The 454,730-nt window shown below is 67.6% G+C and carries 428 protein-coding genes, 9 tRNA genes, 1 other RNA gene, 3 pseudogenes and 3 riboswitches (1 of these 444 running past the window's edge); of the genes and pseudogenes, 237 read left to right on the forward strand and 204 right to left on the reverse strand.

Annotated features, from left to right (window positions below):
* The 3 genes from AMYHA_RS04090 to AMYHA_RS04100 all read right to left on the reverse strand — a co-directional run.
* A protein-coding gene (locus AMYHA_RS04090; protein WP_034268117.1) for a DUF4395 domain-containing protein crosses the window boundary here: on the reverse strand, window positions 1–338 show its 5' portion. The gene continues 100 nt to the left of window position 1, outside the view; the window shows 338 of its 438 coding nt (coding positions 1–338); it begins with the start codon at window positions 336–338; its stop codon lies beyond the left edge, outside the window.
* A 301-nt stretch (window positions 339–639) separates the two neighbouring features.
* Window positions 640–1,074 carry a TlpA family protein disulfide reductase gene (locus AMYHA_RS04095; RefSeq protein WP_034275738.1) on the reverse strand — a complete coding sequence of 145 codons (435 nt, stop codon included), beginning with the start codon at window positions 1,072–1,074 and terminating at the stop codon, window positions 640–642.
* 16 nt (window positions 1,075–1,090) lie between these two features.
* A complete protein-coding gene (locus tag AMYHA_RS04100; RefSeq protein ID WP_051399524.1) occupies window positions 1,091–1,984 on the reverse strand; it encodes an LmeA family phospholipid-binding protein in 894 nt (297 codons plus the stop codon).
* A 204-nt stretch (window positions 1,985–2,188) separates the two neighbouring features.
* Here AMYHA_RS04100 and AMYHA_RS04105 point away from each other — a divergent pair, with 204 nt between their 5' ends.
* On the forward strand, window positions 2,189–2,962 hold the full coding sequence (locus AMYHA_RS04105; RefSeq protein WP_084036795.1) for a winged helix-turn-helix transcriptional regulator: 774 nt from the start codon (window positions 2,189–2,191) through the stop codon (window positions 2,960–2,962).
* A 142-nt stretch (window positions 2,963–3,104) separates the two neighbouring features.
* Window positions 3,105–4,052, forward strand: a complete 948-nt coding sequence (gene mshD / locus AMYHA_RS04110; RefSeq protein ID WP_034268119.1) for a mycothiol synthase — start codon at window positions 3,105–3,107, stop codon at window positions 4,050–4,052.
* Between the two features lie 143 nt (window positions 4,053–4,195).
* Here the strand turns inward: mshD and pstB are convergent, their stop codons facing one another.
* From pstB to dusB, 11 genes are all read right to left on the reverse strand, one after another.
* Window positions 4,196–4,975: a phosphate ABC transporter ATP-binding protein PstB gene (gene pstB, locus AMYHA_RS04115; RefSeq protein WP_034268122.1), complete on the reverse strand. Its 780-nt coding sequence runs from the start codon at window positions 4,973–4,975 to the stop codon at window positions 4,196–4,198.
* Window positions 4,976–5,001: 26 nt separating this feature from the next.
* Entirely contained in the window at window positions 5,002–6,081 is a 1,080-nt protein-coding gene (pstA, locus tag AMYHA_RS04120; protein WP_034268123.1) for a phosphate ABC transporter permease PstA, read from the reverse strand.
* A complete protein-coding gene (gene pstC / locus AMYHA_RS04125) occupies window positions 6,081–7,007 on the reverse strand; it encodes a phosphate ABC transporter permease subunit PstC (RefSeq protein WP_231104617.1) in 927 nt (308 codons plus the stop codon). Before pstC ends, pstA begins: the two co-directional genes overlap by 1 nt.
* Window positions 7,008–7,137: 130 nt before the next feature.
* Window positions 7,138–8,199 (reverse strand): phosphate ABC transporter substrate-binding protein PstS, encoded by a 1,062-nt coding sequence (gene pstS / locus AMYHA_RS04130; protein ID WP_407919868.1) that lies wholly within the window; start codon window positions 8,197–8,199, stop codon window positions 7,138–7,140.
* Window positions 8,200–8,563: 364 nt separating this feature from the next.
* The gene (locus tag AMYHA_RS04135; protein WP_034268129.1) at window positions 8,564–8,974 is read right to left on the reverse strand and encodes an arsenate reductase ArsC; all 411 of its coding nucleotides are present in this window, start codon (window positions 8,972–8,974) and stop codon (window positions 8,564–8,566) included.
* Complete coding sequence (gene arsB, locus AMYHA_RS04140) at window positions 8,971–10,098, reverse strand: ACR3 family arsenite efflux transporter (protein WP_051399525.1); 1,128 nt, start codon at window positions 10,096–10,098, stop codon at window positions 8,971–8,973. Before arsB ends, AMYHA_RS04135 begins: the two co-directional genes overlap by 4 nt.
* Window positions 10,095–10,454 (reverse strand): ArsR/SmtB family transcription factor, encoded by a 360-nt coding sequence (locus tag AMYHA_RS04145; protein ID WP_034268131.1) that lies wholly within the window; start codon window positions 10,452–10,454, stop codon window positions 10,095–10,097. Before AMYHA_RS04145 ends, arsB begins: the two co-directional genes overlap by 4 nt.
* 101 nt (window positions 10,455–10,555) lie before the next feature.
* Window positions 10,556–11,218 carry a phosphate signaling complex protein PhoU gene (gene phoU / locus AMYHA_RS04150; protein WP_034268134.1) on the reverse strand — a complete coding sequence of 221 codons (663 nt, stop codon included), beginning with the start codon at window positions 11,216–11,218 and terminating at the stop codon, window positions 10,556–10,558.
* Window positions 11,219–11,297: 79 nt separating this feature from the next.
* A complete protein-coding gene (locus AMYHA_RS26815) occupies window positions 11,298–12,500 on the reverse strand; it encodes an LCP family protein (RefSeq protein WP_051399526.1) in 1,203 nt (400 codons plus the stop codon).
* A 914-nt stretch (window positions 12,501–13,414) separates the two neighbouring features.
* On the reverse strand, window positions 13,415–14,260 hold the full coding sequence (locus tag AMYHA_RS04165; RefSeq protein WP_231104618.1) for a GGDEF domain-containing protein: 846 nt from the start codon (window positions 14,258–14,260) through the stop codon (window positions 13,415–13,417).
* 305 nt (window positions 14,261–14,565) lie between these two features.
* Window positions 14,566–15,708 carry a tRNA dihydrouridine synthase DusB gene (gene dusB / locus AMYHA_RS04170; RefSeq protein WP_157362461.1) on the reverse strand — a complete coding sequence of 381 codons (1,143 nt, stop codon included), beginning with the start codon at window positions 15,706–15,708 and terminating at the stop codon, window positions 14,566–14,568.
* Window positions 15,709–15,788: 80 nt separating this feature from the next.
* On the opposite strand from dusB, the gene AMYHA_RS04175 reads away from it, so the two are divergent.
* Together AMYHA_RS04175 and AMYHA_RS04180 are read left to right on the forward strand one after the other, a co-directional pair.
* The gene (locus AMYHA_RS04175) at window positions 15,789–16,313 is read left to right on the forward strand and encodes a 2'-5' RNA ligase family protein (RefSeq protein WP_034268141.1); all 525 of its coding nucleotides are present in this window, start codon (window positions 15,789–15,791) and stop codon (window positions 16,311–16,313) included.
* Window positions 16,314–16,352: 39 nt separating this feature from the next.
* Window positions 16,353–16,817, forward strand: coding sequence for a DUF6328 family protein (locus AMYHA_RS04180; RefSeq protein ID WP_034268145.1), 465 nt, complete (start codon window positions 16,353–16,355; stop codon window positions 16,815–16,817).
* Between the two features lie 54 nt (window positions 16,818–16,871).
* Here the strand turns inward: AMYHA_RS04180 and AMYHA_RS04185 are convergent, their stop codons facing one another.
* Both AMYHA_RS04185 and AMYHA_RS04190 read right to left on the reverse strand, forming a co-directional pair.
* The gene (locus AMYHA_RS04185; protein ID WP_034268147.1) at window positions 16,872–17,087 is read right to left on the reverse strand and encodes a dodecin; all 216 of its coding nucleotides are present in this window, start codon (window positions 17,085–17,087) and stop codon (window positions 16,872–16,874) included.
* 239 nt (window positions 17,088–17,326) lie between these two features.
* Window positions 17,327–18,787 (reverse strand): HNH endonuclease, encoded by a 1,461-nt coding sequence (locus tag AMYHA_RS04190; RefSeq protein ID WP_169732896.1) that lies wholly within the window; start codon window positions 18,785–18,787, stop codon window positions 17,327–17,329.
* Window positions 18,788–19,027: 240 nt separating this feature from the next.
* On the opposite strand from AMYHA_RS04190, the gene AMYHA_RS04195 reads away from it, so the two are divergent.
* On the forward strand, window positions 19,028–20,845 hold the full coding sequence (locus tag AMYHA_RS04195) for a long-chain-acyl-CoA synthetase (RefSeq protein WP_034268149.1): 1,818 nt from the start codon (window positions 19,028–19,030) through the stop codon (window positions 20,843–20,845).
* 30 nt (window positions 20,846–20,875) lie between these two features.
* Here the strand turns inward: AMYHA_RS04195 and AMYHA_RS04200 are convergent, their stop codons facing one another.
* On the reverse strand, window positions 20,876–21,844 hold the full coding sequence (locus tag AMYHA_RS04200; protein WP_196776830.1) for a CapA family protein: 969 nt from the start codon (window positions 21,842–21,844) through the stop codon (window positions 20,876–20,878).
* Between the two features lie 232 nt (window positions 21,845–22,076).
* On the opposite strand from AMYHA_RS04200, the gene AMYHA_RS27780 reads away from it, so the two are divergent.
* On the forward strand, window positions 22,077–24,005 hold the full coding sequence (locus AMYHA_RS27780) for an LVIVD repeat-containing protein (RefSeq protein ID WP_034268152.1): 1,929 nt from the start codon (window positions 22,077–22,079) through the stop codon (window positions 24,003–24,005).
* A 201-nt stretch (window positions 24,006–24,206) separates the two neighbouring features.
* Here the strand turns inward: AMYHA_RS27780 and AMYHA_RS25515 are convergent, their stop codons facing one another.
* The 3 genes from AMYHA_RS25515 to AMYHA_RS04220 form a co-directional block, all read right to left on the reverse strand.
* On the reverse strand, window positions 24,207–24,659 hold the full coding sequence (locus AMYHA_RS25515; protein ID WP_051399528.1) for a cupredoxin domain-containing protein: 453 nt from the start codon (window positions 24,657–24,659) through the stop codon (window positions 24,207–24,209).
* A gap of 31 nt (window positions 24,660–24,690) precedes the next feature.
* Window positions 24,691–25,317, reverse strand: a complete 627-nt coding sequence (locus AMYHA_RS04215; protein ID WP_034268155.1) for a class F sortase — start codon at window positions 25,315–25,317, stop codon at window positions 24,691–24,693.
* 105 nt (window positions 25,318–25,422) lie between these two features.
* Window positions 25,423–26,691, reverse strand: coding sequence for a copper amine oxidase (locus AMYHA_RS04220; protein WP_157361797.1), 1,269 nt, complete (start codon window positions 26,689–26,691; stop codon window positions 25,423–25,425).
* A 172-nt stretch (window positions 26,692–26,863) separates the two neighbouring features.
* Between AMYHA_RS04220 and AMYHA_RS04225 the strand changes: the two genes are divergently transcribed.
* On the forward strand, window positions 26,864–27,766 hold the full coding sequence (locus AMYHA_RS04225) for a patatin-like phospholipase family protein (RefSeq protein ID WP_084036798.1): 903 nt from the start codon (window positions 26,864–26,866) through the stop codon (window positions 27,764–27,766).
* A gap of 80 nt (window positions 27,767–27,846) precedes the next feature.
* Here AMYHA_RS04225 and AMYHA_RS04230 read toward each other — a convergent pair whose 3' ends face one another.
* From AMYHA_RS04230 to AMYHA_RS04245, 4 genes are all read right to left on the reverse strand, one after another.
* Window positions 27,847–28,086, reverse strand: coding sequence for a WhiB family transcriptional regulator (locus AMYHA_RS04230; RefSeq protein ID WP_034268158.1), 240 nt, complete (start codon window positions 28,084–28,086; stop codon window positions 27,847–27,849).
* 243 nt (window positions 28,087–28,329) lie between these two features.
* Window positions 28,330–29,103, reverse strand: a complete 774-nt coding sequence (locus AMYHA_RS04235; RefSeq protein ID WP_034275760.1) for a tyrosine-protein phosphatase — start codon at window positions 29,101–29,103, stop codon at window positions 28,330–28,332.
* Window positions 29,104–29,215: 112 nt separating this feature from the next.
* Window positions 29,216–30,073 carry a class I SAM-dependent methyltransferase gene (locus tag AMYHA_RS04240; RefSeq protein WP_034268161.1) on the reverse strand — a complete coding sequence of 286 codons (858 nt, stop codon included), beginning with the start codon at window positions 30,071–30,073 and terminating at the stop codon, window positions 29,216–29,218.
* A gap of 125 nt (window positions 30,074–30,198) precedes the next feature.
* Window positions 30,199–30,900 (reverse strand): GyrI-like domain-containing protein, encoded by a 702-nt coding sequence (locus tag AMYHA_RS04245; RefSeq protein WP_231104619.1) that lies wholly within the window; start codon window positions 30,898–30,900, stop codon window positions 30,199–30,201.
* Between the two features lie 174 nt (window positions 30,901–31,074).
* On the opposite strand from AMYHA_RS04245, the gene AMYHA_RS04250 reads away from it, so the two are divergent.
* Window positions 31,075–31,443, forward strand: a complete 369-nt coding sequence (locus tag AMYHA_RS04250; RefSeq protein ID WP_231104620.1) for an NUDIX domain-containing protein — start codon at window positions 31,075–31,077, stop codon at window positions 31,441–31,443.
* Between the two features lie 824 nt (window positions 31,444–32,267).
* On the opposite strand, the gene fxlM is transcribed toward AMYHA_RS04250, so the two are convergent.
* From fxlM to AMYHA_RS27350, 7 genes are all read right to left on the reverse strand, one after another.
* Window positions 32,268–33,485 (reverse strand): methyltransferase, FxLD system, encoded by a 1,218-nt coding sequence (gene fxlM, locus AMYHA_RS04255; protein WP_034268163.1) that lies wholly within the window; start codon window positions 33,483–33,485, stop codon window positions 32,268–32,270.
* A gap of 9 nt (window positions 33,486–33,494) precedes the next feature.
* Window positions 33,495–34,580, reverse strand: a complete 1,086-nt coding sequence (locus AMYHA_RS04260; RefSeq protein WP_034268165.1) for a lanthionine synthetase C family protein — start codon at window positions 34,578–34,580, stop codon at window positions 33,495–33,497.
* Window positions 34,577–37,543, reverse strand: a complete 2,967-nt coding sequence (locus AMYHA_RS04265; protein ID WP_034268167.1) for a lantibiotic dehydratase — start codon at window positions 37,541–37,543, stop codon at window positions 34,577–34,579. The genes AMYHA_RS04260 and AMYHA_RS04265 overlap by 4 nt, the downstream gene beginning before the upstream one ends.
* A gap of 66 nt (window positions 37,544–37,609) precedes the next feature.
* Entirely contained in the window at window positions 37,610–37,762 is a 153-nt protein-coding gene (locus AMYHA_RS04270) for an FxLD family lanthipeptide (protein WP_157361801.1), read from the reverse strand.
* Window positions 37,763–37,965: 203 nt separating this feature from the next.
* Window positions 37,966–38,400: a hypothetical protein gene (locus AMYHA_RS04275; protein WP_157361803.1), complete on the reverse strand. Its 435-nt coding sequence runs from the start codon at window positions 38,398–38,400 to the stop codon at window positions 37,966–37,968.
* Complete coding sequence (locus tag AMYHA_RS04280) at window positions 38,397–38,660, reverse strand: hypothetical protein (protein ID WP_034268174.1); 264 nt, start codon at window positions 38,658–38,660, stop codon at window positions 38,397–38,399. The genes AMYHA_RS04275 and AMYHA_RS04280 overlap by 4 nt, the downstream gene beginning before the upstream one ends.
* Window positions 38,657–38,938 (reverse strand): helix-turn-helix domain-containing protein, encoded by a 282-nt coding sequence (locus AMYHA_RS27350; RefSeq protein ID WP_034268176.1) that lies wholly within the window; start codon window positions 38,936–38,938, stop codon window positions 38,657–38,659. The genes AMYHA_RS04280 and AMYHA_RS27350 overlap by 4 nt, the downstream gene beginning before the upstream one ends.
* A 247-nt stretch (window positions 38,939–39,185) precedes the next feature.
* On the opposite strand from AMYHA_RS27350, the gene AMYHA_RS04290 reads away from it, so the two are divergent.
* From AMYHA_RS04290 to AMYHA_RS26820, 3 genes are all read left to right on the forward strand, one after another.
* Window positions 39,186–40,028, forward strand: a complete 843-nt coding sequence (locus AMYHA_RS04290; protein WP_051399530.1) for a GntR family transcriptional regulator — start codon at window positions 39,186–39,188, stop codon at window positions 40,026–40,028.
* A complete protein-coding gene (locus AMYHA_RS04295) occupies window positions 40,025–40,696 on the forward strand; it encodes an HAD family hydrolase (protein ID WP_034268178.1) in 672 nt (223 codons plus the stop codon). Before AMYHA_RS04290 ends, AMYHA_RS04295 begins: the two co-directional genes overlap by 4 nt.
* Window positions 40,697–41,109: 413 nt before the next feature.
* A complete protein-coding gene (locus AMYHA_RS26820) occupies window positions 41,110–41,823 on the forward strand; it encodes a hypothetical protein (RefSeq protein WP_157361805.1) in 714 nt (237 codons plus the stop codon).
* A 34-nt stretch (window positions 41,824–41,857) separates the two neighbouring features.
* On the opposite strand, the gene AMYHA_RS27785 is transcribed toward AMYHA_RS26820, so the two are convergent.
* From AMYHA_RS27785 to AMYHA_RS04310, 4 genes are all read right to left on the reverse strand, one after another.
* On the reverse strand, window positions 41,858–42,088 hold the full coding sequence (locus AMYHA_RS27785) for a tyrosine-type recombinase/integrase (RefSeq protein ID WP_231104621.1): 231 nt from the start codon (window positions 42,086–42,088) through the stop codon (window positions 41,858–41,860).
* Window positions 42,089–42,725: 637 nt separating this feature from the next.
* Window positions 42,726–42,941 carry a hypothetical protein gene (locus AMYHA_RS27790; RefSeq protein WP_231104622.1) on the reverse strand — a complete coding sequence of 72 codons (216 nt, stop codon included), beginning with the start codon at window positions 42,939–42,941 and terminating at the stop codon, window positions 42,726–42,728.
* Between the two features lie 315 nt (window positions 42,942–43,256).
* Window positions 43,257–43,332: transfer RNA gene (locus tag AMYHA_RS04305), tRNA-Lys, on the reverse strand.
* Window positions 43,333–43,460: 128 nt separating this feature from the next.
* Window positions 43,461–44,117: a TetR/AcrR family transcriptional regulator C-terminal domain-containing protein gene (locus tag AMYHA_RS04310; RefSeq protein ID WP_034268181.1), complete on the reverse strand. Its 657-nt coding sequence runs from the start codon at window positions 44,115–44,117 to the stop codon at window positions 43,461–43,463.
* Between the two features lie 84 nt (window positions 44,118–44,201).
* Between AMYHA_RS04310 and AMYHA_RS04315 the strand changes: the two genes are divergently transcribed.
* Window positions 44,202–44,894 carry an NAD(P)-dependent oxidoreductase gene (locus AMYHA_RS04315; RefSeq protein ID WP_034268183.1) on the forward strand — a complete coding sequence of 231 codons (693 nt, stop codon included), beginning with the start codon at window positions 44,202–44,204 and terminating at the stop codon, window positions 44,892–44,894.
* Here the strand turns inward: AMYHA_RS04315 and AMYHA_RS04320 are convergent.
* Window positions 44,891–45,730, reverse strand: coding sequence for a helix-turn-helix domain-containing GNAT family N-acetyltransferase (locus tag AMYHA_RS04320; RefSeq protein WP_231104623.1), 840 nt, complete (start codon window positions 45,728–45,730; stop codon window positions 44,891–44,893). The genes AMYHA_RS04315 and AMYHA_RS04320 overlap by 4 nt on opposite strands.
* Window positions 45,731–45,830: 100 nt before the next feature.
* On the opposite strand from AMYHA_RS04320, the gene AMYHA_RS04325 reads away from it, so the two are divergent.
* The gene (locus tag AMYHA_RS04325; RefSeq protein ID WP_034268188.1) at window positions 45,831–47,168 is read left to right on the forward strand and encodes an FAD-dependent oxidoreductase; all 1,338 of its coding nucleotides are present in this window, start codon (window positions 45,831–45,833) and stop codon (window positions 47,166–47,168) included.
* Between the two features lie 362 nt (window positions 47,169–47,530).
* Complete coding sequence (locus AMYHA_RS04330) at window positions 47,531–47,833, forward strand: DUF4190 domain-containing protein (protein ID WP_051399531.1); 303 nt, start codon at window positions 47,531–47,533, stop codon at window positions 47,831–47,833.
* A gap of 3 nt (window positions 47,834–47,836) precedes the next feature.
* Here the strand turns inward: AMYHA_RS04330 and AMYHA_RS04335 are convergent, their stop codons facing one another.
* Complete coding sequence (locus tag AMYHA_RS04335; RefSeq protein ID WP_034268191.1) at window positions 47,837–48,502, reverse strand: DUF899 domain-containing protein; 666 nt, start codon at window positions 48,500–48,502, stop codon at window positions 47,837–47,839.
* 82 nt (window positions 48,503–48,584) lie between these two features.
* Here AMYHA_RS04335 and AMYHA_RS04340 point away from each other — a divergent pair, with 82 nt between their 5' ends.
* From AMYHA_RS04340 to mbp1, 10 genes are all read left to right on the forward strand, one after another.
* The gene (locus tag AMYHA_RS04340; RefSeq protein ID WP_034268194.1) at window positions 48,585–49,046 is read left to right on the forward strand and encodes a winged helix-turn-helix transcriptional regulator; all 462 of its coding nucleotides are present in this window, start codon (window positions 48,585–48,587) and stop codon (window positions 49,044–49,046) included.
* 139 nt (window positions 49,047–49,185) lie between these two features.
* On the forward strand, window positions 49,186–49,938 hold the full coding sequence (locus AMYHA_RS04345; RefSeq protein ID WP_034268196.1) for a 3-hydroxybutyrate dehydrogenase: 753 nt from the start codon (window positions 49,186–49,188) through the stop codon (window positions 49,936–49,938).
* 26 nt (window positions 49,939–49,964) lie between these two features.
* On the forward strand, window positions 49,965–51,875 hold the full coding sequence (locus AMYHA_RS04350; protein WP_051399532.1) for a helix-turn-helix domain-containing protein: 1,911 nt from the start codon (window positions 49,965–49,967) through the stop codon (window positions 51,873–51,875).
* A gap of 104 nt (window positions 51,876–51,979) precedes the next feature.
* A complete protein-coding gene (locus AMYHA_RS04355; protein WP_051400322.1) occupies window positions 51,980–52,756 on the forward strand; it encodes an ABC transporter ATP-binding protein in 777 nt (258 codons plus the stop codon).
* Between the two features lie 10 nt (window positions 52,757–52,766).
* Complete coding sequence (locus tag AMYHA_RS04360) at window positions 52,767–53,441, forward strand: ABC transporter ATP-binding protein (RefSeq protein ID WP_196776833.1); 675 nt, start codon at window positions 52,767–52,769, stop codon at window positions 53,439–53,441.
* 46 nt (window positions 53,442–53,487) lie between these two features.
* Entirely contained in the window at window positions 53,488–54,750 is a 1,263-nt protein-coding gene (locus AMYHA_RS04365; RefSeq protein ID WP_196776834.1) for an ABC transporter substrate-binding protein, read from the forward strand.
* An 83-nt stretch (window positions 54,751–54,833) separates the two neighbouring features.
* A complete protein-coding gene (locus AMYHA_RS04370) occupies window positions 54,834–55,709 on the forward strand; it encodes a branched-chain amino acid ABC transporter permease (protein ID WP_034268201.1) in 876 nt (291 codons plus the stop codon).
* A complete protein-coding gene (locus tag AMYHA_RS04375; RefSeq protein WP_084036801.1) occupies window positions 55,706–56,737 on the forward strand; it encodes a branched-chain amino acid ABC transporter permease in 1,032 nt (343 codons plus the stop codon). The genes AMYHA_RS04370 and AMYHA_RS04375 overlap by 4 nt, the downstream gene beginning before the upstream one ends.
* Window positions 56,738–56,753: 16 nt before the next feature.
* Window positions 56,754–58,157 carry a tannase/feruloyl esterase family alpha/beta hydrolase gene (locus AMYHA_RS04380; protein ID WP_051399533.1) on the forward strand — a complete coding sequence of 468 codons (1,404 nt, stop codon included), beginning with the start codon at window positions 56,754–56,756 and terminating at the stop codon, window positions 58,155–58,157.
* A 177-nt stretch (window positions 58,158–58,334) separates the two neighbouring features.
* Window positions 58,335–58,556, forward strand: a complete 222-nt coding sequence (mbp1, locus tag AMYHA_RS04385; protein ID WP_034268203.1) for a microaggregate-binding protein 1 — start codon at window positions 58,335–58,337, stop codon at window positions 58,554–58,556.
* 58 nt (window positions 58,557–58,614) lie between these two features.
* Here the strand turns inward: mbp1 and AMYHA_RS04390 are convergent, their stop codons facing one another.
* Window positions 58,615–59,703 carry an SAM-dependent methyltransferase gene (locus AMYHA_RS04390; RefSeq protein WP_034268206.1) on the reverse strand — a complete coding sequence of 363 codons (1,089 nt, stop codon included), beginning with the start codon at window positions 59,701–59,703 and terminating at the stop codon, window positions 58,615–58,617.
* A gap of 199 nt (window positions 59,704–59,902) precedes the next feature.
* Here AMYHA_RS04390 and AMYHA_RS04395 point away from each other — a divergent pair, with 199 nt between their 5' ends.
* On the forward strand, window positions 59,903–62,758 hold the full coding sequence (locus AMYHA_RS04395; RefSeq protein ID WP_169732897.1) for a BTAD domain-containing putative transcriptional regulator: 2,856 nt from the start codon (window positions 59,903–59,905) through the stop codon (window positions 62,756–62,758).
* 79 nt (window positions 62,759–62,837) lie between these two features.
* On the opposite strand, the gene AMYHA_RS04400 is transcribed toward AMYHA_RS04395, so the two are convergent.
* Together AMYHA_RS04400 and AMYHA_RS04405 are read right to left on the reverse strand one after the other, a co-directional pair.
* Window positions 62,838–63,344, reverse strand: a complete 507-nt coding sequence (locus AMYHA_RS04400; protein ID WP_034268210.1) for a hypothetical protein — start codon at window positions 63,342–63,344, stop codon at window positions 62,838–62,840.
* Window positions 63,345–63,421: 77 nt separating this feature from the next.
* Window positions 63,422–64,864: a serine hydrolase domain-containing protein gene (locus AMYHA_RS04405; protein WP_034268213.1), complete on the reverse strand. Its 1,443-nt coding sequence runs from the start codon at window positions 64,862–64,864 to the stop codon at window positions 63,422–63,424.
* Between the two features lie 212 nt (window positions 64,865–65,076).
* Here AMYHA_RS04405 and AMYHA_RS04410 point away from each other — a divergent pair, with 212 nt between their 5' ends.
* The 5 genes from AMYHA_RS04410 (at window position 65,077) to bfr (ending at window position 68,087) form a co-directional block, all read left to right on the forward strand.
* Window positions 65,077–65,508, forward strand: coding sequence for a hypothetical protein (locus tag AMYHA_RS04410; protein ID WP_157361807.1), 432 nt, complete (start codon window positions 65,077–65,079; stop codon window positions 65,506–65,508).
* A 77-nt stretch (window positions 65,509–65,585) separates the two neighbouring features.
* Complete coding sequence (locus AMYHA_RS04415) at window positions 65,586–66,278, forward strand: hypothetical protein (RefSeq protein ID WP_051399534.1); 693 nt, start codon at window positions 65,586–65,588, stop codon at window positions 66,276–66,278.
* A gap of 96 nt (window positions 66,279–66,374) precedes the next feature.
* Window positions 66,375–67,217: a 3-hydroxyacyl-CoA dehydrogenase family protein gene (locus AMYHA_RS04420; RefSeq protein WP_034268216.1), complete on the forward strand. Its 843-nt coding sequence runs from the start codon at window positions 66,375–66,377 to the stop codon at window positions 67,215–67,217.
* A gap of 113 nt (window positions 67,218–67,330) precedes the next feature.
* Window positions 67,331–67,531 carry a (2Fe-2S)-binding protein gene (locus AMYHA_RS04425; RefSeq protein ID WP_034275781.1) on the forward strand — a complete coding sequence of 67 codons (201 nt, stop codon included), beginning with the start codon at window positions 67,331–67,333 and terminating at the stop codon, window positions 67,529–67,531.
* A 70-nt stretch (window positions 67,532–67,601) separates the two neighbouring features.
* A complete protein-coding gene (bfr, locus tag AMYHA_RS04430) occupies window positions 67,602–68,087 on the forward strand; it encodes a bacterioferritin (RefSeq protein WP_034268218.1) in 486 nt (161 codons plus the stop codon).
* A gap of 102 nt (window positions 68,088–68,189) precedes the next feature.
* Here bfr and paaE read toward each other — a convergent pair whose 3' ends face one another.
* The 6 genes from paaE to paaZ all read right to left on the reverse strand — a co-directional run bounded on the left by paaE (window position 68,190) and on the right by paaZ (window position 73,987).
* Window positions 68,190–69,272, reverse strand: a complete 1,083-nt coding sequence (gene paaE / locus AMYHA_RS04435) for a 1,2-phenylacetyl-CoA epoxidase subunit PaaE (protein WP_034268221.1) — start codon at window positions 69,270–69,272, stop codon at window positions 68,190–68,192.
* A complete protein-coding gene (gene paaD, locus AMYHA_RS04440; RefSeq protein ID WP_034268224.1) occupies window positions 69,272–69,772 on the reverse strand; it encodes a 1,2-phenylacetyl-CoA epoxidase subunit PaaD in 501 nt (166 codons plus the stop codon). The genes paaE and paaD overlap by 1 nt, the downstream gene beginning before the upstream one ends.
* Window positions 69,766–70,644: a 1,2-phenylacetyl-CoA epoxidase subunit PaaC gene (gene paaC, locus AMYHA_RS04445; RefSeq protein WP_034268227.1), complete on the reverse strand. Its 879-nt coding sequence runs from the start codon at window positions 70,642–70,644 to the stop codon at window positions 69,766–69,768. The genes paaD and paaC overlap by 7 nt, the downstream gene beginning before the upstream one ends.
* 12 nt (window positions 70,645–70,656) lie before the next feature.
* Window positions 70,657–70,950, reverse strand: coding sequence for a 1,2-phenylacetyl-CoA epoxidase subunit PaaB (gene paaB / locus AMYHA_RS04450; RefSeq protein WP_034275783.1), 294 nt, complete (start codon window positions 70,948–70,950; stop codon window positions 70,657–70,659).
* A 62-nt stretch (window positions 70,951–71,012) separates the two neighbouring features.
* Window positions 71,013–71,951 (reverse strand): 1,2-phenylacetyl-CoA epoxidase subunit PaaA, encoded by a 939-nt coding sequence (gene paaA, locus AMYHA_RS04455; protein WP_034268229.1) that lies wholly within the window; start codon window positions 71,949–71,951, stop codon window positions 71,013–71,015.
* Window positions 71,948–73,987: a phenylacetic acid degradation bifunctional protein PaaZ gene (gene paaZ / locus AMYHA_RS04460; RefSeq protein WP_034268231.1), complete on the reverse strand. Its 2,040-nt coding sequence runs from the start codon at window positions 73,985–73,987 to the stop codon at window positions 71,948–71,950. The genes paaA and paaZ overlap by 4 nt, the downstream gene beginning before the upstream one ends.
* A gap of 240 nt (window positions 73,988–74,227) precedes the next feature.
* On the opposite strand from paaZ, the gene paaI reads away from it, so the two are divergent.
* From paaI to pip, 3 genes are read left to right on the forward strand one after another with little or no spacing between them, the layout of a single operon-like run.
* Window positions 74,228–74,620 carry a hydroxyphenylacetyl-CoA thioesterase PaaI gene (gene paaI, locus AMYHA_RS04465; protein WP_034275785.1) on the forward strand — a complete coding sequence of 131 codons (393 nt, stop codon included), beginning with the start codon at window positions 74,228–74,230 and terminating at the stop codon, window positions 74,618–74,620.
* Entirely contained in the window at window positions 74,617–75,951 is a 1,335-nt protein-coding gene (gene paaK, locus AMYHA_RS04470; RefSeq protein WP_051399536.1) for a phenylacetate--CoA ligase PaaK, read from the forward strand. Before paaI ends, paaK begins: the two co-directional genes overlap by 4 nt.
* Window positions 75,941–76,909, forward strand: a complete 969-nt coding sequence (gene pip / locus AMYHA_RS04475; RefSeq protein ID WP_034268234.1) for a prolyl aminopeptidase — start codon at window positions 75,941–75,943, stop codon at window positions 76,907–76,909. The genes paaK and pip overlap by 11 nt, the downstream gene beginning before the upstream one ends.
* A 2-nt stretch (window positions 76,910–76,911) precedes the next feature.
* Here pip and AMYHA_RS04480 read toward each other — a convergent pair whose 3' ends face one another.
* The 5 genes from AMYHA_RS04480 to AMYHA_RS04500 all read right to left on the reverse strand — a co-directional run bounded on the left by AMYHA_RS04480 (window position 76,912) and on the right by AMYHA_RS04500 (window position 79,955).
* The gene (locus tag AMYHA_RS04480) at window positions 76,912–77,235 is read right to left on the reverse strand and encodes an antibiotic biosynthesis monooxygenase family protein (RefSeq protein WP_034268237.1); all 324 of its coding nucleotides are present in this window, start codon (window positions 77,233–77,235) and stop codon (window positions 76,912–76,914) included.
* Window positions 77,236–77,322: 87 nt separating this feature from the next.
* Complete coding sequence (locus AMYHA_RS04485) at window positions 77,323–77,541, reverse strand: hypothetical protein (protein WP_034268239.1); 219 nt, start codon at window positions 77,539–77,541, stop codon at window positions 77,323–77,325.
* A 163-nt stretch (window positions 77,542–77,704) separates the two neighbouring features.
* On the reverse strand, window positions 77,705–78,583 hold the full coding sequence (locus tag AMYHA_RS04490; RefSeq protein WP_034268242.1) for an alpha/beta fold hydrolase: 879 nt from the start codon (window positions 78,581–78,583) through the stop codon (window positions 77,705–77,707).
* 119 nt (window positions 78,584–78,702) lie between these two features.
* The gene (locus AMYHA_RS04495) at window positions 78,703–79,518 is read right to left on the reverse strand and encodes a SigB/SigF/SigG family RNA polymerase sigma factor (protein WP_034275791.1); all 816 of its coding nucleotides are present in this window, start codon (window positions 79,516–79,518) and stop codon (window positions 78,703–78,705) included.
* A gap of 5 nt (window positions 79,519–79,523) precedes the next feature.
* Window positions 79,524–79,955, reverse strand: coding sequence for an ATP-binding protein (locus AMYHA_RS04500; RefSeq protein WP_034268244.1), 432 nt, complete (start codon window positions 79,953–79,955; stop codon window positions 79,524–79,526).
* A 222-nt stretch (window positions 79,956–80,177) separates the two neighbouring features.
* Between AMYHA_RS04500 and AMYHA_RS04505 the strand changes: the two genes are divergently transcribed.
* Window positions 80,178–80,933 carry a sulfite exporter TauE/SafE family protein gene (locus AMYHA_RS04505; protein WP_034268246.1) on the forward strand — a complete coding sequence of 252 codons (756 nt, stop codon included), beginning with the start codon at window positions 80,178–80,180 and terminating at the stop codon, window positions 80,931–80,933.
* Window positions 80,934–81,009: 76 nt separating this feature from the next.
* Here AMYHA_RS04505 and hisC read toward each other — a convergent pair whose 3' ends face one another.
* Complete coding sequence (gene hisC, locus AMYHA_RS04510; protein WP_034268249.1) at window positions 81,010–82,062, reverse strand: histidinol-phosphate transaminase; 1,053 nt, start codon at window positions 82,060–82,062, stop codon at window positions 81,010–81,012.
* A 241-nt stretch (window positions 82,063–82,303) separates the two neighbouring features.
* Here hisC and AMYHA_RS04515 point away from each other — a divergent pair, with 241 nt between their 5' ends.
* The 6 genes from AMYHA_RS04515 to AMYHA_RS04540 all read left to right on the forward strand — a co-directional run bounded on the left by AMYHA_RS04515 (window position 82,304) and on the right by AMYHA_RS04540 (window position 86,583).
* Window positions 82,304–84,328, forward strand: coding sequence for an acetoacetate--CoA ligase (locus AMYHA_RS04515; protein ID WP_034268252.1), 2,025 nt, complete (start codon window positions 82,304–82,306; stop codon window positions 84,326–84,328).
* Window positions 84,329–84,505: 177 nt separating this feature from the next.
* Window positions 84,506–84,595: transfer RNA gene (locus AMYHA_RS04520), tRNA-Ser, on the forward strand.
* Between the two features lie 80 nt (window positions 84,596–84,675).
* Window positions 84,676–84,748: transfer RNA gene (locus AMYHA_RS04525), tRNA-Arg, on the forward strand.
* A 214-nt stretch (window positions 84,749–84,962) separates the two neighbouring features.
* A complete protein-coding gene (locus AMYHA_RS04530; protein ID WP_034268254.1) occupies window positions 84,963–85,613 on the forward strand; it encodes a YdcF family protein in 651 nt (216 codons plus the stop codon).
* A 339-nt stretch (window positions 85,614–85,952) separates the two neighbouring features.
* Window positions 85,953–86,159 (forward strand): hypothetical protein, encoded by a 207-nt coding sequence (locus AMYHA_RS04535; RefSeq protein ID WP_051399537.1) that lies wholly within the window; start codon window positions 85,953–85,955, stop codon window positions 86,157–86,159.
* Between the two features lies 1 nt (window position 86,160).
* Window positions 86,161–86,583 carry a type II toxin-antitoxin system VapC family toxin gene (locus AMYHA_RS04540; protein ID WP_034268256.1) on the forward strand — a complete coding sequence of 141 codons (423 nt, stop codon included), beginning with the start codon at window positions 86,161–86,163 and terminating at the stop codon, window positions 86,581–86,583.
* 193 nt (window positions 86,584–86,776) lie between these two features.
* Here AMYHA_RS04540 and AMYHA_RS04545 read toward each other — a convergent pair whose 3' ends face one another.
* Window positions 86,777–87,334 carry an AAA family ATPase gene (locus tag AMYHA_RS04545; protein ID WP_231104625.1) on the reverse strand — a complete coding sequence of 186 codons (558 nt, stop codon included), beginning with the start codon at window positions 87,332–87,334 and terminating at the stop codon, window positions 86,777–86,779.
* 116 nt (window positions 87,335–87,450) lie between these two features.
* Between AMYHA_RS04545 and AMYHA_RS04550 the strand changes: the two genes are divergently transcribed.
* The gene (locus AMYHA_RS04550) at window positions 87,451–88,119 is read left to right on the forward strand and encodes a class I SAM-dependent methyltransferase (protein ID WP_169732898.1); all 669 of its coding nucleotides are present in this window, start codon (window positions 87,451–87,453) and stop codon (window positions 88,117–88,119) included.
* 67 nt (window positions 88,120–88,186) lie between these two features.
* Here AMYHA_RS04550 and AMYHA_RS04555 read toward each other — a convergent pair whose 3' ends face one another.
* Together AMYHA_RS04555 and AMYHA_RS04560 are read right to left on the reverse strand one after the other, a co-directional pair.
* A complete protein-coding gene (locus AMYHA_RS04555) occupies window positions 88,187–89,428 on the reverse strand; it encodes an MFS transporter (protein WP_034268259.1) in 1,242 nt (413 codons plus the stop codon).
* A 40-nt stretch (window positions 89,429–89,468) separates the two neighbouring features.
* Window positions 89,469–90,524 carry a GGDEF domain-containing protein gene (locus tag AMYHA_RS04560; RefSeq protein WP_231104626.1) on the reverse strand — a complete coding sequence of 352 codons (1,056 nt, stop codon included), beginning with the start codon at window positions 90,522–90,524 and terminating at the stop codon, window positions 89,469–89,471.
* A gap of 1,045 nt (window positions 90,525–91,569) precedes the next feature.
* Here AMYHA_RS04560 and AMYHA_RS04565 point away from each other — a divergent pair.
* The 3 genes from AMYHA_RS04565 to AMYHA_RS04575 all read left to right on the forward strand — a co-directional run bounded on the left by AMYHA_RS04565 (window position 91,570) and on the right by AMYHA_RS04575 (window position 94,234).
* Window positions 91,570–92,238, forward strand: a complete 669-nt coding sequence (locus tag AMYHA_RS04565) for a haloacid dehalogenase type II (protein ID WP_231104627.1) — start codon at window positions 91,570–91,572, stop codon at window positions 92,236–92,238.
* 225 nt (window positions 92,239–92,463) lie between these two features.
* Complete coding sequence (locus tag AMYHA_RS04570) at window positions 92,464–93,237, forward strand: metal-dependent hydrolase (protein WP_196776836.1); 774 nt, start codon at window positions 92,464–92,466, stop codon at window positions 93,235–93,237.
* Between the two features lie 163 nt (window positions 93,238–93,400).
* A complete protein-coding gene (locus AMYHA_RS04575; RefSeq protein WP_051399539.1) occupies window positions 93,401–94,234 on the forward strand; it encodes an SAM-dependent methyltransferase in 834 nt (277 codons plus the stop codon).
* A gap of 89 nt (window positions 94,235–94,323) precedes the next feature.
* Here AMYHA_RS04575 and AMYHA_RS04580 read toward each other — a convergent pair whose 3' ends face one another.
* Complete coding sequence (locus tag AMYHA_RS04580) at window positions 94,324–96,717, reverse strand: Tex family protein (RefSeq protein WP_034268267.1); 2,394 nt, start codon at window positions 96,715–96,717, stop codon at window positions 94,324–94,326.
* A 123-nt stretch (window positions 96,718–96,840) separates the two neighbouring features.
* Here AMYHA_RS04580 and AMYHA_RS04585 point away from each other — a divergent pair, with 123 nt between their 5' ends.
* Window positions 96,841–97,689 carry an enoyl-CoA hydratase-related protein gene (locus AMYHA_RS04585; protein WP_034268270.1) on the forward strand — a complete coding sequence of 283 codons (849 nt, stop codon included), beginning with the start codon at window positions 96,841–96,843 and terminating at the stop codon, window positions 97,687–97,689.
* A 42-nt stretch (window positions 97,690–97,731) separates the two neighbouring features.
* Window positions 97,732–98,352, forward strand: coding sequence for a TetR/AcrR family transcriptional regulator (locus AMYHA_RS04590; RefSeq protein WP_034268272.1), 621 nt, complete (start codon window positions 97,732–97,734; stop codon window positions 98,350–98,352).
* Here AMYHA_RS04590 and AMYHA_RS04595 read toward each other — a convergent pair whose 3' ends face one another.
* Window positions 98,353–99,783 carry an ATP-binding protein gene (locus tag AMYHA_RS04595; protein WP_231104628.1) on the reverse strand — a complete coding sequence of 477 codons (1,431 nt, stop codon included), beginning with the start codon at window positions 99,781–99,783 and terminating at the stop codon, window positions 98,353–98,355.
* A gap of 97 nt (window positions 99,784–99,880) precedes the next feature.
* Here AMYHA_RS04595 and AMYHA_RS04600 point away from each other — a divergent pair, with 97 nt between their 5' ends.
* Window positions 99,881–101,095, forward strand: coding sequence for a bifunctional alpha/beta hydrolase/OsmC family protein (locus tag AMYHA_RS04600; protein ID WP_034268274.1), 1,215 nt, complete (start codon window positions 99,881–99,883; stop codon window positions 101,093–101,095).
* Here the strand turns inward: AMYHA_RS04600 and AMYHA_RS04605 are convergent, their stop codons facing one another.
* From AMYHA_RS04605 to AMYHA_RS04645, 9 genes are all read right to left on the reverse strand, one after another.
* On the reverse strand, window positions 101,096–101,809 hold the full coding sequence (locus AMYHA_RS04605; protein ID WP_051399541.1) for a mycothiol-dependent nitroreductase Rv2466c family protein: 714 nt from the start codon (window positions 101,807–101,809) through the stop codon (window positions 101,096–101,098).
* Window positions 101,806–102,933 carry a glutathione-independent formaldehyde dehydrogenase gene (locus AMYHA_RS04610; protein WP_034268279.1) on the reverse strand — a complete coding sequence of 376 codons (1,128 nt, stop codon included), beginning with the start codon at window positions 102,931–102,933 and terminating at the stop codon, window positions 101,806–101,808. The genes AMYHA_RS04605 and AMYHA_RS04610 overlap by 4 nt, the downstream gene beginning before the upstream one ends.
* 196 nt (window positions 102,934–103,129) lie before the next feature.
* On the reverse strand, window positions 103,130–103,354 hold the full coding sequence (locus AMYHA_RS04615; protein ID WP_157361809.1) for a hypothetical protein: 225 nt from the start codon (window positions 103,352–103,354) through the stop codon (window positions 103,130–103,132).
* A gap of 552 nt (window positions 103,355–103,906) precedes the next feature.
* Entirely contained in the window at window positions 103,907–104,344 is a 438-nt protein-coding gene (locus AMYHA_RS04620; RefSeq protein WP_034268284.1) for an NUDIX hydrolase, read from the reverse strand.
* An 80-nt stretch (window positions 104,345–104,424) separates the two neighbouring features.
* On the reverse strand, window positions 104,425–105,213 hold the full coding sequence (locus AMYHA_RS04625; RefSeq protein ID WP_084036811.1) for a class I SAM-dependent methyltransferase: 789 nt from the start codon (window positions 105,211–105,213) through the stop codon (window positions 104,425–104,427).
* 35 nt (window positions 105,214–105,248) lie between these two features.
* Complete coding sequence (locus AMYHA_RS04630) at window positions 105,249–106,847, reverse strand: radical SAM protein (RefSeq protein WP_051399542.1); 1,599 nt, start codon at window positions 106,845–106,847, stop codon at window positions 105,249–105,251.
* A gap of 280 nt (window positions 106,848–107,127) precedes the next feature.
* A tRNA-Ser gene (locus tag AMYHA_RS04635) sits at window positions 107,128–107,212 on the reverse strand.
* A gap of 52 nt (window positions 107,213–107,264) precedes the next feature.
* Window positions 107,265–107,708, reverse strand: a complete 444-nt coding sequence (locus tag AMYHA_RS04640; protein ID WP_034275808.1) for a nucleoside deaminase — start codon at window positions 107,706–107,708, stop codon at window positions 107,265–107,267.
* Between the two features lie 33 nt (window positions 107,709–107,741).
* Complete coding sequence (locus AMYHA_RS04645; protein ID WP_034268290.1) at window positions 107,742–108,224, reverse strand: tRNA adenosine deaminase-associated protein; 483 nt, start codon at window positions 108,222–108,224, stop codon at window positions 107,742–107,744.
* Window positions 108,225–108,285: 61 nt separating this feature from the next.
* Here AMYHA_RS04645 and AMYHA_RS04650 point away from each other — a divergent pair, with 61 nt between their 5' ends.
* Window positions 108,286–109,281, forward strand: a complete 996-nt coding sequence (locus tag AMYHA_RS04650; protein WP_269189775.1) for a prephenate dehydrogenase — start codon at window positions 108,286–108,288, stop codon at window positions 109,279–109,281.
* 116 nt (window positions 109,282–109,397) lie between these two features.
* On the opposite strand, the gene AMYHA_RS04655 is transcribed toward AMYHA_RS04650, so the two are convergent.
* Together AMYHA_RS04655 and AMYHA_RS27355 are read right to left on the reverse strand one after the other, a co-directional pair.
* Window positions 109,398–109,586 carry an antitoxin gene (locus AMYHA_RS04655; RefSeq protein ID WP_034268293.1) on the reverse strand — a complete coding sequence of 63 codons (189 nt, stop codon included), beginning with the start codon at window positions 109,584–109,586 and terminating at the stop codon, window positions 109,398–109,400.
* 174 nt (window positions 109,587–109,760) lie between these two features.
* Window positions 109,761–110,618: a cupin domain-containing protein gene (locus AMYHA_RS27355; RefSeq protein ID WP_084036813.1), complete on the reverse strand. Its 858-nt coding sequence runs from the start codon at window positions 110,616–110,618 to the stop codon at window positions 109,761–109,763.
* A gap of 119 nt (window positions 110,619–110,737) precedes the next feature.
* Between AMYHA_RS27355 and AMYHA_RS04665 the strand changes: the two genes are divergently transcribed.
* The gene (locus tag AMYHA_RS04665; protein ID WP_034275813.1) at window positions 110,738–111,187 is read left to right on the forward strand and encodes an SRPBCC family protein; all 450 of its coding nucleotides are present in this window, start codon (window positions 110,738–110,740) and stop codon (window positions 111,185–111,187) included.
* Window positions 111,188–111,506: 319 nt separating this feature from the next.
* Here the strand turns inward: AMYHA_RS04665 and AMYHA_RS04670 are convergent, their stop codons facing one another.
* Window positions 111,507–112,004: a GbsR/MarR family transcriptional regulator gene (locus AMYHA_RS04670; protein WP_034268297.1), complete on the reverse strand. Its 498-nt coding sequence runs from the start codon at window positions 112,002–112,004 to the stop codon at window positions 111,507–111,509.
* A 98-nt stretch (window positions 112,005–112,102) separates the two neighbouring features.
* Between AMYHA_RS04670 and AMYHA_RS04675 the strand changes: the two genes are divergently transcribed.
* From AMYHA_RS04675 to ilvD, 3 genes are all read left to right on the forward strand, one after another.
* The gene (locus AMYHA_RS04675; RefSeq protein ID WP_034268300.1) at window positions 112,103–113,029 is read left to right on the forward strand and encodes an ABC transporter ATP-binding protein; all 927 of its coding nucleotides are present in this window, start codon (window positions 112,103–112,105) and stop codon (window positions 113,027–113,029) included.
* On the forward strand, window positions 113,026–114,663 hold the full coding sequence (locus tag AMYHA_RS04680) for an ABC transporter permease (RefSeq protein WP_034268303.1): 1,638 nt from the start codon (window positions 113,026–113,028) through the stop codon (window positions 114,661–114,663). Before AMYHA_RS04675 ends, AMYHA_RS04680 begins: the two co-directional genes overlap by 4 nt.
* 81 nt (window positions 114,664–114,744) lie before the next feature.
* Entirely contained in the window at window positions 114,745–116,430 is a 1,686-nt protein-coding gene (ilvD, locus tag AMYHA_RS04685) for a dihydroxy-acid dehydratase (protein WP_034268306.1), read from the forward strand.
* Window positions 116,431–116,512: 82 nt separating this feature from the next.
* On the opposite strand, the gene AMYHA_RS04690 is transcribed toward ilvD, so the two are convergent.
* Complete coding sequence (locus tag AMYHA_RS04690) at window positions 116,513–117,796, reverse strand: choice-of-anchor B family protein (RefSeq protein WP_034268310.1); 1,284 nt, start codon at window positions 117,794–117,796, stop codon at window positions 116,513–116,515.
* Between the two features lie 301 nt (window positions 117,797–118,097).
* Here AMYHA_RS04690 and AMYHA_RS04695 point away from each other — a divergent pair, with 301 nt between their 5' ends.
* A complete protein-coding gene (locus tag AMYHA_RS04695; RefSeq protein ID WP_051399543.1) occupies window positions 118,098–119,951 on the forward strand; it encodes an endonuclease/exonuclease/phosphatase family protein in 1,854 nt (617 codons plus the stop codon).
* A gap of 89 nt (window positions 119,952–120,040) precedes the next feature.
* Here the strand turns inward: AMYHA_RS04695 and AMYHA_RS04700 are convergent, their stop codons facing one another.
* Together AMYHA_RS04700 and AMYHA_RS28350 are read right to left on the reverse strand one after the other, a co-directional pair.
* Window positions 120,041–120,592, reverse strand: coding sequence for an MOSC domain-containing protein (locus AMYHA_RS04700; protein ID WP_034268313.1), 552 nt, complete (start codon window positions 120,590–120,592; stop codon window positions 120,041–120,043).
* Window positions 120,593–120,759: 167 nt separating this feature from the next.
* Window positions 120,760–121,068 carry a DUF5994 family protein gene (locus AMYHA_RS28350; protein WP_407919869.1) on the reverse strand — a complete coding sequence of 103 codons (309 nt, stop codon included), beginning with the start codon at window positions 121,066–121,068 and terminating at the stop codon, window positions 120,760–120,762.
* Between the two features lie 165 nt (window positions 121,069–121,233).
* On the opposite strand from AMYHA_RS28350, the gene AMYHA_RS26825 reads away from it, so the two are divergent.
* A complete protein-coding gene (locus tag AMYHA_RS26825; protein ID WP_157361811.1) occupies window positions 121,234–121,404 on the forward strand; it encodes a hypothetical protein in 171 nt (56 codons plus the stop codon).
* 36 nt (window positions 121,405–121,440) lie between these two features.
* Here AMYHA_RS26825 and AMYHA_RS04710 read toward each other — a convergent pair whose 3' ends face one another.
* Window positions 121,441–122,355, reverse strand: coding sequence for an NAD-dependent epimerase/dehydratase family protein (locus AMYHA_RS04710; protein ID WP_034268315.1), 915 nt, complete (start codon window positions 122,353–122,355; stop codon window positions 121,441–121,443).
* Window positions 122,356–122,424: 69 nt separating this feature from the next.
* Between AMYHA_RS04710 and AMYHA_RS04715 the strand changes: the two genes are divergently transcribed.
* Window positions 122,425–123,267 (forward strand): MOSC domain-containing protein, encoded by an 843-nt coding sequence (locus AMYHA_RS04715; protein WP_034268318.1) that lies wholly within the window; start codon window positions 122,425–122,427, stop codon window positions 123,265–123,267.
* A gap of 30 nt (window positions 123,268–123,297) precedes the next feature.
* On the opposite strand, the gene AMYHA_RS04720 is transcribed toward AMYHA_RS04715, so the two are convergent.
* The 3 genes from AMYHA_RS04720 to AMYHA_RS04730 form a co-directional block, all read right to left on the reverse strand.
* Window positions 123,298–123,681 (reverse strand): DUF6752 domain-containing protein, encoded by a 384-nt coding sequence (locus AMYHA_RS04720; RefSeq protein ID WP_157361813.1) that lies wholly within the window; start codon window positions 123,679–123,681, stop codon window positions 123,298–123,300.
* Entirely contained in the window at window positions 123,678–125,258 is a 1,581-nt protein-coding gene (locus AMYHA_RS04725; RefSeq protein WP_051399544.1) for a class I SAM-dependent methyltransferase, read from the reverse strand. Before AMYHA_RS04725 ends, AMYHA_RS04720 begins: the two co-directional genes overlap by 4 nt.
* Window positions 125,259–125,428: 170 nt before the next feature.
* Window positions 125,429–125,514, reverse strand: a tRNA-Ser gene (locus AMYHA_RS04730).
* A gap of 149 nt (window positions 125,515–125,663) precedes the next feature.
* Here AMYHA_RS04730 and hisS point away from each other — a divergent pair.
* From hisS to AMYHA_RS04765, 7 genes are all read left to right on the forward strand, one after another.
* The gene (hisS, locus tag AMYHA_RS04735; RefSeq protein ID WP_196776837.1) at window positions 125,664–127,034 is read left to right on the forward strand and encodes a histidine--tRNA ligase; all 1,371 of its coding nucleotides are present in this window, start codon (window positions 125,664–125,666) and stop codon (window positions 127,032–127,034) included.
* A gap of 66 nt (window positions 127,035–127,100) precedes the next feature.
* Window positions 127,101–127,481 carry a DUF1330 domain-containing protein gene (locus tag AMYHA_RS04740; RefSeq protein ID WP_034268324.1) on the forward strand — a complete coding sequence of 127 codons (381 nt, stop codon included), beginning with the start codon at window positions 127,101–127,103 and terminating at the stop codon, window positions 127,479–127,481.
* Window positions 127,482–127,840: 359 nt separating this feature from the next.
* Complete coding sequence (locus tag AMYHA_RS04745) at window positions 127,841–129,208, forward strand: hypothetical protein (protein ID WP_034268328.1); 1,368 nt, start codon at window positions 127,841–127,843, stop codon at window positions 129,206–129,208.
* Window positions 129,205–130,164 (forward strand): glutamate ABC transporter substrate-binding protein, encoded by a 960-nt coding sequence (locus tag AMYHA_RS04750; RefSeq protein ID WP_034268332.1) that lies wholly within the window; start codon window positions 129,205–129,207, stop codon window positions 130,162–130,164. Before AMYHA_RS04745 ends, AMYHA_RS04750 begins: the two co-directional genes overlap by 4 nt.
* Window positions 130,165–130,185: 21 nt before the next feature.
* Window positions 130,186–132,414, forward strand: a complete 2,229-nt coding sequence (locus AMYHA_RS04755; RefSeq protein WP_034268335.1) for a serine/threonine-protein kinase — start codon at window positions 130,186–130,188, stop codon at window positions 132,412–132,414.
* A 1-nt stretch (window position 132,415) separates the two neighbouring features.
* On the forward strand, window positions 132,416–133,426 hold the full coding sequence (locus AMYHA_RS04760; protein ID WP_051399545.1) for a protein phosphatase 2C domain-containing protein: 1,011 nt from the start codon (window positions 132,416–132,418) through the stop codon (window positions 133,424–133,426).
* Window positions 133,423–134,697, forward strand: coding sequence for a vWA domain-containing protein (locus AMYHA_RS04765; protein WP_034268339.1), 1,275 nt, complete (start codon window positions 133,423–133,425; stop codon window positions 134,695–134,697). Before AMYHA_RS04760 ends, AMYHA_RS04765 begins: the two co-directional genes overlap by 4 nt.
* A 162-nt stretch (window positions 134,698–134,859) precedes the next feature.
* Here AMYHA_RS04765 and AMYHA_RS04770 read toward each other — a convergent pair whose 3' ends face one another.
* Entirely contained in the window at window positions 134,860–136,398 is a 1,539-nt protein-coding gene (locus AMYHA_RS04770; RefSeq protein ID WP_034268342.1) for a class I adenylate-forming enzyme family protein, read from the reverse strand.
* 191 nt (window positions 136,399–136,589) lie between these two features.
* On the opposite strand from AMYHA_RS04770, the gene AMYHA_RS04775 reads away from it, so the two are divergent.
* A complete protein-coding gene (locus AMYHA_RS04775) occupies window positions 136,590–136,778 on the forward strand; it encodes a hypothetical protein (protein WP_034268344.1) in 189 nt (62 codons plus the stop codon).
* Between the two features lie 23 nt (window positions 136,779–136,801).
* Window positions 136,802–137,503, forward strand: a complete 702-nt coding sequence (locus AMYHA_RS04780; RefSeq protein WP_034268346.1) for a TetR/AcrR family transcriptional regulator — start codon at window positions 136,802–136,804, stop codon at window positions 137,501–137,503.
* A gap of 11 nt (window positions 137,504–137,514) precedes the next feature.
* Here AMYHA_RS04780 and AMYHA_RS04785 read toward each other — a convergent pair whose 3' ends face one another.
* Together AMYHA_RS04785 and AMYHA_RS04790 are read right to left on the reverse strand one after the other, a co-directional pair.
* On the reverse strand, window positions 137,515–138,519 hold the full coding sequence (locus AMYHA_RS04785) for a PHP domain-containing protein (RefSeq protein ID WP_034268348.1): 1,005 nt from the start codon (window positions 138,517–138,519) through the stop codon (window positions 137,515–137,517).
* Window positions 138,519–139,304 carry a type II CAAX endopeptidase family protein gene (locus AMYHA_RS04790; RefSeq protein ID WP_231104630.1) on the reverse strand — a complete coding sequence of 262 codons (786 nt, stop codon included), beginning with the start codon at window positions 139,302–139,304 and terminating at the stop codon, window positions 138,519–138,521. The genes AMYHA_RS04785 and AMYHA_RS04790 overlap by 1 nt, the downstream gene beginning before the upstream one ends.
* Before the next feature lie 169 nt (window positions 139,305–139,473).
* Between AMYHA_RS04790 and cysD the strand changes: the two genes are divergently transcribed.
* A complete protein-coding gene (cysD, locus tag AMYHA_RS04795) occupies window positions 139,474–140,373 on the forward strand; it encodes a sulfate adenylyltransferase subunit CysD (RefSeq protein ID WP_034268351.1) in 900 nt (299 codons plus the stop codon).
* Window positions 140,373–142,271 carry a sulfate adenylyltransferase subunit CysN gene (gene cysN, locus AMYHA_RS04800; protein WP_034268354.1) on the forward strand — a complete coding sequence of 633 codons (1,899 nt, stop codon included), beginning with the start codon at window positions 140,373–140,375 and terminating at the stop codon, window positions 142,269–142,271. Before cysD ends, cysN begins: the two co-directional genes overlap by 1 nt.
* Window positions 142,272–142,346: 75 nt before the next feature.
* Here cysN and nrfD read toward each other — a convergent pair whose 3' ends face one another.
* The 5 genes from nrfD to AMYHA_RS04830 all read right to left on the reverse strand — a co-directional run bounded on the left by nrfD (window position 142,347) and on the right by AMYHA_RS04830 (window position 148,753).
* Window positions 142,347–143,288, reverse strand: coding sequence for an NrfD/PsrC family molybdoenzyme membrane anchor subunit (nrfD, locus tag AMYHA_RS04805; RefSeq protein ID WP_157361815.1), 942 nt, complete (start codon window positions 143,286–143,288; stop codon window positions 142,347–142,349).
* Window positions 143,285–144,121, reverse strand: a complete 837-nt coding sequence (locus AMYHA_RS04810) for a 4Fe-4S dicluster domain-containing protein (protein WP_051400327.1) — start codon at window positions 144,119–144,121, stop codon at window positions 143,285–143,287. Before AMYHA_RS04810 ends, nrfD begins: the two co-directional genes overlap by 4 nt.
* 32 nt (window positions 144,122–144,153) lie before the next feature.
* A complete protein-coding gene (fdnG, locus tag AMYHA_RS04815) occupies window positions 144,154–147,255 on the reverse strand; it encodes a formate dehydrogenase-N subunit alpha (RefSeq protein ID WP_169732899.1) in 3,102 nt (1,033 codons plus the stop codon).
* 86 nt (window positions 147,256–147,341) lie between these two features.
* Complete coding sequence (gene selA, locus AMYHA_RS04825) at window positions 147,342–148,640, reverse strand: L-seryl-tRNA(Sec) selenium transferase (RefSeq protein WP_034268369.1); 1,299 nt, start codon at window positions 148,638–148,640, stop codon at window positions 147,342–147,344.
* An 18-nt stretch (window positions 148,641–148,658) separates the two neighbouring features.
* Window positions 148,659–148,753: transfer RNA gene (locus AMYHA_RS04830), tRNA-Sec, on the reverse strand.
* Window positions 148,754–149,065: 312 nt separating this feature from the next.
* Between AMYHA_RS04830 and AMYHA_RS04835 the strand changes: the two genes are divergently transcribed.
* The 6 genes from AMYHA_RS04835 (at window position 149,066) to AMYHA_RS04860 (ending at window position 154,049) form a co-directional block, all read left to right on the forward strand.
* Window positions 149,066–149,782, forward strand: coding sequence for a carbonic anhydrase (locus AMYHA_RS04835; protein WP_034268372.1), 717 nt, complete (start codon window positions 149,066–149,068; stop codon window positions 149,780–149,782).
* A gap of 120 nt (window positions 149,783–149,902) precedes the next feature.
* Window positions 149,903–150,736, forward strand: a complete 834-nt coding sequence (gene folP, locus AMYHA_RS04840; protein WP_034268374.1) for a dihydropteroate synthase — start codon at window positions 149,903–149,905, stop codon at window positions 150,734–150,736.
* Between the two features lie 42 nt (window positions 150,737–150,778).
* Window positions 150,779–151,186 (forward strand): nitroreductase family deazaflavin-dependent oxidoreductase, encoded by a 408-nt coding sequence (locus tag AMYHA_RS04845; RefSeq protein ID WP_034268377.1) that lies wholly within the window; start codon window positions 150,779–150,781, stop codon window positions 151,184–151,186.
* A 44-nt stretch (window positions 151,187–151,230) separates the two neighbouring features.
* Entirely contained in the window at window positions 151,231–152,631 is a 1,401-nt protein-coding gene (gene lpdA / locus AMYHA_RS04850) for a dihydrolipoyl dehydrogenase (RefSeq protein ID WP_034275832.1), read from the forward strand.
* Between the two features lie 116 nt (window positions 152,632–152,747).
* Window positions 152,748–153,239 carry a pyridoxamine 5'-phosphate oxidase family protein gene (locus AMYHA_RS04855; RefSeq protein WP_034268380.1) on the forward strand — a complete coding sequence of 164 codons (492 nt, stop codon included), beginning with the start codon at window positions 152,748–152,750 and terminating at the stop codon, window positions 153,237–153,239.
* Window positions 153,240–153,566: 327 nt separating this feature from the next.
* Window positions 153,567–154,049 carry an SRPBCC family protein gene (locus AMYHA_RS04860; protein ID WP_051400329.1) on the forward strand — a complete coding sequence of 161 codons (483 nt, stop codon included), beginning with the start codon at window positions 153,567–153,569 and terminating at the stop codon, window positions 154,047–154,049.
* Window positions 154,050–154,053: 4 nt separating this feature from the next.
* Here the strand turns inward: AMYHA_RS04860 and AMYHA_RS04865 are convergent, their stop codons facing one another.
* The 4 genes from AMYHA_RS04865 to AMYHA_RS25520 form a co-directional block, all read right to left on the reverse strand.
* Window positions 154,054–154,467, reverse strand: coding sequence for a putative immunity protein (locus AMYHA_RS04865; RefSeq protein WP_051399546.1), 414 nt, complete (start codon window positions 154,465–154,467; stop codon window positions 154,054–154,056).
* 64 nt (window positions 154,468–154,531) lie between these two features.
* Window positions 154,532–155,965: a lipase maturation factor family protein gene (locus AMYHA_RS04870; RefSeq protein ID WP_034268389.1), complete on the reverse strand. Its 1,434-nt coding sequence runs from the start codon at window positions 155,963–155,965 to the stop codon at window positions 154,532–154,534.
* A 69-nt stretch (window positions 155,966–156,034) separates the two neighbouring features.
* Window positions 156,035–157,321 carry an MFS transporter gene (locus tag AMYHA_RS04875; RefSeq protein ID WP_330760645.1) on the reverse strand — a complete coding sequence of 429 codons (1,287 nt, stop codon included), beginning with the start codon at window positions 157,319–157,321 and terminating at the stop codon, window positions 156,035–156,037.
* A gap of 192 nt (window positions 157,322–157,513) precedes the next feature.
* On the reverse strand, window positions 157,514–158,125 hold the full coding sequence (locus AMYHA_RS25520) for a hypothetical protein (RefSeq protein ID WP_157361817.1): 612 nt from the start codon (window positions 158,123–158,125) through the stop codon (window positions 157,514–157,516).
* A 176-nt stretch (window positions 158,126–158,301) separates the two neighbouring features.
* Between AMYHA_RS25520 and AMYHA_RS04885 the strand changes: the two genes are divergently transcribed.
* The 14 genes from AMYHA_RS04885 (at window position 158,302) to AMYHA_RS04945 (ending at window position 175,805) form a co-directional block, all read left to right on the forward strand.
* Window positions 158,302–158,514, forward strand: a complete 213-nt coding sequence (locus tag AMYHA_RS04885) for a heavy-metal-associated domain-containing protein (RefSeq protein WP_034268395.1) — start codon at window positions 158,302–158,304, stop codon at window positions 158,512–158,514.
* Between the two features lie 61 nt (window positions 158,515–158,575).
* Window positions 158,576–160,807, forward strand: coding sequence for a heavy metal translocating P-type ATPase (locus AMYHA_RS04890; RefSeq protein ID WP_196776978.1), 2,232 nt, complete (start codon window positions 158,576–158,578; stop codon window positions 160,805–160,807).
* Between the two features lie 285 nt (window positions 160,808–161,092).
* Window positions 161,093–161,186: riboswitch (glycine riboswitch) on the forward strand.
* A 193-nt stretch (window positions 161,187–161,379) separates the two neighbouring features.
* A complete protein-coding gene (gene gcvT, locus AMYHA_RS04895) occupies window positions 161,380–162,477 on the forward strand; it encodes a glycine cleavage system aminomethyltransferase GcvT (RefSeq protein WP_034268401.1) in 1,098 nt (365 codons plus the stop codon).
* A 29-nt stretch (window positions 162,478–162,506) separates the two neighbouring features.
* The gene (gene gcvH / locus AMYHA_RS04900; RefSeq protein ID WP_034268404.1) at window positions 162,507–162,878 is read left to right on the forward strand and encodes a glycine cleavage system protein GcvH; all 372 of its coding nucleotides are present in this window, start codon (window positions 162,507–162,509) and stop codon (window positions 162,876–162,878) included.
* A 6-nt stretch (window positions 162,879–162,884) separates the two neighbouring features.
* On the forward strand, window positions 162,885–164,153 hold the full coding sequence (gene glyA, locus AMYHA_RS04905) for a serine hydroxymethyltransferase (protein ID WP_034268407.1): 1,269 nt from the start codon (window positions 162,885–162,887) through the stop codon (window positions 164,151–164,153).
* Between the two features lie 78 nt (window positions 164,154–164,231).
* Window positions 164,232–165,623, forward strand: coding sequence for an L-serine ammonia-lyase (locus AMYHA_RS04910; protein WP_034268410.1), 1,392 nt, complete (start codon window positions 164,232–164,234; stop codon window positions 165,621–165,623).
* A gap of 122 nt (window positions 165,624–165,745) precedes the next feature.
* An RNA gene (ffs, locus tag AMYHA_RS26270) (signal recognition particle sRNA small type) lies at window positions 165,746–165,840 on the forward strand.
* Between the two features lie 145 nt (window positions 165,841–165,985).
* A complete protein-coding gene (locus tag AMYHA_RS04915; protein WP_034275837.1) occupies window positions 165,986–168,115 on the forward strand; it encodes a DNA polymerase III subunit gamma and tau in 2,130 nt (709 codons plus the stop codon).
* A 377-nt stretch (window positions 168,116–168,492) separates the two neighbouring features.
* Complete coding sequence (locus tag AMYHA_RS04920; protein WP_034268413.1) at window positions 168,493–168,852, forward strand: YbaB/EbfC family nucleoid-associated protein; 360 nt, start codon at window positions 168,493–168,495, stop codon at window positions 168,850–168,852.
* A 1-nt stretch (window position 168,853) separates the two neighbouring features.
* Window positions 168,854–169,450 (forward strand): recombination mediator RecR, encoded by a 597-nt coding sequence (gene recR, locus AMYHA_RS04925; protein ID WP_034268416.1) that lies wholly within the window; start codon window positions 168,854–168,856, stop codon window positions 169,448–169,450.
* A gap of 250 nt (window positions 169,451–169,700) precedes the next feature.
* On the forward strand, window positions 169,701–171,275 hold the full coding sequence (locus tag AMYHA_RS04930; protein WP_231104631.1) for an ABC transporter substrate-binding protein: 1,575 nt from the start codon (window positions 169,701–169,703) through the stop codon (window positions 171,273–171,275).
* Between the two features lie 129 nt (window positions 171,276–171,404).
* The gene (locus AMYHA_RS04935) at window positions 171,405–172,406 is read left to right on the forward strand and encodes an ABC transporter permease (RefSeq protein ID WP_196776839.1); all 1,002 of its coding nucleotides are present in this window, start codon (window positions 171,405–171,407) and stop codon (window positions 172,404–172,406) included.
* A gap of 13 nt (window positions 172,407–172,419) precedes the next feature.
* On the forward strand, window positions 172,420–174,480 hold the full coding sequence (locus tag AMYHA_RS04940) for a dipeptide/oligopeptide/nickel ABC transporter permease/ATP-binding protein (RefSeq protein WP_051399548.1): 2,061 nt from the start codon (window positions 172,420–172,422) through the stop codon (window positions 174,478–174,480).
* Window positions 174,481–174,500: 20 nt separating this feature from the next.
* Window positions 174,501–175,805: an ABC transporter ATP-binding protein gene (locus tag AMYHA_RS04945; RefSeq protein ID WP_196776840.1), complete on the forward strand. Its 1,305-nt coding sequence runs from the start codon at window positions 174,501–174,503 to the stop codon at window positions 175,803–175,805.
* A 105-nt stretch (window positions 175,806–175,910) separates the two neighbouring features.
* On the opposite strand, the gene AMYHA_RS04950 is transcribed toward AMYHA_RS04945, so the two are convergent.
* Both AMYHA_RS04950 and AMYHA_RS04955 read right to left on the reverse strand, forming a co-directional pair.
* Window positions 175,911–176,543 (reverse strand): TetR/AcrR family transcriptional regulator, encoded by a 633-nt coding sequence (locus AMYHA_RS04950; protein ID WP_051399549.1) that lies wholly within the window; start codon window positions 176,541–176,543, stop codon window positions 175,911–175,913.
* Window positions 176,540–177,853 carry a lipase family protein gene (locus AMYHA_RS04955; protein WP_157361819.1) on the reverse strand — a complete coding sequence of 438 codons (1,314 nt, stop codon included), beginning with the start codon at window positions 177,851–177,853 and terminating at the stop codon, window positions 176,540–176,542. Before AMYHA_RS04955 ends, AMYHA_RS04950 begins: the two co-directional genes overlap by 4 nt.
* A 239-nt stretch (window positions 177,854–178,092) precedes the next feature.
* On the opposite strand from AMYHA_RS04955, the gene AMYHA_RS25525 reads away from it, so the two are divergent.
* Both AMYHA_RS25525 and AMYHA_RS04965 read left to right on the forward strand, forming a co-directional pair.
* On the forward strand, window positions 178,093–178,845 hold the full coding sequence (locus AMYHA_RS25525) for a DUF4328 domain-containing protein (RefSeq protein WP_169732900.1): 753 nt from the start codon (window positions 178,093–178,095) through the stop codon (window positions 178,843–178,845).
* A gap of 30 nt (window positions 178,846–178,875) precedes the next feature.
* Complete coding sequence (locus AMYHA_RS04965) at window positions 178,876–179,271, forward strand: zinc-binding dehydrogenase (protein WP_051399552.1); 396 nt, start codon at window positions 178,876–178,878, stop codon at window positions 179,269–179,271.
* Between the two features lie 123 nt (window positions 179,272–179,394).
* Here AMYHA_RS04965 and AMYHA_RS04970 read toward each other — a convergent pair whose 3' ends face one another.
* On the reverse strand, window positions 179,395–180,336 hold the full coding sequence (locus AMYHA_RS04970) for an EamA family transporter (RefSeq protein ID WP_034268425.1): 942 nt from the start codon (window positions 180,334–180,336) through the stop codon (window positions 179,395–179,397).
* 72 nt (window positions 180,337–180,408) lie between these two features.
* Here AMYHA_RS04970 and AMYHA_RS04975 point away from each other — a divergent pair, with 72 nt between their 5' ends.
* Window positions 180,409–181,317 (forward strand): LysR family transcriptional regulator, encoded by a 909-nt coding sequence (locus AMYHA_RS04975; protein WP_034268428.1) that lies wholly within the window; start codon window positions 180,409–180,411, stop codon window positions 181,315–181,317.
* A 6-nt stretch (window positions 181,318–181,323) separates the two neighbouring features.
* Here AMYHA_RS04975 and leuA read toward each other — a convergent pair whose 3' ends face one another.
* On the reverse strand, window positions 181,324–183,108 hold the full coding sequence (leuA, locus tag AMYHA_RS04980; protein WP_034268431.1) for a 2-isopropylmalate synthase: 1,785 nt from the start codon (window positions 183,106–183,108) through the stop codon (window positions 181,324–181,326).
* A 249-nt stretch (window positions 183,109–183,357) separates the two neighbouring features.
* Between leuA and AMYHA_RS04985 the strand changes: the two genes are divergently transcribed.
* Window positions 183,358–183,747: a hypothetical protein gene (locus AMYHA_RS04985; RefSeq protein ID WP_034268434.1), complete on the forward strand. Its 390-nt coding sequence runs from the start codon at window positions 183,358–183,360 to the stop codon at window positions 183,745–183,747.
* Between the two features lie 53 nt (window positions 183,748–183,800).
* Here AMYHA_RS04985 and AMYHA_RS04990 read toward each other — a convergent pair whose 3' ends face one another.
* Together AMYHA_RS04990 and AMYHA_RS04995 are read right to left on the reverse strand one after the other, a co-directional pair.
* Window positions 183,801–184,391 carry a nitroreductase family protein gene (locus AMYHA_RS04990; protein ID WP_034268437.1) on the reverse strand — a complete coding sequence of 197 codons (591 nt, stop codon included), beginning with the start codon at window positions 184,389–184,391 and terminating at the stop codon, window positions 183,801–183,803.
* An 8-nt stretch (window positions 184,392–184,399) separates the two neighbouring features.
* Complete coding sequence (locus tag AMYHA_RS04995) at window positions 184,400–185,599, reverse strand: hypothetical protein (RefSeq protein ID WP_231104632.1); 1,200 nt, start codon at window positions 185,597–185,599, stop codon at window positions 184,400–184,402.
* Between the two features lie 311 nt (window positions 185,600–185,910).
* Between AMYHA_RS04995 and AMYHA_RS05000 the strand changes: the two genes are divergently transcribed.
* From AMYHA_RS05000 to AMYHA_RS05035, 8 genes are all read left to right on the forward strand, one after another.
* Complete coding sequence (locus AMYHA_RS05000) at window positions 185,911–187,176, forward strand: aspartate kinase (RefSeq protein WP_034268443.1); 1,266 nt, start codon at window positions 185,911–185,913, stop codon at window positions 187,174–187,176.
* Entirely contained in the window at window positions 187,176–188,201 is a 1,026-nt protein-coding gene (locus AMYHA_RS05005) for an aspartate-semialdehyde dehydrogenase (RefSeq protein WP_034268445.1), read from the forward strand. The genes AMYHA_RS05000 and AMYHA_RS05005 overlap by 1 nt, the downstream gene beginning before the upstream one ends.
* A 343-nt stretch (window positions 188,202–188,544) precedes the next feature.
* The gene (locus AMYHA_RS05010; protein ID WP_034268447.1) at window positions 188,545–189,735 is read left to right on the forward strand and encodes an RtcB family protein; all 1,191 of its coding nucleotides are present in this window, start codon (window positions 188,545–188,547) and stop codon (window positions 189,733–189,735) included.
* Between the two features lie 193 nt (window positions 189,736–189,928).
* Window positions 189,929–190,552: a DUF4178 domain-containing protein gene (locus AMYHA_RS05015; RefSeq protein WP_034268449.1), complete on the forward strand. Its 624-nt coding sequence runs from the start codon at window positions 189,929–189,931 to the stop codon at window positions 190,550–190,552.
* Window positions 190,549–190,971 carry a DUF4247 domain-containing protein gene (locus tag AMYHA_RS05020; protein ID WP_034268452.1) on the forward strand — a complete coding sequence of 141 codons (423 nt, stop codon included), beginning with the start codon at window positions 190,549–190,551 and terminating at the stop codon, window positions 190,969–190,971. The genes AMYHA_RS05015 and AMYHA_RS05020 overlap by 4 nt, the downstream gene beginning before the upstream one ends.
* On the forward strand, window positions 190,968–191,702 hold the full coding sequence (locus AMYHA_RS05025; protein ID WP_051399553.1) for a hypothetical protein: 735 nt from the start codon (window positions 190,968–190,970) through the stop codon (window positions 191,700–191,702). Before AMYHA_RS05020 ends, AMYHA_RS05025 begins: the two co-directional genes overlap by 4 nt.
* A gap of 42 nt (window positions 191,703–191,744) precedes the next feature.
* Window positions 191,745–192,167, forward strand: coding sequence for a DUF350 domain-containing protein (locus AMYHA_RS05030; RefSeq protein ID WP_034268455.1), 423 nt, complete (start codon window positions 191,745–191,747; stop codon window positions 192,165–192,167).
* 5 nt (window positions 192,168–192,172) lie between these two features.
* Window positions 192,173–193,774, forward strand: a complete 1,602-nt coding sequence (locus AMYHA_RS05035) for a polyamine aminopropyltransferase (protein WP_084036827.1) — start codon at window positions 192,173–192,175, stop codon at window positions 193,772–193,774.
* 46 nt (window positions 193,775–193,820) lie between these two features.
* Here the strand turns inward: AMYHA_RS05035 and speD are convergent, their stop codons facing one another.
* Together speD and AMYHA_RS05045 are read right to left on the reverse strand one after the other, a co-directional pair.
* The gene (speD, locus tag AMYHA_RS05040) at window positions 193,821–194,225 is read right to left on the reverse strand and encodes an adenosylmethionine decarboxylase (protein ID WP_196776841.1); all 405 of its coding nucleotides are present in this window, start codon (window positions 194,223–194,225) and stop codon (window positions 193,821–193,823) included.
* 114 nt (window positions 194,226–194,339) lie between these two features.
* Window positions 194,340–194,795 (reverse strand): nitroreductase/quinone reductase family protein, encoded by a 456-nt coding sequence (locus AMYHA_RS05045; protein WP_034268459.1) that lies wholly within the window; start codon window positions 194,793–194,795, stop codon window positions 194,340–194,342.
* A gap of 120 nt (window positions 194,796–194,915) precedes the next feature.
* On the opposite strand from AMYHA_RS05045, the gene AMYHA_RS05050 reads away from it, so the two are divergent.
* Complete coding sequence (locus AMYHA_RS05050) at window positions 194,916–195,617, forward strand: TetR/AcrR family transcriptional regulator (RefSeq protein WP_034268462.1); 702 nt, start codon at window positions 194,916–194,918, stop codon at window positions 195,615–195,617.
* Between the two features lie 125 nt (window positions 195,618–195,742).
* Here AMYHA_RS05050 and AMYHA_RS05055 read toward each other — a convergent pair whose 3' ends face one another.
* Both AMYHA_RS05055 and AMYHA_RS05060 read right to left on the reverse strand, forming a co-directional pair.
* Window positions 195,743–196,630, reverse strand: a complete 888-nt coding sequence (locus AMYHA_RS05055; protein ID WP_034268465.1) for an alpha/beta hydrolase — start codon at window positions 196,628–196,630, stop codon at window positions 195,743–195,745.
* An 18-nt stretch (window positions 196,631–196,648) separates the two neighbouring features.
* A complete protein-coding gene (locus AMYHA_RS05060; protein ID WP_084036829.1) occupies window positions 196,649–197,554 on the reverse strand; it encodes a serine/threonine dehydratase in 906 nt (301 codons plus the stop codon).
* 456 nt (window positions 197,555–198,010) lie between these two features.
* Between AMYHA_RS05060 and AMYHA_RS05065 the strand changes: the two genes are divergently transcribed.
* Window positions 198,011–198,544 (forward strand): hypothetical protein, encoded by a 534-nt coding sequence (locus AMYHA_RS05065; RefSeq protein WP_157361821.1) that lies wholly within the window; start codon window positions 198,011–198,013, stop codon window positions 198,542–198,544.
* Between the two features lie 77 nt (window positions 198,545–198,621).
* On the opposite strand, the gene AMYHA_RS05070 is transcribed toward AMYHA_RS05065, so the two are convergent.
* Window positions 198,622–199,638, reverse strand: coding sequence for an alpha/beta hydrolase (locus tag AMYHA_RS05070; protein WP_051400331.1), 1,017 nt, complete (start codon window positions 199,636–199,638; stop codon window positions 198,622–198,624).
* 206 nt (window positions 199,639–199,844) lie between these two features.
* On the opposite strand from AMYHA_RS05070, the gene AMYHA_RS05075 reads away from it, so the two are divergent.
* Window positions 199,845–200,408, forward strand: coding sequence for an NADPH-dependent FMN reductase (locus AMYHA_RS05075; RefSeq protein WP_034268472.1), 564 nt, complete (start codon window positions 199,845–199,847; stop codon window positions 200,406–200,408).
* Here the strand turns inward: AMYHA_RS05075 and AMYHA_RS05080 are convergent, their stop codons facing one another.
* The 5 genes from AMYHA_RS05080 to AMYHA_RS05100 form a co-directional block, all read right to left on the reverse strand.
* The gene (locus AMYHA_RS05080; protein WP_034268474.1) at window positions 200,409–202,241 is read right to left on the reverse strand and encodes a prolyl oligopeptidase family serine peptidase; all 1,833 of its coding nucleotides are present in this window, start codon (window positions 202,239–202,241) and stop codon (window positions 200,409–200,411) included.
* A gap of 95 nt (window positions 202,242–202,336) precedes the next feature.
* Window positions 202,337–202,410, reverse strand: a tRNA-Pro gene (locus tag AMYHA_RS05085).
* 29 nt (window positions 202,411–202,439) lie between these two features.
* Entirely contained in the window at window positions 202,440–203,384 is a 945-nt protein-coding gene (locus AMYHA_RS05090) for a metallophosphoesterase (RefSeq protein WP_051399555.1), read from the reverse strand.
* 133 nt (window positions 203,385–203,517) lie between these two features.
* Window positions 203,518–203,823, reverse strand: a complete 306-nt coding sequence (locus tag AMYHA_RS05095; RefSeq protein ID WP_157361823.1) for a hypothetical protein — start codon at window positions 203,821–203,823, stop codon at window positions 203,518–203,520.
* A 67-nt stretch (window positions 203,824–203,890) separates the two neighbouring features.
* Window positions 203,891–206,074 (reverse strand): transglycosylase domain-containing protein, encoded by a 2,184-nt coding sequence (locus tag AMYHA_RS05100; protein WP_034268478.1) that lies wholly within the window; start codon window positions 206,072–206,074, stop codon window positions 203,891–203,893.
* A 224-nt stretch (window positions 206,075–206,298) separates the two neighbouring features.
* On the opposite strand from AMYHA_RS05100, the gene AMYHA_RS05105 reads away from it, so the two are divergent.
* Window positions 206,299–206,604 (forward strand): WhiB family transcriptional regulator, encoded by a 306-nt coding sequence (locus tag AMYHA_RS05105; protein WP_034268481.1) that lies wholly within the window; start codon window positions 206,299–206,301, stop codon window positions 206,602–206,604.
* Between the two features lie 64 nt (window positions 206,605–206,668).
* Here the strand turns inward: AMYHA_RS05105 and AMYHA_RS05110 are convergent, their stop codons facing one another.
* The 3 genes from AMYHA_RS05110 to AMYHA_RS05120 are packed head-to-tail and all read right to left on the reverse strand — an operon-like array spanning window position 206,669 to window position 209,129.
* Window positions 206,669–207,811: an ArsA family ATPase gene (locus AMYHA_RS05110; protein WP_034268484.1), complete on the reverse strand. Its 1,143-nt coding sequence runs from the start codon at window positions 207,809–207,811 to the stop codon at window positions 206,669–206,671.
* 2 nt (window positions 207,812–207,813) lie between these two features.
* A complete protein-coding gene (locus tag AMYHA_RS05115) occupies window positions 207,814–208,824 on the reverse strand; it encodes an ArsA-related P-loop ATPase (protein ID WP_034268487.1) in 1,011 nt (336 codons plus the stop codon).
* A 56-nt stretch (window positions 208,825–208,880) separates the two neighbouring features.
* Window positions 208,881–209,129: a hypothetical protein gene (locus tag AMYHA_RS05120; protein ID WP_034268489.1), complete on the reverse strand. Its 249-nt coding sequence runs from the start codon at window positions 209,127–209,129 to the stop codon at window positions 208,881–208,883.
* A gap of 208 nt (window positions 209,130–209,337) precedes the next feature.
* Between AMYHA_RS05120 and AMYHA_RS26830 the strand changes: the two genes are divergently transcribed.
* From AMYHA_RS26830 to AMYHA_RS05135, 4 genes are read left to right on the forward strand one after another with little or no spacing between them, the layout of a single operon-like run.
* On the forward strand, window positions 209,338–209,499 hold the full coding sequence (locus AMYHA_RS26830) for a DUF4177 domain-containing protein (protein WP_157361826.1): 162 nt from the start codon (window positions 209,338–209,340) through the stop codon (window positions 209,497–209,499).
* A gap of 6 nt (window positions 209,500–209,505) precedes the next feature.
* The gene (locus AMYHA_RS05125) at window positions 209,506–209,970 is read left to right on the forward strand and encodes a RidA family protein (RefSeq protein WP_034268492.1); all 465 of its coding nucleotides are present in this window, start codon (window positions 209,506–209,508) and stop codon (window positions 209,968–209,970) included.
* Window positions 209,971–209,987: 17 nt separating this feature from the next.
* Window positions 209,988–210,809: an NUDIX hydrolase gene (locus tag AMYHA_RS05130; protein WP_231104915.1), complete on the forward strand. Its 822-nt coding sequence runs from the start codon at window positions 209,988–209,990 to the stop codon at window positions 210,807–210,809.
* Window positions 210,810–210,814: 5 nt separating this feature from the next.
* Window positions 210,815–211,612 carry an MBL fold metallo-hydrolase gene (locus tag AMYHA_RS05135; RefSeq protein ID WP_034268497.1) on the forward strand — a complete coding sequence of 266 codons (798 nt, stop codon included), beginning with the start codon at window positions 210,815–210,817 and terminating at the stop codon, window positions 211,610–211,612.
* Here the strand turns inward: AMYHA_RS05135 and AMYHA_RS05140 are convergent.
* The 3 genes and pseudogenes from AMYHA_RS05140 to AMYHA_RS05150 all read right to left on the reverse strand — a co-directional run.
* Window positions 211,610–212,827, reverse strand: a pseudogene (locus AMYHA_RS05140) (MFS transporter); the annotation flags it as partial. The gene AMYHA_RS05135 and the pseudogene AMYHA_RS05140 sit on opposite strands and share 3 nt — an antisense overlap.
* Window positions 212,828–213,272: 445 nt before the next feature.
* Window positions 213,273–213,947 carry a Crp/Fnr family transcriptional regulator gene (locus AMYHA_RS05145; protein ID WP_034268500.1) on the reverse strand — a complete coding sequence of 225 codons (675 nt, stop codon included), beginning with the start codon at window positions 213,945–213,947 and terminating at the stop codon, window positions 213,273–213,275.
* Window positions 213,948–214,324: 377 nt separating this feature from the next.
* Entirely contained in the window at window positions 214,325–214,582 is a 258-nt protein-coding gene (locus AMYHA_RS05150) for a hypothetical protein (protein ID WP_034268503.1), read from the reverse strand.
* A gap of 219 nt (window positions 214,583–214,801) precedes the next feature.
* Here AMYHA_RS05150 and nth point away from each other — a divergent pair, with 219 nt between their 5' ends.
* The 4 genes from nth (at window position 214,802) to AMYHA_RS05170 (ending at window position 218,175) form a co-directional block, all read left to right on the forward strand.
* The gene (nth, locus tag AMYHA_RS05155) at window positions 214,802–215,527 is read left to right on the forward strand and encodes an endonuclease III (RefSeq protein ID WP_231104916.1); all 726 of its coding nucleotides are present in this window, start codon (window positions 214,802–214,804) and stop codon (window positions 215,525–215,527) included.
* A complete protein-coding gene (locus tag AMYHA_RS05160; protein ID WP_034268506.1) occupies window positions 215,524–216,192 on the forward strand; it encodes a TlpA family protein disulfide reductase in 669 nt (222 codons plus the stop codon). Before nth ends, AMYHA_RS05160 begins: the two co-directional genes overlap by 4 nt.
* A gap of 8 nt (window positions 216,193–216,200) precedes the next feature.
* Window positions 216,201–216,896 carry an NUDIX hydrolase gene (locus tag AMYHA_RS05165; protein ID WP_034275876.1) on the forward strand — a complete coding sequence of 232 codons (696 nt, stop codon included), beginning with the start codon at window positions 216,201–216,203 and terminating at the stop codon, window positions 216,894–216,896.
* 91 nt (window positions 216,897–216,987) lie between these two features.
* Complete coding sequence (locus AMYHA_RS05170; protein ID WP_034275878.1) at window positions 216,988–218,175, forward strand: MarP family serine protease; 1,188 nt, start codon at window positions 216,988–216,990, stop codon at window positions 218,173–218,175.
* A 110-nt stretch (window positions 218,176–218,285) separates the two neighbouring features.
* Here the strand turns inward: AMYHA_RS05170 and AMYHA_RS05175 are convergent, their stop codons facing one another.
* The 4 genes from AMYHA_RS05175 to acs form a co-directional block, all read right to left on the reverse strand.
* A complete protein-coding gene (locus AMYHA_RS05175; RefSeq protein WP_051399557.1) occupies window positions 218,286–219,266 on the reverse strand; it encodes an alpha/beta fold hydrolase in 981 nt (326 codons plus the stop codon).
* Window positions 219,223–219,744: a phage holin family protein gene (locus AMYHA_RS05180; RefSeq protein ID WP_051399558.1), complete on the reverse strand. Its 522-nt coding sequence runs from the start codon at window positions 219,742–219,744 to the stop codon at window positions 219,223–219,225. Before AMYHA_RS05180 ends, AMYHA_RS05175 begins: the two co-directional genes overlap by 44 nt.
* Window positions 219,745–219,816: 72 nt before the next feature.
* Complete coding sequence (nhaA, locus tag AMYHA_RS05185; protein ID WP_034268508.1) at window positions 219,817–221,022, reverse strand: Na+/H+ antiporter NhaA; 1,206 nt, start codon at window positions 221,020–221,022, stop codon at window positions 219,817–219,819.
* A 142-nt stretch (window positions 221,023–221,164) separates the two neighbouring features.
* On the reverse strand, window positions 221,165–223,165 hold the full coding sequence (gene acs, locus AMYHA_RS05190) for an acetate--CoA ligase (RefSeq protein WP_034268511.1): 2,001 nt from the start codon (window positions 223,163–223,165) through the stop codon (window positions 221,165–221,167).
* Window positions 223,166–223,344: 179 nt separating this feature from the next.
* On the opposite strand from acs, the gene AMYHA_RS05195 reads away from it, so the two are divergent.
* Together AMYHA_RS05195 and AMYHA_RS05200 are read left to right on the forward strand one after the other, a co-directional pair.
* Window positions 223,345–224,082: a Fic family protein gene (locus AMYHA_RS05195; RefSeq protein WP_034268514.1), complete on the forward strand. Its 738-nt coding sequence runs from the start codon at window positions 223,345–223,347 to the stop codon at window positions 224,080–224,082.
* A 7-nt stretch (window positions 224,083–224,089) separates the two neighbouring features.
* Window positions 224,090–225,238, forward strand: coding sequence for a CapA family protein (locus tag AMYHA_RS05200; protein WP_407919902.1), 1,149 nt, complete (start codon window positions 224,090–224,092; stop codon window positions 225,236–225,238).
* Between the two features lie 6 nt (window positions 225,239–225,244).
* On the opposite strand, the gene AMYHA_RS05205 is transcribed toward AMYHA_RS05200, so the two are convergent.
* Both AMYHA_RS05205 and AMYHA_RS05210 read right to left on the reverse strand, forming a co-directional pair.
* Window positions 225,245–226,162, reverse strand: coding sequence for a MurR/RpiR family transcriptional regulator (locus AMYHA_RS05205; protein ID WP_051400332.1), 918 nt, complete (start codon window positions 226,160–226,162; stop codon window positions 225,245–225,247).
* A 746-nt stretch (window positions 226,163–226,908) separates the two neighbouring features.
* On the reverse strand, window positions 226,909–227,748 hold the full coding sequence (locus AMYHA_RS05210) for an HAD family hydrolase (protein ID WP_034268517.1): 840 nt from the start codon (window positions 227,746–227,748) through the stop codon (window positions 226,909–226,911).
* Between the two features lie 282 nt (window positions 227,749–228,030).
* Between AMYHA_RS05210 and ssd the strand changes: the two genes are divergently transcribed.
* The 8 genes from ssd to AMYHA_RS05250 all read left to right on the forward strand — a co-directional run bounded on the left by ssd (window position 228,031) and on the right by AMYHA_RS05250 (window position 233,792).
* Window positions 228,031–229,110 carry a septum site-determining protein Ssd gene (gene ssd, locus AMYHA_RS05215; RefSeq protein ID WP_034268520.1) on the forward strand — a complete coding sequence of 360 codons (1,080 nt, stop codon included), beginning with the start codon at window positions 228,031–228,033 and terminating at the stop codon, window positions 229,108–229,110.
* Complete coding sequence (locus AMYHA_RS05220; protein ID WP_034268523.1) at window positions 229,110–230,270, forward strand: TadA family conjugal transfer-associated ATPase; 1,161 nt, start codon at window positions 229,110–229,112, stop codon at window positions 230,268–230,270. The genes ssd and AMYHA_RS05220 overlap by 1 nt, the downstream gene beginning before the upstream one ends.
* A complete protein-coding gene (locus tag AMYHA_RS05225) occupies window positions 230,264–231,103 on the forward strand; it encodes a type II secretion system F family protein (protein WP_034268526.1) in 840 nt (279 codons plus the stop codon). The genes AMYHA_RS05220 and AMYHA_RS05225 overlap by 7 nt, the downstream gene beginning before the upstream one ends.
* A gap of 128 nt (window positions 231,104–231,231) precedes the next feature.
* A complete protein-coding gene (locus tag AMYHA_RS05230; protein WP_231104634.1) occupies window positions 231,232–231,714 on the forward strand; it encodes a type II secretion system F family protein in 483 nt (160 codons plus the stop codon).
* Window positions 231,715–231,782: 68 nt separating this feature from the next.
* The gene (locus AMYHA_RS28255; RefSeq protein WP_330759429.1) at window positions 231,783–232,112 is read left to right on the forward strand and encodes a DUF4244 domain-containing protein; all 330 of its coding nucleotides are present in this window, start codon (window positions 231,783–231,785) and stop codon (window positions 232,110–232,112) included.
* On the forward strand, window positions 232,112–232,501 hold the full coding sequence (locus tag AMYHA_RS05240; RefSeq protein WP_034268531.1) for a TadE family type IV pilus minor pilin: 390 nt from the start codon (window positions 232,112–232,114) through the stop codon (window positions 232,499–232,501). The genes AMYHA_RS28255 and AMYHA_RS05240 overlap by 1 nt, the downstream gene beginning before the upstream one ends.
* On the forward strand, window positions 232,498–232,890 hold the full coding sequence (locus AMYHA_RS05245) for an Rv3654c family TadE-like protein (protein WP_051399559.1): 393 nt from the start codon (window positions 232,498–232,500) through the stop codon (window positions 232,888–232,890). Before AMYHA_RS05240 ends, AMYHA_RS05245 begins: the two co-directional genes overlap by 4 nt.
* 287 nt (window positions 232,891–233,177) lie before the next feature.
* On the forward strand, window positions 233,178–233,792 hold the full coding sequence (locus tag AMYHA_RS05250) for a bifunctional DNA primase/polymerase (RefSeq protein ID WP_034268533.1): 615 nt from the start codon (window positions 233,178–233,180) through the stop codon (window positions 233,790–233,792).
* 92 nt (window positions 233,793–233,884) lie between these two features.
* Here AMYHA_RS05250 and AMYHA_RS05255 read toward each other — a convergent pair whose 3' ends face one another.
* Entirely contained in the window at window positions 233,885–236,248 is a 2,364-nt protein-coding gene (locus AMYHA_RS05255; RefSeq protein WP_231104635.1) for a DEAD/DEAH box helicase, read from the reverse strand.
* Window positions 236,249–236,445: 197 nt separating this feature from the next.
* Here AMYHA_RS05255 and AMYHA_RS05260 point away from each other — a divergent pair, with 197 nt between their 5' ends.
* From AMYHA_RS05260 to AMYHA_RS05285, 6 genes are all read left to right on the forward strand, one after another.
* On the forward strand, window positions 236,446–238,698 hold the full coding sequence (locus AMYHA_RS05260) for a sodium-translocating pyrophosphatase (protein WP_034268535.1): 2,253 nt from the start codon (window positions 236,446–236,448) through the stop codon (window positions 238,696–238,698).
* A 124-nt stretch (window positions 238,699–238,822) separates the two neighbouring features.
* Window positions 238,823–239,449 carry a hypothetical protein gene (locus tag AMYHA_RS05265; protein ID WP_034268538.1) on the forward strand — a complete coding sequence of 209 codons (627 nt, stop codon included), beginning with the start codon at window positions 238,823–238,825 and terminating at the stop codon, window positions 239,447–239,449.
* Between the two features lie 261 nt (window positions 239,450–239,710).
* Window positions 239,711–242,476, forward strand: coding sequence for a type I DNA topoisomerase (topA, locus tag AMYHA_RS05270; protein ID WP_034268541.1), 2,766 nt, complete (start codon window positions 239,711–239,713; stop codon window positions 242,474–242,476).
* 165 nt (window positions 242,477–242,641) lie between these two features.
* A complete protein-coding gene (locus AMYHA_RS05275; protein ID WP_157361828.1) occupies window positions 242,642–243,166 on the forward strand; it encodes a hypothetical protein in 525 nt (174 codons plus the stop codon).
* A gap of 244 nt (window positions 243,167–243,410) precedes the next feature.
* Window positions 243,411–245,528: an MFS transporter gene (locus AMYHA_RS05280; protein WP_269189777.1), complete on the forward strand. Its 2,118-nt coding sequence runs from the start codon at window positions 243,411–243,413 to the stop codon at window positions 245,526–245,528.
* Window positions 245,525–246,670, forward strand: a complete 1,146-nt coding sequence (locus tag AMYHA_RS05285) for a DNA polymerase III subunit delta' (protein WP_051399560.1) — start codon at window positions 245,525–245,527, stop codon at window positions 246,668–246,670. Before AMYHA_RS05280 ends, AMYHA_RS05285 begins: the two co-directional genes overlap by 4 nt.
* A 59-nt stretch (window positions 246,671–246,729) precedes the next feature.
* On the opposite strand, the gene AMYHA_RS05290 is transcribed toward AMYHA_RS05285, so the two are convergent.
* On the reverse strand, window positions 246,730–248,358 hold the full coding sequence (locus AMYHA_RS05290; protein WP_034268548.1) for a hypothetical protein: 1,629 nt from the start codon (window positions 248,356–248,358) through the stop codon (window positions 246,730–246,732).
* Window positions 248,359–248,466: 108 nt separating this feature from the next.
* On the opposite strand from AMYHA_RS05290, the gene AMYHA_RS05295 reads away from it, so the two are divergent.
* Window positions 248,467–248,543, forward strand: a tRNA-Thr gene (locus AMYHA_RS05295).
* A gap of 129 nt (window positions 248,544–248,672) precedes the next feature.
* On the opposite strand, the gene AMYHA_RS26835 is transcribed toward AMYHA_RS05295, so the two are convergent.
* A complete protein-coding gene (locus AMYHA_RS26835) occupies window positions 248,673–248,990 on the reverse strand; it encodes a hypothetical protein (protein ID WP_034268551.1) in 318 nt (105 codons plus the stop codon).
* 7 nt (window positions 248,991–248,997) lie between these two features.
* A complete protein-coding gene (locus AMYHA_RS05305) occupies window positions 248,998–249,753 on the reverse strand; it encodes a maleylpyruvate isomerase N-terminal domain-containing protein (protein ID WP_051399561.1) in 756 nt (251 codons plus the stop codon).
* 99 nt (window positions 249,754–249,852) lie between these two features.
* Here AMYHA_RS05305 and AMYHA_RS05310 point away from each other — a divergent pair, with 99 nt between their 5' ends.
* Together AMYHA_RS05310 and AMYHA_RS05315 are read left to right on the forward strand one after the other, a co-directional pair.
* Window positions 249,853–250,167 carry a hypothetical protein gene (locus AMYHA_RS05310; RefSeq protein ID WP_051399562.1) on the forward strand — a complete coding sequence of 105 codons (315 nt, stop codon included), beginning with the start codon at window positions 249,853–249,855 and terminating at the stop codon, window positions 250,165–250,167.
* Window positions 250,168–250,170: 3 nt separating this feature from the next.
* A complete protein-coding gene (locus AMYHA_RS05315) occupies window positions 250,171–252,024 on the forward strand; it encodes an alpha/beta hydrolase (RefSeq protein ID WP_051399563.1) in 1,854 nt (617 codons plus the stop codon).
* A gap of 145 nt (window positions 252,025–252,169) precedes the next feature.
* Here the strand turns inward: AMYHA_RS05315 and AMYHA_RS26840 are convergent, their stop codons facing one another.
* Window positions 252,170–252,340 (reverse strand): hypothetical protein, encoded by a 171-nt coding sequence (locus AMYHA_RS26840; protein WP_157361829.1) that lies wholly within the window; start codon window positions 252,338–252,340, stop codon window positions 252,170–252,172.
* A gap of 264 nt (window positions 252,341–252,604) precedes the next feature.
* Here AMYHA_RS26840 and AMYHA_RS28160 point away from each other — a divergent pair, with 264 nt between their 5' ends.
* The 4 genes from AMYHA_RS28160 (at window position 252,605) to AMYHA_RS05335 (ending at window position 254,851) form a co-directional block, all read left to right on the forward strand.
* Window positions 252,605–252,736 (forward strand): hypothetical protein, encoded by a 132-nt coding sequence (locus AMYHA_RS28160; protein ID WP_269189731.1) that lies wholly within the window; start codon window positions 252,605–252,607, stop codon window positions 252,734–252,736.
* Window positions 252,733–253,263: a DUF6879 family protein gene (locus tag AMYHA_RS05325; protein WP_034268554.1), complete on the forward strand. Its 531-nt coding sequence runs from the start codon at window positions 252,733–252,735 to the stop codon at window positions 253,261–253,263. The genes AMYHA_RS28160 and AMYHA_RS05325 overlap by 4 nt, the downstream gene beginning before the upstream one ends.
* The gene (locus AMYHA_RS05330) at window positions 253,260–254,081 is read left to right on the forward strand and encodes a helix-turn-helix domain-containing protein (RefSeq protein ID WP_034268556.1); all 822 of its coding nucleotides are present in this window, start codon (window positions 253,260–253,262) and stop codon (window positions 254,079–254,081) included. Before AMYHA_RS05325 ends, AMYHA_RS05330 begins: the two co-directional genes overlap by 4 nt.
* Window positions 254,082–254,170: 89 nt before the next feature.
* On the forward strand, window positions 254,171–254,851 hold the full coding sequence (locus tag AMYHA_RS05335) for a DUF5753 domain-containing protein (protein ID WP_269189732.1): 681 nt from the start codon (window positions 254,171–254,173) through the stop codon (window positions 254,849–254,851).
* A 5-nt stretch (window positions 254,852–254,856) separates the two neighbouring features.
* Here AMYHA_RS05335 and AMYHA_RS05340 read toward each other — a convergent pair whose 3' ends face one another.
* The 3 genes from AMYHA_RS05340 to AMYHA_RS05350 all read right to left on the reverse strand — a co-directional run bounded on the left by AMYHA_RS05340 (window position 254,857) and on the right by AMYHA_RS05350 (window position 259,452).
* Entirely contained in the window at window positions 254,857–256,128 is a 1,272-nt protein-coding gene (locus AMYHA_RS05340) for a hypothetical protein (protein WP_231104636.1), read from the reverse strand.
* The gene (locus tag AMYHA_RS05345; RefSeq protein WP_034268559.1) at window positions 256,125–257,969 is read right to left on the reverse strand and encodes a dynamin family protein; all 1,845 of its coding nucleotides are present in this window, start codon (window positions 257,967–257,969) and stop codon (window positions 256,125–256,127) included. The genes AMYHA_RS05340 and AMYHA_RS05345 overlap by 4 nt, the downstream gene beginning before the upstream one ends.
* A 94-nt stretch (window positions 257,970–258,063) precedes the next feature.
* Complete coding sequence (locus AMYHA_RS05350) at window positions 258,064–259,452, reverse strand: IniB N-terminal domain-containing protein (protein ID WP_034268561.1); 1,389 nt, start codon at window positions 259,450–259,452, stop codon at window positions 258,064–258,066.
* A 212-nt stretch (window positions 259,453–259,664) separates the two neighbouring features.
* Between AMYHA_RS05350 and AMYHA_RS05355 the strand changes: the two genes are divergently transcribed.
* Together AMYHA_RS05355 and AMYHA_RS05360 are read left to right on the forward strand one after the other, a co-directional pair.
* Complete coding sequence (locus AMYHA_RS05355; protein ID WP_034268564.1) at window positions 259,665–260,933, forward strand: Hsp70 family protein; 1,269 nt, start codon at window positions 259,665–259,667, stop codon at window positions 260,931–260,933.
* Window positions 260,930–263,413, forward strand: a complete 2,484-nt coding sequence (locus AMYHA_RS05360) for a helix-turn-helix transcriptional regulator (RefSeq protein ID WP_231104637.1) — start codon at window positions 260,930–260,932, stop codon at window positions 263,411–263,413. Before AMYHA_RS05355 ends, AMYHA_RS05360 begins: the two co-directional genes overlap by 4 nt.
* 72 nt (window positions 263,414–263,485) lie before the next feature.
* Here the strand turns inward: AMYHA_RS05360 and AMYHA_RS26845 are convergent, their stop codons facing one another.
* Both AMYHA_RS26845 and pknB read right to left on the reverse strand, forming a co-directional pair.
* A complete protein-coding gene (locus AMYHA_RS26845; protein ID WP_157361833.1) occupies window positions 263,486–263,635 on the reverse strand; it encodes a hypothetical protein in 150 nt (49 codons plus the stop codon).
* A gap of 23 nt (window positions 263,636–263,658) precedes the next feature.
* Window positions 263,659–265,698 (reverse strand): Stk1 family PASTA domain-containing Ser/Thr kinase, encoded by a 2,040-nt coding sequence (gene pknB, locus AMYHA_RS05365; RefSeq protein ID WP_051399565.1) that lies wholly within the window; start codon window positions 265,696–265,698, stop codon window positions 263,659–263,661.
* A 384-nt stretch (window positions 265,699–266,082) separates the two neighbouring features.
* Here pknB and AMYHA_RS05370 point away from each other — a divergent pair, with 384 nt between their 5' ends.
* The 3 genes from AMYHA_RS05370 to AMYHA_RS05380 all read left to right on the forward strand — a co-directional run bounded on the left by AMYHA_RS05370 (window position 266,083) and on the right by AMYHA_RS05380 (window position 268,111).
* Window positions 266,083–266,430 carry a histone-like nucleoid-structuring protein Lsr2 gene (locus tag AMYHA_RS05370; RefSeq protein WP_034268566.1) on the forward strand — a complete coding sequence of 116 codons (348 nt, stop codon included), beginning with the start codon at window positions 266,083–266,085 and terminating at the stop codon, window positions 266,428–266,430.
* 214 nt (window positions 266,431–266,644) lie between these two features.
* Entirely contained in the window at window positions 266,645–267,496 is an 852-nt protein-coding gene (locus tag AMYHA_RS05375) for a fumarylacetoacetate hydrolase family protein (protein WP_034268568.1), read from the forward strand.
* Between the two features lie 189 nt (window positions 267,497–267,685).
* Window positions 267,686–268,111: a hypothetical protein gene (locus AMYHA_RS05380; protein ID WP_034268571.1), complete on the forward strand. Its 426-nt coding sequence runs from the start codon at window positions 267,686–267,688 to the stop codon at window positions 268,109–268,111.
* On the opposite strand, the gene AMYHA_RS05385 is transcribed toward AMYHA_RS05380, so the two are convergent.
* Together AMYHA_RS05385 and AMYHA_RS05390 are read right to left on the reverse strand one after the other, a co-directional pair.
* Window positions 268,112–268,879 carry a hypothetical protein gene (locus tag AMYHA_RS05385; protein WP_034268573.1) on the reverse strand — a complete coding sequence of 256 codons (768 nt, stop codon included), beginning with the start codon at window positions 268,877–268,879 and terminating at the stop codon, window positions 268,112–268,114. It abuts the gene before it with no gap.
* A 131-nt stretch (window positions 268,880–269,010) separates the two neighbouring features.
* Window positions 269,011–270,252 (reverse strand): M15 family metallopeptidase, encoded by a 1,242-nt coding sequence (locus tag AMYHA_RS05390; RefSeq protein WP_157361834.1) that lies wholly within the window; start codon window positions 270,250–270,252, stop codon window positions 269,011–269,013.
* Window positions 270,253–270,347: 95 nt separating this feature from the next.
* Between AMYHA_RS05390 and AMYHA_RS25530 the strand changes: the two genes are divergently transcribed.
* On the forward strand, window positions 270,348–271,712 hold the full coding sequence (locus AMYHA_RS25530) for a S8 family serine peptidase (protein WP_051399567.1): 1,365 nt from the start codon (window positions 270,348–270,350) through the stop codon (window positions 271,710–271,712).
* Window positions 271,712–272,380 (forward strand): hypothetical protein, encoded by a 669-nt coding sequence (locus tag AMYHA_RS25535; RefSeq protein WP_051399568.1) that lies wholly within the window; start codon window positions 271,712–271,714, stop codon window positions 272,378–272,380. The genes AMYHA_RS25530 and AMYHA_RS25535 overlap by 1 nt, the downstream gene beginning before the upstream one ends.
* Window positions 272,381–272,453: 73 nt before the next feature.
* Here AMYHA_RS25535 and AMYHA_RS05405 read toward each other — a convergent pair whose 3' ends face one another.
* The 3 genes from AMYHA_RS05405 to AMYHA_RS05415 all read right to left on the reverse strand — a co-directional run bounded on the left by AMYHA_RS05405 (window position 272,454) and on the right by AMYHA_RS05415 (window position 276,295).
* The gene (locus tag AMYHA_RS05405) at window positions 272,454–274,007 is read right to left on the reverse strand and encodes a S8 family peptidase (protein WP_084036839.1); all 1,554 of its coding nucleotides are present in this window, start codon (window positions 274,005–274,007) and stop codon (window positions 272,454–272,456) included.
* A 69-nt stretch (window positions 274,008–274,076) separates the two neighbouring features.
* Window positions 274,077–274,574: a hypothetical protein gene (locus AMYHA_RS05410; protein WP_034268576.1), complete on the reverse strand. Its 498-nt coding sequence runs from the start codon at window positions 274,572–274,574 to the stop codon at window positions 274,077–274,079.
* Between the two features lie 329 nt (window positions 274,575–274,903).
* Window positions 274,904–276,295, reverse strand: a complete 1,392-nt coding sequence (locus tag AMYHA_RS05415) for a helix-turn-helix domain-containing protein (RefSeq protein WP_034268579.1) — start codon at window positions 276,293–276,295, stop codon at window positions 274,904–274,906.
* Between the two features lie 206 nt (window positions 276,296–276,501).
* Here AMYHA_RS05415 and AMYHA_RS26275 point away from each other — a divergent pair, with 206 nt between their 5' ends.
* Window positions 276,502–277,563, forward strand: coding sequence for a nucleotidyltransferase family protein (locus tag AMYHA_RS26275; RefSeq protein ID WP_034268581.1), 1,062 nt, complete (start codon window positions 276,502–276,504; stop codon window positions 277,561–277,563).
* A gap of 53 nt (window positions 277,564–277,616) precedes the next feature.
* Window positions 277,617–277,949 carry a DUF5988 family protein gene (locus tag AMYHA_RS05425; protein WP_034268584.1) on the forward strand — a complete coding sequence of 111 codons (333 nt, stop codon included), beginning with the start codon at window positions 277,617–277,619 and terminating at the stop codon, window positions 277,947–277,949.
* A 4-nt stretch (window positions 277,950–277,953) separates the two neighbouring features.
* On the opposite strand, the gene AMYHA_RS05430 is transcribed toward AMYHA_RS05425, so the two are convergent.
* Together AMYHA_RS05430 and AMYHA_RS05435 are read right to left on the reverse strand one after the other, a co-directional pair.
* A complete protein-coding gene (locus AMYHA_RS05430) occupies window positions 277,954–278,403 on the reverse strand; it encodes a hypothetical protein (protein ID WP_034268588.1) in 450 nt (149 codons plus the stop codon).
* A gap of 148 nt (window positions 278,404–278,551) precedes the next feature.
* Window positions 278,552–279,400 (reverse strand): IclR family transcriptional regulator, encoded by an 849-nt coding sequence (locus tag AMYHA_RS05435; protein WP_407919872.1) that lies wholly within the window; start codon window positions 279,398–279,400, stop codon window positions 278,552–278,554.
* 210 nt (window positions 279,401–279,610) lie between these two features.
* Here AMYHA_RS05435 and AMYHA_RS05440 point away from each other — a divergent pair, with 210 nt between their 5' ends.
* The 5 genes from AMYHA_RS05440 (at window position 279,611) to AMYHA_RS05460 (ending at window position 284,952) form a co-directional block, all read left to right on the forward strand.
* Window positions 279,611–280,975 (forward strand): tryptophanase, encoded by a 1,365-nt coding sequence (locus AMYHA_RS05440; protein WP_034268591.1) that lies wholly within the window; start codon window positions 279,611–279,613, stop codon window positions 280,973–280,975.
* A 162-nt stretch (window positions 280,976–281,137) separates the two neighbouring features.
* Window positions 281,138–282,112, forward strand: coding sequence for an AraC family transcriptional regulator (locus AMYHA_RS05445; RefSeq protein ID WP_034268594.1), 975 nt, complete (start codon window positions 281,138–281,140; stop codon window positions 282,110–282,112).
* Between the two features lie 75 nt (window positions 282,113–282,187).
* Window positions 282,188–282,538 (forward strand): helix-turn-helix domain-containing protein, encoded by a 351-nt coding sequence (locus tag AMYHA_RS26280; RefSeq protein ID WP_330759431.1) that lies wholly within the window; start codon window positions 282,188–282,190, stop codon window positions 282,536–282,538.
* Window positions 282,531–284,207, forward strand: a complete 1,677-nt coding sequence (gene tsrT / locus AMYHA_RS05455) for a tryptophan 2-C-methyltransferase (RefSeq protein ID WP_034268597.1) — start codon at window positions 282,531–282,533, stop codon at window positions 284,205–284,207. Before AMYHA_RS26280 ends, tsrT begins: the two co-directional genes overlap by 8 nt.
* 106 nt (window positions 284,208–284,313) lie before the next feature.
* Window positions 284,314–284,952, forward strand: a complete 639-nt coding sequence (locus AMYHA_RS05460) for a hypothetical protein (RefSeq protein WP_157361836.1) — start codon at window positions 284,314–284,316, stop codon at window positions 284,950–284,952.
* Between the two features lie 20 nt (window positions 284,953–284,972).
* Here AMYHA_RS05460 and AMYHA_RS05465 read toward each other — a convergent pair whose 3' ends face one another.
* A complete protein-coding gene (locus AMYHA_RS05465) occupies window positions 284,973–286,112 on the reverse strand; it encodes a hypothetical protein (RefSeq protein WP_157361838.1) in 1,140 nt (379 codons plus the stop codon).
* A gap of 309 nt (window positions 286,113–286,421) precedes the next feature.
* Between AMYHA_RS05465 and AMYHA_RS05470 the strand changes: the two genes are divergently transcribed.
* Window positions 286,422–287,447, forward strand: a complete 1,026-nt coding sequence (locus AMYHA_RS05470; RefSeq protein WP_034268606.1) for a daunorubicin resistance protein DrrA family ABC transporter ATP-binding protein — start codon at window positions 286,422–286,424, stop codon at window positions 287,445–287,447.
* Between the two features lie 32 nt (window positions 287,448–287,479).
* The gene (locus tag AMYHA_RS05475) at window positions 287,480–288,340 is read left to right on the forward strand and encodes an ABC transporter permease (RefSeq protein ID WP_169732901.1); all 861 of its coding nucleotides are present in this window, start codon (window positions 287,480–287,482) and stop codon (window positions 288,338–288,340) included.
* Window positions 288,341–288,427: 87 nt separating this feature from the next.
* Here the strand turns inward: AMYHA_RS05475 and AMYHA_RS05480 are convergent, their stop codons facing one another.
* The 5 genes and pseudogenes from AMYHA_RS05480 to AMYHA_RS28265 all read right to left on the reverse strand — a co-directional run bounded on the left by AMYHA_RS05480 (window position 288,428) and on the right by AMYHA_RS28265 (window position 291,767).
* A complete protein-coding gene (locus AMYHA_RS05480; RefSeq protein ID WP_330760646.1) occupies window positions 288,428–288,964 on the reverse strand; it encodes an IclR family transcriptional regulator in 537 nt (178 codons plus the stop codon).
* 51 nt (window positions 288,965–289,015) lie between these two features.
* Window positions 289,016–289,285 (reverse strand): annotated as a pseudogene (locus AMYHA_RS28260) (helix-turn-helix domain-containing protein); the annotation flags it as partial.
* Window positions 289,286–289,767: 482 nt separating this feature from the next.
* A complete protein-coding gene (locus tag AMYHA_RS05485) occupies window positions 289,768–290,151 on the reverse strand; it encodes a RidA family protein (RefSeq protein ID WP_034275958.1) in 384 nt (127 codons plus the stop codon).
* A gap of 42 nt (window positions 290,152–290,193) precedes the next feature.
* Window positions 290,194–291,348 (reverse strand): lytic transglycosylase domain-containing protein, encoded by a 1,155-nt coding sequence (locus AMYHA_RS25550; RefSeq protein ID WP_051399572.1) that lies wholly within the window; start codon window positions 291,346–291,348, stop codon window positions 290,194–290,196.
* Window positions 291,349–291,518: 170 nt separating this feature from the next.
* The gene (locus AMYHA_RS28265; protein ID WP_330759432.1) at window positions 291,519–291,767 is read right to left on the reverse strand and encodes an Lrp/AsnC ligand binding domain-containing protein; all 249 of its coding nucleotides are present in this window, start codon (window positions 291,765–291,767) and stop codon (window positions 291,519–291,521) included.
* Window positions 291,768–291,802: 35 nt separating this feature from the next.
* Here AMYHA_RS28265 and AMYHA_RS05500 point away from each other — a divergent pair, with 35 nt between their 5' ends.
* Window positions 291,803–292,246: a rhodanese-like domain-containing protein gene (locus tag AMYHA_RS05500; protein ID WP_231104638.1), complete on the forward strand. Its 444-nt coding sequence runs from the start codon at window positions 291,803–291,805 to the stop codon at window positions 292,244–292,246.
* 32 nt (window positions 292,247–292,278) lie between these two features.
* Here the strand turns inward: AMYHA_RS05500 and eda are convergent, their stop codons facing one another.
* From eda to zwf, 3 genes are read right to left on the reverse strand one after another with little or no spacing between them, the layout of a single operon-like run.
* A complete protein-coding gene (gene eda / locus AMYHA_RS05505; RefSeq protein ID WP_034268611.1) occupies window positions 292,279–292,914 on the reverse strand; it encodes a bifunctional 4-hydroxy-2-oxoglutarate aldolase/2-dehydro-3-deoxy-phosphogluconate aldolase in 636 nt (211 codons plus the stop codon).
* Window positions 292,911–294,848, reverse strand: coding sequence for a phosphogluconate dehydratase (edd, locus tag AMYHA_RS05510; protein ID WP_051399573.1), 1,938 nt, complete (start codon window positions 294,846–294,848; stop codon window positions 292,911–292,913). Before edd ends, eda begins: the two co-directional genes overlap by 4 nt.
* Complete coding sequence (gene zwf / locus AMYHA_RS05515) at window positions 294,845–296,323, reverse strand: glucose-6-phosphate dehydrogenase (RefSeq protein WP_034268613.1); 1,479 nt, start codon at window positions 296,321–296,323, stop codon at window positions 294,845–294,847. Before zwf ends, edd begins: the two co-directional genes overlap by 4 nt.
* Before the next feature lie 181 nt (window positions 296,324–296,504).
* Here zwf and AMYHA_RS05520 point away from each other — a divergent pair, with 181 nt between their 5' ends.
* From AMYHA_RS05520 to AMYHA_RS05565, 10 genes are all read left to right on the forward strand, one after another.
* Window positions 296,505–297,677, forward strand: a complete 1,173-nt coding sequence (locus AMYHA_RS05520; protein WP_034268616.1) for an ROK family transcriptional regulator — start codon at window positions 296,505–296,507, stop codon at window positions 297,675–297,677.
* Between the two features lie 168 nt (window positions 297,678–297,845).
* Window positions 297,846–298,961: a hypothetical protein gene (locus AMYHA_RS05525; RefSeq protein WP_034268619.1), complete on the forward strand. Its 1,116-nt coding sequence runs from the start codon at window positions 297,846–297,848 to the stop codon at window positions 298,959–298,961.
* On the forward strand, window positions 298,961–300,433 hold the full coding sequence (locus AMYHA_RS05530) for an ABC transporter substrate-binding protein (RefSeq protein WP_034268622.1): 1,473 nt from the start codon (window positions 298,961–298,963) through the stop codon (window positions 300,431–300,433). Before AMYHA_RS05525 ends, AMYHA_RS05530 begins: the two co-directional genes overlap by 1 nt.
* Window positions 300,430–301,326, forward strand: coding sequence for a branched-chain amino acid ABC transporter permease (locus tag AMYHA_RS05535; protein ID WP_034268625.1), 897 nt, complete (start codon window positions 300,430–300,432; stop codon window positions 301,324–301,326). Before AMYHA_RS05530 ends, AMYHA_RS05535 begins: the two co-directional genes overlap by 4 nt.
* Window positions 301,323–302,516, forward strand: coding sequence for a branched-chain amino acid ABC transporter permease (locus tag AMYHA_RS05540; protein WP_034268628.1), 1,194 nt, complete (start codon window positions 301,323–301,325; stop codon window positions 302,514–302,516). The genes AMYHA_RS05535 and AMYHA_RS05540 overlap by 4 nt, the downstream gene beginning before the upstream one ends.
* Complete coding sequence (locus AMYHA_RS05545) at window positions 302,503–303,327, forward strand: ABC transporter ATP-binding protein (RefSeq protein WP_051399574.1); 825 nt, start codon at window positions 302,503–302,505, stop codon at window positions 303,325–303,327. Before AMYHA_RS05540 ends, AMYHA_RS05545 begins: the two co-directional genes overlap by 14 nt.
* Complete coding sequence (locus tag AMYHA_RS05550) at window positions 303,327–304,034, forward strand: ABC transporter ATP-binding protein (RefSeq protein ID WP_196776845.1); 708 nt, start codon at window positions 303,327–303,329, stop codon at window positions 304,032–304,034. Before AMYHA_RS05545 ends, AMYHA_RS05550 begins: the two co-directional genes overlap by 1 nt.
* A 13-nt stretch (window positions 304,035–304,047) precedes the next feature.
* Window positions 304,048–304,515 carry a hypothetical protein gene (locus tag AMYHA_RS05555; protein ID WP_034268634.1) on the forward strand — a complete coding sequence of 156 codons (468 nt, stop codon included), beginning with the start codon at window positions 304,048–304,050 and terminating at the stop codon, window positions 304,513–304,515.
* On the forward strand, window positions 304,479–305,732 hold the full coding sequence (locus AMYHA_RS05560; protein WP_157361840.1) for a M15 family metallopeptidase: 1,254 nt from the start codon (window positions 304,479–304,481) through the stop codon (window positions 305,730–305,732). The genes AMYHA_RS05555 and AMYHA_RS05560 overlap by 37 nt, the downstream gene beginning before the upstream one ends.
* 376 nt (window positions 305,733–306,108) lie before the next feature.
* Complete coding sequence (locus AMYHA_RS05565; protein ID WP_034275970.1) at window positions 306,109–306,888, forward strand: hypothetical protein; 780 nt, start codon at window positions 306,109–306,111, stop codon at window positions 306,886–306,888.
* A 110-nt stretch (window positions 306,889–306,998) separates the two neighbouring features.
* Here the strand turns inward: AMYHA_RS05565 and AMYHA_RS27360 are convergent, their stop codons facing one another.
* Complete coding sequence (locus AMYHA_RS27360; RefSeq protein ID WP_169732876.1) at window positions 306,999–307,271, reverse strand: hypothetical protein; 273 nt, start codon at window positions 307,269–307,271, stop codon at window positions 306,999–307,001.
* Window positions 307,272–307,454: 183 nt separating this feature from the next.
* Here AMYHA_RS27360 and dnaE point away from each other — a divergent pair, with 183 nt between their 5' ends.
* The 5 genes from dnaE to AMYHA_RS05590 all read left to right on the forward strand — a co-directional run bounded on the left by dnaE (window position 307,455) and on the right by AMYHA_RS05590 (window position 315,128).
* Complete coding sequence (gene dnaE / locus AMYHA_RS05570; protein ID WP_034268640.1) at window positions 307,455–311,036, forward strand: DNA polymerase III subunit alpha; 3,582 nt, start codon at window positions 307,455–307,457, stop codon at window positions 311,034–311,036.
* A gap of 350 nt (window positions 311,037–311,386) precedes the next feature.
* Window positions 311,387–312,199: a DUF998 domain-containing protein gene (locus tag AMYHA_RS05575; protein ID WP_034268643.1), complete on the forward strand. Its 813-nt coding sequence runs from the start codon at window positions 311,387–311,389 to the stop codon at window positions 312,197–312,199.
* A gap of 9 nt (window positions 312,200–312,208) precedes the next feature.
* Window positions 312,209–312,733: a gamma carbonic anhydrase family protein gene (locus AMYHA_RS05580; protein ID WP_034268646.1), complete on the forward strand. Its 525-nt coding sequence runs from the start codon at window positions 312,209–312,211 to the stop codon at window positions 312,731–312,733.
* Window positions 312,734–312,769: 36 nt separating this feature from the next.
* Window positions 312,770–312,851: riboswitch (ZMP/ZTP riboswitch) on the forward strand.
* Window positions 312,852–312,868: 17 nt separating this feature from the next.
* Window positions 312,869–314,137 (forward strand): serine hydroxymethyltransferase, encoded by a 1,269-nt coding sequence (locus AMYHA_RS05585; RefSeq protein ID WP_034268649.1) that lies wholly within the window; start codon window positions 312,869–312,871, stop codon window positions 314,135–314,137.
* Between the two features lie 274 nt (window positions 314,138–314,411).
* On the forward strand, window positions 314,412–315,128 hold the full coding sequence (locus tag AMYHA_RS05590; protein WP_051399575.1) for an esterase/lipase family protein: 717 nt from the start codon (window positions 314,412–314,414) through the stop codon (window positions 315,126–315,128).
* A gap of 93 nt (window positions 315,129–315,221) precedes the next feature.
* On the opposite strand, the gene AMYHA_RS05595 is transcribed toward AMYHA_RS05590, so the two are convergent.
* Complete coding sequence (locus AMYHA_RS05595) at window positions 315,222–315,737, reverse strand: inorganic diphosphatase (protein WP_034268652.1); 516 nt, start codon at window positions 315,735–315,737, stop codon at window positions 315,222–315,224.
* A 494-nt stretch (window positions 315,738–316,231) separates the two neighbouring features.
* On the opposite strand from AMYHA_RS05595, the gene dacB reads away from it, so the two are divergent.
* The 21 genes from dacB to AMYHA_RS05700 all read left to right on the forward strand — a co-directional run bounded on the left by dacB (window position 316,232) and on the right by AMYHA_RS05700 (window position 337,823).
* A complete protein-coding gene (gene dacB / locus AMYHA_RS05600) occupies window positions 316,232–318,115 on the forward strand; it encodes a D-alanyl-D-alanine carboxypeptidase/D-alanyl-D-alanine endopeptidase (RefSeq protein WP_051399576.1) in 1,884 nt (627 codons plus the stop codon).
* A gap of 61 nt (window positions 318,116–318,176) precedes the next feature.
* A complete protein-coding gene (locus AMYHA_RS05605; protein WP_051399577.1) occupies window positions 318,177–319,256 on the forward strand; it encodes a zinc-dependent metalloprotease in 1,080 nt (359 codons plus the stop codon).
* On the forward strand, window positions 319,232–320,296 hold the full coding sequence (gene tilS / locus AMYHA_RS05610) for a tRNA lysidine(34) synthetase TilS (RefSeq protein ID WP_051399578.1): 1,065 nt from the start codon (window positions 319,232–319,234) through the stop codon (window positions 320,294–320,296). The genes AMYHA_RS05605 and tilS overlap by 25 nt, the downstream gene beginning before the upstream one ends.
* A 24-nt stretch (window positions 320,297–320,320) precedes the next feature.
* The gene (hpt, locus tag AMYHA_RS05615; RefSeq protein WP_034268655.1) at window positions 320,321–320,884 is read left to right on the forward strand and encodes a hypoxanthine phosphoribosyltransferase; all 564 of its coding nucleotides are present in this window, start codon (window positions 320,321–320,323) and stop codon (window positions 320,882–320,884) included.
* A 264-nt stretch (window positions 320,885–321,148) separates the two neighbouring features.
* Complete coding sequence (locus AMYHA_RS05620) at window positions 321,149–321,514, forward strand: hypothetical protein (protein WP_034268658.1); 366 nt, start codon at window positions 321,149–321,151, stop codon at window positions 321,512–321,514.
* 49 nt (window positions 321,515–321,563) lie between these two features.
* Complete coding sequence (locus tag AMYHA_RS25555) at window positions 321,564–323,342, forward strand: hypothetical protein (protein ID WP_051399579.1); 1,779 nt, start codon at window positions 321,564–321,566, stop codon at window positions 323,340–323,342.
* On the forward strand, window positions 323,342–324,139 hold the full coding sequence (locus AMYHA_RS05630; protein WP_034268661.1) for an ESX secretion-associated protein EspG: 798 nt from the start codon (window positions 323,342–323,344) through the stop codon (window positions 324,137–324,139). The genes AMYHA_RS25555 and AMYHA_RS05630 overlap by 1 nt, the downstream gene beginning before the upstream one ends.
* A 20-nt stretch (window positions 324,140–324,159) precedes the next feature.
* The gene (locus tag AMYHA_RS05635) at window positions 324,160–324,972 is read left to right on the forward strand and encodes an ESX secretion-associated protein EspG (RefSeq protein ID WP_034275983.1); all 813 of its coding nucleotides are present in this window, start codon (window positions 324,160–324,162) and stop codon (window positions 324,970–324,972) included.
* Window positions 324,973–325,195: 223 nt separating this feature from the next.
* The gene (gene ftsH, locus AMYHA_RS05640; protein WP_084036854.1) at window positions 325,196–327,541 is read left to right on the forward strand and encodes an ATP-dependent zinc metalloprotease FtsH; all 2,346 of its coding nucleotides are present in this window, start codon (window positions 325,196–325,198) and stop codon (window positions 327,539–327,541) included.
* On the forward strand, window positions 327,513–328,175 hold the full coding sequence (gene folE, locus AMYHA_RS05645; protein WP_407919903.1) for a GTP cyclohydrolase I FolE: 663 nt from the start codon (window positions 327,513–327,515) through the stop codon (window positions 328,173–328,175). The genes ftsH and folE overlap by 29 nt, the downstream gene beginning before the upstream one ends.
* Window positions 328,176–328,228: 53 nt before the next feature.
* Window positions 328,229–329,029, forward strand: coding sequence for a dihydropteroate synthase (folP, locus tag AMYHA_RS05650; RefSeq protein ID WP_034275993.1), 801 nt, complete (start codon window positions 328,229–328,231; stop codon window positions 329,027–329,029).
* Window positions 329,026–329,403, forward strand: a complete 378-nt coding sequence (gene folB / locus AMYHA_RS05655) for a dihydroneopterin aldolase (RefSeq protein ID WP_034268664.1) — start codon at window positions 329,026–329,028, stop codon at window positions 329,401–329,403. Before folP (AMYHA_RS05650) ends, folB begins: the two co-directional genes overlap by 4 nt.
* 9 nt (window positions 329,404–329,412) lie before the next feature.
* Entirely contained in the window at window positions 329,413–329,907 is a 495-nt protein-coding gene (gene folK, locus AMYHA_RS05660) for a 2-amino-4-hydroxy-6-hydroxymethyldihydropteridine diphosphokinase (protein ID WP_034268667.1), read from the forward strand.
* A gap of 54 nt (window positions 329,908–329,961) precedes the next feature.
* Window positions 329,962–330,423: a DUF3180 domain-containing protein gene (locus AMYHA_RS05665; RefSeq protein WP_034268670.1), complete on the forward strand. Its 462-nt coding sequence runs from the start codon at window positions 329,962–329,964 to the stop codon at window positions 330,421–330,423.
* A gap of 55 nt (window positions 330,424–330,478) precedes the next feature.
* Window positions 330,479–332,332: a DUF6779 domain-containing protein gene (locus AMYHA_RS05670; protein WP_034268673.1), complete on the forward strand. Its 1,854-nt coding sequence runs from the start codon at window positions 330,479–330,481 to the stop codon at window positions 332,330–332,332.
* Window positions 332,333–332,576: 244 nt separating this feature from the next.
* Window positions 332,577–333,461 (forward strand): Rossmann-like and DUF2520 domain-containing protein, encoded by an 885-nt coding sequence (locus AMYHA_RS05675; RefSeq protein WP_034275996.1) that lies wholly within the window; start codon window positions 332,577–332,579, stop codon window positions 333,459–333,461.
* Window positions 333,458–334,348 carry a pantoate--beta-alanine ligase gene (gene panC / locus AMYHA_RS05680; RefSeq protein WP_034275999.1) on the forward strand — a complete coding sequence of 297 codons (891 nt, stop codon included), beginning with the start codon at window positions 333,458–333,460 and terminating at the stop codon, window positions 334,346–334,348. The genes AMYHA_RS05675 and panC overlap by 4 nt, the downstream gene beginning before the upstream one ends.
* A gap of 10 nt (window positions 334,349–334,358) precedes the next feature.
* Complete coding sequence (panD, locus tag AMYHA_RS05685; RefSeq protein ID WP_034268676.1) at window positions 334,359–334,853, forward strand: aspartate 1-decarboxylase; 495 nt, start codon at window positions 334,359–334,361, stop codon at window positions 334,851–334,853.
* A gap of 2 nt (window positions 334,854–334,855) precedes the next feature.
* Complete coding sequence (locus AMYHA_RS05690) at window positions 334,856–335,647, forward strand: type III pantothenate kinase (protein ID WP_034268679.1); 792 nt, start codon at window positions 334,856–334,858, stop codon at window positions 335,645–335,647.
* Window positions 335,648–335,735: 88 nt separating this feature from the next.
* Window positions 335,736–337,235 carry a lysine--tRNA ligase gene (gene lysS, locus AMYHA_RS05695; protein WP_034268682.1) on the forward strand — a complete coding sequence of 500 codons (1,500 nt, stop codon included), beginning with the start codon at window positions 335,736–335,738 and terminating at the stop codon, window positions 337,233–337,235.
* Between the two features lie 240 nt (window positions 337,236–337,475).
* Entirely contained in the window at window positions 337,476–337,823 is a 348-nt protein-coding gene (locus AMYHA_RS05700; protein ID WP_034268686.1) for a histone-like nucleoid-structuring protein Lsr2, read from the forward strand.
* A 165-nt stretch (window positions 337,824–337,988) separates the two neighbouring features.
* Here the strand turns inward: AMYHA_RS05700 and AMYHA_RS05705 are convergent, their stop codons facing one another.
* Window positions 337,989–338,864: a (2Fe-2S)-binding protein gene (locus AMYHA_RS05705; RefSeq protein WP_034268689.1), complete on the reverse strand. Its 876-nt coding sequence runs from the start codon at window positions 338,862–338,864 to the stop codon at window positions 337,989–337,991.
* A gap of 423 nt (window positions 338,865–339,287) precedes the next feature.
* Between AMYHA_RS05705 and AMYHA_RS05710 the strand changes: the two genes are divergently transcribed.
* Window positions 339,288–341,852: an ATP-dependent Clp protease ATP-binding subunit gene (locus tag AMYHA_RS05710; protein WP_034268691.1), complete on the forward strand. Its 2,565-nt coding sequence runs from the start codon at window positions 339,288–339,290 to the stop codon at window positions 341,850–341,852.
* Between the two features lie 162 nt (window positions 341,853–342,014).
* On the opposite strand, the gene AMYHA_RS05715 is transcribed toward AMYHA_RS05710, so the two are convergent.
* Window positions 342,015–343,040, reverse strand: a complete 1,026-nt coding sequence (locus AMYHA_RS05715; protein ID WP_051400337.1) for an endonuclease/exonuclease/phosphatase family protein — start codon at window positions 343,038–343,040, stop codon at window positions 342,015–342,017.
* Between the two features lie 107 nt (window positions 343,041–343,147).
* Here AMYHA_RS05715 and AMYHA_RS05720 point away from each other — a divergent pair, with 107 nt between their 5' ends.
* Window positions 343,148–343,585, forward strand: coding sequence for a VOC family protein (locus AMYHA_RS05720; protein WP_196776846.1), 438 nt, complete (start codon window positions 343,148–343,150; stop codon window positions 343,583–343,585).
* A gap of 67 nt (window positions 343,586–343,652) precedes the next feature.
* On the opposite strand, the gene AMYHA_RS05725 is transcribed toward AMYHA_RS05720, so the two are convergent.
* From AMYHA_RS05725 to AMYHA_RS05735, 3 genes are all read right to left on the reverse strand, one after another.
* Window positions 343,653–344,477: an SIR2 family NAD-dependent protein deacylase gene (locus tag AMYHA_RS05725; RefSeq protein ID WP_034268697.1), complete on the reverse strand. Its 825-nt coding sequence runs from the start codon at window positions 344,475–344,477 to the stop codon at window positions 343,653–343,655.
* Window positions 344,474–344,782 carry an antibiotic biosynthesis monooxygenase family protein gene (locus AMYHA_RS05730; RefSeq protein WP_034268700.1) on the reverse strand — a complete coding sequence of 103 codons (309 nt, stop codon included), beginning with the start codon at window positions 344,780–344,782 and terminating at the stop codon, window positions 344,474–344,476. Before AMYHA_RS05730 ends, AMYHA_RS05725 begins: the two co-directional genes overlap by 4 nt.
* 167 nt (window positions 344,783–344,949) lie before the next feature.
* A complete protein-coding gene (locus tag AMYHA_RS05735; protein ID WP_157361842.1) occupies window positions 344,950–346,386 on the reverse strand; it encodes a M1 family metallopeptidase in 1,437 nt (478 codons plus the stop codon).
* Between the two features lie 13 nt (window positions 346,387–346,399).
* Between AMYHA_RS05735 and AMYHA_RS05740 the strand changes: the two genes are divergently transcribed.
* On the forward strand, window positions 346,400–347,170 hold the full coding sequence (locus tag AMYHA_RS05740) for an alpha/beta fold hydrolase (protein ID WP_034268703.1): 771 nt from the start codon (window positions 346,400–346,402) through the stop codon (window positions 347,168–347,170).
* Between the two features lie 32 nt (window positions 347,171–347,202).
* Here AMYHA_RS05740 and AMYHA_RS05745 read toward each other — a convergent pair whose 3' ends face one another.
* The 4 genes from AMYHA_RS05745 to AMYHA_RS05760 all read right to left on the reverse strand — a co-directional run bounded on the left by AMYHA_RS05745 (window position 347,203) and on the right by AMYHA_RS05760 (window position 351,019).
* A complete protein-coding gene (locus tag AMYHA_RS05745; protein ID WP_034268707.1) occupies window positions 347,203–348,168 on the reverse strand; it encodes a peptidoglycan recognition protein family protein in 966 nt (321 codons plus the stop codon).
* A gap of 177 nt (window positions 348,169–348,345) precedes the next feature.
* Window positions 348,346–349,266 carry an HhH-GPD family protein gene (locus AMYHA_RS05750; RefSeq protein WP_051399580.1) on the reverse strand — a complete coding sequence of 307 codons (921 nt, stop codon included), beginning with the start codon at window positions 349,264–349,266 and terminating at the stop codon, window positions 348,346–348,348.
* 60 nt (window positions 349,267–349,326) lie between these two features.
* Entirely contained in the window at window positions 349,327–349,812 is a 486-nt protein-coding gene (locus AMYHA_RS05755) for a beta-class carbonic anhydrase (RefSeq protein WP_034268710.1), read from the reverse strand.
* A 91-nt stretch (window positions 349,813–349,903) separates the two neighbouring features.
* Window positions 349,904–351,019: a LacI family DNA-binding transcriptional regulator gene (locus AMYHA_RS05760; protein WP_034268712.1), complete on the reverse strand. Its 1,116-nt coding sequence runs from the start codon at window positions 351,017–351,019 to the stop codon at window positions 349,904–349,906.
* A 183-nt stretch (window positions 351,020–351,202) separates the two neighbouring features.
* On the opposite strand from AMYHA_RS05760, the gene AMYHA_RS05765 reads away from it, so the two are divergent.
* The 3 genes from AMYHA_RS05765 to AMYHA_RS05775 are packed head-to-tail and all read left to right on the forward strand — an operon-like array spanning window position 351,203 to window position 353,942.
* Window positions 351,203–352,222: a metal ABC transporter solute-binding protein, Zn/Mn family gene (locus tag AMYHA_RS05765; RefSeq protein ID WP_051399581.1), complete on the forward strand. Its 1,020-nt coding sequence runs from the start codon at window positions 351,203–351,205 to the stop codon at window positions 352,220–352,222.
* Window positions 352,219–353,052, forward strand: a complete 834-nt coding sequence (locus tag AMYHA_RS05770; RefSeq protein ID WP_034268714.1) for a metal ABC transporter ATP-binding protein — start codon at window positions 352,219–352,221, stop codon at window positions 353,050–353,052. Before AMYHA_RS05765 ends, AMYHA_RS05770 begins: the two co-directional genes overlap by 4 nt.
* A 2-nt stretch (window positions 353,053–353,054) precedes the next feature.
* Complete coding sequence (locus tag AMYHA_RS05775; RefSeq protein WP_034268716.1) at window positions 353,055–353,942, forward strand: metal ABC transporter permease; 888 nt, start codon at window positions 353,055–353,057, stop codon at window positions 353,940–353,942.
* Here AMYHA_RS05775 and AMYHA_RS05780 read toward each other — a convergent pair.
* Together AMYHA_RS05780 and AMYHA_RS05785 are read right to left on the reverse strand one after the other, a co-directional pair.
* Complete coding sequence (locus AMYHA_RS05780) at window positions 353,905–355,128, reverse strand: DUF445 domain-containing protein (protein WP_231104640.1); 1,224 nt, start codon at window positions 355,126–355,128, stop codon at window positions 353,905–353,907. The two genes, AMYHA_RS05775 and AMYHA_RS05780, sit on opposite strands and share 38 nt — an antisense overlap.
* 3 nt (window positions 355,129–355,131) lie before the next feature.
* Window positions 355,132–356,358, reverse strand: coding sequence for a DUF445 domain-containing protein (locus AMYHA_RS05785; protein WP_157362470.1), 1,227 nt, complete (start codon window positions 356,356–356,358; stop codon window positions 355,132–355,134).
* Between the two features lie 249 nt (window positions 356,359–356,607).
* Between AMYHA_RS05785 and AMYHA_RS05790 the strand changes: the two genes are divergently transcribed.
* Window positions 356,608–357,672 (forward strand): hypothetical protein, encoded by a 1,065-nt coding sequence (locus AMYHA_RS05790; RefSeq protein WP_034268721.1) that lies wholly within the window; start codon window positions 356,608–356,610, stop codon window positions 357,670–357,672.
* On the opposite strand, the gene rlmB is transcribed toward AMYHA_RS05790, so the two are convergent.
* The 5 genes and pseudogenes from rlmB to AMYHA_RS05815 form a co-directional block, all read right to left on the reverse strand.
* Complete coding sequence (gene rlmB, locus AMYHA_RS05795) at window positions 357,607–358,575, reverse strand: 23S rRNA (guanosine(2251)-2'-O)-methyltransferase RlmB (protein ID WP_034268724.1); 969 nt, start codon at window positions 358,573–358,575, stop codon at window positions 357,607–357,609. The two genes, AMYHA_RS05790 and rlmB, sit on opposite strands and share 66 nt — an antisense overlap.
* Complete coding sequence (gene cysS, locus AMYHA_RS05800; protein ID WP_034268726.1) at window positions 358,575–359,960, reverse strand: cysteine--tRNA ligase; 1,386 nt, start codon at window positions 359,958–359,960, stop codon at window positions 358,575–358,577. The genes rlmB and cysS overlap by 1 nt, the downstream gene beginning before the upstream one ends.
* A 153-nt stretch (window positions 359,961–360,113) precedes the next feature.
* The gene (ispF, locus tag AMYHA_RS05805; protein WP_034268729.1) at window positions 360,114–360,587 is read right to left on the reverse strand and encodes a 2-C-methyl-D-erythritol 2,4-cyclodiphosphate synthase; all 474 of its coding nucleotides are present in this window, start codon (window positions 360,585–360,587) and stop codon (window positions 360,114–360,116) included.
* Window positions 360,584–361,297 (reverse strand): 2-C-methyl-D-erythritol 4-phosphate cytidylyltransferase, encoded by a 714-nt coding sequence (ispD, locus tag AMYHA_RS05810; RefSeq protein ID WP_051399582.1) that lies wholly within the window; start codon window positions 361,295–361,297, stop codon window positions 360,584–360,586. Before ispD ends, ispF begins: the two co-directional genes overlap by 4 nt.
* 98 nt (window positions 361,298–361,395) lie before the next feature.
* Window positions 361,396–361,869, reverse strand: a pseudogene (locus tag AMYHA_RS05815) (CarD family transcriptional regulator); the annotation flags it as partial.
* Between the two features lie 307 nt (window positions 361,870–362,176).
* On the opposite strand from AMYHA_RS05815, the gene AMYHA_RS05820 reads away from it, so the two are divergent.
* Window positions 362,177–362,770 carry a copper chaperone PCu(A)C gene (locus tag AMYHA_RS05820; RefSeq protein WP_034268732.1) on the forward strand — a complete coding sequence of 198 codons (594 nt, stop codon included), beginning with the start codon at window positions 362,177–362,179 and terminating at the stop codon, window positions 362,768–362,770.
* 38 nt (window positions 362,771–362,808) lie between these two features.
* Window positions 362,809–363,942 carry a galactokinase gene (gene galK, locus AMYHA_RS05825; protein WP_034268734.1) on the forward strand — a complete coding sequence of 378 codons (1,134 nt, stop codon included), beginning with the start codon at window positions 362,809–362,811 and terminating at the stop codon, window positions 363,940–363,942.
* Between the two features lie 946 nt (window positions 363,943–364,888).
* Here galK and AMYHA_RS05830 read toward each other — a convergent pair.
* From AMYHA_RS05830 to AMYHA_RS05855, 6 genes are all read right to left on the reverse strand, one after another.
* Window positions 364,889–365,509: a dihydrofolate reductase family protein gene (locus tag AMYHA_RS05830; RefSeq protein ID WP_034268737.1), complete on the reverse strand. Its 621-nt coding sequence runs from the start codon at window positions 365,507–365,509 to the stop codon at window positions 364,889–364,891.
* Window positions 365,509–366,012, reverse strand: coding sequence for an SRPBCC family protein (locus tag AMYHA_RS05835; protein WP_034268741.1), 504 nt, complete (start codon window positions 366,010–366,012; stop codon window positions 365,509–365,511). Before AMYHA_RS05835 ends, AMYHA_RS05830 begins: the two co-directional genes overlap by 1 nt.
* The gene (locus AMYHA_RS05840; protein WP_034276025.1) at window positions 366,005–366,355 is read right to left on the reverse strand and encodes an ArsR/SmtB family transcription factor; all 351 of its coding nucleotides are present in this window, start codon (window positions 366,353–366,355) and stop codon (window positions 366,005–366,007) included. Before AMYHA_RS05840 ends, AMYHA_RS05835 begins: the two co-directional genes overlap by 8 nt.
* Window positions 366,356–366,688: 333 nt before the next feature.
* Complete coding sequence (locus tag AMYHA_RS05845; RefSeq protein ID WP_034268743.1) at window positions 366,689–367,459, reverse strand: nucleotidyl transferase AbiEii/AbiGii toxin family protein; 771 nt, start codon at window positions 367,457–367,459, stop codon at window positions 366,689–366,691.
* Window positions 367,452–368,102, reverse strand: a complete 651-nt coding sequence (locus AMYHA_RS05850) for a type IV toxin-antitoxin system AbiEi family antitoxin domain-containing protein (protein WP_034268746.1) — start codon at window positions 368,100–368,102, stop codon at window positions 367,452–367,454. The genes AMYHA_RS05845 and AMYHA_RS05850 overlap by 8 nt, the downstream gene beginning before the upstream one ends.
* Before the next feature lie 205 nt (window positions 368,103–368,307).
* A tRNA-Thr gene (locus tag AMYHA_RS05855) sits at window positions 368,308–368,380 on the reverse strand.
* A gap of 296 nt (window positions 368,381–368,676) precedes the next feature.
* Between AMYHA_RS05855 and AMYHA_RS05860 the strand changes: the two genes are divergently transcribed.
* From AMYHA_RS05860 to otsB, 3 genes are all read left to right on the forward strand, one after another.
* Window positions 368,677–370,230, forward strand: coding sequence for a threonine/serine exporter family protein (locus tag AMYHA_RS05860; protein WP_034268749.1), 1,554 nt, complete (start codon window positions 368,677–368,679; stop codon window positions 370,228–370,230).
* Between the two features lie 55 nt (window positions 370,231–370,285).
* Window positions 370,286–371,695 (forward strand): alpha,alpha-trehalose-phosphate synthase (UDP-forming), encoded by a 1,410-nt coding sequence (locus AMYHA_RS05865; protein WP_034268752.1) that lies wholly within the window; start codon window positions 370,286–370,288, stop codon window positions 371,693–371,695.
* Between the two features lie 63 nt (window positions 371,696–371,758).
* Entirely contained in the window at window positions 371,759–374,287 is a 2,529-nt protein-coding gene (gene otsB, locus AMYHA_RS05870; protein ID WP_034268755.1) for a trehalose-phosphatase, read from the forward strand.
* Between the two features lie 125 nt (window positions 374,288–374,412).
* On the opposite strand, the gene radA is transcribed toward otsB, so the two are convergent.
* On the reverse strand, window positions 374,413–375,795 hold the full coding sequence (gene radA, locus AMYHA_RS05875; RefSeq protein WP_034268758.1) for a DNA repair protein RadA: 1,383 nt from the start codon (window positions 375,793–375,795) through the stop codon (window positions 374,413–374,415).
* A 184-nt stretch (window positions 375,796–375,979) separates the two neighbouring features.
* Here radA and AMYHA_RS05880 point away from each other — a divergent pair, with 184 nt between their 5' ends.
* The 5 genes from AMYHA_RS05880 to thpD all read left to right on the forward strand — a co-directional run bounded on the left by AMYHA_RS05880 (window position 375,980) and on the right by thpD (window position 380,109).
* Window positions 375,980–376,579 (forward strand): class I SAM-dependent methyltransferase, encoded by a 600-nt coding sequence (locus tag AMYHA_RS05880; RefSeq protein ID WP_034268761.1) that lies wholly within the window; start codon window positions 375,980–375,982, stop codon window positions 376,577–376,579.
* Window positions 376,580–376,710: 131 nt separating this feature from the next.
* Window positions 376,711–377,292 carry a diaminobutyrate acetyltransferase gene (gene ectA, locus AMYHA_RS05885; RefSeq protein ID WP_051399583.1) on the forward strand — a complete coding sequence of 194 codons (582 nt, stop codon included), beginning with the start codon at window positions 376,711–376,713 and terminating at the stop codon, window positions 377,290–377,292.
* Between the two features lie 65 nt (window positions 377,293–377,357).
* On the forward strand, window positions 377,358–378,608 hold the full coding sequence (gene ectB / locus AMYHA_RS05890; protein WP_034268764.1) for a diaminobutyrate--2-oxoglutarate transaminase: 1,251 nt from the start codon (window positions 377,358–377,360) through the stop codon (window positions 378,606–378,608).
* Between the two features lie 39 nt (window positions 378,609–378,647).
* On the forward strand, window positions 378,648–379,040 hold the full coding sequence (locus AMYHA_RS05895) for an ectoine synthase (protein WP_034268767.1): 393 nt from the start codon (window positions 378,648–378,650) through the stop codon (window positions 379,038–379,040).
* Window positions 379,041–379,206: 166 nt separating this feature from the next.
* Entirely contained in the window at window positions 379,207–380,109 is a 903-nt protein-coding gene (thpD, locus tag AMYHA_RS05900; RefSeq protein ID WP_034268770.1) for an ectoine hydroxylase, read from the forward strand.
* 264 nt (window positions 380,110–380,373) lie between these two features.
* Here thpD and AMYHA_RS05905 read toward each other — a convergent pair whose 3' ends face one another.
* Window positions 380,374–381,201 carry an SGNH/GDSL hydrolase family protein gene (locus tag AMYHA_RS05905; protein WP_084036860.1) on the reverse strand — a complete coding sequence of 276 codons (828 nt, stop codon included), beginning with the start codon at window positions 381,199–381,201 and terminating at the stop codon, window positions 380,374–380,376.
* Between the two features lie 311 nt (window positions 381,202–381,512).
* Between AMYHA_RS05905 and AMYHA_RS05910 the strand changes: the two genes are divergently transcribed.
* On the forward strand, window positions 381,513–382,199 hold the full coding sequence (locus tag AMYHA_RS05910; RefSeq protein WP_051399584.1) for a DUF3159 domain-containing protein: 687 nt from the start codon (window positions 381,513–381,515) through the stop codon (window positions 382,197–382,199).
* Here the strand turns inward: AMYHA_RS05910 and AMYHA_RS05915 are convergent.
* Window positions 382,196–383,146, reverse strand: a complete 951-nt coding sequence (locus AMYHA_RS05915; protein WP_034268773.1) for a threonine ammonia-lyase — start codon at window positions 383,144–383,146, stop codon at window positions 382,196–382,198. The genes AMYHA_RS05910 and AMYHA_RS05915 overlap by 4 nt on opposite strands.
* Complete coding sequence (thiE, locus tag AMYHA_RS05920) at window positions 383,143–383,820, reverse strand: thiamine phosphate synthase (RefSeq protein ID WP_034268776.1); 678 nt, start codon at window positions 383,818–383,820, stop codon at window positions 383,143–383,145. Before thiE ends, AMYHA_RS05915 begins: the two co-directional genes overlap by 4 nt.
* A 62-nt stretch (window positions 383,821–383,882) precedes the next feature.
* A riboswitch (TPP riboswitch) is annotated at window positions 383,883–383,988 on the forward strand.
* On the opposite strand from thiE, the gene thiO reads away from it, so the two are divergent.
* The 3 genes from thiO (at window position 383,986) to thiG (ending at window position 386,061) form a co-directional block, all read left to right on the forward strand.
* Window positions 383,986–385,095 carry a glycine oxidase ThiO gene (gene thiO, locus AMYHA_RS05925; protein ID WP_196776979.1) on the forward strand — a complete coding sequence of 370 codons (1,110 nt, stop codon included), beginning with the start codon at window positions 383,986–383,988 and terminating at the stop codon, window positions 385,093–385,095. It overlaps the preceding riboswitch by 3 nt.
* Complete coding sequence (gene thiS / locus AMYHA_RS05930; RefSeq protein ID WP_034268782.1) at window positions 385,095–385,295, forward strand: sulfur carrier protein ThiS; 201 nt, start codon at window positions 385,095–385,097, stop codon at window positions 385,293–385,295. The genes thiO and thiS overlap by 1 nt, the downstream gene beginning before the upstream one ends.
* A 4-nt stretch (window positions 385,296–385,299) precedes the next feature.
* The gene (thiG, locus tag AMYHA_RS05935) at window positions 385,300–386,061 is read left to right on the forward strand and encodes a thiazole synthase (RefSeq protein WP_034268784.1); all 762 of its coding nucleotides are present in this window, start codon (window positions 385,300–385,302) and stop codon (window positions 386,059–386,061) included.
* Between the two features lie 173 nt (window positions 386,062–386,234).
* Here the strand turns inward: thiG and thiD are convergent, their stop codons facing one another.
* The 4 genes from thiD to AMYHA_RS05955 all read right to left on the reverse strand — a co-directional run bounded on the left by thiD (window position 386,235) and on the right by AMYHA_RS05955 (window position 390,498).
* Window positions 386,235–387,071 (reverse strand): bifunctional hydroxymethylpyrimidine kinase/phosphomethylpyrimidine kinase, encoded by an 837-nt coding sequence (gene thiD, locus AMYHA_RS05940; RefSeq protein WP_051399585.1) that lies wholly within the window; start codon window positions 387,069–387,071, stop codon window positions 386,235–386,237.
* Window positions 387,072–387,095: 24 nt separating this feature from the next.
* Window positions 387,096–388,757, reverse strand: coding sequence for a phosphomethylpyrimidine synthase ThiC (gene thiC / locus AMYHA_RS05945; RefSeq protein ID WP_051399586.1), 1,662 nt, complete (start codon window positions 388,755–388,757; stop codon window positions 387,096–387,098).
* 164 nt (window positions 388,758–388,921) lie between these two features.
* On the reverse strand, window positions 388,922–389,845 hold the full coding sequence (locus AMYHA_RS05950; RefSeq protein ID WP_034268787.1) for a S1C family serine protease: 924 nt from the start codon (window positions 389,843–389,845) through the stop codon (window positions 388,922–388,924).
* A gap of 86 nt (window positions 389,846–389,931) precedes the next feature.
* Window positions 389,932–390,498 carry a peptide deformylase gene (locus AMYHA_RS05955; RefSeq protein WP_034268790.1) on the reverse strand — a complete coding sequence of 189 codons (567 nt, stop codon included), beginning with the start codon at window positions 390,496–390,498 and terminating at the stop codon, window positions 389,932–389,934.
* 205 nt (window positions 390,499–390,703) lie between these two features.
* Here AMYHA_RS05955 and AMYHA_RS05960 point away from each other — a divergent pair, with 205 nt between their 5' ends.
* Together AMYHA_RS05960 and AMYHA_RS05965 are read left to right on the forward strand one after the other, a co-directional pair.
* On the forward strand, window positions 390,704–391,027 hold the full coding sequence (locus AMYHA_RS05960; protein ID WP_034268793.1) for a DUF3263 domain-containing protein: 324 nt from the start codon (window positions 390,704–390,706) through the stop codon (window positions 391,025–391,027).
* Window positions 391,024–391,743, forward strand: a complete 720-nt coding sequence (locus AMYHA_RS05965; protein WP_034268796.1) for a LytR C-terminal domain-containing protein — start codon at window positions 391,024–391,026, stop codon at window positions 391,741–391,743. The genes AMYHA_RS05960 and AMYHA_RS05965 overlap by 4 nt, the downstream gene beginning before the upstream one ends.
* 107 nt (window positions 391,744–391,850) lie before the next feature.
* Here AMYHA_RS05965 and AMYHA_RS05970 read toward each other — a convergent pair whose 3' ends face one another.
* The 5 genes from AMYHA_RS05970 to moeA form a co-directional block, all read right to left on the reverse strand.
* Window positions 391,851–394,055, reverse strand: coding sequence for an AAA family ATPase (locus AMYHA_RS05970; protein WP_034268799.1), 2,205 nt, complete (start codon window positions 394,053–394,055; stop codon window positions 391,851–391,853).
* A gap of 59 nt (window positions 394,056–394,114) precedes the next feature.
* On the reverse strand, window positions 394,115–395,089 hold the full coding sequence (gene pssA / locus AMYHA_RS05975) for a CDP-diacylglycerol--serine O-phosphatidyltransferase (RefSeq protein WP_034268802.1): 975 nt from the start codon (window positions 395,087–395,089) through the stop codon (window positions 394,115–394,117).
* Window positions 395,089–395,838 (reverse strand): phosphatidylserine decarboxylase, encoded by a 750-nt coding sequence (locus AMYHA_RS05980; protein WP_084036865.1) that lies wholly within the window; start codon window positions 395,836–395,838, stop codon window positions 395,089–395,091. Before AMYHA_RS05980 ends, pssA begins: the two co-directional genes overlap by 1 nt.
* 68 nt (window positions 395,839–395,906) lie before the next feature.
* Window positions 395,907–396,191 carry a GlsB/YeaQ/YmgE family stress response membrane protein gene (locus AMYHA_RS05985; RefSeq protein ID WP_034268805.1) on the reverse strand — a complete coding sequence of 95 codons (285 nt, stop codon included), beginning with the start codon at window positions 396,189–396,191 and terminating at the stop codon, window positions 395,907–395,909.
* A gap of 30 nt (window positions 396,192–396,221) precedes the next feature.
* Window positions 396,222–397,451, reverse strand: a complete 1,230-nt coding sequence (gene moeA / locus AMYHA_RS05990; protein ID WP_034268808.1) for a molybdopterin molybdotransferase MoeA — start codon at window positions 397,449–397,451, stop codon at window positions 396,222–396,224.
* 127 nt (window positions 397,452–397,578) lie between these two features.
* Here moeA and AMYHA_RS05995 point away from each other — a divergent pair, with 127 nt between their 5' ends.
* Window positions 397,579–398,757: a serine/threonine-protein kinase gene (locus AMYHA_RS05995; RefSeq protein WP_084036867.1), complete on the forward strand. Its 1,179-nt coding sequence runs from the start codon at window positions 397,579–397,581 to the stop codon at window positions 398,755–398,757.
* 281 nt (window positions 398,758–399,038) lie between these two features.
* On the forward strand, window positions 399,039–400,679 hold the full coding sequence (groL, locus tag AMYHA_RS06000; RefSeq protein WP_034268810.1) for a chaperonin GroEL: 1,641 nt from the start codon (window positions 399,039–399,041) through the stop codon (window positions 400,677–400,679).
* Window positions 400,680–400,744: 65 nt separating this feature from the next.
* Here groL and AMYHA_RS06005 read toward each other — a convergent pair whose 3' ends face one another.
* From AMYHA_RS06005 to AMYHA_RS06015, 3 genes are all read right to left on the reverse strand, one after another.
* A complete protein-coding gene (locus tag AMYHA_RS06005; RefSeq protein ID WP_034268812.1) occupies window positions 400,745–401,149 on the reverse strand; it encodes a hypothetical protein in 405 nt (134 codons plus the stop codon).
* 80 nt (window positions 401,150–401,229) lie between these two features.
* Window positions 401,230–401,442, reverse strand: a complete 213-nt coding sequence (locus AMYHA_RS06010) for a PspC domain-containing protein (protein ID WP_034276055.1) — start codon at window positions 401,440–401,442, stop codon at window positions 401,230–401,232.
* Between the two features lie 188 nt (window positions 401,443–401,630).
* The gene (locus AMYHA_RS06015) at window positions 401,631–402,509 is read right to left on the reverse strand and encodes a DUF72 domain-containing protein (protein WP_157361847.1); all 879 of its coding nucleotides are present in this window, start codon (window positions 402,507–402,509) and stop codon (window positions 401,631–401,633) included.
* A gap of 130 nt (window positions 402,510–402,639) precedes the next feature.
* On the opposite strand from AMYHA_RS06015, the gene sbnA reads away from it, so the two are divergent.
* From sbnA to AMYHA_RS06045, 6 genes are all read left to right on the forward strand, one after another.
* On the forward strand, window positions 402,640–403,668 hold the full coding sequence (gene sbnA / locus AMYHA_RS06020) for a 2,3-diaminopropionate biosynthesis protein SbnA (RefSeq protein WP_051399587.1): 1,029 nt from the start codon (window positions 402,640–402,642) through the stop codon (window positions 403,666–403,668).
* A gap of 1 nt (window position 403,669) precedes the next feature.
* Entirely contained in the window at window positions 403,670–404,677 is a 1,008-nt protein-coding gene (sbnB, locus tag AMYHA_RS06025) for a 2,3-diaminopropionate biosynthesis protein SbnB (protein WP_084036869.1), read from the forward strand.
* Window positions 404,678–404,679: 2 nt separating this feature from the next.
* Window positions 404,680–406,467: an IucA/IucC family protein gene (locus tag AMYHA_RS06030; protein WP_084036871.1), complete on the forward strand. Its 1,788-nt coding sequence runs from the start codon at window positions 404,680–404,682 to the stop codon at window positions 406,465–406,467.
* A 76-nt stretch (window positions 406,468–406,543) separates the two neighbouring features.
* Complete coding sequence (locus tag AMYHA_RS06035; RefSeq protein ID WP_157361849.1) at window positions 406,544–408,226, forward strand: IucA/IucC family protein; 1,683 nt, start codon at window positions 406,544–406,546, stop codon at window positions 408,224–408,226.
* Window positions 408,223–410,061 (forward strand): IucA/IucC family protein, encoded by a 1,839-nt coding sequence (locus tag AMYHA_RS06040; protein ID WP_034268821.1) that lies wholly within the window; start codon window positions 408,223–408,225, stop codon window positions 410,059–410,061. Before AMYHA_RS06035 ends, AMYHA_RS06040 begins: the two co-directional genes overlap by 4 nt.
* Window positions 410,054–411,250, forward strand: a complete 1,197-nt coding sequence (locus AMYHA_RS06045; RefSeq protein ID WP_084036873.1) for a type III PLP-dependent enzyme — start codon at window positions 410,054–410,056, stop codon at window positions 411,248–411,250. Before AMYHA_RS06040 ends, AMYHA_RS06045 begins: the two co-directional genes overlap by 8 nt.
* On the opposite strand, the gene AMYHA_RS06050 is transcribed toward AMYHA_RS06045, so the two are convergent.
* Both AMYHA_RS06050 and AMYHA_RS06055 read right to left on the reverse strand, forming a co-directional pair.
* Entirely contained in the window at window positions 411,251–412,885 is a 1,635-nt protein-coding gene (locus AMYHA_RS06050; protein WP_034268822.1) for a DNA repair helicase XPB, read from the reverse strand. It lies immediately after the preceding gene.
* A gap of 75 nt (window positions 412,886–412,960) precedes the next feature.
* Window positions 412,961–413,944, reverse strand: a complete 984-nt coding sequence (locus AMYHA_RS06055) for an ABC transporter substrate-binding protein (protein ID WP_051400340.1) — start codon at window positions 413,942–413,944, stop codon at window positions 412,961–412,963.
* A gap of 283 nt (window positions 413,945–414,227) precedes the next feature.
* On the opposite strand from AMYHA_RS06055, the gene AMYHA_RS06060 reads away from it, so the two are divergent.
* From AMYHA_RS06060 to AMYHA_RS06070, 3 genes are read left to right on the forward strand one after another with little or no spacing between them, the layout of a single operon-like run.
* Window positions 414,228–417,947 (forward strand): sensor histidine kinase, encoded by a 3,720-nt coding sequence (locus tag AMYHA_RS06060; RefSeq protein WP_051399589.1) that lies wholly within the window; start codon window positions 414,228–414,230, stop codon window positions 417,945–417,947.
* On the forward strand, window positions 417,947–418,372 hold the full coding sequence (locus tag AMYHA_RS06065) for a roadblock/LC7 domain-containing protein (protein WP_034268823.1): 426 nt from the start codon (window positions 417,947–417,949) through the stop codon (window positions 418,370–418,372). Before AMYHA_RS06060 ends, AMYHA_RS06065 begins: the two co-directional genes overlap by 1 nt.
* The gene (locus AMYHA_RS06070; protein WP_084036875.1) at window positions 418,369–418,791 is read left to right on the forward strand and encodes a DUF742 domain-containing protein; all 423 of its coding nucleotides are present in this window, start codon (window positions 418,369–418,371) and stop codon (window positions 418,789–418,791) included. The genes AMYHA_RS06065 and AMYHA_RS06070 overlap by 4 nt, the downstream gene beginning before the upstream one ends.
* 34 nt (window positions 418,792–418,825) lie before the next feature.
* On the opposite strand, the gene AMYHA_RS06075 is transcribed toward AMYHA_RS06070, so the two are convergent.
* Complete coding sequence (locus AMYHA_RS06075) at window positions 418,826–421,147, reverse strand: helicase-associated domain-containing protein (RefSeq protein WP_034268824.1); 2,322 nt, start codon at window positions 421,145–421,147, stop codon at window positions 418,826–418,828.
* A gap of 93 nt (window positions 421,148–421,240) precedes the next feature.
* Between AMYHA_RS06075 and AMYHA_RS06080 the strand changes: the two genes are divergently transcribed.
* From AMYHA_RS06080 to AMYHA_RS06095, 4 genes are read left to right on the forward strand one after another with little or no spacing between them, the layout of a single operon-like run.
* Window positions 421,241–421,432: a hypothetical protein gene (locus tag AMYHA_RS06080; protein ID WP_034268825.1), complete on the forward strand. Its 192-nt coding sequence runs from the start codon at window positions 421,241–421,243 to the stop codon at window positions 421,430–421,432.
* A 60-nt stretch (window positions 421,433–421,492) separates the two neighbouring features.
* Window positions 421,493–422,881 (forward strand): NAD-dependent malic enzyme, encoded by a 1,389-nt coding sequence (locus AMYHA_RS06085; RefSeq protein WP_034268827.1) that lies wholly within the window; start codon window positions 421,493–421,495, stop codon window positions 422,879–422,881.
* Between the two features lie 7 nt (window positions 422,882–422,888).
* The gene (gene moaC, locus AMYHA_RS06090) at window positions 422,889–423,368 is read left to right on the forward strand and encodes a cyclic pyranopterin monophosphate synthase MoaC (RefSeq protein ID WP_034268830.1); all 480 of its coding nucleotides are present in this window, start codon (window positions 422,889–422,891) and stop codon (window positions 423,366–423,368) included.
* Window positions 423,368–424,342, forward strand: coding sequence for a molybdenum cofactor biosynthesis protein MoaE (locus AMYHA_RS06095; protein ID WP_034268833.1), 975 nt, complete (start codon window positions 423,368–423,370; stop codon window positions 424,340–424,342). Before moaC ends, AMYHA_RS06095 begins: the two co-directional genes overlap by 1 nt.
* 103 nt (window positions 424,343–424,445) lie before the next feature.
* Here the strand turns inward: AMYHA_RS06095 and AMYHA_RS06100 are convergent, their stop codons facing one another.
* From AMYHA_RS06100 to moaA, 3 genes are all read right to left on the reverse strand, one after another.
* On the reverse strand, window positions 424,446–425,096 hold the full coding sequence (locus AMYHA_RS06100) for a LysM peptidoglycan-binding domain-containing protein (RefSeq protein ID WP_034268836.1): 651 nt from the start codon (window positions 425,094–425,096) through the stop codon (window positions 424,446–424,448).
* 702 nt (window positions 425,097–425,798) lie between these two features.
* Complete coding sequence (locus AMYHA_RS06105) at window positions 425,799–426,086, reverse strand: MoaD/ThiS family protein (RefSeq protein ID WP_051399590.1); 288 nt, start codon at window positions 426,084–426,086, stop codon at window positions 425,799–425,801.
* A 3-nt stretch (window positions 426,087–426,089) separates the two neighbouring features.
* Window positions 426,090–427,127: a GTP 3',8-cyclase MoaA gene (moaA, locus tag AMYHA_RS06110; RefSeq protein WP_231104922.1), complete on the reverse strand. Its 1,038-nt coding sequence runs from the start codon at window positions 427,125–427,127 to the stop codon at window positions 426,090–426,092.
* 157 nt (window positions 427,128–427,284) lie between these two features.
* Here moaA and AMYHA_RS06115 point away from each other — a divergent pair, with 157 nt between their 5' ends.
* The 5 genes from AMYHA_RS06115 to AMYHA_RS06135 are packed head-to-tail and all read left to right on the forward strand — an operon-like array spanning window position 427,285 to window position 431,152.
* On the forward strand, window positions 427,285–427,692 hold the full coding sequence (locus tag AMYHA_RS06115; protein ID WP_034268842.1) for a TOBE domain-containing protein: 408 nt from the start codon (window positions 427,285–427,287) through the stop codon (window positions 427,690–427,692).
* A complete protein-coding gene (gene modA / locus AMYHA_RS06120; protein ID WP_034268847.1) occupies window positions 427,685–428,416 on the forward strand; it encodes a molybdate ABC transporter substrate-binding protein in 732 nt (243 codons plus the stop codon). The genes AMYHA_RS06115 and modA overlap by 8 nt, the downstream gene beginning before the upstream one ends.
* Window positions 428,413–429,222: an ABC transporter permease gene (locus AMYHA_RS06125; RefSeq protein ID WP_034268850.1), complete on the forward strand. Its 810-nt coding sequence runs from the start codon at window positions 428,413–428,415 to the stop codon at window positions 429,220–429,222. Before modA ends, AMYHA_RS06125 begins: the two co-directional genes overlap by 4 nt.
* Window positions 429,219–430,313, forward strand: a complete 1,095-nt coding sequence (locus tag AMYHA_RS06130; protein ID WP_034268853.1) for a sulfate/molybdate ABC transporter ATP-binding protein — start codon at window positions 429,219–429,221, stop codon at window positions 430,311–430,313. The genes AMYHA_RS06125 and AMYHA_RS06130 overlap by 4 nt, the downstream gene beginning before the upstream one ends.
* Window positions 430,314–430,351: 38 nt before the next feature.
* Window positions 430,352–431,152 (forward strand): metallophosphoesterase, encoded by an 801-nt coding sequence (locus AMYHA_RS06135; protein ID WP_034268856.1) that lies wholly within the window; start codon window positions 430,352–430,354, stop codon window positions 431,150–431,152.
* 10 nt (window positions 431,153–431,162) lie between these two features.
* On the opposite strand, the gene AMYHA_RS06140 is transcribed toward AMYHA_RS06135, so the two are convergent.
* Window positions 431,163–431,930, reverse strand: coding sequence for a PhzF family phenazine biosynthesis protein (locus AMYHA_RS06140; RefSeq protein ID WP_034276083.1), 768 nt, complete (start codon window positions 431,928–431,930; stop codon window positions 431,163–431,165).
* 44 nt (window positions 431,931–431,974) lie between these two features.
* Between AMYHA_RS06140 and AMYHA_RS06145 the strand changes: the two genes are divergently transcribed.
* Both AMYHA_RS06145 and AMYHA_RS25560 read left to right on the forward strand, forming a co-directional pair.
* Window positions 431,975–432,592 (forward strand): HAD family hydrolase, encoded by a 618-nt coding sequence (locus tag AMYHA_RS06145; protein WP_157361851.1) that lies wholly within the window; start codon window positions 431,975–431,977, stop codon window positions 432,590–432,592.
* 158 nt (window positions 432,593–432,750) lie between these two features.
* Complete coding sequence (locus AMYHA_RS25560) at window positions 432,751–434,301, forward strand: DUF742 domain-containing protein (RefSeq protein ID WP_157361853.1); 1,551 nt, start codon at window positions 432,751–432,753, stop codon at window positions 434,299–434,301.
* A gap of 38 nt (window positions 434,302–434,339) precedes the next feature.
* Here AMYHA_RS25560 and AMYHA_RS06155 read toward each other — a convergent pair whose 3' ends face one another.
* Window positions 434,340–434,549, reverse strand: coding sequence for a hypothetical protein (locus tag AMYHA_RS06155; RefSeq protein WP_157361855.1), 210 nt, complete (start codon window positions 434,547–434,549; stop codon window positions 434,340–434,342).
* 202 nt (window positions 434,550–434,751) lie between these two features.
* On the opposite strand from AMYHA_RS06155, the gene AMYHA_RS06160 reads away from it, so the two are divergent.
* Window positions 434,752–435,138 (forward strand): cold-shock protein, encoded by a 387-nt coding sequence (locus AMYHA_RS06160; protein WP_034276090.1) that lies wholly within the window; start codon window positions 434,752–434,754, stop codon window positions 435,136–435,138.
* A 60-nt stretch (window positions 435,139–435,198) separates the two neighbouring features.
* On the opposite strand, the gene AMYHA_RS06165 is transcribed toward AMYHA_RS06160, so the two are convergent.
* The 3 genes from AMYHA_RS06165 to AMYHA_RS06175 are packed head-to-tail and all read right to left on the reverse strand — an operon-like array spanning window position 435,199 to window position 438,387.
* Complete coding sequence (locus AMYHA_RS06165; RefSeq protein WP_034268861.1) at window positions 435,199–435,702, reverse strand: DUF2771 family protein; 504 nt, start codon at window positions 435,700–435,702, stop codon at window positions 435,199–435,201.
* A gap of 2 nt (window positions 435,703–435,704) precedes the next feature.
* The gene (locus AMYHA_RS06170; protein WP_051399593.1) at window positions 435,705–437,504 is read right to left on the reverse strand and encodes an MFS transporter; all 1,800 of its coding nucleotides are present in this window, start codon (window positions 437,502–437,504) and stop codon (window positions 435,705–435,707) included.
* 52 nt (window positions 437,505–437,556) lie between these two features.
* On the reverse strand, window positions 437,557–438,387 hold the full coding sequence (locus AMYHA_RS06175; RefSeq protein ID WP_034268864.1) for a glutaminyl-peptide cyclotransferase: 831 nt from the start codon (window positions 438,385–438,387) through the stop codon (window positions 437,557–437,559).
* A gap of 60 nt (window positions 438,388–438,447) precedes the next feature.
* Between AMYHA_RS06175 and AMYHA_RS06180 the strand changes: the two genes are divergently transcribed.
* Together AMYHA_RS06180 and AMYHA_RS06185 are read left to right on the forward strand one after the other, a co-directional pair.
* Window positions 438,448–439,260 carry a DUF3027 domain-containing protein gene (locus AMYHA_RS06180; RefSeq protein ID WP_034268867.1) on the forward strand — a complete coding sequence of 271 codons (813 nt, stop codon included), beginning with the start codon at window positions 438,448–438,450 and terminating at the stop codon, window positions 439,258–439,260.
* Window positions 439,250–442,291, forward strand: a complete 3,042-nt coding sequence (locus AMYHA_RS06185) for a sacsin N-terminal ATP-binding-like domain-containing protein (protein ID WP_034268868.1) — start codon at window positions 439,250–439,252, stop codon at window positions 442,289–442,291. The genes AMYHA_RS06180 and AMYHA_RS06185 overlap by 11 nt, the downstream gene beginning before the upstream one ends.
* A gap of 49 nt (window positions 442,292–442,340) precedes the next feature.
* Here AMYHA_RS06185 and AMYHA_RS06190 read toward each other — a convergent pair whose 3' ends face one another.
* On the reverse strand, window positions 442,341–442,616 hold the full coding sequence (locus AMYHA_RS06190) for a DUF2530 domain-containing protein (protein ID WP_231104641.1): 276 nt from the start codon (window positions 442,614–442,616) through the stop codon (window positions 442,341–442,343).
* A gap of 40 nt (window positions 442,617–442,656) precedes the next feature.
* On the opposite strand from AMYHA_RS06190, the gene AMYHA_RS06195 reads away from it, so the two are divergent.
* Window positions 442,657–443,088, forward strand: coding sequence for a MarR family winged helix-turn-helix transcriptional regulator (locus tag AMYHA_RS06195; RefSeq protein WP_034268871.1), 432 nt, complete (start codon window positions 442,657–442,659; stop codon window positions 443,086–443,088).
* Window positions 443,089–443,222: 134 nt separating this feature from the next.
* Here the strand turns inward: AMYHA_RS06195 and AMYHA_RS06200 are convergent, their stop codons facing one another.
* The 3 genes from AMYHA_RS06200 to AMYHA_RS06210 all read right to left on the reverse strand — a co-directional run bounded on the left by AMYHA_RS06200 (window position 443,223) and on the right by AMYHA_RS06210 (window position 446,530).
* The gene (locus tag AMYHA_RS06200; protein ID WP_196776847.1) at window positions 443,223–443,993 is read right to left on the reverse strand and encodes an arylamine N-acetyltransferase family protein; all 771 of its coding nucleotides are present in this window, start codon (window positions 443,991–443,993) and stop codon (window positions 443,223–443,225) included.
* Window positions 443,994–444,167: 174 nt separating this feature from the next.
* The gene (locus tag AMYHA_RS06205; protein WP_034268873.1) at window positions 444,168–444,791 is read right to left on the reverse strand and encodes a superoxide dismutase; all 624 of its coding nucleotides are present in this window, start codon (window positions 444,789–444,791) and stop codon (window positions 444,168–444,170) included.
* Window positions 444,792–445,045: 254 nt separating this feature from the next.
* Window positions 445,046–446,530, reverse strand: a complete 1,485-nt coding sequence (locus tag AMYHA_RS06210; RefSeq protein WP_034268876.1) for a glutamate--cysteine ligase family protein — start codon at window positions 446,528–446,530, stop codon at window positions 445,046–445,048.
* A 209-nt stretch (window positions 446,531–446,739) separates the two neighbouring features.
* Here AMYHA_RS06210 and AMYHA_RS06215 point away from each other — a divergent pair, with 209 nt between their 5' ends.
* Both AMYHA_RS06215 and AMYHA_RS06220 read left to right on the forward strand, forming a co-directional pair.
* Complete coding sequence (locus AMYHA_RS06215; RefSeq protein ID WP_034268879.1) at window positions 446,740–447,552, forward strand: TrmH family RNA methyltransferase; 813 nt, start codon at window positions 446,740–446,742, stop codon at window positions 447,550–447,552.
* Between the two features lie 38 nt (window positions 447,553–447,590).
* On the forward strand, window positions 447,591–448,241 hold the full coding sequence (locus tag AMYHA_RS06220) for a DUF2537 domain-containing protein (protein WP_034268882.1): 651 nt from the start codon (window positions 447,591–447,593) through the stop codon (window positions 448,239–448,241).
* Between the two features lie 84 nt (window positions 448,242–448,325).
* Here AMYHA_RS06220 and AMYHA_RS06225 read toward each other — a convergent pair whose 3' ends face one another.
* The 7 genes from AMYHA_RS06225 to pdxH all read right to left on the reverse strand — a co-directional run bounded on the left by AMYHA_RS06225 (window position 448,326) and on the right by pdxH (window position 454,712).
* Window positions 448,326–449,003: a hypothetical protein gene (locus tag AMYHA_RS06225; protein ID WP_034268884.1), complete on the reverse strand. Its 678-nt coding sequence runs from the start codon at window positions 449,001–449,003 to the stop codon at window positions 448,326–448,328.
* The gene (locus AMYHA_RS06230) at window positions 449,000–449,845 is read right to left on the reverse strand and encodes a putative T7SS-secreted protein (protein ID WP_051399594.1); all 846 of its coding nucleotides are present in this window, start codon (window positions 449,843–449,845) and stop codon (window positions 449,000–449,002) included. Before AMYHA_RS06230 ends, AMYHA_RS06225 begins: the two co-directional genes overlap by 4 nt.
* Window positions 449,842–450,234, reverse strand: coding sequence for a WXG100 family type VII secretion target (locus AMYHA_RS06235; RefSeq protein ID WP_051399595.1), 393 nt, complete (start codon window positions 450,232–450,234; stop codon window positions 449,842–449,844). Before AMYHA_RS06235 ends, AMYHA_RS06230 begins: the two co-directional genes overlap by 4 nt.
* A 62-nt stretch (window positions 450,235–450,296) precedes the next feature.
* Window positions 450,297–451,130 carry a septation protein SepH gene (sepH, locus tag AMYHA_RS06240; protein ID WP_034268887.1) on the reverse strand — a complete coding sequence of 278 codons (834 nt, stop codon included), beginning with the start codon at window positions 451,128–451,130 and terminating at the stop codon, window positions 450,297–450,299.
* Window positions 451,131–451,326: 196 nt separating this feature from the next.
* Entirely contained in the window at window positions 451,327–452,454 is a 1,128-nt protein-coding gene (gene serC / locus AMYHA_RS06245; protein ID WP_034268890.1) for a phosphoserine transaminase, read from the reverse strand.
* Window positions 452,455–452,551: 97 nt separating this feature from the next.
* A complete protein-coding gene (locus tag AMYHA_RS06250; protein WP_034268893.1) occupies window positions 452,552–453,916 on the reverse strand; it encodes a serine hydrolase domain-containing protein in 1,365 nt (454 codons plus the stop codon).
* Window positions 453,917–454,025: 109 nt separating this feature from the next.
* Window positions 454,026–454,712 carry a pyridoxamine 5'-phosphate oxidase gene (pdxH, locus tag AMYHA_RS06255; protein WP_034276102.1) on the reverse strand — a complete coding sequence of 229 codons (687 nt, stop codon included), beginning with the start codon at window positions 454,710–454,712 and terminating at the stop codon, window positions 454,026–454,028.
* Between the last annotated feature and the right edge of the window lie 18 nt (window positions 454,713–454,730).

Here is a 454,730-nt window from a genome sequence, read left to right on the forward strand (position 1 = left end):
AGCGCGAACCCGGTCGCGATCGCGCCAAGCAACACGATGTCGGCCGCGTAGCCGATGGTGCCTGCCAGCGCGAACACGAAGCCGACCCCCTGGGCGAACCGCACCGGCGCCGCCGCTTCCCGCTCAGCCGTCGGCCCGAGCTTGGGCGCGACGAACGAGCGGTACAGCACGGCGTACGGGGCATAGCGTAGCCCGATGAACGCCCCGATGCCGAAGACGATCGTTTGCGCGGCGAGCAGCGGCCACCACGACGTGAGCAGCACGATGGCGAGCACGACCGTGGTGATGATCGCGGCGAAGCGCGGACCTCGGGGGTCGACTGGTTGGCCTGCTGACATGATCGTCTCCGGTGAACTGGTGCGCGTTAGGCTTCGTGCGTTCGCGGTCGCAGGCGTAAACGCCAGCGGCTCAGCTCGTGAGCGAGGGACACAGGGCGCTGCGCACGCGGCACAGGTCGACCGCGCGACGCTCGGTGAGCAGGCGCAGGGTCAGCCGGTCCGTGTGTCGCTGGTTCACGCGAGAGACATTACCGGCGCATTCCTCTTCGTGGGAGGGGCGTCCACGGAATGGAACACGATAGTCGGAGTCCATGTGGTGTAGTAGGCGGCACGGCCGCCATCGCTACCGTGCGTGGCTGGCTCAGGCGGGGGCCAGGTGGGGCCGCAGCGAGTCGAGCAGGGTGTCCGCGTCCGGCACACCACCCACCCGGAGTAGCTCGGTCCCGTCGGGGTCGTAGGCGATGGTCGTCGGCGTCCGCAGCACGCCGAGCTGGTGAGCGATGTCCGGTTCGTGCGTGACGTCGAGGTCGACGTGGCGCAGGCCGTCGTTGTTCTCGGCGAGCATCGCCAGCCTGGCGTGGGTGTGGCGGCACGGGCTGCAGAATGTGGTGGAGATCTGCACGAGCGTGACGGCGGGTCCGAGTGCGTCGGCGACCCGGTCCGGCAGGTGTGACGGGTCCGCGTCGATGTCCTTACCGGGGCGTGGTGGCCGGATCTTGCCCTCGCGCAGCCGCAGGGCGATGCCGACCGCGAGCCCCGCGGCCAGCGCGCCGAGCAGGATCCACAGCCCCGTCAGGCCCATCGCGCGCTCCCTAATTGAGTGACGTCAGCCCAGCGCCGTCGGCGAAGGTGACGTTGTTGGCCTTCCCTTGCACGATAACCGCACCTTGCTGGACGGCCACCCCGCTCGGCCGGACGTTGAACGGCAGGCTTCCTGGGCTGATGGTGGTCCTGAACTGCGGCAACAGGTTCTGTCGCACCATCGGCGGCACGACCGTGGTGCCGTTTTGGTGGCCGATCTCAAGCCGGCGCGGGTCGACGGCGACCGATGTGTCGGTCAGCGTGAGGATGGCGTAGGCCACGATCTCGGTGTCCGAGCCCGCGATGCGGGTCGACGCCGCGAGCCGGATGCCTGCCGTCGACGGGAAGTCGTCCATCGCGTCGCGGCGCTTGTCCAGGTCCTTGACGCTGACCTTGTCCTTGTTGTCGCCGGACTTGACGTAGTCCTCCGCCGCTGGCTCGATGTCCAGGTTCGGCAGCTTGATCAGCCGACCGATGTCGCGCTGCCTGATCTTGACGATCCCCTCGAGCTCACCGATCTCGATCGCGTCGGTGTTGCCCGCCAGGACGTCGTTCAGCGGCGCGGTGACGTCGCGCAGCTCCGCCATCAGGTGCAGGTTGCGCAAGGTGTCTTGCACGGCGACGCCATCCGCCGAGAGGGTGATGTGCTCATAATCACCGCTGAGCGCCTGCGTGGTGAACGGGAAGCCGTGGATGGTGACCGCGGGATCGTCTTTGAGGTTGAGCTGCTTGCGGGTCTGTTGCGAGACCTGGTGCTCGGCGACGGCCGCGAAACCGAAGTCGGCCGCGGCCAGGAGCCCACCGAGGATGACCAGGAAAACGAGCAGTTTCGTACCCGTGCGCCGGGGGCGTTTCCTCGCGGATACGGCGTCGGATCGGGCACCGTCTCGCACGGCGTTCTTCACTCGCTCTCCCTCTGCTCACTTGCGTGCTTCGCTGGGCCCTCCCCCGTGCGCACCACCGGTGCGCGCTCAGCCTTTTCTGTGATGCAGCTTGCTTGCTGGGTGTGTTCTGGCTGGTCACCCGTTATTCTCTACGAAACCGGTGCTCGGGGGCAGGTCCCGAGAGAGTATGTCCGGTGGAAGCCATCGAGATTAGGCGGTGCGGCGATGAGTATGGAACTACTCGTTCTCACAACTGAGTCCGACGCGTCATCCGTACTGCCTGCCCTCGCGCTGCTTCCCCACTCGGTGCGGGTTCGCACGCCCGAGGTTACCGCGTTGCTCGACGCGGGTCACCGAGACGTGATCGTGGTCGACGCCCGGCAGGACCTGGCGTCCGCGAAGAGTCTGTGCCGCCTGCTCACCAGTGCCAGCGACGACGACGCCGTGCCGGTGATCGCCGTCGTCTCCGAGGGCGGGCTGGTCGCGGTCACCGCCGAGTGGCGCATCGACGACATCATGCTGCCCGCCGCCGGCCCCGCCGAGGTCGATGCCCGGCTGCGGCTGGCGACCACCCGCGAGGGTGCCCCGTCGCAGGCCGACGCCGAGCTGCGCGTCGGCGACCTCGTCATCGACGAGGCCACCTACACCGCCAAGCTGCGCAAGCGCACCCTTGAGCTGACCTACAAGGAGTTCGAGCTGCTCAAGTACCTCGCGCAGCATGCTGGCCGGGTGTTCACCAGGGCGCAGCTGCTGCAGGAGGTCTGGGGCTACGACTTCTTCGGCGGTACCCGCACCGTCGACGTCCACGTGCGGCGGCTGCGCGCCAAGCTCGGCCCCGAGCACGAGCAGATGATCGGCACCGTCCGCAACGTTGGCTACAAGTTCGAGCGGCCCGCCAAGTCCGCACAGCAGCCGCAGCGCCAGGAAGAGGCCGTCCGCGGCACCGCACGGCGCGAGGACCGTTTCGACGCCGCCCTGCGCTCGCTGACGTCGCGGTAGCCTCTCGCATCCGCCGACGCTGTGTCCTGCGTTCCGGACGCTGTGTCCCGCGTTCCCGACGTTGTGTCCCGCGTTCCCGACGTTGTGTCCCGCGTTCCGGACACACCCGCAGCTGTAGCTGCCCGGCGGTAGCGTGGGTGCCGTGCTTACTCCCCACTGGTTCGACACCCTCGACGACGCCCGAACCGAAGACGTCCGTGCGCTGCTACTCGCCGCGCGCGCGGCGGACGGCTGGCCCTCGATCACCACGACGGGACCGCTGCCCGGCGAGTTCGCCGGAGGACGGCACCTGCTTGGCTACCTCGATGACGGGCTGATCGGCTACGCGCACCTCGACACCGATGGCGACGCCTTCGGACGACAGGTCATCGAGCTGATCGTGCACCCGGAGCACCGCAACCGAGGTCACGGCTCCGCGTTGTTCGACGTCGTGCTCGATGCGGTGCGCGCTGCTGGCGGCAGCACTGTGCGGGTGTGGTCACACGCCGACCACCCAGATGCCGCGAAGCTCGCTGACCGGGCGGGCTGTACGCGGGTCCGTGAGCTGCTCATCATGAGCGCCGCCGCGTCAGACTTGCGGCTGACCGACCCGGTGCTGCCTGACGGTGTGCGGCTCAGGACGTTCCGGCCCGGCCAGGACGAGCAAGCCGTCATCGACGTCAATGCCCGCGCGTTCGTCTGGCATCCGGAGCAGGGTGCGATGACCGTCGAGGACCTCGTCGCCGCCGAGCGGGAAAACTGGTTCGACGCGAACGGGTTCTTCCTCGCGGAGCGTGCCGGGGACGCGGCGGTCGACGCTGCCGCGAGCTCGGACGTCGCCCTGCTCGGCTTCCACTGGACCAAGGTGCATCCGCCCGGCCCGGAGCCGGGGTCGGAACCCGTCGGCGAGGTGTACGTCGTTGGGGTCGACCCGGCCGCGCAGGGCAGCGGCGTCGGCACGGCGCTCACGATCGCGGGCCTCGTCTACCTGCGCGAACAAGGCCTGCCGACGGTGATCCTCTACGTCGAGGGCGACAACCCCGCCGCGATCGCCGTCTATCGCAAGCTCGGCTTCGACACCGAGTCCACCGCCGTGCAGTACGAGCGTTGATCAACTATCCGCGCGCTGTGACCAACGACATCGGACGAACCGGACACGAAGTGGTCACAGCGCGCGGCAAGTAGATCAACTTCGCGGGCCTAGGTGCGACTCGCGGCAAATATGGTGCGACTCGCGGCGCCCGGTGCCCGCGTTTAGCCGAAGCGGCCGGAGATGTAGTCCTCTGTCGCCTGGTTACTCGGGGTGGAGAAGATCTTCGTGGTGTCGTCGATCTCGACCAGCTGCCCCGGCTGGCCGACGCCCTGCAGGTTGAAGAACCCCGTCGTGTCGCTGACCCGGGCGGCCTGCTGCATGTTGTGGGTGACGATGACGATCGTGTACTCGGTCTTCAGCTCGTTGATCAGGTCCTCGATCGCCTGGGTAGAGATCGGGTCGAGCGCCGAACAGGGCTCGTCCATCAGCAGCACGTCCGGCTGCACCGCGATGGCGCGCGCGATACACAGCCGCTGCTGCTGCCCGCCTGACAGCCCCGAACCGGGCTTGTTCAGCCGATCCTTGACCTCGCTCCACAGGTTCGCCGCCCGCAGCGAGCGCTCGACCAACGCGTCGAGGTCGCTCTTGCTGATGCGGGCGTTGTTGAGCCGCAGGCCCGCCGCGACGTTGTCGTAGATCGACATCGTGGGGAACGGGTTCGGCCGCTGGAAGACCATGCCGATCTGCCTGCGTACGCCGACCGGGTCGACGTTCGGACCGTAGAGGTCCTGGTCGTCCATGACGACGGTGCCCTCGACCCGCGCGTGGGGCACCAGCTCATGCATCCGGTTCAGCGAGCGCAGGAACGTCGACTTGCCGCAGCCGGACGGCCCGATGAGCGCGGTGACCGACCTCGGCTCGATCGTCATCGACACGCCTTGCACGGCGAGGAATTTGTCGTAGTAGATGTCGAGGTCTTTGACCTCGATGCGCTTGGCCACTGTGCTTCCTTCTCCGGTCGTGCCGCTCAGCTGCGGGTCTTGGGGGCGAACAGTCGTGAGATGAGGCGGGCAGCGAGATTGAGCACCATCACAATGATGATGAGGACGAGCGCGGCTGTCCATGCTCGCTCCAGCGATGGCTCCGGTGGGATGCCTGGGTTGACGTACTCGTAGTAGGAAAACACCGGCAGCGTCGCCATTCTCCCGTCGAACGGATTGAAGTTGGTGCCCGTGGTGATACCGAGTGTGATCAGCAGTGGTGCGGTTTCGCCGATGATCCGGGCGATGGCCAGCGTGACGCCGGTGGCGATCCCGGCCAGTGCGGTCGGCAGCACTACCTTGATGATCATCCGCCACTTCGGAACCGCCAGCGCATAGGCGGCTTCGCGTAGCTCGTTGGGTACGAGTTTGAGCATCTCCTCTGTGGAGCGCACCACCACCGGAATCATCAGCACGCTCAGTGCGATGGCACCCATGATACCCAGCCGAACGCCCGGCCCGAAAAAGAGCGCGAACAGGGCGAACGCGAACAAGCCGGCGACGATCGACGGGATGCCGGTCATGACGTCGACGAAGAACGTGATGGCGCGGGCGAGCTTTCCGCGTCCGTACTCGACGAGGTAGATGGCGGTGAGCATGCCGATAGGCACCGAGATCAGGGCGGCGAGACCGGTGATGATCAGTGTGCCGATGATCGCGTGGTACGCGCCGCCGCCCGCACCGACGACGCCCTGCATCGAGTGGGTGAAGAATTCGATGTCGAATCGCGCGGCCCCTCGGCTGATCACGGTGACGATCACCGAGACCAGCGGTAACAGCGCGAGCAGGAACGTCGCCATCACCGCGGTGGTGACGACCCGGTCCTTCGCCTTGCGCGCGCCCTCGATCGGCCGCGACCACGAGTAGATCGCGACGCCGTAGAGCAGGACGACCAGAACAGCGGCCAGTCCGATGCCGATGCCAGCGCCGACGAGCGCGAGGCCGGCGAGTACAGCCGTGGCCAGGGTGGCGTGCGGTGCCCAGCGCGGCAGCGTCTGATGCACCAGCGGTATCCCGCCGATCGGGGATTCCAGGTCGATGTCGCGTTCCGGGGTTGATGTCGGCATCAGTTGGCTCCCGAGAACTCTCGGCGGCGGTTGATGATGGTGCGGGCGAGCATGTTCACGCCGAGCGTGACGGCGAACAGCACCAGGCCGGACGCGATGAGCGCGTTGATGTCGAGCCCGGTCGATTCCGGGAACTTCAACGCGATGTTGGCGGCGATGGTGGATGGGTTACCCGAGCTGATCAGGTTGAAGGTCACCCCGCCCGAGACCGAAAGGACGATCGCGACGGCCATGGTTTCGCCGAGTGCGCGGCCGAGCCCGAGCATCGACGCGCCGATGATCGCCGAGCGACCGAACGGCAGCACAGCCATGCGCAGCATTTCCCATCGGGTCGCGCCGATCGCGAGCGCCGCTTCCTCATGCAACCGTGGTGTCTGCCGGAACGCCTCGCGGACAACGGCCGAGATGATCGGCAGGATCATGACCGCGAGGACCATCACCGCGACAAGCATGGTGCGGCCGGTCGCCGATGGTGGCCCCTCGAACAGCGGAATGAAGCCGAGATACTCGGTGAGCCAGGTCGTTGGCCCCAGCGTGGCGGGCGCGAGCACGAAGAAGCCCCACAGGCCATAGATGATGCTGGGAATGGCCGCGAGCAGGTCGATCATGTAGCCAAGCGCCTGCGAGAGCCTGCGCGGCGCGTAATGGGTGATGAACAGTGCGATGCTCACGGCGAGTGGTGCGGCGATGAGCAGCGCGAAGAACGCCGACAGCAGCGTACCGAACAGTAGTGGCCAGATGTAGAGGACGAGACCCTCGCCGCCGGGGATCTCGTCGGCCGGGGCGATGATCGCCGGCCATGCTTCGATGAGCAGGAACGCCGCGACGCCTCCCAGCACGGTCAGGATGAGCACTCCCGCGCCGGTGGAGAGGCCGGCGAAGATCCGGTCGCCCGGCCGTTGCCGCACCTTGGTGCGTGGCCGCACAGGTTGTTCAGTGGCCGGCACTGTCCGTCCCTTCGTGGTGTTGGGATTTACCGTAGAACGCGCCAACGGTGGTCATGGGACGGGCGGCCGTCGGTGTGACGGCCGCCCGGTGTGCATGAGCACTGGCGAGTCAGGACTGGCCCCCGCCGGAGATGGCGTCGATGGCCGGGTTGAGCTGCTCCCGCAGGGAGTCCGAGATCGGGGCGGAACCCGCGTTGTCTGCCGCTGTTTGCTGGCCTTCCTCGCTGACCACGTAGGACAGGTAGGACTTCACCAGTTCGGCCTTCTCGGCGTCGTCGTACTGTGCACAGGCGAGACCGTAGGAGACCAGCACGATCGGGTAGGTGCCCTCCTTCTCGCGCTCCAGGTCGTAGGCGAAGCTGCTTTCACCCCGGCCCTCGACGGGCTCCGAAGCGTCGAGCACCGCGGCGGCGGCTTCCGGCGAGTACTCGACGAACTCTCCGCCGACGCCGACCTTCGCGGTACCGAGGCTGCCTGCCTGGCTGGCGTCGGCGTACCCGATGGTGCCGTTACCGTTCCTGACGGCTTGCACGACCCCAGAGGTGCCCTGCGCGGCCTCGCCGCCCGCGACTGGCCAGTTGCCGCTGACCTCGTGCGGCCACGCATCACCGGTCGTCTCGGAGAGGTACTCGACGAAGTTCTCGGTGGTGCCGGACTCGTCGGAGCGGTTCACCGGGGTGATCTTCAGATCGGGCAGATCGGTGTCCGGGTTGTCCGCCTTGATCTCCGGGTCGTTCCACTTGGTGATCTTCTGGTTGAAGATCTTGGCGATGGTTTCGGGCCGGAGATTGAGTTCGTCCACGCCATCGAGGTTGAACACCACCGCGACCGGGGAGACATACACCGGGATCTCGACGACCTCGCCGCAGCGCTTCGTGGCATCCGCGAGCTCCGTGTCGTCGAGGTAGGCGTCGGTGCCACCGAAGTCGGTGCCGCCCGCGATGAACTGCTCGCGGCCACCGCCGGAGCCGATCGGGTCGTAGTTGATCGTGACGTCAGGGTTCTCGCTGGTAAAGCCAGCGATCCATGCCTGCTGGGCCGCTTCCTGGGAGCTGGCACCCGCGCCATTGATCGTGCCGGACAAGCCCTCGCCGCCACCGTTGCTGCTGGTCTGTTCGTTCGCTGCGCCACATGCCGCCAGCCCGAGGGCGAGCGCGGTCGCAGCCGGCATCGCGACGATGCGGCTCAGGGTGGAGCGATTCACAATAAACCTCTTTCGGGGTATTGCGGTCGGGAAAACCGACTCATGTGCGTTCACGCAGCAGGACGTTAAGCAGGTGACATGACACGGTAGGGCTATGTAGGTAAACGCAAAGCGAACGACGAGCGTCGGGCGGGAGTCATCACGTCGACGTCATGTGGAAGTTACCAGGTGTTGGCTTTGATTGTGAGACCGCTAACAATTTGTCATCGCTCAATGGAATGGTTTATCCACGCGCAGTGATAACGCTGTGCGACGAAAAACACCCGGCCATCCGCCAAAGATAGCCGGGTGCTGACAGATTTGTCAGTTTTCGATTCTGCTGCGCTGCGAGTTAACTGCCGGTGTTCACGAGTTCGCCGAGCAGATCACGGACGCGGGTGTCGATGTCGTCGCGGATTCGGCGCACGGTGTCGACGTCCTGGCCCGCGGGGTCGTCGAGCTGCCAGTCGAGGTAGCGCTTGCCGGGGAAGACGGGGCACGCGTCGCCACACCCCATGGTGATGACGACGTCGGATGCCTCGACCGCGTCGGTGGTCAGTGGCTTGGGGAACGCCGTGGACAAGTCGAGGCCGAGTTCGGCCATGACCTCGATGACCGCGGGGTTGACGCTGTCGGCGGGTGCGGAGCCCGCGGAGCGGACGAGCACGCGACCGTCGGCGTGGTGGTCGAGCAGGGCCGCCGCCATCTGGGATCGGCCCGCGTTATGCACGCAGACGAACAACACTTCGGGGACGTCGGTCACGGTGCTTCCTCTACTCGTTCTGGCACTCGGGCGGGTTCAGGGGAGGGTGCCGTCTGGAAGCGACGGCGCAGCGCCAGCGAGACGTAGACCAGTGCGACCAGTACGGGTACCTCGATCAGCGGGCCGACGACCCCGGCGAGGGCTTGGCCGCTGGTTGCGCCGAAGGTCGCGATGGCGACCGCGATGGCCAGCTCGAAGTTGTTACCCGCCGCGGTGAACGCGAGCGTCGTGGTGCGTTCGTAGTTCAGTCCCGCCGCCTTGCCGAGGGCGTACGAACCCGCCCACATGATCGCGAAGTAGGCCAGCAGCGGTAGCGCGATGCGGGCGACGTCGAACGGCTGGCTGGTGACCTGCTCGCCTTGCAGGGCGAACAGCACCACGATGGTGAACAACAGCCCGTACAGCGCGGTCGGGCCGATCCTTGGCAGGAAGGTGTTTTCGTACCAGGCGCGCCCCTTGGTCCGTTCGCCGATGCGACGGGAGAGGTAGCCGGCGAGCAGCGGGATGCCGAGGAAAATCAGCACGCTCTTGGCGATCTGCCAGCCCGAGACGGCCAGGTCCGTTGTGGGCAGACCGAGCCAGCCGGGCAGCACCATCAGGTAGAACCAGCCCAGCGCGCCGAAGGCGATGACCTGGAAGATGGAGTTCAGTGCGACCAGCACGGCGGCCGCTTCCCGGTCGCCGCGGGCGAGGTCGTTCCAGATGATCACCATGGCGATGCAGCGGGCGAGGCCGACGATGATCAGGCCGGTGCGGTATTCGGGCAGATCGGGCAACAGCAGCCAGGCCAGCGCGAACATCAGCGCCGGGCCGAGGACCCAGTTCAGCACCAGCGAGGACCACAGCAGTGTGCGGTCGCTGGTGACCGAATCGAGCCGGTCGTAGCGGACCTTGGCCAGCACCGGGTACATCATCACGAGTAGGCCGAGCGCGATAGGCAGCGAGATGCCGTCGATGCTGAAGGCGTTGAGCGCGGCGTCGAAGCCCGGGATCCAGCGCCCGGCCAGCAGTCCGGCGACGATCGCGGCGCCGATCCACAGCGGCAGGAAGCGGTCGAGTGTGGACAGTTTGGCGACGACGCTCTCGGGGTCTGCGTGCGCGGTGTCCGCCGCCGGGGTGCTCATGCCGTGACCACCGGCGTCGCGTCGCCCACCAGCGCCGTGGAAAGGCGCCGCAGCGCGTCGAGGTCCGCCCGGTAGTACACCCAGGTGCCGCGCCGCTCGCTCGTCACCAGTCCGACCTGGCGCAGCACCTTGAGGTGGTGCGAGATCGTGGGTTGGCTGAGCTCGAACGCACCCGAGAGGTCGCACACGCAGACCTCGCCGCCCGCGTGGGACGCGATCAGCGACAGCAGCCGTAGCCGCACCGGGTCGGCCAGTGCTTTGACCGTGCGGGCCAGGTCGGTGGCCTGCTCCTGGGTCAGGGGCTCCGCGATCAGCGGCGGAGAGCAGGATTCGGTAGTCTCCGATTGATTCGACACATGTCTATATTGACAGCCGTCGATACTGAGTACAATGGACCCCGGAGTGACGGCGATCTCATGACGGCTCGGCCCAGTCGTACCTGGCGATGCGAGCGCGGTCAGATCTCGTCGGAGTTGTACCCCGGCATCTTCCCGGTGGCGACGAAGACCATCCGGTTCGCGACGGACACGGCGTGATCGCCGTAGCGCTCGTAGAACCGGCCGAGCAGCGTGGTGTCGACGGCCGCCGCGACGCCGTGCTGCCAGTTCTTGTCCATGATCACCGTGAACAGGTGGCGGTGGATGTCGTCCATCTCGTCATCCGCGATGTCGAGCGAACGGGCGGCGTCGACGTCGCGGGTGTGGATGACGTCCTCGGCCTGCCTGGCGAGCCGGACAGCGAGCTTGCCCATCTCGGAGAAGTACGGCGCGACCTCTTCAGGCAGCACCGGCTCTGGGTGTCGCCTGCGGGCCGCGCGCGCGACGTGCAGCGCGAGGTCACCCATCCGTTCGAGACTCTCCGCGGCGTGAATCGCGGCGAGCACCGTGCGCAGGTCCGTCGCGACGGGCGCCTGCAGGGCGAGCAGCGCGTACGCCTGCTCCTCACAGCGGGCACGGGCATCATCGATCTTCTGATCGTCGGTGATGACCTGTTCGGCCAGCGGCAGGTTGGTCTCGAGCAGCGATGTCGTGGCGCGTTCCATCGCCACCGCGGCCATGCCGCACATCTCGGCCAGCTTGTCCGCCAGCCGTTCCAGCTCTACGTGATATGCCTCGCGCATGGGTTCACTGTACGTCGGTCGTGTCTACCGTGCCGTAGCGGTGAGATGAACCGATGGTGAATCAGGGGCGCGGGTGGGCTCAGGGATTGCCCGTTTGCTGTTGCAACGTGCTGTCGTCGGCACGTGCCGTGGTTTCCGGACCGCCGTTGCCCTGCTGCTGCTCCGGTTCCTCTCCCGGCAGCGGGGTGTCGTTGATCAGCGCTTGGAAGATCATGTCGGCGCCTTCCTGCATCAGCACCTCGTTTCCCCGTTCATTGGCGTAGCCGGTGGTCGGCAGGGTCAAGAACGAGATGGTGCCGGTGTTGAGGCCCTTCATCGACTGCGCGAGCGTGAGCATCTGGTCGACGCCGATGTTCTCGCCGACCGTCGCATTGGCGAAGGCGTTGACGAAGCCGGTCAGCTTGCCCGGGTTCATCAACACGTCCTGGGACATCGCCTTGCGTAGCAGCGCGCCGATGAACTGCTGCTGGCGCTGCATTCGCCCGTAGTCGGATGTCGGGTCGCCCTGCACCTTCCTGGCGCGCACGAACTGCAGCGCCTTGTCGCCATGCAGCGGTAGGGGGCCGGCCTTGGTCGCGATCGTGCCGAGTTCGCCGTCGATGATGGGGCCTTCTGCCTTGACCGTGACGCCGCCGACCGCGTCGACCATGTGCTTGAAGCCCTGGAAGTCGATGCTGACGAAGTGGTTCATCCGCATCCCGCTGAGCTGCTGGACCAGTTTGGTGACGCAGCGCGGGCCACCGACGGCGTAGGCCGTGTTGAGCTTGACCGGGTGTGCTTCCGGCACGACCTCGTCGGTGTACTCACGGGTGTTCGGGTCCCAGCGATTGCACGCGGGGCGAGTGACTTCGAGGTCACGCGGGAACGACACGACGACGGCGCGGCCCCGGTCCTTGGGGACGTGCGCCAGCAGCACCGCGTCCGACCTAGCGCCTTGCACACCGGGCACTTCCTGCGCCGCCCCCGCCCTGGTGTCTGACCCGACGATGAGGAAATTCTCGTCGCCGAGCTGGGCTGGCGCGTCCTTGATGTCGGCCGAGTTGACGTCGAGCGCCGCGACCTGATCGAACTTCGAGTTGTACCAAGTCTTCATGCCCCAGGCGCCGCCCGTTGCGACGAAGACGAGCGTCGCGAGTAGACCGACGGCAGCTTTGGTGAGCTGGACCGACCGCTTGTCGAGGCGCACACGTTTCTCCCGCAGCCGGGTGGCGGGCTTCTCCTCGTCGTCGTAGCGAACCTTGACCTGTTTCGACGCCGCGGTGTCCGCTTCGACGGCGGGCATCTGCTCGGTCTCCGCGTTGCGCCATTCCCGTGTGTTGACGCCCCCGCGCGCATTGTTGGAGCCCGCGAGCGCGGCGGCGATGGGGCGCTCGCGCTGCCGATGCGGTGGTGGCGGACCAGAATCCGGTGGGGTTCGCGGGCCGGGGCCGGACGGTTCTTGCGGTGGCTGCGGACGCTCTCGCGTGACATCTCGCGGTGGCTGGTCCTGCGGCGGGCGAGGACGAGGACTACGCGGCTGCGGTGGCTGGGGCCCGCGCTGCGGTGGTTGGGGCCCGCGCCGGTCCAGTGTCTCGCCGCCCTGCGGGGCCTGCCGGTGTTGTTGTTGCGGTTGCCTGCGTGGTGGCGCCTGCTGAGCTTCGTTCCGTTGCGGGTGGCGCGGCGGCTGCGGTGGCTGGGGCCTGCGCGGACGTGGAGGTGGCTGGCGTGCGCCCGGTGGTGGTTGCTGCGGTGGGCGTTGCTGCGCTTGCCCTGGCGGCGCTTGACGTTGGCCTGACGGTCCCGGTGGCGCTTGGCGTTGGCCTGACGGTCCCGGTGGCGCTTGGCGTTGGCCTGACGGTCCCGGTGGCGCTTGGCGTTGGCCTGGCTGCGGCGGTTGGTAGCGGGGAGAATCACGGTGAGGCGCGCGTTGGTCGTCGTGCACCGAGCCTCCCATCGTGAGTCAAGCGGCCGTGGTCCCCGCTGTCGCGCCATGGCAATGAGGAACGTGTTGTTCTGACAACATCCCGCCCTCGGAGTGTGCCGTTATCGTACGGATATGACGTGATTGAGGGAACACACTTGGGTGATAAGTGCAGCGGTGCGTAGATAATTTGCGGTGAAATGCGCGCCCGTCCAGGGGATATTGCTCCGGACGGAGTAACCCGATCGGCTAAGTAATTGCGTTCGGTTGCCGTAATGGCAGCGCCGCCGACGTTCTCAGCGGCAGTTGTCGTCCAGACCCGCGATTCGGATCGCGCCGCTTCTGCGGTAGGCGACGACATTCCGCCCCGCTCGCTTCGCGGCGTATAGCAGGTCGTCGGCGCGGCGCAGCTGCCATTCCGCGTCGCGCCGAGGTAGCTCCCAGCCGGGCCGGTGGACCAGCCCCGCGCTGATCGTGACGACAAGGCCCCGCACGATGTTGGACCAGTTGTGCTCCGCGACGCGTACCCGCGCGCGTTCCAGCGTCGTGACTGCGAGCCACGGGCTGGCCTCGGGCAGCACGAGCACGAACTCCTCGCCGCCGTAGCGTGCGCAGAACGACCCTGCGGGCAGGTCCGCCTGCAACAAGGCCACGACCTGCTGCAGCACCCTGTCCCCGACGACGTGGCCGTGGGTGTCGTTTACTTGCTTGAAGTGGTCGAGATCGACGATCGCGACGGCGATGCCCTTGCCGTCGCGAGGTTGTTCCGCGAGCAGTACATCCAGCTTCTGGTCCAGGTAGCGGCGGTTGTACGACGCGGTGAGTGCGTCCCGCAGGCTCGCGTCGACAGCCTCTGCGTGTGCCCGCCTGAGTTCGTCGACCTGTCGCTGGTATTGCTCCGGGATGATCGGCGTGACGTTCTGGGTGTCCCGCGCGAGCCGTAGCGCTTCGGTCAGATGCGAGTAGGCGAGCCGCCACTTGCCCTGTGTGGCGAGTACCTGCGCGATGGACTGGTGCATGTCGACCAGTTCGGTCGTGTCATGTGGTTCGCTGATGAGGTCGACGTCGATTGGCTGGGAACGTGTGGACGCGCCAATCTCGCTGGGGCGCCAGATCGAATGCGTGTCCAGTTGATTCGTCACGTTCTGCTCCAGTCGGTGCGTGCCGTGTTTCGCGCGTCCGCCACCCCGTGAGGGATGTGTTGCCGCGCTGCCGTGCACGTGGCGGCCTTCGCGGTCGCCGCCCTGCGGTGGCTGGACGATCCCCCGCCACCTTGTGCCACGACTTGGTTGTCGTCGGGTAGGACCGTCGTCTTGAGACGACGGGACGACTAGTGGCGGAATATCACTCGATTGGCGGGCAACCTTTGTGGGAGTCGTGAACACGCCAGCTTGAACTTTATATCCAAGGGCTTGATTTCTGGGTCGTACTGGCGTGTCGGCTGGCCTTAGCCCCCGCTGTGCATCATGTCCGCACCGGCCGGGACGCACGGGTCGTCCGGGTCGTCCAGCCAGCCGTGCGGGAGGGTGACCTTGCCAGGTGAGCCCTGCCGCCCACGGGGTCCGGTCGCCGCCGCGGGGAACGGCGCGTCGTGGTCGAGCTGGGTGATCAGCTCGTCCAGCTCGGCCAGGCTGGTGATCATGGCGAACTTGCGGCGCAGCTCGGAGCCGACTGGGAAGCCCATGAAGTACCAGGCCATGTGTTTGCGCAGGTCACGCATTGCCTTGTCGTGGCCGTCGTGCTCGACGAGCAGTTCGGCGTGCCGCCGCAGGACCCGCGCGACCTCGCCGAGGTTCGGCCCCTCCGGCACCGGCTGACCGGCGAAGGCGGCCTCAAGCTCTCCGAACAACCACGGTCGCCCGAGGCACCCGCGACCCACGACGACACCGTCGCAGCCAGTCTCGGCGACCATGCGCAGCGCGTCGTCCGCGGTGAAGATGTCGCCGTTGCCCAGCACGGGAATCGACGTCACCGCCTCCTTGAGTCGCGCGATGGCCGACCAGTCGGCCTCGCCGGAGTAGCGCTGGGCCGCGGTGCGCGCGTGCAACGCGACGGACGCCGCGCCCTCGGCCTCGGCGATGCGGCCAGCGTCGAGGTAGGTGTGGTGCTCGTCGTCGATACCGACGCGGAACTTGACCGTGAACGGCGCGCCGTACGGCTCTGCCGCTGCCACCGACGCCTTGACGATGTCGCCGAACAGCCTGCGCTTGTACGGCAGTGCCGCGCCGCCGCCCTTGCGTGTCACTTTCGCGACCGGGCAGCCGAAGTTGGCATCGATGTGATCGGCGAGCCCCTCACCGAGGACGATCTTGACCGCCTCGCGCATGGTGTTCGGGTCGACGCCGTAGAGCTGCATTGATCTCGGGTACTCGCCCGGCGCGAAGCTCATCATGTGCATCGTGCCTGGATGACGCTCGACGACAGCGCGTGCGGTGATCATCTCGCACACGTACAGCCCCGCGCCGTAGGACTGGCAGAGCTGCCGGAACGCGCGGTTGGTGATCCCGGCCATCGGAGCGAGCACGACTGGCGGGTCGACCTCGAACGGGCCGATTCGCAGCGATGACGTCGTAGCAGGCACGTCCTCCAGGCTAACTGGCGTGGCTCCGCACGTGTGCACGGTGGGCCTCCTACCTGCGGCGAACCCTCTGCCGGGCTTACCGTCGAATCATGGCGCTCGGGGTGTGTCTGCTGTTCGACGGGAAGTCGCAGCGGGCGGTCAGGAACCTCTGGGACCGCATCGAGTCCGAGGGTGTGCCGACGCTGCGCTCGCACACCCACGGCATGCACCACCCGCACCTGAGTTACGTGGTGTTGCTGCACTGGGACGCGGATAAGGTGCGCGGCGCCGTCGATGACCTTCCCGGTCATGAGCCGTTCGAGTTGACCTTCGACGCGCTTGGCTCCTTCCGGCGGGGACGGGTGTGCCTGGTGCCCGCCGTCCCGAACGGCCTTGTCGAGCGGCAGCAACGAGTGGTCGAAGCGACGCGGGGCACCGGCGCCGTTGTGCACAAACATTACGAGGTCGACCGTTGGCTCCCGCATCTGTCGCTGGCGAACCGGGCACGGCTGGACACGCTGCCCGCGATAGCCGCCGTGATCTACGACGTCCTGCCGCTGACCGTGCGCATCAACCGCGCCGCGTTGATCGACAGCTCGACCGGGCGGGTATGGCCGCTGGCGAGGTTGCCGTGAACGGTGTTTTGCCGGGCTGGTTGGGAGGTATACGCCGCCATGACGGAAGCTGACCATCACCACCATCACGAGTCAGAGCACCAGCGGCTGACCCGCAACGTCGCCGAGCTCCTTGGCGAACTGCGCGTCGCGCAGGCCGGGGTGCAGATTCTGTTCGGTTTTCTCCTTGCCGTCGTGTTCACTCGGACGTTTCAGGACATCGGCACGTTCGAGAAGTCGTTGCACCTGGTGGCGGTCGTGCTTGCCGTGCTCTCGACGGCGTTGTTGAGCGCGCCCGCCGCGTGGCACCGAGTGCTGTTCCGCGCCGGACGTCGGCCCGAGATCCTGCGCCGGGGCAACCGTCTGGTGCTGGTCGGCCTCGGCTGCCTTGCCTGTGCGGTCGTCGTGACCGTCGCGCTGATCGGCAAGGTCGTGTTCGGCACGCTGGCGATGAGCTTGCTGGCGGCTGGTGCCGCGCTTGCGTTCGCGTACCTGTGGTTCGTCGCACCGTGGCGGCTGCGATAGGTGGGCGCCGCTCGGGCACGCTGCGCTGTTGCCCAGCGCGACTGCTGCACGACGTTACTCGGGTTCTTCGAGCCGGAAGCCGACCTTCATTCCCACCTGGAAGTGTCCGACGTCGCCGTCGGCGATGTGCCCCCTGATCTCGGTGACCTCGAACCAGTCGAGTCCGCGCAATGTCTGCGACGCGCGACGAATGCCGCCCCGGATGGCGTCGTCCAGGCTTTCGCTGGACGAGCCGACGATCTCGCTGACGCGGTAGGTGTGGTCGGCCATGGTGGATGTCCTCCTCGGTGCTGTTCGGTGTGCCTTGGTTCTGTTCGGTGTGCGGTTGACTGCGTGGTGCCGGGCACGGCGGGCCGCGTGGCACCGGAAGGCACCGCGAGTCCTACGTGCCGCGACGATGTCGCGACAGTGCAGCGATGGTGTCTTTCGCTGCATGGCGCGGCGTCATTGTCCGCCTACAGACGGGCGGCGCGCATCGTGAACAGACGTGCGGCGGTGCCGCGCGCTGTCTAGAACGGTGGCTCGTCATCGGGTGGCGCGCTCAGGTCGGATGATGTTTCGGTGGGTTGTCGTTGCTCGGGTACGGAGATGTTCGGTTCTGGAACCGGCTCGTTCGCTGCCGGGTCTGGCTTCGGTGCTGCTCCCGGTTTCGGCTTCGGCTTGTTGATGGGGTGGTTTTTCTTGGTGTAGGTGCGGCCGGTGGGGCTGGTGATGGTCGCGGTCTGCGTCGCCGGGTCGTGGTCGAGCCGCCACCCGGGCTCGTCTTTGAGGTAGTGGTGGGGTTCGCATTTCGGGCCGCTGTTGCGGGCGCTGGTTTCGCCACCGGTGTGCCAGTCGCTGAGGTGGTCGATGTCGCAGCGCTGCGCCGGGCGGTGGCAGTAGGGGCACTCGCGGTCGCGGGCGGCGATGAGTTCGCGCATCGCTTGAGTGGGGCGTCGGCGGCGGCTGATGTCGTGGGGCACGCCGCTGCCGGGGTCGGTGAGGACCTTGCGCCAGATCGAGCCGGGGTTGGTGGCGATCTCGCGGGCGAGCGGACCCGGGATCGGACCGTAGCCAGAGAGGTCGGCACCGTGATCGCTCATGGTCAGAGCGGTGTCGATGGGCATGTGGAGATACACCAGCGCCCCCACACCGGTGCCATTGCCGCTTTCGGTGCCGCTGCCGGTGGTAGCGCTGCGGCCGTTCTGGGCGAGCAGGAGTGCCGCGGCGATGTCGGCGCGGAGTTGTTCGAGGGTGCGGTCGTCTCCGGCGTTGCGCAGGCGGCGGGCGTCGTGGTCGATGCGCGCATACGCACTGGCGGCGACCTCGGCTGGCAGGTCCATGTACAGCGTGGCCATGGCGTCCTCGCCCGCGACCAGCTCTACTTTGCGGCCCGCCCGCGCGCGGCGGGCGCGGGCGGTGTAGCCGTCGGGGTCGATCTTCTGCGCGAGTTCGCGGGCGGCGCGTCGGATCTGGCTGGCATCACCCGGCGCGAAGCATCCGTCGCGGACTTTGTCGTCGAGGCGAGCGTCGACCTCGCGGGCCTTGTCGGCGTCGAGATTTTCGGTGACGTCGACGATCTTGCTGGCCGTGTAGGCCTCGTATTCGCCGTCGTGCATCGCCGCCAACGTGCGCGGCAGCCGCTCCACCAGGTTGCGGGCCCGATCGAGACGTCGTTGCGCCACTTGGCGTGAAACCCGCAGTTCCAGGGCGGCTTCCTCGGCCACATAGCGCGAGCCGTCCCGCAGCTCGTGCAGCCGCGCGAGCGCGCGGGCCTCCAGCGAGTCCGCCCGCGCCCGCACCCGCCGGGCCACCGTCAACGCGCGGACCGCGTCGTCATCGCCCAACCGCTCGATCTCATGACGCATCTTCAGCCACTCGTGCTCGGCCAACTCCTCGGGAACGAACAGACAGTCCGAGGGCGGCGACGCGCAGTCCTCAGGAACGAGCAGACTCCCCGAGAAACTGTGGATGGGTACGAAGGTGGTCACCACCACAGTATCTCGAACACACATTCGATACGTCAACACGACATGCCCGCGAATGGCACCATCGACAGGCCAGATCTCGGGCGCACTGTGTGATCGCCGGGGTGGCGCTGTCTTGTGCCGTTGGTCACGAAAAACCCGACGGAACTCGCGCGAAAACCCACAACCATGCATTCGGATTGACCTGGATGAACGAACTCACACTTGCGCTCCCATGGCTACTCGCCAGTAAGGTGGCCGTCCATGGAGACGTCAGAGCGAGATGTGGTGCGCAGGGTCCGGTTCACCGACGTCATTCGGTCGTTGCCGAAGCTCGCGCCCGATATGCCGAAGATGGCCCGTGGCGCGCTCGGTCTCGCGACGACGCGGTCGGGCAGCAAGGCCTCGCTCGGTCGCGTCTTCCAGGACGCGGCTGCCAAGCACCCGGAGCGACCGTTCCTGCGGTTCGGCGACACCGAGATCACCTACGGCGAGGCCAACGCGCGGGTGAACCGGTACGCGGACGTCTTCGCTGAGCATGGCGTCGGCCACGGCTCCGTCGTCGGCGTGCTCGCGTCGAACCGGCCGGAAACGATGCTGGTCGCACTCGCGGCGGTCAAGCTCGGCGCGGTCGCTGGCATGCTCAACTACAACCAGCGCGGCGACGTTCTCAACCACAGCCAAAAACTCTTGGACAGCACGGTCTTCGTGGTCGGATCGGAATGCCGCGAAGCACTCGACTCGCTGCCGGACGGTGAGGTCAAGGGCAAGGTCATCGGGCTGGCGAACCAGGCTGACCGGCTGTCCGGTCACCAGGACCTCGACGAACTCGCCGCTGACGCCAGCGAGGCGAACCCGCCGCAGTGCGCGGAGATCACCGCGAACCAGACGGCGTTCTACATCTTCACGTCGGGTACCACCGGGATGCCGAAGGCCAGTGCGATGTCGCACCTGCGCTGGCTCAAGAGCATGACCGGACTCGGCGGGCTCGGCGTCCGGTTGCGCACGGACGACACGCTGTACTGCTGTCTGCCGCTGTACCACAACAACGCGCTCACGGTCTCGCTGTCCTCGGTGCTCGCGGCTGGCGCGACGCTGGCGCTCGGCAAGTCGTTCTCCGCGACCCGGTTCTGGGACGACGTCGTGCGCACCCGCTCCACCGCGTTCTGCTACATCGGCGAGCTGTGCCGCTACCTGCTCAACCAGCCGGTGCGCGAGGCCGAGAAGCAGCACCAGGTGCGGGTCGTCGTCGGCAACGGGCTGCGGCCGGAGCTGTGGGGTGAGTTCACCGAGCGTTTCGGCATCGAGCGGATCGCCGAGTTCTACGGCGCGAGCGAGTGCAACGTCGCGTTCGTCAACGCGCTCAACATCGACCGCACGGCTGGCATGTGCCCGCTGCCGTTCGCGATCGTCGAGTACGACCCGGTCACCGAGGAGCCGGCCCGCGACGCCAAGGGCAAGCTGCGCAAGGTCAGCACCGGTGACGTCGGCTTGCTGGTCACGAAGGTGACGAACCGGGCGCCGTTCGACGGCTACACCGACGCCGAAGCCACCGAGCGCAAGCTGCTCAGGGACGCCTTCAAATCCGGCGATTGCTGGTTCAACACCGGCGACCTGGTGCGCAAGCAGGGCTTCAACCACGTCTCGTTCGCCGACCGGCTGGGCGACACGTTCCGCTGGAAAGGCGAGAACGTCGCGACGACCGAAGTCGAGGCGGCCATCGCGGAGCACCCGGACGTCGAGCAGGCCGTCGTCTACGGCGTCCCGGTGCCCGGCACCGACGGCAAAGCGGGCATGGCCGCGATCAAGCTCGCGGATGGCGCGCGGTTCGACGGCGCGGCGCTGGCGAAGCACCTCCTCGAACACTTGCCCGGCTACGCGGTGCCGCTGTTCGTGCGGCTGATCGACGAGGTGGAGCAGACCTCGACGTTCAAGAGCCGCAAGGTCGACCTCCGTGACCAGGGCTACGACACCGCGCAGGTCAGCGACCCGCTCTACGTGCTCGCCGGGCCCGGCGACGGGTACGTGCCGTTCTACGACGAGTACCCGGCCCAGGTCGCCGGTGGCGAGGTGCGGGTCTAGCGCCGGTGCGGCCCCAATCGGGCTGGCTGCTCACTCCCACTCCACAACCAACCGGCCGTCGTGCCAGGCCACGGACGTCCCGAGCTCGCGGCAGGCCGAGGTGAACCGGCTCCGCAGCCAGCGGACGTCGAGGCCGCGCGCCAGTCGCGTGTAGGCCGGTTCCAGCGTGAGTGGACACGCCTCGAGGCGCATCGGGCCGTCGGCGCCGATGTCGACCAGGAACAACAGGCTCAGGTCGTTGCGCAGCACCGGATCGACCACGTAGTCGTCGATGAAGTCGCCGAGGTCGTAGAGCACCCGCTCGGTGACGCCGTGCACGACGTGCGCGGAGTGCCCCGCGATGAGCGTCGCGCCAGCGTCCAGCAACGTCCGAGCCGCGCGGCGCACGTGGCGGATCGGGGACGACATCATGTTCGGACCCCAGTGCGGCGTGACCAGCACGATGTCGTTCGTGGTGGCGAGTGAGCGGACCCGGGCGATGAGCCAGTCCGTCGCGCCGGTCCGCAGGTCGGCGTAGGCGATGCCGGGGCGGTCGACGCCCGCCGCGAAGTCGCTGGGGTGATCGGCCACGCCGAGCACGGCGATCCGCCGGCCGCGGGCGTGCAACACGGCACCCTCGCGCGCCGCCTCGGCGTCGGGTCCGGCGCCCACCCAGCGGATACCGCCCGTTTCGAGGTGCGTGATGGTGTCGGTGAGCGCCTTCACGCCGTAGTCGAGCGCGTGGTTGTTGGCCAAGGTCACGCAGTCGACGCCGAGCCAGGCTAGCGTCTCGATGGCACGGGGTGGCGCGCGGAAGTGGAACGGCTTGCGGCCGGGGTCCCATCGGGCGCCGCGCTCGGAGACGCAGCACTCCAGGTTGAGCACCACAAGGTCGGCCTCGGCCATGACCGCCCTGACCTCGGGCGCGATCAGCCCGTGTGGCCCGACTTCATGCAGCCGGTCGGCCACACCTCGGCCCAGCATGGTGTCGCCCGCGAGCGCGAGCCGAACCGGACGCACGGTGCCTCCTTCCACCGAGCAGGCCCCGGTTCCAGTGTCACGAACGATGACGGATCGCGCACGCCTGGTGAAATCCGCAGCGTGCGAGGGTCATTACGCGATTTCGCGAATGCGAGCAGTTGCTCCATTTGTGTGAGATGCGTGACATAGCACACACGATTGACGACTGTTCCGTGGGGAGTCGACGTCGACGGCGGGAGCGAGACCCTCTTGCCGCGGGAGGAGGAAGTAGATGAAGCGCAGGACTATCGTCTCGATAGCCGCTGCCGCGCTGGTCGTTAGTTCCACCAGTGCGGTGAGTTACGCGTCGGATGACCATCCCGATCTGGGGCTCGGTGGCACCGTCGACGACGGCCACGAGGGCCACACCCACTACGAGGACGGGGCGCGCGATCCGAGCGCGCCGCTCGCGGAGTTTGACAGCGATGGCGTCGTCAGCGACGGGCCATCGGGCAAGCGGGTCAAGAACCTGGCGCTGCGCGGCAGGGGCGAGCGGCTCGACGCGAACGCGACGACCGACGTCTGGACCCACGAAGGCTACTCCTACACCGGCACGTTCAACAGCCCGTGCGGCGGCGAAGAGGGCGCTGGCGTCTGGGTATGGAACGTCAAGAACCCCAATGACCCATCGTTCGTCACCGTGATCGACTCCCCGACCGGCAGCCGCTCCAATGACGTGAAGGTGGACACCCTCAACTCCGGCACGATCCTGGTGCACTCCAACGAGTCCTGTGGCGGTGGTCCGGGTGGCGTTGAGCTGTACGAGGTCAGCGACCCGGCCAACCCGATGCACCTGTCCTCGATCAGGGCCGACGAGATCAATCCGATCTCCAACGACCTCTTCGGCGGCATCAGCGACGTCGGTGTGCACAACATGTGGCTGTTCAGCCAGGGTGGCAACGACTATGTGTCCATCGTGGCCGAGTCGGCGTTCGACAACTTCCGCACCTACGACATCACCGACCCCACCGACCCGCAGCTAGCGAGCGCGTGGGGCGCGGAAGAGGTCTTCGATCCAGGCGTCGGTGACGAGACCGAGGACGTCGGCAGGGTGCTCGACGCGGCATTGTGGCTGATCAGCGGCTTCGGCGACTCGCAGAACCGCTTCCTGCACGACATCACCCTCAACGCCGACGGCGACGTGGCGTACCTGTCCAACTGGGACGCCGGGCTGATCCGGCTCGACATGAGCGACCCCGCGAACCCGCAACTGGTGTCGGTCGCGCTCGACCCGGAGAACGGCTCGCTCGACGGTGAGGTCAACAGCCACGCGGCATGGCCGAGCGACGACGGCTCGATCGTCGTCGAGACCGAGGAGGACTTCAACGCATGGGGCGTGCGCCCGCCGACGAACCTGACCTTCGGCGAGGGTGACCCGGCGACGCCGCTGCCAGGCACCGCGGCGTCCACCAACGCGGGCGATACGTTCGAGGGCAGCCAGACCGGCAACAACGTCACCGTCGACGCCGACAGCATCACGGTGAACTCCGGTCCGCTGTCAGGGACCACGTTCCCGGCCTCGGAGCTGGCCGGTGACCAGCCGAAGTTCGCCGACGTCGGCGCCATGACCGGCGAGGCGGTGTGGATCGGCAGGGCCTGTGACGGCGACGCGATCCTGAACGCTGGGGCCATCGACGCCGGCGACATCGCGATCATCCGTCGGGGTGCCTGCACGTTCCGCGAGAAGAACTTCAACGCGGCCGACGCGGGCGCGGCAGCTGTCGTGATCACCAACAACGTGCCGAGCTCGCCGTGGGGCGGAGTGCGGATCTGGGACTACTCGGACCCGGCCAACCCGCAGCTCGCGTCGACGTTCGACACCGCGTGCAGCGCGTCGGCGGAGCCGATCCCCGGCTGCGACATGTTCGGCACGTACTCGGTGCACAACGTGGTCGTCGAGAACACCGATGACGGCCGCGTGAAGGCGTACATCTCCTGGTACCGCGACGGCATGCTGGTGCTCGACGTCACCGACCCGGCCAACCCGGTCGAGGTGGCGCGCTACTTCGACAACTCGGAGGAGTTCCTGGCGAGCAACGGCGGTGAGCCCCACGACTTCTGGGGCGTGCACAAGGTCAACGACGAGCCGTGGATCTACGGCTCGGACCGCAACGGTGGCCTGTACGTGTTCAAGGAACAGGGCAAGGGAAGTGGTAAGTAGCCAGCTACTGTGCCGGTAGATACCAATCCGACCGGAAGTAAGTCGAACTGGCAGGTCAAGCGAGTGTGCCAGTCGACTTACTTCCGGTCTTCTTGGTATGTAGTGGCTAGCACCTGAACGCGACGGCGGCGGGTGAGCGGTGGGGCAGAACCGCTCACCCGCCGTTTGTGCGTGCCGCGGGTGGCACGACGTCGTCGGGCGTCACTCGGTGACGGTGACCGTTCCCGTCATACGGGGGTGGTAGAAGCAGACGTAGGGGTACTTGCCCGGCTCGTCGAAGGTGCGCTTGTAGGTGTCGCCCTTAGCCATGTCGCCGGACTTCTCACCGTCGTCGAAGTCGACGGTGTGGGTGGACTGGTCCAGTTGCGTCCACACCACGGTGGTGCCAACGGGGACAGCGATGTTGGCCGGTTCGAAGGTGAAGTCGACGATCCGCACCTTTTCCTTGCCCGCGGCTGGCGTGTCCTGCTTCTCGGTGGTCTCTTCCGTCCGCGTGTCCTGCTCGGTCGTGGGGGCCGCGGTGGGCGACGCGGGGGCCGTTGTGGTCGTTGTGGTCGGCGACGGCGCCTGCTCGGTGCCATCATCGGCCTGCTCCGACATGCCGCAGGCGGACAGGGCTATGGCCGCCGCGGCTAGGGGGATCGCGATGCGCATGACTGACTCCTCGTGCTGGGGTGCGTCACCGCTATCGCAGTGACGCGAAGACGATGATGTTGTCGCGGTAGCTGTCGCGCGACCGGTCGAACTCGCCACCACAGGTGATCAGCCGCAGCTCCGGCTTGGCGGTCGGTAGCCACACCTTCTCGGTGGGGAACTTCTTCTTCGCGTGCTGCTCGATGCGGTCGACGACGAAGACGAACTTCTTCCCGCCCTTGGCGGTAACGGTGATGGTGTCGCCCGCCGACATCTCGCGCAGCCGGTAGAAGACGTCGGGACCGGACTTGGTGTCGACGTGACCGAGGATCGCGGCCGGTCCCGGCTCGCCAGGCGCTGAGCCCTTGGCGAACCAGCTCATGTCGCCGAACTCGGGAACCTCGAGCGTGCGGTCCTTGTTGAGACCGGTCTTGGTCAGCTTCCCGTCGATGTCGATGGCGGGGATGGAGATGGCTGCCGGCTCTGGGACCTTGTCGGGAGTGCGCAACGACCGGTAAGACTTCACCGCGTCGAGGCCGGGACCCGCCGGCGCGGCCGTGCCTGCCGGGCTGTCGCCGCCTGCTCGCTGGTCAGTCGCGGAGCCTGCGTCATCGCCGCAGCCCGCGAGCAGCAGCAGGAGCCCGATGATCGGTGCGAGGATGCGATGCCTGCGCGCCATGAGTCACTCCTCGAGTGGAAGGGTGGGACCTAGCCGTGTGGCCAGGCCCCACCCGGTCGGATCACACCGCGCGGTGCGCGGCAGTGAGTCTCACGTGGGAGAAGCTCACTTGGCGGTGCCGCCAGCGCCGGTCTCGACGCCACCGGACGGCATCTCGCCACCCATGAAGGCCACGATGCCCGCGGACAGTGCCTTCGCGGTGTCGTACATGTGGTTGTACGCCTCGTCGGCGCTGCTGAACGCGCCCTCGAAGTCACCGTCATTGAACTGCTTGACCTGCGAGGTCAGCTGGTCGACGTGGGCCTGCAGGCCCTTGGCGACGACGTCGGCCGGAATGCTGCCGTCGGAGGCGGTGTCAAGGAAGTTCGAGAAGTCCTGCTGGTACTGCTCGAGCCGCTTCAGGGCATCATCCTGCTTCTGCTGGTCACCTTCGGCGAGACCAACGGTGTACTGGACGAAGAAGTCGATGTGGTCGGCCCACATCTTCATGAAGGCCTGGCCGCCTTCCTCACCGAACACGCTGGAGATCGCGGCGGTCAGGTCCTTGGTGTTCTCGTTCAGCGCGCCGGCGATGGCCTCGAAGTCATCCTGGCCGGACACGCCAGCCCGCATCGCCTGCATGGCGACCTGGGCGTGCTCACCGAGCAACTGGCCGAGGCTGGAACGCAGGTCCACGGCTTGGCCTTCGACCGAGCCCTCGAAACCGTCCTGAGTGGACACTATGGCGTTGGCGAGGCCCTTGGCGGTGGCGAACATGTGGGCGTAGGCCTCACGGGTGGTGCTCGCCGCCTTCTCGTAGTCCTCGTCGTTGTAGGCCTCAACCTGGCCGATCAGCTGGTCGACGTGAGCCTGCAGCAGGTCGGCGACGGCGTTCTGCGGCAGCTCGCCCTCGGTGGCGCCCTCAAGGAACGCGCCGAAGTCCTGCCGGTACTGGTCGAGCCGCTTCTTGGCCTTCTGCTGCTTGTCCTTGTCGCCCTCGGCGAGGCCGACGGTGTAGTCGACGAAGAAGCCGATGTGGTTGGTCCACAGCTCATTGAACTTCTCGGCGCCCTCGTCGCCATAGACCAGCCGGATCGACTCGGTCAGGTCGTCGGTGTTCTTGCCGAGCGCGCCAGCGGCGGCGTCGAAGTGCTCCTGCCCTGCGACACCGGCACGCATCGCCTCGATGGCGAGCAGGGCGTGCTGGCCGAGCTGACGCTCGAGCGTGATTCTCAGTTCCTCGGCGGTCACCTCCGCCTGCTGCGCGTTGACGACGTTGGTTACGCCCCCGGCGTTGGTCGTGTTGTTCGTCGCGGCGGCTCCCCCGCAGGCCGTGACGAGCAGGCCCGCGGCGACGGACACCGCGGCGATCCTGGTTCGAGATAGCAGAGACATGGCTAACCCTTCGTGTCGACTGTGTAGCCAGCACGAGTGATTCGGACCATGCGGGGTTCCGGATTGGCCGGAAGTGTGCGGTTTGGTTCTTGATCATGGGGTGAACGGCGTCGCAATGCGGTTCACCCAGGTCAGCGGGAATAATCCAATGTGGTGAACGAAGGGAGTCCGTATGACCGACGCGAATCCCGGTGACGCGGGAGTGGCGTTCGTGCTCTCCGGGGGCGGCAGCCTCGGCGCGATTCAGGTGGGCATGCTGCAGGCGCTCTACGAGCGCGAGATCGCCCCCGACCTGATCGCGGCGGCGTCGGCTGGCGCGCTCAACGGCGCGTTCCTCGCCTGTCAGCCCGCGACACCGGCCACCGCTGACCGGCTCGCCGAGGTGTGGACCGGGTTGGAGACCGACGATGTCTTTCCGTTCAACCCGCTGACAGCGTTGCTCGGTGCGCTCGGCTGCCGGGACCACGTCGTCTCATCGGACAAGCTGCGTGGGCTGATCGAGAAGTGGATCGAGTTCGACGACCTCGGCGACGCGCGCATTCCACTGCACGTCATCGCGACGGACCTGCTCAGCGGTGCGGAGCTGCGGCTGTCGTCGGGGCCGGTGACCAGCGCGGTGCTCGCCAGCGCGGCGCTGCCCGGGGTGTTCCCGCCGGTGCGCAGGGACGGCCGCGTGCTCGTCGACGGTGGCGTCACCAACAACACACCGCTCTCGCACGCCATCGCACTCGGCGCGCGGAAGATCTACGTGCTGCCCACCGGCTACGCGTGCACGCTCGACAAGCCGCCGCGCGGGGCCATCGGCGTCGCACTGCAGTCGTTGAACGTGCTGGTCCAGCAACGGCTGGTGCACGACATCCAGCTGGTGCCGGAGTCGATCGAGCTGGTGGTGCTGCCGCCGCTGTGCCCGCTGGACGTCGTGCCGGTCGATCTCTCGCATGGCGAGGAGCTGATCCGCCGCAGCCGCGAGCAGTCGCGGCACTTCCTCGACGGACTGCCGCCGGATGAGCGGCACGTGGTGCCCGAGCTCGTGTGGCGGGTGGTGCATCCGCACGCCGACGCGGGCCGGGGGTAACGAGCGAACCGGGCCGGTGCCACTGAGGCGTCAAGCCGCCCGGCTGCGGCTGCCCGGGCTGAGCGCTCGGGCAGCCGAGATCAGGCCGCGTGGGCGCTGCGGCGCACCAGGTCGGCCCGTTCCTGTTCGGTCATGCCGCCGAAGATGCCGTAGTTCAGCCCGTTGTCCAGGGCGAACCGCAGGCACTGTTCGCGTACCGGGCATCGTGCGCAGACGCTCTTGGCCTCGTCGACCTGCTTCGCGCCCGGCCCCATGTCGGTCACCGGGAAGAATACTTCCGGGTCCTCGTCGCGGCAGGCGGCGCGATGCCGCCAGTCCATTCCGTCTCGCCTCACCTCGCGCCACCTCCTTTTGTCTCGACGTCTGGGCTGGGCATGCGGGATCGCGTGATCCTCGCGCCTGGTGAGAGTCTGATTAGCCAGTTGTGCGGGTACCCAGGTAGGCCCCGCGCCATGACCGCTGGCCGCGTCGTCGCGGCCGCGGTCCTTCCGCAGCTTAGGTGTCAACGTGGGGCAGCGGGGGTTTGTTCCCGCCGTCCCGCTGTTCCGTCAGTCCGTGCCGGGTCAGTCCGCGAGCAGCCGGTATCGCAGCCGGTCGACGTCGGTCCCGCCGAACCCATGCTCGGCGAGCCACTCCGTGACGCCGCCGTGCTCGGTGTCCAGGTGCTCGAGGAACGCCGTCATGGTCTCCGCGCGCGGGGTGTGCGCGTCAACTGGCAGGCGGTCGATATCACCCGCGTAGGTCGGTGTCGACCGGAGCCGGTCCAGGATCGCCTCGATCCGTTGGCTGGTCGCCGCGTAGTCCGCCACGATCGCCTCTGGCTGCACACCGACCGCCGAGAGCGCCATCGCCACGACGACGCCGGTGCGGTCTTTGCCCGCCGCGCAGTGCACCACGGCGGCGCCATCGGACGCAGCGACCGTGCGCAGCGCGGACACGACGCTGTCCGGCCGGTCGGCGAGATAGCTGAGATAGATGCCACAGACGATGTCGTCCGGCGCCATCGCCAGGATCCGCTCCCGGCGTGACTCGAACGTGTCGGCAGCGGCGTCGGTCGCGTTGCCCCGTTCGGGCAACATCGAGTGGTGGGTGTGCCGGACTGTGGCGACCTCGGTGAGCGGGCCAGGCCCCTCGAGCGTGAGCTCGTTGGTCGTCCGCAGGTCGACGACGGTGCGCAGGCCGTGCTCGTCGACGAACTTGGCGACGTCGTTCGGCGTAAGGCCCTGCAGGTTGTCGGAGCGCAGCAGCCTGCCAGGGATGGTCTTGCCGCCATCAGCGGTGGGCATGCCGCCGACGTCCCGGACGTTGACGGCACCCTCGAAATCGATCCAGCGCACGTTTCCATTCATACCGTCGAGCGGTGCTCCGATGCCATCGGTTTCTCGCAACGTGGTACGCCACTGGTCAGACAGCGCCGCTTGGCCAGGGGAATTGACTCGCCGTCGCCAGTCAGCCGCCGACGGACGCCTCGATGATGTGGTTCGCTCGTGCGCTGCGGCCGGTGCAGTGCGGCAGTGTCCCGGCGAACGCGTCCGGACGACGCAGCGTTGCCTCGGCGAACCCGGCCTTGCGTAGCGCGGTTTCGGCGTCCTGCGTGCCGGTGAAGTGCAGGTGCACTTGGCCGCGCACGAACGCCGACAGCGCCGCGACCGCCGCCCGGTCCAGCCTCCCCTGGTTGCCGCGGAGGTGGATGTCCGAGAGATACAGCCCGGCGGAGAAGCCACTCAGGACGCTGGCGAACCGGGTCCACATCGTCTGGACGCTGGCCTGGTCGAAGTAGTTCACCAGGCCCTCGGTGATGATCGCGAGCCCCTTGGCCGGGTCGAGGTTGCTCGCGAGGTCGGCGAGGCTGCCTGGCCCGCTGTCCCGCATGGCGTCGACGTCCTCGACGCAGTGGGTGGCGGCTTGCTCACCGGTGGCGCGCAGCATGCGGCGTTTGCGCTCGGCCATGCCGGGCAGGTCCGCCTCGATGTAGGTGATGGCGTCGCCGAAGCGCTGGGTGAACCGCAAGCCCCTGCCGGACAGTCCCGCCGCGACCTCGACCACCTGCGCGACGCGGCCTTGCTCGATGGCCTCGGTGAGCAGGTGGTCGATCACCGTGTGACGGGCGAGGAGGTAGTGCTCCAGATGCGGCTGGCCGAGCCGGGCGGATGTCGCGTTGGCGGGCGCGAGGGCGTGGCAGAACAGCCTGCCAGCGCCGGTCGCGAGCGCCGGGTGCGACAGTCCGTTGCGGACCCAGACATAGCCGGTGTAGTGCGCCGTGGGGCTGATCCGGTCGGAGCCGCCCAGACGGAGTGCGCGAATCATCCGGTGAGCGTACCCAGGGCGCGGGGTCGGTTGGCCTGCACGTCGTCGCCGAGAGGCATCATTCGTCGTCGACGCGGAGCGACTTGCCGAACCCGGTGGTCGCGGCGACGCGAGCGAGCCGCGCGCTACCCGGGTTTGACGGGTTGTCTCAGCACCGTTTTGAGCTTGGTGGGCGCGGTCTTCCGTGGGTCGCTGAGGTAGATCTCGTGATGGTCGCCGTTGAAGGTGAGACCGTGTTCAGGCATGTACTGGTTGTGCAGGCGATCCAGGACCGGCGCCTCGTCGTCGTAGGAGCCGATGTGCAGGATCTGCACGCACGTCCTTTCGATAAGAGTGTGCGGCCGAATATCCGCCAGGGCGGGGTTGTCCTTCTTCTTCGAGACGCTGTCGACGGCGGCCCTGACCATGTCCTCGGTGATCCAGTCCGGCTGGCTGATCATCATGGTCCACTCCCAGCTGTCCTTGTCGCGGGTGGTGAACACGGTAGGGTCGTCCGCCCGCCACAGTCCTTCTAGCGGGGCGACGACGAAGTCCCGGCCCAGAGTTTTCTTACTGGCGAACTTCAACGCGTACGCCACCCCGTACAGGGCTGCGACAGCGTTCGCATACCCGGCTGACGTATTCGGATCACCGCTGCCCTCTATCGCGATGTACTGGAACTCGGGTACGTCGACGACTGTGAGCTCCTTCGACGGCGGCGAATAGAGCTCTTTGTGGGTCTTTTTGACGTCGTACTTGTCCACGATGGCCTCCAGCATGAGTGCGTTCAGTGTGGTTTCGGTCCATTCGGCATCAGCGTCGCCGCCGCAGGGGCCGGACCACTTCAACCGGAGCCACCTCCGGCACCAGCTCCGCCACACCCGCCGCGACATCCTCGGCGGTAAGCTCAGAGATCGTCACAAGCCGCAACCATAAAGGCAGCCACCGACACAAAGGGCACGCATGAGCGCCGCCACCGAGGTCATCGCCGTGCTGTCATCCTCCGCGACGGTCAGCTCCTCGTGGCGAGCCAACGCGGCAAGTCTTGGTTGTTCCTGCCAGGTGGGCACGTCGAACCCGGCGAGCGGGTGGAAACGGCCTTGATCCGCGAGCTGGGCGAGGAACTTGGCACCGAAGCCAAGATCGCAGGCTTCGTCGGCGCGGTCGAGCACGGCTACATCGAAGACGGCACCACTCACCACGAGATCAACCTCGTCTTCGAGGTCGACATCACCGACACGGAACCGGCAAGCCAGGAAGACCACCTAGAGTTCCACTGGCTGCCGCTGGATCAGCTCGCCGAGGCTGACGTCCTGCCCAGTGCCCTCAAGGCCGCCCTCGTCACGGTTGGGGACGATCGCACGCCGTTCTGGCACGGTTGGAACGACTGAGCGGTGGACAGCGCTCGAACACGGCGCAGGTCGAGTCTCCGCAGCCAGAAGGCAGCTCGGTGGGCAACTCACATGGGTTCTGGTGGGCCGCCTGGGACTCGAACCCAGAACCTACGGATTAAAGGAGCGACGCTTAGAGTCTGGCCGACTGCTCTTGCCTGCTCAGAGTGACCCAGTACCCGCCTGCGCTGCTCCTCCTGTCGGCAATTGCCGCAGTTTCGCAGTCATCGTGATCGTCATTGCTGCTGCCGAACTTGCCTCTACATCATCAAGACGGCGCGCTCCGCGCGCCGTCGGGCAGGCCCAGGACTCATGTTCACTGCTGGCGGGCGGACCGGCGCACCCGGACACGCCAGCGCCTCATCTGGACATCCACTGCTGCCCGATGATCGTCTTACGCCGCGTCGCCCGCATCAAGGACACCTGCGGCGACGCTACGCGATGAGCTGCGCTAACCGTTGACACGGCCACCACGGCGCAAAGGATGGCATGGGTGAAGGGAAGGAGGAAAGGAAGGGGTCTAGCCGGTCGGGCTGAAACCCACCTCGCGAAGTTCGTTCTGCCGCCCCGAACCATGGGGGCGGCCACGGGAGTTCCTGAGCCGGACGTAGGTGCTGGCGAACGCTGTCGCCGTGGGACTGATTGCCACGTCGAGGTTGCCGGAGGCAAGTGCCACAAGCCGTCGAACTCTGGGTGTTGGCGGCCGCTGCGCTAGGTGGGTAGCACACTCGATCCAGAGACGCGTAGCACGTGGACGCCGATGAGGTGGCGGTCGGGCATGCGAGGTTCCTGCTAGTCGTAGCCACGTGATGTCTGTCCGCGGCTCAGCAGGTTTCGTCGTAGGTGAGCACGAGGCGGCTGTGGTTCTTGTCGATGGCGGGGCCGTTGAGGTCGCTGTCGGGGGTGTCTGCGGGGTAGGCGATGAGCGTCGGTTTGCGCTCGCGTCCGTCGGCGGACCATGCACGGACTTCGTCGCATAGGCGTTCGGCGAGTTCGGCGGCGAGGGGGCCGTGTGCGATCGCGCCGAGTTCCCAGCGTGAGTGGTCGTCGTGCTGTCGGCGGCGGGAGGTGAGGTAGGCCAGGGACTCGCCGTCGACGATGACCGGGGAGCGGAACTTCTGTACGGGGTCGCACACCCCGGGTGGGGTGTCTGCGGGTGCGTTGATTCGGCACACGCGCGGTTCGGTGACAGTCAGGCGTAGCCAGATGCCGTCGTGGGACTCGTCGCCTGCGATGGTGATTTCGGACCACGTTGTGGTGCGCGGCGTGTCGAGAACCCCGCGCAGTGCGTCCGGGTTGACGGTCTGGTCGCGGTCCCAGTGCAGCCGGATGGTCTCGTCGTCGGTGATAGAGGCATCGAGTTCGCCCTCGTCGTCGCTGACGAGGTAGACGAATCCGCACAGCTCGATCGAGTCGGCAACCAGCCGCCCGTCCTGGTAGGCGAAGGCCACCCCTCGGGCTTGCCCGCGCCATCGCAGGGGGATGACCATGCGGCCGCCGGGGGCGAGCTGGTCCCACCAAGCGGCCGGGATGTCCCACGGAGAAACGGTGGCGATGATCCGGTCGAAGGGGGCGCGCTCGGGAACGCCTGCTGCCCCGTCCCCGGTGACCACCCGAACCTGGTCGTGGCCTGCGGTGTGCAGTGCCCGCGCTGCCTGTGAGGTGACGTCCGGGTCGATGTCGATGGTGGTGACGTTCGCGGCTCTGCCGGTCAATTCGGCGAGTAGGGAGGCGTTGTAGCCGGTTCCCGCGCCGATTTCGAGAATGCGGTTACCTGGCTCGACGGCGAGCTGATCGAGCATCATCGCAACGACGAAGGGCGCCGATGCGCAGGACAGGGACGCACCGTTGTCGAATCGGTGAGTAATGACGGCCTGGTACGGGTTGTAAGCCTCATCGAGACCGGCCTCGGGCACGAACGTGTGCCGGGGGACTTCGCGTAGGACGCGCTCGACCTCGGGACGTTGCGCGTAGCCCATCTCTTGCACCTTCGCGAGCATGTCATCTCGGAGGGCGTCAAGTTCGGTGGTGTCGGTGTTCATCGGACCCTTTCAGTCGTTGAGCAGCAGGCAGGTGTCCCATTGCGTGACGGGCTGCGTGTTGGTAGTCGCGGCATGCTGGGCCAGCAGCGCCCCGGTCTCGCCGACCAGCAACCCGGGCGTTGGCTGGCGAAGCAGTGAGTCGGCGAGACCATCGAGCAGATGCGGCACGGCGGCACGGAGGCGTTCGTTGTGGACGCCCGCGCGCCAGACAGTGTGCAGGAGTCCGGCCCAGCCGTGGCACAGCGACGCATCGCTGAGTTGGGTCAGTTGGGCTTCGTCGGTGGCGCACCAGGCGAGCGCGGTCTCGGCAAGGCACTGCCTGTGAGAGTCACCGAGTGCGAGCCCGGCGAGTTGCTGGGCTCGGGCGATGCCGGGCGTGCCGTAGCACCAACTCGGCCGGTGCGGACCCGACCGGGCAGCGTCACCGTGGTCGTGCTCGGACCGCGTGATCGCGCCGGGCCACCAGACGTGCGGGGCGTGGCCGCAGCGGAATCGGTCGAGCCATCGGCAGATCCGTCGTACCGCGTCGGTCTGGCCGTGGACGCGGATGCCGCGCCGCAGCGCGAGGGAGAGCAGTGCGAGCGGTCCGGCGATGCCGTGTGCCATGCCGAGGTTGCCGTGACCGCCCGACCATTCCGGGCCGGGTCCCGTAGGTCCATCGAGCGCCCACCATCCCGGCAGGCCGTCCGCGCCAGTCTCGGTGAGCCGGACGAGGTAGGTGATCACGTCACGCAGCAGGTCGCTATCGCCGTGCCGGTGCAGTAGGTAGACACCAAGGCCGGTCAGACCGGCGACGAGATCGAACTCGCGCTTGGCGGGAGGTCGTCCGCTGTGGATGCGACGGTGCGCGGCCTCGAGGCGGGAGCGGGTGATCGCTTCGACGTGTGCGTCGAGGGTTGTCAGCGCGCGCGACGGGCCGGTCGCGGTGAGGGTGAACGCGACCGCCGGAGCGCCCTCGAACAGGCTGGCGTCGTCCGGGTGCGCCATGATCGGCTCGGCGAGTATGGCGGCGAGCCACGATCGCGCGTCGTCACCTCGTTCGAGGGCGAGCAGCGCAGCGCCCGCTGGGCCCTCGGCCAATGATTGGGCGATCACGTTGACGTCCTTTGAATCGATCGCCAGGTGGCGGCGGCTTGCCGCGCGAGTCGCAGGCACGCGGCCTCACGGTCACGGTCGACGCCGAGGGCGCGGTTGTGATGCATGTGCAGCACCGAGTGCAGGACAGCCTCGATGCCGACGCCGTGGGGCAGCGCTCGCCGGTACCGATCGATGGCGGTCTGCCGGTCCCGGTACGCGTCAGCTATGGCGGACCATCCAGGGATATCGCGGAGCCCGTTGCCGCGTGTCAGGCGCACGGTCTGCTGGACGTCGGCGCGTTCGGGTGCGGCGTTTGGCGTTTGAGTGCTCAGCCAGTCGGCGGCTCGGTCGTGGTCACCGAGCAGCGCGGCGGCAGCGTCGAACATCGACATTGCCGTGACCACCGACGGCGACGGCACGCTGCGGCGGAGGGCGGGAAGTAGTGCGAGTACGAAGCGGGAGTCCGCGGCGAACACCGCTTCGGCTTCATCGATCGCGAGATAGCGCCCGGTCTCCGGGTAGTAGGTATCGAACGCCAGACGGCTGAGCCGCCCTTCGGAGCGCAGGCGGTCGCCCCACGCGGTGACTGCGGCCAGCACCTTGTCGACGTCGCCGTCGACGCGCAAACGTAGACGCAGGTGGTCGGGTTCTTCGCCTTCGCGCGCTTGCGGGAACCGCACGAACCAGTACGCGCGATCTCCTGCCTCATCGAGCAGCGCGGGCAATTCATCGACCAGCAACGGGTCGATACGGTGCTCGGCTACGAACAGCTTGGCGTACAGCCACCTCGCTTCCTGCGAGCCGGGCACGTGTCCGTGCTCTCGTCCGAACATGGGCAGCTCATCGACACGTGGACCGGGTGTGGGTTCCCGCCGAGAAGCCAGCGGAAGCACGATCGTGTGGGCACGGCCGTCCAGCCAGTCGTCCGCGCTGGGCTCTGGTGCCTCTACGAGGACCGCATCGTCGTTAGCGCGCAGGTGCCGATACAAGACCTCGCGGTGCGCGGGAACGTCGAGGTTCAGGGGCAGGAGTTGATCGAAGTCGCGCAGCTCGACGCGCGCCGGGCACCGCCACGTGCGCCGCCAACGGTCCAGGGCGTTGTCCCACCTGGCGTTGTCAGCGGGCAGCTCGGCGACGGACATACGCCAGCGTGCCGCTGACAGAATCGCCCGACCGTAGCGGATGCGTGGCCGGAACGGCAGAGTCTCGGCCGCGCCCCAATCGAACCCGATCCAGCCGCTGTCGAGCGCGCGGGACAGCTCGCCGACGAAGCGCGCCAGACGCGGCTGCTGCTTCGGCGCAAGCGCATGCAGAACGAGCGGTTCGACAATCCGTCGCCGCGACAGGCTGACGAGGTGCAGACGCCGCCTGCTGGCAGTGACGGCCAAGTCGTCGATGCTGATCTCGTTGCCGCGCTCATGCTCGCCGATCGGGATGACGTCGGGCAGGTACCGAGGTACGCGGGCGACGTTCTCGGCGCTGGGGAACATCGGGACGAACGACAACTGTGCTGGCAGCGCCCCTGCGGCCGTGGTTGGCATGGAGGCGAACGCCGCATCGAGGCCGGCCTCCGGTACGAGCGGAGTGAACCGCGACGTGAGGGTGCCAGCGGCACGACCCGGCACGACGGTGAAGGTGTACTCGCCTTGATCGAGCGCAGCCGCGCTGTCCGCGTGGATACGCGCACCGAGATCGACGTGCGGCGGGATCGCGTCAGGATCGCCGCCCGCTTCGGCCAGCTTGTTGACGAGCGTGTCGTCCAGTTCGATCTCACGTTCACCACGGGCAGTTGCTTGAGAAGCCCAGGACAGCAGCAGCTGGTCGCGCTCGGAGAACGTGTGTCGTCCGCTCGGTTCCGGGCTCCCCGGATAGCCACGCGGCCAGCCGAGCCCGATGTCCGTATCAATGAGCATCCGCAGCGGGACAAGGGTGCCCGTGCCGTACCGGTCGCAGAACGCGGCGAAGTAGTCGCGCCATTCGCGCTGGCCGGTGTGTTCCCGCACCAGCCGGGCCAGCACACTTGCCGCTCGTTCGAGGTCACGCGCCACGGTGCGCGGTAGCCGCACGTCGGTGTCGATTCGCAGATCCACCGCCAATGGATCGCGCACGGAGTCGACAACGCGGCGCAAGCGCGCCGACAGCGCAGTGTGCGCCTGCTCGCTCGGAGAGTCGTTATGAGCGCCGATCTCTCGACGAATCTGCACTAGCTCGCGTACCAGCGGGGCGACCGGGGTGCCGTCTGTGTCGACCAGTTCCAGCCGACCGATCACGAAGCCCAGCGGGTCGGCCACCGTGCTCGGCGCGCGCAACTCCGACACCAGGAATCCATTGTCCAGCAAAGAACGCAGCATCCGCGAGGGATCACCAGCCGAGGGGAAGGCATCGGCCAGCGCTCCAGCTAACGCCCGGAATGTGATCGGTGAGGCTGCCAGTTTGCGTACGAGCGCCACTGCGGGCGTGCACCGAACGCTGACCAGCTCCGCACCGGACAGGGTCAACCGATCACCGGACTCCTCGGCCGCGTCGGTGAACATGACATCGAGTTGTGCCAGCAGCTCGGGGCACGATTCGAGGCGCTCGACCACCGCGCGCATCCATCGGCTATCGACGCGGGTGACCGGGCAGTGCCCTGTGCCGACCCGCACCGCAGTCGCTGTTCCAACCGCCACCGGACTCACCCCGGCGAACAGGCCAAACGGCATCGACCGGCCGAAACGCAACACGTACCGAACCACAGACAGGGTCGCGCGTCGCAGGCTTCGCGGGGATACCGCCTCGCCACCGAGGATCGCGTCAACGCGGGAGCCGAGAACCGGGCTAGCGTGCCTGACCGCCGCTGCAACTTCCGACCAGTGCTGGCGCAGCCACGAACGACAACCCTGCTCGTCAGCCAACTCGGGCCAGTGAGACGGCGTGATCACCGAGGACGTCGCACGTAGCAGGCCCGTCCCGCAGTGGCGGTAGTCAACCTCGACTGGCACGTCCGAAGTACCTCCGTAGTGAAAGGAGGGTGGGCCGGACGTCAGTCGCCCGGCCCACCCGTGATGTCACTTCTGCGAATGACAGGCCGAAATCTGGCACGTCGTCCCGCACCCGTCGTCGGTCTGGCACCCCATCGTCGCGGGCCGGACCCGCTCCGTCTCGACCTGCACATCCAGGTCGAAGACATCCACCGGAACATCGGCGAGAGCAGCCGTCATGGTGATGAACTCCTTTCCCTCGTCACTCGACCAATACACGGCTCGTGTGCGCGGTGACACGAACCCCTACCGGCATCAACCGGTCGGCCTATCCGGCCACGTTCACGACATCCGATCGCCGCTGGGGCGGTCGTAGCAGTTCGCCACGATCCGCGCGATGACGTACAGCGCGAACGCCGCGACAACGAGCCAGCTCACGGTGATCACCTCTCCTTGTTGATTGGGTAGCCGGACGGTGGCGAGAACGCCTTCTTGGTGCGCAGCTCGTCGTCGGTGATCCACAGCGGCAGTGGTTGGGCCTCGCGGGGTGGCTCGCGCAACTCGGCGGAGGGGTCGCAGCCCTGCTCGATCAGGTTTCGCAACGCGGTCAACGCGGCGACGACGCGCCCGTAGTAATGCCAGGCGACCTTGTCGGGGCGCCAGATGTCAGCGGACTCGCCGCGCGGCAGCCGCGCCGCCTCGACACGGTTCGCACCGCGCAGATGGACCACGTCGACCCACGCGCTGTGCTCGCGGAACAGCACGATCACTGACAGCTGCGCGGGTTCGCGGCCAAGGTGCCAGGCCGCGAACCCGTGGCGCTTGAGCCAGGAGAGCAGATCGGCCGACTCTGCGGGCTCGATAGGCGGGCGCATCACACCGGCTCCACCACGCGGTCGCGCGCGAGCTGGTCGATCCACCCGAACCCCGTCACAGCCAACTCCAGCCGCACTGGGATGGCGCTGGCACGGTCGGTGCTCAGGACAACGGGTGACTGGTTGCCGACTCCGGTGGCGACCCAGACGTCGTCGCCGGAGTTGATGACGCCGATCGTGATCGCGACTGTGCGGCCGTCGTCGGCGCGGATGCCGTGCACATCCCAGCCGCCTTCCCACCGATCTTCCCCGTGCTCGATCACCGTTCACCTCCTTCGCCGTCACGGCCTCGACGCTCGGCCACGAGGTGGACGAACCGTTCCCGCGTGTCGGCGTCCGCCTGCCGCAGCGAGGTATCCAGGACGGTTTGGTTGACCGGGCCCGGGTGGGCTGGTGCGTCGGCTCGTTCCCAACGGGACACGATGCGCGTGCTCACCCCGAGGTAGGCGGCGAACTCCCGCACGCTCATCCGGCGTGCCTGGCGCAGCGCTTGTATCTCCGTGCGCGTCCAGTCCCGCACTGTCACATCGTTCTCGGTCATGCGTGACCTCCCGGAGCTGCTCTCCGCGGCGGAACTATGAGTAGGACTCAGCCCGGAGCCTCCAAGCGCGCTGCGGGTAAGCCGTCGAATGTTCGTCCTACCTGTGTCCTTTCGTGCAGGCGGATGGGCTTGTACTACTTTGCTAGCTTGCCTAGGCATGTTGGGAGCGTATCAGGTTGGCTAGACATGTCAATGTGTTGTCTAGGCTGGCTAGCGTGGCGAGGTGGTGAGCATTTACTCTGGCGGCATGGAACTCGACCCGGATGACCCGCGGCCGCCGTATCAGCAGCTGGCCAACGTCCTGCGCGCGTCGATCCTCACGCGCAAGATCGAGCCCGGCGACAAGCTGCCGTCCGGTACCGAACTGGCAGAACGGTTCGGCGTGGCGCGGATGACGGTGCAGCAGGCCATCCGGCTGCTGCGCGACGAGGGCCTCGTCGTCTCGCGGCAGGGCAGCGGCGTCTACGTGCGCGAACGCACCGCACGCCCGGTCGGGCTCCGCCCCCACCTCGAGCGCGCCTTCGAAGAGTCGTACGTCTCGGTCGACTTCGCCGGGTTCTCCGGCGAGACGCTGCACGGCGCGATCGGCGAACCGCTCGACAAGATCCGCGCCGGCCGCCTCCGACCAGAGTCCCTGCACGTGCGGCTGCTGGTGCCGGACACCGAGCGGCCCTGGTCGCTACCAGCTCGAGCGGACGACTTGTCCGACAGCCCGGCGTTCCGCAAACGCGCGACCGGGATCATGCGTCGGCACACGCAAGCCATCGTCGACACGGTCAACGAGCTCGGCACCCTCGGCATCGTGCCGGACGCCACCGCCGAAGTCCGCACATATCCCGCCGTGCCGATGTTCAAGCTCTACATCCTCAACCGCGACGAAGCCTTCTACGGCTACTACCCGGTGCAGCACCACGTCGTCGAGCTCGACGACGAACCCACACCCATGTGGGACCTCATGGGCAAAGACGCCACCCTGTTCCACCACGCCGCCGACGGCGACAAAGAATCCACCGGAACACAGTTCGTCGCCCAGTCGCTCATGTGGTTCGACAGCATCTGGAACTCCGTCGCCACGGAACTCGGTCCATGACCAACACGGCCGCAGAGCTGCTCGCGAGCAAGCCCAACGTCCTGCTCGACTTCGACGGACCCGTCTGCTCCGTCTTCGGCGGCGTCGGCGCCGACACCGTCGCTCGGCAGCTACGCGAGCGGCTTGGCCTCAGCGAACAGCACAGTGCCGATGTACGTGACCCCTTCGAGATCCTCTGGTACGCAGCCGCCGAGGGTCGGCGCGAAGCCATTGAGGCCGAGCGTGAACTGACCAAGCTCGAAGTCGAGGCCGTCGCCAGCGCGACGCTAACGCCTGGCGTCGCCGGGCTGCTCACGACACTTGCTGATCGAAAACAAGTTGTGGTCATTGTGAGTAACAACTCTGTTGCCGCTATTCACACGTACCTCGACTCGCGTGGCCTCGCACCGCTCGTGCGAGGTGTGTCCGCGCGAATCGACCCGGACCCGATGCTGCTTAAGCCGAGTCCGCATCTGTTGAACCACGCGATCGAACACCTGAACGCAACGCATGGCGAGTGCGTCGTGATCGGTGACTCTGCCGCCGACATTCAGGCCGCTCGGGCGGCCGGAACCCCTGTTATCGGTTTCAGCAACAAGCCTGGGAAGCGTGAACGACTTGCCTCACATCAGCCCGACTCGATCATCGACGACATTGCGCAGTTGCTGAACACGGTCCGAGATCAGTAGCCACCGGGCTGTTTACCTGTCCGATCCTGAGCCGCAGTTGCACCCCGCTGCTCAGCAGTACGCGGCGGCCAGCTTGCCTCCTTGAACGGTCGCGTAACGATTGGCGGACGTTGTACGACGCTTGGTGAAACCGATCACGTAGCACGCTGTTGAGAGCCGGGAGAGGTTCTGTGTTTAGGAAGAGACGCCGCGAAGAGCTTCTTAATGGAGCAATCGGCGCTAATGAACCAATCGAATGCGTCACTACTGTTACCTCTCGTGAGGACAGAAACATTTGGTGGAACATCGCGCTCGTTCCCAATTATTTGATCATGGCGAGACGCGACGGTCCAAAGCATGAGCGATACTCATCCCGGATCCCTCTATGCGGAATAGCGTGGCTAGGACGCGTTGAGGAAGAGAATGAATGGAACATGCTTTTGATTGGAGATCATAATCTCTACGAGTTTCGATCGGTTCACAAATGGACCGATCCGTTCGCGGAGTATGTTCTACGTTCAGTCATGAGGTTGCCGGCGGCGCGACTTGTCTACGATCTTCCGGATTTTTCCGGCTGGATTGAGTACGAGCCGTTTCGGCCAGGGTGTTACTCGACATGGACTGGCTTCAGTAGGGATGAAGGAAACGGACTCATCCCCGACAATCTGATGGAACGTGCTGTGTCTGACTACCTCGCTGCCTGCGCTGGTGAAGAGGTTCCTAACGCAAGTTTGCGGGATGTGCCGGAGATTGTCAGTAGCGAACGGATGGTTCAATCTTGGGTCGAACACCATTTAGGAGTCAATGGTTACATAGCGGCAGTGACTGTGGCGGCGGAAGGTCCTGAACTTGGCGTCGTGATCGTACAGCCACGCAAAGTTGTCGTTATCAGCCTCCGCTTAGAGCAGCGAGCATTTCCGCCGCAAGTTAGAGTTTATTACCCAGACGATGTGCAGGTAATGTCGAATTGTCGTGTATATGTCAACGGCGAGAAGGGCAGCTGTTTGGTTGATGAGTCGGAGAAAGACAGCCTGCTTGTTGCGCTGGCTGAGGCGCGACCGTCATCTAATTCTGGCGATATTCGAGAGAAGAAATCAACAGTTACCAACGGTGCAAGACGTAGGTTGGGAATACGGAGGCCACAGTGAGCTGCAGTGGCCAAAAAGGCGCAGCTACTGCGTATCAGTTTGACGATGGCCGGGGACGCTGCATGCGGCTGCCGAGAATGTCTGCCGCCCGTCGGTCGGACTCAGTCACCCATGCCGCGTAAACGCGCAGCGTCGTAGCTCCACCGCCGCCGTGGCCGAGCCGTCCGGCGACGGCTCGGAGATCGACGCCTGCGGCGAGCAGTTCGGTAGCGGAGTAGTGGCGCAGCGCGTGTATTTGGCTGTCGATGCCGATCTTCTGGCACATGCGGGTACTTGTGGGTCACACCGTCGGGATCGTACGGCCGGGCGTAGTCGGCCTGGTACGAGAACAGGTACGCCTCGTCGCTCGGTTCGACGCCGAGCTGTGCCATCGTCTCTTCGTAGCGAGCTCGGTGCTCACGCAGCACTTCGACCGTGGCGGAATCGAGCGCGATTCTCCGCATTCGATGGGCCTTGGTGTCCTTCTCGATGGTCTTGCCGTCCATACGCAGGTAGTTCTGCCGCACGGTGAGATAGCGTCTAGGTCGACATGACGCCAGCGAAGCGCGAGCAGCTCGGCTCGGCGTAACCCGGTCACCATCACGAGCCAGACGAGCGTGCCCCAATCCTCGCTCTCGGACCACGCGGCCTCGACGACGCGACCTGCCTGCTCGGCTGTGGGCGGCTCTGGCTCTGGTGAGGGTTGTCGCGGTTTCCGTGCGACATCGGCAGGGTTCGAGTCGATCCACTCCCATCGCAGGCATGCGGCGAATACAGCGCTGAGCACGAAATGGATCTTCGAGATCGTCGACGGTGCCAGCAGCTTGCATGTGTGGGGCTGGCACTCGATGACCTTGCAGCCGACCTTGTCGCAGTCGTGCTTCGGATAGCCGGCCGCCTCCCTGGCGGCCGCTTGTGCTTCACTACGCGGCACTCGTGTTCGCCGTCCTCGCGGTGCTCGATGAACGGCTTGCCGTTGCAGGGGCGCGGCATCGACGTAGTTCGGCGTAGAAGTCTTTGAGCACCTTGGGCGTGATCTTGACGATCGGCTCATCGCCGAGTGCGGGGTAGACGAAGCGATCGAAGTACAGCTCGTAGGACTTCCGGTCGACTCCTCGACGTCGTGATTCGGTAGCCACTCCTCGATGGCGGTGCGCAGCGTTCCCTGGGTGCGAGCGTTGCGCTGGTTGTCGACCTGAGCACGCAGTCGCGCGAGGATCTTCTCGGCCTCGCCCTCGTCCGTTGTGGAGTCGCTGAGGTACGTGCGCTTGCCAGTAAGTGGGTCGACGCCCGCGTAGACCTTCACGCGGAAAGAGTTACCGCGGCGCTCGATGGAGCCCTTCGGCCGACGCTTGCCGGTGCTCTTGGCCATGGGAATCATGGTGCTCGCGCCCAAAATGATCCCCATTGATCAACTGCGAGGGCGGCGACAGCGACATTATCGCTGGTAGTAGTGGTGGGCCGCCTGGGACTCGAACCCAGAACCTACGGATTAAAAGTCCGCAGCTCTGCCAATTGAGCTAACGGCCCTGCAGGGTGCAGCCTACCTTCCCGGCAAGAGTCTTCACGCGGGTCCCTGTCCCATCAGCCGCAGGCGAGGTGAGGTCCCTTTCAACGCAGCTGGAAGCACCCCTCCGGTCGCTCAGTCACGTCGATCCTCATCCCCGCGCTAGCGCTTGTTCGATCCCGCCCACGATCAGGTCGAGCCCGAACTCAAACTCGTTCGCGTAGGCATACCCCGGCTGCAAGGCGTACTCGATGGCCATCTCGATGAAGTGCGGGTGCGTGTCCGCCGATACCCGCTGCATGATCGTGTCCGCTACAGCTTCGAGTTCCTCGGGCGTGTTGAACGGTAGCTGCTGCTCCTGCATCGCGAAGCCGTAGATGTAGCTGTCCAGCACGGAGTAGGCGTGCGCCGCCATCTCGACGGAGAACCCGGCGCGCCGGAGGTACCCGAGCACCGCGTCGTGATGGCGCAACGTCGCGGGCCCGGGGGTCTTCCGTGACTCCATCAGGCCGATCGCCCACGGGTGCCGGTTGACCGCCGCGCGGACGGCTGCAGCGCGCTGCCGCATCGCGGTCTGCCAATCGACGTCGGTGTCCGGCAGTTCGATCTCGCCGAATACGACGTCGACCATGCCATCCAGCACATCGCTCTTGTTGGCGACATGGTGATAGAGCGACATCGCCTCGACGCCGAGCCGCTGCGCGAGCTTACGCATCGTGAGAGCCGCGACGCCCGCCTCGTCGGCGAGGTCGACGGCGGCGCGCAACACCCGCTCCTTGGTTAGCGGGGCACGGGATTCCTCGGCCATCGGCCTCCCTAAGTAAACTGCTTGACTCCCTTACGACGTAAGGCTACCTTACATCGTAAAGTAATCAAAAAGGGGAGGACCGTCATGGGATCTGATCACCTGAAGATGTGCATCGTCGGGGCGTCGGGCAAGCTCGGGCGCTACATGGTGCGGCACGCGCTGGGCAAGGGGTACGAGGTCGTCGGCGTCTGCCGGGAGAAGAGCGTCCACAAGCTCGACGACGTCAAGGACCGCATCACCATCGTTCCCGGTGCGACCAATGATCGCGACGTCATCCAGCGCGCGGTCGCGGGATGCGACGCGGTCCTGACCGTGCTGGTGCCGTGGGGTATGCAGCATTACTCGTCCGGGACGGCGCAGGCGGTGCTCGACTTCGCGCCACCCGGCGCGCGGCTGATCTTCTCCTGCGGCTGGCACATCACGCGGGATGGCAAGGACGTCTACTCCTGGAAGCTCAAGGCACTTGTCAAGATCCTTGCCGCGCTCGCACCGCTGATCCGCGTCGTCGACCTGAAAGACCAGGTCGAAGCCTGTAACCGCATCTTCGCCAGCGACACCCGCTGGACCGTCGTGCGCGGCAGCGACCTCGAGGAAGGCGAGAGTCAGGGGCTGCCGGTGTGGAGCCGCCACGTCGGCGATCCGATCCTCGCCAGCAACATCACCCGGCGCGTCGACTACGCGATGTTCATGGTCGAGGCGATCACCAACGACGACCTCGTCCAGGAGGCGCCCGCGATCGTCGGCTGCCAGATGCCGTCAGCGCTCGCACACGCCTAGTTCACCGGCGAACGACGTTCCAGCAGGACCGTGTCATGCCAGACACCGTCGCGCTGGGCGATGCGTTCGCGGACGCCGACGGTGCGATAACCGGCGCTGTGGTGCAACGCGATGCTGGCCCGGTTCTCGGTGAAGATCGAACTCTGCAACATCCAGAGCCCGTCAGCGTCAGCCTCGACGACATGCTTGTGCAGCAGGGCCTTGCCGATGCCTCGGCCCTGTTGGCCGCTCGCGACGTAGACGGCCGTCTCGGCAACCCCCGCGTAGCACTCGCGTGGTGACACCGGGCTGGCAGAGGCCCAGCCGACGACCTCGCCGTGCAGTTCGGCGACCCAGCGATGGCCAGGCAGCCACTTCGCGTCGAGGCTGGCCTTGCTGGGCACCGACGTCTCGAACGTGGCGATGCCGCTGTCGATGCCCTCGCCGTAGATGCGGCGCACCTCGGGCCAGTCGCCGGTTTCCAGCGGGCGCACGCTGACATCGGCAGGCAGGTCGTCCGGGCAGCACGGCCGCGGCCCCAGCAGGCCCATCACGGCGTCGGCCGCGTGGGGCAGGCCGGTGCAGCACGCCTCGTTGATCGTGACGATCGTGGCGGTGCCTGCCTTGTGGGTGCGGACGAAACCGACCTCGGTCAGCTTGCGCAGGTGAAACGAGCATGTCGACTGACTGGTGCCGAGGATTTCGGTGAGCGCGCCGACCGTGATGCCCTTCGGGCTGGTCGCGACCGCGTGTAGCAGGCGCACGCGCACCGGCTCGGCCAGGCAGGCGAACCACTCGGCGTACGTGTCCGCGTCGGTCTTCGGCAGGACTTGGGCTTGCGGTACGGCGATCGGCATGCCGTCAGTGTATCGACCCCAATCGATGGTTGCCTTCATCGATCAATGTCGATAGAGTCGCGCTCGGTTTAATCGATAGTGATCGATAGAAGGAGTCGGTATGAACGGGTTGCCCGTTGTGGTTGTCGGTGCGGGGCCGGTGGGCCTCGCCGCTGCTGCCGAGCTGGTGGAGCGGGGTATCGAGCCGCTGGTGCTGGAACGCGGTGAGCAGGCGGGCACCGCGGTCGCGCAATGGCGCCACGTGCGGTTGTTCTCCCGGTGGGCCGAGCTGGTCGATCCGGCGGCGCATCGACTGCTCCAGTCGAACGGGTGGCGGCATCCGGACGAAGACGCCTACCCCACCGGGGCGGACTGGGTCGAGCAGTACGTTCGGCCGCTGGCCGACGCGCTGGGCGACCGGGTGCGCTTCGGCACCGAGGTCGTCGGGGTGGCGCGTCGTGGCCGCGACCGGGTGGTCGACGCGGAGCGGGAATCCGAGCCGCTGATGGTTCACGTCCGGAACGCGTCGGGTGTGGAACTGCTGCCTGCTCGTGCGGTCATCGACGCTTCTGGCACGTGGGGCACACCCAACCCGCTCGGCGGCGACGGCCTGCCCGCACCCGGCGAGCTCGAGTCGGCGGACCGGATCGCGTATGTCCTGCCTGACCTGTCCGAACCGGACACTCGGAAGCGGTATGCGGACGCGCACGTCGTCGTCGCTGGCAGCGGACACTCGGCGTTGACCGCGCTGGTCGCTCTCGACGAACTCGCTCGGGAACGCCCGGACACTCGGGTCACCTGGCTGCTGCGGCGCGGGCGCATCGGGGACACCTTCGGCGGCGGTGACGCCGACCAGCTTCCCGCGCGAGGCGCGCTCGGCCAGCAGGCCGAGGCCGCTGTCCAGTCTGGACGGATCGACGTCGTCACCGGGTTCCGCACCGAGCGAGTCGAACGCGGTGATCGCCTCGCCTTGGTGTCCGCCGAAGGGCAGCGGATCGACGCGGTGGATGAGGTCATCGCGCTCACCGGGTTCCGGCCGGACCTGTCGTGGCTGTCCGAGGTGCGACTGGAATTGGACGCGACGTTGCAGGCGCCGGTGGCACTGGCGCCACTGATCGACCCGAACGTGCACTCCTGCGGCACGGTGTATCCGCACGGCGTGCGGGAACTGTCCCACCCGGAGCCGGGTGTGTACCTGGCGGGGATGAAGAGCTACGGCCGCGCGCCGACGTTCCTCGCGCTGACCGGGTACGAGCAGGTGCGCAGCATCGCTGCCGCCCTCGCGGGTGATCAGGAGTCCGCCGAACGGGTGGAACTGGTGCTGCCGGAGACCGGTGTGTGTAGCGGGTCCGGCTTGACCGATGCGTCCGCCGACGAGCCTGTCGACGCGCTCGCCGAGCAGGACGGCTGCTGCGGCGCGCCGGAGGAACCCGTGATGGCCAAGGCGGTTTCGACGTAGCTAGCCGCCGTTCGGTGCGAACTCCGCGTAGAAGGCGTCGAGGAACTCCTCGGCGCCTTCCGGCGCGGTGACGTCGAGACGTACCGCGTGCTCATCCTGGGTCACTTCGAAGTCGAAGAACGCGCAGCTTCTCGCTGTTCGTTCGACGTTGGATCGTTCCGCATGCGACTCGCCTTCGGCTGTGCTTGGGTTATTACCGGACGAACCGTAGACCTTGGAGCGCGCTCCAAGGTCAAGTATCGGCCGGTTTCGAGGCTCGTGGTGATAGGGCACATGCTGGGTAACCAGATACCGACCTGCCGGAGCCGACGGCTCGGCGATGCGCTGACAACTCGCGACAGGCGCGAAAGGGAGAAGTTCCCATGACACAACAACCTGAGCGCTCCTATAGTCCAGCCCACTATCCGCAATCGACCAACGGGTTCGCCGTCGCCTCCCTGGTGCTCGGAATCTTGTTCATCGGCGGCCTCGGTTCGGTGCTCGCGCTCGTTTTCGGCTACATCGCCAAGAACCAGATCGACCAGTCAGCCGGATCCGAGGGTGGCCGTGGGATGGCCATCGCGGGAATCGTCCTCGGCTGGATCGGCCTGGCGGGCATCGTGCTGATGATCCTGCTGATGGTGTCGGGGACGTTGTTCATGTCGCCTGGCTCGATGGGGGTGTGAGCGCTACTCCGTCTCGTACTCGTCGTGCAGCCGCCACCACACGTACGGCGGAGTCTGCGGCCAGCCTTCAGGTGAGTCCTCCCAGGTTTCCTGCCTGCCGAACGGCGTCAGGTCGAGGAACGTCCAGCTGCTGCCGAGTCGTTCGACGCCGCGTCCCGTGGTGAAGTACGTCCGGTACACCTCGTTGCCGTCGCGCAGGAAGACGTTCAGCCCGAAGCCGTCGCCGGCGTCCATGTCGTCGTGGAAGTCGTTGCCGAGCGACGAGTACCAGGGGATCGTCCAGCCCATCCGTTCCTTGACGCGCAGGATGTCGGCCAGCGGGCCACGGGACGTCAGCGCGAACGACGTGTCGCGTGCGTGTAGGTGCGCGAGGTGGCCGACGTTGTCAGTGAACATCGAACATCCCGGGCAGACGTTGTCGACGTCGCGCCACATGAAGCAGTACACGATCAGTTGCCGTCGCCCCTCGAACAGGTCGAGCAGGCTCGCTGTGCCGTCCGGTCCCTCGAACGTGTAGTTCTTGTCCACCCGCGTCATCGGCATCCGCCGCCGCTCCGCCGCGAGCGCGTCCGTCGCGCGGGTCAGCTCCTTCTCCTTCTGCAGCAGTTTGTGGCGTGCGGCCTGCCACTCTGCTGCCGAGACGACCGGCGGTGTGGCCGTGTTATCCATGCTTCCTCCTGTGAGTTCCCTGAGGGAACCTACTGTAGTGCTGTGAGTTCCTTTAGGGAACCCATTGTCGTAGGATGTGCCCATGCAGCGAACCAAGTTCGGCGACATGGCATGCTCCATCGCCCGCACATTGGACGTGATCGGCGAGCCGTGGTCGCCGCTTATCTTGCGCAACGTCTACGTCGGCATCACTCGATTCGATGAGTTGCGGCAGAACTTGGGAATCTCGCGCAAGGTGCTTGCCGAACGGCTGAAATGGCTGGTGGAGAACGGTGTTCTCGCGCGTGAGGAGTACTCGGCACGCCCGCCGCGCTACGAGTACGTCCTCACGCCACGGGGGCAGGAATTGTGCGACCTGCTGCTGGTGATGGTGCGCTGGGGTGATCGGTGGCTCGCGGGTGAGGCGGGTCCGCCGGTGCTGTATCGGCATCACGCCTGTGGCGAGGTCAGCCACGTTGAGCTGCGCTGTGCGTCGTGCGGCGCGCCGATGCGCGCCACCGACGTCGATGTCCTGCCCGGCCCTGGTGCTGAGCCGTCCGCGTAGGACCTGGCGCTCTCGTTCACCTCCGCTGAGCTGCGGCCCACCCATCCAGGGGTGTGTGGGAGCCATACATGATCGACGCCGTAGGTATGGGTTCCTCCGACGTGGAGCGGACACGCTCTGTCGTCGTAGGTTCACCGCCATGAGTGCGGGCGATCTGTCGGGCCGGAGGGCCCTGGTCACCGGGGCCGCGAGCGGAATCGGGCTGGCCTGTGCGGTGCGGCTTGTCGAGGAAGGGGCGGCGGTGGTCGCCGTCGACCGGGATGCGACCGGCCTTGCCGAGTTGGCCAAGGCCACCGACGTCGAGCAGGTCGTCGTCGACCTCTCCCGGCTCGACGACATCGACCGGCTGGACCTCGCCGTCGACATCGTGGTCAACAACGCCGGCTTGCAGCACGTCGCGCCGATTCAGGACTTTCCGCCCGACAAGTTCTCCTACATCCTGCGCGTCATGCTCGAAGCGCCGTTTCGCATCGTGCGCGGCGCGATCAGCCACATGTACGCCAACGGCTGGGGCCGCATCGTCAATATCTCCAGCGTGCACGGCATGGTCGCGTCCCCGTACAAGGCCGCTTACGTCGCTGCCAAGCATGGCCTCGAAGGGCTCGCCAAGGTCATCGCGCTGGAAGGCGCCGCCCACGGCGTGACGTCGAACTGCGTCAACCCCGCCTACGTGCGCACCCCGCTTGTCGAGAGCCAGATCGCGTCGCAGGCCAAGGCCCACGGCATCACCGAGGACGAGGTCATCGAGCGGATCATGCTGGACCGTGCCGCGCTGAAGCGCCTCATCGAACCCGAGGAGGTCGCCTCGTTCGTCGCTTACCTCTGTTCCGACGCGGCATCGTCGATCACCGGCTCGTCGATGCGGATGGACGGCGGCTGGACCGCGCACTGACAGCCACGAACAGGGGTCGGAAAGCCATGGCGGCTGCGACAATCGGGGGCGTGTTCTGGAACGACTTCCTCCGGCTGCTCGCTCGCGACGCGGCAGCGGTCGAGTTCGAGGGACCGCTGCTCGCCGCACGGGCGCGCGGCGAATCACCGGAGGTGATCGAGGAACTCGAAGAGGGCAAGCACCTCGCGCTGCAGGTCAGGGAGATGCTGGCCAGCAGACGCCGCAGGGAAGGCCAGCTCACCGCGCTGTTCGAGACCGCTAGCGACCTCGCTCGGCTCTCCGACCTCGATTCCGTGCTGAACGCGATCGTCCGGCGGGCTCGGCAGCTGCTCGGCACCGACATCGCGTACCTGACCATGCACGACCCGGAGCGCGGCGACACCTACATGCGCGTCACGGACGGCTCGACGTCGGCGGCGTTCCAGCAGGTCAGGCTCTCGCTGGGCGAGGGGCTCGGCGGGCTGGTCGCGCAGACCGGCATGCCCTACTTCACCTCGAACTACATGGCCGACCCACAGTTCCGGCACGTGCAGACGATCGACTCCGCTGTCGATCAGGAGGGCCTGGTGTCGATCCTCGGCGTACCGCTGCAGATCGGCTCGCGGGTGATCGGTGTGCTGTTCGCGGCCAACCGCGCCGAACGGCCATTCACGCGGGAGGAAGTCGCGCTGCTCGGCTCGCTCGCAGCGCACGCCGCCGTCGCGATCGACCAGGCGCGACTGCTCGAGGAAACCAGGGTCGCCCTCGACGAGCTCAACAGCGCCAACCGGCTGCTGCAGGAGCACAGCGAAGCCGTGGAGCGCGCTGCCGCGGCGCACGACAAGATGGCGCAGCTCGTGCTGACCGGTGGTGGTGTCGCCGAGCTGGCCGTCAGCACCGTCGAGGTCATCGGCGGTTCACTGCTGGTGCTGGACGAACACGACCGCGAGCTGGCCAGCGTCGCCAACCCTGAGCCGATCGAGCCGCAATCGCTCGCGGGCGCGGTCGCGGCGTCCCGGGCGAGCGGACGATCGGTGCGCGAGTCGGGGCACTGGGTCGCCGCCGTCTCCGCGGGCACCGAACATCTTGGCGCGCTGGTGCTCAGCGGCAGATCCGAGCTGGAGGAGGCCGACCAGCGCATCCTGGAGCGCGCGGCCGTCGTCACCGCGCTGCTCCTGCTGGCACGGCGTTCCGGGGCTGAGGCGGAGAGCCGGGTCAGGGGCGAGCTGCTGGACGACCTGCTGCGGCGGGGCGACCTCGATCGCGCGGCGCTGGACGCGCTGACCGCGCGGGCCGACCGGCTCGGCGCCGACCTGGACGCGCCGTATTCGGTCTTCGTCGCCGACGTCGGCAGCGCGGATCGGCAGCGCGCGATCCTGGCCGCCAACCACATCGCCCGCACCCGCTACGGGCTCGGCGGCAGTTTCGACGGCAAGATCGTGCTGCTGCTGCCCACCGAGGAGCCTGGCAAGGAGGCGGCCGCGCTCGCGGCGGAACTGGGTCTGACGCTCTCGGCCGAGGTCACGGTCGGCGGCGCGGGACCAGCGCGCGGCGCGGCGGATGTGGCACCCACCTACGCCGAGGCGCAGCGTTGTCTTGGCGCACTACGCACACTCGGCCGCACGGGTGAAGGCGCCAGCGCCGCCGAAATCGGCTTCGTCGGCCTCGTGCTCAGCGACCAGCCGGACGTCGACGGGTTCGTCACCGCGCAGCTCGGGGCCATTGTGGACTACGACAACCGGCGCGGCACCGACCTGATCGGCACGCTGCGCACCTACTTCGCCTGCAACGGAAACCTCGCGAAAACCAAGGACGCGCTGCACGTCCACGTCAACACCGTCGCGCAGCGCTTGGACCGGATCTCGCGGCTCATCGGCGACGATTGGCAGACGCCGGAGCGGATGCTGGAGCTCCAACTGGCGCTGCGGCTGCACACGCTGCGGCTCGGTAAGCGCTAGCACGCGCTGCCGCCCCATGTGAATGACAGCCATACACCATTCGCGATTTATGTGTCGCGGCCCTATGTCGCTGGGGATTGGCGATTCCTAGTGTGATCGCCGTGATGAACGCCACAGCGTCTACGGCAAGCGCCGATCCAGTGCTGCGCACCAGCGGGCTGTCGAAAGAGTTCAGCGGTTTTCGCGCCGTCAGTGACGTCGACCTCAGCGTCGCTGACGGCGCCGTGCACGCCCTCGTCGGGCCGAACGGTGCGGGCAAGACGACGCTGTTCAATCTGCTGACCGGCTTCATCAAGCCGACAAGCGGCACGATCACCATCGAGGGCCGCGATGTCACCGGCATGCGCCCTGAGCAGATCGCGCAGCGCGGTGTCGCGCGGTCCTTCCAGATCGCCAGCCTCTTCGAGGAACTGACCCTCGCCGAACACGTCGAACTCGCGCTGCAGGGACGTGACGGCACGGGTTACCGCTTCTGGCGGTCCGACAAGCGGCTGCGCCGGTATGCCGCCGAGACCGACGGCCTACTCGACCAGGTCGGGCTCGGCGGCATGTCCGGCGTCCCAGCGGGCAGCCTCGCCTACGGGCAGAAGCGCGCGCTGGAACTGGCGCTCGCGCTGGCGCTGTCCCCGAGACTGCTGCTGCTCGACGAGCCGACGGCGGGTATGGGCGTCGAGGATGTCGCGCGCACCATCGAGCTGATCAAGCGAGTGCGTGCCGACCGCACCATCGTGCTCGTCGAGCACAACATGCAGGTCGTCAGCGACCTCGCCGACACCGTCACCGTGTTGCAGTTCGGCAAGGTACTCGCCGAGGGCGACTACCAGTCGGTGCGCAACGACCCTGACGTCATCACCGCCTACCTGGGGGAAGCCGTTGCTTAACGTCGACAACGTGACCGCGCGCTACGGCGAGGCACAGGTGCTGCAAGGGGTGTCGCTCGACGTCGACACCGGTGAGGTCGTGACGCTCGTCGGGCGCAACGGCGCGGGCAAGACGACGTTGCTGCGCTGCCTGATGGGGCTGCACCGGTCCATGACCGGCGACATCCGGTTCGACGGCACGAGCATCGCGACGCTGTCGCCGCACAAGCGCTGCCGCGCGGGCCTCGGATACGTGCCGGACGACAGGGGTATCTACGCCAGCCTGTCGGTCGAGGAGAACCTCACGTTGCCGCCGGTGGTCGGGCCGGACGCCTGGTCGCTGGAGAAGGTGTACGAGACGTTTCCCGTGCTGGCTGAGCGGAGACGGCAGGCAGGCACACACCTGTCTGGGGGCGAGCAGCAGATGCTCGCCATGGCGCGGGTATTGCGCATGGGTGCCCGCATCCTGCTCGCTGATGAGCCGACCGAGGGGCTCGCGCCGCTCCTGGTGCGGCAGATCGGCGAGATCATCCGCACGGTCAAGGAACACGGCGTCACGGTGTTGCTGATCGAGCAGAACGTCCACTTCGCATCGACGGTGGCCGACCGGCACTACCTGATCGCTCAGGGACGCGTCGTCGAATCGCTCGACAACGCGGAGGTCGAACAGCGCGAGCACGAACTGCTGGAGTACCTCGGCATCTGACGAGGCATGTGACCCGGCAGCCATCCACGACTAGGGAGGAACTCACGTGGCAACCAAGCTCACAACAGCGGGTGCGCTCACCGCCACCATCGCGATGGGCGCCGTGATCGCCGGGTGCGCCGGTGCCGGCGGGCCGCAGAGCGACAGCGGCGCGATCACCGACGACGCCATCAAGCTCGGGGTGATCACCGATCTGTCCGGTGTGTACTCCGAGCTGGCTGGACCGAACGCCGTCGAGGCGGTGACGATGGCCGTCGAGGACTTCAAGGCCGAGCACGGCGAGGACGTCGTCACGCAGAACATCGAGGTGACCGACGCCGATCACCAGAACAAGCCGGAGATCGCCAACACCACCGCGCGGGAGATGTACGACCGCGACGGCGTCGACGCGATCTTCGACGTCCCGACGTCGTCAGCCGCGCTCGCGGTGGCGAACGTGGCGAAGCAAAACCAGAAGATGTACTTCAACATCGGCGCAGCCACCACCGAACTGACCGGCGAGCAGTGCAACGCCTACACCTACCACTACGCCTACAACACCTACATGCTCGCGCACGGCACCGGGAAGACCGTGACCGAACAGGGCGCGGAGAACTGGTACATCATCTACCCGGACTACGCGTTCGGGCAGGACATGAACAAGAGCTTCACCGCGGCGATCAAGGACGCGGGCGGCTCGGTGGTCAAGGCGGACCCGACGCCGTTCCCGAACGACAACTTCTCGACGTTCATGACCAAGGCGCCGACGCTGTCGCCGAAGCCGGACGTCATGGGCACCATGCAGGCTGGCGGCGACCTGGTGAACGTCGTCAAGCAGTACAACGAATTCGGGCTGCGGGACAAGGGCGTCGAGCTGGCTGTCGGGCTGATGTTCGACACCGACATCGCCTCCATCGGCGTGGACAAGCTCGAAGGCACGCTCTACACCACGCCGTGGTTCTGGAACCTGGACGACCAAAGCCGGGAGTGGGCCGACCGATTCAAGGACCGCACCGGCACGCGTCCGACGTTCGACCACGCCGCGAACTACTCCGCCGCTATGCAGTACCTGCAAGCGATCCAGCGCGCGGGCTCCGATGACGCCGACACCGTCCGCGAGGAGCTGGACGGCCACACGTTCGACGACTTCTTCGCCCGCAACGCCGAGTTCCGCGCAGCGGACCACGCCGTGACCCACGACGCCCACCTGGCAAGGGTGAAGGAAGAGTCCGATGTGGAGGAGGACTTCGACTTCACAGAGCTCGTCGAGACGATCCCGGCCGACGAGGCCTACATGGACGCGGCCGACTCCGGCTGCGAGATGGGCTGAACCGGGGGTGCCGCCGGTGGCCATTCCTCGGCCACCGGCGGGTCCGATGTTCGTGACGTTTCTCAGGGTGAGGTGACACGCAGGTGAGCGGACTGCTGCAGCAGTTGTTCAATGGCCTGGTGAGCGGCAGCTTCTACGCGTTGCTCGCACTCGGCCTCTCGGTGATCTTCGGCATGCTCGGCGTGGTCAACTTCGCCCACGGCGCGTTCTACATGCTTGGCGCGTTCGGTGCGTTCGTGTTGCTCGACAGCGCGGGGCTAAGCTGGTGGCTGGCGCTGCTCGTGGTGCCGATTCTGCTCGGCGTCATCGGCATGGTGCTCGAGCGGCTGTTCGTGCACCGGTTGATGCACCTGTTCCCGCTGTACAATTTCCTGCTGACGTTCGGCATCGCGCTGATTCTGCAGGACCTGATCCGGATGAAGTACGGCGTCACGTCACAGCCATACGCGCGACCGTCCATCCTGGATGGATCTGTCGATCTCGGACTGTTCACCTACCCCAAATACCAGGTGTTCGTGTTCGTGTTCTCCATCGCGCTCTCCGGGCTGGTGTGGCTCGTGCTCTCCCGCACCCGCGTCGGCATGATCGTGCGAGCGTCCACCGAGCGCGCCGAGCTGACCCAGTCGCTCGGCATCGACGTCCGGCGCTGGGTGACGCCGGTGTTCGGATTCGGCATCGCGCTCGCCGGTCTGGCTGGGGTGCTCGCGGCGCCGATGCGGGCCGTGAACTCGTCGATGGGCGCCGACCTCATCATCGTGATCTTCGCGGTCGTCGTGATCGGCGGGTTGGGCTCGGTGCTCGGCTCGGTCGCTGCCGGCTACATCGTCGGCATGGTGACCGCGATCGGCAATTTCTACGTTCCCGCGCTGTCGCAGAGCCTGGTGTTCGTCCTCATGGCGCTGGTGCTGCTGCTACGGCCAGCCGGACTGTTCGGCCGCGAGGAAGGCGTGCACGCATGATCCTGACCAGGCTTGCCACACTCACCAACGGCTGGAACCCGGCGCTGCGCATCGGACTGCTCGTCATCGGGCTCGTGCTGGCGTTCGGACTGCCATGGGTGATGTATCCGCCGGTCGCGCTGGACATCGCCGCGTGGGCGCTGTTCGCTGTCGCGCTCGACCTGCTGCTCGGCTATACCGGGATGCTCTCGTTCGGACACGCGGCGTTCTGGGGATCGTCGGCGTACGCGACGGGGATCGTCGCGATCGAGACCGGACTGCCGTTCCCCGTCGCGGTGCTCGGCGGTGCGCTGGTGGCGGCGGCGCTCGCGCTGCCGATCGCGATGCTGTCGGTACGCCGCTCCGGCATCTACTTCGCCATGGTGACGCTGGCGTTCGCGCAGTTGGTGTTCTTCATCGCGAACCAGTGGCGTTCGGTCACCGGCGGTGAGAACGGCCTGCAGGGGATCCCGCGCGAGTTCTTCGGACTCGATCTGTCGGACTCGTTTTACTTCTACTACGCTGCGCTGCCACTGATCCTGCTCGGCCTGCTTGGCGCATGGCGAGTGGTGCACTCGCCATTCGGCAGGGTGATGGTGGCGATCCGGGAGAACCAAGCGCGGGCGCGGGCGCTTGGTTACCCGGTCGACCGCTACAAGGTGCAGGTGTTCGTGCTCTCGGCGTTCCTGGCCGGACTCGCGGGCGGCGTCTACGCGATCGGGCACGGATTCGCCTCGCTGCAGGAGGTGTACTGGACGACGTCCGGCAAGGTCGTCGTGATGAACATCCTCGGCGGCATGGGCACACTCTGGGGGCCGGTGCTCGGCGCGGGCATCATCGTGCTGCTCGAGGACTACCTCGCCACCGCTGGCATCGACGCGGTCGGCCTGGTCACCGGCCTGATCTTCGTCGTCACCGTGCTGCTGTTCCGGCGCGGCATCTGGGGAACGGTGCGACACCTGGTGCGCTCGCGGCGGCGTCCCGACGAGCGGGCCGCCGCTCAGGAGGGAGAACCGGAGTCGAGACCGGCCCCGGCACGGCAAGGGTGATCGAAGGGAGCTTCACATGCGCGGCAGAATCGTGCTGGCGATTGTGGTCGCCGCACCGCTCATGGTGACAGGCACCGCGGTGGGTAGCACGGCGGCGGACGCTGTGGGGTGTGACGGCATCGACCGGATCGACGTTCCCGGTGCGGTGCAACAGAAACAGGCGTGCCTCGACGACCTGACGACGGCGGGCACCACGACGTCAGGGCACACCAACCAGAGCGACTGGTCCGGCCTGCACGCCTCCGGCACCGAGAACCCGACCGGCGTGCCAGGCGTGCAGGTCGACGGTTACTTTCCCGACGAGTCGACCGGCAACACGAACAACGGCTGGGCGCACGACTCGCAGTTCGTGATCCGGCTGCCCGAGGAGTGGAACGGCAAGGTCGTGATCACCGGTGCGCCCGGTGTGCGCAGGCAGTACGCCAACGACTACATCATCAGCGACTGGGTGCTCGCGCAGGGCTACGCGTTCGCGTCAACGGACAAGGGAAACACCGGTGTGACGTTCTATGAGGACGGTGCCCGGCCAGGCGACGCCGTCGCCGAGTGGCACCACCGGGTCACACAGCTCACGCGCGCGACGAAGCGGGTGGCCCGGCAGTACTACGGCGATCGTCCACATCGGACGTACATGACCGGAATCTCCAACGGCGGCTACCTGACCCGCTGGGCGCTGGAAAAGCACCCCGAGCTCTACGACGGCGGCGTGGACTGGGAAGGCACGCTGTTCACAGCGGACGGTCCGAACCTGTTCACCTACCTGCCCGCCGCGCTGCGGAACTACCCGAACTACCGCGCCACCGGCGATGAGGACGCGCACCAGGCGATGATCGACGCCGGATTCGAACCTGGCTCGGAGTTCCTGTGGGACTACCATTACGCCTACTACTGGGACCTCACCCAGCGCGTTTACCGCGAGGAGTTCGACCCGGACTACGACGGCGCGCTACAGGCTGGCATCCCGTTCTGCCAGCCGGGCACGCCGAACTGCGATGCCGACTACGACTACGCCTCGCGTCCGGAGAGCGTGCACGACGCCGTCGGGCGGGTGTCGAACACGGGCGACATCGGTAAGCCAATGATCACGCTGCACGGCACGCTGGACGCACTGCTGCCGATTCGCACCGACTCCGACGTTTACCGGGACATGGTGCGGCGTTCCGGTGAGGCTCGGCAGCACCGGTACTACGTCGTTGAGGACGGCACGCACGTCGACGGTCTGTACGACGAGTATCCGGATCGGCTACGGCCGATCCTGCCCTGCTACCGGGAGGCGTTCGACGCGATGGTGAGCTGGGTTGAGGATCGTGACCGCCCCGCCCGCAGCGGCACCATTCCCAACGCCGACGTCGAGGATCCGGTGAACGAGTGTGCCCTCCCCAGCCCGGGCTCCGGCCGTGGGCGTGTCCCCCACTCCTGACGCCGTGTCCTGCGTTCGGGACGTTGTGTCCTGCACTCAGGACGCTGTGTCCTGCACCGGGGACGCTGTGTCCTGCATTCCTGCCCGCGAGTTCTCCCGAGTGAGCTTGACCAGGTTTGAGCAGCCGCCGTCACTGGCAATCCGATGGGTGTCATCACAGGAAGGAGGATTCCCACGATGGCGGATCAGCAAGGCATCAAGGGCGTTATGGAAAACGTCAAGGGCCGGCTGAAGGAATCGGCAGGCACGCTGCTCGGCAACGACGAAATGCAGCGTGAGGGACAGTCGCAGCAGAACAAGGGCGAGTCCCAGCAGCAGGTTGCCGAGCACGAACGCCAGGCCGAACAGGCTCGCCAGAACGCTGCCGCGGCTGAACAGGACGAACGGCGACAGCGGTAATGGCGCTATGCGATGGCCCGGCGGCACACACCGCCGGGCCGTTTCACGCTGGATGCGCCTACTTACGCAGCAGGTAGAATCGCCAGAAGTCGTTATCGATGTCCAAAACCTCGGAGTCGGTGTAGCCCGCTTGCCGCGCCCAGCGCAGCACCGTCGGCGTGCGCAGGACGGTGCCGCTGACCTCGACCGGGTCCTCGGCGATTGTCGCCGCGACACAGTGCAGCACACTCCATCCGAACTGGAAGCGCTCCATGAGGTCGGCCGGTGCCGTCAGCTGGTCGCCGACCCGCTCATCGCCGATAAGCACCGCGCCGTCTTCAGCGAGCACGGATCTCGCGGCCCGCAGTGCGCCGACCGGGTCGCCCATGTCGTGCAACGTCTCGAACATCATCACCAGGTCGTAGGTATCCTCCGCCTGGACCTGAGCCGCATCGCCGACAACGAACGTGACGCGATCGGCCACACCAGCCTCTGCCGCGATTTCGCGCGCCTGCGCGACCGATGCTTCGTCCAGGTCAACGCCGACGACGCTAGCCCTGGGGAACGCTTTCGCCAGCGCGATGCTGGAATGGCCGATGCCGCAGCCCAGGTCGAGCACCTTCGCCGTCGGTGCACTCCGCAGCCGCTGTTCGACCGTGGGTGCCGCCGCGATCCAGTCCGCCAACTCGTTCACGAACATCGGGCGGTTGACACCGGCGATGCCCTCACGGATGTCGATTCCGTACGCCTCGTACGGCACGCCGCCGCCGGTGCGGTAGGCCTCAAGAAGCTGTGGCAGGACGCTTGTGCATCCGGCGAACATCCTGGTCAGCGGTGCGACGTGGAAGGGACTGTCCGGGTCGGTCAGCACCTCGGCGTTGTGCTCGGCCAACCGGTACCTCCGCTGCTCCGGTTCTACGCCCGGGTTGTCGCAGTCGATGTAGCCAGCGGCTGCTTGCTGCGACAGCCACTCGCTCGCGTATCGCGTCGCGATGCCCGCCCGGTCCGCGAGGTCGCGCTCGGTGGCGCCATCCGTGGCCGCGAGTGCGTGGTAGAGGCCGAGCTTGACGCCGAGGTAGACGCTGAGTGTTTCCATCGACCGAGTGACGTCTTCGAGCAACCGCTCCGCGAACGCCTCGCGTGGATCGGTCTCGGTAATCGCAGTCATGCCAGAACTCCTTTGTGTCGCCTCTCATCCGTACGAAGCCACGGTCGCGCGCGGCGATCACCGCTGGCGTACAACCGGAGTTCTCGTCGTGTACACGGTCTGTACTCGATGTCGATTAGGGTGTTCAATGTCCGTTCGACAGCGTGGCTGATGCTGTTACCGGACGCAGCAGAGGCGCACCGGGAGGACAATGACGCGCGTGCCCTCAGAGGTGGAGTTTGGCGTCCTCGGGCCGATCGAGGTCAGAGTCGATGGGCGCCCACTGGCGTTACACGGGACGCGACAGCGAGCAGTGCTCACATCGCTGTTGTTGCGCAGTGGCACCGTCGTGCCGCTTGACCGGCTCGTCGACGACGTCTTCGGCGAACAACCGCCTGACGACGCACGCAACGCGGTGCAGACCTACATCGCCAGACTGCGCAAAGCCCTGGGGCCAGCGGCGCGGTTGGTGGTCACACGGTCACTCGGCTACCAGCTCGACATCCCTGATGACGCCATCGACGCCTGTCGGTTCGAAGCACTGTGCACTAAAGAAAGCACTGCTCTGGAAGATGTCGACGCGGCGCTCGCGCTCTGGCGGGGACCTGCATATGGGGAATTCGCGGACGGTTTCGCGCGGGGCCACGCACTGCGGCTGGCGGAACTGCGCCTCGCGGCGATCGAAGACAGGGCGGAACTGCTGCTCGACGCTGACCGGGCGACAGACGCCGTGTCCTCGCTAGAGGCTCTCATCGACGAGGCTCCGTGGCGGGAACGTGCGGTCACGCTGCTGGTCACCGCGCTCGCGCGACAGGGGCGCACCGCCGACGCGCTGGCCGCATACCGCGCCTACCGGGACCGCATCAGGGACGACCTTGGCCTCGACCCGTCACCGGAAATTCGAGCGCTGGAACAACAGGTGCTCAACCGTGACGTGAGTAGTGCACCGAAACCAGAGCCCCGCTCTCTCGTGCCCGCGCGGACGACGACCTTCCTTGGGCGAGACGACGAACTCGACGCCGTCGCACACGCGTTGGGGCCGGGCAGGGTGGTCACCTTGGTGGGACCTGGCGGTGTCGGCAAGACCCGTATCGCCGCGGAGGCGGCTGAGGCCGAGCACGACGTGTGGTGGGTGGACCTTGCCGCGTTGCAGGACGACGCTGCGCTGCCTCGTGCCGTCGTCGATGCGATCGGGCTAGACGTCCAGCCTGGCGACACCGGCATCGACACGCTGCGCGGCTGGCTGCGCACGGCCGACGGCCTGCTGGTGCTGGACAACTGCGAGCACCTGCTTGGCGGGACGTCGGCGCTGGTAGACGAGGTGCTCGCGGTGCCGTCGCGGGCGCGGCTGCTCGCGACAAGCAGGCAGCGCATCGGCGTCGCGGCGGAAGACGTGCTGGCGGTCGGCCCGCTGCGGCTGCCGGAACCCGGCGAACCGGAGGATGTCGCACCCGCCGTCCAGCTGTTCCTTGACCGTGCCCGCGCCGTGAATCGGCCCGCGGAGCCGCGTCTGCTGCGCCGGATCGCCGAGCTGTGCCGCGCCCTCGATGGCCTGCCCCTCGCGATCGAACTCGCCGCCGCACGGGTCGGCACGCTGACCGTGGACGACCTCGCCGACCGGCTCGACGCCCGGTTCGAGCTGCTCAGGGGCGCACGTGACCGGGCGCGGCACAACACACTCGAAGGCGTCGTCGACTGGTCGTTCGACCTGCTCACCGAGGAGGAACAGTTGCTGTTCCTGCGGCTCTCGGTGTTCGCCTCGGCGTTCGACCTCGCGGCGGCCGAGGCCGTCGTCGCGGACGCCGACCTGCCCGCGAGCCGCGTCGCGGACCTCGTCGCCCGGCTGGCCGATCGCTCGATGCTGACGCGGCCGGGGACCTCTGGCGTCGGCAAATACCGGATGCTGGAGACGTTGCGGCACTACGCCAGCTCACGGTTGCCTGACGCCGCGCGGGACGAACTGCGGCGACGGCACGCGGAGTTCCTGACGACCTTCGCTGAGCGCGCCGAGGCCGGGCTGAACAGTGACGACGAGGCCGCGTGGGCGCGTGCGGTCGAGGGCTGGCTGAGTGACCTGCGCGCGGCCTGGCGCTGGGCGAGTGAGGCGCGGCCCGGCCTCGCGGTGCGGCTGGCCGCTGCGCTGATGTGGTTCGGCTACTGGCGGCTGCGGGCCGATGTGCTCGCCTGGGGCGAGTGGGCGGCGCGGGAGGTGCCGTCGCACCCGCGTCTGCCACAGGTTTATGCCGCCGCGGCGCACGCGGCGTGGTTCGGCGGCAAACTGGACTTCGCGCGTGAGCTGGCCCGACGTGGCATCGACGTCGCTGGCGGCGAGCAGGCCCCAGCCGCCGCGGCCGCGCTCAACGCGCTTGGGGACATCGAGCTACTCAGCGGTGCCTTGGACGACGCGCTGCCCGCCTACACGAGTTACGCCGCGCTGAGCGAGCGGACTGGAGATGCCGTCGGGTATGCGTTCGGCCGGGCGAACACCGCGTTGGTACTGGCCTACGCCGGTGACGTTCAGGCTTCCGCCACCGCTGCGGATGCCGTTGCGGCCGCCTACCGGGCGGCCAACCCGACCGTGATCGCGTTCGCCCTGTTCGCGCAGGGCGAGGCGCTGGCTGACGATGATCCGGACCGCGCATCGACCGCGCTCGCCGAAGCCCGCTCGGTCGCGGCCGACGTCGGTAATCCGTTCGTATCCGGTGTCGCGCTGACGGCGTCGCTCGCGTTGAGTGGACGCCGTGGTGAGCCCGCGGAGGCGTTGGCGCTGTTCCGGCACGCCGTCGAGCACTGGCAGCGCACCGGCAACCGCACGTTGATCGTGACGACGTTGCGCAACCTGGTGATCCTGCTCGCGCGGACCGGGCGCGACCTACCCGCCGTCGAGCTGGCTGCCGCGCTGGAGCACACCGCGCACGCCAGGACGTATGGCGTCGAGGCACAGCGCATCGAGACCGCGCTCGCGGCCGTGCGACAGCGCCTTGGCGACGATGCTTACGCCCGTGCGTGGGCTTCCGGGGCGTGCCGGAGCCTGGACGCTGCGGCTGAGCACGCCGCCGCGATCCTGCGGGCATAGCCGCGAGTCGCACCGTATCCCGCGCGAGCCGCACCTTATTGGCCGCGAGTTCCCTGTTCCGAAACCGCGAGTTCCGCGATCAGGTCTCGATACGGACGCGGTGCCGCTCCGGCTGTCCCGATTCGTCCGCGGCGCGGACCAGGCTGACCGTTCGCCCTGCGAGCATGTGCTGTTTGCTGCCCGAGTGGTAGGTGAAGTCGCCCGCTGCGCGTTGTCCGCTGGCCGTGGTCAGCACGATCTTGAGGTGCGTGATCGGTCCGACTAAGCACTGTTTGCCCGGTGGGCAGGTGTCTTCAACGCGCTCGCATTCGATCGCGATCGTCGCTCCGTCCGCCAACGTCGCTCGTTCGCCGAGGGCGAGGTCCACGGTCCCGTCCGATGCCACGCTGCCGACGTCGGCAAGGCGTTCGGGACACTTCCACCCGGTGTTGTCAGCGGTGGGAGTCCCACGTGTCGGTGTATTCGTGGTCCGGCTGGGCTCGCGCGGCTCGGCGGCTTGGGCGCAGGCCAGCACCACGAACGCCGCGACACCGCACAGCGCAAGCAGTCGGACGCCGCGCACCCACTCAACCGGGACGATCTTCACACCCCCCAGCCTAAGCGCCGCGAGCGGGGGATACGACGCACGGGAAGCCCGGACGTCGTATCCCCCGCTCCGTGGCGTTAGCCCGCTGGCACCCAGGCGTCGTCGAACGCCGTGGCCAGCACGCCACAGGTGGAGCCGTAGTCGCCGCCCGAGGAGTTGATCACCAGCGAGGCGTCGACGTGGATCGGGAACGACAACACGCAGCTGGTCATCGCGCCGGTGCTGATACCCCACGCGCCGTTGTGCCCGTAGTAGGTGCCATGCTCGCCGCCCACCGTCTGTAGCCCGAGCTTGCCGTCGCGCATCAGGTCGCGGGTCGCTGGCGACAGCAGCTCATCGGTGTAGCGCAGGTGCGAGAAGAACCCCGTCAGATCGTTCGCCGACAGGTAGTAGCCGTACCCACCGCAACCCGCGACGTACGACTCGGTCTGCCAGCCGGATGCGTCGTCGTACGGGAACCGGTACAGCACCGTCGCGTCCGAATCGGACGGTGCGCAGCTACCCGTCACGCCGACGCTGGCGAACAGGTCTTCCATGTGGTCGTTGAAGATCTCGGCGGTCAGCTCGTCCCACTGGGCGGCGAGCGGGACGGAGAAGTCATAGCCGGGCACCTCGGTGTCCAGCAACATCGCGGGCAGCATGATGCGGAAGATGCCGAAGTTCATGTTCGCGTACGAATACGACGTGCTACCGAGGTCCTGCTCAACGGCGATTTTGATGTTGTCGTAGGCCGCGGTGACCTTGCCGCCCTTTCCAGTGGCGGTTTCGTAGTTCTGCCTCAGCCCGCTGGTGTGCGTCATGAGCTGCTGGAACGTCAGCTCGGCGACGCCGTCGCCCGGCTCCCAGGTGCCTGGCAGCCATGGCCCGATCTGGTCATCGACGTCGATGCCTTTGTCCGCGAGGACGCGCAGTGCGGCGACTGTCGTGATCGGCTTGCTCACGCTGGCAACGGTGATGTCCTTCATGGCGGACTGCGGCACCGGCCCGCCGTCCGCCGCCGTGCGCGCAAGGCCGACGCCGCCCTGCCGGGACAGTTGGCCTGCCTCGCCGATGGCGTACGCGAAGCCGACCGTTTCACCCTGCAGCGTGACCTTGATGTTCTGCTCGAATACCTCGACGTCGAACACCTCGGTGGTCGACGGGTCTTTCAGCGAGCCGGGACCGCCGGGGGTGATGGCCTGTCCATCACCGATGGTCAGCTGCTCCGGTTCGGCCGCCGCACCGCGTTCGTCCAGTGGTGCGTGGTCAGCCTCGGCGAGGAGCCGTGTGTAGCTGGCGGGCAGTTCAGGGTGTTGTGCGGGGCGTCTGTGCTGCGTCTGGGGTCGCGAAGCCGCCTTTCGCTCCGGCTGGGGCTCACCAGAAGGGCTGGTGCTCGACGGAGCGGAGGGCGGTGTAGCGGCTGCGGCGGCGTCGCGGACGTCGTCGTTCACGGAGCCGGTGGTGCATGCGGTGCTTGCCATGAAGGCGATGGCGAGCGCCGCGGTCGCATACCGGAGGTGGGACGGTGTGGTGTGGGACATGAGGTCCTCCTTTGCTTGCTGGATGAAGCAAGGAGGCGTTCGCGTACCGCGAAGTCACACAATTTCCCCGCGAATGGTGCCAACGGCGGGGCAAAAACTACGCAGCAGCGTCGTAGCCGGTGATTCCAGTCATGACACCGCCGCGAAGCACTGAGGATGGCGTCGGATCCGCATACGATCGCCCACGACGTACCCCGAACCCCAGGATGTGGATGCTGTCCCGTCGACGTCTGATGCTTGTCGCCGTCCCCCGCCGGGGTGTGGTGGCGGCACTCGTCGTCCTCGCGGCGGCGGCGCTGACCTGGCATCTGCTGGGACCGCACTTCGCGCACGCCTCCGGTGGCCACGGCGAGCCGGTCCTGGCATCTGAACAACATCACGACCAATCCGAACACCACGACGAATCCGAATACCCGGACGACAAGCACTGCGAAGACGCCGAACCGTGCCCCGGCGATGGACACACCGGCACATGCGGCTACCTGCTGCAGCAGGACAACGAGGACCAGGTCGCGCCAACGGTCGACGCGGTGTGGCATGTCTGTGGTCACCCGGGCCGCACACCGTTCACCCAGGACGCCGGTTCGCAACGCAGCAGGGCGCCACCGGATCCGGTTTGTGAGCTCCAGGTCATTCGTGTCTGATCGTCTGCCCGGTCACAGGCTGTCCGAATGACCGCAGCGACGACCGTGTGTCGTCGCATCACGATCAAGGAACTCACATGCACCGTGAAACCAAGACCGATACCAGGCTTGCCGTCCTCCTTGCCGCGTTCGCCTCGATCGGGGCAGGAGCTATCCACGTCGCCGTCGTCCCGAACCACTGGCAGGAATGGCCGCTGTCCGGCGTGTTCTTCGCCGGCTTGGCGGCGTTCCAACTGGGCTGGGCCGCCGTGATCATCCGCTGGCCTCGGCCGACCATCCTCGGCATCGGCCTGGTCGCGAATCTCGGCGCGATGATCCTGTGGGCGGTCAGCCGCGTCTGGGGTGTCCCGTTCGGCCCGCACGCTGGCGTCCCGGAAGCGGTCGGCGCGCCCGGCGTGCTGACGATGGTGCTTGAGGCGAGCATTCTGCTCGGCGTGACATGGAGCCTGCTGCCGAGGCACCGCAGTGCGCTGCTCACTACCGGTGGGTACCGCTTCGCGGTGACCGGCGCCGCGCTGGCGATGCTGATGTTCATGGCGTCAGGCGTCATCACCGGGCTGGAACACACCCACAGCGGAGCCGAGGGGCACCACGGGCCGAACGAGTCGAGCCAGCACGATGGTGACCCCCCGAAGCAGTCGCCGAAACCGGAGCCGTCCCGGCCCAACCAGCCCGCGGAGCCGACGCAGCAGGCGCCGACGCCGACGACGCAGCCGCCCGCCGAGGGCAGCTCAGATCACGATGACGGCGATGACCACAGCCACGGGTAACTGTCAGCTGCCGACCTCCCGAGCGATGTACTGTCCGGCAGGGCCGCCGAGATCTGGCGGCCCACGGGTACGGAAACGATGATGTGGGGAGCGGGCATGAAGCGGATCGGCGTGATCGGTGGCGGCACGATGGGGATTGGCGTCGCCTACGTCTTCGCGGCGGCGGGATGCGAGGTAGCGCTGGTCGAGCCGGACCAGGAGCAGGCAACGCGAGCTGCGGAGACGATCGCGCGACAGGCCAAACGCGCGGAGGAGAAGGGCAAGCTGGACACGACGTCCGCCGCGGTGGTGCCGGAGCGAGTGCGGATGCTCGGGGCGGTGACGGAGCTGTCGCCGGGGCTGGACCTGATCGTGGAGGCCGTCCCGGAACGTCTCGCGCTGAAGCGCGATGTGCTCGCCGAGGCGCAGCGGCGCGAGCCCGTGATGTTGGCGTCCAACACCAGCGGTCTCAGCATCGATGCGCTCGCTGAAGGTCTCGACCGGCCAGCCGACTTCCTCGGCATGCACTTCTTCAACCCGGTGTGGTCGATGCCGCTGCTTGAGATCGTGCGCGGGGCCGCGACGTCGGACGAGTCGGTCGACGCAGCTAGGGCCGCAGCCGAGCTGATCGGCAAGCAGACCATCGTGGTCCGCGACGTGCCCGGCTTCGCCACCAGCAGGCTCGGCGTCGCGATCGGGCTGGAGGCGATCCGGATGCTCGAAGAGGGTGTCGCCTCCGCGGCGGACATTGACCGCGCGATGGAACTCGGCTACCGGCACCCGATGGGCCCGCTGCGGCTGACCGACCTGGTTGGCCTCGATGTCCGGCTCGACATCGCCCGCCACCTCGCGGAAAGCCACGGCCCACGGTTCGAGCCACCGCGACTGTTGGTCGACAAGGTCGCCGCTGGTGAGACCGGCAAGAAGTCCGGCACGGGGTTCTACGACTGGAGCTCGTGACGCGACGAGTGTCGTTTCGCCCACGTCGGGCAGCGGGGCCTTGCGGGATCCGAGTTGATCTGTTGTGCTTAGGCTAACCTAATATTCGAGTGAGTGAGGGGGTGGCACTGCCCGTGTACGCGTGTATCTGTGCCGCCGTGACGACGTCGCAAGTTGAGGCCACGATCCTCGCTGGAGCGCGCACCGTGTCCGAGATCGGCGAACGGTGCTACGCCGGCACGGGTTGTGGGAGCTGCGTCGAGCGCCTCGAAGAGCTCATCGAACAGTCAGAGCCCTCGTCGGAGAGTGTGGGGAAGCTGCAGCGAAGCGCCTGAGAACGTCTCCAGTTGTGACGCTGGTCATGCCCGAGTACGGTCCGGTAATTAGCCGGATCGGAGGTAGGTCATGCGCGGAGACGACGAGGTCATCGAACTCCTGAATGAACAGCTCACCAGCGAGCTCACCGCGATCAATCAGTACTTCCTGCACGCGAAGATGCAGGCCAATTGGGGCTTCACCAAGTTGGCCGAGCACACGCGCGCGGAGTCGATCGAGGAGATGCAGCACGCCGAGCTGATCACCGATCGCATCCTCTTCCTCGAAGGGTTGCCGAACTACCAGCGGCTGTCCACGGTGCGGATCGGCCAGACGGTCAAGGAACAGTTCGAATCCGACCTCGCGATCGAGGTTGACGTGCTGAACCGGTTGAAGCCCGGAATCAAGATGTGCCGGGACAAAGGCGACATCACGTCCGCGAATCTCTTCGAGAAGATCCTCGCGGACGAGGAGCACCACATCGACTACCTCGAAACCCAGCTCGAGCTGATCGGCAAGCTCGGTGAGCAGCTGTACCTGAGCCAGCTCGTCGAACGCCCGCCATCGGCCGGGTAGCCGCGAGTCCCGCGTTGCGGCATGGCGAGTTCCGACTTCTGGCGTCGCGAGTCCCGCGTTGCGGCATGGCGAGTTCCGACTTCTGGCGTCGCGAGTCCCCGGTTAGGCGTCGTAGTCGACCTCGACCGTGTCGGTAATCGGATGGCTCTGGCAGGTCAGTACGAAACCCTCGTCGAGTTCGGATTGCTCCAACGCGAAGTTGCGCCGCAGGTCGACCTTGCCGGATGTCACCTTCGCTCGGCAGGTGCCGCACACCCCGCCCTTGCAAGCGAACGGCAGGTCAGGGCGACCCCGCTGCGCACCCTCAAGCACTGACGTCCCCGCGGGAACGGCCACTGTGGTGGCACGCCCATCGAGCCGCACCGTGACCTCGCTGCTCGCGCCCTCGATCTCCGGCTCGGGGTGCGTGGCGGGCGCTGGCGGCAGGTCGCCGACGTAGAACAGCTCCTGGTGTATCCGTTCGTTGGCGACGTCGGCCTCGAGCAGCACATCCCGGATGTCGGTGACCATCCCGAACGGCCCGCACAGCCACCAGTAATCCACCAGCGCCGGGTCACCGAGCAGTGGCAGCAGCGCACGCAGCCGGTCGGCGTCGAGTCGCCCGGTGAACAGCTCGACCTCGCGCGGTTCGCGGGAGAGCACGTGGATCAGCTCGAGCCGGGTTGGGTGGCGATCCTTCAGGTCGGCCAGCTCCTCGGCGAACATCACCGTGCTGGTACGCCGGTTGCCGTACAGCAGCGTGACCGTGGCCTCTGGGTGCCGCAGCACTGATGCCGCGATCGACAGCGCTGGCGTGATGCCTGACCCGGCCACGACCAGCACGTGATGCCCGCCAGCGTCGAGGTCGGGGGTGAACGTGCCGGTCGGCGGGGACACCTCGATCTCATCGCCGGGCTGGACTTCGTGCACCAGCCAAGACGAGAACAGCCCGTCCGGCACCTCGCGCACGCCGATGCGCGGCTGGGCACCCGCGGGCGCGCAGATCGAGTAGTTGCGGCGTTCCTCGCGGCCGTCGATGTGTCGGCGCAGCACGAGCGACTGGCCGGGCAGGAAGTCATAGCGGTCGGCGAGTTCGTCGGGGACGTCGAAGGTGACCGCGACAGCGTCGTCGCACAACCGCGTCACATCGGCGACGGTCAACGGGTGAAACTCGCCGCGAATCCGGGACGGTGCTGGGGCGGTCACTAGATCTCCTTGACGTGTTCGAACGGTTCGGCGCAGGTCCGGCAGCGCCGCAGCGACTTGCACGCCGTCGCGGAGAACCGCGACAGCTCCTCGGTCTCCGCCGCGCCGCAGTGCGGGCACCGCACGGCGTGTGACACCGGCGGGGCGAGGGTGAGCGGGATCGGGCCGTCGTTGCGTGGCGCGGTGCCTGGCGGGGAGATACCCGCCTCGGCGAGCTTGCGACGTCCTTCCTCGGTGATCCAGTCGCTGCTCCACGGCGGGTGCAGCACGGTGCGCACCTCGACGTCGTCGTATCCGGCGTCGTGCAGGGCGTGCACCAGGTCGTCGCGCATGGTGTCCATCGCCGGGCAGCCGGTGTAGGTCGGTGTGATGGTGACGACCACCGTGCCGCCGGATTCGGACACCTCGCGCAGCACGCCGAGGTCGGCGAGGGTGAGCATCGGCAGCTCCGGGTCGGTCACCGTCTCGGCGACCGCGCGGGCGTCGGTGAGCGTCACCATGTCGCCTCCGGGTGCGCTCGTGCCAGGCTCTGCATCTCGGCGAGCAGGTAGCCCATCTCCTCGGTGTGCACGCCGTCGCGGCCCTTGCGGCCGGAGACACCCGCACGCGGGGAGATGTCCGGCACGGCCAGCGTCGCGGCGGAGCAAACCTGGGTGAGCACGTCGTCGAACTCCGCGCGTAGTGACTCGGGATCGACCGCGATGCCGGACAGCCGCTCGATCACAGGGTGAGACTCGAACAGCTCACCGACGTAGGGCCATACCTCGTCCAAACCGGACTGCATCCGCTGGTGCGAGTAGTCGGTGCCGTCACCGAGCCGCACCGTCCACTGTGCTGCGTAGTCGCGGTGGTAGGTGACTTCCTTGACACCCTTCGCGGCGATCGCGGCCAGCACCTGGTCGCGCGAGTCGGTCAGTCGTTGCAGCAGCGCGAGTCGCCACGTGGCGAACACCAGCAGCCGCGCGATGCTGAACGCGAAGTCACCATTGGACAGCTCGGCCAGCCGGACGTTGCGGAACTCGTTTTCATCGCGGAAGAACGCCAGCGCGTCCTCCGAGCGCTCGACGCCCTCCGCCTTGCCCGCGCGTGTCAGCAGCAGCCGCGCCTGGCCGAGCAGGTCAAGCCCGATGTTGGCCAGCGCGACCTCATCCTCCAGTTCCGGCGCATGGGTGCACCACTCCTGCAACCGCTGCGAGGCGATCAGCGCGTCATCGCCAAGCATCAGGCAGTACGCCGCGAGATCGTCACCGTCCACACCGGACGGCAGCGACGTGTCCACACCGGAGAGTGGATCCTCGAAGCCGGTGCCGAATGCCCAGCGGGTCTCGTCGTTGGCCTCGCTGACCGCTTCGTAGGCGTTGTCAAAGCTCATCACGCGTCACGCTCACATGTGGGGCACGTTGTCGGGGATGTCGTAGAACGTCGGGTGCCGGTACACCTTGTCCGCACTTGGCGCGAAGAACGGGTCCTTCTCATCAGGGCTGGACGCCGTGATGTCGGCCGCCTTCACGACCCAGATGCTCACGCCCTCGTTGCGCCGCGTGTACAGATCCCGGGCGTGGTGGATCGCCATCTCGTCGTCGGCGGCGTGCAGCGAGCCGACGTGCACGTGGTTCAGCCCGCGCTTGCTGCGCACGAACACCTCGTATAACGGCCACTCGTGCTTCACCGGCTCCATCTCAGTCATGCCGCCTCCTGCCCGTCGTGAGTGTTGATTGGTGTTCTAACCCTGCTACGCACTCACGACTCCTTTGCCTTGCGCGCGTGCGCGGCCGCGGCCTCGCGAACCCACGCGCCATCGTCGTGCGCCCGCTTGCGATGGGCGACGCGCTGCGCGTTGCACGGGCCGTTGCCGCGCAGCACCTCCTTGAACTCGCTCCAGTCGATCTCGCCGAAGTCGTAGTGCCCGCGCTCGGCGTTCCACCGCAGGTCGGGATCGGGCAGCGTCACGCCCAACGCCTCAGCCTGCGGAACCGTCATGTCGACAAATCGCTGGCGCAGCTCGTCGTTGGTGTGGCGCTTGATCTTCCATGCCATCGACTGCGCGGTGTTGGGCGAGTCGCCGTCCGGCGGACCGAACATCATCAGTGACGGCCACCACCAGCGATCCGTCGCGTCCTGCACCATCTCCCGCTGCGCCTCGGTGCCGCGCATCATCGCCATCAGCAGCTCGTAGCCCTGTCGCTGGTGGAACGACTCCTCCTTGCAGATGCGGATCATCGCCCGCGCGTACGGCCCGTACGAGCAGCGGCACAGCGGCACCTGGTTGCAGATCGCGGCGCCGTCGACCAGCCAGCCGATCACACCGACGTCGGCGAACGTCAACGTCGGGTAGTTGAAGATCGACGAGTACTTCTGCGTCCCGCTGATCAGCCGCTCGGTCAAGTCGCCCCGGTCGGCGCCGAGCGTTTCGGCCGCCGAGTACAGATACAGACCGTGACCGGCCTCGTCCTGGACCTTCGCGAGCAGGATCGCCTTACGCCGCAATGACGGCGCGCGGCTGATCCAGTTGCGCTCCGGTTGCATCCCAATGATCTCCGAATGCGCGTGCTGGGCGATCTGCCGGATCAGCGTCGCCCGATACTTCTCCGGCACCCAGTCGCGCGGCTCGATCCGCTGGTCGGCCTCGATGGTGCGCTCGAAGTGCCGCTCCAGGTCGGGCAGTTCGGTGGTGGTCACTTCTGCTCCTTGGACACGAGGGTCAGGACGTCGTACTTCGCTACCGACTCGCCATCGGCGTTGGTGACGTCGGTGTCCCAGCGGACTTCGCCGTAGTCGGCGTTCTCGCGCGGGATGATCTGCTTGGCGGTCAGCGTGACGGTCAGCTCGTCGCCGGCCTTGACCGGCGTGAGGAAGCGCAGGTTCTCGAGGCCGTAGTTGGCCAGCACCGGCCCCGGCTCTGGTGCGACGAACAGCCCGGCCGCGAACGACACGACCAGGTAGCCGTGCGCCACGATGCCGCCGAACAGCGGGTTCGCCGCGGCCGCTTCCTCGTCGGTGTGGGCGTAGAAGGTGTCGCCGGTGAATTCCGCGAAGTGCGCGATGTCCTCCCGGGTGACCTGGCGCGGGCCAGCCACCACGGTGTCGCCCACTCGCAGCTCGGCGAGCGACTTACGGAACGGGTGGGTGCCCTCGGTGCGGGGTGCGCCTGGCACCCACTGCCCGGTGACCTTGGTCAGCACCGTCGGACTGGCCTGCACGGCGGTGCGCTGCATGTGGTGCTTGACGCCGTTGAGGCCGCCCATCTCCTCGCCGCCACCGGCGCGGCCGGGCCCGCCATGCACCAGGCCTGGCAGCGGGGAGCCGTGCCCGGTGGACTCCTTGGCGTCGTCGGTGTCCAGTACAAGCAGCCTGCCGTGCCACGGCGCGACACCGAGCACGACCTCGCGCGCGAACGCCGCGTCTCCGGTGACCACCGACCCGACGAGGCTGCCCTCGCCCTTGGCGGCCAGCTCGATGACCTGCTCGGTCGACGTGTACGGGATTAGTGTCGCCACTGGCCCGAACGCCTCCACCTGGTGCGGTTCCGCGCGTTCTGGGTCGTCCACCCGCAACAGGACGGGAGAGATGAACGCGCCCCGCTCGACATCCGCGTCCACGACGTCGACCTGCTCGGGGTCGCCGTAGACGACGGTGCCGACGTCCATCAGCGACTTGAGCGACCGCCGCACCTCCTCGCGCTGTTCGAGGCTGGCCAGCGCGCCCATGCGGACGCCGTCGCTGGTCGGGTTGCCGACGGTGACCTTCGCGAGTCGTTCGGACGCGGCAGCGGCGACGTCGTCCATCAGCTCGGCTGGCACGAATGCGCGGCGGATCGCGGTGCACTTCTGGCCAGCCTTGACGGTCATCTCGGTGACTAGCTGCTTGATGTAGAGGTCGAACTCCGGCGTGCCCTGTGCGGCGTCCGGGCCGAGGATCGACAGGTTCAGCGAGTCGGCCTCGGCGTTGAACCGCACCGCGTTGCGCACGATGCTCGGGTGTGCGCGGAGCTGGCTCGCGGTGGACGCCGATCCGGTGAACGACACGACGTCCTGCGCGGTGACGTGGTCGAGCAGATCCCCCGCGCTGCCGCAGACCAGCTGCAGCGAGCCCTCAGGGAGGATGCCCGACTCGACGATCAGCTCAACCAGCCGATGCGTGAGGTACGCGGTCTGGCTGGCGGGCTTCACGAGCGACGGCATTCCGGCGAGGAACGCGGGCGCGAACTTCTCCAGCGGTCCCCACACCGGGAAGTTGAACGCGTTGATCTGCACCGCGACGCCGCGCATCGGGCTGAGGATGTGCTGGCCGACGAACGTGCCGCCCTTGCTCAGCGGCTCGACGGCACCCTCGGCGTAGACGGTGTCGTTCGGCAGCTCCCGCCTGCCCTTGCTCGAATAGGTGAACAGCACGCCGATGCCGCCGTCGATGTCGAACTTCGAGTCGCCGAGCGTCGCGCCGGTCTTGGCGGACAGCGTGTACAGCTCGTCCCGGTGTTCCCGCAGGTGAGAGGCGAGCGCCTTGAGTAGTGCGCCGCGCTGGTGAAAGGTCAGCTCCCGCAGCGCCGCTCCGCCGACTCGGCGGCCGTAGTCCAGCGCGGCGGCCATGTCGATGCCGGTGGTGGACACCCGTGCGATCTCCTCGCCGGTCGTCGCGTCGTGCACGGGGGTGCCCGCGTCGGCCGGAGTGTGCCAGTCGCCGGATACGTAGCTGCGCAGGGGACTTTCGGACGCCATGGGTGACCTTTCACTCTCGCTGGGGAGTATTAACTTACCGGGTGTTCAGTAATTCATGCTAGCGCGGTCTGCGGGCCGGGGAAAGGGAGTCACTGCGCTGTGGGTCGATCGTCTTGACAGTGGTGGTCAGGCTGCCGTTGACTGGCCACGCGCAGGTCAATTACCAACCATTCGGTCAGGTAGCGAGGCGGTGGAGCGGTGGCGGACCCATCGGCGGACGCGCGGAACGCGGCCGAGCGGATGCTGGACGCGGACGCGGCGTCGCGCGCGCTCGGCATCGAGCTGACCGAGGTGTCCGACGGGCACGCGGTGGCGACGATGACGGTGACGGACCTGATGGTCAACGGCCACGACATCGCCCACGGCGGCTATGTCTTCCTGTTGGCGGACACGGCCTTCGCCTGCGCATGCAACAGCCACGGCCCGGTCACCGTCGCCGCGGGCGCCGAGGTCTCGTTTGTCGCGTCTGCCCGGCTTGGCGACGTCCTGGTCGCTACCGCCGATGAGCGGACGCGCTTCGGGCGCAACGGGATCTACGACGTCACCGTGCGGCGCGCTGGCGCCGAGGGGGCCGTCATCGCGGAGTTTCGCGGCAGGAGCCGCACCATCGAGCGGAACGGGGAGGCAGGGTGACGGCTGAGACCACTGGCATCGCGTCGGCCGGGTGGGACGATGCGGAGCGGCTGAGCCCAGACGAACTGCGGGAACGCCAGCTCACGCGGTTGCAGTGGACGCTGCGCCACGCCTACGAGAACGTGCCGGCGTACCGGCGGAAGTTCGACGAGGCAGGCGTGCGGCCGGAGGACTGCCGTTCCCTGGACGACCTCGCCCGGTTCCCCTTCACCACCAAGCACGACCTGCGCGAGAACTACCCGTTCGGCATGTTCGCGGTGCCGAGGGAACAGGTGAGCCGGATCCATGCGTCCAGCGGCACGACGGGCAAACCCACCGTCGTGGGCTATACCCAGTCCGACGTCGGCATGTGGGCCGACGTGGTGGCGCGCTCCATCCGCGCCGCGGGTGGTCGCCCTGGCGACGTGGTTCACGTTGCCTATGGTTATGGGCTGTTCACGGGCGGCCTCGGCGCGCACTACGGTGCCGAGAAACTCGGCTGCACGGTCGTCCCCGCGTCCGGTGGCATGACCGCGCGCCAGGTGCAGCTCATCACCGACTTCCAGCCAGCGGTCATCATGGTGACGCCGTCCTACCTGCTCACACTGCTGGATGAGTTCGAGCGGCAGGGCATCGACCCGCGCGGCACCTCGCTGCGGGTGGGCATCTTCGGTGCCGAGCCGTGGACCGAGGAGATGCGCCGTGAGATCGAGGAGCGGATGAACATCGACGCGGTCGACATCTACGGGCTGTCCGAGGTGATCGGCCCGGGCGTCGCGCAGGAGTGCGTCGAGACCAAGGATGGCCTGCACATCTGGGAGGACCACTTCTACCCCGAGGTCATCGACCCGATAGAAGAACACGTGCTGCCGGAAGGCGAGCGCGGCGAGCTGGTGTTCACTTCGCTCACCAAGGAAGCATTCCCGATCATTCGCTACCGCACCCGCGACCTGACCCGGCTACTGCCGGGCACCGCGCGGCCCGCGTTCCGGCGGATGGAGAAGGTCACCGGACGCAGCGACGACATGATCATCCTGCGCGGCGTGAACGTCTTCCCCACTCAGATCGAGGAACTGCTACTCCCGATCGAGGGGCTGTCACCGCACTTCCAACTTGTACTGTCCATAGCCGATCGATTGGACCGGATGACCGTGCGGGTCGAGGCGGACCCCGCTGCTTCGGCGGACCAGCGGCGCGCGGCAGCTGACGAGCTGATCGCGCGGGTGAAGGACAGTGTCGGCGTGAGCGTCGCCGTCGACGTCGCCGATCCTGACACGTTGGAGCGGTCGTTGGGGAAAATGCGTCGCGTGATCGACGAGCGTCCCGCTAACGTCCGGGGACATGACAGCTGACCACGTGCTGTACCCGCCGATCGAGCCGTACCGCCACGGAATGCTCGATGTCGGTGACGGGAACTTCGTCTACTGGGAGGAATGCGGCAACCCCGACGGGAAACCGGCGCTCGTGGTGCACGGCGGGCCGGGCACGGGCTGCGGGGCTAGCGCGAGGCAGCGATTCGACCCCGAGCGCTACCGGGTCGTGCTGTTCGATCAACGCGGCTGCGGGCGCAGCACCCCGCACGCCAGCGACCCGGCCACTGAAATGCGGCACAACACGACGCACCACCTGCTGTCCGATATGGAACAGCTACGTGAACACCTCGGCATCGAGCGCTGGTTGATGTACGGAGGTTCGTGGGGATCCACATTGATCCTCGCCTACGCTGAGCGCTATCCACAACGGACGTCCGAAATCGTCATCAACGGCGTCACGATGTCCCGTCGGCGTGAGATCGACTGGCTCTTCCGCGGTGCGGGGCGGTTCTTCCCCGAGCAGTGGGAGCGGTTCCGTGCGGGCGTGCCAGAGTCCGAACGAGACGGTGATCTGCTCGCCGCCTACGCCCGCCTGATGGAAGACCCGGACGCGGACGTGCGAGCGCGTGCCGCCGCCGACTGGAGCGCGTGGGAGGACGCTGTCCTCTCGCTGGAGCCGAACGGCATCCCGAACGCCTTCAGCGGCCGGCCTTCCGACGCACTGATCGCACTGGTGCGGATCTGCGCGCACTACTTCTCGCACGGCATGTGGCTCGACGACGACGAACTGCTCCGCAACGCCGACCGCCTCGCGGGCATCCCCGGTGTGCTGGTCCACGGTCGCCTCGACCTCAGCGGGCCGCTGGAGACGCCGTGGCTGCTGGACCGGGCGTGGCCGGACGCGGAGTTGGTCGTGATCGACGATTCCGGTCACACCGGCAGCGACGCGCTTCGCGCCCGGATCGTCGCCGCGCTGGACGGCTTCGCGGGGCGGTAGCCTCACCCCGCTTCGGTGTACTCCGCCAGGTCGGCCGTGATGCCGAGCCGGTCGATGAGGGCTTTGGGGTCGAAGCCGTCCTGCTGGTGCTTGCGCCGCATCGCCTCGCGTGCTGACGCGAGCTCATCGGCGTTTTCCCAGGCCGCGAGGGTCATGATGATGACGGCGCCGTCATCGGACGGCTTCTCCAGGATGAGGTCGTGGACGAATCCGGGGAGTGCGCGGAGGTGGTCGTGCGTGCGGTGGACGTTGGTCAGGAATTCGTCCCGCGCGGAAGGCGGAACGGTGAAGGTGTCGACCCGGTAGACGGTGCCCTGTGTGCCCATGGTTTCCCCTCGTGTGGTGGACTGCCATGGGTCACGCTAGAACTTCAAGTCAACTTGAAGTCAAGTACTGAGCTTGAGGTCGGACGCTCACTCAGGAGGCTCGTCGGGACCGGCGTTCGTGCTCTCCGGATCCTCGGTATCGATGTCCTGCATGAACGCGGGCTCTCTAGTGTTGTCCTCATCGCGACGCTGCTCGGCGCGTTCGCCGAAGACGCGCTCCTCCAGCGCATCCACGGCATCCTCCGGGCGGGTGGTTGGGTCGTCCGGCATGTCGCGGTCTCGGTCACCGTCGGCTGGTTGGGTCACTGTGTCGGCACCTCCTTGTCGTCCATGCTTCCCTTGGTGATCGTTCGGCGGCAACCGGAGACCCGGTGTCGCTGGCGTGGGGTACCCCACCTGGAGTTTTCTAACCGGACGGGGCCACGTGCCGCATCGACGTGGGTGATCGACAACTCCACCAGCGGCACGTCTACGCGACGGCGGTGGCGCGCCGCGCCGTTTGCTCGATCATGTCGGCGAACCGAGGCCATAGCGGCTCCGGCAGGTCGTGGCCCATGCCGTTGATGACGTGCAGTTCGGCTCCGGGAATGGCGCGTACCGTCGCCAGGCCGCAGCCGACGTTGATGAGCAAGTCATCCGCGCCATGGATGGCGCTCGTTGGCACCCGCAACCGCTTGAGCTGGGGCGTGCGGTCCTGTGCGGCGAGCGCTGCCGCGAGCTGCCGAGCGGTGCCCGCCCGGTTGAGGCCCCGATCGAATGTCCGCTCGGCGCGGGTGCGTAGTCGTTTCTCGTCGGCGGGATAGGCAGGCGAGCCGATCACGCTCGCCATCCGCAAATGGTGCGCGATGTAGCTGTCGCGGTCGCGCGGCGGGGCGGTGAGTAGCGTCGTCACGGCCTTGTGGTGTGGCCGCCAGACCAGCCGGTTGCCGGTATGCGACATGATCGACGTCAGCGAGCGCACCCGATCGGGGTGCCGGATGGCCATGACCTGACCGATCATGCCGCCCAGCGACGCGCCGACGACGTGCGCGGACGCGACGCCGAGCCGTGTGAGCAGCTCGGCTGTGTCGTCGGACATGTCGTCCAGCGAGTAGGCGGTCTTCCTGCCAAGGTATGCGGCGGGCAGGCTTACCGCACCGCCGATCGACGACGAGCGACCGCAGTCGCGGTTGTCGAACCGGATGGTGTGGAAACCGCGTTCGGCGAGCAGCTGGCAGAACTCGTCGTCCCACCAGATCATTGGCGCCGACAGGCCCATGATCAGTAACAGCGGCTCACCATCGGGTGGCCCGAACGTTTCATAGCAGACATCGACGCCGTTGACGCCTTCCGCGAACTGCTCGGGCATGCGCTTCCACCTTTCCCGTGATCAGAACACCAGGGTAGGCGGAAGGTCGATTCGCTGCGCAGATCTCCTCGACGACATGCCCAACGGCCGTGCCGTGCCAGGCCGCGTGCGTGCGCGGGCTATTCGCTGGTCGCGGCTTCCTCGGTGTCGTTGTTCTCCAACAGGCCCTGGCGGAGCTTGGCCAAGGTGCGGCTGAGCAGGCGCGACACGTGCATCTGCGAGATGCCGACGCGTTCGGCGATCTGGGTTTGCGTCAGGTTGTAGTAGAAGCGCAGCGCGATGATGTGCCGTTCCCGCTGCGGCAGGTCGCGGATGAGCGGCTCAAGAGCCTCGTGGTTCTCGACGCCCTCCAAACCGCTGTCCTGCTCCCCGATGGCCTCGCCGAGCGGCATCCCCTCGCCGTCGTTGCCGAGTGACTCGTCCAGCGAGGACGCGTGGTACGCCTGGCCCGCTTCGAGCCCCTCGTAGACCTCGTCCTTGCTGATGCCGAGATGCGTGGCGATCTCCGCCGGTGTCGGTGCCCTGCCCAGTTGCTGCGCGAGCCGTGTGCTCGCTCCGGACACCGACAGGTGTAGCTCCTTGAGCCTGCGTGGCACTCGCATCGCCCAGCTCGCGTCGCGGAAGTGCCTGCGGACCTCGCCCATCACGGTCGGCACAGCGTAGGAGAGGAAGTCGCTGCCCTTGTCCGGCTCGAACCGGTCCACCGCGTTGATCAGCCCGACGGTGGCGACCTGTACCAGGTCCTCTTTCGGGGTGCCCCTACCTGCGAACCGGTGCGCGATGTGCTCTGCCAGCGGCAGATACCCCGTGACCAGTTCGTCCCGGAGCGCCTCGCGACGCGGGTCGTCCTCCTCAAGGGCGGCAAGCTCGTCAAACAGCGGGACGAGGTGGTCGTACTCATGTGACGAGTGCCGCTGCTGCGATGTCGTCGCCACCTGTTTCACCGCATGACCACCGGCCTGCGCTTGACGAACTCGATGTGCACCTGGTGCAACGAGTCTTCAAGCCGATCGGCCCAGCTCGATACGCCGTCGGTGAGTGTGGTGAGCACGCGCCAGCCGAACGTGGACTCGCTCGGTCTCACGTCCTCCGACGACGTGATGGTCACGGTGAACATGATGTCGTCGGCGCCGATGGTGAACCGGCACGACAACACCGAACCGGCGACGGCATGAGTGATCAGGGAGGAGCACGCCTCGTCGACCGCCAGCTCGAGGTCGGAGATCGCGTCGACGTCGAAGTCGGCACGCATCGCGATATTGACGGCCACGGCGCGAACGATTGGCAGGTGGACCAGGTTCGCGCCGAGGCGCATTTCGATGTCATCCTTAGCGCCGAGCTCGCTCTCGGTGCGTTGCTGCGGATCTGCCACGTTTCACCACGTTCATCGACGACTGTTTCCTGCCGCGAGTATCGCTGTCCTCGCGGACACTCTGCCGTGCGATGGCCCGTTCCGCAGCGGCATGGCCCTCGCACGACTTGCCTTGATTACCCACCTCAGCGCCAATTCAATCCTGGTTCGGTCGATGGGGTTCGGTGAGGGCTGCGCCACTTCCGCTTCGCGGCGATAGCAAGATCGGCTTAGCCTGCAACGATGACCTGGTGGCATGCGGTGGTGATCTCGGCGGCTGGCATCTGGGCTGGCATGATCAACACTGTGGTTGGCTCCGGCACCCTGGTGACCTTTCCCGTGCTGATCACCCTTGGTTATCCGCCGGTCACGGCAACGACGTCCAATGCCGTCGGTCTCATCCCCGGCGCCATCAGCGGCTCCATCGGCTACCGGGAGGAACTCAAGGGACAGGCGGGCAGGGTCACCCGGCTCGCCATCGGGTCCGTCGTCGGTGCGATCGGCGGCGCGACCCTGCTGCTCGGGCTACCCCCTGACACGTTCGAGACCGTCGTGCCGTGGCTGATCGGTCTCGCGCTGGTCCTGGTGGTCGCGCAGCCCAAAGTGAGTGCATGGGTATTGCGCCGCAGCGGCAGCGCCGACGGACACGGTGGTCCGATCCTGTTCGGGCTCGTACTGCTGATCGGCGTCTACGGTGGCTACTTCACCGCAGCGCAGGGCGTGATGCTGATGGCGGTGCTCGGCATGTTCCTGAACGAGTCGTTGCAGCGGCTCAACGGCGTCAAGAACGTGCTCGCCGCGGTAGTCAATGCCGTCGCTGGTGTTATCTACTCCTTCTATGCTCCGGTGAGCTGGCCAGTGATCGGCCTGCTCGCGGTCAGTTCCACGGTCGGCGGCCTGCTCGGTGCGAAGATTGGCCGCAAACTCCCACCGCGCGTGCTGCGCGCCGTCATTGTGCTTGTCGCCGTTGTCGCCATCGTCAAGCTGGTGCTCGACTGACGGGACTGGGTGGTTCCAGGTCTAGGTGGGGCCAAGGCCTGGGGCGGCACCGGTGGCGTGCCGCCCCGAGCCGAGGTCAGCGCGAGAACGACGCCGCGACGGCGAGCAGGGTGTCGTTCTCCTCTGGTGTGCCGATGGTGACGCGCACGCCGTCACCGACGAAGGGTCGCACGACCAGCTTGCTCTCCAGCGCGTGCTCCGCGAAGTCGGCCGCGCGATCACCGAGCGGCAGCCACACGAAGTTCGCCTGCGACTCGGGAACGTCGTAGCCCGCCGCGCGCAGGCCGTCGCGCACCCGATCCCGTTCCGCGACCAGTTCGACGCATCGGGCGAGCAGCTCCTTCTCGGCGTCGAGCGAGGCCAACGCGGCGGCCTGCGCGACGGAGTTGACGCTGAACGGCACGTAGACCTTGCGGGTAGCCGACACCACGGTCTCGTTCGAGATGAGGTAGCCGACCCGCAGCCCGGCGAGCCCGTAGGCCTTGGAGAACGTGCGTAGTACGGCCACGTTGTCCCTGTCGGGCAACAGCGTGAGCCCGTCCGGCACGTCCGGGTCGGTCACGTACTCCCGGTAGGCCTCGTCCAGTACGACCAGGACGTCGTCCGGCACGGTGTCCAGGAAACGTTCGAGTGCCTCGCGACGCACCGCGGTGCCGGTCGGGTTGTTCGGGTTGCACACGAACACGACCCGGGTCTTCGAGGTGATCGCTGCGGCCATGGCGTCGAGGTCGTGGGTGCAGGTGTCGTCGAGCGGCACGGTGACCTGCTGTGCGCCGACGACCTGGGTGATGATGGGGTATGCCTCGAACGAGCGCCAGGCGAACAGCACCTCGTCCCCAGGGGCGCAGAACGCCTGGATGAGCTGTTGACACAGCGACACCGAGCCACAGCCGATCGCGACCTGGTCCTGGCTGACGTCCAGCTTCGACGCGAGTCGCTCGACCAGCGCGAACGCGCCCATATCGGGATAGCGGTTGACCGACTTCGCCGCGTCGGCGATGACGTCGAGCACGCTGGGCAGCGGGCCTAGCGGGACTTCGTTGCTTGCCAGTTTGATGGCGCCGGGAATGGAACGTCCCGGCACATAGGCCGGCAGCGAGTCGAGATCGGCGCGCGGCGAGACGGGCATAAGTCAGCTCCTGGTCTTCTCCGGTGCTCATGGCACGTCGGTTGTGCGTGGGTCCCACGCGAGGTACGGCGTCGAGGTTAGCGGTTTTCTCGGCGTGCGCATCGGGCAAATCACGCTTACCCTGCTCGCGCGGTCGATTTTGCCCGCGAGTGGAGCCACTCGCAGGCGAATTCCCGTCGTGGGTACCCACTCGCGGCGGCGGGTCTGGCGCGCGTTGGCGGGCATGGGCTAGGAAGGGTGCATGACACCGCAGTCTCACCCTCATGTTGATGCCCCGGAAGTGCTGTGGCGACCTGCCGCGGATCATGTCGCGGACACCGCTATCGAGCGGTTCCGTCAGTGGCTGCGTGACGCCAAGGACGTGCAGGTCAACGACTACGACGAGCTCTGGGAGTGGTCGGTAACCGAGCTTGACGCGTTCTGGAGCGCGGCGGCCGAGTTCTGCGGTGTGCGCTGGCACGAACGGCCGACGGCGATCACCGAAGGCGAGCGGATGCCTGACGTGCATTGGTTCCCCGGCGGCACGCTGAACTACGCCGAGCACGCGCTGTCCGGCGGCGTCGCCGGCGCGGAGAAACGCGACGACGACCTCGCGGTGATCTTCCACCGGGAAGACGGCAGCACCGAGCAGCTCACCTACGGGCAGCTGCGATCGCAGGTCGCCGCCGCGCGGGCCGCGTTGTCCTCGCTAGGCGTCGGTATGGGCGATCGGGTGGTGGCGCTCGCGCCGAACTGCCCACAGACGTTGATCGCATTCCTCGCGGCGGCGAGTCTCGGCGCGGTGTGGTCGTCCTGCTCGCCGGACTTCGGGGTGCGGGCGATCGCTGACCGGTTCACGCAGATCGAGCCGAAGGTGCTCGTCGCGGTGAACGGCTATATGTATGGCGGTCGGACGTTCGACATCACCGGCACCGTGCGTGAGCTGCGAGCGGAAATGCCCTCGTTGGCCGGGACGGTGCTGATCGACTACGCGGACACCGGCGGGGTTGACGACACCCACGATTGGGATGCCTTGCTCGCCCAGCATGATGGTGCGCCGCTCGCGTTCGACCCGGTGCCGTTCGAGCACCCGCTGTGGGTGCTGTACTCCTCGGGCACCACCGGACTGCCGAAGGGCATCGTGCAGGGGCACGGCGGCATCACGCTGGAGCACCTCAAGTCGCTGTCGTTGCAGATGGACTTGGGTCCGGGCGAGCGGTTCTTCTGGTTCACCACGACCGGCTGGATGATGTGGAACTTCCTGATCTCCGGTCTGCTCGTGGGATCGACGGTCGTGCTCTACGACGGCAGTCCCGGCTATCCCGATCTCGGTGCGTTGTGGCGGCTGGCCGAGCAGCACCGCATCACCTACTTCGGTGTCTCGGCGCCGTTCATCCAGCAGTGCTTCAAGCAGCGGCTGTCTCCCACCACCGAGCACGATCTGTCCGCGCTGCGGGCAGTCGGCTCGACCGGTGCTCCGCTGAGTGTCGAGGGTTTCCGGTGGATCATCGACGAACTCGGCAGGGACGAGCACGGACGTCCGGTGCAGATCTGTTCGGTGTCGGGGGGCACGGACGTCTGCACGGCGTTCGTGGGTGCGTCGCCGGATGTCCCGGTGTGGCTCGGTGAGCTGTCCTGCCGCGCGCTCGGCGCAGCCGTCGCCGCGTTCGATGAGGATGGCAACGAGGTCGTCGAACAGGTCGGTGAGCTGGTGATCACGAAGCCGATGCCGTCGATGCCGGTGTTCTTCTGGAACGACGCCGATGGCGCGCGCCTACGCTCGGCATACTTCGAGGAGTACCCAGGGGTGTGGCGACACGGCGACTGGATTCGCATCACCTCGCGCGGGTCGTCGGTGATTTACGGCCGCAGTGACTCGACGCTGAACCGAGGCGGAGTGCGGATGGGCACCGCCGAGTTCTACCGAGTCGTCGAAGGCCGCGACGAGATCGCGGACTCCCTGGTGATCGACACCACTCGGGTAGGCGAGGATGAGGGCAAGCTGCTGTGCTTCGTCGTGCTGGCTCCGGGGGCGTCGCTCGCGGACGTCGAGCCCGACCTGCGCAAGGAGCTGCGCTCGGCGCTGTCGCCCCGGCATGTTCCGGACGAGTTCATCGAGGTCAGCGACGTTCCGCGTACGCTCAACGGCAAGAAGTGCGAGGTGCCGGTAAAAAAGATCCTCAGTGGCGTGCGGCCCGAGAAGGCCGTCTCCGCCGACGCGCTGGCCAACCCGAAGGCGCTGGAGCCGTTCATCGCCAGGGCAACAGGGGCCACTGCCACGCGCTGACACCGGTGTGGTGAACGACGCTGCGGTGAATAACATATTCGCTGCGTTGGGCGAGGTGAGAGGCGCTTTCCGTTCGCTCAACGCAGTGGGCGCACCGTGCCTCACACACCGGGTGGGGGGCCGTAGCGATGGTCATGAGCGAACATGTAATGTAGTTGCTCACTGGCCATCCGCCTGGGAGGCTTCGCCTAGTCTGGTCTATGGCGCCGCACTGCTAATGCGGTTGGGGGCAACACCCCCTCGCGGGTTCGAATCCCGCAGCCTCCGCTGTAGCTTGGGCCGATCAGCACCCGGTTGCTGGCCGGTTCGAGTGACCAGATAGCCTACGGGCTGAACAAATTGAACAAGCGCCCCTAGCTCAACGGATAGAGCATCTGACTACGGATCAGAAGGTTGGGGGTTCGAATCCCTCGGGGCGCGCTTAAATTGCAGGTCAGAAGACCTACAGTGATCGATAAGGCGTGAGACCGCCCCGGTGTATTGCACATCTGTTGCACACCGGGGCGGTCTTTTTATTCGGACAGGTCGCCGATTCTCCAGCACCTCACACTGTCGAAGGTCGAGACGTACGGAGTCCGCGCTGCGTCGCGATTCGCATGGACATATACCTTCCAGATCCTGGACTGAGTACCTGATGCAGACGATCCCTCACGAGATTCGCCCCGACGCCGAGAGATTGTGGAACTACCACCGCATCGATGACCAGCTCGAACCCGTCGATGTAGCGGTCGGCCTTGGCAGCCACGACCCAAGCGTCGCGATCTACACAGCGGAGCTGTACGCGAAGGGCCTGTTCCCGCTCATCGTGTTCACCGGCGCGAACGCGCCAACGACCGTAGAGCGGTTCCCCCGCGGCGAGGCGGTGCACTACCGCGAGATAGCACTGGGCCACGGTGTCCCCGACAGCGCGATCCTCGTTGAGCCGAACGCGAAGCACACCGGGCAGAACATCGACCTCACTCGGCAGCTCCTCGACGACCGCGGTTGTCACCCGCGCTCGATGCTGTTTATCAGTCGCCCTTACCAGCAGCGGCGAGCCCTTGCGACAGCGCTCAAACGGTGGCCCGGAGTAGCGATCCGGTGCTCAGCCACGGCGCAAACGCTCGATGAGTACACGGCCAGCATCGGCGACGCCCGACGAGTCATTGACATGCTGGTTGGGGACACGCAGCGGATCACGTACTACGCCGAGCGTGGCGAGGCAGCGCAGCAAGACGTGCCGCGCGCGGTATACGACGCATACGAGCGGCTAGTCACCGCCGGTTTCACCAGCAGACTGATTTAGTAGCTCCGGCGACCCCTCGGGACCGAGGGCACGGAGGCCAGCGATAGCAACAACGGGGCACGATCGTTTCGACTGGCCGCTCCCACGACAACAATGCCGCCCGCGCTCCAAGCTCTGGCCTATATCACCTGCGACCGTACGCCCTGACTCCCGCCATCGGCGCATGCCAGTGTGTTCAGGCTTTCTTCTCTTCTTCAAGGCGGCCAGTGAAGCTCGGAGTGATAAGCCGAAGGTTCGGGGCCCTTATTGCCTTGGAGCGATCGCACCTACCGGGTCGCAAAATCCCTGGTTGGGCCGGTCTTGAGCCGCTGAGCGCGAACCTGGCTGTAGACTGATCATATGAGCGCTGAGCGTGATGAGCTGCTACGCCTGGTGGAGGAGCTGCCGGATGAGCAGGTGCCCCAGGCGCTAGCGGACGTGCGGCGTCACCTCCGTCCTGTTCGGGAGCGGCCGTGGCCACCCGCGTGGTTTGGGAGCATCGAGGGGGATGGCACTGCGGTAGGCGCCCGGAGTGAGGAACTTCTACGCGAGGGGTTCGGCCGGTAGCGTGATCATTTGCGACACCGGTCCATTGGTCGCTGCTGCGATTGCCACCGATCCCGATCATCACCGTTGCGTCGAGCTGTTCACCGGTCTCCATCTGGCCAACCGTCCGATAATCGTGCCTGCCCCGATTGTGGCCGAGGTTGGGTATCTGCTGGAGCGCTACGGCGGGCCACGAGCCGAGTCCCAGTTCCTTCGATCTCTGGCTGAGGACGACTTCGTGCCGATGGAGTTGACCAAGGGCGACTACGCGCGGATGGCCGACCTCGTCGACCAGTACGCCGACTTCCCGCTAGGGACAAGTGATGCGTCCGTCGTCGCGCTTGCCGAACGGCTGGACGCTCCCGAGGTCGCAACGCTCGATCTTCGGCACTTCTCCGTCGTCCGGCCGAAGCATGTACATACCCTGACGTTGCTTCCTGAGTAGCCAAGAAATCGCCAATAATCGATCGCAAACGACCATGTGCCACGGTCGATGACGGCGCATTGCGCAGCGAGTCGACACCTGGTAAGCACACATGTCGATCACTGATGGCAGACGTCGACAAGGCCACTCAGCAGAAATCCTTTCCCAGTCGCGCCCATTAACGTGGCATTAGGAGCGGTCAACCACGGTCGAGTCACGCACTCACGCCCTGACAGCTACACGGATCCGCTGCACTGACTCCTCGATGCTGAGGATCGCGGTGTCGATCACGATCCTGTTCCGCTCCCCAGGATTCATATTCGCGGTTCGTGATCTGCTCCCAGGTTGGTGTGACGAGTCCGGCGATGTCGGTGACGCGCTCCTCAGCGCGTCGACGGTGCTCGTCGACGTCGGAGCAGACGATTTCGATCTCGATGACGCGGGCGCCCGCCGAGAGCCCGGCATCGCGCCACGCGTCTCGGCTGGCGCGAACTGGGTTGACCGATTCCGCGACCACATCCAAGCCGATGCGCAGTTGGTCGGCGGCGACGCCGTATCCGACCTCGTAGCCGGGCGGCAGCTCCCAACCGTTGGTCTGCTCATGCTGCCCCTCCGACCGGCCGATGGCGGTCTCGATGGTGTCGACGCGGACGTACGCGGCGGGCAGTTCGGCGGCCAGCACCCGGGCGACTGTGCTCTTGCCGGTCGCGGGTAGACCGCCGACCGAGATCAGCACTGGTTTGCGGTTCGGCCCGTCCATTAATGAAGGCACCCGGTGATTATCCACGCAGCGAACCCAACAACACCCCGGTCAACGGCGCAGCGGTGACGGGCAACGCTCCGCCACCCGGCGGTAGCGCCCAACACGACTGGTGCGACGATCCGCGGATGCGGCATCACCCGATTTTCGCGGCGTTGTACGACAGGTTGCTTGCGCTGTGCGAGCGGGCGGGTTTCCGTGAGGCCCGCGCGGATCTGCTCAGCCAGGCGCACGGCCGGGTGCTGGAGATCGGTGCCGGAACCGGCCTCAACCTCAGCCACTACGCCGCTGACGTCACCGAGTTGGTGCTGCTGGAACCGGACCGTTTCATGGCGGCGCGGTTGCGCGACCGGATCGCCGCTGACTCGCCGCTACCGGAGTCCGTCACGGTGGTCGACGAACCGGCCGAACGGTTGCCGTTCGACGACGAGAGCTTCGACTGCGTCGTGTCGACCCTGGTTCTGTGCACCGTTGACGACCCGGAGCAGACGGTCGCTGAAGCGGCGCGGGTGCTGCGACCAGGCGGGAAGCTGCTCTACCTTGAGCATGTCCGTAGCACCAACGAGCGGCTCGCGCGCTGGCAGGACCGGTTGGACGTGCCGTGGGGCTGGTTTTCGGGCGGCTGTCACCCCAACCGCGACATCCCCGCGGTGCTGCGTGCCTCCCGGCTCGACGTCGAGCGCCTCGACCACGGCGAGATGCCGAAGGAGCTCGGCCCGGTGATCCGCCCCATGATCTACGGTTGGAGCAGCCGCGGCGGCGGCTTGGACGACGGCACCAACCGGTCGACGGTGTAGTTCTCCTGGTCCTTCAGCAGCAAATGTCCCGCCAACTCGGCCAGCGCGCGTGACCGCGACGTTCAGGTCAGGCGGCCTGTGGCACCGGGTCGTTGTGCCTGACCTTGCTCCAGGACAGCGCGATGGGCACCGCGACGATCACGCCAGCGACACCGGCCGCCGCGATGGCGTTGGCCGTGCCGGTGACGTCGGCGAGGGCGCCAGCGGCGAGCGCGCCAAGCCCCTGCACCGTAATCAGGCCGGTCGAGTTCAGCCCGGAACACTGGGCCCGCGAACTGTCCGGCAGCCTCCGCACGAACGACACCGTGCCTTGGATGTTGTACCCCGTCGCCATCATCCCGGACAGCGCGAACAGCACCAGCGCCGCGATCAGCCCGGGTTGCAGCACGACGAATGCCAGCGGCACACCCGCCAGGATGCCGAGCACACCGATCACTTTGACTTGCACCTGCTCAGGCACCCAGCGGCCGAACACCACCGCGCCGATGACGCTGCCGAACGGATCGGCCGCCATGAGCAGTCCGACGGCCACCGCGCCAGCCCCGATGCCGTCCGCGAATGGCACCGCGAGCGCCTCCGCCACCACGTAGAAGCCGGCCAGCCAGTTCAGCGCGACCAACGTGCGCAGCGCCGGGTCGCGCCACACGATGCGGGCCCCGGTCGTGGTCGACGCGAAGAACGACGGTCGCTTGTCGCCGGTCACCGCCACTTTGCGCTGCCGTACCAGCAACAGCAACAGCGCCGAGACCACGAAGGTCCCCGCATTGACCGCGAGCCCGGTCGCCGCGCCAGCCGCGCTGACGAGCAGTCCGCCACCGGCGAACCCGAGCAGCTGGCCAGCCTGGCTGGACATGTTCCTGATGGCCATGCCGACCATGTATTTCTTGCCCGCGAGGACGTCGGGGAGCAGCGCCTGCTGCGCGGCTTTGAACGGCCCGTTGAGGAGCGTCATCGCCCCCACCAGCACGCACAGCAGCCACAGCGGTGTCCCCGGCAGGATCATCAGCCCGACAAGCACCGCACGTCCGACGTCGGTCGCGATCATGACGTCCCTGCGCGGGAAGCGGTCGCCGAGCCCGGCGAACAGGATGCCGCCGAGCATGGCAGGCACGAACGTCAGCGCGTAGGTCAGTCCAGTCAGCGTCGCCGACGACGTCTCGTTGAAGACAAGCACGGTGAGGGCGACGCGCGCGATCTGGTCCCCGATGACGGAGAACAGCTCGGCGAGCCACATCGTCCTGAACTCGCCAACCCGCAGCACCGAGGTGAAGGTGACGCGTTCGGATTCGCCCGTGACGCGTGCGGTCATACGGCCCTGCCAACTGGCTGTGCTGCGGTGTTCATCCCACTTAGGATGCCAGGCGCCGTTCCGCCACGCCGAGGTCTCCCACCCGCATGACTTGGTTTCTGCCGTTGTTCTTCGCCGTGTACAGCGCGGTGTCGGCCGCGTCGAGCAGTCGCTGCAGCTCGACGCCGGAGTCCGGGTACATCGCGACGCCGATGGACACCGAGAGGTCATCGATCCTGATGGGCCGCAGAGTCTCCGGGACGTCGACCGCGAGCCGGGTGATGCCGATACGGATGCGCTCAGCCACGGCCGTCACGTCGGTCTCGCTGATGTCGGGCAGCAGTACGACGAACTCTTCGCCACCGAATCTGCCCACGATGTCGCGTTCGCGGACTTCGCTGGTGATCGCGGTGGCGACGGCACGCAGTACCTCGTCACCGGCGAGGTGGCCGTAGGTGTCGTTGATGCGCTTGAAAAAGTCCAAGTCGATCATCAGCGTGCCGAACGTTCGTAGCTGCTGCTGCGCCCGTTCCAGCGCCACTTCAGCCTGGTTGTGCCAGCCAGCCGTGTTGAGCACTCCGGTTTTGGAGTCGGTGGTCGCCGCGGTTTCCAGCTGCTTGACCAGCACGCCTCGGTGCAGGATCAGCAGCGGCGGCAGCACGAGCACCGTCAGCCCTGGCATGATCGCGAGTGTGAGCGCGTTGAGCGCGCCGAGGCACAGTGTCGCGATCTCCAGCATGTTGTCCATGGGGCTGCCGAACAGCCCCTTCGCCGTGCGGGCGATGGTGTCGCGTGCCGGGATGACCAGTAGTGCGTTGGCCACGAAGTGCGCGATGAGGGTCGCGCCAACCACGCCTGTGCCCGTCCAGCCGAGCTCGATCGCGTCGGCCATGCCGGCCACGCCGAACATCGCGAGCACGCTGTACGAGGCGAAGCAGGTCAGTACGAGCACGGCCGCGTTGCTCACGGTTCGCCATACCGGGGTGTTCTGTAATCGGTACCAGCTGCGCACACCGAGGTGGAGATACAGCGTGGCGGTGAGGATCGCTGTCAGCGCGGGCGGCAGCACGAGCACACCCGCGAAGATCCACACCGACGTCATGTTGATGTGAGCCACGCCACTCACCCGTCGACGCAGTCGCTCCACCTGACGCCCGAGTTCGGCTTGGAGAACACCAAGCCCGAGCAATGTGAGCAAGATCAACACATCGCTGCCGGCGACCGGTGACTGCAGCAGCAATGTGACAGTGAGAAATGCGGCGACGCTCTCAGTGAGTACGCAATACGAGATTACCCTGGGCTTTTCTTGCCACAAGCTCCAATTGTGAACTGAAGGCGCCGTTGCGTGAATGCGCGCCGGGGGGCTAGACACTGCTTCTGCCCGGTTCGCACTCATGCTGCCCCCAGGTATCCCGATCGACGGCCAGTCGCTACCCAATCACAGATTGGTGGTATACGACAAACTAAGTCACGCTTACGTAGCAGCGAAAGGTGGTTAGCGATGCGTAGCCGAGACAACTAGTTCCCGTTTCTCCACTGAAGAGTGAAACACTCGTTGACCGTACGTGGTTCCGTGATCTGGGAGGGGGTCGTATGTGCAGCAGGGACAACTGATCCGCGGCGAGTCCACTCGTCGTTCCCGTCACCCCGAAGGGAGAGCATCCGATGCGTAGCCGTGACAACTAACGATGCGTCACTGATGTCCTTATTGGTCGTTCTTTGTATGGAGAGGAAAGTCACAGATGTGTAGCCGCGATAACTGAGCGTCCGCATGGCGCAGAACGGAAGTGGGTAGCACTGCTGCGAAGGGAGGATCGCACGATGGGTAGCCGTGACAACTGAGCACGAATGAGCGCAAAACGACCGCGCCGTGAACCGGTGGAAAGGAGGAATTCAGCTCATGTGTAGCCGTGACAACTGAGTACTCGTTGTTCGTAGAACGCTCGCGATCAGAAAGGAATCGCCGACGATGCGTAGCCGCGACAACTGACGACGACGCGGCCCGCGCCACGCGGGCCAGCACACAAATCATGATCACGGCGTCTCGATGTGCCATGGTGAGGAAGTCGCGCGCGTAGCGGCATGCGGTGACCAGCACCGGGAAGCGCGTTCGTCCGCCGCACGCGACGTCGCGATGAGGCGAGCGAGGTGATCAGATGCGCATGCGCCCGAGCGTAGTCGCGTTCGACGTCGTGGAGACGTTGATGGCGCTGGAGCCACTAGCGGCGCGGTTCTCCGACATCGGTCTCGGCGAGTCGGCGTTGCGTCGCTGGTTCGACCGGCTCATCCGGGACGGCATGGCGTTGACCCTCGCAGGGGACTACCTGCCGTTCCCCGAGTTGGCGATCGACGCGCTGCACGGCATCAGCGAGCGCGACCTTGACGACGCCTCGGTGCGGCACGTGCTGGACGGCTTCGCCGAACTGCCCGCGCATCCCGACGCCGAGCCAGCCATGCGGGAGCTGGCTGATGCGGGCGTCGAGATGGTGTGCCTGAGTAATGGCGCAGCGCAGACGACTGAGAACTTCATCGCCCGCACCGGCCTGGATCCCTACGTCTCCCAGGTCATCAGCGTGGCCGAGGTGAGCAGGTGGAAGCCCGCGCGCGAGGTGTACGAGCACGCGCTGCAGCGGATCGGCGCGCCTGCCGACCGGGTCGCGCTGGTCGCCGTCCACGCCTGGGACTGCCACGGTGCGAGCAAGGTTGGTCTGACGACGGGGTGGGCGAGCAGGCTTGAGCGCGTCCACCCACGTGCGTTCGCCGCGCCGGATGTCACCGGCACCGACCTCATCGCCGTCGCCAGGGGCCTGTTGGCGCTGCCGGAGTCTTGAGCGCACCCAGCCGACGGCGTCGCGCGTTCGGCGTGGTGGTTGAGGAACCCGGCGCGCGCTGATTCACGCTGACTCGCGCCGCGATCCCTGTCGAGTCATGTGATCCATGCCAGGTCATGTGATTCATGCCAAAGATCAACTCTAGCGGCGTGTTCGCTGGTGCTCCTGCCCGGTTTGGGCCGATCCTTGCGTGCCGCACGGTCACCGCGAGGAGGGGAGCCCACGATGATGGGTCGCACGCACGCGCTCACCGGCTGGTGTGCCGGGCTCGGTCTGGCGCCGCTCGTCGGCGCTGGCACGTTGCACGAAGCCGTCGTTTTCGCTGCGGTGACAGCGGGTTTCGCGCTACTGCCCGATTTGGACCATCCCGGTGCGACGGCGTCCCGGCTCCTCGGTCCGCTCACGCGCGGATTGTCGTGGTTGCTGCGGCGGGCGTCCTCCGGGTTGTACGCCCTCACCAAGGGACCTCGCGACGAGAACCACACCGGAACCCACCGGCACATGACGCACACCGTCGCCTTCGCCGCGGCGCTAGGCGGTTTGACCGCGCTCGGCACCGAGTCCGCTGGTCCGTACGCCGTCGCGGCCGTGGTGATCTTCGCGCTGCTGCTCGCGGAGAACGCGCTCGGCGACTGGCTGCTACCGGTCGCTGGTTCCGCCGTCGTGCTGTGGGCAGTGTCGAGCCCTGCCGCGTTCGACGACCTCGCGCAACTATCTGGCTGGCTCGGCATCGCCGTCGCCACCGGCTGTGTGGTGCATTGCTTCGGCGACGCGCTGACCGAATCGGGTTGTCCCTTCCTGTGGCCGGTGCCGATCGCGGGCGAGACCTGGTATGAACTCCGTCCGCCAGCCTTGCTGCGCTTCCGCACCGGTAAGCGCGCGGAGAGCATGCTGCTGTTCCCGGCGTTTTCGGTGCTCGCCGTGATGCTGCTGCCCGGCGTCTTCGATCTCGTCGCCGAACACGTAGGCGGCTTCGTGGCGACTGCGATGCGTGATTGACAGGACGAGGACTACGTCAACCGCCGTACCCGCGCTGATTCGGATGGGTGAGAAACCTGGCGGTATTACACCGGGATGAGGCCCCAGCGTTTACGAGGTGCGCACGTTTCCCTACCCTAAGGATCGATCACTGTCAGGCGCGCGAAGCGAGACGAGGTAACCGGTGTCCAGCGTTGTACCCGAGTCCAAGCGTGCCCCCGTCGGTGTCGATCCCAATCGGGCGAGTATCGCCCGGGTCTACGACGCGTTTCTCGGGGGCAAAGACAACTACGAGATCGACAGGCAAGTCCGCGACAAGGTGACAGAGGTCGCTCCGGATGCCATCGACTTGGCGGTCGCGAATCGACACTTCCTCATCAGGGCGTGCCGGTTCCTCGCGCACACCGCTGGCATCACGCAGTTTCTCGACTGCGGTTCCGGCCTGCCGACCGCGGAGAACGTGCACCAGGTGGTGCAGCGGATCAATCCGGATGCCACCGTTGTCTACATCGACAATGACCCGGTCGTGGAGATGCACGGCAAGGCGTTGCTCGAGGACAACGACAACACCCATTTCATCGCGGCCGACATCTACAAGCCCGATGAGGTGCTCAATCACGACGTCGTGCAGAAGCACCTCGACCTCAGTCAGCCGATCGGATTCCTCCAGGTCGGCACGCTGCACCATTTCGTGGGTGACGCCGATGGTCCCGCGAAGGTGATGCGCAACTACATCGACGCGTTCGCCTCCGGCTCCTATGTCGTTATCAGCCACTTCTTCGATCCGGAGGACGATCTCAGCGAGACCGCTCGGCAGCTGGAGGAGAAGTTCACACACAGCATGATGGGCTCGGGCAGCTTCCGCACCCAGGCCGAACTCGACAAGCTCACCGAGGGGCTTGAGCTGATGGAGCCAGGCTGGGAGCGGTGCGCGATGTGGTGGCCGGACGGCCCGCAGATCGGTCCGCTCACGGTGGGCCAGCGGTGCATCGCGGGCGCGGTCGGCCGCAAGCCGTAGCGCGCATGGTGGGCGCGCCCTGACGACAACGCTCGCAGCGGCCCTTCGCCGATCCCCGCTTGGGACTCGGCGGAGGGCCGCTGCTGTTATTAGTCGGTCAGGCCCGCCTTACGCAGCGCGTCGGCCATCGCGCCCTGCGGGGCCGGCCCGCCTCGGCCTCGGTCACGGCCGCCGCGCTGGCCGCCCTTACCGCCCTGCTTGCCTTGGCCCTGCTGGCTACCGCGCTGACCACCGCCCTGCTGGCCACCGCGCGAACCGCCGCCCTTGCCGCGCTCGGCGCGCGGCTTGCCCGGCTCGTCGGTGAGCCGCAGTGTCAGCGAGATCCGCTTACGCTCGACATCGACGTCGAGCACCTTCACCTTCACGACCTCGCCGGACTTCACCACATCACGCGGGTCGCTGACGAACTTGTCCGACAGCGCCGAGATGTGCACCAGTCCGTCCTGGTGCACGCCGACGTCGACGAACGCACCGAACGCGGCCACGTTGGTCACCACGCCCTCGAGCACCATGCCCGGTGTGAGATCGCTGATCTTCTCGACACCATCGGCGAACCGGGCGGTTTCGAACTTCGGCCTCGGGTCGCGTCCGGGCTTCTCCAGTTCACGCAGAATGTCGGTGACTGTCGGCAGCCCGAACTGCTCGTCGGTGAACCGGTTCGCGTCGAGCTTGCGCAGCGTCGCGGCGTCACCGATGAGCGAGCCGATATCGCTGCCAGCGGTGTCCAGGATGCGGTGCACCACCGGATACGCCTCGGGGTGCACGCTGGAGGCGTCGAGCGGGTTGTCGCCGCCGGAGATCCGTAGGAAGCCAGCGCACTGCTCGAACGCCTTCGGCCCCAGCCTCGGCACCTGCTGCAACTGCTCGCGGGTCCCGAACCGGCCGACGCTGTCGCGGTGCGACACGATGCTCTCCGCCAGCGAGGACCCGATACCGGACACCCGGGCCAACAGCGGCGCGGACGCCGTGTTGACGTCGACGCCGACGGCGTTCACACAGTCCTCGACCACGGCGTCCAGCGAGCGGGACAGCGACTGTTCCGGCAGGTCGTGCTGGTATTGCCCGACGCCGATGGACTTCGGCTCGATCTTGACCAGCTCGGCGAGCGGGTCCTGCAACCTGCGGGCGATGGAGACCGCGCCGCGCAGCGAGACGTCCAGCGAGGGCAGCTCCTTGGCGGCGAAGGCGGACGCCGAGTACACGGACGCGCCTGCCTCCGACACCGTCGTCTTGGCGAGTTTCAGCTCTGGATGCTTCGCGAGCAGTTCGCCCGCGAGCTTGTCGGTCTCGCGGGACGCGGTGCCGTTGCCGATCGCGATCAGCTCCACCTTGTGCTTGGCGGCCAGGGCGGCCAGCGTCGCGAGCGCCTGGTCCCACTGCCGCTGTGGCTGGTGCGGGTAGATGGTGTCGGTGTCGACCAGCTTGCCGGTGGCGTCGACGACGGCGACCTTCACGCCGGTGCGATAGCCGGGGTCGAGGCCCATGGTGGCGCGGGTGCCCGCTGGCGCGGCGAGCAGCAGGTCGCGCAGGTTCGCCGCGAACACTCGGACGGCCTCGTCCTCCGCGGCCTGCCGCAGCCGCATCCGCAGGTCGATGCCGAGGTGGAGCTGGATCTTGGTGCGCCATGCCCAGCGGACGACACCGCTCAGCCAGGCGTCCGCGGGCCTGCCCTGGTCAGCGACGCCGAACCGGGCGGCGATGCGCTGCTCGTAGTCGCTCGGGCCGGTCTGCGGTTCGTCGGTCGGCTCGTCCGGTGTCATGGTGAGGTCGAGGATTTCCTCTTTCTCGCCCCGGAACAGCGCCAGGATGCGGTGCGATGGCAGCTTGGTGTACGGCTCGGAGAAGTCGAAGTAGTCGGAGAACTTCGCGCCTTCTTGTTCCTTGCCCTCGCGCACCTTCGATGCGAGGTGGCCGCGCTGCCACATCCGTTCCCGCAGCTCACCGATGAGGTCGGCGTCCTCGGCGAAGCGCTCGACCAGGATGGCCCGCGCGCCGTCGAGTGCCGCCTTGGTGTCCGCGACGCCCTTGTCCGCGTCCACATAGGACTCTGCGGTGGCCTCCGGTTCCTGCGATGGATCGTCGAGCAGGGTCTCCGCCAGCGGTTCGAGTCCCGCCTCGCGGGCGATCTGTGCCTTGGTGCGCCGCTTCGGCTTGTAGGGGAGGTAGATGTCCTCCAGGCGCGCCTTGGAGTCGGCGGCCAGGATGGTCGCTTCGAGTTCGTCGTCGAGCTTGCCCTGCTCGCGGATGGAATCGAGGATCGTCTGCCTGCGTTCCTCCAGCTCACGCAGGTAGCGCAGCCGTTCTTCGAGGGTGCGCAGCTGGGTGTCGTCCAGCGCGCCGGTCGCCTCCTTGCGGTAGCGGGCGATGAACGGCACGGTCGAGCCGTTATCGAGTAACTCGACGGCCGCGCTGACCTGGCTCGGCGTCGCCCCCAGTTCCTCGGCGATGCGCTGGTCGATGGTCGGCTGAGTTGTTGCTGTCACGCTTGCCTTTCCGCCCGCTGGAGAAACGTCCGGCGACATATTCTCACCGAGGACCGACAGTATCGCCAGGTCGCCCTCGAAGTTGCTATTGACAGAGTGACAACAACTTGTGATGGTAATGAGATGAACTACCAGGAGGTCCGCTACGACGTCGCCGACCGGATCTGCACGATCACGCTGCACCGGCCGGACGCGCGCAACGGCTACACCCTGCGGATGTCGGACGAGTTGGCGGACGCCTTCGCGCAGGCGGAGGCCGACCAGGACGTGCGGGTCATCGTGCTCACCGGGTCCGGTGACGACTTCTGCGTCGGAGCGGATCTGTCAGGCGGGTCGCTCAACGCCTCGGAAGACGACGCAGGTCAGGGCTGGCAGGAACCGGCAGGCCGCTGCTCGCGGGCGATCTTCGAGAGCAGCAAGCCGGTGATCGCCGCGATCAGGGGCGCGGCCGTCGGCGCCGGTTCGACGATCATCCTTCCGGCTGACTACCGCATCGCGGCGACCGATTCGCGGTTCGGTTTCGTGTTCTCCCGGCGCGGCATCTACCCGGAGGGCGCGTCGGTGTGGTTCCTGCCGAGGCTGGTCGGCATGGGTGCCGCGCTGGACTGGATGATCAGCGGCAGGGTGTTCGGCGCGGACGAGGCGCTGACCGCGGGGATGCTGCACCAGGTGCACGAGTCGGACGAGGTGTTGGACAAGGCATACGAGCTGGCGCACGATCTGGTGACGAACACGGCGCCGGTGTCGGTCGCTGTGATCAGGCAGATGCTCTACCGGCTCAGCCCGCTCGACTCGCCGTCGCCCGCGCACCGGGTCGATTCCCGGCTCATCGCTGGCTGCGCGGATGACCCGGACGCCATCGAAGGAGTGATGTCGTTTCTGCAACGCAGGCCGCCGGAGTTCACCGGCAAGGTGCCCACGGACATCCCGGACTGGCTACCGTGGCGTGATGACTCACCCCCTGGTAGCTGAGCGCGTGCGTTTCGTGGTTGCTCTGCGGCAAGATGTCGTGCCATGAGTACGGAGACGGAGCCCCGCTGGCGGCGGCTCGAACCGGATCAGCGCCGCGAGCAGATCCTCGATTGCGCGATCAGGTTGTTCGGGGAACGGCCTTACGCCGAGGTGTCCACCACCGACATCGCGCGCGAAGCCGGAGTGGCGAGGGGGCTGATCAACCACTACTTCGGGTCGAAGCGCGGTCTCTATCTCGAGGTGGTCCGGCGCATGGTGACGGTGCCGATCGCGGATCGCTCCGCCGTGCCGGACGGCTCGCTCGCCGAGCGGGTCGAGTTCAGCGTGGACTGGCTGCTCGACGTCATCAGCGCGCGCGGCAAGACGTGGGTTGCGGTGCTGGGCACGGAAGGTGTCGGCAACGACCCCGAAGTGGAGCGCATTCTCGCCGAGGCGGACGAGATGGCCGCGGAGAACCTGGTCCGCACCGTCGGGATGCGTGACGCTGAACCGGCAGGAGCTGAGCTGCGGGCGCTCGTGCGCGCGTTTGGCGGCATGGTGAAGGCGGCGGGCCGGGAGTGGATTACCCACGGCACGCTGACCCGCGAGCAGGTGCAACTGGTGCTGACGGAGCAGCTCACGGCGTTGCTCGGCGAGACGTTTCCGCACCTGCAGCGGATGTAGTTACGACTGCCAGGCGGCGAGCAGGTCCTCGGGGCCGAAGGTGGCGTCGAGGCCGTTGCACGTCGTTCCGGACCTGGTTATGGCGAGCAGCGGCAGCGGCTCGTCTGAGACAGCCACTCGGTGCCGTTGCAGCGCGGCGAGGTCGTGCGCATCGAACGCCGCGTTCTCCAGCCACTTGATCGAACCGACGAAATGGAGTTCTCGCGCGATCGGTTCGCGGTCCGCGCCGATGATGTCGATTTCGACGTCGTTCTTCCGCGTCCAGTAGGAGCCGATGGCTGCGGCGGCGGGAATGCCCTTCGCCGGGAGAATGCGTGCCAGCGATTCTCGCAGCAGCGGTTCTACGGCGCGTCCTCGCCAGGTCGTCCAACCTGCCCGTATCTTTTCGAGCGCGAGGTCGGCTCTGCGTCGCTCGATCAATGCTCGGTTCGGTGAGATGAAAGCCAGCCAGAACCGCAGGTACGGGTCTGTGATTCGGTAACGCTTGTCTTTCACCGGGCGCAGTGCCAACGGCGACTCCGCTTCGATGATCCGCTTCGCCATGAGAATGTCCAGTGCACGACTCAGCGAGGTATGGGCAATATCTCCCGCCGCGCGGCCGATATTGGTGAAGGTTCGTTCGCCGCTGCCAATGGCGGAAAGTACGTGGTAGGGCTGCGTTTCCGCCGGAAACTCGGCGGCGAGGGTGCGTTCCGCGGAAACCATTAGCGCGGACAGCGGATTCGCGACGGCCTCGGCGAGAAAATCAGTAACCGACTGGCCGCGTTCCCACTCCGCGCATATCAGTGGAAGACCGCCGGTAACCAAAGCAGCGTCGAACGCTTGTGCTGGGTCAAGGTCCAGCATGTCGGCGATCGCTGGCGGCGAGAGGGGACCGATGATCATTTCGCGACCACGTTGGTGGAACGGGCGGTCGTAGGCGTTGAGCGCCTCCATCATCGCCAGGTCGGAACCGACGAGGATCAGCAGCACCGGTTTGCGGCTCAGCTCACGATCCCATGCGCGCTGCAAGATTCCCTCGAAGGAGGGAACCTGCTCGATGAGATAGGGGACCTCGTCCAGTACCAGGACAGTTGGCTGGTCGTCCGGTAGCGCCGTGGCCAGCGTGCTCAGCGCGCCGCTCCAACCTTTCGGCGTGACACCCGCCGCGAAGTCCGCGCCGTCCCACGCCGACTCGGCGACGGCCTGCCAGAACGACTCGAGTTCTTCCTCGCTGGAACGTCGTTCGGCGGTGAAGAAGATCGATGGCAGCTCCGAGCGCAGCAGGAACTCTTCGACCAGGCTCGACTTGCCGATTCGTCGCCTGCCGCGCATCTGGATGCACTGCCCTGGTGCGCGGCCGCCGATCGACCTGCGTACCTGATCAAGTACCCGGCCGAGGTCAGCGAGCTCTTGGCTTCTGCCTACGAACTCCAGAATGATTACCTCCACTGTAGTTACATTCACTGTACTACCAAGTTTGGTAGTAACATTAGTGATACTATATCGCGAGTCGACAGCGGTGCGTGCGGGTGCGACTGTGAGCGCCATGGCCGAGACACAGAAGCTGACGTTTCCCGGTTCACAGGGCGAGCTGGCCGGGCGCATCGAACTGCCAGCCGATACGCCGCGTGCGTGGGCGTTGTTCGCGCACTGCTTCACGTGCGGCGCGGACATCGCGGCGGCCACGCGGATCTCGCGGGCGCTGGCCGAAGCTGGCGTCGCCGTGCTGCGGTTCGACTTCACCGGTCTGGGGCATTCCGACGGCGAGTTCGCCAATGCGACGTTCAGCTCCAACATCGACGACCTCGTGTATGCCGCTGACCACCTCCGCGAGCATTACGCGGCCCCGACGATCCTGATCGGGCACTCGCTCGGCGGCGCGGCCGTGCTCGCCGCCGCGGAGCGCGTCCCCGAGGTCAAGGCCGTCGCGACGTTGGCGGCGCCCGCCGACCCAGCGCACGTGACGCGGTTGTTCGCGGCGCGCAAGGACCACATCGAGGCCGAGGGCGAAGCCGAAGTCTGCCTGGCAGGGCGTCCGTTCCGGATCAAGCGTCAGTTCCTCGACGACATCACTTCCCAGCCGCAAGCCGAGCGCATCGCCAACCTGGGGGCTGCGCTGCTGGTGATGCACTCACCGGTCGACGAGCTGGTCTCGGTGGACAACGCGCGCCAGATTTACGAGACGGCGCGGCATCCGAAGTCGTTCGTCGCCATCGACGGTGCGAAGCACTTGCTCAGCCGTCCCGGTGACGCCCGGTTCGTCGCGTCGATACTCGCCGCGTGGGCCGCGCGGTATGCGTTCGACCCCGCCGAGCCCGATGAGCCGGCTCACGAGGGCGGCGTCGAGGTCAGCGAGAGCCACGTCGGCAGCTACGGGCAGCGCATCAGGGCAGGTGGACACCCGCTCACCGCGGATGAGCCGGAGCCGATCGGAGCCGATAGCGGGCCATCGCCGTACGATCTGCTGCTCGCCGCGCTCGGCGCGTGCACATCGATGACGGTGCGGATGTACGCCGACCGCAAGAAGTGGCCGCTCGACGACGTCCACGTCGCACTGCGGCACGCCAAGGTCCACGCCACGGACTGCGAGCACTGCGAGACCAAGGCCGGCACGATCGACCACATCGAACGCCGGATCACGCTCACCGGTTCGTTGGACGACGAGCAGCGCGCCAAGTTGCTGGAGATCGCGGACAAATGCCCGGTGCACCGGACACTGCACTCCGAGGTCGACGTCGAGACCTCGGAGGTGCGGGGGTAATCAACCGACGCGGGTGTCCTGGCCAGCGAGCCCGGCGGACAACGGCGTCACCGGGAACGACCGCAACCCGCGCTTGAGTTCAGCGAACCCGGGCCAGCGAGCCAGCGTCGTGATGGCGTCCCACAGCTTGCCCGCGTCCTCGCCCTCGGGTGCCTTGTCGATCACCGGGCCGAAGAACGCGGGGCCGTCCGGCGGATCGAAGGACAGGATCGGCGTGCCGACGTCGCCTCCGGCTCGGTCGATGGCCTCCTGCGTCTCGGCACGTAACTGTTCGTCGAGGCTGCTGTCGTCGGCGGCAGCCGCGAACTCGGTAGGAAGGCCGACATCGGCGAGGATGGCGCCGAGATCCCGCCGCTGCGCGGTCTCGGCGAGGATGCCCTCGAACGTCTGCCCGTTGGATGTTGGCGTGTTCCACACCGAGCCACCCAGCGCGCGGTACAGGTCACCGAGCACCTCGGGCCCGCGTGCATCGCGCACCGCGGCGACCACTCGCAGCATCTCCAGGCCACGCTGGTGCGCGTCCGGGTAGCCCTCCGGCTTGCCTTCGTAACCGATCGGCTCGTTGAGCAGCCGCAGCGAGAGGGGCCGCCAGGTGACCCGTAGTGGGCGTACCTGCATGACGTTGCGGACCCACTCGGCGGTGACCCAGCAGAATGGACAAACGGGATCGAAGAAGAACTCGATGTCGGAGTCGGACACTTGCGTACCTCTCATGGCGTCAGGACCACCTTCGAGTAGCCCTCTTCGCGACGGTCGAAGCGTTCGTAGGCTTCCGGGGCCTCGTCCAATGGTGCCCGCTTGGAAACCACGAAGCTCGGCTTGGCGCGCTCGGCGGTGATGAGATCGCGCAACTGGCGGTTGTACGCCTTGACGTTCGCCTGGCCACATCCCATGCTCAGGCCCTTGTCGAAGTAGGTGCCGATGTCGATCAGCAGACGTCCCTTCGCGGCTTCCTCGCTCGGAGCACCAGGATCCTCGGGCAGGTACAGGCCGACGACGCCGAGACGTCCGGTGGGCCGGACGGTGGCGATGAGGTTGTTGAGCACGATCGCGGGCTGCTCCTCGCCTTCGGCGACCGTCGCCTGGTAGCCGACCGCGTCGATGCCCTTGTCGGTGCCGCCGTGGGTGCGCTCGACGATCTGCTCCGGCGCGCTGCCCTTGCTGAAGTCGATCGGCTCGGCGCCGATCTGTTCGGCGAGGTCAAGACGGTCCGGCACCTTATCGACGACGAACACTCGGGACGCGCCGCGCAGCATCGCGGAATACGCGGCCATCAGGCCGACTGGTCCCGCGCCGTAGACCGCGACCGTTTCACCCGGGGAGACACGGGCCAGCTCGGTGGCGTGGTAGCCGGTCGGGAAGATGTCGGCCAGCATGGCGAAGTCGTTCTCGTGCTCGGTGCCCTGCGGAAGCGGCAAGCAGTTGAAGTCCGCGAAGGGCACGCGGAGGTACTCGGCCTGCCCGCCGTCGTAGGGGCCCATGCCGACGTAGCCGTAGGCGCCGCCCGCCCCGCCGGGGTTGACCGTCAGGCAGAACGCGGTGTCACCCGCGAGACAGTTGCGACAGAACCCGCAGGCGACGTTGAACGGCATGCTGACTCGGTCGCCCTTGGCCAGGCTCGTGACGCCGGAGCCGACCTCCTCGATGACGCCCATGTTCTCGTGCCCGAAGACGATGCCGGGCTCCGCGACCGTGCGGCCCTCGTACATGTGCAGGTCAGAACCGCAAATAGCGGTCGATGTGATCCGCACGATGACGTCGGTGGGCGCCTCGATGCGCGGGTCGCTGACGTCCTTGACGGCGACGTCGTGCGGGCCTTCATACACCACTGCCTTCATGCTCAGCTCCATCGGTTGCCGGGTAGGTCGGTTCGGTGGCGGGCTACCCGGTTGTGGCGGAACTGACGCATAGGTGTGGTAGTACGGCGAGTGGACTTGGCGATCTTCAACGCGTAGGGTGGGGCTAGCCAAGGCAATAGCCAAGGAAGTGAGCCCGACTCTTCTCCGGACGGTGGGGGGTCGGGCTTCGCGTTGTCTACGTCGCGTCAATCAGCCGAGTAGTGATGCGACGAGCCCAGTCGCCTCCAGCTCCAGCGGCCCATACGACAGCGTCGGCGACCCACAGCAGCGGCTCGTCACGGTGTCCCTGGTGCTGATATCGGATCTTCCCTACCGCATCGATCTTCGTCAGCGCTTCCCTGATGTCGTGCCTGTCTTGGTGCTGCTGTCCGTCGATCGGCTCGATACGTAGGTCACTCACGTCGTTCTCGATCAACATCGGCATTATCGCCGTCCAGCACACGGCTCGGGCGAGCCGATCTGAGCCCGGTGCGGAAACAACCACGGAACCAACTGGAAGCGACTGCACCAACGAAAGAATCTCACGGCGCCGACTAGGGCGTTCCTTCGCCATGTGAAGTCGAGATTGCCCCGACCGTCGCTTCAGTTCGAGTTTCCGACGCGCTGTCTTGAGTCGACACTCGCATATGGCGGCAGCGGCCATAAGGTAGCGCTCGCGACGGATCGATTCATCGACGAATGCCCGGATGCGTTGACTACCTTGGCACGCGGCGCAAGCTGATCGACTAGCGGAGTTGCCGGGCCCCATTGCCCACACCGAGATATCCCCTTCTCGCGCCTGATTGGGCCGCACCCGGCCGCAGCTTTGCTGTGCCTCGTAACCCCAGAGAGCGCGTGGGCACCCGGTCGAGACTGCCGAGTACAGGATCAACACGCTATCAGCCGAGGTCACCGGAGAAACTGCCGCACTAAGCGATCGGTCGGTTGCATATGGCATGACTCCATTGCGGCCTCACGCCCAGCCGCGTGTACCGAACGTGCGCCCTTCCCGGTAGCCCTGGATGCCCGCGGCCGGGTACTCGATCAACCCGTCTGGCAGGTCGTCCAGCGGAAACCACGCCAGTTCCGAACACTTCTCCGGCTCCCGGTTCTCGGGTGTGCCGTGCCAGCGCCGCGCCTCGAAGAACAGCCCGAGCCGAGGCTCACGCCCAGGACCTCTGACGTGCAGCGTGTGCACGAGCCGCAGGTCAGCAGGGTCTATGCGGACGCCAATCTCCTCGTCGGCTTCCCGCACGGCCGCGTCGAGCACGGACTCGTCCGCGTCCAGTTTTCCTGCGGGCAGATGCCAACGGCCGTCGAACGCGGGATCCGGGTCGCGCCTGCGAGAGAGCAAGGCGCTGCCCCGGTCGACAAGCATGATGTGCACATCGATCAGGTGCCGGTCGGGCATGCGGGGAGCCTACGCGGCGCCGGGACAGCCCCATCGTCAACTGGTGTTGCGGTCGTCTGGCGCACCGACGTCGGCCGCGGTCACCGCCGTTCAGCGATCAACAACGCGTACCCGATGAGCCCGTCGTCGATGGCCTGCTTGGCCAGCGTGCAGTACCGCAGCACGGCGTCGACGTCGACCCCAGCGTCGGCGAGCCGTTTGCCCGCCGTCATGCGCAGCAGCCGCACTCGCGCGTCGATCTGCTCGACCATGCGTGCGATGGCGTCGTCGTGCTGCTCGGTGCGGGTCACCACGAAGCCCGCGTCACCGAGGATCCTGCTGTACTCGGTGAGCGGCTTGGCGTCGGCGATGCAAGCGACCCACGCCGCTAGCGTGCGCAGTTCGTCGGGTAGTCCGGCGTCGGTGATCGTGACGTCGGTGATGCCGACCTTGCCACCCGGCCGCAGCACTCGGGCGAATTCCGCCGCCGCGGTCGCCTTGTCAGGGAAGGTGCAGAACGCGCACTCGCACACCACAGCGTCGAAGCGGGAGCTTGGCAGCGGGATGCGCTCGGCGTCTCCACTGTGGAATCGCACGCGTTCCGACAGCCCGGCCTCCATAGTGGTCTGCCGTGCGGTAGTCACGGTGGACTCACCGAGATCGACGCCGTCCACGGTGACGTCGTACTCGGTCGCGAGCAGCCGAGCGGTGGCACCAGGTCCGGCCGCGACATCCACAACCGACTGTCCAGACCGGAGTTGGAGACGGTCCGCCAACCGCCGGGTCAGGGCCAAACCGCCCGGGTGGTACGACTCGCCGAGGACCAACGCGACCGCGTCGTTGCCGTAGCTCGCGGCGCAACACGCCTTGGCCTCATCGGCGCTTGTCATGGCGCTCTCCATTCCGGCTACCGCCTCGCGTCCAGTCATCGCGTGCCGTCCCCATCTCCGCGCGCTCCGTCCCGGTCGGCCGCGACCTTCGACCCGTACGGCGAATCCTCGACCACCTGCCGCAGCGGGATCGCGTTCGGCACGACGTCCGCGACCTTCACACCGGACATCTGCTCGCGCACCTGTTCGCGGTAGCCGACCGAGTTGTACGCGCAGAACGGAATCAACCTGCCGTCCGGGGTGATCTCCTCGACGCAGCATTTCATCAGCTGCTTGACGTTGAGCGTGTACGGGTCGAGGAAGTCCTGCACCACGATCATGAACGCCCGGTCGGTCAGGTCCGCCATGGCCTCGGGCAGGTTCACGCCGCAGGCGTCCGCGCAATCCAACGCCTCAGCCGCTACGCGCAGCCGGTCCTCGGTCACGTCGGTGCCCATGAACGCCGACGCGCTCCACAGCTTCTCCAGCGCCTCTCGGATGGCGTAGTCCGGCACTACCCGGTTCGACACATAGTCCAGGTAGTCCTCCACCTGCAACAACCGGGGGATCGGTAGCACCCCGAAGTCCGGTTCGCCGGGAGCGCCCTCGGTAACTAGATACGTGATCGACCGGCACGTCGGGAAGCAGCACGGCACCGGGAAGAAGTCGTCCTTGCGGAACCAGTCCGGTCGCTGCTCGACCAGCAGTTTGATCACGTCGGGGTTGGTCAGCCGCGTCATCGGATCGAACTCGACGTGCCTGCCCGAGTGCGTCACCGGCTGGAACGCCACCGACCGCACAGCGGGATGGGATAGTCCGAACTCGACGACGTCGCCGATCTCGTGCTCGTTCAGCCCGCGTTCGATCGCGGCGACCAGTGTGACCGTGAGGCCGGCCTCGGCGCAGTTGTCCAGCGCGCGGCGTTTGATCTCCCGCAAGTCCTTCCCGCGGATCTCCCGATGGGTGCGCTCATCGAAGCCGTCGAACTGCAGGTAGATGTTGACCGAGCGGTCCTTGACGTCGTTGCGCTCCCCGAGCGCGGCGACGAACCGGGTGTCCGAGGCGAGCCGGATGCCGTTGGTGTTGAGGTTGACGCTGCGAATCGGCCGCTGCTGCGCCAGGTCGATGAACTCCAGAATCTGCTTGTGGATGGTGGGCTCGCCCCCGGAGAACATGACGACCTCGGCCTCGCCCTCGGACTCCACGAAGACGTCCAGCATCCGCTCGCACTGCTCCCGTGTGATCGAGTAGCCATCCGGCTGGTGCCCGGAATCGGCGAAACAGATCGGGCAGTCCAGGTTGCAGCCGGTGTTGACCTCGATGATCCCCAGGCAGGCATGCTGCTTGTGCTCCGGACACAACCCGCAGTCTGACGGACAGCCGTCCTTGACCTCGGTCTGGAATGTCAACGGCAGCGTGCCGGGCTTGTTGAACCGGGCCGACTCGAGGTACTGCTCGGCGTCCCCATAGGTCAACGCCTCGAACCAGCCGTGCTCACGGCAGCGTTTGCGCAGGTACACCTTGTTGTCACGGATGTTGACCTGTGCGTCGACCGGCACCTTGCAGACCGGGCAGATCGACTTGGTGAACTCCACGAACACCTCGTCGCGGTCCTGCTTCTGACCCGGGTGGTCGACCTGACCGTTGCCTGTCACACGTCCTCCGCTCGCCGTCGCTCTCTCGACGTCATGGGAGCACAAACACGGCCGGTCAACCTGAGAATTGTCGCCCTGCGGACAGAGGTGGGCAGAAGTTGTGCACGAGGGACTCACTTCGCCGGGCAGATGGCCGTGGAAAACGGACAAACTACGGCGAATCCGGCGCCAATTACGCGATATCCCCGGCGAAGCTGCGGTCGGCTTACAGTGCGACCACAACGACGAAACGCCGGGCGACGTTCGATCCGTCACCCGGTGTTTCGCCTGTTCATAAGCGCGGTAGCGGTGGGATTTGAACCCACGGAGGGTTGCCCCTCACTCGCTTTCGAGGCGAGCTCCTTCGGCCGCTCGGACACGCTACCGCCGACTAGGCTACCGGACGGGCCAAGCCGGATCGTGCATGGGGGTGGGGCCTTACCGGAGTTCACGATGGGTCAGGAAGAACTCGTCCAGCAGTGCGGCGCACTCGTCGGCTAGCACCCCGGCGACCACCTCGGGGCGGTGGTTGAGCCTGCGGTCGCGGACGACGTCCCACAGCGAGCCGACCGCCCCGGTCTTCGGTTCCCACGTGCCGAACACCACTCGCGCGACCCGCGCGAGCACGATCGCCCCCGCGCACATCGTGCACGGTTCCACGGTTACCGCCAGGGTGCAGCCTTCCAGTCGCCAGCCGTCGCCGTGGCGCGCTGCCGCCTCCCGCAGTGCGAGGATCTCCGCATGCGCGGTCGGGTCGCCGGTCGCTTCCCTGGCGTTGTGCGCGCGGGACAACTCGCTGCCGTCCGGCGCGAACACCACCGCGCCGATGGGCACGTCATCGCCGTCGAATGCGGCACGGGCCGTCGCGAGCGCAGCACGCATCGCCGTCGTCGGTTCCACCGGTGACACGTCGGGTCAGAGCCGGTCGAGCAGATCATCGAACTGGTCGCCGAACCCGCAGCGCCGCGCGATCATCCGCAGCTGCTCGTCCGGGTAGAGGTCGATGTCGCTGGCGATCATCTCCAGCTCCTCGGACGGCAGGCCAAGGTCGGACATCATGCCGAGATCGCCTTCCGCCCAGGTCTCTTCTTCGTCCTCGTCCGGCATCTCCGCCCGCAGCATGTCAAGCACGTCGGCGGCGATGTCGTAGTCGAGCGCGGCGGCGGCGTCCGACAGCACCAGTTCCGTGCCACTCGGGGCTAGCCGGATCAGTACGAAGAACTCGTCGTCGACGGACAGTAGTGCCACCACGGCACCCGTCGTGACGATCTTGCCTAGCTCCGTGATCGCCGCGTCGAGGTCGGTCAGCGCGTTCGGGTCCAGTTCACTGCACCGCCAGCCGCCGTTCTCGAGCACGGCGGCTACCGCGAATCCCGCTCTCGGCTTTTGCACCGTCATTCACACACGGTATTCCGAGGGATGCGGTCCTGACCACTCGAATCGATGAGAGACTGTGCGTGTGCGAGATCTGTGCGTGATCGGCCTTGGGCTGATCGGTGGCTCGTTACTTCGCGCCGCCACCCAAACCGGCAGGACAGCCTGGGGTGCTACGGAGTCCAGTGCGGACGCCGACGCTGCCCGCACCGACGGCTTCGACGTCGAACCGGCCGTGGAGTCGGCGCTGCGCCGCGCGGCGGAACGCGACGCCATGATCGTGCTCGCAGTACCGCTGACCGAGGCCGAGACGGTGCTGCGCACGGTGGCAGAGCTGGCGCCGCACTGCCTGCTCACCGACGTCACCAGCGTCAAGAGTCCGATCGTCGGCTTGGCGGAGCGGATCGCGCCGCAGGCGAGTTTCGTCGGTGGTCATCCGATGGCGGGTACTACTCGATCGGGCTGGCAGGCGGGCGACGCCAACTTGTTCGCGAAGGCCGCCTGGGTGGTCTGCGTCGACGAGGGTACTGATCTGGCGAGCTGGGCCGAGGTCGCCGAGTTGGCCATCGCCGTCGGCGCCGAGGTCGTACCGACCACGTCGGAGCAGCACGACGAGGCGGTCGCGCGCATCTCCCACCTGCCGCACCTGCTCGCCGCGGTGCTCGCCCATGTGGGGGCCGAGGACGGGGCGCTGCCACTGTCGCTGGCAGCCGGGTCGTTCTCCGACGGCACGCGGGTCGCCGCGACCCGCCCCGAGTTGACCCGCGCGATGGCGGAGGGCAATCGGGCCGCGCTGCTTCCGGTGCTGGACTCGGCGTTGGGCATGCTCGGCGCGGCACGCGGCGCGCTGGCGTCGACCGGCTCCCTTGGCGCGACCATCAACGCCGGGTACGAGGCCACGCGGGCCCGCGCCACCCAGGCAGGGTCGCCGCGCTCACCGGTGCGCATCGAACTGACCGCGGCCGACGCGCCCGAGGCGCTGCTGGCGCTCGGCTCGCAGGGCGGGCGAGTCACCGAGCTGAGTGATGACGTCGCCGTCGGCGCGCTGCCGATGCTCGACGAGGACCACGAGCAGCAGTAAGGGCGGGCACCACGTCGGTGCCCGCCCCTGCCGCGTGGCGGTACTCGTGGCCGCCGAGGTTCACCCGGCTGCCGGTGTGTGACTCGGCAGCGGGCTTCAACGCACGGCCGCTGGTGTTACTGCTGGCCGCCGTCGTCGCCGCCGAGGAAGTCCCTCGCCTTGTCAGCGGCATTGTCGATGGTGTCGGCGTGGTCACCGAACTTGTCCTTGGCGAACTCGGCGGCCTTGTCGACGCCGCCCTCCAGCTTGTCGCCGTGCTCGTTCATGGCGTCCTTGGCCTTGTTGGACAGGTCGTTCAAGTCCATCTCGCATCCTCCTTAGATGTCCCCTGCCGGATGGCGGGGCACGGCGGCAGGCGCTCGTACCTGCCTGCGTTGCGTAGCCGCACGACTACTCCAGCGCGGGTTCGGGTGGTTCGCAATTCGGTGCCGGGTCTCATTGGGGGGAAACACCCGGTTTGGTGACGGTTGTCGTGCGGGCTACCGCGGCCAGGCGGCTCGCAGCAGTCCGGTGACGACCTCGCGCCGAAGTACGGTCACCCGGTGTGGTGGGAGGCTGCCCGGTTCATATTCGTCAAGCACGTCGACAAGCCGCTGCACGGTGGCCCGCCAGCGTTGCCCGTGCTCCCGGGTGAGGTCCAGGCTCGGCGCGAGTTCCACTGGCCGTCGTTCGGGCAGGTTCATGCCGCTCTCTTCGGCTCGGAGAAGGTGCCGCGCCTCGTCCTCGACGCATTCGTGTGCGAGATGCAGCCAGATCGCTCCGGCGTCGGCCGACCAGCGTTGCGCGGTTTCCGCGCGCGGGTCGATGATCACCGCACGCCTGGGGTTGGCGACGACGTCCCCGGCGCCGAGGTCGACGGTGATCTCCCCGGTGAGTGGGATGGTGACCAGGTACCTGGTCAGGAGTGGCTCTGTCTCGACCTCAACCGGTCCGCCCCAGCTGATGGCGCTGACCTGCACGCCTCCGCCGATGTCCACATGGCGCATGTCCGTGTGAAATCGTTCCGGATCAAGTGAGACCAATCGGCGAATCCGAACATTGGCTGGAATATCGCCGCCACAGTCCATATCGGACCTGTTGGGCACATCGCGAATCGTCATCAGCTGCTCCGACGGATAGTGACGTGAGCGCTGCCGACTCGCGTGATCAGCATGGTCGAGATCATCGCGGCTCTCTCCGGCTAGGTGCGGGGGCCTGGTTAAGTCGGCTGATGGCGTCCGTCGGCGGTCTCCAGTATAAGCGCCCACGAATACAGGACAAAGTATTCGTGTTGACAGGTGAAACAGGTTCCACTCTGGGTGGTAGCTTTGTCCAGCGACCGACGACAACGCCGACATGCTTGCCGATCTTTCTGTCGGGAAGGCCCGGTAGCCGTCCTCCGATTGGTGCACCTGGGGGTGACCCGGGGTGACGGCATAGGCTGTCGCGACGTGAAGTGATCACCGAGGAGGCAGCCATGCCAGCAGAGTCGTTCACCTTTGAAGTCACCCGGACGAGCAACGCCGACGCGGCGACACTGTTCGCGCTGGTCAGCGACGGGGCACGCTGGTCGGAGTGGGCGAAGCCGCTGGTCGCGAGTTCGTCGTTGGTCAAGCCGGGCGCTGACGCTCCGAACGGTGTCGGTGCGATCCGCAAGCTCGGTGCTGGCCCGGTCGGGGTCAAGGAGGAGACCACGGCGTACGAACCGGACCGCAGGCACGCCTACAAGCTGCTGACGCCCGGCCCGGTGAGCAACTATCAGGCCGAGGTGCGGCTGGAGTCGCGCGCGGGCGGTGGGACTCAGCTGACCTGGCGCGGGACGTTCGACGAGCGGATCCCAGGCACGGGCAAGATCGCCCAGCGCGGCCTGGCGAAGTTCATCGGCGCCGTCGCGGACAAGGCCATCAAGGCGGCGGAGCGGAAGTAACCGCTCTGCCTGTGGTGTCGGCAGGCGCATGGTCCGTGCGTGCGCTCTCGGGGTTGCGTGCGCCGGACGTGCGCCTGCCGGCATCCGTAGTTGGGTGGCCGGACGGCGCGTCAGGTCCGTCCGGCGGTCCGGGGGCACCGTTTCCTGTCGATCTTGAGGCGTTGTGGTCGCTATAACGACCATTCTGTCTCTAGATCAACAGATTTCGTGCCGCTCTCGACGTCGACCCGAGCGACGGTGCAGTTCGCGCGCCGTAGGGTGAAACTCGCGCACAACAAGGTGCGACTCGCGCGGTGCCGGCCCCGTCCGCCGCGCCGCGTCAGTCCACGCCGTCGGCGTACTGGGCCTCGAGGCGGCGGGCATGCCAGCGTTCGAACAGTAGTGGCATCTCCTCAGCGAAGAACTCGAAGAAGTCGCGCATCTCGGCGAGGCGTTGGCCAGCGGGAGTGTTCGCGCCGAGGATGTCGATGCCTTGGTTCGCGGTATCCACCCACACCTTCATCAGCCGGTCCTGCTTGAGGAAGCTGGCGTACCACATGTCGTCGCGGACCCGGTAGGAGTCGCGCCGCTCGCCGGGTACGCGCTCCTTGATGATCAGCCCGACCTGGTCCAGGTAGCGCACCGCACCCGAGATCGCGGCTGGGCTCACCGACAGCATTGATGCCAGCTCACCCGCGGTCAGCCTGCCGCTGTCGGTCACCATCAGCGCGGCGAACACCCGCGCCGCCATCCGCTGCCAGCCCATTTCGGCGAGCCCCAGTGCGAGCTTCTCCACGAACTGCAGCAGTGCGTCGTCCCGTTTCGCGTCCCGAGTCACCGGGGCATCCTCTCTCACCTGAACCGCTCGCCAGCATGCTGACCATGTGAACTTTTATCATCTTCACAAAGTTGTGAAACAAGTGTAGCTTCCCGGGCATGGACGACACCACACCCGCGATCGCGGTTACCGGGCTCCACAAGTCGTTCGGACGCACCCGCGCGCTCGACGGTCTCGACCTGACCGTCACAAGGGGGGAAATCCACGGCTTCCTCGGGCCCAACGGCTCAGGCAAGACCACGACCATCCGCGTGCTGCTCGGCCTGCTCAAGGCCGACTCGGGCACGGCGCGCCTGCTCGGCGGCGACCCGTGGACCGACGTCGCCAGCCTGCACCGGCGCCTCGCGTACGTGCCAGGCGACGTCAACCTCTGGCCCAACCTCTCCGGCGGCGAGGTCATCGACCTGCTCGGCAGGCTGCGCGGCGGGCTCGACACCCGCAGGCGCGACGATCTGGTCGAGCGGTTCGATCTCGACCCGAGGAAGAAGGGCCGCACCTACTCCAAGGGGAACCGGCAGAAGGTCGCGATCATCGCGGCGCTGTCGTCGCGCGTCGACCTGCTGCTGCTCGACGAGCCCACCGCGGGCCTCGACCCGCTCATGGAGGCGACGTTCCAGACGGCGATCCAGGAAGACCGGGCGCAAGGTCGCACGGTGTTGCTCTCCAGCCACATCCTCGCCGAGGTCGAGGCGCTGTGCGACCGGGTCAGCATCATCCGCAACGGCAAGACGGTCGAGACCGGCACGCTCGCCGAACTGCGGCACCTCACCAGGACGTCGATCACCGCTGAGCTGGCCGGGCCCGCCGACGGGCTCGCCACGCTGGCCAATGTGCACGACCTTGAGATCGAGGGCAGCAAGGTGCGGTTCGACGTCGAAACCGCCGCGCTCGACGATGCGCTCCGGCAGCTCACCTCGATCGGTGTGCGAAGCCTCGTCAGCCAGCCGCCCACATTGGAGGAGCTGTTCCTGCGGCACTACACCGAGGAGACCGCTCGCGGCAACGGCAAGGCGACCACGTCATGAGCACGACTGTCGTGAGAGCACAGTCCACCCGCACCTCCGACAGCATGCTCACCGGCGTCGGCACGTTGCTGCGGTTCGCATTGCGGCGGGAGCGCGTCCGGATGCCGGTCTGGATCGCGGCGCTGACATCGCTGACGGTGTCCACCGTGGCCGGATTCCCCGGCCTGTATCCGACGGCGGAGTCGCGGCAGTCCCGCGCGGCCTTGATGGACACACCCGCCGCCACGGCCATGAGCGGTCCTGGCTTCGGGCTGGACGACTACACATTCGGCGCGATGCTGGCCAACGAAATGCTCGGCTTCCTCGCCATCTTCGTCGCGCTGATGAGCGTGTTGATGATCAGCAGGCACACACGGCACGAGGAGGAACAGGGCCGCGCTGAGCTGATCAAGGCGGGCGTCGTCGGCCGCCACGCCAGCCTCACCGCCGCACTGGCGGTCACCGTCATCGCCAACCTGCTGCTCGCGGTCGTCCTCACCGTGGTGCTTGGCGGGCTCGGCATCGAGACGATCACCTGGGGCGGATCGGCGTTGTTCGCCGTGTCGCTGGCGATGGTCGGCGTCGTGTTCGCCGCAGCGGCCGCTGTGTCGGCGCAGGCATTCGAGCACGGCAGGGCGGCATCCGGCATGGCGGGCGCGCTGATCGGCATCGCGTTCGCGCTCCGGGCGGCTGGCGACATGGGAATCGACGCGCTGTCGTGGCTCTCACCGATCGGCTGGGCACAGCGGACGAAGGCCTATGTGGACGGTACGGCGTGGCCGCTGCTGCTCGGGCTTGTCGTCGCGGGCGTGCTGATCGCGGCCGCGTTCGTGCTCAGCACCCGCAGGGACGTCGGGGCAGGACTGCTGCGCCCCCGGCCAGGAGCGGCGAGTGCGTCGGACGCGTTGAGCACGCCGGTCGGCTTCGCGTCGCGGCTGCATCGAGGTGCGGTGATCGGCTGGACGTCGGCGCTGTTCCTGTTCGGCGCGATGTACGGCTCGCTGGCCGCGGAGGTGGAGACGTTCGTCGAGGACAACCCGGCGATGCAGGACTTCATCCGCGCCATGGGCAGCGCGTCGTTCATGCAGTCCTGGCTCGCCTCGATCATGGCGATGCTGGCGATGGTGTGCTCGGTGTTCGGCGTGCTCGTCATCGCGCGGATGCGCACCGAGGAGACGGCGGGGCGCGTGGAAGCGGTGCTGTCCACCGCGCTGACCCGCACCAAGTGGGTGGCGGGACACCTGGCCGTCGCGCTCTGCGGCGGCGCGGTGGTGATGCTGGCCAGCGGGCTCGGCCTCGGCTTGAGCGCCATGGCGAGCACCGGCGATTCCGCGTTGTTGGCTGATCTGCTCGGCGCGGCCCTCGCCTACATCCCCGCGGTGTGGCTGACGACCGGGATCGCGCTGATGCTGTTCGGGTTGCTGCCCGGCGCGGTGCACGCCACGTGGGTGGTGCTCGGCTACGGGCTGTTCATCGGCATGCTCGGCCCGCTGCTGCGACTGCCGTCCTGGCTGAACAACCTCTCGCCGTTCTCGCACGTGCCGCAGCTGCCCGCTGTCGAGGTCGAGGTCACGCCGCTGGTGCTGCTCACGGTGGTCGCGGCGGCCCTGGTCAGTGCCGGTCTCGCGGCGTTTCGTCGTCGCGATATCGGCTGACGCCGGGGCTCGGACGGCGGCCACAACAGCGGTGGGAGACGCGCGTGGGCGTTGTCATGCGGGATGAGGGAGGATTCCTGCATGACCGAGCAGCAGCACACCAACAAACCCCGCAGCTCCGAGGTGACCAGCGGCTATGAGCGCGCGCCCGCGCGGGCGATGCTGCGCGCCGTTGGCATGACCGACGAGGACTTCGAGAAGTCGCAGATCGGCATCGCGTCGTCGTGGAACGAGATCACGCCGTGCAACCTGTCGTTGCAGCGGCTCGCGGCAGGCTCCAAGGGCGGCGTTCGCGATGCGGGCGGCTTCCCGATGGAGTTCGGCACCATTTCCGTGTCGGACGGCATTTCCATGGGCCACGAGGGCATGCGTGCCTCGCTGGTCAGTCGCGAGATCATCGCCGACTCCGTCGAGTGCGTGGTGCACGCGGAACGCCTCGACGGCACGGTGCTGCTCGCCGGGTGCGACAAGTCGTTACCCGGCATGCTGATGGCCGCCGCGCGTCTCGACCTGGCCTCGGTGTTCCTCTACGCCGGGTCGACACTGCCTGGCCACATCGACGACCACGACATCACCATCCAGGACGCCTTCGAGGGCGTCGGCGCGTGCGCGCTTGGCCGCATCACGGCCGAGGAACTGGACGACATCGAGCGCAACGCGTGCCCCGGCGAGGGTGCGTGCGGCGGGATGTTCACGGCCAACACCATGGCGAGCGCGGCCGAGGCGTTGGGCATGTCGCTGCCAGGGTCCGCGTCGCCACCCGCACCGGACCGTCGCAGGGACGACTACGCGCACCGATCAGGGGCCGCCGTCGTGGACCTCATCAAGAACGGCGTCACCGCGCGACAGATCATGACGCGCAAGGCGTTCGAGAACGCCATCACCGTGGTCACCGCGCTCGGCGGCTCGACCAACGCCGTGCTGCACTTGCTCGCCATCGCGCGTGAGGCCGAGGTTGAGCTGAACATCGACGACTTCAACCGCATCGGTGAGCGGACTCCGCTGCTGGCCGACGTCAAGCCGTTCGGCCGGTACGTCATGAGTGACATCGACGGCGTCGGCGGGCTGCCGGTGGTGATGAAGGCGCTGCTTGACGCGGGCCTGCTGCACGGCGACACGCTCACCGTCACCGGCGCGACGATGGCGGAGAACCTGGCGGAGATCAGCCCGCCCGACCCGGACGGCAAGATCATCGCGGCGGCGGCGAGCCCGCTCGCGCCGACCGGCGGGCTGACGATCCTGCGCGGCTCGCTCGCCCCGGAAGGCGCGGTGGTCAAGAGCGCGTCGCTGGCTGGTGGCGTGACGGAGGGCCGCGCGCGGGTGTTCGACGACGAGACCGACGCGATGCACGCGGTGACCGAGGGCGAGATCAAACCGGGTGACGCGGTGGTGATCCGCTACGAAGGCCCGGCAGGCGGGCCTGGGATGCGCGAGATGCTGGCGGTGACCGCGGCGATCAAGGGCGCCGGTCTCGGCTCGGACGTCCTGCTGCTGACCGACGGCCGGTTCTCCGGGGCTACCCACGGTCCGTGCATTGGGCACGTCGCGCCGGAAGCCGCGCACGGCGGGCCAATCGGGCTGGTCGCTGATGGCGACCGGGTGCGGCTCGACCTCGATGCCCGCACGCTGGACCTGCTGGTGGACGACGCGGAGCTGGAACGGCGGCGGAAGGCATGGCAGCCCCGCCCGCCCCGCTACACCACCGGTGTCCTGGCGAAGTTCGCGAAGCTGGTCGGGTCCGCCGCGGATGGCGCCGTGTGTGGGTGACGCGCTGACACAACGAAGGGCTTCTTACTCGCAGCGAGTAAGAAGCCCTTCGTCGCACTGAGGCAGGAGTACCTCACCAGATTTACTTCACCTTGAGGATGAACAGCCCCCGGTCCATCGTGCTGACACCCACGATGTCCCGCTCGAAGTAGGGGTAGTTGCTCCAGGTGCCACCCTCGAACGACGCGTTGTCGTTCTCCGGGTAGACGTCGAAGAACGCCTTCTCCTCCAGCTCGCCGGAGGCGACGTCCTTCGTGCTGTACACGCGCAAGCCCGATGTGTAGTTCGAGGCGTAGGCGCGCTGGTTCTTCGTGTAGATGTTGTGGTCGATCGACGTCGTGTCGTTGTCGAACGTCCCGATGTGCTTCGGGTCGTCGAGGTCACGCATGTCCCAGATCCGGGTCCGGGTGTTGTTGCCGTGGAAGACCTCGTCGAGCTCGTCACCGTGCAGGAAGTACTTCTGGTCCGGAGTCAGCCAGCCCTGGTGGCTGTAGCCAGCGTCCGAATACGGCACACGGGCGACCCTGGTTGGGTTGTCCTTGTCGGTCACGTCCGTGATGGACACGAAGTGGCCGTCCCCGCCGCGGTCGGCGTTCGAGTTGAAGCACAGTTCCCGGCCCTGGTAGTCGGCGTCCGGGCCCGAGTACGTCACGCACTGGGTGTCGTGGATGTAGCCGTCGTCGGCGTAGCAACCGGCGCCGGTCGGGTTGGTCGGGTCGTTGATGTCGACCATGTGCAGGCCGCCATCGCAGGTGCTGGTGCCGATCGCGTAGGCGTAGCCGGTGTCCTCGTTGATCGCGACGTTGTGGGCGTTGCCGAACCCGTCGTAATGCGCGTCCTCGGTGAACGTCCCGCTCTCGTCGCGCAGCCGAGTCAGGTCGAAGACCTGCATGCCGTGTGGACGTTGCTCGGAGACGATGAAGGCGTGGTTGTCGTGCACCTTGATGTCGCGCCAGTACGGCCGGTGCTCGTCGAGCACGTGCGCAGGCAGCATGCCGACGACCTCCGCCTTGCGCGGGTTCTTCAGGTCGACGAACACGGTGCCTTCGGTGCCACCGACGATGGCGTAGTCCGTGCCGGTCGCCGGGTCGGTCCAGCCCCACATGTCGTTGGCGAAGCTGAGGCCGAGGTCTTCTAGCCACAGATGGTCGAGCATGTCGATGCCATCGCAGCTGTAGGTGTCGGCGGCGACGCCGTTGACGCAGGCCGCGGTGCCGTTCGGGGCGCTTTGCAGTTCCGCCTCACGTTCTTCCGCCGTTGGCGGTGAGACATCATCGAACACCTGTTCGTGCGCCGATGCCGGGATAGCACCGATGATCGACGCCGTGAACAGCGCGATCGTCGCGGTAGCGAGCGTTGCTCTCATTCATCCCTCCCGGGTTGTCCGCCGTTGTGCAGCGGCTCGTGACCCCGATCACCCAATCGGGTATGAATGCCGTTCACAATAGGCTGAACGGGGGAACATTTTTGCCGGAGCGTGAGCGCCGCGCATGACCTGCTCGACTGCGGCATGGCACCGGGTCACTGCGCCGATTCCGTGGCATAACCGACGAAAGTAGTGAGCCAACCGGGTGTAGTTCGTCGTAATCGTCAATTCGCCTTCTTTCGCCGTTCATTCCACTGAGCGACGATGTCGTCACCGTCCATAATTGAGAGGGGGCGCGGTGATGATCCGGCAACGGTTGGCCCGCACAGCGACGGTCGCGCTCGCCACGGCAGCGGTGATCGGCAGTGGTGTTACGGCGGCAGCGGCGGAAAACACGCAGACCATCGCGGGTATCCAGGGAACGACGTGGCTCTCGCCGCACGCTGGCGAGACGGTCTCCGGTGTCAGCGGCGTGGTCACCGCGATCAAGCGGTTCGGCTCCGCACGCGGGTTCTGGTTTCAGGACCCGGATGGCGACGACGACCCGCGCACCAGCGAGGGACTGTTCGTGTTCACCGGCGCGACCACGCCGGACGTCGAGCCGGGCGATGCCGTCCAGGTCACTGGCACGGTGAAGGAGTTCTACCCGACCAATCCTGCCGACTCGCCGTATCTGTCCACAACGGAGCTAGTGGATGCACAGTGGACAGTTCGGTCGCCCGGAAACCCGCTGCCAGACGCCGAGTTGCTGAAGCCGGACACCCTGTCCGATGTGCTCACCGATACCCCAGGCGGCACCATCGAACCGTCCGAACTAGCTCCGGACAGCTACGCGCTTGACTTCTGGGAGTCGCGCGAGGGCATGCGGATGGCGGTGGACGGCCCGCGTCTCGTCGGTCCGAGCACGCCGTACTACGAGCTGTACGTGACCACCAAGCCAGACCAGTACGCCTCGCCGCGCGGCGGCACCGTCTACACCGGATACGAGAACGACAACACCGGCGTACTCAAGATCGAGTCACTGATTCCGTTCAGCGAGCGGCCGTTCCCCGACGCTGACACTGGCGACACGCTGTGCGGCACGACGTCGGGCGTCATCGAGTACGACCGCTTCGGCGGATACACCCTGCAGGCGACCGAACTCGGCCGCGTCGTTGATGGCGGGCTGGCACGGGAGACCACCCGCGAGCAGCGGCCGAACGAGCTGTCGGTGGCCAGCTACAACGTGGAAAACCTGTCCGGTGTGGATAACCAGGCCCGGTTCGACGCGCTGGCGCGAGAGCTTGTGGATAACCTGCGCTCGCCAGACATCGTGGCGCTGGCCGAGATCCAGGACAACAACGGTCCCGCGGACACCGACGACGGCGTGGTCGCGGCCGACGAGACGTTGCGGCGGTTCACCGACGCGATCGTCGACTCGGGCGGGCCGCGCTACGAATGGCGGCAGATCGACCCGCTTGAAGGGCAGGACGGCGGCCAGCCCGGCGGCAACATCCGCGTCGGGTTCTTGTTCGATCCACATCGCGTGTCGTTCGTCGACCGCGAGGGCGGCGACGCCACAACGCCGGTCGAGGTCACCTCGGACCGCGGCGAGCCCCAGCTCTCGATCTCCCCCGGCCGTATCGCGCCCAACGATGATGCCTTCGTGGACAGCCGAAAGCCGTTGGCGGGTGAGTTCACCTTCCGGGGCAGGACGGTGTTCGTGGTGGCGACCCACTTCAGCTCGAAGTTCGGTGATCAGCCGGTGCACGGCCGATTCCAGCCGCCGGAACGCGTCTCGGAGCAGGAGCGGATCCCGCAGGCCGAGCGGGTGCGCGGGTTCGTCGACGACGTCCTCGCGGTCGACGAACACGCCAACGTCGTGGTCGCCGGCGACATCAACGACTTCCAGTTCTCCCCGACCATCGGAACGCTGACCGAGGGCGGTGCGCTGCGTGCGCTGGTCGACGAGTTACCAACCCACGACCAGTACACCTACATCTACGAGGGACGTTCGCAGGTGCTCGACCACATCCTGGTCTCGCCAGCGCTGGACGAGGCCGACATCGACGCGGTGCATATCAACGCGGAGTTTCATGACCAGAGCAGCGATCACGACCCGCTGATCAGCCGGTTGCGCCCTGCGGGCGGGAAGTCCGCGGCGCACCGGCCGTAGCGCCGTGGCCGTACCGAGCGACCATCGTCGCAGGTGGTGCTCGTGCGCCCGGAGGAAGCGCCGCCGGAGGTCGAGCGGAACGGAGAAGGCTAGGCGACCTTGGTGACTGTGTCGCCAGGGCGCACGACGCCGGGGGTGACGACCTTGGCGTTGAGCCCGCGCAGCCGCAGCTCACGGCGATGCGGCGAGTTGACGAACCGCAGCGCGTCGATGCCGAAGCGGTCGGAGAACTTGGCGCATCCCCGGTGCGGTTGCTCGGTGACCTCGATGACCGCGGTGCCCAGCGCCAGTCGGGTGCCCGCTGGCAGGTTCGCCTCGGTGATGTCGAGATCGAGGTAGAGCTGGTCGCCCGCGAGCGCCCTGCGATCAGGATCGCCCGCGATGTAGGAGATGATCCGGGCGTTCATGACGTTGAGCTGCATGTCCGGGTGCGATGACCCGTCGTCGGTGCGCTTGCTGCCGCGTTCGATCCAGGTGTCGCCAACGAGTCCGACAGCCGGGTCCAACTCCCCTTCGGCGAGGACTTCGCGCTGGTCAACGGCCGGCCTGCGCACCACGAGCTCGACGGTTCCCACGTCGGCGGGGGCATCGAGGAAGTAGTCGAGCTTGGCCTCCAGCTGCGCCATGCTGCGTTGCGTCATGTTCGCAGTCTGCCCCTGTGACAGCGCGCGATGCTACGGATTTCCGCGGGCGTGGCCAGCGCCACAGCCAGTTGGCGCGGGACGCCATTCAGCGATCAGGGGGTTCGTTCGTGCCAACGATGCCGGCGCCGTGGGTTACCGAACGGAACTTGCGCTGTTGTCTCGCGCTACACGACGTCCCTGAGTGACGTGGCCGCCTTCAGCTTCCCAGCTATGGGTAGCCGCGGCTGCCGAAGGGATCGGGGCCACCACGCACCGTCGACATGTCCCGTTGTGGGCGCCTCCGGCTTCAGCTGCATGCGCGGCGTGGGAGGAGGCTGCTCGCTGGCCATCATGGCCGGTGGGGCAGTGACGTGCGTGGATGGTCCCGACTTCATGGTGGTGACTCCCGCCTTCGGCCGCGAAGCGACCGATCTGGGTGTTGTCGAGGACGACGTGAGCTTGACCGCTCTCGTGCGAAATGCCTTCGACACCATTCACCCTACGCTTCGTGGGCCCTCGGGGTGTGATCGTCGCATCGTGACCGGAGGGAGATGCGCTCCTGGGCGATGAGGAGGATCATGGGGGGCATAGATCAAGCCAGGTCGACATGGGTCTGCCGGTCGATGTGACACGACCCGTTCACCCGTCGACCTCGCGGTGTGGAGGCCATCATGCTCGTGCTCTTCATTGTTTTGCTCGCTGTGTGGGTGATCGTCTCGGTCGTCGGGTTCGCGGTCGAGGGATTGATGTGGATCGGGATCATCGGCGTCGTGCTGTTCGTAGGTACCGCCGTGATCGGAGCCGTGCGCCGTAAGGCGCTTCATCGTTAGCAGCTCGAGCAGTTGCGCGCGAAGTGGGAGCGGACGCTAACCGTGGAGCGCCGATGCCGTGGCTACCCAGCCTTCGCGGGCACTGGGGTAGCGCGGCTCCCATCCGGTGATATCTCTGAACCGGGCGTTGCTGACTCGCAGCGAGCGAGTGAGTGAGGCCATCCGATCACCGAAGAGTAAGGCCGCCCTGCCCGGCACCCGCACCCAAGCCCGCTTGCCTGCTGCCGCTTCGAGCGCTGCGGCGAAGTCGTGGGTAGTCAATGGTTCGTCGTCGACAATGTTGTAGATCCCGGCAGGGACGTCGAGCGCGTGGGTGACGGCAGCACCGGCGTCAGCCATGTGGATGGTGGGCGTGTAGCTGTCTGATGGGCCGACCGCCGTGACGATGTGTGAGCGGGCGAGACTAAACATTTGCTCGCTGTGTTGAGCGCCTTGGCCGTAGAACAAACCAAACCGCAGCACGACGCCGATGCCGCCCGCTTCGGTGAATCGCTGCGCGCTGGCTTCGGCGGCCAGGTTGCCGCGGGCGATCGGGTACGGATCCGGTGGCACGCTCTCGTCGATCCATTCCGCACCCTTGTCGGGATACAACATGCTTACCGACTCCTGCACGATCCGCCTTACACCAGCGTCGATCGCCGCGTCGACGACGTTCGCCGAACCTTCTGTGCGGATACGTGCGCTCTCCCGCCAAGCCGCGGCACGCAGGAACCGCGCCATCGACGGCTGCGCCGTCGCGAGATTGATGACGGCGTCATGACCCGCGAATGCGTCGGCGAGTGCTGCGCGGTCGAAGAGTGAGACCGTAATCGGCGCTGCGCCTTGGGCCTGTAGCGCGGCGGCCTTGTCCGGAGTGCGGGCGAGCGCGGTAACCGAGTGGCCTGCGTGGATGAGTGCGGGCACCGCATGGCCACCAATCGCTCCGGTGCCGCCAGTGACGAAAACCCTCATGCGTCAAAAAGGTAGCGCGGTAGAGCTGACGGTACGCGCGCTCTCGTACCGGTCGGATAACGTCGTGTCGTGACGTCCGGAGCTACTGTGCGTGCCTTGCGCTACTACCCCATCAAAGCCTGTGGCGGCGTGACGGCGGAACGCGCGCACGTGACCGAGGCCGGATTGGAGCACGACCGCACATTCACGGTGGTCAACGCCGATGGCGTGTGTCTCACCCAGCGTGAACACCGCACGATGGCAGCCATCCGAGTAGCGGTCACGAACGAACACCTCACCGTGCGGCACCCGGCGGCCGGGACGCTCACGCTCGCCGTGCGGCGGGACGGCACGCGGATTCCTGTCACGGTGTTCAAGCACATCGGCCACGGCATCGACCAGGGTGACGAGGTCGCAGAGTGGTTCGCCACTGTGCTTGGTGAACCGTGCCGGCTGGCTCGCGTTCCCCAGGACCACCGACGGCAGACCAGCGGACTGCACCGCGGAACCGCAGGGTTCGCCGATGGTCACGCGGTCACCGTGGCCTCGCTCGCCTCGCTGGACGAGCTCACCGCGCGCATCCTGGAACGCGGCGGCGAACCCGTGCCGATGGATCGGTTTCGCGTCAACATCGTGCTCGACGGCTGGCGCAGGCCGCACACCGAGGACGACGTCCGCACCATGTCGATCGGCACCGCCCGGTTCGGCTACGCCAAGCGCGACATCCGGTGTCAGGTGACCACGATCGATCAGGACAGCGGCGAGAAACCGGGCCCGGAACCGCTGCGCACGCTGGCTACCTACCGGCGTGACGCCGATGGTGGTGTCGCGTTCGCGATGAAGGCAGCCGTCACGCAGCCGGGCGACATCGCCGTGGGCGACGTGGTGGACGTCCACGAGTGGGAGCTCGGGCACTCCGCGAGTGCGCCGTAAACGTTCGCTCCGGACGTTGATCGACCGCCGCTAGAAGCTGTCGCGGTAGCGGTCCAGCGCTTCCCTGAGCAGGTCGTCATCCCGGCTCGTGGCCGGTAGCAGGACTTCCTGGACGACGTCGATCACTTCAGCGACGTGCCGGTTGAGCTGCCGTTCTAGCCGCAGCTCGGTTTCCAGGCTTGCGACTCGGTCTTGGAGTTGGCGGATCTGGCGTTCGGCCGCCGCATGTCGGCGGCGTTCCAGTTTCTCGACCCGATGGCGCAGTGCCATTGTGCGTTTGGTGGCGGTGGCCGCGCGTTGCTGCGCCTGTCGCACCTCTGCGCGCAGGCGCGGGACATCGGAGATCGACGCCATCACAGTAGGGGCAAGCTGTTCGGCGAGGCGGCGGGCGCCAGCTCGGAGCTGCCTTTTCACTGGCTCCACCTCACGGCGAGTCGGCACACGTGCGGGTCCTCGTCTTTGTATACGGCCAAGCCGTGATTTTCCTCCCGGTATTCGATGTGTCCGCCACGGGCCTCGATCTCGTTGACCACAGCGTCCGGGTCAAGGAAACGGCGGAAATGCTCGCCGAAAGCGTGTTCCGTTTTGGCGTCCGCGCCGGTGCGGAACTCGAGATAAAGAAGTCCGCCCGCTCGCAGCGCCATTTGGGCGAGTCGCCAAACGTGCTGGCGGCCGTCATCTTCCAGAGCGTGCAGCAGAAAGCGCCCGTAGAGTGTTTTCGGTGTCGCGTCCTGCGCCAGGCGGGCTCCCATTGCCAGGACCTGCCGTAGCTCATAGAGATTGAAAACCTCGAACTCCGCCGACACGTCTGTGGCATTCGCGGTGTCGCGAGCGTGTTCCACAGCGGAGTGCGCGTATTCGAGCCCGTGGACCTGGTATCCCAGGCCAGCGAACCACAGCGCGTCTCGACCGGTGCCGAAGCCGATTTCTACGAGCGGGCGCGACGTCGACTCGCGTTCGTGCACCCATTGCGCGAAGGCGGACGGTTCGTCTGGGACGGCCGCGCTCTTCTGTCCGCTGTAGAAGGACTCCCAGTATTGATGTTGTTTTCGCAAACCGCGTACCCATCCTGTGAGGCGTTGACGCGTCGACCGAGGCGGCCGGAATGTGAATGACGGGTCCGGCACTCGCCAGTTCTCGCCGTACGTTGCTTCGAGAAGAGCTTCCTTGTCGGCTGGTGCTGGCAGTTGCCGACCGTGCAGGGTCACTTCGCCCAGGGGGAGGATCGCCGAGCGGGGCAACGGGGCCTTAACGGCAGGAAGCAGATGGAAGTCGTCGTCGACGATGAAGCCAGCGAAGACATCGATGCCGCGAGTGTCGCCGTCCGCGTCGGTAATCAATGTTTTGAAGCTTGCCGCGGAGAGCGGGCTGATTGTGTGACCGTGTCGGCGGAGCACTCGGCGCAGGTGGAACGATTCCCGGGCGACGTCGAGCGGATGCGTATAGTCGCTGAGATACGCGAGATCAGCATCGCTGTCGTGCCCGATGAGTTCGCCTTCTCGAACCGCGCCGAGCAGTGCGCCGAACGCGATGAACGCGTGGATGCCGCACTCCTCGCGGAGATCCCTGAGTAGTGTCTCGACGCCGTCAAGGAGGGAATCGACCATCGCCGTGCTGCCAGTGTCAAAAGCACGCTGCAGATGACCGTTCTTGTCCAGCGACAGCGGCTGACCGGCCGCGTCAACGATGCGGACTTCCCCGTCACCGGTGCCGAACCAGTGGTCCTGGTCCGCCAGCACACGCTTACTGATGTGCTCGCGAATGGTGACTTGCGCTTTCCCGTCGAGATAGGGCCGCAGGGCGTGCGGCCACGGGATGCGGCGCGAGGTGCCTTGAGCGGCTGCTCGCCGAGAAGGTGGCGAAATAGACCACACCCACTGCCCGCCGATACAGACATCCACAACCGCGTCCCAGTCGCTCGGTAGGCGCAGTGCGTCGTCATCAATGAAGGGAGCCTCAGCGGAGGTTCCCCCCGTCAGGGGCTCCGTCATAGTGCCGCCGGACGGTACCAAAGTGTTCACTGCGCGCTCAAGTTTGCGATCTTGACAGGGCTCGGACTGTTTGGACTGGTCCGTTGAACTGCGACTCAAACCGCGACCCGACAGACGAAACGCCGGGCGGCCGTCGCTGGGCCTGCCCGGCGTTTCGCCAGTTCAGTGAGCGGAGGATACGGGATTCGAACCCGTGAGGGCTATTAACCCAACACGATTTCCAATCGTGCGCCTTAGGCCGCTCGGCCAATCCTCCGCCGGTTAGGCTACCTGACCAGCGGGTCTGGCCGTGCGGCGGCCTCTGTGACTCATCGAATCCGCAGCGCACCTCGCGGATGACCACCCGTTTACCCTTCGCAGCCCGTCAGGGGTGGCCCCGTAGCATTGGAGCCGACACTATGCCGTGTGCTGGCCGCCGCGTCGCGGCTGCTCCAACTCGTCATCGAAGGGCAACGTATGACCGACCAGCAGCTGGTCAAACCTCTCCCCATCAGTGGTTTCCCCGAATGGGTGCCCGAGGTGCGGCTGGTCGAGCAGCATTGGATCGACGCGATCCGCCGGAAGTTCGAGCAGTACGGCTTCTGCTCGATCGAGACGCCGTCGGTGGAGTCGCTCGAAGTCCTGATGGCCAAGGGCGAGACCTCCCAGGAGGTCTACACGCTGCGCCGGCTGCAGGCCGATGCGGACGACGACAGCGACGCGCGCCTCGGTTTGCACTTCGACCTCACCGTGCCGTTCGCCCGGTACGTGGCTGGCCACCTGAACGACCTGGTCTTCCCGTTCAAGCGGTATCAGATCCAGCGCGTCTGGCGCGGTGAGCGCCCGCAGGAGGGCCGCTTCCGCGAGTTCACCCAGTGCGACATCGACGTCATCAATCCGGAGCGGGTGCCGCTGCAGTTCGACGCCGAGCTGCCTCGGATCGTGCACGAGATCCTGACCGAGCTCGAACTGCCAGCCTGGTCGCTGTACCTCAACAACCGCAAGATCCTGCAGGGCTTCTACGAGGGCCTTGGCATCGCGGACCCGATCGAGGCTATCCGGATCGCGGACAAGATGGACAAGATCGGCGCGGACGGCGTCGGCCAGCTGCTGTCCACCCGGCTCGGGCTCTCGGACGAGCAGGTCAACGCGTGCCTCGACCTGGCGCGGATCAACGGCGGCGACTCGTCGATCGTGGCCGCCATCGGCAGGCTCGGCGTCAAGTCCGACCTGCTGTCCGAAGGCCTTGATGAGCTGGCGTTCGTGCTGGACTCGCTGTCCGATCTGCCGGAAGGCTCCGTCCGTGCCGACATGTCGATCGCGCGTGGCCTTGACTACTACACCGGCACGGTCTACGAGGCGAAGTTCCTCGACTGGCCGTCCTACGGCAGCATCTGCGCCGGTGGCCGGTACGAGAATCTCGCTGGCAGCTTCACCAAGCGCAGCCTGCCCGGTGTTGGCATCTCCATCGGCCTGACCAGGATCTTCGCGAAGCTGCTCGCGGAGGGCCTACTGTCGACCGGCCCGAGCTGCCCCACCGAGGTGCTCGTCGTGCTGCCGAGTGAGGAACGTCGCTCCGACGCGACGACGACGGCGGCCGAATTGCGCGGCAGGGGGCTCAACGTCGAGCTGTACCACCAGCCGGACAAGGTCGGGAAGCAGATCCGCTACGCGTCGCGAAAAGGCATCCCGTACGTCTGGTTCCCGCCGTTCGACGACGGCAAGCCGCACGAGGTGAAAGACCTCGACTCCGGCGAGCAGATCGTGGCCGACCCGGCGACCTGGCACCGCGACTGACGGGCTCCCCGCTGGCCTTGTCGCGTGGCTCACACGGTGTTTGCCGCACATCGTAAGCTGGCCGTCATGGCTGTGAACCCCACTGGGCAAGGACTGAAACGTTTCCTGGAAGCCGCTCCCGACGAGCCGGTCGTGATGCTGAACCTGCTGCGGTTCGCCGACGGCGGCAAGGACTCCTACGAGCGCTACCTCGCGCACTTCGGTGACTGTGCGCGCGAGGTCGGCGGCGAGGTCCTCTACTACGGGGAGGGCGACTCGGCGCTGGTAGCCGAGGAAGGCCAGGCGTGGGATGCGGTACTGCTTGTCCGGTATCCGACCAGGCGGGCGTTTTCCGAGATGGTGCGCAACCCGCGCTACCAGGAGGGCACGCACTTCCGGGAGGAAGCGCTCGTAGAGGCAGTGCTGCAGCCGACGACGATGCGGCCGCTGCCGACGCCGGCGAACTGAGTCCGCCACCAGGGGCGCCGTGCTGCCGAGGAGCCGACGCCGTGACGCACTGCCAGGCCGATATGCCGCGGGGGACGGCGTGCCGGAGGTGATCCATCCGGGCGGGGTCACTGATCCATCCGGGCGGGACCAGGAGTCCGGTAACTCACAGTGAGTACCACGTGGTTTACGGGCAGTTTCCCGTCTAGCCACCAGCGTGCGTAACGCATTAGGGTGACGCTCGGTGGTGGGAATCCGTACGAATGTCGTGTCCGTCCGGTGTTGATCACTTGACAGGACACGGATGAGTACGGACCGCAACGACGGACTGCGAGGACTGGCTACGGCTGGTTCTAGTGGGGGTAAGGATAGATTCAACAGTGAGCACTGCGCTGCGGCCCGACGTCGAAGGGACTTCGGAACGGCGAGCGGACAAGCGGGGCGGGCGCTGGTCGCGGCCTGCCGAGATGGTGGCGAGATCCTGGGCCACGACGCCAGGACGTCTCTCGATCATCGCGGGCGGGCTCGTCGTGCTGATCCTGCTGACGGGTGCCGTCGCCGCCGCGACCACGATGTCCAAGTCGGATACCACGACGGACCTTGTCGAGATCCACGAGCCGACCGCCGCCGACGTGCAACGGCTGTACCGGGTGCTGTCCGACGCAGACGCGGCCGCGGCGAGTTCGCTGCTCGTCGCCGGTGACGAACCCATCGAGATGCGGGAACGCTACGAGGACGACATCGCCCTCGCCGGTCCGACGCTAGGCCTCGCCGCGCTCGACCGCTCCGGTGACCCGAGAGTGACTGAGCAGATCGAGATCGTCGGACGGCAAGTGCCCACCTACGCGGGCCTCGTCGAGACGGCGCGGGCGAACGGTCGTCAAGAGCTGCCCATCGGTGGCGCCTACCTGCGGGAAGCGTCTCATCTGATGCGCACCGAGATCTTGCCCGCCGCGGAACGGCTGTACCGAATCCAGGTGGAGCGGGTGGCCGACGAGCGGGATTCGGCCGTCAGCTTCCCGTACACCGCGACAGCGCTCGCCGTGATCTTGTTCGTCGCGCTCCTGATGGCACAGGTCCAGATCAGACGACTATCGAAACGACGACTCAACATCGGCCTCATCGTCGCGACGGGGGCGATCGGGCTCGCCGTCGCCTGGAGCGCGGTCGCCATGACCGCGCACTCCGACCTCGTCAACGAGGGTCACGAGCACGGCTCTGCGCAGGTGAACCTGCTCGCCGACACCAGGATCACGGCACTGCAGGCGCGCGCGGACGAGCTGCTCACCCTGGTCGCGCGGGGCAGTGGCGGCGCATACGAGGAGGAGTTCGTCAAGCTGTCGCGCACCATCACTGGTGAGGTCGGCGATGGTGGGACGCTGCGGGAGGCGCGCGGCATGACCGAGGACGCCGAACTATCGGCCCACCTCGACAAGGCCATCGGCGCGGCCGAGCGGTGGTTGACCACCCACGGCGAGATCCGCGAGGCCGACGACGGCGGCCAGTACGAGGAGGCCGTCGAGCTCGCCGTCGACCGCAGGCGGGTCGGATCGAGCGCGCAGGAGTTCGCCGCGCTCGACGACAGCCTCAGTGCCGCGATCGCCAGCGCGCGGCAGCACTTCGTCGACGAGACGGTCGGCGGCGGGCGGGCGTTGACCCTGCTCACGACGGGATGGGTACTGCTCGCGCTGGTCGCGGTGGCGGGAGTCGTCGGCGGCATACGGCAACGACTGCGGGAGTATCGATGAAGCGTTGCGTCCGGATCGTGCTCGCGACACTGCTTGTCGGGTTCGTCGCGTCGTGTGACGCCGCGGGTGAGCCGCGTTCGCTGGTGCCCGTCGTGCCGGCGGAGCGTCCCATGCCAGCCGGTGTCGACCTGTCCCCTGAAGCCCCGGAGGGCGGATCCGGCGAGGACTGCGGCGACCCGACCGCGAGCCTCGCGCCGAAGGGGCTCGCTACCCCGGCAGGGTCCACTATGGCTGAGATCAAGGAGCGCGGACGGCTCATCGCTGGTGTCGACCAGAACACCTACCTGTTCGGTTTCCGCGACCCGTCGACCGGCGAGCTCGAAGGATTCGACATCGACATCGCCCGCGAGGTGGCCGAAGCGCTGTTCGGCGACCCGAACAAGGTGCAGTTCAAGACCGTGAGCGTGCAGGACCGGATCACCGCACTGGAGGACGGCTCGGTCGACATCATGGCCTATGCCATGACCATCACCTGTGAGCGGAGCGAGCAGGTCGAATTCTCCAGTGTGTATTTCGAGGCCGGTCAACGGGTGTTGGTACGGAAGGGTTCCGGCTATTCCAGTTTGTCCGACCTTGGCGGTAAGAAGGTATGTGCACCAAAGGAGTCGACGTCGCTGGCGAACCTGGTGTCGGCCGACCCCAAGCCAGTGCCGGTCGCGGTCAACGATCTGGCCGACTGCCTGCTGCTGTTGCAGCAACGGCAGGTCGAAGCTGTCTCGACGGATGACACCGTGCTGGCCGGTATGGCGAGCCAGGACCCGTCGATCGAGGTGGTCGGCGAGACGTTCAGTAGCGAGCCCTACGGCATCGGAATCCCCAAGGACAACAAGGACATGGTGCGTTATGTCAACGCTGTGCTCGAAAAGGTGCGGGCCGAATCGTGGCAGGACATCTACGGCCGCTGGTTCGAGCCCGTCCTTGGCTCTGCCACCCCACCGTCTCCGACGTACCGGTAACGCGATGCTGGAGTGGTACTCATGACGCGCTGCCCGCGTGCCGGGTGTGCCGGAACGGTCGACGAGGACGGCTTTTGCGACGTCTGCGGGCTCGAGGCGGTCCCAGCCGAGGCCGGATCCGAACCGCAGAGCAAGCCCTCGACGCGCACCGGCGCGTCGAGCAGCAGCGGTGCGAAGTCCTGGACGGCCGCATCGTCGTCGTCGAACCCGGTGTCGTCGCGGTCCGGCTCGTCCGGCAGGGGCATGCTCGGCGTCGGGTTGATCGAAGTCCCTCCGGTGCCCTATCGCGATCCGAGCGACGTCGTGCTGGACAACCCCGTGGTGCCGGAGCGGCAGCGGTTCTGCGGTCGGTGTGGCGCTGAGGTCGGTAGATCGCGCGGCGAACGACCGGCTCGCCCCTCGGGGTTCTGCCCGAAGTGCGGGCAGCGGTACTCGTTCACGCCCGCGCTCAGTCCGGGGCAGGTCGTCAACGACCAGTACGAGGTGCTCGGCTGCCTCGCCCACGGCGGGCTCGGCTGGATCTACCTCGCCCGTGACCAGGCGGTATCCGGGCGATGGGTGGTGCTCAAGGGCGTCATCGACGGCGCGGACGCCGACGCGACGGCCGCCGCGATCGCGGAGCGGCATTTCCTCGCAAAGGTCGAGCACCCGAACATCGTCAAGATCCACAACTTCGTGCAGCACGGCGACGAAGAGACCAGCGTCGGCTACATCGTCATGGAGTACGTCGGCGGGCAGTCGCTGAAGGAGCTGCTCAAACAGCGGCGCATCGATCGTGGCCCAACCGAGTGCCTTCCGGTGGAGCAGGCCATCGCCTATGCGATCGAGGTGCTGCGCCCGCTTGGCTACCTGCACGCCAATGGGCTGCTGTACTGCGACGTCAAACCGGACAACGTGATCCAGACGCAGGAGCAGCTCAAGCTGATCGACCTTGGCGCCGTCCGGCACACTGACGACGATACCGGCGCGGTTTTCGGCACCGAGGGTTACCAGGCGCCCGAGGTGTCCGAGGAGGGCCCGTCGCCAGCGTCCGATTTGTATGCGGTTGGCCGGATGCTCGCCGTGTTGTCGATCCCGTTCGACTTCCGCTCCGCCTACGTCGACCGGCTGCCGTCGCAGGCGGAGGCACCGCTGCTCGCCGAGCACGAGTCGCTGTGGCGGCTGCTGGCGCGGGCGTGCCACCGCGATCCGCGACGTCGGTTCGACTCCGCCGTCGAGATGGCCGAGCAGCTGACCTGCGTGCTGCGCGAGGTGCTTGCCGCCGCCGACGGGCAGCCGAGGCCCGCGTCGTCGACGAACTTCGGCCCCGAGCTGGAGAGTTTCGGCACGCAGTCGCACGACAGCGAGGTCGTCGCCACGGTGGATGGCCTCACGGTCGCCCGCGCGTTGCCCGTGCCGAGGGTGGATGGATCGGACCCGGCCGCCGGCCTGCTGACCGCGCTCGGTTCGGCCAGCCCCGCCGACCTGCTCGACGAGGTCAAGGACACGTCGCCGACGGTCGAGGTGCGGCTGCGCCGTGTCCGCGCGCATATCGAACTGGGCGACATCGCCGCCGCGTGGTCCGAGGCGGAGGAGACGTCCGGCGACGCATGGCGGGCGCACTGGGCGAGGGGACTCGCCGCACTGGCAGCTGACAAACCGGTCGACGCGGGGCGGGCGTTCGACGCCGTGGTCGACCTGCTGCCCGGCGAGCTGGTCGCGAAGCTCGCGCTCGCCGCTGCCGCCGAGCTGAGTGGCGACCTCGCGGACGCCGCGCGCTACTACGGTGTCGCGTGGCGCACCGACCGATCGCTGGTCAGCGCGGCGTTCGGTCTGGCGCGGGTGCTGCTCGCGGACGGCGCACGGACCGAGGCGGTCGCGGTGCTCGGGTCGGTGCCGACAACGTCGGCGCACTACGTCGCCGCGCACGAAGCGGCGATACGCGCGGTCGCGAACACGCCGAACCCGGTGTCGCTGACCTCGACGGAGCTGGTCGCTGCTGGCCAGCGCCTCGGCGAGATAGAGATCGGCGAGGCGCGCAGGGCCAGGCTGGAGGCCGAACTGCTGGAGACCGCGCTGGAACGGGCGTTCGCGGATGGACCGGACGCACCGGACGGCTCGCGAATGCTCGGCTGCCGGCTCGAAGAGGACGAACTACGGCTCGGTCTCGAACAGCGTTACCGCACGCTGGCGCGGCACTCCGCGAGTGTGCTCGAGCGTTACTCCTACGTGGACCGTGCCAACCAAGTGCGTCCGTGGACGTGGGTGTGACATGGCGCAGCGCTGTTCCTCGTGCACTGAGCCGGTCTGGCCCGAGGACGCCTTCTGCGAGGCATGCGGGCAGCGGCTCGCTGGCGCGCAGGTGGTGGCGCTCACGCGCAGGACGCCAACGGGCGGACCAGTGCTCGTGCAGTCCGACGAGTGCGTGTACTGCCACCACCAGGCGATCGACGACCAGTTCTGCATGCGATGCGGGCGGCAGCAGCCGGACGCGCGCGACCGTATGGAGTGCGATCTCGGGTCGGTGTGCGGCATCAGTGACCGCGGCATGCTGCGCGACCGCAATGCCGACGCGATGGCGTTCGGCTGGGCGGGCGCGACCGGCGATCCCGCCACGATCGTCGCTGTCGTCTGCGACGGCGTCGGCTCGACGCCCAAGTCTGACTTGGCCGCCCAGGTCGCCGCGGACTCCGCGACCGACGAACTGCTGCGCTGCGTCGTCGAGGGCATAGCCGCGCGGGAGGCGTCGATGCTGGCCACCGCTGCCGCGTCGAAGGCCGTGGCCGCGCTGCCAGGCAACGACGCTCCATCCACGACGTTCGTCGCGGCCATCGCGACGACGACCGAGATCACCGTCGCGTGGCTCGGCGACAGCAGGGCGTATTGGATCTCGGCGGATGGCACCCATGCCGACACCCCGGTCGACGGCGACGTCGTGCGCGGTTCCGCGTGCCTGACGGTGGATCACACCGAGCGGAACACACTGCTCAACGAGGGCCTCGCCGCGCGGCACACGCTGACCCGCTGGATGGGCGCCGACGCCATCGACCTGGAACCACAGGTCGTCACCGTCCGGCCAGCCGGGCGGGGCAGCATCCTGCTGTGCAGCGACGGGCTGTGGGGCTACGTCACCGACACCGGCGCGCTGGCGACCCATGTGCTTTCCGGCTCGACGCCGTACCAGGTCGTCAACGGACTCGTCGACAACGCCATCAAGTGCGGCGGGCGGGACAACATCACCGGCGTGGTCGTGCCGTTCCCGCCGGCGGTGGTCCAGCCATGACGACACCGACCTTCACCGTCGACGTAGCGCACAACAAGCATCTCGCTCGTGGCACCGCTGAGACGGACGCGATCATCACCGTCACCGCGACGGACGCCGACGCGGCGACGTCGCACGCCGCCGTGGTGATCATGCTGGACACGTCGGCGTCGATGTTCCGGCCGAGCAAACTCGCCGCGGCCCGGCGCGCGGCCTGCGCCGCGATCGACGCGCTGCGTGACGGTACGGCGTTCGCGGTGCTCGCGGGTACCGACCAGGCCGAGATGGTGTATCCGGACGACCGCCAGCTCGCCGTGGCAGGCGAGGGCACGCGGGCGGATGCGCGGCAGGCGATCGAGGGCATCGCGGCGCAGGGCGGGACGGCGATGAGCCGGTGGCTGTGGCTCGCGGACGAGCTGTTCGCCAGGAGCGGCTGCGAGGTCAAGCACGGCATCCTGCTGACGGACGGCCGCAACACCTCGGAGCCTGCCGAAGACCTCGTGTCGACATTGGATCGGTTGCGCGGGCGGTTCACCTGCACCTGCCGTGGCGTCGGTACCGACTGGGAGGTCGGTGAGCTGCGGCAGATCGCGGACGCGCTGCTCGGCGACGTCGACATCGTGGCGGAGCCCGCTGAGCTGGCCGCGGACTTCAGCGCTATCGCCGCGCGGACGATGCGCAAGAGCGTCCCCGACGTCGCGTTGCGGATCTGGACGCCGCAGCATTCCGAGATCACCGAGCTGCGGCAGGTCGACCCGTCGGTCGCGGACCTGACCGAACACGGCCACCGGTCGCAGCAGCAGTCGATCGATTTCCCGACCGGGGCGTGGGAGCGGGAGACCCGCGCCTATCACGCGCGGATCGCGATGCGGCCAGGCGGAATCGGGGAGCGGATGCTGGTGTGCCGCGCGAGCATCGTCGGCGGTGCCGCGCAGTCCAAGCCGGGCAAGGTCGTCGTCAGCTGGACGGATGACGCCGCGCGCTATGGGGTCATCGACCCGACTGTCGCCCACTACACCGGGCAGGAAGAATTGGCGGAGGCCATTCAGGACGGTCTCGCCGCACGCCGGGAGGGTGATCTCGATACCGCGACCGGCAAACTGGGCCGCGCGGTCGCGCTCGCGAACGAGTCCGGCCACGCGGAGACGTCCCGGCTGCTGTCCAAGGTGGTCGACATCGACGACGCCGTCACCGGCAAGGTACGTCTGAAGCAGACGGTGTCCGCGGTGGACGAGATGACCCTCGACACCCGCTCGGTCGTTACCTCCCGGATGCGCCGCTCCGGCACCTGACCCCGGCCCACCGCGTCGTGTCCCGCGTTCCCGACGTCGTGTCCTGCGTTCCCGACGGTGTGTCCTGCATTCGGGACGTCGTGTCCTGCGTTCCCGACGCTGTGTCCTGCATTCCCGACGCCGTATGGCGCACTCGGCGCCCCGCGCTCTCGACTCCTCCGCTCACACGTGGCCGCGCAGCGCCTTCCGGTCGAGCTTGCCGACACTGGTCAGCGGAAGCTGGTCCTGGATGTGGATGATCCGCGGGTACTTGCTGCCAGCCAGCTTGGTCTTGGCGAACGCGATCAGCTCCTCCTCGGTCGCCTCCGCACCCGGCGCGAGGGACACGAACGCTACGACCTCCTCGCCGACGGCGTCGTTCCGCTGCCCGACGACACCAGCCATCGCCACCGCGGGGTGCTCCACAAGGACGTCCTCGACGTCGCGAGGATAGACGTTGAAGCCATTGCGGATGATGAGGTCCTTCTTGCGGTCCACAATGGTCAGGAAGCCGTCGTCGTCCAGCCGTCCGATGTCACCGGTGAACAGCCAGCCGTCGCGCAGCGCGGCCTCGGTGGCGTCCGGCGCGTTGCGGTAGCCGCGCATGATGCCTTCCGCGCGCACCGTCACTTCGCCGTCGCTCCCGGTCGGCACCTGCTGGCCGTCCTCATCGACGATGCGGACCTCGTAGCCGGGAATCGGCGGGCCAACGCTGCCGATCTTGCGCCGCCCCGGTGGGTTGGCCGACACGACGCCACCGCTCTCGGTGCAACCGTAGCCCTCAAGCACCTGCACACTAGGTATCCGCTGTTCCAGCGTGTCAATGGTCTCGCGAGCGAGCGGGGCGGCACCGATGTTGAGGTAGCGCAGGCTGGACAGATCGGCGTTCTCGAGTTGCTGGGTGAGCAAGAGCTGTGCCATTGCGGGCACTAGCGTGCCGCGCTCAATGCGGTTTTGCTCGGCGAGGCTGACCCACTGGCCGGGATCGAACCAGCGCATCAGCACTGCGATGCCCGGCTCGGGCGCGTGCATTCCGCTGACGGTGACGATCATGCCGAACGCGTGCGAGATCGGCAGCGGGTTGAGCACCCGGGTGAGGCCAGGCACGTACGACGCGTCGTGTGCGCTTCGGCCGCAGTGCCAGAGGTTGCGGTGGCTCAACTCGACACCCTTGGACCTGCCGGTAGTGCCACCGGTGTACATCAGGGCGGCGAGGTCGTCCTCGTCCCGATCCACGACGGCGATCGCCTCGGCGGACTCCAACGCATCGAACGTGGTGACGTCGAAACCATCCTGCTGCTCCGCGCCGTTCGCTTCCGCGACGACGATGTGCGGCTTCGTGCCAAGCTCGCTGGCGGCCTCGACCACCTTCGGCACGAAATCTCCTGTCGTGACAACGGCTTTCGCGCCGGAGTCGATGAGCACGTGCCGTAGCTCGGGCGCGGTCAGCAGAAAGACGACCGGCGTCACCACCGCGCCCATGCGCCAGATCGCGTTGTAGACGACCGGAACTTCAGGGCAGTTCGCCATCATGACGACGACTCGGTCGCCAGGCTCGACGCCGATCTCGCGCAGTCCGCCAGCGACGCTCCGAGCACGGTCGAGGAGCTCGGCCGAGTGCCAGCTGCGGCCTTCGAAGATGAGCGACTCGTGGTCGCCGTTGCGATCCAGCGACTCTTCGGAGAGAGCGCCGAGGTGTACCGAGGTCGCGGCCGTGCTCATGGAAATCCTCCGTCACCGGTATTTTTCTTACCGGTTGGTAGAAATACCGGAGGTCGAGTGATCGGTCAAGAGTTTGACGTGGACCGTACTTATTGCTATTTCTACTTGCGGGTAAAATTTAGGTGTGACGATGTCCAGCTACGATCCGGCGAGATCAGCGGGCGGGTACCGTGGCCGGAAGGCGACAGCAGATGCTTGCCCTGACCAGATCGATGGTTCTTGGACCGACACTGCTGATCGACGGCCTAGAGCCGAAGATCGCTGAGCGTGCTTACATCATGGAACGTGGCAGCATTCGGTTCGACGGGCCGCCGGCTGAGCCGCACGGACGCGACGACCTGCTGCGCACCGTGTTTCTGTCGTCGACGGGTGGACCCTAGCGCCGGAAGGTCGAAAGCACGGTATGAGCACCGACACCGAGGGGACGCAGCCGGCGAAGCGGCGTCGGGGCAGGCCGCCCCGATACCCGTTGCCGGACCCGGAGGATCGTGCCGCGAGCATCCTCGATGCGGCGCTTGTCGAGTTCGCCCAGCGCGGCTACGCGGCCACCGGCATGAACGACATCGCGCGCGCCTGCCGGATGACCAAGCCGACCATCTACGAGTGCTTTTCTTCGAAAATCGAGCTGTTCGGCGCACTGATCGAGCGGGAGCGCAGCGCGCTCATCTCGCTGCTACGGCAGACCTACCAGGACACCACCGACCTGGGATTATGGGAGAAGGTGCGTGTCGACACCGCCGCGTTCGTGCACTGGGTGTGCGAGAACCCGGACGCCTTCGCGCTGCTGTACCTGATGCCGTCGCCGAAGACCGGGCTCACTCAGCGCGCGGAATTGCAGGCCGAGGTGGCCGCCGCGCTGGTGGAAAGCATGGAGAAGTTGCTGGCCAAGCATGGCCGGAGTGGTGGGCAGTCGTTGATGACGCTGGCGTACATGGCGACCAGCAGCGCGCTCGGGGCGGTGCTCGCCAGCAAGCACCTGCTGCCAGAGCACGCCGAGACGGTCACTGACTTGGCGGCGGGCTTCATCGCCGCCGCCTTCCGCGACGTCCCCACCGACGCCATCGCTGCTTTCGACCAGGTCAGCGAGGCCGCGCGGGAACGCTGACGCCGGGCGCGCTACCCCCGCGCCCAGGCGACCACGTCATCCGCCGACCAGGTGTTCACTACCCGCTCCGGCGGGACGCCGCATTCTTCCGCGCGGGCGCAGCCGTAGCGTTGCCAGGCGAGCTGGCCCGGCGCGTGCGCGTCGCTGTCGATGGCGAAGCGGCACCTGGCCTCCAGCGCACGGCGGAGCAGTCGCCGGGGTGGGTCGAGCCGGTCCGGCCGCGAGTTGATCTCCACGGCGACGTCGTGCTCGTGGCAGGAGTCGAACACCGCGTCGGCGTCGAATTCCGACTCCGGCCTGCCCTTGCCGACGACGAGCCGTCCGGTGCAGTGCCCGAGTACGTTCACCCTGGGATTCGATACCGCCGTCAGCAGGCGCCTTGTCATCGCCCGTTCCGACATCCGCAGCTTGGAATGCACCGAAGCCACCACGATGTCCAACTCGGCAAGCAGCTCGGGCTCCTGGTCGAGCGCGCCATCGTCGAGGATGTCGACCTCGATGCCGGTCAGGATGCGAAACGGTGCCAGCTCGGCGTTCAGCTCAGCGACGACGTCCAACTGCTCGGCCAGTCGGTCCGCCGACAGGCCGCGCGCCACGGTCAGCCGGGGCGAGTGGTCGGTGAGTGCCAGCCACTCGTGGCCCAGCTCGCGTGCGGCCTCCGCCATCTCGCGAATCGGACTGCCACCGTCTGACCAGTCCGAATGGCTGTGGCAGTCGCCCGTGAGCGCGGCAAGCAGCTCGGAACCACCGGACACATCTGGCTCCGCGCGCGCGAGCAGTTTCGTCAGGTACTCCGGCTCGCGGCCCGCGACGGCGTCGGCGATGACCTCGGCGGTGCGCTTACCGATGCCCTTCAGCTCGGTCAGCGTGCCCCGCCGCACCCGTGCGCCCAGCTCGTCCTCGGACAACCCGCCCACGACCTCTGCGGCGCGCCGGAACGCCGCGACCCGGTACGTGGGCTCCCCCGCGCGTTCCAGGTGGAACGCGACCGTGCGCAGCGCCCGTTCCGCGTCCATCAGCTCGCGAGAATGCCGGTCGTGGAGAACAACAGCGCGAGCGCGGGCAGGAAGTTGTTCACTTGGTGGGCGACGACGCTCGCCGTCAGGTTTCGGGTGAATAGCCGAGCCAGCCCGATCGGGATCGACAGCACCAGCAGTAACGGTGTGCGCAGCAGCTCCATGTGCGCGACGGAGAACACAACCGTCGTGACCGCGAAGATCACCCAGCCATGCCAGCGCCAATGTTCGAACGTGCGCCACAGCACACCCCGGAACATCACCTCCTCGCACAGCGGTGCGATCAGCCAGACGCCGAGGAACGCGATCAGCCCGGCGACGATGCCGAGCTGCTCGCCCTTGAACACCTCGCCGACGGCGGATTCCGCCTTGTCAGCGCCTACCCAGGACGCCCAGACCGCCGCGGCGGGGATGGTGATCACTAGGCCGGCGACACCGAAGCTGAGGCCGCGGAAGGTGTCCCGCCAGTTCCAGTTCCACGCCAGTTCCCTGCGCACCCTGCCCTGACGTGGGCCCGCGCCGAACAACGCCGTGCCCGCGACCGCGACCAGCGCGGCGAACACCGGTGGTATCACCAATATCGCGACCAGTGGCGCGGGCGACAGTGGCGCACCCTCGGTCAGCGACGGGTCGGCCACCGCGAACGGCACCAGCACGATGAGCGGGGACAGCACGAGCGTCAGCTCGGCGGCGATGAACACGAGAAACAGCGCGCCTCCCGTGCGCGCAGCGCGCCCCCGCGCGCGGGTGTCGTCTGTTCCGTGCTGTGATGTGCTCACGTCCATGCCGGATGTATACCCCTCGGCTGTGGTGTTCACCCCCGGTCAAAGACGACAGTACGCCGCAAACGAGGTCGTTTCACCGTCTGCCAGCGCGGTGAAGGTAACCCGCCTGCTGGCCGGAACCGGCGGAACGCATAATGACCATCACCGCCGACCAGTAGAGGTGCACTCCATGAAACTAAATCACCTTGACCGGCTGGAGGCCGAGAGCATCGACATCTTCCGAGAGGCCGTTGCCGAGAGTGAGCGCCCAGCGCTGCTGTACTCCATCGGTAAGGACAGCTCGGTGTTGGTGCACCTCGCCCGGAAGGCCTTTTACCCGAGCACACCGCCGTTCCCGCTGGTGCACGTCGACACCACGTGGAAGTTCCGCGAGATGATCGAGTTTCGCGACAGAACCGCGGCCGAGCTCGGCATGGAACTGATCGTCCACAAGAACCCGGACTGCATCGCCCAGGGGATCAACCCGTTTGACCATGGCTCGGCGGTGCACACCGACATGTGGAAGACGCAGGGGCTGCGGCAGATCCTCGACAAGCAGAAGTTCGACGCCGTGTTCGGAGGTGCTCGCCGCGACGAGGAGGCCTCGCGCGCGAAGGAGCGGGTGTTCTCGTTCCGGTCCGCCCAGCACCGGTGGGATCCGAAGAACCAGCGGCCCGAGCTGTGGCGCCTCTACAACACCCGTACCGCGCCAGGCGAGAGCGTCCGCGTGTTCCCGCTGTCGAACTGGACAGAGCTGGACATCTGGCACTACATCCACCGGGAGAACATTCCGATCGTCCCGCTGTACTTCGCCAAGGAGCGCCCGGTTGTCGACCGTGACGGCACGCTGATCATGGTTGACGACGACCGGATGCCGCTCGCGGAAGGCGAGAAGCCGGAGATGAAGATGGTGCGGTTCCGTACGCTGGGGTGTTATCCGCTTACCGGTGCCGTCGAGAGCTCGGCGGCGACGCTGCCCGAGATCGTCTCCGAGATGCGTGCCGCGACCACGTCCGAGCGGCAGGGCAGGGTTATCGACCGCGACCAGTCCGGGTCGATGGAGCGCAAGAAGCAGGAGGGGTACTTCTGATGGGTCAGCCCCAAGTACAGGTCGATCTGGAAGCCGAGCTCGCCGAGCAGGAGCGCGTCGGCCTGCTGCGCTTCATCACCTGCGGCAGCGTTGACGACGGCAAGTCCAGCCTGATCGGTCGCCTGCTGTACGAGTCCAAGCTGCTCTACACCGACCAGCTCGAGGTCCTCGAGGCCGACTCGAAGAAGGTCGGTACGCGTGGCGGTGAGCTCGACTTCGCGCTGCTTGTCGACGGCCTCGCCGCCGAGCGCGAGCAGGGCATCACCATCGACGTCGCGTACCGGTTCTTCGCGACCGACCGGCGCCGGTTCATCGTCGCCGACACCCCTGGTCACGAGCAGTACACGCGGAACATGGTCACCGGCGCGTCGATGTCGGAGGCCGCGGTGATCCTGTGCGACGCCCGCAAAGGTGTGCTGACGCAGACCCGCAGGCACGCGCACCTGGTATCGCTGCTCGGCATCAAGCACGTCGCGCTCGCGATCAACAAGCTCGACCTCGTCGACTATTCGCAGGATGTCTTCGACAAGATCAGTGAGGACTTCAAGGCGTTCGCGCACGACATCGGCATCCACGACGTCGCGTGCGTTCCGATGTCGGCTGTGTTCGGCGACAACGTCGTCACCAGCAGCGACCGGACCCCGTGGTACCAGGGGCCGACGTTGCTCGGCTGGCTGGAGAACGTCGAGCTGACCAGGGACGAGGAGGACCTCTCCGGCCCGGCCCGGCTGCTGGTGCAGTGGGTCAACCGGCCCAACTCCGAGTTCCGTGGTTTCTCCGGCAGGGTCCTCGCAGGCGTGCTGCGCAAGGGCGACCGGGTGCGTGCCCTGCCTGGCGAGGCGGAGTCGACCATCGAACGCATCGTCACCATGGATGGTGACCTGGACGAGGCGGTCGTCGGCGCATCGGTCACCGTTGTCCTTTCCGATGAGATCGACGTCAGCCGTGGCAGCGTGATCGCGGTCGCTGACGAGCCTGCCGACGTCGCCAACGCCTTCCAGGCGCATATCGTCGGCATGGACGCCCACGACCTGGTGCCCGGCAGGCACTACCTCGCCAAGATCGGTGCACGGACCGTCGGCTTCACCGCCGACCACCCGAAGTACCGCATCGACGTCGACACGGGTGCGCACTTGCCCGCGAAGACGATCGGGCTGAACGAGATCGCGGTCGCCAACGTCCACTTCGACGTGCCGGTGGCCTACGAGGAGTTCAAGCGCAGCCGCGACCTCGGGTCGTTCATCGTGCTTGACCGGCTGTCCAACGCGACATTGGGCGCGGGCATGATCGACTTCGCGCTGCGCCGCTCGGCCAACGTGACCTGGCAGGCGCTGACCGTCGACAAGCAGGCCCGCGCGGCGCAGAAGGGCCACCAGCCTGCCGTCGTCTGGTTCACCGGGCTGTCCGGCGCTGGTAAGTCCACCGTCGCCGACCTGGTCGAGAAGCAGCTGCACGCCCAGGGCAAGCACACCTTCGTGCTCGACGGCGACAACGTGCGGCATGGGCTGAGCAAGGACCTCGGCTTCACCGACGCGGACCGGGTGGAGAACATCCGCCGGATCGCCGAGGTGGCCTCGCTGATGGTCGACGCTGGCCTGATCGTGCTGGTCTCGTTCATCTCGCCGTTCCAAGCCGAGCGTGACCAGGCACGTGAGCTGGTCGCGGAGGGCGAGTTCTGCGAGGTGTTCATCGACACGCCGCTCGACGTCGCTGAGCGGCGTGACCCGAAGGGCCTCTATGCCAAGGCCCGTCGGGGTGACCTCACGAACTTCACCGGTGTCGACTCCGAGTACGAGCGCCCGGAGACCCCTGAGGTGCACGTCGACACCACGCAGCTCGACCCGGAGCAGGCCGCATCCGCTGTGGTGGCCAAGCTGCGCGACATGGGCGTGATCTGAGCTAGCTGATTTGTCGCGAAGGGCGCCTCGTACCGGCTGGTGCGGGGCGCCCTTCGTCGTGTCGGCTTCCGGTGGCTACTGCCCGGGCGAGCCGGTTCGCGCCATGCGTTCCCGCTGCGGGACGACGGTGTACTTCGGGTCGCGGGCGGAGGCCACACCAGCGGCGTAGACGCCGAAGCGGGTGCATACGCCCGCCGCGAGGTAGGCCGCGCCCGCGGCGGCGGCGGCGACTCTGCTGCGCTTGCTCAGCAACGACAGCCCCGCACCGAGGGCTGTCAGCGCCTTGCCAGCCTTGAGTAGCGTGCCAGCGCGCCCGCCGCGGTAGGTCTCCGAGACGACGCCGAGGTTGTGCTCCAGCCGGTGTCCCGCCGCCAGCTCGGCGGCGGCGCCCGCGAGACCGAGACGCCGCGCTGGCGCGGTCTCCGTTGCCGGAACCAGCAGCAGAGCGGCCCCCGCGCCACTGGTGGCCGCGCTGCCAGCGAACAGCACGGGCAGGTCACCACGTCCCTCATGCCAGGCGGGCGTCGCGGTGTCCGCGAGCAGCACCGCCGTGTAGGTGCACATCGCTGGCCCGAGCAGCCCGGCCGCGCCACCGGCGAGCGTGCCGATCGGTCGCAGCCGGCCGGTCAGCATCGAGGCAGCCGACGCCGTCGCGAGCCCGGAGAACGGTGCCAGGATCCACGAGCCGACCGACAGCGGCGACGTCGGCTTGAACACCCGCAGCATGTACAGGAACCGCTCCGGCCTGCCGAGGTCGTGGATCAGCGCCGCCACACTCGCCAGTGACCCACCTGCCGCGACCAGCGTGCCCACGCGCGCCAGCTTCGGCAGGCCGGACACTCGCGCCATCGTGGCCATCGACGCCGACGCGCCCGCCGTGCCGCCGAGGAACAGGTATAGCGGCACGTCTGGTTGCTCCCACGCCGGTTCCTTGACGATCGGCCTGCCGTAGTAGGAGCGGAACTCCGCGGGCTCCACCATGGCCCGCTCACGCCGGGACGGCTGCGCGCGGCTCATCGCCGTGCCCCAGCGAACGACGCGACCACAGCCGCCGCGACACCCAGCGCCGCAGCGCCTGCCCGCCGCCACATCGCGGGCAGGTCCCGCGTGGTGACCACCGGGTCGGGCGGCAGGCCATACACCTCGGGCTCGTCCAGCAGCAGGAAGAACGCGCCGGTGCCGCCGACGCCGTCGTCCGGGTCGTCGCCGTACAGCCGCGCCTCGGTGACGCCGTCGGCGTGCAGCGCCTGCTTACGCTCCACCGCGCGCTGCCGCAGCTCGGACACCTCGCCGTACTGGATGGAGTCCGTCGGGCACGCCTTCGCGCACGCGGGTTCGAGCCCGTCACCGATGCGGTCGTAGCACAGCGTGCACTTGAACGCCCTGCCGTCGTCCTCCCGCTTCTCGATCACGCCGTACGGGCAGGCTGGCACGCAGTAGCCACAGCCGTTGCAGATGTCGGGCTGCACCACGACGGTGTCGAACTCGGTGCGGAACAGCGCGCCGGTCGGGCAGACGTCGAGGCAGGCGGCGTGGGTGCAGTGCTTGCAGACGTCCGATGACATCAGCCACCGAACCCCGGTGTCGTCTTCCTGCTCCGGCGCACCGATCGTCGGCATCCCCAGGTTATCCACATCCGACTTGTTCACACGCGATGCGGGAACCTGCTGCTCGATGAACGCGACGTGCCGCCAGTTGTTCGCGCCGAGATCGCCGGTGTTGTCATAGGACAGTCCGAGTAAGTCCATTCCGGACGGATCATCTGGCGCGGGGACGGCGTTCCACTCCTTGCAGGCGACCTCGCACGCCTTGCAGCCGATACACACCGATGTGTCGGTGAAGAACCCCATGCGGGGCTGTGCGTCGGCGTACCCGGACTCGCTCACGCCTCACTCCCTTCGACTCCCGCACGTCGCTGGTACTCCCGCACCAGCTCCGGCAATGCCGCGCCGCGTGGCCGCCTGCCTGGCCGGATGTCGCACGTCGCGGCCTTGGCCTCCTGGATGTGCACGTTCGGGTCGAGCACGACGGAAAGCAGGTCGTTCGCCGAGTCGCCGGTGGACAGTCCATTGGATCCCCAGTGATACGGCAGACCGACCTGGTGGATCGTTCTTCCCCGCACCCGCAGCGGCTTGATTCGCTCGGTGACGAGCACTCTCGCCTCGATCGCGGTGCGCGCGGAGATGATCGTCGCCCAGCCGCCGTGCTCAAGACCGGTTTCCTCGGCGAGCTGCGGGGAGACCTCGCAGAAGAACTCCGGTTGCAGCTCGGAGAGATACGGCAGGCCCCGGCTCATGCCGCCCGCTGTGTGGTGCTCGGTGAGCCGGTAGGTGGTGAACACGTACGGATAGATCTCGTTCGCCACCGGGTTGTACCGGTTGTGCTCGCCGCCGAACGTCTGTCGTGCCGGGTTCGCCTGCTGGGTATAGAGCGGATTGTCTACTGGGGATTCGTGCGGCTCATAGTGTGTCGGGAGTGGACCGTCAGTCAGCCCCGCTGGTGCGAACAGCCATGCCTTGCCGTCGGCCTGCATGATGAATGGGTCCGAACCGGACAGTGCATCCTGTGCCCGCGCGCCCGCTGGCGGGGTGTAGTCCGGTGGCTTGGTTGCCTCGAAGTCCGGCACGTCGGGGCTGATCCACGTGCCCTTCTCGGCGTCCCACCAGACGTAGCGTTTGCGCTCGCTCCACGGGTTGCCGTCCGGATCGGCCGAGGCCCGGTTGTAGAGGATCCGCCGGTTGGACGGCCATGCCCACGCCCAGCGCGACGCTACCCAGTCCTGTTTGGCGCCGGGAACGCGGTCGGCCGCGTGGTTGTGGCCGTCGGCGTAGACGCCGCAGTAGATCCAGCAGCCACACGACGTCGAGCCGTCATCGGCCAGCGCGGTGAAGGTGGCCAACGGGCCGTCAGGGCCGGACCCGTTGATCTCGGCGAGCACCGATTCCGCGTCCGGCTCATCGGTCGGCCCATGCGTGGGGTACGACCAGGTCAGCTCCCGCAGCGGCACGTCGCGCGGGTCGGTGGAGTCGCGCAGCTTGTCCCGGATGAGACGGCCGAGGTGGTAGTAGAACCACAGCTCGCTGCGGGCGTCCCCGGGTGGCTCTACGGCCTTGTGGTGCCACTGCAACAGCCGCTGCGTGTTGGTGAAGCTGCCGTCCTTCTCCACGTGCGACGCCGCTGGCAGGAAGAAGACCTCGGTGCCGATCTCCTCGCTCGCCAGCTCCCCGGTGGCGATCTCGGGCCCGTCCTGCCAGAACGTCGCGCTCTCGATCAGCTGCATGTCGCGGACGACGAGCCAGTCCAGATTGGCCATGCCGAGACGCTGCAGCTTGCCATTGGCCGAGCCGACCGCGGGATTCTCCCCGGCGAGAAAGTAGCCCTTACACTTTCCTGACAGTTGGTTGTAGACGGTCTGATATGTACCGTGATCGCCGGTCAGCCGGGGCAGGTGATCGAACCGGAAGTCATTCTCGGCGGTGGCGTGCTCGCCCCACCACGCCTTGAGCAAACTGACCACATAAGACCGCATATTGCCCCAGAACCCGGTCTTGCCCGCATCGAGCCCGACGAACATGTCAAGGTCGAGGTGCTGGTGGGCGTGCGGCATCGGGATGTAGCCCGGCAGGATGTTGAATAGCGTCGGGATGTCGGTGGAGCCTTGAATGCTGGCGTGCCCGCGCAGTGCGAGGATGCCGCCGCCCGGCCTGCCGATGTTGCCGAGCAGCAGCTGCAGGATTGACGCCGCCCTGATGTACTGCACGCCGACCGTGTGGTGCGTCCAGCCGACCGAGTACACCCACGCCGTCGTTCTGCGCCGCCCGGAGTTCGCCGTGATGGCCTCGGCGACGTCGAGGAACTGCTCTGGCGACACCCCGCAGATGTCGGCGACGACCTCGGGCGTGTAGCGCGCGTAGTGCCGCTTGAGCACCTGGAACACGCAGCGGGGATGTTCCAGCGTCTCGTCGGAACCGCCCTCGTACGCCCAGCTCTCGACGTCGTACTCGCCTGTCTCCGGGTTGAAGCCGGAGAAGAGTCCGTCCAGGTCTTCTGTGTCGGCGAAGTCCTCCCGCAGAATCGCACCCGCGTTGGTGTAGGCGACGACGTAGTCGCGGAACTCCTTGCCGTTGCTCAGCACGTAATTGATCAACCCGCCGAGGAACGCGATGTCACTTCCGGCTCGCAGCCCGACGTGCTCATGTGCCAGCGCGCTCGTTCTGGTGAAGCGAGGATCGACGTGGATGATCTTCGCGCCCCGGTTCTTCGCCTCCATCACCCATTGGAAACCGACCGGATGGCACTCGGCCATGTTCGACCCCTGGATGACGATGCAGTCCGCGTTGGCGAGGTCTTGCTGGAACGTCGTAGCGCCGCCACGACCGAAGGAGGTCCCCAGACCGGGAACCGTGGCGGAGTGTCAAATGCGGGCCTGATTCTCGATCTGTACCGCGCCGAGCGACGTGTACAGCTTCTTCATCAGGTAGTTCTCTTCGTTGTCCAGCGTCGCGCCGCCGAGGCTGGCGATGCCCTCGGTGCGATTGAGCCGGACGCCGTTCTCGTCGGTGTCCTCCCAGGTCTCCCGCCGGGTCTTGATCACACGATCAGCGATCATGTCCATCGCCGTATCGAGTGGCAACGACTCCCACTCGGTCCCGTATGGCCGCCGATACAGTACGCGGTCGACGCGGTTCGGGCTGGTGACGAGTTGCTTGCTCGCGGAGCCCTTCGGGCACAGCCTGCCGCGCGAGATCGGCGAATCCGGGTCACCCTCGATCTGGCTGACCGCGCCGTCTTTGACGTATACCCGCTGGCCACAGCCGACCGCGCAGTACGGGCAGACCGACTGGACGACACTGTCGGCGTCTTCGGTGCGAGCGCGCAGTCGCTTGGAGCGATCAGACTGGGCCGCAGCGCCGAGACCGAGGCGATCAGCCCCGGTCAGCTGCCGGTAGACCGGCCAGCCTTCGACCCACTGCCGAATACCCACGCCGCCCTCCCGGACTTGGCTGCGGTTTCCCTTCTACCGTAAGGGGATCGGGAGCGACACGCACACTGTTCACACCGCGGTGGCGATCACTCGCATCGGCGCACAGCCTCCAGCAGCCTGTCGTCGGCCTCGACGTCGATGGTGCGCAGGTCGAGCAGGCACCGTCCGCGCTCCACCCTGCCCACCACCGGCGGCTCGCCCGCCCGCAACGCCGCCGCGTAGGACTCCGGGAGGCTCACCGCGGCGCTGGGCAGTGTCACGCCGGGCGCACCCCCACCGCCGACCATCGCCTCGGACTCAACCGCCTGCGCGTCGACGTCGTACTCGCGCAGCCGCGCGGCCAACTCTTCGGCGCGCGCGGTGAGCGCGGTGGGGTCGGCGTTCAGGGCCCTGGTGACCGGCGGCTCCGGTCCGCGCAGCGTGGCCTCCAGCGCGGCGAGGGTGAGCTTGTCCACGCGCAGCGCACGGGCGGACGGGTGTCTGCGTAGTCGCGTAACCAGCGCGTCGTCGCCGAGGAGCAGTCCGGCCTGCGGGCCGCCGAGCAACTTGTCGCCGCTCGCGGTGACTAGGTTCGCGCCGTCGCGCAGCGCGCTCGTGGCATCCGGTTCGTCCGGCAGCGTGGGGTGCGGCGTGAGCAGTCCTGAGCCGATGTCGACGACCAGCGGCACGCCGAGCCCGGTCAATTCGCGCACCGACGGCGTCTCGGTGAACCCGGCGACCAGGTAGTTCGACGGGTGCACCTTGAGCACGAACCCGGTGTCGGCGTTGATGGCGTCGGCGTAGTCGCGCGCCGTGGTGCGGTTGGTGGTGCCGACCTCGCGCAGCCGCGCGCCGGTCGATGCGAGCAGGTCGGGGATACGGAAGCCGTCGCCGATCTCGATCAGCTCGCCCCTGCTGATGACGATCTCGTTGCCTTGCGCGAGCGCCAGCGCGCAGAGCAGCAGTGCGGCGGCGTTGTTATTGACGACGTGCACCGCCGTGGCGTCCGGCACCGCGTTGCCGAGTGCGGCCAGCGCACCGCGTCCCCTGCGCGCGCGGCTGCCGGTGGCCAGGTCGAACTCGACGTCCGTTGTGCCGCTGGCGGCGTGGATGGCGTCCAGTGCGGCGGCCGACAGCGGTGCCCGGCCGAGGTTGGTGTGGACGAGCACGCCGGTCGCGTTGAGCACCGGATGGCACTGGCTCGCGGTGGGTGGCAGTGCGTCGAACGCCGCGTCCGCGACGTTATCCGGGCTGATTTCACCCGCGCGGGCACGTTGCTGCGCCGTGGTGATCGCGGCCTTGACGACGTCACGACCGAGCGAGTCCTGTGCCTTCGCGAGGCGCGGCATGGCCAGCAGCGTGTCGGTCCCTGGAATGTGGCGGCGTGGGTCGGCGTGCTCGGTCATCGCGAGACTCCATGGGCATGGCGGAGGCGGACGGGAATCGAACCCGCCAATGACAGGACCTGCCATTCAACGGTTTTGAAGACCGCGCCAGCCACCAGGCTAGATACGCCTCCTCGCGCCATGGCTCCATGATCGCAAGATTTGGGGGCGGATGCGACAACCGCAGGTCACTAGGCTAAACGAATGAAGATCGAATTTTCTTTGATGGCGGGCCGTGACCGGAGAGAGGGCCGCTCGTTCCACCGTTCGGCCCAGGCAGCCGGCATGCTGTCTTCGGGGTTGAGGAGAGACAAACGTCCCCAGGGACGTGCCCGCGCACGGGGCGTCGAGCGGTGACTCGGCGCCCCGAGCGCAACCCCCTCGGGTGAACCCTGTCCCGGTGTTTCGCGTCGTCCGCGAGAGAACGACTCCGCTACGTTCGTCGCATGGGTCACAACTCTGTGCAACCGAACAGATTCTCGCGCAGGCGCGCGCTTGGCGCTGGCGCGCTGGCCGCGACGGCAGGAGTCGTCGGGGTGCCCGCCGCGGCGGCGGTTCCGCCAGAAGGGGCGATGCATCCGGCGCATGCGTGGCGCAGACTGGTCGAAGGCAACGAACGGTTCATCGAGGCGCGACAGCAGCACCCGCATCAGGGCCTGCCGTGGCGCGAGACGCTTGTCGATGGCCAGGAGCCGTTCGCCTGCGTCCTCGGCTGTGCTGACTCGCGGGTGCCGCCGGAGCTGATCTTCGATCAGGGGCTCGGCGACCTGTTCACGGTACGCACCGCGGGCGAGGTACTGGACGAATCGATCATCGGCAGCATCGAGTACGCCGTCGAACACCTCAGCGTGCCGCTCGTCGTCGTCCTCGGTCACGAGAGCTGTGGCGCGGTCACCGCCGCGGTGGACCTGGTGCGCAGCGGCCACGGCGGCACGGGCTCCATCAGCACGTTGGTACGCGGCATCGAGGCCAGCGTGCTCAGTACGCCCCAGGACGATGACCCCGATGCGTTCCTCGCCGCCTGCATCGTGGCTCAGGCCCGACGCGTCGTCACCCAGCTGCGGGAACGCTCCGAACTGATCCGCGAAGCCGTCGACTCCCACCGCGTCGGCCTGGTGCCAGCCGTCTACGACCTGGATGAGTATCGGGTGACGCGCCGCTGAATGGTGTTGTGCAGGGCGTCCTTGCCGTCGGAGCGACGATGCCTTCACGCCACGACGTCGTCACTCGACTCGTGGTACACAATGCGGATGTGTGCATGACGTCGACGCCTGCGGCCACTCGTGACTGACCTGGAGTTCCGGGGCAAACGACCCAAGCGTGATCGTGCGCTGATCATGGCGATCATCAATCGCACGCCGGACTCCTTCTACGACCGAGGCACCACCTTCACGGCAGATGATGCGCTGGCCGCTGTCCGTCGCGCCGTCGCTGACGGCGCGGACGTCGTCGACATTGGCGGCGTCAAGGCTGGCCCCGGTGCCTCGGTCGGACCAGCGGAGGAAGCCGACCGGGTGTTACCGCTGATCGAGTGCATCCGGCAGGAGTTCCCCGAGCTGGTGATCAGTATCGACACTTGGCGCGCGTCGGTCGGCAGGCAGGCGTGCGAGGCTGGCGCGGACCTGCTCAACGACACCTGGGCGGCGGCCGATCCGGGGCTTGCCGACGTCGCCGCCGAGTTCGGCGCGGGCTACGTCTGCTCGCACACCGGCGGCATCCCGCCGCGCACCAGGCCGCACCGCGTGCACTACGATGACGTCGTCGCCGACGTCCTCACCGAGACGACCACCCGCGCGGAGCAACTGCTCGCGTCCGGTGTGCCGCGCGAGGGCATCCTGATCGACCCGACCCACGATTTCGGCAAGAACACCTGGCACGGTCTTGAGCTACTGCGACGGGTGGATGAGCTGGTCGACAGTGGCTGGCCGGTGCTCATGGCGTTGTCCAACAAGGACTTCATTGGCGAGACGCTCGGCGTCGGGCTGCGCGAGCGCGTCGAGGGCACGCTGGCCGCGACGGCGTTCTCCGCCGCGGCGGGCGTGGCGATGTTCCGGGTGCACGAGGTCGCGGAAACCCGGCGCGTGCTGGAGACGGTGTCCACGCTGATTCGCGAGTAAGGTGACGGTGGAGATCGACTTTCGGCTGCGTGGAGGGTGCAGATGCTGTTCGGGGATGAACATGTCCGGCGCTACGAGGAGACCGACGGCGAAGAGGGCCACATCTGGCTCAATGGCGTCCCGTGCCTGGTGCTGACGACGACCGGACGCAAAACCGGCAAGGAGCGCAAGTTCGCCCTGATCTATCAGGAGCACGATGGTGACTACGTCGTTGTCGCGTCAAAGGGCGGCGCCGAGAATCACCCAGACTGGTACCTGAACCTCGTCGACAACCCCGACGTGACCGTGCAAGTCGGCGCCGACAAGTTCTCCGCGAAGGCGCGCACGGCCAGCGGTGAGGAGCGTGCGGCGTTGTGGTCGAAGATGGCCGCCGTCTGGCCCGACTACGACAAGTACCAGGCCAAAACCGAGCGTGAGATTCCGGTCGTGGTACTGGAACCGATCCGGTAGTCCTCGCGTCACCCGATAGGGGTGGATCCCATATGCTCGCGACTATGGGCACACACTTCGACGTGGTCGTCCTCGGGGCCGGGCCCGGTGGATATGTCGCCGCGATCAGGGCAGCGCAACTCGGCTTCTCCACGGCGATTGTCGAGGAGAAATACTGGGGCGGGGTATGCCTCAACGTGGGGTGTATTCCCTCGAAGGCGCTGCTCCGCAACGCCGAGTTGGCGCACCTGTTCCACAACGACGCGAAGACGTTCGGCATCGAGGTCGATGGCACGGTGCGGTTCGACTACGGTGCCGCGTTCAAGCGCAGCCGCGACGTCGCCGATGGTCGCGTCAAGGGTGTGCACTACCTGATGAAGAAGAACAAGATCACCCAGTTCAACGGATGGGGTGAGTTCGCCGACGCCAACACGATGCGCGTCAGGCTGAGCGACGGCGGCAGCGAGACCATCACCTTCGGCCACTGCATCATCGCCACCGGCGCGACGACGAAGCTGCTGCCTGGCACGTCGCTGTCCGAGCGGGTCGTGACCTATGAAGAGCAGATCATGACCGAGCAGCTGCCGGAGAGCGTCGTGATCGCCGGTGCCGGGGCGATCGGCGTCGAGTTCGCGTATGTGCTGCACAACTACGGGGTGAAGGTCACCATCGTCGAATTCCTCGAACGGATGGTGCCGCTTGAGGACGCCGACGTCTCCAAGGAGCTGGCCAAGCGCTACAAGCGGATGGGCGTCGATGTGCTGACTGGCACCCGGGTCGACGCTATCGACGACTCCGGCGCGAAGGTGTCGGTAACAGTCACACAGAACGGTGAACAGCGCACGCTGGAGACCGACAAGGTGCTGCAGGCGATCGGCTTCCAACCACGAGTCGAGGGCTACGGGCTGGAGAACACCGGTGTCGCGCTGACCGAGCGCGGTGCGATCGACATCGACGACTACGGCCGGACGTCGGTGCCGAACATCTTCGCGATCGGCGACGTCACGGCGAAGCTGATGCTCGCCCACACGGCTGAAGCCATGGGCGTGGTCGCCGCGGAGAGCATCGCTGGCGCGGAGACCATGCCGGTGGAGTACGTGATGGTCCCGCGTGCGACGTACTGCCAACCGCAGATCGCCAGCTTCGGTTACACCGAGGAGCAGGCCCGCGAGCTGGGTTACGACGTGCAGGTGGCCAAGTTCCCGTTCATGGCCAACGGCAAGGCGCATGGCCTCGGCGACTCCACCGGGTTCGTGAAGCTGATCAGCGACGGCCGCTACGGCGAGCTACTCGGTGGCCACCTGATCGGGCCGGAGGTGACCGAGCTGCTACCCGAGCTGACGCTGGCGCAGCAGTGGGACCTGACCGTGCACGAGGTCGCGCGTAACGTGCACGCCCACCCGACGCTGACCGAGGCGGTAAAGGAAGCCGTCCACGGCCTCGCGGGGCACATGATCAACATGTAAGAGGAAACCCGCTGTGAAGCACCGGATCTTGATGCTGTGTGGTTACACGTATCGCCAGAACGCATCATGATCCGTCGACCCGCTAAATGTCAGTGGTCGGTCGTACTGTCCACGCCATGACGACTTGGACAGAGTTCACCGCCGACGCACCGAGGATTGCCGAGATCTTCGGTCGACGTCATGCGGCCACGCACAACCTCTGCATGCTGGCGACGCTTCGCGCGGATGGGTCGCCGCGGATCAGCCCAATGGAGCCGAGGGTTTTCGAAGGTCAGTTGTGGCTCGTCGGCATGCCGAACACCACGAAGTTCCACGATCTCGCCCGTGATCCACGCTTCTGTTTGCACACCGCGACCGTCGACACGCAAGTAAGCGACGGCGACGCGAAGGTATGGGGCGTCGTGCGCAACGTCCAGGACATGGAGCTGCAGCAGCGGTTCGCGGCCGACTTGTTCGAGGACATCGAGCTTGACTTGCGCGGGCAGGAGTTCGACCCGTTCTACGCTGCCGATCTGACCGGTGCGTCCTCGGTGGAGATCCGGGATGGTGGCCTGGATATCACCATTTGGAAGCCGGGCGAGCCGGAACGGGTGGTGCGGAAGACGTAACCGCCGCTGATGATTGGTCCGCGTGCTCGGCGTGTTGATCAGGGACCCTGCTGGTAGGCCCAGAGTCTGTCTGATATGTCCGGTTGTCATGGTTCTCAGCGCAGGGTCCCTGATCAACACGCCGAGTTAGCCGCAGCGCGCACCGGTCGTCGATCGCGGCAGAGTATGCCGTTGGCGCAGCCGACGCGTCTCGCAGCGCGTCGTGTCCCGATGACGAGTGGCGAGGCCGTGGCGTGGCAGCCCCCTCCATGTGCGTGAGTCAGATTACTGGCGCGTAGCTTTAGACTGACTCGAGTCGTCATGCCGCTACCCAACGAGGAGGTTTCCGTGGCTGAACCGACCGCGCAGAGCTCGATTGAGATCGCCGCGCCGCCCGAGCTCGTGTACGAGCTGGTCTCTGATGTGCCAAACCTCCCGGACTGGGCTGCCGAAATCGAGCGCTGCAGTTGGATCGATGGCGCGACCGGACCGGCCGTCGGCGCCAAGTTCACGGGGCGCAACGAACACAAGAAGCGCAAGTGGGGCACCCTCTGCATCGTGACGGCGGCGGAGCCTGGCAGGGAGTTCGCGTTCCAAGTGCGAATCGCGGGTGCGCCGTCCGCGCTGTGGCGGTACCAGATCGAGCCGACCGACACCGGTTGCCGGGTCACCGAGAGCACTCGACGTCTTGTCCCTCGGCCGCTGGCGCTCACTGTGAACCGGCTGTTCCTCGGGATCCGTGACCGCGACAACCACAACCAGGCCAACATCGAGCGCACGCTGGCCAAGCTCAAGGAACACGCCGAGTCGTTGGCGGCCAAGCGCTCCTGAGTCTTCAGCGCCGTGCCAGCGCCGGATACACCACCGGCCGCAGGTGTTCCGGCAGGTCCCGGTACTGCTGCTCGCGTTCTTGTGCCGCGGCGGCGCCTTGGACACACGCGGCGGCGTAGGTGGCGGCGTGCCGCGCGTGCTCGGCGACGTGCGCTGTCGCGGCCGCATGACCAGCGGCGTGGGCAGCGGAGCGCGCGGCAGGATGTCCGGCATCGCGGGCCGCGGCATGGGCAGCGGACGCGGCAGCCCGCGCCTCGCTGACCGTGATCTCGCCCTGTGCCCATGCGCAGGCGGCCTCGACGGCGTCTCGTGTCCGGTAGTCCTGCGGACGGTGCCGCTCGAACGTCGAGAGCACACGCGCCGCGCAGTCCGCAGCCCAGCGCGCCAGCGCCTTGTGGTCGGGTTCGTCGAGCGTCATGGTTCTCCCTGCGAGTGGCGTAAATCTCAAGGGTGCCGAGGACGTCGCGTGCTGGCTACCCTGATCACCGCACTGGCTCAGCCGAACCGTCCGAGCCGAGCCGGCACGGCGTCACCACGGTGCCGATCGGTTCGCGTACCCACCAGGCGCCGGTTTCCTTCTGTTCCGCGCGGGTTGTGTAGCGGTAGTGGAACAGTCGCGCCCGCATCAGCGCGGGCGGTTCGTCCGGGAACGGGTTGTGGCGCAGCAGCTTCAACGTCGTGCGATCACCGCTGAGTAGCTTGCCGACCAGCGCGGGCAACCAGCCGGAGCCGTAGCGCGGTGATAGCGAGGCAAACCACAGCAGCCAATCCAGCCGCAGGTGATACGGCGCGATCTGCGGGGGACGTCGTTGCGGATCGCCCGGTTTGCCCTTGAACTCGTACTCGCGCCACTCGGGGTCGTCGGCGTCAGCGGCACCCTCGATGATCACCTCGTTGCGCCGGCGCGTCACCGAGCCGAACGCGCCATAGGTGTTGACCAGGTGGTACTTGTTGAAGCTGAAGTTCATCAGCTGGGTGCCGCCGAGCAGGTTGCGCACCGGCCAGTAGCTGAGCACCACGGTCAACGCCGTCACACCGATCACGACGCCGCTGAACCATGTGGGTGGCGTGGCTAGGTCCGGCGGCGCTTGCCACACGAGTGAACCATCCACAGCGGACACCGCGATGGTGATCGTGACGACGTTCAGCCAGGCGAAGTTGCCGGATGCCACCAGCCAACACTGCGTGACGATGATGATGGCGGCTGCCACGGTCGCCGCGGGTTGTGGCGCGAACAGCACGAACGGCACCACGAGCTGTGTGGCGTGATTGGCGGCGACCTCGATCCGATGCAGCGGCTTCGGCAACTGGTGGAAGTACCAGCTCAGCGGCCCGGGCATCGGCTGGGTCTCGTGGTGGTAGTACAGGCAGGTCAGGTTCCGCCAGCACGGGTCGCCGCGCATCTTGATCATCCCGGCGCCGAACTCGACGCGGAACAGCAGCCACAGCAGCAACCACAGCGTCAGCACCGGCGGTTCGGTGTGCGCCGGACCGAGGAAGATCGCCAGGAACCCGGTCTCAAGCAGTAGCGACTCCCAGCCGAACGAGTACCAGATCTGACCGACGTTGACGATCGACAGGTACAGCACCCACGGCACCGCCCACAGCAGCATGTAGCCCCACACCGGCAGCAGGTCCGCGAGACCAAGCAGCAGTGCCGCCGAGACGACGACGCCGACCCACGCCATCGCGGCGAAGAACCGATCGGAGTAGTGCCAGTGGAAGATGCTCGGTGCCTGCCGGAAACCGCGCGCGGCGAGGAAACGCGGGATCGGAGTCAGGCCGTGCTCACCGAGGAGCGCGCGGAACTGGTTGACCGCGACCAGGAACCCCACCAGGTACAGGGCAGCGAGCATGCGCTGGAACACCAGGCGTGATGTCCAGTACGTCGGATCCGCGAACCAGTCCCAGCTCACCGCCCCGATTCTCGCGCGTCCAGGCGAGGGCCGCATGCGAAAGGATGCGGCAGGCGATGGCGATCCGGGTTACGACGCGCTGTTCGTGGCGGCCTGGCGCGGCGCGGGTCGCAGTGCCGCACGGAGATCGACGCCGCTCGGCCGGGCCAGCACCAGCACCGCGATGACGGTGCAGGCGATGGTCAGGATGCCGCCGCCGAGCAGTGACCACCTGGCGCCGAACTGTTCAGCCACCCAGCCGATCACCGGTGCCCCCGCGGGGGTACCGCCCATCAGGATCATCACGTAGAGAGACAGCACCCTGCCGCGCATGTGAGCGGGCACGGTCGTCTGGATGTAGCCATTGGCCGCGGTGAGTACGGTCATGGTCAGCACACCGATCGGCACCAGCGTTACGGCGAACAGTACGTAGTTCGGCATCAGTCCGGCGACCAACTCCATCACGCCGAACGCCACCGCGCCGCCGACGACCAGCCGCTGCCTCGGCGTCGTACGACGTGCCGCGAGCAGTGCGCCGGACAGGCTCCCGATGGCGAGAATCGAGCCGAGCAGACCGTAGGCGTCCGGGCCCTTGTCGTAGATCGCGGTGGCCATCAGGGCGGTCGTCATCTGGAAATTCAGGCCGAAGGTGCCGACGCCGAAGATCACCAGCAGCACCAGCATCAGGTCGGGACGGCCACGCACGTAGCGCACGCCCTCAGCGAGGCGGGTGAGTGCGCCGACGCCGTCCGCGGCCGATGCCGCCGCGGGAGCAGGCCTGCTCAGCAGCATCAGGGCCAGCACCGGCGCGACGAACGAGACGGCGTTGAGCAGGAACACCGGGCCGGTACCGATGGTGCCGATCAGCACGCCAGCGAGTCCGGGGCCGATGAGCCGGGCGGCGTTGAACGACGCGCTGTTGAGCGCGACGGCGTTGGCGAGTTCACCGGTGTCGACCAGTTCGCCCACGAAGGCCTGCCGCGCGGGGTTGTCCAGCGCGGTGCCGACGCCCAGCAGGAACGCGAGCACATAGACGTGCCAGATCTGGGCCGTTCCGGTGACGACGAGGATGCCGAGGGTGAGACCGGTCGCGCCCATGAAGGTGTTGGTGGCCAGTAGCAGGGTGCGTTTCGGCAGCCGGTCCGCCAGCAGCCCGCCAAGCGGGGTGACCAGGAGGAAGGGAAGGAACTGAAGTCCGGTGGTGATGCCGACGGCTTCCGCGCCGCCGCCGAGGACGACGAGCACCAGCCAGTCCTGCGCTACCCGCTGCATCCAGGTGCCGATGTTGGAGATCACCATGCCGAACCAGAACAGTCGGTAGTCGCGGTGGCGCAGTGATCGGAACATGGACTTCGATGACGGGGCTTTGCGCAGCAGCGGGAACTCTCCTTCACGGCTCGGTAGCGGTGAATCGGAACGACTGGCGGCGCGGGTAAGCAGGCCAACCGATAGTTAGTCTAGCTCATTAGCGTTGCTAACTTAAAGCGAGAACGGTGTGATTTAGGCACACCCGTACCAGACTGCCTCGGAGGCCATGCAAACCGCAGCGGCAAGATCACCCGCCGATCGTCAGTCGCGCGAGGTGCGTCGTTTCAGCCACACGCCCAGCGCGCCGGCGATCCCGAGTGCGGCGACGCTACCGACGGCCCACCACCAACTGGTCTCCGTGCCGGAGTCGATCTGGGTGCCATTCGCCTGGTCGTGTGCCATTTTCTCGGTGCCACCGCTGCCCGCGGGTGGCCTGCCCTCGCCGAGCACGGCAGGCACTGTCTCCGGCAGGTCCCGGGTGCCCCCGCACAACGAGGCGGTAAGTCCGTTCTCATCGAACGTCGTGAAGACAAGGAACGGGCCCTCGCCTTCGATCTCAAGACCGCAGCTCGCGCCGGAGCTGGCGGTGCGCACCTGCGTCATCGCGCCGACCTGGCCCTTATAGACCTCGGAGACGGCGAACGTCAGCGTGACCAGGTCGCGGCTGGAGACGATCTGGCCCGACGGTGGTTCTTCCCTGTCCAGCAGGGTTCCCGCGAAGATGACGTCGGCGTTGCCGACGTACTCCGCGTCCGTCATGGGCGTGCACGAGCACGCTAGCGCTGGTGCCGCGCCCAGCGTCGTGGCCAGTTGCAGCAGTCCCGCGAGTGCGGTCGTCGTCAGCACCGCGCCAATTGCTCTGCTCCGTACCACGGAATCCTCCCCGTTGTGCCCGCCCCCGAATCGTTACCTAGTTGTCTACCTGACGACGGCGATAAGCGCGAGGTTGCATCCCATCGTTGACCGATACCCCCAAGGGGTATACTGTGCCGTGTAATTGATACCCGTGAGGGGTATATTCGAACCAGGCGACACAGGAGGAGAACGTCATGACTACCGCTACCTACACCGTCACCGGCATGACCTGCGGACACTGCGCGCAGTCGGTTACCGAGGAGGTCAGCGAGGTTCCTGGCGTCACAGACGTCGCCGTGGACCTGCCGACCGGTGCGGTTACCGTCAGCAGTGAGCAGCCGTTGTCGCGAGACCGGATTCGTGCCGCCGTGACCGAGGCGGGCTACGAACTGGTCAGTCAGGAGTGACCCGGTGAGTACCGCACAGCGGGAACCGGCGACGACCGACGTCGAACTCGCTATCCAGGGCATGACCTGCGCGTCGTGCGCGAACCGGATCGAGCGCAAGCTCAACAAGCTCGACGGCGTGCAAGCCACGGTCAACTACGCGACTGAGAAGGCATCGGTCAGCTACCCGGCGGAACTCGACCCCGCGAGATTGCTGGACACGGTCTCGGCGGCGGGCTACTCCGCCACGCTGCCGGAACCGAAGCGCGCGGATGACAGTGGCGATGTCGACGGTGCGGAGGGCTGGCACGACGCTAAGGCGGAGCGGGATACCCGGTCCGCCCGCGACCGACTGCTGGTCTCCGCCGTGCTGTCGGCGCCGGTGATCCTGCTCGCGATGGTGCCTGCGCTGCAGTTCACCTACTGGCAGTGGATCTCGCTGGTGCTGGCGAGCCCGGTCGTCGTCTGGGGCGGGTTCCCGTTCCACCGCGCGGCGCTGAAGAACCTGCGCCACGGCACCGCCACGATGGACACGCTTATTTCGATGGGCACCATCGCGGCCTACGTCTGGTCGCTGTACGCGCTGCTATGGGGCGGTGCCGGGGTGCCGGGCATGACACATCCGTTCGAGTTCACCATCCAGCGGGGTGACGGTGCGGCGGCCATCTATCTCGAGGTCGCGGCGGGTGTGACGACGTTCATCCTCGCCGGGCGTTACTTCGAGTCCCGTGCTAAGCGACGGGCTGGCGCGGCGCTGCGCGCGTTGCTTGAGCTGGGTGCGAAGGACGTCTCTTTACTGCGTGTCGATGGCACTGAGCAGCGCATTCCTGTGGACCAGCTGGCTGTCGGCGACAACTTCGTGGTGCGACCAGGCGAGAAGATCGCCACCGACGGCGTGGTCGCCGAGGGCAGCTCCGCTATCGACGAGAGCATGCTGACCGGCGAGTCGGTGCCGGTCGAGGTCGTCACGGGCGATCATGTCACCGGCGGCACCGTGAACGCGGCGGGCAGGCTTGTCGTGCGGGCCGCGCGGGTCGGCTCGGACACCCAGTTGGCGCAGATGGCCAAGCTGGTTGCGGACGCGCAGAGCGGTAAGGCTGCCGTGCAGCGGCTGGCCGACCGGATCTCGGCGGTGTTCGTGCCGGTGGTGATGCTGATCGCGGCGGGCACGTTGACGTACTGGCTGGTCTCCGGTGGCGGAGCGCAGACCGCGTTCACCGCCGCCGTCGCCGTATTGATCATTGCATGCCCATGCGCGCTCGGCCTCGCGACGCCGACCGCGCTGCTTGTCGGCACCGGGCGCGGAGCGCAGTTCGGCATCCTGATCAAGGGTCCTGAGGTGCTGGAGTCCACCCGCCGGGTCGACACCGTTGTGCTGGACAAGACCGGCACGGTCACCAGCGGGCGGATGTCGCTGGTCGATGTCCACGCCGCCGATGGCGTTGACGTCACCGATGTGCTGCGGCTGGCTGGTGCGGTGGAGAACGCGTCGGAGCACCCGATCGCGCAGGCCATCGCCCGGGGCGCGCGGGACAAGTTGGGCGAGCTGGGCACAGTGGAGGACTTCGCCAACCTGGAAGGCCTCGGTGTGCAGGGCGTCGTCGACGGTCACGCGGTGCTCATCGGGCGGCAGGCGTTGCTGGACGACTGGAGCCAGCCGCTGCCGGAGGAACTGCTCGCCGCGAAGCGGGCGGCCGAAGCCGACGGCGGCACCGCTGTCGCCGTCGCCTGGGACGGCCGGGCGCGCGGGCTGCTGGTCGTGGCGGACACGGTGAAAGACACCTCGGCCGAGGCGATCGGCATGCTGCGCGGGCTTGGGCTCACGCCGGTGTTGCTGACCGGGGACAACGAGGCCGTGGCACGGGCGGTGGCGGCGCAGGTCGGCATCGATGCGGAGCACGTCATCGCCGAGGTGCTGCCGAAGGACAAGGCCGACGTCATCAGCCGGTTGCAGTCCGAGGGCAAGGTGGTCGCCATGGTCGGTGACGGCGTCAATGACGCGGCGGCACTGGCCACCGCCGACCTCGGCCTTGCCATGGGCACGGGCACCGACGTCGCGATCGAGGCGGGCGACCTGACGCTGGTGCGCGGTGACCTGCGGGCGGCGGCGGACGCGATCCGGCTGTCGCGGCGCACGCTTGGCACCATCAAGGGCAACCTGTTCTGGGCATTCGCGTACAACGTCGCGACGTTGCCTGTGGCGGCTGCCGGGCTGTTGAACCCGATGCTTGCCGGTGCGGTGATGGCGTTCTCATCGGTGTTCGTCGTGTCGAACTCGCTGCGGCTGCGGCGGTTCCGCGCGGTGGTGCGGTGAGGCGGCGCGGCGGGCGGGCCGCCCGCGACAACCCGCCGTTAGCCCGCTGTAGATGGTGATCAACTTCCTGTGGCGTGTGACGATTTCGTGCCCGGAAAGTCCGGTTCCGTTGGTCGCAGCCCGCAGGAAGTTGATCAATATCGCTGGGCAGTCGCGCCGGATGACCGACGACGCCGAGTTGTGTGCACCGAAAGCGGTCTTCACCACACCTCCGACGTCGGGGAGTAGACGTCGGAGGCGTCGGCGCGTACGTTGATCCCGACGACAATTCCATAACGGGCCGCATGAGCCGGAGCGGGAGAGTCCTCGTGTTCGCAGCGAGGCGCCGAAGGAGCAAGCTCCCCGCCAAACTCTCAGGTACCCATACCGCTTCAGGCCAGGCCACTCTGAAAAGCAGGCGTTCGTCGCCTCACCCACGGTGCAAGCCGGCGCGTCCGGTGAAGCTCTCAGGTTCATGACAGAGGGGGAGTTCCGATCCGTTAACCGAGGAGCTCCCAGATGTCCGTTTCGTCACCACCGCATCGCCCGGTAACGCCGCGGCCTTCGTCCCGCGTTTCCGAGGAGTATCCGGCATGAGCACGCCCTCTCCGCTGCATGAGGTGCACGCCGCGCTCGGCGCGTCGTTCACCGACTTCGCTGGCTGGAACATGCCCGTCCGTTACAGCAGTGAGCTGGCCGAACATCACGCGGTACGCGAGGCGGCCGGCCTGTTCGACCTCTCGCACATGGGCGAGATCGAGATCACCGGACCCGAGGCGGCGCAGGTCCTGGACTACGCGCTGATCGGCAAACTGTCCGCCGTCAAGGTCGGCCGCGCCCGCTACAGCATGCTGTGCGCCGAAGACGGCGGGGTGCTCGACGACCTCGTCACATACCGGCTCGGTGAGGAGCGTTACCTCGTCGTCGCCAATGCCGCGAACGCAGGGGTTGTCGCGTCCGCGCTGGTCGAGCGCGCGGAGAAGTTCGACGCGACGGTCACCGACCGCTCCACCGAGTACGCGTTGATCGCGGTGCAGGGGCCGAAGTCCGCGGACATCGTGCGCGCGGTGAGCGACGCCGACCTCGAGTCGCTGCGCTACTACGCGAGCATGCCCGCCACGGCCGATGGGATCGACCTGTTGCTGGCCCGCACCGGCTACACCGGCGAGGACGGCTTCGAGCTGTACTGCGCTCCCGAGCAGGCACAACAAGTGTGGCGGGCGCTGGAGACGGCCGGTGAGCCGCACGGCCTGCTGCCCGCGGGGCTCGCCTGCCGCGACACGCTCCGGCTGGAGGCAGGGATGCCGCTCTACGGGCACGAGCTGTCAGCGCAGCTCACGCCGTTCGACGCCGGGTTCGACCGGTTGGTGAAGTTCGAGAAGGATGGCGACTTCGTCGGCCGTGCCGCGCTGACCGAGCGTGCGAAGCAGGAATCGACCAGGGCGCTTGTGGGGCTGACCGGTACCGGACGCCGTGCGCCGCGCGCCGGTTACGCTGTCCTCGGCCCAGACGGCACGACCGAGATCGGCGAAATCACCAGCGGCGCGCTATCGCCGACGCTGGGGTATCCGATCGCGATGGCTTATGTTTCCGCCGAGTGCCGTGAGCCGGGCACCAGCCTGCACGTCGACGTGCGGGGCAAGGCACTGCCGGTCGAGGTGGTCGCCCTGCCCTTCTACCAGCGATCCTGACCACCCTGCCGAAAGGACGATTGCGAGCAATGGACATCCCAGAGCACCTCAAGTACACCGAAGAGCACGAGTGGCTTTCGCTGGACGGCGACGTCGCGACCGTCGGCGTGACCGACTTCGCGCAGGACTCGCTCGGTGACATCGTGTTCGTCGAGTTGCCGGACCAGGGCGACAAGATCACCGCTGGGGAGCCGTGCGGCGAGCTGGAGTCGACCAAGTCGGTCAGCGAGCTCTACGCCCCTGCCGACGGCGAGGTTGTCGCGGTCAATGAGGCCGTCAGGGACACACCGGAGTTGGTCAACAGCGACCCCTACGGCGAGGGCTGGCTGTTCCGGGTGCGGGTCGGTGAGCTGCCCGACCTGCTCGACGCCGCGGATTACGCAGAGATCGTGAAGGAGTGAGCTGGGTTGTCCACATTTGATGCCGAGTTGTCCACAGTCGATCCGGAGATCGCGGCAGCGGTCGACGCGGAGCTGCGCAGGCAGCAGTCCACCCTGGAGATGATCGCCTCCGAGAACTTCGCGCCGGTCAGCGTGCTCGAGGCGCAGGGCTCGGTGCTGACGAACAAGTACGCCGAGGGCTACCCGGCCAAGCGCTATTACGGCGGCTGTGAGCACGTCGACGTCGTCGAGAACCTGGCGATCGAGCGGATCAAGGCGCTGTTCGGCGCGGAGCATGCCAACGTGCAGCCGCACTCCGGTGCGCAGGCGAACGCCGCCGCGATGGCCGCGATGCTGGAGCCTGGCGACACCATCATGGGCCTGAGCCTGGCGCACGGTGGCCACCTGACGCACGGGATGAAGATCAACTTCTCCGGCAGGCTGTACAACGTCGTCGCGTACGAGGTCGACAAGGAGTCCGGCCGGATCGACATGGGCGAGGTCGAGCGGCTCGCCAAGGAGAACGAGCCCAAGGTGATCATCGCGGGCTGGTCCGCGTACCCGCGTGAGCTCGACTTCGCCGAGTTCCGCCGCATCGCCGACGAGGTCGGCGCGAAGCTGATGGTGGACATGGCGCACTTCGCGGGTCTGGTCGCCGCTGGCCTGCACCCGAACCCTGTCCCGTACGCCGACGTCGTCACCACCACGACGCACAAGACGTTGGGTGGCCCGCGTGGCGGTGTCATCCTGTGCAAGCAGGAGCTGGCGAAGAAGATCAACTCGACGGTCTTCCCTGGTCAGCAGGGTGGTCCGCTGGAGCACGTCATCGCGGCCAAGGCGGTGGCGTTCAAGATCGCGGCGGGCGAGGAGTTCGCCGAGCGGCAGCAGCGCGTCATCGACGGCGCGCGGATCCTCGCGAACCGGCTCTCGCAGCAGGACTGCGCTGACAACGGCGTCAAGGTGCTCACCGGTGGCACCGACGTCCATCTGGTGCTTGTCGACCTGGTCAACTCCGAGCTGGACGGTCGGCAGGCCGAGGACCGGCTGCACGAGGTCGGCATTACCGTGAACCGCAACGCGGTGCCGAACGATCCAAGGCCGCCGATGGTCACGTCCGGTCTGCGGATCGGCACCCCGGCGCTGGCGACGCGCGGTTTCGACAACGATGACTTCACCGAGGTCTCCGACATCATCGCGACCGCGCTGCGGCCGGAATTCGACGACTCGACGCGCGCTGAGCTGCGGACCAGGGTGGAACGGTTGGCAGCGAAGCACCCGCTTTACCCAGAGATGTAACCACCGGCGCTTCGCCGCCGATGTGCTGGTCACAAGGCGGCGAAGCACCACCGCGCGGCATGAGCGCAAGGAGGCGCCATGGCGATCAGCGTCTTCGACCTGTTCTCGATTGGCATTGGCCCGTCGAGCTCCCACACGGTCGGACCGATGCGGGCCGCACGGATGTTCGTCGACGACCTGGCGGCGGCGGGGACGCTGACCGCCACCGCGCGCGTCTCGGCGCACCTGTACGGCTCGCTCGGCGCGACCGGCCACGGGCACGGCAGCGACAAGGCCGTGCTGCTCGGGCTGGAAGGCGAGACCCCGGAGGACGTCGACACCGACAGCGTGGACAGCCGTATCGCGGCGATCCGCGAGCGACGAGAGCTGCGGCTCCGCGGCGAGCACCCTGTGCGGTTCGCCGACAACGACCTCGTGCTGCACCGGCGGGCGAAGGGCGACCCGCTGCCGGGAGGACGTCCGGCACACCCGAACACCATGCGGTTCACCGCGTTCGACACATCAGGTGCCGAGCTCGCGATGCGAACGTATTGCTCCATCGGCGGCGGCTTCGTGCTGGACGCGTCTGCCCCTGACGGACCGATGGCCGTGCGCGACGAGACGCCACTGGAGTTCCCGTTCCGCACCGCGGCCGACCTGCTGTCGCACTGCGATGTCACCGGGTTGCCCGTCCACGAGATCATGCGCCGCAACGAACACGCGTGGCGCACCGACGCCGAGATCGACGACGGCCTCGACGAGATCTGGCGCGTGATGCGGGACTGCGTCGCTCGCGGGTGCCTGCGCGGCGGCGTGCTCCCTGGTGGACTCAAGGTGCCCCGGCGCGCGAAGGCGTGGCACGACAAGCTCATCGCCGAGGGCGTCTCCGACGACCCGCTGACCGCGATGGACTGGGTGAACCTGTTCGCGCTCGCCGTCAACGAGGAGAACGCCTCGGGTGGGCGCATCGTCACCGCGCCAACCAACGGTGCGGCGGGCATCATCCCCGCGGTCCTGCACTACTACATGCGGTTCGTGCCCGGTGCGGACACGGCAGGCGTGCGGCGGTTTTTGCTGACGTCGGCGGCCATCGGCGTCATCCTCAAGGAGACCGGTTCGATCTCCGGCGCCGAGGTGGGATGCCAAGGTGAGGTCGGCTCGGCGTGCGCGATGGCGGCGGGCGCGCTCGCCGAGGTGCGTGGTGGCAGCCCGGCGCAGGTGGAAAACGCCGCCGAGATTGGACTGGAGCACCATCTCGGTCTGACCTGCGATCCGGTGGGTGGGCTGGTGCAGATTCCCTGCATCGAGCGCAACGCGATCGCCGCGACCAAGGCGATCAACGCCTCGCGGATGGCCCTGCGCGGCGACGGGGCGCACCTTGTCTCGCTGGACAAGGCGATCAAGACCATGCGCGACACCGGCGCCGACATGAAGACGAAGTACAAGGAGACGTCGCGAGGCGGGCTCGCGCTGAACGTGATCGAGTGCTGAGGGCGTCAGGCTCTTCGATGAGGCGTTCAGTGCGCCGAGGCGTTCGGTGCGCCGTTTGGCCTGGTGGGGTGGCGGCTGGAGACCTGACCACACCCAGTGTCGGCGTGACCTTTACACTGGAAGACGGACCCCGCGCGGCGTCCATCCTGTGAACCTCCCCAGGGCCGGAAGGCAGCAAGGATAAGCAGGCTCTGACGGGTGCGCGGGGTCCCCTTATGTCTTCGTGCGGTCGCATGCGTCAGGGGCGTCAGGCCCAGGGGCCGATGCCGCCTTCAGTCGCGCTGGCCATGGGAGCCGTTACTGGGCGGACGCGAAGCGTGGGTAGCAGCGCCAAGATCACCGGATGCCGGTACGCTCGCGGCGTGGCTCTCGCGCTGTACCGCAAGTACCGTCCGGCGACCTTCGCCGAGGTCGTCGGTCAGGACCATGTCACGGAACCGCTCCGGGCCGCGCTCGCTGCGGGCCGCATCAACCACGCCTACCTGTTCTCAGGGCCGCGCGGCTGCGGCAAGACGTCGAGCGCCCGGATCATGGCCCGCTCGCTCAACTGCGTGGACGGCCCGACACCCGACCCGTGCGGCAAGTGCGACTCGTGCATCGCGCTCGCGCCGGAAGGCCCTGGCAGCGTGGACGTCGTCGAGCTGGACGCTGCCAGCCACGGTGGTGTCGACGACGCCCGTGAGCTGCGGGATCGCGCTTTTTACGCGCCAGCGGATTCGCGCTATCGGGTGTTCATCATCGACGAGGCGCACATGGTCACCACGCAGGGCTTCAACGCTCTGCTCAAGATCGTTGAGGAGCCGCCGGAACACCTGATCTTCCTGTTCGCGACGACCGAACCGGACAAGGTGCTGCAGACGATCCGCTCGCGCACCCATCACTACCCTTTCCGGCTGATCCCGCCAAGCTCGATGCGGGAACTGCTTGAGCGCAACGTCGAGGCCGAGGGCGTGCCGGTGGAACCAGCGGTGTATCCGCTTGTCATCCGGGCGGGTGGTGGCTCCGCGCGCGACACCCAGTCGCTGCTCGACCAGCTGCTCGCCGGTGCCGGTGAGGAGGGTGTGACCTACGACCGGGCGGTCGCGCTGCTTGGCGTCACCGACCGTGCGTTGATCAACGACATGGTGGACGCGCTTGCCGACGAAGACGCGGCAGCGGTGTTCGGCACCGTGGAACGGCTCGCTGACGCTGGGCACGACCCGCGCCGGTTCGCGTCCGACCTGCTCGACCGGTTGCGCGATCTGGTGCTGCTGCGGTCGGTGCCGGACGCGGGTTCGCGCGGACTGGTGAACGTGCCGGACGACGAGCTGTCCAAGATGACCGCGCAGGCTGACCGCGTCGGGGCTGGGACACTGACCCGCTACGCCGAGATCGTCCACAACGGACTGATGGAGATGCGCGGCGCGACGTCACCTCGGCTCCTGCTTGAGCTGCTGTGTGCGCGGATGATGCTGCCAGCGGCCGCGCCGGACGCGCAGAGCGAGAGCGCGGTGCTGCAACGCCTTGAGCGGCTGGAGCGCAGGGCCACCGCGAGCGGTGGTGCGGCTGGTGCTGGTCAGGCTGCCGCGGGTGCCGCGCCTGGCGGCGGTGTCGCCGGGCCCGCGGGTGCTGCCGGGCATGCTGGCGCTGACGCGCCGCAGTCTGAGCAGCCGCAGCGGGTGTTCCGCAGGCCGTCACAGCGGCAGGAGCAAGACGGTCGGGAGCCGCAGGATCCAGCGGCCTCGGCCTCGCAATCCGCCCCAGCTTCTGCGCCGCAGCAGCCCGCGCAGCCGGCCGATCAGGACCAGCAGTCAGCGCAACCTGCCGAGACGCGGCAGCCAGCCCAGCCGACGCGGCAACCCGCCCAGACGCAGCCAGCTTCGCAGGCCCAGCCCGCACCGGAGCCGCAGGCCGACGCGCCCTCGACGTCTGGCGGGGTGGACGCCACCGGACTACGCGGTGTGTGGCCGCAACTGCTCGCCACGATCCGCAACGCGCCGGGTGGCAGGAGCATCGAGGCGATGCTGACCCAGGCTGGAGTGCGCAGCGTCGACGGCAACCTGGTCGTCCTCACCCACAAGGCGGCACCGCTGGCGCGTCGGCTGTCCGACCCGACCAACGTCGAGAAGATCGCGGCGGCGTTGCGCGAGGTGCTCGGCGGCGATTGGCAGGTGCGCTGCGAACACGAGGGTGCGGCTAGCCAGCAGGGCGGGCCGGCCGCGAAGCAGCAACAGCCTCGCCAGCAGGCGCAGCAACAGGCCCAGACGCAGCGCCCTAGCAGGCCGTCGCAGCAGGAACGCCAGCCGGAGCGCCCGCAGCCACGGCAGGAACAGCCGCAGGAACAGTCCGAGCCGGACATCCCGTTGCCACCGGAACCGGCAGAGGACGAGGACATGTACACCGAGGAACCCAGCTCGCTCGGCCCGCCGCAGGAGACACGGCAATCGGAAGACCCGAGTAGGGCGGCGCACCAGCTCCTCTCCGACCACCTCGGCGCTCGCCGTCTGGACTGACGGGAACGACGGCGCCGGAACCGCCTGCGGTGAATGACGCTTTGCGTGTGCTCAGTACAGGCAAAGCGTCATTCACTGGCGTGGGTGATCGCTCGGACGTCGTTGTCGATCGTGCTGCCGTTGTTGATCTACTTCCCCTGCGCTATTACCAATAGAAACGGCCGAAGCGGACGAAATTTGGTCGCAGCGCAGGGGAAGTAGATCAACACGCCACCCGGGGCGCTGCGAGCTACACCGGCAACCGCACCGACCGCATCAGACTCCGCACGCCACACCGCACGACACCGCGACGTCCCCGGCGGGCAGCGGGTTAGGCTGGGCACCAGCCGCGAAACCAGCCACGTAATCAGGCGAGAACGAACGGATCGAGGGCCGAGATGGTGCAACCAGGGGGCGGCATGCCCGACATGCAGCAGATCCTGCAGCAAGCGCAGCAGATGCAAGAACAGCTGGCGACTGCGCAGGAGGAGCTGGCGAACACCGAAGTCAGCGGGTCCTCGGGCGGTGGCCTCGTCACCGCGACCGTTACCGGTGGCATGGAGCTGAAGGACGTCACCATCGACCCGTCCGTCGTTGACCCCAACGACACCGAGACGCTGTCCGACCTGGTCGTCGCGGCGGTGCGGGACGCGATGGCGTCCGCGCAGCAGTTGTCCGAGGAGAAGTTCGGTCCACTTGCCGGCGGTCTTGGCGGCGAGGGCGGACTGGGCGGCCTCGGCCTTCCCGGCGGGATGTGAGTTGTTCGAAGGCGTCGTTCAAGACCTTATCGACGAGCTGGGCAGGTTGCCCGGTGTCGGGCCGAAAAGCGCCCAGCGCATCGCGTTTCACCTGATTAGCTCCGAACCGGCCGATATCAAGCGGCTGGTCGACGTCTTGGGCAAGGTCACCGAGGGGGTGCGGTTCTGCGAGCTGTGCGGCAACGTCTCCGAGCAGCAGCAGTGCCGCATCTGCCGGGACACCCGGCGCGACGGGGCCATGCTCTGTGTGGTCGAGGAACCCAAGGACGTCCTCGCGATCGAGCGCACCCGTGAGTTCAAGGGCCGCTACCACGTGCTCGGCGGGGCGCTCGATCCGTTGTCCGGTGTCGGTCCCGATCAACTGCGGATGCGGGAGTTGCTGGCTCGCATCTCATCGGACGAGGTCACCGAGGTGATCATCGCGACCGACCCGAACACCGAGGGAGAAGCGACCGCGACCTATCTGGTGCGAATGCTGCGCGACTTCCCCGGGCTGAACGTCACCCGGCTCGCGTCCGGCCTGCCGATGGGCGGCGATCTGGAGTTCGCCGACGAGCTCACCCTCGGCCGTGCCTTCTCCGGCCGCCGTTCGCTGTAGCGGGCAGCAAGCCTACCGAGCACGCCACACCGTCAACCAGTCTGGTTTGCGCCGAATGGCGGCCGACGCGAGTTATGTGATCCCACTGTGTGGCCAGATCGTGATCCACTACCGCACACGTGAGCTTGACTCGGGTCTAGGGTGTGTCCCGACGCACAGACAAGGACACAACCCGAGGTGTGTGATGACCAAGACACGGATGGCTCGGTTGCTTCGTCCGCGGGGGCAACAGCGCCCGTGGCAAGCTGCCGTGGCAGGCACTGCGGCTCTCACCATGGTGCTCAGCGCGTGCCAGAGCGATGGCGGTCAAGGCAGTGGCGACGGCGGTGAGGGTGGCGACATCATCATCGGCACCACCGACTCCGTCCCCACGCTTGATCCCGCAAAGTGCTACAGCTATTACTGCGGCACCATCATCGACAACATCGGCTCTACCCTGGTGAGCTACAAGCCGGGTGAGACGGCGCCGAGCCCTGATCTCGCGGCCGAGGAGCCCGAGATCAGTGAAGACGGCTTGACCTACACCTTTACCTTGCGCGAGGGCGTCAAGTTCCACGACGGCTCCGACATGACCAGTGAGGACGTCAAGTTTTCGCTGGAGCGCTCGCTGAACATCAACCACCCGGAGGGCGCTGCCTTCCTGCTGGAGGGCATCGACTCCGTCGAGGCGCCCGATCCGCAGACGGTGGAGATCACGCTGACCGAGCCGGACATCACGTTCGGGTCCAAACTGGCCTACAACGTCGCGACCATCCTGCCGTCGGACGGCGAGTACACGGCGCCGGACGAGAAGTTGCCGGACGACTCGACCGACGACACCTACGAGAAGTATGTCAACGAGAACCTGGTCTCCACCGGCCCGTACACCCTCGAGGACAACCGGCAGGGCGAGTCGATCGAGCTCGCCGCGTTCGGCGACTACTTTGGCGACGCGCCGCAGAACAGCCGTGTGCTAGTCAGTTTCTTCGACAAGAGCGCGCAGATGGTGACCGCGCTCAAATCGGGCGAGATCGACGTCGCGTTCCGTGATCTGACGCCGGAGCAGCGTGACTCGCTGGAGAACGACGACAGCATCAACACGATTCAGGGTGAGGGCGCCTCGATCCGGTACATGGTGTTCAACCCGAAGCTCGAGCCGTTCGACGATCCGAACGTGCGTAAGGCGTTCGCCGCGGCCATCGACAGGGACCGCATCATCGACGAGGTGCTTGGCGGCAGTGGTGAGCCATTGTACTCGATGGTTCCGCCGTCCTTCGAGGACGCCAACTCCCCGGCGTTCAAGGACCTCTACAGCGACAAGGAGCCGAGCGACTTCATCGACGGCAAGGTCGAGTTGGACCTCTGGTACAGCACCGACCACTACGGTCCGACCGAGCCGCCGCTCGCCGAGACGCTGACCCGGATGCTCGAAGAGAGCGGCTCGTTCGAGGTCAACCAGAAGTCGTCCGAGTGGGCGCAGTACACCTCGAACATGGCGCCTGGCCCGACGGGTCAGTACCCGGCGTTCCTGCTCGGCTGGTACCCGGACTTCCTGGACGCGGACAACTACATCCAGCCGTTCTACCACTCGGAGAGCAGCTTCCTGCGGATGTATGACAACCCCGAGATGGACAAGCTGATTCGCCAGCAGCAGACGGCCGACGCCGCCGACTCCGAAGAGCGGATGCAGACGTTCGAGGAGATCCAGCAGATCGCCGCGGAGGACGCGCCGATCGTGCCGCTGTACGTCAGCATCCCCGAGGCGTTCGTCCGTAGCGACGTCGAGGGCGTGCAGGACACCATGGACGCTTCCCAGGTGTTCCGCTACTACCTGATCCACAAGTAACAACGCGGACGGTTTGACGACCGTCGTGATTCACACCGCGGCGTGGCCGTGGAGAGATGAGGTTCTCTCCACGGTCACGCCTGCGCGCTGTGTGGATAGAAAGGCCTCAAGGCTGTGAAAGCTGGTTCCTTGGGTCGTTACATCGCGCAGCGTCTCCTGCTCGCCATTCCGATGGTGTTCATCCTGCTCACGTTGCTGTTCCTGCTGCTCAACGCGGCGCCGGGTGACCCGGTGACAGCGACGCTCGGCGGCAGGCTGCCACCGGAAGAGATCGCGCAGCGCAAGGAGGCGCTCGGCCTCAACGACCCGCTCTACGTGCAATATTTCAACTACATGGGCAACGCGCTCACCGGCGACTTTGGTAACCCGGTGACCGATCCGCGCAGTGTCGTGCAGATCGTGCTCGACACGGCGCCCGCCACGATCGAGCTCGCCCTTGCCGCCATGCTGGTCGCGATCCTGCTCGGCATCACCGTTGGCGCGCTGTCCGGCAGGTTGCGGGACACGCCGTTCGACGTTGGCGGCAGGCTGTTCGGCATCCTCATCTATGCCGCGCCGGTCTTCTGGACCGGGCTGCTCGCGCAGTTGTATTTCTCGGTGGAACTCGGGTGGCTACCGAGCCAGCAACGCGCGGGCGGATTCGACGCCCCGGAACCCATCACCGGGTTCTACGTGTTCGACTCGATCATCACCGGGGACATGGCGGCGCTGGGCACCGTGCTTTCGCACCTCGTGCTGCCCGCCGTGACGCTCGGACTGCTGCTCGGCGGAGTGTTCATCCGCCTCGTCCGCGTGAACATGCTGCAAACGCTGCGTTCGGACTACGTCGAGGCAGCGCGGGCACGCGGGCTGCGCGAACACGTCGTGCTGTTCCGGCACGCGTTCAAGACCGCGCTCATCCCGATCATCACGATCATGGGGTTGCAGTTCGCGATGTTGATCGGGAACGCCGTGCTGACCGAGCACACGTTCACCTGGCCGGGGCTCGCGCAGGCGCTCGTCGGCTTCATCGGAGCACGGGACTACGCGGCGGTGCAGGGCATCGTCACGTTCATCGCGCTGGTGATCGTGGGCGTGTCCCTGCTGATCGACATCTTCACCGGGCTGGTCGACCCCCGGGTGCGCTACTGATGGGCGAGGTGACATGACAAGCACATCTACCGGTGGCGACAACGCCGTGCTCGAAGCGCGGACGCCACTGAAGACCCGACTACATCACGTGTGGCGGCCGTTCCGGGAGTCGAGCAGGATCTCGCGCGGGCTGATCTTCAGCGGACTCGGCCTCATCGCCGCGTTCCTGCTGCTCGCGTTCCTCGGTCCGCTCGTGTATCCGTACGACGGCACGCAGTACCGCGCCGAGACGTCACCCGGCGAGTTCACGGCGTTCCCCGAGTTGGCGCCACCGTCGGCCGAGCACTGGTTCGGCACGACGAAGGACCAGTTCGACGTCCTCGCCAGAATCATCGACGGCGCGACGCTCGCGTTCGCCGTGATGGCGCTTGCGGTGTCGATCGCCATGATCATCGGCGTGACGCTCGGTCTGTTCAGCGGCTACCGGGGCGGCAGGCTGGACCGGATCATGGTGACGGCGATGGACGCGGTGTACGCGTTCCCGCCGCTGGTACTGGCGATCATCGTGTCGTTCGTGCTCGCGGCGTATCTCTCGCCAGGTGTGCCATCGGCGGCCGCTGCCGTGGGCCTGGTCTACATCCCGCAGTACTTCCGGGTGGTGCGTAACCACACGCTGTCGGTGAAGGAGGAACCGTTCGTCGAGGCGGCGAAATCCTTCGGCGCGCGGAACCGGACGGTGCTCGGGCGCTACGTGTTCTTCAACGTGGTGCAGACCGTGCCCGTCATCCTGACACTGAACGCCGCCGACGCGATCCTGGTGCTCGCCTCGCTCGGCTTCCTTGGCTACGGCGTGCAACCGCCGACGCCGGAGTGGGGCTACGACATCTCGCAGGCGGTCAACGACGTCGCGGCGGGTATCTGGTGGACGGCGCTGTGGCCCGGCCTGGCGATCGTGCTGCTGGTGATGGCGTTGACGCTGGTCGGCGAGGGCCTGAACGATGTCATCAACCCGCTGCTGCGCGCGAGGGGCAAGGCCGGTCGCAAGATCAAGGCAATGCCGGCGGCGCGCCGTCGTGGCCGCTCGCGGCGGACGTCCGATGCCGCCGAGCAGGACGACGAAGGGCTGGCGGCGAAGGTGCGCGACCTGCGGGTCGGCTACCGCACCGCGTCCGGTCCATTGTGGGCGGTCGACGGCGTCAGCTTCGAGATCAAGAAGGGCGAAACCGTCGCGCTCGTGGGCGAGTCCGGCTGCGGCAAGTCGTCCATGGGACGGGCGATGCTGCGCCTGATGCCGCCCGGCGGCGTGGTGCACGGCCAAGTGGAGATCGGCGGCACCGACGTTGTCACCGCGCCGGACTCCGAGGTGCGGAAGCTGCGCGGTGAAGGTGTCTCGCTGATGTTCCAGGAGCCGATGACCCGGCTCAACCCGCTGGAACGCGTCAGCGACCACTTCGTCGAGATGATCAGGACGCACAAGCCGAAGACGTCGCGCGAGGACGCCCGCGCGATGGCGCGGGACGCGCTGGTGCAGGTCGGCATCCCGCCGACGCGGATCGACAACTACCCGCACGAGTTCTCCGGCGGCATGCGGCAGCGCGTGATGCTGGCGCTGTCGATCGTGCTCACGCCGCGGCTGATCGTCGCGGACGAGCCGACGACCGCGCTGGACGTCATCGTGGAGTCGCAGATCCTGTCGCTGCTGGAACGGCTGCGGGTCGAGGAGAACGTCGGCATCCTGTTCATCACCCACAACCTGGGTGTCGTCGCCGAGGCCTGTGACCGGGTCGCGGTGATGTACGCGGGCAAGATCGTGGAGATGGGGCCGGTCGACGAGATCTTCACCAACCCGAAGCACCCGTACACGCGCGGCCTAGTGGCGTCGACGATCTCGCTGAACACGACCGAGTTGCGCTCCATCGGTGGCTACCCACCGAACCTGATCGACCCGCCGCGGGGCTGCCGGTTCGCGGCGCGGTGCCCGCACGTGATGGACCATTGCACGCAGAGTCCGCCCGAGCTGACCGAGGTCGGGCCGGACCAGCGGGCCGCGTGCTTCCTCTATCCGGGTGCCGGGCAGCCGGTGCCGGAAGGAGTCGTTGCCCCATCGGGTGATCCCCAGGTGAGTGGCATATGAGTGTGGAAGGACTGACACCGGTGACCGATTCGGAACCGCTGCTCGTCGTCGACGACCTGAAGACGCACTTCCCCGCGCGCGGCGGGCTGTTCGGCGGGGGCGGCAAGAGCGTCGTCAAGGCCGTCGACGGGGTGAGCTTCTCGGTCGGCAAAGGCGAGGTGCTCGGGCTCGTCGGCGAGAGCGGGTCGGGCAAGACGACCCTCGGGCGTTCGCTGCTCAAGCTGGTGCAGCCGACGTCGGGTCAGATCCGATACCGGGGCCGTGACCTGGTGCCGCTGGACGACGGCGAGATGCGGCCGTTGCGGCGCGAGCTGAGCATGATCTTCCAGGACCCGAACGCGTCGATGAACCCGGCGATGACGATCGGGCAGGGCGTCGGGCATCCGCTGCACATCCACGGCATGGTCAGCACCCGTGCCGAGGCACGCAAGCGGGTGGTGGAGATGCTGGAACGCGTCGGGCTGCACCCGGCGGAGAGCTTCCTCGACCGCTACCCGGAGGACCTGTCCGGTGGGCAGAAGCAGCGGCTGGTGATCGCGCGTGCGCTGATTACCGACCCGAAGTTCGTGGTGGCGGACGAGCCGGTCGCCGCGCTCGACATGAGCGTGCGGGCGCGGGTGCTTGAGCTGATGCTCGAACTGAAGCGCGACCTCGACCTGACGTACGTGTTCATCACGCACGACCTGGCGACGGCGCGGTTCCTGTGCGACCGGATCGGCATTCTGTACCTCGGCGGACTCGTCGAGCAGGGGCCGTCGGACTTGCTGTTCGACGACCCGCAGCATCCGTACACGCGGTCGCTGCTGTCTGCGATTCCGCTGCCGGAGGCGGGTCGGCGGAACCGGCCGAAGAAGCTGCCGCGCGGCGAGATCCCGGACGCCGCGAAGCCGCCAGCCGGGTGCAGGTTCCATCCGCGGTGTCCCGAGGCGTTCGGGTCGTGCGGCTGGCAGGGCCACGACCTCATTGACGTCCTCGAGGATCGGTGGACCGAGGTGGACAAGGATACGTTCACCAAGGAACTGGAGCTGTTCGGCAAGCTCAGCGACGCCGACGTCGGTACGGACTACGTGCGGTTCCCATCGTCCACACCGGACACATTGGCGGAGTGGCTGCGGGAGAACGGCTCCGCACTGCCCGCGAACGTGTTCTCCGCGGTAACCGACGTCGAGGTCGAGGAACGCGGCGTGGTCGTCCGGTTTGGACCAGGGCCGGAGCCCGCTGTGCAACACATCAAGAACCGGGACGTCGCCTGCCACCTGCATGGCATCACCGTGCGGCAGGACGGCGTGCACGTCGGTGATCCGGAGGCTGTCGCCACGTCGTGAGCGGGCGGGTGGCTCGCGTCGTGAGTCGCGCGAGCCACCCGGTCCGGTCGTCTGCCGAGTGGTGCCATGACGTGCCGTTGGGCCTGGCGCCGCCTACCCGCCCGGCTATGGCATCGCTGTGTCGCCGGGTGTCGCGCCGCCCGCGGTGCCGAGTACGGCCAGCACCCGGCCGAACAAGTCGTCCGGCACCGCCCCTGGGTCGAGGCTGTCCTCCACCGCGAAGCCGTTAGACAGCGCCAGCACCACCGTCGCCGCCTCATCCGGCGGAAACGGCAGCGTAAGCCCGTGCCGCTCGGCCACCCGCTCGATCATCGCGGCCAATGACTCCCTGAGTCGCTGGCGCCGCGTGCGGAGCGCGTCCGCCAGCTCGGGGTCGCGCTGCCCGCTGACGGCGTAGGCGATCAGCAGTCGCTGCCACCTTGCCCCGGTGTGAATGGCGTCGACGAGGTGTTTGCCCACGTCACGCAGGGCATGGTCGGCGTCGGCCGCGCTGTCGAACAGGGCCGTGGCCTCCCGCTGCCGCTCGGCCACGTACTCATCCATCAGCGCGAGCACGAGGTCGTTCTTGCTGCGGAAACTGGAGTACACCGCGCCCTTGGTCAGCCCGGCCGCGGCGGCGACGTCGGCTACCGACGCCGCCTCGATGCCGCGTGTCGTGAAGACGTCGTGGGCAGCGGACAGCACCCGCCGCCGGGTCTCCTCCCTGGTGGGACGGCTGCGCTCGGGGCGCCCGGTCACGGCGCGGTCGCGCAGGTGTCCGGCGCCTGCTGTCCGGTGAACCGGCCGCCGAGGTAATCGACGGCGAGCGGCGCGCCGGTGATCGCGCCGAGCACGTGGTCACCGATCACGGCTGGCTGGAACTGGACCGTCGCGCCGCTCCCGCACCAGGCTTCGTTCAGCACGATCGCCTGGTCGAACGTGACCAACTCGTCGGTCGGCGAGTGGTAGATCATCGCGGGCGCCTGCGGCGTGGTGCCGCCGAGCCGGATGTCGTCCAGCACTCGCTGCCACTCCGGCAGCGCCATCGGATCGTCCACCGTGGTGTAGCTGCTCAGGCTGCGGAAGGCGTAGCGGGCGGAGAACTCCTCCACGCACTGGGTGCTGATCTCGGCGGCCATTTCCTTGCCCTCGTCGGTGAGGATCTCCTCGAACGGCGCGTCCGGGTAGGCCCGTGCCAGACCGACGGCAGCCGCGAGCACGAGCCCGCTGGCCGGGCCGCCGTCGTGCAGGTTGGCCATGTCTTCCATGTCGGCGGGGGCCGCGCCGACTGCCGCGCCCGCGACGTTCAGCTCGGGCGCGTAGTCAGCCGCGCGCTGCGCCGCCCAGGCGGTCGAGAAGCCGCCCTCGGAATATCCCCACAGTCCGACCTGCGCGGTGTCACCGAGCCCGGCATCGGGCAGTTCGGCAGCGGCGCGGGTGGCGTCCAGTTGAGCGTGGCCGAGCGAGCGACCGGCGACGTAGGTGTGCGGGCCAGGCGTGCCAAGGCCTTCGTAGTCAGTGACGACGACGGCCCAGCCCCGGTTCAGGGCCTGGCTGAAAAGCGAGAACTCTCGCTCCGAGCCGGTGGCGAGCTTATAGGACGGCGCGCACTCCGGCCCGAGGCCGTGGGTGCCGACGGCATAGGAGACCAGCGGGCGCTCGCCCTCGCCGGTCCATGCCCCTTCGGGCACGATCACGGTGCCGGAAACCGCGTTTGGCTCGAAGGTGGCCGACGTTGAGCGGTACAGCACCTGCCAGGCATTGACCGGCACGCTGAAGCCGTTATCGGAGACGTCGATCTGCCGCGACCGAAAGACCGTGCCCGGCTCGACGTCCGGCAACGGGTCTGGCGGGGTGTAGAACGGGTCGTCCTGCGGCGGCGGGATGGCCTGCTGCAGGGCGGCGGGCTGCGGCATGGCCTGCGTGGCCGGGGTGACTGCCGCTGCGCTGGCCTGGGTGACGGCGCCGGTGACCAGCGCGGTCGTCGCGCCGAGGGTGACGAGCACGCGCATCGTCCGGCGTCTGCCCATCCTGGCCCTGGCCGTTCTGTTGTCGTCCACTGCTGTCATGCCGCTGACCACCTTCGATACTCGCTGGTATTGAATACCGAACGGTATCCAGTGGTGTGGGTCACGTCAAGATGCGGTGAAGGACGCTTTCCGCGCGTTGGCCGTAGCGAGGGCGTCCGTCACCGCGCCCAACGCGGCGAAAGCGCATTCACGAAAACTACTCACGCCGAATGGGCGATCCGGGTACACTGCGCGGCTCTGTCCTCATTGGTCACAAGCTACGAGAGGGATTTCCCTGCATGTCAGAACCCACAACGCCACAATCGGGACCGCACCCACCGGTCCCACCCAATCCATCCGAACCGCCGCTTCCCGCCGCGCCACCGCCGTCAGGATCCCTGCGCCCGACGCGGATTCTCGGCTGGGCCGCCGCCGTGCTGATCGTGCTGTACGTGCTGGCGGATCTGGCGTTGGCAGTTCTCGCGTGGAGCACGGAAGACGTCATCGCGGAATACCTCGCCGGGGACGCCGCGAGCGTGGCTCCGTTCAACGTGGCTATGACGCTCACTTCCGTCGCTGGCACGCTGTCTTTCGCGACGTTCATCGCTTCGGCTGTCGTGTTCGTGATCTGGCTATGGCGGGCACGGGTTAACGCCGAACTGCTCTGTCGCGCGCAACACACGCGCTCACGCGGCTGGGTGTGGGGCGGTTGGATCTGCCCGGTCGTGCTCCTCTGGTTCCCGTTCCAGATCGTGCGCGACGTCTGGAAGGCGAGTCACCCGGATGTCGCGCCAGATGGCTACAACATGCACCTCATGCCGTTCACCAAAGTATTGGGCTTGTGGTGGGCGGTGTGGCTGTTCGACCTCGCTGTTGACCAGTACATCGTTCGCCGTGACATCGGCGAACAGTTCGATCCGCTGATCGGCGCTAACGTCTTGTCGTTCGTCCTCAGCGCCATCGCGGGCGGCCTGCTCATCCGCCTGATCATGCAGATCTCGTCGTGGCAGGAAACGAAGATGTCCCAGCCGCAACTCGTGGCCGCGTACTGACGCCACACGTCGTCCGCCCGGCGGATCTTGATGCTGTTCGGCGATACGGGTCGCCGCGACGCATCAAGATCCGTGCCGGAGGGCCGACGGTTTGACTTCGAGTTGATCGGCACTGGCCGCGCCGCACTGGAACTGCTCGGGCGTGGCGGCAGGGCACTGGTGCTCGGCTGGTCGTCGGGACAACCGACCACTGTGGACGGATCGGACGTCGTCGGGCGCGGCATCACCGTCGCGCCCGCGTTCGGTCCTGACCTGCTGAGCCGCGTCGGTGGCGTGCGGGAACTGGAGCAACGCGCGCTGGCCGCAGCCGCACGCGGTGATCTGGTGCCGGTGGTCAGCGCGACGTTCCCGCTGGCGCGGGCGGCCGACGCACACCAGGCGCTTGAGTCGCGCGCGACGATCGGCAAGGTGGTGCTCAAGCCGTAGGAGACGTTGCGGCCGGACTCGCCAGCGTGGATCTTGAGACCAAACGGCGATCCATATCGCCGGAACGCCTCATGATCCATAGGTGGCATCCGTCCCACCGAGCGCGACCGGGCGCTAGGACGCTCATCGGGCCACCGGCGTGTACTCCGCTTCCGAAGGCGTGGCCGGCGGGCGCACCTGGCGGGTCCAGGACATCGAGCCGAGCAGCACGCCGATGATCACGATGCCTGCCGCCGCGACCTCGATCGCGGTCGGCCGTTCGCCGAGCACCAGGAACGCCAGCGTCATGCCGACGATCGGCACCAGTAGCGAGAATGGCGCGACCACCCCTGCCGGATTCCGGCTCATCAGCGTGCTCCACAGTCCGGATCCAGCGATGGTGCCGATCAACACGATGTAGACCAAACCCCCGAGCCCGATCAGTCCCACCGGCGATCCGAGCCCGGCCAGCGCCTGCCAGCCAGCCGATGGACCCTCGAAGGTCAGCGACAGCGCGTACATCGGCACCGGCGGAACCACTGACATCCACAGCGTGAAGTGCAGCGGATTCACCGGACCCCTTGTCGGTTCGGCGAAGCCCTTGCGGTTGCAGAGGTTTCCGCCAGCCCAGCTCAGTGCGGCCAGCACGGTGAGGATCATCGGCAGCAACGCGGCGTGCTCGGCGCGTTGCCAGCCGATGATGCTCATGCCGAGCACTGCGAGCCCGATACCGGATGCCGCGATCGGCGTGATCCGCTCACGCAGCAGCACCGCGCCGAGCAACACCGTGAACGGCGCGGACGACTGGAGCACCAACGACGCCAGGCCGGTCGGCATCCCGATGTGCATCGCGACGAACAGCAGTGCGAAGTGCCCAGTGCCGAAGCCGAGGCCGAAGCCGATCAGCCAGCGCAGCTTCACACCAGGCCACGGTACGAAGAGCATCGTCGGCACCGCGAGCACAGCGAATCGCAGCGCGGCGGCGAACAGCGGTGGAAAGTGCTGGATGGTGGCGTGCACGGCGAGGAAGTTCGCGCCCCACATCACGGCCACGGCTATGGCGAGCAGGCGATCCCGTTGCGACATGCCTTCGAGCCTGCGATCGACGACTCTCAAGCACCAGCGAAATATTTTTGAGTGTCTTTGTAGTATTGCTTCATGGACGTCATTCGGCTTCGCACGCTTCGCGAGTTCGCCGATCGAGGCAGTCTCACCGCTGCTGCCGCCGCGCTGCACTGCACACCGTCCGCCGTGTCACAGCAGCTCAAGGCGTTGCAGGCTGAGGTGGGTGTCGTGCTCACCGAACCGGCAGGGCGTGGCCTGCGGCTGACCGATGCCGGGAGGGCACTCGTCGTCCGAGCGGATGAAGTGCTGGCCGCTGTCGAGCGCGCGAGGTCCGAACTGGATACCTACCGCAGCGCGCCGCGCGGCACCGTGCGGATCGCGATCTTTCCGTCCGGTGGTCAGCTGTTGCTGCCCGGCTTCTTGCACCGGGTCAACGAACATCCCGAGCTGGGGGTTGAGGTGCGCGACATCGACATGATGCCGTCCGAAGTGCCTGGCATGCTCGCGGACTTCGACATCGTCGTCACGCACCGCGATGAACGCGCCGAGCCGTTCGAGTCCGATCGGCTGACTGTCACGCACCTGCTCCGCGAGCCACTCGACGTCGCCCTGCCCGTGGGCCATCGGCTCGCGCACCGGCGCAAGGTCGAGCTCGCCGAACTGGCCACCGAACGTTGGATCGGTGTCGAGGTCGGTTTCCCAGTCGACGATGTGCTGCGCTCGCTTGTCGTCCGCACCGGGGTACGGCCGGACGTCGTGCAGCGCATCAACGACTTCGGCGTGACGGAAGAGCTGGTCGCGGCGGGGCACGGCGTCGCGCTGCTGCCGAGGTACACGATCGACACCCGGCGCGGCAAGCGCATGTTGCGCAAGCCGATCGCCGGGATCAGGGCTGCCCGCTACGTCGAGGCCGTGCTCCGCACCGGCGCCCCGGCGCGCCCAGCGGTCGCCACCGTGCTCGACCTGCTGCGCGCCGAGGCGTGCGCGGTGACGCCGCGGTAGCCCGCCTTACCGGTGTGCCCGGTTGATCGCGGAGATGACCGCGCGCAGCGACGCCGTCACGATCGACGGATCGACGCCGACGCCCCAGTACACCTTCTCGTCGATGGCGCACTCGACGTAGCTGGCTGCCTGGGCGTCATCGCCCGCGGTCATGGCGTGCTCGCTGTAGTCGAGCAGCTTGATGTCGTAACCGATGGTGGACAGCGCGTCGAAGAACGACGCGATCGGCCCGTTGCCGGAGCCGGTGATCTCGTTCGGCTCACCGTCGACGTTCACGGTGACCGTGATGGAGTACTGGCCACCACCGTTGTCGGTGACGTGCGAACGAACCAGCTCCAGCGGTGATGTCGTCGTCAGGTACTCCCTGCTGAACGCGTCCCACATGGTGTCCGGGTCGACCTCGCCGCCGGACGTATCCGTGTAGTGCTGGACGACCTGCGAGAACTCGATCTGCAGGCGGCGTGGCAGGTCGAGCTGGTGCTCGCTACGCATCACGTACGCGACACCGCCCTTGCCGGACTGTGAGTTGACCCGGATGACGGCCTCGTACGTACGCCCGACGTCCTTCGGGTCGATCGGCAGGTACGGCACTTCCCACGGGAACTTGTCCACCGGCACGTCCGCCTTCTCGGCGGCCGACTCCAGCGCGTCGAAGCCCTTGTTGATGGCGTCCTGGTGGCTGCCGGAGAACGCGGTGAACACCAGGTCACCGCCCCATGGCGACCGCTCGGGAACGGGCAGCTGATTGCAGTACTCGACCGTGCGCTTGATGTGGTCGATGTCGGAGAAATCGATCTGCGGGTCGATACCTTGGCTGAACAGGTTCATGCCCAGCGCGACGAGGTCGACGTTGCCGGTGCGCTCACCGTTGCCGAACAGGCAGCCTTCGATCCGGTCGGCCCCGGCCTGGTAGCCCAGCTCGGCGGCGGCGATGCCGGTGCCCCGGTCGTTGTGGGGGTGCAGCGACAGGATCACCGAGTCACGGCGGTCCAGGTTGCGGCCCATCCACTCGATCGAGTCGGCGTAGACGTTCGGTGTGGCCATCTCGACCGTCGCTGGCAGGTTCAGGATCGCCGGTTTCTCTGGCGTCGGCTGCCAGATGTCGGTGACGGCGTTGCACACCTCCGCCGCGTACGACAGCTCGGTGCCGGTGAACGACTCCGGCGAGTACTGGAACCGGAAGTCGGTCTCCGGGTTCTTCGCCGCGAACTCCTGCACCAGCTCCGCGCCCTGAGTCGCGATCTTCTTGATGCCCTCGCGCTCCTCGCGGAACACGACGCGGCGCTGCAGGATCGACGTCGAGTTGTAGACGTGCACCACAGCCTTCGGCGCACCCTTGAGCGCCTCGAAGGTGCGCTCGATCAGCTCGTAGCGGCACTGTGTCAGCACCTGAATCCGCACGTCATGCGGGATGACGTCCGCCTCGATGATCTCGCGGACGAAGTCGAAGTCGGTCTGCGATGCCGAGGGGAACCCGACCTCGATCTCCTTGTAGCCCATCGCGACCAGCAGCTCGAAGAACTTGCGCTTGCGCGCGGGCGACATGGGATCGATCAGTGCCTGGTTACCGTCCCGCAGGTCAACGGCACACCACAGTGGTGCGCGGCTGATGCGTACGTCCGGCCAGGTGCGGTCGGGCAGTTGGATGTCTTCGACCAGGCGGTACCAGGGCTGATACCGATCGATCGGCATCGAACTGCCGCGTTGGGGGTTCCATACCGGCTGGTCAGCGGGCGCTGGACCGGACGGCGCGACGATGGGTCCGTGTTCCGGGCGAGGGGAAGTGGACATTGGTTGATGGTCTCCTGCTGTCGGCTTTTCCGCCAAGGGCGGGTGACCGGCGGCACGACGAAGCCCCGCGACGGGGGGCCGGTCGGATCAGGCCCCGTCGCGGCAGCGAAGCAGGAGTGCGCGTGCCACGCACCCAGCATAACGAATCTGTCGAGTAGCGCATCCATCTGGGGCGTCGCAGGCGAGTTGACCGGGCGATTCGGCGGTGTAGCGATAGCGGCGCGGCGCGTGGCATGTCAGACTCCCCGCATGGGCGAGCACGCTGAGAAGTCGAGCGCTAACTCGAACGATCACGAGGCCGGGGGCGGCAAGCGCGGCCCGAGCGTCGACTGGATCGCGGTTAAGGACAAGATGGTCAACATCCTCGCCGCGATAGTGCGCTGGGTGTTCCTGCTGTTCGCGCTGGTCCTGGTGTTGCACGTGGTGTTCACCATCGCGGACGCGAACGAGGAGAACAGCATCGTGTCGTTCGTCCGCGACTGGGCCGACCCGCTCGCGCTCGCCTTCAAGGACCTGTTCCAGCCTGACGACGCGCAGCTGAAAATCCTGGTCAACTACGGCATCGCGGCGATCTTCTGGCTGATCGTGTCGTCTCTCGGCGCCACGATCATTCGTCGGTTGGGCGCGCTCGGAAAGTAGCGCCCGGCGTTGCGAGACGCCGTGTCCCCCGCTCGGGACGTTGTGTGCCGAGCTTAGAACGCGGGCGTGTCCCACCCAGCGCGAGCGAACTCCGCCAGCGGGATGCGTGATCGCTCCCCGCGTTCCCGCTCGACGAGCCGCTGCGCGCCGAGCACATCGGCGTCCGTCTGCACCCCGACGGCGATGGTGACCACCGGCCGGACGTCGTCGGGCAGCTCGAACGCGCGGTGAAGCGCGTCCGAATCGAACCCCGCCATCTGGTGGGCGGCCAGCCCTTCGGCCACCGCTTGCAGCACGAGGTTCTGCGCGGCGAGCGCGACGCCGTATTCCGCGTAGGGCACGTCGCCTTTCTCGTTGCGGGTGATCGCCACCCCGGCGAGTAGCACCCCGACGCGGCTCGCCCAGTCCTGATTGCGCTCGGTCAGCGTGCCGAGGATGCGGTCGAACACGGCGTCGCCCCTGCGGCCGACCAGGAACCGCGCGGGCTGGGTGTTGCCGAACGACGGCGCCCACCTGGCGGCTTCGAGTAGTGCGCGCAGTTGCTCTTCGGACACCTTGGCGTCCGGGTCGAACGCGCGCGGGCTCCAGCGCTGCGCGATCAATTCGTGCACGGCGACGCTGGTCGCCGCTGGCTTGCGCTGCATGGCTCCAGTTATATCGCGTACGGCCAGGTGACAAGCGCGTGCGCACCGAACCAGCCGCTCACCACGGTCACCGCGGCCAGCACTACCAGCGTCGTCGCCGGTTTGCGCTTAGCCAGCCCGAGCGCGACGGGGATGAGCAGTGTGAACGCGGGCAGCAGCAGCCTCGCCTTCGAATTCATCAGTCCGTTCGAACCGAGGTCCATCACCAGCACGCCGAGGCCATACATCATCAGCGGCCACTCCACCCGGCGGACGAACCCGACGACCACCAGTACGACGGCGGCGAGTAGCACCATGACCGTGCCGACCTCGTGTACCGACTCCGAACGCGCGATGGCCTCGCCCGTGAACCGCAGCGTGGCGGCACCGCCGTCGAACGCGGAGTTCCACCCCTGCTGCTGCAGTTCGCTCCAGCCGCCGAGCTGGGTGAGGACACCCTGCCCTTGCCGGATCTGCGCGCCAGCCCACCACAGGTACCCCACCAGGCCCACCGGTGCGAGCAGGAGACCGGCGAGCGGACGCAACGCCGGACGGCCGCCCCTGCGGCGGAGCTCCATCGCACAGGCGAAGGCCGCGGCGCCCACCGCGAGGACGAGCGCGAGCCCGCTCGGTCGCACCAGCCCGGCCAACGCACACAGCACGCCGGCCCACACCCACTGCCGCCGCAGCACGAACACCAGCGACCACGCGGCGAGCGCGCAGAACAGGGCCTCGGAGTACGTCATCGACAGCACGACGCCCATCGGAGACGCGGCGAACAGGGCCACAAGGATCAGCCCGACCCGGCGGGAGCCGCCCCGGATCAGCATGCCGATGTGGACGAGCGCGTACGCCGCCGCGATCCCGGCGAGGATGCTGACGACGAACGCGGCGGTGTCCACGGACAACCACGTCAGATCGGCCAGCCAACCGGTCAGTGTCGGGTAGCCGGGAAAGAACGCCAGTGGCGTCTGCGCGGTGCGTTCGCCGTGTGCGTCGAGCAGCCAGTCCGGCGCATCGGTATATCCGCCGGTGGCGATGCCGAGGTACCACTGGCCGTCCCACGCCGTCAGCGAGCGGTGCACCGTTGTGTTGTTCGGACCGGCGAGCAGGACGAGGATCAGCACGCCGATGTGGCGCACGACGAGGTAGACCAGCGCGGGCATGAACGCGAGCAGCGCTTGGGAGGTGCGGTCGCGGCGCGGCGTACCGGCTGGGGCCGGCGACACGCGCGAAGCTGACTGCGGCTCGATGAGCGCTACGGTGTCCGTCGGACTCACTGCGGGGCTTTCCGGAAGGTAGGCGACGCTGGTGCGTCTAGCCTAGTGTGGTGCGTGCGACGCCGTTGGCACGACATCATCGCGAACCCATCACGGCTGGTAGAAGCCGCGCACATGGGTGCACGGAAAGTGGTCGGTGCCACATCGGTACCGCATTCGGGTTGGGTCGGCCGGTACCCTTGGTTCAGCTACAGGGACGACGCCCGCCCCGATACAAGGACTGGGGCCTGGGCGCTCCCGTTGGAGGAGGTTGGCGCGCAGTGGCGCTCGTAGTCCAGAAGTACGGCGGATCGTCGTTGGAGAGCGCGGATCGCATCAGAAGCGTTGCCGAACGCATCGTGGAAACCAAAAACGCAGGTAACGACGTTGTCGTTGTGTGTTCCGCGATGGGTGACACGACGGACGAACTGCTCGATCTGGCAGGCCAAGTCAATCCGGACCCGCCGGAGCGCGAGATGGACATGTTGCTCACCGCCGGTGAGCGCATCTCGAACGCGCTCGTGGCGATGGCCATCAGCAAACTCGACACGGAAGCGTGGTCGTTCACCGGGTCGCAGGCTGGTATTTCCACCACGGCCGCGCACGGCGACGCCCGCATCGTGGAGGTGTCACCAACGCGAGTGACGGAAGCGCTCGATCAGGGATACATCGCCTTGGTCGCGGGCTTCCAGGGTGTCTCGAAGGACACCAAGGACATCACCACACTCGGCCGCGGCGGCTCGGACATGACGGCCGTCGCGCTCGCGGCGGCGCTGAAGGCCGATGAGTGTGAGATCTACTCCGACGTCGACGGGGTCTACACCGCGGACCCGAGGATCGTGTCGGACGCACGCAAGCTGGACACCGTTCCCTACGAAGAGATGCTCGAACTGGCCGCGACCGGTTCGAAGATCCTGCATCTGCGTTCGGTCGAGTACGCACGGCGCTACGGGGTGCCGCTGCGGGTTCGATCGTCCTACAGCACCAAACCGGGCACGCTCGTGGCCGGATCGATCGAGGAGATTCCCGTGGAACAGGCGCTGATCACCGGCGTGTCGCACGACAAGTCAGAAGCCAAGATCACCGTGACCGACGTGCCGGACTACAAGGGCGCGGCGGCGCGGATCTTCCGGGCGGTCGCCGACGCCAACATCGACATCGACATGGTGCTGCAGAACGCCTCGCGCACCTCGTCCGGAGTCACCGACATCACCTTCACGCTGTCGATCGACAACGGCCCGAAGGCCGTCGCGGCGCTGGAGCAGATCAAGGACGAGGCCGGATTCGACGCGGTGCTCTACGACGACCACGTCGGCAAGGTCTCGCTGGTCGGCGCTGGGATGCGCTCGCACCCCGGTGTCACGGCGAAGTTCTGTGAGTCGCTCGCCGAGTCGGGTGTCAACATCGAGATGATCAACACCTCGGAGATCCGCATCTCGGTGCTGATCCGCGACACCGACGTCGAGGACGCGGTGCGGTGCATCCACGAGGCATTCGACCTCGGTGGCGACGAGGAAGCCGTCGTCTACGCGGGGAGTGGTCGCTGATGCGGATCGGTATTGTCGGCGCGACCGGCCAGGTCGGCGCCGTGATGCGCAGGCTGCTCGAAGAGCGTGATTTCCCGGTCGACGAGATCCGGTACTTCGCGTCCGCACGTTCGGCAGGTAAGACGCTGCCGTGGCGCGGCAAGGACATCGTCGTCGAGGACACGGAGACGGCAGACCCGTCCGGCCTCGATGTGGCGCTGTTCTCCGCGGGCGGCTCGACGTCGAAGGCGCAAGCGCCCCGGTTCGCCGAGGCGGGCGTGACGGTGATCGACAACTCGTCGGCCTGGCGGCTCGACCCCGAGGTCCCGCTGGTCGTCAGCGAGGTCAATCCGCAGGCGGTGAAGGAGGCCCGCAAGGGCATCATCGCCAACCCGAACTGCACCACCATGGCCGCGATGCCGGTGCTCAAGCCGCTGCACGACGAAGCGGGCCTGGTGCGGCTGATCGCCAGCACCTACCAGGCGGTGTCCGGCAGCGGGCTCGCCGGCGTCGATGAGCTGGCGGAGCAGATCACGGCGGCAGGATCGGACGCGCCGAAGCTGACCCACGACGGCTCGGCCGTCGAGCTCGGCGAGCCGTCCAAGTACGCGCGGAACATCGCGTTCAACGTGCTGGCCATGGCTGGCTCGATCGTGGACGACGGCTCCTTCGAGACCGACGAGGAGCAGAAGCTCCGCAATGAGAGCCGCAAGATCCTCGACATTCCCGAGCTGCGGGTTTCCGGTACGTGCGTGCGGGTTCCGGTGTTCACCGGGCACGCGCTGTCGATCAACGCGGAGTTCGCCCGGCCGCTGTCGGTCGAGCGGGCGACGGAGCTGCTCAACGGCGCTGTCGGCGTGGAGCTGTCCGACATCCCGACGCCGCTGCAGGCGGCGGGTAACGACCCGAGCTACGTCGGCCGCATCCGGCAGGACCCGGGCGTCGACGATGGTCGCGGCCTCGCGCTGTTCGTCACCGGCGACAACCTCCGCAAGGGCGCCGCACTGAACACGGTCCAGATCGCGGAGCTCATCGCCCAGCAGTAAGGCGGCGCAGCCGCGCGAGTCGCACCTTATCTCGCGCGAGTTGCCCGTTCCGGGCGCGCGCGAGTTCCGACTTCCGGTGCCGCGTGTTCCCCATTCGAGGAGTGCGGCCCGGTGCCGCCGCTGCTGCCGGAGTCCGGCGTGATCGATGCCTACCACCGGGTGTGCCGTACCGGAGAGTGGAGGAGCGAGAGCGGACCTGACCTTCCCTTTACGGTGTCCGTAGGGCGGAACACACATCGCCGCAACTGGTTTTCTCGCAGGTCAGAGCGGGAAAACCAGTTGTGATGGCTTCGTGCGTCGCGGATTCTGAGGCACCGCAGCGGCAGCAAGGGAAGGGGCAGTCATGCATACCGCAGTAGGTGGCGCCCGCGTGCCGATCCGCATGTGGACCGATCCGAGCACGGTCGAGGACGCCGCTCTCCGCCAACTGCACAACATCGCGAACCTGCCGTGGACGCACGGCCTCGCCGTGATGCCCGACGTCCACCTCGGCAAGGGCGCCACGGTCGGCAGTGTCATCGCGATGCGCGACGCCGTCTCGCCCGCGGCCGTCGGCGTCGACATCGGGTGCGGGATGAGCGCGGTGCGCACCTCGCTGTACGCCGATGATCTGCCGGACGACCTCGGCAGGCTGCGGCGCGCGATCGAGGACGCCGTCCCGGTGGGCTTCGCGGGACACAAGGCGCCGGTCGATCCAGCGCGAGTGCATGGCGTTGGCGGTTGGGACCGGTTTTGGCGCGGCTTTCGCGAGCTGCACGGCGGCGTGCAGAAGATGTGGAGCAAGGCCCGCAACCAGATGGGCACCCTCGGCGGCGGCAACCACTTCATCGAGGTGTGTCTTGAGCAGGGCGACGACGACGCCGGACGGGTGTGGCTGATGCTGCACTCCGGCTCGCGTGGCATCGGAAACCAGCTCGCACAGCGCCACATGGAGATCGCGGCGAAGCAACCGCACAACGCGGACCTGCCTGACCGTGACCTCGCGGTGTTCCTCGCGGGCACGCCCGAGATGGCCGCGTACCGCAGGGACCTGTTCTGGGCGCAGGAGTACGCCGCCCGGAACCGGGCGACGATGGTGGCGCTGATCAAGCGGTCCGTCGCCAGCGTTGTGCCGTGGGTGCGCTTCGACGATGCGATCAGTTGCCATCACAACTACGTCGCGGAGGAGCGCTACGACGACGTCGAGTTGCTGGTCACGCGGAAGGGCGCGATCCGGGCTGGTGCCGGTGACTTGGGGATCATCCCGGGGTCGATGGGCACAGGGTCGTACATCGTGCGTGGCTTGGGTAATGCTGAGTCGTTCCAGTCCGCCGCGCACGGCGCTGGCCGGGCGATGTCCCGGACGAAGGCGCGCAAGACGTTCACCGAGAGCGACCTCGCGGCGCAGACCGAGGGCGTCGAGTGCCGCAAGGACGGCGGCGTGGTGGACGAGATTCCCGCCGCTTACAAGGACATCGAGTCCGTGATCGCCGCCCAGACCGATTTGGTCGAGGTCGTCGCCCACCTCAAGCAGGTCGTCTGCGTCAAGGGCTGACCGCGCGGCGCGTCCGGCTCCGGTGCCAAGTGCATCGGGGTCCGGACGCCTGCGCGGTCGCGAACCGGGATCAAAATTGCGCATACCCGTCACCGAACCGGTTATCGCGTGGGTAGGGTGAGCCCGGCATTTGGCCATCGCGGCGGGCGGCATCCGAGCCTGGCCGCAGGCCCGGATTCACTGGGGAGTACATATGCCGGAAGCGTTGCTCGTCGTGCTGGTACTCGTGCTGATCGCGCTGGCCGTGGTGGCGATCGTGCTGGTGTTGCGCACGAAGCAGCGGCAGGCCCAGCCGAAGGCGACCGCTCCGGCCGACCCGTTCCACTCGGCCGACACCGATGCGGTGCGCGGCGACCCGCGCAAGCTCGCGCCGGGTGCGCTCGTCGAGATCAGGGGCACCTCGTACGCGGTCAGGGGCAGCCTGCACATGGCCGAAGGCGCGTGGACCTGGGACGAACACCTGCTTGAGACGGCGGAGGGACACAACGCCTGGTTGTCCGTCGAGGAGGACCCTGAGCTGGAACTGGTGCTCTTCACCGATGTGCCGGGTGAATCGGTGTCGGCGGACAAGACCATCGAGCTCGCGGGCACGATCTACCGGCTGACGGATTCCGGCACCGCGCGGTTCACCGGCCAGGGCACCACGGGGCTGAACCCGTCCGGCACGGTGAAGTACCGCGACTACGAGGGCGACGGCAAGGCCCGCCTCGCGCTGGAGGACTTTGGCACCGGCACGTGGACGGTCAGCGTCGGTGAGGTGCTCTCGCGCTACGAGGTGCGGGTGTATCCGGACACGTCGGCGGGGGAAGACCAGTGAGCAGCAAATTCTGGTTCGTCATCGCGGGAGTCCTCGCCGTGATCGGCGGGGTCATCGCGCTGAACATGTTCGTGTTCTCCGGTATGAGCCCTCGTGGCTACGTCGCCAAGGAGTTCACTCGCATGAGCGGGAACGGCGATGACGTGACCTACACATCCAGCCAGTCGCCGAGCAAGGTGGCGGACAGGATCGCCGGCGAGTGGCGTCCGGTCACGCAGTATGTCGACGACTCCGGTATCTACCTGCGCTACTCCGATGACGCGATCATCATCACGCCGCGCAGGCCTGGCTCGCTGATCCGGGTCATGGACGACGACCGCGCCTACCGCACCTACTACTACTTCCTCGGCGGTAGCTGGGGCTGGTCGTCACCGCACGGCGAGAGTTTCCGTGGCCGGGGACCGGGGAGCGGGAAATGATGCGGCGGCTGCGCTGGGTCGTGAGCGGACTGCTGTTCGCGGTGGCCGCGATGGCGCTGAGCGGGTGCACGGTCGACCCCGAGGTCGACCCGTACTCGTCAGCCATGTACTACGACGGAGCGCCGATCCCACGGTTCACGTCGGTCGACGCGGAGAACCTCGCAGGCGACCTCGCCGATGCCGAGCAGCGGCACGGCATGTGCTTCGGCTGGTCGCTGCTCGATGGCTCGACCAACATCGCGCAGACCGGTTCGAGTCGAGGCCCCGATATCGACGCGAGCACCTGCGAGAGCTATGCCATTGTGCGGCTGAGTGTCGGCTACACCAGTGAGAGCAGCGAGTTCAATGACGCCGCTGGTATCGAGGTCTTCGGCTCGCCGGATCACCCCGCGGTGAACAGCTTGAGCGAGGCCGACTTCGAACGACTCGGCATCACGCGGGAGGTGATGGTCGACGACCCGGTCGCCGCCACAGGTCACGCCGCGCTGGCGCTGCCGTTGCTGTTGATCGAGGCTGGCGAGCTGGAACCCGTCGACGACACCGCTGCGGACACGAACGGCGCGGCGACCGCGACGGCGCGGCCGCTGCCCGACGCGGGAGGCACCGACTTCCCGATCACCGGCATCGTCAGCATCGGGCTGTTCGGGCTGAGCGCGGTCGGCGCGGTGGTGACCGGCGTCGTGATGTCGCGGAAGACGTCGAGCGGCGAGGGCTCGCCGCCAACCAGCTGATCGACCAACCCCTGAGACTCCGGACGACAAAGGACCAACGACATGCTGGAACTCGGCAACGGCCTGCTGGCCACCATCGCCTACGGCGCCGTCGGCACCCTGCTGATGGCGCTCGGCTTCCTGCTGGTCGATCTCGCGACGCCAGGCAAGCTGCGCGAGTTGATCTGGGCGCGGGGCAATCCCAACGCCGCCGTGCTGCTGTCCTCCGGCTTGATTGGCGTCGGGGTCGTCGTCACGACGGCCATCCTGACCAGCGAGGACAGCCTGGCAGCCGGGCTACTGTCCACCCTGCTCTACGGCATGATGGGCCTGGTGCTGATGTCGGTGGCCTTTGTGCTGCTCGACCTGGCGACGCCCGGCAGGCTCGGCGAGATTCTCACTCGCCCCGAGCCGCATCCCGCCGCGTGGGTGTCGGCGTCCGTGCACCTGGCGATCAGCGCGATCATCGCCGCGTCCGTGAGCTGATCCACGTGGCGGAGCCGGTCACCGCGGCCGAGGCACCGGAGCGGCCGCCGGACGACGTACCGCAGGCGTCGAGCACGCGGCAGCGGCTGGCGCGGACCGCCGTGTTGTTCGCGGCGTTCGTGTGCGCCGCCTGCGGGCTGGTGTACGAGCTGGCGCTGGTCGCGCTGGGCAGCTACCTCATCGGCGACACCATCGGGCAGGCCTCGCTGGTGCTGTCGATCATGGTGTTCGCGATGGGTGTCGGCGCGCTGGCCGCGAAGCCGTTCCAGCGCTGGGCCGAGGCGGCGTTCGCGGGGGTCGAGATCGCGCTGGCGCTGCTCGGCGGGTTGAGCGTGCTGCTGCTGTACGGCGCGTTCGCGTGGTTGAGTCTCTACACGCCCGCGCTGATCGTGATCGCCGTCCTGCTGGGGCTGCTCATCGGGGCGGAGATCCCGCTGCTGATGGTGTTGCTGCAGCGCATCCGGCGACAGGACGCCGGTTCGGCGGTAGCCGACATCTCGGCGGCCGACTACATCGGCGCGCTGCTCGGCGGGTTGTCGTTTCCCTTCCTACTGCTGCCGATGTTCGGGCAGATCCGGGGCGCGCTGTTGGTCGGTGCGCTCAACGCCGTCGTCGGCCTTGGCCTGGTGCTGACCGTGTTTCGCGGCAGGCTGGGCCGCTTTGCCCGGTACGGCCTGACGGTGGCCGCGATGGCGGTGACCGGCGTGCTCATGTTGACGTTCGTGTTCGCGGGGCGTTACGAGTATGCCGCGCGGCAAGCGCTCTACGCCGACCCGGTGATCCACGCCGAGCGCACGCCGTACCAGGAGATCGTGATCACCGAGTCGTCACCGCTGACCGGTTCGGACGATACGCGGCTCTACCTCAACGGCGACTTGCAGTTCAGCTCGGTCGACGAGTATCGCTACCACGAGGCGCTGGTGCATCCGGCGATGGCGGCGCGTCCGGGATCGGTGCTGATCCTGGGAGGCGGGGACGGCCTCGCGCTGCGCGAGGTGCTGCGGTACGACTCGGTGGAGCGGGTGCGGCTGGTGGAACTGGACCCCGCGGTGGTCTCGCTCGCCCGCTCGGACGCGTGGATGACCAGCCTCAACGATGACGCTCTTGCCGACGATCGGGTGCGGGTAACCACGGCGGACGCCTTCCAGTGGCTGCGGGACAATGCCGAGCGATTCGACACGGTCATCGTCGACATGCCTGACCCTGACTCGACGCCTACCGCCAAGCTGTACTCGGTGGAGTTCTACACACTGCTGCGCCACGCGCTCGCACCAGGCGGGACGGTCGCCGTGCAGTCCGGGTCACCGTACTTCGCGCCGAAGTCGTACTGGTCCATCGCGGTGTCGATGGCGGAGGCCGGGTGGCGCAGCAGGCCGTACCACGTCTCGGTGCCCAGCTTCGGTGACTGGGGTTTTCACCTGGCGGCGGTCGACCGTCGTCCGCGACTGCGGCTGGCCGATGGGCTCCGGCTGCGCTCGCTGGACACGGCCACGCTGCGTGCCGCCGGAGTGTTCCCGGTCGACAGGAGGCAGGTCGACGTCCTGCCGTCGACGCTGATGCGGCCCAGAATTCTGGAGTACGCCGGTGAGGAGTGGGTGACGTACTGAGGGTGCGGATCAGCCGACGGTGATGCCGACGCCCCGCGTGCTCGATTCAACCAGCCACGACGCCCTTGCCCCGGTGGTGCTCGGACAGTTCGATCCGATCCGGGCCGAACGCATCGGTGAGCACCGGGATGGCGTGGCGCGGGTCGGCGTCGCCGCACAGGAAGACGTCCAGTGCGGCGTAGTCGTGCTCCGGCCAGGTGTGGATGCTGATGTGCGACTCCGCCAGTACGACGACGCCGGAGACACCGCCGGTGCTGGCGAACTCGTGGATGTGGCTGGACAGCACGGTGGCCCCCGCCGCCTCGGCAGCCTTACGTAGCGCCGCGTCCGCCAGGCCTGGGTCGTCCAGATGCGTTGCGCCGAAAAGGTCGAGCAGCACATGGATGCCCGCGACGTCCCGTGCCGTTGTCGGCTGGTCTGGACGCGCGCGATCGCCGGAGGTGCGGGGCATGCCGACCAGTGTGTCGTATCCGGTGCCGGGAGTGGTCCGGTTTGGGGGAATCTGTGTCATGCGCGGCTGGTTCGCCAGGATCCATGCGTCGTCGGTGCCGGCACCGGTCCATCCTCATGTGCGCGGCTGGTCGGCTAGCCGGAAAACGGGGTGACGTTGGGCTGCCGTGAGGAGTTCCGCGTCGGTCGAGTCCGCCGTGCTGCCGTTGACGTACGGCCGCACCTGCCACTCCCAGCGGGCCAGGTAGGCGCGCAGGATCGCGGGCTTGTCGACGTCGGCGACCTCGACGGCCGCGTACTGCCACGCTGACCTGCCCCGGCGCAGTTCGCACTCGCCTGCCGCACGCAGGTTGCGCACCCATTGAGTCTGCCCACGCGGCGAGACCAGATAGCGCACGCCATCGACGTCGATCGGATTCACCGGCACCGTGCGCCACTCGCCGCTGGTCCGTCCGCGCACCGCCAGCACGCGCGCGCCGAAGAGCGGGACATGTAACCGCAGCAATGCGGCTACGACCGCGTTGGATGTCCGGGCCAGCTTGCCGGGAGCGTTGTGGTGTGTCGCGGCCATGTCTCTCCTTAGAGATCAGTGCTCACTGTTATGGACAGTGTTCTCGTCAAGAAGTGGTCAAGTCAAGAGCAGTGCTCACAAACAGGAACATCCATCGCAGTTGTGGCACACTGACGCGCTATGAACGCCATCCGAACGGCGCGGCAGCGCGCACGCGACGAATTGACTCGCGAGATCAAGGCGGAGGCCAGGCGGCAAGTCGTCGCCGAAGGTCCGCAGCGGTTGTCGCTGCGCTCGATCGCCCGTGAACTTGGAATGGCCTCGTCAGCGATCTACCGGTACTTCCCCAGTCGCGACGACTTGCTGACCGCGCTGATCATCGATGCCTATGATTCGCTCGGTGCCGCGGTCGAGCACGTCGAGCATCATGTGCCGCGCGAGAACATCCGTGCGCGATGGCAGGCGATGTGCGCAGGGGTCCGGTCATGGGCGCGGCAGCACACCCAGGAGTACGCGCTGGTCTACGGCTCGCCGGTGCCCGGTTACCGAGCCCCTGAGGAGACCATCGCGCCCGCGAGCCGGGTCGCGGCCGTGCTCGGTCAGCTGCTGGCCGATGGCTGGGAGGCGAATGTGCTGCGTCCGGTGCGAGCGCCGTCGTTGCCGCCCGGGCTTGCCGGGCAGGCAGGCCGTGTCGCCGACACCATCGCGCCGGGCGTGCCAGCGGAGGTGCTCGCGCAGGCGCTGGTCGCGTGGACGCAGCTGTTCGGCATGGTCAGCTTCGAGTTGTTCGGTCACCTGGTCGGCAGCGCCGACCCCGCAGACGAGTTCTTCGATCACGCGGTGGAATGCATGGCCGATCTGATGGGGCTGCCAGCGGCGTAATCAGGCGGCCAGGGTTGCGCTCCGCGGCACGACCGCGGTGATCATGAGGCGTTGCGGTCGCTATGGCGACCAGAACGCCTCATGATCCACTCGTGGCGAGCCGTCACGCACGCGATGAGCGACGTCTACTCCGGCAGCAGGTGGCGGCGCAGAAACTCGGTCTGGTCGCTCACCGCGCGTTCGAAGTTGTTACCGACGTAGATGTCGAAATGCCCGATTGGGTAGCGCTTCACCTCGCCACGCGGGGCCTGCTCCGCCCACTTGGCGGAGTTGTCGGCGGGGCAGAGCGTGTCCTCGTCCGTGATGCACCACAGCGCGGGGCACTGCACACGCTTGGCCTTCGTGCCCGGCCGGTACAGCGGCACGCGCAGGCCGATGCGGGCCGCGACCCGGTTCTCCCACACCGTGTCCTGCGGCACCAGCGCCATCATGCCGGGTTTGGCGTCGGGTGTGGTCATAGCGCCTGGGCTGCCGGGGTCGCTGACGGCGGGCAGGTAGTGCGGCGGCTTGCCGAGAGCGGCGTTCACCTGGTCGCGCAGGGCGTGCACGGTCAGCGACGCCGCGTGCTTTGGGCCGACCGCACGCAACGTCGCGAGTCCGTCGGAGAACGGACACTGTGCCACGATCGCGGCGATCCGCTTGTCTTCGGCGGCGAGCGAGACGACGTGCCCGCCGGAGTACGACGAGCCGAACAGTGCCACCCGCGCCGGGTCGGCCCAGTCGATGTTGCGGGCCTCCGCGATCGCCGCGCGCCAGTCGTCCAACTGCTTGCCGATATCGAGCAGCTGACGCGGCTCGCCGCCGCTCGCGCCGAAGTGCCGGTAGTCGAACAGCAGCACGCCGATGCCTGCCGTGGCGAACCGCTCGGCGTAGGCGTCGAGGCGCAGCTCGCGCGTGGCGGAGAAGCCGTGCGCCATGACGACGATCGGGTGCGGGCCCTCGCCGTCCGGCCGGTACAGCCAGGCAGCGCAGTCGGTGCCGTGCGAGGTGAAGGTCAGGTCGGTGCGAGCCATGGGGGTAATCGTGCCTCGTCAGGCTGAGGGCGTCCATGTGGCGTTCGCGCCGCACAACACCAGGCACGGCAGCTCGCCCGGCACGCGGCCTGCCACGAGCGCCGCGAGTGGCGCGGCCGCTGCCGGTTCCACCGCCAGGCGGAACTCCTCCCACAGCAGGTCGCGCGCGGCGAGGATTTCGTCGTCGGTCACGAGCACCGAGGTGACGTCGGCCGAGCGCAGCACCTCGAACGGGACGTCACCGATCCTGGTGGCGCCCAGCGCGGATGCGGCCACCGAGTCGACGTCGGTGTCCACCGGATCGCCCGCCGACAACGCCTGGTGCAAGCAGCTGCAGCCGTGCGGTTCGACGGCAACAGTCGTCCTGCCCTCCGAGCCGAGCGTGGTGCCCGCTGCGAGTCCGCCACCGCCAACGGCGACCACGACCGTGTCCACATCGGGCGCTTCCCGTGCGATCTCTCGCGCCACGGTGCCCTGACCAGCAATGACGTCCGGGTCGTTGTACGCCTCGACGTAGCGGGCGCCGGTTCGAGCGACGGCATCGTGCGCGGCGGCAGCACACTCCGCGTAGGTCGCGCCATGCCGGATCAGGGTGGCGCCCGCCTCCTCGATGCGGCGCGCTTTCATCTCGGGCACGGTCTCCGGCACGTACACCGTGACGGGCAGGCCGAGGCTCTTCGCGGCGGTGGCGACCCCGAGGCCGTGATTGCCGCCCGATGCGGTGATCACCTGCTCCGGTCGTTCGCCGCTGGTCAGTGCGTTCAGCGCGCCTCGGAGCTTGAAGGAACCGGTGCGTTGGAGGTGCTCCAGCTTGAGCAAGCACTCTCGGCCGCCTACCTCCGTGCGCAGCAGCGGGGTGCGCCGGACGTGGCCGTGGACGCGGGTGGCGGCGGTGTCGACGTCAATCGCGGTGGGGATTCGCACGTGGTTCAGTCTGCCGAACTCGGAACTCGCCGCCCCATACCGGGGACTCGCGCATGCCGCGGTTGCCCGATCAGGATGATCAAGCCTTGTGGGTGATCTTGGTCGTAACTGTAGATCAACATGACCTACTCAGGTGAGGTACCCGCCGCTGTCGAGTGAGGTCGGTGTGAAAGCACGCCGAACTGTTTGCGCAAAGTAGTTGTTCCGCCTCCCGTGTGGGTGCTTGCGGCTCATTCGTTCCGGGGGGTCCCGCCGACCGGGGGTCATCAATTCTTCCAGCGTGCCGTCCACCGGAGTGGTGAGCGCGAGTAGTGATCGGCTCAACCGAGGAGTACGGATTATTCCAGCGCCACATACAGCCCATTTCAGGGCGGACACGGACGCTGTGAGGAGTACGCAATGAAAGGCAAAATCGCTCGCACGATTGCCATTATCGCGACCGGAAGCATCCTTTCGGTGACTGGCGCGGGAGTCGCAGGGGCAAGTCCGTCGGACGACGTCATCGGCACCGGTTCCAGTTCAGCCAGCATGGTCGATGTCGCGGGCCATCTCAGCGAGCTTCGCGTCGAACTCGCCGACACCATGGAACAGTCCAATTTCACCGCGATGGGATTCGCCCTCGACGAGACCAAGACACTCGTCACCGGCATCGTCAGCGGGCAACGTAGTTCGATCTCCAGCGAGACCGTCACCTTGGCCAAACAGGCATCGGCGCAAACCGACGAAGTCGAGGCCGCACTGGCGGAGGTCCAGGCACGGATCGGGGGATTGCCCGACCCGGTCGCGTTGCTGCGGTCGCTGCTGAAGAGCTTGCTGACCACACTGTCGGCCCTGATCGACAGCATCCTCGGCGGCGTGCCGTCGGTGTCTGACCTCGGTGTCGGTGGGGTTCCAGGCGTACCAGACGTCGGTGGCGCTCCCGAGGCACCAGACGTCGGTGACGTCACCGAAGGCGGCGACGGCGGTGGGCTCCCAGTGCCAACGCCATAATGCTCCCGTCAGCGCTATTCTGAGCGTTTCTGATGGGGGAAGGAATCCGGCGCCGGTAGCCCCGGCGCCGGATTCCGCTATTTCGCGGTCAAATCGAGCCCCGTTCGCAGCACACCGGCGATTTCCAGCGTCGCTTCGCGGAACCGAGAGCTGAGTCCGAGCAGGTTCACGAAACCGTGGATGAGGTCCCAATGCCGGTGCAGCGTGACCGGCACACCCGCCGCTTTCAGCGCGTCGTAATACGCCTCGCCGTTATCGCGCAGCGGATCGAAACCGGCGGTGATCACGGCGGCGGGCGGCAGTCCGCTGAGGTCCTTGGCGAGCAACGGCGACAGCCGGGGGTCGGATTTGTCGGTGCCTTCCGGCACGTAGTGGCCCTCGAACCAGTTCATGTCGTCGTCGGTGAGGAAGAAGCCGTCGCTGAAGAGCTCCCGGGACGCCCGTCGGTTGACGAAGTCGACCTCGGGGTAAATCAGCAGCTGGAACGCGGGCAGGTGGCCGCCGGTGTCTTTGGCTTGCTGCGCGACGACCGCCGCGAGGTTGCCGCCAGCGCTGTCTCCGCCCACCGCGATCCGGTTCGGGTCGGCGCCCAGCGCCTCGGCGTTGGCGACGACGTAGTCATAGGTGTCGATGGCGTCCTCGACCGCGGCGGGGAACGGGTGCTCCGGTGCGAGCCGGTAGTCGACGCTCAGTGCCCGCACCCCGGCATGCTGCGCGAGGAAACGCACGGTGTCGTCGTGGGTCTCGACGTTGCCGACCACCCAGCCGCCACCGTGGTAGAACACCAGCAGCGGGGCGTTCTTGCCGACGTGATTCGGGATGTAGAGCCGGGAGTGCAGTTCGCCGCCGCGCGCGGGGATGCGCACCGGTCTGCTCTGCATCGGCGGCTTGCTGACGCGTTCGGCGATCTTGGCCGAGCCGTCGAGGCTAGTCCGTGCGGCCTCGGGCGACGCGGCCGCGAGCCTGATTCCCGCGAACTGGTTGATCCGCAACATCAGCTGGGCATCGACGTCGAGTGTCTGCCCGTCGAGCTCGATCGGCCTGCCTGCCAAGAGCCGCCGGACGGAGTGGGGTAACGCCATCGCGGCACGCATAGTTGCTGCTTGCACCGGGATCGGAATCCGCTCGGCGAGTGTCGGCACTGGTGTCCTCCTCTGCGGTAATGCTGGTCATCAGCAGTCTGGCACGGTCGTGCGCCGCCGTGGGAGTGCGAGCAAGGACACGTCGGCTGGACCTCCATTGGGCTCGAAGTCGTACGGTGCTTTCGAGCGAGCACGCGCCGATGTGAGGAGAATGAGGCATGGCCAGTAACCGGGCGATCACCGTGGTGGGCATCGGCGGCTCCCTTCGGGAGGGCTCGCAGTCCGAACACGCGTTGCGCGCCGTGCTCGCCGGGGCTGAAAGCGCAGGTGCGAGCACTGTGGAGATCACAGGCGAGCGGCTCGTGCTGCCGTTCTACGACATCGCGATCGACGAACGCTCCGACGCCGCGCGCGATCTCGTGGCCGCGATTCGTGCCGCCGATGGACTTGTCGTGGTGTCGCCCGGATATCACGGCGGACCATCCGGTCTGGTGAAAAACGCCCTCGACTACGTCGAGGACCTTCGTCACGACGCGCGCCCCTACCTCCACGGTCGCGCGGTCGGCACAGTTGCCGTCGCGCACGGCTGGCAGGCGGCCGTGACGACCCTGAATCAGCTCCGCACGACGGTGCACGCACTCCGCGGCTGGCCGACCCCGCTCGGCGGCGCGGTGAACTCGGTGGAGACCAAGTTCGACGAGACCGGCCAGGCCAGCGACGCGAAGGTGGAGACGACACTGCGCACCATCGGTGAGCAGGTCGTCGACTTCGCTCTGCGGTGATCAGCCGAGCGTGCGGAGGGCGAAGTCGACCTCGATGGCGGTCTGCTTGATGGTCTCGGCGACCACGAGTGAGCCGTGGCCCGCGTCGTAGCGGTAGAACTCGTACCGCGCACCGCGCTTGGCGAGCCGGTCCAGGTAGTTCTCGATTTGCTGGATCGGGCAGCGCGGGTCGTTGTCGCCGGCGAGTACCAGAAGCGGGGCGCTGACGTCGTCCACGTATGTCAGTGGCGAGCACTTCTGGTACACCTCGGGCACGTCGTCCGGCGAGCCGCCGAACAGTGCCCGGTCGAACGCACGGAGCTGTTCCATCTCGTCGTGGTAGGCGGTGACGTAGTCCGCGACAGGCACCACGGAGATGCCTGCCGCCCAGCGGTCCGGCTGTGTGCCCAGCGCGAGCAGCGAGAGATAGCCGCCCCAGGACGCGCCGTTGACCACGCTCTTGGCGGGGTCGGTGATGCCGTTGGCGACGGCCCAGTCGTGGACGGCGGCGACATCCTCCAGCTCGGTGAGCCCAGGACGCCCCTCGATCGCGTCCCGCCATGCCGAGCCGTAGCCGGTCGAGCCCCGGTAGTTCACCTCAACCACCGCGAACCCGGCGTCCACCCAGACCGCGCGGTAGGCGGAGAACCGGTCTTCGTCGGCGGCGTGCGGCCCACCGTGCAGCGAAAACATCGTGGGTAGCGGGCCGTCCGGCGCGTCGGCGGGGCGGGAGATGAGCGTGTGGATCGGTCCGCCGGGCCCGTCGACGTAGGTATCGGTGATCGCGACGGACTCCGGCGCGCGTTCCCCTGGCGGGGTGAGCAGCACGGTGTCCTCGCCGGTGACCGCGCGGGTGCGGATCGCGGGCGGGGTCTGTGCGCTGGACCAGGCGTATTCGATCGCACCGTCCGGTCGCACACCAGCGCCGCCGATCCTGCCGGGCGGGGTGTCGATGCCGGTCAGCGTGCCGGTGTCGAGGTCGTAGCTGTGCAGCGTGCTGCGACCGGAGTGGAAGTGGACGACGAGCAGCGCGGTCCCGTCCGGGTACCAGGTCGCGGCGACCTCGCCGGGCAGGTCGAGCGAGATCTCGGTCTCGGTGTCGCGCGCGACGTCCCAGATCAGCAGCTCTTCCTTGCCGTGCCGCTCGTGCAGCACCAGCAGCCGCTGATCGCCAGGGACGGGGGAAAACTCCAGCGCATCAAGGCCCTTGCCTGGCCCGTCCCACTTCTCGGCCACCAGCCCGAAGCCGTCCGTGGCGAGCACGCGCAGCGCGGGGTGGCGGGAGTCGCCGTGCTCGGAGTGGCTGATCGCGAGGAGCGCCTCATCGCGGGACAGCGCCGCGACTCCGGCGTCGTGTTCGCTCGCATACGCCGTGCGGGTGGTGCCGTCCGAGTGGGTGTAGATCGTGGTGCCGTCGTCGGTGGACACGCCGACGGCGGTGACGCTGAGGCCGGGTTCGAGGCCGGCCGGGTAGCCGTCAGGGATATCCGGCAGGCTCGCCGGAGCGGCGTCTTCCTGGTCGTGCCGCGCGAACGGCTCGTGCACCCAGTGGCCGTACTCGTCGCCGTCGGTGTCGTTGAACCACCAGATCGCGCTGCCGTCGGGCGCGACGGTGGCGTGCACCGTGCCGTTCGGCCGGTCGGTGATCTTGCGGTGCTCGTCGGTGGCGCGATCCCAGGCGTAGATCTCGAACACGCCGCTGAGGTTTGAGATGTAGATGTTGGCCGAGGGCTCGTCGCGAGCCCACTCTGGCGAGGACATCCGCGCCGCGGTGAAGCGGGCGCGCCAGCGGGCCTCGGCCGCTGGATCTGCGAACAGGCTGTCCGGCACCGTCGGTTCAGGGTGATTCGTCACGAGTAGATGGTGTCACGTCGACGCGTGACGTAAGCGCGGCCCTGACATGAAAAAGCGGCCCAAGTCCGTAGTGGACCTGGGCCGCTTTCTCTGCGTCGGGGTGGCGGGATTTGAACCCACGACCTCCTCGACCCGAACGAGGCACGCTACCAAGCTGCGCCACACCCCGATGCCGTGTATCTCGGGCCGTCAACGAGTCTAACGGACGCCGATTCCGGCGTTGAACCGGGACTCCCCCGCTTGATCCGCGGACGTCGAGCCGCGCGGCACCAGCGTCAGCAGGCTCGCTTCCGGCGGGCAGGCGAACCGGACCGGCGCGAAGGGTGACGTGCCGAGTCCCGCCGAGACGTGCAGCCACATGTCCGAGCCCCACCGTGACGCGCCGCGCGCCCGCGAGCGGTCCAGCTCGCAGTTGGTGACGAGCGCGCCGATACCGGGCACCCGTAGCTGGCCGCCGTGGGTGTGACCGGCGAGGACCAGGTCGTAGCCGTCCGAGGCGAACGGATCGAGCACCCGGGGCTCCGGTGAGTGGGTGATGCCGAGTCGCAGTGCCGCGTCGGCGTCCGGCTTGCCTGCGATCTCGCTGTACCGGTCGTAGTGCAGGTGCGGGTCGTCCACGCCCGCCACGACGAGCCGCTGTCCAGCGACGGTGATCGTCTCCCTGGTGTGAGTGAGGTCATGCCAGCCACGCTCGATGAACACCGCGCGCAGGTCCTGCCACGGCAGCGGCGGGCCGTGGATGTGCTTGCGGTTCTCCTCGCTCTCGAACAGATACCGCGCCGGGTTCTTCGGTTTCGGCCCGAAGTAGTCGTTGCTGCCGAAGATGAACAGCCCTGGGAAGTCAAGCAGCGGCCCGAGCGCGCGCAGCACGGCGGGCACCGCCGCCGCGTGGGACAGGTTGTCGCCGGTGTTGACGACGAGGTCCGGCTCAAGCTCGGCCAGCGAGGCCACCCAGCGCTGCTTGGCGGTGTGGCCGGGCAGCATGTGCAGGTCGGAGACGTGCAGCACCCGCAGCGGCCGTGCGTCGCGGGCGAGGACGGGCAACTCTGCCGTGCGCAGGGTGAAGCGTCGCCGTTCGATGCCTGCGGCGTATCCGAGTGTCGCAGCGGCCACCGCTGCTGTCCCCGTCAAGAGGCGTTTCATCATCATCCTTGGGGTGACGTGTCTCCGAGCGTGCGTGCCTGTGCCGTTGCCGACCCACGTGACGGGGACGGACGTAGGAATCCACTCGACCAAGCGGGCTTATGATGACACAGCCCGACTCCAGCTCGTCGCGTCACGGTAGCGGTCGGTCCCGGAGCGAGGAGTCGACTCGCCGTCGCTCATTCAGCTCGATGAGGGCGATCGTGAGCCGGAACACGGAGAGGCACATTCCCGGAAACAGCGCCATCGCCCACATTGCCGTGTGCCCGTCGAGAAACACGATGAGCGCGAACGACGCGACCAGGTGGGCCGACATAGCACGGGCGCGCGAACGCGGGGACCGCCACTTCAGAGCGGCGAGGGCGACGGAGATGACCGCTATCGGCAGGTAGAGGTAGAGGACGATCATGACGACGTACATGCGACCAAGCTCGCTCACTCACGTTCGGGGACGCCTGTCGAGCTCGATGATCGAGAGCTGTCACTCCCCTCCATGACTGGCTAAACTAGCCATCCTCATCCTCATCCTCGTGCATCTTCGCGTACTTCGGATGCGGCTTCGGCAGGTCCTTCTTCGGCAGGTTCGCGTGGATCTTTTTCATCGCGCCGAACCAGGTGTCCGCCGGGGTCCTGGCACCCTGCATGTTTCCGGCTCCCTCCTCGCACGCCCGTACGTTTCCCGGCCCCGCGTAGCAGAGGCTGCCGAGCTGGTTATCTGGCCGGAACACCATCGCCGCGCCGGCCAGCTGCGGCGTCGCGCCGACGAACGTGGATGCCTTGGCGCCCTGTGCGGTACCGGTCTTGCCGATCATCGGTCGAGCCCAGCCGACCTTCGCGGCTGCGCCGCGCGCGGTACCCCTGGTGTGGTCGACACCGAGCCCGACGGCGAGGGTGTCCGCCAGCGCCTCCGGAATAACCCGTTCGCATGGCTCTTCCTGGATCTTGACCGTGTTGCCGTTGCGGTCGGTGACCTTGGCGATCGGCGTCGGCGGGCACCATACGCCACCACTCATGATGGTCGCGGCGACGTTGGCTAGTTCCAGCCCGCTGACCGCGGCAGGTCCAAGCGTGAACGAGCCACCGCCCGGATGGTTCTCGGTCGGCTTGTAGACCTCGGCCTGGCTGAGCCTGACCTCGAGCTTCTCCGCGTCAGGGTCAGGCGGCGCTCCATTGCCGTTGGCTGCCATCGAGCGGCGCAGGCCGAGCTTCTTGGCCATGTTCACCACCGGGCCCATGCCCGTCTTCTCTTCCAGGATCACGAACGCCGTGTTCGGTGACTTCGCCAGCGCGTCCTGCAGCGTGATGGATTTACCGAAACTCGCTCCCGGGTAGTTCTGCACGCAGTACTGCGGGTTCCCGGGGCACGAGGTCTGGCCCTCCGCGGTGAACACGGGCGAGATGTGGAAGTTGGGTGCGGAGATCTTGTCGAAGATGCCCGCGACACCTTCTTGCATGGCCGCCGCCGCTGTGAAGATCTTGAACGTCGAGCCACCGCCGCCGACGTTCCTGACATCCGACGGCAGCGCGAAGACGGTCTGGCCCTTGCTCTTGTCCGGCCCGTAGTCCTTGTTGGCGGCGAGCGCGACCACCTTGTGTCGCTTCTTTCCTGGCTTGACCAGTGACAGCGTGTTCGCGACGTTGGGCTCGGTCTTGCTCACCTGGAACTCGGCGGAGTCCTTAGCGTGCTGGTTCGCCTTGCGGTCGAGCGTCGTCTTGATGGTGTAACCGCCGGTGTAGAGGTCGTCCTTGTCCATCCCGGCGCGCAGCAGGTAGTCCTCCACGTACTGGCAGAAGAAGCCGTGGTCAGGACCTGCGCCGACGCAGTTGGCCGCTGGTTTGCTCGGTCCGCCAGGCAGCACGCCGAGCGGCTCGTCCTTGAGCTTCTCGGCATCCTCTTCGCTGAGCTTGCGGTTCTCCACCATCTTGTCCAGCACGAGGTTGCGCCGCTTCTTCGCGTCCTCCGGGTGATTCCACGGGTCGAGCGCGGTTGGGTTGTTGACCATGCCCGCCAGCAGCGCACCCTGCGCGGCGTCCAGCTCTTTCGCCGAGACACCGAAGTACGCGCGGGCGGCAGCGCCGACGCCGAAGATGCGGCGGGAGAACTCGACGATGTTGAGGTATCCGGTGAGGATCTCCTCTTTGCTCATCTTGGTTTCGAGCTGGACGGCGATCCGCGCTTCTTTCAGCTTGCGCGCGATGGTCTGTTCCTGGGCCTTTTGCCTGCCGATGATGTGCTTCGGGTTGTTGTCGTTCCAGTAGACGACGTTGATCAGGTAGTTCTTGACGTACTGCTGTGTCAGCGTCGACGCGCCCTGGGTGTCGCCACCCTGCGTGTTGCTGATGGCGGCACGCGCGGTGCCCTTCCAATCGACGCCGTCGTGCTCGTAGAAGCGCTTGTCCTCGATCGAGATCAGCGCCCACTTCATCGCGTCCGAGATCTGATCACTCGCGGTGGGGATGCGGTATTGCTGATACAGCGTCGCAATGGGCTTGTTGTTGGCGTCGGTCACGGTCGTGACCAGGGGCGGTGGCACGTTCGCCAGCTCAGTCGAGGTGTTGTCGACGGTCGCGCTCGCCTGGTTGGACATGACACCTAGTCCCCCGACGAATGGGAACAGCATGCCCGCGAGCAGCACGCCTGCCAGCAGGCACAGTCCGAGCAACTTGAAGATGCCATCCGTCTTACGCACGTCCCCGATGTTACGTCCTCCCGCCGGGGTCGCGCCCGGCTGGCGGGGTAGTGCGAGTGGCCGAGAACGATCAGGCCCTGCTTGTTACGACGGCATGAATTTGGATCACCCAGCTTGGCGAGGGGAACCAACGGGCTCTACAGTCCGTCAACGTCTCACGTACTGGCGCCGGGGAGCGCCGTTGGCGGAGAAGTGAGCATGACACAGCAGAGGGAGCTGGGGGTATGAACAGCACAGAGCCGGACTGGCGCATGGCCGCTGCCTGCCGCGACACCGATCCGGATGGTCTCTTCGTCCGGGGTGCCGAGCAGAACAGGGCGAAATTGGTCTGCATGGCCTGCCCCGTTCGTACCGAATGTCTAGCCGAAGCGCTGGACAATCGGATCACCTTCGGCGTCTGGGGCGGCATGACTGAGCGGGAGCGACGCGCGTTGCTGCGTCGCAGGCCGGACGTCCAGTCATGGCGTGACCTGCTCGAAGAGGCCCGGCGGGAGCACGGCGACGCGGAGCAGCCCGCTCGAGTCGGCTAAGTCGATCCGATGCTCGGTGCGGTGAATGACGCTGTGCCCGCATGGGATGCGGCGACGGTGTCATTCACCGCGCGGTGCCGTTGCCGGACAGCCGCTCGCCGATCACTCGCAGGCCGGCCACGTCGTTGACGTCGCCTGGCAGCGCTGGCACGCCGACGACGGGAACGCCGGGATGGGCGCGGGTGAACCGTGCGAGCAGGCGCTGTTCTCGCTGTTCAAGGGTGGCCCGGTCGGCGTGCAGCCGAAGCACGGCTGCGGCGAGCGGGCCGTTGCCCTCGCGCTCAAGCGACTCAGCGGCGGCGAGCGCCTTGGTGGCGGGCAGGTCGGCGAGCACGGGATGGGTCCGGTTCGCCACCAGCCCTTGCAACGGCATCGACTCTTCGGACAGCCGCTCGACGAAGTAGCTCGCCTCGCGCAGCGCATCCGGCTCCGGGGCGGCGACCACCAGGAACGACGTGCCAGGCGAGCGTAGGAGCTCCGCCGTCTTGGTCGCGCGCTCCTTGAACCCGCCTGCCGTGCTGTTGAACGCTTGCATGAACGCCGATGCGTCGGTGAGCAGTTGCCCGCCGATCACGGTGGAGATCGCCTTGGTCGCCATCGCGAGCCCTGCGGTGAACGCCTTGCGGACACCCCAGCCGCCCGCGCGGGCCGGGCTGGTCAGCAGCTTGATCAGCCTGCTGTCCAACGCACTGGACAGCCGTTTCGGCGCGTCGAGGAAGTCGAGCGCTGACCGGCTCGGCGGGGTGTCGACGATGATCAGGTCCCACTCGCCGTCCGCGACGAGCTGGCCGAGCTTCTCCATCGCCATGTACTCCTGCGTGCCGGAGAAGGACGTCGATACTGTCTGATAGAAGGGGCTGGCCAGCAGCTCCTCGGCACGGCCCGGTTCGGAATGCGCGATGATCATGTCGTCGAACGTGCGACGCATGTCCAGCATCATCGCCCACAGCTCACCGGCGGGCTCGAAACCGTTGAGCTCGACTCGCTTCGGCACGTTGCCCAGCTCTTCGAGTCCGAGCGACTGCGCGAGCCTGCGGGCGGGGTCGATGGTCAGCACCACCGTCGTCCTGCCGCGCTCCGCGGCGCGCAGCGCGAGCGCCGCCGCTGTCGTCGTCTTCCCGACGCCGCCGGAGCCACAACACACGACGACCTTGGTCTTCGGGTTGTCGATCAGGGTGTCGATGTCCAGGTGCTTCGCCTGCGCCATCGTTACCGCACCCCCTTCTCGACCAGCAGGTCGGCTATCTCGTACAGCGACGCGACGTCGACGCCCTCCGTGATGTCCGGGATCTCGATGCGCGGCTGGTTGGCCTCGCCCAGCTGTTCCATCGCCGAACGCTCGGTGGCGATCCGGATGGCGTGCTCCACCGTCTCGGCCACAAGGCCGTCCAGCACATCGGGTGAGAGATCAAGACCAGCGGCTTCGAGGCCGGAGCGCACCCGTGAGGTGTTGACCCTGCCGTCGGCGGCCGCGCTGATCGAGCGGGCGGGCAGCCGAGGCGGGCGCACCCGGTTGATCAGCACCGCGCCGGGCCGCAGCTTCGCCTCGACGAGTTCGTCGATGGCCTCCAGCGTCTCCCTGATCGGCATCTCTTCGAGCAGCGTCACCAGGTGCACCGCCGTCTCCGGGGAGTGCAGCAGCTTCACGACACCCTCTGCCTGCCCCCTGATCGGCCCGCTCTTGGTGATGTCGCTGAGCGCGCGGGTGACGTCGAGGAACTTCACCACGCGCCCTGTCGGCGGGGAGTCGACGACGACGTGGTCGTAGCTGTGGCGGCCGTCGGACTCCCTGCGGGTCACGCACTCTTTGATCTTGCCGGTGAGCAGCACGTCCCGCAGCCCTGGCGCGAGCGTCGTCGCGAACTCGATCGCGCCCATCCTGCGCAGCGTGCGTCCCGCGAAGCCGAGGTTGTAGAACATTTCGAAGTACTCGAGCAGCGCGGCCTCGGCATCGATGTGCAGCGCACACAGCTCGCCGCCGTCCGGCGCGGAGACGAGGTGCCGCTCGCCGTAGGGCATGGGTTCGGTGTCGAACATTTGCGCGATGCCCTGCCTGCCCTCGACCTCGACCAGCAGCACCCTGCGTCCGCCGCTGGCGAGTGCGAGGGCGAGCGACGAGGCGACCGTGGTCTTCCCCGTTCCCCCCTTGCCGGTCACGAAATGCAAGCGAGCCCGCCTGAGTTCTCGAGTCCAGCCGGAGCCTCCGAGCGGTGTTGTCACGGCCGACAGAGTAACCGGTCAATGCACCGATTGGGGTGAAGGGCGTTCGCGCGGGCTCAGGAAGCCAGCACCATCGCGGTGACGACGACGCCCGCCACGACAACGATCGTCCAGGTCACGGCGGCGGGCAGTACTGTGACCATCAGGACACCGGTGACCAGCATCGCGGCGACGCCGATGGCGCCCGCGACCGCTGTCTGCCCGCCGGAGCCGGTCCGCTCACGCACCTTGGCCATCGTCAGCAGCACGAGCGTGATCCCGGCAGCGACGAACAGCGCCGTCGCGAAGATCCGCCACGCGTCCATACCGGACAACCTAACCCGTCCCTATGGTCACGCCGGTGCCGGGCGTGCCTGAAGTGACAGGCGCGGGGGACACGCACCAGCGCGGCCTGGCTCGCTAGGCTGCGGGAAAGAACAACTAATCTCGCGACCGGCACCGGTGGCAACGTGATCAGTGGTACTGAGTGCGGAGCAAGCCCGCCGGCGTGTGAGGCAACGAGAGGACAGGTGCATGAGCGCGACCACATGGGAGTACGCGACGGTTCCGCTGCTGATCCACGCGACCAAGCAGATCCTGGACCAGTGGGGCGCTGACGGCTGGGAGCTGGTCACCGTGCTGCCGAACCCGACCGGTGAGCAGCACGTCGCCTACCTCAAGCGGCCGAAGGGCTGAGCGCCGATGAGCTGGAGCGCACGGCTCATCGAGCTGGATATCGACCTGCCGACGGTGGTTCCGCCGGTCGCGGCGTATGTGCCCGCGACTCGCAGCGGGAACATGGTCTACACCTCGGGCCAACTGCCGATCACCGACGGCCAGCTCGCGGTGGCGGGCAAGGTCGGTGGCGAGGTCAGCGCGGAGGAAGCCAAGGGGCACGCTCGCACCTGTGCACTGAACGCGCTCGCCGCCGTGCACAGCCTCGTCGGCATCGACTCGATCGTCCGGGTGGTCAAGGTCGTCGGCTTCGTAGCTTCCGCTGACGGCTTCACCGGCCAGCCCGGTGTCGTCAACGGTGCGTCCGAGCTGCTTGGCGAGGTTTTCGGCGATGCTGGCCAGCATGCCCGCTCCGCTGTCGGTGTCGCTGAGCTGCCACTCGGCGCGCCGGTTGAGGTGGAGATGATCGTCGAGGTCGGGGAATCCGTGTGACGAGCTGGCCCAAGTCGGTGCCATTGCCGGACGACTTCGTCCCGCCAGAGACCCCTGAGGTGCCAGCTACCCCGAAGGACGCGGCGACGGTGATGCTGGTGCGCGATGCCGCCGCGCACGGCAACGCATCAGGCATCGAGGTGTTCCTGCAGCGCAGGGTGGCTGGCATGGCCTTCGCGGGCGGGATGACGGTCTTCCCTGGCGGCGGCCTCGACCAGCGTGACGTAGACAGCACCGTCAGCGCCGTGGCCTGGCATGGGCCGGACGCCTCGGCATGGGCCGACTGGCTCGGCTGCGAGACGTCGCTGGCGCGGGGCCTGGTGTGCGCGGCCGTACGGGAGACGTTCGAGGAGTCCGGTGTGCTGCTCGCGGGCGACGCCGACGGCACGATCGTCGCCGACTCGACGCCGTACCACGACGCCCGCGAGGCGCTGATCTCGCGGGAGCTGTCGCTGGCGGCGTTCCTGGACGACGCGGGGTTGGTGCTGCGCGCCGACCTGTTGCGGCCGTGGGCGAGCTGGGTGACTCCCGCGCAGGAGCCGCGCCGCTACGACGCCCGCTTCTTCCTCGCGGCCCTGCCGGAGGGCCAGCGAGCCGACGACGCGACCACCGAGACGGAGTCGTCGTCGTGGGTGCGGCCAGCCGACGCGCTGGCCGAAGCCGACGAGGGAAAGCGGCCGATGATGCCACCGACCAGGGTCACGCTCGCCGAACTCGCCGAGTACGACTCGGTAGCGAGCGCTCTCGCCGCGCACAGGGAGATCCCCCGGGTCGAACCAACCATCGTGCGCGACAGTAGCGGCGTCCGCGTCGAGTTCCTGCCGCCCCGAGGAGAGTGACCCGCATGCGGCATCCTGCCTACGGCCAGCTGCGGCCCGTCAGCGAGATCGCGTCCGTGCTGCTGGAGAACAACCCGTCGACGATGACGCTGGAAGGCACCAACAGCTGGGTGCTTCGGGCGCCAGGCGCGGCGGGCAGTGTCGTCATCGATCCTGGCTACGACGACGAGGAACACCTCGACCTGCTCGTCGCGGCGGCTGGTGACGTCGAGCTGGTCCTGCTCACCCACCATCACCCGGACCACGCCGAGGGCGCTCCCGGCTTCGCCGAGCGGGTCGGCGCGCCGGTGCGAGCCTTCGATCAGGAGCTGTGCTGGGGCGACGATGACGTCAGGGCCATCCGGCACGGCGATGTCGTCGAGGCGGCTGGTCTGCGGTTCGACGTGCTGCACACTCCTGGCCACACCGCCGACTCGGTGTGCCTGACGGTCGGCCACGGCGCTACCACGCACGTGCTGACCGGGGACACCATCCTCGGCTACGGCACGACGGTGCTCTCCCACCTCGGGAACTATCTCGACTCGCTTGACCTGCTTTCCGACAGCCACACTGTGCCCGACGGCGCCGTCGGGCTGCCCGGTCACGGACCGGAGCTGGCCAACCTGCGCGGCACCGTCCGCGAGTACCGGGAGCACCGGGAGCAGCGGCTGAACCAGGTGCGCGGCGCGCTGGCCGAGCTAGGAGCGGACGCCAGCCCTCGGCAGATCGTCGAGTTCGTCTACACCGACGTCGACCCCAAGCTCTGGGGAGCGGCCGAGGCCAGTGTCCGCGCGCAGCTCGACTACCTCAACCGGCGGGGTTGACGCCCGCACGGTGTGCCGTCGCGCCCACACCAGCGCGGCGAGCGCCAGCCCGGCGCAGGCCGCCGCGAGGAAGGACATCGGCGGACCGAACCGTTCGACGACGAACCCGCTGGTCGAGTGGCCGATGGACAGCCCGAGCGTCGCAGCGGTGATGACCCAGCCGAACGCCTCCGTCGCGGTTCCCTTCGGCGCGACGACGTCAATCGCGGTGGAGTGGCTGGTCGCCTGCGGGGTGATGAGCGCGCCGGCGATCACCATGCAGCCCGCGAGCAGCAGCAACGATGTCGGCGCGAACGACGTCGGCAGGACCAGCAGGCCCACCAACAGCCCGTGGCCGCCGAGCAGCACCGGCAGCCGTAGCGGCAACGCCCGGGGCCACGGCCGCAGGCTGAAGAAGACGCCGAACAGCACCGAACTGAGCGACCACACCGACAGCAGCAGCCCGCCGATGGTCGGTTCGCCAGCGGCGGTCGCGACGGCGGGGACGGCGACCTCGACGAACCCGATCACGATGCCGAAGCCGAGCACGGCGATCACCACCGTGCGCATGCCCGCGCTGCCGAACGCGCCAAGGAGACTGCCCGCGTGCTCGCCCTTGGGTCGTGCCCGCCACGCCCGTACTGGGGAACTGAGCGCGAAGCCGACCGAGCCGAGCGCCATGCAGGCGGCACCAGCGACGACGCCGGAGCCGGGCCACGGCGTCAGCAGCATGATTCCGGCGAGGCCGGGACCGAGGATGAAGAAGACCTCCATGGAGATCGCCTCGTAGGCGTAGGCGGCATCGCGCGCGTTACCGGGCGGCAGCAGCCGTGCCCACAGCGATCGAGCGGCCGACGGCACGCCGGGCTGGGTGCTGCCCGAGAGGACCGCGAGCGCCACCAGCAGGACGGTTGGCGCGATCTGCTCGATCGCGAGGACGAGCGTGATGACAGCGGCGGTGAAGACTACGGTGGCCAGCAGGATCGGCCGGGTCGGCCCGAATCGGTCGATGATCCTGCCCTGCACGACGGAGCCGATCGCGACGCCGATCAGCAGTCCTGCCCCGACCACGCCCGCGATCGCGAACGAGCCAGTGACGTGCTGGGTGTAGAGCAGCACGGAAAAGCCGATCATGGCGATCGGTAGCCGGGCGAGCAGTGAGCACAGCACAGGCAGGCCAGCGCCGGGGGCGGTCAGCGCGGCGCGGTAGTCGGCGAGGGATGCGTTGTTGGACACGCGTACCAGTATGACCAATTATGGTACGGCAGTACCACTCGAATTCAGGTCAGGTCACTCACACCTGGTTGCGCGCCGATGCGCAGGGCACGGAATGGCGGATCTCGATTGGGTAACGTTGTGCGCGTTTTATGCCGACTTATGCAACATAACCGCCCTCCGCACCGTCCTTGAGGGTGAACGGCCTTGAAGTCGCGGACATCGTGGGCGATCGTAGGGACAAGAACATAGTGAAAAACTCCCTCCGGCAAATTGGGTCGGGGCCTATGACCGGAGGGCGGGGAGCGCGGAACGTCGGGGGATGGGCCGCGCATACAGAAAAAGGAGCCGGTGCGCCACGTCGGGGGTGGCGCCCGGCTCCTTTTTCTGCTTTCCGATTGTGGCGTCGCGCGCGGTCGCGGCAGCGTTAACCGGCCCGCGCGGTGACGTGTGTCACTCGATCGAATTAACGAGCCCTGCGGGCCAGTCGCTCCGGGTCGAGGATCAGCACGCTCTTGCCTTCCAGTCGCAGCCAGCCGCGCTGGGCGAAGTCGGCGAGCGCCTTGTTCACGGTCTCGCGCGACGCGCCGACGTACTGAGCGATCTCCTCCTGCGTGAGGTCGTGGGTGACCCGTAGCAGGCCGGCCTCCTGGCTGCCGAAGCGCTGCGCGAGCTGCAGCAGCGCCTTGGCGACGCGACCAGGCACATCGGTGAAGATCAGCTCGGCGACCATGTTGTTGGTGCGGCGCAGCCTGCGCGCCACCACCCTGAGCAGCTGCTCGGAGATCTCCGGTCGTGTCGAGATCCACTGGCGCAGGGCTGCCCTGTCCATGATGACCGCGCGCACCTCGGTCACGGTGACCGCGCTCGACGTCCTCGGCCCCGGGTCGAAGATGGACAGCTCGCCGAACATGTCAGAAGGTCCGAAGATGCCCAGCAGGTTCTCCCTGCCATCCGGGGACTTGCGCCCGATCTTCACCTTGCCTGACTGGATGATGTAGAGCTTGTCGCCTGGCTCGCCTTCGTTGAAGATCACGTGCCCCCTGGGGAACTCCACGCTCTCCAAGGTCTGCACGAGTGCCTCAGCCGCGGCTGGTTCTACGCCCTGGAAGATGCCCGCGCGGGCAAGGACCTCGTCCACCTGTGCCTCCTGTCGCACGCGACCGTGTTTTCCGCAGTCTGTCGCGGGCACGTGTCGCTGGTCACTGTGCCTCAATTTACCGCCCGGGCTACTCTATGTCGGCACAGCCTGTCTTGCCCGGTTGTCGTGCTGTTCCGACCTTGACGACGGGCCTGGTGAGCCCACCGCGAGGCCGTCAGCGAGTAGCCCGGCCTGTGTGGTGCAGTCTAGGGCGTACTCGCGGAATGCCCTGGCAGGAAGCGTCGGCGCGGCCGCGATCGAACCCACACGTGTGAGTGCTCCATCGATGACCGCGTGACGACGCGATCCGCCAAGTAGGCGATCTTAGACGTCGGTCACGCGGCGTTGCCACCCGGTCCGGTAGCTGAGGGTATACGTTACTGTGCGTTCTCGGGCCTGCGCGTACGGAGTTTGTTCGCCTTGCCGCTGATCCTGCGCAACCGGAACAGTTCCAGCGCGCGGCCAATGCCCTGGCCATAGAGCGCGCCTACCTCGTTGGGCTGCGCCTTCTCCAGGAACTCCTCGACGTCTTCCTCTTTGACGGTCACATTGCGGAGCCTGCTCTCCACCCGCTCCATGAACAGCGCGAAAACCAGCACGACCAGCGGAACTGCGACTACGAACCAGACCGTCATAAGGTCAATCCTCGCTTACGTCTCAATGATCGTGCAGGTGTTGGACCCGGATCGGCGTGTTCTTGTGATGTTGCTGTGACGCCAGCGCCTGGCCCTAATCCGCTGCCCACTGACGAGTGAGCCCGCTTCTGGCCGTAGGCTAGCCGTGTGCCGTCAGTAGCTAACAATGGCCCCGCTAACAGTGGCCGGCGTCGCAGGAAGTTCACCGACGAGAGCAGGCTGGCACTCATCCGGCGCGCCCGGCGCATCTACCGCAGGCTCGGCGACGCCTTCCCCGACGCGCACTGCGAGCTGAACTACAACACCCCGCTGGACCTGATCGTCGCGGTGATTCTGTCGGCTCAGTGCACCGACGAACGGGTGAACAAGGTGACGCCCGCGCTGTTCGCGCGCTATCCGACCGCCGCCGACTACGCGGGTGCCGACCGGGAGGAGTTGGAGAGCTACATCCGCTCGACCGGCTTCTACCGGAACAAGGCGACTTCGCTGATGGGGCTCGGCGCCGCGATCGTAGAGAAATTCGACGGCGAGCTGCCCGGAAGGCTCGCTGACCTGGTAACGCTGCCCGGTGTGGGGCGCAAGACCGCTAACGTCGTGCTCGGTGAGGCGTTCGGTGTGCCTGGCATCACTGTCGACACCCACTTCGCCAGGCTGGTGCGGCGATGGTGGCTGACCGACCTGGACGATCCGGTGAAGATCGAGCACGCGATTGGTGAGCTGTTCCCCAGGAAGGACTGGACGCTGCTGTCTCATCGGGTGATCTTTCACGGCAGGCGGGTCTGCCACGCGCGTACGCCCGCCTGCGGGGCGTGCCTGCTCGCGCGGGACTGCCCGTCCTACGGCACTGGCCCGACCGACTTCGACACGGCGGCGCGGCTGGTCAAGGGCCCGGAGCGGGATCGTCTGCTCGAGCTCGCCGCTGGCCCCGGCGAGGTGACGCCGTGAGCCGGACCGCGCGGTGGACGCTTGTGCTCGGGGCGCTGGTGCTGGCTGGCATCGTCGCCCTGCTGCCGGTGTTGCGCGGCGAGGATCCCGCTGCGCCCGGCGCGTCTGACGCGGATTCGGGCGAGCTGGCCGATGCGCGGCAGGCCGCCCGGCTGCCGGACTGCCCCACTGCGTCGGGCGGTTCTGCCGCGTCGGACGACCCGGGTGCGTCTGATGCCGCCGTCGTGCCGAAACTGCGCGGCGTCCACGCCCGGTGCTTGGCCGACGGTAAGCGGATCGACGTCGGCACGGCGCTGGCTGGCAGGACGACACTGGTCAACCTATGGGCGACCTGGTGCGGTCCGTGCCGCGAGGAACTGCCGGTGCTCGCCGCCTACGCCGCCTCCGATGGGGCCGCGGACGTGCTGGCCGTCCAGGTGGACAGCGGTGAGCGCGAGGGCCTGGAACTGCTCGCTGAGCTGGGTGTCCGATTGCCCGCCGTGCACGACGGTGAGGGCAGGGGGCCGATCCGTTCCGCGCTGCGCGCGCCGCAGGCATTGCCGGCGTCGTACGTGATTACTCGCGGTGGTCAAATCCACTTGATCGAGAATCCGAGGGTGTTCTCGCGCGTTGAGCAGGTACGGAAGGCCGTCGAAGCCTACGCAGCCAACGGAGGACGCCCGTGACAGAGACCGTGCCCGGCCCGCTCGTCGAACCCGTCGATGTGCCGACGTGGCTGCGCGGCCTCGTCGGCATCGCGGGCGAGTTGGATCACAGCACGTTCACCCGATTCACGCCGCCGAGCGACGGTGATGTCCGTGACGCGGCGGTGCTGGTGCTGTTTGGCGAGGACGACTCCAACGGCGCTGGCCCCGAACCGGACGTGTTGCTGTTGCGCAGGGCGGACGAGATGCCCTCGCACCCAGGTCAGGTGGCCTTCCCCGGTGGTGGTGCCGATGACGGCGATACCGGCCCGGTCGACACCGCGCTGCGGGAAGCTGTCGAGGAGACCGGGCTCGACCCGGATGGCGTGCTGCCCGTGGCCTTGCTGCCGCAGCTCTACGTCCCGGTGTCGGGTTTCGCTGTGACGCCGGTGCTCGCGCACTGGGAACGGCCGAGCGCCGTGCACGCTGTCGACCCCGGCGAGACGTCGGCCGTGGCGCGGGTCAGGCTCGCCGACTTGGCCGATCCCGCCAACCGGTTCGTCGTCCGCAGGGAGGAGGGCGGTTGGCAGGGGCCAGCGTTCGTTGTCGACGGCCTGTTCGTGTGGGGGTTCACCGCGGGGCTGCTGAGCGTGCTGCTCTCGCTCGGTGGCTGGGAACGGGAGTGGGACACCACCGACGTCCGGCCGCTGCGACGCGCGCTCGCCGATCATGGTGAGCGCTTGTGATCAGGGATGACATGCTTTCCAGTAGCCCGCGTCACGACCGCGCGGGCGAGCTATTACGGTTGCCAGGCCGGAAGTCCACGAGGGAGTGATCGTGAACTGGGTCGACGTCATCGTCCTGCTCGTGGCGCTGCTGGCTGCCATTTCCGGTGCGCGGCAAGGCGTTATCGTCGCGCTTCCCGCGTTTCTCGGCGTCTTGTCGGGCGCCATCATCGGGATTCGGTTCGCCGCGCCCATGGTCGTGGACATGTTCCAGAACCCGGCGGCGAAGGTGGCCCTCGCCTTCGCGACCGTGGTGTTCCTGGTCGCGCTCGGTGAGACGTTCGGCGTCTGGGTGGGCAGAACCCTCAAGGAACGATTAGGCGCGAACGGCCCCTCCGTTCTTGAGAACGGGCTCGGCGCGCTGGTGCAGGGGCTGGCCGCGTTCGCGATCGCCTGGCTCGTCGGGTTCTCGATGACCAGCGTGTCCGGTCTGCCAGGGCTCGCGGCGGCGATCAACAACTCGAAGGTGCTCGCCACGGTCAACGACAGCATGCCGGATCAGGCGCACGCCCTGCCGAACGATCTGCGCAAGCTGCTCGACGTCTCCGGGCTACCCCGGATCCTGCCGCCGTTCGCCGAGTCGCCGAACCGGGAAGTGCAGGCGCCGGACACGGCGCTGCAGAAGTCCGCTGTGGTGCAGCGGGTGCGGCCCAGCGTGCTCAAGATCCGGGGTGAGGCGCCGTCTTGCTCCCGCAGGCTGGAAGGCAGCGGGTTCGTCATCGCGCCGCAGCGGGTGATGACCAATGCGCACGTCGTCGCGGGCACCAACCAGGTCGGGGTGGAGTCCAACGGTTCGCTGCTCAACGCGACGGTCGTCTTCTTCGATCCGGATGCTGACGTCGCCATCCTCAACGTGCCAGCACTGAACGCCCCGGCGCTCAATTTCCAGCCAGCGCCAGCCGACGGCGGCGACAGCGCGATCGTGCTCGGCTACCCGCTCGACGGCCCGTACACCGCGACACCCGCCAGGGTGCGGCAGCAGATCACGCTGCGTGGCCCGGACATCTACGAGTCGAAGACCGTGCGCAGGGACGTTTACACGGTGCGGGGCCAGATCCGCAGTGGGAACTCCGGCGGGCCGATGGTTGCCCCAGACGGCGACGTCCTCGGCGTCGTCTTTGGCGCCTCGGTGCAGGACCCTGACACCGGCTTCACCCTGACAGCGGAAGAGGTCGCACCGGAGGTCCAGCAGGCCCCCGGCATGACGCAACCCGTCGGCACCGGCCGCTGCACGTCCTAGCGCCCGTCGCGTCGTGTCCTGCATTCCCAACGCTGTGTCCTGCGCTCCCGACGTCGTGTCCTGCGCTCCCGACGCTGTATGGCGTGCTCGGGACGCCGTGTGACACCGGGTCAGTGCGCGTCGAGCCAGTCCCGTAGCAACACCGACGTGCGGTCGGGTGCCTCCAGATGCGGGTAGTGCCCGACGTCGGACAGCAACTCGAACCGTGAGCCGGGACCGGCCCAGCGGGTGCTGGCGCGGGCGGTATCGAGCAGCACACAACTGTCCGCCACGCCGTGCACTTGCAGCACGGGTGCCGGGCTGGGCGTACGCACCGCGCGGGCGAAGCGCCTGCCGTCGCCACGGAACAGCGAGCGGAATGCCCACCGGTAGTACTCCAGCGAGCAGTGCGCCACGCCAGGAATCCGCACGGCATCGCGCAGCGTCGCGGCCGTCGGGGCGAAGTCGGGGCTCGACGGCCATCCTGGTCCGGACCAGTCGCGCAGATATCGCTCGACCTGCGCGGCGTTGTCCTCCAGCAGGCCGCGTTCGGCCACGATGGGGAGCTGGAACCGATACATGTGCCCGGTCGCACGACGTTGGCGCTCGTTCACCAGGCACCGTCGTAAGGCTGGCCGTAACGCGAGAGGGTGAGAGGCGGCGAGGACGCTGACCGTGCTGACGACGCGCGGGTGCAGTGTCGCCGCCGTCCAGGCGATGGCGCCGCCCCAGCCGTGCCCGGCAAGGTGCGCGCGGCGTGCGCCGAGCGCGCGAACCAGGCCAGCGACGTCACCGGCAAGGGTCCAGGCATCGTAACCACGCGGAGTCTTGTCGGAGTCGCCGTAGCCGCGCATATCGGCGGCGACCACGCGGTAGCCCGCGTTGGCTAGGAAGGTCAGATGCTCGCGCCAGACCCACCAGCACTGGGCGAACCCGTGCAGCAGCACGACGAGCGGACCATCACCCGCTTCGGCGACGTGCAGCGCGATGCCGTTGGCGGAGATGTCACGGTGCGTCCACGGCCCTGGATACCGGACGCTGGATGGGTCGGGTGCGCGGGACACGCTGCTAGCTGCGGCTCGCGCCACCCTGGTCCGCGCTGGCCTCCTCATCGGACTGTCGGTGCCGAAGCGTCTCCGACGTCTTCTTCACACTTGCGATGGTCTCCTCCGGCGCGTGGATCTTGCGCACCTTGCGCCAGCCGAGCACGCCGCTCGCGACCGCGACCACCAGCATCAGGCCGAACACGATGAGGAACGCGGCCCAGCGCATCAGCCACACGGAAAGCAACTCGCCGAGGAAGAAAAAGAAGAAGAACGAGCTGTACAGTGCGACAACGAGGGCGATGACGAAGTAGACGCTGCCCTTGACGCCCTTCTTGACCTCGCCGATGACCTCGGATTTGGCGAGCTCGATCTCCGCTCTGACCAATGCGGACATACGCGTCGACGTATCGCGGACGAGCGTGCCAATTGACGGTTCGCCCGCGCCATTGCCCGCAAGGGCTTTGTCATCGTCGGTCAGCGGTAGGTAGTCCACCGTCCCGCTGGCGTCGTTGAACTGCTCCTCGTGCCGTGTCACGGGTGTCATCGTGCCATGGCCCGGGTGACTTGCAAGTGATGAGGTAGGGCGATTCGCGTGCGAGTTCGCGCACGTGGCCGCTTATGCCTCCTGCGCGTTGTTGTACTGCGCGTGCGCCTTGCTGCGTTTGCTGAGCAGTGCCGCGGCGAGCAGGGACGCGGTCGCCGACGCGATCAGCACCGCGGACTTGGCCGGTTCGCGCGCTTCTTCGGGCAGGCCGAGATCCGCGATCAGCAGACTGACGGTGAAACCGACCGCGCCGAGCATGGCCAGCGCGGTGATGTCCCGCCAGTTGGTCCGGCTCGGTAGTCGTCCGATACCGAGCCGGACCGCGATAGCACTCGCGCCGACGATGCCGATCAGCTTGCCGCCGATGAGTCCCGCCATGACCGCCAGCGGGATCTTCGAGGTAAACACGGTCGTCATCGCTTCGGCGTTGATCGGGACCCCCGCCGCGAACAGCGCGAAGACCGGAACGGCGATCAGCGCCGAGTACGGCTGCAACCGGTGTTCCAGCCGGATGGCCGGAGCCTCCTCTTCGCCGGGATCGGCGCGCACCCTGGTCAGCAGGCCGAGCGCGACACCGGCGATGGTGGCGTGGATGCCCGTGGTGTGAATAGCGATCCACACCACGACCGCGAGCGGCACATACAGCCATGCGGTCCGCACCCGCTTCTTTTGCAGCAGCCAGTACACGGCGAGCGCCACCAGCGCCACGCCGGCAGCGACAAGGTCGAAGCCCGATGTGAACAGCACCGCGATGACGATGATCGCGCCCAGATCGTCCACCACGGCCAGCGAAAGCAGGAAGATCCTGGCGCTGCTCGGTAGATGTCGCGCGGTCAGCGCGAGCACACCGAGCGCGAATGCGATGTCGGTGGCCATCGGGATGGCCCAAGCGCGCTCGTAGCCCGGCTCGCCCCACGAGATCGCCAAGGCGATGATCGCCGGGATGACCATGCCGCCGATCGCGGCCACGATCGGCAGCGCGGCTGCCTTGATGTTGGACAGCTCGCCGACGACCAGCTCACGTTTCAGCTCGAGTCCGACCACGAAGAAGAACAGCGCGAGCAGGCCGTCCTTCGCCCAGGTGCCCACGCTGAGATTCAGGTGGAGGAGGTCCGGCCCGATCTTGGCGTCCCTGAGCGCGACGTAGCTGTCACCGAAAGCCGAGTTCACCCAGATGAGTGCGATGGCCGTGCCGATGAGCAGCACGATGCCGCCAGTGGTTTCGGTACGGAGATAACGGGCGAACTCGGCCTTGGGATGGGTCCGGCGGCGGGCCACACACGCTCCATGGGTCGTAGGGACATGAGTGTCTTACTCGCCGACCAGACTTCCCGGCACTCCTTCGGTGATCCTAACCGCGACGTCCACTCAGGGCCGCTTGATGTGTGATTGCTCAACCCGCTCGGCGGGTTCTGTGTGACTACTCGTCGCCTTTGCCTCCTTTGAGGCCCTCCGAGATCTGGTCCATCACCGTGGTGTCCGCCAGCGTGGTCACGTCGCCGACCTCGCGGTTCTCGGCGATGTCGCGCAGCAGCCGACGCATGATCTTGCCGGAGCGGGTCTTCGGCAACTCTGGCACGACCATGATCTGCCTCGGCTTGGCGATCGGGCCGATCTCGGAGGCCACGTGGTTGCGCAGCTCTGTGATGGCCTTCCCACCGCTGGCGTCGTCGTCGGCCCCGCCGCGCAGGATGACGAAGGCGACGATGCCCTGTCCGGTCGTAGGGTCGGACGCGCCAACGACCGCCGCCTCGGCGACGTTGTGATGCGAAACCAACGCGGACTCCACTTCGGTGGTGGAGATGCGGTGGCCAGAGACGTTCATGACGTCGTCGACCCGGCCGAGCAGCCAGATATCGCCGTCGTCGTCGTACTTCGCGCCGTCGCCGGCGAAGTAGAAGCCTTGGTCGGCGAAGCGGGACCAGTAGGTGTCCTTGTAGCGCTGGTCGTCGCCCCAGATGCCGCGCAGCATGCCGGGCCAGGGCTTGTCGAGCACCAGGTAACCGCCACCGCCGTTCGGGACTTCGACGCCCTGGTCGTCGACGACCTTGGCGGAGACGCCGGGCAGTGGCCGCTGCGCTGAGCCAGGCTTAGTCGCGGTCACGCCGGGCAGCGGCGAGATCATGATTCCACCGGTCTCGGTCTGCCACCAGGTGTCCACGATGGGAGCCTTCCCGCTGCCGATGTGGGTGCGGTACCACATCCACGCCTCGGGATTGATCGGTTCGCCCACGGATCCCAGCAGGCGCAGCGACGACAGGTCGTACTGCGCGGGGATGTCCTCGCCCCACTTCATGAACGTGCGGATCAGAGTGGGCGCGGTGTAGTACAGCGTGACGCCGTAGCGCTGCACGATCTCCCAATGACGCCCCTCGTGTGGGGTGTTCGGCGTGCCCTCGTAGACAACCTGGGTGGCGCGGTTGGCCAGCGGCCCGTACACGATGTAGGAGTGGCCGGTCACCCAGCCGATGTCGGCGGTGCACCAGTAGACGTCCTCGCCTGGCTTGTGGTCGAACACGACGTGATGCGTGTAGGCCGCATGGGTGAGGTAGCCGCCCGAGGTGTGCAGGATGCCCTTCGGCTTACCGGTCGTGCCCGAGGTGTAGAGGATGAACAGCGGGTGCTCCGCGTCGAATGCTTCCGGTGTGTGGCTGTCGGGCTGGCTGTCCATCAGCTCGTGCCACCAGATGTCACGACCGTCGACCCATTGCGGGGTGCCGGTCTCGTCACCGGTGCGGCGCACCACGAGCACCTTCTCCACCGACTCCGCGCCTGCAAGGGCCTCGTCGACCTGCGATTTCGTCGCGGTCGCCTTGCCGCGCCGGTACTGCCCGTCCGATGTGATGACGACCTTGGCCTGCGCGTCGTCAACCCTGGTGCGCAGTGCCGACGGCGAGAAGCCGCCGAAGACGACGCTGTGCAGCGCACCAATGCGGGCGCACGCCAGCATCGCCACGATCGCCTCCGGCACCATCTGCAGCTGGATCGCTACCCGGTCACCGGCGCCGACGCCCAGCGACGCCAGACCGTGGGCCGCACGGCTGACCTCCTGCTGTAGCTCCGCATAGCTGATGTCGCGAGTGTCGCCAGGCTCACCGATCCAGTGGATCGCGACCTGATCGCCGTGACCTGCCTCGACATGCCGGTCGACACAGTTATAGGCCACGTTGAGCTTGCCGCCGACGTACCACTTCGCGAACGGTGCGTTCGACCAGTCGACGACCTGGTCCCACTTGGTCTCCCAGTGGAGCCGCTCGGCCTGTTTCGCCCAGAACGCGTCACGGTCGGCTTCGGCCTCCGCATAGGTATCGGCGGTGGCGTTGGCACGCGCTGCGAAATCCTGGCTCGGCGGGAAAGTCCGCTCCTCGGTGAGCAGGTTGTCCAGGGTCGCCGACTGTCCGGATCCGGTCCGCTCTGCCATGCTGCGAAGCCTCCTGACTACTGGTTTTCAGGGTCGGGTAACAGGGGATGTGCTCTGTGACTACCGACGTTAGCGCCCCGTGCCCACACTCGCACCAGTCTTCCGGAGAGGACTCCGCGAACGGCTGGGATTGGCCCGCCAGTGGAACCATTCGCACCCCAACGAGTAACGTCCGCGCTGTGACGGACCCGCTAGCACCTCTCCTCGACTTACCCGGCGTGACCGAAGCCGTGCGCTCCGCGCGCGAGTCGGTTGACGCCGTGCACCGGCACCCGGCCAACCGCACCGGCTGGCCAGCCACCGCAGCGGAGGCGTCGGTGCGTGCCGCGCGCGCGTCTGCCGGTATCGACGGCGCCGACCCCGAGATCCCCGAGGGTGGGGAGGTCGATGAGCCGGTGCTCGCCGGATCGCTGCGGGTCGCCGAGTCGCTTGGCCCGCTGCTGCCAACCTGGGAGCGGGCGCCGTTACAGGCGCTCGCCCGGCTGCACGTGCTCGCCGCCGCTGACCTGGTGACCGACCCGGATGAGCTGGGCCGTCCCCGGCCGGGTGGTGACATCGCCAAGCGGCTGGAGTTGCTCGGCCAGTTGGTCACCGGGGCGACGAGCGCGCCAGGGCCGGTGCTCGCCGCCGTGGTGCATGGTGAACTACTCGCGCTCAACGCGTTCCCGTCCGCGGACGGCGTGATCGCCCGTGCTGCCGCGCGGCTGACGATGATCTCGACAGGGCTGGACCCGAAGGGTCTCTCGGTGCCCGAGGTCGCCTGCTACCGCAAGTTGAACCGCTACCGGGCTGCCGCGGAGGGTTTCGCCAGCGGTGAGGCCGACGGCGTCAGGGACTGGGTGCTGTTCAGCTGCGAGACAGTGGAAACCGGCGCGAAAGAAGCCGCGGGCATCGCCGACGCGGCCGCGGAAGACTGACGTGACGGTGCGAGGCAGGCCGTTGAGCGCGGTCCTGCTCGTCACGGTGGTCGCGCTGACGGCTGCGTGCTCGCCGGAGGCGACGAGTGGTGTGCCGACGGCGCCGACGTCGACGGCCCGCGATGCCGCAGCACTGCAGGAACGGGAGCGGCCGCGTTCGTTCACCGTCGTGGCGACGGGCGACATCCTGATCCACTCCGCGCTGACCGCGCAGGCCGACCGCGATGAGGGCGCGGCAGGCGACGGCCGCAGGGACTTCCGCGATCTGTTCGCCGGGATCCGGCCGGTGATCCACGGTGCCGATCTGGCGCTCTGCCACCTTGAGGTGCCGCTCGCCGCGCCAGGAGGGCCGTTCAGCGGCTATCCGGCGTTCAACGCGCCACCCGAACTGGCCGGCGCTCTGGTCGATACCGGCTACGACGCCTGTTCGACCGCGTCCAACCACACGCTCGATCGGGGCGAAGAGGGTGTGCGGCGCACCCTGCGGGCGATGGACGCCGCCGGGCTGCGGCACACCGGCTCGGCACGCACCGCGCGAGAGGCGGCCAAGCCACTGATCATGGACGTCGGTGGCGTCAAGGTCGGTCAGGTGTCGTACAGCTACGGCTTCAACGGCATCCCCATCCCGGAGGGAAGGCCCTGGATGGCGAATCAACTCTCCGCCGAGCGAGTGATCGCGGAGGCGAAGAAGGCCCGCGCCGCGGGCGCTGACGTCGTCATCGCGAGCCTGCACTGGGGTGACGAGTACCAGCACCAGCCGACCGCGGAGCAGACCTCGCTCGCGTCCCGGCTGCTTGGCACGAAGGCGATCGATCTGATCGTGGGGCATCACGCGCACGTCGTGCAGCCGATGGAACGCATCAACGGCAAGTGGGTCGCCTACGGGCTCGGCAACAGTGTGGCCAGGCACGACGAGCCGCGCGGGGTTAGCGAGGAAGGCATCGCGGCTCGTTTCCGCTTCACCCACACCGGTCAGCGGTGGCGGGTCGACAAGGCTGAGTACGTCCCGACCCTTGTCGACCTCGGGCCGCCGATCCGGCTGCGGAACCTGACCGCGCAGGACGCCGCCCCCGCGCGGGAGTCACTGCGGCGTACCGACCGCATCGTGCTCAGCAGGGGCGGCGGCAAGCACGGTCTCAGCAGGCCGGGCCGCTGAGGCCGCTCAGGACGGCTCGTGCGGCTTGCGCCTGCCGTCCGGCCGGACGCCGAGCCGGTGCGACATCGTCGCGTCGTGTTCCGGGTCGACGGCCAGTCGCGCGGTCGGCCCCAACCGCTGCGCGACACCGACGAACAAGCAGTCCGTCACGGTCAGCGCGGTGATGCGACTCGCGGTCCAGCCAGCGCGGAACGTCGTCTCGTGCGCTGCCGTGGTCAGCGTGTAGTCCGCTGTGGTTGCGATGGGTGAGCGTGGGAAGTTGGTGATCGCGATGGTGATCGCGCCGCGCTGCTTCGCGGTGCGCAGCGCCTCAATTGTGTCCGATGTGGACCCGCTGTAGGAGATGCCGATCGCGACATCGCGTTCGCGCAACACCGATGCGGAGTTGAGCATCACGTGGGTGTCCGACCACGCGAAGCTGACCTTGGAGATGCGGTGCAGCTTCTGCTGCAGGTCGGAGGCCACGAACGCGCTCGCGCCGACGCCGTAGATGTCGATCCGTGGCGCGACCGCCACCGCGGTCACGGCGTCGGCGAGCACGTCGATGTCCAACTGCGACGCGGTGTCCTCGACGGCTCTGGCCTCGGCGAAGCTGATCTTGCTGACGATCGCGTCGAGATCGTCGTCAACCGCGATCTCGCTGCCGAGCACCTTGCTGCCACGCGCCTGGCTTCGTGCGGTGTCGGCGGCGAGCGCGATTCGCAGCTGCGGGTACCCGCCGACGCCGACCGCTTTGCAGAACCGCGTCACCGTGGTCTCGCTGGTGTTCGCGGCGAGGGCGACCTCGGTGATGCTGCGGCTCGCGACGGCGGACGGGTCGTCGAGCACGACTTTGGCGACGCGCTGCTCCGCGCGCGCGAGGCCGGGTAGCAGGGAGCGAATGCGTACCAGGGGTCCAGGACCGTCGTCCGCCGCGAATTCGATGACCGGCGTGACACCGTCAGGCTCACTGTCATCAGCGGCGGCAACGTCACCCACAGAGGTTGGAATCGACAACTACGCCCACGCCCTTCCGTCACATCACGATCCACGGGTTGGTTGCCCTGGTAAGGCACACGCTCAGGAGAACGGGCGATAGACACGAACATGCCGATCTGCCCATACCGTGAATGCTGGTCTGTGAAGGACGTCGCTTGCAAGCTCAAAGCCGTTAACGGACGTGGTTAACAAGTTGACAACAGAACGCGACGTCTTTTCATGTTGGTGTGACGGCGGATTCGCCGCGGAGAAGAGGTACCCATGCACTGGCGGCGGCCCGTCGACATGACTGTCGGCGGGCCGCCGCCTGCTCGCGCGGGCAATCGGGTTACCAAGCGTGCAACTCGTGTCGTACCTTGTGGACTAGGCGTCCGGCGTCCCGGTACGCAATCCCGTTGACGACAAGCCTCCCGCGGCGTGCTGCGCGTGGGTGCCCGGTGTCCGCGCACGGAGACCTGGCGGGGTGGACCAGCCTTATCTCCGACTGCTCCCTGGCCGATCAGGTGTCCGCACCTCTCTTTCTACCCAGTGACAGCGGCCACTTCAAGGCCGCGAACGGGTGCACCGGTCAAGAGGTCGTTCGGTAGTGACTTCAGCGCGTTCGCGGACTAGGATTCCTGTTCTGCGCGTGGCAAAATAGCTGCTCAGCGCACCGTTGGTCACTTTTTCACCAGCAGTCGTCCTAACCGGCGTTAAGGGTCCTGGTGACGTCGGTTCTTCACCCCGTACCAGGTCACTCCTGCCACAGCGAGCGCTCCGACGCCGACGCCGAGCGCGACCGCGGTCGCCGTCGGATGCGGGATCTTGGTGCGCAGCGACACCGGCCGGGAGAAGGTCAGCACAGGCCAGGCCCGCTCCTGCGCGAGCTTGCGCAGCTGCTTGTCCGGGTTCACAGCGCACGGCCTGCCGACGGCCTCAAGTAGTGGCAGATCCGTGCTGGAATCCGAGTAGGCGGCACACCGATCGAGGTCGTAGCCGCGTTCCGTCGCGAGTTGCCGCGCCGCCCGTGCCTTCTCTTCCCCGAAGCAGTAGAACTCCACCTCACCGGAGTATCGGCCGTCGATGACCTCCATCCGCGTCGAGACGCTGAAGTCCGCGCCCAGCATCTCCGCGACCGGTGAGACCACCTCTTCGCCGGTTGCCGATAACACGATCACGTCGTCGCCCTCCGCCTTATGCGCCGCGATCAACTCGGCGGCCTCGGCGTAGATGAGTGGGTCGACGACGTCGTGCAGAGTCTCGTTGACGATGGCGCTGATCTGCGCGACGTCCCAGCCGACGCAGAGTGCGGAGACCTGCGAGCGGAGCCGTTCCGTGTGCTGCTGGTCCGCGCCTGCGATGGAGAACATCAGCTGCGCGTAGGCGCTCTTGAGTGCGGCTTTTCGGTTGATGAGGCCCTGCTTGAGCAGTGGCTTGCTGAAGGCGAGCGCGCTGGAGGACGCGATGATCGTCTTGTCGAGATCGAAGAATGCGGCGACACCGGACCTGTTGCCGGTGTCCTCCTGCTGCTCACCTGCGGGCGCGTCGAACATGGCGCAAGCATAGAAGTTCGGCGGGCACCGTGGAGGACGTCTTACTGGCGTCTCATGCCACAAGCGTTCTTCACAGCACGTTCATTCGCCGCCCACTCTGGTTATCCACAGGTCAGCCCCGTTATCCACAACTGAGGGAATCGGACATTTTGCCGCTCGGGGGGCCGCAGGTGAGAGTGAAAGCACAGCCGCGCCGCGTCGCACGTCGGCATTAGGCCCAGGTTCGCGATTCAGCTCAGATCAGCTCACTCCACGGACAGCCTCAACAGAACTGGGGGAAGTATGTCCAATTCCAGGCCACTCGTCGCCGTCAGCGCGGAAAGCGTGCTCGATGAGATCGTGCGCATCGCCGCCGCAGCGGGGTGCGAACTCGACTGCGTGCCCGACCTCATCGCCGCGCGGACGAGATGGACACGCGCGCCGCTCGTGCTCGTTGACGCCGCAATGCTCAGCGACGATGACGCGGGCCAACTACCGAAGCGTGGCGGTGTCGTGCTGGTTACCGATCAGCCCCTCGACGTCGTGAGCTGGGAGGCGGCGTACGCCGCTGGCGTCGAGCGCGTACTGAGCCTGCCTGACGCAGAGTCCGAGCTCGTCGATCTGCTTGCCGACGTCGCGGAGGAACCCGCTGCGGGCAAGGGCACGGTGCTCGGCGTGATCGGCGGCAGGGGTGGCGCTGGTGCGTCGGTGTTCGCGGCGAGCGTGGCCATCGCCCATGCGGATGAAGGGGGCGACGCCTTGCTTGTCGACTTCGACGCGCTGTCGGGCGGTATCGACCTGGTGCTGGGAGCCGAACAGGCCGCTGGGCTGCGCTGGCCGGACGTCACGGTGCGTTCCGGACGGGTCTCGATGTCGGCGCTGCGTGACGCCCTGCCCGATGTGGCTGGCGGTGATGGCAGGCTGGTTGTGCTGTCGTGCGGCAGATCAGGCGATGGTCCAGCCCCGGAAGCCGCTGCCGCGGTGATCGAGGCGGGTGTGCGATCCGGCTACACGGTGGTCTGCGACCTGCCACGGGAGCTGGGCCCCGCCGGATGGCAGGTCGTCGACCTCGCCGACCTGATCGCGGTCATCGTGCCGGCCGAAGTGCGTGCATCGGCATCGGCGTACCGGCTTGTCGAACGGCTCCGGCATCGCGCGCGTCGCGTCGGCCTGGTCGTCCGGGGTCCCTCGCCCGACGCGCTGCCCGCTGATGCCGTCGCGGATGTGATCGGCGGCGAGCTACTCACTGTCATGCGCGCCGAACCACGTTTGGCAAGCGCGCTGGAGCGCGGCGAGTTCCGGCTCCGGCGCGGGGGCCCGCTGGCAGGCGGTGCCACCGACGTGCTCGCCGCGCTGCACGACGACGCGAAGGTGGCCGCCTGATGCATGCCAACCTGGTCGACCGCGTGCGCAGACGACTCGCCGATGACGGTGCCGACGTCAGCTCGGCGACGGTGGCGGCGGCCGTACGCGCCGAGTTCGGCGTCGCGGGACATGAGGACGTGTTGTCAGCGTTGCGTCAGCTCCGGCATGAGCTAGTCGGTCTCGGTCCGCTGGCGGACCTCGTCAGCGATGACGACGTCACCGACGTGCTGGTGACCGCACCGGACCAGGTCTGGACCGATGGCGCCGGTGGCTTGCGGCGCAGCTGGGTCACCTTCCCCGATGAGGCGTCCGTGCGGCGTCTCGCCCAACGACTCGCACATGCCGCGGGCAGGCGGCTCGACGACGCGCAACCTTTCGTCGACGGGTGGCTGCCAGCGGCAGCGGCCGTTGCGCGGGTCCGGTTGCATGCGGTGCTGCCACCGATCGCGGCGGAGGGGACATGTCTTTCGTTGCGGGTCCTGCGACCAGCGGCGCACAACCTCGCCGCGCTCACCGAACTCGGCACTGTGAACGCGGCGGGCGCGGCGCTGCTGCGAGCGATCATGGCGGCGCGCCTGACGCTGCTTGTCTCCGGTGGCACCGGCGCCGGTAAGAGCACGCTGCTTGGCGCGCTGCTCGGGGCGGTCGCACCGGCTGAGCGCATCGTGAGTGTTGAAGACGCTGGTGAGCTTGAGCCAGACCATCCCCAGTTCGTCCGGCTCGTCGCCCGGCCGCCGAATGTCGAAGGTGCAGGCGAGGTCACGTTGCGGGAACTGGTGCGGCAGGCGCTGCGGATGCGCCCTGACCGGCTCGTTCTCGGCGAAGTGCGGGGCGCTGAGGTCTGCGAGCTCCTTGCCGCGCTCAACACCGGCCATGAGGGCGGCGCGGGCACACTGCATGCCAACTGCCCAGCCGAGGTACCAGCCAGGCTCGAAGCGCTCGCCGCCCTCGGTGGGCTCTCGCGCGCCGGATTGCACAGCCAGGTCGCCGCGGCGGTGCGGGTCGTGCTGCACATGCGGCGGCACGGCGACCGCAGGGTGCTGGCTGAGATCGGGGTGCCGCACCGGTGCGGTGACGAGGTCGAAGTGCTGCCTGCCTGGCGCGACGGCGAATGGACCGAACACGGTGAGCTGCTGTCGCGCCTGCTCGCGCAGCGGGAGGTGGAGTTGCCGTGCTGACGGCCGCGACGGTCACCGGCGCGCTGGGGCTGCTGTGCTGGCCCTCCCACCGGGCCACGCTACGGCTGCGCGCGCTGCTAGGGGAGGTCGACACGACGTCGTGGCGCAGCCAGTGCGGTCCACGTCCAGTACGTTCGCGCCCTGTTGCCGTGGTGTCGCTCGTCCTCGTCACGTTGCCCGGGGTGCTCACCTTCGGTGTGGTGCCCACTGGTGTGCTGCTTGCGCTCGCCGGGGCCGTGGCATGGCGCTGGCGCGAGCGCTCGCGCACACGGGCACGTGTCGTGGCGATGGCTGCTGTGGCCGATGCGGTAGGCGGAATCGTCGCTGAACTGCGTGCAGGTGTGCAGCCAGCTGCTGCCGTCGAGTCCGCCGCTGCCGACCTCGACGCCCATCACGCCAGGGCAGCAGCTGAGCTGCGGGCTCTCGGTGCCGCCGCGCGTCTTGGCTGTGAGGCCATCGCACCGATCCTTGCGCGAGCCGACACCGATCCTGTGTCGCTAGCCGTCGCACGGGTTGCTCGTGGCTGGGCACTAGCTCATCGCCACGGATTGCCGCTCGCCGATGTCCTCGACGCCGTGCGGCGGGATGTGGAGTCCAGTGCGCGATTCGCGGCGCGGCTGCGAGCCATGATGGCGGGGCCGCGAGCGAGCGCGGCCGTACTGGCCGTACTGCCCGTGCTCGGCATCGCACTCGGTGAAGCCATGGGTGCGCATCCGGTGGCCGTGCTGACGACGTCCGCGGCCGGACAGTTGCTGCTCGTATGCGGTGCTGCCCTTGTGCTGGCTGGCACGGCGTGGTGTGGGCGGTTGACCCGACAGGAGGCGCTGTCGTGATCGCGCTCGCCTTGGGTGCCGCGGCTGTTGCCGTCCTGATGTTTCCGGCTCCGCGCGCCTCGCTCCTGCGCGCCCACACTCTGTTGTCTGCGAGGCGAGCGCCAGCGGAGCCATCCGCCACTGGGGTCGTGCATCGGGCTGTGCGCCGTGTCCGCCGGTATCGGTGTGAGGACTCACGTGGCCTCGCCGCGCACTGGGATCTGCTGGCCGCCTGCCTGCGTGCCGGCATGCCGGTGGCCGACGCACTCGGTGCGCTGGCCGACACCATGCCGACATCGGCGGCAGCGGGGCTGCGCCGCGCCAGCGAACTCATCGCACTGGGAGCCGCGCCCGATGAGGCATGGCGATCAGCGCTCGAGTGTCCCGCTACGGCACCGCTGGCGCGAGCCGCGTGCAGGACAGCGAGGTCTGGCAGCGCGCTCGCCGGTGCGGCTGCCGATCTCGCCGCCAGAGCACGTGCCGAGGTAGTGGAAGCGGCGCAGGAGCGCGCGCAGCGAGCGGGCGTGCTCATCACGCTTCCGCTTGGGCTGTGCTTCCTGCCTGCCTTTCTTCTGCTTGGGGTCGTTCCTGTGGTGATCGGCCTCGCCAGCACGTTGACCGTCGCGTCATGAACTAGAGGAGCGTCCACAGTGGACGTTCGCGGGAGACATTCCACCACCAATCGAGGAGGTTATCGACCATGCCTTTGTTCCCTTTGCCGCCGCAGCCGATTCCGGTGAGGCCGCAGCTGCCGAAGCAACTCCCGCTGGCGTCGCTGATCGCGCGGCGCCGCCCTGCCGGAGTGCCAACGATGACACTGCCCCCTTTGCCGACGATGCGGACCCGCACGTTGCTTGCCCGGTTGCGGGCATTGGGTGCGGACGACCACGGGATGACCACGGCGGAATACGCCATCGGCACGCTCGCGGCCGCCGCCTTCGCTGCCGTGCTTTACGGAGTCATCAGTGGTGACTCGGTTATCAGCGCGCTCACCGACCTCGTGGAACGCGCACTCTCGGTGGACTTCTGATGGCGCTGCCGCCGCGCTGCCGGGACGACACCGGGGCGGTGACCGTCGAGGCCGCGATCTCACTCGGCGCACTCGTGGCCGTGCTCACGGTGGTACTCGCCGGGCTCGCGGCGGTCACCGACCAACTTCGATGCACGGACGCCGCGCGCGAAGCCGTTCGGCTCGCGGCACGGGGCGACCCGGAGGCGGCGCGACGAGCCGTCGCCTCGATCGCTCCTGCTGATGCGAGTCTCGAGTTGGTTCCCGACGCCGACGGGTTGACCGCCGTCGTGCGCTCGACGCCGGTCAGCGGGCTGTTGCCGGGCATGCGCATCGAGGGCACCGCGTTCGCGGTCACCGAACCCGGAGTCGACTCCGCCTCGGCAATGCCCGCGGGCCCGAGCCCGTGAGGCGGAGAACCAGTGGTCACCCCGAGCCAAGCGGCGATGGCGGGTTCGCCACCGTGTGGACGGCCGGTGCTGCCCTCGCACTGTTGTCCGTGTTCGCCATGCTGATGTACCTCGGTGCCGCCGCGCACGCGAGACATCGGGCAGCCGCCGCTGCCGACCTGGCCGCACTCGGCGCGGCAGCGCGAGTCACCCACGGCGCGGGGAACGCCTGCGAGGCAGCCGCTCTCGTCGCCCGGCGCATGAATGCTGACCTGCGCTCATGCCAGGTGCGAGGCTGGGACGTCCTCGTCACGGTCCGGGTCGCCGCTGGAGTGCCGCTCGGCGACATCGGTGGGGCAGGGGCGGCCACTGCGCGGGCGCGTGCGGGGCCCGTTGAGACGCTGCGATGAGCGGTTCCACCGCCCAGGACGGGCACGAGCAAGATGCCGGTTGGACGGTCACGGCGGCGCGATGAGCGGTATCAGGCGCTGGTCAGCACGGCGTCTAACGCAGTGTCCAGTCACTGGACACGTTCGGTTGAGCCGTTAGGTACAGGTCGTTCATCGCGCTGTGACCACCGGTTATCGACACACCACTACCCGCGATCTGCAACTTGCCGTTTAGTGAGTTGTGCGAGGTCGGCAGACCGGCCCCGCGAGCGAAGGCCCAACGAAGGGCAGGAGGCAGGAACAGCGAGATGAACAATCCGACGATCGGCATCGACAGCGTCTCGTGGCGCGATGCGTTCCGTGTCGAACTCCGTGCGGAAGCCATCGGCCTCGCGACGAGGGGCTGGCCCGTCGTGCCGGGCACCTCCCCGGTGGACAACGACAGGTCCGGTCCTGTGCCGGTGCATGATGACTGGCAGGAACGTGCCGCCGCTGGCTCGCGGAACATCGTCGAGTGGTGGGGCGGCGAGGCGCATAGCATCCTCGTCGCCACTGGAACCTACGTCGACGCCGTCGAGGTGGACGCCGAACTCGGCCACCGTGCGGCCAGCTTGCTCCGCGAAACCGGCCGCCCCGCGCCAATCCTGGCAATGCCGACCGGCAAGTGGGTGTTCCTCACCGAGAGCGGCGACGTGTTGCCCGCTGAACTCGCGGCACGCCCCGGCGTCGTCTGGCACGGCATGGGCAGCTGGGTTCCGCTACCACCGACTCCGTACGAGCACGGCGTCGTGCACTGGCGGGTCAAGCCCGAGGTGTGGGAGTGGAAGCTGCCCCGCACTGGCGCGCTGCACGGCGTGCTCGCCAGGGCACTCGCCACGCTGCACGAACCCCGTGACCGCGAGCTCCACGCCCGCGCCGCATAACTGAAGACCACAAGGTGGTCGTGCTTACCGTGATATCCGCGCTGCGCTTCCCGCCCACCGGTATAGGGGATATCTCCCGCCCCCGACGTCCCCTATACCGGAAGGTCAGCGCGGACTTCCCCGAGCACGGTATCCAGCACAGCCACCGCGCCCGCCTTGTCCAGCGGTTCGTTGCCGTTCCCGCACTTCGGCGACTGGACGCAGGACGGGCACCCTGCCGGACACTCGCAGGAGACGATTGCCTCCCGCGTAGCTGCCAGCCATGGGACCAGAGCGGCATGACCGCGATCGGCAAATCCCGCGCCCCCGGGATGGCCATCATGCACGAACACCGTCGCCTCCCCGGTGTCTGCGTGCAAGGCGGTGGAGACACCGCCGATGTCCCATCGGTCACAGGTAGCGAACAGCGGTAGCAGGCCGATCGCTGCGTGTTCGGCGGCATGCAGGGAGCCGGGGATGCGCGCTGAGGTCAACCCAGCGCCCCCCGGCTCCCTGCCACTCAACAGCCTGCCACTCAACAGCTCGTCGCTGATCGTGTACCAGACCGCACGAGTGCGAAGTGTGCGCTCCGGAAGATCAAGCGGCACTTGGTCGATCACCTCGCCGGACGGCAACCGTCGCAAGTAACCCACCACCTGCGAGGTCACCGCGACCTGGCCGAGGCAGACCGTCACATCGCCGAAGACCTGCCGGGACGTCGTCTCCAACACCTCGATGTCGGTGACGTCGCGCGCCGACGTGCTCCACTCCGGATTCTCCGCGTGCACCAGGGCTATACCAGCGTCCAGATCCAGCTCGTCGACGACGAACGACGCGCCCTGGTGCAGATACACCGCGCCTTGGTGCACCGTGGCGCAGGCTGCCGCGCTGTCCACCGTGCCCAGCACCCGCGACGTCTCCGCTTCCACGATCATCACCTGGTCGTTCCCGCCACCACGGATGCCGACCTGCGCGTGCGGGCGCTGCCGCGACGTCCAGTACCAGCCGCTCGCCCGCCGTCGCAGCAGCTTGTCGTCCACCAGCGTCGCGAGGACCTCTCGCGCCGCGTCTCCGCCGAAACTCGCCAGCTCTTCCGCGCGCAGCGGCAGTTCCGCCGCGGCGCACGCCAACTGCGGGCCGAGCACGTACGGATTCGCCGGGTCGAGTACCGCAGCCTCAACCGGCCGATCAAGCACCGCGTCCGGATGGTGCACAAGGTAGGTATCCAGCGGGTTGTCGCGCGCGACGAACACCACTAGCGCGTCCTGTGTGGACCGACCGGCGCGACCCGCCTGCTGCCAGAACGACGCCAGCGTGCCCGGATAACCCGCAAGCACCACCGCGTCCAGGCCGGCGATGTCGATGCCCAGCTCCAATGCGTTGGTCGACGCCACGCCAAGCAACTCCCCGGAGAGTAGCTTCGCCTCCAGCTCGCGACGTTCCTCCGGCAAGAAACCCGCGCGATACGCCGCGACACGTTCCGGCAGCTCGGGATCGACATCGGCCAGCACCCGCCGGGTGCCAGCCGCCGTCAGCTCGGCGCCGCGCCGGGACGTCACGAACGCCAGGCTGCGGGCGCCCTCGATCACCAGGTCCGCCAGGATGCGCGACGCCTCGGCGCCCGCCGAGCGACGCACCGGCGCACCGTTCTCACCGGTGATCTCCGTCAGCAGCGGCGGCTCCCACAGCACGACGGTTCGCGCACCACGTCCCGACCCGTCCTCGGTGACCGCGACGCACTCCGTGCCGGTCAGCCGCTGCGCGAACGTCGCCGGGTCGGCCGTCGTCGCCGAGGCGAGCACGAATGTCGGCGACGCGCCGTAGTACGCAGCAACTCGCCGCAACCTGCGCAACAGCACGGCCACATGCGAGCCGAACACGCCCCGGAAGCTGTGGCACTCGTCGACGACGACGTAGTCCAGCTGCCGGAAGAACCGCGCCCAGCGCTGGTGGGCACTGAGCATCGCGTGGTGCAGCATGTCCGGATTGCTGAAGATCAGGTTCGCGTGGTCGCGCGCCCAATCCCGCTCCGGTATCGGGGTGTCGCCGTCGCACGCGGTAGCCCTGACCCGCCGCAGCCCCAGATCGGTCACCGACCGGAGCTGGTCGTTGGCTAGCGCTTTCGTCGGCGACAGGTATAGCGCGGTGCTGCGCGAGCGCGTCGTCAACGTCGACAGCACCGGAAGCTGGTAGCCGAGTGACTTGCCGGACGCGGTGCCGGTGGAGATCACCACGTGCCGCCCGTGCCAGGCGTGCTCGGCGGCCTCGACCTGGTGTGAGAACGGCCGCGCCACCCCGGATTTCCGCAATGCGGACACGACATCGTCGGGAACCCATTCGGGCCAATCCTGGTGGCGGGGCGGCCTTACTGGCAGAGTTGTGAGATGCGTCACTGGATTCTCGCCGGAAGGTATCCCGGCCAGCACCCGGCGTAGCAGCGCGCTCGCGGGTGCGACCTCGGCTTCGGCGATATCCACGAACGCGAGCTTCGCACACGACGCAGACACTCTCGGAAACCGTCGGACGTGACTGAGCGCACCGTCGTGACATCGCGCACGCGGCTACCAATAGACTCCGCCACAAATCACACCACTGTGGTGAAGATCCCACTTCAGCACGAGCGGGTGCGATGCGCTCGCGCGGTGCTGATAACTAGGCGAACACAGGAGGACGAATGTCCCGGCAGTTCCTCGCAGACAGCGTGACGCTGTCTGGAGGCGACTACGGCATCGTGGCCGTCGTCGCCGTGATCGCCCTTGCCGCACTCGCTATCGGTTATGTCCTGCTTCGGGAGGTTCTGGCCGCCGGCCAGGGCACTGAGAAGATGCAGGAGATCGCCAAGGCGGTGCAGGAAGGGGCGATCGCGTATCTGAAACGGCAGCGCAACACCCTCGGCATCTTCGGTGTCCTGGTCTTTGTGCTGTTGTTCTTCCTACCGGCGGACGACTGGGGCGAGCGCATCGGCCGCTCAGTGTTCTTCCTGGTCGGTGCCGTGTTCTCGTTCGCCATCGGATATCTGGGCATGTGGCTGGCGACGCAGGCCAACCTGCGGGTCGCCGCGGCGTCCCGGGAGTCCGGTGGCCGCGAGAAGGCGATGCGGATCGCGTTCCGCACCGGCGGCGTCGTCGGCATGATCACGGTGGGCCTCGGCCTGCTCGGCGCGGCTCTCGTTGTGCTTGTCTACGCTGGCCAGGCCCCGAAGGTGCTGGAAGGCTTCGGCTTCGGTGCCGCCCTGATCGCGATGTTTATGCGTGTCGGTGGCGGGATCTTCACCAAGGCCGCCGACGTCGGCGCCGACCTGGTCGGCAAGGTGGAGCAGGGCATCCCCGAGGACGACCCGCGCAACGCGGCCACGATCGCCGACAACGTGGGCGACAACGTCGGTGACTGCGCCGGTATGGCGGCCGACCTGTTTGAGTCCTACGCGGTGACGCTGGTCGCCGCGCTGATCCTCGGCACCGTCGCGCTCGGCGCTGACGGCCTCGTGTTCCCGCTGATTGTGCCCGCCATCGGTGTTATCACCGCCATCATCGGCGTCTACATCACCAAGGCACGCGAGAACGAGGGCGGCCTGATCACGATCAACCGCTCGTTCTACATCTCAGCTGTGATCGCGGCCGTGTTGTCCACGATCGCCGCGTTCGTGTTCCTGCCTCCCGAGTTCCTCGATGCCAATGGCAACCCGGCGATTGTCGCCACCGTGTCGGTGATCATCGGTATCGTGCTCGCCGGTGTCATCCTGTGGGTGACCGGCTACTACACCGGTACCGAGCACAAGCCGGTCCAGGACGTCGGCAAGAGTTCGGAGACCGGCCCAGCCACGGTGATCCTGACCGGCATATCGGTTGGATTCGAGTCCGCCGTCTACACCGCGCTCGTCGTCGGTGCGGCCGTCTTCGGCGCGTACCTGATCGGCGGCAGTGCCGCGCTCTTCGCCGTCGCGCTGGCGGGTACCGGTCTGCTCACCACGGTCGGTGTCATCGTCGCGATGGACACCTTCGGGCCGGTCTCCGACAACGCACAGGGCATCGCGGAGATGTCAGGCGACGTGGACGAGGAAGCCGCTGCCGTGCTCACCGAGCTGGACGCGGTCGGCAACACCACCAAGGCGATCACCAAGGGCATCGCGATCGCCACGGCCGTGCTCGCCGCGACCGCGCTGTTCGGCTCCTACCTCGCCTCCATCAACGAGGCGCTCACCGAGGCAGGTATGTCGCTGAACTTCGCCGACTACGCCGTCTTCGATCCGAAGGTGCTCGTCGGTGTGATCATCGGTGCCGCCGTGGTGTTCCTGTTCTCCGGGCTCGCCATCAACGCCGTGTCCCGTTCAGCGGGCGCGGTGGTGCGTGAGGTGCGCCGCCAGTTCCGCGACATCCCCGGGATCATGGAGGGCACGACGAAGCCCGAGTACGGCCGCGTTGTCGACATGGTGACCAAGGACGCGCAGCGTGAGCTGGCCACACCTGGTCTGCTCGCTGTGTTCGCGCCGATCGCGGTTGGTTTCGGTCTCGGCACCGGAGCGCTCGCCGGGTACCTCGGTGGCGCGATCGGTACCGGCGTGCTGATGGCGGTGTTCCTCGCCAACTCCGGTGGCGCGTGGGACAACGCCAAGAAGCTGGTCGAGGACGGCCACCACGGTGGCAAGGGCTCGGAGGCACACTCCGCGACCGTCATCGGTGACACCGTCGGCGACCCGTTCAAGGACACGGCCGGTCCCGCGATCAACCCGCTCCTCAAGGTGATGAACCTGGTGTCGTTGCTGATCGCTCCCGCCGTGGTGACCCTGACGGTCGGCGACTCCGCCTCACCGACCGCACGCGTGATCATCTCGCTGGTGTCCGTGGGCATCATTCTCGCGGCGATCATCATTGCGAAGCGCCGCTCCAGCGTCATGACCGAGGAGCCGGCCGCGAACGTGAACGCCTAGCGTTACGGCTCGACGTCTGGTGAAGGCCACCTCGGAGGCGGTGCCGCTGCCCCCGAGGTGGCCTTTCGCCCGTGCGGCGCGGCCACTAGCGCGAGATCGAACTTCTGTTCTACGATATGGCGCCGTGGCGCAGCTCTCCTTTTACTCCGCCGATGCGAGTCAGCCCAGGGTGGCCGACCTCGCGGGTGTGCTGTGCGCACACGGCAGCATTGTCAGCTTCGCGTCGAGCGCGGCGCGGCTGTCGGTCGCGGTGGACGAGCCATGGCGGGCGACGGCGCTGCGGGAGGAATTCGCGGTGCGCGGTGTCACCACGACGCTCACCACGGCGGACTGCGGTAGTCCACTGGTGCGCACCGCCTTCCGGTCAGACCTACTCTGGCTGGCAACGGCGTGGACGTCCGATGGTGCGAAGCGGGTGCCAGACGACTTCTTGCTCACCGGGGCCGTGTTGCGGCTGTGGGCGCTCGCCGCAGGCGTGCGGGAGCGACACGAAGGCAAGCGACGCACCGGGTTCCTGCTGGGGTTGGACCCCGATGAGCAGGGAACTCATCAGCCATTGCTGCGTGCGTTGCGGCAGGCTGGCCTACTGTCGGTGTCCGGTACGGGTAGCGTTGTCGGCGTTCGCACGGACTCACCCTCGGTGCGGATCACGGGCCGTGCCCGACTGCGCAGGCTGGTTGAGCTGGTGGGCGACGCTCCGATCGCGGCGGAACCGGCATGGCCGGCATCACTGGGTGCCGTGTCGGCATAGGCAGGATGGATGGTTGTGGGTCATGCTTGTCGGTCCAACCCGACAGTGCCATTGACCAGCGGTCATGCTAAAGGTGGAAAAAGGAACTCAGTGAGAAACCGCTTTACCCCTGGCATCGACGTATCGCGTGGATGGCTGGCGGGTAACCGGTTCACTGGATTGGCGTCGATGCGATTCGGTGCCGCGGCGCACTCGCGCGACGCTGTCGTGGCGGTATCGCCGCATCAGGAATCGCGCGACCGGTAAAGGAGGCTGCCAAGCGTGGCAGGATCGACACGGAGCAAGAGCGGCACGGGCGCTTCGGCTGACGGCAGGCGGCGGCTTGTCATCGTCGAGTCGCCCGCTAAGGCGCGCAAGATCGCTTCTTACCTCGGCCGCGACTACGTCGTCGAGTCGTCCAAGGGCCACATCCGTGACCTGCCGCGCGGTGCCGCCGACGTGCCTGCCAAGTACAAGGGCCAGCCCTGGGCGCGGCTCGGCGTCGACGTCGAGCACGACTTCGAGCCGCTGTACGTCGTCACGCCGGACAAGAAGTCCACGGTGACCGAACTCAAGAGCCTGCTCAAGGACGTCGACGAGCTCTACCTCGCCACGGATGGTGACCGCGAGGGCGAGGCGATCGCCTGGCACCTGATCGAAGCGCTAAAGCCGAAGGTGCCGGTGCGCAGGATGGTCTTTCACGAGATCACCGAGCACGCCATCCGCGAGGCCGCCGCGAACCCCCGCGAACTCGACAATGATCTTGTCGACGCACAGGAGACCCGCCGCATCCTCGACCGGTTGTACGGCTACGAGGTCTCGCCGGTGCTGTGGAAGAAGATCATGCCGAAGCTCTCGGCAGGCCGGGTGCAGTCGGTTGCTACCAGGATCGTCGTCGAGCGCGAGCGTGCCAGGATGCGCTTCACCTCGGCGTCGTACTGGGACATCGCCGCGACCATGTCGGCGTCGGACGGCGACGGCGGGGCGAAGTCGTTCGGCGCGCGCCTGGTCTCGGTCGACGGCAGCCGGCTGGCGACCGGCAAGGACTTCACGTCGGACGGCGAGCTGAAAGACTCCCTCACTGACGTGCGGGTGCTGGACGAGGCTGAAGCGACGCGGCTGGCCGATGCGCTCGCCGACGCCGAGTTCACCGTCGCCAGCGTCGAGTCGAAGCCCTACACCCGCAAGCCGTACGCGCCGTTCATGACGTCGACGCTGCAGCAGGAGGCCAGCCGCAAGCTGCGGTTCTCCTCCGACCGCACCATGCGGATCGCGCAGCGGTTGTACGAAAACGGCTACATCACGTACATGCGTACCGACTCGACAACGCTGTCCGACACGGCGCTGACAGCGGCGCGGGACCAGGCAACGCAGCTGTATGGCGCGGAGTACGTCTCGAAGACGCCACGGCAGTACACCCGCAAGGTCAAGAACGCGCAGGAGGCCCACGAGGCGATCCGGCCAGCGGGTGAGGTGTTCCGCACCCCCGGTGAGGTCGCCAACGAGCTCGAGTCGGACGAGTTCCGGCTGTACGAGCTGATCTGGCAGCGCACGATCGCTTCGCAGATGACCGATGCCAAGGGCACCACGATGTCCGTGCGGATCACCGGCACTGCCGCTGGAACCGGCGAGGAGTGCACGTTCGCCGCGTCCGGCCGCACCATCACGTTCGCGGGGTTCCTGCGCGCGTACGTCGAGGCCGTGGACAGTGAAGCCGGTGGCGAGGCCGATGACGCCGAGCGCCGCCTGCCGAACCTGGAGCGCGACCAGCGGGTTAACGCCGACGAGCTGGCCGCCGATGCCCACGCGACGTCCCCGCCGCCCCGCTACACCGAGGCGAGCCTGGTCAAGGCCCTTGAGGAGCTGGGCATCGGGCGACCGTCGACGTACGCCTCGATCATCAAGACGATCCAGGATCGCGGCTACGTGTGGCGCAAGGGTTCGGCGCTTGTCCCGTCGTGGGTGGCGTTCTCGGTGGTCGCGCTGATGGAGCAGCACTTCGGACGGCTGGTGGACTACGACTTCACCGCCGCCATGGAGGACGAGCTGGACCGCATCGCGGAGGGCAGGCAAGAGCGCACCGCCTGGTTGTCCGGGTTCTACTTCGGCGGCGACGTCGGACCGGCCGGTTCGGTCGGCCGCGAGGGCGGGCTGAAGAAGCTGGTCGGCTCCGGCGTCGAGGACATCGACCCGCGCGAGATCAACTCGATCCCGATGTTCACCGACGACGAGGGCAGGACAGTCTACGTGCGGGTCGGCCGATACGGGCCGTACCTGGAGCGCACCGTCACCAAGGACGGTGAGGAAACCTCCCAGCGGGCGAACCTGACGGACGAGCTGCCGCCGGACGAGTTGACCCCCGAGATCGCCGAGAAGCTGTTCGCGACGCCACAGGAGGGCCGCTCGCTGGGCACCGACCCGGTGACCGGGCACGAAATCGTCGCGAAGGATGGCCGGTTCGGCCCGTATGTGACTGAGATCCTGCCGGAGCAGGAGGAGAAGCCCGCTGAGAACGGCAAGAAGAAGACGTCGAAGGCGCGCAAGCCGAAACCGCGCACCGGGTCGCTGTTCAAGTCGATGTCGATCGAGTCGGTGACGCTGGACGATGCGCTCAAGCTGCTGTCGCTGCCGCGCGTGGTCGGCACGGACCCCGAGTCCGGTGAGGAGATCACCGCGCAGAACGGGCGGTATGGGCCCTACCTGAAGAAGGGGACCGACTCGCGCTCGCTGTCCAGCGAGGAGCAGATCTTCGACATCACACTGGACGAGGCGCTCAAGATCTACGCCGAGCCGAAGCGCAGGGGGCGGCAGGCCGCTGCCAAGCCGCCGCTGAAGGAGCTGGGCGACGACCCGCAGTCGGGCAAGACCATGGTGGTCAAGGACGGCCGGTTCGGTCCGTACGTCACCGACGGTGAGTACAACGCATCGCTGCGCAAGTCAGACAGCGTCGACGACCTGACGCCGGAGCGCGCCGCCGAGCTGCTGGCCGATAAACGCGCCAAGGGGCCAGCGCCGAAGAAGCGGAGCACCGCCAAGGCTAAGAAGTAGCGTCCGCTGCGCGCACGTCACGGATGTCGCGCCCGTGAGCCCCAGGTAGCCGGGGTGTAGCGCCCGCTGCGGCGGAACCGCATCCGTGCGGGCGATCGCTTGTGCGTGCACGGAGCGCTACGCTCGATAGTGCGCACGATCGACGGTGATTCTGGGGTGGTTGGCATGGCATCGGAAGCCGGACTGGGAAACCTTGACGGCACGCAGCCGCTGGCGCCTGCCACGCTCTATCCCGACCCGACCGCGGGTCTCGTCACCTCGGACTCCGACATCAGCGCGAGCGCGTTCGCGGCCCGCTACGACGATCTCGAGGTCCCCATCGCGCAGCCGGTCGAGGCCGATCAGGAGGCCATCAAGGCTATGACGGAGGCCGTGCTCGCCGACATCGATGAGCCCAGCACCGGCAGGTCGCGGTCGCGGCAGCACCAGACGCGCCAAGACGGGGGCGCACCGCCCGGCATGATGGCCAGGCCGCGACCCGCGAGCGCGCGGATGCGCAACGCGTTGCGTTCCTCTCAGGGCCAGGGAAACTCCGGGAACGGCATATCGCTGCCAAAGCCGACGCTGACGCCGAAGAAGACCAATTCGGGCGCCGTGATTGTCGCCATTGTTCTCATCGTGGTCTTCGGGATGATCGCACTTCAGGTAATCGGCGGCATCATCGAGGCCATCGGCGGTAGCCTGGACTGACTCGCGCGACACCGCTTCCTGCGGTGATACCGGCCACGGCCGCCCGCCCATGCGGGTAGGCCGGCCGGCGAGGGTTACCCTTGCCGAGCAGTGCCACGGTAGCGGCGGGTCACCATGGACAACCGTGCGGCCGTCGAGACGAAGTGGGGTGTGGTTCATCGCTGGGGTGCTTGGCCCGATAGACGAGAGCGGCGCGGCCACCCGAGCGGCCACCAACGCCTCCACGGTGTACCGCGCGCGTCGCGTGCTCGCGATCAAACCATTCCGCAGATTGTGGATGGTTATGTTTTTGTGCAGCACCGCCGACTGGCTGACGCTGCTCGGACTCACCGGTTTCGTCACCAAGCTGACCGAGAGCTACATGGCGCAGAACTTCGCGTTCTCCGGTGTCGTGCTCACCCTGCTGCTGCCCGGTCTGATCTTCGCACCGCTCGGTGGACTGCTCGCCGATCGTTTCGACCGCCGCAAGGTCATGGTCGTCGCCGACGTGGTGCGGTGCGTGCTGCTGCTGTCGATCGCCATCGTCGGCTCGCCGTTGTGGTTGTTCGCGGCCAACTTCATGGTCGGCTTCGCCTCGACGATGTGGATTCCGTCAAAGGAAGCCGCCGTCCCCAACCTGCTGCGCCGGCGCGACCAGGTCGAGACGGCGAACCAGCTCGGCATGGTGATGACCTACGGCTTCGCCGTGATCGCTGGTGCGGGCTCGTACGCGCTGATCACGGTGCTGCCGCAGGTGGTCGGTCTGCCGGAAGGCGCGACCGGTGAGTTCGGCATCGCGAAGTTCGTGGTGATCTGCACCGGCTTGCTCTACCTGCTCAGCGCGATCATCGTCGCGACCCGTATCCCCGAGTTGTCGCTGCGCAACGTCCACGAGTCCGCCGAGGACACCGCGAGCGCGAAGGCCGCCGAGGACACCGCGTCGGCTGGGTTCCTGCAGATGATCAAGGATGGCGCCCAGTACGTGCGCAGCACGAAGCTGGTGCGCGGCCTGCTCATCGGCATGGTGGGCGCGTTCGCGGCAGGCGGCGCGGTGGTCGGGTCGTCGAAACCGTACGCGGCGAGCCTGCTCGCCGGGGAATCCGCGTTCGGCATGATGTTCGTCTGCGTGTTCCTCGGCCTCGCTGGTGGTATGGCTGGCGCGCCGAAACTCGCGCACCGGATGCCGCACGACCGGCTGTTCGGCATCGCGATCGTGTTCGCCGGGTTCGCACTGATGGCGGTCGCCGTCGCGCCGCACCTGATTGTCGCGCTCGCCGCTGTGACGCTGGTCGGCGCGTGCGCCGGGGCGGCGTTCCTGACCGGCGTCACGATCATCGGCACCCAGGTCGACGACGCCATCCGTGGCCGGATCCACGCCATCTATCAGTCGTTGATGAAGATCATCCTCGGCGGCTCGGTCGCGGCCGTCCCGCTGCTGATCGGGTTGGTGCGGCCCAGGGTGATCAGCGTCTTCGACAACCGCATCGTCATCGACGGCACCCGGCCGGTGCTGCTCGGTGGCGGGATACTCGCCGCGCTCGTCGGCATCCTCGCCTACCGGCTGATGGATTCGCGCCGCACCGAGCCGATCATGGCGGACCTGCGCAATGTGTTGCGCCGCAGTCCGCAGCGTGCCAACGGCCTGCTTATCGCCATCGAAGGCACCACGGCCACCGACACCGCCGACCAGGCGGCCAAGCTCGCGTTGTGGCTGCGCCGCAACGTCACTCAGCCGATCGCGCTCGCTACCGACCCCGCGCTGGACGACAAGCGGCTGACGTCGATCCTGACCAACGCCTCGCTCACCGGGGCGCGTGCCCGCGCGCTCGCGGCGGCCGCCGTGCGCGCCGACATCGTGGAACGCGACGTCCGGCCAGCCCTGGACAACGGCGGCATCGTGGTGATGGAGCGTTTCGCGGACTCCTCGCTGGCGCACCTGTCCACGATCGCCGGGCTCGACGCTGGCGAGCTGGAAGGCCTCGCGGACTGGGCCACCGACCAGCTGAAGCCCGACATCACGCTGCTGCTCGACACCGAGCCGACCCCGGACGGCGACGGCGGCGCCTCCCACCAGCAGTGGCGGATGCGAGGCCTGCTGTCCGAGATGGCCGCCGCCGATCCCGACCGCTACGTCGTCATCGACGCCGACGGCCCGCCGGACGAGGTGGCAGAGCGGGTGCGGACGGCCGTCGAGGCCGTGTTGCTCCTCAAGGGCATCCGGCGGTCGCCGAGCGCGGCCGCCGCGGCACGGGACGCGCGTGAGGTGGAGGAAGCGCTGGCCGATGGCGAGTTCACGGTCGCCGATCTGGCCGAGCCGGTTGCCGACGTATCCTCCGAGGTGCCCGCGACACCGGGGCCAGCGACGAAAGGCGGTGGGTCATGAGCGTGTGGTCGCAGCTCGTCGGCCAGGAGCCCGCCGTCGAGACGTTGTCCTCCGCCGTGACCGACCCGGCGTCGATGACGCATGCCTGGCTATTCACCGGCCCGCCCGGCTCGGGACGGTCGGTCGCCGCGAAGACATTCGCCGCCGCGTTGCAGTGCGAGCAGGCGACTGGCTGCGGTGAGTGCACCGGATGCCGGACCGCACTGGCAGGCACCCACGCCGACGTACGGCTCGTGGTCCCTGAGGGGCTGTCGATCTCGGTAGCCGAGATGCGCGCACTGGTGCAGACCGCCGCGCGGCGGCCGTCTACCGGCCGCTGGCAGATCGTGATCATCGCCGACGCCGACCGGCTCACCGAGGGCGCGTCGAACGCGTTGCTCAAGGCGGTGGAGGAACCCCCATCGCGGACGGTGTTCCTGCTCTGCGCGCCATCGGACCACCCGGAGGACGTCAGCGTGACGATCCGCTCCCGGTGCCGCCTCGTCACGCTCCGCACGCCGCCGCCGGACGCGATCGCGCAGGTACTCATCGAGCGTGACGGCATCGAGGAGGAACGCGCGCGGTGGGCGGCATCGGTGTGCGGCGGGCACGTCGGCAGGGCACGCAGGCTCGCCACCGACGACGCCGCACGGCAGCGGCGCGCCGAAGTGCTGCGGATCCCCACTTCGTTGCGCAGGCCGTCGGATGTCTTCGCGGCGGCGGATGTGCTGATCAAGGCTGCTGAAGCGGACGCGGCCGAGGAAAGCAAGGAACGCGACGAGGCCGAGCGCGCCGAACTGCGTACCGCGATGGGTGGCGACGGCACCGGCAAGGGTGTCGCCGCGGCCAAGCGGTCGGCGGAGGCCGCGGTGAAGGCGCTGGAGAAGAAGCAGAAGTCGCGGGCGACGCGCACGCAGCGGGACACGCTCGATCTGGCGCTGGTCGATCTGGCCGGTTTCTACCGGGACGTGCTTGTCGTGCCGAGTGGGTCACGGTTGAACCACCCGGACCACGCGGAGCACAGCACAGAGGCGGCGCGCCGCTGGTCACCGGAGCAGGCGTTGCGCAAGCTGGAGGCCGTGCTCGCCTGTCGCGATGCGATCCTGTGGAACGTCAAGCCCCGGATCGCGGTGGAGGCGATGGTCTCCACGCTGGCGGAGTAGTCGAGACGCTCGCGGAGTAGCGCCGGGCCGAGCCGTGCGCGCGCGTCTTTCCAGGGCTGTCACTCCCGCGGTACCGGGGACGGCGCTTCCCGCCTCGATGCACGGAACGGGACCGTCAGCAACGCGACGCCGATGAGCACCGCGATCGAGCCCGCCCACAGCAGCGGCACGCTGGTCGCCGCCGTGCTCGGAGTGTTCACGTCCGACGGGACCGCGTCACCGGCAGGAGCGTCGGCCACGATGGTGCCGCACTCGACGCCGCCCGGCGCGACCAGCGCGCCCGCCGTCTGCTCACCGAGTGAATACTGCGCCAACGTTGACGGCACCTCGTAGGGCAGCCCAGCGACGTCGGACTTCTTGGACGCCAGGGCGTCGGCGAGCGCGCGAGTCGGGAGCAACTGGATGTCCAATAGCCGCGCGGACGCGGCGAACTCGGTGCCGGTGATCGGCGTGTCCGTCTTGTCGCTGGTCTGGTTGAGCCCGCCGACGCTGAGCCGCAGCACGAACAGGTCGGTGACCGCCCGCCGCGCCGGGCCACTCAGCGCGAGTCGTGTGCCCTTCGCCGTCTGCGCCGCTCCCGCCACGATCGGCACCGACGCCAGTTTGGCCTTCGTGCGCTGGTACAACGCGGGTTTCGGGACGCCGATGGGGATGTCCTTCGTGGCGTTGCGGGCGTTCAGGGTGAACAGTTTCGTGCCGCCACGCTTGACGGTGATGATGGGGACGTCGAAGCTGACCTCGGACTTCTTGGGGTCCCCGGTGGCGCTGACCTCGAGCGATGCCGGTCGCCGCACCGTCGCCGTCATGCCGAGCGGGCTGCCCGGGAGCAATTCGATGCTCTCGGTGCGCACGGTCGACGTCGACCGCACGGCCTTGTCGTCCGATCCCGGTGCGTCTACGACGGAGATCTCGGACCTCGTGTCGAATCCGCCCGGAACGCGCACCAGCGAGCCCTTGCCGTTCTTGCGTTGCTCTTCGCCGGAGAGCAGTCCGCCGAGTGTCCCGAGGCCGCCGTCCGGGCGGAAGCGAACGGCGCGGGCATCGTCCGGCAGTGGCAGGTCGGTGACGTCGATGTCCGGCAGGGTGGGGATAGCGTTGCCCGCGGCGAGCCGGTCGGTCTCTGTGGTCGCGCGCGACGCGGTGTCCAGGCACGGACCGTCATCCTTGCTCCAGCGGGCGTGCACCGTGGCGGTGGTGTCACCGATGTTGACGAGCGCATCGGCGGGAGAATCCGGCGCGCTGAGCTGTTCGGTGGCCGGCTCGGTGTTGTCCGGGGCTGCGGTCTGCACCAGGAAGCCACCCGTGGGGGTTTCGACGTCGCCGAACAGCGACCCTTCCGGCGTCGCCTGGGCGATGCTGCGCTCGAAGGGCAGCGCGGCGTTCGTGTTGAGCTGGGTGGTGGCGAGCCCGTAGCCCGCGTCGAACGGGCGGTCGTCCGAGGGGAGCTGCGCCATGTCGGGCAGGATCGACGTCTCGGGGACGGACCCGGGAAGCAGCCGCAGCATCACGGCGGCCGAACCTGCGTGGCCAACGGCGTGACCAGCGTCGACGGGCTCCTGCTGCGTGGCTGCCGGCATTGTCGCGCTCGTTGAGCTGGCTGCGCTTGCCGGGCTTGCCGCGCTGGTCGTGACGGCGAGCAGCCCGCACGCCAGGCCAAGGGCCAGCGCGCGGTTGCCGCGATGCCGCATAGGTGTCCCTCCGGTCGAACGGGTGTGTGCGTCCTGTCTAGTCGATGTTGGTGGGGGCTGCGAGTGACGCGGCGGGCAACCGCTACACTAGACCGGTCCGAGCGACACGCCGCCTTAGCTCAGTCGGCCAGAGCGACGCACTCGTAATGCGTAGGTCAGGGGTTCGATTCCCCTAGGCGGCTCCACACCGACCAGGGCGTTTCCGAGTCTCGGAAACGCCCTGGCTTTGTCTCGTCTCATTCCCTTTCGATGCCCTCGCGTGGCGCCGTATGTGGTGCTGGCATCAGATTCTCGAACTGTGTGACGGCCTTCTGTCATGGGCGTCGGCAGTTGTTGACGGTGAGTTCCACGTTGGTGTCGGCGAGGTTTCTGCGGGTTTGGTGGACCCGGCAGACCAAGACGTCACCGGCTTCGACGTCGGGCGGCACGTCGTCCAGTTTCGCGCTGACATGTCTGATCTGTGACAGCGGTTCTCCCGGCGCTTCGCCCTGGATGCTGAGACGTGCCCACGTGTTGTCCGCGATCTCGTCGACCTTGTAAGTGACGTTTTCGTCGTAGGTCTTGCCCCCGACACAGGCGGTGAGAAGGAGGGCGAGCACGGCGAGGGCGGTGAGGCGGCTGAGCGGTCGCATGGCGTTCCTATTCGACGATGATCGCGCGGAGGAGGGCGGGGTTGCCGTGGCCGTCAAGATCTGTGCGGTTGCGCAGGTGGTAGTGGAGGTCGGCGGCGGTCGAGGTCAGGTGGGCGTCGGCGTGGTCGGTTGCCATGGCTGCGCGGACGGCGGGGATTTCGCCTGGGGTGAGGGTGATCTGCCAGCTTTCCGGGCCGTCGGTGGTGGAGACGAGCACGCTGCCGGTGACGGTGACGCGAATTTCGGTCCCGTACTTGGCGGGTAGCAGGGTGGTGAGGGTTTCGTCGATGCCGTCGATGGCGAGGTCGCGCTCGGTGGGTTGGAGAGTCCGAAGCGCGGCTTGTGCTTCCCAGCGGCGGAGGTTGAGTTCATGGGCCGCGTGCCGGTGCCAGACCCAGGCGAGATCAGGTGCGGCGGGCGATAACGTCCACACCGGGACGTTCGCTGGGGTGGCCGACAGTGCCTGGTCGAGGGTGGTGAGCTGGTGGTCGAGGTACTCGACCGGGTCGCCGTCGGGCATCGGGGGCGGCGGGAGCATGACGATGCTGCGGGTGTTCAGGTAGTGGGTGACCTGCTCGGCGAAGCGGCCGACGTGGAGTGTGAGGTCCTGGAACGTCCAGCCCGGGGTCGTCGGCACCGGGAGGCCCGGTTCGGCCTGGGACAGGGCGGCGCGGAGCAGCCTCGCGTGGTCCCGACCGACCTGCGTCCATCGGTCGGTGTTCCATGTCGACGTTGGGTGAACGGCCCCCGTGATCGCGTTCATGTGCCCTATCTTGCCGTAATCTGACGATCATGCAGTCGGAACCGGGGAGGTTCCGCGTTCGTCGCAGGACTGACGTGGTCAACGACGAAGGGGACAGCGATGGCGGGGTTCCAGGTCGATCCCGATACCGTGCGGGCGGCGGCGCCGGGGTTGCGGGATTGCTGCGATGAGATCGGTTCCGCGGCTGGTCTGGTCAATTCCGTGTCGCTGCCCGCCGCCGCGATGGGCGGGGTCGACGCGGCCGGGGAGTTCGCCGCGGCCGTGCGCACGCTGGTGAGCGAGCACGGTAGCGATCTCGAGCACGGGGCGCTGTGGGTCGACGACGCCGAGGAGGCGGTGGTGAAGGCTGCCGAGAGTTATGAGGAGATGGACCGGCAGGCCGTCGATCGGTTCACGCGCCTGCTGGGGGAATAGGCGATGGCCAATCCAGAGGAGGTCTACGCCCAGCTCGTGTCGGCAAGCCCGGCCCAGATGTCGGCCACCGCCCAGGCGTTCGGCGCAGCAGCGAAGAAGCTGAGTGAGTCGGAGCGGAGTGCGGAGTCGGCGAAGAACCGTGCGCGGGAGTGGACGGGGCAGGGCGCCGACGCCTTCACACGGCGGGCTGACGACACGATCGCCGCCGCGTCGCTGGCCACGGAGAACCTGACCGCCGCGCGGCGGGCGCTGGAGACCGTCGTGAGCGCCTACGAGTCGGCCAGGCAGGCGGCTGATCGGGTGATCGACGTCTGGCGCTCGACCGCGACCGCCGACTCCGACCGCTCTGAGCTGGCGCGGTCGGTGACGGCGGAACTCGAACAGCTCGTGGACGCCTACAACCAGCAGCTCAGGGCGCAGGCTGGCGTGCTCGCCCGGTTGTCCCCGGCGTTCGAGAAGACGGCGTCGAGCCGGTCCTGGCGGGCGAGTCGCCCGCAGGCCACTCCCACCGTGCCGCCACCGGGGTCGGATCCGGCCGAGGTCGCTCGGTGGTGGCGCTCGCTGAGCGACGAGCAGCGGGACCAGTTGTTGCTGACGGACTTCGAACGGCTCGGCCAACTCCATGGCCTGCCCGCGGAGGTCCTGGACACCGCGAATCGCCGGCGCATCGACGTCGATCGGGTGCGGTATGCCGCCGAAGCCGATGACCTGCGGCGACAAGCCCTGGACCGTGCACGCGAGCTCGGCATCGCGCTCGATGAGAACTCCATGCGTGAGGCGAACGATCCCGCGCTGTCCGACCTCCTGGACGCGAAGCTGGAAGCCGAGCGACGGGCGGACAACGCCGACGCCGCGTACGAAAACCTGGAGCGCGCGTCCCGCAACGCTGTGGACAACGACCTGCCGCCCGACGACGTCCACGTGCTCGCGTACTCGCCCGACGGTCCGGGCCGCAAAGAAGGCACGCTCGCGGTCGCGTTCGGCAACCCGGACACCGCCAGCGATGTCGCGGTCACGGTCCCGGGAACCGGCACCACGATCGGCAGTGACTTCACCGCCCAGGCGGCCAACCTGCGTGGTGAGATGGGCGCCGACGGGACCGCGACCATCGCGTGGCTCGGCTACGACGCCCCGGACTGGGACCACTCGGTCGCTTCGGACATCGGCGCCAAGGACGGTGGTGACCGGCTGGCCGCCGACGTCGACGGGTATCGCGCCGCGGCGGAGGCCGCGGGGACACCGCGCCAGCATGTCACCGTGATCGGGCACTCCTACGGCAGCGCCACCGTCGGCTACGCCGGGATGTCCGGTATGGACGCGGATGACATCGCCTTCGTTGGCTCACCCGGCGTCGGCGCCTCGCACGCCGACCAGCTCGGCGGGGCAACGGTGTGGGCGGGTGGTAACGAGCACGACCCGGTCATCCAGGGCACCAACGGCACGTACTTCACCGAGGACGGTTCCAGCGGGCCGTACGATCCGGACTTCGGCGCGCGCCAGTTCGACACCGATGCCGACGCCAACGTCGTCGACGCGCACACCACGTACTACGACCAGGGGTCGGACTCGCTGCGCAACCTGGCTCACATCGCCACCGGCGACGACGGCGCCGTGACCGAACGGAGCTACCTGGAGGAACCCGTCGCGCCGGGCTTGGATGTTCCGATCCCAGGGGCTGACACCGCATACCGGATCGGCTACGAAGGCGCGCAAGTCGTCGGCAACCTCGCTACCGGCGACCTGGAAGGCGCTGCCCACGACGTCGTCGACGGTGCCGCCAACGTCGTGGGCGGTGCCGTCGACACCCTCAAAGACGGCAGCAAGTTCGTCGCCAACGGCCTCGGGAAACTGTTCTGAGCAGCCTCGAGTCGTCACCAGAGCATCACCACCCGGAGTGCTACCCACGTTAGGAAGGTGATTAACGCGAGTAGCACGGTGGCCGCCACAACAGCTCCCTGCCGGTCGCTACGGCGCTGCCGATCCCATGCGTGGCGGTGACGGCTCACGATTCTCGCTCCGGTTCAGACTCGCGCTCGGCCTCGTCGGCCTCGCGCTCGGCCTCGTCCGCTCGTATCTCCTCGTCTGTGATGATGATCGGCTCTGGATAGAACCGTGTGATGATGAGCTGCCTGCCGCTCGGTGGCGAGCAGCCTGCCTCTGATCGATGTGGCATCGCTCTACTCCCGCACGTTCGTGTGTCTTGCCATCACCCCTACAGTCTGAGAACTTGCCGAGCAACTATCAAGAATTTCGAGAAACTAACTCCATCGGATACACTGTTGGGCGAATCTATGGTGCAGTGGGTGCGGGTTGGATAACCCTTGCGAGAAACATTCCCCTACGATCGGAGACCTCATGAAGGTGAAGTTCTTGGGGCACGACGTCGACGACCGGACAGTGCCCCACGCTGTACGAGACCGACCGCGGCACCTACCTTGTGCAAGGCGCGAAGGTCGCCGACGGCGAGGCGCTCGCCGAGCTACGCAAGCACGGCAACGGCATCCCCGATCATGAGACAGTTGTCGAGATCCCCAAGCACCTACTCACGTTTGCGCCGGAGGTGTCGTGACACGACTGGTCACCGGTGAGGAGTTCGGCAAGCTGTTCACCAGCTTCACCAAGTACGCCTTCCGTTACGAAGCGCAGGCGGACTACCGGGAACCGTTCGAGGCCGAACCGTGGCGAAAGTTCCGCGACGGTGAATACGACGATCTGGAGTGGATGCGTCCGTGGCTGGACGGCGTGCGCGCCGCGACTGCAGCTGGACGGAAGTTCCAGCGTGTGCGCGTTCTGCCGGATCCTCTTACTGACTACTTGCGGTGGGAGATGCACATCGCCCACATCAACGCCGAGGCTGGTGAGGAGATCCGAGTCCTTGACGAGCAGGACCGTGTTGCCCACGACCTCCCGGACTACGACTTCTGGTTGTTCGACGACTCCCTTGTGGCGCTGATGCGCTTCGATGACAACCGCGCCTTCCAGGGCGCCGAGTTGACTGATGACCCCGAGGCGCTGGATACGTGCCGAAAGTTCCAGTCGACGGCCTGGCAGTTCAGCCGTCCGTTCCAGGATGATCCGAGGTTCCAGCAGGCGTGACGTTCGAGCAAAGAGCGGAATTCGGCGAGCACCTTCGTAACCTGCGCTTACAGGCCGGGTTTCATGAGGCGAAGGTGTTCGCCGAACACCTGGGCTGGAACCCTCCAAAGGTGTCCAAGATCGAGAACGGACGTCAGGTCGCGAGTGACACTGACCTCGATGAATGGCTCGCTGCCACCGACGTCGACGAAGAGACGGCCGAGCAGTTGCGCGCAGAACTCAGCGCTGTCCGCGACGAACGCATCGCGTGGAAGCAGCAGGTGCGCGCGGGCCATCGGGCGCGGCAGGATGAAGCGCTCGACCTCGAATCCGCAGCGAAATCGATCCGCGCTGTCGAGTTGGCAGTAGTACCTGGACTATTGCAAACGGCCGACTACGCCCGGCATGTCCTGCTCGCATCGGCCTCCCTGCATGGCGGTAATCAAGACATCGCCGATGCCGTGCGCGCAAGGATGCGCCGCCAGCAGGTGCTTTACGAGCCCGGCAAGTCCCTCGAATTCATCATCGCCGAGGCGGCTCTTACGCACCCGATCGCGCCGCCCGAGGTCATGACCGGTCAAATTCACCGCCTCATCGCGACTATCGGAGCGCCCAATCTCCGGCTGGGTGTTCTGCCTGTTGGCACACAGCTGCCGTTCCCGCTTGTGAACGGATACTGGATTGTCGACCGTCTCGTGATGGTCGAAACGCTCACCTTCGAACGGCGCATCACAGACCCGGACGAGGTGCAAACCTACATCGACTACACGGACCGACTCTGGAAAGTCGCGGCCGAGGGCGACGATGCCCGCACGATCCTGACTCGGCTGACTGGATGACCACGCTCAACCAGCGGGCAGACGCTGAACGGCTCAGGGCGATGCTTAGTCCCTGCTGGTCGTTACCTGGCATCTAGTAGGAGAACGTGATGGTAGAAGATCGGTGGGCCGCGTTCGGCGAACGCCTCAGTCACCTCCGCGCGATCCGGCTCGAACAAGCACGCTGGAAGAGCCAACTGCGCCGAGGGCACCAGCCAGTACAGCAAGCATATGGAGTCTCGGAGCAGCGTGCGGGCGTGATTCGTGTCGTGGAAACCGCACTCGTGCCAGGCCTTGTGCAGACTGCTGGCTACGCGCGAGCGGTGTTCGGGAGTCTAGCGGCGATCAAAGGCACCCACGACGACGCGGGTGCCGCCGTCGCGGCGCGGATGCAGCGGCAGAACGTGCTCTACGACGAGGACAAACGCATTGAACTGTTGGTGACCGAGGCCGCGCTGAACTCGCCTATCGCACCGTCAAACGTCATGGCCGCGCAGTATGATCGGCTGTTCGCGTTGGCGCTGGGGACCGTGCATACCGTTCGCTTCGGCATCATTCCGGGCAGCGCGCGGCTGCCGTTTCCCATCATGCATGGCTGGACCATCCTCGATGACGAGGTGCGCGTCGAAACGTTAGACACCGAACTCGTTACACGAGAGCCGGACGATGTCCGGCTCTACAATGACGCGCTCGACGAGCTCTGGACTGTTGCCGCCGAGGGCGATGACGCTCGCGGCGTTCTCGCCCGGATTGCTGGTCACATCAACGTCGATCGCCCAACGAGCGAGTAGCGTGGTCATCGACGTCCTGGACCGACCGGCACGGCTGGACCGCCCGTCGCGATGGTCTCGACGCTGCGGAGGACGATGAGCGCCGCGCGGCGCGCCATGGAATCGAAGTCCGGGGACTGTGCGACGAGGCGCCACCGGCGGAGAGTGTCGCGGAGTGCCTCCTGGACCTGCGCGCCGGACGACTCTCGCAGCCCGAGCCGTTCCGCCGGTCCGAGACCGTGCTCGCCGATCAAGCGTATGGCTTCTTCGCGCAGCCCGTCGGGGAGTAGCGCGGGGTTGCCGAGCAGTGCGGACGCCAGCCGCAGCTCGTGGAACTCGTGCGCGCCAGTCAGGATGCGGTCCAGCTCGGCGAGCAGGGCAGCGCTGCCACGTCGCGGCTCCATCCGCAGCAGGACGTCCAGTGCGAGCAGCGCGCCGCGCGCCTTGAGCACATCGGCCCGCGTCACGAACAACCGCTCGACCGTCTCGCGGAGCTCCGCGAGACCGCCGCGTTGCGCGAGCTGTGCGGCCAGCGTGGGCTGCGTGTCGTTGCCTTGCCGGACCAGTGTGACAGCCAATCGCACCCCGAACAGCCCGAGCCGCTCGAGCAACCGCTCCCGCGTGCCCGCGTCGACGGGCAGTGGCGCCTGGGTGCTTGCGAACCGCTGCACGGACAGCAGCTGCGCCTCCAACAGCTCCGTCGGCACACTGGCGAGCGTCCGCAGCGCGCCGAACTCGGTGGCATCCAGCGTCCGCCCCGCGCTCGCCGCCTGACCTGCTACCGCGACGACGTCTTGGCATAGTGCGCGCAGCTCTGGTTCGCGCCGGGCGCGGCGCGCGATCTGCCGCGCCGAGATCACCGCGTCTGCCCTGCCTCCGCCGAGTTCGTCCGCCCGCGACAGCACGGCCACCGCGTTGACCGGCGCGGTCTGCGCCACCGGATGTTCATTGACCGCACGTAGTAGGTCCAGTTCCGCACCCTGCGGCCTGCGGAGCAGGCAGAGCACGGCGTCAGCGTCCGCGCACCGTGCACGGATCTCGCCTGGTGCGGCATCCGGCTCGACGCCAGAGGTATCCACCGGCACGATCTCCCGCAGCGAGCGGCCGGACGCGCTCAGCGCACCGGCCACTGTGGACTTTCCAGCGCGGGGCGAGCCGATCACGGCCAGCCGGGTCGGCTCGTCGAAGCGCGCCCGCTGCCGACGCAGCATGTCTACAGCGCGCGGATTGTCCTGGTACAGCTCGACCGCCCGGTCAAGCAGGACCAGGGTGAGTTCCGCGGTAGCCGTCGTGTTCACGCCGTCAGCTCGCGCGGGGCCGGCACGATCGACGCCTGCACCTGGTTGTCCAGGCTCCGCGCTCGCTGGCGCAGCGTGCCCAGTTTCTCCAGCGCGGCGGAGATTTCCTTGGTACGCCGGTTCTTCTCCGTTGTCTCGGTGTCAACCGCCTTCTTGAGTTCCTTGGCTGACGCGGTGATCTCGGCGCGGCGCTCCTCGGCGTAACGCGTGAAGCGGTCGCGCAGCATGCGCTGCAACCGGCGGGCGGTGTCCCTGCTTTCCTTGCTGCAGGCGAGATAGAAGTCGTCGACGTGGCGGTGTGCCGCCGTCTTGGCGACCGTCTGCCTGCGCTTGAGGCGGCTTCCTCGTTCCTCGAACACGCTCTTGAGTCCAAACGCGACACCCGCACCGAGCGAGATCGGGTTGATCAGCGGCATTCCGGCGACCGTCGTGGCGAGCCCGAACATCAGCAGCCCGCTGTAGGAGCCACGCATGCCAACGAACAGCTGCTGTCCCACCGAGAACTTCTCCACGTTGGGCTTGCGCAGTCCGTTGGCGTGTTCCAGTGGCGCGTCCCCGATGCCGACATCGGGCACGAGATCGGGGCGATGCGGCGCGATATACCGGGCGAGTTTGTGCGCGATCCAGTCGAACCGCTCAAACAGCCAACCGAAGTTCGTCTCCGCCACATCGGTGAGCTGGTCCTCCAGCCACTCCTCGAAGTCCTGCCAGGTCTGGGAAGGGTCCGCCGCTTCGAAGTACTCGTCCACCTCCCGCAGGATCCGTCGGGTCCTGTCGCGCAGATCGAACTCCAGATCAGAGGTCAGGTCGGCGACCGCGTCCGAGAGCAACGTCTGCCCGCGGGCCGAAACCCGTTGCAGCTGCTCGACCTCGCGCCCTGCCGCGTGCCAGCGCGCGACGGCGTCCCCGCCGCTACCGCGCTGCATCTCCGCGTGCTCGTCGTGCAGCGTCCTGATCAACCGGTCGACGGTCACCTCGCTCAGCGCGGCGACGGCTCGTTGGTTCAGCACGTCGGACCGCTCCAGCCAGTCGTAGCGCAGCCGGCGCACGAGTTCCTCGAAGCCGGATTCCGCGTTGAGCGCACGGTCACCGGAGCGGGCCGCCACCATGCGCAGAGTGGCGGAGACGGGGACGAGGGTCGCTGGCAGTCCTGCCTCAGCGAGTTGAGCTCGAGTGCGTTCCGCGACGTTCTGCCAGTCAGGCACGATGTCGATCTTGGTGAGCGTTACGAGCACGGTCGGGCAGATGCGTGCTACCCGCTCAAGCAGCTCACGTTCGCTCGCGGACAGCTCACTGGTGGCATCCGTGGCGAGCAGCACGGCGTCCGCGCACAGCACCTCCGACAGCACGTTCGAGAGATGGCCCGTATCGGCCGGTGGCGTGTCGACCAGCACGAGGCCGGTCTGCAACAGTTCGCGCGGCAGGCCGATTCTGGCGTGCACCACGTCGCTTCCCGGGGTGGCCGCGTCGTAATTCGCCCGGTTCGTCACCGATTCGATCGGTACCGGCAGTCGTCGCCCTGATCCCGTGCCGCCTTCGATGGCGCCCCGCCTATCAGGGCCGGTGTCGGCGATCATCGCGGCGTTCGGCGTGTCCGCGTACTCCACGATCGCGGGCACGCGTGTGGTCAGGTCATCCCCCACCGCGCACACCGGGGCGTTGACCAGCGCGTTGATCAGTTGGCTCTTGCCCTGACCCGATTCACCGAGCACAAGGATCCGCAGGTTCGGCTCCAACAGCCGTGCTCTTCGTTCCCACAGCGGTTGCGCCAGATCCTGTCGGTTGTGCGTGACGCATGCCTGGATCGTGTCGTCCAGGATGTCGAGCCAGGGCGGTGCCATCGCGGAGAGTGTGCCGTGTCATCGCCCAAACGTGAAGGTGGCTTGGTTCGAAATCACGAACCAAGCCACCTCACAACTACTGAATGTGTCTGATTTAGCCGCCAATGCCAAGATCGCCGGCGCCATCGCCCAGACCCGGGGTCGGCACGTCCTGCGGCACCGCGCTGTCGAGCGGGCTGTTGCTGACGCCCTCCTCGACGGTGTTGAGCGACGGCTGCTGTGCCTCAGGCAGCTCCGTCCCCGGGGCATCCGGCAGCGGGTTCTCCACCGGCAGGTTCGGCAGCTCGGACGGCACGCCAGCGTCCGGCAGGTCGCCGCCGGTCGGCAGGCCGTTCGTCGGCAGGCCACCGGTCGGCAGGCCACCGGTCGGCAGACCACCAGTCGGCAGGTCATCGCTGGACGGCAGCTCGGAGCGCGCGTCCTGCACCTGGGAGGTGCCGAACTCGCCCGGCGACTGCAGCTGCGCCGGAGCCTGCTCGATCCGCCCGGCGAGCTCGTCGGAGCCACTCGAGACATGCCCTGCCGTGTAGTCGGCGCCGCTGCCGATGTAGTCGGACCCGGTCCTGGCGGTACCGGTCAGGAACGCGCCGAGCGCGTCGCCGCCATTGCTGATCTGGCTCGCGAAGGCGTCGCCGCCGGACGACACATAGCCTGCCACCGTGCCAGCGGCGGCCTCGCCGCCCTTGGCCAGCGTGTCACCGTCGAGGGACGAGCCAGGGTCGCCGTGGCTGTTGAACTCGAAGCCGTCAGGGCCACCGGCGCCGTGCGCGTACACGCTGCCGAGCTGGGAGTCGCCGCTGCCGCCACCGTGCACTTTGTCCGTTGAGGCACCGAAGTGCCCGTCGGACTCGAAATCCATTTCGGACCCGGCAGCCTCGAACTCGCCAGCTGCTCCGTCAGCGGACAGCTGAGAGGTTCCGGTGAAGGAGCCGAGCGGGGAGCCCGCCACCATGGCACTCTCCACGCCGTCCAGGTCGCCCCTGGCGCCTGCGGCGCCGCTGCTCTGCGCGCCGGTCATGGTGCCTGCGAGACCGAGGGACTCCTGCGACCCCCATGCGTCGCCGGTCATCGAGCCGAACTCGGACTCCGACGCCATCTCGCCTGCGAAGCCGTCAAGGCCGCCGTTGCCGCTGAGCGCGCTGCTGAACGGGTCGCCATCGTAGCCGCCGTCGGCGCCCATGTTGAGCGAGCTCGGGGCCATGACGTTCTCCTCGGCCGCGGACTGCGCGACGACCTGCAGGTGCTCGACCGCCGCCGCAGGGTCGGACGGCAGCTCGGACAGGCGGGCTTCCAGCGAGGCGAGACCGGCGTTCGGCGCGTAGGCGAGGACCAGCGGGACAACCTCCTGCACGTCCTGCGGGGTGATGTCCTGCAGGCCCGCCTCGGCGAGCGTGCCCGTCGGGTCGGCACCGAAGTCCGACCGAGCGGTGGCGTCGCTCAGCAACGTGGCCACGAAGTCATAGAGGGTTTCTGGGGGCTGCATCAACTGAATTCTCCTCGCGGGTAGGTCTTGTCCGGCAGAGAAGCGTAGGGCGCGCCCGGTTCGGTGCCATCGGGGATGGCGCCCCTGTTGCGGCGGCGGGTACGACTAGGACAACGGTTAGTAGCGTTAGGGGATTAGGGGAACCCGAATGGGGGATGCCGTTTGGTAGGAAGATCACCAACAGCGACAGACCCGGAGGACAGCAACCGGCCATGCCGTACGTACTGGGGATCGACCTCGGCCACACGCGCACCAGTGCCGCGGTGTGCCGGTACAGCGACGGATCATGGACCGCGCCCGAGGTCGTGTCGCTGGACGGCGGTCCGGGTTGGGTCGAATCGGCGGTGCACGTGACCTCGGACGGCGCGGTGCTCGCCGGTCAGGCGCTCGCGCACCAGCAGAGCGCGCCGGAGCGCACCGTACGCGGGTTACCGCACCGGGTCGGCGATCCGGTGCCCGTTGTGGTTGGCACCCAGGCGTACTCGGGCGAAGTGCTCACGGCCGCGCTCGCCGGGTGGGTCTCCGACCAGCTGGCGAACTCCATGGGGCGGCCCGCGCAGCAGATCGTGCTGACCCATCCGCCAGGGTGGGGTTCGCATCGGCGGCGGGTGCTGCACGATGCGCTTGAGGCAGCGAGGCTGCCCGGCGCGTTGGTGCTGCCCGCGCCGGTCGCGGCCGCGGAGTGCCACGCCGCGGCCGAGCGGATCGACGTCGGTACTGTGCTCGCCGTGTGCAGGTTGGGGGGTGAGCGCGTGGAGTCCTCGTTGCTGCGGCGTGGTCAGGCGGGGTTCGAAGTGCTGACGCACGCGGCTGGCCCTGACCCGAACGCCGGCACACTGATCGACGACTTGCTGGTGGAGCATGTGCTCGACGGCCTTGACGTCACGCCGAGCGATCCCCGGCTGCGCGCTCGGTTGCGCGGCGGGTGCATGCGTGCCAAGGAGCTGCTGTCCGAGCAGCAGGAGGCGATGATCCCGGTGCCCACCGCAGGCGATATCGCGATCACCCGCAGGGAGCTGGATCACATCGCTGCGCCGGTGCTGCGGGCCGCCGCTGATCAGCTCGCGCGGCTCGCCGGACGGGTGCCGGATGGCGAGCTGGCGGCCGCCGCGCTCACCGGCGGCACCGCGCGCATGCCCCAAGCCGCGACGCTGGCCGAGGCGACGTTGCGCAGGAACGGGATCGACTGCCCGGTGCGGGTCGGCGCGGACCCGGCGCACGCGGTGTGCGAAGGGGCCGCGTTGATCGCCAGGCGACGGCTGGCCCCTGACGCGGAACCGGCAGCTCCCGTCGCGGCGCACTCGGACATGCCAGAACAGTCGGTAGCGGGCGCGGAGTACGAACTGGACGAGATCGACATCGGGCCGCCGCCACCCCGGCCACCCGTTGAGATCACGCCACTGGAACCGCCGCCGCGCCGGACCGCCGTACTACTGCGCCGTGGCTCCCGTGGCGCGGACCGAGATGGGGATGGCCGGTGACCCGAGCGGTGGCGGCGAGTGAGCCGATCCTGGATGCGCCAACGTCGCGGCTGTGTGCCGCGATCGCCAGCGGTGAGCGCTCCGACGTGCGACTCGCGGTGGTGGCGCCCGGCGAGTACGGCAAGACGGCCCTGCTGGACCACCTTGAGTCGGCGTGCGCCACGGGTGGCGTGCCGACCGTCCGATTTGACCAGATACGCGGTATCAGGGACGTCGACCCCGCGCTGGTACTTGTCGACGACGCGCACACACTCGATGACGCGGCGCTCGACGAGCTGCGGCGGACGGCAGCGGACGAGCGGCTCGGGCTGATCGTCGCGGCACGGCCGCTGCCCCGGCCCGCCGCGCTCAACGCCGTCCTTGCCCAGTTGCGCGGCCAGATCGTGCTGCGCCAGCTCGATCGAGGGCAGGTCGAGGCGCGACTCGGCGCGGACCGGACCGCCGCCGAGTGGGCGACGTTCGTGCACGCCAGAACCGGCGGCGTACCCGGCCTTGTGCACCGTGTCGTGAGCAGGCTCGACCGGCAACGGCTGGCCGGGCCGCCCGAAATACCGGAGCCGGTGCTTGCCGAGCTGCGCCACGAACTCGACCAGCTCGCTCCCGATGTGATCCGGCTGCTGATCGCGACGGACGCCGGGGCGGGCGGTGATCTCGACTTGCTGTGCGGGGCCGTCGGTATGACATCGGACGCCGTCTTCGGATTGCTTGACGGCGTGCGCACGACGGGGCTTGTCGGTGCGGACGGCACACCGCTGCCAGTGGTCGGGCAGGCATTGCGTTCGCTTGTTCCCGCCGAACGGCGGGCCGCGGTGTGTCAGCGGCTCGCCGAGCTCCAGCTTGACAGGGGTACACCGGTGCTTGGGCTAGTGCGGCCGTGGCCGGGCACAGGAATCACCGGCACGGGGATCGCGAGAGCGTTCCGCACGGCGGCGGAGGAAGCCCTGGCAACGGATCCGCTGCTGGCGGTCCGGTTGTTCGACGCCGCGGTGACCGCGGGAGCGCCTGCCACCACGCTTGGGGCACGGCGCGCCGAGGCGATCGCGCTGACCGGCGACCTTGACACCGCGCTTCGGCTCGCGGACGACGTGATCGCCAGCGCGGAGGCCACCGATCGCGCCGATGCCGCACGGGTCGCGGGTACCGCGCTGGTCCACCGGGGCAGGCTGGACCGCGCCGCCGAGCTGTTGCGGTGGTCGGGCACCGTGCAGTCGCGAGCTTTCGCGGCAGTAGGGCTGGTCGCAACGGGGCGACACGTCGACGCCAAGCGACTGCTCGACGAGTCCGAGCGATCGCGGGCGGACGAACCGCCGACGCTGCTTTCCGGTGCGTTGTCATCGATGGCTCGCGGCGTGCTCGACTCGGTGACCGGGTCTCCGACGACCGCACTGTCCACATTGGTCAGCTCGGCCGAGATGCTTGAGCCGGTCGGCAGGGCGGTGTTGCTGCCGGACAGTCCCGCCGCGCTGGCCGCGGTGCTCGCGTTGCAGTGCGGCGAACCGGCCATCGCGGAACCGCTGCTGGAACGCGCGGTGCGCGACGACACGGGCGGGCGGCCGATGTCCGTCCGGCACCAGCTGCTGCTCGCCTGGATCGCGATGGCGCGGGGCGACACGGCCGCGGCGGCCAAGCGGCTCGCGGCGGTGGGTAAGCCCGCGCAGCCGCGCGACTGGCTGTTCGCCGTCGCCCTCGAGGTCGGGCTCGCACGGCGAAAGAGCGACCTCGCCGCACTGCGCAAGGTCTGGGGGCAGGCATGTGCCGCGGTGATTCGCCAGCCGGTCGACTTGTTCACCTTCCTGCCGCTCGGTGAGTTCGCCGTCGCGGCAGCCAGGCTCGGCGATCAGGGCAGGCTGGCGCCGCATCTCGCGCAGGCGCACGAGCTGCTCGGCGCGCTGGGCGATCCGCCGCTGTGGTCCACGTCGTTGCACTGGAACGAGCTGCACGCGGCGCTCACCGGCGAGCGTTTCGATCAGGCGCGCGGGCATGCCGACGCGTTGCGCGCGAACGCAGAGCACGGCGCGCACCACGCGACGATGTCGACCGCGGCCGAGTGCTGGTTGCGGGTGCTGGACCGCGCGGTGGACCCGGACGAGGTGGAAGCGGCCGCGCGTGGCCTGCGGGATGCCGGATGTGGATGGGACGGCGCCTGGTTGGCGCGGCAGGCCGCGATCCGCACCACGGACCGCGCCGCCATGCTGCGCCTGCTCGACTGCGCACGCTCGATGCAGGGCGCCCCGCTGGGTGGCGAGGGCGCGAGCGCTGACGACGGCTCCGGCGTGGCGCAGCTCAGCGACCGCGAGGTGCAGGTTGCCAGGCTTGTGGTGGAGGGCCTGACGTACAAGGAGGTCGGGGCGCGGCTGTTCATCTCGGCGAAGACCGTTGAACACCACATCGCCCGGATCCGCCAGCGGCTCGGCGCGGACAGCAGGACCGAACTGCTCACTCAGCTGCGCGCGCTGCTGAGTGCGCAGCCCGCGGAGTGAGCCCGCGCGTCGGGTGCCCGGGTGGGAGCGGCGGGAGCCTTCGCTGGCGAGCGTCGCAGGTCCTTGATCGGGTCAGAACAGGTGCTGTATCCCCCGGGAGATGAGGAGCACCGCGGCGATGGCCAGCAGGATCCACAGCATCTCGTTCGTGGACAAGCCTTGCGGCTTCGTGTCGTCGCCGCCGTCGTCGTTGGTGTCGCGGTCGTCGTTGTCGGTGCTCACGCCTCAGTGCCTCGCTGCGCTCGCTACGGTAACCGCGGTCTTGGCGGTTCTGACGGTGGTGGCTCACTCCGGGTGCTCGTCGGTCCTGGCGATGTTGATGTGCTCGGGGCGGGCTCGTACTCGCCGATGTAGAAGACGACCCGATCCGCCTGTTTGATCGTCGTCTCCTCTTCGGGACGGGTTGCGACGACGAGGCCGTGGTACTCCCGGTATGTCTCTTCCAGCTCATATTCGGTGACGTGTACGACGCCCGTGTGGCCCGCGTCGGCGAGTTCCTCGCGAGCCTCGGTCTCGGTCATGCCGAACAGATCGGGCATCGTCATCGGATGCTCGGAGCCGTCGGACACCGTGATGACGACCGTCGATCCTTTCACCGCTTTACCGGAATCCGGTTTCTGGCCGACAACGGTGCCTTTCGGTTCCGCCGACGCCGTCCATTCGGTGACGACATCGAAATCAACGCTACTGAGACCGGCATGGGCGGCCTCCTCGCTCTTCCCGGTGTAGTCGACAACGCGCACCATTGTGGGCCGTTCGTACACCGAAAGCTTGACCGTCTCGCCCTGCGCGACGTTGTAGCCTGCTTCCGGGTGCTGCGTGACGACTTGGTTCGACCTGTCTGGATTCCGGTTTTTGACTTTCTTGATGGTGGGGTTGAGGAGAAGCCCTTTCTGCTCGAGCAGCGTGCGGACCTCACCCTTTTTCTTGCCAACGAGGCTGGGCATCAGGAAACGATCCGGCGCCTGACCGACGTCGATCACGATCCCAGTGCTGGTGGCGACTTTGGTGCCCTCACTCGGTGTCGTGCCAAGCACCCTGCCGTAGTCCTCGCTGTCGCACGCCGGTTTCTTCCCGAACGCTTGCCGCCAGCACGGCACGACGTTGCGTTCGATGCTGTCGAAACCGAGTTCGTGCAGTTCGCTCTCCGCGACCATGAACTGCTGGCCGGATATTCGCGGAATCGCGGCGACTGGTTCGGCGGCCCACGGGTTGAATTGCCACAGCAGGAACACCAGCATCGCGGCGGCGCCGAATGCCGCGAGATACGGCATGCCACGCCGCGCGCCCCTCTCGTCCGGCGGCTCCGTCTCAGCGGGCGTGATGTGCCGCGTGCGGCTGGCGGGCACCACGGTGTCCGGTGTGAGGATCTTCGGCGCCTTGGGCTGCTTGTTGGCGAGCACGCGCGTCAGATCGGCGCGCATCTCGATGGCGCTCTGGTAGCGGTTCGCCGCCCCCTTCGTCATCGCCTTGAGCACGACGGCGTCGAGATTCTTGTTGATCGTTGGCCGCACCGTCGATGGCGCTGGCGGGGTTTCCTGCAGGTGCTGGTACGTGACCGCGATCGGGGACTCGCCTGTGAACGGCGGCCTGCCAGTGAGCAGTTCGAACAGCGTGCAGCCAGCCGCGTAGACGTCGCTGCGGATGTCCACGTCCTGGCCGCGCACCTGCTCAGGCGAGAGGTAGTGCGCCGTCCCCGCGACCGCGCTCGGCAGCGTCATCCCGGCCCGCGCGTCGTGGGCAGCGCGCGCGATGCCGAAGTCCATGACCTTCACCGCGCCGGACTCATTGAGCATGATGTTGCCCGGTTTGACGTCGCGGTGGATGACGCCGTTGCGGTGCGAGTAGTCGAGCGCGGCGCAGACGTCGGCCATGATCCGCAGCGCGTGCTGCTGCTCGAACGCGCCGTGTGAGCTAAGGATGTCGCGCAGCGTCGTGCCCTCGACGTACTCCATGACGATGAACGGCGTCGGTCCGGCTGGCCCTTCGGTCTCGCCGGTGTCGTACAGCGAGACGATCGCGGGGTGGTTCAGCGACGCCGAGTGGCACGCCTCCCGGTGAAATCGCTCCTGGAACGATTCGTCCCTGGCCAGATCAGCGCGCAGGATCTTGATCGCGACCTCGCGGCCGAGGCGCACGTCGCGCCCGCGCCAGACGTCGGACATGCCGCCGCGGCCGAGTAGTTCCCCCATTGCGTACCGCTCGGCGAGCAGCGCCGGTCCAGCCGACGTCGCCGACGGCGCCGACCTTTCCGAAACCTCACCTCGCTCGTACGAAGTACTCATTTTGTTAAATGAAACACATAAACCGTAGCATCGTCAAATCTCGCGGCGTTGGGTGAGCACGTTCTGAAATCGTTCTGCTACGCATGGCTGCTAACTGCTCCATCCCACCGCCCGTCCGCCGGATGTGTGGAGTTCAGGATGGCAGCAACAATGCGGTCTCGCATTCGGAGTGAGCGCGCGTGACCGGGTCGGGTGTCGGATTTCTCCGTCAGCTCCGCTGGCTGGAAAGCGTTAGCCGGTATTCGCGAGCGTGACTAATCTCGTTGATACGGTGCCCGCGATGTCTCGGCGGTGGGCGTAACGGTTAACATGAAGTTCGACCGTGTTTCCGTGCTCATCGGCCAAAGAGATTGTCGTTCGTTGAGCCTAGCCGCAGGAGGATCGATGGCGCAGAAAGTGCTTGTCGAGATAGTTGACGACATGGACGGTTCCGAGGCCGACGAGACCGTGCAGTTCGGTCTTGACGGCATCACTTACGAAATCGACTTGTCGGACAAGAACGCTGGTGAACTGCGTGACTCTATCGCGCAGTATGTTGAGCATGCTCGTCGAATCGGTGGCCGTAAGCGAGCCGGCCGTGGCGCCAAGGGATCGGCTTCGCCATCGGTGGACCGCGACCAGAACAAGGCTATTCGGGCATGGGCCCGCAAACAGGGCTACGAGATCTCGGACAGGGGCAGGATTCCCGCCGACGTCGTCGAGGCGTACCACCAGCGGAAAAAGAAGAAGTGACCGCATTCGGGTGAGGTTCGATCGGTCAGTGGATCGAGCCTCACCCGGTGGCCGCCGGAATGTGCGTCGCCAGCGTAACGCGTATTCCGATACGGTTCTGGCACCACGAGCGCGAGCGGACTCCTTGACGGTAGGCGTCCACCCTCCCTATTCTCACAATTAATGAAATATGTGTTTCATTGATTCACGGGCGGGAGTGGGTATGGCCGGGCGAATGATGCTCATGCGAATTGGTGTCGTCGGCGTGGAACGGCCGGTCCTGCTCTCCGACGACGGTGCCTATTACGACCTGCGCGGCGTCACGCTCGATATCGACGGCGCGTTCTTCACGACGGGCGGCCTGCGGCGCGTGCGATCCGCCTATGAAGCCGGGGAACTGCCGCGAATCCAGCTGGACGATGCCAGGATCGCGGCGCCGATCGCCCGGCCTGGCTCGGTGCTGTGTATCGGGCAGAACTATGCCGCACACGCCGCCGAGTCCGGCGATGATCCGCCAAGCGAACCCATCCTGTTCTACAAAGCACCGAACACCGTCGTTGGTCCGTACGACGACGTGCGTATCCCCCGCGGTTCGTCGAAGACCGACTGGGAAGTCGAACTCGGTGTCGTGATCGGGCGACAGGCCCGCTACCTCGACTCGCTGGATCAGGCGCGTGACTGCATCGCCGGGTTCGTCACGTCCAACGACGTCTCCGAACGCACCTTCCAGATCGGCAGGCCAGGCGGGCAGTGGTCGAAGGGCAAGTCGTGCGAGACGTTCAACCCGCTCGGCCCGTGGTTCGTGCCAGCCGAAGACGTCCCCGACCCGCAGGCGCTCACGCTGCGGTCTTGGGTCAACGGTGAGCCGAGGCAGGACTCCAAGACGTCCGACATGATCTTTTCCGTGGCCGAGATCATCCGGCACCTGTCGCAGTTCCTGGTGCTCGAGCCGGGCGACCTGCTCAACACCGGCACGCCGCACGGTGTCGCACTATCCGGGCGGTATGACTACCTGCGCCCTGGCGACATCGTCGAGATCGATGTGGAAGGCCTCGGCAAGCAGCGCACTGCCTGTGTCGCGGCGTGACGTTTCGCTGGCCGCCATGGTGATGCGGGAGCCGTCCATCCTCGCGGGTCGCGGGCCCAGGCTCGCGCTTCCGCGACGGTAGCTGGGTTTCGTTGACACTCCCTATCAGAGTTCATACCATTGAACGAATCCTAAATTCTAGTTAGTAAAACGTAAGGCACGGCAAAGCCGAGCGGAAGGTGAGTTTTGATGCGTTTCGCCATGGTCGCTCCGCACCAGGGCGCCGACTCACTAGAACCCGTGCGCGACGACCTCGACCTCTTCAACGTCGAGGTGGTCACCCTCGGGCTGTCTTCCGCTCCTAGCCGCACTAACGAGACGGCGGCGCGATTCGGTTCGTCCGCCGAACGCGTGCTGGACGATCTGGTGTTCCACGGGCCGTGGGACGGGGTGCTCGTCGCCGTCAACGCGCTGGCAGGCAGTCCCCGGGTCCCGCAGGACGCGGTGAAGCGGTTCGCGCGCCGGATCCGTCACATTCTCGGTCCGCAGCTGCCGGTCGGTGTCATCGACGACGTCAACGTGGACCTGCCGCGGCAACTGTTCGACGGCATCATGGCGCTGTGGTTCCTGCGCGTCGTGGCCCTCGACGCGGCGGATCGGGCGGCGGGTCGCTGATCAGCTGCTCGAGCGAAACTGGGGTCGTTCGCCGCGCAGGATGGCAGCGGCCGCGTCGGTACTGACCTGTCCAGGGCAGCCGTACTTGATCCACGTCGCGCCGAGCAGCAGGGCGCCGCAGTCGGCGACCATCTCGGGGCCGCCGTACGGTGCGAGCTCGCGCTCGACCTCGTCCCAGTCGCGATACACGTGGCCCTGCATGTGGTGTGTCCACTCGTGCACCGCGACGGAGTACACCTTGTCGCACGGAGTTCGTGGCGCGATCCAGATGCGGTCGCCTGGCACTTCCGCTCTGCCCCACGCGCCGGTGTCGGCGATGATCCAGTCGGCAGGACGACCTGCCCTGCCATGCTCGAAGTTCTCCATCCAGTCGCAGCGAGCTTTCGCGGGCCGCGGCGGGGGCAGCGTGGACGGTGCCGGGGCATCCGTCGTGGGCGTCGCTGGCCGCCGATCCGTGCGACGCGGTGGGGTCTTCGGTTTCTTGGGCGGTGCGGCGGGCCGCTGCTTCGTGACCGCAGCCGCTGCCGTCGTCGGCACGACCTGGTCGTGGGTGGCAGCTGACGTGGGAGTCGTGCCACCGCCTGCCGCGCCACCAGCACCGGGATCACCTGCCGCGGTCGTGCGTTGGTACTGCACCGTTGGTCCACAGCCCGCGATGATCAGGACGATGAGGACGCTGGCCATGGCGGACGCGAAAGCGGAAGCCGCTGCAACGGCGCGACGGACGGTGGGGCAGCGAAGGAATGCGGTGACCGGCTGTCTGCCCATGGTGGCTCATCATAAGTCGAGCCCTTGGCATTTGAAATAGGCTACTCTGGTGATGAAACATCGAGATCGTCATCGACGTCGCTTCGCGGCTGCTGCTCATGCGGCGCTGATGACGTCTGCACCTGGGCAGCTCAGGTCCGAACCAGTGCGGCCAACTCGAAGTGCATGGGGTCGGTCCAGTCCCAATCGCCACCCCAGGCGAACCCCCATTTCTTGAAGATGGCAACGACGTCGCGATCGATCTCGCCCTTGGTGCCTCGGTGATTGCCCGCCACATTGAGATCGAAGGCAATGCCCCAGGTATGCAGGGAGAGCCCTCTGTTGGGGTCGTGTCCGATGAATCGGGGTACATAGCAGCCGCCATAGTCGCCTGGGTCGATCGCCGCGGTGAGCCCGCGCCGCACCACTTCGGACAGCGCGGCCCGCAACTGCGGCAGCATGACTCGGTGGCAGGTGACCGTGCCCAGAATGGGCACCGACTCGGTTCGGATATTGGCGTTGACCCATTCCGGCTCCGGCTGTACTGAACCGTCGGGGAAGTAGCGGTAGCTGAAGGTGCCTACCGCCTGCGCGACGGCGCCTCCGGTGAGTGCGGCGGTGTGCGAAACCGTTGCCTCGGTTGGCGGCCGCAACACGGTCACCGTCGCTCGGTGCCGTGCTATGTCCCGTACGGCGGCAGAACCCGCCGCGATGTCGCCGCGCAGCGCGATCACGAGCGCGTTGTCTGGCATGACCCCGAGTTGTTCGCCGCGCTCTTCGTTCATGACGGCGTGCACCCGCGGAATGGTGGTCGCGTGGGCGCCGATCCGCAGCGGTAGCTCGGCTTCGTTCCGCCTGACCGTCAGCGTGCCGCCGAGCGGCTGGTCGAGGCCGGCGGCGATCTCGTGATCGAGGATGATGTCGCCCGCCGCGACAGCTCGCCACACGCCATCGGTTGTCGCGGTCGTCGGTGGGGTGAACCTGCGATAGCGGGCCGCGTCGACGGCGGCGACGGTGATGGACCGGTCCGCTACGCGCACCGAGGCCAGTCCCACGGGAATGGCCGCGCGCACCTGGTCCATCGCGCGTATCCGTTCCCGCAGCCGAGGTCGGAGCGGTGCGGTGCCGATGACAAGAAGGTCCGCACTGACCAGTTCGCCGGTCAGTCGCGATCGCGCTGCCGCCCAGTCGTCGGAACTGGGCGCGATGAACTCCGCGGCGGCGGGTGCGACCTGTTGGTCAGCGCCCCGCGCGTCAGCGATCGCAACTCCGGTAGCTGACGGGGCAGTTGCCTGCGGGCCGCAGCCGGTGAGTACGGCGGTGGACGCGGTGATGACGGCGAGCGCGGCCATCACGCGGGCGCCGAACCTGCCGTGAGAAGACCCTGCCGTCACTCACCACCTCCGACGATCGTTATCAGTATGTATCACTTGAAGTCCATTAGCTGCAACTGCTATTTTATTTCTTGATCGGGGTGACGGGAGGCGGTATGCGAGCGCTGATCTCGATCGTTGCTGCCTTCGTCTTCGCCCTGCTGGTGCCCGCGACGTCGAGTTCGGCGTACGCCGACAACCCTGACAACGACACCGCGCAAGAACGAACCTGGAACTTCGAGCAGGCCAGGATTCCCGGAGCACAGCGCACGGGTAACTGGGGCAAGGGCGTCACCGTCGCCGTCATCGATACCTGGGTGGACTTCGGGCACCCCGATCTCAAGAGCCGGATCGCGGGTTACGCACTGTGTACCGACAGTGCCTCCGGCTGCCGCGACAACGCCTTCGACAGGGACCGCTGTAAGCACGGCACGCACGTGGCAGGGACCGTCGTGTCGGGCCGGTACGGCGTCGCGCCCGACGCGCGGGTGTATGCCGTCCAGGTGCTCAGCTACGACCCTGCGAGCGGGTCGTGTGGTGGCAACTCCGAGGACGTCGCACGGGGCATCCGGTTCGCCGTCGCCAAGGGCGTGGGTGTGATCAACCTGTCGCTCGGCACCCTGGTCCCCGGCGTGTTTTCCAGCGAGGCCGTCGCGTCCGCTGTCGCCGACGCCGCCCGTGCCGGGGTCGTCGTCGTGTTCGCCGCGGGAAACAGCACGGTTCCGCTCAGCGATGACTACGGCTCGAACGCGCTGCTCGTCGCCGCGACCGGGCCGGACGGCGAGATCGCGTCCTACTCGACCCGAGGCGGATCGGTGTCGCTCGCCGCACCTGGCGGTGACGACGGTGCCGCGGGATTGACGGCATGCCGGCCGGACACGTGCATTTTCTCCACGGTTCCCGATGGCGCGTATGGGTTGTTCGAGGGCACGTCGATGGCGGCGCCGCACGTGTCAGGAGTCGCGGCGCTGCTGCTCTCGCAGGACCCGCGACGCGGGCGGGCGGACGTCGTCAGGTCGCTGCAATCGACGGCGCGCCCGCTCGCGGGAACGCGCCATGGCCTGATCGACGCGACCGCGGCGCTGGGGTTACGGAAACAAGCTCCGTCGCCGACGGCGACGCCTGGCGGCACGCAAGGGAAGCAGCCGGATCTCGATACGCGGCAACGCACAAGGCAGCCGCGGCCGTCGCCGGAGCGAACAACACCAAGCACCGGCGTCGCGCCGGACAATTCCCGTGCGGCGACCTTTTCCCGCGACCCGGTGGCCCAACAGCCTGGCGACGGGGAAGGAACCAGAACGACCGAGCAAGCAGCGCCGGTGGGTTCCCCAGGGGCAGGCCAAGGCGGTGGGAGTCCCAGCTCCGGACTGCCGCTCACGATGCTCTGGGGTGGGCTCGCCGCCGCCGGAGCCATCACCGTGTTGGTGGCCGCGACGGGAGCGACCCAGCGTCTCCGGCGGACTCGCTACGACGATCCGTGATGCGCAAGACGAATGGCAGCTCCGTTGCCGACCTCGCGAGGAAACGACAGGATGCCGCCGCCGCGCGGCACCCGGTACGTGGGCGGGTCATCGGTCTCGCGATCACGGCGGCCGTCGTCGCGGTAGGCGCGGGGCTGGTCTTCGCCGCGAACTCGAGCGATCCCGCCCGACACGACGCTGCCGAGAACCGCTCCCAGGTGACGCCGTCGACCACGACCAGCGCGGCGCCGTCACTCACTCCGCGAGGCAACATCCCGAAGGAAGTGGGCGAACTCGCGGGTTTCGGCTCGGCGGACGCCCCGGACCAGAACACCTTCACGATCGAGGAGATCCTGGTCGACCCACCGTGCGCGGCCGGTGGAGGCAGGCCGGACGGCGAGCACACCATCCTGCTTGACGTCACCGTGCGCACTGGTGTCGACACGAAGCGAGCCGAGATGCTCGGCCGCATCTTGACCCCTGGCTTCTTCGCCGCGATAGGCCCTGATGGCACCGAGCATGACGCCTGGCCAGGCGAATGCACGGATCCCGCCGACGCGCTGCGGGACGATTTCGGCCCCAACAGCGAGTATTCGGGCACCGTGGAGCTACGGGTGCCGGTGCGCTCGGGCACGTTGATCCTCAACGGCGTCATGACCAACGCGGCGGGCTGGGAGTGGCGGTTCTGACCCGCCACGCCCAGCTCGCCGTCGTTTCGAATCTCCGCACGGGTCAGAACGTGCTCGGACTACGCGCGCGGACTCACCCGCCGCACGTCGCGGCCGGTTCCGATGTGGTGCCGGACGATGTGTGCTGCTGCTCCGTCGTCATCTGGTGCCCGCCGAGTGCTTCGACGGCGCCGACGACGTCGACGAGGCCGGTGCCCTTGTCGAAGGAGGCCTGGTACTCACCGGCGTCGTGGTACCGCGCGCCGTCGGCGTAGCGGTAGGCGCTGGACTTCAGCGCGTGCTCGATCTCGCCAGGCGTAGCGGATGGGTCGAGCTGGAACAGTTGCGCCACGATGCCCGCGATGTGCGGGGCGGCCATCGACGTCCCGCTGATGGTGTTGAACGCCGCGACGTCCTGGGGGTTCTTACCGGAGCGCGGCGCGCCGCCGGTGGAGCAGATCGCCAGCTGCGGGCGGCACGCCGACGTGATCTTCTCGCCTGGCGCGGAGATGTCCGGCCAGCTCGCCGGCTCGGATCGGTCGCCGCGCGAGGAGTACTCAGACACCACACCGTCGCGGGTGCCGGTGTCCTGATCGAAGTAGGACGCCACCGAGACGATTCCTGGCGTGGGGTCCTGACCGGGCGGATTGGAGCGGTTGACGCTGCCGTCGCCGCCGCCGTTGCCATTGGCCCACACCGTGACGACGCCATCGGCGGCCAGCTTGCGCTGCAGTTTCGCGGTGGCCGATTCGGGATTGAACTTCCCGCCGGACGCCGGGCCGTAGGAGTTGTTGGTTACTTTGATCGGCGGGCACTCCGCGGCGGGCACGCCCTCACCGCACGGTGCGTGGTGGTTGTTCAGCACCCACTCCAGTGCCACATTGGCGTTGATGATCGCCAGACCCGCGCCCATCGACAGCGACACCAGCCGTGCGCCAGGTGCCGCGCCGCGTGCCGTCGCGTCGCCTGCGATCTCGGTGGGCTGCCCGGCCACGATGCCGTTGACGTGGGTGCCGTGGCCACCAGCGGACAGCGTGTCGGTGTCGACGCGCGGACCGGCGTCGGTGAAGCAGGCTTCGAGGTTCGAGCGCACGACACCGCACAGGTATTTGAGGTTCGCGACGACGACGCTGTCGCCGTCCTCGGTCCGGAAGAACGGGTGCGTGGGGTCGACACCGGTGTCGATGACCGCGACGGACACGCCGCTGCCGTCGAGCCGCGAGCCGGAGCGAGAGAGCGAGTCGGCGAGTGCCTGCTCGCCGCGCGTCGCGTCGTGCGAGCTGGTGGTGAACAGCTCGATCGGCTGGTTGCCCTCAACGAAAGTGACGCCTCGCTGCCGCGCCGCTAGCGTGATCCGCGGCGGGGTGCCGCTGGCGATCGTGACGCCGATGCTTTCCAGGTCGCCGAGCCGTTCCAGGCCCGCCCTGCCCACGGCGGATCGTGCCGCGGCGAGGTCCGTGCCGTGGACGAGGACCGTCAGCTCATCCGTGGCCGAGACGGCGTCGAGCTTGTCGACGAGCCAGGGGTCGACCGGGGCGGCACCGGCGAGGCCACCCAGCGGGTTCGCCGCCGCGCTCGCGGGGGCGAAGAACATCAACAACACGAAGGCGATACTGGCGAGACGGGCTGATCGACCGCGACGGGACATGTGGTGGCTCCTCTTCCTTCCGGTGCGAACACCGGTGGAGCGGTGCCGCGTGGGTGGCTGCTGGCGAGATCAGCTCGGACTTGCCGCGACGGCCGCCGCGAGCACGGTGGCGAGTGTGGGAAGCCAGCGGGCCCGGCTGCGTGGCGGCTTGATCCAGCGCACGCCGCGGTTGGCGGGGGTAGGCAGCGGAACCTTGTACGGGCAGCCGAGCACGCTGACGCCGGGCGGCATCTGCGACTGTGAGAGCACCAGCTCATTGGGATCCGCGAGGAACACCCAGCCGTCTACGCCCAAGCCGAGGTCGAGCACCGGACCGCATGACTCCTGGCGCTGGAGGTGCTCCGCCGTCGCACCCGCGAAGATCGCCTGCACCAGCACGCCGACCATCCCGCCGCCCATTTGCAATGATCCGGTGTCGTCGACCGCCCAGCCGTAGCCTTCCCGGTACAGCCGCGCGGTGTACGGCGTCTCGCCGATCGGTAATGACCGTTGCGTCCGCTGGCGCGGTTCAGGATGGGGCGGGGCTGGCACGACCGGCTGTGACTGCTGTGAGGCGGGGGCTGTCATCGCGACTCGCTCTGCGTCGTCACCCTGATGCCGTGCACGCGAGGCATCGCGGTGGGCGGATGGACGAGATTAATGAAACATATATCTCAACTAGTGATAGAGAATACGGCGAGTTGTAGCGAGTGGTCAAGGTAGCCACCGGGACGGATCAGCGCGTCCACCAGCGCGTCCGCGCTCGTCGGCGCTGGCCGGCGTCGCGCGTGATGCGGCTGAGCATCACCCACCGGCACCCACGCAGGCGCCCGGCTACGGCCTGGGTGGTCGTAGCCGGGCGAGGACGTCGTGCGTTCGCGGTCGTGGTGGGTGCGGTGGGAGCGACCCAACGCCGATCAGGCGTACACCCCCATCCGGGGCACCAGGGTGCGCGCCGCGTCGAGCAGCGACCGGACGGTGGGCGCGTAGTCGGCGACGTCGGCCGAGGTGGCCCGGTTGTCTCTGCTGGTTGGCGTTGCCAGTTCGAGTGCACGCTGCCGCAGCAGCTCCAGCTGCGAGAACCGTAGCCCGAACTGCGCGGTGACGGCGCGGCTGACGACGTTGGACGCCGAGTTGGCCGTTGGCCGCAGCCCCTGGCGGGCGAGCATGCCGGATCCGATCAGCTGTGCGGCCTGGCAGACCAGCAGGAACGCCGCTGCTGGCGAGTTCGTCGCGAGCTGGTCGGACGCGTCGAGGTGGGATTCAGCGACATCGAAGAACGGCGTCGCGTCCGCGTCCGTGCCGCTGATCAGCTCAAGCTGACCGTCGTCGAGCAGTTCGCTGAGGACGTCCTGGCCTTGCTCCCACGACGCCACGATCGACGGGTGGCCCGCGGGTCTGCGCAGCACGGCGACGTCGACGACCGGCCGCCGGTCGCGCTGGCGCGGGATCGTCGTGCTATTCACCTCTGCCTGGCTGTCTTCCGTGCCGACCAGGGTGTACTTGATCTCCCGGCGGATGCGCTTGCTCGTCCGCTCGATCGTGGCCTCCAGCTCTGGCTCGTCCAGTGCCGTCTCGTCGGGCACCGTGAGCCGGATCTGGACCGTCGTCGGGTCGATGCCTGGCAGCCCGGCGAAGCGTTCCGCCCAGGTGCTGCACACCGTGATCCTGGTGATGCCTGGTACGCGGCCGAGTTCTTCGCTGAGGACTTGCGGTACGCCGTAGGTCACCCGGATGAGGTCGGTGAGCGGGCCGACGATGGGCCGGTCGGTGACGGCGCGGACCAGCCGGACCGTGCCCACGTTGCGACGCGCCAGGATGCCAGCGGCCTCGAGCAGGTCGCTCTCCTTGGACACCGACGCGAGCGAACCACCCGCGTGGTCGGCGAGTTCGGTGAGGCTGAACGCCCGGTTCGGGTTCATCAGCGTCGCGGCGAGAATGCCAGCCTGCACCCGCGACCGGAACACTGGTAGCAGCGCGGGCGTGCCCTGGTTGCGGCGGGACGTGTTCGAGTTGACCGGCGGATTCGCGGTCACGGCCGCGTGGCCGAGTTGGCTGCGCCTGCGTGCCGCTGCCGCGCCCGCGTCCAGTGTGGACTTCGGCACCTGCAACGCGACCGACAACCATTGGCGCCACTCGTCGCGCGGCACCTGTCGCCCCCGCTCCCAGCGAGCGACTCGATCTCTGCCCATGGTGGCTTTGCCTGAGATAGCGGCGAGGCGGTCAGCGAGTTCGTACTGGCTGATCTTGAGCCGCTGTCGCGCGGAGCGAATGAGCTGTCCGATCGGTGGGTCGGCGTTCGTTTGCATGTGCCGGGGCCCCTTCCCAAGAGTCGATTACTCCAGATGTTCGACGTTACGAGAACCCGCTGTCCCATGGGCGTGCACTTCTATCCGCTTCGCGTGCTCGGGCGGAGGGATTTTCCACCAGGGTTTAACGGAGCCCCTGGTTGCACGTTCGGCCTTCTATGACCGTTAATTCGACACCTGTGGCCAAAGCTGTGCAGGAGCCTCTTATGGAAACGTGCCAGGTTTCTCTTTCGGACACTCTTCTGCCTTCGGGATCATCCCTGCGCAATTGTCTCGCCGCCATGCAAGCTACGGGTTTCGACACCGCTTTTCTTGTCGATTCCGAATCACGGCTCATTGGTGCCGTCACCGCGGAGGCGGTCCGCGCGGCGCTGGTGAACGGGACCGACGTCGATTCCCCCGCCAGTGAAGTCGCCGCGTATCCCGCCGTTGTAACGGGGCCGGACGACAGCAGAGCTCGTGTCGATGACGTGATGCGTGCGGTTGGTGTTTCGCAGGCCCCTGTCGTAGACGGCAGCGGCAGGGTGGTCGGCGTGCACGCCAGTAACGGTGTGATCGGGACACCCCAGCGATACAATTGGGCCGTCATTATCGCCGGTGGCCTCGGAAAACGACTTGCCCCGGTGACGAACAATATCCCCAAGCCGATGGTGCGGATCGCCGGGCGTCCTATTATCGAACATCTTGTATTCCATCTCGTCTGTGCCGGAATACGACGGATCTTCCTTTCGGTCAACTATCTCGGGCATATGATCCAGGATCATTTCGGCGATGGTTCCGGATTCGGCTGCGCCATTGAATATTTGTGGGACGATGAAGATCAGCCCTTGGGAACCGGCGGGCCATTGAGCCTGTTATGGGATTCCGGGGAGCGGCCAGATCAGCCGTTGCTTGTGCTGAACGGGGATTTGGTGACCGGGTTCGCGGTGGGGAAGCTGCTCGACGCGCACGCGGCCGGTGGGGCGGTGGCGACCATCGCCGCCAGTGAGTACCACCACGAGCTGCCGTTCGGCGTTATCGAGAGCGAGGACGGCAGGCTTCGGCGCATCGCGGAGAAACCAGTGCACACGTGGCCGGTCAACAGTGGCATCTACGTGGTCGACCCGTCGCTGCTGTCGCGAGTGCCGAGGGGGAAGCTCTACCCGATCACCAAGCTGTTCGAGCAGTGCCTGGAACGCGGCGAGCCCATCGGCGTATGGCAGATGGACGACCCTTGGCAGGACGTCGGCAAACCGGAGGAACTCGCGCGTGCGCGCGGGCAGCGGTAGCGGCCAGAACTCGCCCTCTCAGCGTCGGCCGTACCCGCTGTGAGACTGGAAATATGACCGACATCACACCGGATCGCGAACAGTGGCAAGCCGCTGCCGCGCCGCTGGGCGCGCCCGCCAAGGATGCTGAGGACGCCAAGGGCACCGAAGAGGTCGCCGGGGTTGCGGAGTCGCGGGGCACCGAAGCGCTCATGCCGGCCGAGCTGTGCGGATCGCCGTTCGCCGTGCCTGGTGTGATGGTCACCAGGGCGCAGGTGGCCGACGGCACGCTGAAGATCCCCTGCGCCAACGGTTACGACCACTTCGAGTTCGACTCCTACGTAACCAGGAACGGCACGCTGATCCCGGTGTTCGCCTGGACCGACAGGACAAGGGTCGCGGAGTAGTGGATCACAAGCCCGTCGGGCCGGTCGCCGGGCCGATCGCGATGCTGCGCAGCGTCCACAGCACGGCGAGGCTCTCGCTGAGCTGGTCCGCGATGTCGGTGCGCGCGTCGTCGACCGTGCCGACCGGGACGTCGGGCCCCAGGATGCGGCGCACGCGCTGGGCGACCTGCCGTGCCGTGGAATCGGGGCCGTGGTGCGCCGACCTGTCGCCGTCGGGCACGTCCCGATCAGGCCCGCCGAGGATGACCAGAACGCCATCCCATGGTCCTCGCAAGGTCAGTTCGTCGAGCATGTCGTCGGTAACGCGCCGAGGGACGCCGCCGTCGCCGCATGGCGCGTGGCCGTCGTGCCGGGACGGCAACACGACGACCTCGCCATCGCCGGGGTCGAACGCGGTGTCCACCGGGATGAGTGAACCCGTGTCATGGCACGGTGCGAGCATCGCGAACCGCATGGAAGCCGCCTTCCGGGGCCATCGTCTTAGGCGTGTCCGACCCACCCAACGTGGCGTGCCGCCCGCGCGGCAAGGGGTCCATTGCAGGCGTGGGTGCGCGCCACGATCCCCCTCGGTGACACCAACGCCCCGCGGGTGTCTCGCCCGGTCAGTCGGACGATGGCGAGTCGTCGGGAACCGGCATCGTGCCCAGCTGCTCCGCCACCTTCTTCAACGCCGCCGCCGCGCGCTCGACGTCCTGCACGGTGAACCGTGCCGATGGCGCGCTGAGGCTGATCGCGGCTGGCAGCCGGGTGCCGAGGATCGGCACCGCGACGCACCGGCCGTCCAGTTCGTTCTCACCGTTGTCGACGGCGTAGCCCACCCTGCGCACCTTGGCCAGCTCATCGAGGTATGTGTCGATGTTGGTGATGGTGTTCGGTGTGCGCTGCTCCATCCCCGATTGCTCGAGCAGTTCCCTGACCCTGTCATCGGACATGTGCGCCGCGATGGCTTTGCCGAGCGCGGTCGAGTGCAACGGGTCCCGGTCGCCTCGGTTCGCCGCCAGCCGGACGCCGCGCTTGCTTTCCACGATGTCGAGGTAGATGATCCGGTCGCCGTCGAGCAGGCCGAGGTTCGCGGACTCGTCGTGCTCGTCCCTGAGGTGTTCCAGCCATGGCCGTGCCCGCTCGCGCAGCACCTCGAGGTGGCGCGACTGCATGCCGACGAAGCCGAGGCCGAGCCGGAACAGCCCGGTGTCGGGGTCCCGCTCAACGTAACGATGGTTCTCCAGCGTCCAGAGGTACCGGAACGCCGATGATTTCGGGAGCCCGGTCTCCATGGCGAGTGCGGGCAGGGGAACACCATCGACGGATTCCTGCAGAAGATTCAAGATCGCACACACGCGCTGGACCGCTCTGACGGTGTAATCGCGCTCTTCGCGCGGTGGCACGTCATCGCCGCTGTTGTCGCCAGCCTTGCCGTTGGATTGCTGCCGCCCGGTCGCCAGCGGACTCACCCCTTTTCCCGATTAAAAGCGTTGTTTCAAAACTCTATCCGACTTGAGTGTAACCACGCAGGGGGCTATCTCATGCCGTTATGAAACGCCTGGACAACGAGCGGATCAACCGGTTGCGACCAGGTGGCGGGACGGGTTCAGCCAACTGGCCCTGACGTGCGGCGTCCTTGCTTCTGGAGACTCGGAGACCACCGCGTCGAGGGAGAGCAGATGCCAGCCTTCATGGAACCGTTCCGAATCAAAGCCGTCGAACCGATTCCCTTCCCTTCGGCAGCCGAGCGTGAGGCCGCGCTCATCGAAGCGGGCTACAACATCTTCCAGATCCCCGCCCGGTTGATCACCATCGACATGCTGACCGATTCCGGCACCAGTGCGATGTCGGCGGCGCAGTGGTCCGCACTGTTTTCCGGTGACGAGTCCTACGCGGGCGCGCGGTCCTTCGAACGGTTCGAGGCTGTGGTGCGGGAGCTGACCGGGTACCCCGAGGTGATCCCGGTGCACCAGGGCAGGGCCGCCGAGCGCATCGTGCTGCATCAGTTGCTTCGCGCCGGGGACGTCTCGGTGTCCAACACACATTTCGACAGCACCCGCGCCAGCGTTGAGGCGGCGGGTGCCTTCGCGCTCGACCTCCCGGTCGAGTACGACGACACCACGTCGTTCGGGGGTGATATCGACATCGACAGGTTAGAGCGGCTGCTGGCAGGGGACACCGGTGCACCGGTGCGGTGTGTCGTGCTGACCGTCACCAATAACGCCAACGGTGGTCAGCCGGTTTCAATAGGCAATGCCCACGCTGTCCGTCGATTATGCGATGAACATGGCATCCCGTTTCTGCTCGACGCGTCCCGCTTCGCGGAGAATGCCTATCTGGTCAGCACGCGCTCGCCAGATGTCGCCGGCAGGACACCACGTGAAATCGCACGCGAAATTTTCGGATTCGCTGACGGCTGCTGGGCGAGCTTGAAAAAGGATGGGATCGGCAATATCGGCGGGCTGATCGCGTTGCGCGATGCGGCACTGGCCAAGCGTTGTCGCGCGAAAGTCATTGAGACGGAAGGGTTTCCGACGTACGGAGGACTCGCCGGTCGTGATCTCGACGCACTGGCGCAGGGGTTGCTCGAAGTGACCGAAGTGGACTATCTGCGGTATAGGGCGGAGTCGGCCCGCTGGTTCGCCGATGCGCTGGCACAGGCTGGGCTTCCGGTGCTGCGGCCGACCGGGTGCCATGCGGTCTACGTCGACGCTGGGCAGTTGTTGCCGCACATCCCGCCGCAGCGACTGCCTGCGACGGCGCTGGTCAACGAACTGTACCGGGTGGGCGCGGTGCGTACGACCGAGCTCGGCACGCTGGTGTTCGGCCGACCGGGCGCCGATGGGTCGCCCGGTACTTCCGCACCACGCGAACTCGTCCGGTTCGCCATGCCCCGAAGGGTGTATACGGTGAGCCATTTGCAGTATGTCGCTGAGATCGCGGAACGTGTCGTGGCAAAGGCGGCCGATCTCCGGGGGTATCGGATCGTTGATCAGGACGATGTGATGCGCCAGTTCACGGCGACTTTACAGCCGGTCGAGTGATCCACACTGTAGTGGTAGTGGACTGGACACGGAGCGTCGATTCGCTGCCGCCTCGTTATTACACGAATGGCCCTAGAAGCGCACGTGGAAATCTGCAAGCGTTGGCATTGCATGGTAGGGAGGGGAAACTCATGTTCGGTAGATAAGGAATCGTGCGCAGCGATGACCAGACTTCCATTATCGCAGTATCCGCTCTTCGATTCGACGGATCTGGACGATACGCGGCAGCGGGTGGCGCAGGTATTTTGCGATCACCGAATTGATTTGGTGGGCCGGGCGTCCCAGCTTGACACGCATATGAACTGTCAGCGGATACGTAACACCGCGCTCGCTTCAATCACATACGGGGGTGATGTCAAGGTTGAGCCAGGGGAATGCGACAACTTCTTTCCCGTGTTGACCATTTTGGAGGGACGCGGGACGTTCCGGTGCGGGGCCGAGAGCGTCGACGCCACGCCGGACGTCATTCCGGTCGCGTCTCCCACAATGCACCTGAGCATGCGGCTCACCGCTGGGACGAAGCTGGTGATCGCCAGGATCGAACGGCCGGCGCTCGAGGCTACGTTGCGCGATCTGCTCGACCAGTCACTGCCGTGGCCGATCGAGTTCAAGCTCGGCATGAACATCACGGAAGGCCTCAGCGCGACGTGGGCGAGCGGATTCCGGCGTTTCGTGAACGAGATGGACCGCAACGACCGCACCTGGTCGCACTCCCGTTCCGCGCAGGGATTGGAGCGCTGGCTGATGGAGGGACTGCTGCTCGCGCAGCCGAACAACTACACCGGGATCCTCAACGGGGAAGCGCTGCCGGTGCCGAACCGGGTCGTCGACGCCGCGATCGAGATCATGGAAGCGCATCCGGAGTGGGACCACACCATCGGCAGTCTCGCCAGTGCGGTAGGCGTGAGCGCGCGGTCGCTGCAGGATGCTTTCCGCCGCTACACCGACGTCACGCCGATGCGCTACCTGCGCAACGTGCGACTGGAGCGGGCGCAGCAGGATCTGCTCGCCGCGGAGCCGGACACCACGACCGTCGGCAAGATCGCGGCACGCTGGGGGTCGCAGCACCTGAGCCGGTTCGCCTCCGCGTACCACGCCCGGTTCGGGGAGTATCCGTCGACGACATTGCGCAAGTGAACGCCCGCGCGGACTGGATGAGGCCGCGCGGAAACTGGCTCGTGCGCGGTCTGCTGGCCCCCTAGCGTCGACTGCGTGTCAACGTACAGCCGCAAAGGGTCGCATTCAGTACGTCCCTACCGAAGCGAGTCGATCGGCAGCCTGGTGCGGCAAGCGCGTCAGGAACTCGGTCTCAGCCAGCACGCGCTTGCCGAGGCGCTCATGTCGTTGTCCAACAACTACGGGGTGAGCAGAACAGAAATAGCCCGCTGGGAACGCGGGAAACGGGTACCGGGGCCGTACTGGCGGGGCTGGCTCAGCTCGGCGCTCGGCGTCCCCGCCGAACAACTTGGTGCCGCTGCACGCGCGGCGCGGGCGCGGCGTGCCGCGACGACTGGGCCCGCGCGCACCGACTCCACCGACGCTGGAGATGGCATCCATGGGTAACGCACTAGTGACGCTGATCAACCCGAATTTCGTGTATCCGCCGATCACGCCGTACGCGCTCGACATACTGACGACGTCGCTTGAGGCGGACGGGTTCGACGTCGAGGTGGTGGACCTGACGTTCCGCCGTGAGGACTGGCAACAGTGCCTCCGGGAGTACTTCGCGACACGGGATCCGATGCTCGTCGGTGTCACGGTCCGCAACACCGACACGATTTACGCGCAGCAGCAACGGGTCTTCCTCGACACCCATCGCGATGTCATCGACACCGTGAAGGACTGCACCGCCGCGCCGATCGTGGCGGGCGGCGTCGGGTTCTCCTCGATGCCGTTCGCGCTCACCGATTACTTCGACATTCCGTACGGGGTGAAGGGGCCTGGCGAGCACATCATGGTGCGGCTCGCCAGGGCGTTGCACGCCGGTGGGCGCACCGACGACATCGTCGGCCTGCTGATCAACCATGGCGACGGCAAGGTGCGCCAGGTGCTGCCGTATCCAGCCAGGGTGCGGCAGGAACGACCACCCGATGCGGTGGCCACCGGCACGGACCTCATCAACACCAGCACCACGTACCTGCGTCGTTCGGACACACCCCATAAGGTCGACAACGTGCGGTATTACCGCACTGGGGGACTCGGCAACATCCTGACCAAGAACGGCTGCGTGTACGCCTGCTCGCATTGCGTCGAGCCGGACGCCAAGGGCACCCAGTTCACCCGGCGCGAGGTCGCCGCCGTCGTCGACGAGATTGAGTCGCTGACCGATCAGGGCATTGACGACGTCCACACCACCGACAGCGAGTTCAACCTCGCCATCGCGCACACCAAGGCGGTGCTGACCGAGATCGTGCGGCGCAAGTCGACTGATCCCGCGACGTCGTTGCACCGGCTGCGACTGTGGATTTACGTGCAGCCGATGCCGTTCGACGACGAGTTGGCCGAGTTGCTCGCCGCGGCTGGCTGCGGTGGCATCAACGTGGCGCCCGATCACGTACGCGACGACATCCTCGACGGCTGGAAGGTCACCGGCAGGGGACGGCGCTACTACACTTTCGAGGACACGCACCGGGTGTGCTCGCTTGCCGGGGACCATGGCATCCCCACGATGGTCGAGGTGCTGCTCGGAATGCCGGGCGAGACCGAGGACACGCTGCGGGAATGCGTGAAGCGCACGCTCGACCTCGATGCCACCGTCACCGGATACAGCCTTGGCATCAGGGTGTTCCCGTACTCGCCGCTCGGCATCCAGCTCGCGCGGGAATGCGACGGCGCCCGCACGGTGCGTGGCCTGCAGTCCATCAGCGCGCTGGAGCCGATCGTGCTCACACCGAGTGGCCGATGTTCGACGGTGGAATACGAGCGACAGTTCATGTTCGACCGGCATGACCGATTCCGGCCGGTGTACTTCCTGTCGCCGAATCTTCCTGAGGACCGTGCGACGGTGGACTCGCCGAGCGGGCGCTGGGCGCATTCCATCGAGCTGCTGCATGACCTCGTGCCCGAGGAGGAGCTGCACCGCGTGATGCTGCCGACGCTTCCCGGACTGACCCAGGACGACAACAACTACGCCGACAATCCATTCCTGCTCCGGCTGATCGAACTCGGCTACACCGGCGCGTTCTGGTCGCATTGGCCGCGCCGCGCCGAGATCATGCGCGACGTGGCATGACGTCGCCGCGCGTCGCGGTGTGCCGCCGCGAGCCGCACGACGTTGTGGCGGCCGACATCGCGACGTGGCCTCGCGGAGCGGGTGTGCCAGGACGTGAGGTGGTCCCGTGACCCGAGCTCGTGAACGACTTCCCGCCAATCCGATGTCCATCTCGTTGGCGATCACCCATCGCCGCCTGTGGTGGCAAACTGACGACGACGATCACATGCCCGAACGCTGGGAGGTGTCGGCGGACGTCGGCGAGCTGGGTGCCTGTCCACTCGGCCACCGGCATGTGGGCGACATCGAGCTGGTGATCGCCGACCTCCGCAGAGAGCGGAACCTGCTCGACTCGGCCGAGCTGGGCGAGTGGGCGCTGGAGTTCATCGCGGACACCGTCGTCGACTCCGAGTCCGGACGGCTACAGCCCGAGCTGGATGCCGTGATCAGCGAGGGAGCCGCGCGGATGGTCATCGTGCGCGACTTCGAACTGGTCGAGTCCTGGCGCGGTCACGGCGTTGGCGCACTGCTCATCGCTGGCGCGTTGCGGTCGTTGGCGCGGGCGGCGCGGCTGGCGGCATGCCGGGTCTCGCCCGCCGACTTCCTGTGTGCGACGGCCGATCGTGTCGCCGCCGAGCTAGCGAGTGTGCGCATCGGCGCCATGCTGGAGCGGATCGGTTTCGTGCGGTGGCACGGTGTGCATGTGATCGACCTGCGTGACCCCGCGCTGCTCGACGCCCGGTTGACGGTGCCTGACCGCTCGTGACGGGTGGGGTTGGCAGGTGGTCAGGAGGCGCTGAGCCGCTGGCGTGGCGCGGTGTCGATGGTGTCGCGGGCGCGGAGCGCGTTGATCTCCTGGGTGAGCGCCTTGAGGTGAGCCAGGATCGTCGCCCGCTGGGCGCGCTCCTGGTTCAGTTCCGCGCGGACCCGGTCGAGTTCTTCGCGCAACGCCTGAACATCGGACGTGGCGCCTTGATGCTCGGCGGACCTGCTCGCCATGACAGCCTCAGCGATGGTCACCGCATGCAGGCTCGCGGGCTGGGCGATCGTGGGACCCGGTTCCCGCGCGAGGAGTACGCGATCGAGTTCGACCGCCTCCGGGGGTAGCGACGACTCCGCGCCCCTTGTGCGCTCGATGAGACCGAGCATGCCGGCGAGCCGTCGCGGGCTCGACTCGGTGATCCGGCCGATGCCCAGGATCTTGTGCCGCTGCGGGTCGCGAGGATCGTCGAGGTCGACGCACGGTAGGAAGGTCCTGACCGTGCCGGACGGCACAGCGTGACCGGCGCCCACCATCTCGTTGAACTCGCGATTCACCGTGTTGTCCAGGAGGAAGACGCTGCCGAGACCGACGAGGTGCCACGTGACTTGCGTGGCCCAGTCAACGAAGTCGTCGGTCTCGCGGGTTCCCTGGCTTGCGATGTAGACGGCCCCGAGCCTTGAGTCGTCGGCGAGGTAGTCCATGAGGTCAGGCAGGTTGCGGCTCGTACCCCACTGTGGCCTCGCCGTCATCTCGGTTCTGCCGTCGTAGCACGTCAGCTTGCCGAGCAGGTCGCGGAGCACACGGGGCACGGACATGCACGCGAACGGCGAACTCGGTTCTGGCCGGTTGCCGTCGACGGTCTCGATCTCCGACCAGAGCCAACCGGGAGCGTCCGGGCGTTCCAGTGCGGTGAACGTCGTGCGCCAGACGTCGCCTCGCACCGCGGCCTCGTGCACCCGGCGCCACCGATAGATCTGGCTGTCGCCGTCGTGCTCGCGGAAGATGGTGAGGACGTTGTCGTCCGCGAAGTCGTATCGCCCTGGCGTCGCCGGGTCGACCTCGATCTGCTTCGCGAGGGACCATCGCGCGATGTGGCCGATGACGGTCTCCACGAGTGACTGTCCGGGATCAACTCGGAGGAAAGATCGGAAACCGACGGCCATGGCGCAACCCCTTCCGTCTTAGTCGTGCCATGTTTTGGCACTTAAAACTAAAGGCTCATTAAGCGAAAAACTACGTCTGAGGGTAGGCAATGTCAACGTCATCGCACGCATACGAACGGCTGACCTGTCTGGTTCAGATAACCCCGTTTTATTTAGCAAAATGACGGGTCGCGATGCTTCGGCGATCAGGAACCTACCTCGGTGCCGGACCGTGGGGCATGTGTGTTCGAGAATATGTCTATACCGTCAGGTTCTGACGCCGGAATTACACCCATGCCAGGCCGACGCTCGGTGTCCTAACTTAACCGCATGGCAGTGCGAAGCGAACTTCGTCCCGGGGCGGTCTCCAGTGGTAGCAAGGAGTCTCCCGCGATTCAGGTCGCTGACCTGGCTAAACGATATGGATCCATTGATGCGGTTCGTGGCGTCTCGTTTGCCGTGAAAAAGGGCGAACTCTTCGCTTTCCTTGGGCCAAATGGTGCGGGAAAGACCACGACCATCAACATGCTCTGCACCCTGGCGCTGCCGAGTTCGGGCGGTGCGACCGTGGCGGGTTTCGATATCGCCGGTCAGGCGCGTCAAGTGCGGCGGCATATCGGTTTGGTGTTCCAGAACTACACCCTTGACCCGCAACTCACCGCGGAAGAAAATCTTCGCTTCCACGCCGTCCTCTATCGAATACCGCGCCATGAGGTTTCCGCTCGCATGGAGCGAGTGCTTAATCTTGTAGATTTGCTGGATCGCAAAAGCAGTAGGGTGTCGACATTCTCGGGCGGCATGATTCGGCGCCTGGAAATCGCACGCGCACTACTACACATGCCCCGGGTTCTGTTTCTTGACGAACCGACCGTTGGACTGGATCCACAGACTCGTTCGAGGATGTGGCAGGACGTGCTTCACATGCGGAAGGAAGACGTCACGATATTCCTTACGACACATTATCTGGACGAGGCGGAAAATGCGGACCGGATAGCGATCATGGATCACGGCGAAATTGTCGCATGTGATACACCAGCCGCGCTCAAGGCGGCTGTCGGCGCCGATGCTGTCGATTTGGTGACAGCCGACGACACAGTCGCACGGGACTCGCTGGCTCAATGTGGCTACGACGCGCACATTATCGGAGGCGGAGTGCGTGTGTATGTGGCTGACGGCGAACGGTCTGTGTCGGGGCTGGTCGCGGGCTCTGATGTCGAGATACAGCAACTACGTGTTCATCGACCAACTCTGGATGATGTGTTCATGCACTTCACTGGCCGGGATATTCGCGCGGAGGGTGGTGGGTTGAGCGCGCAGGAACAACAAGCCCGAACTGTAGCGGCCGGTCGACACTAGGAATTTAGATGACGATACGCGAGGTTACTAGGGTGACTGATAGCCACGTTCGCGACGAGGTGAGCCGCGGGGAACCATTCGACTTGGCCGCGGAGGTTCGGACCGCGATAATGGTCGCGCAACGTGAGTTGCTCAGGTTCGTCCGCGCTCCGGGGCGGTTGTTGGCCAGCTTCGTATTGCCATTGACCTTCTTGCTGGTTTTCGGCCTCGGTCTCAACCGTCTTGTCGGCGCCTCCGGGAGTGTTGAATTCGTTCAGTTCGTATTGCCAGGGGTTGTCGGGATGATCGTTGTCATGTCGGGCGTTGGCAGTTGTGTACTGGTGATATGGGATCGCGAATTCGGCTTTCTGCGTGAAATGTTGGTCGCACCGCCGCATCGAGTGAGTTTGGTTATCGGGAGGATGGCGGGCGGAGTAGCCGTCGCGGCGGCCCAAGGTACGATCACGCTGCTATTCGCGCCGGTTCTTGGTATCAAACTGAACGTGCTGACCGTACTCGCGGCAGTTGGAATCGTTGTACTCATGGCGATCGCTGGAACCGCGGTCGGTATGTTTTTGGCGAGCTGGATCCGGCGGATGGAGAGTTTCTCGGCGATCATGCCGCTCGTGATGATGCCGATGATGTTCCTGTCTGGTGCTTTCTTTCCAGTGCACAATCTCCCTGGGTGGCTCGCCGCGCTCGTACACGTCAATCCACTGACCTATGGAGTGGACTTGCTCCGGCGGGTCGTGCTGTCCGCCCACGTCGGAACGGCCGATTCGCACAGTCCGTTCACAGCGGGCGTTGAGTTGTTCGGGTATCGCCTGCCCGTCGCCGTTGAGGTTGGTTTCATCGTGGGCCTGATCCTGTTGTTCGTTACCTTGACTGTGCGCCGTTTCGGTAGGCCCGAGTGACAAGTCGCTCGGCGGCTCGAGTTGGCACAACTCGGCTGAGTCCGTGTGCCAGGGGCCGGAGGCTGCTCAGTCCGGATTCGCGGCGGTTCAGTCCTCGGATATCGGCGTGGTGCCGAGTTGCTCGGCCGCCGCCTGCAGCGCCTTCGCCGCGGTCTCCACCGCCTGGATCGGAAATCGGGCAGCCGGTGCGCTCAGACTGATCGCCGCGGGAAGCCGCGTGCCCAGGATTGGAACGGCGACGCAACGGCCGTCCAGCTCGTTCTCCCCATTGTCAACCGCGTAGCCCACCCGGCGCACCTTCGCCAACTCGTCGAGGTACCCGTTCACGCTGGTGATCGTGTTCGGGGTGCGGTAGTCCATGCCGACCTGGTCGAGCAGCTCCCTGACCCGATCGTCGCTTAGCTGACTCGCGATGGCCTTTCCCAACGCCGTCGAGTGCAGTGGGTCCCGATCACCATGGTTAGCCGCGAGCCGAACGGTACGTTTGCTCTCCACGATGTCGAGATATATGACGCTGTTTCCGTCGAGAATACCGAGGTTCGTGGATTCATCGTGCTCATCCCGGAGCTGTTCCAGCAATGGTCGGGAACGTTCGCGGAGCACCTCGACGTGTTGTGATTGCATTCCGACGAAACCTAGGCCGAGTTGAAACAGGCCAGTTTCGGGATTGCGCTCGACGTACCGGTGATTCTCCAGTGTCCAGAGGTAGCGGAACGCGGACGATTTCGGGAGACCGGTAGCCGCGGCTACCGCTGGCAGCGGAACCCCGCCGTCCACTGACTCCTGTAGGAGATTCAGGATGGCGCAGACACGCTGGACGGCTCGTACCGTATAGTCCCGTTCCGCTATCGGGGCGCCGTCATCGGAGTCGTTCTTCCGCCTTCGTCGCGGTGGCAGTGGACCCACCTCTTCCAGAGTCGAATTTTCTTTGGAATCCCAGATCACGGCGTACCGTCACATGGGTGTCATTCTGTGACTCGCCAACGTTCGGCTCTTCGGTGCCGTGACGCTAGTTGTCGGTGTGAAGGGTCGAAGTAATCGACAGCGCGGCCCCTTGTGTCAGCATCTCCCAGGCCAGCAGTATTGCCAGGTCGGGCAGGCTTATTTCATTGTATGAAATAAGCCTGCATCTCGCAACCGGGTTTGGTCGCTGCTGTGGATCTCGGTTTATGGCGAGTTGACACTTTCTCGCGCACGGGCGTAGCGTTCTCGGTCAGTCTGGCTATTTGTTCGATATCATTCTTTCTTATCATTTACCGCGTGCATCACCGCGCTGATTTTTCGCGGCGATGAGTAGTGTCATCGACATCGGTGACAGAATGCCGGACGCCGGTACCCGGCGAATGATCGTTCGGTAGCGTCAAAGGCGACGTCGTTCCTGGTGGAAGACCGCACACAGCGGGCAGTGCCGCCCCTGGCGGTAGACGTCACACGACGTGGCTCGTTCCCGCGTAGGCCACGACGTCGATCTCGAACTTGATCGCGTCGGTGAGGCAGTTCGTGATGGTGGTCCGCGCGGGTAGTGGGTGCGAGAAGAAGCTCCGATAGAGCCGATTGAACTCACCGACGTCGTCGGGGTTCTGAACGTAGGCGCTCACTTTGACGACGTCGGTGAGATCGAGGTCGAAATCCGTGAGAATGTCACGGACGTTCTCGATGGATCGGTGCATTTCGTCGGCGAACGTCCCTGACACGATCTGCCCGTTATCGTTCACTGAGGCCTGGCCCGACACGAACACGAGGTCACCGGCTCGGACCGCCTTCGAGAAGTTCGCGGTGTTGCCGTCACGGGCAGAGGTCGTCTGGGTCATCACAACACCAATCGTGGTCGACGCGGCACGGAACAAGGACGTTCATCGTTCGATGTCTAGCACGCGGGAGATCATGTCGGCATTGGTGGGTTTCTCGGCGTTGTCTCGGACGGCCTTCACCGGATCGGGCTCATCGGGAACCGGCGCCTTGTGCTTCGTCGGCTTTGTCTGGTCCGGTCGCTCGGCCGGAGCGGCCTTGCGCAGCGGTTCCGATGTCCCCGAACTCGGCTGGCTCTGCTGCTGGCGCGGCCTCGGCGGTGCGGCCTGGACGTGATCCCGATCCCGTTTGCGATCGTTGTTGGCCGTCGTTTTCTGTGCGACCTGAGTGGCGGCGCCGGCGCGCACGTCGGGAATCGCGACAGCTTTACCGGAATAGACGTCCAGCCACGCGAGCACGATTTCCAGGTACCGCGTCGAGTAGTTGTAGCTGAGGATCGCGGCGCGCAGATCGCCAGCCTGGCGCAGGTCGCGATCACCGGCGCACAGATAGTTGGCCGACGCGACCGTCGAGTCGTAGATGTTGTGCGGGTCTGCGACACCGTCGCCGTTGCCGTCCGCGGCCCATCCTGCCCAGGTGGACGGGATGAACTGCATCGGTCCGACCGCACGGTCCCACACGGTGTCGCCGTCGTAACGGCCGTTGTCGGTGTCGCCGATCGCCGCGATGCCAGGACCGCCGTCGAGGCGTGGCCCCAGGATTGGCTGCAGTGTGGTGCCAGCGCTGTTGACGTTGCCGCCGCGCGCGTGGCCGGACTCGACCCGTCCGATCGCGGCGAGCAGCGCGACGCTCATGCCGCACCGCGGATCGGTCGCGTTGCTGTGCTTCTCGGCGGCACGGTAGGCGCGCAGGGCACTGCGCGGAATGCCGAGCCCGTCGATGGCGGGTGCCTTTCCGGTACTTCCCCTCGGAAGTGCGCTCACGACAACGACGGCTTCCGTGTTCGTGGGGAGAGGCGGCGGCTGCAGGAACAGTGCGGTGCCGCCGTCGGCACCGTATGGTGCGTGCGCCGCGACCGCCCCGAACGGGACAGCGGCGATCGGCGCCGCGTAGCCGGCATTGGTGAGCAGAAGCAGCCCAGCCATGGTCAGGTGCAGCCCGCGCTTGAGATCGAGCGGGGGCAGCGATTCGACCTCCCGAATGCCCGATCGGATGGTGCGTACGATCAGGTCGACAACGCGGGTGACGCGACCGGCCATGCCCGAGCTCCCTCGCATTTTGACTGCCGAAACTAGTGTTTTAGGATATGGCTGCCAAGGAGCTTGGTCAACGTCGGTTACGCGGGAATGCCTTTTCATTCGCAAGCGTCCATTGCGAATGAATGGCACCGGTGTTGCAGATCATGACGTTTGGTGTCGGAGGGTCGGCCTCACACGGGTGGCAGTAGTGGTCGCAGGGCCAGCGGTGAGGAGTAGGCGACACTAGTCGTCACGCTCCCGAGACCGCCAACCTTGCCGGTGATCTGCTCGAGGTGCCTCATGCTCGTGGCGACGACTTTCATGATGAAGCAATCGTCTCCGGTGACGTGGTGAGCTTCGATGATCTCCGGAAGCTCGGCCAAGAGGTCGTGCAACGGCTTGTAGTTGCTATTCGGATAACGCAGACGGAGGTACGCCAAGATGGTGTAGCCAAGGCGCTCATATTCTTATGAGCATGACATCGTCTCGCATGACTTCAGGCGCCCGTATCGCACACTTCGCGGCCAAACTCACATTCGAGACCGACGCATCGGATGTTCACGCCGATCAAGAGAACGGCGTCCAGTTCGCCCTCGTCGACTCCCGCGGAGCCGCGGCATGGGCGCAAGGGCGAGCCGTCGGGGCCATCCACCTGCCGACCGGGCTTATCGCCGAGAAGGCGTTGGACCAGATCCCGCAGGACATGCCGGTGGTGACTTACTGCTGGGGTCCCGGATGCAACGGTGCCACACGTGCCGCTTTGGAGTTCGCGAAGCTCGGCTACGAAGTCAAGGAGATGATCGGCGGATTCGAGTATTGGGCTCGTGAGGGGTACCCCGTCGAGAACGACCACGGTCGGGTCACGCGAGCGAAAGATCCGCTGACAGCCCCGATCGACTCCGTCTCTTGTGACTGCTGAACCTGGGAACATCCGTCCCGCGACCCGCGGAGCTACGTGAGGCCGAGCGAGGCGGCCTGGGTGGCGAGCTGCGTGACGCAGGTCCAGTCGCCGGTAGCCATGGCGTCCGCCGGGGACAGCCACGATCCGCCGACACACCCGACCGTGGGCAGTGCGAGGTAGTTCGGCGCGCTGAGCGGGGTGATGCCGCCGGTCGGACAGAACCTCGCCTGTGGCAACGGCCCGGCGAGCGCCTTCAGGAAGGGTTGCCCGCCAGCGGCCTCCGCGGGGAAGAACTTCATCTCCGTGATGCCGCGCTCCAGCAACGCGAGTGACTCGGACGCGGTGGACACGCCGGGCAGGTACGGCAGCCCGGTGTCCGCCATCGCGTCGAGCAGCGCCGGCGTGCTGCCCGGGCTGACCAGGAACCGCGCGCCCGCACCGACGGCGTCCTTGACCTGAGCGGGTGTGGTGAGCGTGCCCGCGCCGACGAGGACGTCCGGCAGTTCGTCGGCGATGCGCTCGATCGCCGTCAACGCGGCGTCCGAGCGTAGCGTCACCTCGACGATCCGGACGCCGCCAGCCGCTAGCGCCCGTGCGAGCGGCACCGCCGTGTCGGCGTCGTCGATGACGACGACGGGGATGACAGGGCTGACGTCGAGCACACCGGTTGGCTGCGCGCCGGTCATGCGGTACCTCCCGCCGAGGTGAGACCGGACGACGCGGTGCCCATCCCAGCGCCTGCGATCCCGGCGTCGGAACCGCCCCCAGGGTCGGTTCCGACGCCGAGGCCGTACCCCCGGAACACCGTCGCGCCGCGGTCGGCCGCACCGACCGCGGCGCGCAACGGTGCGAACAGCTCGCGTCCGGTGCCGGTCGTCCGCGCCGATGCCGACGGGGCAGCGGCGGGACGGGCCGCCAATTCGGCGTCATCGACCAGCACTCGCAGTGCCCCGTCGTCGGCGTTGAGTTCGATCACGTCGCCGTCCTCGATGCGTGCGATGGGGCCATCGGTGGCGGCCTCAGGTGTCAGGTGGATCGCGGCGGGGATCTTGCCGGACGCGCCGGACATCCTGCCGTCGGTGATCAGCGCCACGGCGTGGCCCGCGTCCTGCAACACCCCGAGTGCGGGGATGAGTTTGTGCAGCTCAGGCATGCCGTTGGCCTGCGGGCCCTGGTGCCGGACGACGGCGACGACGTCGGTGTTCAGCTCACCATTCTGGAACGCGGCGAGGAACTCCGCCTGGTCGGCGAATACCCGCGCTGGCGCGCGCACCACCCGGTGTTCCGGCTTGATCGCGGACACCTTGATCACGGCGTTGCCCAGGTTTCCGGTGAGCATCCGCAGCCCGCCATCGGGTGCGAACGGGTCGGCCACACCACGCAGCACGGACTTGTCCAGGCTGTCGGCAGGCCCCGGCCGCCAGGTCAGCGCACCGTCGTCCAGCGCGGGCTCCTCCCGGTACCGCTCCGCGAGCGACCCGCCTGCCACGGTGCGGGCGTCAGCGTGCAGCAGCCCGGCGTCCAGTAGTTCGCCGACAAGGAACGCCATCCCGCCAGCGGCGTGGAAGTGGTTGATGTCGGCCGACCCGTTCGGGTAGATCGTCGCCAGCGACGGTGTCACCGCTGACAGCGCCGAGAAGTCCTCCCACCGCAGGTCGATGCCTGCGGCGGCGGCCATCGCGACCAGGTGCAGCGTGTGGTTGGCCGATCCGCCGCTCGCCAGTAGCGCGACGATGCCGTTGACGAACGCGCGCTCGTCCAGCACCTCGCCGATCGGCGTGTAGTCATCGCCGAGCGCGGTCAACCCGGTGACCTGACGTCCAGCGGCTTCGGTGAGCGCGTCCCGCAGCGGCGTGTTCGGGTTGACGAAGCTCGCGCCGGGAAGGTGCAGTCCCATCACCTCGACGACGAGCTGATTGGAGTTCGCGGTGCCGTAGAAGGTGCAGGTGCCCTCGCTGTGGTACGAGGCGGCCTCGGCGTCCAGCAGTTCATCGCGACCCACCTTGCCCTCGGCGAACGCCTGCCGCACGCGCGACTTCTCCGCGTTCGGCAGCCCTGAGGTCATCGGGCCCGCGGGTACCAGGATCGCCGGCAGATGCCCGAACGACAGCGCGCCGATCACCAGCCCAGGCACGATCTTGTCGCACACGCCGAGCAATAGCGCGCCGTCGAACATGTCGTGGGAGAGCGCGATCGCCGTGGCCATCGCGATCACCTCGCGGCTGAACAGCGACAGCTCCATGCCCGCGCGGCCCTGCGTGATGCCGTCGCACATCGCGGGAACGCCACCGGCGAACTGCGCGATACCGCCCGCCTCGATCACCGCCTGCTTGAGCTGCCGGGGAAACGTCTCGAACGGCTTGTGTGCCGAGAGCATGTCGTTGTACGCGGACACGATCGCGATGTTCGGCTTCAGCGTGCCGCGAAGCAGGTCCTTCGCGCCTGGCTCTGCCGCCGCGAAGCCGTGCGCCAGATTGGAGCAGGCCAGTCCGCCTCGCGTCGGTCCTTGCGCCGCGGCCTCACGGATCCGAGTCAAGTAGTCGGCTCTGCTCGCCGCGCTGCGGTCGGCGATTCGCCGGGTGACATCGGCGACCGTGGCATGCAGCCGGGTGTCCGTCACACGTCCTCCTCGTGCCAGGTACGTCCGTCGCGTTCGATCAGTGCGGTGGCCGCGGTCGGTCCGCTTGTGCCCGCGGCGTAGCGCTTCGGGCGGGTGCCGGACTGTTCCCACGCCGCCAGGATCGGCTCCGTCCACTGCCAGGCGGCCTCGACCTCGTCGCGGCGCATGAACAACGTCGGGTCGCCGCGAACGACGTCGCCGAGCAACCGCTCGTAGGCGTCCGGCAGTCGCGAGTCGAAGGTCTCGGCGAAGCTGAGGTTCAGCGGCACCTGCCGCAGCCGCACCCCGCCGGGCCCTGGTTCCTTGGTGACCAGGTGCAGCCGCACCGCCTCGTCCGGTTGCAACCGGATGACCAGGCGGTTCGGGGCGATGAACTCGTCGGCGATGCCGGGGAAGATGGAGTGCGCCACCGGGCGGAACTGCACTACGACCTCCGACGCGCGGCGCTCCAGCCGCTTGCCGGTGCGCAGATAGAACGGCACGCCAGCCCAGCGCCAGTTGCCGACTTCGGCCTTGAGTGCCACGAAGGTCTCGGTTGTGCTCGGCTTGCCGTCCAGCTCGTCGAGGTAACCGGCGACCGGTTCGCCGTCGACAAGACCAGGCGCGTACTGCCCACGCACGGTGGCGCGCAGGACGTCCGGCCCCTCCAGCGGGCGCAGCGCCTGCAACACCTTCAGCTTCTCGTCGCGCACCGCGTCACGGTCCAGTCGTGTTGGCGGCTCCATCGCGACCAGGCACAGCAGCTGCAGCAGGTGGTTCTGCACCATGTCGCGCAGTGCGCCCGAGGTGTCGTAGTACCCGGCCCTGCTGCCAGCACCGACGGTTTCGCTCGCGGTGATCTGCACGTGATCGATCGCGCCGGAGTTCCACAGCGGTTCGAGCAGCGCGTTCGCGAAGCGCAGCACCAGCAGGTTCTGCACCGTCTCCTTGCCGAGATAGTGGTCGATGCGGAAGATCTGCTGCTCGGAGAACACCGCGCCGACCTCGTCGTTGATGGCCCGCGCCGAGGCGATGTCGCGGCCGATCGGCTTCTCGAGCACCACGCGGGACTGCTCGTTCACCAGCCGGGACTCCGCCAGCTTCGCGCACACCGGCCCGAAGAGATGTGGCGTGCAGGCGAGGTAGAACACCCGTACGGCCTGCGGCTCCTCGGAGAGCCTCGTGATCAGCTCAAGCCAGGGGTCCTGGCCAGCGATGTCGATGGTGACGTGGTGCAGCCGCGCGAGGAAGTTCTCCTCGCTGGCGGCGTCGTGGCAATCCGCGGGCAGGAATCCCCGTAGTTCGGCGGCGACCTTGTCGCGGTACCCGGCGTCATCCAGCCCGGCGCGAGACACCGCGACGATCCGGGTCTGCTCAGCGAGGTGTCCGTCGCGATCGCGCAGGTACAGGGCTGGCAACAGCTTGCGCATGGCCAGATCTCCCGTGCCACCGAACACGACGATGTCGCAGGGGGCAATCGGGTGGGCTGCCGACATGGCTCGTCTCCTCCGTCCCGGACGGTGCCGGGCGTCAAGCAGGTTCGCTCACAGATTAGACCGAAATAGGTACAAAAACAAGCAAACTTTGGCACTTTAAAGACTTAACTTCACAGTAGGGTTGGATTACGGGGCCGGTAGAACCACATCGGCCGCACCAGGCAGGTTGGGAGCGTGGGCAGTGGCACGACGGGCGAGCGCGGTGGGCGCGTCGGTCGGTGAGGTCTTCCGGCTGATCCGGCAGGGGAGAGCCGCGACGCGCTCGGACATCGGGCGGTTGACCGGCCTGTCCAGGACGGCGGTCACACTGCGGGTCACTCAGCTGCTCGACAAGGGGCTTGTCGTCGAGCGCGCCGAGGGCGGTTCCACTGGAGGACGGCCGCCGGTGCGGCTACGGTTCCACGCCGATGGCGGCACCGTCCTCGCCGCGGCACTCGGCGCGAGCAGGGCGCAGCTCGCCGTCTGCGACCTCGCGGGGACCGTGCTCAGCGAGACCGAGTTCGGCGTCGACCTCGCCGACGGCCCTGAGGTGCTGCTCACCAACGCCGTCAAATACCTCGAGCGGTTGTTCGCCGAGTCGGGGCGCTCCCGCGACACGCTCTGGGGCGTCGGGGTGAGCGTGCCCGGCGCCATCGACGTCGCGACCGGGACCAGCTTGAGTCCCGCCGTGCAGCCCGGCTGGGGAGATGTCGCGGTCGCGGACTACTTCACCACCCGCTTCGGGGTGCCGACACGGGTGGACAACGACGTCAACGTGCTCGCGATCGCGGAGCACCGCAGGCATCCCGAGGTCGACGACCTGCTGGTGATCAAGGCATCGACCGGGATCGGCGCGGGATTGATCGCGGGCGGACGGCTGCAGCGCGGCGCGCTCGGCGCGGCGGGCGAACTCGGCCACACCAGGGTCTGCGACGCGGACGACATCGCGTGTCACTGCGGCAACACCGGCTGCCTGGAAGCCGTCGCTGGCGGTAGGGCGATCGCGGCGGAGTGCGCAGCACTGGGAAGTCCGATCGTTGACGCGTTCGGCGTCGCGGAGCTGGTGCGATCGGGCGACCCTGAGGCGCTGCGGCTGATGCGGCAGGCAGGCAGGCGCATCGGCGAGGTGATCGCGGGTGCGATCAACCTGCTCAACCCTGGTCTGATCGTGGTGGGTGGTGATCTGGCGCACGCCTACGAGCCGCTGGTTGCAGGCATGCGTGAGGTGATTTACCAGCGTGCGACCGCGACCGCGACCCGCACGCTGCGCATCGAGCCGAGCGAGATGCACGCGCGAGCCGGGATCGGCGCCTGCGCCACGTTGATCCTCGACGACGTTCTCTCCCGCCACGCCGTTGACACGCTGCTGTCCTGACCTGCCCGGAGAACGTCTCGTCTGTCTTTATTGCCCGGTCACCCGGGTGGGTTGATGCGCTGCTCCGTTCAGGCGACGCCATTTTTGTATTACCAACCAGTATCCCGCATGGACGTGAATCGTTGTCCCGTTCGACGTGCGATCGACGAACAGGACAAGGACGGTGCTATGACGGCCCTTCGGCGCATGACCGCTGCGGTCTTCGCGCTCAGCCTCGGCTTCGGCTTCGTCGGGATGACCGCAGCGCTCGCGGAGGTACCCGGCGCCGAACCGGGCACCATGTCCGGTGCCAGCGTCACCAAGACGGGCTGGTGGTGGAAGACCAACGACTCCAGCGAGACGCCACCGGAAGTGCGGCCGGTCACCGACGCGGTACCGCCGCCGCCCCCGCCGAAGAACGTGCCAGAGGACACTCTGCCGGTCGCCGCGCACCTGGGTGAGCCCGACAAGGTGTCGGCGATCGAGTTCGACTTCGACGCCGAGCCCGGCGCGCTGGTGACCTCCTTCCAGCTCTCGCTGCGGGAGTCCGAGGAACCCGGTGCCAACGCCGCGGCCGATGCCGAGGAGACCTCGGTGGTGGCCTGCGAGGTGACCGAGGCGTTCTGGACGGACGGCGAGGCCGCGAACTGGCCTGCCCGCCCCGACTACGACGACGGCGGCTGCCAGAAGGGCGTCCGCGACGACAAGGGCGTGTGGACCTTCGACCTGACGTCGTTCGCCGCGAAGTGGCTCGGCACAGATCAGCGTGCGTCCGGCTCTGTCGTGCTCGTCGAGGACGTCGACGCGCCGGTCACCTTCCAGGCGGTCTTCAACGGCCCGGAGTTGGACGGTGTCGGCACCTCGCTCGAGTCGACGCCGGGCACCGACGCCGGCGGTTCGGGCACCGGCGACAGCGGCAGGCCGGACATCGACGTCAGCAGCCAGGCGTCGGGCGCGGGCTCGGTGCCGCCCGCATCGGGTGGCGTTCCCACGGCGAGCTCGGCCGGTATGGACGCCGTACCGCAGGCGGCGGACGCCCCCACTCCCGCGGCGCAGGCGCAGCAGCAACCGCCGCAGCCGCAGGCCGCGGGCAACCAGCCGTTCTTGATCGCACCGTCGGCCGTCGAGGCCGTCCCGGCAGGGGTGTGGGTGCTCGCTCCGCTCGTGCTCGGCGTGGCCTACCTGATGATGCTCGCGCTCGGCCCAGCCGGTGAGCCCAACGCTCACCTGACGCGCAGAGGGGTCAGCAAGGCGTTGGAGCGCTTGCGGAGCACGGGCACGAAGACCGCAGAAGGAGTGCGCTGATGTTGATGCGCAAACGTTCGATGCGGGCAGCGGCCGTGCTGTCCGCGCTGGCCCTCACGCTGGTCGCCGGGTGCGGGCAGAAGCCGGGGGTGGCCCAGCTGTACGGGCCGGGCGGCACCTATGGCTCCCAGGGTGTCGCGCCCGGTCAGCCGGGCGTACCCGGCCAGCCGGGCGCCGTTCCTGGCGCACCGGGCAGCACGGGCCAGAACGCTGGTCCCGGCGCGACCGCACCCGGCCAGCAGGTCGGCGGGACACCGGCCGGTGGCACGGCAGGTACCGCTGGTCCCGGCGGCACGGGCGGCAGTGGCGGCTCCACCGGCGGCCCTGGCGGCTCCGGTGGAAATGGCGGTGGGTCCGGCGGTCCCGCCGACACCACGGGCGTCAGCGACAGCACCATCAAGATCGGCATCCACGCGCCGGTGACCGGCGCTGCCGCGTTCCCGCAGCGTTCGTTCGAGAACGCCGTCGGCGTCTACGCCAGCTACATCAACAGCAAGGGTGGCATCAACGGCCGCAAGCTCGAGGTGCTGTTCCGCGACGACGGTTTCGACCCGAACCGCGCGCGGGCGGTCTGCAAGGACCTCGCGCAGCAGCAGAAGGTGTTCATGCTGATCGGCGGCGCTGGCTCCGACCAGATCGACTCCTGCGCCCGCTACGCCGACTCGGTCGGCGTGCCGTACGTGTCCGCTGGCGTGCATGAGACGCGGCCAGGACAGGGGCCGCTCGGCGACCTGCGCACCTACTACGCGGCATCGCTGACCTACGAGCAGCAGGCCCCGCTGATCACCAACCTGGTGCAGAAGCAGTTCGGCGGTGAGAAGGTCGGCCTGCTCGTGGCGAGCAACGACAGCCTGAACAGCTACTTCGACACCCAGACCGCCGCGCTCAAGAAGGCCATCGGCGACAACCTCGAGTTCGCTGACCGGGTGCCGAAGAACATCCAGTCCGAGGCGCCGACCATCGCGGCCAAGATCTGCAACAGCGGCGTGTCCGCCGTGGTGTGGAACGCGGCCCCGAGCGGTCTGATCAACGTCACCAAGTCGATGACGTGCAGCGTCCGGTTCATGGGGCCGGGTAACACCAACGGCCTCAACATCGTGGCGCAGGGTGGTTGCCCGCAGCTGGACAACGCGCAGTTCTTCTCGTCGTTCCCGCAGCTCGACAAGATCAACCAGCTGGACCCGAACTTCGAACCGGCATACCGGAAGAAGAACGGCGGTTCCGACCCCGATGACATCGGCATCGCGATCTGGGGCATCGAGAAGCTGGTCAGCCAGATCGCGAAGGCAGCAGGCAAGGACCTGAGCAGGCAGAGCTTCATGGCCGCCATGAACAGTGGCAAGAAGTTCGACAACGGCGTCTACCCCGCTGTCAACTTCGGCAAGAGTCGCTTCGGCGGCACCGCCATGCACCTGCTCAGGGCGGACTGCGGCAGCAGCCGGTTCCTGACAGAACGGCTCAACGTCAAATGACGACAGAACTAGGCATCGCCGTCGTCAACGGCGTCTTCCGTGGCAGCGTGTACGCCCTCGTCGCGCTCGGCATCGTGCTGATCTACCGGGCATCGGGCGTGTTCAACTTCGCCCAGGCCGAGTTCGGCACGACCGGGCTGTTCGCCGCGTATATCGGCATCGAGCTGTGGCAGTGGCCGTACTGGCTCGGCCTGCTGTTCGGCCTCGCCGCCGCGGTGGCGATGGGGCTGGCGACCGAGCGGCTGGTCATCAACCCGCTGCGCAACTCGTCGCGGGTGACGCTGCTGGTCGGCACGGCGGGCGTCGCGCTCGCCGCGATCGGCATCCAGTTCTGGCAGAGCAACGAACAGCCCATCCGGTCGATGCCGAAGCTCGTGGAAGGCGTCGCATTCCAGCCGTTCGGTGCGGCGATCACCTACCAGCACCTGATCACGTTCGTGGTGCTGATCGTGGTGGCGCTCGCGCTCGCGGTGTTCTTCCGCTCGCCGTCCGGGCTCGCGATCCAGGCGGCGCAGCAGGAAGGCACCGCCGCTGAACTGGTCGGCATCAGCGTGCGGCGGGTGTCGATGATGACGTGGGGCATCGCGGCGCTACTCGGCGGACTCGCCGGGGTGCTGTCCGGCCCCAACCTGACGTTCACCGCGGGCTTCCTCACCTTCGGGGCAGGGGCCGCGCTGCTGCCAGGTTTCATGGCCGCCGTGCTCGGCGGGATGAAGAGCATGCCCGGCGCGTTGTTCGGCGGGCTTCTCGTCGGCGTGATCGAACAGTTCGGCAACCTCAGCATCCTCAGTGACGTCTCCGGCGGCGGTGCGATGATGCTGTTCCTGTTCCTGCTTGTCGTGCTGCTGTTGCGCCCGCAGGGTCTGTTCGTGCGGAAGGCGGTGGCAGCATGACGGAAACACTCCCGGAAACTCCCGAGGAAAGCACTCGCGAACTGCCGCCCGTCGAGGCGGAGCAGGTCACCGAGGCCACCAGGGTTACCGAGGCCGTCGACGACACCGACGACGATGCCGCGCCCTTCCGGCCTGGCATCGGCGGTTGGATCGCGCGCGGGCTGATCTGGGCGTTGCTCGCTTGGGTCGTGTTCGCGCTGCCCGGCAACATCCTGTCGCCGTTCGAGCTGGGCGTCTCCGACGTCGGGCACGCGAGCAAGGCCGCGATCTTCGCGATCATCGGGCTGTCGTTGAACGTCCTAATCGGCTACACCGGCACGATCTCGCTGGGCCACCAGGCGTTCGTCGGCGTCGGTGCGTTCGTGTCGGCCTACGTCGTGGTCGACATGGGGCTGGAGTTCTGGGTCGCCGTGCCGATCGCGGCGGCGGTCGGCGGGTTGCAGGCGGCGTTGCTCGGCGCGATCTCGCTGCGGCTCACCGGCCTGTACTTCGCGCTGGTGACGTTGGCGTACGGCCTGTTCGCGGAAGAGACGCTGTTCGGTATCACCGCGTTCACCGGCGGCGAGGGTGGCAAGAACGTGCCGCGCCCGCTCGGGTTCGAGGACGACTACACCTTCTACTACCTGTGCCTCGCGTTCCTCGCTGCCGTGTTGTGGGTGGACTGGCGGCTGATGCGCTCCAAGGGCGGCAGGGCGTTGCAGGCGCTGCGGGAGAACCCGAGGGTCGCGTCGTCGTACGGCATCAACGTCAAGGCGTACACGCTGATGGCGTTCGTCGTCTCCGGCATCTTCGCCAGCATCGGCGGCGCGCTGCTCGCGCAGCAGAGCACATTCCTCGTGCCCAAGACGTTCAGCTTCCAGCTCGCGCTGATCTTCATCCTGATGACGGTCGTCGGCGGGCTGCGTAATCGGGTCGGCGTCGTCATCGGCTCTGTCGTGTTCGCCTTACTGGAGGAGGGCACCCTGGTGCACCTGCTGCACCTGGAAGGCATCCTCGACAGCACCATCGGCCTGCCCGCCGAGTTCTTCGGCCTCGTCATCGGCCCGATCCTGCTGCTGCTGACCATCACCCTCTATCCGGGGGGCATCGGGCAGCAGATCGCGCCGATCGCGCAGTGGCTGCGGGGCCGCAAGTTCGACATTCACGCGGGCAAGGTGACCGAAGTGGAGGTGACGGATGTCCGTGCTTGAAGTCCGCAACCTGAGCGTCCACTTCGGTGGTGTTCGGGCGCTGGAGCACGTCAGCATGGAAGCGGGCGAGTGGGAGATCGTCGGCATCATCGGCCCGAACGGCGCTGGCAAGACCACGCTGTTCAACTGCATCACCGGCTTTTACCGGCCGAGCAAGGGCAAGATCCGCTACCGGGGCAAGTCGATCGCCCGGCTTCCCGTGCACAAGCGCACCGCGCTTGGCATCGGCCGCACGTTCCAGAACGTCGGGCTGGTCAAGAACACCACGGTCGCCGAGAACCTGGTGACCGCGCAGCACCTGGAGATCAACTACGACCCGTGGGCTGGGATGCTCGGCGGGCCTGCCACGTTCGCGGAGGAGTCCCGGCTGCGGGAACGGGCCGACCAGCTGCTCGAACTGCTCGATCTGTCCGATGTGGCCGACGCGCGGGTCGCGGATCTGCCGTACGGCGTGCTCAAGCGGGTCGAGATCGCCACGGTGCTCGCCACCGATCCCGACCTGCTGCTGCTCGACGAGCCCGGCTCCGGCATGGGACCGGAAGAGGCGCACGCGCTTGGCGACACGTTGCTTGAACTGCGTAAGGAGTTCGGCATCACCATCGTGATGATCGATCACCACGTGCCGCTGGTCACCCAGGTCTCCGATTACGTCTACTGCCTCAACTTCGGTGAGGTGCTCGCCGAGGGCAGGCCGGAAGCCGTGCGCAGCCACCCCGAGGTGGTGCGGGCCTACCTGGGCGAAGAACCGGAAGCGGAAGCCGAGACGGCATCGGTGCCCGACGCGGACGCGGTGAGTGAGGAGTACGTCTGATGGCGCTGCTCGAAGTGTCCGACCTTGTGGTCGGCTACGACGCCTTCCCGGTGCTGCACGGCATCAACTTCACCGTCGAGGAGGGCGAGCTGTGCGTGCTGCTCGGGCTCAACGGCGCCGGCAAGACCACCACGGTGTCCAGTGTGGCCGGTCTGGTGAAGACCCGCTCGGGAAGTGTCGTCTTCGACGGCAAGGACCTCGGTCGCCGCTCGCCGTCCGCGCGGGTGGCTGGCGGGATCTCGCTCAGCCCCGAAGGGCGGCGGGTGTTCCCCCGGCTGTCGGTGAAGCAGAACCTGCGGCTCGGCGCGTGGACGCGGCGGCGGCAGAGTAAGGCGGTGCAGCGGCAGCTCGACCTGGTCTACGACTACTTCCCCCGGCTCGGGGAGCGGGAAGGCCAGCTCGCGGGCACGCTCTCCGGCGGTGAGCAGCAGATGCTCGCGGTCGGCAGGGCGTTGATGTCGCGGCCGAAACTGCTGTTGATCGACGAAGCGTCGCTCGGCCTCTCGCCGACGGTGGCGCGCACGGTGTGGGAGGTGACCTCCCGCATCAAGCAGGACGGAACGACGGTGCTGATGGTCGAACAGAACGCGGGCGCGCTCCCGTTCGCCGACCGGGCACTGATCATGGAGAAGGGAACCCTGGTGTACACCGGCGTCGGTGACGAGCTGCGTGCCGTCAACCTGCGCGAGGCGTACCTCGGGGCCTAGGCAAGGAGAAGACGTGCAGACCAACCTCAGTCGCCTCGGCGGGCAGCTCGGCGTGCTGCTGTGCCTTGTTGGCTTCGTCGTGATGTTCCTCGGCTGGAACGGCGCCGCGAGCCAGGCGCTCGTGCCTGCCCAGTTCCCGTACCTGATCTCGGGCGGCGTGATCGGGCTCGCGATCGTCATCGTGGGCGCCGCGATGATCGTCGTGCAGAACCAGCGGCAGGACCGCGCCAAGATCGAAGCGGCCCTCGACCGGCTGGCGGCCGCCACGGAGCAGCGGGGCGCAGCAGCCGCTGCCGCCGCTGGCGGGGTCGGCTTCACCGGGTTCGTCGTCGCGGGCGAGTCGTCCTACCACCGGGTCGACTGCCACCTGCCCGAGGCTCGGGACGAGGCCGAACTGGTGCGCATCGAAGACGTCATCACGCGCGGCCTATCGCCCTGCCGGGTGTGCACGCCGCCAAGGACCGGCCAGTTGACGAACTGAGCATGGCAGGCGTCGCCAGGGCGATGCGGGCCGTGCTGCCCGCCTGCGTGCTCGCCGTCGCGGTGTCTTCCTGCGGGATGTACGACGCCGTCTCGGAATCGCCGAGCGAGTCGTTGGACGTCTCCTCGGACTTCTCACCGGTCGCGGCACCGCAGGTCGCGAACGGACCGGAGACGACGGTGGCCGATCCCGGTCCGCTGCGTGGCTCGCTGCGTAGTCCTGACGTGCTTGTGATCGGCGACAAGGCACTCGGCGATGGCTTGCGCGACAAGATCGGCTCGGTGCCCGGTGTGCGGGCGGCCGAGCCGTTGTCGGTGGCCTCCGTGCCGGTCGGCGAGCGTTCGGTCACCGTCGCTGCCGTGGACAGTGACGGCTACCGGCGCTTCACCGTCAAGCACACCGCGACCGCCGATGCCGTATGGCAGGCCATCGCGGCGGGCGATGCCGTGCTCAGTCACGAGATCGGCCGCGACCTGAACCGGCCGCTCGGCGAACGGCTCGGGCTGCGTGCCGGGGAGCACGACGTCGACCTGCGCGTCGGCGCCTACGCCACCACGGTGCCGCGTATCGACGTCGTGGTGAACGAACGCAGGGGCGAGCAACTCGGCATGCGGCGGCACAACGCGATGGTGCTCGCACTCGACGATGCCAAGCGGGACGACGCGTCGGCCGCGCTCACCACGCTGCTCGGTGACCGGGGCTCGGTGCAGGAACTGACGACGGACCCCGCACCGTCCTCCGGCACGCGGCGGGCGGCCTACCTCACCGGCGGCGCGGACTCGGACACGCTCGGTTCGTTCAGCTACCGCTATTTCGAGGACGGCACCGTCGAGCCGGAAGCATCCTGGGTCAATGCCAACATCACCACCGAAACGGTGCCGATTCTGGGCAGCGTCACCTGCCACCGGGTCATGCTGCCGCAATTCCGCGCCGCGCTACGCGAGATCGTCGACAGTGGACTCGCGGATCGAATCGATCGCGCCGACTACGGCGGGTGTTACGTGCCCCGATTCATCGGCCGCGATCCGAACCGGGGATTGTCGTTGCACACGTGGGGTATCGCGGTGGATCTCAACGTATCCGGTAACCATCGCGGCACGGTGGGTGAGATCGACCGCAGGGTGGTGCGGATCTTCAAGAAATGGGGATTCGCCTGGGGCGGTGACTGGGAGTGGACCGATCCCATGCACTTCGAACTGGCCACGATCATTCGGTGATCACGCTCGGAATCCGGTCCGGTCGCCGATTCCGTGCCCTCGCGCGCAATTCTTCTCGCGGACGGTAACCATTTCGTCACGCATTCTTCGGTTGCGGTCAACACCTCGTGCGCGACCGCGTGGCGCAGGCGATTCGTCGATCTTGGGTCGGCAGCGCGAGGTTGGCGGGGCGGTGTGATGCCGATTCCCCCTTCGTTACATGCCAACGCACCTTTTTGAGGGACTGTTAGCGGAACTTTATCTACTCAACGTGTTATTTGACCCAAGTGTCTTCACTCTTTGGAGTGCGCCATACTGCTCCGCACCTTGATCACGCGCATGTCGGATTCGTGTGCACGTGGTCGCCCGTGAACTCCTACCCCTGACGGAGAACATCATGGCTTTCGAGAAAAATCGGGTTCGCGCGGCTGTGCTCGCGCTCCCACTGGCCGTCGGATTGAGCCTCGGCGCGGCCACCGCGGCCCAGGCGGCAACGTTCGAAGAGGACGATCGCGCCACCATCCATACCGGCAACGCCAAGGACTGCGACGACGTCGGACTCGACGGCAGCGTCATCGTCCAGATCGACGGTGAGGAAGACTTCGGCACCGAGCTGATCGAGTACGAGCGCGGCGAGCTGGAAGAAGACCAGTACCTGGACATCCTGTCGATCGAGGACGGCGTCGAGGTCACCGGCATCGTCGTCAAGGGCGGCGAGGACGCCAACATCTACGTCCCTGGCGAGAACGGGCTCGAGGAGAACCCGCCGTGGGAGGACCTGCGGTCGCCGCTCAACGCCGGTGACAAGATCCCGCAGATCAGCCACTGGTACATCTGCGGCAGCTACACCCCGCCGGAGACGACCACCACGACGACCACGTCGGAGACGACCACCACGACGTCGTCGGAGACCTCGACAACTCCGCCGGAGACCACGTCGACCACCGAAGAGACCACCACGGCCGAGACCACCACCGGGGCAACGTCGACCACCGAGGAGACGACCTCGGTCGCCGAGACCTCGACCACCGAGGCGCCGGTCGTTGACAACGCCAGTGACAGCGACGACCTCGCCGTGACCGGCTTCGGCAGCAGCTGGCTCATCTGGGCCGGCGTGCTGTTCGTGGTCGCCGGTGTCGGCACCATCGCCGGTCTGCGGGTGCTGCGCAAGCAGTAACCAGCGGGCTTTCTGATCACTCCGCTCGGCCCCCATCGGTTCGCCCGGTGGGGGCCGAGTCATGGGCCGGGACGTGCCGCGGTCTGTCCGAGTTGATCTTCTTTGCTCCCTCAGTGGCCAAAATTCGTTCCGATTGTCCGGTTCTGCTGGTCATTCAGGGAGCAAAGGAGATCAACTGTGTGCCACGAGCGCGGAGAGGGGTCGGTGTGCCGTGCGGTGAAAAGCGGTGGCGACGACAGGGCATTGCCGACACCAAGCGCAGTGATCGGATCTTCGGGGACCTCGGTCTCGATGACACCGTGTGGCATCGCAAATACGGAGAGCGCGACGTCCGCTGGGTGATGATCCACATGATCGAGGAGTAGGTCCAGCACAACGGTCATGCCGATATCATCCGGGAGTTGATCGACGGCACGACGGCGTCCTGACCTGGTGTTTCACTGTCTCTGGCCGCCCTAGCAGATCGGATTCGAACATCCTCAGGCGCGCCTAGCCGAGTCGCGAAGGCCACCGGACTAGAGTAGGCGCGCAACTCCACGCGAGACGAGTACTGGAGGGTCGTCGAAGTGTCCACGGACTCGTTCGTCCACCTACACGTGCACACCGAGTACTCCATGCTCGACGGCGCGGCGAAGATCGCGTCGCTGTTCGACGAGGCCAAGCGGCTGGAGATGCCCGCAGTCGGCATGACCGACCACGGCAACATGTACGGCGCGGACGAGTTCTATCAGCAGGCTGTCAAGGCGGGCGTGAAGCCAATCATCGGCATCGAAGCGTACGTCGCGCCGCAGAGCCGTCACCACAAGAAGCCGGTGTTCTGGGGGCAGAGCAACCAACGTGGCACCGATGAGTTCGGTGAGGGTGGCGACGTCTCCGGTGCCGGTGCCTACACCCACATGACGATGTTCGCCGAGAACGCGACCGGCCTGCGGAACCTGTTCGCTCTGTCGTCCATCGCCAGTATCGAGGGCTACTACCGCAAGCCACGGATGGACAAGGAGCTGATCGCCGAGTACGCCGAGGGCATCATCGCCACGACCGGCTGTCCGTCCGGTGAGGTGCAGACCAGGCTCCGGCTCGGGCAGAAGGACGAGGCGCTGCAGGCCGCGGCGGACTACCGCGACATCTTCGGCCAGGAGAACTTCTTCCTCGAGCTGATGGACCACGGCCTGCGCATTGAGCGTTCGGTGCGCGAGGGCCTGCTTGAGATCGGGAACAAGCTCGGCATCAGGCCGTTGGCGACCAACGACTCGCACTACGTCACCAAGGACCAGGCCGACGCGCACGGCGCGCTGCTGTGCGTGCAGTCAGGCAAGACGCTCAACGATCCGAACCGATTCAAGTTCGACGGCGACGGGTTCTACCTCAAGTCGGCCGCTGAGATGCGCGAGTACTGGGACGCCGAGGTGCCCGGCGCGTGCGACTCGACGTTGCTTATCGCGGAACGGGTGCAGTCCTATGAGGACGTCTACGCGCACCACGACCGGATGCCGCGTTACGAGGTCCCCGAGGGGCACTCTGAGTCGAGCTGGCTGAGGCACGAGGTCATGGCCGGCCTCAAGCGGCGCTGTCCGGACGGTGTGCCTGACGAGTACATCGATCGTGCCAACCTCGAAATCGACGTCATCAGTAACAAGGGCTTCCCGGCGTACTTCCTCGTCGTCGGTGACCTTGTGTCGTACGCGAAGAGCGTCGGCATCCGCGTCGGCCCGGGTCGTGGCTCCGCGGCGGGCTCGCTCATCGCCTACGCGATGGGCATCACGAACATCGATCCGATCCCGCACGGTCTGCTGTTCGAGCGGTTCCTCAACCCGGAACGCGAGTCGATGCCCGATATCGACATCGACTTCGATGACCGCCGTCGCGGGGAGATGGTCCGCTACGCGACCGAGAAGTACGGCTCGGACAAGGTCGCGCAGGTCATCACGTTCGGCACCATTAAGACCAAGGCCGCCATCAAGGACGCCGCGCGTGTCCACTTCGGTCAGCCCGGTTACGCGATCGCCGACAAGATCACCAAGGCGTTGCCGCCGCCGGTCATGGCCAAAGACATCCCGCTGTCGGGGATCGTCGATCCGGAACACGAGCGCTACCCAGAGGCGGCCGAGGTCCGCGCGCTGATCGAGACCGACCCCGAGGTCAAGACGATCTTCGAGACCGCGCGCGGGCTCGAGGGCCTGATCCGCAACGCGGGCGTGCACGCCTGCGCGGTGATCATGTCGTCGGAACCGCTGATGCAGTCGATCCCGCTGTGGCAGCGCGACGACGGCGCGATCATCACCGGATGGGACTACCCGTCGTGTGAGGCCATCGGCCTGTTGAAGATGGACTTCCTCGGGTTGCGCAACCTCACCGTCATCGGTGACGCGATCGACAACATCAAGGCCAACCGGGGCGAAGAGATCGACCTCGACACCCTCGGCCTCGAAGATCCGGATTCGTACAAGCTGCTCGGTCGTGGTGACACCCTCGGCGTGTTCCAGCTCGACGGCGGCGCGATGCGTGACCTGCTGCGCCGGATGCAGCCGACCGGCTTCGACGACATCGTCGCCGTGCTCGCGCTGTACCGGCCGGGTCCGATGGGCATGAACGCCCACAACGATTACGCCGACCGCAAGAACGGCCGACAAGAGATCACGCCGATCCACCCCGAGCTGGAACCGCACCTGCGTGAGATTCTCGCCGACACCTACGGCTTGATCGTCTACCAAGAGCAGATCATGCAGATCGCGCAGAAGGTCGCCGGGTTCTCCATGGGCCGCGCGGATGTGCTCCGGCGTGCGATGGGTAAGAAGAAGCTGGAAGTCCTCGAGAAGGAGTTCGAGGGCTTCCGCGACGGGATGCGCAACAGCGACCTGGTCGACGGTGGCTTCTCGGATGAGGCGATCCAGGCCCTGTGGGACACCATCCTCCCGTTCGCCGGGTATGCGTTCAACAAGTCGCACGCCGCTGGTTACGGCCTGGTGTCCTACTGGACCGCCTACCTCAAGGCGAACTACCCCGCCGAGTACATGGCGGCGTTGCTGACCTCGGTCGCGGACAACAAGGACAAGTCGGCGGTATACCTGTCGGAATGCCGCAGGCTCGGCATCAAGGTGCTGCCGCCGGACGTCAACGAGTCCGCCCAGCGCTTCGCCGCGGTCGGCGACGACATTCGTTTCGGCCTAGGCGCGGTGCGCAACGTCGGCGCGAACGTCGTCACGTCGATCATCAAGACTCGCGAGGAGAAGGGCAAGTATTCGTCCTTTGTGGACTTCTTCGACAAGTCCGAGCTGGTCGCGTGTAACAAGCGGGTGGTGGAATCGCTGATCAAGGCAGGCGGGTTCGACTCGCTTGGTCTGACCCGGCTGGCCATGATCCAGTGCCATGAGGACGCTGTCGACGCCGTCGTGCCGCTCAAGCGGCAGGAGGCGATGGGGCAGTTCGACCTGTTCGGCGCCGGTGGTGCCGAGGAGCAGGACGACTCGGGGCACTCGCCGCTGGCGCACCTGAAGTTCACCGAGGAGGAGTACCCGCGCAAGCAGAAGCTCGCTTACGAGCGGGAGATGCTGGGTCTGTACGTGTCGGCGCACCCGCTTGACGGCGCGGAACGCATATTGCGCAAGAACGCGCCGAAGCCGATCGCGTCGATCCTGGACGACCCGCCGAAGGAAGGCGAGATCGTCGTCGCCGGGCTCATCACGTCGATGGAACGCAGGGTCAACAAGAAGGGCGAACCCTGGGCGATCTGCACGGTCGAGGACCTGGATGCCTCGCTCGAGGTGCTGTTCTTCCCGAAGTCGTACGCGCTGTTCGCCGCCGACCTCGCCGAGGACAACGCGGTCGTCGTCAAGGGCCGGGTGAACTGGCGCGAGGACAGGATGTCGGTGTTCGGCGGCGGTGTCGTGCCGCTTGACCTGTCTGGCATCGAGCACGGCCACGAGGAACCGCCGTTCGTGCTGCTCGCCGCCGCCGACAAGCTGGACACGAGCGTGGTCGCGGAGCTGAAACGCACCCTCGAGGTCCACAAGGGCGAGACGCCGGTGCACCTCAAACTGCTCAGCAACGACAAGGAGACGGTGTTCGCGCTGGACGCCTTCTCAGTGAGCCCCAGCTCCGCCCTAGTCGGCGAACTGAAGGCGATCCCCGGAATCACCGCGAACGTCTAGCACACCACAACTGCGTCGTGTCCTGCAGTCTCGACGTTGTGTCCTGCAGTCTCGACGTTGTGTCCTGCAGTCTCGACGTTGTGTCCTGCAGTCTCGACGTTGTGTCCTGCAGTCTCGACGTTGTGTCCTGCAGTCTCGACGCCGTGTTCCCCATTCCCGGCAGCCGTCCCTGACAGCTCCTCGGGGTGCGTCCAGGGTTAAACCAGGGCGTTTCCTGATACTGCGCTCAGCTTCGAGTCGGCATTGTCGAGTTCGTGGGAACTCACGCGGCAATTCCGTCTCAACTGCTCGCTCGTCCACCTGCGGTCTACAACGCCTCATACACGATCGTACGCGTCGCGATCACCGCAGTGCGCACGGGCACGCACCTGCTTGGACGCGCGTCGGGCGACGTCGTCGCCCCGGCCGTGCTCGGCTTTACCGGCCTGGGGTGCGCGGCGGTGTTCTTCGTCGTGTTGCACGCGCTTGCGCCCGCGTCGCTGAACCCGTTGCGGGAGCCGATGTCGGACTACGCGCTCGCCGACGGCGTCGGCTGGATGTTTCCGGTTGGGGTCGGGTTCATCGCGATCGGTGGAGCCGGTGCGACGCTCGGCCTCGCGCGGTCGGGACTCCTCGGTACCGGCTGGCTGCGCTGGGCGATGACGGTGATCGTCACCAGCGCCATCGGAACTGCGGTGTTTCCCACAGACGAGGACTTCCCGCTCTCGTTAACCGCCGAGATACACCGGTACGCGGCGATCACGCTCTTCGTCGCCGTGCCGGTCGCCGCAATGTTGGCGGCGACGGCGCATGGGCATGACGCCTGGCTGCTCGCTACCGGGCTGGTGGCGACCGGTTTGCTGGTCGTGTTCCTGCTCAGCCACCTGGCTGTAATGCCGCAGGCCCTCCAAGATCTTCGTGGCTTGTTCCAACGGGTACTGGTCGTCGTGGACCTGGCCATCCTTGGACGCTTCTGCCGCGCGGCGCACCGCGCGACAATGTCGAACACTGCGTCCGGAACGTCGGACACGGCGTCGAGAACGCAGGACACAACGCCACGAGCGTCGGACACGGCGTCGGGAACGTCGGACACAACGCCACGAGCGTCGGACACGGCGTCGAGAACGTCGGACACGATGCGGGGCGAGTGCACCGGCTCGGTGTTACCTGGCGTCCCGGGTTAACGTGCACTCATGCCTATGTACTCGTTCGAGGGAAAACGCCCGACCGTCCACGCTGATGCCTGGATCGCGCCGACCGCGACCCTGATCGGCGACGTGACCGTCGAGGCAGGCGCGTCGATCTGGTATGGCGCTGTGCTGCGGGCGGACTTCGGCAGCATCGTCATCCGCGAAGGCGCCAACATCCAGGACAACTCTGTCGTGCACGTCAACGAGGGCGTCTGCGAGGTCGGCAAGAACGTCACCGTGGGCCACATGTGCCTGGTGCACGACTGCACGATCGGCGAGCAGGCGCTGATCGGCAACGGCTCGACCGTGCTGGACCAGTCCGTCGTCGGCCCGAAGGCGATGGTCGCGGCGGGCGCGGTCGTCACCCCGAACTCCGAGGTCCCCGGCGAGGTCATCGCGATGGGCGCACCCGCCAAGAAGCACGTGCCGCTGACCGACACCGCACGCGGCTGGGTCGAGTACAACGCCGTGATCTATCAGGAGATCGCCAAGCGTCACCGGGACGGCGTAGAGCTGATCGAGGAGTAACACTCGCGGAGTCACCGTATGTCGCACTAGCATCGAGTTGCGACGTGCGACTGGCGCGAGAAGGTGGAGCACCACCGGGGAGCGACTATCGCGGACACCGTGCGCCTGGGTGTCCGTCCGAGATAGGAGTACGCGATGTCCCATCAGCCCCCGCTGCCCACGTTGAGCGCTGCCGACCCCGAGATCGCGAACCTCGTCGAGGCCGAGGCGCGGCGTCAGCACGACAAGATCCGCATGATCGCGTCGGAGAACTACGTCTCGCAGGCGGTGCTGGAAGCGACTGGCACCGTGCTGACGAACAAGTACTCCGAGGGCTACGCGGGCAGGCGGTACTACGAGGGCCAGCAGGTCATCGACCAGGTGGAGAACCTGACGATCGACCGTGCCAAGGCGGTGTTCGGCGTCGACCACGCCAACGTGCAGCCATATTCCGGCTCACCAGCCAACCTCGCGGTCTACCTCGCGCTGGCCAAGCCGGGCGACACGATCATGGGCATGGCGCTGCCAGACGGCGGCCACCTCACCCACGGCTGGACGGTCTCGGCCACCGGCAAGTGGTTCAACGCCGTCCGCTACGGCGTGCGCAAGGAGACCGGTCGCGTCGACTTCGACCAGGTGCGCGAGCTGGCGCGGGAGCACCGGCCGAAGCTGATCTTCGCGGGCGGCACCGCGATACCGCGCACCATCGACTTCGCCACGTTCGCCGAGATCGCCCGCGAGGTCGACGCCGTGTTGGTCGCGGACATCGCCCACATCGCGGGCCTGGTAGCGGGTGGTGCGCATCCTTCACCGGTCGGCCACGCGCCAATCATCACGACGACGACGCACAAAACACTGCGTGGCCCGCGTGGCGCGATGATCATGACGGAGGCCGAGCATGCCAAGGCGATCGACAAGGCGGTTTTCCCAGGACTGCAGGGTGGTCCGCATAACAGCACGACCGCTGCCATCGCCGTCGCGCTCGGCGAGGCGGCCGGGCCGGACTTCCGCGACTACGCGCATGGCGTCGTCGCCAACGCCAAGGCACTGGCGGACGCACTGCTGGAGCACGGGTTCGATCTGGTCTCTGGCGGAACTGACAACCACCTGATCCTGGCCGACCTGACCAGCAAGGAGATCGGCGGCAAGCCGGCCGCGCAGGCGCTGGATCGGGCCGGGATAGAGCTGAACTACAACACCGTGCCGTTCGACCCGCGCAAGCCGTTCGATCCATCCGGCATCCGCATCGGCACGGCCGCACTGACGACCCGCGGATTGCGGCCGGAGCACCAGCCGCGGATCGCGGAGTGGATTGACCGCGTGGTCACGGCGACCGCGCGCGGCGACGAGAGTGTCATCGACACGGTGGCCGCCGAGGTCGGCGAGCTGCTCGCCAACTTCCCGATGCCCGGTTGGGTGCGCTGAGCCCTGCTCGCAGGGGGCGCACCACCACGCCGGGGGCCGGGCGGCGCGTGTTGCTTCGGCGACAAACAGTCAGCCGAACTTTGTCGGCCGCGCGTAGGGGGCTGTGCGGGCAAACGATGTCCCGTTTGCAGCAAACTGTTCTGAGTTTTGATCACTCATCATCTTCCCCATTGCGATTTCCGAATGATTGGAAAGCGCGCGAGGTTGAGGGTTGTTCACCATGAACGGCCCGGCCTTGGTTGAAGCTGGCTCCTACTCTCGTGGAGGTTCGACGATGAACCCTCGGCAACTATTTCCCGCGAATCGCACACGCCGCCTGCGACGTACCCTCGGGCTGCTCGCCGCCACCGTGCTGGCCGTCGCCGGCGCGCAGGTCGCCGCCGCGGGTGTCGCTAGCGGAGCCGAACGTGATCCGGTGATCTTCGTGCACGGCTACAGCATGACCAGCGAATCGTGGGCCGATATGATGGCCGACTTCCTCGCCGACGGCTACTCGTCCGATGAGCTCTACGCCTGGGACTACGACACCGCGCAGTCCAACAAGACCACCGCGGAGGAGTTCGTCGCGGTTGTTGACGACATGCTGGCCAAGACCGGTGCGGCCGAGGTCGACGTGGTCACGCATTCCATGGGCGGGCTGAACACCCGGTGGTATCTCAAGTTCCTCGGCGGTTCCGACAAGGTCGACGACTGGGTGTCGCTTGCCGGCCCCAACCACGGCACGATCAACTCGGGCTTCTGCTATGCGCTGCACACCTCGTGCCAGGAGATGATGCAGGGGTCGGACTTCCTGCTGACGCTCAACGACGGTGACGAAACCCCGGGGACCACCGATTACGGCACGTGGTGGTCGCAGTGCGACGAGATCATCAACCCGTCGACGAGCACCATTCTCGACGGCGCGACCAACACGCAGACGCACTGCCTCGAACACCTGATGTTCCTCAGTGACCCGATCGTCTCGCAGCAGGTTCGCGACTTCGTCCGGTAAGCCGCCGAACGGCGCGAACGGGCGCCATTCCACGCCTACGACGTGGAATGGCGCCCGTTGCGGTGTACCCGGCTCCGCGGGCCCGGCGGGTGATCAGTGAGTTTCGCCCGAGGCCTCCAGCTTGGCGAGGCGGTCCTTCTCCCGCTCGTAGGACGCCTTGATCTCGGTCTCCGCATCGACCCGGCCGACCCACGACGAGCCCTCGACGCTCTTGGCGGGCTCCAGGTCCTTGTAGACCTCGAAGAAGTGCTGGATCTCCAGTTTGTGGAACTCGTTCAGGTGGTGAATGTCACGCAGATGCTCGAGCCGGGGGTCCTCCGACGGCACCGCGATGACCTTGTCGTCAGGGCCCTTCTCGTCGGTCATGCGGAACATGCCGATGGCACGCGCGCGGATCAGGCAGCCGGGGAAGGTCGGCTCCTGCACCAGCACGAGGACGTCGAGCGGGTCGCCGTCCTGGCCAAGGGTGTCGTCGATGAAGCCGTAGTCAGCCGGGTACTGCGTTGCCGTGAACAGGGTCCGGTCCAGCTTCAACCTGCCGGTCTTGTGATCGACCTCGTACTTGTTGCGCTCCCCACGGGGGATCTCGATCGTTACGTCGAACTCCACGGCGTCTCCACAGTCTGTGATGTCTTGGTGCGCGTGCCCGCGTTTCGCGGCGCGCCTGCGCCCGCGCCGACTCGCGCGTGTCTCTGCGATGGTCTCGGCTACTAGTGTGGACCATGCACTTCCCAGTGACGCGATGGCTGGTGGCAGAGGAGACGTAGGTGACAGGGGATTCGGGCGATCGCGGCACAGAGGACTGGCCGGCCGACGATCAGGACGTTGGAGCGCCGTCGCGTCCGTCTCCGCCGCCTCAGGGGCATCCGCGGTCGCAGTCGTGGTCCCGCGCGGGGCAGCACGGCGGGCAGCAACGCCAGCAGGGACGTTTTCCGCACGGTGCGCCGCCGCCAGCGCCCGGTCCGCAGCAGGGTCCGCCGCAAGGGCAGCGACCTGGGCCGCCGCCACCCGGTCAGCCACCGACACCCCCGCCGCCAGTACCACCCGCGCCGGCTATCGCGTCGCCGCAGCGCATCGAACCGCAGCGGCAGCCACGCTGGGGTGTGAGGGGACACCTGGGCGGCCCGCCACAAGGGCAGCACCAGCCACCACCTCAGCCGACGCGGGAGAGCACTGATCCGCATGCGGGTTACGCCTGGCAGGGACACCCCCTCCAGGACTCCGACGCGGAGACGGACTCGCTGCCGTACCCGGCACAGGCTGCGCGCCCCGGCCATGCACCGAATGCCGGACCCACGCCACACCACGCGGATCAGTTCTACGGCGGCGCGCAGCACCCCATCGAGGATCACGGCGGGGTCGCCTATTCGGCCAGCACGGCCCCCGAGCCAGGCCACGCAGGCGCCGCGACGTACGACGGGGCCGCCTATTCGGCCAGCACGGCCCCCGAGCCAGGCCACGCAGGCGCCGCGACGTACGACGGGGCCGCCTATTCGGCCAGCACGGCCCCCGAGCCAGGCCACGCAGGCGCCGAAGCCCCCGAGTCCACACCCGACGGCGCCGATGACACCGACACCGCAGCGGAGGCCAACGTCGCCTTGGCCCCGCGCCGTCGCGGCAAGAAGCCCCTCGTCATCACGCTTGTCGTGCTGCTACTCCTCGGTGCGGCAGGCGGCGCGCTCGTCGTCCCTGACGTCGCCAACCGGTTCGCGCTGCCATGGGCGCCGAACGCCCCGGCGGAGCCGCCACCGGAACCCCGTGCGGTGCAGCGCAGCCTCACGGGGCCTGAGCAAGCCGTCGGCGCGCCCTCACCGGAGGGAGTCAGCGACGCGCTGGAGAAGGCGGCGAGCAGCAGTGCCCTTGGCACGCTGTCCGGCAGCGTGGTCGACCCCGTCACCGGCACCGCGCTGTGGCAGCGGGACGCCGACAAGCCGCTCCCGCCCGCGTCAACGACCAAGCTGCTCACCTCGGCGGCCGCACTGCTCAGCGTCGACCACACCGCCACGCTGACGACCACCGTCGTCGAGGGACCGGAGCCGGGCTCGGTGGTGCTCGTCGCCGGTGGTGACCCGACGCTGTCCTCGGCGGGCAAGGGCGAGGACACCCTCTACACCGGCGCCGCGCGGCTGGACGACCTGGTCAAGCAGGTGCGGAGGTCAGCGGGCGACGTCTCGACCGTGTACCTCGACACCAGCGCCTACCAGGGCGGCAGTCGCGCGTCGGGCTGGGAGCCTGGCGACGCGCCGTCAACGTACGCCGCACCGGTCGAGCCCGTGATGCTCGACGGCGGCAGGACCAACCCGAACAACGAAGACGTACCACGCACCGGCGATCCCGCTGGCGCGCTGGCCAAAGAGTTCGCCAACCGGCTCGGCGCCAGCGTCGGCGGCGCGAAGTCGACCACCGCCCGCGACGCCGCGGTCCTCGGCGAGGTGGACTCCGCGCCGCTGCCGGTGCTCGTCGACGACCTGCTCACCGCGTCGGACAACGTGCTCGCCGAGGCCGTCGCAAGGCAGGTCGCGCTCGCCAACGACCAACCGCCCTCGTTCGACGGTGCCGCCACGGCGACCAAACGGGTGCTCAGCGACGCCGGATTCGACGTCTCCGGCGTTACGCTCGCGGATGGCAGCGGACTGTCCTCGGACAATGCCATCCCCGCCGCGCTGCTCACCGACGTCCTCGCCGTGGCGGCGGGCGACGCCACCGATCCCACGGCGGCGAAACTTCGTCCGCTGCTGGCTGGGCTCCCGGTCGCGGGCGGCACCGGCACGCTCATCGACCGCTATGGCGATGGCGCGCAAGGCAACGGCTGGGTCAGGGCGAAGACCGGCACGCTTTCCGACGTCAACACCCTCGCCGGAGTGGTGCTGACCAAGAGCGGCAGGCTGCTGGTGTTCGCGTTGATGTCGTCCGGCACCGGCCCCAACTCCGCACGGCCCGCGCTGGACGCCGTCGCGTCGGCGCTCCGGGGCTGCGGCTGCCGGTAGGGCCGCGCCGCGAAAGCCGCCGGTGCCGCGACACCCACCGGAACGGGTAGCGTCACACGGTATGGACACGTTGACCGGTCGAGACGCCGCACGCGGTGATCCCGACAGCCCGGTACACCCGCTCGTCGACTGGTCCGTCGCGGCGACAACGGGCGCGCTGCTCGTCGGTGGCGGACCAGATGTCCCCCGCGAGGTCGCCGACAAGGCCGTTGCGCAACTGGGCGAGTTCTCCACCGTCGCCGAGCAGCACGTGCGAGACGTCACCGGGCTCGGCGAAGGCCTGCCCATCCCGGAGGCAGCCGTCGTGGACCGCAGGGCATGGGTGCGCTCCGCTGCCGCCGGCCTCGATGCACTGACCAGCAGCGCACTCGCCTCGTCGTCCCACACCAGGGGTGGTCCGGTCGGACGACTCATGGCGGGCGGCGCAGGAGTGCAGACCGGGCTCGCGCTGGCGTTCCTCGGCTCCAAGGTGCTCGGCCAGTACGACCCGTTCGCCAGGGACCGCGAGGGCGTCCTCCTGCTGGTCGCACCGAACATCGTGCAGGCAGAACACGCCATGGACGTCGACAGCGACGACTTCCGGCTCTGGGTGTGCCTGCACGAGTGCACCCACCGGCTTCAGTTCAACGCCGTCGATTGGCTCGCGGACTACTTCGCCGACGAGGTCGGCCGGTTCATCTCCGGCATCGACGACACCGCGGCCCGCTCGCTGAACCGGCTGCCTGACGTCATCCGCAACGCCAAGCACCCGGACGGCACGCTCGGCGTATTCGAGGCGTTGCAGTCGCCGCGGCAGCGCGAATCGTTCAACCGCCTGATCGCCGTGTCCACCCTGCTCGAAGGCCACGCCGACTTCGTGATGGACGAGGTCGGTCCCGAGATCGTGCCATCGGTCGCCAGCATCAGGCGCAAGTTCACCGAACGGCGCAAGGGCGGCGGTCTGTTCGACCGGATCCTCCGTGCGCTACTCGGCATCGACGCCAAGATCAAGCAGTACGAGCGTGGTAGCAAGTTCACCAAGCACGTTGTTGGTGCGGTCGGCATGGCCGGTTTCAACGAGGTGTGGCGCTCGCCGGACACCCTGCCGACCCGCGACGAGATCAGTGAGCCGGACACATGGTTGCGCAGAGTTCACGGCTAGCGCCCGCCGTCGTCGCGGAAAGTTCGCCGGGCCAGGCCGCGCTGCAGGTCCGCGCCGCCGTGTCGTCGTTGCTCGATGATGCGGAGACCGCGGGCCTGCTGACCGCGCGCGTGGTGGGGATCGCGGTCTCCGGCGGGCCGGACTCGCTCGCGCTCGCCGACGCCGCCGCCTACGCCTGCGGTAAACGGGGTCTCGAGTCGCACGCGTTGATCGTCGACCATGGCCTGCAGGCGAGCGCTGCCGCCGTCGCTCGCGAAACCGCTCGTACGGTGGAGGCGCTCGGCGTGACCACGGCGCGGGTGCTGCAGGTCGAGGTCAGCGGGCGGGGCGGTGTCGAGGCCGCTGCCCGGCGCGCCCGCTACGGCGCGCTGGCCGACGCCGTGCCGGACAGCCTGGTGCTGCTCGGCCACACCCGCGATGATCAGGCGGAGACCGTGCTGCTCGGACTCGGCAGAGGCTCCGGCCCTCGCTCCATCTGCGGCATGCGTCCGCTCGACCCGCCGTGGGCGCGGCCACTGCTCGACGTCCCGAGGGCCAGCACGGTCAGGGCATGCGCGGAACTCGGCGTGCTGCCCTGGCAGGACCCGCACAACGCCGACAGCCGGTTCACACGGGCGCGGCTGCGCGCCGAGGTGCTGCCGCTGCTGGAAGAGGTACTGCAGGGCGGTGTCGCGGGGGCCCTCGCGCGCACCGCGACACAGTTGAGGGAAGATTGCGAGGCGCTGGACGCGCTCGCGGCGGACTTGCGCACGGCAGCAACGGCAACAGGGTCAGCCGGGTCGGAGGACGCCGACAGCACCGACGGCACCGGTGAGCTCGACGTCGTCGCGCTCGCGGACGCGCATGCCGCGGTGCGGCGCAGGGCGTTGCGGGCGTGGCTGCTCGACGCGGGAGCGAGCGACCTGACGGATGGGCATCTGCGCGCCGTCGACGAACTGGTCAGCCGCTGGCGCGGGCAAGGCGGGGTGTGGCTGCCAGGTGACTTGGTGGCCAGCCGCGCTCATGGCAAGCTTCGGGTGTGCCGCCAGGGGCAGACCTGAGCGCAACCGGATTGAGGAGCGAACGTGTACGAAGGCGATATCGCCTCCGTGCTCATCACAGAGCAGCAGATCCGCGACAAGACAGCTGAACTGGCGGAGCAGGTCGCGGCGGACTACAAGGAAACCGGTACGGGTCACGGCGGCAACGATCTGCTGCTCGTCGGGGTGCTCAAGGGCGCCGTGATGTTCATGACGGACTTCGCGCGGGCACTGCCGATCCCGGCGCAGCTGGAGTTCATGGCGGTGTCGTCGTACGGCTCGTCGACGTCGTCCTCCGGTGTGGTGCGGATCCTCAAGGACCTCGACCGGGACATCTCCGGCCGCCACGTGCTGATCGTGGAGGACATCGTCGACTCAGGCCTGACACTGTCCTGGCTGTTGCGCAACCTCGCCACGCGCAACCCGGAGTCGCTCGCGGTGTGTTCGCTGCTGCGCAAGCCGGACGCCGTGAAGGTCGACGTCCCCGTGAAGTACGTCGGGTTCGACATCCCGAATGACTTCGTCGTCGGCTACGGCCTCGACTATGCGGAGCGTTACCGCGACCTGCCATATATCGGCAAACTCGACCCGGGCGTCTACTCACAGTGATGCTGTGCCGGTAGATACCAATCCGACCGGAGCTAAGCCGAACTGGCAGTCCACGCGAGTGTGTCAGTCGACGTACCTCCGATCTTCTTGGTATTTGATCTCAACTCCGCGAATTTCAGTAAGAATCCGTTGCGTGTCGGGGTTTGATCGGGAACCGTATGGGCGGAGAGCGCGTCATAGCGACGAACCGACTGCGTTAACCTATGCGAACAAGACACCGCGCGGAGGGCGCGGTGTGAGTGGGGACTCAGGGGAGAGTGACAGATGGTCAGGAGTCTGAGCGACGCGACCGCGTTCGCCAACGCGGCGGCGATGGGCCAGATCGGAATCGACCCGGATGCGGCGCAGACCGTCCTGAAGAAGATCCGCACTGGCAAGGATCAGGTGGATAGCCTCATCTCCCAGTCGGCGAACCTGGGGGTCGCGCCTCGGCTCGGTGCGAACCCGGTCGGCACGGCGATCGCGGCCAAATATTCCGATCGTGCCAACGGTGGTCGTGACTCGTACGCGCAGGCGCTGCGCAATCTGCGCGCCCAGTACGAGCAGGTCGAGACCGCCATCGTCGCCGCGATCAAGAACTACGACGAGATGGAGGCCGCAGGCGTCCGCTCGTTCAACAACAAGGCGTGACCGGTGTGTCAGCCGCGGCTTCGAGAATTTGCGATAGACAGGGGGAACGATGACTGATTCGTATGGCGGTCCGCAGCAGGAACCCACCGGTGACACCTCGCAGGCGACCACCGACGGCACCGCTGACACCGCCACTGACACCACCAGCAGCACTACGTCCGGCACCAGCGCGCCGACCGGCGGCTCCGGCCTCTCGCTCGGCAGCTCGTCGTCAACGGCCGAGTCGATCGTCGACAGCGCGCGTAGCGTGCGCAACGATTTCCTCTATGGCGACGACCGGGTGATCCTGAACCCGCCGAACTGGGCGAGCCAGTCCAGCACCCAGCTCTACAACGGCGCGGTCAACGACAATGACCCCGGTTTCGCCGATTCCATGGGGCAGACCTGGAGCCACCACGGCACCGAACTGCGCCACGTCGCCGACGCGCTGTACGAGGCCATCACCGAACTCAGCGGCGTCTGGGTCGGTGAGGCGTCCGGCGCGGCACAGGGCGCGCTGATCGGCGTCGCGAACGCCAGCGGCACCGCGGGTGACGCCGCGCGCATCATGGGCCAGCGGATGAGCCAGCAGGCCGCCGCTGCCGCCGAGGTGAAGAAGATGCCGCCGCCCAAGGAATTCGACTACAACGCCGAGATCGACAAGTTGCTCACCGGCCACCCCGCCGCGATGAGCGTCAGCGATCTCAAGGCGGAACTGGACGCCGCGCAGGCCGTGCGAGCCGAGCAGCAGCGCTACATGGACGAGTACACCAGGGCCATGAGCGAGGTCGACAGCGCGACGCCGAGCTTCGGCCCCGAGTCCATCGGCATGAAGCCCGCCAGCAGCAACGGCTACGCGAGCAGCCCCAGCGCCGCATCGGGCAGCGGGGTCAACGTCACCGGTGGTGGCGCCAGCCTTGCCGGGGCACAGGGCAGTATCGATGCCGCCACCGCCGCGGGCGCCAGGACCGGTGCCCCGGTCGCGGGTGGCGCTGCTGGCTCGTTCGCTGGTGGCAACGTCGGTCACCACGCCACCGCGGCCCCCTTGCAGGCCGGGTCGGTCGCGGCGACCGGGTCGTCCGCTGTCTCGGCGCAGCCGAACGGCCCTGGAACGGCGGGCCTTGTCGGTGGCGCCGCGCTCGGCGCGGGTGCCGGGCTCGCCGGTGCGCGAGCCCTCGCCAAGGGCGGCGGCCGGGCAGGCGGTAAGCGCGGTTCCCAGCGTGACCAGCAGCACGAGGCAGCCGAGGGCGCACCAGCCGAGGCAGCGCAGGGAGAGCAAGGAGAGCAGATCGACGCGCAGTCGGTCGATGCGCCCGGGATTGGCGCGCCACAGCACGCTGGACAGTCGCCGTCGCAGCAGGTGCCAGCGGCGAGCTGGCAACAGCCGCAGCTCGGCACAGCGGCGCAGGGCGGTGGCCAGGGTGCTGGCGTGCAGCAGGGCAGCTGGCAGCTGCCGCAGACCGGCGCACCGGCAGCACAGGGTCCGCACGCGCAACCGCTCGCGGCAGGTGCCACCACCGGTGCCGCGGACCACGCCGCGGTTGCGCCCGATGCCGGTCAGGTGACCGCGTCGACCGACAACAGCGCCGCCGCGCAGCCGACGTCCGCGCAGCCCCAGCAGCCGTGGCAGGCACAGCAGGCCGCGAACCAGGCTGGTCCGGTCGCGCCCATGCAGAGCCATCCACACGCGTCCGGTGCTGGTGCGGGCGCTGGCGCCGCGGGCGTCGACCCGAGCGACGCCGAGCACGACCAGGCGTCCTACCTGATCGAGCCGGACCCGGATGACCTGTTCGGCCCGACTGACAGAGCGACAACGGGAGTCATCGGCGCTGAGTTCGAGGACGACTGATGCGATTGGGTGGGCCGCTGACACCCATCGAGTTCGACTTTCTCTGGGAGGCGTACGGCGCCGGTGAGGTGCCGTATCCGCTGGAGTTGCGGTCCCACGGGGCGACCCATGCCGAACGCTCCGAGTTGCGCGACAAGACGATGCGGTCGCTTGTCGCGAAGGGTGTCGTCGACGAGCGGGGCGCGCTCGCGCCCCGGCTCGCCGACTATTTCGACCTGCTGGCTGGCGCGGAGGTCAGCGTTGACTCCGTGCATGTCGTCGGCGCCGAGACCAGGGCGGTGCTCGCGGTGGTCTGCGCCCTCGACGACGACGGCCTGCTCGCGGTGCAAGACGAGGATGGCCTGCACTTGAGCGAGGTGCCCGCAGGGTCGATGGCGAGCACGATCGTGTCGCTGCTGCCTCCGGCTGAGCGGGGCAGGGAACGGTCAATCACGATGCCGGTCGACACCCTCGTCACCGGCGCTGGCGCCGATTTCATGCAGCGCCGCAACGGTGCGCCCGCGACGGAGGCCGGCAGTTCGGACGCCGACCGCAAGACGCTGGCTCGGCTGCATGCTCAGCCGAGGCTGCGGGGCGGCCAGATCGCGGCGAACCTGCGCACCGGATCCGGCAGGCGCTCCCGCTCACCGGTGCTGAGCTGGTTCGACACCGAATCGGGCCGCTATCTGACCAAGGCGACGACCGGCACCGACGGCAGGGAGTGGATCACCATCTCGCCCGCCGACGCGCCAACGCTGCGGCAGCGCGTCGACGAACTGATCACCTGGGTGCGCAGGGATCAAGAGGTGGCGCGGTGACCGAGCGCGTCCTCCGTTCGATGGTGTTCGACTTCCTCTGGGAGGAGCTGCGGCTCGGCGAACACCCGTACCCGCTGCGGGTGCCCTCGCACGGTGAGACCATGGACGGGCGCATGATGCTGCGCGCCGAGATCGGCAAGCTCATGGCCGTCGACGGTGTCAAGGATCAGCGCGGTGCCGTGGATCCCGCGGTTGAGCACTGGCTGCGTGTGCTGGCGACGGCGACCCGCAGCGTGGACGCGATCCACAGCCCCGGTGCCGGGGAGGACCCGGTGCTGGCGCTCGCGGCGTCCGACGGCGAGACCGGGGTGCTCGCGGTGCAGAGCGTTGAGGGCGTCCGGCTTCGCCCGATCTACCCTGAGGCGCTGGTATCGGAGGTCATCGGGCTGCTGCCGGCCGCTGAGCGGGGGACGCACCGGGCGGTCACCCTCTCGCTCGATGAGGCGCTGCGCACCCCGCCCGCGCGGGTGAAGGTCAGCGCGAGCGGCCGGGATGACGAGCCACGCGGCTGGTTCGGACTGCGCAGGTCAGGGCGGTCGAGCAGGTCGCTCGCGGACCGCTCGGCGGGTGACCAGCGCGAGGACTACGCGCTGCTGGCGGCGCAGCAGAGGTTGCGCGGTGGTCAGCTCGCAGCGAACAGCAGGGACGAGATGGGCAGGAAGCACCGGTCATCGGTGCTGGCCTGGTTCGACACCGTCACCGGCCGGTATCTGAACATCGCGCGGTCCGGCGATGACGGCCATGAATGGGTTACCGTCGCGCCGGCGGACACGAAAACCCTGCGCACACGGCTAGCGGAGCTGCTGAGCGAGGTGAGCGCGGCAGTGAGCTGAGCTAGCCGCCTTGTCCAGCTGGTGGAGGGAACTCGGGCGGGCCCTTTCGCGTTGAGCAGTCAGTGAATGGGGCGCTACTGGTCCGGAGGTTGGACGGTACCCTGAACGGACGTGGTGTCGGTCCCATCAGCACATCACACTTGCCGGTGTGCTTCGCGGAGCGCAACGGTGACACAAAGTCGTCAGTCAATCAGGAAGGTCAAGGCCGTCTAGGCTGATTCGCATGGATCGAAAGCGCCTGCTGAGGAACCCTCTGGTGTGGATCGCCATCGCGGTGGGCGTCTACTTCCTTGTCTCAACGGTGCTCGACAGCAACCGGGAGTACACCGAGGTACCGACGTCTCAGGCGATGCAGCAGGTCGCTGCTGGCAACGTCGCGGAAGCGCAGCTCAAAGACAGGGAACAGGAGCTGCTGCTCACGCTGAAGTCGCCGATCGACGCCGAGGGCCAGTCCTCGAACAAGGTGATGACGCAGTTCCCCGCGCGCGCCGCAGAGGACATCTACGACCAGCTCAGCGACAAGTCCGGCGTCAAGTTCGACACCGAGGTCACGCAGGACTCGTTCATCGGGCAGCTGCTGATCTACATGATCCCGCTCGGGCTTTTGCTGCTGCTGCTGTTCTGGATGATGAACAACGCCCAGGGCGGCGGCAACAAGGTGCTCAACTTCGGCAAGTCCAAGGCGAAACAGCTCAACAAGGACATGCCGAAAAGCACCTTCGACGACGTGGCTGGTGCCGACGAGGCGGTCGAAGAGCTGCACGAGATCAAGGACTTCCTGCAGCACCCGGCCCGGTACCAGGCGCTCGGCGCGAAGATCCCGAAGGGTGTGCTGCTCTACGGCCCGCCCGGCACGGGTAAGACGCTGCTCGCGCGTGCGGTCGCCGGTGAGGCAGGCGTGCCGTTCTACACCATCTCTGGGTCGGACTTCGTCGAGATGTTCGTCGGTGTTGGCGCGTCGCGAGTGCGTGACCTGTTCGAGCAGGCCAAGCAGAACGCGCCGTGCATCATCTTCGTCGACGAGATCGACGCCGTCGGCCGCCAGCGTGGCGCTGGCCTCGGCGGTGGCCACGACGAGCGCGAGCAGACGCTGAACCAACTGCTCGTCGAGATGGACGGCTTCGACTCGCGCGGTGGCATCATCCTGATCGCCGCCACCAACCGGCCGGACATCCTCGACCCGGCGCTGCTGCGGCCTGGCCGGTTCGACCGGCAGATTCCGGTCGCCGCGCCCGACCTGCGGGGCCGCAAGGCGATCCTGAAGGTGCACGCCAAGAGCAAGCCGCTCGCCCCGGACGCCAACCTCGACGGGCTCGCCAAGCGCACTGTTGGCATGTCGGGCGCCGATCTAGCGAACGTGCTCAACGAGGCCGCGCTGCTTACCGCGCGGACGAACGGCACCATGATCGACGACCACGCCCTCGAGGAGTCGGTCGACCGTGTCATCGGCGGGCCCGCCCGCAAGAGCAGGATCATCTCCGAGAAGGAGAAGAAGATCACCGCCTACCACGAGGGTGGGCACGCGCTGGCCGCGTGGGCGATGCCGGACATCGAGCCGGTCTACAAGCTCACCATCCTGCCGCGCGGTCGCACCGGTGGTCACGCCCTGATCGTCCCCGAGGACGACAAGGAGCTGATGACCCGATCCGAGATGATCGGGCGGCTGGTGTTCGCGATGGGTGGCCGCACCGCGGAGGAGCTGGTCTTCCACGAGCCGACGACGGGTGCGTCGTCCGACATCGAGCAGGCCACCAAGATCGCCAAGGCGATGGTCAAGGAGTACGGCATGAGCGCCAGGCTTGGCGCCGTGAAGTACGGCCAGGAGCAGGGCGACCCGTTCCTCGGCCGCTCCGCTGGCAAGGACGCCGACTACTCGCTCGAGGTCGCGCACGAGATCGACGAGGAAGTGCGCAAGCTGATCGAGACCGCGCACACCGAAGCGTGGGAGGTGCTGTCCACCTACCGCGACGTGCTCGACGACCTCGTGTACGAGGTGCTTGAGAAGGAGACGCTGACCCGCAAGGACCTGGAGCGGATCTTCGCCAGGGTTCAGAAGCGGCCGCGGATCACGGTGTTCAACGAGTTCGGTGAGCGCAAGCCGTCGGACAAGCCACCGATCAAGACTCCGGGCGAGCTGGCGATGGAGCGCGGCGAGCCGTGGCCCCCGCCACCGCCCGCTCCGCCGGAGCCGCCGCAGGAGCCCGCCGAGCCGCAGCCTGGTCCGCGGTACGAACAGGAGCCGCAGTACCAGCCGGACCAGCCGACCGCGGAGCAACCTACCGCACCCGCCCCGGTTTCCTGGGGCGATGAGCAGCGTGGCGAGCACGCGCGCGGCTCGTCGCAGCCGGAGAACCCGTTCGCGTACCGGCCGAATGGCGGTCCGCCGCAAGGCGGGTCCAACGGCGGTCAGCGCGGCGCCCCGCAGTACGGTGGCGATAGCGGTCCGCAGGGTCGCAATGGCCCGCCGAACTACGGCGCGCCTCCCGGCTGGCGGCCCGCGACGTGGCCGGAAGGCGGCGAGCGGCACCGTGGCGACCTTGATGAGCAAGATGGCCAACACCGAAGGTAAGTACCCGCACCTGCGGGTGGATGACGACGAATTCGAAACCGTGATCGAGCCGCCAGGCGGTCCGGTTTTCGATGCCGCGCGTGCCGAGAAGGCGGTGCGGGAGTTGCTCATCGCCTGCGGGGAGGACCCCGACCGCGACGGCCTCGTCGAAACACCCGCCAGGGTGGCTCGCGCGTACCAGGAGATGTTCGCCGGGCTGCACACCAATCCGGACGCCGTGCTTGACCGGACCTTCGACGAGAGCCACGAGGAACTCGTCCTGGTAACGGACATTCCGATGTATTCCACATGTGAGCACCATTTGGTGCCATTCCACGGAGTTGCCCACGTCGGTTACATTCCGGACGAACGCGGCAGAGTCACCGGACTGTCCAAGCTGGCGCGGCTGGTCGACCTCTACGCCAAGCGGCCGCAGGTGCAGGAACGGCTCACCTCGCAGATCGCCGACGCGCTCGACCACAAGCTGGCTCCGCGCGGTGTCATCGTGGTCGTGGAAGCGGAGCACCTGTGCATGGCGATGCGCGGCATCCGCAAGCCGGGTGCGCGCACCACGACCTCCGCGGTCAGGGGCATCTTGAAGACGTCCCCGGTGACGCGGGCGGAGGCGCTCGATCTGATCAAGGCAAGGCGGTGACGTCGGTGGCTGAGCTGCACCCGGCACTGCCCAAGCCCGGACGCTGCGCCGTGATGGGCGTGCTCAACGTCACCCCGGATTCGTTCTCCGACGGCGGGCGCTACCTCGACATGGCGGATGCCCTCGCGCACGCGCGTGAGATGCACGAGCGCGGGGCCGACCTGATCGACGTCGGCGGCGAATCCACCCGGCCAGGTGCCGAGCGAGTCGAAGCTGACGTCGAAGCGCAGCGCGTGGTCCCGGTGATCAAGGCACTCGCCGCGGAGGGCATCGCGCTGTCGGTCGACACCACACGGGCCGCCGTCGCCGAGGCCGCGCTGGACGCGGGCGCTTCGGTGATCAACGACGTCTCCGGCGGGCTGGCCGACCCCGGCATGGCCAGGGTCGCCGCCCAGGCGGGTGCGCCGTGGGTGCTGATGCACTGGCGCGGTCACAGCAAGCGGATGGACGCGTTGGCCAGCTACGACGATGTCGTCGCCGATGTCCGCGATGAGCTACTGGAGCGAGTGGACGAGGCCATGGCCGCCGGGGTCGCGGAGAACGCCATCGTGCTCGACCCGGGTATCGGGTTCGCCAAGCAGACCGAGCACAACTGGGCACTGCTGAATCGACTGGACGCGCTGATCGCGCTCGGCTTTCCCGTGCTCGTTGGTGCCTCGCGTAAGCGGTTCATCGGCGCACTGCTCGCCGACGCTGACGGCACCCCGCGTGAGCCAGCTGGCAGGGAGGACGCCACGGCGGCGATCTCCGCGCTGTCCGCTGCCCACGGGGCGTGGGGCGTGCGGGTGCACGACGTCGGGCCGTCATTGGACGCGGTCAGCGTCGCCGCGGCATGGCAACGGGGCGGCGTGTGACCGATCGGATCGCGCTGACCGGCCTGCGGGCATTCGGCAGGCACGGTGTGTTCGCGCACGAGCGCCGCGACGGGCAGGAGTTCTTCGTCGACGTCGTGCTGCACGTGGATCTCACGGCAGCGAGCAAGTCCGACGCGCTGGCCGACACCGTCGACTACGGTGCCGTCGCCGACGTCGCGGCCAGGATCGTCGGTGGCGACCCGTACGATCTGATCGAGTCGGTCGCCGGTCGGATCGCCGACGAGGTGCTTGGCGACGCGCGGCTGGCGGGCAAGGTGGAGTCGGTCGAGGTCACCGTGCACAAGCCGAGTGCGCCGATCCAGCACGAGTTCGCTGACGTCGCGGTGACCATCACCCGCGGCCGCGCGGGCTGAGGAACGCCGATGTCGCGCGCTGTGCTTTCGCTCGGGTCCAACCTCGGTGACCGCATCGGCTACCTGCGGCTCGCCGTCGACGGGCTGGGCGACGCCGTGGTCGCGGTGTCCCCCGTGTATGAGACGGCACCGTGGGGCGTCACCGACCAGCCGCACTTCCTCAACGCGGTGTGCGTCGTCGACGACCCTGCCCGCGACGAGTGGGACTGGCTGCGTGCGGGGCAGGCACTGGAACGCGAGGCCGAGCGGGTTCGGGAGCAGCGCTGGGGGCCGCGCACCCTCGACGTCGACGTCGTCACCGTTGATGACGTCCGCTCCGACGACCCAGATCTGCTGTTGCCGCACCCTGGTACACCGAGCAGGGCAAGCGTGCTGGTGCCGTGGTGCGACATCGAACTGGATGCCGTGCTGCCCGGCCACGGCAGCGTCGCTGATCTCCGCGCCGCTCTCCCCGCTGACGAACTGGTCGGCGTCCGCCGCCGCGACGACCTCCGCCTCCCCTAAGCCGGTTCGTATGCCGGATCCCTGAGCTGCCCGCCAATCTCCTACGCTGGCCAGGTGCACTTCACGCGCGCGAGAGACCTGCTGCTGTCTGGCATCGTCGCCCTTGGTGTCGGTCTCGCACTGTTCGACCTGGCGTACGGGTCGATGCAGAGCATCCCGCGCCTCGCAGGGGGATTACTGCTGATCCTGGCGCTGGGCGAGCTGATCGGCGGCTTCGTGATCAGGGACCGGATCAACACGGGACGGCTGACCGAGGCGATCGTCATCTCGCGCGTGGTGATCCTCGCCAAGGCGTCCTCACAACTCGGCGCGATCATGCTCGGTGTCTGGCTTGGCGCGCTGCTGTATCTGTTCCCACGCAGTGCGAGCCTCGCGGCAGCACGCGACGACATCCCGAGCGCGATCATCGGGGCCGTGTGTGCCGCCGCGCTCGTCGCCGGAGCGGTGTGGCTGGAGCATTGTTGCCGCACTCCGCAGAGCAGCGATCGCGACGATCAGGAAACTCCGCGTAACTAGACAATCCGTACCAGCAAGGTCTCGACTCGATAACTTGCAAGGTACGCTCTACGCCATGACTGGCGCGCGAGCGATTGCGGACAGCCGTGACGGGAGCAGACCCTGGCTGATCGCAGGCGCCGTGTGCGCACTTGCCGCGACGAGCGTGCTGATGCTCACCGACGAGGCTCGCTGGCTACGCTTGGGCATCATCGCGGCGCTGTGGGCGGCGCTGCTCGGGGCGTTCCTCGCGACCAAACACCGGAAATCCGCGGAGCATGCGTGGGACTCGGTCGCCGATGCGCAGCACATCTATGAGCTGGAATTGGAGCGGGAGATTACGGCACGCAGGGAGTACGAACTCGAACTCGAGGCGTCCACCCGTCGCCAGGTCGAGCACGAAACCCAGTCCGAGATCCAGGACCTGCGCACTGAAGTCATGGCCCTGCGGGATAGCCTGCAACAGCTCCTGGAAGGGGATGTGGTCTACGAGCGGGTCGCGCTGACCGAGCAGTCGACACGGAGGCGATCAATGCGGGAGGAACAGAACGGCGTCGCGTCCGGGGAGGACGGCTCAGGGCCGCGCCTCGTTTCCGGCTCGACGACGGCGCTTGAGGAAGTCGCCGACCAGCGCACCCAGGTGATCTCGCGGGTCGTCACGTCAAGCGCGCCGAGGGACCGCCGCGCGCGACCGCCGGTCGTCGACGAACCTCAGTACGAGCCGTACCCGCAGGAACCGCGGCATGCCACGGCGTACGACGCGTTTCCACCAGAGTCCGAAGAACCGGAGTTCTACGAACCCGCACCGGCCGCCGAGCCTGCGCAGGAGCGCTACTACCGCGCCGAGCTGCCTACGGGCAGTCGACCGGGCGACGAGCTTTCTCTGCCGGACCACCAGTCCGCGTCGGAATTCTCGCTCGCTGACTACACCAACGGGTCTAGTAACGGAGCAGCCGGAGGAGGCGCGCGTAAGTACGAGTTTCCTGCCTTCTCGTTCTTCGAGGAGGACGCGCAGGAGTCGTTCGATGCCTTCGGCGATAACGGTTACGGTGCGAGTGCCAACGGCAGCGGCCCCGGCCACGCCTTCAACGGCAATCGGGCCGGTGACGGGGCCTTCGCGGCCAACGGCCACGGTGGCGGTGGCAGGCACCAGCAGTCACCACCGCAGCCACCGAAACGCGGGCACGACGACGGCTCCGACACCGGTGACCTGTCCGCGCTGATCGCCGCCAACCGCGCGAACTATGGCGCTGACCAGCCCCGCAATCGGGCCAGCTATGCCGCGAACCAGCCCGGCAGCCACGCCGCCGACCATGGCGGCCGGTGGGCACAACCAGCACAGCCAGCACAGCCTTACCGGCCACAGCCACAGCAGCAACCGCCACCGCCGCCACCTCCTCGACCGGCTCAGCAGGAGCACTCCTGGTTCACGCCAGCCTCGTCGGTGGCGTCGCAGGAGAATGGTCACGCGCGCGGTGCGCACCGTGAACCCGAGCCCGCCGCCAACAGCTCGCTGCCGCCGGGTGCCCTGGAAATCCAGCGGCAGGGCAGACCGGGTGGCAGGCGGCGGAAGCCGGAACCAGACGAGGCGGACACCGCCATGGCCGCGGCGGACCCATCGGAGCCGGTCGTGCCGGAGACGCCGACCGTGCGGGCCGTGCCATCCGGGCAGGACGACTATTCATTCCCCGGCGTCGGCAGGTATGGCAACTACCAGCCGGACTCCGCGCCGTTTCCGCAGCATGCCCCTGCGGGCCAGCCATCGGCGCCACATGCCATGCCGTCCTCGACGTCGCGATCGGAGCCAGGGCCCCGCGCGCCGATGCCGGAGGAAGCCGGCGGCTCGCACGCGAGCGGCCGGTCCGTGCACGACCTGCTCGCCGCGCATGGCAGGAGTGCTCCGGCCCGCCGTCACCGGTATAAGGACTGACGCCTCGCGCCGGGCGCCGCGGCTGCCACTCGCTGCGGACCACGCGTCGCGCACGGGCTGTCACCAGCGGCGATCGCCCGACAGTCACGCATGCGTCCTACGCAGTGAAAATCACCTGATCGGCGCGTGGTGCTCGTCACCTCAGCCCGGCACGACCCCGGTTCGGTGAGCTACGCTCGCGCCGTCGTCCGGTACCCGCCGATTCGGAGCGGGACTGGAACGAGTGAAGGAGCATGCGATGACGATGCGTCGGCCGAGGCTTGCCGTCGGAGTGGTGTCAGCGGGCCGTGTCGGCAGCGTTCTCGGCGCCGCTCTCGCCCGCGCGGGCCACTCCGTGGTCGCGGCAGCGGGCATCTCGGCTGACTCCGTCCGCCGCGCGGAGGAACTACTGCCCGGCGTGCCGCTTTTGCCGCCGGATGAAGTCGTGCGCAGGGCTGACCTCGTCATCCTCGCCCTGCCGGACGACGCGCTCGCTGGCACCGTCAAGGGGCTTGTCGCCACCGACTCGCTGTCGGCGGGCAAGATCCTCGTGCACACCTCTGGCGCCCACGGCGTCGACGTGTTGCGCCCCGCCGCAGAGCGCGACGTGTTGTGCCTCGCGTTGCACCCCGCCATGACGTTCACCGGCCGTGCCGAGGACCTGGAACGGCTCAGTACGGCGTGCGTCGGCGTCACCGCCCCTGACGACGAGCAGCAGGCTGCCAGCGTCGGCTCCGCGCTCGCGGTCGAGATGGGCGCCGAGCCGATCGTGATCCCTGAGGCGGCGCGCCCGCTGTATCACGCCGCGCTCACCCACGGCGCCAACCACCTGATGACGCTGGTGGCGGACTGCCTCGAGCTGCTGCGCGGCGCCGATATCGACAACGCGGACCGGCTGATGGCCCCGCTGCTGTCCGCCGCGCTGGACAACGCGCTCCGCAGGGGCGACAGGGCGCTGACTGGCCCGGTCGCGCGCGGCGACGCAGGCACGGTCGATACCCACCTTCGGGTGCTCGGCGAGCACGCACCGGAGGTCTTGCCCTCATACGCCACGCTCGCGCGCCGCACCGCGACCAGGGCGGCGCGCTCCGGACTGCTTCGCGCCGACGCCGTGGCCGACATCGACGCAGCACTGGATGGGTGGCGATGAAACCGAACCTGCCGAAGTTCACCAAGGGCCAGCTCAACGTTTACGAGCGCCCCGATGACGTCCACCGGACGACGTCCGCGCTGCGCGCCGTCGGCAGGACCGTCGTGCTCGTCCCGACCATGGGCGCGCTGCACGAGGGGCACCTTGACCTGATCCGCCGCGCCAAGCGGGTGCCAGGCAACGTCACCGTCGCGGTGTCGATCTTCGTGAACCCGCTGCAATTCGGGCCAGGCGAGGACCTCGACGCCTACCCACGCAGCCTTGAGGCCGACCTCAAGGCGCTGGAGCAAGAGGGCGTCGAGCTGGCGTTCACGCCGCGGGCTGACGACCTCTACGGCGAGGACGCCCCCGTCACGGTGCATCCCGGCCCGCTGGGCGACATCTTGGAAGGCGCGCACCGGCCTGGCCACTTCGGCGGCGTGCTGACCGTGGTCGCGAAGCTGTTCAACATCGTGCGGCCGTCCTACGCGGTGTTCGGCGAGAAGGACTACCAGCAGCTCGTGCTCATCAAGAAGATGGTGCGGGAGCTGAACATGGACGTCCACGTGATCGGCGCACCGACCGTGCGGGAGCGCGACGGCCTCGCGCTGTCGTCACGCAACAGCTATCTCTCGCCGGAACACCGGGAGCAGGCGGTGACGCTGTCCGCCGCGCTCACCGCTGGCGCACACGCGGGCCCTGGCGGCGCCGATGCCGTGCTCGACGCTGCGCGGACGACGCTGGCGGCGACGCCCGAAATCGACGTCGACTACCTGGAACTGCGGAGCACGGAACTGGGGGAGCCGCCAGCGGAGGGGGCGGCACGGCTGCTCGTCGCCGCGCGCGTCGGCGGCACACGGCTGATCGACAACGTAGGGCTCGTACTCGGCACCCCGGCAGGGACGTGAGGAGAAACCGATGTTGCGCACGATGCTCAAGTCCAAGATCCACCGGGCGACCGTGACCCAGGCGGACCTGCATTACGTCGGCTCGGTGACGGTCGATGAGGACCTGATGGCGGCGGCCGACCTGCTACCTGGCGAGCAGGTCGCCATCGTCGACATCACCAATGGCGCGAGGCTGGAGACCTACGTCATCCCCGGCGAGGCAGGCAGCGGCGTGCTCGGCATCAACGGGGCGGCCGCGCACCTGGTGCACCCCGGTGACCTGGTCATCCTCATCTCCTACGGGCAGATGGACGATGCGGAGGCCCGTAGTTACGAGCCGAGGGTCATCTTCGTCGACGCCGAGAACAAGACCGCGGACCTCGGCGTGGACCCGAGCCAGGCACCCGCCGACTCCGGTCTGGTCAGCGGCCCCGTCCCGATCACGCGGGAGTCAGAGCCGGCGCCAGCGACGCAGGAGACCGTTGACGCCGTCAAGCTCGACGCGCTGCTGCACGCGGAGCACTGACGGTGCTGCTCACCGTCGCCGCGCGCGACACAGCGATCGTTTTCGGCCTCTACACCGGCAGGGGCGAGTCCGCGAAGCTGCTGCGCGATTGGCGGATGCGTACCGATCCCCACCTCACGGCCGACGAACTCGCGCTGACCATGCGCGGGATGCTTGGCGAGCACGCCGATGAGATCACCGGTGCCGCCGTGCTCTCCACCGTGCCGCAACTGCGGCGTGAGCTGCGCACCATGCTGCACGAGTACTACCGGGACGTGCCGAAGGTGATCATCGAGCCAGGAGTGCGCACCGGGGTGCCGCTTGTGGTCGACAACCCCAAGGACGTCGGCGGCGACCGGTTGGTCAACGCCCTCGCCGCGCACCGTATTCAGCCGGATCGGCCGTGCATCGTCGTCGATTTCGGCACCGCGACCGTCGTCGACGCGGTCTCCGCGAAGGGCGAGTTTCTCGGCGGGGCGTTCGCGCCGGGCATCGAGATCTCGCTGGAGGCGCTCGCCACGCGAGCGGCGTCGCTGCGCACCGTCGAGTTGGTGCGGCCCCGTTCCGTCATCGGCAAGACGACCGTGGAGTGCCTGCAGGCGGGTGTGCTCTATGGCTTCGCGGGCCAGGTGGACGGCCTTGTCTCGCGAGTGGCCGATGAGCTCTCGCCGGACGACCCGAGCGCTATCGATGTCATCGCGACCGGCGGGCTCGCGCCGATGATCCGCGCGGAGTCCCGCACGATCAGCTACTACCGGCCCGATCTCACCCTGCTTGGCCTGCGTTACGCCTACGAACGCAACGTCGTCGAGTAGTGACCCGCTGAACACGTCATGTGACGTGGTTCAGTCGCGTCGAAACCGGTTCGCACGTCGCCGAACGGCTTTCGTACGCTATGTGACCATGACCGAATCTCAGCGCCCCGCGGCAGACCCGGACGTCCCTGAGCAGATGCGGGTGCGCAGGGAGAAGCGCGACCGGCTGCTCGCGGAGGGCATCGACCCGTATCCCGTCGAGGTGCCGCGCACGCACACGCTCGCCGAGGTGCGGGCGGCGCACCCCGACCTGCCCGCAGACACCGCGACCGGCGACGTCGTCGGCGTGACCGGCAGGGTCATGTTCATGCGCAATACCGGCAAGCTGTGCTTCGCGACGCTGCGCGACGGCGAGACCGAACTGCAGGCGATGATCAGCCTCAACGGTGTCGGCGATGAGGCGCTCGCCGCGTGGAAGTCCGACGTCGATCTGGGCGACCACGTCTTTGTGCACGGCGAGGTCATCACGTCGAAGCGCGGCGAACTGTCCGTGATGGCCGATTCCTGGCAGATCGCGGCCAAGGCGCTGCGCCCGCTGCCGGTGATGCACAAGGACCTCGCTGAGGAAACCCGCATCCGGCAGCGCTATGTCGACCTGATCGTGCGCCCGAAGGCGAATGAAGTGGTGCGCACTCGCGCCGGGGTGATGCGGGCATTGCGCGACTCGTTCCACCAGCGCGGCTATATCGAAGTCGAGACGCCGATGCTGCAAACTTTGCACGGTGGAGCCGCCGCACGCCCGTTCGTTACGGAATCCAACGCATTCGACATGCAACTTTTCTTGCGCATCGCGCCGGAGCTTTATCTCAAGCGGTGTGTGGTCGGCGGCTTGGAGAAGGTCTTCGAGATCAATCGAAACTTCCGGAACGAGGGCAGTGACTCGTCCCATTCGCCGGAGTTCGCGATGCTGGAGTTTTACGAAGCGTATGCGACGTATGACTCCATGGCGACGTTGACGCGGGAACTCGTGCAAGAGGCGGCCAAGGCGGTCTTCGGTTCCCATACCGTCACTCTTTCTGATGGATCTGATTACGATCTGTCAGGCGAGTGGACAACGCTGACAATGTACGGCTCGCTGTCTGAGGCGCTTGGCGAGGAGGTAACTCCAGAAACGTCGGCGGATAAGCTGCACGGTTACGCCAAGGAGCACGAACTTGACGTGGACCCGAAGCTCACTCACGGCAAACTCGTGGAGGAACTCTGGGAGCATCTCGTCGGCGACCACTTGTACGCCCCGACATTCGTCCGTGACTTCCCCGTCGAGACCTCACCATTGACCAGGCAGCACCGGAGTAACCCGGATGTTGCCGAGAAGTGGGATCTCTACGTGCGGGGTTTCGAACTGGCTACTGGATATTCGGAGTTGGTGGATCCGGTCGTCGAGCGAGAGCGGTTGACCGCACAGGCCAAGCTCGCCGCGGCGGGCGATAGCGAAGCCATGCAGCTCGACGAGGATTTCCTGCGTGCGTTGGAGTACGGCATGCCGCCCTCCGGCGGTGTCGGTATGGGTATCGATCGGCTGCTGATGGCGCTGACCGGCCTCGGAATCAGGGACACGATCCTGTTCCCGCTGGTCCGTCCCGAATAGCGAGAACCACTCCTCCGCTGCTTCCTCCCGGTTCTTCATGTTCGATCGGTGTTAGCTAGGGCCAATAGCTGCGAGTACGCGTCGAGTTTGGGTCGAGATATGGAATGATGGGCCCAGCGTGCAATCCGAAAGTTTGCGTTCTCAGTATTTTCCGAGTATTAATGAGCTAACATCGACTTGAGTTAACTGCCTGGCCGAACTAGCGATCATTCGAACAGGCGCCAACCCGGGAGGAAACCAATGGCACAGAAGGTCCTCGTATCCCTTGTGGATGATTTGGACGGCTCAGAAGCCGATGAGACCGTCGAGTTCGGTCTTGACGGTGTGAGCTACCAGATTGACCTCTCGTCCGCGAATGCGGAGGAGTTGCGGGACGCGCTGGCGCAGTATGTTGAGCACGCTCGTCGTTCGGGCGGCAGGAAGCGTAACCAGAAGGCGGCCGCGTCGAGTGGCGGCGGCAAGTCCGCATCGGTCGACCGGGAGCAGAACCAGGCTATTCGGGCATGGGCGCGGAAGAACGGTTACGACGTTTCCGACCGTGGCCGTATCCCGTCGGAAGTCGTCGACGCGTACCACAAGCAGAACTGAGCGGAGCACCCGCTGCAAGGGGCCGCCTGGCTATTCCGGGCGGCCCCGTTCGTGTGTCATCAGATAGTCACCGCGTGAGTGCTGCGCGCCATTCAGAATCATTTTCGTGCCGACGGTCTGGCCCATTCGGGCGAAGCGGTGTGGTTTTCGTGGTTCGCTTGTCGCTCAGTGCTGTCGCTGCGTGAGTGGTGGCGACCGGCGGGGGCATGTCTCGCACGCGCCCTTGCCGTTGTCGAGCAGGTAATGGAAGCAGCAGCTTTCCTTGCGGCGGGTCCAGCACGGCCGGCCGTCGTTGAGCGTGGTGTGCAACGTCGATGCCGACGTGAACGGTTCGATGCGGTCCGGAAGCACCAGGGCGGCGTCGGCGATCCCGGCGCCTTCATCGCCGCCCTGTTTGCCCGCCTTCCACAACGCCACGTCGATGGCGTCGGTCGCCGCACCCCAGAGCGCGTGCTTGCCGAAGCGCACCGGCGGCCGGTAGGCGGCCACGAAACGGCTGGCGTGCGCGGTGTAGCGGGCGCGGAGCAGTGCCGCGAGGGCGTTCTCCGACTCGATGACGGTCGCCTCGGGCGCGTCGGCGGCCGGGTCGTCCGGCAGGCAGGCGAACTCTTCACTGAGCAGCGCGACGCCGCCCGGTTTGGGTTTGCCGTCGCCGGGGATGTGCAGCAGGAGGTCCGCCGGGCGCAGGCTGGGTACCCGGCGCTCGTAGTGGAACAGCAGCGCGCCGAGCGTGGCAGGCACCTGCAGGTACCAGGACTTGATCGAGCCTGCCGCCGTGCGATCGGGGGCCTCGTCGTACTCGGCGCGCAGCCAGGCGCGCTGCTCGTCGTGCCAGCGGTCGAAGACGTCTGACTCGGTGAGGAGGTCCTCGCAGAAGTGCCAGCCCCTGACCTCGCCGGTCAGTTCGGCGGCTGGCGGCGCACCGAACCGGAGCGCCATGAGGTCCTGCTTGCCGTTGACCCTGGCGATCGAGTCGAGCAGGCTGTGACCGGGAGGGCAGGCGGTGAGCGGTGCGGTGAACGCCGAACGCCGAACCGCCATGCGCACCTCCCGGATTAGGTCTCGTTAGGGATGCCTTACTTTACCTCGCGTGAGCGTCTCCCGCCCACATGGAGTACGTCACCCGGACAACTGGGTGGTGTGATGGCGTCGTCGCATCACTGAGCGGTGTGACGACGTCCCGCACGGCGTCCTACCCTCGCCATGTTCGCGCTGAGCGGACACTCGGTTCGCGTGGAATCATCCGCGGCCGCGTAGACGTTGTGTAGACAGAATCAAAGGCCATGTCGGACGAGCTCCGCAGTGCGACGCACATGGGGCCCACTAGGTGAAATACGCCTGAGTGGTTACCCGGCCGACATGGTGTGGCTACTACAGTGGGCTTACGGTGGGATTCCGTATCGCGCACCTGGCGCGATGCCTGGTCCAGTCCAGGTACCGCCGAGCAGCAGTCAGGGAGTGGAGATGTTCGAGAGGTTCACCGACCGCGCGAGGCGGGTGGTCGTTCTTGCCCAAGAAGAGGCGAGGATGCTCAACCACAACTACATCGGCACCGAGCACATCCTGCTCGGGCTGATTCACGAGGGCGAGGGCGTCGCGGCGAAGGCGCTCGAGTCGCTTGGTATCGCGCTGGAGGGTGTGCGCCAGCAGGTCGAGGAGATCATCGGCCAGGGGCAGCAGGCGCCGAGCGGGCACATCCCGTTCACCCCGCGCGCCAAGAAGGTGCTTGAGCTGTCGCTGCGTGAGGCGCTGCAGCTCGGCCACAACTACATCGGCACCGAGCACATCCTGCTCGGCCTCATCCGCGAGGGTGAAGGCGTCGCGGCGCAGGTGCTGGTCAAGCTCGGCGCCGACCTGAACCGGGTACGTCAGCAGGTGCTGCAGCTGCTGTCCGGCTACCAGGGCAAGGAGCCGCAGGAGGCTGGCAGCGGTGGCCGCGAGGGCACGCCGTCGTCGTCGCTGGTGCTTGACCAGTTCGGCCGCAACCTCACCGCATCGGCACGCGAAGGCAAGCTCGACCCGGTGATAGGCCGGGAGAAGGAAATCGAGCGGGTCATGCAGGTGCTGTCCCGCCGTACCAAGAACAACCCGGTGCTCATCGGTGAGCCCGGTGTCGGTAAGACCGCTGTCGTCGAGGGGCTGGCGCAGTCCATCGTCAAGGGCGAGGTGCCGGAGACACTCAAGGACAAGCAGCTCTACACGCTCGACCTGGGCTCGCTGGTCGCGGGCTCGCGCTACCGCGGTGACTTCGAAGAGCGCCTCAAGAAGGTGCTCAAGGAGATCAAGACCCGGGGCGACATCATCCTGTTCATCGACGAGCTGCACACGCTGGTCGGTGCCGGTGCCGCCGAGGGCGCGATAGACGCCGCGTCGATCCTGAAGCCGATGCTGGCTCGCGGTGAGCTGCAGACCATCGGTGCGACCACGCTCGAGGAGTACCGCAAGCACGTCGAGAAGGACGCCGCGCTCGAGCGCCGGTTCCAGCCGATCCAGGTCGGTGAGCCGTCGCTGGAGCACACGATCGAGATCCTCAAGGGGCTGCGTGACCGGTACGAGGCGCACCACCGGGTCTCGATCACCGACTCGGCGCTGGTCGCCGCGTCGACGTTGGCGGATCGCTACATCAACGACCGGTACCTGCCGGACAAGGCGATCGACCTCATCGACGAGGCCGGTGCGCGGATGCGTATCCGCAGGATGACCGCGCCGCCGGACCTGCGTGAGTTCGACGAGAAGATCGCCGACGTTCGCAGGGACAAGGAATCCGCGATCGACGCGCAGGACTTCGAGCGAGCCGCGCGACTGCGTGATGAGGAGAAGACCCTGCTCGGCCAGAAGTCGGAGCGGGAGAAGCAGTGGAAGGACGGCGACCTCGATGTCGTCGCCGAGGTCGATGACGAGCAGATCGCGGAGGTGCTGGCCAACTGGACCGGTATCCCGGTGTTCAAGCTCACCGAGGAGGAGACGACCCGTCTGCTCCGCATGGAGGACGAGCTCCACAAGCGGATCATCGGCCAGGAGGACGCCGTCAGGGCGGTCTCGCAGGCGATCCGGCGTACCCGCGCTGGGCTGAAGGACCCGAAGCGTCCGTCCGGTTCGTTCATCTTCGCCGGTCCGTCCGGTGTCGGGAAGACCGAGCTGTCCAAGGCGCTGGCGAACTTCCTGTTCGGTGACGACGACGCGCTCATCCAGATCGACATGGGTGAGTTCCACGACCGCTACACCGCGTCGCGGCTGTTCGGTGCTCCTCCCGGCTACGTCGGCTACGAGGAAGGCGGCCAGCTCACCGAGAAGGTGCGGCGCAAGCCGTTCTCGGTGGTGCTGTTCGACGAGATCGAGAAGGCCCACCAGGAGATCTACAACACGCTGCTGCAGGTCCTCGAGGACGGCCGTCTCACCGACGGTCAGGGTCGCACGGTCGACTTCAAGAACACCGTGCTGATCTTCACCTCGAACCTCGGTACGCAGGACATCTCCAAGTCGGTGACCCTCGGCTTCGCTTCCACCAGCGACGAAGGCTCGCGCTACGAGAAGATGAAGCAGAAGGTCAACGAGGAAATGAAGAAGCATTTCCGGCCGGAGTTCCTCAACCGTATCGACGACATCATCGTGTTCCACCAGCTCACGCAGGACCAGATCGTCGAGATGGTGGATCTGATGACCAACCGCGTCGAGGAGCAGTTGAAGAACAAGGACATGGCCCTCGAGCTGACCTCGAAGGCGAAGAAGCTGCTCGCCAAGCGCGGCTTCGACCCGGTGCTGGGTGCCCGGCCGCTGCGCCGCACCATCCAGCGCGAGGTCGAGGATCAGCTCTCGGAGAAGATCCTGTTCGGCGAGGTCGAGACCGGGCAGATCGTCATCGTCGACGTCGAGAACTGGGACGAGGAGTCCGGCCGGGACGACGAGGCTCGCTTCGTCTTCCGGGGCGAGGGCAAGCCGGTCGACGTACCGGACGCCCCGCCGGTCGACATCGCCGCCACCGGCGGCGAGGGCTCGGGCTCCGGGTCCGGCGAGGCTGAGTCGGAGTAAAGCCGGAGCGGAACCGGCCATGGTGCCGGTTTCCGCGACAACAGCACAACGCAACGCACGGAGTGCGGCTCTCCAACCCCGAGGGAGCCGCACTCCGTGCGTCGTGTCCCCCGTTCCCGACGTCGTGTGCCTCGTTCTGGACGTCGTGTGCCTTTCTCTGGACTAGCCCGGCAGCGTGAGCGTGGCGAGCACGGCCCGGTGGTCGCTGCCGTCGACGCCGATCACCTCGAAGTCGCGCACGGCCGCGCGCTGATCGACCAACACGTGGTCGAGGGTGACTGGTGGAGCGGTGCGCCGCTGTGGCCACGTCGTCCGTAGCGCGTCGCCGGTCTGCTCGGCGGCGTCGACATAACCAGAGTCGAGCACACGGCGCAGTTCGGCGTGATCGAGCGTGGCGTTGAAGTCGCCCGCCAGGATGCGCGCGGGGCCGTCGCCGGGGGGCGCGGGCAGGCCGCGTAATTCCTGCCGCCAGTCATCCACCTTGCTCACCGGGGGTATCGGATGAACGCCGACTACGTCGACGTCCGTTTCGTCGAGCCGCACCCGCACGCTCGGCTGCGCCAGCAGCGACGGCCCGGCCAGCGACAGTTCCCGCACCGGATGCCGTGACGCGATGCCCGAACCGACCGCGGCCGCGGCGGGTTCGAACGCCCGGTGCGGCATCACATCGGAAAGGCCGGCCTTGTCTAGCGCCGATGCCGCCGCGGCGTCGAGCTCCAGCAGGACAAGGACGTCGACGTCGCGTTCGCGGACGAGTTCTACTACCTCGGTGGTATCAGCGGCACCGTAGAAGAGGTTGAGTGCGAGCACCCGGACGGTTGGACCTGATGCCGTGGGCTGCGGGTCGGCGAGCACGCGCGGCACGAGGGGCGCGGCAAGGGCGATGCTCAGCGCGACGGCCACGGCCGCCGTCCGCCAGCGACGGGCGAGCAGCGCGATAGCGGCGAGTAGCCCGCCCGCGAGTGCGACGTACGGGTTCAGTGCGATGGCCGCTGCGGTGTGCCGATTGCCGTCGGTGTCCAACAGGCCGGAGACACCCAGCCGCAGCACGGCGTATGCCGCGAGCCCGATGACGGCTGCTGCGAGCGCTGCGGTGACCCACCGGTTGCGGCGGCGGGTGTGCGGGCTCGGCGCGGGTGGCTCGGTGGACTCGGCTGCCGGTGTGGGCTGGTCCCCGGTAACGGTCACGCCGTCCACTCTGCCTGGTGTCTCGTAGGAAGACCGTCAAGGCACATGCGACGACGTCGCCGCACCTGGCAGGTGGGCGGACACCTGGAACGGGTGGCCATTCGCCTATGGGCCAGCACTTGCGACTGCTAGGTTCGGCCGACGTGTTTCCGTCGCTTTGGGGCCTACCAACCATGACAAGTACCGGCACCGCCATCCAACCCGTCCTCTGCAGCAACGATGTGCCGCGCCTGCGGGCCTTCTACTCGGATCTTTTCGGCGCCGAGCAGACGTTTCGCATGCCGGACGAAGGTGACGCGTTCTTCATAGGGCTCCGGGTCGGTTCTTCCGACTTGGGAATCGTCGCCGACGAGCAGGGCGCTGCCGCGCAGCCCGGACGGATCATCGTGACGGTCTTCGTGGACAACGTCGATGACCTGTTGCCCAAGGTGGAAGCGGCTGGCGGGACGTTGATCGGCCCGGCTAACGACATGCCGTGGGGGCATCGGGTAGCGCATGTCGCTGACCCCGATGGCAACCCTGTCAACATCACCCAGGTGCTCTGACCGCACCATACGGCGTCCTGAGCGGGGAACACGCCGTCCGGAACGCGGGACACGACGTATCGGGGCCTCACAGTCTGGCATCGATCGCCCGCAGCGCCTCCAACGCGCCAATACCCAGCGAGACGCCCTTGCCGCCGGGGATATCCGGCTCGCGTGGGTTGATCCGCACCAGCGCGCCGGTGTCGATGCTCGCGGACTCCGCGTGCATCCGGACGGTCGGAATCGCCAGGCCAGCGCCAAGTTCGACTACCACGAGGTCGTGATGCCGCGCTTGCCATTTCCGTAGCGCGTCGAGCTGTTCCTGGCTGCGGTCCGGCACCCAGTTGGCGTCGCCAAACATCAGGATGTTCGGCCGCGCGGCGGCGCCGCACCGTTCACACCGGGGCAGCGGCGAGCACGCCCGCATGGTCGCCTCGTCGACGTCGACTACGACGTCATCGGCGGGCCACACCGCACCCGAGCAGCCGATGCCGCACTGGAGATGGTGGATCGAGCCGTGCACCTCGGCGACGGTGTCGAAGCCCGCGCGCTGGAAGTGACCGTCGACGTTGGACGTGAACACCGCGGCACCGCCGTCGAGGCCGTCACCCCACTGGCGCAGCAGGTCGAACCCCTCGTGCGGGACGGTGCGCCGGTACAGCGACAGCCGGTGACCGTAGAAACCCCACGCCAGCTCGGGGTTGGTGGCGAAATGCTCCGGATCGGCCAACTCCGTGAAACGGTAGCCGAGCCGTGCGTACGGCGGATACGCCCGCCAAAACCCCTCGTTGCCCCGGAAGTCGGGCAACCCGGAGTCGACGCCCATGCCAGCCCCCGCGCACACCAGCAGTGCCCCGGCATTGGCGACCAGTTCAGCCGCGCGGGTGTAGTCGGAGTCGTCCGAGTCCGTCACGCCGAGGGATCGGAACGCAGCACGACTTCGAATTCCAGCAGGCTCGCACCGGTCGCCACCGGATTGCGCGCCTCACCCGCATGGGCTTCCTTGGCGGGCCCCTGCGCCCAGTTTTGGAAGTCCTCCTCGGTCTCCCACTTGGTGTAGACGAAGTACCGATTGTCACCTTTGATCGGTCGTAGCAGTTCGAACCCGAGGAAGCCGGGCGCGGAGTCGACACTGCCCGCCCGGGCGGCGAAGCGCTTCTCCAGCTCCTCACCCGCGCCGTCGGGGACCTCGATCGCGTTGATCTTCACAACAGCCATGGCCCCAGCGTACTGTTCGGCAGTCCCCATCGCCCGAGTGCGGGACACGGCGTCCGGAGCGGGGAACACACCGTCGGGAATGCAGGACACGGCGTCGGGAGTGCAGGACACGGCGTCGGGAGTGCGAGACACGACGTCGGGAGTGCAGGACACGGCGTCGGGAGTGCCTACGGCCGCAGTGTGCCGGGGTAGAGGTGCTCGTCCGATGGGATCTCGTCACCCCGGAACCACACGTCGAAGAACTCACCCAGCTCGACATCGGTGCGCTCGCTGACGAACTGTTCGAACTCCGGCCACGAGGCGTTGCCGTGCTGGTGTTCCTGCGGCCATTCCCGCAGCACCTGGTCGAAGACGTCGTCCCCGATCGTGCGGCGCAGCGCGTGCATGGCGAGCTTCGACTTGCCGTACATGCCGTCGAACTCGTTGCCAGCGCCCATCTCGTGCAGTTTGCTCTCCCAGAACGAGTCGTCGCCGCTGAGCTGATCCACCTGTTCGCGGTAGAAGCGATCGAGGTCCGTGTCGTCCTTCGCCTCGGCCCACAGCCATTCGCTGTAGCTGGCGAAACACTCACTCAGGCACAGATCGGACCAGGACTCGATCGTCACCGAGTTGCCGTGCCACTGATGGGCGTATTCGTGCACGACAGTGTCCAGATCAGCCCAGGACGCGTAGGTCGGTCGCCCCTGGGTCTCCAGCGCGAACGAGATGCTGTCGCTCATGTAGATCCCGCCTGCCGTGCGCTGCGGGTACGGCCCGAACTTGCTGCTCAGAAACTCGACGATCTCCTCGGCCCGTGCCTCGAGTTCACGCTTGCCCTCCTGACCGGGCGCATACGCGGACAGCACGGGTGTGCCGTCGTCCAGCCGGGACCGCTCGACGGTGAACTTGTCGATCGCCACCGTGGTGACGTAGCTGGCGGCAGGGTTGGTCTCCTCCCAGGTGTAGGTCGTCCAGCCATCCTTGGTGCGCCGCGAGGTCTGCTTGCCGATCGACACCGCGACCCAGTCCTTTGGCACCCGCGCGGAGAGCGTGAACGTCGCCTTGTCGCGTGGTGTCTCGTTGACCGGATACCAGAACGACGCCGAGTGCGGTTCGCCGAGCGCGTAACTGCCTCCTGACGACGTCGTCAACCAGCCGACGGTGGCGAACTCGTCCTCGTCGGTGCTGGTCGGCTCGCCGTTGTAGCGCACCCGAGTGACGACGTCGTCGCCCTTGCCGATCGGCTCCGCGGGCGTGATGACCAGCTCGTGTTCGTGCTTCCGGGCGAACTCTGCCTGTTCATCGTTGACCGTCACGGACTTCACGTCGAACCCGCGCAGGTCGAGGTTGAAGCGGGTCAGCGGTTGCGTGGCTGTCGCGGTGATCGTGGTGTCGCCGTCGAGGTGCTTGCGATGTGGGTCGTAGCTGATGTCGACGTCGTAGCCGCGTACGTCATAGCCGCCGTTTCCCTGGGTGGGGTAGTACGGATCGCCAGCGCCCGCCGCGCCGTGGGTGGGCTTCGTCGCCGTCGGTGGGGCCTCCTCGGCGTCGCGGGCCGGGCCGGTACACCCGGTTAGGGTAAGCGCGAGGCAGCAGAGCAGCAGCCGCTGTGGAGAGACAGTCACACGAGGAGCCTAAGTGACGCAGCGACCGTGGGTCGTCGATTTCGGCGGGACGGGGCAGCCGATCGTCCTGCTGCATGGGCTGATGGGGCGCGCCCGCACCTGGTGGCCGGTGGCGCGATGGCTGACCGGGCACGGCCATGTCGTCGGTCTCGATGCGCGGGCGCACGGACGCAATCCGTACCGCGCCGCGTGCCGCACCGAGGACTTCGTCGCGGACGTCGCCGCGCTGATCCGCTCGCTCGACGCGGGACCCGCGGTGCTGATCGGTCACTCCATGGGCGGGCTGCACGCGTGGATGACGGCGGCGCGGCATCCCCAGCTGGTGCGGGCCGTCGTCGTCGAGGACATGGCACCCGACCAGCGGGGCAGGACCGTCGAGGCGTGGCGGGGGTACTTCGAGTCGTGGCCGGTGCCCTTCCAGTCGCTGGCGCACGTGCGGGAGTTCTTCGCCCCATACGGTGACTACTTCGTCGAGTGCATGACCGAACGCGAGGACGGCTACTACCTGCTCGCCGATCTGAACGAGCTGTACGAGATCGCGGCGGAGTGGGGCGAACGGGACTACTGGGACGACGTCGATGCGATCAAGTGCCCATTGCTGGTGGTCGAGGCTGAGCACACCGCGATGCCGATCGGGCAGCAGGCGGAGCTAGCCGCGAGGGTGCCGGACGGTGAGCACGTGCGGATTCCCGGCACTGGCCACGTCGTCCACGCCGACGCGCCGGAGGCATACCGCGACGCCGTGGCGGGGTTCTTGCGGCGCGTCGCGGCGCGCGGTGAATGACGCTTCCCGCATTGGCCGCGGTGAAGGCTCCTTCAGCGCGCCAGCGCCAGCCGCCGCTTCCACTCCGACGCCGACCGTTCCTGCCCGACCAGCAGCGGCCAGATGTCGGCGCCGAGAAACCCGCGTTCGTCGACGTGTGCGCAGGCGGCGCAGCCTGGCGTGTCGAGGCCGTGTGCCGCGGCGATGTCCGCGACCGCGGCGCGGGTCTCCGGTCCGAACACGCCATCGGCGGGCACCCGCGCGCCCCGCTCCCGCAGCAGTCGCTGTGCCACCCGCACCCGCTCGCCCTCATCGCCGGGCCGTAGCAGCGGCCACTCCGGCACCGACGGCGGCAGCGGTGTGCCGAGCCGTCGCGCCACGGTGCCGCGCAGCTCGACCAGCCGCCCGTAAAGGACGTCGCCGGGGCACTGCGTCGAGTTGAAGTCCCGGTGGCCCATGATCAGCTGCGGCGGGATGTCGTACTGGTATGCCATGTAGGTGACCAGGTCCGACAGTGCGTCCCACAGCGTGTCGGGGGTGTCTTCCTTGGTGTAGAGGCCTTCGTTCTCGATCCCGATCACCCGGCTGTTGAAGTCCGCGACGTTCGTGCCCTCCACGTGCCGCTTGCCCTCGCGCAGGATCTCCAGGCTGCGGTGCCTGCCCTCGGTGATGTGGCCGCCCCTGCTGATGGTGAATTGCTGCCCGGTGTCGATCCACCCACGCGAATCCATGTGGAAGTTCTGAATCGCCCGTGAGATCTCGAACGCGTGCTCGCGGGACACGTCGTCGGTGTTGCCGGGTTCCACGGTGTGATGGACGACGATGTACGTCGGCGGATGATCGACGACGACGATGTCCTCGCTTGGTGGGCGGGCCTCCCATTCCGCCGTGCCGTAGATCGTCGGCTCGGTGATGTGGCCGGACGACGTAGCCCGCGCCGTGCGTGCCGTCAGCCCTCCGGTGACGGTCGCGGCCAGCCCCGCACCGAGCAGGGTGCGGCGACGGAATCCCGGTGACATCGTGATTTCTCCCCTGGTGAAACGCACGGATCAGGTGCGTGGGGGACGTTAATGCCGGGTGTGACCGCCGACAACTACTGACACGTCAACCGAACGGGGCACGTCTCACCGCCAGCAGGCGAACCGGCGATACAGCGGCGCCGGCCGACGGCTCAGACCCGCGGTGGCCCAACCACGTCAGAGGTGTTCACCAGGGAGCGAGAATCGCCCATCCGCCGTCTGCTCGACGAGGCCATCTTCGAGCAGCGAGAACAGGCAGCGATCGCGCTGCCCCGCGGCGTGCCACACGGTGTCGAGTCGCGTTTTGGGCACGGGCTCGCTGGTGCCGCGCAGGACATCGAGCAGCAGGCCACGCACCTGCCGGTCGGTGCCAGCGAAGCGCTGCACCGGCTTGGCGGGACCGTCGTAGGCTGGCTTGCCAGCCTGGTACCACGCGCATGACGACACTACGGGACAACGGCCGCATTCTGGCGCCCGTGCGGTGCATACCGTCGCCCCGAGTTCCATCAGCGCCGCGGAGAACCGGGCGGCCTTCTGCTCTGGCAGCAGCTTCGCCACGTCGGCCATGTCGCGGGTGTTCGACGGCGGCCCGGCGTCACCAGCACCGTGTACGACGCGGGCGACGACTCGGCGCACGTTGGTGTCGACGACAGGGACCCGCTGGCCGTAGGCGAACGCGGCGACCGCCCGTGCGGTGTACGCGCCTATGCCGGGCAGCGCGAGCAGGGTGTCGACGTCCGATGGCACGACGTCGTCGTGTTCTTCCGCGATGACCCCGGCGGCGGCGTGCAGTCGCAGTGCCCTGCGCGGGTAGCCGAGCTTGCCCCACGCACGCACGACCTCGCCCTGGCTTTCCTCGGCGAGCGCGGATGGCCGGGGCCAGCGCGCGAGCCAGTCGTGCCAGATCAGCTCCACCCGTGCGACCGGCGTTTGCTGCAGCATGATCTCGCTGACCAGCACGCCCCAGCCATCGCAGTCGGGGTCGCGCCATGGCAGGTCACGGGCGTTGGCGTCGAACCAGCCGATCAGGGTTGTCGCGTCGATCGGGCTCGTCGCATCGATCTGGCTGTCGCTGGGGGCACGGGTCGCGTCCGTCATAGCGCCTGTGATTGTGCCTCTGCCCGGCCGCCATCAGGCGGCCACCCTCGGCGTCGGCGGTTACGAGACCTCGCTCAGCGCGCCGGTGTTGATGTCGTAGACGAAGCCACGCACCTGGTCGGTGTGCGGCAGGAAGTCGCTGCGCCGCACCCGGTTCATCGAACGGCGCACGCTGTCCTCGACATCGGTGAACGCCTCAACCGACCAGGTGGGCCGCAGCCCGGTCGCTGACTCGAGCTCGTCTTTGAAACCGTCCTCGGTCACCGCGCTGACCCCGCAGCCGGTGTGTTGCATGATCATGACCTCGCGGGTGCCGAGTTTGTGCTGGCTCAGCGCGAGCGACCGGATCATGTCGTCTGTGACGACGCCTCCCGCGTTGCGCATGACGTGGGCTTCACCATCGCGCAGTCCGAATGTCGCCGCGACGTCGATACGCGCGTCCATGCAGGACAGGATCGCGACCCTCAGGGCTGGCTCGGCCGGTCGGGATTCCTTTTCGAGGCCGAGTTCCTTGTTGCGGGTCATCAGTTCTTCGATCGCGGTCACATGCGCCTCCTCGACTCCTTGTGCGCACCTATTCCAGCGGGACAGCGGGCAGTGGGCAAGGTCAATTAGAGCAACGCCACGTCGCTGGTGGTTACGGCCCGAACCAGTGCTGTTCGGCGGTGCGCGGCGGCGCCGACGTCTTGCCGATCCGCAGTTCCGTCTCCAGTGTGATGACCTGCTGGTTGACCGGGTTGCCCTGGCCACGCCGGGTGGGGTCGAGCAGCAGATTGCCCGCTGACCGGCCCTTTTCCCGCACGGGCTGGTACACGGTGGTCAGCTCGGCGCGCTCGGCATCGGATATGCCGTCGAATCCGGTAATGGTGATGTCGGCTGGCACCCGCAGCCCGCGCCGCCGCACCTCGTTGAGTGCGCCGAGCGCGAGGATGTCCGAGGTACAGATGATGGCCGTGACCTGCGGATTCGCGTCGAGCATTTGGCGTGCGGCCGATGCGCCCTCATCGAGGGTGTGCTCGAATCGCTCCACGACGGGCACGGTCGACCAGTCGACACCGACGGCCTCGAATGACTCCGCGAGCGTGGTCAGCCGGGTGCGCTGCACGTGGTAGTGCGCCTTCTCCTGCCGCTCACGCGCGGCGAAGCCGTCGTTGCGGTCGCGGGCCAGTCGCATGCACAGCACGCCGACCTCGCGATGCCCCAGCTCGATCAGATGGTAGGCGAGCGTGGTCATGGCCGCCGCGTCGTCCGGTCCGACACGGTCGACGCCGGAGAGCACGGGCTGGTCGATGATCACCGTGGGTACCGGCCGCTGCAGGACGGCGTTGAGGTGCGGGTCGTCGTCTGGCACCGAGTAGACGACGAAGCCGTCCACCCCGGCGCGATGCACCGTCGCGACGTCTTCCTCGCCGGGCCGCGCCGGCACGAGCTGCACGCCGACCCCAGCGTCCTCGCAGGCCAGCGCCAGTCCTTCCAGGACGCCGAGCGCGGCAGGGTCGCGGAAAGCGTAGGAGAGGTTCTCGGTGAGCAGCAGGCCGATGGCGCCCGCCTTGCGGGTACGCAGCGATCGCGCGACCGGATCCGGCCCCGGGTAACCGAGCTGGCGCGCGGTGTCGAGCACCCGCTTGCGAAGCTCTGGGGAGAGCTGGTCAGGGCGGTTGTAGGCATTCGACACCGTCGTGCGCGAAACACCCAGCTCCGCGGCAAGGGAGGCAAGCGTCGCTTGCCGTCTGGTGCGAATCGGCCGACCCATAACTAGGAACCGTAACGGTTCAGAACATGTTCTGAGAAGCCGACACCATGCTGATGCGAATCTGGCATGAACGTTGTGGTGACCAGCACAAGAAAAAGGTGATGCGCACAGCCACTCTAATGGGGTACGTTGTTGACAACGGTTTCCATTATAGATTGGCACGCAGTGACGGGAGTACGTCGAATGATCACGATTGGGGTGCGCCGTGCGGGGTACGCGGTGGCAACGGCCAGCGCGCTCGCCTTGGCTGTCACCGGCTGTGGCGCGGATGCGAGTGACGCCGCCGATGACGGCACTATCCCGGTCGTGACCTCGACCGATGCCTGGGGCAGCGTGGTCAAGGCCATCGGCGGTGACCAGGTGTCGGTCACGTCGATCATCGACGCCTCTGACGGCGACCCGCACTCCTATGAGAGCACCGCGCGCGACGGGATCGCCTTCGCCGACGCCAAGCTGGTCCTCTACAACGGCGGCGGCTACGACGACTTCGCCACGCAGCTGGCCGAACAGGCGGCGGAGGCGCCGGTGCTCAACGCCGTCGAGCTGTCCGGCCACGAGGGCGGCGATGAGGAGGGTGCTGACGAGCATGCGGGCGAGGGTGCCGAGCACGGCGATGAAGGCTCAGGGGACGAGCACGCCACTGAAGGCGACGAGCACGGCCACGATCACCATGACGGCTTCAACGAGCACGTCTGGTACGACCTCCACACCGTCGCCTCGGTAGCCGACGCTGTGGCACACGAGCTCGCCGAGATCAAGCCCGCCGAGGCCAAGACGTTCGAAGCCAATGCCAAGGAGTTCACCGCCGGGCTGGAAGACCTCGAGGCGAAGCTGGCGGCCATCGGCGAGGACAACCCCGACGCGAAGGTGATCGCCACCGAACCGGTCGCGCACTACATGCTGGAGGCCGCTGGCCTCACCGACGTCACGCCGGACGATTACCGCGATGCCATCGAGAACCAGACTGACGTGCCCGTGCTCGTGCAGGACGAGGTGCTGAGCAAGGTCACCGACGGCGATGTCGCTGCCGTCGTCAACAACCCGCTGACGCAGACTCCGATCACCGAACGACTTGTCGAGACGGCGAAACAAGCCGATATTCCAGTTGTGGACATCACGCCGACCCTGCCCGCCGACGACACCAGTTACTTGGACTGGGTGAACGCCGAAGCGGACGCGCTGCGCGCGGCGGTGAGTGGGTGACTGAACCGGTCATTCGGATCAGGGATGCGAGCCTGTCGTTCGGGCCTCGCACCCTGTGGTCCGGGATGAACCTGGACGTCGAGCGAGGCGAGTTCCTCGCCGTGCTCGGCCCGAACGGCTCCGGCAAGTCCACGCTGTTGTCCGTGCTGCTCGGCCAGCAACGGCTTTCCTCAGGCACCGTGCACGTGGCCGCGCGCGGGCAGGAGATACGCGCGGTCCCCGGGGGGCCCGCACCTCGCGGGGTCGGCTACATCCCGCAGCAGGGTGTCGTCGAGTTCCCCCACGCGCTGCGCGGCACCGACCTCGTTGGCCTCGGACTCGACGGGCACCGCTGGGGCATCGGCCTGCGTGGCGCCGCGGAGCGCAGGCGCAGGGTGGCTGAGGCGATCGACGCCGTTAGCGCGGGAGCGTTCGCGAACCGGCCGTTGTCGTTACTGTCCGGTGGCGAGCAGCAGCGACTCCGGGTGGCGCAGGCGCTCGTCGGCGAGCCGGACGTCTTGCTGTGCGACGAGCCGTTGCTCTCGCTCGACATCGCCAACCAGCGCGCGGTGAGCGAACTGATCGAGCGGCGGCGCAGGGAAGCGGGCACCGCCGTCCTATTCGTCACGCATGAGATCAATCCCGTGTTGTCCTATGTGGACAAGGTGCTGTACTTGGTCGACGGCAGATTCTCCATCGGCAGCCCGGACGAGGTGATGACGTCGGCGACACTGTCCGCGCTGTATCGGACCACAGTGGATGTCGTGCGCATCGGCGGCCAGATCCACGTCACCGGGCCGCACAGCGCGGTCTGCGAGGACGACCCCCATCACTCTCACCCGCAGGCGTGACCATGGAAGACTTCTTCGACCTCGACCTGATGCTCAGGGCGCTCGAGCTCGACTTCGTCCAAACCGGACTGCTGACGGCCGCGATCCTCGGCGTGGTGGCCGGTGTCGTCGGGCCGCTGATCGTGATGCGCCGCATGGCGTTCGCGGTGCACGGCACGGCTGAGCTGACCTTCACCGGTGCGGCCGCCGCGCTGCTTGTCGGGGTGAGCGTCGAGTTCGGCGCGCTGGCAGGTGCGGTGATCGCCGCGCTGCTGCTCGCGCTGCTCGGCGGCCGATCGAGCGAACAGGACTCGGTGATAGGGGCGGTGCTGGCGTTCGGGCTCGGCATCGGAGTGTTCCTGCTGTGGCTCTATCCCGGCCGCGCGGGCAATAAGTTCGGCCTGCTCGTCGGGCAGGTGATCGCGGTCGACGAGGCGAACCTGATGGTTTTCGCCGTCTCCGGCGTCCTCGTGATCGGTGTGCTCGCGCTGGTCTACCGGCCGCTGCTGTTCGCCATCGTCGATCCGGTCGTCGCGGCATCGCGCGGGGTGCCAGTCCGGCTGCTCATGCCGGTGTTCGCGGTGCTCGTCGGCATCGCGACGGCGCTTGGCGTGCGCACCGTCGGCGTGCTGCTTGTCATCGCGCTGCTGGTGACACCGGCCGCCGCCGCCTGCCGCGTGACCTCGTCGCCAGTGGTGGCCACTGTGCTCTCGGTGATCTTCGCCGAGGTCGCCGTGCTTGGCGGCATCGTGCTCTCGCTCGCGCCTGGTGCGCCGATCAGCCCGTTCGTCACGACGATCGCGTTCCTGATTTACCTGGTGTGCCGGGTGATCGAGCGGCGAAGGCGGGTCGCGACCCGTAGCGGTGGTCAGCTCAAGCCAACAGCAGCAGCAACTGCAACTCGCCAATGACAGCCCCGATGACGCCACCGACGGCGATCAGCTTCGGCTCCTCCTGCTTGAACGCGGGCCGCAGCACGCTTTCGTACTCGGTGGCGGGCAACGCGAGCATGCGGCGTTCGATCATGCCCGCGACGTCCATCGCATTGGTCAGATAGCCGTTGGCGTTGCGGGCGGCGTCCGGGATCACCGGCATCGCCTTCAACGCCGCCGCCCGGTGCAACTGGCCAACCGCGACGTTGCCGCCGGTCGCGGCGAGCAATGGCCGGAACACCCGCGTCTGCTCGTTGACCGCGTCGGCGACGACGTCCTGGATGAGCGCGAGCATCCGGTCTGCCCGGGGTCCACTGAGGACGGCGGCAAGCATGTTGGGCACCGTTAGCACCTCGTCCGCGATCAGCCTCGCACAGCGATGCGCCACCTCGGTGCGCCTGCGGTGGAAGCTGCCCTGCACCCGCCAGCCGAGGATCGAGACCTGTTCGCGCGGCCGGAATACCAGCGTGATCGCCAGCCAGTCAGTGAGGAGGCCGATCGCGGCGCCGAAGATCGGCATCACCAGCGGCTCCTTGGTCAGCGCCCACACCACTGCTTGCGCCATGCCGATGACGAACCCAAGCCAGATCCCGGAGCGGGCGATGAACGTCAGTTCCGGTCGCGCCAACTCCCTGACGATGCGGACGAGGCGGTCGTCGTCGCGGGTGAGCTGGGCGAGCGCGAACTGCTTGACGTCCACGACGGCGTCGATGTTCTCCCGTAACTCGCTGAGCAGTTGGGCGACGATGTGCGGCGACGCCGCCTGCACCTGCTTGATCACCATGTCCTGCGCGAGCGGTGGTAGCGACTCCCAGATGGTCGGGTGGTGCTCGGTGATGACGTCGCGGGCGATGGCGTCCACCGCGTTCAGCAGCGGCTGCTCGATCTCGGTGTTGATGCGGTCGACGTCGATGCGGTCGAGGACCTCGCGCGGATCGATCAGCCTGCTGGTGAGCAGTTCCGCCGCGATGCCCGCGATGCGTCCGCTGTGCTTCGGCACGACGCCCTGCCAGCCGAGTGTGCGGCGTACCGGGCGGAACATCATCTCGATGGCGACACGCTTGGTGACGTAGCCGATGAGCGCGCCGATGACCGGGATCGCCGCGTAGAGCAACCAGTTCTGGCTCAGCTCGGCAATCACCGCCACCTCCGTGGTCTTCCGCACGCTCTAGTGCAGCATCAGCAGCACTTGCAGCTCACCGACCAGCCCGCCAATGATCGCGCCGACGGCGATCAGTTTCCACTCGTCCTGCCGGAACGCTGGCCGCAGCAACTGCTCGAACTCGAATCGGTTCAGCCGACGCATCCGCTCCACAATGGTGTTGCGGACGTCGAGCGCGCCCACAGCGTAGTCCTCGGCGTGGTGCACCGTGGCCGGGACGCGCTCCATCGCCTTCTGAGCGACGGTCGCTTTCATCTCCTGGAACCGGTTCGTTCCGACGGCGGCGACGACGAACGGTTTGATGATGCCAGCCTGCGCGTCGACGGTGCGCTGCACCTCGCGTTGGATGAGCGCGAACAGCCGGTCGGACTTCGGGCCGGTCAGCACCGCCTCGACGATGCGCGGGACGGTGATGACCTCGGCGGCGATCATGTCGCCGTAGTCCGCGGCCACCTGATCCCTGCGCTTCTGGAACACGCCTTGCCAGGTGAATACGCCGAAGAACTTCCTCGGCTCGCGCGGCAGGAAGATCATCTTCAGCGCGAGCCAGTCGGTGACCCAGCCGATCAGGAACCCGAAGATCGGCATGACCAGTGGTTCGTGCGTCAGCGTCCACACCGCGAGCTGCACCAGCCCGAGCGCGAACCCGAAGTAGATGCCGGACCGTGCGATGAAGGTCATCTCCGGGCGGGAGATGTCGCGAATCAGCCGGTTGAGCAAGGCTTTGTCGCGGACCAGGTTCGTCACGACCATGTGTTTGAGGTCGAAGACGTCCTCGATGTTGTCCGAGACCTGCCTCATCATCTTCGCGATGGCCCTCGGCGCCTGTGCCTGGACGCGTGCGAGCAGCATGCGCTGTGCCCGCGTCGGCAGCATCTCCCACAGTTGTGGCTGATACTGCTCCATGACCTCGCGGATCACCTCGTCCACGGCGTCGAGCAGCGGTCCCTCGATCTCCTTGGCGATCTGCTCGGGATCGAGTCGGGCGAAGATCTCGCGCGGGTCGACGAGGTTGCGAGTGAGGGTTTCCGTCGCGATGGTCGCCATGCGGTGTGCGTTCGCGGGGAGAACGCCCTGCCAGCCGAGGTATGGCTCGATGCCGACGAAGTCCAGTGGGCGGAACATCATCTCGATCGCGACGCGCTTGGTGACGTAGCCGATCAGGGCGGCGATGAACGGGATGGAGGCGTAGATCGGCCAGCTGGCGTGCACGTCGGCCACGATGGCGTCGATGTCCACCCAACGCTCCTTACCGATCTCGCAGGTCCACCAGCGAAAAACGGTAGCCCTCGTTGCACGATCCGGTTTGTCCGGGGGATACGGATCGTGTCAAGGGTTACGCGGGGCGTTGGACGACGCCTTCCCCCCGCGCTGGCCGTGGCGAAAGCGTTGTTCATCACACCTTGGCGATCCGAGCGAAGCGGACCTATCCGACAGGCACGTGATATGACTACCGGACCGATCACGGGAAGGGGAGGCGACGTGACGCAGGAGATGGATCGCTCAGCGGGCGTGCGGGCGACGGAACCGCCGCGAGGTAGCCAACCGGGCCGTGCGCCGGAGGTGCAGCGGACGGCGTACCACGTCGCGGGCGTCCTGTTGCTGCTGTACGGCATGGTGTCCATAGCCTGGCGCGTCTACGGCTTCGGTGTCGCCGATGTGACCGTGTATTCGCCGTTGGCCGTGCTCACTGACCCCGACGAGAACCCGATGGGGTTCGCGTTGCTGTCGCTGTACGAGTGGGGTTTCGCGGCCGCGATGCTCGTGGTGGCGCTGTTCCTGTTCGCGCGACGCACCGCGGCGCGCGGCGGCGCGATCTGGATCGCCTGTCTGTTGCTGGCGGGTGTGCTTCGGCAGGCGTTCGCGCTGCTCTCGGAGGAGTATCGCGAATCGATTCTCGCCGCCGACCTGGGATGGTTGCTGCTCGCGACCTATGTGTTCTGCGCTGTGGTGGGTGCCGTCGTTCTCGTCGCGATGCTGCGTGCGCGGGAGGCCGACGACGTGCCGCGCGTCGGGCACGCGGTCGCGTACCGCGTGGCCGGGGTGCTGCTGATCGTGCTCTCGCTGAACAACCTGAGGTTGCTGGTGTGGAATCCCGCGCTGGACTACACCGCGACGGATGTGGCCGACTACGCCATGTGGAACCTGCGCCTGATAGCCAGTCCCGGAAACGCGAGCATGGAAATGGCCGTCGGTGCCTCGTACCTCTACGGTCTGCTCGCCACCCTGTCCATGTTGGTTATCGGTGTCCTCGCGCTCCTGCGTAAGCGATTCGTCCGAGGCGCGGCCATTGTGGTGCTGTCGATCGAGCTCTACGGCGTCGCTGTCGCGCTTGTCTTCCCGTTGGTGGGCGCGAGTTGGGCATCGGCAGGTATCGCCGTCTCGTACGTCGCGGTGACGCTGGTCATCCCGCTGATGGTGATCGTCGCCCTCGTCGTGTTCGCCAGGGACAGCGACAAGCGGGCACTGGCCAGCGACCGGTCACACGCGCCCGGCAGCCCTGCGCTTGCGGGCGACCTCGGCGAGCAGGACACCGGCGGCGACTGAGGCGTTCAGCGACTCGACAGCACCGGCCATCGGGATCGACACGGCGGCGTCGCACGTCTCGCGCACCAGCCGCGAGAGCCCCCTGCCCTCCGAACCGAGGACGACGACCAACGGCTCCGTCGCGAGGTCGAGCCCGTCGATGTCGGTGTCGCCGTCGGCGTCGAGACCGACCACCATCAGTCCCTCTGACGCGTACGCCTTGAGCTGGCGGGTCAGGTTCGTCGCCACCGCGATCGGCAACTGCGCCGCCGTGCCCGCGCTCGTCCGCCAGGTCACCGCCGTGACGCCCGCGCTGCGCCGTTGCGGCAGCAGCACGCCGTGCGCGCCGAACGCGGCTGCGGAGCGAATGACCGCGCCGAGGTTGCGTGGGTCGGTCACGCCGTCAAGCGCGACGAGCAGCGGCGGATCACCGGACTCCCGCGCCACTCGCAGCAGCTCTTCCGGCTCGGCGTAGTTGAACGTCGGCACCTGCAGCCCAAGGCCCTGGTGGAGGGCGTTGCGCGTCTTGCGGTCCAGCTCGTCCCGGGGGATCTCCAAGATCGAGATGCCCTTGTCCGCGGCGATGCGCACCGCCTCTTTCACCCGGTCGTCGGCGTCGATGCCAATCGCGACGTACAGTGCCTCGGCGGGCACATCGGCGCGCAACGCCTCGGCCACGGGGTTGCGGCCAGCGATCAGCTCGGGCTGCTGCGCCTTTTTATCCCGCTGTTGGGCCGCCTGGTGGCGGGCCTTCGATTTGGCGATCGCGCGCCGCTGCTTCGGGTGTCCCGGGCGCATCTCCGCCCTTGGGGTTGGCCCCTTGCCTTCGAGGCCCTTCGACTTTTGGCCGCCGGAGCCGGTGACGGCACCCTTTTTGGTGCCTGGCTTGCGGATCGCGCCCTTGCGCTTCGAGTTGCCTGCCATCAGTCGGATTTCACCTGCCATGTTGGGCCGTCGGCGGTGTCCGCCACGGCGATTCCAGCGGCGATCAGCCGGTCGCGCACGTCGTCCGCCGTGGCGAAGTCGCGCGCGGCCCGCGCCTGCTGCCGCTGCTCAAGCATGCCCTCAACCAGTGCGGTGAGCGCCTGCTGCGTGCCATTGTCCGCGCCGCGCTCGGCCTGCTCGGTAAGCGGGTCGATACCGAGCACACCGGTCATGCCGCGCACCGCCGCCGCATGCTCCGCGACGAGCTTGTCGTCGCGGTCGTCCAGTGCGGTGTTGCCCTCGCGCACGGTGTTGTGGATGACGGCGAAAGCCTGCGGGGTGGCGAGGTCGTCGTCTAGCGCGGCGGCGAACTCGGCGGGCACCTCGCCCGCCTCGATGTCGCCGACCTGCGACGTGGCACGGCGCAGGAACTGCTCCACGCGCCGGTAGCCCTGCCGCGCCTCGGCGAGTGCCTCGTCGGAGTACTCGATGGTGGAGCGGTAGTGCGGTTGGATCAGGTAGTACCGCAGCTCCTGTCCGGTCGCCTTCTCCAGCATCGCCGGGATCGAGACGACGTTACCCAGCGACTTCGACATCTTCTCGCCCGACATCGTCACCCACGCGTTGTGCAGCCAGAACCGCGCGAAGCCGTCGCCTGCCGCACGTGACTGGGCGCGCTCGTTCTCGTGGTGCGGGAACACCAGGTCGACGCCACCGCCGTGGATGTCGAACTCCGAGCCGAGGTAGGACGTCGCCATCGCGGAGCACTCGAGGTGCCAACCCGGCCTGCCGTCACCCCACGGCGTTGGCCAGGACGGCTCGCCCGATTTCGCGCTCTTCCACAGCGTGAAGTCCCGTGGGTCCCGTTTGCCTTCGGCAGCCGATTCGCCCTGCTGCACCTCGTCGAGCCGCTGCCCAGACAGCTTGCCGTAGTCCGGGAACGACTGGACGTCGAAGTAGACGTCGCCGCCGGAGACGTAGGCGTGGCCGGAGTCGATCAGCCGTTGCATCAGCTTGATCATCTGCGTGACGTGCCCGGTCGCGCGCGGCAGCGCGGACGGCGGCAAGCAGCCGAGCGCGGTGTAGGCGGCCTCGAATTCACGCTCGTGGGTGTAGGCCCATTCCCACCACGGCCTGCCGGCATCGGCGGCCTTGGTGAGAATCTTGTCGTCGATGTCGGTGACATTGCGGACGAACAGCACGTCGAGGCCGTTGTGCATCAGCCAGCGGCGCAGCACGTCGTAGTTCAGCGCGCCGCGAATGTGGCCGATGTGCGGGGTGCCCTGCACGGTGGCACCACAGACGTAGATCGAGGCCTGGCCAGGCTGGGCAGGCTCGAACGGTCGCGTGGTCCGGGTCGCGGTGTCGTGCAGATGCAGTGTCACGCCGAAATGGTACGGGTTTGCCCTGATCCGCGAGCTACAGGGCGGGGCGGAGCCGCGAGCCGCACCCTATTCGCCGCGAGTCGCACCGTAATCCGCGTGAGTTGCACCTTGTTTGGCGCGAGCTACACTCAGCGCCCGCCCCGAGCCGCACCCTCACTCCACCGGCAACAGCAGGGCGGTGGCGATAGCGGCGATGCCTTCGCCGCGCCCGGTGAGACCGAGGCCGTCGGTGGTCGTGCCAGACACGCTTACCGGGCCGCCGAGGACGTCGGACAGCAACTCCTGGGCCTCGCCACGCCGGGTACCTATCTTCGGCCGGTTGCCGATGACCTGCACTGATGCGTTACCGAGCCGCCAGCCAGCCGCGTCGATCCGCATGCGCACCTCGGCGAGCAACTCCGCACCGTGGGCGCCGGACCAGCGTGGATCGCCGGTGCCGAACACCGATCCGAGGTCGCCGAGTCCCGCGGCGGACAGCACCGCGTCGCACAGCGCGTGGGCCGCGACGTCGCCGTCCGAATGTCCGGCACAGCCATCGACGCCCTCCCAGAGCAGGCCAGCGACCCAGCACGGCCTGCCTACCTCGATGGGGTGGACGTCGACGCCCTGACCGACGCGCGGGTTCACGCTTCCTCCTTCGGCGCGAGAACCGCCTCGGCGATCGCGAGATCAAACGCCGTGGTGATCTTCATGGCATCCGGATGTCCTGGGACGGTGCTCACGTTCTCGCCAAGTTGCTCGACAAGCCCGGCGTCGTCGGTGGCCGCATCGAACCCAGCCGCGTGCGCCGCACGGATCACGGCGTCGGCGAACCCCTGCGGGGTCTGCACCGCACGGAGGACGCCGCGGTCCTGCGTCGCGGTAACCACCCCGGCGGCGTCGACCACCTTGACGGTGTCAGTCACCGGGAGCACCGGGATAGTGGCGGGAGCGCCGCCGTGGACGGCGTTGACGACGGCGCGGACGACCTCACCCGGCGCGAACGCGCGCGCGGCGTCGTGCACCAACACGACGTCGTACGCACCAGGCGGGACGGAATCGAGCGCGAGCCGGACCGACGAACTCCGGTCATGGCCGCCGACGACAACCTCGCAGCGCCCCCCGAAGGGCGCGAGGACTCGAACGAACTCGTCGTAGTAGTCGTGCGGTGCCGCGATGACGACCGCATCAACCACTCCGGAGTCGAGCAAGCCACTAACAGCGCGTGCGAGCAGCGAGACGTCTCGGACCTCTACCAGCGCCTTGGGCACCGGCGAACCGAGTCGCTCACCCCTGCCAGCGGCAGGGACTATCGCGACGACCTTTGGTCGATCAGGCTGGGAATTCTGGCCGGGCAAGTGCCCTAGCCGTCAATTCCCTGGGGAGCACCGGCGACACCGACGCCGATCCGCTCATCGCCCGCTGCCGCACCATCACCGGCCCCGGCTGTCTTCTCCAGGACCTCGTCCAGCAAGGTCTCCGCCTTGCCTTCGTCGGTGCCTTCCGCGAGTGCGAGCTCGCTCACTAGTATTTGCCGCGCCTTCGCCAGCATCCGCTTCTCACCAGCGGAAAGGCCACGATCTTTTTCTCGCCGCCAGAGGTCGCGCACCACTTCGGCCACCTTGTTCACATCGCCGGAAGCGAGTTTCTCGAGGTTGGCCTTGTACCGACGAGACCAGTTGGTTGGCTCCTCGGTGTGGGGAGTGCGTAGCACATCGAAAACGTGGTTCAGGCCGTCTTGGCCCACCACGTCGCGAACCCCGACGATCTCGGCGTTGTCCGCGGGGACACGAACAGTGAGATCGCCCTGCGCGACCTTCAAGACGAGGTACTGCTTCTCCTCGCCTTTGATCACACGGGTTTCGATTGCTTCGATGAGTGCGGCACCGTGGTGCGGGTAGACGACGGTCTCTCCGACCTTGAAAACCATGTGTCCTCTGCCCCTTTCGCTGCTTCCATGCTAGCACGCGGCTTACCGGTGCCCCCACTGCCCCGGCATCCGTCATCGCAGGTCAGCGGCCTAAGCATACGACGGAGGGGCTTGACAAAACAGTGGTTTGCATGCTCATGCAGGTGGTGGCCCACCGTCCTCGGCCCAACAGGGGTGTCTACTGTGGATCCCACTGGCCCCATGGCGCTCCCACACGGGCCGATCGGGGTAGTCACCGACTTCGCGATACCGGACAGGCGTTAGGCTTTGCACGCACTTATCCGGCACAGGAAGGACACCGGAGCTCATGCGGCAGCAGAATGGTCGCTCGTTTGGTAGGCGTCTCGCGGCAGTGACGGCCGGGATCGCGGCAGCAGCGCTCCTCGCCAGCTGCAGCACCGGGCAGATCACCCAGACTGACACTCAGCTCGCCGCCGTCAACGGGGATGGCGCAGCCGTCGGCCAGCTGCGCGTCAGCAACGCTGTGCTCGCCTACCCCGAGGATGACCAGCGCGTGTGGGTGAAGGGCTCCGACGTGCCGGTGACCATGTCCATCGTCAACAACGGCGAATCGGACGAAAAGCTCAGCTCGATCAGCTCGCCTATTTCTCGCGACGTCGCCATCGAGGGCGACACGACGATCAAGGCGCACAAGGCACTCACCGTCGACGGCGGCACGGCCAAGGCGCCGAACCCGCCTGGCGGCGAGATCGCGGCGGGCGAGGTCGGCACCGCGAGCGTGACCCTGCGGAACATCAACCAGGACCTGTTCCCCGGTCAGGTCGTGACCGTGACGCTGACCTTCGCCGACGCGGGCGCCGTCGACCTGCGGGTGCCGATCGAGGCGCCGGACGAGCCGCGCACCGCCGAGCCGCACGACGAGTCCGACTCGGCGCACTGACCCGCTAACGCGAGGAGCCAACGCACGGAGGTGGCTCGGTGTCCGCTGACTTCCGGGGCGAGTTCGGATATTCGCCCGCCGGAACGTGGGCAGCCCCTGGCCGCATCAACCTCATCGGTGAACACACCGACTACAACGACGGCTTCGTGCTGCCGATCGCGCTGCCGCACCAGGTCACGGTGACCGCTGCCCGTCGGGACGACGACGTGCTGCGGTTGGTCTCTCGCCAGGCTGGCGGCCGTGTCGAACTGCGTATCGACGACCTCACGCCTGGTCGCGTCACCGGCTGGGCAGCCTATCCGGCTGGTGTCGTCTGGGCCCTGCGGCAGCGAGGTCACCCGCTGCACGGCCTTGACCTGCTGATCGACGGCGACGTGCCACCTGGTGCGGGGCTCTCATCGTCTGCCGCCCTGGAATGCGCCACCGCGTTGGCCGCCGCCGAACTCTACGACGTCGACCTCGCCGGTCGCGATCTCGCCGAGCTTGCCCGGTATGCCGAGAACGAGTTCGTCGGGATGCCGTGCGGCGTCATGGACCAGGCCGCGTCGGTGCTCTGCACCGCTGGACACGCGCTGCTGCTCGACACAAGGAGCATGGCCGCGACCCAAGTGCCGTTCGATCCGGCCGCCGAGGACCTCACTCTGCTGGTCATCGACACCCGCGCGCCGCACCGGCTCGTAGATGGCGCGTACGCCGCGCGACGTCGTTCCTGCGAACGCGCGGCGGTCGTGCTCGGCGTCCCCGCGCTGCGCGACATCGGCAGTGATGACCTCGACCGGGTGCTCGCTGCGCTACCGGAGCCGGAGCTGCGCACACGCACCCGGCACGTCGTCACCGAGAACGACCGGGTCGAGCGGTTTGTCGCGCTGCTACGGGCGGGCAGGATCGCCGAGGCGGGGCCGGTGCTGACGGCGTCGCACGTCTCGCTGCGGGACGACTACGAGGTCACCAGTCCGGAACTGGACACCGCGGTCGAGGCCGCGCTCGCGGCTGGTGCGGTTGGCGCACGGATGACCGGCGGCGGCTTCGGTGGGTGCGTCATCGCGCTGATCGCGCGGCAACGCGTGGAGCAGTGTGTCACCGAGGTGCGGCAGGCGTTCGAGCGCAGCGGCTTCGCCGCGCCAGCGACGTTCACCGCGGCGCCCTCCGACGGCGCCCACCGAGTGGCGTGAGCGCGGTGTTGCCTCCCTGCTGCTAGCGAGATCTTTGTCGAACCTGAAGGCCCGGATCGTTGGTCGTGGTTCCATCCGAGCGCGTTGGCGTAGGGCAATGGCGCGGCCCGCAGGGACGATGCTCCCGCCTCACGATGGCGCGTCCCTCGACGCGATCTGCTCGCCATGAGTCGTCAACCGCAACCAGAATCCATCGCCCAACGGCCGCCAATGGAGTCACCAGCAGCTCGGCAATGACGCCGTCTTCAGCCACCATGCCGCTCCGTCCTGTCTTCGGTCAGCTCGCCCAGGATTGATTAGCTGCCAATTCCGAACCATCCCCACCAGCCAAACCGCAAAGCGCGGATGCCGTACTAGTCTTGTTCGAACGTCGAGAAGCTGATCTCGATTGTGCCGGGGATCGGACCAGGCGGCACGTCGATCGTGACCACAGAGAGCCTCGTCATGATCGGCCACACCAAGAGCCGGTCCGGTCGCAACTCAGCGGCTGCGCAGGCACGAACGGGTATGGGGCGGCCCCCGAGCGCTTCCCACTGTGACAGCGGAGTCGGCTGGACGAACACCGATGCTCGGGGGCCGGGTGGCCGCCTGGAATTGGCGACGTGGTTCGCATTGGTCCCAGCGTCAGCCGGCGACCACCTCACGCGTCCGATAACCAATCATCTATCGGATCACCTCCTTTCCCGTGTACGGAAACCATACGTGCGGCCCGCGTGCGTCGTGAACTCATTTTCGCTGCGGCACCGACGGGCTGTCTCGCGGTGAGACCGTGGAGCTGCTGGAATCGGCCGCGCTCGGTGATTTCGATGCTGTCGGTTGACCCGGAGGGCTGGGCGCGAGTGGTTGACTCCAACTTCCTGTGAGCGCCGGCATCCTCCTCGTGCGGTGAGGCCTGCGGCGCTGCCGTGGGCGAGCGTGCGGTGGAGGCGCTCGACTTTGCTCTCGGTTACCGCAGGTGCACGGCGTAGCTGAGATGTGTCGTCCGCGCCGAAGGTTCAATACTGGTCTGCTCCAGGGCAACTCGACCCGCGTCCACGCGATCAAACAGTCGGACTCCGGAGCCGAACAGCACGGGCGAGAGGGCGATATGGAACTCGTCAACGAGACCTGCGTTCAGGTACCGCACGATCGTCTCTCCGCCGCCCGCGATGCGGACGTCGCGATCTCCGGCTGCATCCCGTGCGCTGTCGAGCGCGGGCTCGATGCCGTCGTTCACGAAGTGGAACGTGGTCCCTCCCGGTCGTTCCCAGGGGTCGCGCTTCTCGTGCGACACGACGAATACTGGCGTGTGGAACGGGGCGTCTTCGGGCCACGCGTGCTCCCCGGCCTCGAACATGCGCTTGCCCATCACGCTCGCGCCGGTACGCTCGAACGTCTTCTGGGCGATGTCGTTGTCACGGCCCTCTTCGCCGCCCTCGCCGATCTTGAGGTTCTCACGGGTGAACCGCAGCGGGAAGGCCCACTGCTGTAGCTCCATCCACTGTTGCCCCATCAGTTCCTCGGCGGAGTCAGGGGCGATGAATCCGTCCAGTGACATCGACACGCTGAAGAACACTGTGTCGGCCATCAGTGTTCATCGCCCTTCCTGGCGATCTTCGCGACGTACGCCGCCAGGTTGTCCAGCGTCTGCTGGCCGCCCTCGATCGCGCCGTACTTCTCGACAGCCTCGTCTCGCTGCTCCATCGTCGGGAACAACGTGCGCATCTCGAGCCTGGTCGTGTCGCCCTCGGCCTCGAAGGTCAGGGCCGACTCGAAGGCGTTCGGGTCACCGCGGTGCTCGCCATGGATCATCGCGATCCGCTCCGGCGGATTGATCTCCGTCCAGGTGATCCACTCGCTGTAGTCGGTGCCGTCTGGCGCGTGCATCACGAAATCCCACTCGCCACCGACGCGGAACTCGAAGGCTCGCGTGGTGGTGGTGAATCCCTTCGGTCCCCACCACTGAGAAAGGTGGCGAACCTCGGTGAACGCCTTGAACACCAGCTCTCGCGGAGCATCGATCACTCGGGAGACCACGATCTCGCGGTCGGCCGTGGACTGCGCCGCTGTGTCTTTCTCTATCTCACTCATCAGCCTTGCTCCTGTCTTCCTGCTTGAGTTCCTGCACGTACGCGTCCAGTCGCTCAAAGCTTTCCTTCCAGAACTGCTCGAACCCACCGGTCCAGTCGTGCACGGACCGCAGCCCACGTGCGTCGAGGGTGTAGAGACGCTGCTTGCCTTCTCGCCGGTCGTGCACCAGACCGACCTCGCGGAGAACCCGCAAGTGCTTGGACGCCCCGGGCTGGGACATTCCCAACTCTTCGGCGACCTCCGTCGCCGGCCGCTCGCCTGCCCGGAGCAGCATCAGGATGTCCCGGCGCTGTGGCTCTGCGATCGCGTTGAAGACGTCGGACGTCGTCGCTGCTCGTGCCATGAGCGCGAACATATACCCATATCGGCAAGTGTTTCAAGCCAGCGGTCCACTTCCGCGCCGCTGAAGCGGGCGCGGGTGCGTTGCCCGTGACGCCTGGGTCCAAGCAGGCATCAGGCCCCGTTCACAGCTAGACCGCGACGAACGTCGTGAGCAACTGATTGTCTCCTGCGCGGCGGACTTCGACTTCGTAGTCGTCGACGTCGGCGTCTGGCCCGCCGTGGCGTCGCGCGGTTCCTGGACTTCGGCGGCCTCTGGAGTCACTAGCGTCACGCCGGGTATCCCGGTTTCGTGCCACGAACCGTGCCACGGTCCGCGGGTGGTGTTGGTGTGCCCTCAGTCGTGGTTCCATCCGAGCGCGTCAGCGTAGGAGGCACGCACTCGCATGAGGCAGTCCGCTGCGGGCGGTAGGTCGCGCGTCTGGTGCCCGAGTTGGGCGTTCCAATCGAACTTCGGGAGGGAACGAAATAGGTACGGTCCAACTGTCCAGCCGGTGATGCGTCGGACCAGGCTTGCGGTCTCTTCGTTGAGCGTGCCGAGTGGGGCCAGCGCGGCGAGGTCGTAGAGATCCCGCGCGGTGGTGCGGTCCATCCATGCTGCGGTCTTCATGGCGGCGAACGCGGTCAAGGTGGGTACGCACAGAGTGACGTTGTCGACGTCCGAGTAGCGCAACGAGACTGTCGTGCGATCAGTTGGCCATGCAGCCAGTTCCCGATGATGGGATGTACTGAGCAGTTGGATTCGCACCTCGATGCCGTCGCGACTAAGGAGACGCGCGGCCTCGCTTGATCGCACCCTGTCGAGGGATGGTTGCCAAGATGAGCCAGGGAACTCGCGTCGCAGCATGACCGGAAGCTGGCGGGTCAGTAGTTGAGCGATCTCTTGGCGTTGGTCGGTGTAGAGGTCGATGTCTTCGGAAAGCCGTCCACCGTTGGCCGGGCCGGTCAGCCAGGTACGAGCGAGGGCGGTGCCACCGAAGAAAACCACCGGTACATCCAGCGATGCCAGGGCGGCGAGGATGTGGCTGATCAGGTGGTCGCGGCGTACCTGCTCCTCGGCTACACCGAAAGCGGAGGCAGTGCTTGCTAACTCCTTCGGGTCAAGCACGATCCTGGTTCCCTGCGAGCGCACGCACAGTGTCCAACGCTGCCGGGCGGTGTTGCTGCTCTGCCAGCGTCTGCAACCACGACCACTCCGCGCGCGCGATAAGCGCCCGGATGGCTTCATCGATGTCGGCACGCGCGAGGCCACCGAGTTCCGGGCGGGCGGCCAGATCGAGCAGCGTTTGCTCCACCGTGGTCACCCACCCATCGCCAAGCTCCGTCGTGGTCCGTTCCACGTCCAGGCGGGAGACATTCCGGCGGACGAACATGAGATGTGCCCTGTCGCTCGTCAGCGCGGGTCGTTGCTTGGGCACTGCCGCCACAGCCACAGCGACTTCCCGAGGAATCGCTCCGTGCACGCGGGCTGCGCTCACGCCCATCAAGGCCACGTCGGCGATTCCATAGTCGGCCTGGCCAATCCCCAACACGGTCGCGTGCGGGTCCGGCAACCAGGAGTGGTCGCCCATCCGATGTTGGGGCACCAGGGTGTAGTAGCCGGTGGCCAGCCTACGTATCGCTCCCGCCCGTACGAGTCTCGCGATCTCGCCGCGCGGGTGCGCGTAGATCGCCGCGAGATCGCGCGGACGAAACACCGACGGCGAACGCCGTGCCAGCTCCGGTGGAACACCAACCGCGGAACGGGCCATCCGATACTCCCAACGTAGGGTTTAAGCCTACGTTCATAATAGTACCTAGCTCGCTGAGGTATCCGTCTTCACTCGGGAACCTGCGCCCCGCTCCTCGGGGCCTCGCTGATGAGGCAATCACCAGGACGGCAGTTCGTGTCGACGCGTCATGCGATGTGCTGCCGTCGGCCCTTTCCACGCTCGCGTTTCCCCAGGTCAAACCCTGAGCCGACAAGGGGACTCGAACCCCTGACCTACGGTTTACAAGACCGTTGCTCTACCAGCTGAGCTATGTCGGCACGGCCGGAAAACCGGCGCGTCACCATCGTATGTTGCCATGCCGGTGGGCTCGCCGGACCCCCTCCTGGCACGCTCGGGGAGGCACCCACGAGACCGTCCGAGGGGGCTCATCAAGCCAGCCCCGGCGACATCCACCAGACTTGCTCGAAGGCACTGGTCATGCCGCTCATGAGGTGCCATAACACGGCTCCGGGCCCCGACCCGAATGGCTGTGACGAACCCCACCAGCGGCCCCTGCAACAGTCAGGCTGCCTGCACCGATGCCTTGCGGGATATTCAGTGAGGAGGTGGCAGTATGAAGCTCTCCCCGCGCAGGCGCGGCGCGCACGTCAAGAGGCGTGCATGGCGGGTGCTGGAGGCGCCGTCGGAGGCTCCGATGGACGACACCAGCAACGCGGCGAATGGCAAGAAGGGGCCGCTGCGCGCCTGGGGCATCCTCGAAGCGCCCATGCGCGAGCAGCCGAGCCCTGTCGCGGACATGGCCATGGGGCCGGAGCTGCCAGATGATGCCACCGTCCACTTCGCGCTCGAACTCGCGCTGCGGATCGGCGAGGTGCAGATGGCGACCGGCGCGGGCGCCGCCGATGTCACAGCGACGATCCTCGCCGTGACGTCGACGCTCGGCCTGCCACAGTGCGAGGTCGATGTCATCTACACCTCCATCACCGTGACCTGCCACCGAGGCACCGAGATGGCACCCGTGACGGCGGTGCGCGTCGTGCGCAGCCGCAGCCTCGACTACAGCAGGCTCACCGCCGTCGAGGAGCTGGTCAAGAAGATCACGCGGGGCCATATCAGCGCTGAGGACGCCTACGCCGAGCTGCGCAGGATCAACGCGGCACCGCACCCGTACCCGCGCTGGGTCGCCACGCTGGCGCTCGGCGGGATGGCGGCCTCGGTCACCGTCTTCATCAACGGTGACGCGGCGACCGCCGTGCTGGCGTTCTTCGTCAGCGCGCTGATCAACCGGGTCGGCAGGGTGCTCAACCGGTACGCACTGCCGATGTTCTTCCAGCAGGTGGTCGGCGGGCTGATCGCCACGCTGATCACGATGGCCGCCATCAGTAGCGACATCGGCGCGTTCAAGTCGCCGAGCCTTGTCGCCGCCGCAGCGATCACGGTGTTGCTGTCCGGGCTTGGCACGGTCTCCGCTGTGCAGGACGCCATCACCGGCTACAACGTCACGGCGGCGGGCCGGTCAATGGAAGTCGCCCTGATGAGTGCCGGGCTGATCACCGGCGTCGTGATCGCGTTCCAGATCGCGGTCTCGCTCGACTGGGTGGAACGGACACCGCTGCCAGTGTTGCCCGAGCCGACGGCGGTCGGGCTGCCGATCATGATGCTCGCCGGTGCGGGTACGGCTGGCTTCTTCGCGCTCGCCAGCTACTCGCGGGTGCGGCCACTGCTGGTGGCGGCCGTCGCGGGCATGGTGGGAGCCGGCACTTACGGTGCCATCCGGCTCGGTGGCGGCGACGCCGTCCTGGCGACCGCGATCGCGGCCACCCTCGTCGGGTTCAGCGGCGGCCTGCTGTCCCGGCGGCTGCGGGTGACGCCGCTGGTCGTCGCCGTCTCCGGGATCACGCCGCTGCTGCCGGGTCTGTCCACGTACCGCGGCCTGTACGAGCTAGCCGTCGCCCCGGTCAGCGATATCGCGTCGAAAGCCACGTCAATCGCTGATGCCACTACGTTGATGAAGGCCATCGCGATCGGACTGGCGCTCGCGGCGGGCGTCGTGTTCGGCGAGTACCTCGCGCAGCCGGTGCGGACCAGGCTGGGCAGGCTGGAACGCAAGCTGGTCGGCCCGAGGATGGCCGGACCACTGAAGCCGGCGAAGCGCAGGTTGGAGTAGTGCCATTGCCGCGAGTGCACCCCTATCCGCCCCCAGGACAAGTAGGCTCGGAGCCGTGAACGATCCGGACTTCCTCGTCGTTGCCAACCGACTCCCGGTCGATCTCGAACCCGCCGCGGACGGCACGCAGCGCTGGACGCAGAGCCCCGGAGGGCTGGTGTCCGCGCTTGAGCCGTTCCTGCGCTCCCGCAAGGGCGCGTGGATCGGCTGGCCAGGTGTGCCCGACGTCGAAGTGGACCAGTTCAGCGACGACGGCCTCATCCTGCACCCGGTTCCGCTGTCCTCCGCTGAGGTGCGTGACTACTACGAGGGCTTCTCGAACGCGACGCTGTGGCCGCTGTACCACGACGTCGTGCAGCGGCCGGTGTTCGACCGGGGCTGGTGGGACGCCTATGTGCGGGTGAACCAGCGGTTCGCCGACGCCTGCGCGAAGGTCGCGGGGCAGGGCGCGACGGTGTGGGTGCAGGACTACCAGCTGCAGCTGGTGCCGAGCATGCTCAGGGAGCTGCGGCCCGACCTGCGGATCGGCTTCTTCCTGCACATCCCGTTCCCGCCGGTCGAGCTGTTCATGCAGTTGCCGTGGCGCGCTGAGCTGGTGCGCGGGCTCATCGGGGCGGACCTTGTCGGCTTCCACCGGCCTGGCGGCGCGCAGAACTTCCTGTGGTTGGCAGGACAGCTGATCAGCCTCGAACCGAGCCGTGGCGCGGTCGGTGTGCGCTCCCGGCCGGGCCACGTGCAGGTGGGCGATCGCACCGTGCGGGTCGGCGCGTTCCCGATTTCCATCGACTCCGCTGGCCTTGACGCGCTCGCCCGCACACCAGAGGTCGGCAAGCGAGCGGCTGAGATCCGCGAGTCGCTTGGCAATCCGCACACCGTGTTGCTCGGTGTGGATCGCCTCGACTACACCAAGGGCATCGACCTCCGGCTGCAGGCGTTGCACGAGATGCTGCAGGAGGGGATGGTTCCGCCTGAGGACGTCGCGTTCGTGCAACTGGCGACGCCGAGCAGGGAGCGGGTGGAGCACTACCAGCGGATGCGCGGCGATATCGAGCGAATTGTCAGCCGCATCAACGGAGAATTCGCGACCGTAGGCCACCCGGTCGTGCACTATTTGCATCAGTCGGTCGATCGTTCCGAACTCGCGGCGTTTTTCCGCGCGTCCGATGTCATGGTCGTCACGCCGTTGCGAGACGGGATGAACCTGGTGTGCAAGGAATACGTGGCGTGCAAGCATGATCAGAAGGGTTCGCTGGTCCTGTCGGAATTCGCTGGTGCCGCGGCCGAGTTGACCAGCGCTTTCTTGGTCAACCCACACGATCTGGACGGGGTGAAACGCGCCTTGCGCGCGGCTATTACCCTCGACCCAGCCGAGGGTCGTCGCCGGATGCGCGCGCTACGTCGTCAGGTTCTTACCCATGACGTCGACAGGTGGGCTCGCTCGTTCCTGGACGCGCTCGGCGCCTGACGACCACCGCGTCGTAAATTGGGACATAATCTTTCGTACTTTATCGATTTTGTTGGAGGGGCGTTGACCGCCGAGGCACTACCCGCGGACCTGCGCCGCGCCATCGTGCACATCGCACGCACCCCACGGTTGCTTGTCGCGTGCGATTACGACGGCACGCTCGCTCCGATCGTGGAGAATCCCGACACCGCACGTCCGCTGCCAGAGTCGGTTGGCGCGATGCGGTCGCTCGCCGCGCTGCACGAGACGACGGCCGCAGTGATCTCGGGCAGGGCGCTGCGCGATCTCGCCACGCTGTCCCGGTTTCCCGCCGAGGTGCACCTCGTCGGCAGTCACGGGTCGGAGTTCGACATCGGCTTCGTGCACGAACTCGACGCGGACGCGCGCGAGCTGCACCGCAAGCTCGAAGTCGAGCTTGACCGGCTCGTCGACGGCGTGCCTGGGGTGTCGCTGGAGATCAAGCCCGCCAGCGTCGCGGTGCACGTGCGCCGCGCGGAACCGGACGACGCGCAGCGCGTGGTCGATGCCGTGCACGACGGCCCGTGCCAGTGGGACGGCGTCAGCGTCACCGACGGCAAGGCCGTCGTGGAGCTGTCCGTCGTGCCGACCGACAAGGGCAGGGCGCTCGACATCCTGCGCCACCAGGTCGGCGCGACCGCCGCGCTCTTCCTCGGCGACGACGTCACCGACGAGAAGGCGTTCGCACGGCTGTCTGGGCCGGACCTCGGTGTGAAGGTCGGCGAGGGCGAGAGCATCGCGCAGTACCGCATCGACACCGCGGACGAGGTCGCCACCGTGCTGGCGTTCCTGCTCGAGGAGCGGCGCAACTGGCTCTACGGCGAGCAGGCGCCGCCGATCGAGCGGCTGTCCATGCTGGCGAGCGAACGTGCGGTGGCGCTGGTGACGCCGGACGCGCGGCTGACCTGGCTGTGTCACCCCGGCCCCGATGCGCCCGCCGTGTTCGCCGACCTGCTCGGCGGTCAGAGCGCTGGTCACTTCTCGATCGGCCCGAATCACAACGGCCTCCCACTCGGCCAGCGCTATCTGCCCAACACCATGACGGTTGAGACGCGCTGGTCCCGACTGCTTGTCACCGACTATTTGGAGCCGGACACGGCGGCGCACCGCACCGACCTGGTGCGCGTCATCTCCGGTGAGGCCGAGGCGTCGATCGTGTTCGCGCCCCGGCCGGAGTTCGGCGGCGTGCCGGTACGGCTGCTGCAGGAGCACGACGGGCTGCGGCTGCTCGGTACCTCGGAGCCGTTCGTACTGCGCTCACCTGGTGTGGACTGGACGATCACCTCCGATGGCCTGCACGACACCGCGGAGGCCATCGTCCAGCCGGCGCCGGAGCAGCCGGTCGTGCTTGAGCTACGTTGCGGTACCACGGATCTCGGCAGTCACGACCTTCCCGAGATGGAGCGCAGGCAGCGGGCCGGTGCGTACTGGAGCGACTGGGCGGCCACGCTGAAGGTGCCCGAGGTGGAGCCGGACCTGGTCGCTCGCTCGGCGCTGACGCTACGTGGTCTTGTCGACAAGGAGACCGGTGGTGTGCTCGCGGCGGCCACGACGTCGCTGCCCGAGGAGATCGGTGGGGTCCGCAACTGGGACTACCGCTACTGCTGGATCCGCGACGCCGCGATGACCGTACGGGAGCTGGTCGCGCTCGGCTCGACCGCTGAGGCCGAGGGGTATCTGCGCTGGCTGCACGGGGTGCTGACCACACTGGCTGGTCCCGAGCGGCTGCACCCGCTGTACACGCTGTCCGGCACCCAGATCGGCGCCGAGGCCGTGATCGACTCGCTGCCCGGCTACTCCGGATCGCGGCCGGTGCGCGTCGGCAACCTGGCGAACCATCAGGTGCAGCTCGACGTCTTCGGGCCGGTCGTCGAGCTGGTCGTCGACCTCGCCGAGGTGCGTGGCGAGCTGCGCGACGAAGACTGGCAGATGGTGCGCGCGATGGCCGAGGCCGTCGACCGGCGCTGGTTCGAGCCCGACCACGGCATCTGGGAGGAGCGCCACGTGCCCCGGCACCGGGTGTACTCCCGCGTGATGTGCTGGGTGACCATCGACCGCGCGATCAAGCTCGCGCAGACGCACGGCCGCGAGATGCCAGCGAACTGGCCCGCGCTGCGCGACAGCATCGCCACCGATGTGCTGGAGAACGGCTGGAACGACGAGGTGCGGGCGTTCACCACCGCCTATGACGGCGTCGACCTGGATGCGGCCTCGCTGTTCGTTGGGCTAGCCGGGCTGATCGACCCCGCGGACGAGCGGTTCCAGTCCACGGTGACGGCCATCGAGGGCGAGCTGCGCAGCGGCTCGACGGTGTACCGCTACCGCCGTGACGACGGCCTGCCTGGCGGCGAGGGTGGCTTCCACCTGTGCGCGGCGTGGATGATCGAGGCATACCTGCTCACCGGACGTCGCACCGAGGCGCAGGAGCTGTTCGAGCAGCTCGTCGACGCCGCGGGCCCGACGGGATTGCTGCCGGAACAGTACGACCCGATCGCGGAACGCTCGCTCGGCAACCATCCGCAGGCGTACTCCCACCTCGGCCTGATCCGCTGCGCCTCGCTGCTGTCCCAGTAGCCGTCGTGTCCGACGCTCAGGACGCTGTGTCATGCACTCCGAACAGTGTGTCCGACGTTCGGGACGCCATGTTCGGCGTTCCGAACGTCGTGCGGCGCACCTGAACGCCGTCTCGTTGGCCGTTGCTATCCCTGTTCCGCGTAGTTCCGGTTGTCGGCCAGGTGCAAGGCGGTAGCGAGGTCGGGGACCTCGCGTACCCAGATACCGTCCGGCACCGGACCGGGGTCAGGCGGGACGAGTGCTGTCGTGAAGCCCATCCGCATGGCTTCGGCCAGTCGTCGTCCGATCGCTGACACGCGCCGGATCTCCCCGGTGAGCCCGATCTCGCCGATCGCGACCATGTTGGGACACAGCGGCATGAACTGAGCGCCGGATGAGATGGCGAGCGCGATCGCGAGGTCGGCGGCCGGCTCGCTCAGTTTGATACCGCCAACCGTCGCGGTGTAGACGTCCCGCTCGCCGAGGCGAATCTTCAGCCGCTTCTCCACCACGGCGAGCACCATGCTCACGCGGGAACTGTCGAGACCGCTGGCCGCTCGGCGCGGCATCGGCGCCGACGTCGTTGCGATGAGGGACTGCACTTCTGCGAGCAGCGGACGTTTGCCTTCGAGCGCGACGGTGATGGCCGTACCCGCCTCCGGCTGCCTTCTGCGGTTCAGAAACAGCCCGGACGGGTCGGGAACACCGGAAATGCCGCTGTCGTGCAGTTCGAAGCAGCCGACCTCGTCCGCCGCTCCGAACCGGTTCTTCACGCCGCGCAACATGCGCATCGTTGAGTGCTTGTCGCCCTCGAAGTGCAGCACGACGTCGACCAAATGCTCCAACACGCGCGGGCCTGCTACCGACCCTTCCTTGGTGACGTGCCCGACGAGCAGCACCGGCAGCCCCCGCTCCTTCGCCGCCGCGACCAACGCCGCCGTGACCGCCTTGACCTGCGTGACTCCGCCGGGAGTGCCCTCCGCTTTGGGGGAGGCCATCGTCTGCACCGAGTCGACGATGAGCACGCCAGGGTCGACCGCGTCGATGTGGCCGAGCACCGCGGACAAGTCGCTCTCCGCCGCAAGGTACATCTGGTCGTGCACCGAGTCGGTGCGTTCGGCGCGCAGCCGTACCTGACCGGCCGACTCCTCGCCGGTGATGTAGAGCGACGGACCGAAGCTCCCGTCTCGGGCAGCCCAGCGGAACGCGACCTCCAAGAGCAGCGTCGACTTGCCAACCCCAGGCTCGCCCGCGAGCAGCACCACGGCACCCGGCACGAGCCCGCCGCCGAGCACACGGTCGAGCTCTGGCACGCCGGTCTGGCGCGCACGGGCGGTTTCGACGTCGACCTCGCCGATCGGACGGGCCGGTGCGGACGGTGCGCCCGCCGCGACCTTGGCCAGCGCTGGGTTGGGCGCGCCGCGCTCCTCGACGCTGCCCCAGGCCTGGCACTCCGGACAGCGGCCGACCCACTTCGCGACCTCGTAGCCGCACTCGGTGCACTGGTAGTTCGCGCTCTTCTTCGCCACGAGTCCAGACGCTAACGCCCGGCACCGACAATGCGGTGGCTCCCACGCGGCCCGACGTCGTGTCCGACATTCAGGACGTCGTGTCCGACACCCAGGACGCCGTGTTCGACATTGGCGACGCCGCGAAGGTGCGACTTGCGGTGACCACAGCGCGGTGCGCGCCGACATCCGGTAGACAGGAAGGATGCGGAGTGAGGACTGGGACGAGAAGTTCGCGGCAAGCGAATTCTTGTTCACCGCGCGGCCGAACCAGACCGTCGTCGCCGAGACGACGAGCCTCAAGCCGGGCACGGCGCTCGACCTCGCCTGTGGCCAGGGCCGCAACGCCGTCTGGCTGGCCGAGCAGGGCTGGCACGTCACCGCCGTCGACTTCTCTCGCGTCGGTCTCGACCGGGCGCGGCAACTCGCCGAGTCGAGAGGTGTCGACGTCACCTACATCGAGGCGGACGTCGTCAACTGGCAGCCGCCGGTGCAGGCGTTCGACCTGGTACTCATCGCCTACCTGCAACTACCGTGGGAGGAGCTGAAGACCGTGCTGGCTGCCGCGAGGAAAGCCCTCGCACCGGGCGGGACGTTGCTGCTCGTTGGCCACGACGCGGACAACATCGATCACGGGTACGGCGGCCCGCCTGACCCCGCCGTTCTCTACGACGCGCAGCGGATCAGGGCGGAACTCGACGCCCTTGACGTCGAGACCGCGCGGCAGGTGGACCGCGTCGTCGACACCGACATCGGCCCGATGACCGCGATCGACACCCTCGTCAAGGCTACCGCGCGTGACTAGCAGAACGGCGTACATGATCGGTAGGGAAGGTAGGGATTGTCACACGTGCGCGCACATCATCGCTGGTAGTCATGGTGAGCCTGGTCAACTGCGGCTAGACTCGATATTGAGTTCTGTTAAGTTGATATGACATGTCGGGAAAGCAAACGAGTTCTGCGACCGGTGGTGGCATTGTCACCGTCGGCGATGTGGTGATTGACCATCCGACCAAGGCTGACGGTGCCGCGTTCTGGCGAATAGCACGGGACTCGCAGAAGCTGGACTTGAATTCCTCTTATGCGTACCTGATGTGGTGCCAGGATTTCGCGAACTCGTCGGTTGTCGCCCGGTGTGACGGGGACCCCGTCGGATTCGTGATGGGTTACCGGAAACCGGACGCACCCGACGCCGCTGTCGTGTGGCAGGTCGCCGTTGACGCATCGCAGCGCGGGAAGGGCCTCGCCGGTCGTATGCTCGACGCGATGTACGCGTCGCTGTTGAACGAGGGCGTGCGGTACCTGGAAACGACCATCACTCCGGACAACGAGGCATCCATCGCGCTGTTCAGTTCGTTCGCCACTCGCTGGGACGCTGAGCTGGACCGCAGCGAGTTGTTCGCGGTCTCCGACTTTCCCGACGAGCACGAGCGGGAGGATCTGTTCCGGATCGGCCCGCTCGTCACGCCACCGGAGGCGGTACGTGCCGTAGTCACGAACGTGCACGAACAGACGTGAGAAGAAGTACGACATAACCGAGAGAAACGGCCGCGCGTCCATCGCGAGGGCCGGACGGAGCAAACGTGAGTATTTTTGAAGCGCTCGAATCGCAAGTCCGCAGCTACAGCCGCGGCTGGCCGGTCGTGTTCCATCGGGCGCAGGGGAGCTGGCTGTACTCCGAGGACGGCAAACCCTACCTCGACTACTTCGCCGGCGCCGGGGCCCTGAACTACGGGCACAACCACCCGCTGCTCAAGAAGGCCCTGATCGACTACATCCAGGACGACGGCGTCACCCATGCGCTCGACATGTACACCGTCGCCAAGCGGAACTTCCTCGAAGCGATCGACGAGGTGCTGCTGAAGCCGCGTGACCTTGAGTACAAGGTGGTCTTCCCCGGTCCCGGTGGCGCGAACGCCGTCGAGGCCGCGCTGAAGCTGGCCCGCAAGATCACCGGCAAGGAAGCGGTCATCAACTTCACCAACGCGTTCCACGGCATGACGCTGGGCGCGTTGTCGGTGACCGGTAACTCGATGAAGCGTGGCGGCGCGGGTATTCCGCTGGTGCACGCCACACCGATGCCGTTCGACCGCTACTTCGACGGTGACTACCCCGACTTCTTCTACCTTGAGCGGCTGCTCGAGGACTCGGGCAGTGGCCTGAACGAGCCAGCCGCCATCATCGTGGAGACGGTGCAGGGCGAGGGCGGCATCAACGCTGCCCGCGTCGAGTGGCTGCGCGCGCTCTCCGATCTGTGCAAGAAGCACGACATCCTGCTGATCGTCGACGACGTCCAGATGGGTTGCGGCCGGACAGGTCCGTTCTTCAGCTTCGAGGACGCTGGGATCAAGCCAGACATCGTGTGCCTGTCGAAGTCCATCAGCGGCTACGGCATCCCGATGGCGCTGACGCTGATCCGCCCCGACCTCGACGTCTGGGAGCCCGGTGAGCACAACGGCACGTTCCGCGGCATCAGCCCCGCGTTCGTCACGGGAACGGAGGCGTTGCGCAACTTCTGGTCGGATGACACGCTCGAGAAGTCGGTGCGGGCCAAGGGCGAGCGGCTTGGCAGCGCCCTGACCGAGATCGTCGAAGCGCACCCGGACGCATCGCTGACCGCGAAGGGCAAGGGTTTCGCGCGCGGGATCGAGTTCGCCGACGGTGACACCGCTGGCAAGGTGTGCGCCGCCGCGTTCGAGCGTGGGCTGCTGATGGAGACCTCCGGTCCCGACGGCGAGGTGGCCAAGCTGCTGCCGCCGCTGACCCTCACCGACGCCGAAGTCGAGCAGGGCACCGAGATCATTCGCGAGTCCGTCGCGGCCGTACTCCGGTAACGACGTCCTGACAACGAGATAGCGAGCTAGGAGAGAAGTTTGATCGTCCGAACCCTTGACGACATTGCCGACACCGACGCCGACATCAAGACGCCGAACTGGCGTAGTAAGCGGATCGTCCTTTCCAAGGACAAGGTCGGTTTCTCGGTGCACGAGACGACGGTGTACGCGGGCACCGTGAACGACTTCTGGTATGCCAACCACTACGAGGCGGTTTTCATCGTCGAGGGTGAGGGCGAGATTACGAACACGGCTACTGGGGAAACCCACCAACTGAGGCCGGGCTCGATGTACTTGCTCAACGAGCACGATAAGCACCAGCTCAGGCCGACGACAGACATTAAGGCGGTCTGCGTCTTCAATCCACCCATCACGGGCAGGGAAGTGCACGACGAGCACGGCGTGTACCCACTGGTCATTGAAGACGAGTAGACTGGACTTGTAGACGTCGACGGCCGATTCTGGCGCCGTCGAAATGTAAAAGCACACATGTGAAAACCGCTAACCGCCCGTCCATTCGGAAGGGCGGTTAGGCGCGTTGGTCCCTACGAATAGGAACGCGATTCGAACAGATAACTAAACCGAGGAGGAGGCGAGCATGACGCTCACGGATACCCGAATCCAGGACAGCTATCCGACGCGAATCACCACCGAGCCGGAGCTGATTGAACGGGAAGACCCTGTGGTCTGGGGATCCGACAGTGATGGTCCTATGGGCGCGGCAGAGCTGCGGGCCCATGACGCCAACGGCTACTCCATCGTGGAGGGTCTGCTCTCCCCAGCGGAGGTGCAGGGCTATTGGCAGGAGCTGAACCGGCTTTCGAGCGATGAGACGCTGAAGGCCGATGAGCGTGTGATAACCGAGAAAGCCTCCGGCGAGGTGCGTTCCATCTTCGACGTGCACCAGCTCAGCGACATGGTCGCCGAGCTGGTGCGGGACCCGAGGGTGCTGGACCGGGCCCGCCAGATCCTTGGTTCGGACGTCTACATTCACCAGAGCCGCGTGAACTATATGCCCGGGTTCAAGGGAAACGGGTTCTACTGGCACTCGGACTTCGAGACCTGGCACGCCGAGGACGGCATGCCGAGGCCGAGGGCCGTGAGTTGCTCTATCGCGCTCACCGACAACTACCCGTTCAACGGCGGGCTGATGATCATGCCCGGTTCGCAGCGCACCTTCGTGCAGTGTGTCGGCGAGACGCCGGACGACCACTACAAGTCGTCGCTGAAGGAGCAGGAGATCGGCGTCCCGACCAAGACCGACGTCACCAAGCTCGCCGCCGAGCACGGCATCGACCAGTTCACCGGTCCGGCAGGCGGCGCGCTGTGGTTCGACTCGAACATCATGCACGGATCGGGCAACAACATCACGCCGTATCCGAGGTCGAACATCTTCCTGGTGTTCAACAGCGTGGAGAACGCCCTCGAGGAGCCGTTCGCCGCGGGCTCGCGGCGTCCGGAGTTCATCGCCTCGCGCGACTTCACGCCGGTCCGGCGGTAGTCCCGGTCCGAACGACGGAAAGCCGGTCGGCACGTCCCCCAAGCGTGCCGACCGGCGGGTACGGACAGCGCGACCGCCAGCCCGGTCATGCTGCCCTGCGACTCCCCTCTTCCGCAGGGCCGCCGGACTCATGCGGTGGTTCGCACTGTCCGTACATCTACTAAGAGGTAATCCGAGGGCGTTTGGTTCCAGTCGCCGCAAAATTTCTGGAAATCCGTTGCCAGTGGCGTCGCTTGGCCACGGTTCGGCGCCCCCGCCGCGCACCTACTCTCGCGTGATCACCATCGCCCCGGTGCCGTTGGGCGACGTCCTACCGCTGTAGCGGCTGTTCGGCACGAACGGTTCCAGGTTCGGCCGCTTTGGTCGCATCCCGTCGCCCATGGACTCGCCCCGCAGCAGCCTGCCGATCCACGGCAGCAGGTGCGTCTTCGTCCATTCGATGTCCGAACGCCGCATCGTCAGCCAGTTCGGCTGCTCGACCTCTGGCCACGGCTCCCGCCAGTCGGCCTGCGTCTCGATCCCCAGCACCTCCGCCGTGCGCAGCGCGATCCTGCGGTGGGCCTCCGAGCTGAAGTGCAGCCGGTCGTCGCTGAACGCACGCGGGTCCCGCAGTACGTCCATCGCCCAGAGGTCCACCACCCGTGCGTTGTAGCGCGCCACTGTCGCGTGCAGGTGCGCGTTGTAGAGCGCGACCTTGTGCCGGATCCGGCTGACCACCGACACCTCGCGTGTGTCGGGCCCGGTGAAGACCACGACGTCGATGCCAGCCTCGGTCAGCTTCCGGACCATGTCGTCGAACCGAGCGGCGACGTCGTCGACGTCCGCGCCTGGCACGAGGATGTCGTTGCCGCCTGCGCAGACGCCGACCAAGTCAGGTCGCACCTCGAGAGCCAGCGGCAGCTGCTCGTCGATGATCTCCTGCAACGTCTTGCCTCGCACCGCCGTGTTGGCGTAGGCGAAGTTCGGATTACCTTCCGCGAGCATGACGGCGAGCCGGTCGGCCCAGCCGAGAAAGGAACCGTCGGGTAGTTCGTCGTTCATTCCTTCGGTGAAGCTGTCGCCGAGAGCGATGAAGCTGTCGTACTCAGGCATACCCGCGTCTCCCTTCTGCCGCGCCCCACGGATGGTCTCCCCAGCGCCTGTATGTCCCCTTCGCCACGCGGTAGGGCATATGCACAGAACCACGGGCGTCCAATGATGAGAGAATGCCTGGTCAGGCGGCACCTACGCCACCGTTGGTTGGCGCAACCGTCGCCACATCGTTGCTTTCCGATAGCGAATGGCGTCCTGACCTGTGCCGATCTGACGTTCGATGTGGCGAAAACGGTTCCGTCACATTTCCCATTGTGTTCCGGCGCCGGGGTGCGCTACCGCGACGGGGCGTGGTCAGGCACGCTAGGGGCGTGACTGAGCGACCGACCCCAGATCAGACGTCTGCTGCCGGGCGGGAATCACTGGGGACATTGCTCGGTGGCAGGCGCGGCGCCATCGATGCCAGCCTGCCGCCGCTGGCTTTCGTCGTCGGCTGGTTGATCGCCGATCGTTCGATCGGCTGGGGCGCGTTCGCCGCCATCACGGTCGGGGCGCTCGTCGCGGTGGAACGACTGGCGCGCGGCAAGCGGGTCAGTGCGGTCGTGCTCAGCCTCGCCGCCGTCGTGCTCGCCGCTTACATCGCGCTGCAAACGGGCAGGGCGGAGGACTTCTTCCTGTTGCAGCTGTTCAGCAACCTGGTCAGCGCGCTGGTGTGGGCGTTGAGCATCCTGCTGCGCTGGCCGTTGCTCGGCGTCGTCGTGGGAACACTGCTCGGCCAGAAGACGCGCTGGCGACGCGATCCAGAGTTGCTGCGCGCCTACTCGCTGGCGAGTTGGGTGTGGGTGTTTGGGCAGTACACCGTGCGGGTCGTGGTGTTCGGGCTGCTGTGGTGGAGCGGGCAGGTCGTCGCGCTCGGCATCGCCCGCACCGTGCTGACCTGGCCGCTCGTCGCGCTGACGATCGCGGTCAGCGGTTGGGTGTTACACCGCGTGCTGCCCAGCGACCACCCCGGTCTGCGGCACCCGAGGGAGCGAGGTCTCGCCCGCGCGCAGGACTAGCTTCGCAGCACATCGGCGAGCAGCGCCGGGTCGACGTTGCCGCCGGTCACGACGGCCACGGTGCGACCGGGCGGCAGTTCGGCGCCGCGGTACACGGCGGCGGCGCAGGCGACAGCCCCGCTCGGTTCGGCCACCAGCCGCGCCTGGGTGGCGAGGGTTCGCATGGTCGCGCGGATCTCGCCCTCGCTCACGGCTACCGCGGCATCGATGACATCTCGCAGATGTGCGAACGTCAGCGCGGACGGCTCCGTGCGCAGGCCGTCCGCGATGGTGCGGGCACGCCGCTCCGGTGTCCAATGCACCTGGTGCCCCGCGCGCAGACCCTCCGCCGTGTCCGCGGCGAGTTCCGGCTCGACGGCGATCACTTTCGCCGCTGGCCGTAGCGCCTTGACGGCGACCCCGACCCCGGACGCGAGTCCGCCACCCGCCACCGGCACCAGCACGACATCGACGTCCGGCAGGTCCTCGACGATCTCGAGGCCTATGGTGCCCTGGCCCGCGATCACATCGGGGTGGTCGAACGGCGGGATCAACGCCATGCCGCGCTGCTCCGCGACATCCTTGGCGACGCGCTCGCGCTCGGCCATCGGCACCTCGATGATCTCCGCGCCGTGCGCCGCCGTCGCCTCGACCTTCACCCTTGGTGTCGAGTCCTGCATGACGATCACCGCGGGGATGCCGAACGTCTTCGCGGCGAACGCGACGGCGTTAGCGTGGTTACCGCTGGAGTACGCGACGACGCCGTTCGCCCGCCGCGCGTCGTCGAGGACGGCGATGGCGTTGTAGGCGCCCCTGATCTTGAACGCCCCGATGTGCTGCAGGTTCTCCGGCTTGAGCCACAGCGGCCGTTCGGTGGACCACGGCTGTTCCAGCAGCGGCGTTCGCAGCGCGACGGCGGCGATGCGCGTCGCGGCGTCCTGAACGTGCTCGATGCTCACGCGGGTCACGACGTCCAGGATGCCAGGCCCCCTGACAGCCGCTCCGCCGCCGCACGCGGGTCCTCGGCGGCGGTGATCGCCCTGACGACGACGACCCGGCGCGCGCCAGCCGCGAGGACATCTGGCAGCCGCTGCTCGTCGATACCCCCGATGGCGAACCACGGCCGCTCTGGCATGGCATCGGCCGTCGCACGGACCAGGTCCAACCCCGGCGCGGACCTGCCTGGCTTGGTCGGCGTCGGCCAGCACGGCCCAGTGCAGAAGTAGTCGACGCCCGGTTCGGCGGCGGCGGCCGTTGCCTGCTTGGCCGAGTGCGTGGACCGTCCAATCACGACGTCGTCGCCGAGTATGCGCCGCGCGAGCGAGACCGGGATGTCGTCCTGGCCGAGGTGCAGGACGTCGGCGTCGAGGCTGAGCGCGATGTCGGCCCTGTCGTTCACGGCGAGCAGCTTGTCGTGCCGCTCGCACGCCTCGGCCAGCGTCTCGAGCGCCGCGATCTCCTGCGCGGCTTCCAGGGGGACGCCGTCCGTCTTGTCGCGGAGCTGGATGATGTCGACACCGCCAGCCAGGGCGGCGTCGGCGAACTCGGCCAGATCGCCGCGCTCGCTGCGGGCATCGGTGCACAGGTACAGCCGCGCGTCGGCCAGCCGCCGCCGGATCGTGTCGCCGTCAAGCTGAGGCATGCCTCGAACGCTACCGTGACGTGTGCTTGGTGGAATCCGTCGGTGTCTCGCGCTACGGTGGACAGTGTCCGCACGGGAGCCGCTGCAGCGGCTGAGAGGGAGCATGCAGCTCCGACCGTGGAACCTGATCCGGGTTATGCCGGCGCAGGGAGCGTGATTCGTGTGATGTCGCAGCAGGTGATCGTCGTCGGTGCTGGCGTGATCGGACTCGCCGTTGCCTGGCGGGCCGCGTCGGCGGGGCACCACGTGACGGTCGTCGATCCGGAACCGGGACGGGGCGCGTCCTGGGTCGCTGGCGGGATGCTGGCACCGGTGACCGAAGCATGGCCGGGCGAGGAAGCCGTGCTCAAGCTCGGCGAGCGGTCGTTGCGCCGCTGGCCGGAGTTCGCCCGCGAGCTGGCCGCCGACGCCTTCGACCCCGGCTTATCGGAGGCAGGCACCGTCGTCGCTGGCAGGGACGCCGCTGACGCCGACCAGATCGCCATCCTCGCCGACTACCTCAATCGGATCGGCCGCACCGTCGAGATGGCGAGCGGACGTCGGCTGCGGTCGTTGGTGCCCGGTCTGGCCTCCGCGCTGCGATCGGGGATCGTCGTCCCTGGTGACCTCGCCGTGGACAACCGCCAACTGCTGGACGCGTTGCAGGCTGGCTGCCGCCGTCATGGCGTCGAGTTCGTTCGGGAGCTCGCGCGAGAGGTCGGACGGGCCACGGTCGTCACCGACTCCGGCGCGTACGGGGCTGACGCGGTCGTGCTCGCCGCGGGTGCCCGGAGTTCGTTGCTGCATCTCGAACTGCGGGAGTCCGTCCGGCCGCTCAAGGGCGAGATCGTGCGGCTGCGTCCGCGCCGTGGCTGTCTGCCGCCGCCGGATGTCACGGTGCGTGCGATCGTCGAGGGCAGGCCGTTGTATCTGGTGCCGCGCGCGGACGGCGAGCTGGTCGTCGGCGCGACGCAGTACGAGAGCGGCTACGACGAGACCGTCAAGGCGGGCGGCGTGCGGGAGCTGCTGGACTACGCCGAACAGGTGTACCCGAGCGTGAGCGAGTACGAGCTGACCGAGATCACGGCGGGCTTGCGGTCGGCGAGTATGGACAATTTGCCGCTGATCGGCATGCTCTCGGACGGCGTGATCGTCGCGACTGGCCACTATCGCAACGGTCTGCTGCACGCGCCGGTCACGGCGGACGCGGTGCTCGGCATCCTGGCGGGTGACCGGCTGCCGGACGAGGTCGCCGCAGCGCACCCGGCACGTGACAGAAAGCGAGAACAAGTGTGATGGACGTCGAGGTCAACGGCGAGGAACGCGAGTTCGCGGACGGCACGACGCTGGCGCAGCTGCTTGAGCAGCTCGGCACGGCGCAGCGTGGCGTCGCGGTCGCCGTCGATGGCACGGTCGTGACCAGGAGCGAGTGGCAGGACGTCGTCCTCACCGACGGCGCGAAGGTCGAGATCCTCACCGCGGTGCAGGGAGGCTGAACAGGTGACTTCGGACGATCCGCTCGTCATCGGCGGGCAGAAACTGGACTCGCGGCTGATCATCGGTACCGGCGGCGCGAGCAACCTCGCGGTACTGGAACGCGCGCTCGTCGAGTCCGGCACCGAGCTGACGACGGTCGCGATGCGCAGGGCCGATCTTGAGGGTGGCTCTGGCGTGCTCGACCTGCTGCGACGGCTCGGCATCAGCCTGCTGCCCAACACAGCTGGCTGCCGCAGCGCCGCCGAGGCGGTGCTGACGGCGCGGCTGGCACGGGAGGCGTTGGACACCGACTGGATCAAGCTCGAGGTGCACGCCGACGACCGCACGCTGCTGCCAGAACCGTTCGAGACGCTGGACGCCGCCGAGCAGCTGGTCGCCGATGGCTTCACCGTGCTGGCCTACACCAACGACGACCCTGTCCTCGCGTTGCGGCTGGAGGAGGCGGGCTGTGCGGCGGTGATGCCGCTCGGCGCGCCGATCGGCACTGGGCTTGGCATTCGCAACCCGCACAACATCGAGTTGATCACCGCGCGCGCCGGGGTGCCGATCGTGCTTGACGCCGGGATCGGCACGGCGTCCGACGCGGCGCTGGCGATGGAGCTCGGCTGCGACGCCGTGCTGCTGTCCACGGCGGTGACCCGTGCGGAGGACCCGGAACGGATGGCAACAGCGATGCGCAACGCCGTCGATGCCGGGCGTCTTGCGCGACTGGCAGGCCGGATTCCGCAGCGGTTCTGGGCGCAGGCGTCCAGCCCGCCGCGCTGAGGTGGCCACCGGCGCCTTTCGCGCGAGTCTCACCGTATTTCGCGCGAGTCTCACCTTGTTCGGCGCGAGTTGCACCATCGCGAATCGAGACGTCGAGCCCGAATGGATCTAGAGGCGTTGTGGTCTCCATAACGACCACAACGCCTCAAGATCCACGGCGTGCGGCCAGTGCGTCAGTCGTCTAGCACCCACAGCGGCGACACCGGCCCGACGCCCGCACCGAGTGGATAGGACGCCTCGACGCTGCGCTCGATGAACCGCTTGCCGTGCGCGACGGCGTCGGGCATGCTCGCGCCCTTCGCCAGTGCCGCCGTGATCGACGCCGCGAGCGTGTCGCCTCCGCCGTGGGTGTGCTTGGTGTCGAACCGGGGGCCGGTCAGCTCGGTGAAGTCGCTTCCGTCGTAGAGCAGGTCGGTGCACGTCGGGTCGTGGTGCATGTGCCCGCCCTTGACCAGCACCCATTGTGCGCCGAGCGCGTGCAACTCCTTCGCCGCCTGGCGCTGCTCGTCCACGTTGGTGACGTCGATGCCGACCAGCAGCCGCACCTCGTCCAGGTTCGGTGTCACCAGCGTGGCCCGTGGCAGCAGCTCCGTGCGGTAGGCCTCCAGTGCTTCATCGCGCAGGAGTTGGTCGCCGTGCATGGACGCCGCCACCGGGTCCACGACCAGCGGCGTCGTGCCGGATGCGCCGATGCCGACCTCGTCGCAGGCCGCCACGATCGCCATGATGATCTCCGTGGTGGCGAGCATGCCGGTCTTGGCGGCGTCGACGCCGATGTCGGTGGCCACCGCCCTGATCTGGGCGGCGACCACCGACGGCGGAATCTCGGCCACATCCGACACGCCGACGGAGTTCTGCACCGTCACGGCGGTCACCGCGGTCATGCCGTGGACACCGTTGGCGAAGAACGTCCGCAGGTCAGCCTGCAGGCCCGCACCACCGCCGGAGTCCGACCCGGCGATGGTGAGGGCCTTCGGCGGAGCTGCTCGCGGCGAGTCGTGAGTGCTCATCCGTGTTCTAACTCCGATTGCCACTCACGACTCAGCGCCGTCAGCCATCGGGAGATACACCTTGTTCCCGTGCTCGGCGAACTCCTTGGACTTCTCCTGCATGCCCGCTTCGATCGCCTCGACCGTTTCCAGTCCATGCTCGGCGGCGTAGTCCCGAATGTCCTGCGTGATTCGCATCGAGCAGAACTTCGGCCCGCACATCGAGCAGAAGTGCGCCGTCTTGGCTGGCTCGGCTGGCAGCGTCTCGTCGTGATACGCCCGTGCGGTGTCCGGGTCCAGCGCGAGGTTGAACTGGTCGTCCCAGCGGAACTCGAATCGCGCCTTGGACAGCTCGTCGTCCCACTCGTGCGCGTGCGGATGCCCCTTGGCCAGGTCAGCGGAGTGAGCGGCGATCTTGTACGAGATCACGCCGGTCTTGACGTCGTCCCGGTTCGGTAGGCCGAGGTGCTCCTTCGGCGTGACGTAGCACAGCATCGCGGTGCCATACCAGCCGATCTGCGCCGCGCCGATGGCCGAGGTGATGTGGTCGTACGCGGGAGCGATGTCGGTGGCGAGCGGGCCGAGGGTGTAGAACGGCGCCTCGCCACACAGCTCCTCTTCCTTCTCCACGTTCACCTTGATCTTGTGCATCGGCACGTGGCCGGGGCCCTCGATCATCACCTGCACGTCGTGCTCGCGCGCGATGTGGGTCAGCTCGCCAAGCGTCTCCAGTTCGGCGAACTGCGCGCGGTCGTTGGCGTCGGCGATCGAGCCGGGCCGCAGACCGTCACCCAGCGAGAACGTGACGTCGTAGGCGCGCAGGATCTCGCACAGCTCGGAGAAGTGGGTGTAGAGGAACGACTCCTTGTGGTGGTGCAGGCACCACGCCGCCATGATCGATCCGCCGCGCGAGACGATGCCGGTGACGCGCTGTGCGGTGAGCGGGATGTAGCGCAGCAGCACGCCCGCGTGCACCGTCATGTAGTCGACGCCCTGCTCGCACTGCTCGATGATGGTGTCCCGGTACAGCTCCCAGGTCAGTTTCTCCGGCTCGCCGTTGACCTTTTCGAGCGCCTGGTAGATCGGCACCGTGCCGACCGGGACCGGCGAGTTGCGGATGATCCACTCGCGCGTCTCGTGGATCCGCTTGCCCGTCGAGAGGTCCATGATCGTGTCTGAGCCCCAGCGGGTGGCCCACACCATCTTCTCGACCTCTTCCTCCACAGAGGACCAGACGGCCGAGTTGCCCATGTTGGCGTTGACCTTCACCAGGAAGTTCTTGCCGATGATGGCGGGTTCGGACTCGGGGTGGTTGCGGTTGACCGGAATCACCGCGCGGCCCCTGGCGACCTCGTCGCGCACGAACTCGGGGCTCATCCGCTCGCGCGCGGCGATGAACTCCATCTCCTCGGTGATGATCCCAGCCTTGGCGTACCCCATCTGGGTGTTGTGCTCGCGGCCATCGATCCACGGCTTACGCATCGGCTGCAGGCCTTGATGGACGTCGATGTCCGCTTCGGAATCGGTGTATGGACCAGAGGTGTCGTAGACGTCGAAGTGCTCACCGTTGGTCAGCTCGATCCGCCGCACCGGCACGCGCAGCCCGCGATCGGTGGTGATGTAGTGCTTGCGGGATCCGGTGATAGGCCCGGTGGTGATGGTCGGCTGGACGCCGTCGAGCTGGGTGGACTCGTCAAGAGTAGTCACGCGACTTTCCTCCCTACGCCGGCATTACCCGGTCAGGTTCATGCGGTCGGCGGCGCTGTGCTCGAGGCCAGCCGCCCTCTCAGCCCGCCATGGCGCGAGCTCCCGCGTTGTGTGGTTGTCTCTTCGACCCTGCCATGCCGCCGGTGGTGGTTCAAGGGCGGCACTCAACCGACGGGCAGTTCCGTGGGTGTCGCGAAGACGTCGACCATCGCGCCGTTGCGTAGCACTGTTATCGCGAGTGGCGTACCGATGACCTCGCCGAACAGCTGCCGCTGAATGCCCTGCGCGTCGGCGACCCGTTCTCTCGCCACGGTGAGGATCAGATCACCCTTATGGAGGTCGGCGCGGTCGGCGGGACCCGAGCGGACGACCTCGACGATACGCAGCCCCGTCCGCTGTCCTGTGCGGTCGGCGACGTCGTCTGGCAGTGGTGCCGGGACACCGACGATGCCGAGGTAGGCACGCCGCACGTGGCCTTCCACCAGCAGGGTGTCGATGATGCGGCGGGTGGTGGGGTTGATCGGGACGGCGAGCCCGAGCCCAACCCCAGCCAGCGCGGTGCTGATGCCGACCACGCGGCCGGTGGCATCCGCGAGCGCGCCACCGGAGTTACCCGGATTGAGTGCGGCGTCCGTCTGGATGACGTCCTCGATCACGCGACTCGCCTTGCCCTGACGCACCGGCAGCGACCGGCCGAGTGCGCTGACCACGCCAGCGGTGACGGAACCGGACAGGCCGAGCGGGCTGCCGACCGCCACCACCAGTTGCCCGACGACCAGGTCGTCGGCGTTGCCGAGTCGCGCGGGCTCGTGGGCGTGACTATCGGTGCCGAGCACGGCGAGGTCGGACAGCGGGTCGGCACCGATCACGCGAAAGGATGCCTCGGTGCCGTCCGCGAAAGTGACGGTGCCGCTGTCATGGGCGCCGACGACGTGGGCGTTGGTGAGTAGATGGGTGTCGTCGAAGACCACCGCTGAGCCGTTCCCGCGTCGTAGCGTGACGCTCGCGACCTGCGGCGTCACCGCCTTGGCGACCGAGCTGACCACGCGCGAGTAGGCGTCAAGAGCGTCCTGACCGACGTCGGACATAGGCCACCATCCCGTCGGATTACACCGTTATGTCCAGTGTGCATCGAGCGGGCTGGTCGGTGCTGTCGCGTTCGCCGTGGGCGTAGTCAGCCCGGGTAGCGCCCCTCGGCGGGATTCCAGCTCAGGCCGGGCACGCCCCAGCGGTTCGCCTTGATCATCTTCTTCGCGGCGCGCTGGTTCCTGCCGACCAGTCGATCGAGGTAGAGCAAGCCGTCAAGGTGATCGGTTTCGTGCTGGAGGCAGCGCGCGAAGAAGCCGGTGCCCTCGACCTCGACCGGCTCGCCGTCCAGGTCGACGCCGGTGACCTTCGCCCAGGATGCCCTGCCTGCCGGGAAGTTCTCGCCGGGTACGGAAAGGCAGCCCTCGAGGTCGTCGTCCGGATCGGGCATCGTCTCCGGGCGCTCGGACGTCTCAAGGATCGGGTTGATCACGAGGCCCTTGTGCCGCGCGCCCTCGTCGTCCGGGCAGTCGAAGACGAAAAGACGCAGGTCAACGCCGATCTGATTGGCGGCGAGGCCGACGCCTTCCGCCGCGTACATCGTGTCGAACATGTCGTCCACGAGCGTGCGCAGGTCGTCGTCGAACTGCTCTACCTTGCGGGTCGGGTTGTGCAGGACGGGGTCGCCTGCGATGCGGATGGGATGCACGGTCACGTCCGGAATCTTAATCCGCCCGGATGACCGCGACGGAACCGCTTGCTGGAGTGGGTGAACCGGCACCGACGCGCCGACCCAATGCGGACTGCGTGTCGGTGCCACATGATCTAATGTCGCCAGCGAATCACAGGCCTGTGATTCGCGCCCCCGCGCCAGGCGTAGCACCAGCGAGTAACGACGCGATTGTGAGGCGAACAGCTAGATGGAAGCAGCGGAGCCGGCACCTCGGCCCGATGATCCATCCCCGCTGACGCGTGCCGACGTGGGCGTGGATGGGTTGTCCCGCAGAGACCACGAGATCTTGGCGTTCGAGCGGCAATGGTGGCAGTACGCAGGGGCGAAGGAACAGGCTATCCGCGAGCTGTTCAGCATGTCGGCGACGCGCTACTACCAGGTGCTGAATCGCCTCATCGACTCCGAGGCCGCGTTGCGCGTCGACCCGTTGTTGATCAAGCGCCTGCGTAAGACGAGGGCGGCGCGCAAGAGGGTGCGCGCGGCACGACGGCTGGGAATTGAGCTGCCATGAATCTCCCAGGGATCTCCCGACCGCTGCGTGCCGCGGGGCTCGCGTTGATTGGCGTCGCTGTGATCGCGGTCGCGATCGGCACCGTGACGGTTGTCACGGGCAATGCCGACGACACGGCCGCGCCGAGTGGTGAACAGACGACCACGACGGCGCCCGGCGAGGGCGACGGTGGTGAGTCCCCGACGGCGACGCCGTCCCCATCACCGTCGGACCCTGCGGACGAGACGGAGACGGAGACGAGCGAGCCGGATGCCGGTGATGGCTCGGACGGCTCCGGTGAGGACGGTTCCGAGGACGGCGATGGTTCCGGTGACGGTGCCGGAGACGGCGGGGACGGGGGCAAGGCGGTCGATGGTCCCGGCGGCTCCGGTGGTAAGGACGACGGTGCCAGCGGTAAGGACGGCTCCTCGCTGCAGGAGATGGTCGACGTCCGCGTCTACAACAACAGCAACATCTCCGGGCTCGCGGCACGGGCCGAGCGCGACCTGGAGGCGAGGGGCTGGGACGTCGTCGAGACCGGCAACTACTCCGACGGAGTTATCTACACGACCACGGTCTACTACCGCGAGGGCACCAACGAGGAAGCCGCCGCGCAGGCCATCGGTGACAACTTCAGCATGCGCGTTCGGCCGCGATTCGATGGCATCAAGGACGCCAGCCCTGGCGTGATAGTGATCGTGACCAAGGACTACGAAGGCAGGCAGTCGGGCAAGTAGGCGCGCCCCCGCGTCGTGTCCCCCGTTCTCGACGCCGTGTCCCTCCTCCACGATGCCGTGTTCCCCGCTCAGGACGTTGTATCGCGCGCTCCCGACGCTGTGTTGCGCTAGTGCGCCGCTGCGAACGCTTCCAGCGCGGCGAGCTGCGCCGGGTCGAGCGACGGCCGTACTGCCTCACGGGCGGATTCCAGGTGTTTGGCCGTGACGACCGCGGCGTCCAGTGACTCCCGCATCGCGGTGAGCGCCCCTTCACGGATCAACGCGGCACAGTCCGCGGCTGAATATCCATCCAATGTGGCTGCGAACGCTTCGAGGTCCACATCGGATGCCAGCGGGGTGTTCTGCGCCGTGGCACGCAGGATCTCCGTACGCGCTGCGGCTTCTGGCGGCGGTACGTACACCAGACGCTCGATCCTGCCCGGTCGCAGCAGTGCCGGATCGACCAGTTCTGGCCGGTTGGTCGCGCACAGCACCACGACGTCCCGCATCGGTTCCACACCGTCCAATTCGGTCAGCAACGATGCGACGACTCGGTCCGCAACGCCGGAGTCGCTCGACTGTCCGCGCCGAGGTGCCAGCGCGTCGATCTCATCCAGGAACACCAACGACGGCGAAGCCTCGGCCGCGCGCCGGAACAGCTCCCGGACAGCGCGCTCCGATTCGCCGACCCACTTGTCCATCAACTCGGCACCTTTGACCGCGAACACGTTCAGCGCACCCGTGCCCGCCAGCGCCCGCACCAGGAACGTCTTCCCGCCACCCGGAGGGCCGTAGAGCAGCACCCCGCGCGGCGGCGTCACGCCAAGCCGCGCGAACGAGTCGGGATACCGGAGCGGCCACAACACCGCTTCGGTGAGTGCCTGCTTCACGTCGTGCATGTCGCCGACGTCGTCAAGACTGAGACCGCCAGTGGCGAGCGTGTCCGATTCGGACATAGACAGTGGACGGACAGTGCTGAGCGCGTCCAGCAAGTCCTGATGCGACACCCGCGGCATGTCCGCTTCGCGCTGTCGGAGAGCGGCCCTGAGTGCGGCGTCGCGTCGCAGCGCGACGAGGTCGGCCGCCACGAAGCCGGGTGCCTTCGCCGCGATCACGCCGAGGTCGACGTCCGGTTCCAGCGGGACCTCGCGCAGCAACACCCGCAGCAGTTCGGTGCGCATCTCTGTGGTGGGCAGCGAGAGGCTGAGTTCGCGGTCGAGCAGGTCCACCGCGCGCAGCCGGGTGTCGACGCCTTCGGGATGCGCGGTGGTTGCGATGACGGCGAGGTTAGGCGCGTGCAGCGCGTCGCGGATGCGGTCGAGCAGCACGGTGGCGACCGGAGGCGGGTCCGCGGGGAGCAGGGCATCGACGTCGGTGAGCAGCAGCGCGGCGGGGCCTGCCGCCGACTTCGCGGATTTGATGGCTTCGTCGAGCCGCTTGACGGCGGCGTTCGGTTCCAGCACGGCGATGCTTGGTGCGGCGAGCGGAACGACGGTGATGTCCTTGGCGTGCGCCACGGATCGGACCACGGTGGTCTTGCCGACGCCTTCCGGGCCGCTCAGCAGCACGCCGAGTCGCGCGGAGGCCCCGAGCTGTGCCAGCAGCTCGGGATGTGTGAAGGCGAGCTCGAACCATTCAGCGAGTGTGCTCGCCACCGTGTGCGCGCCCGCGAGGTCCGACACCGGCGGGGTGGGCTCGGCGTGAGACACGGCGTCGGGAGTGTCGGACACAGCGTCGGGAGTGTCGGACACAGCGTCGGGAGTGCCGGACACGGTGCGCCAGGACAGCACCGTAGAGGGGCCGATGGTGACTGGGCCCGCTGGATCGGTGGCGGTGATAGTCAGCAGCTCGCTCGTCCAGGTCATGCCGATGGCGCGGGAGAGCTTGCCGCGCGCGTCGGCGACGTCGGTGCCAGCCGGTGGTGCGAGATCTTGCGGTAGCAGCGACACCGCGTCGCCCACGGTGAACACCTTGCCGATCAGCGCCAGCCGCAGCATGTCCGGCGGCAGCGACATGCTTGCCAACCTTGAGCCAGACACCGTCACGCTGCGAGCGTGCGCGACGTCGGCGGGGGAGACGACCACCTCGCCGCCTTCGGTGACACCCAGGTTGGACAGCGTGACGTCGTCGGTGAGCACCACGCCGTGCTGGCCGTCCTGCGGGGTGCGTGCGGCGAGCGCCGCGCTCACCCGTGCGCCCACCAGCTGGACGGCGTCCCAGGCGCGCAGGCCCAGGGCGTCCAGTACCTCCTGGTGCAAGCGCACCACGCCGCGTCGGGTGTCGAGCGCGGACGGGGTTAGCCGTGCGGTCAGCGTGATCTGTGGTGTCGGCACGGTGCCGAGCCTACTGAGCCGAGGCGGTCGTCGCCGTACTCTTCACGCACCCCGAGCCGTCACTGCTTGCGAAGTCCGAGCCGCCGCCAGTTCCTGGTGCGCCCGCCACCGTCCGATGACGTAGACGACGCGGACGGCTGGCCTGTCGTCACCGTCCGCTGCGTCGAGCCGTTGCGGGGCAGTCGCACCCTGCGCAGCGACGCGCCCGCGATCCTGCTGCGGATCGGCCGGCGCAGCCCGAGCCTCCGGTGCCGCCGGGAGCTGCGCCGGATCGCCCTCCGTTCGTGGGCCGTTACGTCCCACGCTTCCGGGTGCTTCGCCAGCCAGGTGTGCCGGTAGGCCGCATACGGCACGTGCGCCAGGTACAGCAGGAGCGCCGCGCTCAATGCGATCAGTGGAAACTGCACGATCGCCGCCGCGAGTAGGCCAACGCCGACCAGCAGCGGTGCCACCGCCTTCGCGGGTACGTTCACCGACTTGAGCGACAATGTCGGGAGCCTGCTGATCGCCAGCGCCGCGATGGCGATCAGCCACAGCCACACCACAGGGCCCGTCGACCACCAGCCGGTGCCGAACTCCAGCGTCAGGATCACCGGCATCAGCGCCAGCAGTCCACCAGCGGGTGCGGGCACGCCGACGAAGAACTCCGAAGCGAACGGCGGTTTGTCGGTGTCGTCGAGCAGTGTGTTGAACCTGGCGAGCCGCAGCACCATGCAGACGGCGAACACCAGCGCCGCGATCCAGCCCGCGCGGCTGCCGTCGGCTTGCCAGACGAACAGCACCAGTGCTGGCGCGACGCCGAAGGAGACGGCGTCGGACAGTGAGTCCAGCTCGGCGCCCATCTTCGACGTCGCGTCGAGCAGGCGGGCGATGCGGCCGTCGAGGCTGTCCAGCACCGCCGCGACGACGACACCGACGATGGCCAGCGCGAAGTTCCCCTGCAAGGCGAACTGCACCGCGGACAGGCCCGCGCACAGCGCGAGCACCGTGATGGCGTTCGGCAGCAGGCGGACACCGGGCGCGGTGCGCACCATCAGCGCTCCAGTGACGACGGCAGCTCGGCCAGCGCGGTCTCGCCGCCTACGGTGCGTTGGCCCTCGCTGACCAGAACCCGGCTGCCGTGCGGCAGGTAGAGGTCGACGCGAGAGCCGAACCGAATCAGCCCGTAGGTCTGGCCGGTGTCGACCTTGTCTCCCGTGCCGACCTCGCACAGGATGCGCCGCGCGATCAGGCCCGCGATCTGCACGACGACCAGCTCGTGGCCGCCGTTCGTGCGAATGGCGACCGAGTTGCGCTCGTTGTCCTCGCTGGCCTTGTCCAGGTCGGCGGAGAGAAACTTGCCCTTCCGGTACGCCACGGCCTCGACCTGTCCCGCTGCGGGGACTCGCTGCACGTGGACGTCGAACACGGACAGGAAGATGCTGACGCGGGGACGCGGCGTCGCACCGGCGTTGAGCTCGGCGGGCGGGACGGCCTCGCCGATGCTGGCAATGGTGCCGTCAGCGGGCGCGACCGCGACATCGGCGCGCGGCGGGGCGACGCGGCGCGGCTCGCGGAAGAACCAGGCCGTCGCCGCGGCCCCGACGAAACCGAGGGTGCCTAGTGGCTTGCTGATCTTGCGCAGGGCCATGGCCGCGGCTGCCGCGCCGAGCACGAACGGCCTGCCTGCGGGATGCATGGGGGGCACGGTCTCGCGGGCGAGCGTCGCCGCGTGTGCGAGCGTCTCGCGGATACGTGCCTCTGGCGCCGGTGGGGTCGAGCTACCAGAAGAGGCCGGGTTCATGTCTGACTTTCCGTTACTGTTCTGCTGTTGGGCGGGGCAAGGTTACCCCGTTTCAGTGCGTGTCTACGCTACCGCGTGCGGTCACGGCGTCTGCCGCCCGCTGTGGCGAGTCGGACCAGCGCGAGCAGCAGGATCGCACCGAGCACCGCGACGCCGAAACTGGGCAGGTCGAACGCGAAGTTCATCTCTTCCCCGGTCGCGAGCTGGTAGATGAACCCGCCGAGCGCCGCGCCTACGATGCCGACCAGCACGCTGACCAGGCACCCTTGCGGACGCCGATCCTTCCCGCCGACGACGACGTTGGCCGCCCAGCCCGCCAGCGCTCCGAAGATCACCCACGCGATGAATCCCATGTCGCGAGATTATGCCTGCCACGGCCAGCCTCAACTCAGTAGCATCACATCCACCTCAGCCCCCTCGGCCACCTCAGTCGTGTCCTCTGGCAGCACGATGAGGCAGTTCGCCTGGGTGAACGCCGCGAGCAGATGTGAGCCAGGTCCGCCCCGGGGGCCGACGGTGCCGGTGACGCTGCCGGTCTCCGAAGCGACCGGTGGCGTGTAGAAGCCGCGCCGGAATTGCCGCTTGCCAGCGGGCGCGATCAGCCGCTCGAGCAGCCGCGCCCGCACCACCGGCCGGTCGGCGTGCGCGTGGCCGAGTGCGGCGAGCAACGCGGGTCGCAGGAAGACCTCGTACGACACGAGCACGCTCACCGGGTTGCCTGGCAGCGTCACGATCGGGGTGTCGTTGATCGTGCCGCAACCCTGCGGGCCGCCCGGCTGCATCGCGACCTTGGTGAACCGCACGCCCTCGCTCGTCAGCGCGTCCTTGACCACCTCGTAGGCGCCGGCGCTCACCCCGCCGGAGGTCACGATCAGGTCGGCGTGCTCGCTGTGGGCGGCCAGCGTCTCGCGGAAGGTGTCGACGTCGTCGACGACGCTGCGCACGACGTCCACCTCACAGCCGAGCGCCCGCATCGCGGCGGCCAGCATGATGCTGTTGGATTCGTAGATCTGACCGTGTCGCAGCGGTTCCGGCGGCAGCACCAGCTCAGAGCCGGTGGACAGCACCAGCACCCGCAGCCCAGCCTTGACAGCCAGCTTGGCGCATCCGGTCGCCGCGGCCAGTCCGAGCTGTGCCGCGCCGAGTAGCGTGCCCTCCCGCAGCGCGATGTCACCAGCCGTAACGTCCTCGCCAGCCCGCCGAACGCTCTTGCCTGCCGCTGCCGCCGCGAACAGCCGCACCCGTTCGGTGCCGCCGTCCGTGTCCTCCACCTTGACGATGGCGTCCGCGCCGTCCGGCATCGGCGCGCCGGTCATGATCCGGTGCGCTGTGCCCGGTTCCAGCGGGGGACCGTCGGTGCGCCCCGCGGGGATGTCGGCGGCCACCGGCAACTCGACCGGCGACTGCTCGGACGCATCCGCGATGTCGGTGGCGCGTACCGCGTAGCCGTCCATAGCGGAGTTGTCGAACGGCGGAAGCGACACGCTCGCGGTGACGTCCTCGGCGAGCACCCTGCCGTGGCACTGTTCGAGCGGGAGTGTCGCGGTGCGCGCGGCCGGTAGCAGGGCGGCGACGGTCGCCCTGTACTCGGCGACGGAGAGTGGCTGGCTCATAGCCGCGATCCTCTCGCGCCCGACTGCCGGCGCGCCAGATGGCCGCGTGCTTCGTGAGATTCGGTCGCTAGCGCACCGGATCTCACTCGTGAGCGGACGGTAACCTCCGCACGTTAGGCTCCCGGGCGTGGCAGACGAGCAGGTCGCGGACCTCACGGGGCGCCGGTTAGGCAATTACCGTATTGATGGTGTGCTCGGTAAGGGCGGCATGAGCGTCATGTACCGGGCGACGGACGTCCGGCTCGGCAGAAAGGTGGCACTGAAGGTCATCGGGGAGCACCTCGGTGCCGACGCCGAGTTTCGCGAACGCTTCGTCGACGAGGCCCGCAACACGGCCGCCATCGACCATCCGAACATCGTCCCGCTGTACGACTTCGGCGAACTCGACGGCATGCACTACATCGGCATGCGACTCGTCGACGGTTCCGACCTCGCCAGCCTGATCTCCGAGGGGCCGATGCGGCCGGAACGCGCGGTGGGGCTGCTGGAACAGGTGGCCGACGCGCTGGACACGTTGCACCGGCGAGGGCTGGTGCACCTCGACGTCAAACCGGCGAACGTGCTCGTCACCAAGCGGGAGTCGATCAAAGAACACGTCTATGTCGCGGATTTCGGGCTGACCCGCAGGGGTGCGACCGGCCACCGCACCAGGGGTGGGGACTTTCTCGGCTCGCCCACCTACGCCGCGCCGGAGCACCTGCGCGGGGAGCCGCTGGACGGCAGGACGGACCAGTACGCGCTGGCCTGTGTGCTCTACGCGTGCCTGACCGGGCGTCCGCCGTATCCCGGCGACGTGCAGAGCGTGATCAAGGGACACCTGAACCTCGCGCCGCCGTCTGCCGCGCGGATCGTGTCGAGCTTGCCGCAGGCGATCGACGCCGTGCTGGCGAAGGGCATGGCGAAGGACCCAGGGCGGCGCTACGACAGTTGCGTCGCCCTGCTCACCGCGGCGACCGAGGCGCTGACGTCGTCTCGCGCGCGCGAGACTGAACAACGGGAGACGCCGCAGCGAGGTGCCCAGCAGTGGGGCAACGGGCAACCCCAGCAGTCGCCCCGGCCACCGCACGGGCCGCGTGCCGGTGCGATGCCAGGACGGCCGCCCGCGCAACGTGGCCCGGGTCCTGTTCCACCTCCTGGGTACGGTTCGCCCGCGCCGGAACCCGGGCCCGCTGCCAGGCCCGCGCCCGCTCCGCCCTACCAGCAGCAGGGGCGAAACTCCCAGCCGAGCTGGTTGGTTCCACTGTTGCTCGGCGCTGTCGTCATCCTCGTACTGTTGCTCGCCGCTGTGATCATCGCTACCGCGTGAGGCGTTATCTCGACGTTTCACGACCTCGCTAGTGCCACCCGAGGTTGCACTCGCATGCCGAGAGTGCTAAACACGTGACTAGCACTCTCACAGGGAGAGTGCTAGGCGAGATGGGGCACCGATCCGGTGTCGCACTCGCTTGAAGGTCGGGACGGTGAGGCTTGGCTCGGACATCCGAGCCTGTCGTCCGTCGCGGGCACCGAGCCTGGCCAAGTTGCAGAGTCCTGCCGTGTGAGCCCCTGCGGCGAGCACGGCGCCCAATACCGGAGGACCACACCGAAATGGCCAAATTGATCGCGTTCGACGAGGACGCCCGCCGCGGTCTAGAGCGCGGCCTCAACACCCTCGCCGAAGCCGTCAAGGTGACGCTTGGCCCCCGTGGCCGCAACGTCGTGCTCGAGAAAAAGTGGGGCGCGCCGACCATCACCAACGACGGTGTCTCCATCGCCAAGGAGATCGAGCTCGAGGACCCGTGGGAGAAGATCGGGGCCGAGCTCGTCAAGGAAGTTGCTAAGAAGACCGACGACGTCGCTGGTGACGGCACCACCACCGCCACCGTGCTCGCCCAGGCCCTCGTCAAGGAAGGCCTGCGCAACGTCGCAGCCGGTGCCGACCCCATCGCCCTCAAGCGTGGGATCGAGCAGGCCGTCGAGGCCGTCACCGAGCAGCTGCACAAGTCGGCCAAGGAGGTCGAGACCAAGGAGCAGATCGCTGCGACGGCCTCGATCTCGGCCGCTGACCGCACCATCGGTGAGCTGATCGCCGAGGCGCTCGACAAGGTCGGCAAGGAAGGCGTCGTCACGGTCGAGGAGAGCCAGACCTTCGGTCTCGAGCTCGAGCTGACCGAGGGCATGCGCTTCGACAAGGGCTACATCTCAGGCTACTTCGTCACCGACGCCGAGCGTCAGGAGACCGTGCTCGAGGACCCGTACGTTCTGCTCTACGGCTCCAAGATCTCCAACGTCAAGGACATGCTCCCGCTGTTGGAGAAGGTCATGCAGTCGAACAAGCCGCTGCTGATCATCTCCGAGGACCTCGAAGGTGAAGCGCTGGCGACCCTGGTCGTCAACAAGATCCGCGGCACCTTCAAGTCCTGTGCGGTCAAGGCCCCTGGCTTCGGTGACCGCCGCAAGGCGATGCTGCAGGACATGGCCATCCTGACCGGTGGCCAGGTCATCACCGAGGACATCGGCCTCAAGCTGGAGAACGCCGACATCTCGATGCTCGGCCGTGCCCGCAAGGCCGTCATCACCAAGGATGAGACCACCATCGTCGAGGGTGCTGGCGACGCCGACCAGATCCAGGGCAGGGTCAACCAGATCCGCGCCGAGATCGAGAACAGCGACTCCGACTACGACCGCGAGAAGCTGCAGGAGCGGCTGGCCAAGCTGGCCGGTGGCGTCGCCGTCATCAAGGCCGGCGCCGCGACCGAGGTCGAGCTCAAGGAGCGCAAGCACCGCATCGAGGACGCGGTGCGCAACGCCAAGGCTGCCGTCGAGGAGGGCATCGTCGCCGGTGGTGGCGTCGCCCTGCTGCAGGCATCCAAGGCCGCGTTCGACAGCCTCAAGCTGGAAGGCGACGAGGCGACCGGCGCGAACATCGTCAAGATCGCCGTCGAGGCTCCGCTCAAGCAGATCGCGGTCAACAGCGGTCTCGAGGGCGGCGTCGTGGTGGAGAAGGTCAAGGGGCTGCCTGAGGGCCACGGCCTCAACGCCGCCACCGGCGGCTACGAGGACCTGATCGCCGCCGGTGTCATCGACCCGGCGAAGGTGACCCGGTCGGCGCTGCAGAACGCCGCGTCGATCGCCGCGCTGTTCCTCACCACCGAGGCGGTCATCGCCGACAAGCCGGAGAAGGGTGGCGGCGCTCCCGCGGGCGACCCGACCGGCGGCATGGGCGACATGGGCGGCATGGGCTTCTGATAGTCCAGACGTCTACGTCTACGAAAGGGCCGGGCGCCGGAAAGGTGCCCGGCCCTCTCCCTTTCTTACCGCGCTCTACCGCGTTCACCCGTCAGCTTTTTCGTGCCGGAGACGTCCAACGGAACACCGTATGCCTTGAGCAGCTTGGTATGCGGCGACTTGGCGGACGCGAGAATGTAGATTCGAATACCGGCGATCACAATTAACGCCGCGCCGATAATCAACAAAATCAGTGCCAGGTCGACATTGATATCCCACAGGGACGGATCGCCTCGCTCAGCGGTCCTGCCTCGTCCCCAGAACAGCGAGATGATCGCGCACAGGATCCCGGGAAACAATACAAGGCCATTCCACCGATTGATCTTCTTCTGGTAGTAGCCCGTTGCCTGTAAGTGGGCCTCTTCCGCGTCCGGCGGCAGGGGCCGCGGGTACGGGTACGGCGGTCCGGATGCGTCGGGAAATGTCGGCATGCGCGCAAGGCTATCGACGTTGGCGGCTCGTCACCCCGCATATATCCCATTCCGTCTTCGCGGTCGCGCGAATCGTGGTGTTAGTCGTCCTGTGGCATCAGCAGCCAGCACGCCACATAAACCACGATGGGAACGCCGACGCCGAATAGGGTGACCGCGACGAGCAGAATGCGCAGCAGTGCGGCATCGACGCCGAGGTACCGCGCCCAGCCGCCACACACTCCGGCGATCATTTTGTCGGTCGAGCTTCTGCGGAGTTGCTTGACGCCGTTGGTGTTCATGTCCTGTGTCATGAGTTCCATGGTCCGGCGCGAGTCCGTTGTACACATCAGGGCTGTCCCTGGTTTCGACCCCGAATCGACCCGCGGTGCGTGAGCATCCCGCGCGGTACACGACGTCGGGAGTGCATGACACGGCGTCGGGAGTGCAGGACACGGCGTCGGGAGTGCAGGACACGGCGTCGAGAGTGCAGGACACGGCGTCAGCGAGGGCTGGCGTTGAGCAGACTGGCCAGCATCATGGCGTCGTGGGGTGCGTGGGCGTCGACATCGTTGTCGAAGTAGACGTAGACGTCACGACGCCGCCGGGGCGCGGGCGGGCCGACGGTGTGCTCGCCGCGCGGTCCGTCGCCGTCGTGCCACTGCCGGATCTTGTCCGCCCACTCGCGCAGCGTCGCATCGCTGTATCCACTGGTGTAGAGCTCGACGTCGCCGTGAAGGCGCACGTACACGAAATCCGAGGTCACGTCTTCCAGATGTGGCCACTCACCAGCGGAGTCCGCGACGCACAGCGCGATGTCGTGCTCGCGGAGCAGCTCGACGCACTCCGCCGTGGCGAAGCTCGGATGCCGCACCTCCAGCGCGTGTCGCAGCGGCCGGTCGGCGTCGACCTCGGTGAACGGTTCCGACTTGAGCTTGTCGTCGTGGCCACGCGCGAGCTCCGCTGCCTCGGCGGTGGATCGGGGCAGCGACGCGAAGAACGACGTAAGCCGGTCGACGTCGAACGTCATGCGTGGCGGCAGTTGCCACAACATCGGTCCTAGCGCGGGGCCGAGCGCGAGCACGCCGCTGGCGAGGAAGTTGGCTAGCGGCGTCTCGATGTCGCGGAGTTGCTTCATGTGGGTGATGAACCGGCTTCCCTTGACGGCGAACACGAAGTGGTCGGGAACCGCGTCGCGCCAGCCGCGATAGCGCTCGGGGCGTTGCAGCGAATAGAACGATCCGTTGATTTCCGCCGTCCGTAGTTGCCGGCCCAGATATTCGAGTTCGCGCTTCCGTGGCACGTCCTCGGGGTAAAACGATCCGCGCCACGACTCGTACACCCAACCGGATGTGCCTATGCGGATTTCGTTCATGGCCATCACCTCCCGTGTGGCTACCCTCGGACGAGTCATCTCAGATCGTGCCGCGCGATTGGGCCGCGTCGGCTTGACGAGATGAGATCAACTTAGGCTAGGCTTACCTATACTCATTGCCGAGGTGGGGAGAGCCGTGAGCGCTGATATCGCAGTGGGCCCGGTCGGTGAGGACGCGCGCGAGGCCGTGTGCGAGTCGGTCTTCGACTGTGTCGGCAACACTCCCATCGTCGCGCTACGGAGGCTGTTTCGCGAGCCGGGCCGCGAGGTGCTCGCCAAGCTGGAGCTGATGAACCCCGGTGGGAGCATGAAGGATCGCTCGGCGCGCTACATCGTGGCGGCCGGACTCGCCGATGGCTCCATCCGCCCGCGAAGCACGCTCGTCGAGAGCAGTTCCGGCAACTTCGGCATCGCGCTCGCGATGGCCGCACGCGTCAATGACCTGCGGTTCGTCTGCGTGATCGATCCCAAGACGACCAGCGCGAACGCCGCGATTCTCCGCAGGCTAGGCGCGAGCGTCGAGATGGTCACCGAGCCGGATGAATCCGGTGGCTACCTGCACACCCGCATCTCCCGGGTGAACGAACTCGTCGCGAAGACACCCGATGCGGTGTGGATCAACCAGTACGCCAATGACCGCAACTGGCAGGCGTACTACTACGGCACCGGCGCCGAACTCGCTACCCAGTTGGTGCATCCACCCGAGTGCCTCATCGCGCCGGTCAGCACCACCGGCTGCATCCTCGGCTGCGCCCGCAGGCTCCGGGAGCGATTCCCCAGCATGCGGGTGATCGCCGTCGACGCCGTCGGTTCGGTGATCTTCGGTGGCAACCCCGGCGCGCGGGAGATCCCCGGCATCGGTTCCAGTCGCGTGCCGGAACTGTGCCGTCCCGGCGAGATCGACGAGGTCGTCTACGTCGATGACGTTGAGGCCGCGCAGGGTTGCCGGGAGCTGGTGGCGGCGGAGGGCATCTTCGCCGGTGGCTCCAGCGGCGCCGTCGTCGCCGCGATCCGCAAGCTCATGCCCGCGTTGCCGGAGCCCAGTCGGGTGGTAGCCATTTTTCCCGATAGGGGCGACCGTTATCTCGACGTCGTGTATGACGACGAGTGGCTCGCCGCAGCACAGCAGCGCAGCAGGAACCAGGCTGACACCAGGAGCGAATGAGATGACCGACGGCGTACCTCGCATCCTCTACCTCAACCGCCGCGACATCGCCGCTGTCGGTGGTAACCACTCCGACTTATACGTCGAAGCGCTGGCGGACGGCCTGGTACAGCACGCCGAGGGAAAGACCGTGCAACCGCTGAAGCCGTACCTGCGGGCCTCGGGCGACCACATCGCGGACAGGATCATCGCGATGCCAGCGCATGTTGGCGCTCCGGGCATGTCTGGTCTGAAGTGGATCGGCAGCAAGCATGACAACCCCGATCGTGCGGGTCGGGAGCGAGCCAGCGCGATCATCGTCCTCAATGACCCCGAGACCAACTATCCGGTCGCGTTCCTTGAGGGCAGCCTGATCTCCGCCTGGCGCACGGCCGCCGTGTCCGCTCTCGCCGCGCGACACCTCGCGCGCGATGGCTTCACCGATGTCGCGCTCATCGGCTGCGGCGTCATCGGATCGACGCAGATCACGGCGTTGCTGCAGCAGTTCGAGCACATCGAGACCGTGCATCTGTTCGACATCAGGCACGAGGCCGCCGAGAAGCTCGCGGCCGCGGTCAAAGCTGAGCACGATGTCAGTGCGGTGGTTGCCGCTCATGCGGAGGATGCGGTGCGGGCAGGCGATCTCGTTGTGCCGTGCACGGTGACCGACACGCCGTACATCCGACGTGACTGGTTGAAGCGTGGATCGTTGCTCTGCAACGTGTCCATCATGGATGTCCACAAAGATGTCTTTCTCAAGGCGGACAAGGTCGTTGTTGACGATTGGGAACAGAGCAACCGGGAGAAGAAGATCATCAATCAGCTGGTGCTCGAAGGCACCTTCTCCCGGGAGCGGCTGCACGCAGAGCTGGGAGAGATTCTGGCGGGTCGCAGGCCGGGGCGGGAGACCGACGACGAGGTCATCGTGCTGAACCCGATGGGCATGGCGGTCGAGGACATCGCCTGCGCCGCCGAGATCTATCGCCGTGCGCTGGAACAACAGGTCGGCACCCTGCTGGACCTGTACTGACCATGGACGCACTCGACGTCGTCCTTCGGGATCTGATTGACACGCTCCTCGGTGAGAACGTCGCGGGCACGGCGGATGCGCTGGAGACCGACGTTGCCGGGGTGCCGGATGTCGCGTGTGCCGAAGGGGAGTGGTGGTGTCGCATTCCGGTCACTGGTGGCGCGCTCGCTTTTCGTTGCCGCGACGGCGGTCCGTTGCAGCCGTGGCGGTTGTCCCGCGCGCCGGTGTGGCTCGTCGGTGATGCCCAGCGGGAGCTGGCGCCCGCCGAGGTGCTTGATTTACTCGTCGCTCGCGACGACCTGCCGGGATACGACGTGGTCGCGGCCGATCTGTGCACGGCCGTCGAGCACGCCGAAGTAACGTCGGCTGGCTGGGCGGCGCTGCCCGAAGGAACACCGCGGCCCGGTGAGCTGCTGACCGGGGAACGGCTCGCGGCGACCCGCAACCGGCCCTTCCACCCGACGGCCCGTGCGGTGTCCGGCTGGTCGGCGGCCGAACTGTCCGAGTACGGACCCATGCGACAGCCGCCGCTCGCGTTGCGGTGGGTTGCGGTGCGACGCGAACAGCTGCGCCACGGCGAAGGCGCCACATCGGACCGAATCGCGGAGGTCCTACTCACACGGTCCGAACAGGGCCAGCTCGCGGACGAACTGGGCGCGTCCGGTGTGGATCCTGACGAGTACCAACCGGTGCCGGTGCATCCGTGGCAGTTCGATCGGGTGCTGCGGACGGAATGGGCGCACGAGATCGCCGCACGCGACGTCGTGCCGCTGGACTGCCTCCTCGGCTGGTGCCACCCGACGGCCTCGCTGCGCACTTTGGCTACCTCGCCGGATGCCGCCCTGCATGTCAAGCTTCCGCTCGGCGGAAGCACCAGCAGCGTGGCCACGCTGGGAGCGGCTCGACTGTTGCCGCCGCGCTACCTGGATAACGGCGACAAGGCGCACCGCACCCTGCGATGGCTGCTCGACACAGATCCGACGCTGGCCGAGCGGGTGGCGCTGTGTGACGAACGCGCCTGGTGCGGCTGGCACGCCAGCACGGCTGGCGAATTCGCGGACCGGCCGGGAGAGCTCGCGGCGCAGGTGCGCCGTTACCCACAGGACGTTTTCGCCAACGACGCCATCGCCCTGCCGATGGCGGCACTCGCGGCCCACGAATGGCGCCATTTGGCGCCCGCGCTGGACGTTGACGACCCAGCGGCGTTCTTCCGCGACATCGCGACCGCCTTCTGCGCGATGATGTTCACCTTCCTCGGCCACGGTGTCCTACCGGAACTGCACGGTCAGAACGTCGTCGCCGTGTTCCCACGAGGGCACGTGTCCACAGCCGCTCGACCTAGCTTCGTGCTGCGGGATCACGACACCGTTCGGCTGTGTCCGCGGTGGATGGCTGTGGCGGGCACACCCGATCCCGGCTACCGGATCAAGCCGGGCGCACCGCAGTCGCTGTGCCTCGACGAGCCGGAGGCGCTGATCGGCTACGCGCAGACCCTCGGCCTCCATGTGAACCTCTACGGCATCGCCGACGCCCTCGCCCGGCACTATGACCTGGACGAACGGGCCTTCTGGCTTTCGCTCACCGACGCCGTCAACACTGGGATCGACGCCGCGACCGTGCGGGATGAGGTCCGTGACACGCTCCGTACCGTGCTGCTCGATGCGCCTGAGTGGCCGAGCAGGCAGGTGCTCGGCCCGTTGTTGCGTGCGGGGCGCGGCAACGGCGTGAGTATGCCCGCGGCGACCGGCAGGATGCCGAACCCGCTGTTACCAACGGCGGTGCGCCGATGACGCCATCGACGCGCCCACAGCGTGCCTTGATCCCGATCCGCACCCGGGTCCCGAGCGAGGCGGGCAGGTGAGCACCATGACGGTCACCGCACATGAGCTGGCCCAGCGCGCGACACGGCAGCGGCTACTCAACGCCTACCTGCGGGAGTCAGGCCATATCCCCACCGAAACGGGTGATGGGCTCGTCAGGGTGCCGCTGGGTGGCGGGCGGGCTGTCGTCGTCTCGTTGCGGTACCGCTCCGAGATCGGTCATCACGGCTACGGCGACGACGTCTGGCTGGAAAGGCCGGGCATCGTGCGCGAACGGTTGAGCCACCGCGAGCTGATCACGCTGCTGCTCGATGAGGTTGCCGCGCTGACGGCCGACGTCTTCTGCGAGGCAGGTGACGGCACCGCGCTCGCGCGACAGATCGAGGGGAGCACCGACGCGACAGCGCGATACCTGGCCGGACCTGAGTCGCACGCCACCGGGCCGACGTCACCAGTTGCTGGTCAGTCGGCGCGAACGGCAGGGGCGACGACGGCCGCTGGTCAGGTGCGTGGCGCTGCCACACGTCAGGCCGAGCAGTCGCTACGCTACGGCCACCCGTTCCACCCGACCCCGAAGAGCATCGACGGCTTCGGTGATGATCTGCCGTGCTACGCCCCTGAGCTGGGCGCGGAGTTCCGGCTGCACTGGTTCGCCGTGCGTACCGACGCGCTGCTGGAACGTCGCGTCGCGCGGGGCGAGTGGGCGCCGCCCGAGGTCGAGCTCCAGACCGGTAGTGGTTACGCGCCGCTCCCGATGCACCCCTGGCAGGCCGCCTACCTGGCACGACAGCCGAAGGTATCCGACTTGCTCGCGGACGGCACGATGATCGCGCTGGGTGAGTTGGGCGGCACCGTGTACCCGACGTCGTCGGTGCGCACCGTCTGCGATCCGGCGTTTCCGACGTCGTGGAAGTTGCCGTTGCACGTACGGATCACGAATTTCGTGCGCACAAACCCGGCCGAACACCTACGGCGTGCCGCCGACGCGAGCGCGCTGATCGCCCGGCTGGCGCCTCGCTGGCGGCATGAGGGTTTCGGGGTGCTGCTGGAAACCGGCTACCGCGCCGTCGACCCGGCCGTGGTCGGCGATGACCTCGCCGCCGATGTCGCGGTGCTGTTCCGGCAGCACCCGTTCACTGACGGCCGCTACACGCCCAGGGTTGTGGCTGGCCTGCTGGAAGACCGCGACGACGACGTGCCGACGGTGATCGAGGACGTGCGGCGTTCCGGCGGTTCGCAGCGGGAGTGGTTGCGGCGCTATCTACGGGTGTCGCTGCTACCGCTGCTGGACGTTTTCGAGCGCGACGGCGTCAGCTTCGAGGCGCACGTGCAGAACAGCCTGCTGCATGTCGAGGACGGCTGGCCTACCCGGTTCTGGGTGCGCGACATGGAGGGCACGAGCGTCAGTGCGGATCGCTGCTCCGATGTGGACACTCAAAGTCCGCTGCGGTACTCCGACGTCGAAGCCTGGCTCCGGCTGCGCTATCACGCGGTCACCAACCACCTTGGACATCTCATCGCGGTGCTGGGTCGATACGGCGACGGTGAGTGTCCACTGTGGACGATGGTTCGCGAGGTGTTGCTGGACGAGGGCGGTGCCCTGGCGCACGAACTCGTCACCTCCCCCGCGCTGCCAGCCAAGGCCAACTTGATCAGCCGGTTCGCTGGGCGCGGCGAACGACCGCTCTACGTCGATGTCCCCAACCCGCTGTACCAGGTGAGCCGATGACCACCGAGATGATTCAGCGAGCGTTACGCGCGTCGAGCTTCGTTGCGGCACGTCGAAGGATTTTCGGGCAGCTGCTGGAGTCACTTGTGTACGAAGACGCGCTCACATACCGGGTGACGGACCGCGTCGAGTCGGGTGTGGACACGACTGAGCCGGGCGAGGACGTCGTCGCTGCCGTCGTTGACGCCACCGATGCCGACGGCGAGCCGGTTCGCTATCTGTTCCGGTTGCGCAGGCGGTTCGGCTTCAATCGGGTCGCGCTCACCGCGGACCCGGTGCGACGACACGGCGCGAACGGTGCCGCCGAGGCAGACTCGATCACCCGGTTCCTCGCTGAAGTTGCGGACGCGCTGCGTGCTGAGTCGGACTGCCTTGCGCGGTTCGCGGACGAGCTGGAGCGGACGCTGCTCAATGACACCCTCGCGCGCTACATCGCGTCCGAACGCGGCGACGTGCTGGCCGATGCCGACTACGACCAGCTTGAATCGATAGTTCTGGACGGTCACCGCTACCACCCGGCATTCAAGTCGCGGGTTGGTTTCGACGTCGCGGACAACCTGGCTTACGGCCCTGAGTTCGCCGTCGAGGTCCGGCCACTGTGGCTGGCGGCGCATCGCTCCGTCACTGAGGTCACCTCAATCCCGTCGCTGTGCGAAGAGGGCTTCCTAGCCACGCAGCTCGGGCAAGCACGCGCGTCCTTTCAGGACACTCTTCGCGCCAACGGACTTCCGCCCGCGGAGTACACCATGCTGCCGGTGCATCCGTGGCAGTGGCGAGAGCACCTCGCCACCGCGTTCGCGGAACAGCTCCGACGGCAGCAACTCATCGTGCTCGGTGAGGATACGCACACCTTTCGCGCGCAGCAGTCGATCCGCACGCTCGCCTGCCGCGACGTGCCGGGACGGCCGTACCTCAAGCTGTCGTTGTCGCTGGTCAACACGTCGACCAGCCGGGTGCTGGCACCGCACACCGTCCGCAACGCGCCGCCGATCTCCGACTGGCTGAGCCGGCTTGTGGACGGCGATGCCTTCCTGCGTGATGAGCTCCAGCTGATCATCCTCCGGGAGGTCATGGGCACCGCGGTCACGCCGGAACCGCCCGCCGAGTTCGCCCGCCCAGCGACGTACGGCACGCTGGCCTGCATCTGGCGGGAGAGCCTGCACGGCTTCCTCTCGTCCGGCGAGTGCGCGGTGCCGGTCACCGCCCTGACCGCGAGCGAGCGCGACGGCACACCGTTCGTCGACGCATGGCTGCGTGAGCATGGCGCTCGCGAGTGGACACGGCGGTTGGTCGACGTCGCCGTGGTTCCGCTGCTGCACCTGCTGGTCCGACACGGCGTCGCCTGCGAGGCTCACGCGCAGAACATGGTGCTGGTGCACCGCGACGGTCTGCCGGAACGCATCGCACTCAAGGACTTCCATGACGGCGTCCGCTTCAGCCGCGCCGTACTGTCCGATCCAGACGAATGTCCGATGCTGTCGAGTCCACCGTCGCATCATGTCAACGCGAACTCCTTTGTGGAGACTGACGACGTCGAGCTGGTCACCGACTTTCTGCTTGACGCGTTCTGCTTCATCAATTTTGGCGAGCTGGCCGGGTTCCTGGATGACGCCGGACTGCTCGGCGAGCGGGAGTTCTGGGCGATCGTGCGCGGCGGCATCGCGGACTACCAAGCGCGATTCCCCGAGTTGGCCGAGCGGTTCGCGCTGTTCGACGTCGCCAAGCCCATGGTCGCCGTCGAGAAGCTGACTACCCGCAGGTTGCTCACCGACACGGAACCGCGACTTCACCACGTGCCCAACCCGCTCGCGCCGGATCGGAGCGACCATGACTGACACGCGGATCGTCTCGGCGCCCGCTGACCCGCTGACGGCACGCGCCCCGGACGACGACCCGGTCTGCCGCTACGGCTATGACCTTGATGCGCTGCGGAAACATGTCGAGGGCGTCGTGGCGACGCTGCCGGAACGCTGCCGCATGTTCTACGCCATGAAGGCCAACAGTGCGTCTCCGATCCTGCGGGCCCTCGCGCCGCTGGTGGCCGGGTTCGAGGTGGCATCCGGCGGCGAGGTCGCCAAGGCCAGGGCCATCAGCGACGACGTCGAGTTCCTGTTCGGTGGCCCGGTCAAGACCGACAGCGAGATCGCCGACGCATTGCGCGCCACGGTCACCCGTTTCCACGTCGAGAGCGTGCTGGAACTGCACCGCATCGACGCCGTTGCCGCGGCGCACGGCGTCACCGCCGAGGTGCTGCTTCGGGTGAACCTCGCCGGAGGGCTTCCCACCGCGACGCTGGCCATGGCCGGACGACCGACCCAGTTCGGCATCGACGAGTCAGTGCTGGCCGAGGCCGTCGCGACCGCGCGGTCGTTGCCGCACGTGCGGCTCGCCGGGTTCCACCTGCACTCGGTGTCCAACAACCTCTCCGCCGACGCGCACCTCGACCTGCTGCGGCTCTACCGCGACACCGTGCTCCGGTGGGAAGCCGAGTTCGGCCTGCGTTGCGAGGTGCTGAACGTCGGCGGCGGTGTCGGCGTGAACTACGCCGATCTCGACGCGCAGTTCGACTGGCCGCGTTTCGCCGAGGGGTTGACGGGGCTGGTGGCGACGTTCCCGGAGCATTGGCGCGAGATCGACTTCGAGTGCGGCCGGTACCTGGTCGCCGCGTGCGGGCGTTACGCCGTCGAGGTCCTGGACGTCAAGCGCAATCACGGCGTCGACTACGCGCTGGTGCGCGGCGGCACACACCACTTCCGGCTCCCGGTGTCGTGGCAGCACAGCCACCCGTTCACCGTGGTGCCGGTCGATGCGTGGCCGTCGGGGCTACCCCGTCCTGTCACGGACGGACCAGTCACCGTCGTGGGTGAGTTGTGCACGCCGAAGGACGTCCTCGCTCGCGACGTCCCGGTGCGGATCAGGGCGGGCGACGTGGTGGTGTTCAGCCATGCGGGAGCCTACGGCTGGGAGATCAGCCATCACGACTTCCTGTCGCACCCGCATCCGGAGCAGGTGTTCGTTGGCTGATCAGGCCACGTCTTCCGCGTCCCGGATCGTGTACGCGTACCCCTGCTCCGCAAGGAAGCGCTGCCGGTGGGCGGCGTAGTCGGCGTCGAGGGTGTCCCTGGTGACCACCGAGTAGAAGTGCGCCTGCCTGCCGTCGGCCTTGGGGCGCAGCACTCGCCCGAGTCGCTGCGCCTCCTCCTGCCGGGAGCCGAACGTGCCTGAGATCTGCACCGCGACCGCGGCTTCTGGCAGGTCGATGGAGAAGTTCGCCACCTTCGACACCACCAGCGTCGGGATCTCGCCTTGCCGGAACGCCTCGTACAGCCGCTCCCGCTCGGCGTTGCGGGTGGAACCCTTGATCACCGGCGCTTCCAGATCGGCGCCGATCTCGTCGAGCTGGTCCAGGTAGGCCCCGATGACCAGCACCGACTCCCCGGCGTGCTTCTCAACGATGGATCGGATCACCGGCAGCTTGGTGCGCGCGGTTGAGCAGATCCGGTACTTCTCGTCCGTCTCGGCGGTGGCATACGTCATGCGCTCGGACTCGGTCGGCGTGACCCGCACCTCGATGCACTCGGCGGGAGCGATCCAGCCCTGCTGCTCGATGTCTCGCCACGGGACGTCGAAGCGCTTCGGCCCGATCAGCGAGAAGACGTCGCCCTCGCGGCCGTCTTCGCGCACCAGTGTCGCCGTGAGCCCGAGTCGCCGCCGCGATTGCAGGTCAGCGGTCATGCGGAACACCGGCGCGGGCAGCAGGTGCACCTCGTCGTAGATCATCAATCCCCAGTCACGGGAGTCGAACAGTTCCAGGTGCCGGTAGCTGCCTTTGGTCTTGCGCGTCAGCACCTGGTAGGTCGCGATGGTGACCGGCCGGATCTCCTTGCGCTCACCGGAGTACTCGCCGATCTCGTTCTCGGTCAGCGACGTCCGCGCCAGCAGTTCCCGTTTCCACTGCCGCCCAGCGACGGTGTTGGTGACCAGGATCAACGTCGTCGCCTGCGCCTGAGCCATCGCGGCAGCGCCAACCAGGGTCTTGCCAGCGCCGCACGGCAGCACGACCACCCCGGAGCCGCCTGCCCAGAACGCGTCCGCGGCCTGGCGCTGGTACTCGCGCAACGCCCAGTCCGTCTCGTCCAGCGCCATCGGGTGCGCCTCGCCGTCGACGTATCCGGCGAGGTCCTCGGCGGGCCAGCCCACCTTGAGCAGCGTTTGCTTGAGCCTGCCGCGCTCGGACGGGTGCACCACCACGGCGTCGTCGTCGATGCGCTCACCGAGCATCGGTGCGATCTTGCGGGAGCGCAGCACCTCCTCGAGCACCGCGCGATCCGTTGTCGTCAACACGAGGCCGTGTGCTGGGTGATTGGTGATCTGCAGCCGTCCGAAGCGCGCCATGGTGTCGACGACGTCGATCAGGAGTGGCTGCGGGACAGGGAAGCGGGTGTAGTTGGTCAGCGCGTCGACGACCTGCTCGGCATCGTGGCCAGCGGCGCGGGCGTTCCACAACGCGAGTGGCGTGATGCGGTAGGTGTGCATGTGTTCCGGCGCGCGTTCCAGCTCCGCGAACGGCGCGATCGCCACCCGCGCGTCATCAGCGCGTTCGTGGTCGACCTCAAGGAGGACGGTCTTGTCCGATTGGACGATCAGCGGGCCATTCACATCCTCCTTTATACCCACTACGTCAGCAGGAGCACGACGAGCAGGTATCGCTGACCTGCCGGTTCGAGAACGGGCTCAGCTGCCCCGTAGCGCTGACGCTGGCACCAGCGAGCTGACGTCGATGCGCTTGCCCACGATCTCGCCGTCGTGCATCAGGTCGGCCACCCGCTGGAGCCGGACGGCGTTGAGTGACGTCGGGAACGTGCCGAGCGCGACCAGTGCTGCCGCCGTTTTGTCCAAGAACGAGAACGTGGCGAGGATCTCGCGAACCTCGGTCGGGTCCTCGGCGAGTTGCTGCGCCTCGGTCAGCACCTCGCGGAACGCCGCTAACGTCGCGGGGTACTTCGCCGCCGTGTCCCCGGTGGCCGCGTAGCTCGACATCGGGAAGTCCAGCATGGCGCCGCGTGCGGTGTCGGTGACGATCCGCGCGCCGAATTCCTGCTGTGCGCGGCTGATATCAGGTTCGGTCAGCCACGCCGCGTCGATCTCTCGCCTGCTCAGCGCGTCCATCATCGCGTCGAACGGCATGGCGGTGAACTGGATGGCGTCGGGATCGACCCCCTCCGTCGCCATCCGGGAGCGGGTGGTCAGCGTGCCGAGCCCACCGAGGCGATCGACCGCGATCCTGGGTGCTGGCTTCGAGGTCGGGTCGTCGTAGCCACTGCCGGGCAGCGTGACCAGCCCCATCGTGTTCGGCCCCGCGATGTAGGCCTCGCCCTGCAGCTGGACCTGAGCCCCGTTCGCCACCGCCTTGAGCACCGCGACGTTGTCGGTGAACGCGACGTCGACGTTGCCCGTCCACAATGCCTTGAGCGCACGCTGCTGGCTGGCCCGCTCGACCAGCGTGACGGTGAGACCCGCGGTGCGGAACATCTCACGCTTGACGGCGAGCCGCAGCGGCGCCGTGTCGATCGCTCTGGTGACAGCGACGCGCAGCTTCGCCAGTTCCACGGAATCATGCGGCCGTTCGGGTGAGATCACTGAACACGCTGACAACAACGCGAGGACGATGATCGTGACGGTGAGTCGGCGATGACGCGGCGGCCCGTGGTTCGTCATGCGCCGCATGCAGACCTTCCGCTTTAGGCAGTTGTGCAGGTGCGTGGCGATTCTATCGGCTCAGGGCGCCCTGTAATCCGCCTTTCGTGGCACCTTGGCAGCGTCCCGATCAGGATGATCAATACGCCGTTCGAGCACGTGCTGATGCACGGGCACGGTCTTTTCGTCAGCAACCGGTCCAGATACTCTCCAGCTACCGCTGCCCCGCACGGCGCGACAACGAGGTCTGGTGCGGCGACCGTGGTCCAATGGACGAGTTGACAGATCCGAGAAGGACAGCAGTGTGCCCCGACGCGCGACCGCTCACCCCGATGACGCGACGCAACGCGCCTCGGCGGAACCGGCCGATGGCGAGGGCAGCAGCGCGCGACGCGAGCCACGCTCCCGCCTGCGCTGGCTGAGCCCCAGCGTCACTGGCGGGTCATGGCGGCTGCGGAACTGGTCGCTGCGCACCAAACTCATCGCGGCACTGCTCGTGCCGACCATGACCGCGCTCGTGCTCATCGGGATGCGGTTCAACAGCCAGGTCGCGTCGGCAAGCGAGCTGGCGGAACTGTCCGCGCGGGTCAAGACCGATACCGCCGTCGCATCGCTGGTGCATGTCCTGCAGCGGGAACGTGACTTGACCGTCCGCCACATCGCGCGTGGCAGGCAGGGACAGCCCGCCGAACTGCGGAAACAGCGTGACCGGGTCGACAAGGAACTCGGCGAGTTCAGCAAGGCGCTCGCCGCGTCCCGGCCGGAGCTGTCCCGCGACGCCGCGAAGCGCTTCGAGGAGCTGCGAGAACGCCTCGACGACCTCTCCAAGCTGCGGTTCGGTGCCGAGCACGCCCAGTATCCCGCCGACGCGGTGCTGCGGTCGTACAGCGAGTTGATCTCGGCGCTGCTGTCCTCCAGGGAGCAGTCGGTCGCCACCATCAACGAACCGGAACTGGTCCGGCTACAGCTGGCGGGCTCCGCGGTCTCGCGCGTGAAGGATCAGATGTCGGTCGCCCGCGCGCTTGTCGCGGAGGCGTTGGTCAAGGGCTCGCTCAGCTCGGACAGGGAGCGGGCGCTCACCGCGGCGAGCGCCGAGGTGGCCGCGTGGCGCACCGACTTCCGCAAGTTCGCCACGCCGGAGCAGCAGCGGATGTACGACGACACCGTCACCGGGCTGATCGTCGACCAGCGCAACGACACTATCGAGTCGGTGCTGGTGCGCACCGAGACCGGCCAGTCGTTCGACGGGGTCGATCCCGGACGCTGGGAGACGTCGTCGACCTACACCATCAACCTCGTCCACAAGGTCGAGAAAGCGCTGCTTGTCGAGATGCAGGAGCGCACCGACGCGCTCGCCGGTCAGGCGCGGACCGCCGCGCTGCGCGACAGCGCGATCGTCATCGGTGTACTGCTGATCGCGGTGCTGCTCGCGCTGGTCATCGCCCGGTCGCTGCTCCGTCCGTTGCGCACGCTGCGTAGTACCGCGCTGGAAGTCGCGGAATACCGGCTGCCAGCCGCGGTGCACGGGCTGCTCGTCGATCCACATGCCGCGCGCTCGGCAGACGTCGCCCCGGTGCCGGTGAACAGCAACGACGAAGTGGGGCACGTCGCGCGCGCGTTCGACGCGGTGCACGGCGAGGCGATCCGGCTCGCCACCGAGCAGGCGGAACTGCGCAGCAACGTCAACGCGATGTTCGTCAACCTGTCGCGGCGCGGGCAGGAGCTGGCCGATCGGCAGCTCGACATGCTCGACCGAATGGAGGCCGAAGAACAGGACCCGGACACGCTGGCGTCGCTGTTCGAACTGGATCACCTCGCCACCCGGTCCCGCCGGATCTGCGAGAACCTGTTGGTCCTGACCGGCAACGACTTCGCCCGCATGCTGCCAGGCACCGTCGCGGCGTCCGAGGTGGTCGGAGCCGCGTTGTCCGAGATCGAGCAGTACCAGCGGGTCGAGCTGGCGTCGGTGCCGGATGTCGCGGTACGCGGCGACGTCGTGAGCGATGTGGTGCACGTGATCTCCGAGCTGCTGGAGAACGCCACCAACGGCTCACCGTACGAAACCACGGTCACGCTGACCAGCTCGGTCGCCAGGAACGGCGCGTGGCTGATCGAGATCACCGACAGCGGGCCCGGTATGTCACAGGAGGCCATCGACTCGGCCAACGCGCGGCTCGCCGAGCTGCCAGAGATCGACGTCGAGGCGTCCAGGAAGATGGGGCTGTACGTCGTCGGCAGGTTGGCGCAGCGCAACGGCCTCGAGGTGCGGCTGCGCCACGCGCCGACCGGCGGGTTGACGGCGTCCGTGCTGGTGCCAGCGCAGGTGATCGGCGAGCTGTCCGATGACACCGAGCGCGGGCCGTCCACCGAGCCAGGCAGGCGCCCGGAGTGGCTGGACACCGTCACGGTGCGGTCGCGCAAGAACCAGGGCTCCGGCCCGCCGAAGCGGGCGCCGGTGGTGACGGAGCGGTCGGCGGACCCCGAGGAGGGCGTCGTCCACCACCCGTTCGACGACGATCAGCCGACCGAGCGGCTTCCCGTGTACAAGGACCTGCTGACCAGGTGGTTCCGCGAGGGCGACGATGAACCGGAGTTGCCGGGGCTCTACACCGGGTCGTCGCGCCCGGTGCGGTCGCTGCCGGAGGTGACGGCGCCGACCGAGGGGGCGGACGGCGACGCGGGAGCGGCTGGTGCGGCTCCGGCTGGCGACGCGGGGGCCGCTGGTGCTGCCGAAGAAGTGACCAGCTCAGCGGCTTCAAGGACCGGTGCTGCCGCCGACACCCAGCCGGATGCCGCTGACCAGCCAGGCCCAGCCATCCAGCCGGGCCAGCTTGTCGAGCAGAGTTCGTCTGCCGAGCTGGACGGCGATGACGTGGACGACGATGACCTGGACGCCGACTCTGGTCCGGGAGCGATCACCAAGCCCAAGATGCGACCCGTGCGGGAGTCGACCGCCGACGCGGAATCCGTCGTGGCGTCGTTCTTCGATGCCGTCCTGGATGCCGAGCCAGCCGCGGAAGCGTCCGAGACTGACGAGACCGAGCCCGAGCGAGCCGTGGAGTCGACGTCCGGCGGTGCGGAGCACCTTGCGGAGTTCGCCGCCGATGTGCGGTCGGAGCAGTACGCCACTGCCGAACCATCCGAACCGGATAAGGCGACCGAACAGGACTCCGCGGCTGCTCAAGCGGCGACCGAGGAACACGACGCGGACGACCGATCCACTGGCGACAATTTCGATCTGTTCGCCGTACTCGATGCGGTCACCGGGCGCAGCAAACGAGTCGCCGCATCCTCCGAACCGTTCCCCGGCACCGCAGCCACCGAACCGAAGTCCGACCGCGCTGCGGACGTCACGTCCGAGCCCGCCGATCGTTCGGAGACCGAGACCAGGCTTACGCCTCGGTTCCGGCCAGCACCCGACCCGGTGGCCGTGTCGTCCTACACGCCCGCGCCGAACGCCAAGGAATCCGACGTCGCGCAGCACGGTGTCAACGGTTTCGAGCCATCGGCATCACCGGACGTTCCAGACGACGACGAACGACCCGCGTCGATGTCCACATGGGAGCCGGGATCGGTCGCACCGGACGATCGTCCGAGTGACCAGCCCAGCATGTGGGCGGAACGGCCGAAGGATGCCGCCAATGGGGTGAACTCTGCGGACCAGGTCGTGTCGCGATCCGCGGACGAATTCGCCCCACCCTCGCAGGGTGAACTCGATCTCGCCGATGCCGATTTCGAGGCTTCCCCTGTGGGCGACACAGACCGCCCCAACTCGGCATCGAGCCTGCTCAGCAGGGATGTCGACGGGGGTATCGGTGAGGATGACCTGTCCATGCAGACCGAGGTCATCTCACGTGCGCCCGACGCCGTCAGGGGCAGGATGCGCAGCCTTTCGGAAGGGATGCGGCGCGCTCGACAGGGCAGCGATGGGGAATACGCTGATTCAGGTCATAAGGCCACCGTGGGTGTGGGGCAAAACCAGTGGCTCGATGGGCGAGTCGGATCAGGAGGCAAGGAGGGGTAGTGGCATCGTCCGCTGGGCGGCCAACCGGGACCATCGACTCGCTGCTCACGGACTTCGCACAACGAGTCGACGGGGTCGCACACGCGGTCATCGTCGGATACGACGGGTTGCCGCTCGCGGCATCCGCTGAGCTGCCGAGGGACCAAGCCGAGCAGCTCGCCGTGATCGCGTCGGGTCTGATGTACATGGCGGGAAATGCGGCGAAATGCTTCACCGGGGGCGCGGTGAACCAGACCGTCGTTGAGATGGAGCGGGGGTATCTGTACCTCATGTCGGTGCATGACGGCGCCGTTGTCGCCGCACTGGCCTCGCCGAGGTCCGAGCTGGCAACGGTGGCGTACGAGATTGCCGTGCTGACCGACTCGCTGGTCGACAGAGTGCCACGCGCTTCGCAGCAAGCACGGGGTGACAAGGGGGCACGATGATGATGAACCAGACCAACAACGACGAGGCGAGCTTTTACCCGGTGCAGGACCAAGTGCCTGCCATGCCGCCCGCGCAGCGCCAGGTGTCACTCGCCCGGCCTTACGCACGCACGCGTGGGCGCACCCGGCCGGATCGCAACTTATCGCTTGAAGCGACGGTCACTACCAGCGAACAGGGCAGACACTACGAGGGCGTGCGCGCGGTGGAGCATCGCACCATCTGCGACTTCTGCGTGCACGCCCGCACCATCTCGGACGTCGTCGCCGAGTTGGGCCTCCCACTCGGCGTCGTGAAGGTGATCGTGGCGGACATGGCCGAGGCGGGTCTGGTGCACGTCCATCAGCCAGGGCTCGCGTTTGGTGACAAGTCCTCTCGCGAGTTCACGGAGCGCCTGCTGCGCAGCCTCCACGAACTCTGAGGCGAGCTCGGGGGACATGGCGTAGCGGGCGTCGTCAGTCGTCCACCAGCGCTGCCGACGTGATCCGGTGGAGGGGGTAGCGCTCGGCGCTGGAGCCTTCCAGTACCCCGCCGGAGAGCCGGACCGGGGTGACGACGCGCTGGGTAGCGGTGCCGTGAGCGTCGACCAGCCCGATCCACACCTGCCGCCCGCCGCGCGCGGCCTCGTTGAGTAGCGCGAGCGTGGCCGACGTGTCGCCGGTTCCCGCCGCGTTGCGGACCCCGGTGCCGTGACGGGCCGCGGCTGCCCTGTCGCCCGCCTTGATCCGGTCGACCACGCCAGCTACCTGCTGCTTGCCGCTCGTGTGCGGTGCGCCCGCCGCGCGTTTGCGCGCCGGAATTCGCCTGCCGCGTTGCCGCAGGTCGATCACTCTGCCGTCAGGGCCTTCCGCCGCGGGGGTGAAACCATGCGCGCGCAGCCCGGTCATCACGTCGCCTAATGGCAGGTCGCTGACCACGACCGTCGGCGCGATCGCTCGCAGGTCAAGCTCCGCGGCCGCTGCACCGGCGAGGACTTCGGCGAGCAGCGCCTCGTCGTCACAACGCAGGAAGGATGCGCACGCCCCGCCGCGTAGCCTGCCGTGACGGCGGGCGACGTCGTCGATCAGGTACGTCAGCGACTGCGGCACCGGCGTCGCCGAGCGGGCGGCGAACAACTCGTGCAGCTCGGTCGCTGTCCGGCCGGAGTCCAGCGCGCGTCGCACCGACGCCTCGCTCACCCGGTACACCGTCCCGTGGCCGGCGGACTCCGTGTCGGCGACGGCGTTGATCTCGGCGGCCACCCCCGGCTCAAGCGGGCCGGGCGCGACGACGGTGAGATCGGCCTGCACCAGCACGTGGTCGACCGGTTCCGGCATCGCCTCGGCCATCGCGTCGGCCGCGCGGCTGCGGTGGTCGTCCTCGGACTCGGTCTCGCTGTCGACGAGCAACGCCCGCGCCGCCGTCGTCGCGGCACCCAGGGCCACAAGGCCGAGCGCGGTCGCCTCGGACAATGTCCAGCGCACCAGGTCATCGCGGAGGCTGCCGCCGCGCCGGGGTGCCTGCCAGGCCAGGTACTCGACCAGGCTCTCGGTCTCGGCGCCCGTGCCTGGTGGTAGCTCGGCGAGCGCACGCAGCACCCGCCGCCTGCCCTCCGGCGCCAGGGGGCGGCGCAGCCGCTCGGACAGCGGCGTCGGCGGTTTGTCGGCCGACGCGTCCGCCGTACGCCCGCCGCCCGCGCGCCCCTCAGCGTCCGTGCGCGCGCCAGCAGCGGTGCCGTAGGCCAATCCGGGCAGCCGGGGCAGTGCGAGCCAGGTATCGGCCAGCAACGCCCACTGCGCGGACGGCGGGGCGGCCAGCCAGGTGTCGGTCAGCGTCGTCGGCACCCACCCGGCGTCCTCGTCCTTGCTCTCCGCGACCAGCCCTGCCCCGACGACCAGCTCGGCCAGCAGCACCGCGCGCTGCTCATCGACGTCGAATTCCCGCATCATCCGACGGATCTCCCGCACGCCGAGCCCGCCAGCCTTGAGGACCGGTGGCGGTGTCTGCCCCCAGGACTCCAGCACGTCACCGACGTGGCGCAGCAGCGACATCGCCTCACCAGCCGCCGTCTGGTCCACGGTGGCCTCGGTGCGCTCACGGGTGTGCAACGGCGGTGGAGTCAGCGTCGATGGCGCGAACGCCTGCCCGCCACGCAGGTGCAGGCCGAGCTGACGTGGCAGCTCAACGGTGGTCGCGTCGCGTCGCATCAGCAGCCCACGTGCCAGCAGCCGCTGCACGGGGGTCGTCGCCTCGGCCAGCCGGATGTCGGTTGCGGCGTCCCGGCTGGTGCCGATCGGCGGGCCGACCGCGAGCGTGTCGAGCAGCGTCCGCTCCTCCGCGGTGACCTCGGCCAGTGCCGCGTCGAGGTCGGCGCCGTCCAGCGCGGGAAGCGGGCGGCCGAGCCCCGCCGGGTACGAGCCGACGACGTCGCGGGCGGCGGGTACCACCGCGATCCCGTCCCCGGCGTCCCAGGCGATCGCCAGCGTCCGCAGCCGGTCGATGCTGCCCGTGGCGTCGACGTCGAGCAGGTCGGAGACGTCGGGCGGCGCGACCGGCGCGGTGTCCGCGCCGAGCAGCAGCAGCGCCTCCAGCGTGGCCAGTGTCGCGGAGTCCAGCTGTTCGCACGCGCGCGCCACCGACCCCGGGGTGCCCGCGCGGGTGGCGAGCACCGTGGAGTCAGGGGGCGGGGGAGTGGCGAGGTCGCGCCTGGCGAGCAAGAGCGCGGCCAGTTCGTCGGGCGTCGCCGACCGGAGAGCCGCTGCCAGGGAGACCGCCGCCGAGTCGTCAGCCGCGTGCATCACATCAAACGATACCGACCAGCATCCGCCTCAGCCCGGGTCGGCAGACTAGAATCCGATCTCACAAGGCACGTCAGGACCCGGAGGAACAACGTGGCGAACGCGAAGAAGGTGGCCAAGGACCGGATCGACCCGGCGTGGCCGCAGGTGGAAGACGGTGAGCACCCGGTGAGCGAACTGGCCGCTGACCGGCAGGGATCACTGTCGCCGTTCGGTGATGTGGAGTTTCCGCTGAAGCGCGTGCCCTACGAGCACCCGGAAACCGAGATCAATAAAACTCCCTGAGCGCGGACGCGATAGGGTCTTTCTCACACCCTATCGGCGCTCGATATTGCGGAGTCCCACATGGCTGTCCCCGGTCCTGGCTATTCGATCACAGTTCGCGTCGACGCCCCCGCCGCTGCGAGCACGGCGGGGGACCTGACCACGGCAGTTGGCCAGGTCGGTGGGGTGCTGACCGCGTTCGACATCGTCGAGTCGCATACCGACCGCATCGTTGTCGACATCAGCGCCAACGTCGTTGACGCCGAGCACGCGGACGGCGTCACCGAGGCGCTGGAGCAGCTCTCCGGCGTGCGGGTGCGCAAGGTCTCCGACCGCACCTTCCTGATGCACCTCGGCGGCAAGATCGAGGTCAACTCGAAGGTCGCGCTGCGCAACCGCGATGACCTCTCTCGCGCCTACACGCCGGGCGTCGCGCGGGTCTGTAAGGCCATCGCGGCCAATCCGGAGGACGCTCGCAGGCTGACCATCAAGCGCAACACGGTCGCCGTCGTCACCGACGGCTCGGCCGTGCTCGGGCTCGGCAACATCGGGCCTGCCGCCGCGCTGCCGGTGATGGAGGGCAAGGCCGCACTGTTCAAGAAGTTCGCCGGGGTCGACGCCTGGCCGGTGTGCCTCGACACGCAGGACACCGAGGAGCTGATCCGCACGGTCGAGGTGCTCGCGCCCAGCTACGCGGGCATCAATCTGGAGGACATCGCGGCGCCGCGCTGTTTCGAGATCGAGGCGCGGCTGCGGGAGAAGCTGGACATCCCGGTTTTCCACGATGACCAGCACGGCACCGCGATCGTTGTCGTCGCCGCCCTGCGCAACGCGCTGCGGGTGGTCGGCAAGGACATCGCGGACTGCAAGATCGTGGTCTGTGGCGTCGGTGCGGCAGGCTCGGCCATCATCCGGTTGTTGCAGCTGAAGGGCCCGCGCGACATCGTCGCCGTCGGCAGGCGCGGCATCGTGCACTCCGGCCTCGGCGACATGAACGCCAACGTGCAGTGGATCGCCGACAACACCAACGCCGAGCAGGCCGATGGCAGCCTGCACGACGCGCTGGTCGGCGCGGACGTGTTCATCGGGGTCTCCGGGCCGAACCTGTTCGGTGCGGACCAGGTGGCGACCATGGCCGACGACGCGGTGGTGTTCGCGCTGGCCAATCCTGACCCGGAGATCGACCCGATCGAGGCGCAGCAGCACGCGGCCGTCGTCGCGACCGGGCGCAGCGACTACCCGAACCAGATCAACAACGTGCTCGCCTTTCCCGGCGTCTTCCGTGGTCTGCTCGACGCCCACGCGCACCAGATCGAGGACGACATGCTGATCGCGGCGGCCGACGCCATCGCGGACGTCGTGGACTCCGACCGGCTCAACGCGGCATTCATCGTGCCGAGCGTGTTCGACGCGGCGGTCGCGCCAGCCGTCGCCGATGCCGTGAAGAGCGTCGCGCTGCGTGAGGGATAGTGGTCGCGTGAGTGAGCTCAGCCACGTAGACGAGTCGGGCGCGGCCAGGATGGTCGACGTCTCCGCCAAGGACCGCAGCACTCGTGTCGCCACCGCGACCGGGGTCATGCGCACCACGCCCGAGGTGATCGGACTGCTCACCGAGGGTGGGTTGCCGAAGGGCGACGCGCTGGCGACCGCCCGTATCGCGGGGATCATGGGCGCCAAGCGCACACCGGAGTTGGTGCCGCTGTGTCACCCGCTCGCGATCTCCGGCGTTGAGGTGGAGTTCGACGTCGGTGACGCCGAGATCGGTATCGCGGCCACCGTGCGCACCACCGACCGCACCGGGGTGGAGATGGAGGCGCTGACGGCCGTGACCGTCGCCGGGCTCACGCTGCACGACATGATCAAGGCCGTCGATCCGGCCGCCACCCTGGACGCGGTGCGGCTGGACCGCAAGGAAGGCGGCAAGTCGGGCATCTGGGAGAGGCCGGAGGGTCGCTGATGGGTGATCGCAGCGCACGGGTGATCGTCGCGTCGAACCGCGCCGCGACGGGCGTGTACGAGGACACCACCGGCCCGCTCATCACGGACTGGCTCACCGAGCGGGGATTCGACGTCGACCTGCCGGTGGTGGTGCCGGACGGCGACCCGGTCGGCGCGGCGCTGCGGGAGGCTGTCTCGGCTGGCGTGCCGGTCGCGATCACCACGGGCGGTACCGGGATCTCGCCGACCGACCGCACCCCCGAGGTGACGGCGCAGGTGCTCGACTACGAAGTGCCGGGCCTGGCCGACGCGATCAGGGCTGCCGGGCTGCCGAAGGTGCCCACCGCCGTGCTGTCGCGCGGCAGGGCCGGGGTCGCTGGCGGCACGCTGATCGTGAACCTGCCCGGCTCGCGCGGCGGGGTGAAGGACGGTCTCGGCGTGCTGGACGACGTCCTTGAGCACGCGCTGTCGCAGCTGGCCGGTGGCGACCACATTCGGGAGGACACCGATGGTGCCTCCTCGGCTGCTGTTCCTGAAAGCGCGACCCCCGCGGTAGCCCCCGAGCCTGCCGCGCGGGTCGTGCTGTCTCAGGTCACCGACCAGCCGGTGACTGTCGATGAACACGCCGACGCCGTCGCTGACCGCACCGCGGGTGCGGTCGTCAGCTTCGGCGGAGTGGTGCGCGACCATGACGGTGGGCGCGAGGTGCGTTCGCTGTACTACGAGGGCCACCCGCGTGCGGGCGACGTCCTCGACGCCGTGGTAGCCGAGGTGACCGCCCGTCACTCGGGAGTTAGGGCGGTCGCGGTTAGCCACCGCATTGGCGACCTTGCTATCGGTGACGTCGCGCTGGCGTGCGCGGTGGCCGGAGCTCACCGGCAGGAGGCGTTCGCCGCCTGCTCAGACCTGGTCGACACGGTCAAGCAGCGGTTGCCGATCTGGAAGCACCAGGTCTTCGCCGACGGCACCGACGAGTGGGTTAATTCGCCGTAGCCCGTAGCCCGTAGCCCGTAGCGGGGTACGCGCCATCACGCGCTGCTGTGCCCCACCGCGATCGGGGCGCGGTGGGGCACAGCGAATCAGCGTGAGCCGTTGATCACTTGGTGGCGATCTTCTGGCCGACCAGGATGAAGTCCGGGTCGCTGATGTAGTCGTCGTTCAGCTTGTGCAGTTTCTGCCAGCCGCCCTTGATGTCCTTGTCGGCCGCGATCTCGGAGAGCGACTCGCCCTTCTTGACCGTGTAGTCGCCGTCCGGGTTGGACTTGGCGACACGGGCCTGGACCGGAGCGGCCTGTGGAGCTTCCTGCTGAGCTTGCCGCTGGGCCGGCTGCGGCGCGGCCGCACCGCCCTCGGTGTTGGAGCCCTGGTAGCTACCGCTGGAACCGGCAACGTGCCAGCCGGTCTTGGCGGTGCATGCGGGCCAGGCGTTGGGGCCCTGGCTCGCGAGGACCTTCTCGGCGATACGGATCTGCTCGGACTTGGACGCCTGGTGCGCGTAGCCCGTGCCGCCGTAAGCCTGCCATGTGCTGTGGGAGAACTGGAGACCACCGTAGTAGCCGTTACCGGTGTTGATGCTCCAGTCACCGCTGCTCTCGCACTGCGCGAGCATGTCCCAGTTGGGAGCGTACGCAGCGTTGGCAGGGGTAGCCATCGCAATCGGAGCACCGACCGCGATGCCCGCGACGGCAACACGAGCGATGTTGCGAGTAGTCGTAGACAGCTTGCGGTGCTTGCCTCGGTAAGACATTGGCCTATCTCAATCCTCCGCGCCGCCGTCTTGGCTGGGGTCATCCCGCGTCCCTGTCCCGGAGTCACTTTCACTCGGGGTTGTTTCCGGGAAACACCGTCGGACAGGGTTTGGCGAACGGGTTCCCGGTCTTGCCGTGGCTGGTCGGGGCCAACCGAGAGACGACGGTACGTAACCGCAACCGTGATCGGAAATTTTCCAGACCGTGATCTAGATCACGGTAACAATATTGGTTGGGTAACGACTTCGTGATAATCGCAGGTCAGAGCGCTGTTACCAGTCCGTTGCCTGTTCGAGATAAATCACCCAGGGTGAGGCTTGCATCACGTGGTTACACCGCCAGTGGACCACTGGTGGGGTCAGATCAACAGTCGCCTCGAGGTGTCCCCGGTCGCATCCACCCCGCTTCAGCGGACCTGAGAATCCCCAGCGTCAGGCCGAAAAATTGGCCCGGAATCCGAGTCAGAATCGAGCCGGAATCAGGCTGGAATGCGTCCCCGAATCGAGTGGGAATCGAGCCGTGTCTGGTCGGGGCATCCGTGCGGCGCTCTGGGGTGGTCGCAGACGCCGCTGTCGAAGTGGATCTTGAGGCGTTGTGGTCGCTATAACGACCGAAACGCCTCAAGATCGCGCTGGTGCGGCGGATCACGCTGGTGCGGCGCAACTGTTGGCGCCTGTAGACCCCGGGGTGAGTCCGGGCTGTCAGCCGCCAGCGAACGGCGGGAGGACGTCGAGTTGGACGCCGTCGTGCAATGGCGCCGAGTGCCGCCGTACCGCCACTTCGTCCAGCAGGAAGCTGGCGGCGGTCAGTACCCGCGCCAGCGCCGGATCGTGGCGCGCCCGCATCGCATCGAGAGCGGCGGTGAGGTCGGCGTCGGCGGGTAGGCTCAGTGTTTCGGCCTCAGTACCCGCCGCCGCCCGCGCGGAGGCGTAGTAGCGCACGTGTACGGAGATCGTGCCGGTCCGTCCGGCCGCTGGGGCGTCGCTCATGCCCTAACCGCCGATGGAGCTCATCGGCCGCAGCGGCTGCGCGAACCCGGCGTCGTTGATCTCGTGCCCGGCGAGCTTGGCCCACATGGTCGCGCGCCAGGCGTTGGCGATGTCCTCATCCGACGCGCCTTCGCGCAGCATCGCCCGCAGATCGGTCTCGCGCTGGCTGAACAGGCAGGAACGGATCGCCCCGTCCGCTGTCAGCCTCGTTCGGTCGCACGCCGCGCAGAACGGTCGCGTCACCGAGGCGATCACGCCGACGTCGCCGGGGCCGCCGTCGACCAGCCAACGCTCAGCTGGTGCGCCGCCGCGCTCTTCGTTGCTTGGGGTGAGGGTGAACTCGGTCCGCAGCAGCTCAAGGATCTGCTCGGCGGTGATCATGGCGGAGCGATCCCAGCTGTGTTGCGCGTCCAGCGGCATCTGCTCGATGAACCGCAGGTGGTAGCCGTTGTCGAGGCAGTACCGGAGCAGACCGGTCGCCTCGTGCTCGTTGACACCAGGCAGCAGCACCGAGTTGATCTTGACGGGGTCCATGCCCGCGTCGCGCGCCGCTTTGAGGCCTGCGAGCACGTGGCTGAGCCGGTCGCGGCGGGTGATGCGGATGAACGTGTCCCGCTCGACGGTGTCCAGCGAGACGTTGATCCGGTTCAGCCCCGACGCCGCCAGCTTGGCCGCGCGCTTGGCGAGGCCGATGCCGTTGGTCGTCATCGCCACGCGCGGCCGGGGCCGCAGCGACGTGATCTCCGCGATCAGCGACTCGAGGCCGGGCCGCAGCATCGGTTCGCCGCCGGTGAGCCGGATGTCGGTGATGCCGAGTCGTTCGACCGCGATGCGCATCAGCCGGAGAAGTTCGTCGTCGGCGAGCACCTGCTCGTCCGGCATCCAGTCGAGACCTTCTTCCGGCATGCAGTACGTGCAGCGCAGGTTGCACTTGTCGGTCAACGACACGCGCAGGTCAGTCGCGACCCTGCCGAACGTGTCGACGAGTGCTGTCGTGTCGGGGCGCCCCGTCGTGTCGGCCGCGCGTGCGTCACCGACCACTTGGGGCAGGCCGAGGTTAATCGCTGTCACCTTTTCCAGGGTAACGGCCAGGGGTGACAAAAGTGACTGCCGCCATCCATCGGCTATCCCGCTCATCGTCGCAATCGCGTAAAAACGGGGCTATTCATGCCGCAACTGCGTGGATACAGTGGCTTATGTGGCGCAGTTTCGAATTTCGGAGGCCGCCGACCTGCTCGGTGTCAGTGACGACACGGTGCGGCGATGGGTCAAGTCGGGCCAGCTTCCCGCGCTGGCGGAGACGGCTGGTCGCACGGTGATCGATGGCGCTCGGCTCGCGGAATTCGCCCGCGAACGGGCCGCTGCCGCGGAGGACCCGTCCGCCGTGGGGCGTTCCGCGCGCAACCGGTTCGTCGGCCTGGTCACCAAGGTCATCGCGGACACGGTGATGGCGCAGGTCGAGATCCAGGCAGGGTCGCACCGGGTGGTGTCGCTGATGAGCGCGGAAGCCGTCCGCGATCTCGGTCTCGCGCCGGGCGAACTGGCCGTCGCCGTCGTCAAGGCCACCACCGTCGTCGTCGAGACGCCGGGCGGCTCCCATGCATAAGGCCACGGCCACCCTGCTGGCTGGCCTGCTTGCGCTGTCCGGGTGCACGGCATCGGCGGAGCGGACGCTGACCGTGTTCGCCGCCGCCTCGCTCACCGAGGTCTTCAGCACTCTGGAGCAGCGGTTTGAGGCCGACCACCCGGACGTCGACGTGCGGCTGCACTTCGCGGGCTCGTCGCGGCTGGCGCAGCAGCTCGCTGAGGGGGCGTCCGCCGACGTGTTCGCTTCAGCCGACGCGGAGGTCATGCGCGACGTCGCCAGCGCGGGATTGCTCGCCGCGGAGCCGGAGCCATTCGCGACCAACACGCTGACCATCGCCGTCGAGCCGGGCAACCCGCTGGGCATCGGTGGTCTCGCCGGTCTTGCCCGCGAGGACGTCACCGCTGTCGTGTGTCAGCCGCAGGTGCCGTGCGGCGATGCGGCGCGCGAACTGGTGGCCGGCCATGACGTCGAGCCGCGCTTCGCCAGCGAGGAGCCCGACGTCAAGGCCGTGCTGGCGAAGGTGCGAGTAGGGGAGGCCGACGCGGGGCTGGTCTACGTCACCGACGCGCTGGCCGAGGCGGGCGCCGTCGACGCGGTGAAGATCGACGGTGCCGAGGGCGTCGTCAACACCTATCCGATCGCGACCCTTGCCGATGCGCCCGCGCTGGCCGCCGAGTTCCAACGGTTCGTGCTGGGCGCGGGCAGCGGCGTGCTGCGTGATGCGGGGTTCGGCGCGCCATGACTAGCGACCGCCTCACCCCGGCAGGCAGGGTGCCTTCGGTGCTGTGGCTCCCCGCCGCGCTCGCGCTCGCGCTGGTGACGTTGCCGATCGCAGGGCTGCTGCTGCGCACTGACTTCGCGCGACTGCCAACCCTGCTGACCTCGGACGCTTCGCTGCACGCGCTTCGGCTGTCGCTGCTCACCGCCGCGCTGTCGACGGTGCTGTGCGTTGTGCTCGGTGTGCCGCTCGCGGTAGTGCTGGCGCGGTCGACGTTCCCGTTCGTGCGGGTGGTGCGCGCCGTGGTGCTGCTGCCGCTGGTGCTGCCGCCGGTCGTCGGCGGGTTCGCGCTGCTCTACAGCCTTGGCCGCAATGGCTACATCGGCTACGTGCTCGACGTCACGGCCGGGATCCAGGTGCCGTTCACCACGGCGGCGGTCGTGATCGCGCAGACCTTCGTCGCGATGCCGTTTCTCGTCGTCAGCGTGGAAGGTGCGTTGCGAGCGACCGGGGAGGACTACGAGCGCGTTGCCGCCACCCTCGGCGCGCGGCCGACGACGGTGTTCACCCGCGTCACCTGCCCGCTGTTGCTGCCCGCGCTGGCGTCTGGGGTGGTGCTGAGCTTCGCGCGGGCGCTTGGCGAGTTCGGCGCGACGATCACCTTCGCTGGCAGCCTGCAAGGCGTCACCCGCACCTTGCCGCTCGAGGTGTACGCGCAGGCCGATGCGGACGTCGACAGCGCGGTCGCGCTGTCGCTGCTGCTCATCGTGATCGCGGTCGTTGTCATCGTGGTCGCGCGGCCGCGCTCGGTCGAGGGGGTACGGGCATGAGCGGATTGCGCGCCGCGGTGCGGCTGCGGCGGGACGGCTTCGCGCTTGACGTCGAGCTGGATGTCCCCGACGGCGCGGTGCTCGCGGTGCTCGGCCCGAACGGATCTGGCAAGTCGACATTGCTTGACTGTCTCGCCGGGCTGCTGCGGCCCGCCGACGCGTCCATATATATCGACGGCCGATCAGTGGCGGAGTTGCCGCCGCCAGCACGCAAGGTTGGCGTGCTGCGGCAGGACCCGCTGCTGTTCCCGCACCTGAGCGTGCTGGACAACGTCGCGTTCGGACCACGCTCGCGTGGCAGCGACGCGCGGGCGGCGCGGGAGGTGGCGCGGCACTGGCTCGCGGAGATCGGCGTCGCTGAGTTCGCCGACCGGCGGCCCGCACGGCTGTCCGGCGGGCAAGCACAGCGGGTCGCGCTGGCGCGGGCACTCGCGACCGATCCCGCGCTGTTGCTGCTGGACGAACCGCTCGCCGCGCTGGACGTCGACGCCGCACCCGCCATGCGTGCCGCGCTGCGTGCCGTGTTGCGGCAACGGCGTGCGGGCCGGGTGGCTGTCGTCGTCACCCACGACCCGCTGGATGCCATCAGCCTCGCGGACCACGTGCTCGTGCTTGCCGACGGCCGGGTCGTCGAGCAGGGACCGACCAGGGATGTGCTCGCCGCGCCACGCACCGGGTTCACCGCCCGGATCGCTGGGCTCAACCTCATCGCGGGCGAGGCGACCCCGGACGGGTTGCGCACCAGCGACCAGCTGCTCACCGGGGTCCTCGCCGGTGACGCCGTCGCAGGGGACCCGGCCGTCGCGGTGTTCTCGCCGCGCGCGGTGTCGGTGTTCCCCTCGGACGACGAGCCGCACGGCAGCCCCCGCAACACCGCATCCGCCACCGTCGCCGCGCTGGAACCGCACGGGACCGTGGTGCGATTGCGCACCAAGGCCGACGGGCAGAGCTGGACGTCCGGTGTCGCCGCCGACCTCACCCCGGCCGCGATCGCGGACCTCGGCATCGACGTCGGCAGCCAAGTGTGGCTGTCGGTGAAGGCGACCGCGGTCGACGTCCACCCCGCGCTGCGCCGCTCGCCCGCCCCCTGAACTGCTGCAAGCACCATGTCGGGCATATCGTCTGGTCTGTGACTCTTCAGCCAGCGACGTACGTGGTGGGCGACGTGCACGGGCACGTCGATCCGCTGCGTGCCGCGCTGCGCGATGCCGGGCTGATCGACGAGGCTGGCGACTGGGCTGCTGGTGAGACGCACCTGTGGTTTCTCGGTGACTTCGTGGACAGGGGACCGGACGGCATCGGTGTGATCGACCTTGTCATGCGACTCAACCGGCAGGCCGCCGACGCGGGGGGCCAGGTGCAGACGCTGCTCGGCAACCACGAGATCCTGCTGCTTGGCGTGCACAAGTTCGGCGACACCGAGGTGCCGTCCGACTACGGCTACCGCAGCTTCGACCGCAGCTGGGCGCTCAACGGCGGCCAGCAGTCCGATATCGACGCGCTCACGTCCGAGCACATCGACTGGCTGATGGCGCGCCCGGCGCTCGCGCACGCCGCCGATCATCTGCTGCTGCACTCCGACACGCTGGAGTATTTCGAGTGGGGCAGCGACGTGGCGGACATCAACGACACCGTGCGCGACGTGCTCGCTGGCGACGACATCGCGGACTGGTGGGAGGTCTGGCGGCGGATGACCACCCGGTACGCCTTCCGAGGGCCGGACGGGCCTGAGGTCGCGGACATGGTGCTCGACCGGCTCGGCGGCGACCGCATCGTGCACGGCCACAGCGTCATCGCGGACCAGCTCGGTGTGCACCCGATGGACATCGAAGGCCCGCTGGCCTACGCGGGCGGCAAGGTGCTCGGCGTTGACGGCGGCTTATTCGTCGGCGGCCCGTGCCTTGTGGTTCCGCTGCCCTGGGAGGGCTGACGGGCGCACCTCACGCGCACAACTCGCCGCGCGCGATCGTCACCGCACGCCCGGTGAGTCCCACCCGATCGCCGGAGAGCGTCATCCGGACGGTGCCGCCGCGTGCGGACACCTGCCTGCCGACCAGCTCCCGCTTGCCCAGCCGCTGCGCCCAGTACGGTGCGAGAGTGCAGTGCGCCGAGCCGGTAACCGGGTCCTCGTCCACCCCGGCGCCGGGGAAGAAGCAGCGGCTGATGAAGTCGATGCCCTCGATGTCCGATGGCGCGGTGACGATCACTCCCCGCGCGGGCAGCTCCGCGAGCGATGCCTTGGGCCGTACCGTGCGCACCTGCGCCGCGTCCGCCGTGACGACGAGCAGGTCAGACACGCCACGCTCGACGTGCTGGATGTCGACCCCGGCTAGCGCGTCGACCAGCGTCGGGTCGGCCTCGACGGGATCGCCGGGATCGGCGGGGAAGTCCATCTCCACCCAACCGTCGCCGGTCGCGGTGCAGGTCAGCATGCCGCTGCGAGTCTCGAACGTCCGTGATCCGCCGAGCACGTGCGCGGTCGCGAGCGTCGCGTGACCGCACAGGTCGACCTCCGTTGTCGGTGTGAACCACCGGAGTGGGTTCGGTTCCGGCGCGTTCGCTTCGACGAACGCCGTCTCGGAGTGTTTGAGTTCCGCCGCGACGGCTTGCATCCACTCTTCGTCGGCTGGCGCGTCAAGCAGCACCACTCCGGCTGGATTGCCCGCGAACGGCGTATCGGTAAAGGCATCGACGATGTACATCCGCATGGACCCGATCATGCCCGAATCGCGCACGGTTACGCTGGACGGTCGTGAGCTTGTGCGTCGGATTCGATCTGGACATGACCTTGATCGACCCCAGGGAGGGCATGGTCGAGATCATCGATGCGCTGGCAGCCGACTCCGGGATCCCGCTGGACGCCGCCGGGTTCGCCGCGCGCCTCGGCCCACCGCTCGCGATCGGATTGCACAACGCGGGCGCGCCTGAACAGCGGATTCCCGAGCTGGTGCCCCGATTCCGGCAGCTGTATCCGGACGTCGTGGTGCCAAAGACCCGCGTGATGCCGGGTGCGCTCGCCGCCATCGCGTCGGTGCGGGACGCGGGCGGCTCGGTGATCGTTGTCACCGGGAAGTACCAGCCCAGCGCCGAGCTGCACCTGCGCACCCTCGGTATCGAGGTGGACGCGGTGATCGGGGAGCTGTTCTCGGACACCAAGGCCACCGCGCTCGTCGAACACGGCGCGTCGATCTATGTCGGTGACCACGTCGGGGACGTGCGCGGCGCTCGACGGGCGGGCGCGGTGTCTGTCGCCGTGGCGAGCGGGCCGTGCGACGCGGACGAACTGGCCGACGCGGGCGCCGACGTCGTGCTAACCAGCCTCGACGAATTCCCCGCCTGGTTTGGCGAGCACCGGGCCTACGCGCCGTAGTTCACCCGATCAGGTATGAGGTGTCACGGTGCCGCAACGAGGCGCGAGTTTCTGCGTATACATCACGGCTGCATCGACACAGGCGGGCACGTATGGTAGCCAAATGGCTACGCTCATCCGATCGGGCGTACTTATCGACCACACAGGAGGGTGACGCGGTGAGTCCACGAGGTGGATCGTCCCGGCGTGGGCGCCGCCGCGAACGCGGCACGGGCGCAACGGCCCCCTCGACGACGAAGAAGACGACGACGGAGAGCACGGACGCCGCCGTGTCCGGCACCCAGGACGTTGTGTCCGGCACCCAGGACGTTGTGTCCGGCACTCAGGACGTTGTGTCCGACACCCAGGACGTTGTGTCTGACACTCAGGACGTTGTGTCCGACACCCAGGACGTTGTGTCCGGCACTCAGGACGCCGTGTCCGACACTCCAGACGCCGGTGCGGCCGTTACGCCCAAGGCCAAGAGCAAACGCAAGGGCAAGGTCGACGCCACGAAGACCGGCACCGAGACCGATTCGTACTCCGGTCCGAGCGACGACGCCGCCCACGCCGAGTTCATCGCGCAGTTCCCGGTAACCGACCCGGATGCCGTAGACGGTGGCTACGTCGCGACGGATACTCCGGTTGACGCCGAAGGCGACGACCAGCGCAGCGGTGCGGACCCATCCTCGGAAGCCGCGAAGGGCACTAACGTCGCGCAGGCCGCCGAGCCGAGCGAGCGAGCCGCCGAACCGGCCGATGCCGTCAGCGCCAACGAAGCCGAGGTCGACACCAGTCAGTCCCCCGAGAACGACGCCGTCGCCGCGACTCCCGAGGTTGCCGAGGCGGACGCGGACACCGCTGAGGACGAGCGTGAGGCCGCACCTGAGGTTGGCGACGGCGGGGCTGAGGCGGACGCGGACACCGCTGAGGACGAGCGTGAGGCCACACCTGAGGTTGGCGACGGCGGGGCTGAGGCGGTGGCCGTACCTGAGTCGAGCGAGGCCACATCTGACGCTGGCGACGGCGAAGCCGAAGCAGAGACGGAAGCCGCGACCAAGGTCGACGCTGCGGGTGCCGAGTCCGACAGCCAGACCGACGTCGATGCGGCTGACGTCGCAACGTCTGAAGCCGAGTCCGGCGACGCCTGGTCCACCGCAGCGGCCGGGGACACCGCAACGGAGCCTGAGCCACCACCGGAAACCGAACGCGGCGCGGCTGAAATCGAGCCGTCACCGGAAGCCGAGCCCACCCCGGCGGCAGAACCCACCCCGGCGGCAGAACCCACCCCGGCGGCAGAACCCACCCCTGTCGCCGCCGCCCTAGCCCCGGACGTCGATGGCACCGACGACCCCGACGAAGCGTTCGACGACGAGGACTTCGACGACGAAGATGCCAGTTCCTGGGTCCGTCCCTATGTCTGGACCGGTGGGCGCACCGAGTCGTCGCTGGACTTCGCCGTCGAGACCCTGGTCAGCGCGCGAGAGCAGGTCGCTGGCGCCGGTGAGGCTATGCGGGACGAGCACCGCAGGGTGCTGGAGTTATGCGAACAACCGCGTTCGGTGACCGAGATCGCCGCACTGCTGTCGGTGCCGCTCGGCGTCGCCAAGACGTTGCTCGGCGCGATGGTTGAGGAGGACCTGGTCGTGGTGCACCGCACCAGCGGGTCGGCGGCGGGCCCCGATCTCGCGTTGATGGAACGGGTACTGCGGGGGCTCAAGAAGTTGTAGCACAACGGGGGTTTGTAACGTCGCCAGATCCGGGAACGCTATTCCGATCGGGCTTCCCGCCACAGCAGCACGAGTCCGGCGGCGAATCCCAGCGACGTGAAGCCGACCGATCCCATGGTCAACCACACCGGAATGGCGCGCTCGCCGAGTGCGTACAGGGCGAGCACGACGAGGATGCCAGTGATGCCGATGGCGAAGCACCCCACCGTGAAGTGCAACGGGCTCACGGAAAATTGTCGTGGGGACATGGGAGCCTTCCATGGACGGTGAACGCTGCAGCGAGGCTAACGTCAGTGACGTGCCGAGCGACTACCGAGAATACCGTGGGCATTAGGTGAGGAACGCGGCTAGGCTGTAATCAGACGCGCGTCGGTGGACGGACACCGAGGCGCGTTAGTCGTGAGAGTAGGACTTGCGGCGGGCAAGCAGAGCGAAGGAATGGTGAGTGCGGTGCCGACCGGCAGGGTCAAGTGGTACGACGCGGAGAAGGGCTTCGGGTTCGTTTCACAGGATGATGGCGACGACGTCTACATCCGTAAGTCCGCATTGCCGCAAGGCGTCGACGCGCTGAAGTCCGGTCAACGGCTGGAGTTCGGCGTCGCCGACGGCAGGCGCGGCCCGCAGGCGCTCTCGGTGCGGTTGCTCGACCCGCCGCCGTCTGTCGCCGAAGCGCGTCGCCGTCCCGCTGAGCAGTTGCACGGCATGGTCGAGGACATGATCAAGCTGCTTGAGGCCCGGGTGCAGCCGGAGCTGCGCAAGGGTCGGTACCCGGACCGCAAGCACGGCAAGAGCATCGCGGAGGTGCTGCGCGCGGTCGCCCGCGACCTCGACCCGTAAGCCGCGGGAGCGTGAGCTGAGCCCTGGCGGCGAGGAGTCAGCCAAGCCTTGGGCGAGCCTTCAGCGGGCCGCGAGTCCGACGCTCCACCAGCCTCGTGCGAGCAGCTGCGGATTGCCCTCGGAGTCGGTGATCGGCTTGCCGTCCTCGCCGCCCGCGTAGGCCCCGCCGAGCTGCAGCACCTCGACGACGAGCAGCCGCTCGCCGGGGCTGGTTGGCCGCGCGGTGTAGGCGTACGACTCGCCTGGCGAGAAGAATTCCTGCCGCACCGGCAGTAATGTGCCATCCGCGGCGACGCCCTGGACGTTGACCAGCCATGGCGCTTCCGCGATCTCGGCGGGCACCGAGACTTGCACCGGCTCGCCCGGCCGGATCGGCAGCGTGGCTTGCGCGTCAGCCGCCGACTGGCAGTCGCTGATCAGGACGTCGCAGTACTTCAGCGGCGCTACGCGCGTGTACTCGCCGTCTGCGTAGATCGACACCTCGGGCGGCCCTGCCTCGGCGCACGACGTCGCGAGCAGCGCGAGCGCGCCAAGCAACACGCCCAGTGCTTTCCTGGCTGACATGATCACCTGTTCCGCTCGGAGCCGCGCCGCGTGCGCGTGCGGCGCGGGATGCCCGCCTGTGCCCGCTGCCCGAACTGCCGCAGTGCGTCTGTGCTCGGCAGCAGCGACTGGCCGCGCTGCACGAGCACCGTCTGGGTGAGGCCGAACGCGAGCAGCAGCGACACGACGAGGAATCCGATCCAGTATGTCGGCGGTAGCAGCAGGCCGATCGCGCCGCCGGAGCACCATGCGAGCTGCAACACAGTCTCCGAGCGGCCGAACGCTGACGCGCGCGACTGCTCGGGGAGGTCGTGCTGGATCACGGCGTCCAGGCTGATCTTGGCGAGCGCGCTGGCGATCGCGCCGACGAGTCCGACGATCGCCGCCGTCGGCACGCCGGGCAGGATCGTGGCGAGCACCGTCGAGGTGACCGCGGCGCTCAGCGCGGCGATGATCACCTGGTCTGGTCTGCCGAGGTGCAGCCTTGACCCAAGGGCGTTGCCGAGGAACCCGCCGAGCCCTGCCGCGCCGCCGATGATGCCGAGTAGCAGCAACTGGAAGAGCGGGCCCTGCTGCTCGTTCGCCTCGGTGCCCGCCTTCACCGCGAACGCCGCGAACAGCATCAGGAACCCGGTCAGCAGCCGGACGGTGCCGTTGCCCCACAGCGCGAGAGTGACACCACGCCCGATGGGCTGTTTCGGTCGTTTCCGCAGTGGCTGGGTGTGCAGCGTCGCGGGGATCTCGCCTTCGGTGCGTTCCACCCAGCCGGGGATGCGCATCGCCTGCACCGCGCCGACACCGCAGATCGCCGCGGCGAACAGCAGCGCGCCAGGCGAGTCGGCCAGCCAGCTGAACAGGCTCGCGAACGCGCCACCGACGCCGCCCGCCGCGAGTCCGAACACCGTCAGTCGCGCGTTGGTCTTGGACAGCGTGATGTCTGGCGGCACCACTCTCGGCGTCACTGCCGATTTGAGCACCATGAACGACTTCGAGAGCACCATCTTGCCCAGCGCGGCCGGATACAACGCCCAGGTGTCGAAGTAGACGGCGATGATCACACACATCAGCGCCTGACCGGCCGATGCCGCCGACATCGCCAGCCTGCGGCCCGCCTGGACCCGGTCGAGCGCCGGTCCGATCAGCGGCGCGATCAGTGCGAACGGCGCGAGCGTGACCAGCAGGTACAGCGCCACCTTGCCGCGGCTCTCCGCGCTGGCCGCCGAGAAGAACAGCGTGTTGGCCAGCGCGACGGCGAGCGCGGCGTCGCTGGCGTAGTTGAGCATGAGTGCGTAGCTGAGCGAAGTCAGCCCGGACTTGTCGGCGCCATCCGCCTTGTGCACGCGGTGGAAGGCACCTACCGCACGTCCGGACAGCTCCCTGCCGCGCAGCGCGGCGACCCTGGTGACGGTGAGTTTCTTCGGCACGCGCTGGCCAGGCGGTGGCGGTGCGTTCGGTTCTGGCGGTGGTCCGTGCCCGTCGTCCGGTAGCGGCGGACGGTCCGCGCGCCACTCGCCTGGCCTGCGGATATGGCCATCGGTGCCGTACCGGTCGAAGCCCCGTGCCCCCGGTTCGTCCGGCGCGCCACGGGGACGCGGCGGGGCCTGCTCCCTGCGCAGGTCGACGGTGCGGGCTTCGTCGGCGGTCACCCGGCGCTGCGGCGGCTCCTGCCGCTCAGGCGCGACGCGGTCCCTGCCAGCGCGCGGAGGGGGTGGGTTCCGATTCCGTTCTGGAACCCACTTTCTGGTCGATTTCCTGCCAGCGCGACGTGACCGGTCGCCAAAATTCGGCGAACCGGACCTGTCATCCGAACCGGGACCGACCACTCTTCAATCCTGCACTATCCGAGCGGGCCGCGGGCACACCGGTCGCGGCACGTCACGGTTGCGGCACGAACCGCACTCGGAAGGTCTTCGGCCACAGCTTGCCGGTGAGGAAAAAGTACTCGCTGCCGGGAATCGCGGCGATGCCGTTCAGGACGTCCGCCGTCGCCTGCTCGGACGGTTCGAGCAGACCAGACGCATCGATGCGGCCGGTGACCGCGCCGTCGGCGACGTCGATGCGCAGGATCGTGTCGGTCTGCCACACGTTCGCGTACACCGTGCCGTTGACGCACTCCAGCTCGTTGAGCCGGTCGACCCGCTCGCCGCTCGAACGCACCCGGACCGACCCGATCTCGGCGAATGTCTCTGGGTCGCGGAACGTCAGCGTGTCCGAGCCGTCGCTCATCACCAGGCGTTCCTGCTCGGGCTGGTGGCACAGCCCCCAGCCCTCGCCGGAGTACTCGACGCGGTCCCGCTCAGCGAGGGTGTCGGCATCGCGGCGGATGGCGACACCGTTCTGCCACGTCACCTGCCAGAGTGAATCTTCGACCACCGTGATGCCCTCACCGAACAGCGGCGGCGGCAGCGCGACCCTGGCCGTTTCCTTACCCGTCGTGATGTCCACCGCCCGCACCCAGGACCTGCCGACGCGGCCCGTACTCTCATATAGGACGCCGTGTGCGATCTCATATCCCTGTGTGAAAGCGTTTGTGTCATGTGGAAGCGTCTCCAGGACCTGCGCACGCAAGCGCTCGGGCGGTTGCGGCGCAACTATCCCGGTCTCACTATTGGTTTTCGTGCTGGTCGCCGGCTCCCCGCTGGCACCGCATCCGGCGAGGGCAACCCAGGCGAGCAGCATGCTCACGATGAGCCGGGTCCCGATCATGAAGAGTCCGCTACGCACCAGCCACGCCTCTCTGCAGAGCCTGCGTTTATTCTCGACACTATGAGCTCGACGTCGACCGCAACCGAGACCGCGCAGCCGCAACCAGCGCCTGAGCTGGTTGACGCGGTCGAGCTGTCGCGCTCGGTCGCCCGCGACGAGGCCGCTGACCGCGGTTACGACCCGGGCTCCGCCGTGGGTGAGCATATCGGCGTAACGCCAGAAAACCAGGACTGTGTCACCCATCTGTTTCATGCGGAGGTGCCTGGTTACCGAGGCTGGCGCTGGGAGGTCACCGTCGCGACGGCTGGCGGGGATTTCCCCGTCACCATCAGCGAAGTGCTGCTGCGCCCTGGCGATGATGCGCTGATCGCGAAGGAGTGGGTGCCGTGGGAGCGCCGGGTGCGCCCCGGCGATCTCGGCATCGGCGACATCTTCCCGCCGGAGCCAGACGACGAGCGCCTCGTGCCCGCCTACCTGGAAAGCGACGACCCCGCTGTCGAGGACGTCGCGATGGACATCGGCCTCGGCCGCAGGCAGGTCATGTCGCGGACCGGACGGCTCGACGCGGCCGCCCGGTGGCGTTCCGGTGAGTTCGGGCCCCGCTCCGACATGGCGCGCAGCGTGCGCGAACCGTGCGGGACCTGCGGGTTCTACCTGCCGATCTCCGGCTCGTTGAGCGCGGCGTTCGGGGTGTGCGGCAACGAGATCGCGCCCGCGGACGGCCACGTCGTCCACGTCGAGTACGGCTGCGGCGCGCACTCCGAGATCGTGGTCGACAAGAGCGCTCCCGTGCCTGTCGCGGACCTGATCTACGACGATTCGTTGCTGGACGTCGAACCGCACGCCAGCGCGAGCGCTCCCGGTGACGGCTGACCCGTTCGAGACCACCGCGCTGCGCGATGCCGTCGTTCAGGCGTGGCGAGCGTCGCCGACCAGGTTCACCGAGGACGCCAACTCCGAGGAAGATCTGCGCATCGGCGGCTACGCCGATCGGCTGTTCGTCGAGCTAGCACAGAATGCCGCCGACGCCGCCACGCTGGCCGGGGTGCCTGGCCGGGTGCGGGTGTCGGTCGTGGACCACGTGTCCGATGCCGGACCGGGTTTGGCGGCCGGTCCCGATGCTGGAGCTGGCCGTGAGCTGCGGGTGGCTAACACCGGTGCGCCGCTGGACGCCGACGGCGTCGCCGCGCTCGCCTCGTTGCGGGCGTCTGCCAAGCGCGGCGGAGTGACCGTCGGCCGGTTCGGCGTTGGCTTTGCCGCCGTACTCGCGGTGTCGAGCGAGCCAAGGGTGGTCTCGCGTACCGGTGGGGTGGCGTTCTCCGAGGAACTGACCCGATCCGTCGTCGCGGAATTACCGGAGCTGACTGACCAGCTTGGGCGACGGGACGGCGCGGTGCCGGTGTTGCGGCTGCCGTGGCCGATCGACGAGGCCCCGCCTGCGGGCTTCGACACTGAGGTGCGGCTGCCGCTGCGTCCAGATGTCGACGTCGACGCGCTGCTGGCCGAGCTCGCCGCCGAGATCGACGACGTCCTGCTCACTCTGCCCGTGCTGACGCGGATCGAGCTGCCCGGCGCGGTGTGGACGCGCTCCGGCGCCGACGTGGTGGAGATCGCGCGCGACGACGAGCCGGTGCGGCGGTGGCTGGTACACGAGTCGAGCGGGGAGTTCACCGCCGAACAGCTGGCGACGCTGGGTATCGAGGCGGTGCCTCGATGGACGGCACTGTGGGCGCTGCCGGTGGATGCCGATGGCGTGCCCGAGCCGCTTGAGCGCGATGTCCTGCACGCCCCGACCGCCACCGACGAACGGTTGACGGTGCCCGCGCGGCTGATCGCCTCGGTGCCGGTCGAACCGTCGCGTCGGCGGGTGCTCGCCGGTCCGGCGGTGTCCGCCGTGCTCGCCGCCGCTGCCGATTCCTATGTGGACCTGGTGCGAACCGTTCCGGCTGATCAGCGACTCGCGCTTGTCCCACCGTCCGGCTTCCCTGCCTCCGATGTGGACGGCATGCTGCGCGAGCTGATCACCGAACGCCTGCGGACATCCGTCTGGCTGCCGCGCGCCGGTGGCGGGGAGTTGTCCGGTTCCGGGGCGCGCGTGCTCGACGTCGACCAGCCGGAACTCGGCGCGTTGCTCGGGGAGGTGCTCCCCGATCTGGCCGCACCGGTGGGGCCTGCCGCGCTCAGGACGCTGGCGCCGCTGGGTGCCGCGACGCTCACCGTGGCCAACGCGGTGGACGGCCTCGCGGGGATCACACGGTCCGCGAGCTGGTGGTGCGGGCTGTACGACGTGCTCACCGTCGCGCTCGACGCCCACGCCGTGAGCGCGGACGCGCTGTCCGGGCTGCCGGTGCCGCTGATCGACGGCCGGCTGGTGACCGGCGTGCGTGGCGTGCTGCTGCCGGAGCTCGCCACGCCGGAACTGCTTGAGCTGCTCGCCGAGGCGGACGTCGTTGGCCTGCACGTCGCCGATCCGAACGCCGCGCATCCGCTGCTGCGGCGGCTCGGCGCGGACGTCGTCGACACGCAGGGGCTGCTGGCGGCGTCCGCGTTGCGAGCGGCGGTGGAGCGCAGCGTTCCTGACGCCTCGGCTGGCATGGACGTCGGGCCGCTGGTGCGGCTGGTACTGCTGTTGGTTTCCGGCGGTTCCGGCAGTGATCCCTCCGGGTGGCTCGGTGCGCTCGCGCTGCCCGCCGCCGACGGTGGCTGGCGGCGGGCCGACGAGCTGGTGCTGCCTTCCTCGTCGCTGCTCGACGTCCTCGCGGACGACGCGATCGGTGACGACGCCGCACTCGACGTCGTCGACAAGGACTTCGCCGCCCGGTGGCCAGCGGAGACCCTGTGCGCGGTCGGCGTGCTCGATACGTTCGCCGTGATCGACGACCAAGAGCCGGTCGAGCCCGACCACGCCCTGCCGGACGAGCAGGAATGGTGGGACGCGCGGTCCGAGCAGCCCGCGTCGCTGGTCGCGGTGCGCGATCTGGACCTGGTCGACGACGACGCCTGGCCCGCCGCGCTTCGGTTGCTCGCCGCGGAGCGCGAGACGTGGCAGGCCGTGACCGCGCCGGGCGGGCACACCGGATGGTGGTTGGCCCGGTTCGCGCTCCTTGACGGCCAGTCACCGAATCACTGGCGGCTGCCGGACTGTGACGCGCTCGCTGGACTCTACGACGTTGTGCCGGACCTGGGGCTGAGCCGGGACGTGCTGGTCGCGGCCGGGGTGCGGGACACCATCGACGTCACCGATGCCGAGGCGGCCGAGGATCTGCTCGACCGGCTGGCTGACTCGTCGCGCGAGCTGCGGCAGGGCGTCGTGCTGCGGGCGCACGCCGCGCTAGCCGCCCTGCCAGCGGAGTCCGCCGCCGCTGTTACGCCGCCGGACGCCGTGCGGGCGCTGGACGGCAGCGTTGCCGACGCCGACGCGGTGGGTGCGCTGGACGCGCCGTGGCTGCTGGGCGTGGTGGATCCGGCGGCGCTGGTCGCGGCGGACACCGTCGCGGCGGCGGGAGCGCTCGCCGATGTGCTCGACATCCCGCAGGCCAGCGAGCGGGCGGCGGGCACGGTGGTATCCCAGGGCGAACTGGTCGGCTGGTCGGAGCTGAGCGCGGTGTGCGTCATCGCGGAACTACTGGGCATCGACGTCCCCGAGGGTGGCGTCAGTGTGCACCCAGGTCTCGAGGTGCGGCTGGAGAGCGACGCGGCTGGTCAGAGCGCTCCGAGGTCCGGCTCGGGCGGCGACGCTGCCACGGCGGCCGCGCTCTGGTGGGTCGACGACGGCATGGTCCACGCCGACGACACCGAATCCGGCCTCGCCCGCGCCTTCGCTTACGCCGCGGGGCGTTGGGACCTACGCCACCTCATCGCCGCGCTCCTTGCCGACCCCACCGCGACGACGCTGTTCGCCTGACGCGGTGCCGGGAACGGGGAACACGGCGTCGGGAATGGGGGACACGGCGTCACAACCCCCGTTGGGCACCTCGGGATCCGCTGCGGGAGGCACGGCGTTGCCAGCCGATGATGCTCAGCCCCACGCCGCCGAGGGCGAGGCCCGCGATGGCCGTGCGGAGCCAGATATCGGTGTCGTAGTCGAACCAGACGGTCAGCACCACGAGCGTGACCAGCGCGATCGCCCACAGCGACGTCGCGATCAACACCGCAGGGGTGAGGTCGACCAGCGGCTTGGGCAGCTCCGGTGGCATGGCTGGCGTCGCATCGTCTGGCACGTTGGTCACGGTCGTCAAGTTTACCGCCGCCGCTCGGTAGGCTGACCGAATGGCACAAGCGGCGCATGAACGCACCCTCGCCAGCCAGTTGCGGCTTGCGGTCGTGAGGCTCAATCGTCGGCTACGCGCGCAGCATCCGCAGTCGAGCGTGTCATTGACGCAACTGTCGGCCATGTCCACGTTGCACAAATGCGGCGCACTGACGCCCGGCAGACTCGCCGCGAAAGAGGGCGTGCAGCCGCCATCGATGACCAGGGTGATCGCCGCGCTGGAGCGGCTCGGCTACGTCGAGCGGCACGCGCACCCGACCGACGGCAGGCAGGCGATCGTCGAGCTGAGTGAGCCGGGCAGGGAGTACGTCGAGGCCACGATCTCGGCGCGGGAGGCATGGCTGGACGAGCGGCTGGCGAAACTGTCGTCAGACGAGCGCGAGACTCTCAGTCAAGCCGCCGAGATCATCGAGCGGATGGCGGGACGATAAAGCGCCCCACTTGCGCGGTGGAGGCAGGTTAGGCTAACCTAATCAACGTCCGCTTCGTGGTGGGAGCGGCAGTCAGTTCGGGAACAGACGAGGCCCGTGGCGGAGCAAGCGCCACGGGCCTCGTCGCGCGTAGATTACGTGTCCACGCGCGGCACTTGATCAAGGTGGATGCCGAACCGCGACTGGTATGTGGCCAGGATCTCAGCATTGCTGGCCAGCGTGGTCTCCTTCCGCTCGCCGTCGATCGTCTCCACCAGCCGGTTGCCGCTGAGGGTGACCCTGCCGGACGCCGTCGGCAGCGAGCACGTCACCGACCGGGTGAAGTGGCTCTCGGGCGACGTCGATTGCCACCAGCACGTCGGGCCGAAGTCGCGCAGCTCGCGCGGACGTGGTTCGAGGCGATACACCGGTTTGTCGCCCGCGTAGACGTCGCTGTCGCCGTCCGGCGCGTCGGCCACCCGGAATACACCCTCGGGATCGCGCTGCGGCGCGTCGCTGGCCAGTCGCAACGGGTGCCGGGTGTGGCGGCCGAATCCGACGTCGACCAGCCACGATTCGCCGCAGTCGACCCGCAATGCGAGGTGGTCGAACGGTGGGCCGAGCGTGCCGTCATCGCGGTACACCTTGGCCGCGAGCAGGGAGACGTCGAAACCGAGCGCGCGCAGCAGCAGGGCGAACGCGCCGTTCAGCTCATAGCAGAACCCGCCCCTGCGGCGGCGAACGATCTTGTCGTGGAGGGCGTCCGCGGCGAGCGAGATGGGTTCACCGAGATGGATGGCGAGATTCTCGAACGGCACCGCGTTCAGATGTCGTTCGTGCAGTTCGCGCAGGGTGTCCGGAGTCGCGGCGGACGGCCGGCGTGCGCCGATCCGCGCGAGGTAGGCGTCGATCTTGGTGTCGTCCACGCGCTCGAGCGTGACACTTCGAGTGCACTCGAAGTCAAGCGTGCTGTGTCGTGAAGGGCTTCTTGGGCACGTCTGGTGTCAGGAAGGACTCCTTGAGCCCCAGAACGTTGTGAAGGGCGTCGTCACACCACTATGTGATGCGACGACGCCCTTCTACTGCAGCGAGAGCGAGCCTCAGCTCAGCAGCAGGCCGTTTCCGCCTGCGACGGCGTTGTCGAAGCGCTTGCCGATCTCCGCCCAGTCGTAGACGTTCCACAGTGCCTTGACATAGTCCGGCTTCACGTTCTTGTACTGCAGGTAGAACGCGTGCTCCCACATGTCCGTCATCATGATCGGCACCGTGGGCAGCGCCATGTTGTTGTGGTGGTCGCGCAGCTGCTGGATGATCAGCTTCTTGGCGATCGGGTCCCAGGACAGCGCCGTCCAGCCGTTGCCCTGGATGGTGGTGGCGACCGCGTTGTAGTGCGCCACGAACTTGTCCCATGAGCCGAAGCTGTCGTCGATCGCCGCGGCCAGTTCGCCGGTCGGCTTGTCGCCGCCGTTCGGGGACAGGATCTTCCACCACACCACGTGGTTGGCGTGGCCTGCGAGGTTGAACGCCAGGGTGGTCTCGAGGCCGACGATGGCGCCGAAGTCGCCCGAGTCACGCGCGGCCGCGAGCTTCTCCATCGTGTCGTTCGCGCCCTTGACGTAGGTCGCGTGGTGCTTGCTGTGGTGCAGCTCGTTGATCTCGCCGGAGATGTGCGGCTCGAGCGCGCCGTAGTCGTAGTCCAGGTCAGGGAGCTCGTACAGAGCCATCGCCCCTCCTTGAGGTTGACGCGGGTAAGTAGTCCGTGCGTACCCAACCTAATAGGGATCCAATCCGCGGGCGAACCGGGTGATCAACGTGACGTCATCGGACACCGTTGCCCACGATGTGGGAGGCGCGGTGCGACGTCCCGCTGTCGATGTTGATCTACTTCCTGCGCGCTGTGACCACCAGAACCCGACATACCAGACGCCGAACAGTCGCACGCCACAGGATGTAGATCAACATAGGTGTCTGGTCCCGTCTACAACCGCCAGGTGTGCACCGGATCGCCCTCGTGCATGTGATCGGTGTAGCGGGTGAGCATGTCGCGCAATGCGGACTCCCGGTCCGCGCCCGCGCGCTCCAGCCGATCGACGCACTCCCGCTGCCACGACGACCCGGTACGCCGCGCGATACAGCGTTGCTCGATGATGCCGAGGAAGCGGTCGGCCGCTCGTGCGGACACTCCCGCCGAGATCAACCCCTCGTAGGCGAGTGGCAGTAGCACTCGCAGCACGAGTTCGTCCGGGCGCATCCAGCCGACGTCCGGCCAGTACAGCTGCGCATCCATGCCGTCGCGGGCCCCGCGCTGGAGGTTCTCCTCCGCTGCTTGGAACGCCATCGCCGACCACACTGGACGTTCCGCCTGCGCCAGTGCCCGTTGCGCGCCGTAGAAGAACGCCGCGTTGGCGACGACGTCGGCCACTGTCGGTCCCGCCGGCAGCACCCGGTTTTCCACGCGCAGGTGTGCCATGCCGTCGACGACGTCGTAGACCGGCCGGTTCCAGCGCCACACGGTGCCGTTGTGCATCCGCAATTCCGTTAGCTGCGGTGCGCCGCCGGATTCGAGCACGTCGAGCGGGTCTTCGCCGTCGGTTTCGGTCAGCAGCCCAGGAAAGTACCGGACGTTCTCCTCGAACAGGTCGAAGATGGACGTGATCCATTTCTCACCGAACCACACCCTCGGCCGCACGCCCTGGTTCTTGAGCTCCTGCGACCGAGTGTCGGTCGACTGCAGGAACAGCGGAATCCGCGTCTCATGCCAGAGCGCCTTGCCGAGCAAGAACGGCGAGTTCGCGCCGATCGCGAGCTGCACTCCGGCCAGACACTGCGACGCGTTCCAGTACGGCGCGAACTCGTCCGGGCCGACCTGCAGGTGCAGTTGCGTCGATGTGCAGGCGGCCTCCGGCAGGATCGAGTCGGCCTGGCTGCGCAGCACGTCGGGACGTTGTCCCGGCAGCGGCTGGCCTTCCATCGCGAGGTGGGTGAGTTCGCCGCGCGCGGTGATGATCTCGTCGTTGAGCAGCGAGTAGCGCGCGTTGCTCGTGAACCACTTCGACTCGAAGTGCTCCTCGGCCAGCGTCGGCAGGATGCCGATCATCGCGAGACTCGCGCCAGCCTCGCCCGCCGCGACGTCGGCCTTGGCGAGGTAGGCGCGCAGTCGGGCGTCCCATTCGAGGAGCGCGTCGCCGTGGAGCGTGCGGGGTGGCATGTTCAGTTCGAGGTTGTGCTGGCCGAGCTCCGCGGTGAACACCGGATCGCCGAGGTGATCAAGCACCTCGGCGTTACTCATCGACGGCAGCATGGCGCCGTCGATGAGGTTCAGTTCCAGTTCGAGTCCGATTCGCTGCGGCTGTTCGTGGAACCGCCTCTCCGCCAGCATCCGCTCGATCGAATCGAGGCAGCGTTGCACTTTGTGCCGGTAGTGTGCTCGATCGGTGGAGCTCGCCAGTACGTCGTTGCCCATCGCGCCCCGCTTCCCTCTCGTACGCTTGTGGCGAACCCCCGGCGAATAACCGTGACACAGCAATAGACGCCCCAGCTAGCGGCCAAACTGGTGCTCTCGGTGAGTAAGAGTTAACGCTGCGCATTCAATCCGAGAAGCGGTGCGAAGAACGTCCCCGAACGGCGTCACCCATGCGTAGGGGAGGGGCAGGTCAGTGGCACAGTCGTAGCGTGGCAACCCAGATCGTCATCGACGATCCCGACGACCTTCGCGTCGATGACTTTCGGGATCTCAAACGCGCTGACCGGCGGCCGGACCGTCCCGGCGGCAGGGGACTGGTGATCGCCGAGGGGACGATCGTCGTCCGCCGGATGCTGGCCTCGCCGTTCCAGATTCGCGCGGTGCTTGGCGTGCGGCGACGCATTGACGAACTACACGACGATCTGGCCGACGTCGACTGCCCCGCCTACATCGCCTCCGCCGACGTCATGGCGACTGTGGTCGGCTTCCATCTGAACCGGGGCGTGCTCGCCGTGGCCGACAAGGTGCCCCGGATGTCCGTCGCGGAGCTCGCGGTGACCGCACGGACCGTCGCCGTGCTCGAGGGCGTCGGCGACCACGAGAACATCGGCGCGCTGTTCCGCAACGCCGCCGCGCTCGGCGTCGACGGGGTGGTGCTCGGCGCTGGCTGTTCCGATCCGCTGTACCGGCGCAGCGTGCGGGTGTCGATGGGACACGTGCTGCGGATTCCGTTCGCCACGGCGGACGAGTGGCCGGAGGCACTGAAGACGTTGCGTGACAACGGGTTCCGGGTGGCCGCGTTGACGCCCCGGCCGAACGCGGTTTCGCTCCACGACGTCGTACCTCGCGGGGACGAGCGGATCGCGGTGCTGCTCGGCGCGGAGGGCGACGGACTGACCGACGCGGCGATCGACGCATCCGACGTCGCTGTGCGCATCCCGATGGCTGAGGGGGTTGATTCGCTCAACGTCGCCACGGCTGGTGCGATTGCGTTCTACGAACTCGCCCACCGGGTGAGCTAAGTTAGACCGAACAGCGGAATCGGAGTCAGGAGGCGTAGGTGGAGCTGCGGGTTCGGGGTGATCGCGCCGTGCTTACCCGTGGCGATTCCGACACCGTGCGCGAGGTGGCGCCTGAGCAGCTTCCGCTCGGTCCCGACCTCGCCGCCGCACTGCACGAATGGGCGCGGGTGGCGGCCGCGATGCGCAAGGCGGCGACCGGCCAGAGCGCGGCATTGACCGACCAAGGCCAGGACGCCGTCGGGGTAGTGTCGCGGCGGGGACGTCAGCTTGCCGGGAGGGTGGCCACCGAGATGCGCATGACGGTGCAGTATCGCGATCCGGTGACCGAGATGGCAACGGTGGTGGTGCCTAGCCCGGACGACGGCCGACGGCGCGGACCCCGCCACTCACGCGGCTATGACCGGGGATTGTTCCAGCGCTCGCCGGGCGAGCCGACGCCGTGGGCGACCGGACTCACCGTGTCCGCGTTGATGATGATTGTCGTCGCGGTCGGGATGCTCGGCCTGGTCTCGACGCTGGAACGCGCGACGCAGGGCTGGATCGCTTTCGCCGCTGCGGCCATCGTCAGCGGCGGGCTGCTGCCATCGCTGTGGCTCGGCAGGCGCGTACCGATCGTGCGGTGGGTGTGCTTCGGCGCGGCCGCTGGGCTCGCGGTGTCCTGGCTGGGCGCGCTGTTCGTGCTGCTCTAGGCGCGGTGGCCGACGGCGGACCTCGTGCCGGGGCGCGGTTCGAAGCTGGTACCGCGAATAGCAGGAGAACTGGTGTCGTCATCGCTACGCCGATGGGGTCGCCGACGCGGCGTCCTGCTTCGGCCGCGTGACGCGGATACTGTTGGCGACTCGCATTGCCGCCGTCAGAACCGCCTGGCAGGCTGTCTCGTTCGCGGTGCTGACCGTCATCAACACGACGTGAGCGCCGTCCGGCGTCGGGATCTGGAACTCGGCGGTGATGCGAGGCAACACAGCCGCACGTCCGTTCCGGGCCAGATCAGGCGGCAGGCGGTACTCACCAGCGGTCACCGCGACCATCGCCGGGCCCATGGCCAGCCGGATCACCCGGGCATCCGCGTGGGGCTGACGCGCGAGGTACTGCTGTCGCAGTCGCGCGACCGCGACATCGCGTTCGCTGCGCAGCGCGGCCAGCTGGTCCTCGCTTGTCGTGTTCAGCGACACGATGGCCACGGCGAGATCGGCGAGTGCCGGTTCGTCGAGCGCGGCGACGTCCACGGCGAATCGGCCGTACAGCCGGATGTTCTCCTCAGCGAGCAGTTGCGCGAACCACGTCACGTACCGAGGCAGCTCGGGAGCATGCTCGTTGGCGTGCGGGGTCAACTTCGCCGTGAGCGCGTCGATGGTCGTCGCGTTGTCCTGTTCGTCGGCCCGCAGCGGCAGTCCGACGAACCCTGGCGGCGGAGTCAGTAGCAGTTCCGGTGCCGGTTCTGTCGTCGTCATTGCCATATCCGCTCCTCGGCACGCTCACGGTCACGTTCGGCCTGCGTGGCGTTGTGGGTTTCGTTCGGCACGACGTTCAGGACGTCGCCCGCCGCGCTGAGCACCATGCTCATGTCGCCCAAGACATCCGAGGCGTTGGCGATGGCGTTCGCGTTGTCCTCGATGACGTCCCCGACGGTCCGCGCGGCGTTGATATGGGCCTCCGCGAACTCCGTGCCGATCGTGGTGAGGGCGTCCCCTGCCGCGTCGAGGCACCTGCTGAACAGGCCAGGCTCGTCCGGTGCGAGGTCCCGTGCCTTGTCGAGCAGCCCCGCGATGCGATCCGCGGCCTCGTCGTGCTGCCGGTTGAGCCGCTCAGCCGACTCAATCACCGTGTCGAGGTCCGCGATCGCGGTGTCGAGCCGCTGCGTGGCGTTCGCCAGCGCCTCGTTCGCCGCCCGTAGCTCGTCCGGATCGGTGAAGGTTTGGTTCGCCAGCCTGAACGCCGGATTGTTCCGCGCCGCCTCCGCCTCGTCGCGAGCCTCGCGCGCCCGCAGCTCCAGCTCCCACGCTCGCCGCCGCAACTCGCTCAGCTCGGTGTGCCAGTCGGCGAGCGCCGCAGCAGCCCGCGACATCGAGTGCGTGGCGGTGTCCAGGTATTCGGGCAGGTCACCGACTCGCCGCGCGAACGCCTCACTCGCCTCGCCCTCCCAGATGCCGGTCTGGTTGACGATCGAGATGATCGCGTCGCGGGCGAGCCCGAGTTGGGCACTAGCCCGCTGGTACTGCTCCGCGCTCGCGTCCACCCGCCCGAGTTCGCCCGGCGCTGGATCGAAGCCGAGTGCGTCGAACGCCCGCGTCATGACCCGCGGCCTTCGAGTGCCTTGAAGATCTCGCCGCCCTCGTGTGGCCCCTCGCCGGTCCAGCCGCCGCCAGGGAAGCCGGTCGGCTGACTGTCAGGCAGCGTCGCGTCGTACATCTCCGCGTGCGCCTCGTCGAGCTCCTGGTAGTTGCGTTTCGCGCTGTGCAGTCGCTCGATGACGCCTTCGGCTGCTTCGTCCAGCTTGCCCAGCCCGTAGCGCCACGTCTCCTCGAACTCGTGCGCCGAACCGGTCAGCGTCTCGTGGCCGAGCATGCCGAGCTGACCGTGCGCCGCCAGGTTCTTGTTGGCCTCCCTGACCTGCTGCGCACCGTCCTCAAGCGTGTTGATGAGCCTGCCAAGCTCGGCGATGTTCACCCGGTACCCGGTCATTGCGATCCCTCCCGCCTTCGTGTCCCGTGAGACGAGGCGGGAGGCTGCCGGGTTCCGCCGTGTTAGCCGCGCTGGCTGCGCACGCCGAGCAGGACGTCTTCCCACGCGGGCACGACGGGGTGGCCCTTCTTGGCCTTGCGGCGCGGTGCCGGTGGGACGTCGTCGGGCGCTTCCGGTGCGGCCTCCGCCTCTGCCCGCGTGGGCAACGGAGCCTCGATCACCGTGGCGTCCTCGGGCTCTTCCTCCCAGTCCGGGTCGAGCATGGCCTGCTCGTCGTCCTCTTCGATGACGGGCCGCAACGTGCGTGGCGATCGGCGCACTTCGGGGTCGTGCAGGTCAGCCGCGTTGTCGTCCAGCGCGGCGACGGTGCCGCCGTGGGCGCCGGGAGAGAACGACCAGTGCGCGCGGTTATCCGAGCGACCGGTCTGCCACCGCAGACAGACGACCCACTTGCCGCCCTCGCCGCGCCAAGCGTCCCAGCTCGCGGTGGTGTAGTCCTGCCCGCGCACACCGAAGGCGTAGGCGACGACCTCGCCGAGAGTGCGCACGTCGGGCCCGTCCTCGCGCACGGGGTGGGCATCCTGCGCCAGCTCGGCGGTGCGGGCTCGCTCAAGCAGCACGGGATAGGCGAAGCGCTCGACACGCTGCTCTGGGATCCCGGCGTTCGCCGCGAGCTGCGCGACGGTTTCGCCGGCACGAATGCGGGCCTGAATCTCACGTGGGCGCATCTGGCTCTCCAACTCGATCTGGATCTGTCCGAGCCGGGTGATATCGCCGCGTGCCGCTGCACGTAACCGCTCGTCGGCCGGGAGCAAGAACTTCTCCCCGCGCTCGGTGTCTTCGCACACGATGGACTTCCCGTCCTCGTGCAGCCCGACAACCCGTAGCGCTCGCATTCCCGCCTCCCGCGACGTCACCTATCCGAGTGGTAACAGTAAATCGGCGCGTCGGCTTGACGGTCGAGCCACGCCGATACTTGACCCAATCTGGTCGTGTTGATCACGCGGATGGGCGAGGGGTGAGGTGCGACGAAGGGCTTCTTACCCGCATTTCGCGCGAGTAAGAAGCCCTTCGCTTCACCAGAGCCAGTCGTCAGCCGAGCTGCTCCACCACGTACTCGATGCAGCGGGTCAGCTTGGTGACGTCGTCCGGCTCGATCGCAGGGAAGGTGCCGACGCGCAGCTGGTTGCGGCCCAGCTTGCGGTACGGCTCGACGTCGACGATGTTGTTCGCGCGCAGCGTCTTCGCGACCGCGGCGGCGTCGATGTCGTCCGAGAAGTCGATGGTGCCGACGACCTGTGAGCGCAGCGCGGTCTCGGTGACGAACGGCGAGGCGTAACTGGTCTTCTCGGCCCACTCGTACAGCCTGCCGGACGACTCGGCCGTGCGCTCGGTCGTCCACTTCAGACCGCCGTTGGAGTTCATCCAGTCGAGCTGGTCCGCGAGCAGGAACAGCGTCGCCAGGGCCGGTGTGTTGTACGTCTGGTCCTTGCGGGAGTTGTCCAGCGCGGTGGTCAGCGACAGGAACTCCGGCACCCAGCGGTCGGACGCGCCGATCTCGCCGACGCGCTCGATCGCGGCGGGCGACATCAGGGCGAGCCACAGCCCACCGTCGGAGGCGAACGACTTCTGCGGCGCGAAGTAGTAGACGTCGAAGTCCTCGGCGTTCACCGGCAAGCCACCGGCGCCGGACGTCGCGTCGATCGCGACCAGCGCGCCCTCGCTGCCCTCTGGCCTGCGCACCGGAACCGCGACGCCGGTCGACGTCTCGTTGTGCGCCCAGCCGACGAGGTCAGCGCCCTGCTGGTAGCTGATCGCCGGTGCGCTGCCCGGCTCGCCCTCGACCACGATCGAGTCGGCGAGGAACGGCGCGCCGTTGGTCACCTTCGCGAACTTCGAGGAGAACTCGCCATAGGTGAAATGCTGCGCACGCTCGCGTACCAGCCCGAACGCCGCGGCGTCCCAGAACGCGGTGGTACCGCCGTTGCCGAGCACGACTTCGTAGCCTTCGGGCAGGCTGAACAGCTCCCGCAGGCCCTCGCGCACGCGGCCCACCAGCGACTTGACCGGCTTCTGACGGTGCGACGTGCCCATGACGGAAGCGCCGTCTGATGCCAGGTTGGCGAGCTGCTCCGGCCGCACCTTCGACGGACCGCAGCCGAAACGCCCGTCGGATGGCTTGATGTCGTCGGGGATGATCACCTGTCCAGATTCGGTCATGCCAGTCAGTGTGACTGACGTCCCGCTCTCCTGGCCCATCGGTGTGCCCAACCGCATTCGTTTCAGTCTTTCGCGGGCGTCACCCTGACTCGTCGGCTCACTCGGTCGCGGAGCGCCAGCCCTCTTCGTCGACTCCTCCTGGGATCGGGGCCGCCGGGTCATACGGCGTCCGGGTGAAGATGAACGTCGCCAGATTGAGGTGCTGCGGCACACCCGCCGTGTCCCGCTCGACACGCAGCGTCTCGCCCGCGTAGTAGCCGTCAATGCCTTCCCACAGGTCGTCACCCACAGGGCGGAACCGGGAGCGCCTGCCCGCGGTGACCGGCACCAGATCGAGCCACCCGTTCGGCAGCACCTTGACGTGCATCGGCGACGGCCCCCAGTGCCACAGGCCGGTCAGTTCGAGCAGCTTGAGGTCGATGTCGGCGGGCCGCCACGGCTCCGGCAGGGCTGGCTCGCGCTCGTCGGCGGTGCGGATCAGGTCGATCACCACGCCGAGGATGCCGACGCCCGCCGTGGTGTTGGCCATCGCCAGCGCCCCGGTGCCCGACACCTGGTCGACCATCGAGCACGCGACGAAGCCCGGCATGGACCCGGTATGGCCCGCGTAGCTGCGGCCGTGCTGCCTGGCCAGCTGGAAACCGAGGCCGTAACCCATGGCCCAGACGTCGCCGTCGTCCACGGTGGCCGCCTGACGCATCTCCGCGACGGTGTCTGGATGCAGCACGTCGCCGCTGTGTCCCGCGGTGAACGCCGTCCAGCACGCGAGGTCGTCGACCGTGGACCACAGCTGTCCCGCAGGGGCCATGGCACCAGCATCCGGAGTCGGCTCCGGCAGCACGACGTCCGCGAACGGATGCACCGCCCAGCCCTTCGCCGCCGCGCCCTCCGGATGCGCGGTGGTGCGGGACATGCCGAGCGGAGTGAGGATCTCGTCGCGCAGCGCGTCCAGCCAGGTGGATTCCCGCCGCCGCGCGATGATCTCGCCGAGGATGCCGTAGCCGGTGTTGGAGTAGTGGAACTGCTTGCCTGCCCGCAGTTTCAGCTCGGCTGGGGTGAGGTCGGCCGCCAGCGCCTCCCAGGTGTCGCCGACACTGCGCTCCCACCACGAGCCGGGCGACTCCGACGTCATGCCGGAGGTGTGCGCGAGCAATTGCGCGATGGTCAACCGCCCGAACGCCTCGGTCTTGGCGTCGTCCAGGTGGGCGTCGACGCGATCGTTGAGGTCGAGCTTGCCCTCGTCGCGCAGCCGCATGACCAGCGCGGCCGTCAGGCTCTTGGTGATCGAGCCGAGGCGGTACTGCGTGTCATTGGTGGGCGGGACGTCGCCGACGAAGCCACGGGCGCCCGACCACACCAACTCGCCCCCGCGCACGACCCCAGCGACCAGCGACGGCGCGCGGTTGGTCGACTGCTCGGTGGCGATACGCGACAGCAGGGCGAACTCGGTACTAGGGAGCATGCGGGTCATTCTGCACCGAACGATCGCATCGCGCGGTGCTGTTTCGCCATTGGCCACGGTGCGACTCGCAGCACGACCCGAGACGCCGCCAGGGCCGCTCGGTGCCGCCCTACGGAGCGATGCGGTCGATGCGCCAGTCGTCGCCGTCCTCACGGACGTAGCGGAGCCGGTCGTGCAGGCGGTCCTCGCGGCCCTGCCAGAACTCCACCAGGTCAGGGATGATCCGCCAGCCACCCCAGTGCGGCGGCGGTGGCACCTCGTCGGCGTCGGCGAACCGGCGCTCGATGGCGCGCAGCGCGCTCTCCAGCGCCCGCCTGCTCGGCACCACCCCTGACTGCGGCGACGCCCACGCCCCGAGCTGCGACCCGCGCGGCCGGGACGCCCAGTACGCCGCCGTCTCGGCGGCCGACACCTTCTCGACCGGCCCGCGCACGTGGACCTGCCGGTGCAGCGCGTACCAGGGGAACGTCGCGGACGCGTAGCGGCCGGTGCTCAGCTCGTGACTCTTGGCTGAGGTGTAGTTGGTGTAGAACGCGATGCCGCGCTCGTCGAGGCCCTTGCACAGCACGGTGCGCGAGGACGGCCTGCCCTCGACATCCGCAGTGGCGAGCACCATCGCGTTCGGCTCGGCGACTCCGGCGTCGACCGCGTCGTCAAGCCACTGCTGCAACTGCTTCGTCCACGTCGAGGCCAGGTCGGCTTCGTCAAGCGCCTCACCTTCGTAAGACACCCGCATCCCGGGCAACGTGACGGCGAGACCCGATACGTCACCATCGCCTGTCGTGAACTCAGTCATGCGGTGTCCTCCGGTAAT

This window comes from Haloechinothrix halophila YIM 93223, from assembly GCF_000504245.1.
In the GTDB taxonomy this organism is placed as follows: domain Bacteria; phylum Actinomycetota; class Actinomycetes; order Mycobacteriales; family Pseudonocardiaceae; genus Haloechinothrix_A; species Haloechinothrix_A halophila.

What these genes read in the sequence shown, in the direction of transcription:
- AMYHA_RS04105 (WP_084036795.1), top strand. Translation starts at nt 2,189, where the DNA reads ATGAGTATGGAACTACTCGTTCTCACAACTGAGTCCGACGCGTCATCC.
- pstA (WP_034268123.1), bottom strand. Translation starts at nt 6,081, where the DNA reads ATGCCGACATCAACCCCGGAACGCGACATCGACCTGGAATCCCCGATC.
- pstS (WP_407919868.1), bottom strand. Translation starts at nt 8,199, where the DNA reads ATGCCGGCTGCGACCGCGCTCGCCCTCGGGCTGGCGGCATGTGGCGCA.
- arsB (WP_051399525.1), bottom strand. Translation starts at nt 10,098, where the DNA reads ATGAGCACCCCGGCGGCGGACACCGCGCACGCAGACCCCGAGAGCGTC.
- phoU (WP_034268134.1), bottom strand. Translation starts at nt 11,218, where the DNA reads ATGCGCGAGGCATATCACGTAGAGCTGGAACGGCTGGCGGACAAGCTG.
- AMYHA_RS26815 (WP_051399526.1), bottom strand. Translation starts at nt 12,500, where the DNA reads ATGCCCGCCGTCGAAGCGGACACCGCGGCGTCGAAACAGGTCAAGGTT.
- AMYHA_RS04175 (WP_034268141.1), top strand. Translation starts at nt 15,789, where the DNA reads ATGGCGCTCGGGGTGTGTCTGCTGTTCGACGGGAAGTCGCAGCGGGCG.
- AMYHA_RS04180 (WP_034268145.1), top strand. Translation starts at nt 16,353, where the DNA reads ATGACGGAAGCTGACCATCACCACCATCACGAGTCAGAGCACCAGCGG.
- AMYHA_RS04185 (WP_034268147.1), bottom strand. Translation starts at nt 17,087, where the DNA reads ATGGCCGACCACACCTACCGCGTCAGCGAGATCGTCGGCTCGTCCAGC.
- AMYHA_RS04195 (WP_034268149.1), top strand. Translation starts at nt 19,028, where the DNA reads ATGGAGACGTCAGAGCGAGATGTGGTGCGCAGGGTCCGGTTCACCGAC.
- AMYHA_RS27780 (WP_034268152.1), top strand. Translation starts at nt 22,077, where the DNA reads ATGAAGCGCAGGACTATCGTCTCGATAGCCGCTGCCGCGCTGGTCGTT.
- AMYHA_RS25515 (WP_051399528.1), bottom strand. Translation starts at nt 24,659, where the DNA reads ATGCGCATCGCGATCCCCCTAGCCGCGGCGGCCATAGCCCTGTCCGCC.
- AMYHA_RS04215 (WP_034268155.1), bottom strand. Translation starts at nt 25,317, where the DNA reads ATGGCGCGCAGGCATCGCATCCTCGCACCGATCATCGGGCTCCTGCTG.
- AMYHA_RS04220 (WP_157361797.1), bottom strand. Translation starts at nt 26,691, where the DNA reads ATGTCTCTGCTATCTCGAACCAGGATCGCCGCGGTGTCCGTCGCCGCG.
- AMYHA_RS04225 (WP_084036798.1), top strand. Translation starts at nt 26,864, where the DNA reads ATGACCGACGCGAATCCCGGTGACGCGGGAGTGGCGTTCGTGCTCTCC.
- AMYHA_RS04230 (WP_034268158.1), bottom strand. Translation starts at nt 28,086, where the DNA reads ATGGACTGGCGGCATCGCGCCGCCTGCCGCGACGAGGACCCGGAAGTA.
- AMYHA_RS04240 (WP_034268161.1), bottom strand. Translation starts at nt 30,073, where the DNA reads ATGATTCGCGCACTCCGTCTGGGCGGCTCCGACCGGATCAGCCCCACG.
- fxlM (WP_034268163.1), bottom strand. Translation starts at nt 33,485, where the DNA reads ATGAACACCGACACCACCGAACTTGACGCCCTCCGAGATGACATGCTC.
- AMYHA_RS04270 (WP_157361801.1), bottom strand. Translation starts at nt 37,762, where the DNA reads ATGACGGCTGCTCTCGCCGATGTTCCGGTGGATGTCTTCGACCTGGAT.
- AMYHA_RS27350 (WP_034268176.1), bottom strand. Translation starts at nt 38,938, where the DNA reads ATGACCGAGAACGATGTGACAGTGCGGGACTGGACGCGCACGGAGATA.
- AMYHA_RS04290 (WP_051399530.1), top strand. Translation starts at nt 39,186, where the DNA reads ATGGAACTCGACCCGGATGACCCGCGGCCGCCGTATCAGCAGCTGGCC.
- AMYHA_RS04295 (WP_034268178.1), top strand. Translation starts at nt 40,025, where the DNA reads ATGACCAACACGGCCGCAGAGCTGCTCGCGAGCAAGCCCAACGTCCTG.
- AMYHA_RS26820 (WP_157361805.1), top strand. Translation starts at nt 41,110, where the DNA reads ATGCTTTTGATTGGAGATCATAATCTCTACGAGTTTCGATCGGTTCAC.
- AMYHA_RS27785 (WP_231104621.1), bottom strand. Translation starts at nt 42,088, where the DNA reads ATGTGCCAGAAGATCGGCATCGACAGCCAAATACACGCGCTGCGCCAC.
- AMYHA_RS04310 (WP_034268181.1), bottom strand. Translation starts at nt 44,117, where the DNA reads ATGGCCGAGGAATCCCGTGCCCCGCTAACCAAGGAGCGGGTGTTGCGC.
- AMYHA_RS04315 (WP_034268183.1), top strand. Translation starts at nt 44,202, where the DNA reads ATGGGATCTGATCACCTGAAGATGTGCATCGTCGGGGCGTCGGGCAAG.
- AMYHA_RS04320 (WP_231104623.1), bottom strand. Translation starts at nt 45,730, where the DNA reads ATGCCGATCGCCGTACCGCAAGCCCAAGTCCTGCCGAAGACCGACGCG.
- AMYHA_RS04325 (WP_034268188.1), top strand. Translation starts at nt 45,831, where the DNA reads ATGAACGGGTTGCCCGTTGTGGTTGTCGGTGCGGGGCCGGTGGGCCTC.
- AMYHA_RS04330 (WP_051399531.1), top strand. Translation starts at nt 47,531, where the DNA reads ATGACACAACAACCTGAGCGCTCCTATAGTCCAGCCCACTATCCGCAA.
- AMYHA_RS04335 (WP_034268191.1), bottom strand. Translation starts at nt 48,502, where the DNA reads ATGGATAACACGGCCACACCGCCGGTCGTCTCGGCAGCAGAGTGGCAG.
- AMYHA_RS04340 (WP_034268194.1), top strand. Translation starts at nt 48,585, where the DNA reads ATGCAGCGAACCAAGTTCGGCGACATGGCATGCTCCATCGCCCGCACA.
- AMYHA_RS04345 (WP_034268196.1), top strand. Translation starts at nt 49,186, where the DNA reads ATGAGTGCGGGCGATCTGTCGGGCCGGAGGGCCCTGGTCACCGGGGCC.
- AMYHA_RS04350 (WP_051399532.1), top strand. Translation starts at nt 49,965, where the DNA reads ATGGCGGCTGCGACAATCGGGGGCGTGTTCTGGAACGACTTCCTCCGG.
- AMYHA_RS04355 (WP_051400322.1), top strand. Translation starts at nt 51,980, where the DNA reads ATGAACGCCACAGCGTCTACGGCAAGCGCCGATCCAGTGCTGCGCACC.
- AMYHA_RS04375 (WP_084036801.1), top strand. Translation starts at nt 55,706, where the DNA reads ATGATCCTGACCAGGCTTGCCACACTCACCAACGGCTGGAACCCGGCG.
- AMYHA_RS04380 (WP_051399533.1), top strand. Translation starts at nt 56,754, where the DNA reads ATGCGCGGCAGAATCGTGCTGGCGATTGTGGTCGCCGCACCGCTCATG.
- mbp1 (WP_034268203.1), top strand. Translation starts at nt 58,335, where the DNA reads ATGGCGGATCAGCAAGGCATCAAGGGCGTTATGGAAAACGTCAAGGGC.
- AMYHA_RS04390 (WP_034268206.1), bottom strand. Translation starts at nt 59,703, where the DNA reads ATGACTGCGATTACCGAGACCGATCCACGCGAGGCGTTCGCGGAGCGG.
- AMYHA_RS04405 (WP_034268213.1), bottom strand. Translation starts at nt 64,864, where the DNA reads ATGTCCCACACCACACCGTCCCACCTCCGGTATGCGACCGCGGCGCTC.
- AMYHA_RS04410 (WP_157361807.1), top strand. Translation starts at nt 65,077, where the DNA reads ATGCTGTCCCGTCGACGTCTGATGCTTGTCGCCGTCCCCCGCCGGGGT.
- AMYHA_RS04415 (WP_051399534.1), top strand. Translation starts at nt 65,586, where the DNA reads ATGCACCGTGAAACCAAGACCGATACCAGGCTTGCCGTCCTCCTTGCC.
- AMYHA_RS04420 (WP_034268216.1), top strand. Translation starts at nt 66,375, where the DNA reads ATGAAGCGGATCGGCGTGATCGGTGGCGGCACGATGGGGATTGGCGTC.
- bfr (WP_034268218.1), top strand. Translation starts at nt 67,602, where the DNA reads ATGCGCGGAGACGACGAGGTCATCGAACTCCTGAATGAACAGCTCACC.
- paaD (WP_034268224.1), bottom strand. Translation starts at nt 69,772, where the DNA reads ATGGTGACGCTCACCGACGCCCGCGCGGTCGCCGAGACGGTGACCGAC.
- paaC (WP_034268227.1), bottom strand. Translation starts at nt 70,644, where the DNA reads ATGAGCTTTGACAACGCCTACGAAGCGGTCAGCGAGGCCAACGACGAG.
- paaB (WP_034275783.1), bottom strand. Translation starts at nt 70,950, where the DNA reads ATGGAGCCGGTGAAGCACGAGTGGCCGTTATACGAGGTGTTCGTGCGC.
- paaZ (WP_034268231.1), bottom strand. Translation starts at nt 73,987, where the DNA reads ATGGCGTCCGAAAGTCCCCTGCGCAGCTACGTATCCGGCGACTGGCAC.
- paaI (WP_034275785.1), top strand. Translation starts at nt 74,228, where the DNA reads ATGCTGGACGCGGACGCGGCGTCGCGCGCGCTCGGCATCGAGCTGACC.
- pip (WP_034268234.1), top strand. Translation starts at nt 75,941, where the DNA reads ATGACAGCTGACCACGTGCTGTACCCGCCGATCGAGCCGTACCGCCAC.
- AMYHA_RS04480 (WP_034268237.1), bottom strand. Translation starts at nt 77,235, where the DNA reads ATGGGCACACAGGGCACCGTCTACCGGGTCGACACCTTCACCGTTCCG.
- AMYHA_RS04490 (WP_034268242.1), bottom strand. Translation starts at nt 78,583, where the DNA reads ATGCCCGAGCAGTTCGCGGAAGGCGTCAACGGCGTCGATGTCTGCTAT.
- AMYHA_RS04505 (WP_034268246.1), top strand. Translation starts at nt 80,178, where the DNA reads ATGACCTGGTGGCATGCGGTGGTGATCTCGGCGGCTGGCATCTGGGCT.
- hisC (WP_034268249.1), bottom strand. Translation starts at nt 82,062, where the DNA reads ATGCCCGTCTCGCCGCGCGCCGATCTCGACTCGCTGCCGGCCTATGTG.
- AMYHA_RS04515 (WP_034268252.1), top strand. Translation starts at nt 82,304, where the DNA reads ATGACACCGCAGTCTCACCCTCATGTTGATGCCCCGGAAGTGCTGTGG.
- AMYHA_RS04530 (WP_034268254.1), top strand. Translation starts at nt 84,963, where the DNA reads ATGCAGACGATCCCTCACGAGATTCGCCCCGACGCCGAGAGATTGTGG.
- AMYHA_RS04535 (WP_051399537.1), top strand. Translation starts at nt 85,953, where the DNA reads ATGAGCGCTGAGCGTGATGAGCTGCTACGCCTGGTGGAGGAGCTGCCG.
- AMYHA_RS04550 (WP_169732898.1), top strand. Translation starts at nt 87,451, where the DNA reads ATGCGGCATCACCCGATTTTCGCGGCGTTGTACGACAGGTTGCTTGCG.
- AMYHA_RS04555 (WP_034268259.1), bottom strand. Translation starts at nt 89,428, where the DNA reads ATGACCGCACGCGTCACGGGCGAATCCGAACGCGTCACCTTCACCTCG.
- AMYHA_RS04565 (WP_231104627.1), top strand. Translation starts at nt 91,570, where the DNA reads ATGCGCCCGAGCGTAGTCGCGTTCGACGTCGTGGAGACGTTGATGGCG.
- AMYHA_RS04570 (WP_196776836.1), top strand. Translation starts at nt 92,464, where the DNA reads ATGATGGGTCGCACGCACGCGCTCACCGGCTGGTGTGCCGGGCTCGGT.
- AMYHA_RS04585 (WP_034268270.1), top strand. Translation starts at nt 96,841, where the DNA reads ATGAACTACCAGGAGGTCCGCTACGACGTCGCCGACCGGATCTGCACG.
- AMYHA_RS04590 (WP_034268272.1), top strand. Translation starts at nt 97,732, where the DNA reads ATGAGTACGGAGACGGAGCCCCGCTGGCGGCGGCTCGAACCGGATCAG.
- AMYHA_RS04600 (WP_034268274.1), top strand. Translation starts at nt 99,881, where the DNA reads ATGGCCGAGACACAGAAGCTGACGTTTCCCGGTTCACAGGGCGAGCTG.
- AMYHA_RS04605 (WP_051399541.1), bottom strand. Translation starts at nt 101,809, where the DNA reads ATGAGAGGTACGCAAGTGTCCGACTCCGACATCGAGTTCTTCTTCGAT.
- AMYHA_RS04610 (WP_034268279.1), bottom strand. Translation starts at nt 102,933, where the DNA reads ATGAAGGCAGTGGTGTATGAAGGCCCGCACGACGTCGCCGTCAAGGAC.
- AMYHA_RS04620 (WP_034268284.1), bottom strand. Translation starts at nt 104,344, where the DNA reads ATGCCCGACCGGCACCTGATCGATGTGCACATCATGCTTGTCGACCGG.
- AMYHA_RS04625 (WP_084036811.1), bottom strand. Translation starts at nt 105,213, where the DNA reads ATGACAAGCGCCGATGAGGCCAAGGCGTGTTGCGCCGCGAGCTACGGC.
- AMYHA_RS04640 (WP_034275808.1), bottom strand. Translation starts at nt 107,708, where the DNA reads ATGCGTGCTGCGCTCGCGACGGCCCGTGCCGCATTCGACGGCGATGAC.
- AMYHA_RS04645 (WP_034268290.1), bottom strand. Translation starts at nt 108,224, where the DNA reads ATGACGGTGCAAAAGCCGAGAGCGGGATTCGCGGTAGCCGCCGTGCTC.
- AMYHA_RS04655 (WP_034268293.1), bottom strand. Translation starts at nt 109,586, where the DNA reads ATGGACTTGAACGACCTGTCCAACAAGGCCAAGGACGCCATGAACGAG.
- AMYHA_RS27355 (WP_084036813.1), bottom strand. Translation starts at nt 110,618, where the DNA reads ATGTCGGCGTTGTCGTCGGTCGCTGGACAAAGCTACCACCCAGAGTGG.
- AMYHA_RS04665 (WP_034275813.1), top strand. Translation starts at nt 110,738, where the DNA reads ATGCCAGCAGAGTCGTTCACCTTTGAAGTCACCCGGACGAGCAACGCC.
- AMYHA_RS04675 (WP_034268300.1), top strand. Translation starts at nt 112,103, where the DNA reads ATGGACGACACCACACCCGCGATCGCGGTTACCGGGCTCCACAAGTCG.
- AMYHA_RS04680 (WP_034268303.1), top strand. Translation starts at nt 113,026, where the DNA reads ATGAGCACGACTGTCGTGAGAGCACAGTCCACCCGCACCTCCGACAGC.
- ilvD (WP_034268306.1), top strand. Translation starts at nt 114,745, where the DNA reads ATGACCGAGCAGCAGCACACCAACAAACCCCGCAGCTCCGAGGTGACC.
- AMYHA_RS04690 (WP_034268310.1), bottom strand. Translation starts at nt 117,796, where the DNA reads ATGAGAGCAACGCTCGCTACCGCGACGATCGCGCTGTTCACGGCGTCG.
- AMYHA_RS04695 (WP_051399543.1), top strand. Translation starts at nt 118,098, where the DNA reads ATGATCCGGCAACGGTTGGCCCGCACAGCGACGGTCGCGCTCGCCACG.
- AMYHA_RS04700 (WP_034268313.1), bottom strand. Translation starts at nt 120,592, where the DNA reads ATGACGCAACGCAGCATGGCGCAGCTGGAGGCCAAGCTCGACTACTTC.
- AMYHA_RS28350 (WP_407919869.1), bottom strand. Translation starts at nt 121,068, where the DNA reads ATGGTGTCGAAGGCATTTCGCACGAGAGCGGTCAAGCTCACGTCGTCC.
- AMYHA_RS04710 (WP_034268315.1), bottom strand. Translation starts at nt 122,355, where the DNA reads ATGAGGGTTTTCGTCACTGGCGGCACCGGAGCGATTGGTGGCCATGCG.
- AMYHA_RS04725 (WP_051399544.1), bottom strand. Translation starts at nt 125,258, where the DNA reads ATGACGGAGCCCCTGACGGGGGGAACCTCCGCTGAGGCTCCCTTCATT.
- AMYHA_RS04740 (WP_034268324.1), top strand. Translation starts at nt 127,101, where the DNA reads ATGGCTGTGAACCCCACTGGGCAAGGACTGAAACGTTTCCTGGAAGCC.
- AMYHA_RS04750 (WP_034268332.1), top strand. Translation starts at nt 129,205, where the DNA reads ATGAAGCGTTGCGTCCGGATCGTGCTCGCGACACTGCTTGTCGGGTTC.
- AMYHA_RS04755 (WP_034268335.1), top strand. Translation starts at nt 130,186, where the DNA reads ATGACGCGCTGCCCGCGTGCCGGGTGTGCCGGAACGGTCGACGAGGAC.
- AMYHA_RS04760 (WP_051399545.1), top strand. Translation starts at nt 132,416, where the DNA reads ATGGCGCAGCGCTGTTCCTCGTGCACTGAGCCGGTCTGGCCCGAGGAC.
- AMYHA_RS04765 (WP_034268339.1), top strand. Translation starts at nt 133,423, where the DNA reads ATGACGACACCGACCTTCACCGTCGACGTAGCGCACAACAAGCATCTC.
- AMYHA_RS04770 (WP_034268342.1), bottom strand. Translation starts at nt 136,398, where the DNA reads ATGAGCACGGCCGCGACCTCGGTACACCTCGGCGCTCTCTCCGAAGAG.
- AMYHA_RS04775 (WP_034268344.1), top strand. Translation starts at nt 136,590, where the DNA reads ATGCTTGCCCTGACCAGATCGATGGTTCTTGGACCGACACTGCTGATC.
- AMYHA_RS04780 (WP_034268346.1), top strand. Translation starts at nt 136,802, where the DNA reads ATGAGCACCGACACCGAGGGGACGCAGCCGGCGAAGCGGCGTCGGGGC.
- AMYHA_RS04785 (WP_034268348.1), bottom strand. Translation starts at nt 138,519, where the DNA reads ATGGACGCGGAACGGGCGCTGCGCACGGTCGCGTTCCACCTGGAACGC.
- AMYHA_RS04790 (WP_231104630.1), bottom strand. Translation starts at nt 139,304, where the DNA reads ATGGACGTGAGCACATCACAGCACGGAACAGACGACACCCGCGCGCGG.
- cysD (WP_034268351.1), top strand. Translation starts at nt 139,474, where the DNA reads ATGAAACTAAATCACCTTGACCGGCTGGAGGCCGAGAGCATCGACATC.
- cysN (WP_034268354.1), top strand. Translation starts at nt 140,373, where the DNA reads ATGGGTCAGCCCCAAGTACAGGTCGATCTGGAAGCCGAGCTCGCCGAG.
- nrfD (WP_157361815.1), bottom strand. Translation starts at nt 143,288, where the DNA reads ATGAGCCGCGCGCAGCCGTCCCGGCGTGAGCGGGCCATGGTGGAGCCC.
- AMYHA_RS04810 (WP_051400327.1), bottom strand. Translation starts at nt 144,121, where the DNA reads ATGGGGTTCTTCACCGACACATCGGTGTGTATCGGCTGCAAGGCGTGC.
- selA (WP_034268369.1), bottom strand. Translation starts at nt 148,640, where the DNA reads ATGACCGAGCACGCCGACCCACGCCGCCACATTCCAGGGACCGACACG.
- AMYHA_RS04835 (WP_034268372.1), top strand. Translation starts at nt 149,066, where the DNA reads ATGGGTCACAACTCTGTGCAACCGAACAGATTCTCGCGCAGGCGCGCG.
- AMYHA_RS04845 (WP_034268377.1), top strand. Translation starts at nt 150,779, where the DNA reads ATGCTGTTCGGGGATGAACATGTCCGGCGCTACGAGGAGACCGACGGC.
- lpdA (WP_034275832.1), top strand. Translation starts at nt 151,231, where the DNA reads ATGGGCACACACTTCGACGTGGTCGTCCTCGGGGCCGGGCCCGGTGGA.
- AMYHA_RS04855 (WP_034268380.1), top strand. Translation starts at nt 152,748, where the DNA reads ATGACGACTTGGACAGAGTTCACCGCCGACGCACCGAGGATTGCCGAG.
- AMYHA_RS04865 (WP_051399546.1), bottom strand. Translation starts at nt 154,467, where the DNA reads ATGACGCTCGACGAACCCGACCACAAGGCGCTGGCGCGCTGGGCTGCG.
- AMYHA_RS04885 (WP_034268395.1), top strand. Translation starts at nt 158,302, where the DNA reads ATGACTACCGCTACCTACACCGTCACCGGCATGACCTGCGGACACTGC.
- AMYHA_RS04890 (WP_196776978.1), top strand. Translation starts at nt 158,576, where the DNA reads ATGACCTGCGCGTCGTGCGCGAACCGGATCGAGCGCAAGCTCAACAAG.
- gcvT (WP_034268401.1), top strand. Translation starts at nt 161,380, where the DNA reads ATGAGCACGCCCTCTCCGCTGCATGAGGTGCACGCCGCGCTCGGCGCG.
- gcvH (WP_034268404.1), top strand. Translation starts at nt 162,507, where the DNA reads ATGGACATCCCAGAGCACCTCAAGTACACCGAAGAGCACGAGTGGCTT.
- AMYHA_RS04910 (WP_034268410.1), top strand. Translation starts at nt 164,232, where the DNA reads ATGGCGATCAGCGTCTTCGACCTGTTCTCGATTGGCATTGGCCCGTCG.
- AMYHA_RS04920 (WP_034268413.1), top strand. Translation starts at nt 168,493, where the DNA reads ATGGTGCAACCAGGGGGCGGCATGCCCGACATGCAGCAGATCCTGCAG.
- AMYHA_RS04940 (WP_051399548.1), top strand. Translation starts at nt 172,420, where the DNA reads ATGACAAGCACATCTACCGGTGGCGACAACGCCGTGCTCGAAGCGCGG.
- AMYHA_RS04955 (WP_157361819.1), bottom strand. Translation starts at nt 177,853, where the DNA reads ATGACAGCAGTGGACGACAACAGAACGGCCAGGGCCAGGATGGGCAGA.
- AMYHA_RS25525 (WP_169732900.1), top strand. Translation starts at nt 178,093, where the DNA reads ATGTCAGAACCCACAACGCCACAATCGGGACCGCACCCACCGGTCCCA.
- AMYHA_RS04965 (WP_051399552.1), top strand. Translation starts at nt 178,876, where the DNA reads ATGCTGTTCGGCGATACGGGTCGCCGCGACGCATCAAGATCCGTGCCG.
- AMYHA_RS04970 (WP_034268425.1), bottom strand. Translation starts at nt 180,336, where the DNA reads ATGTCGCAACGGGATCGCCTGCTCGCCATAGCCGTGGCCGTGATGTGG.
- AMYHA_RS04975 (WP_034268428.1), top strand. Translation starts at nt 180,409, where the DNA reads ATGGACGTCATTCGGCTTCGCACGCTTCGCGAGTTCGCCGATCGAGGC.
- leuA (WP_034268431.1), bottom strand. Translation starts at nt 183,108, where the DNA reads ATGTCCACTTCCCCTCGCCCGGAACACGGACCCATCGTCGCGCCGTCC.
- AMYHA_RS04985 (WP_034268434.1), top strand. Translation starts at nt 183,358, where the DNA reads ATGGGCGAGCACGCTGAGAAGTCGAGCGCTAACTCGAACGATCACGAG.
- AMYHA_RS04990 (WP_034268437.1), bottom strand. Translation starts at nt 184,391, where the DNA reads ATGCAGCGCAAGCCAGCGGCGACCAGCGTCGCCGTGCACGAATTGATC.
- AMYHA_RS05005 (WP_034268445.1), top strand. Translation starts at nt 187,176, where the DNA reads ATGCGGATCGGTATTGTCGGCGCGACCGGCCAGGTCGGCGCCGTGATG.
- AMYHA_RS05010 (WP_034268447.1), top strand. Translation starts at nt 188,545, where the DNA reads ATGCATACCGCAGTAGGTGGCGCCCGCGTGCCGATCCGCATGTGGACC.
- AMYHA_RS05015 (WP_034268449.1), top strand. Translation starts at nt 189,929, where the DNA reads ATGCCGGAAGCGTTGCTCGTCGTGCTGGTACTCGTGCTGATCGCGCTG.
- AMYHA_RS05025 (WP_051399553.1), top strand. Translation starts at nt 190,968, where the DNA reads ATGATGCGGCGGCTGCGCTGGGTCGTGAGCGGACTGCTGTTCGCGGTG.
- AMYHA_RS05030 (WP_034268455.1), top strand. Translation starts at nt 191,745, where the DNA reads ATGCTGGAACTCGGCAACGGCCTGCTGGCCACCATCGCCTACGGCGCC.
- speD (WP_196776841.1), bottom strand. Translation starts at nt 194,225, where the DNA reads ATGCCCCGCACCTCCGGCGATCGCGCGCGTCCAGACCAGCCGACAACG.
- AMYHA_RS05045 (WP_034268459.1), bottom strand. Translation starts at nt 194,795, where the DNA reads ATGGCCGCGACACACCACAACGCTCCCGGCAAGCTGGCCCGGACATCC.
- AMYHA_RS05050 (WP_034268462.1), top strand. Translation starts at nt 194,916, where the DNA reads ATGAACGCCATCCGAACGGCGCGGCAGCGCGCACGCGACGAATTGACT.
- AMYHA_RS05055 (WP_034268465.1), bottom strand. Translation starts at nt 196,630, where the DNA reads ATGGCTCGCACCGACCTGACCTTCACCTCGCACGGCACCGACTGCGCT.
- AMYHA_RS05070 (WP_051400331.1), bottom strand. Translation starts at nt 199,638, where the DNA reads ATGCGTGCCGCGATGGCGTTACCCCACTCCGTCCGGCGGCTCTTGGCA.
- AMYHA_RS05075 (WP_034268472.1), top strand. Translation starts at nt 199,845, where the DNA reads ATGGCCAGTAACCGGGCGATCACCGTGGTGGGCATCGGCGGCTCCCTT.
- AMYHA_RS05090 (WP_051399555.1), bottom strand. Translation starts at nt 203,384, where the DNA reads ATGAAACGCCTCTTGACGGGGACAGCAGCGGTGGCCGCTGCGACACTC.
- AMYHA_RS05105 (WP_034268481.1), top strand. Translation starts at nt 206,299, where the DNA reads ATGAACAGCACAGAGCCGGACTGGCGCATGGCCGCTGCCTGCCGCGAC.
- AMYHA_RS05110 (WP_034268484.1), bottom strand. Translation starts at nt 207,811, where the DNA reads ATGGCGCAGGCGAAGCACCTGGACATCGACACCCTGATCGACAACCCG.
- AMYHA_RS05120 (WP_034268489.1), bottom strand. Translation starts at nt 209,129, where the DNA reads ATGGACGCGTGGCGGATCTTCGCGACGGCGCTGTTCGTCGCTGCCGGG.
- AMYHA_RS26830 (WP_157361826.1), top strand. Translation starts at nt 209,338, where the DNA reads ATGAGCGCGACCACATGGGAGTACGCGACGGTTCCGCTGCTGATCCAC.
- AMYHA_RS05125 (WP_034268492.1), top strand. Translation starts at nt 209,506, where the DNA reads ATGAGCTGGAGCGCACGGCTCATCGAGCTGGATATCGACCTGCCGACG.
- AMYHA_RS05135 (WP_034268497.1), top strand. Translation starts at nt 210,815, where the DNA reads ATGCGGCATCCTGCCTACGGCCAGCTGCGGCCCGTCAGCGAGATCGCG.
- AMYHA_RS05150 (WP_034268503.1), bottom strand. Translation starts at nt 214,582, where the DNA reads ATGACGGTCTGGTTCGTAGTCGCAGTTCCGCTGGTCGTGCTGGTTTTC.
- AMYHA_RS05175 (WP_051399557.1), bottom strand. Translation starts at nt 219,266, where the DNA reads ATGAGGAGGCCAGCGCGGACCAGGGTGGCGCGAGCCGCAGCTAGCAGC.
- AMYHA_RS05180 (WP_051399558.1), bottom strand. Translation starts at nt 219,744, where the DNA reads ATGACACCCGTGACACGGCACGAGGAGCAGTTCAACGACGCCAGCGGG.
- acs (WP_034268511.1), bottom strand. Translation starts at nt 223,165, where the DNA reads ATGGCAGAGCGGACCGGATCCGGACAGTCGGCGACCCTGGACAACCTG.
- AMYHA_RS05210 (WP_034268517.1), bottom strand. Translation starts at nt 227,748, where the DNA reads ATGTTCGACGCGCCCGCAGGTGAGCAGCAGGAGGACACCGGCAACAGG.
- ssd (WP_034268520.1), top strand. Translation starts at nt 228,031, where the DNA reads ATGTCCAATTCCAGGCCACTCGTCGCCGTCAGCGCGGAAAGCGTGCTC.
- AMYHA_RS05220 (WP_034268523.1), top strand. Translation starts at nt 229,110, where the DNA reads ATGCATGCCAACCTGGTCGACCGCGTGCGCAGACGACTCGCCGATGAC.
- AMYHA_RS28255 (WP_330759429.1), top strand. Translation starts at nt 231,783, where the DNA reads ATGCCTTTGTTCCCTTTGCCGCCGCAGCCGATTCCGGTGAGGCCGCAG.
- AMYHA_RS05240 (WP_034268531.1), top strand. Translation starts at nt 232,112, where the DNA reads ATGGCGCTGCCGCCGCGCTGCCGGGACGACACCGGGGCGGTGACCGTC.
- AMYHA_RS05250 (WP_034268533.1), top strand. Translation starts at nt 233,178, where the DNA reads ATGAACAATCCGACGATCGGCATCGACAGCGTCTCGTGGCGCGATGCG.
- AMYHA_RS05260 (WP_034268535.1), top strand. Translation starts at nt 236,446, where the DNA reads ATGTCCCGGCAGTTCCTCGCAGACAGCGTGACGCTGTCTGGAGGCGAC.
- AMYHA_RS05275 (WP_157361828.1), top strand. Translation starts at nt 242,642, where the DNA reads ATGGCATCGGAAGCCGGACTGGGAAACCTTGACGGCACGCAGCCGCTG.
- AMYHA_RS05285 (WP_051399560.1), top strand. Translation starts at nt 245,525, where the DNA reads ATGAGCGTGTGGTCGCAGCTCGTCGGCCAGGAGCCCGCCGTCGAGACG.
- AMYHA_RS05290 (WP_034268548.1), bottom strand. Translation starts at nt 248,358, where the DNA reads ATGCGGCATCGCGGCAACCGCGCGCTGGCCCTTGGCCTGGCGTGCGGG.
- AMYHA_RS26835 (WP_034268551.1), bottom strand. Translation starts at nt 248,990, where the DNA reads ATGCGACCGCTCAGCCGCCTCACCGCCCTCGCCGTGCTCGCCCTCCTT.
- AMYHA_RS05305 (WP_051399561.1), bottom strand. Translation starts at nt 249,753, where the DNA reads ATGAACGCGATCACGGGGGCCGTTCACCCAACGTCGACATGGAACACC.
- AMYHA_RS05310 (WP_051399562.1), top strand. Translation starts at nt 249,853, where the DNA reads ATGGCGGGGTTCCAGGTCGATCCCGATACCGTGCGGGCGGCGGCGCCG.
- AMYHA_RS05315 (WP_051399563.1), top strand. Translation starts at nt 250,171, where the DNA reads ATGGCCAATCCAGAGGAGGTCTACGCCCAGCTCGTGTCGGCAAGCCCG.
- AMYHA_RS26840 (WP_157361829.1), bottom strand. Translation starts at nt 252,340, where the DNA reads ATGCCACATCGATCAGAGGCAGGCTGCTCGCCACCGAGCGGCAGGCAG.
- AMYHA_RS05335 (WP_269189732.1), top strand. Translation starts at nt 254,171, where the DNA reads ATGGTAGAAGATCGGTGGGCCGCGTTCGGCGAACGCCTCAGTCACCTC.
- AMYHA_RS05345 (WP_034268559.1), bottom strand. Translation starts at nt 257,969, where the DNA reads ATGGCACCGCCCTGGCTCGACATCCTGGACGACACGATCCAGGCATGC.
- AMYHA_RS05350 (WP_034268561.1), bottom strand. Translation starts at nt 259,452, where the DNA reads ATGCAGCCCCCAGAAACCCTCTATGACTTCGTGGCCACGTTGCTGAGC.
- AMYHA_RS05355 (WP_034268564.1), top strand. Translation starts at nt 259,665, where the DNA reads ATGCCGTACGTACTGGGGATCGACCTCGGCCACACGCGCACCAGTGCC.
- pknB (WP_051399565.1), bottom strand. Translation starts at nt 265,698, where the DNA reads ATGAGTACTTCGTACGAGCGAGGTGAGGTTTCGGAAAGGTCGGCGCCG.
- AMYHA_RS05370 (WP_034268566.1), top strand. Translation starts at nt 266,083, where the DNA reads ATGGCGCAGAAAGTGCTTGTCGAGATAGTTGACGACATGGACGGTTCC.
- AMYHA_RS05375 (WP_034268568.1), top strand. Translation starts at nt 266,645, where the DNA reads ATGATGCTCATGCGAATTGGTGTCGTCGGCGTGGAACGGCCGGTCCTG.
- AMYHA_RS05380 (WP_034268571.1), top strand. Translation starts at nt 267,686, where the DNA reads ATGCGTTTCGCCATGGTCGCTCCGCACCAGGGCGCCGACTCACTAGAA.
- AMYHA_RS05385 (WP_034268573.1), bottom strand. Translation starts at nt 268,879, where the DNA reads ATGGGCAGACAGCCGGTCACCGCATTCCTTCGCTGCCCCACCGTCCGT.
- AMYHA_RS25530 (WP_051399567.1), top strand. Translation starts at nt 270,348, where the DNA reads ATGCGAGCGCTGATCTCGATCGTTGCTGCCTTCGTCTTCGCCCTGCTG.
- AMYHA_RS25535 (WP_051399568.1), top strand. Translation starts at nt 271,712, where the DNA reads ATGCGCAAGACGAATGGCAGCTCCGTTGCCGACCTCGCGAGGAAACGA.
- AMYHA_RS05405 (WP_084036839.1), bottom strand. Translation starts at nt 274,007, where the DNA reads ATGTCCCGTCGCGGTCGATCAGCCCGTCTCGCCAGTATCGCCTTCGTG.
- AMYHA_RS05410 (WP_034268576.1), bottom strand. Translation starts at nt 274,574, where the DNA reads ATGACAGCCCCCGCCTCACAGCAGTCACAGCCGGTCGTGCCAGCCCCG.
- AMYHA_RS05415 (WP_034268579.1), bottom strand. Translation starts at nt 276,295, where the DNA reads ATGCAAACGAACGCCGACCCACCGATCGGACAGCTCATTCGCTCCGCG.
- AMYHA_RS26275 (WP_034268581.1), top strand. Translation starts at nt 276,502, where the DNA reads ATGGAAACGTGCCAGGTTTCTCTTTCGGACACTCTTCTGCCTTCGGGA.
- AMYHA_RS05425 (WP_034268584.1), top strand. Translation starts at nt 277,617, where the DNA reads ATGACCGACATCACACCGGATCGCGAACAGTGGCAAGCCGCTGCCGCG.
- AMYHA_RS05430 (WP_034268588.1), bottom strand. Translation starts at nt 278,403, where the DNA reads ATGCGGTTCGCGATGCTCGCACCGTGCCATGACACGGGTTCACTCATC.
- AMYHA_RS05440 (WP_034268591.1), top strand. Translation starts at nt 279,611, where the DNA reads ATGCCAGCCTTCATGGAACCGTTCCGAATCAAAGCCGTCGAACCGATT.
- AMYHA_RS05445 (WP_034268594.1), top strand. Translation starts at nt 281,138, where the DNA reads ATGACCAGACTTCCATTATCGCAGTATCCGCTCTTCGATTCGACGGAT.
- tsrT (WP_034268597.1), top strand. Translation starts at nt 282,531, where the DNA reads ATGGGTAACGCACTAGTGACGCTGATCAACCCGAATTTCGTGTATCCG.
- AMYHA_RS05465 (WP_157361838.1), bottom strand. Translation starts at nt 286,112, where the DNA reads ATGGCCGTCGGTTTCCGATCTTTCCTCCGAGTTGATCCCGGACAGTCA.
- AMYHA_RS05470 (WP_034268606.1), top strand. Translation starts at nt 286,422, where the DNA reads ATGGCAGTGCGAAGCGAACTTCGTCCCGGGGCGGTCTCCAGTGGTAGC.
- AMYHA_RS05480 (WP_330760646.1), bottom strand. Translation starts at nt 288,964, where the DNA reads ATGCAATCACAACACGTCGAGGTGCTCCGCGAACGTTCCCGACCATTG.
- AMYHA_RS05485 (WP_034275958.1), bottom strand. Translation starts at nt 290,151, where the DNA reads ATGACCCAGACGACCTCTGCCCGTGACGGCAACACCGCGAACTTCTCG.
- AMYHA_RS25550 (WP_051399572.1), bottom strand. Translation starts at nt 291,348, where the DNA reads ATGGCCGGTCGCGTCACCCGCGTTGTCGACCTGATCGTACGCACCATC.
- AMYHA_RS05500 (WP_231104638.1), top strand. Translation starts at nt 291,803, where the DNA reads ATGACATCGTCTCGCATGACTTCAGGCGCCCGTATCGCACACTTCGCG.
- eda (WP_034268611.1), bottom strand. Translation starts at nt 292,914, where the DNA reads ATGACCGGCGCGCAGCCAACCGGTGTGCTCGACGTCAGCCCTGTCATC.
- zwf (WP_034268613.1), bottom strand. Translation starts at nt 296,323, where the DNA reads ATGTCGGCAGCCCACCCGATTGCCCCCTGCGACATCGTCGTGTTCGGT.
- AMYHA_RS05525 (WP_034268619.1), top strand. Translation starts at nt 297,846, where the DNA reads ATGACGGCCCTTCGGCGCATGACCGCTGCGGTCTTCGCGCTCAGCCTC.
- AMYHA_RS05530 (WP_034268622.1), top strand. Translation starts at nt 298,961, where the DNA reads ATGTTGATGCGCAAACGTTCGATGCGGGCAGCGGCCGTGCTGTCCGCG.
- AMYHA_RS05535 (WP_034268625.1), top strand. Translation starts at nt 300,430, where the DNA reads ATGACGACAGAACTAGGCATCGCCGTCGTCAACGGCGTCTTCCGTGGC.
- AMYHA_RS05540 (WP_034268628.1), top strand. Translation starts at nt 301,323, where the DNA reads ATGACGGAAACACTCCCGGAAACTCCCGAGGAAAGCACTCGCGAACTG.
- AMYHA_RS05545 (WP_051399574.1), top strand. Translation starts at nt 302,503, where the DNA reads ATGTCCGTGCTTGAAGTCCGCAACCTGAGCGTCCACTTCGGTGGTGTT.
- AMYHA_RS05550 (WP_196776845.1), top strand. Translation starts at nt 303,327, where the DNA reads ATGGCGCTGCTCGAAGTGTCCGACCTTGTGGTCGGCTACGACGCCTTC.
- AMYHA_RS05565 (WP_034275970.1), top strand. Translation starts at nt 306,109, where the DNA reads ATGGCTTTCGAGAAAAATCGGGTTCGCGCGGCTGTGCTCGCGCTCCCA.
- AMYHA_RS27360 (WP_169732876.1), bottom strand. Translation starts at nt 307,271, where the DNA reads ATGACCGTTGTGCTGGACCTACTCCTCGATCATGTGGATCATCACCCA.
- AMYHA_RS05580 (WP_034268646.1), top strand. Translation starts at nt 312,209, where the DNA reads ATGCCTATGTACTCGTTCGAGGGAAAACGCCCGACCGTCCACGCTGAT.
- AMYHA_RS05585 (WP_034268649.1), top strand. Translation starts at nt 312,869, where the DNA reads ATGTCCCATCAGCCCCCGCTGCCCACGTTGAGCGCTGCCGACCCCGAG.
- AMYHA_RS05590 (WP_051399575.1), top strand. Translation starts at nt 314,412, where the DNA reads ATGAACCCTCGGCAACTATTTCCCGCGAATCGCACACGCCGCCTGCGA.
- AMYHA_RS05605 (WP_051399577.1), top strand. Translation starts at nt 318,177, where the DNA reads ATGGACACGTTGACCGGTCGAGACGCCGCACGCGGTGATCCCGACAGC.
- tilS (WP_051399578.1), top strand. Translation starts at nt 319,232, where the DNA reads ATGGTTGCGCAGAGTTCACGGCTAGCGCCCGCCGTCGTCGCGGAAAGT.
- AMYHA_RS05620 (WP_034268658.1), top strand. Translation starts at nt 321,149, where the DNA reads ATGGTCAGGAGTCTGAGCGACGCGACCGCGTTCGCCAACGCGGCGGCG.
- AMYHA_RS25555 (WP_051399579.1), top strand. Translation starts at nt 321,564, where the DNA reads ATGACTGATTCGTATGGCGGTCCGCAGCAGGAACCCACCGGTGACACC.
- AMYHA_RS05630 (WP_034268661.1), top strand. Translation starts at nt 323,342, where the DNA reads ATGCGATTGGGTGGGCCGCTGACACCCATCGAGTTCGACTTTCTCTGG.
- AMYHA_RS05635 (WP_034275983.1), top strand. Translation starts at nt 324,160, where the DNA reads ATGGTGTTCGACTTCCTCTGGGAGGAGCTGCGGCTCGGCGAACACCCG.
- ftsH (WP_084036854.1), top strand. Translation starts at nt 325,196, where the DNA reads ATGGATCGAAAGCGCCTGCTGAGGAACCCTCTGGTGTGGATCGCCATC.
- folE (WP_407919903.1), top strand. Translation starts at nt 327,513, where the DNA reads ATGAGCAAGATGGCCAACACCGAAGGTAAGTACCCGCACCTGCGGGTG.
- folP (WP_034275993.1), top strand. Translation starts at nt 328,229, where the DNA reads ATGGGCGTGCTCAACGTCACCCCGGATTCGTTCTCCGACGGCGGGCGC.
- folK (WP_034268667.1), top strand. Translation starts at nt 329,413, where the DNA reads ATGTCGCGCGCTGTGCTTTCGCTCGGGTCCAACCTCGGTGACCGCATC.
- AMYHA_RS05670 (WP_034268673.1), top strand. Translation starts at nt 330,479, where the DNA reads ATGACTGGCGCGCGAGCGATTGCGGACAGCCGTGACGGGAGCAGACCC.
- AMYHA_RS05675 (WP_034275996.1), top strand. Translation starts at nt 332,577, where the DNA reads ATGCGTCGGCCGAGGCTTGCCGTCGGAGTGGTGTCAGCGGGCCGTGTC.
- panC (WP_034275999.1), top strand. Translation starts at nt 333,458, where the DNA reads ATGAAACCGAACCTGCCGAAGTTCACCAAGGGCCAGCTCAACGTTTAC.
- panD (WP_034268676.1), top strand. Translation starts at nt 334,359, where the DNA reads ATGTTGCGCACGATGCTCAAGTCCAAGATCCACCGGGCGACCGTGACC.
- lysS (WP_034268682.1), top strand. Translation starts at nt 335,736, where the DNA reads ATGACCGAATCTCAGCGCCCCGCGGCAGACCCGGACGTCCCTGAGCAG.
- AMYHA_RS05700 (WP_034268686.1), top strand. Translation starts at nt 337,476, where the DNA reads ATGGCACAGAAGGTCCTCGTATCCCTTGTGGATGATTTGGACGGCTCA.
- AMYHA_RS05705 (WP_034268689.1), bottom strand. Translation starts at nt 338,864, where the DNA reads ATGGCGGTTCGGCGTTCGGCGTTCACCGCACCGCTCACCGCCTGCCCT.
- AMYHA_RS05710 (WP_034268691.1), top strand. Translation starts at nt 339,288, where the DNA reads ATGTTCGAGAGGTTCACCGACCGCGCGAGGCGGGTGGTCGTTCTTGCC.
- AMYHA_RS05720 (WP_196776846.1), top strand. Translation starts at nt 343,148, where the DNA reads ATGGGCCAGCACTTGCGACTGCTAGGTTCGGCCGACGTGTTTCCGTCG.
- AMYHA_RS05730 (WP_034268700.1), bottom strand. Translation starts at nt 344,782, where the DNA reads ATGGCTGTTGTGAAGATCAACGCGATCGAGGTCCCCGACGGCGCGGGT.
- AMYHA_RS05745 (WP_034268707.1), bottom strand. Translation starts at nt 348,168, where the DNA reads ATGTCACCGGGATTCCGTCGCCGCACCCTGCTCGGTGCGGGGCTGGCC.
- AMYHA_RS05750 (WP_051399580.1), bottom strand. Translation starts at nt 349,266, where the DNA reads ATGACGGACGCGACCCGTGCCCCCAGCGACAGCCAGATCGATGCGACG.
- AMYHA_RS05760 (WP_034268712.1), bottom strand. Translation starts at nt 351,019, where the DNA reads ATGGGTCGGCCGATTCGCACCAGACGGCAAGCGACGCTTGCCTCCCTT.
- AMYHA_RS05765 (WP_051399581.1), top strand. Translation starts at nt 351,203, where the DNA reads ATGATCACGATTGGGGTGCGCCGTGCGGGGTACGCGGTGGCAACGGCC.
- AMYHA_RS05775 (WP_034268716.1), top strand. Translation starts at nt 353,055, where the DNA reads ATGGAAGACTTCTTCGACCTCGACCTGATGCTCAGGGCGCTCGAGCTC.
- rlmB (WP_034268724.1), bottom strand. Translation starts at nt 358,575, where the DNA reads ATGGCAGGCAACTCGAAGCGCAAGGGCGCGATCCGCAAGCCAGGCACC.
- AMYHA_RS05820 (WP_034268732.1), top strand. Translation starts at nt 362,177, where the DNA reads ATGCGGCAGCAGAATGGTCGCTCGTTTGGTAGGCGTCTCGCGGCAGTG.
- AMYHA_RS05830 (WP_034268737.1), bottom strand. Translation starts at nt 365,509, where the DNA reads ATGGCCGACACAGTGTTCTTCAGCGTGTCGATGTCACTGGACGGATTC.
- AMYHA_RS05835 (WP_034268741.1), bottom strand. Translation starts at nt 366,012, where the DNA reads ATGAGTGAGATAGAGAAAGACACAGCGGCGCAGTCCACGGCCGACCGC.
- AMYHA_RS05840 (WP_034276025.1), bottom strand. Translation starts at nt 366,355, where the DNA reads ATGGCACGAGCAGCGACGACGTCCGACGTCTTCAACGCGATCGCAGAG.
- AMYHA_RS05850 (WP_034268746.1), bottom strand. Translation starts at nt 368,102, where the DNA reads ATGGCCCGTTCCGCGGTTGGTGTTCCACCGGAGCTGGCACGGCGTTCG.
- AMYHA_RS05860 (WP_034268749.1), top strand. Translation starts at nt 368,677, where the DNA reads ATGAAGCTCTCCCCGCGCAGGCGCGGCGCGCACGTCAAGAGGCGTGCA.
- AMYHA_RS05880 (WP_034268761.1), top strand. Translation starts at nt 375,980, where the DNA reads ATGCGGAGTGAGGACTGGGACGAGAAGTTCGCGGCAAGCGAATTCTTG.
- ectA (WP_051399583.1), top strand. Translation starts at nt 376,711, where the DNA reads ATGTCGGGAAAGCAAACGAGTTCTGCGACCGGTGGTGGCATTGTCACC.
- thpD (WP_034268770.1), top strand. Translation starts at nt 379,207, where the DNA reads ATGACGCTCACGGATACCCGAATCCAGGACAGCTATCCGACGCGAATC.
- AMYHA_RS05905 (WP_084036860.1), bottom strand. Translation starts at nt 381,201, where the DNA reads ATGCCTGAGTACGACAGCTTCATCGCTCTCGGCGACAGCTTCACCGAA.
- thiE (WP_034268776.1), bottom strand. Translation starts at nt 383,820, where the DNA reads ATGCCTCAGCTTGACGGCGACACGATCCGGCGGCGGCTGGCCGACGCG.
- thiO (WP_196776979.1), top strand. Translation starts at nt 383,986, where the DNA reads ATGTCGCAGCAGGTGATCGTCGTCGGTGCTGGCGTGATCGGACTCGCC.
- thiS (WP_034268782.1), top strand. Translation starts at nt 385,095, where the DNA reads ATGGACGTCGAGGTCAACGGCGAGGAACGCGAGTTCGCGGACGGCACG.
- thiD (WP_051399585.1), bottom strand. Translation starts at nt 387,071, where the DNA reads ATGAGCACTCACGACTCGCCGCGAGCAGCTCCGCCGAAGGCCCTCACC.
- AMYHA_RS05950 (WP_034268787.1), bottom strand. Translation starts at nt 389,845, where the DNA reads ATGTCCGACGTCGGTCAGGACGCTCTTGACGCCTACTCGCGCGTGGTC.
- AMYHA_RS05960 (WP_034268793.1), top strand. Translation starts at nt 390,704, where the DNA reads ATGGAAGCAGCGGAGCCGGCACCTCGGCCCGATGATCCATCCCCGCTG.
- AMYHA_RS05965 (WP_034268796.1), top strand. Translation starts at nt 391,024, where the DNA reads ATGAATCTCCCAGGGATCTCCCGACCGCTGCGTGCCGCGGGGCTCGCG.
- pssA (WP_034268802.1), bottom strand. Translation starts at nt 395,089, where the DNA reads ATGGTGCGCACCGCGCCCGGTGTCCGCCTGCTGCCGAACGCCATCACG.
- AMYHA_RS05980 (WP_084036865.1), bottom strand. Translation starts at nt 395,838, where the DNA reads ATGAACCCGGCCTCTTCTGGTAGCTCGACCCCACCGGCGCCAGAGGCA.
- AMYHA_RS05985 (WP_034268805.1), bottom strand. Translation starts at nt 396,191, where the DNA reads ATGGGATTCATCGCGTGGGTGATCTTCGGAGCGCTGGCGGGCTGGGCG.
- moeA (WP_034268808.1), bottom strand. Translation starts at nt 397,451, where the DNA reads ATGAGCCAGCCACTCTCCGTCGCCGAGTACAGGGCGACCGTCGCCGCC.
- groL (WP_034268810.1), top strand. Translation starts at nt 399,039, where the DNA reads ATGGCCAAATTGATCGCGTTCGACGAGGACGCCCGCCGCGGTCTAGAG.
- AMYHA_RS06005 (WP_034268812.1), bottom strand. Translation starts at nt 401,149, where the DNA reads ATGCCGACATTTCCCGACGCATCCGGACCGCCGTACCCGTACCCGCGG.
- AMYHA_RS06010 (WP_034276055.1), bottom strand. Translation starts at nt 401,442, where the DNA reads ATGACACAGGACATGAACACCAACGGCGTCAAGCAACTCCGCAGAAGC.
- AMYHA_RS06015 (WP_157361847.1), bottom strand. Translation starts at nt 402,509, where the DNA reads ATGGCCATGAACGAAATCCGCATAGGCACATCCGGTTGGGTGTACGAG.
- sbnB (WP_084036869.1), top strand. Translation starts at nt 403,670, where the DNA reads ATGACCGACGGCGTACCTCGCATCCTCTACCTCAACCGCCGCGACATC.
- AMYHA_RS06030 (WP_084036871.1), top strand. Translation starts at nt 404,680, where the DNA reads ATGGACGCACTCGACGTCGTCCTTCGGGATCTGATTGACACGCTCCTC.
- AMYHA_RS06035 (WP_157361849.1), top strand. Translation starts at nt 406,544, where the DNA reads ATGACGGTCACCGCACATGAGCTGGCCCAGCGCGCGACACGGCAGCGG.
- AMYHA_RS06040 (WP_034268821.1), top strand. Translation starts at nt 408,223, where the DNA reads ATGACCACCGAGATGATTCAGCGAGCGTTACGCGCGTCGAGCTTCGTT.
- AMYHA_RS06045 (WP_084036873.1), top strand. Translation starts at nt 410,054, where the DNA reads ATGACTGACACGCGGATCGTCTCGGCGCCCGCTGACCCGCTGACGGCA.
- AMYHA_RS06055 (WP_051400340.1), bottom strand. Translation starts at nt 413,944, where the DNA reads ATGACGAACCACGGGCCGCCGCGTCATCGCCGACTCACCGTCACGATC.
- AMYHA_RS06070 (WP_084036875.1), top strand. Translation starts at nt 418,369, where the DNA reads ATGATGATGAACCAGACCAACAACGACGAGGCGAGCTTTTACCCGGTG.
- AMYHA_RS06075 (WP_034268824.1), bottom strand. Translation starts at nt 421,147, where the DNA reads ATGCACGCGGCTGACGACTCGGCGGCGGTCTCCCTGGCAGCGGCTCTC.
- AMYHA_RS06085 (WP_034268827.1), top strand. Translation starts at nt 421,493, where the DNA reads ATGGCTGTCCCCGGTCCTGGCTATTCGATCACAGTTCGCGTCGACGCC.
- AMYHA_RS06095 (WP_034268833.1), top strand. Translation starts at nt 423,368, where the DNA reads ATGGGTGATCGCAGCGCACGGGTGATCGTCGCGTCGAACCGCGCCGCG.
- AMYHA_RS06100 (WP_034268836.1), bottom strand. Translation starts at nt 425,096, where the DNA reads ATGTCTTACCGAGGCAAGCACCGCAAGCTGTCTACGACTACTCGCAAC.
- AMYHA_RS06105 (WP_051399590.1), bottom strand. Translation starts at nt 426,086, where the DNA reads ATGAGCGACGCCCCAGCGGCCGGACGGACCGGCACGATCTCCGTACAC.
- modA (WP_034268847.1), top strand. Translation starts at nt 427,685, where the DNA reads ATGCATAAGGCCACGGCCACCCTGCTGGCTGGCCTGCTTGCGCTGTCC.
- AMYHA_RS06125 (WP_034268850.1), top strand. Translation starts at nt 428,413, where the DNA reads ATGACTAGCGACCGCCTCACCCCGGCAGGCAGGGTGCCTTCGGTGCTG.
- AMYHA_RS06130 (WP_034268853.1), top strand. Translation starts at nt 429,219, where the DNA reads ATGAGCGGATTGCGCGCCGCGGTGCGGCTGCGGCGGGACGGCTTCGCG.
- AMYHA_RS06140 (WP_034276083.1), bottom strand. Translation starts at nt 431,930, where the DNA reads ATGCGGATGTACATCGTCGATGCCTTTACCGATACGCCGTTCGCGGGC.
- AMYHA_RS06155 (WP_157361855.1), bottom strand. Translation starts at nt 434,549, where the DNA reads ATGTCCCCACGACAATTTTCCGTGAGCCCGTTGCACTTCACGGTGGGG.
- AMYHA_RS06165 (WP_034268861.1), bottom strand. Translation starts at nt 435,702, where the DNA reads ATGTCAGCCAGGAAAGCACTGGGCGTGTTGCTTGGCGCGCTCGCGCTG.
- AMYHA_RS06175 (WP_034268864.1), bottom strand. Translation starts at nt 438,387, where the DNA reads ATGATCGGGACCCGGCTCATCGTGAGCATGCTGCTCGCCTGGGTTGCC.
- AMYHA_RS06180 (WP_034268867.1), top strand. Translation starts at nt 438,448, where the DNA reads ATGAGCTCGACGTCGACCGCAACCGAGACCGCGCAGCCGCAACCAGCG.
- AMYHA_RS06195 (WP_034268871.1), top strand. Translation starts at nt 442,657, where the DNA reads ATGGCACAAGCGGCGCATGAACGCACCCTCGCCAGCCAGTTGCGGCTT.
- AMYHA_RS06205 (WP_034268873.1), bottom strand. Translation starts at nt 444,791, where the DNA reads ATGGCTCTGTACGAGCTCCCTGACCTGGACTACGACTACGGCGCGCTC.
- AMYHA_RS06210 (WP_034268876.1), bottom strand. Translation starts at nt 446,530, where the DNA reads ATGGGCAACGACGTACTGGCGAGCTCCACCGATCGAGCACACTACCGG.
- AMYHA_RS06225 (WP_034268884.1), bottom strand. Translation starts at nt 449,003, where the DNA reads ATGACGACGACAGAACCGGCACCGGAACTGCTACTGACTCCGCCGCCA.
- AMYHA_RS06230 (WP_051399594.1), bottom strand. Translation starts at nt 449,845, where the DNA reads ATGACGCGGGCGTTCGACGCACTCGGCTTCGATCCAGCGCCGGGCGAA.
- AMYHA_RS06235 (WP_051399595.1), bottom strand. Translation starts at nt 450,234, where the DNA reads ATGACCGGGTACCGGGTGAACATCGCCGAGCTTGGCAGGCTCATCAAC.
- sepH (WP_034268887.1), bottom strand. Translation starts at nt 451,130, where the DNA reads ATGCGAGCGCTACGGGTTGTCGGGCTGCACGAGGACGGGAAGTCCATC.
- serC (WP_034268890.1), bottom strand. Translation starts at nt 452,454, where the DNA reads ATGACCGAATCTGGACAGGTGATCATCCCCGACGACATCAAGCCATCC.
- AMYHA_RS06250 (WP_034268893.1), bottom strand. Translation starts at nt 453,916, where the DNA reads ATGCTCCCTAGTACCGAGTTCGCCCTGCTGTCGCGTATCGCCACCGAG.
- pdxH (WP_034276102.1), bottom strand. Translation starts at nt 454,712, where the DNA reads ATGACTGAGTTCACGACAGGCGATGGTGACGTATCGGGTCTCGCCGTC.